Genomic DNA, 461373 nt, shown 5'->3' with positions numbered 1-461373 from the left:
GCGAGCACGAGGTTCGCGAAGATCGGGCCCAGCTTGGAGGTGAAGTCGCCCTTCTGGTGGTTGTAGATGACGGTGCCGATGAGGTCGGCGGGCAGCAGATCCGGCGTGAACTGGATCCGCGAGAACTTCGCGTGGATGGCGTCGCAGAGCGTCCGCACCGTGAGCGTCTTGGCGAGGCCCGGGACGCCCTCGAGGAGGACGTGTCCCCCGGTGAGCAGCCCGATGAGGATGCGCTCGATCATGTACGTCTGGCCGACGATGACCTTGCCGACCTCGCTCAGCAGGGTGTCGATGAAGGCGCTCTCTTTGGCGACCAGCTCGTTCAGGGCGCGTACGTCGTGCATAACGGGTGGGAGCTCATAGCAAGCCCGGCCGCCCGAGGACAACCGGCGCCGATCGAATATTCCTCGTCGCGAGGCGGGGCCTCGGCGCTGCGCAGCGCTAGAAGCCGGGCTCGCGGAACTTGGCGCGCCCGGTCTCGGCAGGCGATCGGGAGCGAGGCGGGCTCGCGCTCGCGGCGGGGGTGGAGGACGGCGGCGCCGCGGGCGCCGTGGACGGGGGCGGCTCCGGGGCGCGCGTTGGCTCCGGGGCGCGCGGCTCGGCGGTGGCGACCCCCGGGCGCGGCTCCATCGTGGCGGCCGGCGCCGCGGGCACCGCCACGGGCGGCGCGCCGGGGCCCTCCCCGAGGCCGATCCACAGGAGCGTCGCCGCCCCGAGCAGCGCGCCCGAGGCGACGAGCGCCGCCGCGGTGGCGATCGTCCGGGCGCGGCGGCGCGGGTCCAGGCGCGAGGGGGTGCGCCCCCGCGCCCTGCCCTCCGCGGCGCGCAAGGCGTCCTTGATCAGCGCCGTGCGACGCGAGGAGCGCGCGGCAAGCGCGTTGCGGATGTACCCCGTGACCTCGCCAGGGCGGCTGCCGAGGGCGGCGTTCACCGCCTCCAGCGCGTCCGCGAGCTCGGACATCGTCGCGAAGCGCTCGGCCGGATCCTTGGCGAGCGCGCGCATCACCGCCGCCTCGAGCGCGGGCGGGTACCCGGGGACGAGGGGGCCCGGCGGATCGACCGGCTCGGGCCGCGCGATGCGCGCCATCGTCGCGAGGTCGTGGCTGGCGGCGAACGGGTGCGTGCCCGTCGTCAGCTGATAGAGCACGATCCCGAGCGCGAAGACGTCCGACCGCCGGTCCAGCTGCTCGCTATAGACCTGCTCGGGCGCCATGAAGAGGATCTTGCCCTTCATGTGCCCGGTGTTGGTCGTCGGGTTGTCCACCTGCGCCATGGCCTTGGCCACGCCGAAATCGGCGATTTTGACCGAGCCATCCCGCGTGATCAGGATGTTGTGCGGCGAGACGTCCCGGTGAACGAGCCCGACCAGCGCGCCGCCGTCGTCCCGTAGCTCGTGGGCCGCATGCAGCCCACGCGCCGCCTCGATCGCGATCCTCACCGCGACGGGCAAGGGGAGCGGGCTGCCCTGCTTGCGGGTGCTGCCGCCGAGCAGCGCCACGAGCGCGTCGCCGTCGATCCACTCCATCACGAAGTAGAGGACCCCGCTCTGCTCACCTTGATCCAGGATCGCGCACACATTGGGGTGCTTGATCCGGGCCGCGATGCGCGACTCCGTGAGGAACATGCGCTTGCAGCGCGGATCGCTGGAGAGCGCCGGCAGCATCGTCTTGACTGCCACGATCTTGTCGCCCGCCGCCCCGCCGCGCTCTCGGGCCGCCCACACCGTCCCCATTCCGCCCTGCGCGATGGCGATCAGCAGCTCATAGCGGCCGAGAAGCTGGCCTGGCACAAGATCGACGGGCGCTATCACTGCTCGTACCTGCGACTCCTGTGTCGTCGTGAGTCCGACCATGCTGAAGCTCTCACCGACAGTGGGAGAGCGTTCCAGGCGGGTCGTGCAAGAGCGTTCCAGGATCGGACGCTGATCTCAAACAATTTTCCAGTTGTCGAAGATCGGTCGGCGTGAGTACGGTTAGACTGCCTCTATCGCTTGGTGATGGAAGGAGGCGTGGGTGAAGCATCGGATCACCATCGGCGGAGTGGTATTCTTCGCCCTGGTCGGCGTCGGTCCGGCTGCGTTCGCCGAGCCTTCCCCGGAGGACGAAAGCCGCGCGCCGCCGGCCGCGGTCGCGAGCGACACTGCGGCTCCCGCCGTGCCCCACAAGCCGAGCGCCGCGGAGCTCGCGTCCGCGCGGCACCTCTTCGCGCTCGGCCTCGCCGCGGAGGACGGCGGCCGGTGGGCAGAGGCGCTGGAGACGTACGAGCGCATCAGCAAGATCGTCGTGTCCCCGCCTCTCTGGTATCACCTCGGCGTCTGTCACGAGGCGCTCGGCCACGTCGTCGAGGCGCTCAACGCATTTGAGCTCGCTGCGTCCGGCGCGACCGCGCGGAACGAGCTCGCGCTCGCCAGGGAGTCGCGGGCACGCCTGGAGAAGCTTCGCGTGAAGACGTCGCAGATCGTCCTGCAGCTGCCCGAGGACGCGACCGGCGTGCGCGTCGAGATCGACGGTGAGCCGATCCACGCCGCGCTCGTCGGCGCGGCCATCCTCGTGAGCCCCGGGGCGCGGCGGGTCGTGGTGGAGGCCGAGAACTATGCGGCGCGGTTCGAGGCGACGGTGCAGGCCGAGACGGGCGCGGTCGTCGAGCTGCGCGCCGAGCTCGGCGGCAAGCGATCGCTCGCGGTCCTGCGATCGAGCGCGCCCGCGCGCCAGGCGCTGCCGAGCGCGCCCGCGCCCGGCCCGCGCATCTCGCCGGTGGTCGTCGTTGGGACGGCGGCCGCGCTTGCCGCCGGCGCCGTGGTCACGGGCGCCATGGCGTACGACGTGCGGCACAGCTTCCTGAAGAAGAACGAGAACCCTGCCCCGGGCTCGCTGAGCGAGCGCCAGGCGCTGCACGACCGCGGGCAAGCGCTCGCCGTCACGAGCACGGTGCTCACCGGGGCCGCCCTCATCGCGGGCGGCTTCGCCACGTACCTCTTCTGGCCCTCGTCCTCGCCTGCGGCTCCTCCGGACGCCGCCGGGCGGCGGCTCGCGCCCGCGCCTCGCGCCCCCCGCCCGACGGCGCTCTCGCCATGGGTCGGCGCGGACGGCGCCGGGGTCGCCGTGCAGGGAGTGCTGTGAACCGCGCACCTCGCGCCGGAGCGGGCGTCGTCGCGGCGCTCGCCCTCGCCTGCACCGGCCTCGGCGCGTGCGCCTTCATCGCGCCGTTCCCCGAGGTCGCGGCGGATCCCGTGCCGGTGGGCGAGGGGGGAGGCGGCGGCGGGGTGGGCGGCGGCGGGGCGGGCGGCGGCAGCGAGGACCAGGAGATCTGCGTTCCCCTTGCCGAGACGTCCTGCTACGCGGGGCCGCAGGGCACGCAGGGCGTCGGCCTCTGCGTGGCCGGCGTCGCCGCGTGCAATGACGACGGGACGGACGTCGGCGCCTGCGTCGGCCAGGTGCTGCCCGTCTTCGAGAGCTGCGCCACCCCCGAGGACGAGAACTGCGACGGTCGAGCGTGCACGGGCGATCCCGTGCACAGCGTCGCGCTCGGCGGGGCCGGCGCTCAGCAGGGCCTGGGCATCGCCGCCTCGGCCGACGCCGTCGTGGTGGTCGGCTCGGCATCGGGCAGCACCGATCTCGGCGCGGGCCCGTCGGACGAGCTGGGCGCGCTCGGCGAGCCGGACTCTTTCCTCGTCGCGTTCTCTCGCGACGCCTCCTCGCGCGAGGGTCGGTTCCGGTTCGGCCGCCGCTTCGCGGACAGCGTCGCCCGGGCGGTCGCGCTCGCGCCGGGGGGCGACGTGGTGCTTGCGGGCAGCGCGGCCGGTGACGTCGATTTCGGGGGCGGCGTGCTCGAGGGCGCCGGCCGCCGCGCCGACGTCGTCGTGGCGCGGTTCGACGCGACCGGGGCCCACCAGTTCAGCCGGCGCTTCGGCGACGAGGCCACGCAACAGGCGGCGGCCGTCGCCGTGGACCAGGCAGGGAACGCCTTCATCACCGGCGAGTTCTCGGGCACGCTCGACTTTGGCGAGGGCCGCCAGGGCGAGCGGTTCACCCTGGAGAGCCACGGCAGGAGCGATGCATTCCTCGTCAAGCTCGACGCCGCCGGCCACGTCGACTGGGCCAAGCGGTTCGGCGGCGAGGGAGATCAGGCCGGCACGGGCATCGCCGTCGACGGCGACGGCAACATCGTCCTCGTCGGCTGGTTCAGCGGGGAGGTCGATTTCGGGGGCGAGAAGCCGCTCACCACCGAAGCCAAGACCAACCTGTTCGTCGCGAAGCTCGACCCCTCGGGCGACCACGTCTGGAGCAAGGCGGCCGACGCGACCAACGCGGCCGAGGCGCTCGGCGTGGCCGTCGATGGAGCGGGCAACATCCTCGTGACCGGCTCGTTCCGGAGAGCGATCTCCCTCGGCGAGTCGCTGCTCACGAGCAATGGAGACAAGGACATCTTCCTCATCCGCCTGGACGAGAACGGCGTCCTGCAGTGGTGCGAGGACTTCGGAGACGACGCCGACCAGGAGGGCACATCCGTCGCGGTCGATCTGGCGGGCAACATCCTCCTCACCGGCTCCTTCCTGGGGAGCCTCGACATCGGCAACGAGGCGGACTCGGCCATGGGCGCCGCCGACGTGTTCGTGGCCAAGCTCGACCCTGCCAGCAACCCGATCTGGTTGCGCTCGTTCGGCGACTCGGGCGAGCAGCGCGGCGCCGCCGTCGCCGTCGATCTCCTCGGCGATAGCTGGGTGACCGGCCGCTTCGACGGCGTCCTCGATCTCGGGGGAGCCACGGCCACGAGCCGGGGCGCCGGCGACGCGTTCCTCGTGCAGATGGGGCCGTGAGCGCCGCTCGCCGGCGGCTCACTCGCCGGCGAGCGGGTAGATCGGCCGGATGTCGATCGGGATCCCCTCGAGGCCGCCGAGCGCTTGTTGCATCGGCTCCGAGACCTCTCCGTACCTGGCGAGGAGCTCGCTGGCAGCCTGCCTGTCGCCGCGGTGCTGAACCATGCAGAGGTCGCGGACGAGGCGGGTGATGGCGGCCTCGAGCTCCGCGGCGTCGACGGTGAAGCGCCGTGTCGCCGGGTCGAAGCGGGCGGCGCGCTCCTCGAGGAACCGGTTGATCTGGAGCGCGGCCCCCTTGCCGTGCGCCTCGGCCACGCCGAAGCGGGTGCTCCTGAAGAGCCCCGCGAAATAGGAGATGAGGAGCTTTTCCCTGAAATCGGCCGCGAAGTGGCCTCGCTGGATCATGAAAAGGACGTTGTAAGCGCCCATCACATCGGCCTTGGCCTCCTCCAGCGCAGAGTACGTCGGGCCGAGCGCGATCCGCACCTCGACCCGCTCCCCGTTCACGGTCGTGAACGCAGGGCCGAGGCTATGCGAGAGCTCGTGGAAGAGCGTCTCGTTGAAGAACGCGTCGGAGGACAGGTGATCGAGCTGCGCCGGGTCGAGGATGCGCTCGGCGATAGGGCGCATGATCAGCTCGAACTTCGTCTCGATGACGTTGCGGAGCAGGACCTTCTTGGCCCCCTTCTCGGCGCGGACGCGCTCGTCGTTCGGCAGGTTGAACGCGATCGTCTGGACCGATTTGCGGGCGTCGCCAGCGCTGAATACGAGGTCGACGACCTGGATGGGGCTCTCCCCGCCGCGCGCCGTCTTCACATCCTCGGGGACAGGCAGGTTGCGCTCCATCTCCGGGAGGAGCTCCTTGTACTTCGAGAGGTTCCGGGAGGCCTCGGGGTCGCTCACCGTGACGAACGACTCGAACGAGGCCTTGAGGCCGAGGAGCTCGTCCTCGTAGGTCTCATAAGGGCCGATGGTCACCTCGACGCGGCTGTCGAGATCCATCCAGTCCTTGTCGGATGCATAGTAATCGTCGGAGCGGAACGCAGCGGCCCGGGACCTCAGGAACCGTCGCAGGCTCTCGCTCGCGGTGAGCGCCGCGGCCTCCTCGAGGAGCGCGCCGGCGGGGCCGAGCCACGCGGCGTAGGCCTGGCTGTACGGCACGGCGACGAGCCGGCCCTGGTCCCGGCGGATGAGCGTGAACAGGCTCTTGAAGGCCTCCTTGTCGCCCGGGTGCTGCTCAACCCACGCGTTGAGCTCGTCGGCCGAGAGATCTTCCGGGTAGAAGCCAGCGCCAGGCGGATGGGGCCTGTCGATGGCGAAGGGGCGGTGGTGATCCTGCCTGTCCCATGGACCGCGCATGATGTCGAAGTAGGCGAGCCTGTCCCGCCCCTCCGGGGTGCCGTCCGCGACGAGCTTCTCGCGGAGCTCCGGGTTCCCGGCGTAGGCCTGCCGATCGAACACGGGATCGAGCTGCCGCGAAGCCTCGACGAGCTTGCCGAGCGCTCTCTTCTCCGGCTCGGGCAGATCGCCGATGTCCGCGGTGAGTCTGGCCGGCGCGAACTGCTTGACCTTCTCGGACAACAACGGGACCTCCTTTAGCGGGGCGCATCTTCGTGTGATACGGGCTCAGCCGCTAGGCAGGCGCGTGAGGCGTACGAAAGTACGCCGCAGCGCGCCGAACGACGCGGATGAGCCCGTATCACACGAATCTGCACCCCGCTATCCTCGGATCAGGGGCGGCTCGCCGGGACCGGGTGGGCGTCGCGGTACTCGCGGATGGCCTGGGCTTCGTCGATGGCGTGCTTGAACCCGGTCGCGGCGCGGAACGCGGCCCCGTCCACGACGACGGGGTACTTGACGTGGGTCAGCGCCGCGCGCGGGAGCTTCGGCAGGCCGAAGCGGCCGAGCGCGTTGCGCAGCACGAACTCGGGGAGGGGCACCGCCACCCGGCCCGCCGCCCGGATGATGAGCGACAGGGGCACAGGCTGCGGGCCAGAGACGTTGTAGACGCCGCGGATGCGCTTCTCGAGGGCGAGGCAGATGGCGGTCACGACGTCCTGCTCGTGCATGAACTGGAACAGCGGGTCGAACCCGAGCACATACGGGACGTGGGGGCCGCGGAGGAAGCTCGCCAGCGTGCCGTGGCCTGTCGGGCCGAGCGTGTAGCACATGCGGAGAACGGTCGTGCAGAGCTCGGGAGCGCGCCAGAGCGCCGTGCAGGCATAGAGATCGGCCGCGACGAGGTCGGCGAGCTCGGGGAAGGTGGACACCGCCATCGGAGGATCCTCCTCCGTGTGGTAGAGCGGCGACTCCGGGCCGGCGCCGTAGTAGGTGTGTCGGCCGACGAAGATCACGTGCTCGACCCCGCAGGCGCGGCTGTTGTCGAAGACGACGCGCGTGCCGCCGAGGTTGATCCGATACCGCTCCTCCGTCTGCTCCACGAGGTGCGTCACGGTCGCCATGTGGATGACGGCCTGGGGCCGGGTCTTGCGGAACACGTCCTCGGCGGCGCGCTTCTGCAGATCCACGTTGTGCATCTCGATGCCGGCCGGGGCGGTCGGCCATGGCCGCCGATCGATGCCGATCACCTCGTGCCCCTCCTCGAGGAGGCGCGTCGCGACCATGCGGCCCAGCTGGCCGGTGATCCCTGGGATGAGGACCCTCATGCGTGCTCCTTTGATGAGGCGGGCCTGGGCGGCGTGGCGCCGCGCCAGTCCAGCGCCAGCTTCCCGCGGCGCCGCTTTCGCCCGGCCTCGATGAGCTCGGCGATCCTGGCCTTCACCTGCTCGACGTAGCCCAGGATCACCTCGTCTTCTTCGGCGCCGGTCCCGGCGAACGTCATCGGCTCGCCGTACGTGATCTCCAGCTGGACCGGCAGCGGCGCCGGGATGAGGTACGGGGTGATCGGGATGTAGGGCACGCCGAACAGCCGGCCGATCGTGTACGAGTTGGCGATGGTGGGCACCGCCTCGCCGCCGCCGACGAAGCCGCAGGGGATGACGGGCGTCCTCGTCTTCATCGCGAGCCGGACGAACCCCGACCCGAAGTGCACGAGCGAGTTGCGCTCGCTGTAGAGCTTGGCGGTGCCGCGCGCCCCCTCGGGGAACACCATGAGCAGCCGCTCGTCCTCGAGGAGGCGGCTCGCGTGCTCGGGGAGGCCGGTGAACTGCCCTGTGCGGCTCGACCAGAGCGAGGTGAAGGGGAGGCGATTGATGAATTTCTCCGCCATCCCCTCGGCCAGACGCGGAGGATCCATCGCGAAGAACATCGACGCGACCACCATCGCCCCGTCGATGGCGACTCCCCCGCAGTGATTGCCGACGAGCATCGCCCGCCCGCGCGCGGGGACGTTCTCCAGGCCCGTCACGCCCACCGAGAAGTAATGATGATAGAAGAAGTCCAGGAGGGAGAAGAAGAGACCCAGGTGCTTCTGGGAGATGCCGTAAGGATCGACCCCGAAGCTGTTGAAAGGGATCTCCAGCCGCTGGACGCGCTGGGCAATCGAGTCGCTGACGAGCAGTGTCAAGGGTCACCCTCCGGGAGGCTTCGGCGCCCGGAGGGTATGCGCGATCGGGCGAGGAGCACAACCTCCGCCAACCGGCGCAAGAGGCAGCCGGCGCGGCGGAGCCATGGACCACGCGCCGGGCGCCGGGCGCGCTCGTCGAGGATCACTTCTCGAAACATAACGCGCCGCGGCGACGCCTTCGCGACGGGTGGTTGCCGGCCGCGCGCTCGTCGCTGGATCGAGGCGCCGCGCGTCGTGCGCGTCGTGCGCGTCGTGCGCGTCGTGCGCGTCGTGCGCGTCGTCATTGAGCAGCCGTGCTCCCCGCGGTATGGGGTCGGCCATGTCGATCCAATGCCGCGATTCCGCGCTTTCCGGCTGTACGGCCGGAGAACGTCCCTGCGACGCCCGCCGGGTGGTCGCCTCGTGACAGCGCTCGTGATCCGCCGGGCGGCGCCCACCGACGCCGCGCTGATCGCAGCGAACAACCGGGCCATGGCGCTCGAGACGGAGGGCAAGGTGCTGGATGCCGCCACCACCCTCCGTGGCGCCGCCGCGCTGATCGCGGATGCCGCCAAAGGGTTCTATCTGGTGGCCGAGCACGCGTCCGAGATGGCCGGGCAGCTGATGGTCACCTATGAATGGAGTGACTGGAGAAACGGTACTTTCTGGTGGATCCAGTCCGTCTATGTGACCCCCGCGCAGCGGCGCAGCGGGGTCTTCCGGGCGCTGTATCAGCGAGTCCACGAGATGGCGGCGGACGCGGGGGACGTATGCGGCATCCGCCTGTACGTGGAGACCGCGAACGTGCGAGCGCAGTCGACGTATGTCGCGCTCGGAATGCGGCGTTCGCACTACGAGCTCTACGAGCTCGATTTGGCCTTCGGCTCGTCCTGAGGCGTCCGGCTCTCCTGGTTCGAACCAGGGGGGACGACCGCGGCCATCGACGGCCAGGAGCCCTTGACGAGGGCTCGCATCGCGGCCGTCTTCAGCGCCACCTCCCCGGGATCGAGGAAGACGCCGAGGGCCTGGCGGATGTGAGGGAGCGAGCGGATGAGATCGGCTGGCGTCATCGCTTCGGGCGGTGACACATCGCTCCGCTCGCAGGCCTCCTGGATGATCTTTCTGGCGAACGCGGGTGCGAGGCCACAGCACTCGACGACCTGCTCGAAAAGCGAGCGCATGAGCTGGTTCCCCCCGGGGTAACGTCCGACGCGCGGCGCATCTTTCACTTGGGCGAGCACATACCCCCCTACGACAAGAATAGCCTACCTCCCATATCGCGCTCGTGAGGCGGCCACTGACGTTCTGCTGTTTTCCGTGAGCATGTAGGCGACGCCGTGCGTTCAATGTGCGATAGCGCGACCTGACGTCGCGCTATCGGCGCCGAGGTCGCGGGTGCCCTCCGTCGTCGAGGTGTTGGACGTGTCTCCATGGTCGGAGTGTTGGACGAGGTGGCGAAAAGGATCATGGCTGGGCCCGGGGGGCGCGCTGGATCCATGCGCAGGTACCGTCTTGGGCTATCTCCGCCGTGACGTCGTGCGTCACTGCCCCGTGTGCGTCACAGGCCTGATGGCTTGAAGGGCGTCCGGGAGGTCGTCCGCGGAGCGCTCCGCTTCGGCTCTGGCGCCTTTGGCGGGGTCTTTGGCGCCGTGCTCCGAACGGTCGATGAGCGGGTGGCCGGTTTTGGCGTCGGGGCCGTGGATCCGCTGGTCGTGCGCGTGTCGGGCCGGCTCGTCCTGGGCTTGACGGCCGTGGGCGGGGTCGCTCTGGAGCTCGGCCGCGGAGCGGGGTTCGTCGCACGGCTGGCGGTGGGGGCAGGGACCTGTGCGGGCCTCCCGGGCGCGGAGCCCGGGGCGGCGCTGCCGGGAATCACGCCCTGAGCGGAGCTGTCGGGAACAGCGCCCTGAGCGGAGCCGCTGGGGACCGGGGGCCCGGCCGGTTCGCCGGGATGCCCGGGTGCTGCCGCCTGGACCGGCCCGCTGGCCGCCGCGGCCGCGGGGAAGAAGGACGAGATCCGGGAGACAGAGGCGCTCTCCGCCGTGAAACCAGCGGCGGGCTCGCGCTGGCCGACGGCGAGAAAGGCGCCCGCCCCGACCGCGAGCGCGACCGCGCAGGCGCTGGCGAGCACGCGGCGGCGCACGATGTGGTGCCGGCCGCGGGAGACAGCCTCGGAGACGACGGCGCCCAGCCCCGGCGCGCTGCCCTCGGCGCCCGAGTTGTCCTGCGCCGCCTCGACGCTCCGCTGGGTCAGGGGAGCGCGCTGGCTCAGGGGCAGACGATCGCTCAACGGCGAGCGCGGGCTCAGGGGCAGAGGATCGCTCAACGGAGAGCGCTGGCTCAGCGGCGATCGCACCGACCTGGGCGCCGACGCGGGACCGCCCCGCGCGCTGACCGGCGCGGTGAGGCTCTCCGGCGGCCCGCGCAAACCGACCTCCTTGATGAGCGCCTCCACCGCCCGGGGCGACGACACCGCGAGGCCCGGCGTCTGCGTGGCTGCGTCCTCCAGCGCCTCGGCGAACGCCGCGGCGCTCGGGAAGCGGTCGTCGGGGTCGGTGCGCAGCGCGCGCAGGCAGATCTGGTCGATCGAGGCCGGCACCGACGGGACCACCCCGCGCGGACCCGTGGGCGCGCCCTGGAGGATCTGCGCGAGCAGCGCGCCGTCGTTGTCGGCCTTGAACAGGCGCTCCTCCGTGAGCATCTCCCAGAGCACCACGCCGGCCGAGTACACGTCGCTGCGACGGTCGACGTTCGCGGCCCGGATCTGCTCGGGCGCCATGTAGGCGAGCTTGCCCTTGAGCGCGTTGCCGCGCGTTGACATGAGCCTCGTCTCGGCGCGGGCCACGCCGAAGTCGGTGATGCGCGCGATGCCGTCGACGCCGACGAGCACGTTCTGCGGCGAGACGTCGCGGTGCACGAGGTTGAGCGGCTCGCCCTCGCCCCCCGTGAGCTCGTGCGCGGCGTGGAGACCCGCGAGCACGTCGAGGAAGATGCGGAGCGCGATCCCGAGCGGGACGGGCCGCTTCGCCCGCGCGCACGTGCGGAGCAAGTTGTGCAGCGACGGCCCCTCGATGTACTCCATGACGAGGAACAGCGGGTCCTCGACGAGATCGAACGTCGCGACGACATTGGGGTGGCGGACCCGCGCCGCGAGGCGCGCCTCGTCGAGGAACATCGCGACGAACTCGGGCTCCGCCGCGATGTGCGGGTGCATCATCTTCAGGGCGACGAGGCGCTCGAACCCGCCGGCGCCCACGGCCCGCCCGAGATACACCGTCGCCATGCCGCCTGACGCGATGGCGCGCAAGCTCTCATAGCGGCCCGCGTGCAAGGTCACGTGACCAGACTACACCATGCGTGGTGCGTTCTCCACGACTCCCGCGCCGCTCACGCGAGCCTCCTCCCACACGGCCGCGAGGAGAACCGGATTCTGTGTCGATGTGAGGTGCCCTGCGACCGATCGCTGAGCCCAGCGGCTCACGTGACCTGTCTCTCGGCGATCCGGGGCCGTGCTGCCCGCGCGCGGCGTGGGAGGAGGAGGCGCGATCAGCTCACGATCGGCAGCCGCCTGGTCGCCCGCCGCGAGCGCGCGCCGCCCTGCTCGCGCTCGCGCAAGGCAAGGTCGTGCTCGATGATCGTTAGGGGGTTGTCGTAGGCCGGTAAAGGAAGATCCTGATTCTTCGCATAGACAGGGTGCCTACCGTGCTTCTTGTACCACTCGGCCACCGTGGCGTTGGCCTTCATCTTCTCGAGGATATTCCGCCATCCAGCCCCGGTGTTGTACGCACAGAAGCTGATCTCGCCGAGCTGTGTTCCGTACGGAATGATGCACATCTCGGTGCGGCGGAAGTCGTAATTGAACAGGTCCTGGAACCACATGCCCGCGACGAACAGGACCCGCCACTCGTAGTCGCGGGCGTCGCCCTCGCCGGCGTGCGCGGCGCCGGTCTGGCTCATGAACTGCTTCACGAGCGTCGAGAGGTGGAAGCCGGGAGGCGCCTTCTCCGGTTGGTAATGGCGCAGCAGCGCGGCGACGACCTGCGCCTTCGTGAGGGCGCGGCCGCGCCCCGCGTCGAAGATCCCGCGCAGGTCGGAGAGCAGCCCTTCGACATCGATGAAGTCGAGCAGCGGGACCATCTGCTTCGTCTTCTTGTGGACGAACAGCACGGTCCCGATCCCGCAGTTCGGGTGGCAACCGCAGTTGATTTGCCCCCAGTCCTTGTCGGGGCCGTCGAGGAGGTCGGTCACGTTGCCGAAGGGGCTGAGCGCCGACAGGGGGAACCAGTCGCGTAGCGGGTCGGTCACGCCGGTCTGCCGGGCGATGTCGTGCGCGAGGTGGCTCAGCGTATAGCGCTGCTTCTCGCGCAGCTCGTCGGAGATGTCCTCGTCGCGGCCGGTGAAGCTGACCGGCTGGAAGCTGACGACCGTGACCTTGTCGGCGTTCTGGACCGCAAAGTCGATGATGGGCCCCACCTGATCGTTGTTGACCCCGTTGACGATCGTCACGACCAGGATGACGTCGATCCCGGCGGCCGAGAGCTCCTCGATCGCCCGCAGCTTCACGTCGTAGAGGTTCCCGATCTTCCGGTGGCCGTTCGCGGCGTTCGTGACCCCGTCGAACTGCAGGTACGCCATCCGGAGGCCCGCTTCCTTGGCCTTCCTGGCGAAGCCCGGCTCGTCCGCGAAGCGGATCCCGTTCGTCGCGCACTGCACCGCGAAGTACCCCTTCTCGCGCGCGTACCGGATCGCGTCGAGGAAGTGCGGGCTCAGCGTCGGCTCGCCGCCGGAGAACTGGATCGACATCTGGCGTCGCGGGCGCACCGCCGCTGCGTCATCCAGGATCCGCGTGATCTCCTCCCAGGAGAGCTCATGCACGTAGCCGACCTGATTGGCATCCATGAAGCACGGGTCGCACATCATGTTGCAGCGGTTCGTCAGGTCGACCGTGAGCACCGCGCCGCGACCGTAACGGATGGAGCTCGAGCCGTGGTTGTGGATCTTATCCTTCGTCATCTCGACGTCGCGGCCGCCGAAGAGGCGCTCGATCCGGGCCAGGAACGCCGGGTCGATCGAGATCGTATCCGAGAAGAAGCCATGCTTCGGGCACGTCTTCTCCATGACCACGCGCCCTTCGCGGGCGACGATGCTGGCGCGGATCTCCCCGGGCTTGTCCGTGATGAGCTTGGTCCAATCCGCCCTGCCACTCAGGATCTCGGCGCGCGCCTCCTTGACGCAGCGCGGGCACAGGCTGTCCGTCTCGCGAGGCCAGCCGAGCGGGGGCTTCGTGCGCTCGCCGCCCCGCGGGATCGGCTTGTCGCTCCACTTCGGGTGAAACGGCCTGGGCTCGCCGCCGAGGCGGCTCAGTCGCTGCAAGACCGGCCACGCCTTGCCGGCGGAGACCGTGATGGCCTTTTCCAGTGTCCGTACCAGGTCGATCAAGCGTCACCTCTCTCACAGCCGCATTTCGCTGCTGCACGGTAGGTCGACCTAGCGCGTGCTTCCATCAAATTCCAGGCTGTCACGCGGCGCTGACACGGCTTGGCCTGGGGCGTGACAGCGGGGCGTCGATCGCGGGATAGTGCGGCGCAGCGAATGCGATTCCTCCCTGGAACCCCCCGCGCCCTGGGCCTCGCCGCAGCGCTCGTGGCCACCGCGATGGCGGGCCCGGCGGCGCCTCAGCCGGTCGCGCGGACCGCCCGGGCGCCGCAGGCCGCGGAGGAAGGCGGCAAGGCGTCCGCGGGGGCCGAGGCCGGCGCGACGCCGCTGCGCGGCAGCCTCGGCGTGCCCGTCGGCGAGCGGCTGCTCTCGTCGAGCGACCCGGCGGCGCGGCTCCGCGGGATCGAGCGCCTCGGGGCGATCGGCACCGAGGAGGCGGTGAGCGCGCTGCTCGCCGCGCTCGATCAGCACGGCGCCCCGGGGGCGCGCGATCCCAGGACGCGCCTCGCGGCGGTGCGGGCGCTCGCGCCGCACGCGCAGCGCGACAGCGTGCGCCAGCTCCTCGCGCGCGAGCTCTCGGAGAGCGCGCCCGCGCGCGGCGCCGCCTCGCCGCTCGGAGAGGTGCTGCGCGGCACCGCCGCCCTCGCGCTTGCGCGCACCGGCGAGCGGCGCGCGCTCGGCGTGCTCGTGAACGCGATCGTGCAGGGTGGGGCCGCGGGCGAGGCCGCCGCGCGCGCGATCAAGGCGCACCCGCCCGCGTCGCTCCAGCTCCTGCTCGGCAGCCGCAAGCGGCTCGAGCCGGCGCTCGCGAGCTTCCTCGGCGATCTCGGCGATCTCCGGGCGATCGCGGCGCTCCGGCCGATGCTCGAGGGCGGCGACAGGGCGGCGCAGGTGGCCGCGGCGCGCGCCCTCGCGCGGCTCGGCGACGAGGCGGCGATGGCGAAGGCCCGCGCGTGGCTCCGCAAGCCAGAGCCGGGGCTCTTCGAGCCGACCGCGGAGATCCTCGTCTACCTCGGCGCGCCGGAGGCGCCGGACGCCGTGGCCGCGCTGCTCGGATCCGAGCTCGGGCGGCTCGAGGGGCTCAGGCTGGCCGAGCTGGCGCCGACGGAGCGGCTCGTGCCGGCGCTCGCGCGCGCTCTCCCGGTGCTCCCCGACGACGCGCGGCCCCGCGTGGTCGCGGCGATCGGCCGCGCGGGCGGCGCGGAGGCGGCTCGGCAGCTGCGCCGGCTCCTGAACGAGCGCCCCGAGCTCGCGACGGCGGTCGCGTTCGCGCTGGCGACGATGCCGGGGGCCGAGGCGCGGGCCGCGGTCGCGGAGCTCTTCGATGGCCCGCGCGCCGCGAAGGACGCGGACCTCCGCAGGCTCGGCCTGCGCGCCGGGGTGGTCCGCGGGCTCGTGCTGCGCGACGCGCCCGAGGCGCTCGAGAAGCGGCTGCTCGCCGCGCTCGCCGCGCCGAAAGGGTCGAGCGATCGCGCCGTCGGGGTGTTCGGCGCTGTGGCGCTCGGCCTCCGCGACGCGGTCGATGTCGTCGGCGCCTGCTCCCCGTCCTCCTGCGATCGCGCGGCGGTCCACGCGGCGGCGCGCGGCGCGCTCGCTCGGGGCGAGCGCGCCCTCGCCGCCCTCGCGCCGCTCTTCGCGGCGCTTGCGTCGCCGCCCGGCGCCGCGAGCGCCGCGAAGAGCGGCGACGCAGCGCCCGACGCGGCGGCGATCTCCGCCGGCGTCGCGCTGCTCGCGGAGCCCGGGGGCGGGGCGATCGCGACCTCGCGGCTCGCGGCGCTCGCGGAGGCGGGCGGACCGCTGTCGCCGCTCGCCGCCCGCGCGCTCGCGACCCGCGACGACGAGGTGGTCCGCGGCAGGATCGAGCGGCTGATCGAGGGGAGCGATCCCGTCGTGCGCGCGCATGTCGCGCTCGGCCTCGGGAGCGACCCGATGCCCGACAGCGTCTCGCTTCTCGCCCGCGCGTACCGCTTCGAGGACGACCCCGCGGTGCGCCGCGCGATCGTCCGAGGCCTGTCCCGGCGCACCGAGGTGCAGCGCAGGCGCGTCCTCGTCGCGGCGCGGGATCTCGATCCTGACGAAGGGGTGCGCGCGCTCGCGCGGGCCGCCCTCTCCGGCGCTGATGCGCGGGCGCTCGATCTGCCGCGCTCCGCGCTGGCGACGGGCGTCGTGTGGGTGGCCATCGTCCCGAACGACCGGAGCGCGTCCGGGAGCGCTTCCTCGCGTCCAGCACGGCTCGTCCGGCCGGATGGGCTGGCGGTCCCCGTCGTGGCCGATCCCGACGGCGTGCTCCTCGTGCCGGCGGTGCCGCCCGGCGCGAGCGCCGTCCTGCTTGCGCCGGCCACACCCCCGGGGGACGCTGGCTCATGACGACGATGAGCAACGCGACGGACGAGGGCGGCGCGGGCGTGGAATCACGCGCCGAGTCATGCGCCGAATCGAGCGCAGAGCCCCGCGCCGCCGGGGCGCCGGCGAAGGCCGAGGCCGACCGCGCTCCGCGGAGCGGCGATGCGATGTCGTTCGAGGAGTCGACGCGCCGCCTCGCGAAGATCGTCGCGGAGCTCGAGGGCGGCGACCTGCCGCTCGAGCGCGCGCTCTCGCTCTTCGAAGAGGGCATCCGCCTCTCGCGGTCGGCGCAGGAGCGCCTCGATCGCGCGGAGAAGCGCGTCGAAGAGCTGCTCGGGATGGACGCCGACGGGCGCCCGGTGACGCGCGAGTTCGAGAGCTGAGCGGAAGAAGGGTGACATGAGGACCGCAGCGGCGCTGATCATCGGCAACGAGCTGCTCAGCGGGAAGATCGCTGACGAGAACCTGTTCGTGCTCGCGGGCACCCTGCGCGCGCTCGGCGTCAGGCTGGAGCGGGCGGTCATGGTGCTCGATGAGCTCGAGGTGATCGCCGCCGAGGTGCGGGCGCTCGCGGCGTCGCACGACTGGGTCTTCACGAGCGGCGGCGTGGGCCCGACGCACGACGACCTGACGATCGCGGGCGTCGCGCGCGCGTTCGGCGTGCCGGTGGTCAGCGCGCCCAACATCGAGAGCCTCCTGCGCGATTACTACGGTGATCGGCTCACCGAGGGGCACCTGCTCATGGCCCGCATCCCGGAGGGCGCGCGGCTCGTGACCGGCGGCAGCGCCGCGTGGCCCGGCGTGGTGATGCGCAACGTGTGGATGCTGCCCGGCGTGCCGCAGATCTTCCGTGCGAAGCAGGCGCTCATCCAGGCAGAGCTCTCCGGCGGGGCGCCGTTCGTCTCGCTCGCGGTGTTCACGACCCTCGACGAGGGGCAGCTCAAGCCCATGCTCGACCGCGTGGTCGAGGCCCACCGCGACGTCGACATCGGCTCCTATCCGAGGTGGTCCGGCGTCGAGTACCGCACGAAGCTCACGTTCGACGGCCTCGTCGAGGCGAGGGTGCGCGCGGCGCGCGATGCGTTCGCCGAGAGCCTCCCCGCGGAGACGATCGTCCGCGTCGAGTGACGCGCGCGCGTCTCCGTTCGCGCTCCGGGCGAGGGCGCGAGGCCCTGGCGGCCGCCACCCTCCGCCGCCGCTCCGCCGCCTCGCCGGCGCGCGCGCCCCCGCGGCGCCCCGGGCCGGCAGGCGGGCCCGCCGCGTGCTTGTCGCTCGCGCATGACCCCGTGGAAGCGCGCCGCCCTGCTGTCCGATCACCTCCCCGAGACGTGCACTGACGACCCCTCGGCGCTGGCCGCCTTCGTCGGCCCGCGAGAGCGAGCGCTCGAGGAGGGGATCTGGTCGCTCGGCGACGCTGACCTGCTCGCGATCGTGCTCGGCACAGGGCTGGTCGGCACCCCCGTGACGCTCGTCTCCGCCGCGCTCCTCACGCGCTTCGCCGGGCTGGAGGGGCTCGCGCGGCTCGGCCCGCATGCGCTCGCCGAGCACCCCGGCCTCGGGCTCGCGAAGGCGCTCCGGATCGCGGCGTCGCTCGAGCTCGGGCGGCGCGCCTTCGAGCGCGCGGTGCGCCCGCGGCCTCCGGTGCGCACCTCGGCCTCGATCGCGGCGTGGTGCGCGGCGCAGCTCGGCCCGCTCGATCACGAGCAGATGTGGGTGATCTCGCTCGACGGCCGCAACGGGATGAGGGGAGCGCGCAGGGTCTCGCAGGGCGGGCTCCACGGGTGCTCCGTCACGGCCAGGGACATCCTGCGCGCCGCGCTCTCGGACGCGGCCTCGGCGCTCGTGCTTGTGCACAACCACCCGAGCGGCGACTCGGCGCCGTCGCCCGAGGACGTGGCCATGACCAACGCGGTCGCCGCCGCCGGCGAGGTGATCGGCGTGCCGCTCGTCGACCATGTCATCCTCGCGCCGGACGGGCACTACTCCTCGCTGCTCGATCTCGGGATGATCGCGCCCGGCGACGCGCCGCGCGGCGCCGCCCCGCCGAGCCGAGGCTAGGCGCGCTGGCCGACCAGGAGGCCGTGCCGCTCTCCGCCGGGCGCCCCTCCGGTGCCTGGCACGCTCGCGAACCGCAGCGTCGCGCCGCCCCAGTCGACCGACGGGCTCCCCTTCAGCAGCGAGGTATAGAGCGCGCTCGCCTGCGTCATCGGGCAGCCGATCGCCTCGCGCACGAGCGTGAGCGACGCGCCCGTCGCGTAGCTGACCGGCGCCTGCCGGCCGTCCTCGCCGATCACCGTGACCTTGAAGACGTCGTCCTCGGCGCGCGCAGCGCGGTCCGGATCGGTCAGCGCGAGGTGCAGCGCCTCGATCGCGCCGCTCCCGGGGCCGCTGCTCGGGTCGAGGGTCACGTGGAGCTCGAGGAGCGGCGCCGTGTAGCGGACGATCTGCCGCGCCGCCGCTCCCTCTGCCGTCGCGGGCGCCGCGCGCGCCTCGCGGCGCCTGAGCTGCGCCTCCATGACGAGCGCCGACCGCACGAGCTCCCGCTCCGTCTTGCCGAGCAGCCGGCGCGCGCGCATCTCGGCGAGCGCGCGCTGCAGCACCTCGCGGTTCCTCGCCGCCTGCTCGTGGCTCCGCTCGCGCGCGAGCAGCGCCTCGAGCTCGCCCAGCGCTCGCTCGTGCTCCCCGATCGACGCGAGCGCGTCCGCGAGCGTGAGCCGGGCGTCGGCGAACGAGGGCGCGCGCCTCACCGCCTCGCGGTAGGCCGCGATGGCCGGCGCGATCTCCCGCCGCGCCTCGTGCGCGAGCCCGAGCGCGAAGGCCGCCCGCGCGTCCTCCGGCGCCGCCTCGCACGCGCGCGCGAGCCAGCGAGCCGCCTCGTCGTAGAGGCGCAGATCGTAGAGCACGACCCCGAGCTCGCGCAGCGCCCGCGGATCGGGCGGCTCGATCGCCGCGCCCCGCCGGAGCTCCGCGGCCGCCTCGTCGAGCCGGCCGAGGCGGACCAGGGCGCGGGCGTAGGCGAGGCGCGCCTCGATCTCCTCCTCCCCTCCGTTGCGCTCCACCGCGCGCGCGAGCGCCCTCGCCGCGTCCGCCCAGCGCTCTTCCGCCGCGTATGCGGCCCCGAGCGCGAGCCACGCCCCTGCGTCGTCCGGCGCGCCCGCGACGTGCCCTTCGAGCCCGGCGATCCCGCCCGCCATGTCTCCGCGGCTCAGCAGATCGAGCGCGCGCGCTCGCTGCGCTCCGGACGACGTCATGGCGGCAGCGTACGCCGGCGCGGCGGCGCGGGTCGAGCGCCCGAGCGGGCAGGGCCTCGCCCGCGCCTTCGGCGTCAGTAGCCCCGCGGGAGATCGCCCGCCAGGCACGAGACGGTGTTCGGCGCCCCGCGCGACGACCACTTGGCGCCGGTCGGCACCCCGCCGTCGAAGCGCACGCCCTCCTGGGGATCCCACGACGGCGTCTCGCCCGGGCGCAGGGAGTGCGTCCCGCTCTGGTAGAACGCGATGATGTACGTGTGCCCCGCGACGCGGCAGCCGAGCCGCCTCGCGAGCGCCTGCGCGAAGGACCGGCCGGTGTGGCCGAAGGCGCTGCAGCAGCGGAGCCACACGACGGCGTCTGGCCCCGCGAGCTCGGCCCTCAGGGCGTCGAGCGCCTCATCAAGCGGCGAGCCGGGCCGGAGCGCGGCCTCGTCGAGCCGCGTCGCGCCCATGCGCATGTACCCCCAGCCGCCGTGCCCCCATGCTTGAAGCGACGCGATCTTCCGGCCGCGATCCCGCGCCGCGCGCGCCGCCCAGCCGAGCGCCTCGGTCCAGCTCGCGGCGGACTGCCACGCGTCGGCCGCGCCCGTCATGCGGTGCAGCAGCGCACCGGCGCGCCAGATCGGCGTGAGCCCGATCGTCGCGCCCACGGCCTCGCCCACGACCTCGAGGTCCTCGGTCTCGGCGGAACCGGCGGAGCCGGCCGCAGCTGGGTGCGCGCGCGCCGCCGCGTCATCGCGCCGCCTCGCGCCGTTCGGCCGCCGCGCGCTACCCCAACCGACGTCGGTGTTATCGAAGAGGACGAGCCGCATACAACCCCCCATTCTACGTGCTCCGAATGTACCGCCGCTCGCAACCGCGGCCACGCGGTCGATTCCCCACCCGCCCCCCGAGCGTCTCCCGACGCCGCTCCTCCTCGCGCCGCGCCGCGCCGCACGCGCCGTACGCCAGCGGGCACGCCCCGGGCGCGGCGAGGGCGCGATGGACGGGTGGAGGTCGTCCGTCGACGTCCTCCACCGTCTAGTTTGCGGTGGGCGCAATCGGTAGTGATTTCCTCCCGCGCCCTCGGTTAGCCTGCCCGAACCGATGGGCCTGTCCGAAAACATCAGGTTTTATGCGGCGACCGATGTCGGCCGCATGCGGGACCACAACGAGGACAACTACCTCGTCGACAAGAAGCTCGCGCTCTTCGTGGTCGCTGACGGGATGGGCGGGCACGCCGCGGGCGAGGTCGCGAGCGCCCTCGCCGTCCGCATCATCCACGAGGAGCTGAAGAAGGAGCGGGACCTCATCGAGAACCAGGCGCGCAGCAACGTGCGGCGCGCCGCGATGAAGGAGGTCCTCAGCCTGCTCGAGCACGCCGTCCAGCGCGCGTGCGCCCGGATCCACGAGGAGGCGAAGGCCGACACGACGAAGCGCGGCATGGGCACGACGCTCTCCGCGCTCCTCATCGCCGGCTCGCACGGCTACATCGCGCACGTCGGCGACAGCCGCATCTACCTCCTCCGCGAGGGCCGCATCCAGCAGGTCACCGAGGACCACACCGTCTACAACGAGCTCATCAAGCGCGGGAAGCTCACGCGCGATCAGATCGAGAAGGTCGCGCAGAAGAACGCGATCACCCGCGCCGTCGGCGTGTACGAGCGCGTCGAGGTCGACACGCTCACGATCGAGGTGCTCCCGGGCGACCAGTTCCTCCTCGCGTCGGACGGGCTCCACGGGTACATCGCGCACACCGCGGAGCTCGAGCCGTTCTTCGAGGAGGAGAACGGCGAGGTCGCCGCGAACGGCCTCATCGATCTCGCGAACAGGAAGGGCGGCAAGGACAACATCACCGCGATCCTCGTCCGGCTCGGCCAGGGCGACCACCGCGACAGCGTCCGCGCCCGGCTGCTCGCGCTGAAGCGCGACGTGCTCGCGAAGATGCCGCTCTTCGCGCGCCTGCAGGAGCGCGAGATGCTCCGGGTCATGCAGGTCGCCGAGGTGCTCTCGTTCGAGCCCGACCAGATCGTGGTGCGCGAGGGCGATCGCGGCGACGAGCTCTTCATCGTGCTCTCGGGCCTCGTCCGGATCATCCGCGGCGAATCGGTGCTGAGCGAGGTCGGCCCGGGCGAGCACTTCGGCGAGATGGCCCTCATCCGCAGCATGCCGCGCTCGGCCACCGTCTCGGCCGTGGAGCAGAGCGAGCTCATCGCCGTCCGGCGCGCCGATTTCTTCGAGATCCTCCGCAAGGAGCACGAGCTCGCCGTGAAGCTGCTCTGGCAGTTCCTGGGGGTGCTCGCCGATCGGCTCGATCAGACGTCGCGCGACCTGAGCACCGCCCGCGAGGAGCTCGCGGCGGAGGACATCACGAGCGAGATCTTCCCCGACAGCGAGGAGGGGAAGAGCCCGTTCGCCCCCGAGGAGCGCTCCTCGGCGCGCTGAACGGCGCCCCCGCGGCCGCGGCCGCGCGGAACGGAGCGGAACGGAGCAGAACGGAGCGGATTGCCGCGGCGTGAGCGGCGGGGGCGCGACCGCGCGAGCCGGGCGAGCGATTCGCGGATTGACACCCTCCTGCCCCGGCCGGTAGCGTCCGTCCGACGGATAACCATGAGCATGCACGGCAGAAGGTACTGCGAAGGCCATCTCGCTCGCGTCGCCATCAATGTGGCTGGGGGCTCGGCGTTCGCGTCGCTCGCGGTCGCTGCGGCGGCTCTCCTCGCCGCGTCCCCCGCGGCCGCCGACGAGCCGCGGAGCGCCACCGAGCCGCGGCTCATGATGGAGAACGGCGAGATCACGAGCGTCGTCGACGCCTTCGACGACGGCGACACCTTTGATCTGAACTTCAGCTTCGGCTTCGAGTACGCGTCGAAGAGCGCGAAGATCCGGCGCGAGACGAGCATCGCCGGGCCGGGGCTGTCGTCGGGCGGCTACACGTCGAACCTGCTCAACGTGGCGACCTACAACGAGGCGACCTCGAAGCTCAACCTGCGCCTCGACGTCGGCCTCTACCGGGACCTGGCGCTCTACCTCAGGATGCCGCTCATCCTGAACCACGCGCGCGAGCTCACCGATCTCAACGGCAGCGCCGGGGCGGAGGCGCAGGCGGTCGCGCTCGCGGGGGCCCCCGGGGAGCAGCTGTTCCAGATGCCCTTCACGTCGCCGAACCGGAGCGGCATCGAGTACCTCGCGGTCGGCCTCGACGTGAACATCATGAACCAGGCGCGCGACCGGACGAAGCCGACCTGGCTGTTCGGGGTCGAGGGGCGCTTCCCTGTGAGCGAGCCGATGCACGCCTGCACCGAGGCGCCGAAGAGCGGCCAGGTGAAGTGCGCCGATCCGACGGACGTCAACCGGAACAACAGCAGCGACAGCGAGTTCGAGGGGGAGGGGATCGCGCAGCGCGACCCCGGCGTGTCGCGCGGCACCATCGGCCTCGAGGTCCACACGTACCTGTCGAAGCGGATCAAGTACGTCGAGCCGTACGGCGGGTTCAAGGCGCTGTTCGAGTTCCAGCAGGAGTCCGCCGACTACGGCCTCACCGACCTGAAGACGTCGCTGGTGAACCACCCGCCGCTCGTCGGCAGCGTGATGCTCGGCGTGATGATCGTCCCCTGGGAGAACCGCGAGAAGTACACAGGGCTCACGCTCGATCTGCGCTTCACCGGCGAGTACCACTCCGAGGGGCGCGACTACTCGGAGCTGTTCGACGCGCTCGGCTCGAGCGACGCGAGCTCGCTGCGCCAGCCGCAGTGGGCGGCGTTCCGCGACAACGACGCGTACGACCCGGACCTGTGCAGGACCGGCGATGCGAGGGCCTGCTCGCCGTCGATCGTCGACGAGGGCTCGCAGCGGACGTACTTCACGGGGCTCAGCGACGTCCAGCCGTATGGCTCGTACCGCGCCTCGGCGAGCGTGACGTGGCGGGCGGCCGAGCTCGTGAAGTTCCAGATCGGCGCGGGCTTCCGCCACGACGGCGGGCACGGCATCGGCGGCGACCAGCCGTGCAACTCCCAGTACAAGGACAGCCTCGGGGCGGCAGGGCCTTGCCGCCGCCAGGACGCGGACGGGCGCCTCACCGTCACCGGCAGCCCGAACCCCAACTACCGCCCGACCATCAACGCGGTCGGCCGCCGCTTCTACATCAACGACAGCAACACGTTCGACCTCTTCGCGAGCGGCACGTTCATGTTCTGATCGACGCCCCGGGCGGCGTGGCCACCGCGGCGAGCGCCACCGGCGGCCGAAGCAGCAACCCCATGATCGACCCCTGGCACCTCCGCGGTGGCGCGGGCGCCCTGGCGCTCGCCGCGGCGCTCGCCGCGGCGCTGCCAGCGTCGGCTCAGCCTGAAGACGCGGCATGGCCCGCGCCGACTCAGCCTGTAGACGCGGCATCACCCGCGCGCTCCGGAGGACACGAGCGACCGCCGCACGCAGCGCGGTCGCCGCGACCCGATCGGCCGTCGAGATCGGCCGTGGTGCTCGCGACCGCGGTCGCGCCCGAGGCCGAGGAGCGCGCCGCGCCGCTGGCCAGCGCGCTCGACGCGCTCCTGTCGGACACGGCGCAGGACCTCGGCCTCTCGGTGGATCTGGCGGGCCGCGTCGCCTCGCGATCGCGCCCCGACGAGGCCGAGCTCATCGAGCGCGCGCGCTCCAGCGACAAGCTCTTCATCGCGCCGAGCCTCGAGCTGCTCGGCGACGAGGTGGAGCTCAGGCTCTCCGTCGCGTCCGGCGGATCGAGGTCGCTGAGGGTGCGGGTCGAGCGCGTCGCGCGGGACGACCTCGCGGTGCGCGCCGCGGTGATGCTCCGCGACCTCCTGGCCGAGCTCGACGTCGGCGCCGCCGCGGCCCCTGCGTCGGCCGAGGCGCCGTGCCCCGAGCGGTGCCGCGGGCGCCTCGCCACGCCGGCGCGCAGCGTGGGGAAGGCGACGCTCGCGGCCAACGCGACGCTCTACGGAGGCCTCGTGGGCTTCTCGATCCAGCGATCGAGCGGCTCGGACGATCCGCGCCTGCTCTATCCGCTCCTCGCGGTCGGCGCCGGCATCGGGCTCGGCGGCGCGATCATCATCGCGGAGGAGTGGGACGTCGGCGTGGCCGACGCGTGGTACCTCGGGTCCGGCACGTGGTGGCCGACGATCGCGGGGCACCTGATCTACCAGGGCCGCTTCGCGCAGCACGCCGAGGATCCAGCCCAGGAGCGCTGGGCGTCCGGGCTGATCGGCGGGACCGCCGGGATCACGCTGGCGGCGCTCGGGCTCTCGCTGGGCCGCATGTCCGAGGGCGGCGCGCTGATGGCGCAGTCGGGCGGCGGGCTGGGGCTCATGCTGGGCGGGCTTGTCGAGTGGGCGGGGCGGGGCGACGTGCAGCGGACGCCGATCGCTGGGATGGGCTACGGCGCGGCGCTCGGCTGGCTGGCGGCGGCCGCGGCGGCCACGCAGCTCGACGTCATGCCGTCGGAGGTCCTGGCGATCGACGTGGGCGCGATGCTCGGCGGGCTGGGCGCCGCCGCGCTGGCCAGCCCGCTTGTGTTCGAGTCCCCCACCGAGGCGCAGCAGCGGGCCTGGGTCGGCGCCACGGCCGCGGGCTTTCTGCTCGGGGCGGGCATCGCGTGGCGCGTGACCCGCCCTGCCGCGGCCGGCGCCCGCAGCGCGGGCCCCTCGTGGAACCGGTTCGGCCTGCCCATGTTGGGAGTGATAGGAGAGAGCGTGGTCGGGAGCCGGCGAGCGCCCGCGCTCGGCCTCGGGTGGCAGGGGGCGATTCCGTAGGAGCTATGAAGATCACGATCACCGAGCTGGATGCAGGGACGCGCCTCGACAAGCTGCTCGTGCAGCTTCTCCCCGGGCTGGGGCGTGCGGGCGCGAAGCGGCTGTTCTCCGAGGGGCGCGTGCGCGTGCTCGGCGTGGGGAAGAGCGGCGCTGGCAGGCGCGCGTCGAAGGGCGACGTTGCGGCGGCCGGCGAGGTGCTGGAGGTCGACGTGGAGCCGACGGAGGCCTCCGGCGCGGCGACGCCGGATCCTTCCGCGCCGCTCGACGTGGTGCTCGAGCGCGACGACCTGGTGGTGGTGAACAAGCCCGCCGGGGTGCCGACGGCGCCGCTCCATCCGGGCGAGCGCGGGACGGTCGCGAACGCGCTCGTGGCGCGGTACCCCGAGATGGCGGGCATCGGCTTCTCTCCGCGGGAGCCCGGGCTGTGCCACCGGCTGGACACGGACACGAGCGGCCTCGTGCTCGCGGCGCGCACGGCCGCGGCGTTCGCGGCGCTCGGCGCCGGGCTGAAGGAGGGGCGGCTCGACAAGCGCTACCTGCTGATCTGCCAGATCGGCGATCTTCCCGAGATGGGCTCGATCGAGGTGCCGCTCGCGCCGCACCCGAAGGACAAGAAGCGGGTCTACCCGTGCATCCACCCGCGCGACGTGGCGCGATACGCCCCGAGGCCAGCCGCGACGATGTACAAGCGCGTGCGGCAGGTGGGGCTCTGGGAGCTCGTCGAGGCGCGGGCGCCGCGGGCGCTGCGTCACCAGATCCGGGCGCACTTCGCGTCGGTGGGGCACCCGCTGGCGGGCGACGTGCTCTACGGCGGACCCGCGGTGGAGGGGCTGAGCCGCCACGCGCTGCACGCGCACTACATCGGGTGGGGCGGCAGCGACGCGGTGCCTGCGTTCGTGGTGACGTCGCCGCTGCCCGCGGACATGGCGGCGCTGGTCGGCGAGGCCTGAGCCGCGCGCTGCGCCGCGGGCCCACCCTGGCACCGCGGTGTCTCAGGGCGCGCTCGCTTCTCGGCGGTGCGAGGCGCGCCACGCGCGCGCCTCGGTCGAGCGCCGCGTCGCCTCAGGGCGCGCTCGCCTCGACGACATGGCCGTCCACGTCGCGCGCCCGCGCCGTGATCTGGAGGTCGTCGGCCGACGCCGTCCCGCCGAGGTCGCTGAAGCCGAACGCGATCACGTACGCCGAGGACTGCGCGTTGAACTTCGCCGGCTCGATCCGGATGCCTCCGAGGCTCTGTTCGTCGATGGTCGCGGCGTCTCCCTCCGCTGTATATTTACGGTTCCACTCCTCGTAGTTGAACACGCGCTCCTCGATGACCTCCCCGGTCGACCGGCTGGACGTCGCGACCGCGAGCTCGACGAGGCCTGGGGAGATGCCTGGGAGGGTGGCCTCGACCTCGACCGAGACGCTCGACGTGGAGTCCTCGTCGGTGCGGCGCACGGAGAGCGCCGGGGGCAGCCCGCCCGGCGTCGGGAGGAAGCGGAGCGGGTGCACGCAGTACACCTTCTCGTGCCCTCCCTCGCGGATCTCGAAGTGCAGGTGGGGGAACAGGCTGCTCGCGGCGAGTCCGGTATAGCCGATGTGCTGACCGCGCCCGACCTGATCGCCGGTCTCGACGAGCGGCATCGTCAGGTGGATATAGGTGCTGTAGAGGCACGCGGCCGGCGGATCGCAGTGCTCGATCTGCACCACGACGTCCTCGAAATCCTGGTAGCGGCCTGCGCGTATCACCTTTCCGTCGGCGACCGCGTACACCGGGGTGCCCATGACGGTGGGGATATCGATGCCGCGGTGGAAGTCGTAGACGCCATCGCGCGAGGTCTGCAGGCGGGGACCGAAGCTCGACGACATCGGCTGGATCTCGTCCGTCCCCCCGATCGGCCACACGAGGTCTGGGCCTTCAGGCTCCGAGCCGCAGCCGGCGACGATCGCGGAGAGGGCCAGCACGGGCGCGAGAGACGATGGCTTCATGGTGGCGAGTCCGTGGCGCGCGGGCGCAGCGCAGGTGGTGAGTTCCACGGCGCAGCGCCGCCCCATCAGGGTATCGAAGCAGCGCGCGGAAGTCGAGGTCAGGGGTGCTGTGATTCTTCGCCTGCGGAGCAGCCTTTCGGCGCTGCACGCGTGTACGATGGTGCGATGTCGCCGCGCGCGCGCCGAGCGAGGTGTCCTCTCCAGGCCGTGCCGATCCTCGCGGCCTGCGCGGTCGCTCCGGCCGTGCTGGCGCCGCGCAGCGCTTCCGCGCAGCAGCTGGCGGATGCGGCGCCCGGGGCCGCCCCGCCCCGGTCTGCCTGGCCGAGCGACCCGTCCGGCGCCGGCGGCGCGGACGGGGAGCCGGCGCGCCGCGGCCCGGAGACGCCCTATTTCCCCGTCAACCTGTCGCTCATTTTCCCGCTGAGCACCAACGCCACGGCGCCCGATCTCGCCACCCACCTCGATCTCGCGCTCCTGCTCGGGCGCGTCGGGTTCGTGGATGGCGCCCAGCTCGGCCTGTTCTCGTGGACGTCGGGGGATCTGCGCGGGCTTCAGCTCGGCGTCGCGAGCGTCGTCTCGGGGCGCGCCGAGGGGGTGCAGCTCGCGGGGGGCTTCGCCTTCGCGGACGCCCCGCTCGCGGGGGTGCAGCTCGCGGGGCTCTTCGGCTGGGCGAGCACGACGGTCACCGGCGCGCAGATCGCCGGCGTTGCCAACCAGACGTACGCCGACGTCGACGGCCTGCAGGCGGCCGGCGCCGTCAATGTCGCTCGCGGGCAGGTGACGGGCGTGCAGGCAGCCGCAGTCAACATCGGCCGCGTCGATGGGCTCCAGATCGGCGCCATCAACGTCTCGCAGGAGCAGCGCGGGCTCCAGATCGGCATCATCAACGTGGCCCGCAAGATCGACGGCCTCCAGATCGGCGTCATCAACGTGACCGACAACCTCAAGGGGGAGTCGCTCGGCCTCATCCCGCTGCCGCGCGAGGGGGGGATCCGGCTCGCGCTCTGGGGGAGCACCGGCCTGCACGGCAACGTCGGCCTCAAGTTCTCGAGCCGGTATGCCTATACGATCCTGAGCTTCGGGCTCCACAGCGAGACGCGCGCGCCGAACGTTGACGACGGGCGCGCGGCGGAGCGCGAGCCCCTGTACGCCGTGGGCCTCGCGATGGGCTCGCGCCTGCCGCTCGATGTCGAGGACCTCTCGCTGAGCGCCGACGTCGGCGCCTACCACCGCGGCCCGTTCCAGGGGGATCTCCCCGGGCGAAACGAGGTGCTGAAGGCGCGCGTCTCGGCCTCGTACGCGCTGGCGGAGCGCCTCTCGCCGTTCGTCTGCGCCGGCGCCTACCTGACGTTGCGGGGGGAGGGCGCGCTCGACGTCGGCGGCGGGCCCGAGCTCTGCCTCGGCGTCGAGCTCGGCCTGCTCGACGCCGCTCGGCGTGTTCGCGCCCCCGCCGCGCCCGCTGCCCTCGCGGGCCGCGGCGGCGCGCTCAGGGCGTCGCCGGGGCCAGCGCGTACGACCGGTGCGTCATCGTCACGCCGAGGCTCGTGAGCGCCGGATCCGTGGCGGTGCAACGCACGAAGCTCCAGTCGTTCGGCGTGGCGAACGCGAACCCGAGGGAGCTGTCGGCGACGGTGCCCTCCCACTCGATGAGCGACACGTCGTCGAGGAACGAGGTGGCCTCGCCGCTCGCCGGCACACCCGCCCTGAAATAGAACCGGACGGAGCCCGCGTTCGACGGCGGGGTCAGGTCGACGGTGAACGGCTGCCAGCCATAGGTGCCAGCCGCGCGCGTGAACACGATGCTGTTCGACACGCTGGTCCCGCCGCTCGTGTACCAGTAGACCTGCACACGCATCGGGCCCGCGTTGTTTCCCTTCATGTAGCCGGTCAGGGTCAACTTGCGGCCAGGCTCGAACTTGACGCGGTTGTTCATGTAGGTCGAGGCCTCGGTTGTGTTGCTCGACTTGCGCAGGAACACCATCGCGCCGGTCCCGCCGTGGACGACGCTGTTCTCGACGTAGCGGAATTCGCTCATCGACCACATCGAGCCTTCGTGGGAGGTGTCGTCGACGTCGCCGTCCTCGAAGTCGCCGTAGAGCATGATCTCCCGGCCGTAATCGCAGCTCGCGGCGGCCGTCGTCCGGACGGCGGCGAGCGAGTCCGCCGGGTTCGAGCGCAGGTGCGCGAGGGGGGCTGTGCGGCGGCTCGTGAGCGGCACGCTCCGCGTCTCGACGGCATCGCTCGTCGTGTACTGCGAGGGGCTGCTCGCCGCGGCGGCCCGCGGGCCGCTCGTGAACACGACCGCCCCGGTGATGCCGTCCGCCGCCTCGCCGGGCGCGGGCGCAGCCGGCAGCGTCGTGGAGAGGTGACCGATGTGGCGGATTGCCCGGCCGAGCCAGGCGCCGCCCACGAGCTTCGGGACGTAGTCCTCGTTCTGGAACGGGATGAGCTGCACGCGGTGCACCGCGCGGTTACCGCTCGCGTCCTCGTCGATGTCGATGGCGGCGAGGTACGACTGGTACGTCTCGAAGACGTCCTGATCGAAGACCATGTTGCCGAGCGACATGAAGATATAGCGGGGGCCCGCGCCGGCGTTGTACAGGCCGATGCCGTGGATCGTGTGCGGGTGGTGCGCCACGACCATGCCGGCGCCCTTTTGCACGAGCTGGGTGAACCGCCGCCGCATGCCGGACGACGGATAGTCGCTGTACTCGATGCCTCCGTGCAGCACCGGGATGGCGAAGCGCCCGACCGCGTCCTCTGCCATGAAGTCGCTGATCTCCGTGAGGCCGAGCTCGAGCGCGCCGGCCTTGGGAGGAGGCCCGTCCGAGGCGGTGAGCGTGTACTCCGGGAGCGTCGTCCCGTCGTTGACGATCTGGTTGAACCCCTGGAAGGCCACGTCGACGCCGCGAAGCGTCCGGTAGAGCACGGTGCCCTTCGCCATCGTCTCGTCGAGCCCTGCGCCGAACCAGTCGAGGCCGGCGCTCGGGACGGCGGTGAGCGTATCGGCGACGCCTGCCCCCAGGTAATCGAACATGTGGTTGTTGCCGAGGCTCACGGCGTCGACGCCGGAGAGCGCGAGCGCCCTGACGGTCTCGGGGTAGGAGAAGAACGTGAACGACTTGTAAGGGTGAGGCGTCTGCGGGTTGGCCGTGACGGGGCTCTCCAGGTTGACCTGGGTGTAGTCGGCCGACGACAGGACGTCGCGCAGGAAGGTGAGGATCGCGCTCGCGTCGGCTTGCCGTGTCGCGGGGCGGATCATGTCGCCCTCCTCGCCCTCGATGCCGTCTTCGTCGCTGTCGATGAAGCGCCGACCGAACATCGTGTCGCCGCCGACGAGGATCCGGGCGCGGCCCGCGCGCTGCTCGGTCAGCACGACGCGGCCGACCCCGGCAGCCGCCTCGGCGAGCGGCAGGTGCAGATCGGCAGGGATGATCTCGCTGGTGTACCCGTCGACCTCGACGCGCAGCAGGACCGAGCGCCGCGCGAGCGCCGCCAGCGTGAACGCGCCCGCGCCGTCGGTGAACGCGAGCTCGCCGTGGTTGACCGCGCCGCTCCCCCAGCCGATGGCCGTCACCTCCGCCCCCGCGATCGGCGACCCCGCCTCGTCGACGACGACGCCGGTCACGTCGATGGGGGCCGCCGCGTAGGTCGCGTCGTACGCGGCCTCCGTGGCGTCGAACTGGTACGCCGCCAACGCGTCGCCCGCGGCGAGCCAGGCGCAGGCCGCAGCGCACACGGACAGCGGCGTGGATGTGATGACGCGGACAATGGGTCTTTCTGCCATGTTCGCTCCCGATCGGTTGGGGCCTGTTCGAGGACGGATGACCTCAACAAGCGTCATGGGTGCCAGAGCTCCTTCAGGGCCGGGTCGACACCTGCAACGTGCAAATGTGCCGTGTGACCAAACTCCGAGGTGACCAAGGCCGACGATGGGGTCGCGAGCGTCGACTGGCCGCTCAGTCCTCGCTGGAGAGGCCGCGAGAGCGCCGACCCATGCACGATTCGATCCGTTTCAGCGATGGCGTTGGAGACAAAGACGATTATCTCGAGACTATCATGCTTCGATCATCGCTCGCTATACGCTCGAGTGGAGCAGCTGGCGATTTGTCGTTTTATCGCCTTGTCGGTGTAGCAGGGTGTTCCTGCGCGTGAAGGCGTGTGTATGGATGGTGCGCTATGGCGATGCGCGCCTGTGTCGCATAGGGGCGTACTGCCCAGGGCGCGCTACCCGACCAGCGCCGAGCCCTTGGCGAGCTGCGCGCGGCCGATCACGGCCAGGAGATCGGTTTGGGTCACGATGCCGCGCAGGCGCATCTTGGCGTCGACGATCAGCGCTTCGTGCACGCGCCCGCGGGAGAGGAGCTGGAAGAGCTCGTTGATCGGCGTGTCCTCGCCGGCGGTCTCGAAGTAGATGGACGGCAAGTCGCGCACGGTGGCCTCGGGCATGGCAGACGCGATCGAGACGTCGATCGCGCCGTGCACGACGCCTCGCTCGTCGACCACTGGCAAGACGCGCAGTGCGCGCTCGCGGAGGCGGCGGAGCGCGAGCGCGCTCGGATCGTCGGGGTGAATCGTGACCAGATCGCGCGACATGATCTCGCCGCAGGTGACGCCGCCGCGCAGGCGCCGGTGCGCCTCCTCTTCGACGTGCCGGACGAGGGCGATCAGATCTTCGCGCTCGACGTCGAGCGGCGTGCCGAGGCGCTCGAGGGCGGCGTCGATGTCGCTCGGCGAAAAGCCGACGCGGAGCTCGGGTGGGGCATCGGCGGTGCCGTGGGGCGAGGCCGGCAAGGTCACGACGTGCGGGTAGCTGCGGCGCACCAGGTTGTTGAACACAAGCCCGGCTGCCACGAGCAGCAGGGAGTTGATGGCGACCGGCACGAGCGCGAAGTGATAGCCCAGGCTCGTCACGGCCGGGCCGCCGATGACCGCCGTGAGCGCCACCGCGCCCGCGGGCGGGTGCAAGCACCGGAGCAGGCTCGTGACGGCGATGGTGACCGCGACCGCGACGGCGCCGGCGCACAGCGGATCGGGGATGACGCGAGCCGCCGTGACCCCGATGACGGCCGCCAGCACGTTGCCGCCGAGCACGGACCAGGGCTGGGCGAGCGGGCTCGCGGGGACCCCGAACACGAGCACGGTCGAAGCGCCGATCGGCGCTATCAGGAGCGGAGCGTGCGCGGTCGGGCCAAGGCAAGCGTGCATCACGAACCCGGTGGCCAGCAGCCCGAGCAAGCCCCCGACAGCAGCGTAGATCCGCTCGCTGACGAGCAGCGGCGTGCGCATGGGCTGGAACCGCGTAAGAAAGCTCGAGCTCGCAACTCCAAAGCTCATCGCGCGGCCATATATCGAGATGTTCGCGCGCTGTCTACGAATGCTTACGAACGCTTATGACCGCTGACGAGGGGCTCGCGGATCGCGAAAGCGTTGCCGGGACAGGGGCTGACCCGGCGCTACGCCGCAGCGGAGACCGCCTTCTTGCGGGGGCGCGGCGCGCGGGTCGCGCCGGCGCCGGACGGCTTCGTCGGCGTGGCGCCCGCGGGCGGGGTGGACACGGCGCGGACCAGCGCGGCGGCGATGGCCGCCGTCATCCTCGCGGTCGGCAGGCGCGGCGTGAACGCGAGCACGCGCTCGCCGGGGCGCCGGCCGCGCGAGGACCGGCCGCTCTTCGCGAGCCCATCGACGGCGCGCTCGCACGGCGAGCCGGGGGCGACGCGCAGCAGGACCTCGGGCAGCCCGATGGCGCCGCCGGCGCCGGGGGCGTAGACGACGCCGACCTCGATCCCGACGAAGCCCGGGAGCGCCGCGCGCGGCGAGAGGCCGAGCCGGAGCTCGTCGGCGTCGGGGCTGCCATCGGGGATGCGGAGGCGGCCGACGACCCGGAGCTCCTGCGCGGCGGCCGCGGCGCCGGCGGGCGCCTTCCGCAGGCGCCGCACGCGCCGCGCGACGTCGCGCAGGAACGCGACCGGCCGCGCCGCCGGATCGGCGGGGAGCTCGGCGAGCCGGCCGGTGCAGAAGATCGCGAGCAGCGCTGTCGCGTCGAGCGCGAGCAGGTGGGCGTGGTACGGCGAGGCGGCCGCCACGGCGTGGACGCCCGCGCCGAGCCCTGCGAGCAGCGCGACGAGCAGCGCCTTGCCGGCGCGCGTCGAGACGTCGAGGTAGACGCCCCGCACCCGCGGCGGGGCGCGGAACGCCTCGGCCTCCGCGATGGGGAGCCACTTGCCAGGGCGCCGCAAGGTCGCGGCAGCGCGCTCCGGGCGGGGCGTCCGGTGCGCCGCGAGCGCGGTCGCCGCGGCCACGAGCGCGGCGCCCGGCGTGCCGTCCGTGAGCAGGAGCTCCAGGGCGACGCCGGCGACGAGCGCGAGCCCCGCGAGCGCGGCGCGCGGCGCGAGCGGGATCGGGACGAGGGGCCGCGGCGCGACGCCCGCGGCGCGCGCGAGGCGCTCGTGCTCGCGTGCCTTGAGCGCGACGAGGGCGCTGTAGAGCGCGAAGAGGACCACGCCCGCGGCCACGTAGAGGGTGCGGCTGCGATCGGGGCTGCCGGCCGCGGCGTCCGAGATGCGGCCGAGCGTGTCGGCCCCGGGCTTCGCCGCGCTGGGCTCGGGCTGGAAGGCGCGCGCGTCGGCGCGGACCGCCCACCGGATCGGCTCGGCCTTGGGGGCGTACGGGCGGAGCAGCTCCAGCTCGTCCTTGTCGAGCGCGCGGCGGAGCGTGGAGAGCGTCGTCGGCGCCGGGAGCGCGTCGGGGGACGGCGCCTCGCCCGCCTCGTCGGCCCGCGCCTCGTCGACGCGCGGCTCGTCGGGCGCGGCCGGGAGCGCGACGGTGAGCCGCGCCGAGTCGTAGCCATCGTCCCAGACGGGGCCGCTCCAGGAGACCCGGGAGCTCGGGCCGTCCTGCTGGATGAGCCCGCGCTTCATGAGGTCCGTGCGGTAGCGGAAGAAGAGCACGAACACCCCGCGGCTCAGCCCCTTGCCGTCGAAGCGGGCCCGCATCGCCGCCGGGCGGCGCGTGCCGTCCTCGCGCGGCCGGGGGTCGGGGGGCAGGAGCTCGATCGCGACCGGCGTCGCGGACGCGAGCGAGCCCGCCTCCGCGGCCTTGAAGGGCACGGCGTAGCTGCCCTGATCGAGCTGGGCGTCCGGGTCGACGCCCTGGATGTCGAGCCCGCGGAGCGGCCCGCCCGAGATCTTCAGCGTGACCTTGTGCTCGACCGTCGCGGCGCCGGCCCGGTCGATCGACAGGCGCACGTCGTCGCCGGCGATGTGCACCTCGACCCACGCGCGTGCGGGGAGGGCGAACGCGATCGACAGGAGCGCCGCCAGGAACGGGAGCAGCAGCGCCGGCCCGGGGCGGCGGGCGATGCGAGAGGGCATGGTGCAGGAGTCCCACGTCGCCGCGCGCGGGGCCAAGTTCCGGGGACGCCGCCGGCCGTCCCGTGCGGCCGCCGCGCGCGACAGCTCCGCCGCCGGCCGCCTTTCCCGTGGCAGGCGCCGCGCTCACCCGCCGGGCCGGCTAGTTTCACCCACCAGGAGTCCGGCCAGGGATCCGGAGAGAGACTTGAACGCAAAGGCGCCAAGTCGCAAAGGCGCAAAAAGGAACAAATTTCGTGCAGTTTTGCGCCTTTGCGACTTGGCGCCTTTGCGTTCAAGTCTCTCTTCGCTCGAGATGGATCCCTGGCAGGATTTCCGACCCGCAGTACTGGGGCCGGGTAAGCGAGGGCGTCGATCAGAAGACGACGCCGAGCGAGAGCGACCCCATGAGCTTGATCTTCCCCGCCTTCTCGTAGAAGGTATACGCGTAGCGGCCCGCGGTGATCGTCACGGGATCGGCGAGCGCCACGCCGATCCCGAAACCTCCTGACATGGCGAATCCGCCGTCTCGGCTGAGCACGTTCGTGCTCCCCACCATGCCGCCGAGGACGACGCTGCTCACATCGCCGCGGCCCTCGAGCAGCCCGGGAGGGGTGATGACCGCCTCGAACGACTCGTAACCGATGCGCCCTTTCACCCAGAAGCCCCGCAGCGCCTTGCCTTCGACGTAGACACCGACGTCGGCCGCGAGCGCGTAGCCGGTCGTGTCGAGCGACGCATCCTCGAGCGAGCCCCAGATCCACGACGGCGCGATCCCGAGGGTGAGCGGCCCGATGACGGCGACCTCGCCCTCGAAGGTCATCTTTCCGAACAGGAGATCCAGGGCGTTGTAGCGGACCGACCAGCGGCAGCAGGTGGACTCGGGGGGCTTCGGGGGCGGCGGGGGCCCGGCCGGCAAGGCGTAGCCCGGACCATAGCCGGGCGGCTGTTGGGGATAGCCTTGCTGAGGGTAACCTTGCTGGGGGTAGCCCTGCTGAGGATATCCTTGTTGCTGAGGATATCCCTGCTGCTGAGAGTAGCCTTGCTGAGGATATCCCTGTTGAGGATACCCTTGTTGCTGGGGGTAGCCTTGCTGCTGAGGATATCCTTGTTGCTGAGGGTACCCCTGCTGCTGAGGGTAGCCTTGCTGCTGAGGGTAGCCTTGCTGCTGAGGGTAGCCTTGCTGAGGGTAGCCTTGCTGCTGAGGATATCCTTGTTGCTGAGGATACCCCTGCTGCTGAGGGTAACCCTGCTGAGGATACCCTTGCTGCTGAGGAGCTCCGGACGGCGCCTGGGCAGCTCCGGGCTGCGCCTGGCCCTGCGGGAGCGGCTGAGCGTTCTGTTGCGCTGTCGCCGCTGGGGCGAGGAGGAGCGCGCCGAGGCAGAGAAGGAGGCCGCAAGCTGCCGGGCGGAGAGCTGCCCTGGAGGAGGGCGCGCGCGCGGGGCCCAGACCCGTGGTGAAAGCGCAATCCATGGCGGTGGACTGTACCGAATCCCGAGCACGCCGGCTACACGCGCGCCGCGAACCGTCGCCGCGCTCGCGCGCGCGATCTCCAGCCTGTAATCTCCGTCCCGATGCCGCCAGTCCCCGAAGTCGTCGCCGTCATAGAACTCGCGCCCGGAAGCGCCGCATCGAGCGGCGCCGCGGACGTGCCGGCGGTCGATCCGCGCGCCGCGAGCGGCGCCGAGACACCCTCGGCCGAGCTCGATCGTACGCTGTCCGAGCTGGGCGACGCCGCGCTCGGGTTCGCTCGCATGCCGGCCCTCGAGAAGGCCTTCCTGCTCCGCTCGTCGCTCCCGGGCCTGCTCGCCGCCGCGCGCGCCGAGGTCGAGGCGTCCTGCGCCGACCGGGGGCTCGATCCCGGCTCGGCGGCGAGCGGCGAGGCGTGGCTCGCGGGGCCTTGCGTCACGCTCTCGCAGGTGCGCCTTCTGGCCGAAGCGCTCGAGGAGATCGCCGCACGCGGGCGTCCCCGGCTCGGCCGCGGGGCGGTGCGCGCCCGCGCGGACGGCCGGATCGAGGTGGAGGTGTTCCCGACGCGCCTGAAGGACACCGCCCTGCACGGGCCCCTCCGCGCGCGCGTGCTGATGGAGCCCGGGGCGACGCGCGAGAGCGTCCGGGAAGAGCAGGCGCGCTTCTACCAGCAGCGCGACCCTGAAGGGGGCGTCGCGCTGGTGCTCGGCGCAGGCGACGTCGCCGGCGTCCCCCTCCGGGACGCGCTACACAAGCTCTTCGTCGAGGGGCGCGTCGTGGCGCTCGCGATGAGCCCGCAGAGCGCGCCCCTCGGCGCGCTGGTCGAGCGCGCCCTCGCGCCGCTCGTCTCGCGCGGGCTCCTCCGCTTCGTCTACTGCAGCGCCGAGTCGGGCGCCTACCTCGCGGCTCACCCCGCCGTCTCGGAGGTCCACGTCACCGGCCCGGCGGGCGCGCACGACGCGCTCGTGTGGGGGCCGCCGGGCCCGCCGCAGGCGCGCCGGCGGGCGTCGGGAGAGCGGCTGCTGGACAAGCCCATCTCCTCCACGCTCGGCGGCGCCAGCCCGGTCCTCGTGATGCCGTGGCTCTACGGCGGCGACGAGCTCTGGTTCCAGGCGAGGTGCCTCGCGAGCCAGGTCGTGAGCGGCGCGTCGCACGGCAGCCACGCCGCGAGCGTCCTCGTGCTGCCCAGGGGCTTCGCGCAGCGGCCGCTGCTCTTCCGGATGCTGCGCCGCGCGCTCGCCGCCGTGCCGCCGCGGCGCGCCGCCCACCCGGAGGCCGAGGCGCGGTACGCCGCGCTCACGGCCGGGCGCGCGCCGATCGAGCCCGAGCGCCTCGAGGCCTCCGCCGACGTGCCGCTCCCGTGCGGGGTCGCGCGCATCGGCGCGCCAGGGCCGGGCGAGCTCCCCTGGACGCTGATCGCCGGGCTCGCCGCGTCGGACGCCGCCGAGCCGCTGTTCTCGACCGAGCCGCTCGGCGGCGTGCTCTCCGTCGTCGAGGTCGGCTCGAGCGATCCGGTGGAGTTCCTGGAGGCGGCGACCCGCTTCTGCAACGACCGGCTCAGGGGCAGCCTTGGCGCGACGATCGTGGTGCACCCGATGAGCGAGGAGGACCCCGCCGTCGGGGCCGCGCTCGACCGCGCGCTGCTCGATCTTCGGTACGGCGTGATCGCGGTGAACCAGGCGCCTGCCGCCGCGCACGCGGCCGTCGTCCCGCCCTGGGGTGGCCACCCGGGCTCGACGCTCGCCGACATCCAGAGCGGGCTCGGCTTCGTGCACAACACGGCGATGCTTGCGCAGGTCGAGAAGACCATCCTGCGCGCGCCGCTCACCGCCTTCCCGCGGCCGCCCGGCTTCTGCGATCACCGGCGCTCCCACGTCGTCGGGGAGAGGCTCGCGGCCTGCGCGGTGGATCCTGGGTGGGGGAGCGTCGCGCGCGTCGTGGCGGCCGCGCTGCGGGGCTGATCCGGCGTCGCGCCCCCACCGCAATCTCGTTGCGTTCCCGTCTCGATTCCGTCTCGGTGACGCGGCGATCAGGAGGGGAGCGACGAGCGGAACTCCTTCACCTTCTCCACGATCTCGTGCAGCGCGTGCCGCGAGGCCTCGGAGACGTCGTCGGCCAGCTTCTCGGCGTCGAGGAGCTTGGGCTCCAGCTTGTTCCAGGCGTCCTTCGCGTCCATGCCAGCAAGGTGGAGCCTGACGCGGATCTCGTCGCGTAGGGTCTGGAGCGACTCCAGGCTCTTGTTCAGATCGCTCTTCAGTTCGGATGTGATGTTGCCCATTCTTGTCCTCCCGTTTCTACGAGGTGTTGATCGCTCCTCCTCTGCTCGTGATGCATCGGCCGCGCCAGTTGGCGCGCTTCGACGCGGCGCGCGACGTTCACGCGTCCTGACTGGATCCGAGCCCAGCAATACTGGGCGCAGCCGCCGCGCGCTCTCCTCTCGAGGTGTGGCGAAATCGCTCAATGACGTGCGTTTTGCCGCACCTCGGAAGCGAGCGCGCGCGGGCTCTCAGGCAAGCTGCTTCGGCGCGCAGACGATGCCGTCATGATCGGCATAGACGAGCTCGCCAGGAACCCACGTGACCCCGGCGAACGTCACGGCGATGTCGCGGTCCCCCGCGCCCTTCTTGGTGCTCTTCCTCGGGTGTGTCGCGAGGGCCTTCACGCCGAGCGGGATGCTGGCGATCGCCTCCGCGTCGCGGATGCAGCCGTAAATGATCACCCCGGCCCAGCCGTTCTGATGGGCCATGGCGGCGATGTTGTCTCCGAGGAGCGCGCAGCGGAGGGAGCCGCCTCCGTCCACGACAAGCACCCGCCCCTGGCCGGGCTCTTCGAGCGCCTTGCGGACGAGCACGTTGTCCTCATGGACCTTCACCGTGGTGATGCGCCCGTGAAACAGCCGAGCTCCGCCGTAATCCCGGAAGATCGGATCGGCGACGAGGACGTCCGGGTGCTCATCGCACAGATCCGTGGTTCTGATCTCTGAGCTCATGAAGACTCCCTGCCTGCCTTCATAGGTTGTCGCCCGCCGGATTCAACCGCTCATCCGCCGCCGATCACGAGGGCTCGTGGCGCTCGCCGTCCTTGGCGGCAGGGAGGGAGACGCCGCCCTTGCGCTTGCCCGCGCCGGCGAACGCCGCCGAGTCGACGCCATGCCGGGCGAGCCACCGGCGCAGCTGGTTCCGGTGCATCCCGAGCGAGCGCGCCGCGCGCGTGACGTTCCCCTGCTCGCGCCGCAGCGCAGTCTCGATGGCGAGCCGCCGCATCTCCGGCGGCGCCGGCGTGCGCCTCGCGACCTCCGTGATGTCGAGGCCCGCGGACGGCGCGAGATCCGCCACCTCCACGACGGTGCGCCCGGCCGCGAGCGCCGTGAGGCCCGCCTGCCGCACCTCGCAGAGCAGCTCCCGCACGTTGCCTGGCCACGCGCGCAGCGCGCAGCACTCCAGGAAGCTGGCTCCCGGCGCGAGCCGCGCGCCGGTGCGCCTGAGCTCCGCCGCCGCCAGCCAGGGGAGCTCCTCGAGCCGCTCTATCAGCGACGGGATCCGCACCTCGGGCCGGCCGATCCGATAATAGAGGTCGTCCCGGAACCGGCGCGCAGCGACCTCGGCCTGGAGATCCTTCAACGTGGCCGCGCACAGGCGGAACTCCACCTTGCGCGGGCGCGTGTCGCCGAGCGCGACGACCTCCCGGGTCTCGAGGACGCGGAGCAGCTTGGGCTGTACCGACGCGTCGAGCTCCGCGATCTCGTCGAGGAACAACGTGCCGCCGTGAGCAGCCTGGACATAGCCCTCGGCGTCGGCGTTCGCGTCCGAGTAGGCGCCGCGCCGCGCCCCGAAGAAAAGCCGCTCGGCGAGGCCCTCCGGGATCGCGGCGCAGTTCACGGCGACGAAGGGGCCGCCCCGCCCCGTCGCCGCGTGGTAGGCGCGCGCCCCGAGCTCCTTGCCCGAGCCGCTCGGCCCGGTCAGCAGCAAGGTATCCCCGCGCATCCCCGCGCGGTGAATCGCCTCGCGGACCTGCCTGAGCGTGGGGCCGACCAGCCCGTCCTCGTGCTCCAGGACTCCGCCGCGCTGGAACGGCTCGATGTCGGCGGTGAAGCGCAGCAGCGTGCTCCCGAGCCGGATCACGCGTGGGAGCGACGAGAAGACCTGATCCTCGATCTGCGCTCCATCGACGAAGGTGCCGTTCCTGCTGCCGAGATCGGTGATCCGAAGACCCCCGCCCGACAGCGCGACGCGGGCGTGCCGGCGTGACACCTGCTCGTCCTCGACGACCACGGTGTCGTCCGCCGCTGCGCGGCCCAGCACGACCGCGCCGCCATCGAGCGGGATCGGCGCGCAGGTAGGCTGGCCGCGGGCGAAGATGACCACCAGGCCAGGCGTCGCCCCCTCCGGCGACGCCGACGCCGCGGTGTCGGACGCCCTGATCGTCGACTGATCGTCGGCACCCACACCTTACGCATACATGATCCCACGCCGGCCCTGAAGGCTCTCGGATGTCGGACGGTGTGGTCGAAAAAATCTATTGAGGCGCGATACCTGCGCCTCTCTCGTCGTGGGTGCGCCGCTGCTCGTTGTGGGCGTGCCTCTGGCCGAGGCGCTCAGTACCGCGGCACCGAGGGGTCGACATCTTGCGACCACGCATCGATTCCGCCCTGGAGGTTGTAGAGGTTCCTGTAGCCCTTCGCGAGGTAGTGCTCGGCGGCCGCCTGGCTGCGGCCGCCATGATGGCAGTGGAAGACGATCCGCGCGTCCTTCGCGAGCGTCTCCAGGTACCGCTGCCCTGCCTGGTCGAGGTGACGGGCCCCCTCGATCGTGGCGATCTTGCGCTCTTGCTCGGTCCGGACGTCGAACAGCTCGATCGCCTCGCCGCTGTCCAGCAGGGCCTTGAGCGCGGCCGACGAGAGCTGCTTGACCTTCGGCGGCTCGTTCGGGCTCTCCAGCTTGAAGCCGCCGCCGGAGGGGCCCTCGACGAAGTCGATCGACAGCCCCTCGGCGCGCCGCGCGCTCGCGCGGTCGAGCAGGAACACCGCCCCGCCCGCCTGGGCCTCGACGTCGCCTGCCTGCCGCGGGCCGAAGTAAAGGCCGTAGTTGTAGGACGGGTCGATCTCGATGTGGACGAAGTCGGCCTCGGACTCCTTCGCGGCCGAGAACGCTGCGAGCGCCGCCGCGGTCACGCGGAGCGTGGGCGGCGCTTGCGCCTCGCCCTGCGCGAGCCCGAGCGCCTTCACGAGCTCCCCGGTCGCGTGCAGCTCCTTCACGATGTCGCAGCCGCCGATGAACTCGCCGCGGATGTAGAGCTGCGGGATCGTGGGCCAGCTCGAGAACTCCTTGATGCCGTCGCGCAGCGCCGGATCCGAGAGGACGTCCACCGTCTGGTACTCGGGGAGGTGCTCGTCGAGGATGGTCACCACCGCGGCGGAGAACCCGCACTGCGGCATGGTGCGCGTGCCCTTCATGAACAGGACGACATCGCTCTCGCGGATGATGGTGGTGATCCTGGCCCGCATGGGCTCGCTGAGGCTCATGTGCTTGCTCTCCCTGCGCGGCGGTGGCGGTGCGGTCGACTCCCGCGCGCGCCCGCGGGCCTCTCGCTAGCATGAGCAAAGCACGGCAGCGAGGCCCTCCAGCTGGCCTCGCCCGCGTCGACCGAGGGCGGAGCGAGCGGCCTCCCTGGGCGCTCAGCGGCCGAACAGGAGCCCCAGGACCGCCGCGATCGCGGCGAGGGTCGCGATGAGGGCCGGCGCGCCGAGCTCGGCGCCGAGCACACGGAAGCGCCCGCCGCTCGCGCTCGGAGGGCGCGCGAGCGCGTCCGACGGGGGCGGCGTGACGCGGTGCACGCCCGGCGACGCCGCGCTGTCTTCGCGGAGCTCGACGAGGAGCTGATCGAGCGGGGCGTGCTCGCCGAACGGGCGCACGAGGCGGAGCGTCACGCCGCCGCTGAGATCGGGGGGGAGGCGGAGCCGCAGCGTCCTCGCGGCGACCTCCGTCGGGGCGCGGTGGGCGCCGCTCCGGGCGCAGCTATCGCAGCCGCCGCCGTCGCAGCGGGCGCAGGTGATGCGGGCGGGCGCGGCGATCTCGATCTCCGCGCTGTCGCGCGCCCACGCCGCCGGGACGGCGATCACAAGGCGGCCTCGCGAGCCATCCGAGGCGTCGAGGCCTTCGCGGTCGATCAGCTGCGCGAGCTCGGCTCTGCCCATGGACCTTGTGTGCCGCACCCGGGCCCCGGCGCCAAGCGCCGGCGCCGGGTGAGGCCCGCCGCCGCGCTCCCGGTCGCGCCCTCCGCCGGGAGCGGGAGCCCGCGCGGCCGCGCGGCCGCGCGGGCCGCCGGCGCTCACGAATGCGCGTCGCGCGGCTCGCCGCGGCGCGCGACGCCGTCCGCCGGCGCCCGACCGGCGCGCAGGACGCCCACCGCCGAGAGCAGGCACGCGATGGCGAGCAGCAACCCGCCGAGCGACCCGGGCCGCGTGCTCTCCTTCAGCCCCACGACGAGCACACGCGCGAGCTCGCCGTCCGGCACCTTCGCGGGGTCGGACAGGTAGCTGAACACCGCGCCGAGGTCGATCCACGTCGCGTGGATCGTCGCGACCAGCGTCGTCAGCCCCATGGCCGCGATGAACCCGAGCTTCCCGGGCTCCGGCCGCCGGGCGAACTGCAGCCCCGCGCCGACCGTGACCATCCCGAACACCAGGATAGGCCACATCCCCCAGCCGCCCTCGACGAAGAAATCGAACATCGGAGCCTCCCTTTCGCCTGCTCTTCTCTGCCTGCCGCGTGTCGTCGCCGCCGCCGTCTGCGCCGGCCTTCACGAGCCCCAACGCGGCGCCGCGGATCCCGTGACCGGAGAACTTCCTTGTCACGCCCGCAGCCCTCGCGCGTTATGTCGGCGTGGAGAGGGAGGGCGCAGCAGCTCCGTCCGACGCCGAGCTCGCGGCTCGCCTGAGGCGCCGCGATCCGCGCGCCTTCGACGAGCTCTACGCGCGCTACCACCCCCGGATCTTCAGCTTCCTCGTGCGCCTCTCCGGCCGGCGCGACGTCGCCGAGGACCTGTTCCAGGACACCTGGCTCGCCGTCGCGCGCCACGCCGGCCGGCTCGCGGAGGAAACCGATCTCGCCGCGTGGCTGTTCACGATCGCCAGGAACCGCTACCGGAGCCACCGCCGCTCCGCCTTGCTCGACCTCGCCCGCGCTGCGCTGTTCTCCCGCGAGCCCGCGCCGGCCGCGCCCGAGCCCGAGGGCGCGGCGGACGCCCGGGCCGACGTGGCGGCGCTCGAGGCGGCGCTCCGCGATCTCGCGGCGGTGCACCGCGAGGTGTTGCTCCTCGGGGCCGTCGAGGGGCTCGACTCGGCGCAGGTCGCCCAGGTGCTCGGCATCCGCGAGGACGCCGCGCGCAAGCGCCTGTCGCGCGCCCGCGCCGAGCTTGCGGCCCGCCTCGAAAGGCGAAATGCTGAGCGGCCCCGGCGGGGATCGACGACCCCGATCTCCGCCGCGGACGCCGCGGATGGACACCCGCGGGGAGGTACTCGATGAAGCCGTTCTCAGGAGAGGATCCGCTGGCGAGGGGCCTCGCCGATCTGCCGCCGGTCGCCCCGCTCGACCCGGCCCGGGCCGACGCGGTCCGGCGCCTCGCCCGCGTCGCGCTGGTGGAGACGGAGCGCCCCGCGCCGAGCGCGCGGCTCTCGCTCGCCTGGTCGGCGGTGATCCTGCCGGGGCTCCTGCTGAGCTCGGGCTGCGTGTACGTGTGGGATTCGGTGCAGAAGATCGGGCAGATCTACGGGGGAGGGTAGCGGCCGGGCGGCGCCTTCGCCGCGCTGCCCGTGACGAGCAGCGCGGGGTGAAGCGGCGGCGCGCGGATCAGTCCCCGAGGTCGACGACCTCGAGCCCGTGGTACCAGAGCGCGCAGAGCGCGGTGTCGCCGGAGATCGTCACCTGCGAGACGTACGACGAGAGCTCGCCCTTCGTTTCGAGCGTCAGCTCGTCGAGGTCGGCCGCGTCGAGCACCGAGAGCGCGGGCGGATTGTAGCCGGCGAGGAGGAGGCGCGTCCCATCCACGGCGCGCGGCCAGCCGGCGTCGGGGCTCGAGAGCTCCTTCGTCGCGAGATCGATGCTGCCTTCCGCGAGCCCGCTGGCCACGAGGATCCCGGACGAGTACCCGCGCCCGCCCACGGCGTCGCCGCCCACGGCGTAGTACCCGGAGGTGTAGATGAACACGCGGTCATCGCCCACGAACACCTGTTCCAGGATGGTGTCGTCGTCGAGCGTGTGCTCGTCCCGGAGGCGCGCGCTCGCGCTGCCGACGTCGAGCAGCTTGAGGGTGTGGTGCGTCCCGCGGCAGACGCCGGGGCCCTCGTAGGTCTCCTGGTTCGCCGGCACGAATTCAGCGTAGTAGTTGAACGCGCTGTAGCACTCCTGGTAGCTCGCGACGTCGATCTCGACCGTCTCGTAGTCGACCGTGAGCGCGCGGTCCGACGCGCCATCGAAGGTGAGCAGCGAGCCGGGCACGTTGACCGGCGTCTGCACGACCGGCGATGAGGGATCGGCCACGTCGATGCGGTCGAGGTAGAAGCGCGCCCTGGAGGAGTCGTCCGTCAGCGGCACCCAGTGCGACGTCAGCACGGTGGTGCCGTCGAGCTGCAGGCCTGTGTAGCCGGCGCCGTCGGGCAGGGGCAGCGAGCGGTGCGTCGGGCTCGACGGGTTCGAGAGGTCGATGATCTCGAGGAACGGATCGCGGGGCTGCGGCTGCGGCTGCGGGGCGCCGCTGCCGTCCTCGTAGTAGTAGTAGTACTGGTCCTCGACGTTGCGGAGCACGAGCGTGCTCCCTACCTGGACCACGGCAGCGCCCGTGGAGACGATCCTGCCGTAGTACCCGTTGTAGTAGAGCGCGTTGCTGCTGAACGGCAGATCGCGCTGGCTCGCGACCCGGGGGGCTTCGGGGTTCGTGAGATCGATGACGGCGAGGCTCGTCTTCGTCGAGTCAGCGTACGAGGGCCAGAGCAGGTAGGCGTATTGCCCGTGCGCGAAGAGCTGCGCGCTGATGAGGCCGGATCCATAGCAGTCGCTCGTCGATCCAGAGGCCAGCGTCGAGAGGTCGAGCTTGCCGATCGGCTCGGTGCGCCCCGGCTCCGCGGCGTACACGACCTCGAGCTCGGCGGCCTGTGTCCACCAGTCCGCGCCCATGCGGACCACGAGATCGCCGGTGGCGACCGTGTTGCTGACGACCGTCGCCAGGGCCAGGTCGGCGGCCTCGACCGGGGCGTCGCGATCATCGATGTTGAACGTCCCGACCTCCTGGTCGGAGACGGCGAAGAGCCGCGTGTCGTGGACGAACGCGCGGCGCGCCTGGCCGCGCGCCGGGGCGGAGCCGCGCTTCGTGAGCGTGTCGGCCGTGAAGTCGATCAGCTGGACGCCGCTCTCGTACGAGCCGCAGCCCTTGCCCTCGTCGATGTTCCAGCCGCTGTACGGCACGAGGATGGTGCCGAGATCGTCGAGGATGGTGAAGGCCTTGTGGATCCGGTTCTGGTCCTCGGCGAAGCTCGCCCAGTCGCCGCCGAAATGGACGCGCTCCAGCATCGTGGGCTTCGCGAGGTCGGAGACATCGAAGAGGGAGACGTGGAGCGCGCCCTCTGTGGCGGCGTTGTCAAAGCCGAGGGCGAGCAGCCGGTCGCCGCGCGGCTCCATGTGGTAGACCCATCCGGGCATCTCGAGCTCGCCGACCTGGGCGGGGTGCTCCGGGTCGCTGAGGTCGATGGTGAAGAGCGGGTCGGTCTGCTCCGCCGTGATCGCGTAGGCGCGGTCGCCGTCGAAGCGGACGGAGCGCAGCGTCTCGGGCTTGGGCAGGGTGAGCTCGGTGAAGCCGAGGGGCGTGAGCTCTTGCGACGACGCGACGGTGAAGGTCTGGACGCCGGGCAGCGCGTCGGTCCGCCAGAGGCCGGGCTGGCTGACGACGCGGAGGACGCCCTCGTGCTCGTCCATCTGCCAGCGGTTCTGGATCTGGCCGACGGCCTCGACGCTCGCGCCCTCGACGAGCGCGCCGCCGGGGTCGGAGATGTCGACGACCTGGATGGTGGAGTGCCCCTCCTCGGTGCCGTCCCACTCGATGCCCGCGATGTACATGCGGTCCTGGGTGACGCTCACGCTGCGCTGCCACCCGTAGTCGTTGGGGTCGTCGTCATAGCTCAGCTGATCGACCACGGCGATATCGGCGGGGGCGCCGACGGCCAGGGAGGTGATCGTGGTGTTTCGCGACTCCTTGCATCCCCAGCAATAGCCGTCCTCGAACGTGACGGTATAGAGCACGTCGCCGACGATGCGCGAGTCGGAGATGGCGCCCGGCAGGTCGAACGAGCCGATCTGCTGGATATCCGCCGGGTCGGAGACGTCGAGCGCCTCGATGTGGCTCGTTTGCTCGTAGGAGTACTCGCCGGTGGCCTCGTCGTAGAGGTATTGGGTCCACGACGAGAACATCGCGTAGACGACCCCGTCGCGGAGGTACATCTCGAAGGGGATCCCGCTCGCCCGATAGCGCCCGAGGAGGCTCAGCCGGTCGCGCCGGGAGATGTCGATGATGCTGAGCCCCGAGTACTGCGAGAGCGCGTAGAGCTTGCCGTCCTTGACCTGGATGATGTCGGCCTCGGTGATCGCGCGCTCGGCGTCGCCATCGGCCGGGGGCGCGGTCGGGGCGCCGTCGCCTCCGGTGCCCGATGTGCCGTTGCCGCCATCCTCGGCCGTATCTCTTCCTCCGCCGGCCCGCGGATTGTCAGAGATGAAATCGGTCGAGCCGGTTCCGGAGGAAGGCCCCGTCGAGCCTTTCCCGCAGCCGGTGAGTCCGGCCGAGGCCGCCGCCGTCGCGAGGACGAGCCAGCCGGCGTAAGTTCTAGACAGGAAGGTCATTGTTCACCTCGTTGAGGACGAGACACAGGGCGTCATGTCTGCGCCGGTGCGCGTGCACTGTTCAGGTCCCGTGCCCGGCGCACTTAGCAAGCGGCGGGCCATGCAGAACCCCTCGAAAAAACCAAGGAATTTGCGGGTATTCCCGTGGCTTGTGCCAGAGTGTGCGGCCGGCGGGCTGCCGGCGGTCAGGGACCTGCCCGCAAGGCGTGCGCCGTGGCGATGTTCGATGCCCTGATCCCGGGGTGAGCTCTCATGACCTGGAGGCGGCTGACGCCGCTTGTGGCAGCTGCTCGTCACCGCGGGAGCATCGCGTCTGCGCGCCGGGATGCGGGGGGATGCGCCGGCGCCGTGCTTGGCACGAGGCGTGAATCCTGGCGCCTGCGCCTGCCGAATGGCACGGTCCGTCTATCTCTTGATAGGAGGCTTGACGATGGATCTTTTCAGCAAACGTCACCGACTTGTCGTTGCGATGCTCATGCTCTTCGTACCTTTGCTCACCGGCGCCAAGGGCAAAGGCTGTCAGGGCCCGATCGAGGGCGGGGGGTCTGGCCCTGGGGGAGGCGGGGTGGCGGGCGGCGAGCCGACCTCGTGCAAGGTGACCGGCTGCAGCGGTCAGGTCTGCGCGGACGACGACGTGGTCACGACGTGCGAGTACCGGGAGGAATATGCGTGTTACAAGGAGCACGGCGTGTGCGAGCGGGGCGCGTCGGGCGAGTGCGGCTGGCGGGCGACGCCGGAGCTCGAGACGTGCCTTGGCGGCGGCGAGGCTGCGCCGTGCAAGGTGACCGGCTGCAGCGGTCAGGTCTGCGCCGATGAGGAGGTGGCCACGACCTGCGAGTACCGGGAGGAATATGCGTGTTACAAGGAGCACGGCGTGTGCGAGCGGGGCGCGTCGGGCGAGTGCGGCTGGCGGGCGACGCCGGAGCTCGAGGCGTGCCTTGGCGGCGGCGAGGCTGCGCCGTGCAAGGTGACCGGCTGCAGCGGTCAGATCTGCGCGGACAAGGATCTGGACGTCGCCACCACGTGCGAGTGGCTCGAGGAGTACGCGTGTTACAAGGAGCACAGCGTGTGCGAGCGGGGCGCCTCGGGCGAGTGCGGCTGGCGCGCGACGCCGGAGCTCGAGGCATGCATCGAGGCGGCTTCCGGCGAGTAGGACGAAGGCCGGCTGGCCGCTGCGGCGGCGATCTCTGCCATGACCGCCCGCCGAGCGACGGAATCTCGATCTGCGACCGCCTGAGCCCGGAGATGGCTTGCGGGCGTGTGGACAGCGCCTGCTCTTTCTGGAAGTGAGGCCGCCAGTCGACACCCGAAGTGGGCAAAAGGGCTTTCCCTACTCGCTCACAAGCCGCAGCCCCACCGGCAGCCCCTCTCCAAAGAACGCTGCGCGCTCGGACTCCTCGACGGCCACCACCTCACGCACCGCCTTGAGCCACGCCTCGGGCGCGCCCACCTTGACGAGCCGCCGCTCCACCTCGCCGCGGACCCGGTCCGAGACGTCGCGCGCCCGGTCCCCGGTCCTGCGCGCGAGCTGCACCGCGGCCGGCGCCGCCGACGGCAGTTCCTGCCACTTCTCGCGCAGCAGGTGGTCTATCCACCGCTCGGCCGCCGCCGGCGACACCACGTGGTGGACGCTCGCATACGCCGGAACGCGCGCGCCGAGGCGGCCGATGGCCGCCCAGAGCCGCGCGTCGCGGTCGGTCCATGTGCGCTCCAGGATCCACGCGCCGAGCTCGCTCCTCCGGCCGGCGGGCACGCGCTCGAGCGACGCGCAGAGCTCGAGCAGATCGTCGAGCGCCTCCGGCTTCACCCCTTTCGGCTTCTTCAGCCGCTGCTCCGCCGGGGCCAGGAACGGATCCGCCAGATCCCGGATCGCGACCTGAAGCGGCTCGTCGAGGCCGCCCGCGATGCGGCGCCACGCGATCCAGAACTGCTGCCAGGAGCGCGCCTCCTGCGGGAACGCCAGCCGCTCGGCGAAGAGCGGCGCGAGCGCGGCGACGCGCGCCGGGTCGCCCGCGTCGCCGAACCCGGGGCGGAGGCAGTAGCCGGCGAGCGACCAGAACACGCGCTCGTGATCAGCCGAGCGCCGCCGCGAGCGCGCGCTCGGGACGAGGGTGTCGAGCAGCGCCCGCGCGGTCTCCGTCGTCCAGGTGGCGCGCTCCCCGAGGACGCGCTCGAGCTCGCGCACGAGGTTCTTCGCCTCCCGCGGCGCCACGTCCGGCCGCCCCTTGCCGAACACCCGCTCGATCGCCTCCCGGGCCTCGTCGAGGCGCTTGCCGCCCGGCGTCGCCGCGGCGTGAGGCCTCGCCTGCGCCCGCTCCGCCGGCGCGCCTCCCTCGGCCTCGGCGGAGCGCGCGCCGCGGCCGTCCTCGCGCAGCTGGAACGCCAGCCGGAAGCGGCGCGGCGCCGCGGCGTCCACCTCGACGCAGGCGAGATCCAGGGTGCCGATCGCGGTGAGCTCTCCCTCGATCTGCACCCGCACCTCCGCCTGCTTTCCGGTCGCGGCGCGCGCCGCGTCCCCCGCGTCGAACGCCACCGCGATCGGCGGCAGCGCCTCGAACCGGTCGTCCTCGAGGGGGACGAGGTCGCCCGCGCGATCGACGCGCGCGTCGTCCGACGCGAACAGGTCGAACCGCACGGGGCGCCCCACGACGAGCGCGAACGTCCGCCCGGCCGCCGCGTGGACGCTGCCCTCCTTCGCGCCGCGCGGCACAACACAGACGGCTGGCCGCGGCCCCCCGCCGGCGGGCGGCTCGAGGCCGACGTAGTAGCCGCGCGCCGCGCCCCCCTCGATGCGCACGCCGCGGCCCGCGAGCGCGAGGCCATACGCGACCGCGCCCCGCGCCACCGCGAGGTCGGGATCGGCGTGCGGGAGCAGATCGAGCGGCGGGCCGCCCCAGCGCTCGACGACCTGCGCGAGGCGCTCCGCGACGCGGCGCGCGCGGAAGACGCCGCCGTTCAGGAGCAGCGCGGTCGGCCCGCGCGCCTCGGGGGCGTGACGCGCGAAGAACCAGGCCACGTGCCGGGTGATCGCGACGTCCCGCTCGTAGGGCAGGCCGAACGCGACGAGCCCGCTCCGCCCGCGCTGCGGCCGGGCGCCCCGCGGCGCCTCGGGGAAGAAGCCGTCCAGCACGACGCCCTCGACCTCCTCGCGGCCGAGGCGCGTCGTCAGCGCGCCGCCCACGAGCCGCGCGCCGTGCGAGAGCACGGTGACCGGCGCCTCATCCGGCGGCGAAGGCGCGGCGCTGCCGGCGCTGCCGGACGAGGGCCCGCCGGCGAGCAGGCGCTCCTTGGCGGCGCGGCAGGCCAGCACGAGCTGGCCGAAGCGCGCCGCGTCGAGCTTGTCGCTGGCGCTGCCCACGAGGCGCGGCTCGCAGAGGTGGGCGAGCGCCAGGTCCATGTTGTCGCCGCCGAGCAAGAGGTGGTGGCCGACCGCGACGCGCGAGACCTCGGGGTGGTCCTTGGCCGCGCCATCGCCCCGGGCGACCCGGATGAGCGACAGATCCGTCGTGCCGCCGCCGACGTCGCAGACGAGGACCATCGCCTCGCCGTCCGAGCGGGCGAGCAGGGCGTCGAGGCCCTCCGCGCCGGCGAGGCGCATGAAGTCGTAGAACGCGGCCTGCGGCTCCTCGAGGAGGCGCGCCGAGAGGCCGGCGCGGCGGGCGGCTTCGACGGTGAGCTCGCGCGCGACCTCGTCGAACGAGGCCGGGACGGTGAGCACGACCTCCTGCGCCGCGAGCGGGCGCTCCGGGAAGGCGTCGTCCCAGGTGCGCCGCACGTGGGCGAGGATCCGGGCGCTCGCGTCGAGCGGCGAGACGCGCGGCAGGGAGGCCGCTTCCTCGGCCGCGCCCCAGGGCAGGATGGGCGCCGTGCGGTCGACGGCGGGGTGGCAGAGCCAGCTCTTCGCCGAGGCGATGAGCCGCCCGGGGATCTCGCCGCCGCGCCGGCGCGCGTGCTCGCCGATCGCGAAGGGCGCGTCGCCGAACGGATCGGCCGGCGCCTCGCCGGGGAGGGGCGCGTAGAGCAGGGACGGCAGCAGCGGGCGCGCCTCGATCTCGGTGGCGGTCACGAGCTGCGGGATCGAGAAGACGCGGATCGCGCCGGGACCGGCGTCGCGCTCGGCCCACGCCACGACGGTGTGCGTGGTGCCGAGGTCGATTCCGACGATCAGGCTCGGGCTCGTCGCGGTGGCGGACATGTGTGCGCGCAGCAACGATACTGGATCGCCGCGGCGCATTCCGCAGGTCCGGCGCGCCGCCGCGCCGTCCCCGCGCGCGCCCGCGCATTTCTTCCGGTTCTTCCGGGCGATTCCCCGTGCTAGAGCCGCGAAATGCGAGCGAATCGAGCGATCTGGCTTGTGGTCCTGGGCGTCCTGGCGGCGGGGTGCGGGTCGGCGAAGACCGAGATGTCGGTGGCGGCGAGCGCGGCGCCGCCGCCTCCTCCTCCTCCCGTGGCCGTCCAGCCGGCGGCGCCTGCCGAGGCGGTCATCGAGGGGGATCGCATCAAGATCGCCCGGCCGATCTTCTATGACCTCGACAAGGACGAGATCCGCCCGGAGTCGTTCTCGGTCCTCGACGCGGTGGCGAACATCCTTCGGACGCACCCGGAGATCACCGCGCTCACGGTAGAGGGGCACACGGACAACCAGGGCAGCGTGGAGCACAACATCCAGCTGTCCGAGCGCCGCGCGAACGCCGTGGTCCGCTACCTCGTCCAGCGCGGCGTCGCGACGCCGATGACGGCGCCGGGGTACGGCGCCGGCGCGCCGCTCTGCTTCACGAACGACGAGGGCTGCCGCGCCATGAACCGGCGCGTGGAGTTCCGCATCAAGTCGAAGTGACCGGCTGGCGGCCCACCGAGGCCGCCAGCCCGTCGCTCCAGGTCCGACACGCCCCTCCCCGCGCCTGCTCCCCGGGCCACCCGCGCGTCGGAACAACAGGCCAGGTTAACACAGACCCTCATTCGAAATCGACTGATTTTCATCGACGTCAGCGCGTGTCCCGCATTGTGCGGGGCAGCGGTCGCGAGGGTTGTGGCCGGGTTGCCGGGTTATGGCGCACTGCCCCGCTGGTTGTTGGTCACGTCGGTCACGTCGGTCACGTCGGTCACATCGGTCACATCGGTCACGTCGGTTACCCGCGCTGCGCACGGCGCGCGAGGATGCCTGTCCGTCTGTGCGCCTGTGGGACAAGCGACTCCCAAAGATGATTGTGTTGCAAATTTGTATTGAACGGCGCCTCTCGATCGTACTTAATATATCACGGGAATCCGCGCGCTGAGTGCGACGCGCCAGTTCGAGCAACTCATTGCATTGCAAGGTGGATCATGGCGAGCGTTCATCGTCGTATGCTGGAGATCGCTTGTCTCGTCCTTCCGGGGCTCGTGTGGTTGGCGCCGCGCACCGCGGCTGCGCATCACGTCGACCATCTCAGGTGGGCGGAGAGCCTCGTGGACAACATCAGCCCTGAGAACAACGAATATAACTCGAGCCCTAGCTTCATCAGCTGGGCTGGCGTGGCCGGCGCGCGGCGCTACGCGAACCGGACGCAGTGCGCCACCTTCCTTACGGAGCTGCTCAAGCGGGGCTACGGCTTCACCGAAGCGTCGCTCAACGACTGGCTGGGCAGCCGGAGCCCGAGCGCGGCCGCCTACTACGACGCCATCGTCGAGGAGAATGGATTCGAGAGGATCCACGACCCCAAGGACGCGCGGGCCGCCGACATCATCGCCATCCGCTACCCCGCTGGCGAGTCGTCGACCGGACACGTCGCGATCCTCCGCCGGGCGCCGAGGGCGAAGCTCCCCGTCAGCCCCCTCGTCGCGGGCACATTCCAGTTCGAGGTGAGCATCGTCGACTCGACGAGCACGCACCACGGCTCATCCGACTCCAGGTACGCCTCGAGCGGCCGAGGGGCCTCCGGCGTCGGCTACGGGACGATGCGGCTCTACATGAACACCTCGGACGCCATCGTCGGGCACACGTGGAGCACGGCCGCCGTCACGGCCTATTACCCCACGACGGTGCGCCAGGTGGTGATCGGCAGGCTGGTGCTCGAGGACGACGACCGGTCGGACCGGGGGAACGGGTCAGACGACGACGACCCCGACGACCGGTGGTAGCGAGGGCAGACGGCTACTTCCGGGTGCCTGAGGCTCGTCCCTGAGATCGAGGGCGGCCGGATCATTGGCCCGCTGAACTCGGCTCTTCTGAGGCCCGATGCTCATTGCGCGCCGCTGCGCGACGTGACGGGAATGCGCGCGGCGCCCCCTTCTTCGAGCCAGGTCGCGAGCGTCTTCAGCGTCGGGTGAAGCGCGCGGAGCGAGGCGACGTCGATGTCGACGCGGAGCTTGAGCGCGGCCTCGACGATGCGCTCGAACAGGGGATTTTCGCGCAGGGCCTCGGCCGGAAAGCGCGCGTAGGCGAGCGGCTGCCCCGTCACGCGCCCGAGCGCGGCCGCCGCCTCGACGCCGGTGAGCACGTCGCCGGCGAGCTCGAGGGTCCGGCCTGCGAAGGCGTCGGGCGTCGCGAAGACCGCGGCCGCGATCGCGCCGATGTCTTCGGCCGCGATGAAGGGGATACGGTGCTCCGGCGGGTAGAAGAACGTGAACTTCCCCGGCGCTGCGTAGAATTGCGGCTGGGTGAGCAGCTCGAAGAACGCCCCAGGGCGCAGGATGGTGAAGGGCACGTCGAGCGAGCGAACGTACGTCTCGATCTGCCACTTGCTCTCGAAGTGGCCGACACCCGTGCCCGGCTCGAGGCCGGCCATCGAGGTGTACACCAGGTGCCGGACCCTCGCCGCGCGCGCGGCGTCGGCGACGTTCTTGCCGAAGCGCGCCTCGTCCTCCGACGTGACGCCGTACTGCGGTTGCCCCTCGCTCGGCTGAACGCTGAAGACGGCGTCCGCTCCGCGGGCCGCGGCCTCGAGCGAGGCGCGGTCGCCCTGGTCGCCGCCCACGACCTCTGCCCCGAGCCGGCGCAGCGCCGCGGCGGGCTCTCCCTGGGGGTTCCTGACAAGCGCCCGGACGCGAACGCCGCGCGACAGCAGCGCTCGCGCCGTGCCGCCGCCCTGCTGTCCGGTCGCGCCGGTGACGAGGACGAGCCTCTCCTTCGTGGTCATGACTGGTCTCCCTTCGCGCGTGGGTCGGGCCCGCGGCGCCGCAGCGCCAGCCGCCCACGCACTCCACGATAAGGGCTCGCGACAGGACGAACAGCGCTGTATCGTCCATAGAAATGGTTCGATCGTCCAGAAAGGAAGATGCGTGGACGTCCTGACGGAGGCGCTGCGCAGCGTCCAGCTGCGGAGCCAGATCTACGGCCGGCTCGAGCTGAAGGCGCCCTGGGGCATGCGGATCGACGCGCACGACGCGACGACGTTTTACGCGCTCTCGCGGGGCGGCTGCGTGCTCGACGCGGGCGGGCGCCGCCTGACGCTGGCGCCCGGCGACGTCGTCTTCTTGCGCGCCGGGCTCGCGCATACGGTGCGCGACCGCCCCGGCTCCCGCGCCGTCTCGCCCGAGGTGGTGTATGCGCAGCGCGGGGGCCGATGCGGGGGCATCGTGCACTACGGCGGCGACGGGGCGCCGACGACGATCGTCGCGGGCGGCCTTCGCTTCACCGACGCGCGCCTGAACCCGCTCCTCTCGAGCCTGCCCGAGCTCATTCACGTGCAGGGCGACGGCGGCGTCGCGACGCGGTGGATCGAGTCGACATTGCAGTTCGTCGCCGCCGAGATGGACGCGGAGCTGCCCGGCTACGAGCTTGTCGCGGGCCGCCTCGCCGACGTGCTGTTCGTGCAGGCGCTGCGCACCCATGTCGCGGGCGTCACGCGCGGGCAACCGGGCTGGCTGCGGGCGCTCTGGGATCCCACCCTCGGCGTCGCCTTGCAGCGGATGCACGAGCGGCCCGCCGACCCGTGGACGGTCGAGGCGCTCGCGCGCGTCGCGGGCGTGTCGCGCTCGGCCTTCGCCGCACGCTTCAAGGGGGCGCTCGGCGTCGCTCCGCTCGAGTACCTGACGCGCTGGCGCATGCACCGCGCCGCCGAGATGCTCGCCGACGAGGCCGCGAGCACGGCGTCGGTGGCGGGCGCCATGGGGTACGCCACCGACGGCGCGTTCGTGAAGGCCTTCAAGCGCCACATGGGCGAGACCCCGGGCATCTACCGGCGCAAGGCGCGCGCCCGGCCCGACCGGTAGCGCCGACAGGGACAACGGACAGGCTCCCTGACAAGCTGACGAGGATTGACGAGGATTGACGAGGATTGACGAGGATTGATGAGCGGCGCTGAGCCGCACCGCACGCTGCCGCTTCAGGAGATCGGCGCACCCGCCGCCGCTCGCCCGAGCCGTGTGACTGCATGGATCCAGGCCTCGGTTTACGTTCGACCTGTCGGTTGGTAGAGTCCTCTCCAGGAGGGCCCTATGCGCGAGCCGAGCGAGACGGGAGGTGCCGATGGCGGCCGTCGTGGCATGTTGAGAGCGGTCGCGACGACCGCGGCGGCCGCCGCGGTCGGGGCAGCCGGCGACGGGCAGCCGGCGGCGCCTGCGGCCGCCGGGGCGCCGGGGCGCACGCTCGGGCGAACCGGCGCGCAGGTGGAGCCGGTGTCGCTCGGGGGCGAGGGGATCCTCCGGACGACCGGCCGCCACCGCGAGGCGGTGCCCGTGATCCTCGAGGCCCTGCGCCTCGGGGTCAGGTATTGCGACACCGCGCCTGCATACCAGCAGAGCCAGGACTACTACGGTGAGGCCTTCCGCGCGGCCGGCCCGAAGGCGCGCGAGCAGGTCTTCCTCGCCTCCAAGACCCACGCGCGCGATCGCGACGGCGCGCTGCGGCTGCTCGACGACAGCCTGCGTCGGCTCGGGACAGACCACCTCGACTTATGGCAGCTGCACGATCTGCGGGAGCTCGAGGAGCTCGACACCATCTTCGGCAAGCGGGGCGCCATCGAGGCCGTGGAGCAGGCCAGGGCGGACGGCCGCGTGCGCCACGTCGGGATCACCGGCCACCACGACCCGCGGATCCTCCTGGAAGCGATGCGGCGTTATCCCGTGGACACCGTGCTCTGCGCGGTAAACCCTGCTGACCCCGCGCGGCTCCCGTTCCTGACGACCGTGGTCGAGGAGGCGCGGCGGCGCGGCGTCGGCGTCATCGGCATGAAGATCATGGCCGCGGGCCGCCTGCTCCAGGATCGCGCCGCGAGCGCGAGCGAGCTCATCCGCTACGCGGCGAGCCACGCCGACACCGTGATCATCGGCTGCTCGTCGATCGCCGAGGTGCGCGAGAACCTGGGCGCGCGGTCCCTCTCCTTCCCGATGCCGCCCGCCGAGCGCGCCGCGCTGGAGGCGCGCGTCGCGCCGCGCGCTGGCCGTTACGACACGTTCAAGGCCGGTTGAAGCGGCGGATACGCGGCTCCGCGAGCGACGCGCGGCTCGCGGAGCCTCGATGTGTAAAATTTTTCTTCTGCTGCAATCCTGGGTTGTCTGCCGCACACCAACCCTGCGCCAACGCGCGACGGAGTGCGACGGAGTGTGGCGTTCTTCCTGGCAAAACGCCCGCGAGCGCGCCCCCAGGCCCCGTTGACAAGCGGAGGTGCAGGGGTCTAGAGTGGCGGCCCTCTGAGCTCGCTCGGAGGCCCCAGGCCTGACAATTATCGGCTTATCCGACCCGGGGCAGCGCTGCCTCCGGGTTTTTTTCTGTCGCTATCCACGGAGACCGCGCGTCCATGAGCAATCAGTACGGCCACTTCGACGACGAGAGCCGCGAGTACGTCATCACCCGGCCCGACACGCCGCTGCCCTGGCTCAACTACCTGGGCTCGGACGAGATGTTCGGCCTCTGCACCAACACGGCGGGCGGCTACACGTTCTGGAAGGACGCCAAGCTGCGCCGGCTGACGCGCTACCGGTACAACAACGTGCCGATGGACCTCGGCGGGCGCTACCTGTACGTGAACGACGGCGGGGTCGTGTGGAACCCCATGTGGAAGCCCCTCAAGACGGCCCTCGATCGCTACGAGTGCCGCCACGGCCTGGGCTACACGAAGATCACGGGCGAGAAGAACGGCGTCGAGGTGGAGGTGCTCTACTTCATCGTTCCCGGCGAGAACGTGGAGATCTGGCGCACCCGGGTCACCAACAAGAGCGGCTCGAAGAAGGACATCCAGCTCTTCTCCTATCAGGAGTTCTGCTTCTTCGAGGCGCTCAACGACATGACGAACTACCAGCGCACCTACTCCATCGGTGAGGTGGAGATCGAGGGGAGCGCCATTTACCACAAGACCGAGTTCCGCGAGCGCCGCTCCCATTACACGCTCTTCGCTTGCACGCGCGCCATCGACGGGTTCGACACGAGCCGTGACGCGTTCTGCGGCAGCGTCCACCACGGCCTCCACGAGGCCCAGGTGCCGGCCAAGGGGAAGGCCACGAACTCCAAGGCGTTCGGCTGGAACCCGATCGGCAGCCACCAGGTGAGCCTCTCGCTCGAGCCCGGCGCGAGCGAGACGATGAGCTTCGTGCTCTCGTATGTGGACCACGGGGACCTGCCCAAGTTCAAGGCGCCCTTCGTCCTGAACAAGCAGAAGGGCAAGGAGATCCTCGCCAAGTACTCGGCGCCCGGCGTCGTGGACGGCGCGTTCGCCCAGCTGAAGGCGGACTGGGCCGGGATCCTCTCGAACTTCCAGGCCGACTGCCCGGACGAGCACGCGACACGCATGCTCAACACCTGGAATCAGTACCAGTGCATGGCGACCTTCAACCTCTCTCGGTCCGCCAGCATGTACGAGACCGGCATCGGCCGAGGCATGGGCTTCCGCGACTCGAACCAGGATCTCCTGGGCTTCGTGCACCTCGTCCCCGAGCGCGCCCGCCAGCGCATCCTCGACATCGCGGCCACCCAGCTCAGCGACGGCACCTGCTACCACCAGTACCAGCCGCTGACGAAGAAGGGGAACGCCGACATCGGCGGCGACTTCTACGACGATCACCTGTGGCTGATCCTCTCCACGTGCGCGTACATCAAGGAGACCGGCGACAAGAGCATCCTCAAGGAGGCGGTGGGCTACGCCGACAAGGCGGGCTCCAAGGAGGACATCCTTCACCACCTGGAGACGTCCATCGCCTACACGATGAAGAAGCGGGGCCCGCACGGCCTGCCGCTGATCGGCCACGCGGACTGGAACGACTGCCTCAACCTGAACTGTTTCAGCACCGAGCCCAACGAGAGCTTCCAGACCGCGGGCGACGTGAAGGACTCGAAGGCCGAGTCCGTGATGATCGCCGGCCTCTTCCTCTATGCCAGCCGCGAGATGGCCGCCCTGTACGACTGGATGGGCCAGAAGTCCGACGCAGCGCGCATGCGTGAGCAGTACGCGGAGATGCTGGCTGTGGTCGAGAAGGAGGCCTGGGACGGCGAGTGGTACCGCCGCGCCTACGACGCCGAGAGCCGGCCGGTCGGGAGCAAGGAGAACGAGGAAGGGAAGATCTTCATCGAGAGCCAGGGCTGGTGCGTCCTGGGCGGCGCCGGTGCGGACAACGGCCGCGCCAAGCAGGCGATGGAGAGCGTGCACAAGCACCTCTACACGAAGAACGGCATCGTGCTGCAGCAGCCTGCGTACTCGACGTATCACCTCGAGCTCGGTGAGGTCACCTCGTATCCGCCGGGCGTGAAGGAGAACGCGGGCATCTTCTGCCACAACAACACCTGGATCCACCTCGGCTGGTGTCTCCTGGGCGAAGGGGAGCGCGCGCTGGAGTACTATCTCTCCATCTGCCCCTCGGCCAAGGAGAGCCAGATCGAGACCTATCGCGCCGAGCCCTACGTCTATGCGCAGATGATCGCTGGCAAGGACGCCCCGGTCTTCGGTGAGGCCAAGAATGCCTGGCTCACCGGCACCGCGGCCTGGACGTTCGTGTCCGTCAGCCAGGGGATCCTCGGCGTGCAGCCCCAGTACGACGGCCTGAAGCTCGATCCCTGCGTGCCCAAGGCGTGGAAGAGCTTCTCCATCTCCCGCCGCTTCCGCGGCGCCACCTACGAGATCAGCGTCAAGAACTCGGGGGTGTGCAAGGGCGTGAAGAAGCTGACCGTCGACGGCAAGCCCGTCGCGGGGAACGTGATTCCCCTGTCGCCGGTTGGCTCGACGGTGCGCGTCGAGATCGAGATGGGCTGAAGGCCCGCTGTCGGAGCGCGCCGCGCGATGGCGGCGGCGCGCTCCGCGTGCGCTCGTCCTCTCCGTGTGACGAGCGCGCCGAGCCCGCGGCGGCAACCGCGCGTGCGGCTCACTCGGCCTGAGCTGGGCCGACCCACTTTCCGTTCAGCATGACCCGCTTCACGTGGCGCATCGCCCGGATGTCCGCGAGCGGGTCGCCTTCGATCACGACGAGGTCGGCGAGCTTGCCCGGCTCGACGCTGCCGAGCCGGTCGTCGACGTGGAAGTACCTGGCGTTCTCCAGCGTGCCAGCGACGAGGACCTCCATGGGCGAGAGGCCGCTCTCGACGAGCAGCTCCATCTCGTGCTGGTAGGCCCACCCTCGCTCGGCGCCCGGCGCCTTGCCGTGGGAGCCGACGACCACCCGCACCCCGGCGCGGCGCGCCGCGAGGGTGAGCTTCATCATGTTCTCGAAGCCGAGCACCTCGGTCTCCGTCGCGCCCGCGTCGCCGGCGCGGCGCTCGAAGATGGCGAGCGTCGGGGTGAGGAAGGTGCCCCGCGCCGCGAGCAGCCCGAGCAGCGCTCGCGTCCGCGGCGCGCCGAGAGAGATGCCGCGAAAGATCTCGAAGCGCCCCGGGACGCGCGCGTCGTTGTCGGCGATCACCGACTGGCGGTAGCGCTCCGCCTCGCGCGGCGGCACGAGGGCCGTGCCGAGCGACGTGATGTGCTCGATGCCGTCGAGCCCGGCGCGGACCGCGGCCGCGGCGTCGACGGTCTCGAGATGCGCGACGGCGATCACCCCGCGCGCATGCGCGGCCTTGGCGACCTCCTCGACGAGCCCGAGGGGCAGGCGGAAATAGACCTTGATCGCCGACGCCCCGCGCTCGACCAGCTGATCGACAGCCCAGCGCGCCTCGGCCGCGTCGCGCACCAGCATCGCGCTCTCCGGATAGGCCGGATACAGCCCGTCGAGCAGCGGCCCCGCCAGGAAGAGCCGCGGCGTCGGGCCGAGCTTGCGCGCGGCGTCGTACGCCTCGATCCAGTTCCCTGGCTCGCGCAGCGAGGTGACGCCGCGCTGCAGGACGACGCCGGGCAGCCCGTCATCGCCGTCGAGGTGGAAGTGCGCGTCGATGAGGCCGGGCAGCACCCAGAGCCCCGCGCCCGGGACGACCTCCGCGCCGGCCGGGACGTCGGTGGCGCCGCGCGCGCCCGCGGCGACGATGCGGTCGCCGCGGACCACGACGACGGCGTCGCGCACGGGCGGCCCTCCTCGGCCGTCGATGAGCGTGGCCCCGACGATCGCCGCGCAGTGCGCGGCGTCCGGCCGCGCGACGGCGTTGATCTCCCGTGGGGGCGGGAGCTTCGGCTGCCCTTCCGGCGAGGACCATTGCACGGCGGTGCTCGCGCAGGCGCACAGGCCCGCGAGCGTCGCCGCCAGACACACGCGCAACACGCGCAACACGCGCAACACGCGCAACCGAATGCTCATCGTGCCCTCCCCCGTGACGCGCGACGGGCCCCGCGCGTCGCCGTCGCTCCGCGGCGCGCGTGGGGGCGTGTCGCTGGCGCCCGTCGCGCGCGATCGCAGCGCGAGGCCGGGCTCTGCGATCGCGCGCGACGCAGGCGCCGCGCCTCTGATCATAGCAGATCCGTGCTCCAGGGCCGCTGTCACGAGCGCTTTCCAACTTCCACCTTCAAGTCGTCGAAGGCGCGCGTTCCCGGCGACGTCCGCCGCCATCTCCAGATTCGCTCGAGGCATCGAGATGGCGCAGCGCTGCGGGCAGCGCACGGCGCGGGCGGCGGCGATCCCAGCGGCGGCGCGGCGTTCCGTGGAGCACAAGGAGGCTCGGAACTCGCGACTTGCGGGATTCGATGCGATGCTCGCGGCGAGCATGAGCCGCGAGCCCCCCGGCCACGTCGATGCGCGCGGCTCGTGACGCGCGATTTCGGTGCTGTTTCGTCGGGGCGTCGGCATCAGGCGATCCCCGAGCCGCGGGGGCTGGTGGGCTCGTCCTCAACGCGCATGCCTTGGTGTTTGGGGTCGCTCGACCGGGCGAGGCGCGGACAGCCGTTTCGCGCGTCGCATGGAAGATTGTTGAGCGTCACAGCCTGGGTGGAGTAGTGTGCCGCCGCCGGCACGCGGGGGTTGTCGCGACCGGCGAGTCCCCTTGGGACTGACAGACGAAGCGACGATCGACGACGGGCGCTCGTTCGAGCGCGCCGGAGGACAACATGCGTAATATTAATCTTGTCAGCATTGGCTCGATGGCTCTCATCCTTGGCGCGACCGCCTTCTCCGTGGGCTGCGGGGACGACACCGAGACGACGGGCTCGGGCGGCGGGACCACCGCGAGCAGCTCGGCCGGCGAGGGCGGCGGCGGCGGCACGGGCGGCAGCGGCGAGGGCGGCAGCGGCCAGGGCGGCAGCGGCGAGGGCGGCGCCGGCGGCACGGGCGGCGGCGAGGACTGTGTAACCTGCTCGGCGCCCCTCCTCGCCGGGGCTGATCCGGCGGATCTGTGCGAGTCCTCGGTGCCGAAGTACGAGGCGGTCACGGAGTGTATCTGCGAGGCCTGCGGCGCGGCAGAGGGTGACCCCTGCTATACCGCGTGCACCACGGACGAGGCGGCGGACGACGCGTGTAACGAGTGCGGCAACATGGCGGCTGCCAGCGCGGACGGCGCGTGCATCGAGCAGGGCACCGCCTGTCTCGAGGACGGCCAGTGATCTCGACGCGCTGAGGTCCAGCGGCTCTGTCCGACCGACCTCCGGCGATTCGCGCCGTGGCCGCAGGGGAAGGCGGGACGCCTGTCTCCCCCGCGGCCGTTGTTTCGCGCTCTCCGCGGTCGTCCGGCGATCGCTGCGACAGGCGCCTGTCGGTGCGCGGGCGAGCCAGCGGAGAGAGCTAGTCGACCTCGGCCACCGTCACATCGACGGTCATCGTCTCGGTGGCGGCGGTGTAGAGCGTCCCCGCTGTCGGCGTTGCGTCCATGTAGTTGCGGCCGTAACCGACCCGCACGTGGTCGAGGCTGGCCAGCACGCCGTTCGTGGGGTCGAACCCCTTCCAGCCGACGTTCGGGATGTAGAGCTGCACCCACGCGTGGGTCGCGTCGGAGCCAGCGCGGCTCGCGCCGACGTTGCCGGTATAGAGGTATCCGCACACGTAGCGCGCCGGAATGCCGAGCAGCCGCGCCATGCAGATGAACAGGTTCGCGAAATCCTGGCAGACCCCGCGCCGGTTCACGAAGACGTCATACGGGGTGGTCGCGAGGTTTGTCGAGCCCGGCACGTACTGGTATTCGCGGAAGAGCGTCAGGTTGATCGCGAAGAGCGTCTCCATCAGGTCCGCGTCGTTCTTCTCGACGAACGACATGGCGTAATCGAAGAGCGCCTGGAGCTGGGTGTCGGGGAGCTCCGCCGCGCGCACGTACGGCGCGATGATCGCCTGCTCCCAGGGCATCCAGACGAGGGGGAACGCGGGCCGGATCTTCTTCTTCGCGAACGCGAACGGATCGGCGTCGCAGAGCTCCACGATCGAGTCGGCCGAGATCGTGAGCGCGGTATACGGGGCGGTGATCTCGAAGCGTGTGACCCGGTTCCCGAAGACGTCCTCGAACTCCACGGTGGACACGTCGGGATCGATCGTGAGCGTGTGCGAGAGCACCCGTTGATCCCAGTCGTGCACCGGGCAGAGATGCAGTTTGTGCACGCTGCGCTCCACCGGGCGATCGTAGGTATATCTCGTCGAATGGACGACGCGGAGCCTGCGAATCGTCGGTGCCATGTCGTGTCCTCGATGAGCGCGCTTCGGCTCGGCCGCTCGCTCCTTTGCCTGCTGCATGCTGCGGCGCGCCGTGAGGGTAGCGCGCGCGGGCGCGCTCTGCTTCGGGACGGACGGCGGGTCGTGCCGCTTCAGGCTCCTCCGGACGCGGGCACGCCCGCGCTCACGCCTCGGCGCGCACCGACAGCTCGATCCGCCAGCGCTCGTTCGGCTTCTGCGCCTCGCGAGGGATCGCCTCCAGGAGCAGCGTCCCGACCTCGGTGACCGACGCGCGCAGCTGCACCGGCACCATGTCGCCCTCCCGGCGGCCCTCCGCGGGCAAGGTGACCTCGATCGGCGAGAGCTCCTCGAGCTCCCCGGGCTTCCAGTTCTCGAGCTCGGTCCCGGCCTGGTCATCCCGTCGCACCGACGAGCTGAAGAAGCGGAAGCGCACCGGCTCGCCGACCACCACGCCGAACTCCTGCGGCGGCAGCGTCGCCTCGGTGCCTTCCTCCATGCCGAACGGCGCGAGGCAGAGCGCCGTGATCGGCGGCTCCAGGCCGGGCACCGCGGGAACGGCCCCCTCGATGCCCACGTAGTAGGCCCGCGCTGTCCCGCCGCGGATCCGGAGCCCACGGCCGCGCCGCGCGAGGCCGTAGGCGGCGGCGCCGCGCGCGACCGCGAGATCCAGGTCGTCGCTCGGGAGCACCCGCGGCCGGGGCGCGCCGTCCTGCTCGAGCCAGGCGCCGAGCGTCGCGATGAGCCGCTCGCGCAGCGCCGCGCTCTTCATCACGCCCCCGTTGAAGAGCAGCGCCGTCGGGTGCAGGAGGAGCGGCGCGCGGCCGGCCTCGGCGTTCGCCCCTCCCTGCGGGGCGAAGCCCTCGAGCTTCGACGTCGCGCCGGCCTGCCGCCCCAGAAACGCGGCCAGGTGGCGGGTGATGGCCGGATCCTGCGCGTACGGGAGGCCGAGCTGCGTCAGGCCGGCGCGCGCGCGGGTCGCGGGGCGCGCGGACGAGGGGACCTCGGGGAAGAACCCGTCCACGAGCGTCCGGGTGATCTCGTCCCGCGTGAGCTCGGTCCGGATCGCCGCCCCGAGCAGCTTCGAGCCGCGGCCGGCGATCGCGATCGGCGCCTCGCTGATCGACGGATCGCCGAGCAGCCGCTCCTTCGCGACGCGCGCGGCGTGGGTGAGCGACGTCATCTGCCAGCGATCGAGCTCCTTGCCCTCGGCGGCGAGCTTCGCCTTCACGACGTGGGCGAGCGCGAGGTCCATGTTGTCGCCGCCGAGCAGGATGTGGTCGCCGACCGCCACGCGGACGAGCTCCAGCGAGCCGTCGCGCGGGACCGCGGCGATCGCGGAGAAGTCGGTTGTCCCGCCGCCGACGTCGATCACGAGCAGCACGTCGCCCGGCTGGAGGTGCTTGCGCCAGGCCTCGCCGGCCGCGTCGATCCAGGCGTACACGGCGGCCTGCGGCTCCTCGAGCAGGGTGAGGTCCTCGAACCCCGCGGCGCTCGCTGCCTCGACGGTGAGATCGCGCGCCGCGGCGTCGAACGACGCGGGCACCGTGATCACGATCTCCTGCTTCGCGAGGGCGAGCGCCGGATCGTCCTTCGCGAACAGGTGATCCCACGCCTCGGTGAGGTGCTCGAGGTACCGCCACGACGCCTCGACGGGCGAGATCTTCTCGATGTCCTCGGGCGCGCCGAGCGGAAGCGTCGATCCGCGCCGGTCGATGCCAGCGTGGCTGAGCCAGCTCTTCGCGCTCGAGATGAGGCGCGCCGGCGCGTCGACGCCGCGCGCGCGGGCGTGCTCGCCGACGGCGAAGCGCCGCTCGGCGTCCCAGGGCAGCGCCTGGGGGCCCTCGCTCTCGTGAGGGATGTACATGAAGGAGGGCAGGAGCGGGCGCGCATCGAGCGTCCCTTGCGCCACGAGCTGCGGGGCGGCCATCACCTCGGGCGACGGCGTGAGCCGCGCGTCGGCGCCGTCCTCGGGGAGGCGCGCGTAGGCGAGCGCGCTGTGGGTGGTGCCGAGATCGATGCCGATGATGTAGCGCGCGCTCATAGCTCGACCTCCGCGGGGGCGATGATGCTGGCGTCGTGGCCGGCGACCGGCGTCGGCAGCGAGACATCGTCGGCGCGCCAGCCCCGGTGGCGCAGCACCCCTCTGTAGGGCGCGGTCCCGGACACGTTCCCGATGAGCTTGATCTCCGAGGGGTTGTAGCCGGCCTCGAGCGTCACCTTCGCCCCCTCGTCCTCGCGCCGCACGGGCGCGAGCTTCGCGTGGCTGCGCAGCGCCTTGCGGCAGCCCTCATGGACCATCCTCGCCGCCACGCCGACGTCCGCATCGCCGAACGAGGCGATGTCCTGCTCGAGGAAGTCGACGAGCCGCCCCTCGCGCTGGAGCAGCGAGAGCAGCTGGAGCGCCGAGCTCACCGCGGGCGCGGCCTGCGGCGCGGGGGCGGGCTCCCTCGCCGCAGCCGCGGCGGCCTCGGGGGCGGCGGGCGCGCCACCTGCTCGATCCCGCTCGAGCTGTCGCGGCTCAGCGCGCTCGTCCGGCGGCAGGGCGGCGACCGCCTCGCGCGCCTGCCAGGCCCGCGCGGCGAACTGGGAATCGAACAGCACGCGGAAGAAGCACGCGAAGGCGAACCAGAGCCGCGTGGACCAGGGGAGCTGAGGAGTGTGGAGGTCGGCCACGGCGAGAGCCTAACGCCGAGCGTAGGGATCGGCACAGAGACCGGCGCGCGGGGCAGGGGGGCGCGTGCCCTGCGCCGCCGCCCGGGGCGACCCCGGGCCCCTCAGAAGGTCGCCCGGAGGACGGGGACGCGGACCTCGTGCCCCTGCGCCACGCCGAACTGGAACATCTCGTCCTGCGAGTAGAGCGGCTTGAGCGAGAGCGCGGGCACGCCGAGCGCGACCCGGCGCGGCGTGATGTCGACGAGGCCGAGCCGGGGCTCTTCCCAGCGGGCTCGCCGGAGGATCTGCGCGGCGTCCGTCGTGAGCTGGACGTTGATCCCCGGCTGCGGGGGCTCCGCGGCCGGCTCGTTGCGGATCGGCTCGCTCTGGTCGGACTCGGGGGGCTTGTATGCGGTGGCGTTCAGGGTGACGACGAGGGTCGGGATGACCAGCGCCATGCCCCCGGCGAGCATGTAGAGCGGCACCTCCGCGGGCGGCTCCGCGGCCTCGATGAAGTAGCCGGCGACGCCGCCGCCCACCGCGCCGAGCCCGCCGAACACGAGGTACGGCCAGGCGCGCTCGACGCCGATCGCCCCCATGGTCAGCATCACGACCTCGCCGCCGAGCAGCGCGCCGCCGACGATCCCCTTGCCGTCGACGCTCACCGTGTCTCCCCCGCTCGCCTCCTGAGCGCTCGCGCGCCCGGCTGCGCCGGCGAGCACCGCCGCTGCCACGGATGCTCCTGCCAGACAATGCGCTGCCTTACGATTCAAGCGGTTCATCGGCATCGTGTTTTCCCCGTGTCGACTGTCGCGAAGCCTGCGAGGGCTCAAGCCATGGATCACCGCCGACCTCATCCGAGGCTGGCGTCCGGACCGGCCGGCTGGCGATCCCGTCTGGGCCCTCGAGCCGTTCTTGATTTGTGAACCGCTGGCGGAGCGAGCGGGTGCTCACGCGCCTGGTCTCTCCTCCAGCGAAGCCGGTGCGCGAGCCTAGCACGGGTCTCAGAGCTTCGAACCGCTGCATTGCCGGTGCGGAGGATGGGTGGTATGGGTCCACTCGAACCGGGCTGTGGCCCGCCGCCACCTGCCGCAGAGAGCGCGGCAGCCTTCAAGGGATCAACGCTATGGGCCGCATCGGACCGCTTGAAATCGCCCTCCTCGTAGGCCTCGCACTGCTCCTCTTCGGCGCGGGGAGGATCGCCGACGTCGGGAAGGGGATCGGCGAGGGCATCCGGAATTTCAAGAAGGGGCTCCGCGACGACGAAGAGGAGGCTGCCAAGCAGCTCCCGGCGAAGCCCGAAGAGAAGCAAGAGGACACGCACAAGCCCGTGTAGCGCCCGCGCTGGAACGCGGTGCTCGGGGCCAGCGAGCACCGACGCCGGTCGACGCTCGCTGGGGTGCGTCTATACTCGATCGCCGTATGCCTCACCGACCCATGGAGCGCATCGCCAAGGCGCTCGTCGTCTCCGCCGCGTTCCCGCTGGCAGCGTACTTCGTCCTTCAGTTCGGCCCCGGTGGGCTCTGGCGCGGGTTCGAGCCGGCGCTCGCGGTCACCGGGCAGGTGGCCAAGGCGCCGTACGACCTCACCCGTCTCGAGGCCGTCAACGAGACGCTCAAGATGATCCGGGACAAGTATGTCGAGCCGGATCGCGTCAAGCCGAAGGAGATGCTGCTGTCGGCGCTCAACGCCGTCCAGCGCGACGTCGCGCAGGTGATCGTCCTCAACGAGGACCCCAACGAGGTCACCGTCCGCGTCGAGACCAGCGAGAAGAAGTTCCGGATCGACAACATCCAGGGCCCCTGGGACGTCTCCGCGCGCCTCCGCGAGGTCTTCACCTTCCTCCAGAAGAACCTCCGCGGCACGGAGGTCGATCTGCGGGACGTCGAGTACGCCGCGTGCAACGGCATGCTGCACACGCTCGACCCGCACTCGTCGTTCCTGAGCCCCGAGGCGTACAAGGAGATGAACCTCTCCACGTCAGGCGCGTTCGGCGGGCTCGGCGTCGTGATCTCGATCCGCGACCAGATGCTCACCGTCCTGAACCCGATGCCCGATACGCCCGCGGGCAGGGCGGGCCTCAAGCGGCTCGATCGGATCGTGAAGATCAACAACGAGTCGACGCTCAACATGCCGCTCGACGACGCTGTGCGGAGGCTCCGCGGCGATCCTGGCACCCCGGTCACCGTGTGGGTGACCCGCGAGGGCGATGGAGGGTGGCAGGGGCCCAAGGCCTTCGAGCTGACCCGCGAGGTGATCAAGGTGAGGTCCGTCGAGTCGCGCGCCTTGGAGGGCGGCGTCGGCTACGTCCGGCTCAAGACGTTCCAGGCGACCTCGACCGCGGAGCTCGATGCGGCGCTCGACGGGCTGCGCAGCAAGGGGCAGCTGAAGGGGCTCGTGCTCGATCTGCGCGGCAACCCGGGCGGCCTGCTCGATCAGGCCGCGCGCATCGCCGACAAGTTCCTCGCCGACGGCGTCATCGTGTCCACGGTCGGCGCCTCCGAGGGGCGCGAGGAGAAGCGCGCCAAGGGGCCGGGCACCGAGCCGCTGTACCCGATCGTGGTGCTCGTGAGCGGCAACAGCGCGAGCGCGAGCGAGATCGTGGCCGGCGCGCTGAAGAACAACGATCGCGCCGTCATCGTCGGCTCGCAGACGTTCGGCAAGGGCAGCGTGCAGCTCGTCTTCCCCGACGTCACGGCCGAGAAGGCGGCCCTCAAGCTCACGATCGCGCAGTACCTGACGCCGGGTGACATCTCCATCCAGGGCGTCGGCGTCACGCCGGACATCGAGCTCGATCCGATGACGGTCGACGAGCTCGAGATGGATCTCACGGTCCAGAAGGATGGGCTCCGGGAGCGCGATCTCTCGGCGCACCTCTCGAACGCGCGCGCGGCGGCCGCGGGCAAGCCGACCGAGGTCGTCCGCTACCAGCTCACGAGCGCCGAGCGCGAGCAGATGCGCGAGCGCGGGGGCGACATCGACGAGGACTTCGCCGTCGATTTCCCCATCCGCTTCGCGCGGGATCTCGCGGCGCGGATGCCGCCCTCCACGCCGAGGCTCCAGCAGCTCCGGGCGATGCACGACTACATCGAGCAGGCCGGCAAGGAGGAGCTTGGCAAGGTCGCGGCCGAGCTGACGAAGCTCGGCGTCGACTGGTCCGACGCGCCCGAGGGGGTCACGCCGGCGGCGAAGTCCGAGCTCGACGTGAAGGTCGAGACCGATCGCCCGAGCGCCGAGGTGACCGCGGGCCAGCCGATGGAGCTCCGGGTCACGGTCAAGAACAACGGAAAGCAGCCGGTCTACCGGCTCCGCGGGACGACGGAGAGCGACAACCCGTACTTCGACAGCAAGGAGCTCATCTTCGGCAAGATCGGCCCCGGCCAGACGAAGAGCGCGAAGGCGCCGCTCGGCTGGTGCGAGGTCGAGGGGCGGAAGGTCGGCTCGACGAAGCCGAGGAAGGCGAACGAGAAGCGCGTCTGCACGATCCCGATGGACGCCCTCTCGCGGAGCGACGGCCTCAAGGTGAAGTTCGAGGTCGCCGCCGCGCCGGAGCCGCCGGCGGTCGAGATCCGGCCCACGGTGCGCGCGCTCGACCGGCCGCTCTTCCAGTACGCCTATCAGATCGCGGATGACCGCGAGGGCAACGGCGACGGGCTCATCCAGAAGGGAGAGCGGGTCAGCATGTACCTGACCGTCAAAAACGTCGGCAAGGGGCCGTCGTACGAGACGCAGGCGAACATCGCGAACCTCTCGGGCGACGGGCTCATGCTGCACGCGGGGCGCTTCGACATCTCGAACATCAAGCCAGGTGACGTGCGCAAGGTGGTCTTCAGCTTCGACGTGGAGCAGCAGCTGTCGGAGCCCGAGGCGACCCTCACGCTCTCGGTCGGCGATCGCGATCTCCGCGAGTTCGCCAGCGAGAAGGTGAAGATCCCGATCTCGCCGCGCATCCAGCTCAACGGCGGCGGCTCCCCCGTGAAGGCTGGGGCGGAGGGGGCGACCCTGCTCCCGTCGCCGGAAGCGAGCGCGCGCGGCTTCGGCCGGCTCCCGGTGGGCGCCGTGGTCAAGGTGCTCGGCGAGGCGCCAGGCGGGTTCCTGAAGATCGACCTTGGCGCTGGGCGCTTCGCGTTCGTCGCGGCGCGCGAGGTGACCCCGGGCGGCGGGCCGGCCCCGGCGGCGGTCGCGTTCGAGGACCTCTACTCGCACGCGCCGCCGACGCTGGACATCGCCGCGGCGGCGCTGGCGACGACGGCCGGCACCATGAAGATCACGGGGACGGCATCGGACAGCGAGCGGCTGCTCGACACCTTCATCTTCGTCGGGTCGCGGAAGCTCTATTACAAGTCGAACCGCGACGGCGCCGACCCGAAGAAGGCCGAGTTCTCGTTCGAGGCGCCGCTCCGGCCGGGGGTCAATGTGATCACCGTGGTCGCGCGCGAGACACCCGACACCACGACGCGGCGCACGCTCGTGGTGCGCAAGGACGGGTCTGATGGCTCGATCCTGAAGACCCCGAAGTCCGACAACCCCGTGGACGATTGGATTGCGGACCGCGGCGGCGAGGAGTAGGCCGCTGGGGAATGGACCAAGGCGGCGACATGGACGACCGCGGTGACGGGCGTAGGGGGCGGGGCTCCGCCGGGCTGCCCTGCCCGGCGAGGATCTGGTAGCCTCATCACGTGGGACTCCTCGCCTGGCTCGGCCTGAAGCAGGGGGGCTCGTTCCCGAACCTCGACGCCCTCCTGACGGAGCTCCGCGCGGCGCTCCCGGACGACGAGGCGGTCGTCCTCCGCTACATCGCCACCGTCATCGTCCTGCTCGGCAAGGTCGCCTGCGTCGACGGCCGCTTCTCCGACAAGGAAGACGAGCTGCTCCGCGAGCTGCTCACGCACGTCGACGGGCTCGCGCCGAGCGGCGTCGAGGCGGTGTTCAACGCCCTCCAGGGCAAGCTGCCCGCGCTCCAGGAGGGCGAGGTCGACCGCTGTTACCGCGAGCTCAAGGCGCTCTGCAACGCGAGCGAGCGGGTGGAGGTCGTGCGCCTCTTGATCCGGCTCGCGGCGGCGGACGGCGCGCCCACGCCGGCCGAGCGGGCCGAGATCGAGCGCATCGCCGAGGAGCTCGGCGTCTCGCTCGCTGACATCGAGCCCGACCTCTCCGTCGAGGCCGGCCATCAGGCTGGCTCCCCGACGCCACCGGACGACCAGAGCGATCCCGGCGGCGAGCCTCCGGCGTGACCCGGGCGCAAGCGCGGCTCGGCTGAACCATCGCGCGCGTCGCGCTGCTGCCGGGCGCCAGCGCCGCTCGGCTGATCAGTCGCGCGCGTCGCGTTGCTCGGCGCTGCCCTCGGGGCTCGGAGCGCGGCTCGCGAGGCCGAGCGCCCGTCGCTGCTTCAGCGCCGTGAGCGCCACGAACAGGACGAACAGGACGGCCCCGAGCACCGCCACGAGCACGCCGAAGTTGAAGAGGTAGTGCGCGCCCTGCGCGCCCCCCACCCCCATCAAGAAGATGCCGAGCAGCGCGATGCCCGCGCCGATGACGGGATCGGGGCCGGCGTCGTTCTCCGACGTCGCACGCGAGAGCCCGCTCCCCTGGACCCCGGAAGCCTCGTTGCTCATCGGATGGCTCACACGAGGAGCTTAGCAAACTGGTCAACCGCCCGAAACCCGCCAGCGCCGGACCCGGGCTATGCTGCGCGGGTGAGCACGCCCACCCACCCACGAAACGACCGACCTTCTCCGCCTGCGCCGTCTGACTTCGCCGGGCGCCGCGTCATCTGCTTCGAGAGCCGCCGCGCCTCCGAGATGGCCTCGCTGATCCAGCGGTATGGCGGTGTGCCGGTCACGGCGCCCACGCTCCGCGAGGTGCCCATCGAGAGGAACGAGCGCGCTCTCGACTTCGCGCGGCGCCTCGCGGGCGCCGAGTTCGACCTCGTGATCCTGATGACCGGCGTAGGGACCCGGGCGCTCGTGGCTGAGGCGGCGCCTGCGCTCGAGCCGAGCCAGGGCGGCGGCGGGGCGTCCAACGGTGACGGTGGCGCAGACGCCCAGGGCGTATCTCTTCTGGCGGCGGCGCTCTCGTCCGTGCAGATCGTCGTGCGCGGCCCCAAGCCGGCCGCGGCGCTGCGCGAGCTGGGCCTGACCCGCTTCATCACCGTCCGCGAGCCGAACACCTGGCGAGAGATCGTCGAGGCCGTCAGCGCGCTCGGCGATCTCAGCGGAAAGCGCGTCGCCGTCCAGGAGCACGGCGCGCCGAGCCACGAGCTCTACGCGAGCCTCTCGGCGGCCGGCGCGCATGTCACGCCGGTGCCGGTCTACCGCTGGGCGCTCCCGGAGGACACCGCGCCGCTCCGGCAGGCGCTCCGCCTCATGGCGGACGGCGGCGCGGCGATCACGCTCTTCACGAGCCGCGCGCAGGTGGAGCACGCGCTCCTGGTGGCGGCCGAGGAGGGGCTCGTCGAGCGGCTGCGCGCCGCGCTCGCGCGGGGCGTGGTGGCGTCCATCGGGCCGGTCTGCACGGAGGCGCTGCGCGCCGAGGGCATCGAGCCGGATTTCGAGCCCGAGCACCCGAAGATGGGCCACCTGGTCAAAGCGGCGGCCGCGCGCTCGATCGAGATCCTCGTCGCGAAGGGAAATCGGGGCGACGCGCCCCTGCCGACTCAGTCTTCGTAGTCGTCGTACGCCTCGTCTTCGTCGGCGGAGCGCGCGACGGTCGCCGGCCGGGGCGCGGGGCTGGGCTCTGCGCCGGCTGCGGCGCGCTCATCCATGTCCGCGTGGCCCCTGTCGATCAGCTCGGCGCGGTAGAGCACGCGCCCGTCCTCGGCCGTGATCTCACCGCCCACGTCGCCCCAGGCGAAGTCGTCGCTCTGGAGCGTGCGCATCGTCGCCTTCGTCTTGCCGATGCGCACGCGGAAGCTGGTCCGCTGGCACGGGATGGAGGAGCCACCGACCTCGACGTTCACCGCCTCGCTGCCGAGCACGTCCTCGTTCTCGTCGGCGGCGAGCGCGGTCTTGGCCATCATCGCGTCGTAGGCCGAGAGGGTCGCCGGCCGCTCCGCGCCATCGTCGATCCACGCCGCGCCGAGGATCTCACCGCGCCTGCTGGGCTCGTCGCTCATGCGGACCCGCAGCGCCTCGGTCCGCTTGCCGTCCTCGAGGGTCACGTCGACCACGAGGACGTCCCCCTCGCGCGCGACGACCCGCTGCGTGAGGAGCAGCGGCGTCTTCCTGAAGCTTCCCGAGAACCGGTAGGCCACATAATCGCCGGGCTTGCGCGCGCCGGACGCCTCCTCGGCGATCGGGCCGCGCTCGTCGAGCGAGCCCTTCGCGCGCTGCGGGACCTCGCGCCGCGCTTGCGCCGCCACCTTGGCGGAGGCGTCCTGCGGGCGACCGGATCGAACGTTCGTGTCGATCCCGGCGCCGCAGCCAGCAGCCAGGACCGCAGTGAGGGCGGCGAAGAGGAGCGGTCGGTTCATGCTCCTCCGGTACCGGAGAGCGCTCGCCGTGGCCCAATTTCTGGCGGTTCCAGGGCGTGCTCGCGCGATCGCGCGCGAGATGTCGTCAGGGCAGCTTGCCGCTCGGAAGCATGTCGTCGAAGGCGGCGTCGAACTCGTCCGCGATCATCTCGGCGCCGACGGCGCGCGCGGCCGGCTTCGGGACGTCGATGCGGCGCAGCCGCTCCGCCACGCTGCCGCGCGGGTCGCTGTAGCTCGGGCTCATCCGGGCGACGCGCTGGAAGTAGTAGAGCGCCTGCTCGGGGACGCCGCGCATCTCGTAGGCGTTCGCGATCTCGTAGGTCAGCGCGAGCTCCTGCTCGACCGTCTTGTGCGAGGCGTGCAGCCCGCGGATGAGCGCGTCGATGCCTGCCTCGATGTTGCCCATCTGGAGGTGGGTGACGCCGATCATCGATTGGCAGACGCACTCTCGCCCGGGGTCGCGGGCGGCGAGCTCGAACTCGCCGATGGCGTCGGCGTAGAGGCCCATCTCCTTGTAGGCGACGCCGAGATCGTAGTGCGTCGACGCGTCGGACTCGGAGATCTGCGCCGCGACGCCCGCCTTGAACTGCTCGAAGACGCTCTCGACGCTGATCTGCCGAGGATCGTCCTGGACGCCCGTCACCGAGCCCGGCACGACCTCGAGCTCGTCGATCATCTTGAGCGACTCGGCGATGTCGAACGCGCGATCCTCGTCCGGCCGCTCGCTGCCGCGCGGGACGGCCCGGGTGCCGCTCTCGTTGTCGGTCGCCGTCCGCACCACCTGCGGGTCCGAGGCCAGCTCCGTGACCTCGCGCAGCCGTTCCATCAGGAGCGGGTGGTTCGGAAGCCGCGCGAGCTGCTCCTCGAGGATGTTCCGCGCCTCTTCGAACATCCCGTGCTGCGCGAAGAACTCGACCTCCTCGAGCGCGTCCTCGTCGAGCGCGTCCGCGCGCCGCAAGGATCCCGGCGGCACAGAGCGGCCGGACACCGGCCGGACCGACGCCGGTCGGCCCGACACCGGGCTGTACAGCGCCGGCGGCGGCGCGGCGAGCACGGGCGGGGGAGGTATCGAGGACGCCGGGGGCGGAGCCTGGGACGCAGCGACGGCCAGGGGGTGCTCAGGCACGCGGCTCGGGTTGACCGACGCCGTCTCCTCCTCCTCGTCGTCGATGGCCTCGAGCTCCTCGACGTCCTCGACCTCTTCGACGTCCTCGATCGGGAAGCTCGGCAGCGGCGGCTCGTTCGCGAACGGATCGTCGAGGTGCGTGACGAGCTCGGGCCGCCGGGGGAGCGCCTCGACGACGCCGTCTTCATCGAGCGTGTACGCGGGCAGCGGCGCGTCGGGGTCGTAGAGGTCCTGGCTCGGCACCTCGGACGCGTACGCGTCGTTCTCACCGACCATCGGCGAGGCTTCCGGCCCGGCGGCGTCTTCCTCTGCGAGCTCGTCCTCCTGCGGCACCGCGTAGCCGAGCAGGTTGAGCATCTCCGTGGCCTGGGCGTTGCCGGGATCGAGGAGAAGCACCTCGTCGAGGAGCCTCGCCGCGTCGTCGACGGCGTCCTCGCTGGCCAGCTGCTGTGCGAACGCGAGCATCTGCTCGACGGCGGCGTCCTGGTCGCCCGCCTCGATCAGGACATCGCAGAGCTTCTCGCGCAGCTCTCGAGCGGCCGGCAGCCGGGCGACGCCGCCCTTGAGGAGGGCGACCGCCTTGTCGTACTGCCGGTCGCGCCGGAGGCTCTCGGCGTGCGCGACGAGCTGCCGCGGGCTCGCGATCGGCGACGTCGAGGGCTGCGACGCGCGGAGCGGGATCGGCACCGCGGACGCGGGCTCGTCGTCCTCGACGTCGAGCTCCTCCGCCTCCTCGTCCTCATCCTCCTCCTCATCGAGCTCGACGTCGATCGACGCGCGCGTGTTCCTGGACGAGGGCGCGATCTGGGCGGCGAGCTGGCGCACGCCCTCGTCGTTCGGGGCGCGCGTGATCAGGGCCGAGACGAGCGCGGTGAACTGGTCGACCCGCCCGGCCTCCTTGGCGATGCGCGCCGACTCCTTCTGCACCTCGATCGCCTTGGCCGGCTGCCCGAGCAGGTCGAAGGCGCGGGCGAGGAGCGCGAGCGTCTCCAGGTCCTTCGGGTTCTCCTTGAACGCGATCTGCAGCTTGGTCAGGGCCGACATCCCGTCGCTCGGGTCGCCGCGGTCGAGGTAGATCTCGGCGGCCATGCGGGCGAATCGGGCGTCCGGGCGGTGCTGCAGCAGGCGCTCGACCACCTTCAGCGCGTCGTCGCGCCGCCCGAGCTTGAGCAGGAGCTCGGCCGCCGTCCCGAAGCGCTGGATCGCGGCGTCGTAGTCGCGGACCCGGATCAGCGCCTCCGCGAGGCGGAGATAGGCGAGGGGGTTGTTCGGGTCGAGGTCGACGACCCGCTTGAAGATGTCGATCGCGTCGCGGTCGCGCCCCGCGCGGAGGAGGCGCGTCGCGACCTCGTCGTAGGCGGCGAGCGCGTCGCTCGTGAGCCCGAGCTGCGTGTAGATCTCCGCGAGGCGCGGGACGATGTGGCCGAAGCGATCCTCGTACTGCGGGACGTGCTTGTGGATGATCTCGCGGATCTGCTTGTAAACAGCGATCGCTTTGAGCGCGAAGCCCTGAAGGGAGTAGAACTGGCCGACGCGCTCGTAGGTGGTGATCGCCTCGACGTACTCCTCCGTCTTCAGGTAGAGGTCGCCGATCTTGAGCAGCGTGCGGACGTCCTTCGGATCGTCTGCGACCAGCTTCTGGTACTCGGCGATGGCCTTGTCGAAGCGCTTCCGCTCGACAAGCTTCTGCGCGGTCTGGAGTACCTTGTCGCGATCGACCGCCACGGCGATGGGAATCTCCTGCTGAGGGCAGCAAGGCGTTGCTCGGGCGCCTCGTGGGCATCCCTCACCTCGCCTAAAAAACACCTAGCCAATCCCGCCACCACGTACAAGCGCGCGGCACCGGAAGTTCCGGAAGCTACCGCGAAGGTGCTTGTTTGCAGTGTGCGGCCCCCCGGGGGCCCCTGTTTGGCAACGCGGCGACCGCCTGGCGCGGTGGCCGTGAGCCCCCGCCCCGGTCGGACGCTGGGCGGTCCGGTCGAGGCGCGTCGAAGAGCGCGCCCTACCCTGTAGGAACGCGCTGAACGGCCGGGGATTCGCGAAGATCGCGGGGAAGGTGGCGAGCGCCGCCATTCCCGCGAAGACAGCGTTAAGCCTAGCAGTCGAGCGGCCTTGTTGCACATTTCGTGAGATCTTCCGCGACCCACGGCCGCTTCGCTGGTGACCTCGCGACGCCGCGACCCCGCGATCGTGGGGTCGCGGCGCGCGCGGGCGATGTATGCGCGCCGCGCCGGGTGAAAGGGCAGGGGGGAGGTCGCGAGCTCGGCCGTCGCCGGGGGCGAGCGCGGGCGTCGGCGGGAGGGCGCTCCGGAGCGCCGCCGTTTCTCGACCGTCCCGGCGAATGGACCTAGAGTTGGGCACCATGTCGCGCAGCCAGGCCTACCGCGCCCCGTTCGCTCCTGGAGAGGAAAATGCCGTCGACGCCGCGCTTTGCGAGCGGCTCCTCTCGGTCGCCCTGTCCAAGGGTGGTGATTATGCTGACCTCTTCTTCGAGTACCGCGCCGGAGGCGGGTTCACCTTCGACGAAGGGATCCTCAAGGCGGCGTCCCGCGGGGTGTCGATGGGGGTCGGCGTCCGCGTCCAGCGAGGAGACGCGACCGGGTACGCGTACACGGAGGACCTCACCTGGGACGCGATGCGGCGCGCGGCCGAGACGGCGGCGCAGATCGCGACGGGCTCGGGTGGCAAGGAGAAGATCGAGCTCAGGCGCCGCGAGCTGCCGACCCGCTACGAGCTGCCCAGCATCTCGCTCGACGCCCCCGGGCTCGCGAAGCGCGCGCTGCTCGAGCGCGCGAGCGCCGCGGCGCTCGCCTACGATCCCAGCATCGTCAAGGCGGAGGCGAGCTTCGTCGAGGAGGTGCGCGAGGTCCTCGTGGCCACGAGCGACGGGCGGATGGCGCACGACGTCCAGCCGCTCATCCGCTTCGGCGTGCGGGCGCTCGCCGAGCGCAGCGGAAAGCGCCAGGAAGGCTCGAGCGGCGGCGGCGGGCGCATGACGACGGCCTACTTCGAGGGCAAGTCGCCGGAGTGGCACGCCGAGGAGGCCGCGCGGCAGGCGGTCGCGATGCTCGACGCCCGCGACGCGCCCGCCGGCGAGATGAACGTCGTGCTCGCCCCAGGCGACAGCGGCATCCTGCTCCACGAGGCGGTGGGGCACGGGCTCGAGGCGGACTTCAACCGCAAGGGGACCAGCAACTACGCGGGACAGATCGGCAAGGACGTCGCGAGCCCGCTCTGCACGGTGGTGGACGACGCGACGCTCCTCCAGTCGCGCGGCACGATCAACGTGGACGACGAGGGCCACGAGCCCGAGCGCAGCACGCTCATCGAGAACGGCAAGCTCGTCGGGTACATGCACGACCGGCTCTCGGCCCGGCACTTCGGGCTCACGCCGACCGGCAACGGGCGGCGCGAGAGCTTCGCCGCCGCGCCGATGCCCAGGATGACGAACACCATCCTGCTCGCGGGCCCGCATGATCCCGAGGAGATCGTGCGGTCCGTGAAGCGAGGCGTCTTCGCGAAGAAGTTCGGCGGCGGCCAGGTCGACATCTCGAACGGCGATTTCGTGTTTTCGCTGACCGAGAGCTACCTCATCGAGGACGGCAAGCTGACCGCGCCCCTCAAGGGCGTGAACCTCATCGGTAACGGTCCCGAGGTGCTCCGGCGCGTCACCATGCTCGGCCACGACGTCGCCGTCTCCGACGGCATCTGGACGTGCGGCAAGGACGGACAGAGCGTCCCCGTGGGTGTTGGCTGCCCCACAATCAAGATCGATCTCATCACGGTCGGCGGAACGCGGATCGGCTGATTTTCAAGGCTGGAACGCCAGGCGGAACGTAAGCACCACAGCGGGATTGGTGGGTTTAGCGCGGTGCGTCTTGCCGGCCCGTCGTGACACCCGTATACGGGGCGTTCATGGCGCGTCGCTCGTTCATAGCCATCGTTGGACACGGACCGGATCTGGAGCGCGACGAGGGTGCCGCATCGGTCTTGCGCTCGCTGGGCGCTGACGTGCGGACCCTGGATCTCTGGGACGATCCACCGCGGCTCTTCCACGACGACGAGAGCAAGGCGCGGGCGATCGTCGTCGAGGCGCTCGACAGGCCGGACCTGGCCGCTGCGGCGCTGCGCGCCCTGCGCCGCGAGCCGCGCCTCGAGGAGGTCGGCGCGCTGGTCGCTGTGAGCGTCGCGCAGATCGCGCGGATCGAGCCGTCGAGCGGCTTCGACGACTTCCTGCTCGTGCCGTATGTGCCCGCCGAGCTCTACGCGCGCGTGCGCCTCGTCGAGTGGCGCCGCAGCGAGTTCGCGACCGAGGAGCGGGTGAAGGTGGGCGCGATCGTCATCGATCGCGCGGCCCACGACGTCTCGGTCGGCGGCATGCACGTGCCGCTCACCGCGAAGGAGTTCGCGCTGCTCTCGTATGTGTGCGAACGCCGCGGAAAAGTTGTGTCGCGGACAGAGCTCCTCCGCCGTGTCTGGGGCAGCCAGTACGAGGGCGGCGCGCGGACCGTCGACATCCACGTGAGGCGCCTCAGGGCGAAGCTCGGCGCGGCGCTGCCGCTCGTCACGCTGCGCGGGGCCGGGTACCGCCTCGAGTCGCCGATCCCCGGCGCCGGTGGTCCCGAGGGCGGCGATGCGAGCAGGGCGCTCCAGCGGAGCGGGGCCGGCGAGGAGGCCCAGGGCGACGAGCGCGGGGAGCTGCGCGACGAGGACGAGGACGAGGACAGCGACGACGAGGGCGACGAGGACGAGGGCGAGGGCGACGAGGAGGAAGCCGCGCAAGCCAAGCGGCGAGCGGCGCCCTCGGCGCACGACGCCACGCCGTCCGGGCGCGAGCGGCGCATCACCCGATGACGTCGCCGGTTCGTCGCGGCGGCGCGCGAACGACCGCCGCAGGTGCGGCGCGCGGCGGCGGTCGCTCGCGCCCCGCCGGGCCGCCGATCGTCGCGATCAGCGTCGGGTGCCCCAGCGGGGTGGGCCCCGAGGTGGCCGTCGCCGGCGCGGCGTCGGTCGAGGGCGCGCGCTGCGTGCTCGTCGGCGATGAGGCGCTCATCCGGCGGGCAGCGCGGCTCGTCCGGGTCGCGGCGCGCAGGCTCGTCGTCGTCGATGGGCGCGCCGCCATCGAGGAGCTCGCGCCCGGCTCGATCGGGCTCTGGGAGGGCAGCGCGCGGCTCTCGCGGCCGAGCGCGTTCGGTCGGCCCGAGGCTGAGGACGGCGCGGCGCAGCTCGCGTGGATCGACGCGGCGACGGACCTGGTCCGCGACGGCGTCGCTGCTGCGCTGGTCACGGGGCCCGCGTCGAAGCACGCGATCGCCACGAGCGGCGCGCCCGGGTCCGCGGACTTCCTCGGGCACACCGAACACCTGGGCCGGCGGCTCCGCGCGCGCGAGGTCACGATGGCCTTCGCCTCGGGCAAGCTGGTGACCGCCCTCGTGACGACCCACATGCCGCTGCGCGAGGTGCCGGAGGCGGTGAGCCCACGCGAGGTGGCGCGCGCCGCGGTGTGGCTCGCGCGGCTGCTCGGCGACCTCGGCCGCGAGAGGCCGCGCGTGGCCGTCGCCGCGCTCAACCCGCACGCAGGCGAAGGCGGGCTCCTCGGCGACGAAGAGCAGGTGCGGATCACGCCGGGGATCCGCCTCGCGGCGCGGCGGCTGGCGCGCTCGGGCCCGGCGGCGGAGCTGACCGGGCCCGTCGGCGCGGAGACGGCGTTCCGGCTCGCGGCGCGCGGCGCGCTCGATGGGGTCGTCGCCATGTACCACGATCAGGCGACGATCCCGAGCAAGCTCCTGGGCTTCGGGGAGGCGGTGAACGTCACGCTCGGGCTGCCGATCGTGCGCACGAGCGTCGACCATGGCACCGCGTACGATCTCGCGGGAACGGGTCGCGCCGACCCGCGCGGCATGCGCGAGGCGATCGTGCTCGCGGCGCAGCTCGCGGCCGCGCGCGCGCGCTGACGCAGCGACGCGCCGACCCGCGCCGACGCTGCGCGCGGGCGCAGGAAGGCGCCGCTCAGCGCGCCCCGGGGCGGCCGCCGAGGTGCGCGAGCAGCCGCTCGAGCGCCGGCATGCTCACGCCGCGCTCTCGGCCCATCTCGAGGACGGTGGCGCCCATCGCGAGGTGCTGCGCGTGGAGCTTGGGGCCGAAATGCACCTCGAGGAACCGCAAGAACTCCGGGGCCAGCAGGCGCACGAGCGCGATGCCCGGCTTCAGCGTGAGCGGCCCGATGAACCGGAGGAGGAGCTTCGTCCACGGGGCCACCTTGCCCAGCCGGTCCGCGAGCGCCACGGACTCCCTGGTGGCCTCGATCACGGTGCTGAGCACGCCGTCGTTCTCGAGGAGGGCGCTCGCCCCGCCGCCCGCGTCGATGGCGGCGATCAGCGGGAAGAACGCGGTCGTGGTGGCCACGTTCTGCGCGCCCACGTCGGGCTCGAGCCGCGCCGGGACACCCGCGCTCGTGAGGCGGCGCGCGAGCTCCTCGAGCAGCGGTCGCTCCGCGGGGGCGCCTCCCTCTTCATCGATGAGCGTGGGCGCGAGCTCGGTGATCCAGGCGCGGACCACGCCGCGCTCGTCGAGGTAGCCCGAGACGCCCGGCATCGCGGGGGTGATGCGGCGCTGGGCGGCCTCCTCGAGGTCGGCGCGCTCCCTGGGCAGGAGCGGCGTGAGCACCACGGCGGGCGCGGCCGGGACGCCGCGGAGCAGATCGGCCACCGGCCTGCCGCCCGCCGCGCGCTGCGCGGCGCCGCCGAGGTCAGCGCGGGGGACGAGCTGATCGAAGCGCACGGTGATCAGGACGACGTCCGCGTCGGCCGGGATCTCGGCGGCGAGGCGCGGGCGATCGAGCGTGTCGCGCCGATCGGCGCCGTTCACCTGCTCGACCACGAACGGCCGTACGTCGCCGACTCGCTCGGGCCGGACCACGAACGTGACGTCGTTTCCCTGGGTGGCGAGGCGCACGCCGTAGACCCGCCCGAGCGCCCCCGCGCCCACGATGGTGACCCGCATGACTCCCCCGTAGCCTGCGCGGCGCTCGGGGAAAAGGGGGTGGCCGCCGCCGGCGATCGCGGCAGATCCCTCAGAACGTCCGCTTCGAATCGATGAGGATGGTGACCGGGCCGTCGTTCTCGACGAACACGCGCATGTCGGCGCGGAAGCGGCCCGTGGCCACCGTGAGGCCGCGGGCCCGCAAGGCGGCGACGAAGCGATCGTACAGCGCCTCGGCGCGCACGGGCTCCATGGCGCCGTCGAAGCTCGGCCTCAGGCCGCGCCGGACGTCCCCGAAGAGCGTGAACTGGCTGATCGCGAGCACGCCGCCGCCGCGCACGTCCGCGAGCGCCCGCGACATCTTGCCGGCGTCGTCGCTGAACACGCGGAGGCCCGCGATCTTGCTCGCGACGTGGTCGGCGTCGGTGTCGTCATCGTCCTTCGCGGCGCCGACGAAGGCCACGAGGCCGCGCTCGATCGCGCCGACCACCTCGCCTCCGACCTCGACGCGCGCGCCGAGCGCGCGTTGAACGACCGCGCGCATCGCTAGCGCTGCGCGGCTGCGCTTCGACTCGGCGCGGCGGCGGGCTCCGCCCCGGTGCCCGCGCTCAGCCCGAGCTCGCGCATCAGCTTGGCCGTGAGCTTGAAGTACGTGCTGCGATCGTACGGCTGGTTGAGGATGTGGAAGTCCTTCCGCACGAGGCCCACGCAGCCGAAGCAGTAGGTGCAGCCGGTGCAGTCGACCGAGCGCACGAGGTACGACGACTGCGTGCACCGCTCGGACGCGACGCAGTGGCTGCACGCGATGAGATCGCGGCAGCCGCGGCAGTGCGTGCTGTCCGAGGAGCGCTGGGTGTCGACGCAGTAGTGGCACCGCTGCAGCGCCTTCGAGTTGCGGCAGAACGTGCAGTCGACGCAGCGCTCGCACGAGACGCACGCGACGCACCGCTCGTTGCCGGTGCCCGTCTCGAACGCCTGGATCAGCTTGCGGAGCTCGGCCTCGAATTCCGCGCGCGTCATTCCGCCTCGCCGCTCGCTTCGGAGATGCCGCCGCCCGCGCTGCGCCGGGCCGCGCCGTCCGCGGCCGGGGCCTCGGGCCTGCCGCTCACCTGGCGGCGCAGCCGCTCGGCGGCCTCGCGCGTCGCGGGCTCCTCCGCGAACTCCTCGATGCGGCGGAGCCGCGACTCGAGCACGGCGCGCCGCTTCGGCAGCTCGCCGGCGAGGATGCCCGCGAGCTCGTCGATCGCCTCCTGGATGCGCTGCTCGTCGCTGTGCTCGAGCAGCTGCAGGTACACGTCCTGCTCCGCCGGGAAGGTGTGGCCGGCGCGGAGGAACTCGTTCGCGGCCTTGGAGATGTTGGGCCGGCCCGACGCGCAGAGCAGCTTCGCCAGGAGCCGCTGGCGCTCGACGGCCTTCGGGTCGCTCTGCGGAGGCGGCGCGAGGACGATGCGCCCCGGCGCCTTGGACGCCGCGTCGCGTCCGGACTTGACGCGCCCGCCCTTGCTGTCCTCTGCCTCCGGCTCCTTGCGCGGAGAGAACAGCGCCTCGAGCGCGGCGCGGTGTTGCTTGGCTGCCCGCCGGTCCTCGCCGGTCTGCGTCGGACGCGGTAGCCCCGCGCTGTTCGGCTGACCACGGCCATAGGCCGTGTGGAGCTCGGGATTGTGCCAGACCTTGGTTGCGTCTCTACGAATTCGCCGCATGTCGTGCCCCTGGTGACCTCGGAGCGATCATGGACGCGCCACCGGGTTCGGCTTCCGCATCCCGCGTGTGGCGCCCCGCTTGCATCGATGGTGTGGTGATTGAGGCTGGTGCGTGTTGGGCCGGGCGCTTCCCCCGCGAACCGCGATGGCCCGGACGATGTTGCGCAAGGGACGCGACGCCTATCTCCGCGCTGATCACGCTGGCTGCGTTGATCGTGAAGGTAGGGCCACGCCGCAGTGCGTGGTGCGCCGGGCGATGCCCGACCGCGGACCGCGTGACGAGGGGCTCTGCCCCCATGCACCCCGGAGCCGCGCTCACGACCCGACCGCAGTCGCGAGGCAGCTGGGTTCCTACCACAGCCTTTGGTCAGCGCCGCAGAAAATTGGGCTGCCCTCCGCACTTCATGCCATTCCTGTCGTCAGGGTTCGGTCCCTTCTGAGCTTGCCTTCCGAAGTCTCCTTCCGAGTCTCCCTTCCGAGCTTGCGAGCTTCCGCGAGGGGCGTCTCGGAGACGCTGTTTCGAGGTTGCCGGTCTCGTCCCAGGTCGATTCAAGAAGCGGACCGCTGACTGCCCTTCCCAATCCCACATCCTGCGGACGGGCGGCGACGCCGTGTCCGGGAGATCCGCTCCGTGGTGGATGGCACTCGCACCCGACCCGACTGGAGCTTTCCATGATGAGGCTTCGATCCGTGAGCAGTGCAGGCGCGGCGCCGCGGGACGCAGGGGGAGCTGTGCGCAGGGGGGAGCCGCGTGCGCGCCTGAGGCGTGCTCGCGCGGCTGCGCTCTCGGTGCTGGTGAGCATCGCGGTGCCGGCGATCCTGGCGGGGCCCCTCTGCGCGGAGCCGCTGCCCGGGGCGCACGCCGCTTCCGAGAGGCCCGGGGAATCCGGAGAACGGGAGAGCGAGCAGACCCGTCGGGATCGTGCGCCGGAGAGCCCCGCAGACGCGGAGCAATCGCAGCGAACGAAGACGCGGGAGAGCTCGCCCGACCGTCGCGCGAAGAGCGCCTCGGCGGCGACCGGTGACGAGAAGACGAGCGGGGCGGGGGACCGGAGGGGGAGGGCCCGTACCCGCAGGAAGGCGCCGCACGCGGCTGCAGACGCGGAGGAAAACGCGGGCGGCTCGGCGAAGGCGGGCGGCGGGAAAAATGGGGTCGCCAAGAAGAAGGCGGGCGGCGAGAAGAAGAAGGAGAAGAGACGGGCGGCGCGCACGGCCGAGAGCAAGCGGCGCGGAGCGAAAAAGGGGATGGAGCGGGAGGCGCCTCCGAAGCCGTGCCATGGACCGGTGCTCTCGATGGATCGCAGCGGGCTGGAGCCCGAGCGCCTCGAGCTGGTCGACTGCAAGGGGAAGCCGCGCGAGGAGGCCCGGCGCTCCCTCTCGTTGCTTGCGCGCCCGTGGGGCACGCCGCGGCCGATCCTGTCCGACGAGGGCGCGCCCGCGCGGAGGCCGGAAGCGGCGAGCCGCAAGGGCCGGCGCGTTGGCGATGAGCCGCGGGCCGCTGGGAGCAGGGCGAGCGGGGCGCAGGCAGGGGAGATCGCGCCCGGCGTGCGGCTGCTCGATCCCGGGCTGCTTTCCCGCATCGACGCGCTGGCGCGGCGGTACCCGGGCCGGCTCGTGTCGCTCGTGAGCGGGTACCGGCCCCAGAGCCAGGGCAGCCTGCACCAGACGGGCCGGGCGCTCGATCTGCGCATCGCCGGGGTGCGGAACGACGAGCTCGCAGCCGCCTGCCGCGCGCTCGCCGACACGGGCTGCGGGTACTATCCGAACAGCTCGTTCGTGCACGTCGATGTGCGCGCGCCAGGGACGGGGAGCGTCTCGTGGATCGATGCGTCCGGACCCGGCGAGGCACCCCGCTATGTGACCGCGTGGCCGCCGCCGCAGGACGAAGGGCGAGGGGCGACCGAGGGGATGCCTGGCGAGGACGCGGAGGAGGTGCTCCGGCGGGAGCGCCGCGACAGGTCTGCGAGCACGGCGCAGGAGAAGATGGCGGGTCCTGTGCCGAACAAGGCGAGCGCGGCGCCGGAGAAGGCGGCGAGTGTGGCGCCGGAGACAGCGGCGAGCGCGGCGCCGGCGACGGCGACCACCACGCTGGAGAAGGCGGGAGCGTCGGATAGGGCGACCACCACGCTGGAGAAGGCGGGAGCGCCGGAGAAGGCGACCACCACGCTGGAGAAGGCGGGAGCGGTGACGGAGAAGACAGGAGCGGTGACGGAGAAGGCGGCGAGGGGCACGCCGTAGTAGTGAGGCGGGATGGGTATCACGATTCCTCGCCGCCACGCCTCGGCGCTCGCCGGTACGTTCGGTCCGCTCGCGATCCATCGCCATGAAGTCATGGCTGCGGGCGCGTCGTATCCCGCCTTCACGCTGGAGCTCGCCGACTGGATCTCGGTGGCCGCGATCACGGATGAAGGTCAGTTCGTCCTGGTGCGGCAGTACCGGCACGGGGTCGACGCGGTGACCATCGAGACGGCAGGCGGCCTTGTCGATCCAGGGGAAGAGCCGGCGGCCGCTGCGCCGCGCGAGCTCCTGGAGGAGACGGGATATGCTGTGGAGTCGCTCGAGACGCTCGGGTGGGTACACCCGAATCCTGCGCTCCAGGCGAACCGCTGCTTCCTCTACCTGGCGCGCGGCGCGCGGTGGGTCGGCGAGCCCGAGGGCGACGAGCACGAGAGCACGGAAGCGGTCGTGATGAGCGCAGACGACGTGAGGGCTGCGATGCAGGACGGCCGGATCAGCCACTCGATCGCCGTGATCACCCTGCTGCGGGCGCTCGCCGTCGCGACGGCGGCTCCGCGCTGACCGCGGCTCGATTGCGCCGGGGCGCTCACGGGATGGATGCCTGTGACCGGCAGATGTGCGCTGGCCCTCGACGCGTGGTGGCGAGTCGCGTCATGCCGGGCCCATCACTGAGCCCGGCATGGGCAGCTTGCGCGGGGAGCCGGCGGGCTCGAGTGTATTGTGAGCGGGATGACAGGCGGGCGGCGTTCGTGCGATGTGCTGGACACGGCTTCCGTTTGTGCTCGCCTAGTTCCAGGTCGTGGTGCAGAGCCGTGGCGATGGTTCGCCGTGAATACGGCGGCCTGGGGCGGCATCCAAGCTGTCAACTTCATCGGAGGACTCATGCGCGCTTCTCGTACGCTGGTCAGCGTTGCGCTCGTATCGCTGCTGTCGCTCTCGGCCGCGGCCGCCCAGGCCGATGTGACGATCGACGACGTCCTGGCGTCGGACGGCACCAGCGCGCCCAGCAGAGAGCTGGTCGTGGTGGGCGACACGCTCCACCTGCGCGTCCATGTCGTCTCCTCGTGCGAGGGCATCGACCGGGTCGAGGCGGAGCTCGAGGGGGTGACGGTCGAGCTCACGCCGACCGGCGACAATTTTTACGAGGGGACGTTCGACATCAGCGAGCTCGCCTACGGTCCCCGCCCGCTGACGATCCGCGCGTACGATCTGGTGGGTAATGGGTCGACGGTGGAGCGGACGGTGGAGCGGACCGCGGCGCCGTACCTCTGGCTATCGTCGCCGCGGATGCGCAGCGTCGTCGGGAGCTCCACGCCGCTGGACGCGAGGTGCTCCGCGGTGCCGCCCCGCTCCTGCCAGAGCCTCTGTGTCGAGGTACGGGGCCGGACGCACACGGCGAGCGCCTGCAACGTCCGCACAGCGAGCTCGCCGCCGGATCCGTTGAAGCTCCTGGCGCGCCCCTTCACGGAGTTCGAGTCGGGGGAAGAGCTCACCATCACGCTCTCGGGCAACAACGGTGTCGGTCCGGATGTCACGACGACCCTTGGCCCTTTTTACGTCGAGCAGAACCCGGCGCTGACCGCCGTCCAGCGCGCCCCCGGCGCCATCCTCGATTTCGACGCCGAGCGGATCCTGTTCCTCGACCCGGACTACCTGCTCGGCGTCCTCGACCGTGGCACGCAGAGGGTGACGTGGCTCGCGACGCTCCCGCCCGATCCACCCGGGAGCAGCCCGACCTACGGCGCGCTCACGCCGTCGGGGGCCGTGGTCCAGTCGGGTACCAGCCGCATCTTCACGTCGGTTGACGGCGTGTGGACGCGGATCTCGAGGGGCCGGCTCGACGCGGTGAACGCCGATTCGCTGGTATGGACTACGGACGACGAGGACAGGGCGTACCTGCACACGATCGCGACGGGGCTCAACCAGAGCATCTGGAACAGGCCGGGCAGCGAGTCGCCGTTCCAGGCCGACATCGCGGCCTCCGGCGACGTGTACTACGGGACCTACGAAGAGCCCTGGATCCGCCGGTTGCTCACGGGCCGCTTGGGGAACCATCCGGGCGACCTGCAGCGGCCGATCACCGATGGAACGAACGTCGCCGGCCGGTGGTCGAACGGGGACACGAGCTCGAGCTACCTGTACACGGCGGCGGGCGAGGAGGTGTTTCTCGGCGACTCCATCTCGGGCAACTCCGCGGGGCTGGTGCTGCACGCCGGGCACGCGGGGTTCTTGATGAGCGACGGGGAGGTCAACCAGGTGTGGCTGCGGACCTCGGACGGCGAGCTGCACCAGGTCAGCGACTTCACGACATCGAGCCTGTTCGACCAGCAGAATCTCCGGGTCGGCCACGACGGCATCAGCGACGAAGGCGAGGTGCTGTTCCTGAACGAGGGGAAGCGTTACATCGGCCGTCCAGGCGCGGCGCCCGAGGAGATCGGCAGCGATCTCGGGCACGGCCGCTGGTTCGACGGAAGCTGGTACGTGACCGTCGGCGACACGCTGTTCCAGGTCGCGCGTGAGGGCGCCGCGGTCGCCGGGCTGCGGGGCGTGGCGCTGCGCGCCGCCCCGGAGGACACGATGGACGGGTATCAGGAGGTCGTGGTCTCCCCGATCGCCGGCGCGGCGCTCGAGCGCCCCATGCGGCTGAACCGCCTCGAGCCCGACGCCATGCCGGATCTGTCGGAAATCGACGAGGCGACCGATCTCGCGGGCGACGCGTCCAGCGACGGCGCATCGGCCGCCGCCGGCTGCAGCGCCGGAGGCTCGGCGGGCCCGGGCAGCGGCGCTGCAGCGTTCGCCGCGTTCGTGGGCCTCGCGCTCGCGCGGCGCCGCCGGTGAGCGTAGGCCGCCGTCACGGGGCCGGCGACGAGCTTCGCGAGCCGCGTCGAGCTTCCGGTCGCGCTCGGCCCAGATCGTCTTGGCACGTCCGGCCAGCATGCCGCTTGGCGTGACGTAACCGAGGGCGCTGTGCAGCCGCACGTCGTTGTCGTGCTCGACGAAGCGCCCCACGACCTTGACACAGCCTGACCTCAGCGTGCGTGTGGGATGAAAGGGATCGACGCCGCAAGGCCACCCGTGCGCGGGAGCTGCGCGTCGACGGGAGTGCACGCCTCCATCCTCGAGCGCGCATGATTCGTGGGAACGGCCTGTCTGCCGACTCACGCGATAAGCTGCGCTATCGGCGTCCAGCGTGGGCGAGAGCACTCGCATCTTTGCGGGCCGGTTGACACGGTCGGACCCGTCGCGTCTTGATGCGCGTCCTTCGCGGGGCCGCCCCTGGAGCTCGGGAGCGGCGCGGCGGAGCGCAGCAATGGACCTCACGGGGAAGCCATGGAGATCCGATCGATGAGCCGTGTTCTTCGGCCGACCGCTTTCTTCTCTTGCATTGGAGTCGTCCTGCTCACGGGGTGCATGAGCTCCTCGCCTGCTCCGCTCGACATGGTGGCCGCGATAGGCGACGATGGCGGTGGGAGCATCGGAGTCGGTAGCGCCGCAGCTGGACCCGGCGGCTCGGACGATACGCCGGGCGCCGGGTGCGACGAGCTCTCGGTCGAGCTAGAGAGAGCGCTCGACGCGGCCGTGGCAGCGCAGCGGCTCCCCGGCGCGGCAGCCGCAGTGCACCTCGGCGGGTGCAGCTGGCTCGGCGCCGCGGGGGTCGCGGACACCGAGGCCGACGTGGCCATCCAGCCCGGCGATCTCTTCCGCGCAGGGAGCATCACGAAGACCTTCGTCTCCACGCTGGCGCTGATGCTCCGCGCAGAAGGCCGGCTGTCGCTCGACGACGCCGTCTCCGCGTACGTCGGCGGTATCCCCGGCGGAGAGCAGATCTCCGTGCGACAGATCCTGAACCACACGAGCGGTGTCTTCGACTACACGGCGCTCGACGAGTTCTGGAACGCGGCCCTCGACGATCCGACGCGCACGTGGACGCCCGCGGAGCTCATCGAGCTCGCGGCGTCGAAGCCGCCGTATTTCGAGCCAGGGCGCGGCTTCGCCTACTCCAACACGAACTACATCATCGCCGGCCTGATCGTCGAAGCGGCCTCGGGAGAGCCCATCGGCGAGCTGCTCCGCACCCGCGTCCTCGAGCCGGCGGGGCTCGCGCACACCTACCTCGACGGCGCCGAGGAGGCCCTGCCCGGCCTCGTCCACGGCTACGGTCGGAGCCGCGGGGAGCTCGTCGAGATGACCTCCGCGATCGACGCGTCGGCGGCCGGCGCGGCGGGCGCGCTGGTCTCGACCACGGGCGACCTCACGAGCTTCTACCGCAAGGTGCTCGACGGCACGCTGCTCGGCCCCGCCGAGCTCGAAGAGATGACCGCGTGGGTCGACGCGCCCCTCGGCGAGGTCACCGGGTACGGCCTCGGGCTGTCGCGCAGGGAATCTCCGCTCGGCGTCCAGGTTGGTCACGACGGCGGTATCTGGGGCTTCACGTCGTCGTCTTATTACGCGGTCGACAAGGATGCTTCTATCACCGTGCTCGTCAATCTCGACGGCGGCGATGTCGGCAGGATCGTCGATGATCTGTCGAATGTCCTGATCACGCCCTGAGCCGGGCAGGGGGCCGTCGCGTCGAGTTCGACGCGCACGCGCGCAGGCCGGTACCGGTCGCTGTCCACCGCGCGCACACGCGACGCCCTGCGGCGTGCGATGCGCGTGCGCGGCGCCGAGCCGCGGCGATCAGGAACCCGCGACGCTGCCCGCGGCACCAGCGGTCCGCCGCGGACGGGCCTCACGCTTGCATCGCCATGGACGCAGCCCGCACGGGATGACGCCCGGCAAGGCGCTCGCATCGTGAAAGGATTCCGTGATGAAGCTGGTGAAAGCGCTCGGGGCCCTGGCGCTGTTCGGAATGGCGCTCGGCACCGCGCAGATCGCTGCTGCGGAGAGCACGACACCCATCCAGGAACTCGTGCTCGTCGAGGAGACAACGACCTCGGACTTCCCCGACGCCAGGATTCCTCCGGATGATGTCCCATATCACGGGCATTTCCGGCCGTTCAGGCCAATCTGGCCGCACAGTCCATATGGGTACTTCCGGCCGCACAGGCCGTATGGGCACTTCCGGCCGTTCAGACCCGTCCGGCCCTACGGGGGCTTTCATCCCCACGGGCGGCCCCATGACCACGGGCGATCAGATGCAGCGCCGGCAGCGGACTCCCCCGCGCCGGTCATGAGCCTCGGAGAGCCTCGCTGACCTCGATCCAGGGGCGGGGCGGGTCCCCGTTCCTCGCGCCGCGCGGAGTGGAACCGTAGGGCGGGGGCGTCGGTCACGGCGCGCCCTCGCCTGCGCGCTTGACGAGCCGTTCGGGGTGCCGGCTGAGCCCCGCTTCCCCTCGCCGCGGCCCGGGCTCCCACGCGCGGGAGGCGGCTGAGCTCCGCGCGCGCGGCCGGGCACGCCGCGGTGGGGCGCGCAGCGCGCCCGGCCCGATGGCGTATGCTGCGCCCGATGCGCCCTCACGACGCGGCACGCCCCGGCGCGCCGCAAGCCGCCCCCTCGCCCGCCGAGCTCTTCCATCGCATCTTCGAGCTGCTCGCCGCCATGGAGGGAGCGCAGAGGGCCAAGGTCATCGATCTCGCGCGGCGCCTCATCCCCACGCTCACGGCCGAGGACATCCGCAACCCGCACGACTTCCCCGGCCTCGACGACCCCGACTGGCACTTCGAGGACGGGCAGCTCGCCGGCATCGAAGCCGTCCGGTTTGCACTCCGCGGCCTCGCGAGCGATGTTCTGGGGGATGGCGAAGGGCGCGAAGCGCGAGAGAGACACGAGAACGACGGCCAGCCCGGCGCGAGCCGCGAAGGAGGCGGCGCGCAAGGCGAATGAGGCGTTCTATCAGCCGTTCTCCACGCTCCGGCAGCTGAACAAGCCCAAGGCCAAGCCGGCGCCCGAGGCGAAGCCCAAGGCGCCGGCGTCGTCGCCCGAGGCGAAGCCCAAGGCGCCGGCGTCCTCGCCCGAGGTGAAGTCCAAGGCGCCGGCGTCCTCGCCCGAGGCGAAGCCCAAGACGAGATCGCCCGCGCCCCCGGGCGCGGGCGCGGCGCCGCGGGCAGGCGCCGAGCAGGCGCCGCGGCCCGTCGACCCCGAGACCTTCGCCATCTACATGGCCGGCGTCCGCGTGCTCGAGGATCGCGCGACCCGGATCCCGGTCACCGCCAGCCGCGTCGAGCGGGCCGCGCTCCCGACGATCGCGTTCGATCCGGACGAGGACGCGCGCTCGCGCATGCGCTCGCTCGTCATCGAGGGGATCAAGTTCGAGACGACGGACGACAGCGAGCGCATCGAGGGCCGGCGCCTCGACGTCGATCCGCGCGAGCTCAGGCGGCTCCGCCGCGCCCGCTACGCCGTCGACGGCACCCTCGATCTGCATGGCCTGAGGCTCGAGGCGGCGCGCGAGGCCGTCGAGGCGTTCGTCTGCAAGCGCCAGCGCGACGGCGACCGCGTCGTCGCCATCGTCCACGGCAAGGGCAACCACTCGCCCGGCGGCCACGCCGTGCTCCGCGGGGAGATCGCGGCCTGGCTGAGCAACGGCCGCGTCGCCCGCCACGTCGCTGCCTTCGCGACGGCCCCGGACGCGGAGGGCGGCGCCGGCGCGTTGCTCGTGCTGCTCACGCGATGAGGCCGGAGCCGCGCGCCGAGCCCGCAGGAGCGCCGGGGCATGGGCCCCAGCCGAAGGCGCGCGCGCCGCGCCGCGCCCTCGCGCCGGCCGCCGCGCTGCTCGCCCTGGCGCCCGCGTGCGCGCCGGCCCCGGCCGCGCCGCCCGAGCCGCCGAGGCCCGCGCCGCCCGCGCAGGCGGCGTCGACGCTCGGCGACGGCGAGCTCGGCGAATACCGCTCGGATCGCTTCGATCTCCGGCTCCCCCTGCCCGACGCGCGCGGCTTCCGCGTCGAGGACGGCGAGGGCCCCTGGCTCGTCGCGACCCACGCCGCGTCGTCGACGTCGCTGCTCGTGCGCACCTGGCGCGAGGACGGCCGCGCGAGCCGCGCGGCGTGCGAGGCGCGCGCGCGGCTCTGGCGCGACCTGCCGCGCCCCGGCGAGGGCCTCACCGCCGCCGAGCGCCGGATCGACGTGCCGGAGGGGTTCGACACGGTCGTGGCGATCGGCGTCGCCGACACCCCGCCGGGAGCGCCGATCGACGGCTTCGCGGTCGCCTTCGGCGGCTCCGGCCGGCGCTGCTTCGCCTTCATCGCGGAGACGCGCGCCGCGGGGCCCTCGGCGGAGCAGCTCGTGGCGGAGCGGCTCGCGGCGGTGGTCGAGATCTCGCTCGGCGGCCTCCGCCTCCAGCGCGAGATCGCGCCCGCCGTGCCGCGCGAGCCGCCGCCGTGAGCCGCGCGAGCCGCCGCCATGAGCCGCCGGTTCAGCGGTAGACGCCGCTCCGCGCGCGGGACTCGAGCGCCGCGGCGAGCTCCTCCTCGCCGATCGACCAGGCCTCGGCCGACAGCGCGCGCGCCTCGACGGGCTGGAGCGCCTCCAGCGCGTGCGGCGCGAAGCGCAGCCGCGACAGCGACAGGAGGCGCTCGAGCGCCTCGGAGGCCACGCCGCCCTGGAGCTCCTGCCGCCACGCGCGATCGATCGCCTCGAGCCGCGCGGGGCTCTTCCACGCGTCGGCGATCACCACGCGGCCGAGCCGCGCGTCGATGGCGTCGATCCCCGTGGGCAGCGCGACGATCGCCTGCTGCGCCGCGCGCGCCGGGTCGCCGAGGCCCAGGGAGAGCAGCGCGCGGGCCGCTTCGAGCAGCCGCGCCTCGTCGGGCCGGAGCGCGGCCCGATCGACCGACGGGAGCCGCTCCAGCGCGGCCGCGTAGCGCTCGCGGCGCGCGGCGTCGATCACGGCGGCCAGCGCGCGCAGGACCCTCGCCGTCGGGGGCGAGAACCACGGATCCGCGCCAGCGCGCGGGCGCTGCGCTGGATCCTCGAGGTCGAGCGCGGCGGCGCGCCACAGCGACGCGCGCGCGTCGAGGACGGCGCGCGTCGCCTTCACCGCGAGCGCGAAGAACAGGGCGGCCGGGAGCAGGCCCTTCACGCCCCAGATCTCGCTGAGGAAGTAGCTCGCCGCGACGATCGACGAGAGCGCGAGGAAGAGCAGCAGCCGCCGCCGGCGCCTCGCGTCGTCGCTCTCGGCGCCGGCAGCCCCGTCCGTCGCGCCGACGAGCTCGGCGCACCACTCGAGCAGCCACGTGAAGGCGGATCCCACGTCTGCGGGATCAGGATGCCCTCCGCTAGGCCTCCGCGCGAGGCCTTTCGATCTCCGCGCAGAGCGCCCGGGTGAAGTCGCTTGTGCTCGCGGCGCCGCCGAGGTCGCGCGTGCGCACCTGGCCGGCCCGGTAGAGCGTCGTCAGCGCCCGCTCGATCCGATCGCCCGCGTCGTGCTCGCCGAGGTGCCGCAGCATCATCACGGCGCTCTGCACGAGCGCCGTCGGGTTCGCGTAGCCCTTGCCCGCGATGTCCGGCGCCGACCCGTGCACCGCCTCGAAGACCGCCGCGTCGTCGCCGATGTTCGCGCCGGGCACGATCCCGAGCCCGCCGACCAGGCCGGCGCCGAGGTCCGAGAGGATGTCGCCGTAGAGGTTCTCCGTCACGATCACGCCGAGCCGGTTCGGATCGCGGACCATCGTCATGGCCGCCGCGTCGACGATCATCTCGCCGAGCTGGATCTCGGGGTGCCCCACGGCCACCCGCCGCGCGCAGTCGAGCGCGAGGCCGTCGGAGATCTTCATGATGTTCGCCTTGTGGACGATCGTCACCTTGCTCCGGCCGTGCTTCTTCGCGTAGCGGAACGCGAACTCCGCGATGCGCGTCGAGCCACGCTCGGTCGTGAGCTTGATGCTCTGGGCCACGCCGGGCAGGATCATGAGCTCGAGCCCGGCGTAGAGCCCCTCGGTGTTCTCGCGCACGATGACCATGTCGACGTCGAACCGCGGGTCGACGCCCGGCAGGCTGCGGATCGGCCGCACGTTCGCGTAGAGGTCGAGCGTCTGCCGGAGCGTCACGTTGACCGAGCGAAACCCGCCCCCGATCGGCGTCGTCACCGGGCCTTTCAGGGCGATCCGGTTCTTCCGCACGGCGTCGATGACGGGGAGGGGGAGCGGCGAGCCCGTCAGCTTCGCGACCTCGATGCCCGCGTGATGGATCTCCCAGTCGACGGCGACGCCGGCGGCGGAGACCACATCCTGAGTCGCCGTCACCACCTCCGGGCCGATGCCGTCGCCCGGGATCAGCGTGATGCGATAGGCCATGGGCCGTCCCATTAGCAGGTGCGCAGGCGGGAACAATGGACAAGCGTACCTGTGTTGCGATGGCGCATACACGCGCTGCGTCAGCGCGCCGCGCCTGGCTGACGCGGCGACAGGGCGCGGCGATGGAGAGGCACACGAGGCGGCGGGTCGGGCGGCTCGATGCGGCCTTTTACAATCGCGCGCGACCTCGGTAGGGTACGCCTCCGCACGGCCTGACAGGCCGCTGTCACCTGGAACCGGGCGCGGGCCGGGCGATCGGCCCCAGCTCATGTTCACCAACTAGAGTGAAGGAGCGTGCTCATGCACCCTCGTGTCTTGAAAGGCCGCAGAACCGCTTTCGCGGCCTTCCTGCCTGCTGTCATCGCGTCGTCCTCGCTGGGGTGCGGCTACTCCGAGGAGGAGTGGAAGGCCCAGCTCGACAAGTACAACCGCCTTCAGAGCCAGCACCAGACCACCGAGGGCCGCCTCGCCGAGACGCAGAAGGAGCTCGAGGCGGCCCAGGCGAAGGTCGCGGAGCTGACGAAGCAGCTCGAGGCGGCCGGCGTCGACATCGGCAAGCTGAACGAGAACCTCCAGGCGACGAGCACGCAGGTGTCGCAGCTGAGCTCGACGCTGGAGGAGCGCGAGAAGGCGCTCGCCGAGTTCAAGGCCCGCGCCCGCCAGCTGGAGGCGATCAAGGCGCGGTTCGAGACGCTCAAGAAGAAGCTGGACGAGCTCACGAAGCTCGGCCTGGCGGTGAACATCCGGAACAACCGGATGGTCATCTCGCTGCCGGGCGACGTCCTCTTCGACTCCGGGCGCGAGACGCTGAAGAAGGAGGGCAAGGAGATCCTCCTCAAGGTGGCGACGGTCGTGAAGAACGACAAGTCGCTGCTCCAGCGCGACTACCAGGTCGCCGGCCACACCGACAACAAGCCGCTCGCGGGCGGCCAGTTCCGCGACAACTGGGGCCTGTCGCTGATGCGCGCCCGCGAGGTGCTCGTGTTCCTCGTCAGCCCGGCCGACGTCAAGGGCGGCGGGGGCGCGCTCCCCGTCGCGAACTGGAGCGCGGCGGGCTTCGCCGACACCGATCCGGTCGCGACCAACGACACCGACGAGGGCCGGCAGAAGAACCGCCGCTGCGACCTCATCGTGGTCCCGAGCGTCGAAGAGATGCTCGACCTCCGGGCGATCACGCAGTAACCCGCGACCTCACGCCGCGCGCCGCCGTCCGCGGCGCGCTCGTCGAGGGTCGCATCCGCGCCGTCAGGCCGGCTCAGATCAGCTCTTGTGTCCGCTGCCGCCCGGCGATGGCCGGGCGGTCCTGCGAAACTCGCTCGGCGTCTGGCCGGTGACGGCGCGGAACGCGGCGGCGAACGCGCCGAGGCTCTGAAAGCCGACGTCCAGCGCGACCTGCGTGACGCTGGCGCTCGGGCTGGAGAGCAGGTCGATCGCCCGGAGCACGCGCGCGCGCGTGACGAAGCCGCGCCACGTGACGCCGGTCTCCTCGCGGAACCGCCGCCTCAGCGTGCGCTCGGTCGCCCCGGCGAACGCCGCGGCCCGCGGGAGATCGGCGCTGGAGACGTCGCGCAGCGCGCACTCGATCGCGCGCTGCACCGGCCGCGTCTTGCCGCGGGGCAGCCGGTACGTGGCGCCGCGATCGAGGAGCGGGCCGATGATGTCCGCCATCGCCGCGAAGAACGTGTTGGCCGCGGCGTCGTCCGGACGCCGCGCGACCGGCCAGCGGCGCGCGTAGATCACCATCTCGCGCAGGAGCGCGGGGATCTCGAAGATCCTCACCGCTGTAAGGGGGGAAGGGAACGCGGCGGGCTCGAAATAGATCGAGACGATGGACGCGTCGCGGCAGGTCGTGGCGTGCCGCTCGCCCGCGGGGATGAGCGCGGCGAGCTGCGGGGGGAGCAGGAAGGACGCGTCCTCGACCTCGAGGCACGCCGTGCCGGCCAGAGGACAGAGCAGCTGGTGCCGCGCGTGGGTGTGCCAGCCGTACACGGCTCCCGGCAGCTCGTCTTCGTAGGAAAACGCGCGCGCGTGAGCATGGTCGAGCCCGAGCCGCGCGAGGTGCTCGGTGGTCTCCGTCGGGGTCAGGACGCGGGCTTGCAAGGCGTGGCCTCTCGGCGGTGATCTTTGTCCGTTCGCCGGCAGCCGTAAAGCCGAAGAGCGTCCACCCTCGATCGCCATGAAGCAAGCCACTCCCACGGCGCACGATGCGTTGATACAGGAACAGTTCACCCGCCAGGCCAGGCCGTTCGCCGAGGTCCGGGCCCACTCGGCGGAATCCGCCATGGGGCTGCTGCTCGACGCGCTCGCCCCGGCGCCGAGCGACGCGGCCCTCGACGTGGCCTGCGGGCCGGGGATCGTCGCCTGCGCGCTGGCCCAGCGCGTGGCGAGCGTGCGGGGGCTCGACATCGTCCCGGCCATGCTGGACGAGGCGCGGAAGCGGCAGGCGAGCCTCGGCCTCTCCAACGTCACCTGGGAGCTCGGCGACGCGAGCCGGCTGCCCTATCCGGACGAGAGCTATCGCCTGGTCACGACGCGCTACAGCTTCCATCACCTGCTGGAGCCGCTCGTGACGCTGCGCGAGATGGCCCGCGTGTGCCAGAGGAGCGGGCGAGTCGCCGTGATCGACGTGGCGCCCGCCGAGGACAAGCGGGCGGCGTACGACGCCGCCGAGAAGATCCGCGATCCTTCGCATGCGAGCGCGCTCACCGAGCGCGAGCTCGGCGCCCTGTTCGACGCGGCGGGGCTGGAGATCGAGACGACGACGCGGTACCGGCTCGAGGTGGAGCTCGAGGCCGCGCTCCGGGCCTCCTTCCCGGAGCCCGGCGGAGCGGACCGGCTCCGGGCCCTCTACCGCGCCGACGTCGGCGTCGATGCGCTCGGCGTGGGCGCAGAGCTCCGGGGGGATGAGGTCCACTTCGCTTATCCCATCGTCATCCTGGTGGGCCGGAAGCGCGGCTGAGCCGACAGGCACCTTCTGCCCGGCGACGGAATCGAGGCGCCAGGACGCCGCCGCTCAGGGGACCGGCGAGGCCGGGCAGGAGGGATCGGTCGTCGCCTCGACGTCGTCCACGTGCAAGGCCTCGTCGTCGAGCGGCGCATCGCAGGTCCCGCTGGCTCTTATCTTGAACGAGAGCTGCTGGGGCCTGCCCGCCGTGCGCGGATCCAGGCAGATCGTCTGTTGTGACCAGCGCTCGCTGGCTGCCAGGGCGCCTCCTGGCATCGAGGTGGCGGTCGCCGCGAGGAGGTGGCTCGTGCGGTACCAGAACTTCAGCGCCGGACCGGCCGTCCCCTGAGGCTCGGGGACGGTGAACACGGTGGAGGCCGAGGGCTCGCGGCACGGCTTCCGCACGGACAGCGAGAGCGAGACGTCGCCGGCGTGCGCGGCCGCCGCGTCGACCGCGAGCCTGGCGCTGCCGCGCGCGGGGTCCTCCGCGTTGAGGACCCATGTCGGCGAGAGCCCCGCGTCGGCGCCGGGATTCTCGAAGCCGGGGTCGAAGAGCGGCGCGTCCCCGGGGCAGCGGTCGTCAGAGACGATGGCGAGATCATCCACAGTGAAATCCCGCTGGTTCTCGTCCATGCACGGCTGGCTGTGCCGGTTCCGGAAGGCGAACGCGAGGCGGTGCGCCATGCCGAGCGCCCACCGGGGCAAGCAGGCATGCGAGACCTGCGCTTCGCCCGTGCCCGTCAGGGCCGTCAGCCGGTGCGCGCTCAGCATCACGTCGACGATCGCCCCCGGGCTGCCACGGCTCCAGATGCGGAGCGCCGGGCTCGGCAGCGCGGCGGACGGCAAGGGCGCCGAGAGCGTGCCCTCGAGCGAGGGAACCTGGCAGAACAGCGTGGTGGCGAGATGTCCGCCCTTGCCGCCGCCCTGGCCCAGGCCGCCCTCGATCTCGGAGACGCCGCTCTCGGGGGTCGCCTTCCAGCCGGCGGCGCCCGCTTCGAAGTCGCCGTTCAGCACCTGGCCAGGCGGCGGGCACTCGTTCATTTCATCAGGCTGAAGGGCGACGTCATCGAACATCAGCGTGAAATCCTGTCCGGTGTCCTCATCGCACAGGGGAGAACGCCGGGCGGGCCCGAGGAGCAGCTCGATCGGCCTGCCGTAGGCGCGCTCTCCCAGGCACACGCGTTGCGGGGCAAAGGACGAAGAGGGCATGAGATCGAGGTCGGTGATACCGCCGTCGATCCGGACCCCGACCCCCGGAGGGCCGAGGCAGTCCATCGCGAGTTCGCAGCCGATGCGCGCGGCGAACGTGAGGAGGAGCGGCCCGGCGCACGCGAGGTCCGGCATCGAGACGCGCTGATAGAAGCCGGCCATCTGGCACACCGCGTCTCTCCCGATGATGCCGGCGCCCGGGTTGCCGTTGCCCTCGACCTCGGGGGAGACGAGCGCTGCCCCCGTGGTGCCCCACGTATCCGAGCGCTCGAATGAGGGGTCCTGCAGGCCTCCCCGCCAGTCGCAGTCGTCGTCGACCATCGCGTCATCATCGGCGCTGGCACACTCCGAGATACATATGCTGCCTGCGCAGCAGAGCCCGTCGTCGCACTGACCCAGAGGCCCACACGGACAGCCTCCCTCACCAGGAGGGCAGTCGGCGCCCCCGCCCACGTTCTCGCCGCCCGCGCTCTCGGCGCTGCCGTCGCCTCCCGCCCCGCCGGCGCCCGCCCCGCCTGCCGCTGCGCCGGCGGAGCCCTGCTCCGTCCCGGAGCAAGCGCTCGCGAATACGCCAAGCACGGCAGCGACACAGCAGGTCAACGGGCGTGACCATCCCATCATCAATTCAAGCTAGCGGGCGAATCACTGGACCGCAAGGTAGATAGGATGTTTCTGCATTCTCTGACGAGACATCGAGATAAGGAGAACTCTCAAGTCATATCGGGCGAAGCCGGAGACGCGGACGTCCGCACGCTGAACTCGAGCTCATCGTTCATCGTGGCGCGGGCAAACATCGCTTGAGGAAGCGCAGCGAGCGCGAGCGTCCGAGAGGCGCGCGCGTCGTGCGAGCGCAGGAGTGTCCACGAGAGCTCCGCGGCGCGGGCCGGGCGACGACGCACCGCGTGCTTGGCGGAGCGCGTCAGCCGCCGGAGGCAGCGCCGAGCGCCGCGGAGGGCACGAGGCTCGAGACGGGGCTCCCCCCGGCATCCGCCCCAAGGAAGGCCCGCAGCTCGGCGAGCAGCGGACCTGACTCGCCTACGAAGGGCAGGTGATCGTCGCCCGGCAGCTCGACGTAGCGCGCGCCGTGGATGCGGCCGGCGAGGTCGCGCCCGGCCGCCGCCGGGACGGCCCGATCGCCGGCCCGGTGCAGCACGAGCGTCGGGGCGCTCACCCGGCCCAGCGCGGGCCGGACGTCGGCCGCCGCGTGTGCCCGGAGCATGCGCGCCGCCCCGCCCGGGCTCGCGCCGTGGCGCAGGTACGCGGCCCAGAAGCGCCGGAACGCGCCGTCATCCGCCGCGGACGGGGCCAGGCGATCGAGGAAGAGCGGCTCGCCCCAGCCGCTCCGCAGCGCGCGCTCGGCCTCCTCGGCGTCCTCGCCGGCGAGCCCGAAGAGGCACCTCGGCCAGGCAGACATCTGCGCCGCGCTCCCGAGCGCGATCAGGGCGCGCGCGCGCGCCGGGTGCGCCGCCGCGAGCAGCGCGCACGGCGCGAACCCGGCGCCGACGCCGAGGAGCGCGGCCCGCGCCACGCCGGCCGCGTCCAGCACCGCCAGCAGATCCTCCGCCTGCTGCTCGGCCGGAGCGCCCGCGCCCTCGCGCTCGCTCATCCCGGTGCCGCGCTGGTCGAGCACGATGAGCCGCGCCCACGCGCCGAGCTCGGCGAAGAACCGGGAGATGAGCGCACCCTCCCACGCGGCCTCCACGTGCGTGACCCACCCCTGGACCAGCACCAGATCGATCGGCCCGGCGCCCGCGGTCCTGTAGGCCAGGCTCGCGTCGGCGCTCGTGGCGAAGCGGGTCTCCGCGGCGTGCAGCCGCGCGGGCGCCCGCGTGGAGGAGACCACCCCCTCCCGCGCAGCCTCGAGCCCGCGCCGCATCGCCTCGGCGACCTGCGCGTACGCGCCCGCCCAGGCCCGCGCGGTGACGGGCGACCACGCGTCCCCTTCGAGCTCCTCGAGCGCCTCGAGCAGCGCGCGGCCCACGGCGTCGAAATGCTCGGGCAACGCGGCGTACGCGGCGTGGCGGCGCCCGAGCGCCTCGAGCATCTCGACCAGCTTGTCCGGCGCGCGCAGGTTGTCGACAACGAGCTGCAGCGCCGCGGCGAGCTTGAGCCGCTGCTCGCGCATGTCCGGCGGGAACAGCGCCCGGAGCGTAGGCTCGCGGGCGAAGAGCCGCTCGTAGAAGCGCGTCACGAGCGCCTCGGCGCGCGGGGCGAGGCGCTCGAAGGACGCGCGTACGACGTCCGCGCCCGCGTCCTGCGCGCTCGCCGGGGACGACGCGGGGCGCACGATCTGGAACGCCCGGCAGAGCGCCTCGGTCTCCTCGAGCGCGGCCTGCACCTCCTCGGCCGACGCGAAGCGCGCCTCCGGCTCGCGCAGGACGCAGCGATCGATGACGGCCGCGAGCATCTCCGGGACGTCCGGGCAGATCGAGCGCAGCGGCGGGAGCGCCCGCGCCGTCACCCAGCTGGCGATCGCGTGCACCTCGAGCCCCGCGTGAGGCAGCCGGCCCGCGCACAGCTCGTAGAAGACCAGCCCGAGCGCGTAGACGTCGGAGCGGGGCGTGCCGGCGGTGCCCGCCCAGAGCTCCGGCGCGAGGTAGAGCGGCGTGCCCATCATCATGCCGCCGTCGGTCAGGCTCGCGGCCCCGAGCGCGGAGGCGGCGTCGAGCGCCACCGGGATCGCGGTCGTCAGGGCGGACATGTCCGCGAGCGCCCACGGCGCGGGCGCGACGGCGGAGTTCGGCGCGGCGCGATGGCCCGCGTCGACGGCGGCTGCGCCGGGCCGATCGGCGAGCTTGGCGAGGCCGAAGTCGAGCAGCTTCACCTCGCCGCTCGCGTCGAGCATCACGTTCGCCGGCTTGATGTCGCGGTGGAGGACGCCCCGCCGGTGCGCCGCGGCGAGCCCGCGGGCGAGGCCGAGCGCCAGGCGCAGCGCGGACGGCCACGGGATCGGCTTCGGGAGCAGCTCGAGCGGCTCGCCCTCGACGAACTCGTACGCGATGTACGGCCGCCCGCGCACCTCGCCGATCCGGTAGACGGCGACGACGTTGGGGTGCTGGAGGCGCGCGATCGCGCGGGCCTCGACGCGCAGCCGCTCGATCGTCCTGGGATCCGGGCTGTCCGCCGCGACGAACTTGAGCGCGACGGGCCGGTCGAGGACCTCGTCGTGGGCGAGGTACACCTGCCCCATGCCCCCGCGGCCGAGCGGCCGCACCACGCGGTAGTCGTCGAAGGCCGAGGGCGGCGCCCAGGAGAGCGGGGGCGACGACGGCGGCTCGCTCGCGCTGAAGCGCTGGTGCGTCGCGTGGAGGAAGAGCGGCGCCCCGAGGTCGCTCTCGCTCGGGCGCGTCGAGAGCCGCGCGCGGCAGCCGTCGCAGCCGGCCACGTGCCCGCGGATGCTCGCCGCGTCGTCGTGCGGGAAGTTGCCCGCGAGCCAGGTGGCCAGGGCGTCGTCGGACGGGCACGGGGTCATGCGCTGCTGTTCTCCGAGCGGCATTCTCCGTGCGCGCTGTGGGCAGCGCAATGGCCGCGCGGGCTCTGCCGCGCTGCGCTGCCCCGCCGTCGTGAGAGGCAGCACCTGTGCGCCTGCCCTGGCCGTGCCGTGCTGGAGCGCGGCGCGAGCCCAGCGCGCGAGCGCGTTCGCGCGAGCCGCGAGCGATCGGCGCTGGACCGGCGCCGCCGCGGTGTCACGCTCGCGGAGAGCGATGAGCGACCCGAAGCCACCGCCGAGCCCAGCGCCCCGGTCGGAGACGGTGCGGCAGGCGCTCCTGGAGGAGCTCCGCAGGGGAGCGGCGACCGCGTGGGAGCTCTCCACCCGCCTCGGGATGCGGGAGCGCGATGTGGCGCCGCACCTCGAGCACCTCGCGCGCTCGTTGCGCGCGCGCGGCGAGCGGCTCTCGGTCGCGCCGGCGCGCTGCCTGCGCTGCGGCTACGCGTTCGACGAGCGGCGGTCGCTCGCGAAGCCGAGCCGCTGCCCGGCGTGCCGGGGGGAGCGCATCGAGGCGCCGCGGTTCCGGATCGACGCAGGCGAAGGGTGAGGCTCCCGGGCGGCGGCGCTCCTCACAGGGCCGGTCGATCGGGCGGCTCCGGGCGCCCGCGCCGCGCGGCGCGGGCCTCCACCTCGCCGAGCAGCCGCGGACCCGCGCGCTCGCCCGCGCCCGCGAAGAAGGCGCGGGCCTGGGCGAGGTCGCCGTGCGCCGCGTAGAGCTCGACGAGCTCTCGCTCCGCGGCCTCGTCGATCGTCGCCTCCAGCGAGCCGGCGCGCGCGGGGCCGAGCCGCACGATCGCGCGCAGCGCCCTCATGGCCCCCTCGGTGGCGCCTCGGCCGCCGATGCCCCGCAGGCTCCACGACTTCACGTAGAGCGCGCGTTTGCGCAGCGGCGCCCCCGAGGCGCCGCGGAGCGCGCCGTCGCAGGCGCTCACCGCCTCATCGAGGCGCCCCGCGGCGAACGCCAGGTCGGCCAGCGCGAGGTAGGCCTCGGCCGCCTCGCCGGACGCCGGGTGCTCGAGGGCGAGCTGGCGCAGCCGCGCCTCGGCGCCGCGCGCGTCCCCGCCGTCCTGGAGCGCCCGCGCGAGCGCGAGGAGCGCTCGAGGCCGCTGCTCCGCTGCGCGCAGCGCCGGCGTGTCGACCAGCGCGGCGTAGGCCGCCGCGACGCCCGCTTGCAGCCGCGTGGCCTCGGCTTCGAGCGCCGCCCGCCGCGCCGCGCCGCGCTCCCCCGCCGCGCCTGCCTCATCGGCCTGGTCCAGCACGAAGAGCTGCACGCCGAGCACGCGGTAGCGCCCCGCGAGCGACTCCGCCTCACGGAAGAGCGGCTCGGCCGCCGCGCTCGCGCCGGGGTCCGCGCCTCCGCGCGCGGCGGGCGCCGGCGCTCCCGCGCGCGCGCCGGGGTCCGCGCCCCCGCGCGCGGCGGGCGCCGGCGCTCGTTGCGCGGCGGGCGCCGGCGCTCGTTGCGCGGCGCACCCCGCCGAGGCGAGGGTGAGCGCCATGAACGCGGCGACTCGCCGCGCCGCGGCTCTGCGCCGCTCCGTGAGACTGCTGGCGGCCTTCGCCATGCGCTCCACAACCCGTGACACTTCTTCTCCTCGTGACTCGCCGCCGGCAGAGAGGGCGAAACGCCGCGCGCCTCGTGCCGAACGGCGCGGGAAGATAACCGCGGGCGCCCCAGGGACCAGGGCAATCCACGGCGGACGCGCCGATTCTCTCCCTGAACCACGCGGAGAACAGCGCCTTTCGAGCGACTTGCGCGGCGGCACACACACGGCGCGCGGGGCGGAGCGACGCGCCGCAGAGCACGCACCTCCAGCACGCTCCGCCGCGGCCCATCCATTGCGTCTCGGCCTTCATCGCTCCGCGCCCGGACCGGCGCTTCACACCCGGCGGGGGGCGTACCCGGATGGAGAGTCACGACATGGCGACAAAAGTGAACTGCCTCCCGTTCACGATCCCCACGATGCCGCGCCTCGGGCTCGCCGACCTGGAGGCGCGCTTCCGACGCCTCTCGCTCCTCATGTACGACACGAAGGTCCCGATCGCGACGCTGGAGAAGGAGGTCTATCCCTACCTTGCCCGTGGCATCGAGTTCGTCAATCCATGGCGGCGCGTGCGCGGGATCGAGACGTACCAGGTCGGCCTCTCGGGATCTCGCGTCGGCGGCCGTTTCGACCTCGACGTCTCTCAGCTGAACGTCCGGCTCTCCGAGCCGCGTGACGCGGGCCGCGCGCTGGTCGACAGCACCTTGTACCTGAGGCTGTTTCCGCGCTGCGCGTACCCCGTGCGGGTGATCCTGACCTACGATTTCTGCATGATCGACGGCGGCGAGAGCTTCGAGATCACGCGCCACGAGGAGATGTGGCGCATCGGCGACATTCTTCGGAGCGCTCCGCTGCTCGGCCGCTCCTACGATGTCTTCCGGTCCTGCTCGGGTTACCTCTTCACCGGCGCGCTGCTCCTGTCCCGCGCGGTCGCTGTGCGTCCGTCCGGCTTGACGTGATCTGGACGCCGCGATACACCTGTCCACGTGAGCGCCGGCTTCACCGCGACCACGACGACCACTACCCGCACCGGCGGGATGGGTCTCGTGTGCATGCGGTGAGCTGACAAACACACGAGAAACCAAGCCCCGCCGGGATCCGGACGGGGCACGTCGCTTTGCAGCGCTCCGTCTGGCCGGCCACCGCCGACGGAGACTGACATGCTCGACGAAGACGATCATCGGTATCTAGGCCAGCGCCTCGACCTGTTCCACATCCAGGAGGAGGCGCCAGGCATGGTGTTCTGGCACGCGCGCGGGTTCACGCTCTATCGCCTCCTCGAGGAGGCGGTCCGGCGCCAGATGATGCGTGGCAGCTATCGAGAGGTCCGCACGCCGCTCATCCTGCGGCAGGCGATCTGGAAGGCCAGCGGCCACTGGGACAATTTCTCCTCGAACATGTTCCGGCTGCAGGAGGAGGATCACGCCGCCGCGATCAAGCCCGTGAACTGCCCGGGTCACATGCAGATCGTGGCGCGCATGGCGCCGTCGTACCGGGATCTCCCGCTGCGGATCGGCGAGCTCGGCATGGTGCACAGGGACGAGCCGAGCGGCACGCTCCACGGCCTCTTTCGCCTGCGCCAGTTCACCCAGGACGACGGCCACATCTTCTGCGTCGAGGAGCAGGTCGAGGCCGAGGTCGTGCGCTTCGCCAGCGCGCTGCGCGACTTCTATGCTGGCTTCGGCTTCCGCGACATGGTGGTCGGCTTCTCGACGCGCCCCGCCGAGCGCTCCGGGAGCGACGCGGTGTGGGACAGGGCGGAGGCGGCGCTGTCGGGCGCGGCGAGGAGCGCAGGGCTCGAGTACAGGCTGCAGCCCGGGGAAGGGGCCTTCTACGGGCCCAAGCTCGAGTTCGTGCTGCGCGACAGGCTCGGGCGGAGCTGGCAATGCGGCACGATCCAGCTCGATCTCGTGCTGCCGGAGCGCTTCGACATCACCTATGTCGACGCGTCGGGCGCGCGCCGGCGACCCGCGATCCTGCACCGCGCCCTGTTCGGCAGCGTGGAGCGCTTCCTGGGTATCCTGCTCGAGCAAACTCGGGGCGCGTTGCCGCTCTGGCTATCTCCGGAGCAGCTCGTCGTCGTTCCTGTGACGGACGCGCAGCGCGCCTATGCCGAAGAGGTCCTCCTCGGCTTCCAGCGGAGGGGGGTGCGCGCGATCCTCGATGCGGGGGACGACACGCTCTCGCGGAAGATCGCCCTCGCGCACGCGGCGGCGATCCCGCTCGTCGCGGTGATCGGAAGGCGCGAAGCCGAGCGCCGCTCCGTGACAATCCGTGAGCGAGAGGGCGGGCAGCAGCGCGAGCTTCTGCTCGACGAGGCCGTTGTCGAGGTGGCGCAGCGGTGCGCGCCGCTCGCCTGAGCGCGGGCCGGCGATCTCTCGGAATCGACGAAACCGACGGGACCGGCGGAACCGGGCGCCGGTCCGCGTGTCGGAATGTCCCCGGCGCCCTGGTATCCTCTGGCCGGGGACATCCCGACAACCCTCGTTCACTCACGGAGCAGCTCGATGGGAACTCTGCCGCCCGGGCCGAAGTCGCTCAGCCTCGTGGATTTCATTCGTGCAGGATTCATCTCCTCCGAGCCCGTCTTCAGGCGCTACGCCGCCGAGTACGGCCCCACGTTTCGCCTGAGGTCGCCGAACGGGATACTGACCATCACGGGCGATCCGGAGGCGATCCGCGCGGTCTACACGGCCGACCCCGACGAGTTCGAGGTCTGGGGTGTCCAGCTGACGGAGCCGGTCTTCGGGACGTCGTCGGTGGTCGTGACGGCGGGCGCGCGGCACCGGCGCGATCGGCGGCTGCTCGCCCCGCCGTTCAGCGCCGGCGCGATGCGGGGTTATGGCGGCGCGATCGCCGACATCAGCCTGGACGTGGCGTCGCGGTGGCGGCCGGGCCGCTCGTTCTCGATGCTCGCGGCGACCCAGGCGATCGCGCTCGACGTGATCGTCCGCGTGGTCTTCGGCGTGAGGGGCGAGGCGCGCGTCGGCAGGACCCGCGAGGCCGTGCTCGGGCTCATCGAGTCGCTGAGCCCGAGCTTCATGATCGTCCCTGCGCTCCGCCGCGATTTCGCCGGCTTCGGCCCCTACGCGCGCCACAAGCGCGCGGCCAGGGCGCTCGACGCGCTGCTCTTCGAGGAGATCCGGGCAAGGCGCGCAGACGGGGACGCTTCGCAGGACATCCTGGGCCTGATGATGAGCGCCCGCCACGACGACGGCGCGGGCATGAGCGACGTCGAGATCGCGGACCAGCTCCGGGCGCTCCTGTTCGCCGGCCACGAGACGACGGCCATGTCGCTCGGGTGGGCGATGTACTGGCTGCACCGCGAGCCGGCCGTGCTCGCGCGCCTCCTCGACGAGCTCGACGCGCTCGGCCCCGCGCCCGAGCCGGACGCGCTCGCGTCGCTGCCGTACCTGGAGGCGGTGTGCCTGGAGGCGCTCCGCCTCCACCCGCCGGTGGTGGACGTGGCCCGCGTCGTGACGAGGCCGTTCCAGCTCACGGGCTATACCATTCCGGCCGGCGAGGCGATCGCCGCCTCGCCGCTGCTCCTGCACGGCCGCGAGGATCTCTACCCGTCGCCTGAGCGATTCCGCCCTTCGCGGTTCCTCGATCGGAAATTCACACCCTTCGAGTTCATCGCATTCGGCGGCGGCGCTCGCCGGTGCCTGGGCGCGGCGTTCGCGATGTACGAGATGAAGGTCGTCCTCGGCACGATCCTCGGGAGATACCGGCTCCGGCTCGAGAGCCAGGCGCCCATTCACCACGTGCGCCGCGGGCTCACCATGGGGCCGACCGGGGATGTGGCGATGATCCTCGAAGGGGAGCGCGAGCGCGCGAGGGCAGAAGGCCACGCGGCTGCGGTCCAGGGCAGCCCGGCGGAGCCGGCGCTCCGGCCTGCTGCGCCGCAGCCGGCCGGGCGGTGCCCCATGGGCTTCTCCTGAGCGCGGCTGACCGGGGCTCCTTCCGCGCGGCCGGCTGGCGGCGCGCTCTGGCCTTCATCCCTTCAGCTCGTGCTCGCGGGGGCGCCTATCCGCCCTCCGGCGGCGCTCCACGACGAGCGGCAGCCCATCCCGCGGCACGAGCGCCCGCCGGCCGCCTGCCCCCGCTTCGTACCCTGCGGGCAGCTCGAACCGGAACTCCCGCACCAGCGCCGCCACCATGAGCTTCATCTGCAGCACGGCGGTCCGCTCGCCGATGCACTTGCGCATCCCGAGGCCGAAGGGAATGAACGCCGAAGACGGGCGCTCCTCGTGCCATGGTGAGCCCGGCTCGAATCGCTCCGGGAGGAACGCCTCCGGGCGCTTCCAGTACCGCGGAAGCCGCTGCATGACATACGGGCTCACGAGCACCTCGTCTCCGGTGCTCACCGCGTGCGGCCCATGGCGGAACTCCCTCCGCGCCTCGCGCGCCAGCACCCATACGGGCGGGTGCAGCCTCAAGGTCTCCTGCACCACCGTCGACAGGATCGAGGCGCGCTCCACCTCCGCTCCCTGCGCGCCGATCCCGTCGAGCTCGTCCTCGAGGCTCCTTCGCACCTCCGGGCGCTGCGCGAGCTCGTAGAGCGCCCATGCCGACGCCGCGGCCGTCGGCACGTGCGTCACCAGCATCATCACGACCTCGTCGATCAGGGCTTGTTCATCCATCTGGCCGGTGTCCACCGCGCGTACGAGCGGATCCAGCAGATCGGTTGTTCCGCGGTTCCCGGCCGCCCTGCGGTGCTCTGCCGCCGCCAGGATGGACGCCGCGAGCGCGTCCCTCGCCTGGCCATAGGCCATCTCGTCGTCTGCCGCGTGCCCGAGCCACGCTTCCACCCGGGGCAGCTCGGTCGCGATGCGCTCCACGACCTGTTCCCCCGACTCTCCGAGCAGCAACATCGACGCGCTCCGCAGGGCGACATCCTCGAGCACCGGCAGCACCGCGCGCGCCTCGCCTGTGCGCAGCCGCGCGAGCGCCTCGCGCACCACGCGCGCGGCGCCCTCGGCCCGCGCGAGGAGCGCCTCGCGATGGAACGCCGGTGCGAGCGCCCGCCGGCGTTCCAGGTGCTCGCCCCCCTCGAGGCGGGCGACGCTCCGCGGATAGGCGTCCTGCATCCGGTGCGGCGGCGTCTTGTCCGCGAAGCCCTCCCGATCCGCGAATATCCCTTGGATCGCGGCCGGATCCGCGACGGCAAAGCACTTCTTCAGCCCCAGCCGGAACTGGAAGAAATCGCCGTGCGCCAGCGTGCCGTCCAGCAGGAAGGCGAGGGGATCCGCGCGGAACTCCGGCCAGGAGCCGTGCAGAGGGTGCCCTTTCGGGCCGGGGGATCGGATCATGGCCAGTTCTCCTGGGAGCGCAGAGCCGTCGTTTGCACGCGAGGTCGTGACGGTGAGGACGGCGCCTCCGTCCGCGGCTGCGGCGGAGGTCGCCGTCGGGATCGCGCGGGTGCGCGCGTGTTGTTCAGGAAGGCAGCAGAGCGCCGGCGTCCGAAGGCGCGCGAAGGCTCAGGTACACGGCCGCATGGCTCAGGTCCGAGGGAGCGCGGAGGCTCAGGTAGACCACGGGATACCCGAAGTCATAGGCCGAGGCGAAAGGCTGCGCGCGCACGTGCTCCTCGTAAGCCCTCGCGAGCTCCTGCGCGGTGCACGAGCAGCCCGCCTCGGCGGCGATCGCGAGGATGCGCGTCATGTCCCCGTCGGCCTCCGCCATCTTCTCGGCGAGGCGCTCGTCCGCCTCGACCCGCGCCAGAAACGCGCGCGCGTCGCTCCTCTTCACGTCGTTCACGACTCCTGCCCTCGTCCCCTGGTCCATGCTCGAAACATCGGTGGTAGCGAGTTGTCCATCCATGTGCGCAAACCTCCTTCGGGGTCCATCGAGGCCACGGAACCGCGGCGGCGTGCCGCGCTGTCCGTCGTTTCCATCCGCCTCCCTTCACCGCCAGAGCAGGTCTCGCGCCAGCGCCGCGGGCCCGCGAAATGGCCCGGGACGGCGGGCGCCATGGGGCCGGTTGCGCGCGCCGCTGCGCGGGTTGCGCGAGGGCTCGCGCAACCCGCGCAGCCATGGGTTATCCCCTGTTTGCGCGCTTCTGCGCGGCGCGCCGGATGATCGGCCCGAGGGCCTGCGCGAGCACCCACCACAGGCCGCGCTGCTCGTGGCATCCGCGCCGCGCGTCCGCAGGCGGGGCTGCCCCGGAGCGCGCGAGCCTGTCGAGCACCGCGGGGAGGGTCCGGCCGTAGATGGTGCGGTTGCCGGCGCCGAGGAGGAATGACACGAGGATCGCAGGCAGGCCCTCGAAGCCTGTGTGCTCCACGACGAGGCGCGTGCCGCGGCGGCCGAAGACGAGCGTGTCTTCGAGCCGGAACGCCACGACCGTGTCGATCGGGCCTCCCCGCCACGACCACCGCATCGTCGTGGGCGGGTCGAACTCCAGCACCTCGCAGCGCACGATGCCGTCGAAGCCGGGGGCCGGATCGGTCCGGAGCTTGAAGCGGTGGCCGAGCTCGGGGCGAAAGTCGTTCTGCATCAGCCACTCGGCGATGAGGGCCGGGTCGGTGAGGGCGCGCCAGACGAGCTCGGGCGGGTGAGGGTATTCGCGGGTGATGCGCAGGTCGCGCCTCATGATCTGCCCCCTCTGCGCGCGATGTCCGCCTCGCGATCGAGCAGCGCGCCGAGCGCGTCGAGCTTCTTCGCCCAGAATCGCTCGTAATGAGCGGCCCAGTCGTAGACCGCGCGCAGCGGCGCGGCCTCCACGTGGTAGAGCCGCGAGCGCCCCTCCCGGCGGGGCGCGACGAGCCCGGCGTCCCGCAGAACCCTGAGGTGCTGCGAGATCGCCGACTGGGTCACGTCGAACATCGCGCACAGCTCGGTGACCGAGCGCTCCCCGCCGGCCAGCGCGTCGAGGATCGCGCGCCGCGTGGGGTCCGCGATCGCGCGGAACGTCTCGTCCGGGGAGCGCGCGTTCGTCACCTCACGTCACCTCGCGCGACCTCACGCCACCTCACGTTGCCGCCGGGAAGTGCTTCTTGGCGCCGGCGTCCAGCTCCTCCTGCGTGGCCGCCTTCTTTCGCGTCGCGAGCGACCAGCGGTGGCCGAACGGGTCGGTCATGATGCCGTATCGGTCGCCCCAGAACATGTCCGCGAGCGGCATCTCGACGCTGGCGCCCGCCTCGACCGCGCTCTTCCACGTCGCGTCGACGTCGGGAAGATCGAGGTGGAGCGTCACCGCGGTGCCGCCGAACGCCTTCGGCGTGCGGCTCACCCCGCCGGACTTCTCCGGGAAATCGTCGCTGAGCATCACGAGGCCGCCGTTCACCAGGAGGGCCGCGTGGATGAGCTTCTTGCCGTCCGGCGTCGGCTGTTCGGCCACCACCGTCGCGCCGAACGCGCGCTGGTAGAAGTCGATGGCCGCGCGGGCGTCGTCGACCGTGAGGTAGGGCGAAATGGGCGGAGGAGCGGGGGGTTCGTGGCGCGTGGACATGCGCCGCATCATATTAGTGACCTCTAATATGTCAAGCGACGGCATGGCGGCGAGCTCGCCCGCTCATGGACGGATCACGACCGTCCTTGGTGACGGGATCGCGCGCGGCGCCGCGAGCGCGCTCGATCCGTCCGAGCATCGCGGCGGCGACGGCGAAGCCGCCCAGAATCGCGGGCGCGCTGCACGGAATCGCGGGCGCGGCGCGCGGGAGCGGGCGAGCGGCGCCGGGGAATTCGCGTGCGAGGAGGTCTGATCACCCTCTACGCTGAGCGCCTCCTCGAACCGCGAAGGTTGCCATGAGCGATGACATCGTCGAGCTGACCACGAAGCACACGTACGGCACCTGGCGCGCCCAGCGCGGCTGGAAGCCGATCCATGTCACCCGCGCGGAGGGCTGCGCGTTCTGGGATGCGTCCGGCAAGCGCTACCTGGACCTGTCCTCGCAGCTCATCTGCTCGAACCTCGGCCACCAGAACGAGGCCGTGATCGAGGCCATCTGCGCGCAGGCGAGGCAGCTCGCCTACATCAGCCCGGCGCACACGTGCGAGGTGCGGGCCAGGGTGGCGCAGAAGCTCCTGGAGGTGATGCCGAAGGGGCTCGACAAGTTCTTCTTCGCGACGTCGGGCACGGAGGCGAACGAGGCGGCGTTCAAGATGGCCCGGCTCTACACGGGCAAGCACAAGATCATCGCGCGCTACACGTCGTACCACGGGTCGACCGCGGGCTCGGTCGCGGCGACCGGCGATTTTCGCCGCTGGTTCATCGAGCCGGCCGGCAAGATCCCGGGCGTGGTGTTCGGCCCGGAGGTGAACTGCTACCGCTGTCCGCTCGGCCGGAGCCACCCCGAGTGCGGCGTCGCGTGCGCCGACTACCTGGCTTACATGATCGACCACGAGGAGAACGTCGCGGCGGTGATCGTCGAGCCGGTCGTGGGCACGAACGGCGTCCTCATCCCGCCGGCCGACTACCTGCCGAAGATCGCCGAGGTCGCGCGGAAGCGCGGCGTGCTCCTCATCGCGGACGAGGTGATGAGCGGCTGGGGCAGGACCGGAAAGTGGTTTGCGGTCGATCACTGGGGCGTCGTGCCGGATATCCTGACGACCGCGAAGGGCGTGACGAACGCGGCCGCGCCGCTCGGGGTCGTCGCGACCTCCCGCGCGATCGCGGACTACTTCGACGACAACATGTTCGCGCACGGCCACACCTACGAGGCCCACCCCCTCACGCTGGCCCCGGTGATCGCCGCGATCGACGAGTATCGCCGGCTGGACCTCCTCGACCGCGCGACGAAGATGGGAGACCTCGTGGGCGCGAAGCTCCGCGCCCTCAAGGAGAAGCACCCCTCGATCGGCGATGTGCGCGGGATTGGCCTGTTCTGGGCGGTAGAGCTCGTGAAGGACCGCGCGACCAAGGAGCCGTTCAACGTGCCGCAGGACAAGGCAGCTCGGCGGCCCCTGGTGGTCGACGCGGTGGTCGCCGAGGCGGCGAAGCGCGGGGTGTCCGTCATGGGGTGGGTGAGCCACCTGCTCGTGGCGCCGCCGCTCATCATCAGCGAGGCGGAGATCGACGAGGGGATCGCGGCGCTCGACGCGGCGCTCGACGTGGCGGATCAGCGGCTCTCGGCCTGAGGACCTCGCGGCGGCCGTCGGCCCCACCGCTATCACCGCGACGGCGGCGCCGAGCCGCCCGCGCACGCGGCGGCGCGGGCGAGGAGCAGGTCGCGCTCGCGCGCGTTGCGCGTGAGCGACGCTGCGCGCTCGAACTCCGCGCGTGCCTCGTCGAGGCGGCCGAGCTTCGCGAGGAGGTCGCCGCGCACGCTCGGCAAGAGGTGGTAGCCCTCGAGAGAGCGCTCCGAGGTCAGCGCGTCGACGACGGCGAGGCCCGCCGCCGGGCCGAACGCCATCGAGAGGGCGACGGCGCGGTTCAGCTCGACGACGGGCGACGGCGTGACCTGGGCGAGCGCCGTATAGAGCGCCGCGATGCGCGTCCAGTCCGTCTCCTCCGCGGTGCGCGCGCGCGCGTGGCAGGCGGCGATCGCGGCCTGGAGCGCGTAGGGACCGCGCGCGCCGCCGAGCGCCTCGGCGCGCTCGAGCGCCGTGAGGCCGCGGCGGATCAGCAGGTGATCCCAGCGCGCGCGGTTCTGATCCAGGAGCAGAATGGGCTCTCCGGACGGGCCGACCCGCGCCCTGGAGCGCGACGCCTGGATCTCCAGGAGCGCGACCAGGCCGTGGACCTCCGGCTCCTTCGGCACGAGCTCGGCCAGGATGCGGCCGAGGCGGAGCGCGTCCTCGCAGAGGGCAGGCCGCATCCAGTCGTCGCCGGCCGTCGCCGAGTAGCCCTCGTTGAAGACCAGGTAGATGACCTGGAGCACCGACGAGAGGCGGGGCGCGAGCTCGGCCCCGCGGGGGACCTCGAAGGGGACGCGCGCCTCGGCGAGGGTCCGCTTGGCCCGGACGATCCGCTGGGCGACGGTCGGCTCCGGGACGAGGAACGCGCGCGCGATCTCCTCGGTCGTCAGGCCGCCGAGCAGGCGGAGCGTGAGCGCGACCTGCGCCTCGGTCGAGAGGACCGGATGGCAGGCCGTGAACACGAGGCGCAGGAGGTCGTCGCCGACGTCATCGTCGAGCGCGGCGTCCAGATCCGGCGCGGCCAGCGCGTGCTGGGCCTCGATCTCGTGGCCGAGCTCCTCGTGCTTGCGCTCGAGCCGCTTGTTCCGGCGGAGCTCGTCGATCGCGCGGCGCTTCGCGGTGGCCATGAGCCAAGCGCCCGGCTTGTCCGGGACGCCCGACTCCGGCCACCGCTCGAGCGCGGTGACGAGCGCGTCCTGCGCGAGCTCCTCGGCGAGGCCGACGTCGCGCACCATCCGCGCGAGGCCGGCGATGAGCCTGGCCGACTCGATGCGGAAGACCGCGTGGATGGAGCGATGCACCTCGGGGGCCGTCACGGCGCCCGATCAGAACACCTTCCGCCGCCGGCGCAAGCCCCCCCGCCGCCTGCGCACGCCCCCGAGGCGCGCCGAGGCTACTTCTTCTGGGCCCCCTGCGCGCGCAGGCGCTCCTCCCCCTGCGCGCGCAGGCGCTCCTCCTGCTCCCTGAGCTCGGGCGTGAGCGCAGGACCGAAGTCGTCCGGCGTGAACACCTGCCGAATCTCGACCTCGGACTCCTCGTACATCGGGTTGGGACAGCGCTTCACCCACTCGATCGCCTCTTCCTTCGACTTCACGTCCCAGATCCAGAAGCCCGCGATCAGCTCCTTCGTCTCGGTGAAGGGCCCGTCGATGACGGTCCTCTTGTCGCCCGAGAACCGGATGCGCGCGCCCTTCGTGCTCGGGTGGAGCCCCTCGCCCGCGACCATCACGCCAGCTTTGACGAGCTCTTCGTTGAACTTCCCCATCTCGGTGAGGAGCTGCTCGCTCGGCATGACGCCCGCCTCGCTGTCCTTGGTGGCCTTGATCAGGATCATGAATCGCATGGTCGTGTCTCCTTGCTTCCGTGGTGGAGCTGGGCTCCGGAGGGTCTCTTGCCCGGGGCGAACCGTGGCTTCATCGTCACGACGAACGGCGGTACGCGGGATCGACACGCCGGGCGATCTTTTTTTGAGGTACTGTCAAGTACGTGTAATTGTTGATGATTGGAGCGGATGATCCGCCCGCCGCGCCGGTCCGAGCCTTCAGAAGCGGCTGCGCAGCAGCGCGCCGCCGCCGCCGCCCGGCAGGAGCGCGGGCGCGAGGGCGACCGAGCTGCGCTCCTCGGGGGCCGTAAGGAGGAGCACAAGGCCAGCGCCGATCCCGACGAGGCCGACGGCGCCGAGCACGGTGCTCGTGGTGGTGAGCGTCTGGCCCCGCGAGCTGAGGGACATGCCATCGTCGCTGCACCGCGAGGGATCTGGGCATTCCTTCTCGAGGTCGCCCTTCGCGCCGAGCGCGAGCCCGCCCGTGATGAGGCTCCCGCCCACGGCCGCCGCGCCGACGCCGCCGATGACAAAACCGAGCGTGCGCCTGACGCCGGAGGGAGGGGGGGTGGAGGGCGAGCCCGGCGAGATCGCGGGGGACCGCGGCGCGTCGGGCACGGGGACCGGGACCCGAGGCGGCGCGGCGGCCGCCGGTGGCGGTGCGACGCGCACGACGTTGCGCGCACCCTCCGCGAGGGTCACGGGCGCGTCGGTCTGCCGGCCGCCGGGCCATCGCGCGACGACGGTATGGTTCCCGGGGTCGAGCGGGAGCTCGCTGCCGATGCCGGCCTGAGGCAGCGGCGCCTGATCGAGGAGCAGCTCCGTCGGCGCCGGTGCGCCCTCCGCGAGCTCGATGACCAGCTTGGGCACGCGCGGCTCGAGCTCCCGGATGCGCTGCTCGGTGATCGGCAAACGGGGATCGCCAGGTGTCAGCTGGGTGAGCAGCTCCTTGAAGTGCTGCCATGCGCTCGCCACGCGCCCGAGGTCCGCCTCACACTGGGCCAGGTTGAACAGCGTGCCGCGCGACGGATAGGTCGCCTGGCTCCGGCGGAAGAGCGGAATCGCATGCACGCAGCCTCGCGCTTCCACCGCTGCGCGGCCCTGCTCGAAGAGCTCCTGTGCCTGGGCCTTCGGATCATTGGGTTGCGCGTAAACCGAGCGGCTCATCGCGCAGAGGGCGGCGCAGAGGGCGGCGCAGCGCATCGCGCGAGTACCTCTTGTTCGTCTCAGTCCCATTTGTTCCAAGGATCCTCGGGCTTGTTCTGCGTCCTGACCTGTGGAGACGACGGCGGTCTGGCCGTGCTCACGGCGTTCGCGCTCACCTTCACCGGCGGTGTCGACGCTGTCGAAGGTGCCGCTGCCTTCACGCTGGCGCCCGGGGAGGCGCTCGCGACCGGCGCTGCGCTGGCCGCGAGCGCAGCGCTCGGGGCCTCGATCGCGGCCACGGGGGCCGCCGTCACCGCGCCGGCCGCGCCGGGGACGCTGGCCGCGCCGGGGGCGCCGGCCGCGCCGGAGGACGCAGGCCCGAGCTCGGGCGCAGCGCTCGATGAGGCCACGGGCGAGTCGCTGTCTGGGGACCCGCTCGGCGTCAGCCGCCACGCAAGGAAGATCCCGGTCAGGACGAGCGCGCCGGCGGCGCCTGCCAGCAGCGCCACGCGGCTGCGCGGCGCCCGGGACCGCGTCGTGTTGCCCCAGGAAGCGTGCGGCAGCGTCGCGTGCGCCGTGCCCGCCGCCTCGCTCCCGGGCGACGACCGCATGTCCGGGCGATCCGGCATGGGCGCCGTCGCTGCATCGGCCGCTCCGGGCGCTCCACTCCACGCAGGCGAGGACATGCCGAGCGCGCCGGGCGCCGCGGGGGGAGCGCCCACCGGCGGGTATCCGGCGCGGGAAGCGCGCTCCGGCAGGATCCGATCGATGCTCTCGAACGAGAGCCGCCCGCGCTGCGTCCCGAAAGGCGCGAGCACGCGGCCGATCTCGGCGACGCTCTGGACGCGGGCGCCCGGGTCCTTCGCGAGGCACCGGCCCACGAGCTCCCCGACGGCGGGCGGCAGGTCCGGCCGCAGGGCCAGGACGGAGGTGGGCGCGTCCATGATGATGGCCGCCGTGACCGCGGTGATGCTGTCGCCCTCGAACGGGTGCCGCCCGGTGAGCATGCGATACAGGATCACGCCGAGAGCCCAGATGTCCGTGCGCACATCTGCGTATTTCAGGCTGCGAATCTGCTCCGGCGACATGTAATGGATGGAGCCCATGATGAGGCCCGTCGCGGTCAGGCTCGCCTCTTTGACAGAGTCGCCTGTGGCGGTGAACTTCGACAGGCCGAAGTCGAGGACCTTGAGGAGGGGAGTCCCGTCAGGGCGGCGGGTGAGGAAGAGGTTCTTCGGCTTGAGATCGCGGTGGATGATGCCGCGCGCGTGGGCCTCGGCGATCGCCTCGCAGGCCTGGAGCACGTAGTCGGCGGCGTCGGCGAGCGGGAGGGGGCCGCGGGTCTGGAGCACCTCGCCGAGATCGTCGCCGGTCAAATACTCCAGCACCATGTAGGCGGCGCCGGTGCCCAGCGTGCCCATATCGAGGACACGCGCGATGTGCTGTCCGTCGAGGGCCGCGGCGGCGCGGGCCTCGCGGAGGAATCGAGCGCCGGCGTCGGGGAGCGCGGCGGCCTCGGGGAGGAGGAGCTTGACGGCGACGCGGCGCTCCAGGACGACATCCCAGGCCGCGAAGACCACGCCCATGCCCCCTGCGCCGAGGACGCGCTCGATACGGTACTTGCCCGCGAGGACGTCCCCGGGAACGGGGACGCCGGAGGGGACGGCGGGCTGCTGCGCCATGGTGGGAGCTGAGCGTAGCGGGGAGGTGGTGCGGAGTACAAGAGGCGGGCGGCTTCGCGGCCTCTTGTGAGCGCCCAACCCGGGAGGGCTTGCGCAATAACGTACTCGACGCGATCCGCTCGCGACGTCCGCCGGAAAGCGGCTACGGCTCGGCCTCGATCCGCGCGGCGTCCTTCTTTTGCTGGAGCCTGTGCTTGATCGCCCCGAAGAGGACCGGCGCCACGGAGACGAAGATGATCAGGTAGACGACCCGCTCGATCTGCTTGGCGTCGAAGACCTTGCCAAGGAAGTAGCCGAGGAAGGTCATCGAGAAGACCCAGAGCACGCCGCCCGCGATGTTGAACATCGCGAAGCGCCGGTACTGCATCTGCCCCACGCCCGCCACGACCGGCGCGAACGTCCGGGCGAACGGCATGAAGCGCGCGAGGATGATCGTCTTGCCGCCGTGCTTCTCGTAGAACTTCTGCGTCGCGATCAGGTGATCCTTGCGGAACAGGAGCGACTGCTCGCGCGTGAAGATCTTCGGGCCGGCGCGCCGCCCGATCGAGAAGCCCACCGCGTCGCCGATGATCGCCATCGCCATCAGCGTGACGTTCATCAGGAGCAGGTTCTGGAAGTTCGGTAAACCGAGCGGGTTGATGAGCCCCGCGTTGACCAGCACCCCGGCGGTGACGAGCAGCGAGTCCCCGGGAAGGAAGAACCCGATGAGCAACCCCGTCTCGGCAAAGATGATGATCATCAGGACGGGGTAGCCGCCCCACTGGAGCAGCGACTCGAGCTCCCTCAGCCTGCTGAAAAATTCACGGAGGAGATCCACGGCCGCTCGATAGCTCACCTCGGCGGCCGCGTCGAACCCCGCGTGCGCCCCGGCCGCCAGCGCGCCGCCCGCGGCCGGCGTGGGAGCCGCCGGCGGGAAGTTGCTCCGCGCTGCTCAACGCCCGCCGGGCTGCTCCCGCGGGTGAGCTCCCCGGCTTGCACCTCCCTGAGCCCCGAGGGCGAGCTCCCCCGCGTTCCGCCCGCGCCGTCGGTGGCCGCGCGCGCTACCGCGCATAGCGCGCCAGGTACTCCTTGAGGTGCAGCTTCCGGGCCGTGTTCTCGGACGACATGTAACGTATCGTGCCGAAGATCTCCCGCTCTGGACCCCAGGCCCGATCGTAGCGGCCGAGCACCCAGAAGATGCCCGAGGTCGAGTTCGGGTCGCGGCCGTCGAGCGCATACCGGTCGTTGAGCTCGACCATGATCTCGAGCGCCTCGCGCGGCGTCCGCGACCATTCCAGGATCTTCTTGCCCCACAGCATCCGCAGGTAATTGTGCATTCGCCCCTCGCGGAGGAGCTCGACCTGCGACGCGTTCCAGATCCGGTCGTAGGTCGCCCCCGCCGCGAGCGCCTCGATCGGGTAGACGCGCGGGCGCCTGTCGCGCGCGTGCTTCTCGAGCGTCGCGAGCGCCCAGTCCGGGAGAGACGCGTACTCGGTCGGATCGCGCTTCCATGAGGGGCGCGGGCCGTCTCCCTCGCTCGCCCCGAGCGCGAAGGCGTTGAACCCGAGCTCCCGCCAGGTGACGAGCTGCTCGAGGAACGCCTCGGCCGAGGCGCTCATCCCCCAGAACCCCTCGCGGCTGCCGCTCGGCCGCTTCACACCGTCCCCGGGGCGGCCGAGCCGCTCGACGCGGAAGCCCTCGCGCCGCGCGACGGCCGTGAAGACCTCGTGCGCCGCGAGGTGGCCGAAGTGCAGGTACGGCGACAGGCCGCTCGTCGCGCCGGCGTCGGGGTGATCGCGCTCTTCCAGGTAGCGCGGCAGCCGCTCCGAGACGAAGCGCGCGAGCGCCTTGCCAGCCGCCTCCGGGCCGCCCCGGCAGGGCGCCGGCGGGACGGTGTGATCGATGGGGAGCGCGGAGAGCGCCGCAGGGTCGCCCCCGAGGAGCGCCGGCGAGGCCGCGGGCCACCGGCGCGCGATCGCGCGGGGGAGGGGAGCCGCAGGCCGGAGCTTCGCCCGCTTCAGCGGATCGGCCGCCGGCTGTGCGCCGAGGTGCTCGCCGAGCACCCGCTGCCAGAAGATGCGGAACGAGCGCGCGGTCGTGAACACCCGATCGGCCGCGCGCATCGGCAAGAGGCCGTTCGAGTCCACCTGCTCGAGGCGGACCGGCACCTGCCGCGCCGCCGAGGCGACCATCCGCGGGAGAAAAAAGCAGGGGTAGTCGTCTGTCACCACCACGCACGCCCGCGCCGCGAGCGCGCCGAGCAGGCCCTTGCCGGCCCCCTCGGCGGGCTCGACGTAGGGGTGATGCGCGACGCCAGCCGCCGCGAGGCGGCGCGCGTTGTCGGCCATGCCGTCGATCACGAAGCGATGGATCCTGTCGCTCGCCCAGCGGTAGCCGCACCGGAGCGCCTCCAGCACGACGAGCGGTCGATCGAGCGCCATCGACCAGGCGATCGCGCGCTCCAGACCGAAGTTGTAGCGTGTGCGGCGACTCGCGATCATCCAGTAAAGGACGTAGTCGCCGTCCTCGCGGACAGGCATGGCGTTGCGGGTGCGGAGCCGGAGCTCGGGGACGCTGCTCGAGATCATCACTTCACCTCGACCTCCTCCACGGACGTAGACCGGCCTCCGGGATCTGGGTATGACCCTCGGCGTGCGGGCGCGGCGCATACGGAGTGCCGCCGGCGGCTCCGCGCTCAGGTGAACCATGAACCTGCCCCACACGCTCCGATCGCTGTTGCTGCTGCCCGTCCTCGCGCCGCTCGCCTGCGGCGGCGCTCCGGCGCCCGCTCCGGCGCCGCCCCGGCAGGATGCCGCGCCGGCCCCGGAAGCGCCCGCAGCCCCGGCGGCTGCAGCCCCGGCGGCCGCGGCCCCGGTCGCGCCGACGAAGGCCGGACCGCGCGCCGACGCGACGCTCCTGCCCCGGCGCATGCTCTTCGGCAACCCCGATCGTATGTCCCCCCAGATCAGCCCGGACGGAAAGCGGCTCGGGTTCCTCGCCCCCTCCGAGGGCGTGCTCAACGTGTGGGTCGGCCCGGCCCAGGCGCCGGCGTCGGCCAAGCCGGTCACGAAGGAGCAGAGCCGCGGGGTGCGCACCTTCCTGTTCCCCTACGCGAACGACTACGTCCTCTATCGCCAGGACAAGGCCGGCGACGAGAACTGGCACATCTACGCCGTCGAGCTCAAGACAGGGCAGATCAAGGACCTCACCCCCTTCGAGGGCATCGCCGCGATGTTCGAGGGGATGAGCCCCAAGATCCCGAACGAGATCCTGATCGGCATGAACGATCGGGACAAGAAGGTCCACGACCTCTACCGCGTCGACGTGCGCACCGGCGAGCGCAAGCTCGTGCGGCAGAACGACGGGTTCGTGGGGTTCGTCACCGACCATGACTTCAAGGCGCGGCTCGCGTCGCGGATGACGCGCGACGGAGGCCAGGAGTACCTCGACCTCACTGGCAAGGAGCCGAAGCCCTTCGTCGCGTTCGGGCCCGAGGACGCCGTGACGAGCGAGGCGATCGGCTTCGACGCGGCCGGCAAGACGCTCTATTTCCGGGACAGCCGCGGCCGCGACACCTCCGCGCTCGTCACCCTCGATCTGCGGAAGGCGAAGCCTGCAGTGCTCGCCGAGGACGCGAAGGCCGATGTCAGCGACGTGATCGTCCACCCGAAGACGGGCAAGGTCCAGGCGGCGGCCTCCGAGCGCGAGCGCAAGCGCTGGCAGGTGCTCGACAAGAGCATCCAGCCGGATCTCGACGCCCTCCGCGCGGTCGCCGACGGTGAGCTCGACGTGCTGAGCCGGTCGCTCGACGACAAGCGCTGGACCGTCGGATACACCGTATCGGACGGCCCTGTCCGATACTACCTCTACGACCGTGACTCGAAGAAGGCGACGTTCCTCTTCACGAACCGCGCCGCGCTCGAGTCGCAGCCGCTCGTGAAGATGCGGCCCGTGGTCATCAAGGCGCGCGACGGCCTCGAGCTCGTGAGCTACCTGTCGCTGCCGCGCGCCGCCGACCCCGACGGCGACGGCAAGCCGGAGAGGCCGCTCTCGATGGTGCTCCTCGTCCACGGCGGCCCCTGGGCGCGCAGCTCCTTCCGCCTCGATCCGATGCACCAGTGGCTCGCGAACCGCGGCTACGCCGTGCTGAGCGTCAACTTCCGTGGCTCGACGGGCTTCGGGAAGAGGTTCGTCAACGCGGGCGACCTCGAGTGGGCGGGCAAGATGCACAACGACCTGCTCGACGCCGTGGACTGGTCCGTCGCGCAGGGCATCGCCGACAGGGCCCGCGTGGCGATCATGGGCGGCAGCTACGGCGGCTACGCGACGCTCGTCGGCCTGACCTTCACGCCGGAGACCTTCGCCTGCGGCGTCGACATCGTCGGCCCGTCGAACCTCGTGACCCTGCTCCAGTCGATCCCGCCCTACTGGGCGCCGATGCTCGAGCTCTTCGCGAAGCGGGTCGGCGACCCCCGCACCGAGGACGGCCGCGATCTGCTGCGCACGCGCTCGCCGCTCTACCGCGCCGATCAGATCAAGCGACCCCTCCTCATCGGCCAGGGCGCCAACGACCCGCGCGTGAAGCAGGCCGAGAGCGATCAGATCGTCAAGGCGATGACGGGCAAGGGGATCCCGGTCACGTACGTGCTGTACCCCGACGAGGGCCACGGCTTCGCCCGCCCGGAGAACTCCATGTCGTTCAACGCGATCGCGGAGACGTTCCTCGCGCAGTGCCTCGACGGCTCCTACGAGCCGGTCGGCGGCGACTTCAAGAAATCGAGCGTCACCGTCCCCGTGGGCGCCGAGGTCGTCCACGGGCTCTCCGCGGCGCTCCCCCGGCCCTGAGCGCTCCGCTCCACCACGGCGCGCAGGCGCGCACGGCGGCCCCTGAGCGGGGCGCCGCGCGGGTCATACGTTGGTGCGCGCTGGTGGCGCGCCGTGGGCCCGCCGCGCCCCAGCCTGCGGGCGTCCGACGCCGCTACGGCCGCTGCGTCGACGCGGACCGCGTGCGCCGCCGCGCCTCTGGCTCGCTCATCGGGGGCGCGCTCGTGAGGTCGTCGAGCGTCTCCAGCAGCTGCTCCAGGTCGAACGGCTTGTTGATGATCCTCGTCGCGTCCGGGTGATTCGGATCGATGCAGAAGCCGGGATCGCTGAGCGCGGTCACGAGCACGACCGGCGCCGCTCTCCCCTCGGCCGCGAGCGTCTCGATGAGGCGCGGCCCGTCCAGGAACGGCATCACGCAGTCGATGACGATGGCGTCGGGCGGCGCCTGGGAGCGCAGCCGCTCCAGGGCTTCGAGGGGGTCGGTGTACCCTTCGACCTCATACCCTTCCGCCAGCAGCACCTCCGCCAGCGTCTCGACGATCGCGTCGTCGTCGTCGACGACGACGATGCGCCGCCGCCTTCCCCGTTCTGAGTCTCCTTGGTCGTCTCGCTCGTCGCTCACGCTCACCTCGGTGGAGAACCCCGGTGTCACTTCTGGGACCGGCTGCTCTCGCCGTCTACCCTCCGAGACCACCTCTGTGCGAATTGTTTACAGGCTCTCCCGGTGCTCGCTCCAAGAGCCCCGGCCTCCGCCGCCTCTCCGGCTCTTCCGCGGAGATCGCGGCCTGGCGTCAGCTCCCTGGCGGAGCCTGCTCGTGCGCCGGCGAGAGCTCTGGAGAGCTCCCCATCTTCGTGCGCAGCTGGACGGGCCGCTGGCGCGCCCGGAGGCGCATGTTGATGAGCTCGACGCCGAGCGAGAAGGCCATCGCGAAGTAGATATACCCCTTGCTGATGTGCTGGCCCATGCCGTCGGCCACCAGCACCACGCCGATGAGGAGCAGGAAGCTCAGCGCGAGGATCTTCATGCTCGGGTGGCGCTGGATGAACGCGCCGATGCTCCCGGCGAAGACGAGCATCACGCCCACCGCGATGAACATGGCCACCATCATGATCGAGATGTGCTGCGCCATGCCGACGGCGGTGATGACCGAGTCGAGCGAAAAGACGATGTCGAGCAGCACGATCTGCGTGATGACGGAGACGAACGACGCCTTCGCCTTCGGCTGCTCTTCCTTGGGATCGTCGACCTCGAGTTTATCGAACATCTCGTGGGTCGCCTTGCCAATCAAGAACACACCGCCAGCGAGCAGGATCAGATCACGCCCGCTGAAGTCCTGGCCGAGCAGGCTGAACAGGGTAGCCTTGAGTCCCATCACCCATGAGATCGCGAGCAGGAGGAGCAGCCGCATCCCGAGGGCGAGCAGGAGGCCGATGCGGCGGGCGAACGGCTGCTGCTCCGGCGGCAGCTTCGCCGTCATGATGGAGAGGAAGACGATGTTGTCGATCCCAAGCACGATCTCCAGCGCGCTGAGGGTCGCCAGCGTGATCCAGCCGTCGGCGTGCAGAAAGGCGCTCATGTCGGGCATCGGGGTGGCGCTTTGTAGCATGGACAGCCGTGACCGCCCGCCACGTCCGGACCATCGCTTCGCTCTCCGGTGGATCCAGGGCGATCTTGCTCCCGTGTTCAGGGCGCGGGGCGACGGCGATTACGACGGACGCGTGAACGCAACGCACGTCGACAGCGTCAACAGCGTCAACAACGTCGACGGCGGCGACCCTGCGCGGCGACACACGTCAGCGCCCGCGGAACGGGCGGCGCTTGACGCGGGATGTTGACATCCGGTACAGAGGATATGGAAGTACGCGCAAGTGGATCTGCCTCCTTCCCGGCTTCCAGGTGAGCTCCTGCGGGGTGTTGGCGAGCTCGCCGAACAGCGCCGTGTTTTCTCGCCATGTTGGCGAAGTAGCATCGTTGCCTGTTCCTCACCTGGAACGCGTGGTCTCACGACAGAGGGGGCGACCGCGTGACCGTGGTTCCGAAGGTCGGCTTCGGGCAGGACGCGCGCTGGACCGCCGGCGGCAGCGCTGACGGGGGGCCGCTGGATCGGGTGCACCTCGGGGGAGAGCCGGCGGTCGGGGTGCCGGAGGCGTGCTGGCTGGACGGCGGCGCTGCCTGGCTGCGCATCGAGGGGCGCGACCTGAGCTACCCGATCGTCCTGCTCGGCGCGACGGGCGCCTGGATCGAGCCCGACTATCGGACCTCGTTCCCTTTCGGCAGCGTCGTCCGGGTGCGCCTCTACGCCGGCGACGTCGAGATCGGTCCGCTCTCCGCCGTGCTGGTGCTCCAGTCGATGGGCCTGCGAGGGCCGCTGATCGGGCTGTCGTTCCAGGACGGAACCCTCCCGCGCGCGGCGGGGCAGATCCGCGACGTGCTGCGCGCCCTCGTCGACGCGGGCACAGCCAAGGCGGCCGCGGCGAGCCTGTTCAGGCCCTCGGCCACGGACGCGGGGCAAGTGCGCGAGATCATCGACGACCCCAGGAGGGTGCGCAACATCCTCGGCTTCCTGCTGCGGAGGAAGGGCGTCGTCTGCCGCGCCTCGGAGAGCGCGCCGCCCCTGTGCGTGATGCTCAGCGAGGTGGGGGCCGGGACGGTCACGTGGTTCGGCATCAAGGGCTGGAGCGAGGACGCCGCGGTGGAGATCGCCGGGCAGAACTCCGTCTTTCGCTTCAACGTCCGCGCGGACGAGGTGCGCCCGGGCGAGCTCGTCTCCGCGCTGCCGGCGCGCGTGGAGCGCCTCCGCAAGAGCCTGCAGCAGCGGGGCGTCGAGGCCGATCTCACCGCGCGCTTCCTGCACCCCCAGTGGCTTCACATCCCGCCGATCGAGGCCGAGGTGGTCGACGTGTCCTTCTCGGGCCTGCGGATGGCGCTGACGAGGGGGCACCCGCCGCTGCTCCCCAGGCACAAGCTCTCGCTGGAGCTCCCCGACGGCGACGACGGCGTCGTCCACCTGCGGGGCGAGGTGCGGTCGGTGTCGGTGGTGGAGGGCGCGGACACCCAGCTCTGCAGCGTGCACGTGACCGCCGCGCGGCGCGAGGACGAGCGGCGCTGGCTCAGGCTCGTGTCCCGCATCCTGCACGCGACGACCTACGGAGGGACCGCGTGGCAGGCGGAGCTCTGGGATCTCTTCGACTCGTCCGGCTATTTCAACCTCTCCGGGCGGCGGCCGGAGCACTTCGAGGCCATCAAGCCGAGCTTCCTGACCATGGCGCAGAAGGCCGCGGCGGTGCCGCACCTCCTGTACAACGTGGCGTGTCTGTCCGAGCACGGGATCGAGGGCAATTTCTCGATCATGAAGCCATACCACAGCACGTGGATGATTCATCAGCTCGCGAAGCGGCCAAAGTCCGCGTCGAACCTGAGCTCCCGGCAGGTGCTCCGCGACATGTTCACTCGCTGCTTCGAGCACGCGATGGCCGACCCGGAGTGCCGCTGGATCATCGCCTACGCGGAGGCGCACGTCGCGTGGAACGAGCGATCGCTGTTCGAGTTCGCCCGCGCGCGCCAGGAGACGGGCCACGTGCTGTCGCTGCCTTTCCGCCTGATGGGGGTGGACGCGCGCGCCGCGCCGCGCGCTCCCTACGTGGGCGGCGGGCCGATCGAGATCGGCGAGCCGACCCCTGGGGAGCAGGCGGCGCTGCTCGGCCTCCTGTGCGCGACGTCGCCGCGCATGTACGCGGAGTCGCTCGATCTCGTGCCCGGCAGGCTCGGGATGGGGCCCTGCGTCGAGCGCTGGCGCAGCGCGGGCCTGGAGCGGGAGCGCTTGCTCCTCGTGGCACGCCAGCACGGCGAGCCGCTGGCGGTCGCGGTCCTCGAGCTCGGCGAGCTTGGCACGAACCTCTTCCGCCTCCTCGACTCGGTCCGCATCTTCCCGATGCGTTCCGGCGGAGACGCCGCGCTCGGCCCGCTGCTCGACGCGGCGTGCGGCTGGTTCCGCAGCCACGACAGGAAGTCGTTCATCTACTTCGGTGAGCGCGGCAAGCTGACGTACGACGGTCCCGCCGGCTTGCACGACCTCGGCGAAGGACGGCTGTGGATCGTCGCCAGGGAGCTCGTCCCGGAGTTCGTGGAGCATATCTACCGGCTCACCGAGCCGAAGCTGCGATAACGGCCTGGATCAGCGGCGGCGCGACGCTATGGTCTCTCGGTCTCGGTTCTTCAGGTGAGGCGGCATGTACCAGCTCAAGATCGACCTCATCAACGCTCTCATCGAGGTCACGTTGCAAGGCGTCGTGCGCACGGAGGAGGCGCAAGCGTACGCCGCGGAGTACAAGAAGGCCCTCGGCTCGCTCTACGGCCGGAGGATTCGCGTCCTCGTGGACTTCCGTGGCTTTTCCATCGCCTCCGAGGAGGCGACGGAGCTCCTCCGCGACATCGCGGCGACCTCGACCGCGATGGGGGTGATCAGGGCCGCTGAGCTCGTGCAAAGCGATCTCGCGGCGCTGCAGGCGAGCCGGATCGCCCGTGAGGCGGGGACGGCGCAGTTCGTGCGGGTCTTCAAGGACGAGGGAGCCGCGCGCGGCTGGCTCTTTGGCGATCGCCCGACGCCGCCGTGAGGGCCGGCTGCGCGCGGGCCGCTGGGGGCCGCCCGCGCCGCCGGGTCAGCGCACGATGAGCACGTCGTCGAGGGGGCGGCGGAGGGAGCGCGCCGACACGGGGCCCGCGAGCGACAGGCGGAAGAGCAGGACCTCCGCCGTCGCGTCGGTGACGTCGAACAGCCGGAGATAGCGCTCCCGGAGCCCGGTGGCGGCCTCCGCGGTCTCCGCGTCGAGCCCCTCGCCGCGGCCCCGGATCAGCCGGGCGAACAGGTAAGGCAATGTCGTCATCGGGTAGACCGCGATGCCCAGCTGCGTCGCCGTGAGCCACGCGCGCTCGACCGCCCTGCCGCCCTGGAAATAGTCGGTGAGCCTGGCGCGCGGCAGGGTGATCAGCCCGACGGCCGTCGCGCAGCGGATCGCCTTCTGCGCCATCTTCTCCAGCCCCCGGCCGCCGCCCCAGCGCCGCACGAGCTCCAGGGCGCGGTAATCCCGGCAGATCTTGAAGCCCGCGAGATCGGTCGGCGAGAGCTCGAGCGTGCCGACGAACAGCCCGTCCCGGCGCGCCTCGGCCTCCGCCTCGGTCCAGCGGACCTCCCTCATCATGTCGGCGTGGGTCTGCCTCGCGAGCATCCGGAGCCGATCGCCGGCGCCGATGAGGCCGCCGATCTCGTCGAGCTCCGCCGGCGCATCGAGCAGCTCGAGGCGCGCCCCGGGGATGGACTCGACAGCGGCGCGGAGGGCGGCGCGGTGCTCCTCCGCGAGCGGCGCCCGCTGGCCAGGGCGCCGGTTCGTGTGCCGGAGCCCGATGGCGTCCGCGAGGCCATCCAGGGCGTGCTCCTCGGCGCCGGGGGGCGGCGCGCCGAAGAAGGCGAACGTCGCGGCCAGGTCCTCGTCGCCCTCGCGCGGGAACGGTGAGACGCGCACGCTGAGCCCCTCGCGGTGCGCGGCGAGGACGACGTTCTCGGCGGCCGCGCCGAGCGCGACCACGCCGCCCGCGCCCTGGAAGTCGGCGAGCGACTCGGAGCGGGCGCGGTCGTGGAACAGCCCGAGGCGACGGCCCTCGTGGACCCAGAGCCAGGGCTGGCAGTTGCCGCCCGAGGGCGCCGCGACGCCCGCCGCGACGAGCCGCCGCAGCCGCTCCGGGTCGAGCTCGACGGCGCCGGCCTCGGCGGCCGGGAGCGGGCCCGCCGCCGCGGTGAGGGCAGGGCCCGGCGCGCGCGGCGCGTCCGCGGCGGCGGGCTCCCCCTCGGGGCCGCTGATGAGCTCCTCCAGGTCGACATAATACCGGCCTGACCGCACCGGCTCCCCGAGGGCGATCCGGCGCGCCGTGTCCGCCGCCGCCGCGCCCCCGTGGACGACCGCGGACCCGAGCTGAGGCCATGTGCTCACCGACTGCTGCACCTCGATGAGCGACGCGCGGAGCCGGAGCGAGATCGCGTCTTGCCCGATGATCTGCATGACATAAGGCACCTTGTCCTCGGTCGACAGGCCGCGGAGGCGCTCGGGCGTGAGATCGCCGACGAGCCCATGAAGGATCGGCCGATCGCCCTCCAGATCGAAGCGCTCGACGTCGATGAGCCCACGGTCGCTCGTCTCCATCACGACCGGTATGCGGTGGGCGCGCGCGTTCGCGCGGAGCAGGAGCTTGATATCGAGGCTGTCGCACTCGTCCACGAGGACATCGAGCTTGCCCCCGTCGAGCAGGAAGCGATCGATATTGTCCGCCGTGACCCCCTCGGGGAAGCACTTCACGTCGAGGAACGGATCGAGCTCGGCGATCTCGCGCGCCGTGGCGACGACCTTCGGCAGATCGAGGTTGTGCGCGCCGGTCCGGATCCGGTTCAGGTTCGAGAGATCCAGGTGATCGAAGTCCGCGAGGCGCAGCTCGCCAGCGCCCCGCTCGAGCGCGATGGTCATCGCCACGGACTGCCCCACGGAGAGGCCGACGACGCCGATGCGCCGGCGGGCGAGCGCCGCCTGCTCCTCGCCGCTGATCTTGTGCTTGTTCCGGTCGGTCCGCAGCTCGACGAACTCCGCCTCATCGAGCAGGTGCACGAGGCGGTGCGACCACGGATAGTAGACCCAGACTCCATAGGCCTCGATGGGGGCGCCGTTCAGGCGCTCTCCCACGAGCCGCGCGATGTCCCGCTCACCGAGGCGCTCCCGGGGGTGGCGGGTCTTCACGAGATCGGCGAGCTGCCGGTCGATCGTGTCGAAGATCTCGATCCGGGCGTCGTCGTGGAGCAGGCGGCCGAGCTCCTCCGCGTCGTCCTCGCGCGCCGGGCGGAAGAAGCGGGGACGCCACGCGCCGTTCGGGGCCTCTCGCGCCTCTCGCGCCTCTCGCGCCTCTCGCGCCTCTCGCGCCTCTCGCGAGGAGATGAGCTGCTGCCAGCGGGTCGTGTTCATCGCGGTGGTCCGGTCCCCCTCCTGCCACCCTCCTACCACCCCCGCGCCCCAGGCGTCGCCACGATCTCCCCGGCGGCCCCCGGGTCAGCGCGGCGCGCGGGACGGCCGGCCCTCGATCTCGAGTCTCATCTTCGTGACCTTGTGTTGCACCAGGGCGGCCTCAGGCCCGGTGATCTCCAGATAGCGCAGCGCGGCCACGACGTCGCTGCCCCGGAACGCCTTGACCCGCGGGTTGAACCAGCTGAGCGCAGTCCCGATCTGCCGGACGAGGAGCGCGTCCGTGCAGATCGCCACGGTGAGCGCGGTCTTGCTCACGTAGTCGTTGATGGACGCCCGCTGCTTCGCGTTGGGTCCCCCCCCGGCGGTCACCACGAGAGTCTTCGTGCAGGCGGGCGGGAGACTGCCCGCCGCCTGCATATACGATTCCCATTCCTCGTCGGTCGGCGGTTCCCTGCCGTGGACGGCGATGAGCACGTGCTCCGTCGTGTCGAACAGCATGCTGGGTTTCGTCATCGTCTCACCGAGCGCGCACCGATCTTACGTCTGCGCACCGCCGAGCCGCCAGCGCGCACAGCCATCCCCTGGGATAGTCGTGCGCCTGGCCACCGGGCAAGGATCCGCGAGGTCCATGGGGTGCACCTAGGACGGTTCGATCGACGGAGCAACGACCACGAGCGACTTTCGATGCGGTGCTCCGGTGGACGGGCCGCGCCGCGCGTCGACGCGGCGCGCGCGACTCGCTCGCCGCGCGCGCCGCGCCGCGCGTGGCGGCGAGGGTGCCGCGCCGGGCCGGCTCGACGTGGGGCATCGCGGCGGATGGAGTCGCTCGAGCGGCATGGTCCTCTCGTTCGCGTCGTTCGCGCGGCGCACCCAGGGCATACCCGAGTTATTTCCAAAGTATTTCATGACGTGCTGCTGGGCAGTTGCACGGTGGGCCGCCAGCTGCTCTGTGGTCTATGCTACGGGATGTGCGCTGGGGATCTTCCGCAGGCGGGTGCGGTGCGCGCCGCGTCGCACCGAGGCTTGACGGATGGCCCCCACCGCATGTAGCGCTCGATCGGTGGGCTGTGATGCCCAGCAGCCAGGGGCGGCGCCCGGCCTGTTGGTCGGGGCTGCCGAGTGACGACCTCGCCGGGGGGAAGGGTTTTTCACGATGCGTGTGCTGGAAAACTTCGTCGGCGGAGCCTGGTCTCGAGCTTCGGGGACGACGCGCCTCGAGGTGAAGAACCCGGCGACCGGGGAATCTCTTGCGGAGGTGCCCCTCTCGACGGCGGCCGACGTCGACGCGGCGGTGAAGGCCGCGCAGGCGGCGTTCCCCGGCTGGAGCGCGACGCCGCCGGTGCAGCGGGCGCGCTACCTCTTCAAGCTGCGCGAGGTCTTCGACGCCCATCGCGATGAGATCGCGGCGATCTGCACCTCCGAGCACGGCAAGACGCTGGCCGAGGCCCGGAACGATTTCGGTCGCGGCATCGAGAACGTCGAGCATGCGGCCGGCATCCCGGCCCTCCTGATGGGGCAGGGCCTCGAGGACGTGGCGTCCCGGATCGACTGCCACACGATCCGCCAGCCGCTCGGCGTCTTCGCGGCGATCTCGCCGTTCAATTTCCCCCCGATGGTGCCGCTCTGGTTCTTGCCGTACGCGATCGCGACGGGGAACACGTTCGTGCTCAAGCCGTCGGAGCAGGTCCCGCTCTCGCAGCAGCGCATCTTCGAGCTGATCGAGCAGGTCGGGCTGCCGCCCGGGGTGGTGAACCTGGTCCACGGCGGCCGCGACGTCGTGAACGCCTTCTGCGCGCACAGGGACATCGCGGGCGTCTCGTTCGTCGGCTCGTCGGCCGTCGCGCGCCACGTGTACAAGAGCGCCGCGGAGGCGGGGAAGCGGGTCCAGGCGCTCGGCGGGGCGAAGAACTTCCTCGTCGTGATGCCGGACGCCGAGCGGCAGATGACGGTCGCCAACGTGGCCGAGTCCATCTACGGCTGCTCGGGCCAGCGATGCCTGGCCGGCAGCGTCGTCGTGTGCGTCGGCGACACCTACGAGGCCGTGCGCGACGGGCTGGTCCGCCACGCGAAGGGGATCGTGCTGGGCGACGGCTCGAAGCCGGGCGTGACCATGGGCCCGGTGATCTCGGCGGCGCACCGGGACCGGGTGCTCTCGTACATCAACCAGGGCGTGGCGGAGGGGGCGACGCTCCTCCTCGACGGCCGGGACGCCAGGGTCGAGGGGTATCCGAACGGCAACTGGGTGGGGCCCACGGTCTTCGACGATGTGCGGCCAGGGATGGTGATCGCGACCGAGGAGATCTTCGGGCCGGTCGCGTGCCTGATGCGCGCGAACGATCTCGACGAGGCGATCGCGATCGCGAACCGGAGCGAGTACGGCAATGCGGCGTCGATCTACACGTCGAGCGGCCGCGCGGCGCGCGAGTTCCAGCACCGCGTCGGGGCCGGGATGGTCGGCGTGAACATCGGCGTCGCGGCCCCCATGGCCTTCTTCCCCTTCGGCGGCCAGAAGGGCAGCTTCTTCGGCGATCTGAAGGCGCACGGCCCGACGGCCATCGACTTCTACACGGAGCGCAAGATCGTCATCACGAGGTGGTTCTGATGGCACGGAATGTACTTGGCGGGCTGATCCAGTGCTCCACCCCGATCGGCGACGACGGCGCCTCCGTCATGGCCATCCGGGACGCGATGTTCGAGAAGCACCTGTCGTTCATCGACGAGGCGGGGAAGAGGGGTGTGCAGATCCTCTGTTTGCAGGAGGTCTTCAATACACCTTACTTCTGTCCTTCGCAGGACGCGAAATGGTGCGATGTGGCCGAGCCCGTCCCCGGCCCGACGGTCGAGCGGCTCGCGGCGTACGCCAAGAAGTACAAGATGGTGATGATCATCCCGATCTACGAGCGGGAGATGGCGGGCGTTTACTACAACACGGCCGCCGTGGTCGACGCCGACGGCACGTACCTCGGCAAGTACCGGAAGACGCACATCCCGCACACGAACGGGTTCTGGGAGAAGTTCTTCTTCAAGCCGGGGAACCTCGGCTATCCCACGTTCCAGACGCGGTATGCGCGGATCGGCGTCTACATCTGCTATGATCGCCACTTCCCGGAGGGGGCGCGGCTTCTCGGCCTGAACGGCGCCGAGATCGTGTGGAACCCCTCGGCGACGGTCGCCGGGCTCTCCCAGTACCTCTGGAAGCTCGAGCAGCCCGCGCACGCCGTGGCCAACGGCTACTTCATCGCCGCCTCGAACCGCGTCGGCACCGAGGCGCCGTGGAACATCGGTAAGTTCTACGGGACGAGCTACTTCTGCGACCCGCGGGGCAGCTTCCTCGCGACGGGGAGCGAGGACAAGGACGAGCTCGTCGTCGCCGAGATGAACCTCGACCTGATCGAGGAGGTGCGGAGGACGTGGCAGTTCTACCGCGATCGCCGGCCCGAGACGTACGGCGAGCTCACGGAACAGCTGCCCTGAGGGCCCGGGGCGGCGGGAGGACGGCGAGGTCAGGCAACGAGCGCAACGAGCGCGACGAGCGATGCGAAGTCCACCGCGAAGACACCAGCAGCGCCGGGGCGCTGGTCGCGGACGGCTCTCTCCCCCGGTGTTTCCCTCGCCATGGCGGCGCCGCCCCCCGGAGGGGACCCGCCGCCCGGCGCTCACCCGCGGAGGAGCAACATGGGCATCCTGATCAAGAACGGCGAGATCATCACAGCGAGCGACCGGTTCGTCGGCGACGTCTACTGCGAGGACGGGAAGATCGCCGCGGTCGGCGCGGGGCTGTCGAAGGAGCGGGCGGGGGACACCGTGATCGACGCCTCGGGGCAGCTCATCTTCCCCGGCGGGGTCGACGCCCACGTGCACATGGAGCTGCCGTTCATGGGGACGGAGAGCTCCGATGATTTCGAGACCGGCACGGCGGCGGGCGTCGCCGGGGGCACGACCTCGATCATCGATTTCGTGATCCCGGCCCGAGGGCAGGCGCTGCTCGACGGGCTCGCGATGTGGAACGAGAAGGCGAAGAAGGCGGTCTCCGACTACGCCTTCCACATGGCCGTCACCTGGTTCGGCGACGACACGCTCAAGGAGATGGCCGTCTGTACGCGCGAGCACGGCATCCCGTCGTTCAAGACCTTCATGGCCTACCGCGGGGCCATCGGCGTCGACGATCCGGAGCTCATCCAGGTGATGGAGGCCGCCAAGGGCCTCGGCGCGCTCGTGACCGTCCACGCCGAGCACGGCGACGCGGTCGTCGCGCTCCAGAAGAAGCTCCTGAAGGAGGGCAAGACCCACCCGCGGTACCACGCGCAGAGCCGCCCCGCGCCGATCGAGGGCGAGGCGACGGGGCGCGCGATCATGCTCGCCCGGATGATCGGCGAGCCGATCTACATCGTCCACCTCACCTGCAAGGAGGCGCTCGCCGCGGTCACCGAGGCGCGGAGCCGGGGCCAGGTGGTCATGGCCGAGACGTGCCCGCAGTACCTCCTGCTCGACGACTCGGTGTACGAGAAGCCCGGCTTCGAGGGGGCGGCCTACGTGATGAGCCCGCCGATCCGGCCGAAGGGCCACCAGGACGCGCTGTGGGCCGCGCTCTCGTCGGGGCTCATCCAGACCGTGGCGACCGACCACTGTCCCTTCAACCAGGTCGGCCAGAAGGACATGGGCAAGGACGATTTCTCGCGGATCCCGAACGGCGCCGCCGGCATCGAGAACCGCCTCGCCCTCCTCTGGACTTACGGGGTGCTCGACGGGCGGATCGACGTCCACCGCTTCGTCGATCTCTTCTCCACGCAGCCAGCGAAGATCTTCGGGCTGTACCCGCGCAAAGGCTCGATCGTGCCGGGCGGCGACGCGGATCTCGTGGTCTTCGACCCGAAGGGGACGAGCACGATCTCCGCGAAGACCCACCATCACCGGTGCGATCGGAGCATCTTCGAGGGCTTCGAGGTGAAGGGGAAGCCGACGCACGTCATCGTGAACGGCCGGGTCCAGTGCGCGGACGGCAAGCTCGACGTCGAGCGGGGCGCCGGGCGCTACCTCCCGCGCCGGCTCGGCCCGAGCCAGGGAGCCCAGACCTTCTAGTCACCACCCATCCACCCGAGAGGAGCCGCGCGAGCGCCAGCATGACCCGAGCCCCGATACGCCTCTCAGCCCTCCCGTCCGGTCGGATCGAAGAGCGATTCGAGGACAAGAGCCCGCGCTACAACGACGCCGAGGCGATCGCCGAGGCGAACCGGTGCCTTTATTGCGTCGACGCGCCCTGCGTCAAAGCGTGCCCGACGGCGATCGATATCCCCACCTTCATCCGGAAGATCGCGGCCGGCCAGGTGAAGGGCGCGGCCCGCACCATCCTCACGGCCAACCTGCTCGGCCAGTCGTGCGGGCAGGCCTGCCCCGTCGAGGTGCTCTGCGCGGGCGACTGCGTCTACAACGGGTGGGGGCGCGAGCCGATCGCGATCGGCCGCCTCCAGCGCTACGCGGTCGAGTCGGCCCTCGCGCGCGATCCGCGGATCTTCCGGGCGAAGCCGCCCACCGGCAAGAGCGTCGCGCTCGTGGGCGCGGGGCCCGCGTCGATCGCCGCGGCGGGCTACCTCGCCCTCGAGGGGCACCGCGCCGTGATCTTCGAGCGGAAGGCGATCCCCGGCGGCCTGAACACGCTCGGGATCGCGCCCTACAAGATGAAGGGGCACGAGGCGCTCCACGAGCTCGAGTGGGTCCTGTCGCTCGGGGACGTCGAGCTCCGCGCCGGCGTCTCGGTCGTCGCGCAGGCGGCCGGGCCGGGGGAGGTCTCCGCGCGCGACCTGCTCGCGGAGTACGACGCTGTCTTCCTGGGGCTCGGCCTGGGCGCCGACGCGCGCCTCGCCCTCCGCGGGGAGGACGGCGACGGCGTGGTGGGCGCGACCGCGTTCATCGAGCGGCTCAAGGCCGACCCGGGCCTCGACCTCGCGGGCGTGAGGCGCGCGGTCGTCATCGGCGGCGGCAACACGGCGCTCGACGTCGCCCACGAGCTGGCGCTGCTCGGGGTCGACGTGTCCGTTGTGTACCGCCGCTCCGAGGCCGAGATGTCGGGCTACGCGCACGAGCTCGAGGGCGCGCGGGTCGCCGGCGCGCGCCTCGTCGAGAACCGGGTGCCGGTCGAGGTGGTGCGCGAGGGCGGCAAGGTCGTCGCGCTGCGGATCGCGCCCGCCGACGCGCCCGCCGACACCGGCGCGCGGGGCTCTGCGCCCGGGCCGGTCGAAGAGGAGCTCCTGCCCGCCGACCTCGTCGCGGTCGCGATCGGGCAGAGCCGGGCGACGCAGGTGGCGCTCGCGTTCGAGGGCGTGGTGCTCGACGCGAGGGGGCGCGTGGTGGTCGACCCGGCGACCCACCGCACCGGCAACCCGAAGGTCTACAGCGGCGGCGACTGCGTGAACGGCGGCAAGGAGGTCGTCAACGCGGTCGCCGAGGCGAAGATCGCCGCGCGCGCGATGCACGAAGCGATGATGACGCGGGCGGGCGGCGCGGCGCCTGGGCCCTCACCGCAAGGGAGCTGAGCGATGGCCGACCTCTCTATCGACTTCGCCGGGATCAAGAGCCCCAACCCGTTCTGGCTCGCGTCGGCGCCGCCGACCAACACAGGGGATCAGGTCCGGCGCGCCTTCGACGCCGGCTGGGGCGGCGCCGTCTGGAAGACGCTGGGGAACCCCATCGTCAACGTGTCGAGCCGGTTCGGCGGCATCGACTACGGCAACACGCGGCTCATGGGGCTCAACAACGTCGAGCTCATCACCGATCGTCCGCTCGACGTGAACCTCAAGGAGATGCGCGAGATCAAGCGGCGTTACCCGGGCCACGCGCTCATCGCCTCGCTGATGGTCGAGACGAAGGACGAGTGGCGCGAGATCATCCGCAAGGCCGAGGACACGGGCGCGGACGGGCTCGAGCTCAACTTCGGCTGTCCGCACGGGATGTGCGAGCGCGGCATGGGCTCGGCCGTCGGCAACGAGCCGGCGGTCCTCCAGGAGATCGCGCGCTGGGCCGTCGAGTTCGCGACGACGCCGGTCATCGTGAAGCTCACGCCCAACGTCGGCGACATCCTGGAGCCGGGCGAGGCCGTGCTCCGCTCCGGGGCGCACGGCGTCTCGCTGATCAACACGGTCAAGTCGCTCATGGGCGTCGATCTGGAGCGGATGGTCCCGCTCCCGCGGGTCGGCGGGGCGTCGACGAACGGCGGGTATTGCGGGCCCGCGGTCAAGCCGATCGCGCTCCACCTGCTGAGCCAGCTGGCGCGCCACCCCGGCGTCGGCCGGCTGCCCATCTCTGGCATCGGCGGCATCTCGAACTCCCGCGACGCCGCCGAGTTCATCGCGCTCGGCGCGACGAGCGTCCAGGTCTGCACCGCGGTGATGCATTACGGCTACCGCATCGTCGAGGAGATGATCGAGGGGCTCAGCGACTGGCTCGACGATCACGGGATGCGCTCGGTGAACGAGCTGCGCGGCAGGGCGATCGCGCAGGTCCAGGAGTGGGGCGAGCTCGACCTCTCGTACCGCGTGGTCGCGGACATCAGCGCCGACAAGTGCATCGGGTGCCAGCTCTGTTACGTCGCCTGCATGGACGGGGCGCACCAGTGCATCCACCTGCCGGGGAGGACGGAGGCGGAGGCGCGCGCGGCGGGCCACACCCACCTCCCGAAGGTCATCCCGGATCGCGCGGTGACGGCGGATCCGAGCGGGGAGGCGGCGCCGTCGCGGGTCCCGTTCGTCGACGAAGAGGAGTGCATCGGCTGCAATCTGTGCGCGCTGGTGTGCCCGGTGCCGGGGTGCATCACGATGAGGGAGGCGCCTTCAGGCAAGCCCCCCGAGACGTGGAACGACCGTGTCCAGAAGGGGACGGACTTCGTGCCCGGCGGGCTGGAGTCGACTGCCCGCGCGCGGAGCTCGTGATTCCGGGCTCCTGGCCAGGCGGCCAGGAGCCCGCGACGACCGCGAGCGCGCCGGGGCGCTGCTCGGGCTACGGGGCGAGCTTCACGACGATCGCGTCCTCGTAGGCGTACGTGCCCACGCCGATCACGCTACCGGCGCTGTCCACGGCCAGATCGAAGATCTCGCCGCGGTCCGCGCTGCCGATCGGGTCGACGGACCACAGCAGGGCGCCCGACGGCGAGAGCTTCGCGATCGCGCCGCGTGGGTTGATGAACACGTTGCCGGCGCTGTCGACGGCGACGGCAGGGAGGTTCCAGTAGCTGGAGAGCAGGCCGAGGCCGCTCGTATCGACGCTCCACAGGGGCGCGCCGGAGGCGGTGAACTTGATCACGGTCGTTCCGAGGGCGACGACCAGTTCCCCGGAGGGGGTCGCTGCGACCTCGCCTTCGTTCGGCGTGCCGGAGACGACCTGGCTGAAGACGTGATTGCCGGCCGCATCGAACTTCGCGAGATACACGCCCCGAGCCGCGGGCGAGCTCGCCAGCGGTCCGCCGCCGAGGTCGAGGGCGCCGGAGAAGCTGCCGAGCACGATGACATTGCCCGCGCCGTCGACGGCGACGCTCTTGGGAGCACTCTCGTTCGGGTCCGCCGCGAAGGTCCTGATCCAGAGCGGCGCGCCGGCCGCGCCGAGCTTCGCGACCAGGAGGTCGCTGCCTGGCCCGCCGCCGAGGGGGCCGGTGCCGAGATCGACCGTGTCCCAGAGGACGCCGGCGACCGCGGCGCCCGCGCCGGCTCGGGCGACCTCGACCTGGGAGAGGCCGACGACCTCCGCGAGGAGATCGCCCGACGCGGTGAACCGCTGAAGGCCGGAGTCCGAGCCCGCGATCAGCTCGCCGGTGTCCGACGCGGCGACGCTCAGGAAGGTGCTGCCGCCGAGCGGGCGCTTGTCCCACACGTGGTTCCCCGCGGCGTCGAGCCTGGCGAGGTACTTGGTGTTGAACATCTCCATGAGCGTCGGGTCGCCCTGTCCGGCGAAGTCGATCGTGCCATAGGCGTAGCCGCCGAAGATCACGTTGTCCGCGCTGTCGACCGCGACGGCGCGCGCGCGCATCGACTCGTGCCAGCCGTTGACGAAGCGCTTGCTCCAGAGGACGCTGCCGGGGGCGCACGGCGCGCAGCTCGGGCCCCCGCAGTCGACGCCGGACTCGGCGCCGTTCTGGATCCCGTCCTCGCAGGTGTCGTGATAGCAGACCGTGAGCGCCGGCCGCTCCGTGGTGCTCGCGCTCTCGCTGCTCCGCAGCGAGCTCCGGGTCACCGCGGCCTCCTCGATCAGCACGCCGTGGTTGGCGAGCTCGCCGCTCACCCAGGCCTGCGCGAGCGCTGTCACGTCGACGTTCCGGAAGCCGGTTGTGCCGGAGGGACCGCCGGTGACGAAGGAGGCCTCGATCGCCGGATCGAAATGGCCGCCGCCGCCGAAGTTGCCCCACGTGACGCCCGACTCCGTCCACGCGGCGGTGGCCCTGTGGACGCGCACGGTGCTGCTCTCGATCTTGTACGTCTGGTACAGCGACAGCGTCGCCGAGGCGATCTCCGCGCTCGCCGGGATGCCGGCGAGGTTGACCCGGAGGAGGCTCCGCCGGACGCCGCCCGTGCCGGTGCCCGTCGAGAGCGTGGTGCTCGCGCCGTCGTTCCACGTGGGCGACACCTGCCAGAGCGTCGCGTCGGCCACGCCGCCGCTCAGGCCGCGCCGGAAGGTCACGCACCGCGGGTCGCACGCGTCGCCGTGCCCGTCGGCGTCGGCGTCCACCTGCGACGGGTTCGCGGCGGCGGGGCAGTTGTCGTCGCCGTCGACCACCCCGTCGCCGTCGCTGTCCTGCGCGAGCTCGAACGCGTACGCGGGAGAGCCCGCGATGACCGAGCTCCCCGACACGGCGACGGCCTTGCCGAAGGCGCCGTCGGTCGGGCCGTTGCCGGTGAGCTTGCCCTTCTCGATCTCGATCCACTCGCCGCCCGCCGGCGAGAACACGTACGCCGCGCCCGCGTCCGGCTGATCGAGGCGATCGGCCAGGATCGCGCCGGCGACCGCCATGCTGCCGGAGAGCGCCACGGCGCTCCCCAGGCCATCCCCCGTCCTGCCGTCGGTCGCGATCAGCCTGGAGTCCTGGCGCCAGCCGCTCGCCCCGCGGTCGAACACGTAGGCCAGGCCGCGCCCGAGCTCGTACCACGGCATCGGCGGGCTGAGGACGCCCGGCGCGCCCACGAGGATGCGCCCGCCCGAGATCGCGACCGAGCTGCCGAAGCGGTCGAACGCCTGCGGCGGGTCCGCAGCGAGCCGGTGCGCGCCGCCCCAGTCGCTCGCGTCGAACACGTAGGCGGCGCCCTCGCCATTGCCTTCCCACCACCACGAGTCCCCCGGCGAGCCCACGACCACCGTGCCGCCCTCGATCGCGACGGGCGGCGTGCTCCAGGCGTTGGCGCCGGCCGGGGCGACGAGCTCGACCTCCTCGCTCCATGCGCCGCCGCTGCGGGCGAACACGTAGACCGACGTCTCGGCGGAGAGGACGGCCCGGTCCCCGTTGACCGCGACCGCCCCGCCCGCGGGGTTCGAGGCGCCGCCGCTCGCGACGAGCTTGGCCTGCTCGGACCACGCGCCCCCGCTCCGCACGAACACGTAGGCGGCGCCCGCGCCCCCGGTCCCCCAGGGCGCCCCGACCACGGCCGTGTCCGCCGAGATCGCGACCGAGGCGCCGAAGCCTTCGCCTGCGGGCCCGTCGCCCGGGACGAGCCTGGCTTGTTGCGTCCAGGCGCCGCCGCTCTTCACGAACACGTACGCCGCGCTCCCGGGCGCCCCGACGATCGCGGTGTCGCCCGACATGGCGATCGCGTCGCCGTTCAGGTGGATCGGGGTCGAGCCATCGACCGCGATGAGCGCCGTCCGCTCCGAGGCGGCGAGCGGGTCCACCGTCACCGGGTACGCGGCCCCGGCGGTGTCCACGCGCAGCGACAGCGTGCGCTCGTCGACGCCGAGCTCCATCCACGCGGGCAGCGTCCGCCCCGCGGCGTCGGTGGCGTGGAGATCCGTGTACCGCATCGCCACCGCGCCGGACGCCTCGCGCAGCGCGACCCCGTCGCCGCCGGCGAGCGGCGTCGCGCGGAGATCGCCGCCCAGGGCGAGCTCGATCACGAGGTCCTGGTCCCCAGGGGCGACGCAGGGAGGCGCCCCGGGCACCGTGAAGCCCTGCTCCAGCCCGAGCGGCCCGTTGACGTACCACTCCACGAGCCCCTCGCCCGGCGACGCACCCTGCCGGCGGAGCTCCACGCGGTTCTTCGCGGCGCTCGGGGACACGCGCGCGACCTCGCGCAGATCGCCCGCGCATCCGTACCGGGCGGCGGCCATCGAGAAGCTCCACCGCGCATCGCCCTCCTCCGGCGCGATCCGCACGCCCGACGCGCTGAAATCGACCGCGAGCCGGTGCGCCGGGTTCGGCGCGCGCAGGCTCGCCTTGTTCCCGCCCGGGGACGCCTCGATCACCCGGTAGCTCTCGGGCGCCGACGCCTGCACGGCCGCGATGTACGCCGCCCGCAGGCGCGCGGGGGTCGCTGCCGTGTCGGGCGCCGCGGGCGCCGCCGCCGCGCCGTCCACCGGCGGCGCGGGGTCTCGAGGCGCCTCGGTGGAGGCGCAGCCCCCCACCATGGCGGCTGCGGCCATCACCTGTCCAATCCTCCCCATTCGATCTCGCATAGGCTGGCTCTCCCTTGGCTGACGCTCCTCCGCGCAGGCGCACCGGGCGCCGGAGCGCTCCGCGCCGGAGGGCAGCGAGCTGGCGGCGCCTCATCGCAAGGTCCGCGCCCTCGCGACGGATGACGAGCGCAGCCGCCGCAGCGCGCTCTCTGCCGATCGAGGCAGGGTTCACGGCGCCCTCGCGGCCCGCTCCCGGCACCTGGCCGGCCATCGGCGGCACGAGGACGTGCCATCCCCGCCGGCCGTGCGCCGGGCGGTCATCCGTCGGGCCGCGGCCGCGAACAGGCGCGCGCCGGGGCGCTGCGAGCTCGCCCCGGTGCAGCCTCGTGCGGCCGGCGTTTGCGAGCGGCGCGCGGCCGCGTCCGATTTCGTGACACGCGCGGCGCGGTGACCGGAACAAACAAAACGGAGGGCAGGAGCCCTCGCTGGAGGAACATGGTCCCGAAAGACGCTGCGACGATCACCCCGCGGAACCGCGGTCTCACGCCGAACGCCCACGCGAAGCAGGGGCGGGCGGGCATGTCCGATCACGATGAGCGGGCCGAGCTGCTCGCCGATCACCGCCCGGAGCTCGCGCGCCTGCTGCAGAGCCTTCCGGCCCGCAGCAGCGCCCCCGCGTCGCTGACGGGTTATCTCCTCTCCTTGCGAGAACCGACGGGCTACCTCATCGCGATCGGCCTGCAGCAGCGCGACCCGCACCTCGAACCCGAGCGCATGCTCCGCGCCGCCCTGGCCGCCGGCGAGCGCGCGCCGATGCTGGTCGGCGTGATGGCGCGCTCGGCGATGGCCGAGATCATCGCGCCGCTCGCGCCGGTCACGCGCGCGGTCGCCGCGCGCCTGAAGCGGCCCGCCCCCTCCGGCTCGCTGCGGGTCGTCGTCGCTGCGGCCGGCGGGGCGGAGCTCTTCACCGTGAAGCTCTCGGACCTCACGTCCCCCTCGTCCGGCTCCGGCTGAGCGAGCGGCCCGCTCCGGCGCTCACGCGTTGGCGTAGACGCGCCGCTCGCTCGAGTCGAGCCCCAGGTACACCACCCGGCTGTCGAGGCTCGCTCCCCCGCGCTCGGCGCCCTCGGGCGCCGGCCGGCGGTCGGCGGCCTCGTCGCCTTTGCGCAGCGCCTCGTACTCCGCGACGGAGGCGCGTTGGCACCCGTCGAGCGGGGCGTCGATCTCGAGGGCGGCCGCGAGCGCCCCGGCCTCTGGCCCGATCCTGCCCGCGAAGAACTCGGCGCAGCAGCCCGAACCGTAGCTGAACAGCCCGACGCGCTGCCCCTCGAGCGCGCGGGCCTCCGCGTTGAGCAGGGACGCGAGCGCCAGGTAGAGCGAGCCCGTGTAGATGTTGCCGATGCGCGACGGCAGATCGAGCGACGGCTCCACCTCGACGGCGAAGCTCTCGTCGGCGGCCTGCTCGGTCAGGCCGTCCATCGCCAGCCGGTGGCGGTGGGCCTTGCGGGCCATCTTGCCGTAGGGGACGTGATAGCAGGTGCGCGCGAGGGGATCGCCGTCGCCCGCCACGCGGCGCCAGTCGCCGTAGGCCCCGGCGAGGGCGTCGAGGTAGCACTGCACCGAGTAGTGACCGTCGACGAGCGCCTCCTTGTGGTGGAGCGGCCGCCAGAAATCGTAGACGTCGCGCGCATATGTGCCGGTCTGGCCGACCTCGATCTCGAAGAGGCGCGGGCGCTCGCGCACGAGCAACGCCACGGCGCCGGCGCCCTGGGTGGGCTCGCCCGCGGAGCCGAGCGCGTAGCGCGCCACGTCCGAGCACACGACGAGCGCGGCGCGGCCGCGGGCCGAGCCCGAGGCGATCCAGTCCACCGCGTTGAGGAGGCCTGCGGTGCCCCCGAAGCAGGCGTGCTTGGCCTCGAAGACCCGGCACGCGCTCGGTAGTCCGAGCAGGCCGTGGAGGAACGAGGCCGCCGGCTTCGCGTGGTCCACGGCGGTCTCGGTGCCCACGACGCAGAGCCCGATGTCCGCAGGGCTCGCGCCCGACCGCTGGAACAGGCGGCGGGCCGCGTTGGCACCGAGGGTGATCGGATCCTCGTCGGGCGCGGCGATCGCCATCCGGCGGGTCCCCAGGCCGGTCAGGTACTTGGAGGGCGCGATGCCCCGCGCCTCGGCGAGCTCGGTGAGCTCGACGAAGCGGCGGGGGACGGCGAGGGCGATCGCATCGATGCCGATGCGAGGAAAGTCATGACGTAGGCTCATACCTGCATCCTAGGGGCGCATTGTGCAGAGACCATCCAGCCCACGCGGAGCGTCGGAGGAGCCGAGGCGCCCGACGCGCCGCGGCGCCGCGCTCCGGCGTTCGCCCGCGCATCGCGTGGCGCGTGGCGCGTGGCGCGTGGCGCGTGGCGCGTGGCGCGTGGCGCGTGGCGCGTGGCGCGTGGCCGGCGGCCGTGCCCGCGCCGCCATCCACCGCGCCCCGCCGTGTGCACCACGTGGAATGACAAAGACGCTTCCATGACACATGTCATGGAACAGCCTCCGGGAAAAATCGCGGTCAGGTCAAAATCGTCACCACATCTCGTTGCAATTGTGCAATCTGAAATAGCGCGTTCGTGCGCCCTTGCGGTCGAGGTTCATGTGAAGCTCTCCCGGTCTACCATGTTGGTTCCGCTTCTTGGGTTGGGTGTCCTGGTGATGACCGGCGCCACAGGGTGCTCCTGCAGTTCTGGGGCGGAGGGCGACGCGAACGCGACGGCTGGAGCGAACGTCGGTGGAGCCGGCGGCGCGGGTGGGGGCGGCGAGGGTGGCGCAGGCGGGGGCGGGGGCGGCGCGGGCGGTGACGACGGGGGGATGATCGGCAACGGCTCCAGCGGCTCCAACACGGGTGGCAGCGGCCCCGTGACGCCGGATACGGCCTGTGTCGCCACGGTCGCCGAGGCCACGCTGACGAAGCGGCCGGTCGACATCGTGTTCGTCATCGACAACTCGCCCAGCATGGCGAACGAGATCATCAGCGTACAGAACAACATCAATGAGAGCTTCGCCTCGATCATCGGCGAGAGCGGCATCGATTACCGCGTCATCATGATCTCCGCGCACGGCACAGCGGAGGAAGACGACTCGATCTGCGTCGGCGCCCCGCTCAGCACTGCGAGCTGCGCCCCTGTGCCGGAGGCGCCGGGGAACAACCCGCCCGTCTTCTACCATTACAGCCACGAGATCAGGAGCAACGACGCGCTCTGCGTGCTCCTCGGGAGCTACAACGGCGGCCTGCCCGACGAGCACGGCGTGGCGCCGGCCGGGTGGTCGGAGTGGGTGCGCGAGGACTCGTTCAAGGTGATCACCGTGATCACCGACGACCACGTGGGCTGCCAGTCGACGCACCTCCCCCGCAACATCTATATCGACGACACGCGGCAGCCCTGGGAGGAGGTCGCCACGGACTTCGAGGAGCTGCTGTTCGGCCTGGACCCGGCGGTCTTCGGCGACGCGACCGCGCCCAACTACGTCTTTCACAGCATCGTCGGGCTCCACGAGAACACGGTCGCCACGGACGCCTATGCGCCCGACGCGGACGTGGTCGAGGAGACGTGCGGCACCGCCGTGGCGCCGGGCACGGGCTACCAGACGCTCAGCAAGAGGACGGGCGGCCTCAGGTTCCCGCTCTGCCAGACGGACTCTTATGATGTGGTGTTCCAGGCGATCGCGGAGGGCGTCATCACGGGCGCGGTGGTCGCGTGCGAGTTCGCGGTGCCGGACTCGCCGCCGGGGGAGATCATCGACCTCTCGACCGTGGTCGTCCAGTACACGCCCGGCGACGGGAGCGAGCCGCAATCGTTCGGCCAGGTGGCGAGCGCGGCGGCGTGCGCCCCGGGCTCCTTCTACATCGCGAACGACATGATCACGCTCTGCCCCGACGCGTGCCGGCTGGTCCAGGACGACGCCATGGCGGCGGTCGACGTCCTCTACGGCTGCGATCCCGAACCGGCGCAGTGAGCTTGTCGGCCGGGCGGCGGCGCCGGTGAGCGCGGCCGCCGCCCGCTCACGGCCGGCGCGGGGCGCGTCAAGCGCCCTGCGCGCCCGGCGCAAGCGCGGCGGCCGGGCGGCCGCCTGGAGCGCCCCCCGCGCGAACGCTCAGAGACAGCAGCGGAAGCCGATGTCCGGAGACGGGGTGAGGCGATCCTGGTCCAGGAGCGCATCGCACCTGCCCGCCTTGAGCGCGTCGCGCGCAATGTCATCCGCGTCCTGCTGCGAGGCCCGCGAGCCGCCGCGGACGAGGCAATTGCCCTGCGCGTCGCAGGAGTTCTCCCACTCCGCCACGTTGCCGCTCATATGAAAGAGGCCCGTGATTCCGCCTTCGCAGAGCGAGATCGGCGGGATCGGGTTGGGGGGCACGGGCTTCTTGGCGAACTCGCCCGTCGGGTCGTCCACCTTGCAGGTCGCCTCACTATAGAGATCGCTGTACGGGTATTCGTTCACGCCCTGGCCGGAGCACGCGTTGAACCACTCGCTCCGCGTCGGGGTCGCGAAGTCGGCAGGCGAGTTCGCGCCTCCGCCGATCCTGCCGCAGAGGTGTTTGCCCATGTAGGAGCAGTACGCGTAGGCATCGCACCAGTCGACGTAGGTGACGGGCACTCGCCCCTCCGTGTAAGGCCACCCGCTCGAGGGACGGTAGATGTTCCCTGCGCACTCCGCCGGCATGCCGGCGAGCACCGGGTTCGCCATGAGGAAGACATCGTACTCCTGCTTCGTCACCTCGTATTGATCGATGCAGTAGCTCCCGCCGCCGCTCACGGGCGAGATCACCATCCACGCCGGGCACGCGCAGACGTGGTTCGTGCTGTTGCAGATCGACGTCTCGCAGTCGGTGTTGGCGGTGCAACGCTGCCCGGCAGGGCACCGGGTGTTGCACCCCTCCGTCCCGCCGCAGTCGATGTCGGTCTCCTTGCCGTTCTTCACGCCGTCGCTGCAGGTCGCGTCCTGGCAGACTTGCTCGTAGCAGACGAGCTCGAGACAGTCGGTCGATTTGGAGCACGCGTCGCCAGGCGGGCATCCGGGGCAGATCCCGCCGCAATCGACGTCGGTCTCCTGGCCGTTCTTCACGCCGTCGCTGCAGGCCGGCTCCAGACACTGGCCGTTCACGCAGCTCAACGATTCGCAATCCGAGCCCGCCGCGCAGCCCTTGCTTGTCTTGCACGGCGGGCACGCCGGGTTGTCGCCGCGCGGCGCGGCGCCGCCGCCGCAGTCGGTGTCCGTCTCGTTGCCGTCCTTCACGCCGTTGTCGCACTGCGCCGCCACGCACACGCGCCCAGCGTCGCCGCCGCCCCCGTCGCGCTCCTCGCACCGCCCTGAGAAGCAGTCCGCGGCCTCCGCGCACGCCTGATCGACCCGGCACGGCGTTGCGCAGGCGCCGCCGCAGTCGATGTCTGTCTCGTTGCTGTCCTTCGCGCCGTTGGAACAGCTCGGCATGTCGCCGCCGCCCTGCCCGGCGCCACCCTGCCCGCCGGCGCCACCCTGCCCACCGCCGCCGCCCTGCCCACCGCCGCCGCCGCCCTGCCCGGCGCCACCCTGCCCGCCGTCCCCTCCACCGCTGGTCGTGACGCCGCTCGAGGGCAGGTCCCCCGTCGTGGGAGGCCGGTATCTGTCTTCGCTGCTGCACGAGACAGACACGGCGAGGGCCATGAGGGGAATCAGAACGACGGACGACCTGAGCATGGAGCTGCCTCCCTGTGTTCGAACACAAGGTCAGAGGTAGAGGCTCAGCTTACTTGCGACGTCGCCTGTCCCGGGCGACAAAAAGATGCTCCCGCCAGACGGCCGGAATCACCGCCATACGGGCTCCCTGGACGCCGTGATGGCCTCTCGCTCTCGCCCCAGCGCGGCTGGCGCTTCAGGGCGCGTGTCCGTCAAGCCAACCTTGCGCGAGCTCCAGGATCCGCGCGTTGTCGGGGACATCACGCAAGAAGCGCTCGCGCCAGACAGGATCGCCGATCCTCCCGGCCCGCACGAGCAGCCCGTTGCGGGCCAGGGCGATGGCGCCCTTGGCCTCGGCCATCTGGCCCGTCGCGGCCAGCGCCTCGGCGTGGACCAGGCGCACCAGCGGGCCCTCCTCGTCACGGCGGCCCGACTCGAGAAGCGACAGGGCCTCCGTCGTGGCGGCGAGCGCCTCGCCGGCGCGCCCGAGATCGAGCAGCGCGCGCGCGCGCGCCGCGATGGCCGCGGGGAGCCGCTCCGGCACCCCCCGCGCGAGCGCCTCGGCCGCCTGCGACTCCGCCTCGGCGAGCGCGGGCTCGCCCGCGAGGAGCAGGACGCGCGCGAGCTGGAGCCGGCTCTCGCACTCCCGCCGCCTGTCGCCGCGGCGCGTGAGCGCCTCGATCGAGCTCCGCAGGGCCGCCCTCGCCGCGTCGACCTCGCCCGCGTGGGCCAGCGCGAGGCCGAGGTTCTGCAGCGCGTTCGGGACCCGGTCGTCCAGCGCCATCCGCTCCGCCTCCTCGAGCCCGGCGCGGAGCACCCCCGCCGCCGCCTCGAAGTACCCGAACTGGACGTAGCAGAGGCCCATGTTGAGCCGCGCCCGGCACGCCTCGCGGCGATCGCCGATGTCCTCGAACGCGGCGAGCGCCGCGCTCATGCTCGCGATGCAGGCGCTCGGATCGCCGTTGTGCTGCCGGAGGAGGCCGTGCAGGTAGAGGAGCTTCGCCTCGATCATGAGATCCGCGGCCGACGCGTCCTCCGTCGCCCGCTCGACCGCGTCGATCAGCGCGTCGACGCACGCGTAGCGGCCGCCGAGCAGGAGCACGATCGCCCCCTCGAGCAGGCAGGCGTTCTTCGCGATGCGCGCGCCGTCGAGCGGCTCCGTGCCGAGGACGACCATCATCCAGCGCTCGACGCGCTCGTAGTGGCCCTGCTTGTGCCCGGCCCCCGCGAGCTGCGTGAACGCCGAGAACCACGCCACGGATCCCGGCACGAGGTGCCGCGTCGCCTCGATCCCGCGCTGCTCCGCGAGGGCCGGCTCCCCGCGCCAGAGCAGCGCCTCGGCCTCGACCAGGCGGAGCGCGCCCACCGCGGCCGGATCCGGCCTGCAGGCGATGCCGCGCTCGGCGCAGGCGATCGCCTCGGCGAGGTCGTTGCCGCGCAGGGCGTTGTCGGCCGCGCGCAGGTACCACTCGGCGGCCTTCTCGGGCTCCTCGCCGCGCTCGAAGTGCTCGGCGAGCGCCCTCGGATCGCCCTCGCCGGCCGCCTCGAGGAAGCTGCCCGCGAGCGCGTGGCCGATGCGGAGGTCGCGCGCCGTCAGCATGCCGTAGGCGGCCTCGCGGACGAGCGCATGGCGGAAGCAGTACTCCGCGTCGTCCCGCGGCCGCCCCTCGCCCCGCCGCACGAGCACCTCGCGCCGGAGCAGCTCCGCGAGGACCTGCGCGATGTCGGCGCTCCCGAGGAGCGCCGCGACCGCGCTCGACCTGAAGGTCTCGCCGAAGATGCTCGCCGCCCTGAGGAGCCGCCGCGCCTCGGCGTCGAGCGTCTCCAGCCGCGCCTGCACCATGGCCACCACCGTCTCCGGCTGGCCCTCGCTCTTGCCCTCGGCGGCCGCGCGGATCTGCTCCTCGAGGAAGAACGCGTTGCCGTCCGCGCGCTCGATGAGCCTCCCCACGAGGTCGTGCCGCGCGTGCGCGCCCAGCGCCTCGCGCACGAGCCGCTCGCTCGCGCGGCGCGGGAGCGGCGTGAGGTGGAGCTCGTGGGCCAGCCGGCCCTCCCAGAGCTTCGGGAAGAGCCGGCGCACGTCGGGCCGCCCCAGCGCCAGCACGAGCAGCGGCATGTCCTTGAGCTGGCGCAGCGCCTCGTCGACCATCGTGACGGTGGGGAGGTCGCCCCACTGGAGATCCTCGAGCACGAGGAGCACGGGCCCCGCGCGGCACGCGGCCCGGAGGAAGTCCTCCCAGGCGTGGCGGAGCTGGTCGCCCATCAGCACGGCGTCGCGCCGCGCGAGCCGGAGCTGCACGTCGTGCTCGTCGGGGAACGGCGCGCCGACGAGCTCGCCGAGGAAGGCCGCGACGCGGGGCGCGTCGATGCCGCCGTGCTGCTCCACGCGGCTCCGGACCTTGCGCTGCCGCGCCTCCAGGGGCTCGCCGTCCGCGACGCCGAGGGCGTCCCGGAGCGCGCTCGCGAGCAGGCCGAAGGCGGCGCCGGCGCCCATGGGGTCGCCCTGGCCGATCCAGACCTCGAACCTGTCTCCCCGCTCGCGGAGCTTGCGGATGAGCTCCTTTCGCAGGCGCGACTTGCCCATCCCGGCCTCGGCCGTCACGAGCACCGCGCCCGCGGCGCCCTCGTCGATGCAGCGATCGACCTCGGCCACGAGCATGGCGAGCTCGCGCTCGCGGCCCACGTAGGTGGTCGGCTTGCCGAGCAGCTGCGCGGTCCGCTCGTCGCGCGCCCCGTGCAGGACGCGGCCCGCGGCGTCCTCGGTGACGTCGAACCGCATGCCGATGAGGCCCGCGGTCACCTCGTCGATGCGGACGCCCGCGGGGAGGGAGCGGTCGTCATGGGCCGCGAGCATCTGGAAGGCGCGGTCGATGAGCTCGCCGACGGGCATGCGCGACGAGAGCTCCGCCCGGCCGGTGGCGAGCGCGACGGGCGCGCCGCCGAGCAGCTCCTGCAGCGCGAGCGCGCACCGGGCGGCCCGCGCCGCCAGGTCGGTCGGCGCGCCCGCGCCGGACAGCACGATGAGCGGCGAGCGGCCCTCGAGGAGCTCGAGCTCGCCGCGGTACTGCTCGGCCACGTCGTGCAGCTGCCAGAGCTCTGCCTGGCGCGGCTCCGCCGCGGCGTCGGCGTCGCCCTGGCGCGGCTCCGCCGCGGCGTCGGCGTTGCCCGCGCGCTCGCGGGTGACCACGAGGCACGTCACGCGTCGCTCGCCGGTCGTGAGCTCCACAGCGCGCGGCGGGAAGGAGCGGGGCCCGCCGACGCTGCTCTCGGGCGCGCCGATCGTGGCGAGCTCGGCCGCCACGGCGCCGCCGTCGGCCGGCCGGTCCAGGGGAGATTTCGCCAGCATGCGGCCGACGAGATCGTCGAGCGCGGCCGGGGTGCCGGGCCGGAGATCGCGCGCGCGGGGAGGCTCCTCGAGGAGGACCTTCATCAGCACGGCGAGCCCGGCGTTGCCCTGGAAGGCGGCGCGGCCGGTGAGGCAGCGGTAGAGGATGCAGCCGAAGGCGAACACGTCGGCGCGGGTGTCGACGCTGACGTCGCCGCGCGCCTGCTCGGGGGCCATGTACCCTGGCGTGCCCAGGACGAGGCCAGCGGCCGTGAGCGGCTCGTCGGTGACGGCGCGGGCGAGGCCGAAGTCGATGAGGTGCACGCGCTCGAGCGAGCCGCCCTCGAGCAGCAGGTTGCTCGGCTTCAGGTCGCGGTGGACGAGGCCGAGCCTGTGGATGGCGCCGAGCGTCCTCGCGACGTGGAGGCCGAGCTCGAGCGTCTCCTCGAGGGTGAGGCCCTGGCGGGTGAGCCGGTCGGAGAGCGTCTCGCCGTCGAGCCACTGCATGGCGAGGTACGGCTGTCCCCACGTGGTCGTGCCGTGCGCGACGTAGCGCACGACGCCGGGCACACGGGCGGCTGCGAGCGCGTGGGCCTCGCGCGCGAAGCGGCCGACGTGCTGCGCGCTCTCGGTGGTCAGGAGCTTGATCGCGACCGCCTCGCCGCTCTCCTGATCGCGGGCCCGGTAGACGGCCCCCATCCCGCCCGAGGCCGCGAGGTGCTCGATGCAGAACCGGCCGTCGATGATGTCACCTGCCTGCATCGCTCACCGAGGACCCGGACGAGGACCCTCGCCGGCGGCCAGCCTGCCAGCGGGGTGAGCGCTGCGTCCAGTGCTCATTGGAGCGGGCGCGTCGCGGCCAAGCGGGCGTACGTCTTAAGGAAAAACCCGATCGGGGAGACCGGTGGCGGCCGCTCGTCGGCGGAGTGCAGCGCGCGGCGCGGTCCTGGGGCCCTGTTCGGGGCCGGGGTTGAGCGCGCCCCTGCGCGGCTATCCCAGCAGCCGTTTCCACTGCTCCGTGAGCCGTTGCGGCGAGACCGGGACAGCCGCCTTCAGCTCGGGCGCGAAGAGCGACACCCTGAGCTCCTCGATCAGCCAGCGGAACGACTCCAGCTCTTCCGCGGGCACCCCCTTGTCGCGCATTCCCTGCTGGTGCTTGAGGTAGTCCTGCCAGAACGGCAGCACCTGCGCGGCCTTGGTCTGGTCCTTCTGCGGCCCGTTGGGCAGCCGCTCGAGCCGGATCTGCGCGGCGCGCAGGTACCGGGGCAGGTGCGCGAGCCGGTCGACCGGGGCGCGCGAGAAGAGCCCGACCGGCAGCAGGAAGTCGACCTGCGTGCGCACGTCGTCGAGCGCCGGCCTCGACGCGCCCGGCTTGCCCGTCATCGATCGGAGCATCGCCTGCACGCGGTCGACCTCGACGCCGATCTCCCGCGCCAGCCCAGCGAGCTTCCCGAGCACGCCCTGCAGCGATCCGCGGCCCTTGTCCAGGCGCGCCAGGAACGCGGCCTTCGTCCTCGGATAGGCGCCGGGATCGCCGAGCTGGAACGCCTCGTCGAGCGCGCGCAGCGCGATCTGCCGGGCGAGGCCTGGCTCGCCCGGGGCCACCTTGGCGCCGAGGCCGCTCACGGCCACGGCGCTCCGCAGCGGCTGCTCGAGCTGGCTCATCTTGCCCCCGAGCTGCAGCAAGAGGAGCCGCCGCAGCCCGGCGCGCGTCGCCTCGGCCGCCGCGGCCCTCGAGGCGAGCACGCGCACCGACACGGACGTCTCCCCGTCGATCAGCGCCGGGTAGCCGAACACCTTGTGGCGCCCGGCGTCGACCTGGACGCGCTCGGGCAGCGCCTCGACGCTGAACGACGTGAGCCCGTCCCGCTCCAGGCCCGCCTTGCCGACCCTCGCCCAGGCCTCGCGCGCCCGGCCGGACAGCCGCTCCTTGAGCTCCCGGAGCTCGCGCCCCTCGCCGATCACCCGGCCATCCTCGTCGAGCACGCGGAAGTAGAAGCGCAGGTACGGCGGCAGATCCTGGGGCCGGAACGCGTCGGCGGGCACGCGCTCGGCGGTGCGGTCCTCGACCGCGCGCGCGAGGACGGCCCGCAGCGGGCCCTGGAACGGCCGTAGCTCCGCCGCGATCTCCCGGGCGACCTCGCGGAGGGGGGCGAGCGGGACGAGCGCCTTGCGGAGCGACTTCGGCAGCGAATCGAGCAGCTGCGCGATCTTCTCGGCGTGCCACCCGGGGATCATCCACTCGAGCTCGTCGGGATCGGCCTGCGGCAGGAGCACGAGCGGCAGCGAGATGGAGATGCCGTCGTCGTCCTCGCCCGGATCGAAGCGGTAGGAGAGCGGCACGGCGGCGCCGTAGAGGTCGAGCGAATCGGGGAAGCGCTCGGGCGTGAGCTCCGCGGCCTCGTCGAGCAGGACGTCGGCGAGCGACAGGTGGAGCGCCCGCGGGTCCTCCGCCTCGGCCTCCTTCCGCCACGCCTCGAACGTCTTGCCGCTGTACACGCCCTCGGGCACGCGCCGGTCGAAGAAGAGCTCGAGCGCGTGCTCGTCGGCCAGCATCTCGCTCCTCCTCGCCTTGTCGCGCAGCCGGCTGACCTCCTCGAAGAGCCGCCGGTTCGCGTCCATGAACGGCGCGCGCGTCGCGTACTCCTGCCGGACCAGCGCGTGGAGCAGGAAGATCTGGCGCGCGGACTTCGGGTCGATCGCCCCGAAGTCGATCCGCCGATCCCGCGCGATCGGCAGCCCGTACAGCGTCACCTGCTCCTTGGCCATCACGGCCGCCGGCTTCGCGGCCCAGTGCGGGTCGCTGTGGCTGCGCTTGCAGAGCGGCCCGGCCGCGGCCTCGATCCACGCGGGATCGAGGGCAGCCACCATCCGGGCGAAGAGCTGCGACGTCTCGACCAGCTCGGCGGCCATGATCCACGCGGGCGGCTTCTTCGCGAGGCCCGACGACGGGTGGAGCTGGAAGCGCGTCTGCCGGGCGCCCAGGTACACCTTGTTCTCCTGGTTCCACATGCCGATGCGGCTGAGCAGGCCGGGCAGGAGCGCCCGGTGGATGGCGTCGCCCTTCGCGGGCGTGTCGCTCGGCGAGAACCCCATCTCCTTCGTGATCCGGCTGATCTGCCGGTGCACGTCGGCCCACTCGCGCATGCGGAGGTACGAGACGAAATGGTCGCGGCAGGCCTTCCTGAGCTGGTTCTGGGTCAGCCGGCCCTGCGCGTCCTGGTAGAAGCTCCACAGCTTCAGGAGCCCCACGAAATCCGAGGCCTCGTCCTTGAACTTCCGGTGCGCGTCGTCGGCCTGCTTCTGGGCGGCGAGCGGCCGCTCTCGAGGATCCTGCACGCCGAGCGCGGCGGCGATGATCAGCACCTCGGCGAGCGCCCCCTCGCTCTCGCCCCCCAGGACCATCCGGCCGAGCCGCGGGTCGAGCGGCAGCCGCGCGAGCTTCCTGCCGATGTCCGTGAGCTCAGCCGCGTCGTCGAGCGCGCCGAGCTCCTCGAGGACCCGGTAGCCCTCGTCCACGGCGCGCTTCGACGGCGCGTCGAGGAAGGGGAAATCCTCGATGGCGCCGAGCCCGAGCGCCTTCATCTGGAGGATGACGCCCGAGAGGCCGACGCGCAGGATCTCCGGATCGGTGTAGGCGGGCCGCCCCCGGTCGTCCTGCTCGTCGTAGAGCCGGAAGCACACGCCGCTCTGCACGCGGCCCGCGCGCCCCTTGCGCTGATCGGCGCTCGCGCGCGAGATGGGCTCGATCTGGAGCTGGGTGACGCCCGTGCGCGGGCTGTAGCGGTTGACGCGGGCGAGCCCGGAGTCGACGACGTACACGATGCCCGGGATGGTGAGCGACGTCTCCGCGACGTTGGTCGCGAGCACGATCCGCCGCCCCGGCAAGGACTGGAACACGCGCTGCTGGTCGCCCTGAGGGAGCCGCCCGTAGAGCGGCAGCAGCGTTGTGTGCGGCAGGCCGTGGCGCGTGAGCTCGGCCATGGTGTCGTGGATCTCGCGCTCTCCAGGGAGGAAGACGAGGATGTCCCCGCGCGGATCGATCGAGGTGATCTCCTCGACCGTGGCGGCGACGGCGTCGGCGATCTCGGCCTCTCCGCTCTCCGGGCGGCGGTGGATGACCTCCACGGGGTACGTGCGGCCGGAGACCTCGATGACCGGAGCGCCGCCGAAGTAGGCCGCGAACCGGTCGGTCTCGAGCGTCGCGGAGCTGACGATGACGCGCAGATCCGGGCGCCTCGGCAGCAGGCGCTTGAGGTAGCCGAGCAGGAAATCGATGTTGAGGCTGCGCTCGTGGGCCTCGTCGATGATGAGCGTGTCGTAGCCCGAGAGCCGCGGATCGCCCTGGATCTCGGCGAGGACGATGCCGTCGGTCATGTACTTGACGTAGGTGGCCGGGCTCGTCCTGTCCGAGAAGCGGATCTTGTAGCCGACCTCCTTGCCGAGCTCGACGCCGAGCTCCTTGGCGACGCGGGCGGCGACGCTGGTGGCGGCGATGCGGCGCGGCTGCGTGACGCCGATCCGGGCGGAGAGGCCGCGGCCCATGGCCAGGCAGATCTTGGGCAGCTGCGTGGTCTTGCCCGAGCCGGTCTCGCCGGCGACGATCACGACCTGGTGCCCCTCGATGGCCCGGGCGATGTCGCGCACCCGCGCCGAGATGGGCAGCTCCTCGGGAAAGCGGACCGGGCCCCCGGATGCGGGCGGGGACGAGGCCCGGCCGCCGGGGGCGGGCGGCGCAGGGGACTGCTCTTGCGGAACGCGGGGGCTCACGGTGCGCGAGGGGGTAGCACCTCCCGCCGCGGGATGCCGTCCGAAGCCGCTCGCTCGCCACCCGCGCGCCCTATCGAGGGTCCCCTGCGGACGACGATGGATGGATGCCGCTCCAGCGCACCATGCACCTGGCTCATCGTCGGCACACCCTCAGGGCGCGACGGGAACGGGCGCCGGCGTTTCATTCATACCAAAAGCGGTCCTGCACGGAGCCGTTGCCGCCCGTGAACCATACCTCCATCGTCTGGGACTTGCGGGAGACCGCCGCGATGCTCCCGTGGACGGCCGCGCTTCCGGGACCAGAGAGCTCGACGCGGGCCCAGTTGGGCTGGCCTTCGTACCAGAAGGCGTCCTGCACGCTACCATTCCTGCCGATCCACCATACCTCCATGCTGTTTGGAATACGTGATACGGCCGTGATCCCGCCTTCGGGCGATGCGCTCTCACCGGGCGCGAGCTCGAATCGGTTCCAGGCCGGCTGTCCCTCGTACCAATAGGCATCCTGGACCGAGCCGTTCGGGCCAACCCAGAATATCTCCATGCTGTTCGGGATGCGCGACACCGCAGCGATCACGCCGTTCGTGGACGCGCTGTTCGCGGGCGCGAGCTCGAATCGGTTCCAGGCCGGCTGTCCGTCGTACCAATAGGCATCCTGGACCGAGCCGTTCGGAGCAATGTAGAAGATTTCCATCGACTTGGCGATGCGCGACACCGCAGCGATCACGCCGTTCGTGGACGCGCTGCCTGTGGGCGCGAGCTCGAATCGGTTCCAGGCCGGCTGTCCGTCGTACCAATAGGCATCCTGGACCGAACCGTTCGGCGCGACCCAGAAGATTTCCATCGAATTGGCGATGCGCGACACCGCGGCGATGGTCGCGGTCAGCGCCGCGCTGCCCGCCGGCGCGAGCTCGAATCGGTTCCAGGCCGGCTGTCCGTCGTACCAATAGGCATCCTGGACCGAACCGTTCGGCGCGACCCAGAAGATTTCCATCGAATTGGGGATACGCGACACCGCAGCAATACCCGCCGTCACCGACGCGCTGCCTGCGGGCGCGATCTCGAACCGGTTCCATGCCGGCTGTCCCTCGTACCAATAGGCGTCCTGAACCGAGCCGTTCGGCGCAATGTAGAAGATTTCCATGGTGCCAGGAGCGCGCGAAACGGCCGCCAGCGTGCTCGACGAGGCGACGCTGCCTGCGGGCGCGAGCTCGAACCCGCTCCAACCCGCCGCCTGTACGCCGCTCCCGATGGTGAGAGCAGCGAGAGTGCAAAGCCAGCCCGCCGCCAAAACGGATTTTCGCATTGTCTCTCCCCCCTGATGAACCGCACGTCGCATCGATGGCTGGATGGGGGCCAGCTCGCGCAGCCCCCGGCCCGCGCACGAGCAGAACCTTGTGAAACCGTCGAGCACGTCCAGTGGCTTCTTCAGGAGGCGGGAACGGAAACGGGAACGGCAAGCGGGGATGGAGGAACGCGAGCTTCCTGAGGCGTCCCTACTTGCTCACCATGACCCCGAGCCATGGGGGCCGGTGGCGTGAAGCTCCCGATGCTGTTGGCGGAGCTGGGATTGATCGATGAATGCGAGCTCGTGGTGCAGCCCAGGCTAGCGGGACACGTGCACCGACCTCACCGCGGTCCCGCGCCCTGCCATGAGCCCCTCGGACCGGCGCTCTCGTGGCCACCGTTCTCGGCTAGACGTACATCGAATTGCGCCGGTACCCTCATGGCCGCCAGCGCATGCCGCGCAGCGCCGTTCGTGGCGCCAGGTTTACGGCGAGACGTCCATCGTTGCCTGGGAAAGCCAACTCCGGAGGAGTTGGCTTTGGGCGTTCTTTCACTTGAACGTGATGTTGGACACGTACTGGTTCACGTTCCAGCCGTTTCGACTCGTGACCTTGTTGCCCTGGATGGTGAAATTGTCGAAGTGAATCCCATTGAAGTTCACGCTGCTCGACTTGCCGTGAATGTAGATCTCTTTGTTCACGGCAGAGGCAACATTGTTGATGAACACTTCCTTGACCGTGGCCCGGTTGGGAGCGTTGCGCCAGGTCGCCGTTGCATCTTCTTCGAAGTCGATGATCCTGCCGTCGACCGTCTCAACCCTGACGTCCTGCCAGGTGATGTTCTGGATGACAGCGGTGTCGTCCGCATTGATCCCGAGGGCCCGGCCGGCCTTGACGACATCGATGTCTTTGAAGGTGATATCCTCGATCACCTGACCGTAGGTCTTGGTTCCGATCTTCGTCGCCGCTGAGTTGCTGTAGGCGACCACCTTCTCATAGGTGATGCCCTTGGTGTCCAGCTTGCCCTCTTGCTCGCGCTTCGGCGACATGCTGTCATCGCCGCTGTAGATGAAGGCATTGTAGAGCTTACCGTTCGTGGAGCAGTCGAAGTCCACTCCGTCGGTTTGGTTATAAGCTGTTGTGGTGGGACGGCGATTGATCACCTTGAAGTTCTGGATGGTCACCTTGTCGCTGTCGAAGATCAGCGTGTTCCAGAAGACTGGATCGCGCACGACGATGCCGTCGACCAACACGTCCGTGCTGTCGTCGATCCGGAGGGTGTTGATCTTGAAAGAGGGTGTATCGTTGTTGGTGCCACGGATCTTCGAACCGTTGCCGTCGATCACTCCCCGACCGAGGATCTTCGTGTTGCTCACCTTGTTCATGTGAACCACGCCGTGGGAAGTGTTCTCGACGGCCGGTGCGCCCGTGCCATTGTAGTCGCCCGTGCTGGTCGAGCCGTCCAGGATGGCGCCGGCCGCCAGGTACAGGGTCATGTTGCTCTTCAGCCACAGTTCCCCGGTCTTGTAGCGTCCGGGAGGCACGTACAGGATGTTCTGCGCGGATCCGGCGGCGGCGTCGATGGCGGACTGCACCTTGGAGGTGACGAGCGCAGCGCCCGTGTTGTCCACGTCGTAGTCTGCGAGGTTCTTCACGTCGGCATCGCCCAGTTCCGGCGGATTGACCTCCTGGTCGTCAATGAGGACGAACAGCAATTCCTTGGAGGCGATCTGCAGAATCAAGTAGTTGGGCCCGCTGTCGAAGGTGAGCGTGTCACCGTCTTTGGTTGCCGACAGCATCCGGCTCTTCGGGCTCAAGGTGTAGGAATTGAAGCCGCCGTTCACCGTGACGGCGACGGTCGCCTTGCAGCCGCTTGCCACGCCGAAGTGGGCGTAGTGCACCTGCATCTCCTGGCCAAACTTGGTCATCTTTTCGACGAATTGCGCCGCCCCGTTGGCCGTCACCGTATAGAGCGGGCTCTCAGCGGCGCCGGGAAGGGTAGGGTAGGTCATCACTGCCCCGTCGGAATCGCAATCGATGGGCGCGGCCCCGCCGGAGCCTCCATCACCCGTCTCACCGCCCGAACCCGAGGTAGCCCCACCATTCGCGGCACCGCCGCCCGCGCTGGTTGTACTGCCGCTTTCGCCTGCGCCATTGCTGCCGACCTCACCTCCGCCGGTGCTCGCACCTCCGCCGGTGCCCGGTCCTCCGCCGGATGTGACGCCGCCCGAACCTGGAGGAGTGACCGTGCCGCCGCTGCTCGTTTCGTCTCCGCCGTCATCGCCGGTTCCGGAACAGGCTGCTCCGAAAGCCAACGAGACGCCCACGGCGAGGCCTATCACCCAAATGTTAGAATGCTTCATCTTTGCTCCTCCAAGCCGCAGCGGCCACCTTGGCGCTCGCTGGCGCTCGCGCGTCAATATTGCGGTGACGCCAGCGGATACGACAAGCAAACGCGTTCCGCAAAGTCAAAATTCTCGGGGCCGTTCCTGACTCGTGCAGTCCGACTGTATGAGTTCATCGACAGAACGGAGCTTATGCGGTGGGGCAGGTCTTCCACGCCTGAAACGCCTGGGACTACCGCGACGTAGCACCAAGCGGAAGGCATTCTACCGTATGGCTGTACCCTGCTGGCTCGAGCGACAATCCCGTGCAGCTGTGGCAGGCCAGCACGGGCATGGCGCTGCGCGTGCTCCAGGGCCATTCACCTCTGCCGCTTCGAGCCCGGCGAGCTCGACCCCTATGCCCCCGACCTCCGCCTCGATGACGACACGCCCCTCCTCACCGCAGCCCCGCGCCCTCGGTCTCGCCCACCCACGCGGCGATCCCGGTCCCGTTCGGACCGAAGCCCACCATCGGCGCCCAGTGGTGGGCCGCGTTGTCGTCCTCCAGCACGTGGGCCCCCGGAGGCGTCAGCCCGAAGGCGAGCGGGGGAGAGGCGGGCTGCCCGAGAGCTCGCGCGCGATCCGGCGCGTCGTCTCACGAACGAAGGCGCTCGCATCCTCTTGACCGACGGCGAGCCACTCCCGGCTTTCGTGTCGGGCGAGCGACTCTATGGCGACTGCCCTCGACACCTCCGTTCCGGAGCGCGCGGCGGCCGCGACCAACGGCAAGCACCTGCCGCCGAGCACCGCCCCGACCTTCAACAGCAGCTCCGAGCCGTCGCTGTTGAGGCGCGCCTTGATGCGTTCGGCGCCGGTGTCGAACTGATATTGACGAGGCTTCGCGCCCGAGGCGTTCGTGTTCTGGAGGATGTTGACGGAGATGCTGAACGCCTCGGGAGGGAGCTGAATGTGGATGTCAGCGCTGCGACGGAACATCATCACCTTGCCCGGCGACAGCACCGTATCCTCGAGGAAGCGGAGCTCGACCGGCTCTTCGGGCAAACCGATGATCGCATCATGGTCGTACTCGTAGACGCGTGTCCGATAGCCTGGACCCAGGTAGCCCACGGTGAAGAAGCTGAAGTCGTGGTCGTGGGCGAACTCGTAGGCAAAGAGCTCCTCACCGACGCGACCGCGCGCCGGCTCCCAGACCACCGCGCGCAAGGAGTAGTGCGTGGAACGATGCAGCATGAATGCTTGAGAGTTGTACTTGTTCGACGCCCCGAACGACTCGTTCGCGTGCATCACCGCTCGTACGTGCTCGGCGAGGAACGACCGGTTGTTGCTGAGACGGCGGAGCATCGTCGCGGTGGCGTCCAGGTCGACGGCGAACACGCCGGGTCCCTTTTCGTCGAGGTGCGCGATGAGCGCGGCGAGATCGATCGCCTCATTCGTGTCGATGTTCCACGTGATCGCCATCGCGATTACTCCATGCGTCCAGCGCGGGTCAGGTTTTCGAGAGTACGCAGCGCGGCGCTCCGCACGTGCGGATGCGGATCGTCCGTCGTGGCTCGGAGCACCGGGAGCGCTTCGACCAGATCCACCTCGATGAGGTGCTTGAGCGCGGTCCAACGGACGAAATGCGACGGCGAGCGCACAGCCAGCCATCGCAGATCGGGCGCCGCGCCGGCGCCGCACAGCCGGCGCAGGATCGCCGCACAGAACTGCTGCCGCGTCGCGTGCACATCGGACGACGAGACGTTGCAGGCGAGCATCGTCGTCCGGTCGAAGTGCCACACCAACGGGTCCTGGGCGCGCAGCGCGAGCTCCACGAGCACGACGCCGGTCGTCACCTCGCGCACGTCGAGCACGTCCTGCGTCGGTCGCTGCTCGAAGTAGCTTCCTGAGGTAAAGACGCGCGCGCCGCGCCGCTCGAGCCGCGCGGACCGGTCGAGGACATCCTTTCGCTCCAGTTGACGGACCTCGTAGAGGTCGATCCGCATTGCCCCCCCGAGCACGCCGACCAGGAGGTGCGTCGGATTCGACATCAGATAGGGAAACTCGGGCTGTCCGGAGCTCTCGATCGGCGCTTGCGCGGGTAGATACCGGAAACCCATATTGATCCAGTCATCCTTGTACAGATTGATCTGCGAACCGCTGGCGATGGTATCCGGGTCGAATATCTCCGCCTCACCCGCCAGGGCGCGGGTCAGCCACCTCGCCACGAGCTGTTCGAGCTCATCCGACGCGAGCAGGCGCTCGAAAGGATGCCGGTAGTCGTCGATGTTGTGTGAGCGGATGGATTTCAGATTGGCTAGGTGCATGGCCCACCGGACGTGCGCGGCTTCTATTCGCCGCGCGGCCGAGGCGCGAAGCGAAGGTCAGGTTGGCGTTCGTGCCTCGGCCCGTGGCGGGAATTTCTCAGGCATTCACGAAGAACCAGGCGCATGCGAAGACGATCGCGCAGGGCGGACCGGTCACGTGCGTCCCCTGGACGGGCAATCCCACATCTTCCTCGAGGTCCTCGACGAGGAGCGCGATATCATCCCTGGCAGGCGTGTCGTTGTCGATCATGTTCATCTCCATCACGTGATTCATTTCATGGTCATTGCCGCAAAATCAGAGCGAGCGACCCCATGTTACGCAGAGTGCCAGGAGCAGGTCCCGGGGCGTGCCTTGCGGTTTCATGGTGTCGCGGCTCTTCGCGGCTCTCTATGTCTCTCGATGGCTCTCTATTGCAGCGCCCGTGCCGGGCGCCCAGCGCCGGTGCCGGGCGGCGGATCTCGCAGATCGCCGGCGCTGCCGTCCTCCTCGCGGCGGCGCTTTCCGCGCGGCGCGCGCCTGCCCCTGTAGGCGCGCGCCCACAGGTGTAGGCGCGAGGCTACTCCTCGCGCGCCGAGAGGTCGTACCGGCGGAGCAGCTCGTGGAGGTGGCTCCGGTCCCTGCGCACCACGCTCAAGGCATCGGCGCCGCGTCGGCGAGGCCGTCGGCGGCCCGCCCGATCCGCTCCAAGATCTCGCCCACTTCCTCGTCGGAGGTGTCGTGCTCGACCCCGGCGTACTCGCGCAGCTCCGCGGTGTACCCGGCGCGCCGCAGCTCGGCGATCGAGGCGCGCGCGCCTCGGGTCGGCACCGCCAGGTCGGAGGCGCCGTGGAAGGCCGTGACCGGCGGAAGCGTCGCCGGGCGCGGCCCCGAGCTTGGCGCCGCCGACGGGTAGAGCGACGGCGGGAGCAGACCGCTGATGGGGAAGGCGGCCGCCAGCGCCTCGGGGTAGGTGACCGCCAGGGCGAAGGTCATGATACCGCCCTGCGAGAAGCCGGTGACGAGGGGCTTTCCGACAGTGGGGCGGGCACCTACCAGGGCGGCGAGCGCGGCGGCGATCCGATCTGCTTCCCGCGTGACCAGGGGGGCGGCGACGTCGTCGCCGACGGAGTCGTACCAGATGTACATCCCGCCGCTCGGGTGGCCGTACGGGAGGATGAGCCGGGCGCGGCGGCGGTAGCGCCGGAGCAGCTGCAGGAAGTCCTCGGGGTCCCCGCCCATGGGGTGCAGCGCGACGATCATCGGCACCCGCTCGTCGGGTCGCGCCCCGCCCGTCATGTGCTCGAGGTAGCGCACGCCCGCGATCTCGCCCCGGGTGGTGCTCCCAGGCGCTCCCGCCGGCGGCGGAGGCGCGACCGGCCCCGCTGACGGCGTCTCCGACGTCGGACGCGCGGCCGAAGGCCCCGCTGGGGGCGCCGGCGCCGGCTCGCAGCTGCACCCAGGCCCCGCCAGGAGGACCACGCCGATGGAGAGGAGCAGGCGCAAGCGAAGGGGATCGGCCGACGGGTGGCGCATCGGTACAACAGTACTCCGATCGCGGGAGCGAGGCCGCGCGCAGATCGACGCGCGGCCTCTCATGTTCGTCCGCCTATTCGACTGCGCTGCTGGGCTCCATTGGCGGGGTTCGTTATCATCCCACGTTCGCTGACTGTCGAATAGGTCTTCATCCGCCGGGCGAGCGTGGGGGTCTTCGCGCACGGGCGCGAGCCCATCACGATGTCGCGGCGAGGGCAACGGCTTCCCAGCCGATGGACGCGAAGGAACGGCGGTTACGGCCCAGCCCGGGCGCATCGGCGCAATGGGCGTTGCCGCAGGCCGCATCCAGGTTCGTCACGCATTTCAGCAGGCCGACCTTGGGCACTTTCCGGACGAAAGCGCTGCGGGCCAGGTGGTAGGCCGGGGCCTCGCCCCAGATATTCCGGCGCATCTCCGCCAGCTCCTCTTCCCGGTAAGCCGCCAGCGGTTTCCGCCGCTCGTCGGCGGCCCGTTCGGCCCGCTTGCCCTCCAGCCAGGCGTGATGATGGCCGCTGCTGGCCAGCTGCTCGGCGATGCGGCCGATCTGCTCGCGGAACTGGGAGAAATGGCTGCCGCCCAGGTCGTCCTCCACGATGACGTCATCCACCAGGCCGATCGCCTTGGCCTCGCGGATGCCGAGCGGCAGGCAGCGCTCGGTGAGCTCCACGGCCTTGGCCAAGCCCACCCGCTTCGGCAGGGAATAGGTCCAGTATTCGGAACCGTAGAGCCCCCCCATGCCTTTGTAATGCGGGTTGAGGACGATGCCGTCGCGGGCGAGCACCCGGTCGGCGGCCAGGGCCATCATCACCCCGCCGGCCCCGGCGCTGCCGTACATGGCGGCGATCACGATCTGGTCGGATGCGGTCAGGATGGCCTTGCAGAGGTCATCCATGGCATTGATGTTGTTCCAGGTCTCCTGGGCCGGGTCGGCGGCGGCCTCGATCAGGTTGAGGTGGATGCCGTTGGACCAGAAATCCCGCCCGCCCTGCAGGACGATGGCCCGGGTGGGGCGGCGGCGGGCGAACAACACAGCCTGCTCCAGGCGCCGGCAGTGGTCGGTGCCCATGGCGCCGTTGTAGAAACGGAAATTCACATAGCCGACGCCGTTCTTCTCCTCGTACCAGATGTCGCGGAAAGTCTTGCCCCGGGTGAGGGCGTCGATGAAGAGCGGCAGCTCCGGCACCTCCTGCATCGCATCGGGACCCAGCACCATGGCCGCAGGCAGCTTGAACCGCCGCTCCTCCGGACCGTTCTTCGGCTTCAGGTGGGAAATCCACACGGCCCCGTCCACCGCTGCCCGACAGATGGCGCCATGGCGCTGGGCGATGATGTCCCCCGGCTTGCCCACCAGTGCGCTCTCCTCGTGGGCACCGAAGAGATAGACCTCTTGGCCGGCGATCTCGTCCAGCACCCCCGGTGCGCCGTCCCCGGTCCGCACCTTGCGGAGGATGTCCGCCACCCGGTCCGACTCCCAGTCGACGCGGCGCTGGGCCTGCTTCAGCACAGGCCGGAAATGGCCCAGGGGCTCGGCCCGCGAGTAGTCCAGGGGCGCCGGCACGAACATCCGGCTCTCGAAGCGCTGCACCGCCACCTCCATGGCCTTCACCGCGCAGCGGGTGATCTCGTCCCGATACAGGCTGCTCTTGCTGCCCTCGCGCATGGCGCAGCGGTAGGTGGCCCAGATGGGGCCGGAATCCATGTGCTCGACCGCCTCCAGGACGGTCACGCCCCACGCGGTTTCCCCGTTGTAAATGGCCCAGTCCAGGGAATTGGGGCCACGGTCGCCGACGATGCCCGGGTGGACGATCAGGCAGGGCGTTCGGCTCCAGATGTCACGCGGAATGACATGGGCCAGCATGGGGCAGAGAATCAGATCGGGCCTGAACTGCGCGACCACTTCGCGCATCGCTCCCGCGGTCGTCGCCGCGGCAACACCCACCTGATGGCGATCCTTGAAGAGCACGTACGCCTGCTGGGTCAGGCTGTTGAAGCTGCTGGATAGCAATAGTAGTCGCATGGTTGCTCCGGACGGTTGATGGGCTTCAACAGGATTTATTGCCATGGAAAGTACCGTCGGAATGGCGGGGGTCCAACCGTTGCCGCATGACCGGATGATCGGATTACAGAACACCCCCCCTTCTGAAACGCGACCGGTAGACCAGGGGGCTCACCTTGAAGTTCCTCTGAAAACAGCGACGCATCGCTTCTGCGCCACCAAACCCACACTTTTCCGCGATCATCTCCACCGGCGACAGACTATTTTCAAGCCATGCCCTGGCCTTCTCCAGGCGGCTCTGCTCGACGAACTTGGCGGGGGTCAGCCTCACTTCGCGCTCGAACAGGCGAGCGAAATTGCGGGGGCTCATGTGCATGCGCCGCGCCAGGGCGTCGACGCTCAGGTTGGCCTCGGGATGGGCGTCGATCCAGGTCTGCAGCTCCCGGAAATCCCACCGGGCGCCGGAGCTGTTGTGCAGGGCCACGTTGAACTGGGACTGCCCACCGGGCCGGTTGGGGAAGACCAGCATCCAGCGCCCCACCATGGCGGTCGCCTCCGGCCCGACATCCTCCTCGATCATGCAGAGGGCGAGGTCCATGCCCGCCGTGACGCCACCCGAGCTGTAGCGGGAGCCATCACGGATGGCGAGACGATCAGGTTCCACCCGGATGTCCGGGTATTCCTCTGCCAGTTGCTGGCACCAGTGCCAGTGGGTGGTGGCGCGGCAGCCGTGCAGCAGCCCGGCCTCGGCCAGCAGAAAGGCGCCGGTGCAGACCGAGCCGATCCGCCGCACCCGCTGGTCCATGCTCCGGACCCAATCCACCAGGACCGGATTGTTGCGGGCCCGGTCGACCCCGATGCCGCCCGTCACCAGCAAGGTGTCGATGTCGTCCCCCACATCGGCAAGGTCATGGTCCGCAATGATCTGGAGCCCTGACATGGTCCTGATGGGCCCCGCCCGCTCGGCGATCACCGAAAATCGGTACGCCGTCCAATCGGGATTGCAGGTGAGGTGGAGCCAGCTGTTCACGAAGGAGAATACTTCCAGCGGACCGCACACATCCAGGATCTGGCAGTCGGGGAAAGCCAGCATGGCAATGTGGCGGGTCTTCGATGAGGTTGTCGGGGTGATGTCGATCACGGCCACCTCCTCGGACTGGGGTTCCACGCCGATCGGGGCCTGGGCTGGATGGTGCGGCGGCTCGAGCCTGTCGGCGATGCCAAAGATCCAACCTTTTCTGCCAACGACCAGCCTCGGCGCCGGGATTCGTATCGCACGCTCTTGTCCTGCCTGACCGACGCGGGCGGTAGCCGCACCTGAAAGAGGCCGCGCGCCGGTCGAACCCTGGGTGTCAGGCCAGTTGTCGCATCCCTGGATCTAGCAAGGGTAGAAGGACCTGGATAGGGCGGATAGGGAGCCCGCGTGCGACGACCGTATTCAGCAGCATCTCGAGCCAAGATGATCCGGCGAATGACCGGTCCCAACAGGTGACGGCAACGGAGCTCGCTCGTGAGGTCAAGATGCCGCAGCCGACCTTGTCAAGGTGGCATGCTCTCTCTCAAGCAGTCATGCCGCAGGGAGGAACGCCCAACGACCTCAAGCAGCTCGCCGGACCGGTGCGATCGGCCGGCGACAAGGTCCGCATCGTGCTGGCTGCCGAGCGGCTCTCCGACAACGAACTCGGCGCGTTGCTGAGGCGCGAAGGCGTGCACACGAGCGAGTTGGAGGCGTGCGGTAGTGACGGATTGTCATCCAGATGCTGGCGAGTCTGTACATCGAAGAGGGCTGGCCCGAGGTGCAAGGCTTGCCCTCCGGTATCCGTCCTGTACGAGGGCCGGCTGCATCCGCACCGGTCGAATGGCATGGAGCGCTGGAGACGCCACCGCGTCGTCCCAGACCGAACGCCTCGACGAGGCGCCCGTCCCCGCCGGCCCTGGCCGGCCAGCGCGACCAATTTGCCGAGGGGGGAAGGAGAATTCAATCCTGTTCGTGGTACGTTCACGCGTTGCGCGCCTGCCCGATCGACGATGCAGCCCCGCTCGTATCCTTCGGCGGAGCCGTCCTCGAGCGCCGCGTGGACACGCAGGTGAACATTCTCGTTGATGGGGGCCCGATGATACGGATGAAGTTTCTTGGATTGTTGATGGCCGGCCTCTCGCTCGTGGCATGCGGCGATGGCGAGGGGAGCAATGGGGGCAAGGCCGGCGGCAACACCGGCGGCGGAAGCGACACCGGCGGCGGGACCGACACCCGCGACGGAAGCGACACCGGCGGCGGAGGCGACACCGGCGGTGGAAGCGACACCGGCGGCGGAGGCGACACCGGCGGCGGGACCGACACTGGCGGCGGGACCGACACTGGCGGCGGGACCGACACTGGCGGCGGGACCGACACTGGCGGCGGGACCGACACCGGCGGCGGGGATGCTCTCGACGGCGAGCAGCTCGGCGAGCTGACGGCCGCGGAGGCCCAGCAGGTGTGCGACGCCGTCACCGCGTCACTCGATCTCTCGAAGGAGGACCTGTGCGACCTCACCGGGGTGCTCGCCAGCGTCGTGGATGGAACGGACTGCGAGACCGCCAGGGCGGATTGCATCCGCGCTCCGGAGGCGCCCGAGTCGACAGGCTCGTGCGACACGGCCGGCTTCGCGGGGTGCACCGCCACGGTCGCGGAGCTCAAGGCCTGCATGATCGCCACGGGCGACGCCTTCGAGGCGATCACGTGTGAGTCGTCCATCGACGACTTCTCGCCGCAACCCGCGGCGTGCGCGGCCGTCAAAGCGAAGTGCCCGGGGCTCCTCGCAGGCGCCTGAGCGCTCGTGAGATCGCCCCTACGGGGACGGCAGTCCCCAGAACCGGCGTTGCTGAGGGCTCAGTAGTCGAGGTCCGTCGGGTTCTGCGTGGCGAGTCGGCGTGCAAGTAGCACGCTGACACTCCCTCCATTCGAGTCGCCCGCATGGCCGCAGCCCTACCAGAACGGCGCACGGACTTGTAGCGGGTGATAGTCCGCGTCCACGGATCACTCGAGGACGAGCGTTTGACTCCCCGGCCTCAAGAAGCCGAGGGATCGGTCCCGCCGGATGATCGGCGTTCCATACTTGAGCACCTGCGGAAGCGGCGTGAACGGTGACCAGGCGTCTTTGACGGGATCGTAGGCGAATCCATTCGTGAGCGCCTCGGCAGGGTGAATGGTTCCGCTCGCGTCCTGGAACGCGGGCTTCATTCCGCCGGTGTAGAGCACGCGCCCGTCGCCCAGGGGGACCAGAAACGAATCCGTGCGAACGTCGGGCTGGTCTGTCGTGGTCCATTGGTCGCGCTCCGGATCGTAGATATCGCAGCGCGTGGCGTCGCCCAACCCATGGGCCCCGTTCGCCACGAGCACCCGACCGTCGCGGAGAAGAACGGCCTGGTGTGCCCATCGCGGCTTTGGCAGGGGGGTGACTGCCTTCCAGGCTGTGCGCAATGGGTCGAAGATGTCGACGTTGTCGATCGCTCCAACGCCATAGATATTTCCGCCAATGAGGATCGCGCGGCCGTCGCGTAGCTCGACCAGCGCCGAGTAGAACCTTGCCCGAGACAGGTCGGTGAGCGCCGACCAGCGATCGGCGCGCGGGTCGTAGACCTCGGCGCCACGCGCGACATCGCCCCGGTCCCTTCCACCTGCGACGAGCACGCGACCGTCACGGAGCAGGATTGCCTCGTGACGCCGGCGGGCCTCGTGCATCGGCGCCGCCTCCGTCCAGGTCCCGGTCTTCGGGTCGAAGATCTCGACTCCGGCGAGGGCCGGCGGATCGACCGTCACGCGTTCCACGCGCGTGCCGCCTGCAACCAGCACTCGGCCGTCGGAGAGCTTGGTGGCGGTGTGCTCGGCGCGCGCTTGGTGCATGGAGGTCGCGGGATGCGCCGACTGCATATCTTCGTCCACGATCAAGGCCGACTCTGAGGTGACCTGGTTCCAATGCGCATCCGAGATATGGCCGCCGGTGATGAGCGCGCGCCCGTCGTCGAGCAAGGCGATTGCAGGGGCAGCTCGATAGGGTTTGATCTCGACGGCGAGTCGATACGTGCCGCGCACCGAGACGAGGGGCGGGAGCTCGGCAGGGGGCAAGCTCGTCGGAGCGGGTGCGGGTGCCGACGCTGTGGGCCGAGCGTCGATCGAGGGCGCGGCCTTCGCTGGGGGAGGTATCGGCCGCTCGAACGCGCGTGGCTGACCGCACGCAGGAAGCCCCACGAGAGCGGACAGAGCGCACCAGGAAACGATTCGAACTGCGCGCATGCAAGACGCTAGCATGACACGTGCCGCGGGTGTCGTGCGGAATCGTCCACATTTGGCCGAACAAGCGCCGCAAAATCGGATCGTGGATGCGCCCGCGCAATCGATGAGACCGGGCTCGCCACCGCGCCGCCGACCGGCGTTCCAGCGCGCTCACCGTGCGTCGACGCGGCGGCCGCCGTGCTTGGAAGAGCGCCGCCCTGCGCCGCAGGGTGCTCGGGCACGCCGCGTCGTCGCGAGAACATCCCGGCCGAGATCAGCGCCCGGAGGGCGACGCGCGCCCACGGCACGCCGAGCCGCCCCGGTGCGCGCTCTTCGCTGCGTTCGAACCGCTCTAGCGAAGCAGGAGCGGGGCGTCGCGACGCTCGCGGTCTCGTCACTGCGGTTCACTGCTCGAAGCGACGTATCAAGTCTACCGTCACGCAGTTGTTCTGGCAGGCCTGCCTCCATGCGTTGCAGGCCCATATGGCGTCCACCGCCCCATGGCCCCACCAGATGGTGACCTCGCCCGCGTTAAAGTAGTTCCCGGTGTTGACGTACTGACCGATGCACCTCCATGTGGAGTATTGAGCCGCTTGCTGCGCGGTTCCAACCGCCTCCGCCGCTTCGGGGTCGATCGCATCCGCCGCCTCGGGCTGGGCCTCGTGCCCGTCATCGCCTTCGGGGGGAGCCTCCCCAGCGCAGCCACCGAGCACGGCTGCGGCGCCGAGGAGCATCAACGGGAGGGCCGTCTTGCGGAACAAGCTCATCTTTTTACTCCTGTGAGAATTCTTTCCTGGCGGGGAGCGCTCACGTCCCGCTCTTGACTGGTGAATGCCGCGATGGCGGGCCGTCCTTCACCCGATCGTGCGCGGTGGTCTCTTTTTCGAGAGAAGCCTCTCGGCCGGCCCCCTCAGCAGGAGGTTGGGCGGCGACCCGACCCAGGTTGCCGGCGGGTGACGCGACCCAGGTTGGATTGCACCCAGTCAGAAATCTCTGACAGAGTGAAAATCCACCGTCACCGGCTTTATCCGTTCATGCTGAATAGATCCTCACCCCGACGCCTCGCGAACCGACGGCTGTCCGAACGATGCGCAACTGTACGATCGTTGCGCGAGATCGCGTGATCGCTCCAGCCATCGAATCGCGCCATCAAGGTGATCGCCTCGTCGTTCCCCCACGATGAGCGTCATGGCCGCCTGCTTGCAATGTCCTCGCGTCGAAGCACCTGGTGCACGCGTCGTGTACGCGACTCCAGCGTCATGAGCCAAACAACGAGGACCACGACCCATGAACCGATCGCGCAAGAACCGGATGACTCCTACGATGCACCGGTACGCTCCGCCCGGCGCCCTGCTGCTCGCCGTCGGGCTCTTCCCCGCATGCGCGACGCAAGGCGGACCCGATGATTCCGACTCCGACACGCTCGGCGCCGGGCTCGCCTCGAGCGCGACGATGACCTGCTCGAAGCTGACCGTCCTCAAGGGGTCCACCGGAGGCCAGGGCGCTCAGGCCCTGGCGACGAAAGATCTGAGCGGCACGGCCGATACGTGGAGCAAGTATGTCGAGTTCAACCCCGGCAGCCAGGCTCAATGCGAGTACGCATTGCCGGCCGGCGCCTCGGACGCCGACGTCTCGGCGCTCAGCCTGTCGGTGAACTACCGAGGACCCGCGAAGGCCGAGATGCTCTGGACCTTCGACGCCTGGGACTACAGCACCAGCACCTGGGTCAAGATCGGCGACAACGCGTTCGCTTCGTCCTGGGCCTGGAGCGCCGCCACCATCGCGCTCCCGTCCCCGCACGCTCGGTTCGTGTCGGGCGGCAAGCTCAAGATCCGCTATGGAACCACGAGCACCGCCGACGCGTCCGACGTCGACCTGCTGGTCCTCAACGCCACCCTCACCAGCGGGCCGCCGCCCGAGTGCGTCCCCGAGACCGACGCGCAGCTCTGCTCGCGGCTCGCCAGGAGCTGCGGCCCGCTCTCCGCCAATGACAGCTGTGGCAACCCCCGCACCGTGGCGAGCTGTGGAACGTGCTCTGGCACCCAGACGTGCGGCGGTGGCGGGTCGCCTGGCGTGTGCGGCGACGCCGGCTCCACCTCCGACCCTGACCCCAACCCCACCCCCAGCCCGGTGGCCGGGGCGTGCGGCGATCGCTCGAGCGGCAGGACCATCACCGTCGCGCCATCGGGCGGCGACCACAGGACGATCCAGGCCGGCCTCAACGCGGCGGCCGCAGGCGACACCGTTGTCGTCAAGGCGGGCACCTACAACGAGAAGGTCTCCTTCACGAGGAGCGGCACCGCTGCAGCCGGCTGCATCACCCTCAAGGGCGAGGCCGGCGCGATCCTCGACGGGACCGGCAAGAGCGGCGTCGGCATCGACATCTCCAGCAAGAACTACATCAAGGTCACCGGCATGACGGTGCAGAACTTCAAGGGCAGCGGCGACACGCCGATGGGCATCAGCGTGAGCGGCAGCTCGAGCTTCCTCGAGATCCGCAACAACCTCGTGCACCACATCGAGAGCTCCCAGGACGCCCACGGCATCGCCTTCTACGGGACGTCCGCGACGCCGATGACCGACCTCCTCATCGACGGGAACGAGATCCGGAACTGCAAGCTCGGCTCGAGCGAGGCGATGGTCCTCAACGGCAACGTCACCAAGTTCGTCGTCTCGCGCAACACGGTCCACGACAACGACAACATCGGCATCGACTTCATCGGCTTCGAGGGCACCGGCCCCTCGGGCTCGGACCAGGCGAGAGACGGCGTGTGCGTGGACAACATCGTCTACAACATCTCCTCGGCCGGAAACCCCGCGTACGACGGCGAGCGGTCGGCTGACGGCATCTACGTCGACGGCGGCAAGGACATCGTCATCGAGCGAAACAAGGTGGACTCGAGCGACATCGGCATCGAGATCGCCAGCGAGCACGCGGGCAAGACCACCAGCAACATCACCGTGCGGAACAACTTCGTGTCGCGGAGCTACCAGGGCAACATCATGATCGGCGGCTACGACACGAGCAGGGGCAACGCGGCGGACATCGCGGTGCTCAACAACACGCTCTACCAGGGCGCCGGCGGCGAGATCATCCTCCAGAACAACTCGAACGGCGTGCTCATCCAGAACAACATCCTCCGCGCCACGTCGGGCAACGACTACGTGAGCAGCGGCAGCAACAACAGGAACGTGACCGTCGACAACAACATCTTCTTCGGCGCGAGCCGCAGCTCGGCCGGCGCCTTCTCCGACCCGCACGCGAGGTTCGTCGACCCGCTCCTCGTCGGGCCCCCGTCGGACCTCCACCTGACCAGCGGCTCGCCTGCCGTCGACGCTGGCATCGATCTGGGCAGCCGGAGCGGCGCCACCGACATCGACGGCGGCGCGCGGACGAGCGGCACGCGCATCGACATCGGCGCCGACGAGCGCTGAAGCCGCGCCGGCTCCGCGAGGCGCGGGGTCACGCAGGCCGGGTCGGGCGCTTGAGCGACAGCCGCACCAGGCCGTCCTGTTGCAGCTCGACGCGCTCCTGCGCGATCGGGGGTCTCAGGGGCTGGATGGCCGGATTTCCATCCGGCTGGATAACGGCTATCCCGACGTCCGGCGCCATGCCCGGACGCCGCCGGCCACACGGCTGTAGGGCTTATCGGTACAAGGTCTGTCGTGAGTTGACATAGCCCATCATCGAATTAATTGTTGCGGCGCGCGGCCGAGCTGTAGGACAATTGTTCCGTGAATACGCTCGGCTCACGTCTCCACGGGTTCGCGCTGTTCTCCCTGATGCTCGCCCTCGCTGCCGGGTGCGGCAGCTCGTCCGACGACGCCGACGCCCCGGCGAGCGGCCAGGGCGACGACGAGCCGCCCCGGATGGTCGGGATGACGGCGGCCCACAACGCGGCGCGCGCCGCGGTCGACCCGCCCGCCGATCAGCCGCTGCCCGCGCTCTCGTGGTCGTCCGAGCTCGCCGCGGTGGCTCAGGCCCATGCCGCTAAGTGTGTGTTCCGCCACAGCGCGAACGGCTACGGAGAGAACCTCTTCGCGACGTCGAGCGGCGCCTCACCCGCCCCCGAGGATGTCGTCGGCTCGTGGATCAGCGAGGCGGGCAGCTACGACCTCGCGAGCAACGCCTGCAGCGGCACCACGTGCGGCCATTACACCCAGGTGGTCTGGGCCGACTCCCTGCGGCTCGGCTGCGGGGTCGCCAGCTGTGCGGACGGCTCACCGTTCGAAGGGGTCAGCGCCTGGCAGTTCTGGGTGTGCACGTACGATCCTCCCGGCAACTTCGTCGGCGAGCGCCCCTACTGAGCTCGACGCGCTCCTGCGCGATCGGGGGTCTCAGGACGTAGCGCAAGAGCGCCTCCCTCGACGCGGCATGGTGCGCGCCGGCGCGTGTCGCCGCGTGCTCGGTCAGGCCCGGGATCCCGCGGTCCGCGCCGCGCTCACCGCAATCGCCGCGGACGAGGCGCGCCACGCCGAGCTCACGTGGCGCGCGGTCGCGTGGGCCGTCGCCACGGGCGGCGCCGAGGTGCGCGCCGCCGTCATCGACGCCTTCGCGGCGAGCGAGGAGGTGCTGGCCAGCTTCGCGAGCGGCGCCGCAGCGAGCTCCGAGCTCGCTGCCCACGGGCGGCTAGGCGCGACGGAGGTCGCCGCCGTCCTCCGTCGCGCGCTCGATGAGGTCGTGCGCCCCGCCGCCGCGGCCCTGCTCGGCGCATCCAGCTTGCCGGCAAGCGCCGCCGCAGGCTCGCTCTCTGCCTCATTCGCCGCCGAGGCGGCCCGGTCCGCGGGGCTCGACCCGAGCGACGTCCTCGCCTGAACCCATGATCCGGAGGTGAAGGAGCCGCTCCACGCAGAGATAGACGGAGCCATCGCGCGAGGGGTCTCCGGCGCGCCGGCGATACGGCGATAGAGGTCGGGTCGTAACCCCGGGCGCGGCGGGTCGGGTTATTGGGCGAATGGTCTCAGCACCGCCTCGATGAGCTCGGGATCGTTTATCGGTCTATCCTGCAACAGGCCGATCGCGAAGTGCTCCGCCGAGATCTCCTCGGCCGACAGGATCTCCGGGGTCGTGGTGCCGATCTGCTCGAACAGGCCCTGCGCCGAGTCGAGCGGGTGCGACGCGGCGCTCGCGGGCTCGATCAGCTCGAGCTGTATGTAATCCAACAGCGAACCTCCCTCATAGTCCTTGCTCGCCATGATGGCGAGAAACACCTCCACGGGTTTGCCGTCGAGCTGCACATTGATGGTCTCGTGCACCTTCGGATCGTCGGGGTTGGTGATCCGGCGTTCGGCGAGGCTTGCCGGGAAGCTGATGTCCTCCGCGCGGACGAAGCCGAGCGCTTCGTGGGTCGGCCAGCGGACCACGTCGGGGTTGGCGCGGCTCCACACATGAAACAACTCGTGCGCGATGACGTGGGTGAACAAGGCGTCGTCCATGGTGAACAGGCCGTCACAAAGGAAGATCGACGCGCTCCGGGTATAGGCCAACGCGTCGGCCTCTTCCTTGCCATCTGTCCGGACAAGTTGGACCTCTGCTGGATCCTCCGGCGGCTTCAGGCCCGTGGCGGCCATCCGGTCGAGGACGGTGCTCAGCGCCGCGGTCACGCGCTGGCGCTCGCCCTCGGAGAACTCGAGCACGTGGGACGGCATCGCGCGCAGGTAGTCGTCGACGGTGACGGGCTCCAGCGAGCCGGTCCTGAGCTGCAGATCGAACCGGTTCATCTCGGCGACGTACTCGTCTCGGCGGCTGATCTCGATGCGCCCCTCGTCCTGGCTGAGGAACACCGCTGCCACGGCGTCGGCTTGCTCGCCGGCGTCGTCCGACCGGTGCGACGCATCGTCTTCGTCGTCGCACCCCGCCGCCCACAGTGGGATCGCCACCATCACCGCGCGGAGCACGGCCGCGGCGATCGCCATGGATGGCCGCGGTGAACGCGTTGCTCTCTCTGCGGGACCGAGGCGGGGCATAACGTGCAACACAAACATAAGGGCTCCTTCTGGCGCACGAGCAGGCGCACCGTCGTGCATGCATGTGCGCTCGACAGTGGTGCCCGAGATGTTAGAAGACGTTCATGGCGAATCACGTCAAAGACATGACGATCCGCGACACCGACTGGTCGACGGTGCCGGCCGCCGCGCTCGCGAACGTGCTGCGCGCGGTCGAGGGGTGCGTCCCGGTGCGGGCGGTGTGCAGCGACGTCGGCCTCGACGTCACGCGGCCCACGGAGCCAGACGCGCGGGTGCCGTACCACCAGCTCGCCGACCTGTATGAAGCGGCGGCGCGCTGGACCGGCGATCCATGGTTCGGCTTGCACGTCGGAGCGAACGTGGACGCGCGCCGCTTCGATCTCCTCGGGTATCTCGCGCTCACGACGGCGACGCTGGAGCAGGCGTTCGAGGTCCTGGCGCGCTACCTGCCGCTGTGGACGACCAGCGCGGGCTTTCAGATGGAGCGCTCGCACACGACGATCGAGGTCGCCTGGGCCTACGCCGATCCCACCGCCCCGCTGCGGCGCCACGACTGCGAAATGTCGATGATGGCCGCCGTGAGCGTCGGTGGACAGCTCCACGCGGAGCGCTGGCGTCCCCGCGAGGTGCACTTCCGCCATGGGCCGCCGGCCGACACGTCCGAGCATGCGCGCCTGCTGCGCGCGCCGGTGCGGTTCGGCATGCCGCGCAACCTGATCGTGTGCGATGCGGCGTCGGGCGCGACGCCGATCGCCAGCGCGGATCCGGTGCTCCACGAGCTGCTGCGGGATCTGGCCGAGCGACGGCTCGCTGGCCGCGCCGTGCAGCCGTCGATCCTCGACGACATCGTCGCGGCGATCGTGAAGCTGCTGCCGACCGGGGACGTGCAGCTGCCCCGAGTGGCGCGCACGCTCGGGCTCGGCGCGCGCACGCTGCAGCGCCGGCTGATCGCCAGCGGCGCGACGTTTCGTGGCCTGCTCGCCACGGTGCGCCGCGATCACGCAATGCACGCGCTCGTGCACTCGGACCTGCCGATCGGCGAGATCGCAACGCGGCTAGGCTACGGCTCGCTCAGCGAGTTCCATCGCGCGTTCCGGAGCTGGGTCGGCACAGGCCCGGCGGCGTACCGACGAGCACACCGCGTGCGGAGGTGACGACCGGCGGTGGACCGCGGAGACGAGCTCGCTGCGGTCGATTTTGCCAATTGAGCTGAGAATTTCGGGTGCTCTCTCGGAATGCGAACCTGGAAAAGAAACCATGGCTGCGACCACGCTTGACGGCCGTGCCACGAGAGGATGAAATGGGCAGCACATGAAATGACGCCGCGCCGGAGGCCAGCACGGCGGCAACTCCCCCTCGATGGCGCGACGTGAGCCATGCGGTTTTGCATCCTACGAGAGTGCTTGTCGCAAGCGCGTAGGTAAAAGAAGCCGGCTCGCTGCGTGAAGAAGTGTGGCGCGGCGAACCGAAGTGGCGGGACCGCGCGCGTCGCGACGCCTCGTTCATGGGTCGAAAGAGCGGGCCCCGCGCGGCGCAGAGCGCGCCAAGGAGCGCATCGGGGTGCCGCAGGCACACGTCGCCCTCCGGGAGTTGGTCTGGCCCGGGATGTTCTTGCGGCTACGCGGCGTCCCCGAGCGCCTTGCGGCGCAGGACGGTGCTCTTCAACGTCCGGGGCTCCGGGTCGCCTGCGGCGCCCTGCGCCCCGAACCCCCAGTACGGCGGCCGCCGCGTCGCCTGCGGCGCCAAGCGGCCTGGAACGTCGGTCGACTCACCGAGCTCGCGTGGCGCGCGGTCGCGTGGGCCGTCGCCAGGGGCGGCGCCGAGGTGCGCGCCGCCGTCATCGACGCCTTCGCGGCGAGCGAGGAGGTGCTGACCAGCTTCGCGAGCGGCGCCGCAGCGAGCTCCGAGCTCGCTGCCCACGGGCGGCCAGGCGCGACGGAGGTCGCCGCCGTCCTCCGTCGCGCGCTCGATGAGGTCGTGCGCCCCGCCGCCGCGGCCCTGCTCGGCGCATCCAGCTTGCCGGCAAGCGCCGCCGCAGGCTCGCTCTCCGCCTCATTCGCCGCCGAGGCGGCCCGGTCCGCGGGGCTCGACCCGAGCGACGTCCTCGCCTGAACCCATGATCCGGAGGTGAAGGAGCCGCTCCACGCAGAGACAGACGGAGCCATCGCGGCCCCCTCGCCGCGAGAGCCGATCAGCACGCGCCACCCGCCAACGCGCCCGGCGGCGCGCGCCAACGTGCGCGCTGCCTCAGTCCGGCTCGTCCCGGAAGTCCCCCGCCGCTCAGGGCGCTGGGGAGACCACCAGCTTGGGCGACAGCATGAAGCCGGTGCCGAGCAGGTAGAGCTCGCGCCCGTTCTGCCTGAGCACCTGCAGGCCCGTGCCGCCCCAACTGATGCGCCACTCGATCCGAAAGCCGTGCTCCCGGTCGAGCGACCCGACGGCGCAAGCAGGGCGCCGGGCCACGCAGCTCTATGATAAGCTCAGCGCGCCGCGATGGCATCGAGCCCGCTTCACGTCCGCCCCCGACGCGTCTCCGATGAGAGCTCCCGCCCGGTGCGGGTTCCGCGCGCGGTCGCCGACGCGACCTCTTGCATATGGGCCAAGGTGCTGTCGGCGAGCTCGGTCAGCTTCAATGGAACGTCGACCGCGGCGAATCCGACGACGAGCTCGTCGGTACGGCTTGACTCGCCGGAGCTGTTCGCTCCCATGGCGCAGGAGCCGGGTTCGAGGTCGTGCCGGAGGATCGTGCCGAAACCTATTGCGGGCGCCGGCGACAGGAGCCCGCCGCCACGCTGTTCGCCCGCAACGGAGTCACGCGACTGAGGTGTGAGCGATGCGACCTAGCCAGCAGATAACCCCCACAATCAGACTGGTCCGACCTCTCGCCGAAGGCGCAATGGGCCGTGTCTGGGTAGCAAGGCACCTCGCGCTGAACACAGATGTCGCTGTCAAATTCATGGCACCTGCCTCCGTGAGTGATCCGGAGCTCGCTGCCCGATTTCGGCAGGAAGCCCAGGCAGCAGCGAACATCAAGAGCCCGCATGTTGCGCAGATCCTCGATTTCGGCGTCACCCCTGAAGGTGAGCCATACATCGTCATGGAGCTACTCGAGGGCGAGACGCTAGGGCAGCGGCTTCGTCGTGTGCGACGTCTACCTCTCCGCGACCTTCTACAGCTGGTCACGCAGGCAGCCAAGGCCCTCAGCCGGGCGCATCGCCTTGGAATCGTGCACCGCGACATAAAGCCAGACAACATCTTCCTCGTCGATGTGGAGGGGGAGATGTTCGTCAAGGTGCTTGACTTCGGAATCGCGAAACAGCTCCAGGGGGATATGGGTGCCATAACAGCCACCGGCAGGACACTCGGGACGCCGCTCTACATGAGCCCGGAGCAGTTCGTCGGCTCCAAATACATCGATCATCGCACCGACATTTGGTCCCTCGCGGTCGTCGCTTACCACGCGCTCACGGGGCGGCTTCCCTTTGCATGCAAGTCCCTCGGTGACCTGGCGAACGCGGTACGTAACGGCAACTTCCTTCGGCCAGGCTCGATACTCCCCGACCTGCCCGCGACGGTTGACGCGTGGATGGCGCGCGCCCTGCAGCCCGACCTTGAGTTGCGGTTTGGGTCGGTGCTGGATCTCGCAGCGACCCTTGAGGTCGCTGTCGGCGGGGCCGTGGCTGGCCGCGCGGCGGTCGTTGCGACACCCGTTGACGTCTTCATGACGACAGCACGCGTGCCGGGGCGCGAGGAGGAGCACGAAGGCGCAACGGCGCAGGAACAAGATGTCTCCGCAGCCCCGGCGGCGCTGAAGGAGCTCAGTCTGGCGAGCGGTACGATTCGGCTCCTAAGGGGCTCTATCTTGAGCGCCGACGTCGAGGCGATCGTGTGTCCTGCTGACCCGCAGCTCCGGCCCGACTTCGATGGCATATCCACAATCATTCACCGTGCGGCGGGACCACTATTGGTTCAGGAGACCAGCCGTCGAGGTGGGTGCAAGGTCGGCGGCGCCGTCATCACCGCCGCTGGCCGACTCTCCCCTCCGATTCGGTGGGTCGTTCATGCGGTGGCGCCCGCATACTGGGCAGATCGCGAGCCAGAATGCGACCAATTGCTGCGCCGCGCCTGCGAAATGAGCTTGCAGCTCGCAGAGATGAGCAGCGTGCGAAGCATCGCCTTCCCGGCGCTCGGCACCGGAGTTAACGGTTACGCTCTCGAAAGGGCCGCGTCGATCCTGCTTACTGCAACGGTTGATTACCTGGCCATCGCCGGGCGCGGCATTCATCTGGTCTTGTTCGCTCTCCCAACAGCGGTCGGCTACGAGGCGTACGCGCAAGCGCTGGCGAAGCTCGCGCGGCGGCGCACTTAACGGCGACCTGGCGCGTACCGTCGAGCACGCCGTATGGGGTCTACGCCGCCGGCCGTATCCGTGGGAAAGTCCAGGCAACCGCTGCCGGCGTGGCGTTCGTGGCGCGTAGGTAAGAGAAGCCGGATCGCTGCGTGAAGAAGTGTGGCGCGGCGAACCGAAGTGGCGGGGCCGCGCGCGTTGCGACGCGTCGTTCATGGGTCGAAAGAGCGGGCCCCGCGCGGCGCAGAGCGTGCAAAGGGGCGGCAAAGGCGCGCATCGGCGTGCCGCGGGCACACATCGCCCTCCGGGAGTTGGTCTGGCCCGGGATGTTCTTGCGGCTACGCGGCGTCCCCGAGCGCCTTGCGGCGCAGGACGGTGCTCTTCAACGCTCGGGGCTCCGGGTCGCCTGCGGCGCCCTGCGCCCCGAACCCCCAGTACGGCGGCCGCCGCGTCGGCGCTGGGTGAGCGGCCTGGAACGTCGGTCGGCTCACCGAGCGCGGTGAGGAAGCGGGCGATGTTGCTCGGCGCGGTGATCATGGGGACGGCTTCATCCTGCCCTTGCAGGCCGGGCACTCGAGGAGAAACAACGATGGCTCCCCCACGGGAGCCAGGGCAACACCTCGCTCTCGTTCTAGGCGCGGCCACCCCGCTCCGAGGCGCCGCGCCGTGCCGCTCACCCGCACCGAGGGCAACCGCTTCGGCGAACGAGCTCCCCACGCTCGCAGACGCTGCGTGACCGTCTGTAAGTTCCGATACTTGGCGGACCGCCGAGCCTACGCGCCCCGCGGGCTGGGAGGCTGGAGGTAGAACGGGCTTACCTCCTCATCGAGCGCCTCGTACTCCTCCGAACTCGACTTGTGATTCAGGTACATGAGGACCGCCCGCGCGGCCTCCTGCAACGGCATGGGCGGCGCTCTGGTGCCGTCCCATGCTTCGCAGAGCGCCCGGAAGCTCTCGAGGCGCTCGAGCAGCGCTAGCCACCATGCCCGCGTCTCCGGCTGATTCCGGCGGACTGGCCGGAAGGTGGCGAGCAGGCTGTCGATGTGGCCGAGCGCTGGGCGGCGCAGATCCGCGGGGAGGATCTTCGCAACCATCCTGGGCGACGCGAGATAGCCGCACCACACGAGGGCTGCGGCGAACGTGGCCGTATCCGGGATCGCTGCCAGCTCCGCCTCGGTGGGCGGCGGGCGCGGATCCTGGTCTTCTGGCTCAGGGGCCATGGCGAGTCCCTCTATCACTTCGGTCTACAGAGCTGAATCCAGTGGGCCAGCTGGCTTCCGATCGCGGGTTTTAGGCTAGCCCTCACAGGCGAGCGAGCCGTCCGTCTTCGAGCAGCACCCAGGGGGCCACAGGTGAGTACGCCTCGGTCCCCGCTACGGGAAGGCGGGGCGCGTCCGCGAGCTGATCGAGCCCCTTGTCTCGGAGTCGCGTACCACGTTCGGTGAGGCGGTACACCCACGACTTCATCGCAACGTCAGGCCTCACGTCGGGTGCGCGCTCTACGAACTCGTTCGAAGCGTGCCTCGCCCATTGGGCCAGACGATCTTCCAGGAACAGGTCGCCTGTACAGGCGAGGAGCTCCCGCAGTTCCAATCCAGACTGCGACTTGTGGCAGAACACGGATACGTCAGTTCGGTACTCACCTACCGAGAGGATGGTCAGGATGAGTTCATCGAGTTGGCTGAGGCGCAGGATGCCTTCCGTAGTCTTCCTAGGAAAGAAAGATGACAGAAGTCCCCACAAGGGGGCAAGTTCCGGAAACCCTTCGACACCAGCCATGCAGCTTTCGACGAAGGGCAAAGGATCCTCATCGGCGTAGCTTTCCCAGAGGCGAACGGCACGATCGTAGCGTTCCACTGGCCAAGGGCACGACGTGGCGAGACGATCCAGAAGAACGTTGTCGAGATGGTCGGCGACCGACGCGGAGCAGCTGAACCGCGGCACGCTCGGTGGCTCACGGAACCTATTCATTGTGCCGTAGACACGCTCGAGCTCGACGATGAGGATGTCACTGTAAGCGATCCCGATGTGCCGCAGCCAGCTACAGACCCTCCATAGGTTCACTCGTTCATGGAGGCTCACTGATGCCCACAAGACGACGGGCAGCTCCCAGCGAACATCCTGCGAATAGAGCCGATCCCACTTTTGGCCCGATTCGTCTGCACCCGAGCGCATCTCAGACAAAGAGCACCAGGCCTCACGCGTCCGGACATGTTCCAGGGCATCGAGGCGGCTCGGCCCGACAACAAGGCAATCTGACGAACGCACGACGTTGGCCGCGCCGAGTTGCACCAGGCGGTCTGCTGTTGGCGGGTCAAAGGCAACATGCGTCGCATCGAGAAGGGCAGGCAGGTCCGTCGTGTTCATTCGAATCCACAGCTGTAGCATTCACTGTACTTGTACGGGCGCTTATCCTGACAATCCTCGCGACAGTAATCACAAAGGCTCCGATGGCCGATCGGACGCGTGCACGGCCGCCCCATGTCCCTACACTTTTCGTACATCTCGGTATATTCGTGAACTGGCGTGCAGCCTGCCATTAACGCGGACGATTCGCTGCCCACGTCTTCGTTTCCGCCTTCGTCGTTGCGCGCCTCGGTCACTCGGACGAGCTTGCTGAGCGGGTTTCCCTCGTAACGCATCACGACCCGCGAAGCGCCCGCTTCATTGAATAGACTTCAGGAACGCCAACAGCCATTCGCCGAATCTGGCTCCCTCGACGGAGGGCTCCTGGTCTTCTCCAGCCTCATGGTCCCACAGAACCACCGAAGGCTCGTCAAATCGAGCATCCAAACAGTAAATATTACCTCCGCCATCATTCATGATCGGAACCAAATGCTCTGGAAGACGCGGGCTCATCTCCCCTCGCTCGCTCTCCGCGATGCGCACAAGATCAAGATGTGAAGGCACATCACTACCTAATCCATGCAGCTCAACAGACAGAATGCCGCCCCATCCGTAAATCTTCAAAAATTCACGAAATTCTCCGCTCAGCTTTATCCCCAGCTGCCGCTCCGCTGCCACAATTTCCGAATCTGTTGCTCCGCGACCAACCAATCGACTCGGACTCTCATCAAATAGCACTCTCAATTCGTCAATGATCATTTCTTCCTCATCGAATACATAGCTCCACGTGGCCTCCGCGTTCGCGTAGGTCGTCCCATCCGCCCGCTTGCCGCCGGAGATGACGTTCGTGACGGTCTTGAGCGCGCCCGTCCCCGGCCAGTACGTCGCCGTGCGCCGGCGCAGCACGCGACCCTGCTCGTCCGTCGTCTCGACGAACTCCGGCTTCACGATGTAGGCCGAGCCAGGCTCCGTGTAGTCCACCCTCTGATGCACGTTGTCGTCCGGCGTATCGGCCTCGCCGGCGGCGTGCAGCCGAACAGGTTGCCGAGCGTCGCCGAGGTCATAGAGGCGCGGGGCACCTGCGTCTGCGCCGAGCCCGACGACGCGCCCTGCGCGCACGAAGAGCGGCGGCGGCTCGTCGCTGGTCGGCAGCGCGGCGGTCGCGCGCACCATGCGGTCGGCGTTCGATGACACCACGGCATGCCGAGCGCCCTCGATGAGGTCGCGGTGCTGCCGGTCATTGACGGCGATCGTGGGCAGCGCCGGGTCGATGCACATCGGCAGCGCGCTCGACGCCCCTTCACCGCGCCGCTCGCTGCCCTCGCCGAATCCAGCGAACCCGAACCGGACCGCGAGTTGCTCGACGGCCTGCTTCGCATCGACGACGCGCACCTCCATCACGAGGTCGACCACGCTGCGAGCCCCCGCGCGCACGCCCTTGCCGGCGCAGCGCGCGTGCTGGCACTTGAGGCCGTTGCCCATGATCGCGACACCTTTGTCAGCCTCGCCACAGCCGGGGCATCGCACGTGGCCGTTGCCGTCGTCGAGGCCGAGCCACACGGCGACGTCGGCGACCGGCACGGCGTTCACGAGGGCGAAGGGGCTCGAACGGTCAGCCGCCGAGATCAGCGAAATCGTCGACGAACCGCTCGGTGGAGAACATTGCCCGCCAACCGCCACTCCCCATGTACCAACCCGACAGTTCTCCTTGGCCTTCCTCGGTCAGATCGACTTCTCGCCCACTGGTGCTCACGTATTTCAGTCGCAAGAGCCCCTGATCAATCGCCTGTAGGACGCCAAAGACGGCCTCGTCCACCGCGTCAGGAATTATGACGTGTAGGTCGGACGACTTCGCGTCGAGGTCCTTCCATCTGCGGGCCGCCGGAGATCCCGCCTGAGGCTGAAGGAGGGCATCGCAGTTGCGAATGGCGGCATCCCTAACCTGCTGCACGAGCGTCCTAGCAAATTCTTCGATCTCGGGAGTAGGCATCTCATCGTCCCCACGGAATGCGAGTCGGGCCAGACACACCAGCCTGCCTCAATGCGTCGATCGCCCTCGTAACGGTGGCGCTTGCCATGCCGGGAGCCATTCCACCCCGCACGAGAGCATTCGTCTCGATGATCGTGACGGCTTCCCACGTAAGCGGTGCACCTGTCTGGGCAAAGGCTCGATACCCCGTCATCTGGGCGCCGGTTATCGCGCTGTGTGACATACCCAGTCGTGCCAACTCTGCGTTGGGAATGGCAAGGGCGGCATTCGCGTCGTAGCCGGCCGCTCCCGTGAAGGCACCCTTCGCCGGAACGTGATGCCCGCCACCCGGACCACCGTAGGGTCGCAGCGCTGCACCCTCAGCGGCCGGCTTCTTCGGCGGCTCCGCCGCAACTGCGGCAGGCGGCTTGGGAGGCTCCTTCGCCCCGCCGCCTCCCGCCGCCGGCGGCAGCGCCACGACGTCCTCGGGCGTGTCCTCGGGTATGGGGAACGACTCGGGTGGCTTGGGAGGGTCTCCATTCGCGGCAGCATCATAGATCAGGTAGCCCCCGTATCCGATCGACCCTACCACGAACGCACCAGCAACGACCAGCTCTCCGACAGGCGTCGGCTCGAGCGCCGCCGCTGCGAGCACCGTGGCAATGAACTTCCGCGTCGCGTCATCGAACTTCCCGGTCGGATCGATGAGGACCACAGGGTTGTTGGACGTATACGTGTACAATCCCAGGTTGATCGGCCTGTACGCCCCGCCGTTGATCCGGCCGGCCATGTACTCTGCCAGCACCGGATCCGGGCTCACCCACACCCCCAGCCGCGGCTCATAGCTCCGCGCCCCGTAGTGGTAGAGCCCCGTCGATAGGTCGAGCTCCTTCCCGTTGAACAGGTACGGCTGCCTGTTCTGGAACCGCGAGTCCGTCTGGTCCGCCCACAGCTCCCCGCTCGGCAGGTATTCCACGTGCTGGCTCAGCGCCTGGTCCTGGTCGGTGACGTACTGCGTGCTCCCGAGGTGGTCCGGGTGGTAGTACAGCACCGGCGGCCTCTGGTAGTAGTCCGCGTCGATCTTGCTCGCGATCCGCGTCTCCCCCGCGAACAGGTGCTTCGTCGCGATCACACCGTTGCGCACCACGAGGTGCTGGTCGACGTACGCCGTCTCCTCCTCTCCGGCGACCCGGTGCAGGTGGACCCGCCGCTCCCCCGCGCCGTCATACAGCGCACGCGACATCTCTTGCCCGTTCTGGCTCACCGACGCCAGCCGGTTGTCCTCGTCCCAGCTCAGCGTGCGCTGCAGGCTGCCCCGGTACTTCCACTGCTTGTGGTTGCCGTTCGCGTCGTACGACAGCTCCCTCAGCCGCGGCTGCGACTCCGCCGGCACGTACTCGTCCACCTGGTTCGCCGCGTGCGGCCTCAGCCCCGTGTACCGGTACTCGTTCCGGTACGTCCTCTCCCGGATCGGGTAGTCGAGCCGCCACTGCCCTGGGCCATTCGGCACGTACCGAGCGACCTCCTGCCGCTTCGCCGTCGCGTTCCCGAGGACGTCGTAGTCGATGCCCAGCGTGTACCGCTGCTGCTCGTTCCCCCGCTCCTGGTAGATCCCCGAAGCCTCGGTCAGCTGGTTCAGGTCGTCGTACGCGAACCGCTGCTGCGTCCGCGCCACCATGACTGCCCCGCTCAGTGACTCGTCGAACGGCACCTCGTTGTTCAGCTCACGGATGTTGCCGACGAGGTCATACCGGTAGCGCAGCCGCTGGAACGGCCTCGGCGCCCGCCCCATCGACCGCATCTGCGCGCTCTGGTGGTCCGCGTTGACCTCCGTCATCCGCCGGGTCGACTCGTCGTACCGATACTTCGTCTCGATCCCGTTGCCCGCCACCACACGCACCCGCTGCCCGAACTCGTCGTACCCGATGTGCCTCAGGTACTCCGTCGTCCTCGGCTCGCTCGGGTGCTGCGGATTGACCCGCTGGTTCTCCCCGACCACCGACACCACCGCGCCGCCTCGGTCGTACCCGTAGCGCACGATCTCCTCGCCAGAGCCGGGGAAGTGGAGCTCCTGCATCCGCCCCAGCGCGTCGAACACGTACTTCATCGTCGCCTGGTACGGCCCACGGTGCGGCTCCCTCAGCCTCGGGAACTCCGAGTTCAGCTCCGCGGTGTTGCCGAAGCGATCGTAACGGAAGCTGCGCTTACCCGCCGCGCTCGTCTCTCCGACCAGCCGCGCCGCTCGGTTGCCTTCCTCGTCCCCGGCGTCGTCCGGCTCGCCGTACGTGTAGACCACGTCCTGCGTCACCGGATAGTCGATCTTCCGCAGCCGGTTGAAGTTGTACTCGTACCGGATCAGCTGCCCCCGCCCCGCGAGCTCCGCCGTCTGCTTCGCTCGCAGGTTCCCGGTCAGATCGTACCGCCACTCCGTGCGGCCCGCGTCGGGGCTCACCAGCGTCACCATCCGGCCGACCGAATCGTACGTCGCCGTCGTCGCGTTGTTCCGCGCATCCGTCACCCGCACGAGCTCGCCGAGGGGGTTATGCTGGTAACGCGTCACGATCCGCGTCTCCACCCCCTTGATCCGGTTGAACTCCTCCACCGCCGCGATCCGCCCACCCACGTCCCGGTACGTGTTCCGCATCTTCGCGTTGGCGTCGATCACCATCTCCTGGAACAGCAACTGTCCTTCCAGTGCCACCAGGTCGTGCTCGATCGCCGTCCGCGCGTAGCCGCCCGGCGCGCTCGTGTCCGGCATGGCGACCTCCCGCACACGCGAGAGCGCGTCATAACGCGTGAGCGTCGGCCGCAGCAGCTCCAGGCTCACGAAGGCCGTGTCCGGCTCCGCGCTGAAGCCCGGCTGCCCCTGCTCCACCACGCGGCCGAGCGCGTCGAACGCCACCGCCCCGCTGACCGTCATCCCGACCTCGGTGCCCGTGCCTGTGTCGCGCTCGTGATCCTTCTTGGTTTGCAGCACGCGCCCCAGCCCATCCGCGAACGCCACCGTCACGATCGGGTCGCCCGGGTGCTCCACATCCTTGTGGCTCGTCTTCGCCCACGCCGGCAGCGCCGCCGTCTGACCCGGCTGGAGCGCGTACTCGAACCCGATCGTCGGCTCCCCTTCTCCCGCCGGCTCCTCCGCGCTCCAGACCTTGCTCGGCGTGCACCCGACCGGCACGGCGTCCTCGCCGTCCTCCGCGAGATCGCTCGGTCCCCAGACCTCGGTGAGCCGCCCGAACTCGTCCACCCGGTGCACCATCGTGTGCCCGTTGACGTCGGTCTCCTGCGCCACCGTGCCATACAGCAGATTCGGCACGCTGTTCGAATGGTACCCGAAGCTGTCGCTCGCGCACGTGCGGTAGCTGTGCGTCACCTCATCGTAGCTGTACGTCAGCTTGTAGCTGTTCGGGTCGGTCGACGTCTCGAGGTTGCCGAGGTCATCGAACCCATAGCTCCACGTGGCCTCCGCGTCCGCATAGGTCGTCCCATCCGCCCGCTTGCCGCCGGAGATGACGTTTGTGACCGTCCGCAGCGCGCCCGTCCCCGGCCAGTACGTCGCCGTGCGCCGGCGCAGCACGCGCCCCTGCTCGTCCGTCGTCTCGACGAGCTCCGGCTTCACGATGTAGGCCGAGCCAGGCTCCGTGTAGTCCACCCTCTGATGCACATTGTCGTCCGGCGTGTCGGCCTCGCCGCCCGCGTGCAGCTCGGTCAGGTTGCCGAGCTCGTCGAAGACCCGCGTCTCGCGCGTGCTCTTGTGCGGCGCGCTCGGGTCGTCGGTCGTCCCCTCGTAGAACGCGCTCCTTCTCTCCGTCTCCTTGGGGAAGAACGAGCCCACCCTGGGCTCCAGCCCCTCGGGCGGCGGCGCGTAATCGACCTCGTTCACCGTGTAGAGCAGCCCGTCGCCGTCGCGCAGCGTCGAGCGCGCGACAAAGCCGCGGCGGTAGACGTCGTGGTTCAGGTGCTCGACGTCCTCGCTCGACATCGCCGTGACGCCATCTTCCCCGAGCGCCGTCGTCGTCACGAGCCCGTACCCGAGCTCGACGCGCTCCTCCCGGTCGTAGACCCCATCCGCGCGCGTCGCGATGCTCGTCCGGTACGCATGCACCCCATACACCCCCGGCGCGCCCTCCACGCCGTCGCGCACCGTCACCTCGCTCAGCACCCACTGGCTCGACGGCATATCGACCTGAGGCGCCCTATCCATCTCCCCGAGCGCCCCTTCGCTCGGCACGACCAGGTTGCCCTCGCGCTGGTAGTCCAGCTCGATGCTCCCGCCGAGCGGCCGGCTCACCCGCCGCAAGAGGTTCGTCTTGCCGAGCGCGTTGACCCGCGCGTACACCATCGCGTCGCCGTCCCGCTTGAGCACGTGATCCTGAAGCCCGTCGCCGTCGATGTCCTCGAACGCGAGGTGCGATGAGCCGGCCCCTTCCGAGTAGAACACCGAGCCGCCGACGCACACGAAGTAGCAGACATCGACCTTGAAGCTGCCCTCGTAGCTCTCCGACCTGCGGAAGCTCACCGCGTCGCCGCCGCCCATGAACGCGTACTCCGGCGGATCGATCGACACGCCCCACGCCCCCGCGGGCCAGGACTCCTCCGGCGCGAACCGGCTCCCGAGGTTGAGCTGCACCCGGAACCACGGCTCTTCCGGCGCCTTCATCACCTTGTCCGGCAGCCCGTCGCCGTTCACGTCCGCGAAGTCCACCACCGTCCGCGCCGTCGTGTAGGTATACCCCGCGCCGGCGGCGGCCACGGTCGCGTCCACGCCGACGCCGACGCTGTTCGCGCCCGTGTCCTCCAGCCGCACCGCGTCCACCCCGGCCGCGTCCGTGAACTCGCTCAAGATGTCGCCGAGCGTCTCGCGCAGCGTTCCCGCATCGAAGTCGCTCTTCTGGAAGCGCGCCCGCTCCAGCGGCGCCGGCCCAGCGAACCGGTGCCCCAGGTTGAACGCCACCGTCATCACCCCGCTCTGGGGATCCTGCGTCATCTGGTCCACCAGACCATCGCCGTTGACGTCCACCAGATCCACGTGCGTGGCCGACAGGCCGTAGCTCGTCCCCAGGCGGAATTGCGTGTGCAGGTATCCCTCGAAGCGCCCCTCGCTCGTGGTCTTGGAGATCGTCTGGATCTCGCTGTCGACAGTGACCGATGCGCCCCCTTCCAGCCGGATCGCGCGGTGCTCGATCCGCCGCAGCGCCTCCGGCAGCGACCAGCTGTCCCGCTGCCCGAACCCTCGCCCGGTGTTGAGCACCGCGCCCTCGCGCGTCACGCTGTCGGGCAATCGGTCGCCGTTGATGTCGATGAGGTCCAGGTCCGACGTGGTGCTGCCAAAGCTGTAGCCCGCCCCCAGCGGCCCGAGGTTGGCGCTGATCTCCGCGTTCCACGTCGCCGTGCTGCGCAGCCGGCCGAGCTGCCCCTCTCCCCGCCTCACCTTGCCCACGATCGACGGCTTGACCGCGCTGCCGCCGACGAACGCCTCCGACGCGGCCGCGCCCCACACCGGCGCGCTCCCCTGCGGCAGCGGCACCGCGAGCGTGAAGCCGCGCTCCGGGCGCAGCGTCGGAAAGGCGATGTCCGCCTCCGAGAACGCGCGATCTCCATCGAGGAAGCCGACCGACCAGCCATGGAACCCGCCGGCCATCGGGTCCTCTGACCCGCCGCTCGTCGCCGCCTCGGGGGCGAACAAGCCGAGCGACACCGGATCCCCGTTGATCGTCGCGTGCAGGGTGGCGCCCGTGGGTGGCTCCTGCGCGAAGGCCGTGACGAAGATGGGCTCGCCGGCCTGAACCTCGAGGTCGAGGTCCACGGGAAACGCGGTGCCAGCAGCGCTCGGCGCCGAATATGCCTGCTTGAAGAGCAGCCGATGTACGCCCTGAACGACCAGGGTCAACGGCTGAGAGAACGTGTTGGTCCCAGGCACCAACAGCATTCCCTCGAGCCGCGCTGTCCCCGTGCTCGGCGCGATCCACGGCCGCGGGCGCGTCGCATACGACCACCTCGCGACAGGCATCGACACATGCGCCTGCTGCTCGATGAGCGCGAGCGGCAGCGGCGCGTCTCCGGGCCCGTCGTTGTGCAGCGTGCAGCCGGTGCGGCCGTTCGGCTGCGCGCCGCACTGCACTTGCCCGCGCCGCGGCGCGCCCGTCGCCCGGTCCACGCGCGTGTACTCCTCGTAGCGGACCACCGGGCTCCACGCAATGCGCGCCGGGTCATCGGGCAGCTCCGCCTTCACCCGGAACCGGAGGCGATCGCCCGCGAGCACCGGGATCGCCTCGGGCAGCAGCGCGCCCATCCCGAGCCCGCCGGCGCCCGCGCCCACGTGCTGCGGCGTCAGGATCGACTCCACCGCGGCGCTGCCGCGCTCCCGCACGATCTCCACCCACAGCTCATCGCTCGTCGCCCACTTCGTGAGGTCGCCCGTGATCCGGACGCTGCCGTCGGCCGGCGCCACCCACGGCACGTCGGGCCGCCCCGCGAGCCGGTGATCGTTGCTGTACTCGAAGCGGTGGATCGGCGCCCCGTCCGGCCCCACCTGCGCGAGCTGCGCTTCGCTCGCCTCGTAGGTGATCGACGGGCTCCACGAGACCAGGTCTGCCGCCGTGTCCACGCGCCGCTCGGGGTCGATCGTCGGCGCCGCGCTCACCCGGAAGTAGATCCGGTCGCCCGCGGCCACATGCGTCGTGAGGACATCGCCGCCGCACCCATGCGCGCCAAGGAGGCACGGAGTCAGCTCGTCCCCGTCGAGCACATCGTCGAAGAGCGGCTCCCCCTCGCCGCTCCGCACGATCTGCACCCGCACCCCATCGCCGCCCGCCTCCTGCTTCTGCAGCGCCCCGGCGATGCGGATGTCTCCCTCGAACGGCGCTACCCAGCGCAGCAGCGGATCGGCCGGATGCAAGTCCTTGCGCGCCGCCTGGGCCAGGTCGGGACGGCCGGACGGCGCGCCGCTCGTATCGAGCGCGCCCCACGGCTGCTTGCTCCCGAAGCGGCCCCGCCGGTCGTTGAGCGCGGCGTAGATGCCCCCGAGCGGGCCGCCCGACACCAGATCGGGGTAGCCGTCGCCGTTGATGTCCGTGACGATCTGCTCGTCCTCCGCGCTGCTCCGCGTGTACCCCACCGAGCCGCTCAGCGCCGCGACGTTCAGGCCCGCATACACGCTCCATCCCGAGCGGTCCGTCAGGCCCAGATCCCTGTCGAACAGGCCGAGCGCGGTCGCCCCCGTCAAATGGCTTCCGGGCGCAGCGCGAAGAAGGTTGAGCCCGACATCGCCGCTGTCCTCCAGGAAGTCGGGCATCCCATCGCCGTTGAGATCGAACACGCTCTTGCGCACCGTCTCGTCGCCGAAGAAGCCGCCTCCGCCGACCGAGATCGAGAACATGCCGATGCCCAGCCCCACCGACGCGCTGCCGCCCGCGGTCGAGTCCTCCGTGTGCGACAGGCCGCCCTTCGTCTTGGCCTGTCCCCATGCCTCGGCGGCCTGCGCGAACGCCGCCACCTCGCCGGACGCGGTGCGCGGCGCCGTGAAGTACTCGAACGTATGCCGGTACAGCTCCTCGCCGAGCGTCACCTGCCCGCCCGCCTGCCGCGCGCCTCGCCCATGGAACGCGATGGCCTGCAGCAGGCGCTTGCCGAAATCGCCGTCGATGTAATGGAGCGCGTAGCTGCGGACCACGACGTCGCCGAATCGCACGTCCACACGCGAGAGCTGCTTTTCGGTCTGCTCGAGAAAGCCGGGCCTGCCGCTGAGCATGACGTCGGGCCGCCCGCTCTCGGACACGAAATCCACAGCATAGACCGCTTCGACCCCTCGTGACGCGTTCGCCGTGTACTCGATGCGCTCGGGGTGAACCTCGATGCGCGGCGGCGGACCGGCCTCGACCTCGCGATCATAGCGGACCCGCATCTGGTTGCCGAACGTGTCGCGCACCTCGTCGAGGTACCAGCGGAACACGTTGCGCGGCTGGCCCGGCCCGGGCTCGGGATCGTCGAGCCGCGCATTCGCATCGCGGCCGTAGACAACCGTCGTCCCGTCCTTGTCCGTCACCTCCCAGAAGTAGCTGGCCGCGCCGGTGCCATGCCGCACGATGCGGTCGAACCGCCCTTCCACCCGCCGCCGGAACAGGCACGGGTCGCCGCAGGCGCCGCCTTCGGCCTGCACGAGCTCGCTCCCGTCGAGCAGGTAGCGCGGCGTCTCCCCCGCCGCGTACGTCGGCACCCCGAAGCGCGTGTCGATCTCGATGCTCGACAGCCGCAGATCCCACCCCACACCGAGCCATCCATTGCGGTGCTCGCTGTCGTACGCGATCGCGAGCGCCGGCTGGATCCCGTTGCGCCCCGGCGGAACCTCGATCGCATGGCTCAGCCGCGCCGCGCCGCTGGAGCTCGCCTCCGGCGGCGCGACCACCGTCACCGCGGCGAACGGGCTCCCCAGCGCGAGCCCCTTGATGCTGTTCGGATCGAAGCTGCGCGTGCCCGGCGCATCCGGCATCGCGAGCGTGGCATTCACGAAGTCGGTGAAGTGGTCGGTCAGGCTCGCCAGCTTGCCCTTCGCAGCCTCGCCGTCCCGCGTGACGCGCTCCCACTGGCCCAGCGCCTCGTCGAAGTAGAAGCCCGTCACGTGCTGCGCGGTCATCCCCGGGAGAATCGCGTGCTCGTCATAAGGCAACGTCAGCCGCACCGGCTTCTTGAACCTGAGCCCGTGCGGCCCGAAGCGGTACGCCCTCCCCCCGGACGTGACGTTGACCATCGCGCGCCCCATCGGACGTACCTCGCCCTGGTCGAGCGGGCGAATCGTGATCCGCACCGGCTCGTCCACCGCGCCTTGAGGGATCTCCAGCACGGCCCCCTCGAACGCCACCACCCGCGCCTTGTCGGGCAGCACCATCTCGCCAAACGGCGCCCCCACGTCCTCGACCGGCGGCGCATCGACCCGAGGCCCCAGGGACAGCCCCCCGACACCATCGCTCGGCAGCCGGAAGGGAATCGAGGACAGCGCTACCCCGCCACCCGGCGGCGACGGCGGCATGAGCCGCGGCTCCGGCGGCCCTGCCAGCGCGAGGCCTTCATGCCCCCGCCCGAGCAGCAGCACCACCGCACAGAACACCACGAGACGATAGAAACAGCCCGCGTGTCGCATTCGACGAGCTCCCGACGCAAGGTCGTTTGAATTCGCGCGCAGGGTTGTCCGGAAATACATGCGGTGTCAATACGCGCTCGATAACAACCGATGACAGCGCGCCGCCGTCGTCCACCCTCGCCGGCATTCCGTCGAAGATGCACCTACGCGTCGGCGGAGCAGCATTGGGGCGTCGGGTCGCGTGCTGCGCCCTCGACAGCTCCTCCGCGGCCACGTCCCAGCGATCGAGACGGGTATCCACGACCCCGAGCTGGCAGAGCGCCATGATCGAAGGCTCGAGGTGGTGGATGCGTGCCCAGAGGCGCCGAGCCTCCACCATGTCGAGGCGCTTTGGAAGCGCGGGGGCGGGACGCTGGTGGCGAGCCGGCACAAGAGCGAGAGCGGATCCATGTCGACCGCGACGGTCCATTCGGCAAAGGCGCGCTTAAGCGACAGCCGCACCAAGCCGTCCTGTTGCAGCTCGACGCGCTCCTGCGCGATCGGGGGTATCAGGACGTAGCGCAAAAGCGCCTCCCTCGCCGCGGCATGGTGCGCACCGGCGCGTGTCGCCGCGTGCAAGGTGAAGCCATCCAGCGAGGCGCACAGCGGCATGTTGTAGGCGAGCGCGCTCGGTGACGGTGGCGACAGCCCGCGGAGCCATTGCGGTCCGGCGGGCGGCTCTCGTCCAAGCGGAGGCGCACAGCGCGGCCTCGGGCTCGTTGTCCTCGTCGACGCCATGCTCGAGATCGAAGAACTGGGCAAGCCGATCGCCGGCCGTTTCAAGGGCCTGTCGATCGGCGGCTCGGTCGAGTCTGGGAGGCAGCCGGCAGCCCTCCTGGCAACGGAAACGGTCTGGGGGAGGCAGCCGGCAGCCCTCCTGGCACCGGAAACGGTTTGGGGGAGGCAGCCGGCAGCCCTCCCGGCAACGGAAACGGTCTGGGGGAGGCTGCTGGGCAGCCCTCCTGGCACCGGAAACGGTTTGGGGGAGGCAGCCGGCAGCCCTCCCGGCACCGGAAACGGTCTGGGGGAGGCTGCTGGGCAGCCCTCCCGGCAACGGAAACGGTTTGGGGGAGGCAGCCGGCAGCCCTGCCGGCAACGGAAACGGTCGGCCGCGAACCGCCACACGTGGATGGCACGGTGCGTGCCGACATGCGTGCTGACAGCTACCAGACGCCGTGGCGAGAGCAGCACACTCGACGCCACCACGCCGCGCGCCGGGCACATGACACCTCCAGGCGACTTCTCGCGAGCCTCGCGGGGCCCAGCCCATGACGCAAGATCGCGACGAGGGGCGGCACGCCGTCAGAAAATCAGACGGCATGTCGATTGACGGGTGCGGGGGGGTGATTATCCCTGCCCGGAACGTCCGGCGTGCGCCTGACGTTCTCAACACGTCCCGCGCGCAGGGGTGGAGCGCGTCGTACCTGTTCTCCGCTGCTCCGCGACGACGAACAACGAGAGGTCATCCCCTCATGACGAAGCCTTCTCCGCTCAAGAAGAAGCCCGCTCCCAAGAAGCCTGCGGCCCCGCCCCAGGCGGCGGCGGCGTTCGACAAGATCCTGCCCGAGATCGAGGCGCTGAGCCCGGATCGGCTGATCGCCATCAACCTCGATATTCCCCGGGTCGTCTCCCAGGTGCTGGGCGTGCTGCCCGGCCTCCTCGCGCTGCGCTCCGCCATCGCGGAGCACGTGCCGACGCACGATGTCGCGTTGCTCGACCGGCTCGAGACCTACGCGCTGGCCGCGTGGTACGCGCACCTCGCGTGGCTGTCGAGCGGAGGCGCCGAGAACGCGCTGAAGCCGCTGCTCGCGGAGGCTGCCCCGCTGCGCGAGAACCTGCTGAGCGACGCCGAGGCGCTGGCCCGACGCGGCCTGCTCGACGCGGACACGGTCGCGGAGATCCGCGCGGGGCTGGGGCACATCGACACGGCGAACGACCTGGTCGCGCTCTCGGCGCTGTTCACTGCGAGCTGGGCGGAGGTCGCCAACAAGACGGCGGCGACCGAGGAGGAGGTGAGGCGCGCGGGGGAGATCGGGCCGCAGCTGCTCGCGGCCCTCGGCGTGCGGGAGCACGGCAAAGGCCCCGGGCCAACCGAGGCCGCGGACAGGAGGGCGCGGGCGTTCTCGCTGCTCGTCCACGCCTACGACCAGACCCGCCGCGCCGTCGCGTACCTGCGCTGGGACGAGGAGGACGCCGATACGATCGCCCCCTCTCTCTACAAGGGCCGCACTGGCCGCGCGACGGCGCACAGCGACACCGTCGCCGCCCCGGGCGACGAGGTGCCGGCTGAACCGGCGGCGCCCGGCGCTGTGATCCCCGCAGCGCCGAACGGCACGGCGGCGCCTGCTGCGCTGAACGGCACGGCAGCGCCCGCGGTGCCCGGCGCCGCACTGAACGGCACGGCGCCTACCGGCTAGACGTCGCCGCCCGCCTCCGCGGCGAGCGCTTCCCGCTCCCAAGGATCGGCTGCCCAGGCGAACGCACCGGCGGAGAGCAGGCAGACTCCCCCGCTTGCGGTGCCGTTCGCGAGGCGGGATCGAGCTAGTCGCCGTCCGCGCACGCCGGCTTGGGGCAGCGGCCTTCCAGGATGTCGCGGCACACCTTGTCGCGCTCCTTCTTGTCGACCGCGCCGAGCGCTGCGTAGATCTGCTGCGTACTGCACCCGAGCGAGCCCTCGGCGGTGAGCGAGCCGCACGCGTTGAACACCTCCGGCGCCGGCAAGAGCGCGCAGAGGGCCTCGCAGGCCGCGATGTCCGCGAGCTCGATCGGGCATACGGCCGCGTAGAGCGCGCACGCCGCCTCGCACCGCCCGACGCACCCGTCGTCGCCCTCCGGGCCGAGCGGCCCGGCCGCGGTGCAGCCGGCGGGATCGCCGGTCTCCACCGCGCGGCACCCGGCATACCCCTCGGGCGACGGCATCGCCTCGCAGATGGTGCAGCACGCCTCGACCGACGGATACTGCGGCGTGAGCTCGCAGAGATCCATTGACCGGGCGCAGTGCGTCGAGCACGCGGCGATCTCGCACGGGCCGGCCTCCTCCGTGGGCGGAACCCAGCTCTCCGGGCTCCCAGCGCCGGCGTCGCCCGTGGCGGCGCCGCTGTCGATGCCGTCGCCCGCGGCCGAGGTGTCGCCGTCCTCGGCGTCGGGCAGCGGGGCCACGACCTGACACCCGGCGACCCACGCGGCGAACGCGCATGCGGCAGCCTCGCGCGCCCTCACAGCGTCCCTCGCATGCTGATGAAGCCCGGACCGACCGCCCACGTGACGCTCGAGGCCGGGGCCTTCGAGCGCTCCATGCCGAGGGTGATGCCGCCGACGGCCGCGCCGGCGATGGCAAGGCCGAACCCCACGTTCGAGACCCAACCCAGGGCGTTCGCGTCGCCGCGCGCGTCTGCCGAGCAGCCCGAGGCGCCCTGCCGGCACGCCTCGGCGAGGTCGCTCCTCGCGCTCAGGTAGGCCGCGCCCACGCCGAGCCCCACCGCCAGCCCGGCGCCCGAGGCCACGAACCCGCCGATGGCCCACGGCGAGACGCCTTCCGGGCGGGGCTCCGGCGTGAGGGAGACGTCGAGCGCCGTGATCTCCCGCTCCGGGACGTAGACCCGCTGCCGGGCGCCGACGTAGCCGTCGGCCTCGACCTCGACCCAGTGGTTGCCAGGATCGATCAAGGTCCCCTCCGGGGAGGCCTTCACCTCCTGGCCGTCGATCCGGAGCTTGGCCCCGGCGGGGCTCGGCACGAGCCGCACCTTCAGCCGGGGGATGCGGTCGTCGAGCTCGTCGCGCAGGGCGTCGGCGCGGCGCCGTGCCTGCATGAACGGCCAGGGCTCCCCGGGGAGCGCGCGCGACGAGGCGATCGTGGACGCGAGCTCGCGCGCCTCGCTGAGCCGGCCGATCGCGGCGAGCGCCTTCGCCACCTCGATGGAGGTCGAGGGCACGCAGACGAGCTGCTCGGCGCGCTGGTAGGCGCGGAGCGCCTCCGCGTACCTCCTCAGGATGAAGAGCTCATCGCCCCGGTACACGAGCTCCCGGGCGTCGCGCCGCGCCTGCTCGTCCGCGGCGCCGCCGGCGGTTTCCGCCGCGTCGCCGGCGAGCGCCGGCGGCGCCGCGAGGATCAGGCTGGCGATCACCATCAGCGTGCTGGGCCGGGGGCGCATGGGTCTCCTCTCCTGTCAGAAGCCGAGATCGCGGCGCCAGCGCGTGCGCGTCGCGACCGTCTTGCCTGGCGTCGCGGCCGGCACGGCGAGCGCCGCCGGCAAGGCGTTCTTGGCGCCAGCCACGGCCGGCACCTTGGCGTCGGCTGCAGCCCTGGCTGCAACAGGCTGCGCCGTGGCCGCGGCCCGCGCCTCGGCCTGGGGCGGCCTGGCGTCGGCCTGCGCCGTGGCTGCAGCCTGCGCCTCGACCTGAGGCGCCCTGGCCGCGGCCTGTGCCTCGACCTGCGGCGCCCTGGCTGCGGCCTGTGCCTCGACCTGCGGCGCGCTCGTCGCGCACTGGGCTGCGGGCTCGACGGCGGGGGCGGCGCGCCCAGGCGCTCCGCCGGCCACCATCGCGATCGACGCGGTCTGCGCTGCCGGCGCGGTCCGGGTGACGCCGGAGGCCCCTGCCCACGCCAGGGTGCTGAGGCCCATGACGGCGCCCGCGGCCAGCGCCCAGGTGCGCGCTCGCGCCCGCTGCCGAGGCGAGCTCACGCCCAGCGTGCCGAACGGCAGGAGCGTGGTCACGAGGGACGAGTAACCCTCGCCCGAGCCGAGGGCCTCGCGCGGAGGCATGAGCTGGGTCTGGGTGGGCCGCTGGGCGGCGACGTGGGCGACGGCGGCGACGGCGGCGTCCAGCGCCTCGAGGACGGCGCGGGCGCTCCGGGCGCGGCGCCCCGGGTCGGGCTCGAGCAGCGAGAGGATCCAGGCGTCGATCGCGGGCGGCACACCCGGGGCGAGCCGGGACGGCGGCGGGGGCGGCCCGCGATCGATCGCCACCGCCACCGCGGCGACGGTGGGGCCGTCGAAGGGGATCCGCCCGGTCAAGCAGAAGTAGGCCACGACGCCGAGGGCCCAGAGATCGCTGTGCGGTCCGACCCGCGCGCCGCCCGCCATCTGCTCGGGCGACATGAAGTGCGGCGTCCCCAGGATGGCGCCCGTGACGGTGAGCCGCTCGGCTTCCTCGGCGGTGTTCTTGGCGATGCCGAAGTCGAGCACCTTCACGAAGGGTTCCCCCTCGCCCTCCACGAGGAAGATGTTCTCGGGCTTGATGTCGCGGTGAACGATGCCCGCCTCGTGCGCCCTGGCCAGCGCGGCGCAGAGCTGGCGAAGGATGGAGACGGTCTCGTCGAGCGAGAGCCGCCGGCGGCGCTCGACCAGATCTTGCAGCGTCTGCCCTTCCAGGTGCTCCATCACGATGTAGGGGACCCCCTGGTCGGTGAAGCTCACATCGAACACGCGCACCACGTGCGGGCTCTGGATGCGGGCTGCGGCCTCGGCCTCCCGGTGGAGGCGCACGATGGCCAGCGGGTGGTCCATGTACATGTCGCGGAGGAACTTCACCGCGACATGGGTCCTGAGCGCGACGTGCTCGGCGAGCCAGACGCTCCCCATCCCTCCCTGGCCGAGCGCGCGGATGAGCCGGAGTTGAGAGCCCACGTGCATCCCCGGCATCGGTCCGCGCTCCGAGCTCGACGCGGTGTGGCAGCCTGCCTCAGCTGGGGCGATCAGGCAGGGCGATGGCTGGGTGGCCTCGCCTATTCCTAACGTCTTGCTCATGCCGGAGCTGGCTTGCACGCCGCGAGCCATCGCTCCGGCGGAGGGGTTACCAGGACATGCGCCGGCGTCGGGGTGTCACGTCGTGGCGTGGAGCCGCGCTGCATAGCGCGCTCGTGACAGTTCGCTACAGGCGTGGTCGCGGCTGTGCTGCGCGCTGTCTGCACCGGCTCACGGACGGTTCACGGCCTCCGTCATCGCGCGCTCCACGCGTCGCCCTGTCGCCGGAAACCGTGACGTAACGCGAGCTGCGCTGGCAGTGGACGTGACGGGGGACGCGACGAGGGCGCAGGTCGAATCGGGGCTTGTCGTTCGCGCGCCGAGTCACCAGGGTAGGCCGGGCGATGCAGCCTCTGCTCCTCTGTTCCCTGCTGGCTGGCGCCGGGCTCCTCGCCGCGGCGTGCGACTCGCGCCCCGCGGAGGCGCCCAGGCCGGTCGTTCTTCCGCCCGTCGCTCCGGGCGAGCTCCGCAGTCCGGAGGCGTTCGCGGCGATCCGGGACGACGACGCGCGCGCGGCCTCGCTCTTCCTCGAGGCGAGCAAGGTGCTGCTCCACCCGCGCTGCGTGAACTGCCATCCTCACGATGGCGTCCCGCGCCAGGGCGACGCCGGCGAGCGCCACAGCCCGCCGGCCGAGCGCGGTCCGAACGATCGCGGGGTGGCGGCGATGGAGTGCACGTCGTGCCATCAGGCGCAGAACCTCGAGCTCGCCCGCGTCCCCGGGGCGCCGGGCTGGCACCTCGCGCCGGCGGAGATGGCGTGGCTCGGGCGGTCGCCGGCGGCGATCTGCGCACAGATCAAGGATCCGGCGCGCAACGGCAAGAAGACGCTCGCGCAGATCGTCGAGCACTCCAACCGCGACGAGCTCGTGGCGTGGGGGTGGGCGCCCGGCCATGGCCGCACGAAGGCGCCCGGCTCGCAGGCGGCCTTTGGCGCGCTCGTCGACGCGTGGGTGAAGGCGGGCGCGGCGTGCCCGCCCGAGGAGTCCCGACCATGATCATCCTGAAGGTGAACGGCGCGGAGCAGAAGCTCGACGTGGATCCGGACATGCCGCTCCTCTGGGCGCTGCGCGACGTGCTCGGCCTCACGGGGACGAAGTACGGCTGCGGCCAGGCGCTCTGCGGGGCGTGCGTCGTGCACCTCGACGGCGAGACGGTGCGCGCCTGCGTGACGCCGGTGAAGCGCGCGGCGGGCGGCTCGGTGACGACGATCGAGGGGCTCAGCCCCACCGGCGATCACCCGCTGCAGCGCGCGTGGGTGGAGCTCGGCGTCCCGCAGTGCGGCTTCTGCCAGGCGGGGCAGATCATGAGCGCGGCCGCGCTCCTGCGGAAGAACCCGCGGCCCTCGAACGACGACATCGACAGGTCGCTCGCCGGCAACATCTGCCGGTGCGGCACGTACACGCGCATCCGCGCGGCGGTCCGCAAGGCCGCCGGCCTTCCCACGGAGTGAAGATGGAACAGCAACGGGTCGTCCTCCTCCGCCGCTCCTTCCTCGCGGGGCTCGGGCTCGCGGTGGGCGGGCTCGCGCTCGGGGTCGCCGAGGCCGCGCCGCCTGCGCGCGACGTCAACCCGCCGCCGCCTACGCCCAGCGGCGCCAAGGCGCAGCCGGGGCTCCGGACCGGGGTGTTCCTCCACATCGCGCCCGACGGGACGGTGTCGATCGTCTGCCACCGATCGGAGATGGGGCAGGGGATCCGCAGCTCGCTGCCGGTCCTCGTCGCCGATGAGCTCGGCGCGGACATGGCGCGGGTCAAGATCGTGCAAGCCGACGGCGACAAGGCCTACGGCGATCAGAACACCGACGGCTCGCGCAGCGTGCGCGGCGGCTACGAGCCGATGCGGCGCGTGGGCGCGACCGCGCGCGCGATGCTCGTCGCGACCGCGGCCAGGAGGTGGCGCGTCCCCGCCGCGGAGTGCGTTGCCCAGCAGCACGCGGTCCACCACGCGAAGTCGAAGCGCTCGCTGGACTTCCGCGACCTCGTGGCCGACGCGGCGAAGCTCCCGGTGCCCGACGCGGAGACGGTCCCGCTCCGCCCCGCCTCGGAGCTCAAGCGCGTCGGCGGCCCGCTCCCGCTGCTCGACGGCCCGGCCATCGTCACGGGCGCGGCCCAGTTCGGCGCGGACGTGCGCCTGCCGGGCATGCTCACCGCGGTCATCGCGCACCCGCCAGTCGTGGGGGGCAAGGTCGTGCGGTACGACGGGGCGCGCGCGCTGGCGGTCCCGGGCGTGAAGAAGCTCGTGGAGCTGCCGGCGCCGAAGGGCAGCGGGGTGGGGTTCCAGCCGCTCGGGGGCGTGGCGGTCGTGGCGGACACGACGTGGGCCGCGATGCGCGGCCGCGCGGCGCTGGAGATCGTGTGGGATCACGGCGCGAACGCGTCGTACGACTCGGCCAGCTACCGCGAGGCGCTCTCGCGCGCGGTGCGCGCGCCGGGCAAGGTCGTGCGGAAGGTCGGCGACGTCGACGGGGCGCTCAAGGCGGCGGCGCGCACGGTCAACGCCGAGTACTACGTGCCTCACCTCGCGCATGTGGCCATGGAGCCGCCCTCGGCGGTGGCGAAGGTCGACGCGGACGGCTGCGAGGTGTGGGCGCCGACGCAGAACCCGCAGGCGGCGCGGACCGAGGTGGCGCGGGCGCTCGGCGTCGACGAGGGCAAGGTCACCGTGCACGTGACGTTCCTCGGCGGCGGCTTCGGCCGGAAGTCGAAGCCGGACTACGTCGCCGAGGCGGCGCTGCTCGCGCGCGAGCTGGGCGCGCCGGTGCGCGTGCAATGGACCCGCGAGGACGACGTGCAGAACGGCTATTTTCATGCCGTCAGCGCGCAGCACCTCACGGCCGGGCTCGACGCGAGCGGCAAGGTGACGGCCTGGCTGCACCGGACGGCGTTCCCGCCGATCCCGTCGACGTTCGACGCGAAGGTGACGACCCCGAGCGACAACGAGCTCGGCCTCGGCGTGCTCGATCTCGCGCTCGCGGCCCCCAACGTCCGCGCCGAGGCGTGCGACGCGCCGGCGCACGTCCGGATCGGGTGGCTCCGGTCGGTCTGCAACATCTTCCACGCCTTCGCGGTGCAGAGCTTCATCGACGAGATCGCGCACGCGCGGCAGGCGGATCCGCGCGAGGTGCTGCTCGAGGTGCTCGGCCCTGCCCGCAAGGCGACGCCCGCCGAGCTGGGGGTCGACAAGGTCCCGAACTACGGGGCGTCGATCGAGCAGCACCCGGTCGACGTGGGCCGCCTCCGGCACGTCATCGAGCGGGTGACGGAGCTCTCGGGGTGGGACGCCGCGCGCAAGGCGGGCCGCGCGCTGGGCCTCGCCGCGCACCGGAGCTTCCTCACGTATGTGGCGGTCGTCGCCGCGGTCTCGAAGGACGCGCTCGGCAAGGTGAAGGTCGACGAGGTGTGGCTCGTCGCGGACCCCGGCACGGTCATCAACCTGGACCGCGTGCGCGCGCAGATGGAGGGCGCGGTGGTCTTCGGGATGAGCATCGCGCTCCACGGCGCCATCACGATGAAGGGCGGCGCCGTCGAACAGACGAACTTCCGCGACTACCCGGTGGTGCGGAGCCCGGAGGTGCCGGCGCGGATCCACGTGGAGATCGTGAAGAGCGACGCCCCGCCCGGGGGCGTCGGCGAGCCCGGGGTGCCGCCCGTGGCGCCCGCGATCGCGAACGCGGTGTTCGCCTTGACGAAGACGCGCGCCCGGGAGCTCCCGCTGCGGCGCCTGGGGCTGTGACGGAGCTTCGGGCCGGGCAGCGCGCCGCTGCTCACGATGTCCCCGTTTTGCCCTACCGTTGATAGATGTCCTTGATGTTGATCTCCATCATCGTGTCCGGCGTCGCGAGGGGCGTGAAGGCGAACTGCCGGTAGAGCCCGTGGGCGTCCCTGGTGGCGAGCAACGTCCGCCGCAGCCGGAGACGGCCGAGGGTCTCCGTGATGTGAGCGACCAGCGCTTTGCCGTACCCCTTTCGTTGCTCCGCCTCGACGATGAACACGTCGGCCAGGTACGCGAACGTCGCCTGATCGGTGATCACCCGGGCGAACCCGACCTGCGCTCCTGCCTTGTAGACACCGAAGCAGAGCGAGCCCTGGATGGCCCTCTCGACCACCTCCCGCGGGATGCCCTTGCTCCAGTAGGCAGAAGCGAGGAAGGTGTGGATGAGATCGAGGTCGAGACGCGATTTGTCCGACGAGATGACGAGTTCTTCGTTGGTCTGGTGGTCCACGCTGGCGATCCTCCGTTGAGCTGCGGGCTGCGGGGCCGAGCCCTCGTGGCCTCGCCGGCGACCCCTGTGTCCGTCGCCTCGGGGCACGCCATCCGAGGCGCCGGCCGGCGTCAAGGAGAGGCGGCCGGCCGCGCTGCGCTGCGCGCGCTCATGGGCGATGCCGTCGCTGGCGTGCCACGGTGGCTGCGAACACGGGGGAAGAAGCATGCTCACGTTCCTCGGGGTCGCGGTCGTGGTCGTCGGCTTCGTGGCCCGGATCCATCCGCTCCTGGTCGTCGCGGCGGCCGCCATCGTGACCAGCCTCTCGGCGGGGATGGGCCTCGTCGAGGGGATCTCCGTCCTCGGCAAGGCGTTCAACGACAACCGCTATGTGAGCCTGGTCTGGCTCGTCCTGCCGGTCATCGGCCTCCTGGAGCGCTCGGGCCTCCAGGAGCGGGCGCGCGCGCTGATCTCGCGGGTGAAGACGGCCACGACCGGGCGCATCCTGCTCGTGTACTTCGCGGTGCGGCAGCTCAGCGCGGCGCTCGGCCTGACCTCGCTCGGCGGCCACGCGCAGATGGTCCGGCCGCTGATCGCGCCCATGGCCGAGGCCGTGGCGGAGAACCGGTATGGACCGCTGCCGGACAGGACGCGCTGGCTGATCCGCGCCTCGGCGGCGGCGGCCGACAACGTGGCGCTGTTCTTCGGAGAGGACATCTTCCTCGCGATCGCGTCGATCCTGCTGATCAAGGCGTTCCTCGAGCAGAACGGCATCTTCGTGGAGCCGCTCCAGCTGTCGGTCTGGGCCATCCCCTCGGCGGTCCTGGCGCTCCTGATCCACGGGACTCGGCTCCTCCTGCTCGACCGGCGGCTCCACCGCGAGCTCGCCCGTGCGGACGCGGGGAAGGCGGCCGAATGATCACGCTCGATGTCGTCTACCTCGTGGGAGGGCTGTTCTTCGCGGCGTCGGCCGTCCTGAGCGCGCTCGACCGCGAGAACTCGAGGCGATGGAAGAACACGCTGTTCTGGGGTCTCCTGGCGGCGAGCTTCCTCTTCGGCTCGCGCCTCGGGGATCTCGGCAATGGCGTGCTCGTGATCTCGCTTGTGCTCCTCGCGGGCGTCAGGGGCCTGGGCCAGGGGCGCCCCGCCACCACGACTCCCGAGGAGCGGCGCGCCAGCGCCGAGCGGCGCGGCGACCTCCTCTTCGTCCCGGCGCTGATCATCCCGGCGACCGCCCTCCTGGGCGCGCTGGTCCTCAAGCGGGTCGAGATCCACGGCGCGCACTTGCTCGACCCGAAGCAGGCGACGCTGATCTCGCTCGCCCTCGGCGTGGTGCTGGCGCTCGTCGTCTCCGTCGCGTGGTTGCGCCCGCCGCTGCTCGCGCCTCTGCAGGAAGGCCGGCGCCTGCTCGACATCGTGGGCTGGGCGGCGATCTTGCCCCAGCTGCTGGCCGCGCTCGGGGTCGTGTTCGCGGCCGCGGGCGTGGGAGACGTGGTCGGCGAGCTGGCCGGGAGCGCGCTCCCGCGCGGCGGCCGCCTCGCCGCGGTGGCCGCCTATACCGTGGGCATGGCGATGTTCACGGTGATCATGGGGAACGCCTTCGCGGCGTTTCCCGTCATGACCGCGGCCGTGGGGCTCCCCCTGATCGTGCGCCGGCTCGGCGGCGACCCGGCGATCATGAGCGCCCTCGGCATGCTGTCCGGCTTCTGCGGGACGCTGATGACCCCCATGGCCGCGAACTTCAACATCGTCCCAGCGGCCCTGCTCGGGTTGCCCGATCGCGACGGCGTGATCAAGGTCCAGCTCCCCACCGCGCTGCTCCTGCTGATCGGGAACACGCTCCTCATGTACCTGCTCGTCTTCCGGCGCTGAGGTCGCCATCGCATGACGCACGCCCTGACACCGGACATCGCCTCGCGTCTCGCCGCCATCGCGCTCGGCCACGTGACGCGGGAGTACCCGAACAAGCTCGATCACATCATCGCCGGCCCCGAGGACGTGAAGGGCCCGCGCGATCTGCACCCGATCTTTTACGGCAGCTTCGACTGGCACTCGTGCGTTCACGGCCACTGGCTCCTCGCGCGGATCCACCGCCTCTTCCCTGGCGTGCCCGGCGCCGCGTCGGTCCGCGGGCTGCTCGACGCGCAGCTCACGGGCGAGAAGGTCGCCGGCGAGCTGGCCTATCTGCGGCGACCGTCGAGCCGCGGCTTCGAGAGGCCTTATGGGTGGGCGTGGCTGCTCATGCTGGCGGCCGAGCTCTCGCGGTACGAGACCGAGGAGGGGCGGCGCTGGTCGGCCGCGCTGGCCCCGCTCGGCGACGCGTTTGCCGGGCGGCTCCTCGAGTACCTGCCCAAAGCCACGTATCCGGTCCGCGCTGGCGCGCACACGAACAGCGCTTTCGCGCTCGCGCTTGCGCAGGAGTACGCCGCCGTGAAGGGCGACGAGCGGCTGTCGCGGCGCTGCGTCGAGGCCGCGCGGGCCTGGTACGGCCGCGACGCGGACTGCCAGGCGTGGGAGCCCTCGCAGGACGATTTCCTCTCGCCCGCCCTCGTGGAGGCCGAGTGCATGCGCCGGGCCCTGCCCGGACCGGAGTTCCGCGGCTGGTTCGCGCGGTTCCTGCCGCGGGCGGCGCGAGGCGAGCCCGCGACCCTGTTCGAGCCCGCGACGGTCAGCGATCGCAGCGACGGCAAGATCGCCCACCTCGACGGCCTCAACCTGAGCCGCGCCTGGTGCTGGCGCTCGCTCGCCGCGGCGCTGCCCGAAGGGGATGCGGTTCGCGCTCGCGCCCTCGACGCGGCGGAGCGGCACCTCGACGCCAGCCTGCCGCACGTCGCCGGCGATTACATGGGCGAGCACTGGCTCGCGAGCTTCGCCCTCCTCGCGCTGGGCGAAGCACATTGATTGACGCGCCACGGGGACGCGCGGAGCGCATGCTCAGCGACGTCCGGTGTTGCAGCGTCTATGTCGTGGAGCGGGAGACGGGATTTGAACCCGCGACGTCAACCTTGGCAAGGTTGCACTCTACCACTGAGTTACTCCCGCAAACGGAGATCCATCGATCAGGAAACCACTCTCGTGCAGTGCGATCAGCGACGAGGCTGAGCGCGCCGGGACCTCCTTGGAGGTCGTCTCCGTCGATGGGGGCGGAGGAGTACCAACCGACGTCGCCCTAGTCAAGCACCGATGTGCGTGGTCGTGGAGCTTCTCAGGGACGGAGAGCTGGGCCCCGTGGTTTTCCGGGTTCCGGCACCGGCGGGGCCGGCCGTCGTCGACACATTGCGCCTCTCTACCCCGCGCCCCGCGCGTACTTCCTGAGCTTCCTGTAGAGCGTCGACGCGCCGATCCCGAGCTCCGCGGCGGCGCGGGCCTGGTTGCCGCCGTGCCGCTCGAGCGCCGCGAGGATCGCGCGCCGCTCGACGCCCTCCAGCGTCCGCGCGGCCGGCGCCTCGCCCGCCTCGCCGCCGGTCGGCGCGGCGCCGCGGACGTCGTCCGGCAGATCGTCCAGAGCAGCGACGCCTCCCGATGCCAGGGCGACCGCGTGCTCCACGGCGTTCTCGAGCTCGCGCACGTTGCCGGGCCACCCATGGCGCTCCAGCGCGCCTTCGGCCTCCGGCGTGAAGCCCGCGACAGGCCGATCGAGCCGGCGTGCCGCAGCCGCGAGCAGCGCCCGCGCGAGCGGCAGGACGTCCTCCCGGCGCTCGCGGAGCGGCGGCAGGTGTATCTCGATGACCCGCAGCCGGTAGTAGAGGTCCCGCCGGAAGCGCCCCGCCGCGGCGTCGGCCGCGAGATCGCGGTTCGTCGCCGCGAGGATCCGGGCGTCGACGGGGCGGCTCGCGTTCTCGCCGACGCGGCGCACCTGCCGCTCCTGGAGCGCGCGGAGGAGCTTCGCTTGCACCCCGGGCGGGGCCTCGCCGACCTCGTCGAGCAGCAGCGTGCCCCCGCGCGCCGCCTCGAACAGCCCGGCGCGGTCGTGGGTCGCGCCGGTGAACGAGCCGCGCGCGTGCCCGAAGAGCTCGCTCTCCAGCAGCGTCTCGGTGATCGCCGCGCAGTTGACCGCGACGAACGGGCCCGCGGCGCGCGCCGACGCGCCGTGGATGAGCCGCGCCACCCGCTCTTTCCCGGCGCCGCTCTCGCCCGTGAGCAGGATCGTCGAGTCCACCGGCGCGACCCGCCGCGCGCGGTCGAGGGCCCGCTGCATCGCCGGGCTCTCCGCGACCAGCGGGATCGGCGGCTCGCCCCGCGGCGCGGCGAGGGGCAGGACGCTCGCCTTCGCGCCGAGCGCGCGTCCTATTGTCGCCCTACGCAGCGCGGGCTGCGCGGGTTCACGGAGCGACGGGTCGAGGTCGCTCTCGCGGAAGAACGGCAGGTGCTCCTCGAGCGCAGCGCCCCACGCAGCACTCGTCCGGCCCTGGAAGTGGCAGACGTCGTCGCCCCGGCCGATGCACCGATCCTCGATGACGTAGACCGCCTCGCCCGTCGCCCGGGTCATGTAGCCGCTCGCGATGCCGGCGAGCATCCAGCAGACCGGCTCGTCCGCGCGGCCGAGGTGCAGGAGGTGCTGTTCGGCCTCGTACGACGAGAGGAGCGTGGCGCCGCGCGAGGCGAGGGGCGATGTGTCCCCGGGGGCGAGCCGGATGAAGCCCTGCAGCGTGTGGAGCAGCGCCCCTGCGCCGTGCAGCTCGGCGTCGCTGTCCCAGGGGAGCCGGGACACCATCGCCTCCGCCATCCGCGCGCCGTGCTCGACGCCGAAGCGCGTGAGCACGGCGCGCGCTCCCGCGTACCCCGCGATCCGGACGAGCTCCTCGCGCAGCCTCCCGAGCGCGCCGGCGTCGACGATGACCGCTCGCTCCCCGGCGAAGCGGACGACACCGCCGCGCGCATCGACGTCGAGCAGCTTCCGGATGTCGAGATCGGCTGCGCGCATGGGACGACCTTTCAACGTGACAGGGGTGACCGGTCACCCTGACCGGCAGGCTCGCGAGGCGCCACGGACGAGCCCCGGATCTCCCATGAAACGCCGCCTCTCCCGCGCGGGCCCGGCGTGTGCTCGGGGCCATCGCGGGAGGTCTCTTTTCATGAGCGAGCGCGTGGACATCATGACACCCGCCTTCCGAGCGGATCCTTATACGCCGTACGCTGTGATGCGCCGCGAGGCGCCGGTCTGCCAGGTGGATCCTGGCGGGATGTGGGCGGTGAGCCGCTACGCCGATGTCGCAACGGTCCTGCGGACCCCGGAGCGGTTCTCGTCGCAGGGGTTCCGGGCCGCCTGGCAGCCGGCGTGGGTGGGACACAACCCGCTCGCGAGCTCGATCCTGGCCATGGATGGCCCGGATCACGCGCGGCTCCGCGGCCTGGTGAGCCGGGCCTTCGGGGCGCCGGCGATCGCGCGCATCGAGCAGCGGGCCCGGGAGCTGTGCGAGCGGCTCGCGGCCCGCCTCGACGGCGAGGTCGACTTCATCGCCGCCGTCGCGGCGCCGCTGCCGGCGTTCGTGATCAGCGAGCTGCTCGGCCTGGATCACGCGCTCGAGCCGCACTTCAAGCGGTGGATGGACGACCTCCTGTCCGTGACGCCCGAGCCGGCGAGCACGGAGCACGCCGCCCGCGTCCGCGCCACGATCGCGCAGCTCGACCGGTACATGGCCGACGTCATCGAGGCCCGCAGGCGTTCACCCTCCGACGACCTCGTGAGCGAGCTCGCTCGCGCCGGCGAGCTCCTTGGCGATCGCGAGATCATCGATCTGCTCGTCAGCATCCTTGGCGGCGGCCTCGAGACCACGACCCACTTCCTCGGCAGCTCGATGCTCCTGCTCGCGGAGCGCCCCGCGGAGCTCGAGCGGCTGCGCGCCTCGCCGCAGCTCATCCCGAGGTTCATCGAGGAGATGATGCGTTATGACGGCCCGACCCAGTCCGTCCCCCGGCTCACGACGTCGGACGTCGCGCTGGCCGGCGTGACGATCCCCGCGGGCTCGCTCGTGCTGGCCCTTGTCGGCTCGGCGAACCGCGACGAGCTGCGCTTCACGGATCCCGATCGGTTCGATCTGCACCGCGGGCAGCCGAGCCTGACCTTCGGGCATGGCGCGCACTTCTGCCTCGGCGCGGCGCTGGCCCGGATGGAGGCGAAGGTCGCGCTCGAGGTGCTGCTCCCGAGGATCGGCGAGGTGACCCGCGCGCCGGGCGAGATCCCCTACAACCGCACGCTCACCGTGCGTGGCCCCGTGTCGCTGCCGCTCCGCTTCAGGCCGGCGCTTCCCTGACGACAGCTGGTGTCCTGTTCTGCACAATGGCTGTCCATGCGATATCGAGCGTTCCTGCCGCTGGTCTTCGCTCTGCCGGCGTGCGGCCCGGCGGCCGCGCCCTCGCCTGCCGCGAGCGCCGCGCCCGCCGTGGCCAAGGCGGCGGCCCCCGCGGCGCCGTCTCCATCGGCGCCGGCCGTGGGCGTCGCGCCCGCGCCTGCCGCGAGCGCCGCGCCGGCGCCGCAGAGCGCCTGTGCGCTGGAGCGCGGCTTCCACGGCACAATCGGGCCGAAGCTCGAGGTCTTTGCGCGGCTCGAGCGCGACGGAGGGACCGTGCGGGGCCGTTACTTCTATGCCCACGTCGGCGTCGACATCCCGCTGTCCGGGTCTGTCACCGACGCTGGCGAGCTCGCGCTCGTCGAGGGCAACCCGGCGCGCCCGACGGGCCAGTTCGCGGGCACCTGCCGGGCCGACGGCCACCTCCTCGGGACGTGGACGAGCCCGCGGGGCGCCTCGCTGCCGTTCGACCTCGCCTCGGTCGGCGCGCGCGATGTGCTGCTCGTGGCCACGAAGAAGAGGGCGCGCCGCTTCCCGCCGCAGCCGAACCCCGATGGCCCGTCCGACGGGATGGGGATCCCCTTCGAGCCTGGTGAGGCGTGCAGCGAGGAGCTCGCCTGGCCCGAGATCTTCGGCGCCGCGACGGCGAAGAGCGAGGCGGCCCTCAACCGCGCGCTCGAGAGCGGCGCGTGGGTGTTCGGGCAGGGGGACGAGGCGAGTTTGCGCGCGTGCAAGACGGGCGAGCGAATGGCCGCATCGCGCACCTTCGAGATCTCCCTCAACGAGAAGGGGCTGCTCGCGGTCCGCTCCCACGATGCGATGCGGTACGAGGGCGGCACGCACCCCTGGGATCCTGGGCCAGAGCGCTGGCAGGTGCTCGACGCGCGCACGGGCGCGCCCGTGACCCAGCTGCTCGACCGGTCCGCAGCGTCGAAGAAGGCCCTGCGGCCCTTGCTGGAGCGCTGCCTCGCGCCGTTTGCCGACGGCGACGCGACCGTGCTCGAGCTGCTGCGAGAGCGCGTGAGCCTCGACAACCCGGATCTGCTCCTCCTGCCGACGCCCGCCGGGCTGAAGCTCGCCGCGACCGGATATCCGCCGCCGCTGCGCGTGCTCGAGGGCGATGGCCCCATCCTGACGTGGGCGGCGCTCACCGGCGCAGGCGCGGTCGGCCCGAGGAGCCCGCTCGCTCGCCTCTGGGAGGGCCGCGGCGCGGCCGCGGCGGCGGACCCGTGCGCGAAGCAGGGGTCGCCCTGAGCCGGAGCCGATCGGGCCTGTGAACCCGATCCGGGTCGAGGCGACAACCGACAACCCGACCCGGGTTGAGGCATCCTCGGCAATCCCATGATGTGACGAGCCCGGTGACCTGACCGGAGGTTGCCGAGCTGGACAGCTGGATCCGCCGCGCCGTCGTGATCAGCGACGCCAGTGAGCTCCTCTTCTTCCAGCAGACGTCCGCCGGGTTGAAGCTCGCCGCGACCGGAGATACAACGCTGCGCGCCTCCTGTCGGTGTGGGCCGTCATTTCATCAACGCGCCCGCGCCACGCTCGTTGGACGCGACCCAGCCCATACCGAGGCCGTCTTTCCCGGGGCGGATGCTCGTCACGGAGCACGCGGACTGAAAGAACATGGAACAGAAGACAACTCCGACGATCAACGAGCTCGAGCGTGAGATCGATGCGCTGCGCCAACGCGTTGCCGAGCTGGAGATCCCCGCGCGCCGCTACAAGGCCCTGCTCGACGATGGCATCGTGAGCATGATGATCTACGATGGCGAGAGCCGCGTGCTCGAGGTGAATCGCCGGTGGGAGCAGCTCTGGAGCTTGAGCCTCCGGGATGTCGCCGGGTGGCGGTTGCTGAAGGACGAGCAGGTATCCGCCAATGGGTCGATGCCCCTCGTCGAGCGAGCGTTCTGGCGGGGCGAGGCCACGGCGTTGCCCACGATTCGCTACGATCCGGTCCAGGCAGACACGCTCCAGAAGGGAATGGCCCGCTGGGTCGCCTCCTCGCTCCATCCCATCAGCGACGCCGCGGGCAACGTGCGCGAGGTGCTGCAGATCCACGTGGACGTCGGCGAGCTCAAGCGGTCCGAGGACGAGCTGCGGGTCCAGACGGCGCAGCTCGAGGCCGCGATCGACGAGCGGACCCAGCGGCTCGAGGAGCAGCTCCGCGTGAGCGAGGAGCAGCAGCGCGCCATTGCCGCGCTGTCCACGCCCGTGCTCAGGCTCTGGGACGGCATCCTCGCGCTGCCGCTCATCGGCCACATCGACGCCGAGCGCGCCGCCCGACTCCTCGACGTGCTGCTGCAGGCCATCGTGGACACGCGGGCGGAGCATGTGATCCTCGACGTCACCGGCGTGCCTTTCGTGGACGCGGAAGGGGCACGCCACCTTCGCGACACGGTGCGCGCTTCTTCGTTGCTTGGAGCGCAGTGCGTCATCGCGGGCATCTCGCCGGCCATGGCGAGATTGCTGATCGACTGCGATCTCGGCTTCGATGGCGTCCCCATCGTCGCGAGTCTCCAGGACGGGCTTCGGCGCTTGTTGTTCAGCCGCAACGGAGATCGAACGATAGGCGCTGGTGGCGCCGTCGCCGCCGGCGCCCAGAGGCGGGATCTCGCGCGCCGCGATGACCCGCGAGAGCGCTGAAGTTCAGCCGGCCCGGAGGAGCGACAGCGGGCGTTCGATCCTCGCGCTGCCGAGGATCGTGCTACATCCGAGCGCGTGCCGACGCTCGTCCTCTCGCAGCGCTATAGCCCTGACTCGAACGCGCTGTTCGCCGCTGCCCTCGCGGCCGGCTGGGACGTCGAGCGCCTTCGCGCGTTCCGCTGCCCCGAGGGCCTCGCGGCGCGCGACCCCGTGCTCTACGGCGAGACCCTTCTCGCCGACGCCATCATGGACGACCTCGAGGTCGCGCTGCTCGAGCCGACCGCGGACTGGCTGCCCCGCCTGCCCCAGCGCCATCGCCTTCGCAGCGTGCGCCTCACGACCCTCGAGGATGCGCTGGCGCTCCATGAGCCTGCGTTCATCAAGCCAACGGATGAGAAGTTGTTCCCAGCGCGCGTCTACGCGGACGGCGCCGCGATGGATCCGGACCCGCGGCTGCCTTTGGATCTGCCCGTCCTCGTGAGCGAGCCTGTGGTGTTCGAGGTGGAGTTCCGGTGCTTCGTGCTGGAGCGCGAGGTGGCGGCGCTCTCGCCCTACATCCGCGGCGGGGAGATCGCGCGCAACGCGGCTGGCGAGTGGGAGGCGGATTCAGCGGAGGTCGAGGCGGCATCCGCGTCCATCCGCGCGGTGCTCACAGACACTGACGTGGAGCTCCCGCCCGCGGTGGTCGTGGACGTCGGGCGCATGGCAGGGCGGGGCTGGGGCGTCGTCGAGGCGAATCCCGCCTGGGCCTCGGGGCTCTGCGGGTGCAACCCGGCAAGGGTGCTCCCCGTGCTGCAGCGGGCAACCGTGCCACGCAGGGTGGTCTCGGAGGCAGAGCAGCGCTGGCTGCGGCGCATCGGGTGAGGGGTCTGAAGCATCCCCTCGAATTTCCCGGGAAATTCACAGGGAGGCGGGGAGAAGGGGAGTGAAGTCCCATGAATCTCCCCGCCTCCCTGTTCAATTTTTCTCTAAAGATGCCAACCAAAGTCACGTCATCTTGGCGAACCAGCGGTCGAGGATGGTTCGCGCCCGCGCGAGCTCCGAGAGCTCTGTCACCTCGTTCAGAGCGTGCATCGTCCGCTCCGCGCCCGGTCCGAAATTCGCCGCCGGGATCCCGAGCGTCGTGAAGCTTGCCACTTCCGACCAGGTTTGCCGGGCCTCGACGCCTTGAACGCCGCTCTGCTCGAGAGCTGCGATGAGCGCGTGGCTCCGGTTCGGCGGCGCCGGACGGGAGAGCTCCTCGAACCGGACGGCCCCCACGCGGTCCACGAGCGCCATCAGCCGCTCTTGCGAGGCGTGGGAGCTCGTGCTGGGACCGTACGTGTGGTGCACGTTCACTTCCAGCTGGTCTGGCACGACGCTGCCGGAACGGCCCCCGTGCGCCGAGGTGGCGTTCATCATCTCGTACCAGGTGAGGCCGTCGACGACGTCGGGTACGGGCTCGAACGCGACCAGCTGAGAGAGCACGCGCGCGAACTTGTGAATCGCGTTCACGCCGGCTCCGGGCAGCCCGCTGTGCCCCGTGCGGCCTGCAAAGGCGAGCGTCGCGTGTGTCGAGCCTCCCGAGCCGAGCTGAAGCTTGTTGTCCGTGGGCTTGAGCACCAGGGCGAAGTCGGCCCCCCGGAGCTCGGCGTCCTGCTTCATGACCACCCTGAGCTCGCTCGCGTCGAAGCCGCACGCTCCGCGCGCGTGAAACACGAGGGTGATATCGGTGTGTACCTGCGGCCGGCGCTCGGCCAGATCGAGCATCAGGGAGAGGCCGCTCTTCTCTGCGGCGCCAGCGCCGAGCGCGCGGTTGTTCTCCGTCCGCGCTTCGCCTCGTTGCCCTGCGTTCGCCACGTCGAGCTGCCCGACGAGCAGAATCTTGGGGCCTCCCGACCCGCGCGTGAGTGGCGCCACCAGAGAGTCCCCGTAGCGGCGCGGCGGTGAGGCCAAGGGCAGCGCTGCGAGCCGTTGAGTCAGCTCGTCGGCCAGGTTGCGTTCCTCACCCGACGGCGAGGGGATCCTGCACAGCCACAGCAAATTCTCGAGTAGCTCCACGTCGACCTCCGATCAGACCAAACGATGCGCGCTGGCTCCCCCTCCGTCGTACCGGAATCTTCGATACCAGGACACCAGCCAGAAGGCGAGTATCGCCGCTCCGCCGCTCCGCCATGGCCATGCCGCCCACAGCCGTGAGGCAGCGGGGTAGGCGAGGGCAAGCACGCCATGGAGCGTGCGCCAGAACCGGCCGTTCCGGGCGGGTACGCCGGACATGGCACCGCCGGAGACGGATGACCTGATCCCGCGGGCGGCTGCTCCGTTCGCGGAGGCGACTGCGGTCGCGAAGACGGCTGCTGCGAAGTTCGCCGGCGGCGTTCGGCCGGCCAGCGGATCTCTTGCCCCGGCGCTATGATCGTCACCAGCGAGGGGACGTGTCCCTCGCGGTCGCGCGCGTGGCCGAGGTGCTGGCGGGCGTCGGGAGCTGATCGCGCCCGGGGGGGCGCCCAACCGAGGAGACCGAGATGTACGAGCTCACGATCGAGCGCCTTCTGCATGTCGCCCACGCGCTGCGGCTGCACGACGGCAAGTACGAGCCGCTGCACTGCCACAGGTGGCATGTCCACGCCCAGGTGTCGGCGGAACGGCTCGACGAAATCGGCGGGGTCATGGATTTCAACGCGCTCGATCGGCTGCTCGCCGACGCTATCAGCTCGTTCGATGGCAAGACGCTGAACCATCTGCCCGAGTTTGCGGCCCTCAACAGCTCGAGTGAGCGCATGGCCGAAGTCCTTTATCGCAAGCTCGCGCCGCGGCTGCCGCCGGGCGTACGCCTCGACTGCGTGACCCTCCTGCGCGACGATGCGATCCGCGCCCGGTTTACGTACAAACCCTAGCCGGGCCCGTCTCAGGTCCTGGCAGCGATGGCCAACGAGCACGCCGCCGATGACCTTGCCGCGGGCAGCCACTCCAGAAAGAACCATATCGCGCTTCTCGGCGTGACGTCTCACGGTGCTTGGCACATCCGTTGACCCCTCGCGCGCGCCGGGCCACCGTGGGCGCCATGGAGTCGACCTGGATCTCTGACGCTCGCGCCAAGTTCGCCGCGCTCCGCGCGCTCACCCCCGAAGATCAGCGCGAATCGCTCGAGCTCCGCCCGCCGGCCTCACCCGAGCAGGTCGGCGCCTTCGAGGCGGCGCGGCGGATCCGCTTGCCCGACGAGTACCGCGACTTCGTCCTCCACATCGCCGACGGCGGCGCCGGCCCGGACTACGGCCTGGCCCCTCTCGACGCCTGGACGCCGGACGCCCTGCCGCGGGTGGAGGTGGTGATCACCTCGATCGACGGCGATCGCGTCTCCGCCGGCACGGGAGAGCGCCCGCCGCTCAGCCGACCTGCGGAGATGGACAAGCCCTTCCGGCTTCGCGAGCGCTGGGCGGTGCTCGACGCCGAGGGGCGCCCGAACCCGCTCCCCATCCCCGCTGGCGACAACCCGTACGACGGCTGTCTCTATCTCTCCGACAAAGGCTGTGGCTACTTCGATTTCCTCGTCGTGACCGGGGATCTGGCCGGCCAGGTGTGGAGCGACTTCACGGCGGCCGAGGGCGATGCAGAGATGGGGCCGACCGGGCTCTCGTTCCGCGGCTGGTACATGGGCTGGCTGGACACGCAGCTCGCGGCCGCGATCGTCGAGCACGCGCGCCGGGCGCTCGCGGGGCAGGCCCTCGCAGACGCCGAACGGGAGGCGCTCGTCGCGCACGAGCGGGTCGTCGCGCCGGGCGAGAAGGCGCACACGCTCGCGGCGCGCGGGCTGGTCGATGTGTTCCTGGGGCGGGACGAGGAGGCGGCGCGGCGGCTCGCCGAGGCCGAGGCCGTGGAGCGCCACCATCACCTGGTCGAGGAGCTCCGGCGCGTCGTGCACCGGCAGGCCTTCGCGGACGCCACGAGCGCGCGGCGCGAGGACCTGGAGCGCGCTGCGCGCTACCCGGTCGCCGAGGTGCGCGAGCACGTGGCGCAGAACCCCGCGGCCGCAGGCGAGGTGCTGGCCGCGCTCGCCGACGATCCCGACGATGCCGTGCGCCGCGCTGTGGCCCGACACCCGTCCTCGTCGACGGGGACGTTGAGCCGGCTGCTCGGCCGCGCTGCGCGCTCGCTGCACAGCGTGGAGGGGCTCGAGCGCGCCCTCCTCGAAGCGGAGGCCATCGCCCTTCATCCGCGCGCCGCTCCGGAGGCGCTCGCGTCGCTCGCCACCCTCGATCGCGAGATCGACGCGCCGCTCGCCCTCTGGCTGGTCCGCGCGGCGGCCCGTCACCCGGCGCTCGATCCCGATCTGCGCCGTTCTCTCGCCGCGCACCGATCGCCGGTGGTGCGCCACGCGGTGGCCCTCGCCCCCGCGCTCGATCCCGCGGACGTCACCGCCCTCGCGCGCGACGCCGACGCGGCGGTGCGCATGGCGGTGGCGGCGCGGCCCGATCTCCAGGCGTCGCTGCTGGAGGAACTCGCCGGCGATCCGAAAAAAGACGTGCGCGTGATGGTCGCGGAGCACCCGAATGCGCCGCCCGGCCTGCTCGCGCGGCTCACCGCCGATCCCACCTCGTCGGTCATCTACGCCCTGTGCTACGCGGCGGCGCTACCCGCCGAGGATCGGGCCATTCTCGAGCTGCACCCTCACTACCAGGAGCCGGAAGGCAAGCACGAGGCGTTCGGGCGCTGGCGCTACACGGGCCGAGTCTCCGGGCCTCCGTTGCCGCTCGACGCCTCCATCGACGAGGCGCAACGATACGGCGTCTACTCCCACCCTTCGTTCCCGACGCCGCTCCTCGCCCCGCACATCGAGGAGCAGTATCGGCTCGGAGGGTACGAGATGGCGCTTCACCCCTGGCTCCCCGGCGATCTGCTCGAGGTCCTCAGCCGCGACGATTATGGCTACACGCGGAGCCGGATTGTCGGCCTCGCCGCCACGCCGCTCGAGATCATCGAGCGGCTCTCGAGCGACGTGCTGGGAATGGTGCGCGCCGCGGCGGCCGAGCGCGCCGAGCTGTCGGCCGAGATCTGGGAGCGCCTCTCCCGCGACGAGGACGACGACGTCCGCGCTGGCGCCGCGGCCAACCTGCGTTCGCCCGCGGAGGGCCTGCGACGGCTCGCGCGCGATCCCGAGCGCTGGGTCCGGCGCGCGGTGCTGTGGAACGCGGCCGCGCCGCCGGAGCTGCTCGAAGAGCTGGCGCGCGATCCCGAGCCCGACGTGCGCCGCGCCGCGCCGCTCAACGCCGCGGTGCCCGCCGAGGCCATCGCCCGATTGGCGGCCGACCCGCTGCCGGAGGTGCGCGCCTGGGCCGAGTGGCGCATGCGGCTCTCGGCGCGGTTTGCCTGAGGAGAACCATCGCGCTCCCCGCCGGCGCGCTCGTGGCGCCGGCGGGTGGGTAACGCGGACTCGCTCAGCGAGATTTCCCAGCTCGGGCAGCCTTTGGCTGGCTTCCGACGAACGCCGCCAGGTGCTCGCCGGTCAGCGTCGACTTCACCGCCACCAGGTCGGCCGGGGTGCCTTCGAACACGATCCGCCCGCCGTCATGGCCCGCGCCCGGCCCGAGGTCGATGATCCAGTCGGCGTGCGCCATCACCGCCTGGTGGTGCTCGATCACGATGACCGACTTGCCGGAGTCGACAAGCCGGTCCAGCAGCCCGAGCAGCTGCTCTAGGTCGGCCAGGTGCAGCCCCGTGGTCGGCTCGTCGAGCACGTAGACGCCGCCGTCGGCGCCCATGTGCGTCGCGAGCTTGAGCCGCTGCCGCTCGCCGCCCGAGAGCGTGGTGAGCGGTTGGCCGAGCCGCAGATAGCCGAGCCCCACGTCGGCCATGCGCTGCAGGATCGCGTGCGCGGCCGGCGTGTGCCCCTTGCCAGCGCCGAAGAAGCCGACCGCCTCTGCGACCGACAGATCGAGCACCTCGGCGATGTTGAGCTTGCCGAGGCGGTACTCCAGGACCGACGCCTGGAACCGCTTGCCCTCGCAGTCCTCGCACACCGTGGTGACGCCGGCCATCATGGCGAGGTCGGTGTAGATCACCCCGGCGCCATTGCAGGTCGGACAGGCACCCTCGGAGTTGGCGCTGAACAGCGCGGGCTTCACGTTGTTGGCCTTCGCGAACGCCTTGCGGATCGGCTCCAGCAGATCGGTGTACGTCGCCGGGTTGCTCCGCCGCGAGCCACGGATCGGGGTCTGGTCGACCGACACCACCCCATCACGGCCGGACACAGAGCCGTGGATCAGCGAGCTCTTGCCCGACCCCGCCACGCCGGTGACGACCACCAGCACGCCGAGCGGGATGTCGACGTCGACGTTCTTCAGGTTGTGCGCGCGGGCGCCGCGCACCTTCATCACACCCGACGGTTTCCGCACCGACGGCTTCAGGGAGGCCCGGTCGCTCAGGTGACGCCCGGTGAGCGTGCCGCTCGCCCGCAGCCCGTCGACGGTGCCCGTGAAGACCACCTCGCCGCCGGCGGTGCCGGCGCCGGGGCCGAGATCGACGACGTGGTCGGCGATCGCGATCGTCTCCGGTTTGTGCTCGACCACGAGGACGGTATTGCCCTTGTCGCGCAGCCGCAGCAGCAGCTCGTTCATCCGCTGGATGTCGTGGGGGTGCAGCCCCACCGTCGGCTCGTCGAAGACGTAGGTGACGTCGGTGAGCGACGACCCGAGGTGGCCAATCATCTTGGTGCGCTGCGCCTCGCCGCCCGACAGCGTGCCCGACGGCCGGTCGAGGCTGAGGTAGCCCAGCCCGATCTCGACGAACGAGTCGAGCGTGTGCCGCAGCGTCGCCAGCAGCGGCTTGACGGACGGCTCGTTCAGATCGCGCACCCACTTGGCCAGGTCGTTGATCTGCATCGCGCAGGCGTCGGCGATGTTGATCCCCTTGATCTTGGAGGACCGGGCAGCCTCGCTGAGCCGCGTGCCGCCGCACTCGGGACACGTGGAGAACTTGATCGCGCGCTCCACGAACGCCCGGATGTGGGGCTGCATCGCGTCGACGTCCTTGGACAGCATCGACTTCTGGATCTTCGGGATCAGCCCTTCGTAGGTCAGGTTGATGCCTTCGACCTTGATCTTGGTCGGCTCCTTGTGGAGCAGGTCGTGGAGCTCCTTCTTCGTGAACTTGCGGATCGGCTTGTTCGGGTCGAAGAAGCCGCAGCCGTTGAAGATGCGCCCGTACCATCCATCCATCGAGTAACCGGGGATGGTGAGCGCGCCCTCGTTGAGCGACTTGCTGTCATCGTAAAGCTGGGACAGGTCGAAGTCGGAGACCGAGCCCATGCCCTCGCATCGCGGGCACATGCCTCCGTTGACCACGAACTCGCGCTTCTCGGTCTTCTTCCCGCCGGCCTTCTCGATCGAGATCGCCCCGACCCCGCGGACCGACGGGACGTTGAAGGAGAAGGCGTTGGACGAGCCGATGTGCGGCTTGCCGAGGCGGCTCCACAGCACCCGCAGCATCGCGTTGGCGTCGGTCGCCGTGCCGACCGTCGAGCGGGAGTTCTGGCCCATCCGCTCCTGATCGACGATGATCGCGGTCGTCAGCCCTTCCAGCACGTCGACCTCGGGCCGGGCCAGCGTCGGCATGAACCCCTGCACGAACGCGCTGTAGGTCTCGTTGATCAGCCGCTGCGACTCCGCGGCGATGGTGCCAAACACCAGCGACGACTTGCCCGATCCCGAGACGCCGGTGAACACGGTCAGCCGCCGCTTGGGGATCTCGACGCTGACGTCCTTGAGGTTGTTTTCCCGGGCGCCCTGGACGCGGATCAAATCGTGGCTGTCTGCGGAGTGCTGTCTGGAGGAGGCCATGTTCGCGATCATGTCATCAACACCGACGGTCTGTGAAGAGGCTCCGGCAATCTGCGCGAGTCCGGCCGCAGCGCCCACGACGTCACCGCCAGCGCGAGGACCACGAGCGGCGCGATGATGTGGCCGGCGTTGCTCATGGAGTCGCTGGCGCCGACGGCGGCCCAGGCGTAGGCGGCGCCGGTGAGGTCGAAGACGAGGCCCGCGTACGCCCACTCCTTCAAGCGCGGGAATCTGGGCGCCAGCAGCGCGAGCGCGCCGAGGATCTTCCAGATGCCGAGGAACGTGACGAAGTGCAGCGGGTAGCCGAGGCGCACGAAGCCGTCGACGCTTTCTGGCGCGTGGAGGACGTGGGCCACGCCGCCCGAGACCAGGGACGACGCGACCAGGCCTGTGGTCACCCAGTAGGCCACGAGCCTCGCCCGGATCATGAGACCCTCTCGAGCAGGTCGACGAGCTTCCCGCCCATCATCTTCCAGCCGTAGCGCGCGCCCGCGAAGTTCTGCTTCTGGTCCGGCTTGAAGCCCGATTGCACGAGGGACAGGCGCGTGCCCGACGCCGTCGGCGTGAGCGTGAAGGTCACGACGGTTTCCAGGAAGGGGACGCTCCACGTGTAGCTGAGCTTCCGATGGGCTTCGATCTCGACGAACCGGCAATTCACGGTGCCGTCCCAGCCGGGGTACGGCTGCGTCTTGAGCGTGAACGCCGCCCCCGGCTCGAGCTGGAGGCCGATGGTGGGCAGGAGCCACTCCGCGAGCAGCGCCGGTTCGGTGAGCGCGCGCCACACCTTCTCCGGCGAATGACGCAGATCGAACTCGAACGAAATGGATTCGGTTTGCGATTGTGCGGTCGTGTCGGTGAGGTTCATTCGTCCATTTTCTCCAGCAGTTGTTCGAGGCGATCGACGCGCTCCGTCCAGAAGGCGCGGTAGTGCGCGATCCAGTCGACGAGCGGCTTCAACCCGCGCGGCTCCACCCGGTAGTAGACACAGCGCCCCTCGCGCCGGCCGCTCACCAGCCCAGCGTCTTTCAACGTGGCGAGGTGCTGCGAGATCGCCGGTTGCGAGATGTCGAAGCGCGCCGTGAGGTCCTTCACGGCCGCTTCGCCACGCGTGAGCGACTCGAAGATCGCCCGGCGGCTGGGGTCCGCCAGCGCCTGGAAGATCTTGTCTTCGACCACGGCCGCGCTCTGCATCCACGACTTATAAGCCACGGCTTATTGATTGTCAAGCGCGCGGATCGGGCTGCCCGGGTGCGTCGGGGTAGGAAGGCATGGTTTTTGCGTTGTTTCCCGTGCAGCACATCGCAGGTCACGTCGATGTCGACGGGATGGACGCCAGCGTCGTCCCCGCCGACGACTGCCTCGCCGTTCACCGACGGTGCATGCTCTCTGAGAGCGGCCCCTTTGCGATGAGCTGGGGGTGAGCTACGGCACAGCGAGCATCGCCACGGTGTCGAGTACGGCCCGGAGCCGGCCGTTATTCCAGGCGCGCTTTCCTGTCCCTTACGTGTCCTTTGCCGGGACGATCTGCAGCATCATGCCTGGGAAGACACCGAGCTCCGCGAGTGTCTTGCGGCCGAGTTGCATCAGGTTCTCTCGAGATCCAAATCGAAATACCTGTCCGCTCATGCAATCGCGAAGCAGCCAGCTCTCTTGGTACGTGAAGGGGCGCACGAACGGGTGGATGCCTGCGGTGAAGTAGATGGTATTGAGTAAGTCGTTGAACGCGTTGCCGCTCGGGAACTGCCCTGAGCGCTGCCGCGCGTGCCTCCCGGGAGGCCGCCGGCACCCTCCGGTCTGAGGGTCACGTGTGCCCCGGTGCTGTAGGAGGGACTTGCGCAGCGCCCGACGTCGACGCGACACGGCGCGCGGCGGGGATCACCAGGGAGTCCGCGGGCAGGCGATGAGGCTACAGTTCGTGAAGGTGTACCCGTCCGAGGTCGTGTAGGTGTTGCAGAGATCGCACGCGGGGAGCAAGGGATTGTCGAACGTGGGGCAGTCGAAGCGGCGCTGCTTGTAAAAGCGCGATGTATCGCCGTCGGCCTCCCGGTAATTCGGGTCGCACTCCCAGTTCACCCAGCCCACGACCGTCGAGTAGGACGCGTCGCTGTAGTACGTGCGGAAGTAGCCGCTCGACGGCAGCGGCTGCTGCGCTGACTCCACGATCTCGCCCTCCTCTCCGGCGAGATCCTCTCCGGCAGGATCGGCGCTCATCACGCAGCCGGCGATGGTGGCGGAGGCGACGAGCGAGGCGAGGACCAGGCGAATCTGCTGAATCATGGGTAGCTCCTTCTTACGAGGCGAGAGGCACAGAGAGGGCACGACGGCTGCGGCGATCACCGATCCGCCGTCGCGCTGGGGGGCATTGCAAAGGGGGGACCACACGGCGACGCGCGTGCTCCCCCGGCCACGAACGGCGCCGGCGCGCGCCGGGGCGTGGCGAATTGAGCTAACCTTGCGCAACTTGCGCCGAGGGCGCGCTACGGCGCGTCGTGGCCAGCCAACGAGCGCCATGGGCGTGGCCCCTTGCCGCTCTCGCCGGGGCTGACGATGCTGGGTGCGGGGCGGCTCTGCCCGCGGCCCAGGGGGCCTGGGGCGGTGCTCTGCGAGGCAGCCTCGGCCCGCGTCGACGACCGCGACCCGCGTCGCTCTGGACGCGACGGCGTCGCCTTCTGCCGAAGCAGCGCGCTCCTCGGTCGTCGCTTCGCAGTCCCTCCGTCCGGTCTCGCCGCTGTTGCCGGCGCCCTGCCGCCGCTCTCGCATCGCACGCCAAGCCTGTGTCCCTGGCCTGCTCGACGTCAGGATGTGCTCTGCCGAGCGCGTACCTCCGGCGCGTAAGCAGCCTGACGTCTGGCCGTTCAGCTGCGGGGATGCGTGCGTGAGCGCGCGTCCCCGTCAGCCGCAACGGCTTGTTAGCCGGCTGCTGAGTGATGAGGTCGTCGGCGGTCGTCGCCCGACGCCAAGGCTTGGAACCGGGTGATGGCTTCGTAGACTCCCAAGCCGATGCCTCTGCTGAGCTGGTCCCGCTCGACCATGTTATGTGCCAGAAAAATCAGCACCGAGTTGTCGTTGGCGTCCGCGCGCCACCAGCCTCCGAAGCCGCCTGGCCAGCCGACTGCACCCTCGCGGCCCCCACACACCGTGGGCTCGGCCTTCTTCGGATCGAGCACCACGGCGACGCCCATCCCGAACCCATGACCGCCCCGGAAGAGCGGCATGCCTCCCACTTCAGCCGTGGCGCGCTGCTGCTCCGTGAGACGGTTGGAGGTCATCAAGGCGAGAGTCTCGGGCCGCACTATACGCACGCCATCCACGGCGCCTGCTCCCAGGAAGATGCGCGCGAATGCGAGATAGTCGTCCAATGTCGACCACAGCCCCTGGCCGCCGGAGACATATTTCATGTCATCAGGCCGTTCAGGGACCGTCGAATCGCCTGGACAGGTGAGGCGCGCGGAGAGGCGGCCCGAACCATCGAACCCGTAGTTCTTGACCCGCCGCTCCCGTTTCTCACGTGGCACGATGAAGCCGGTGTCGGCCATGCCAAGCGGATCGAAGATCCGGCGCTTGAGCACGTCGCCGAGCGGCGCGTCCTCGATGCGTGCAATGAGCAACCCAAGGAGATCGGTCGAGTGACCATAGTGAAGGGTGGCCCCCGGCTGGTCGAGCAACGGCAAGGCAGCCAGCCGCGTGATCCAATCATCGGGCGCCACGTGGCTGTCGATATCGCCTCCCAGCGCCTCCCCATAGGCCTTCGCGATGGGTCCACGATGGAAAGCCCCGTAGGTCAGTCCCGAGCGGTGCGTCAGCAGATCCTCGAAGGTGATCAGCCGTTCTGCCGGGTCGGTCTCGTCGATCGGGCCCGTGGGAGAACGCAGGACGCGCATGTCTCTGAACTCCGGTGCCCAGCGAGTGATCGGATCGGTCAGCGCGAAGCGCCCCTCCTCGAACAGCATGAGCGCCGCCGTCGAGGTGATCGGCTTTGTCATCGACGCGATGCGGAACAGACTGTCATGCTCAAGGGGCAGCTTGGCCTCCATGTCTCGCCACCCAACAGACGCGCGCTGAATCACCTCGCCGTCGCGACAAACCATCGTTGCTGCGTTGGCGAGCGCGCCAGCGCCTACGATGGCTCCGACGGCCCTCGCGATCTGGTCTCCTTCGTTCATTGGTTCCCTCGATTCATTCCATGTCCGGTTCACGGCACAATCAGCTGCGTCGCACGGCCTGGCGGCAAGTTATATCATGTAGGCGACGAGGCGCCGCGGCCAATCTCCGTTTTCCCGCGAATAGGTCGCGACGCTCTGCGGCCTATCTGCGTGTTCCCGTGAATAGGCAGCGACTTTCGCGAGATACCTGCGCATCGCCGAAGATAGGCCGCCGCTGAGGAGACCCGGCGAGGGCGGGGCATCGGCAAGCGGGGCCGCCTCCGAATCGCCGCCGTGCTTGCAAAGGTCTGCCTCCGCAGCCTATGATTTTCGCCAAGGAGGAGCCTCTCGATGACCGTCACCATTACCGCTTTTGAACGCTCGCCCGATGGCGGCAAGGGACTGGCGCGTGATACGCGCGTTCGCTGGGCGCTCGAGGAAGTGGGCCAACCCTACCAGGTTCGCCTTGTTTCGTTTCGTGCGATGAAGGAACCCGCGCATCTGGCGCTTCATCCTTTCGGCCAGATTCCGACCTATGAGGAGGGCGATCTCGCGCTGTTCGAGACAGGGGCGATCGTGTTTCACATCGCCGAGCGACATGCGGGCTTGCTGCCGGACGACGCCAACGCTCGGGCGCGCGCGATCACATGGATGTTTGCCGCGCTTAACACGGTAGAGCCACCGATTCTTGAACTCGGAGCCGCCAGGATCCTGGAGGGCGACAAGCCCTGGTATGCGGCGCGCCTGCCTCTGGTCGAGGATCGCGTCCGCGCTCGGCTCGGCCAGCTTTCCGTTCGCCTGGGCGATGCCGGCTGGCTCGATGGCGCGTTCAGCGCCGGCGACTTGATGATGGTGTCGGTGCTGCTCAGGTCGAGACCATCGGGCATTCTGGACGAATACCCAAACCTGGCCGCTTATGTCGCCCGCGGCGAAGCGCGGCCCGCCTACAAGCGAGCCTTCGACGCTCAATTGGCGGTTAACACCGGCAAGCCGTCGACCGGCTGATCGCGGTCTTCGCTGATAGGGCCAAGAGGTCCGCGAGGAGCAAGCGACACGGGCTGGTGACGAGGCGCACGAGCGCGGGGCAGTCCGGGCCTCCGTGGCAGCCGAGGCGGCGATGAGCGGCAAGCCGCGACGCCTCGCGCGCCAGCCTCTTCGTCCGGCCCCCACCCACGGCGAAGCACGACGTGCTCCTCAGTAGCGTTTGTCAGGGAGGAGCACCCGAAGCGTGTGCGTGGTACCTTGGCCCGCATGAAGGAGGCCGGCGTCTCGGGGCTCAGGGAACGCAAGAAGGAGCGCACGCGGGCGCAGATCATCGAGACCGCGATCGAGCTCTTCTTGAAGAACGGCTACGAGCAGACGACCCTCGATGACGTGCTCGGGGTGGTCGAGGTCTCGCGGAGGACGTTCTTCCGCTACTTCGAGTCGAAGGAAGACCTCGTGATCGCGTGGATGGACGACTTCATCGAGGCGGCGCGCGAGGCGGTGCGGGCGCGCCCGCGGAGCGAGCCGCCCGTCGTGGCGCTGCGAAACGCCGTCAAGACGATCGTGAAGCTCCACGAGGGGGATCTGCCCCGCTTCGCCCTGATCCAGCAGTTCGTCGCGCGGACGCCGGCGATCCGCGCGAGGCAGCGCGAGCGGCTGGGACACTGCGGGGAGGAGATCTGCGAGCCGCTGGCCGAGCGCATGGGCCTGGACGCGCGGCACGATCTCGCGCCGCGCGTGCTGGCGAGCTGCGCGATGGCGGTCGTGCAATCCGCGATGGACGCGTGGATCGCGCGCGGGGCCACCGACGACCTGCCAGGGCTCGTGGACGAGGCCTTCCGGACGCTCGCATGCGAGTTCGGCGGCGGTGGGAGCGGCACCTCGCCGCAATAAGCGCCGGCTCGGTCGTTTCCGCCTGAGGCGCGCCGCCGGTTCGTCTGCCGGCGAGGCGCGCCCGCAAGAGAAAACGCGCCTTCTTGACAAATGCCACTGAGAGGCTATTGTGCCTGGGTCGCTGCTACCCGCCGCGTTCCGGTGCTCGGTCGCTCCACGATCCTGCGATCCGAAAGGTGCTCTGCGCGCCTCTACAGCTTCCGTTTGGATCGACCTTGCCGAACCGCTTGGCCAAGGCGGCCACGTCTGAATTGGCGGCGGACGCTCACCATCGCGCGACGCCAGCGCGTGAGACCCTCTACACGACAAGAAAGGAAGCTTATGGCAAGGGTATTGATTACCGGATGCAGCAGCGGGTTCGGCTTCGAGGCAGCCAAGACGTTCCGAGCTCGTGGGGACGAGGTGTTCGCCGGCGTGCGTGACTTGAGCGCAAGAACCGTCGGCGAATTGAGAGAACTCGGCGTGACGCCGGTCGTGATCGATGTCACCGACGACGTGGCTGTCGAGCGCGGTGTCACCCAGGCGCTGGCGGCAGGCCCGCTCGACGCGTTGGTCAACAACGCGGCGATCTTCCTGCGCGCCACGGTCGAGGAGACGTCGGACGCCCAGGCATACCGCCTGTTTGAGACGAACTTCTTCGGTCCGCTGCGGATGATCAGGGCGGTGCTGCCCTCGATGCGCGCCCGACGACAGGGGGTGATCGTCAATGTGTCTTCAGCTGCCGGGTTCATCGCATTGCCGGGGGACGGCATCTACGCCGCGACCAAATTTGCGCTCGTGGGCATGTCCGAAGCCCTCTATCATGAGACCAAGCCGTTCGGCGTCCGCGTGCGGGTCGTGGAGCCCGGCGCCTTTCCAACGACGGAGATCTTCCGCAAGGCTTTGGGATCGGCGCGTCACTTCGGATCTCCTTACCAAGCCCACATGGACGCCTTCGCGTCGGCGATGAGTTCGTTCCGGGAGGCCGCACCGGCGCCGGACGAGCGCCTCGTGGTCGAGGCCATCTGGCGCGCGGCGCACGAACCGGAGACGCCGTTCCAGCAACCTGTTGGCGCCGACGCGCAGGCCGCGGCGGCCGCTCGCCGCGCGCAGCCATTCGAGGCCATCGAAGCGATGATCCAGCAGACGCTCGGGCTCGGATCAGCGTCGTAGGTCACGCGAAATGCATCACCTCTGAGGCGCGCTGCCGTCCTCGGCGGGCGTTTTCATTCGGGCGATGTGATCGATGCGAGTGGTCGTCACACTGGGCAGCTCGACGGTGCAGTGATCCATGCCAATTCACCGGCCCCTGGGCTGGGACCAAAAGGCGACAGCATCATTCTTGCGCGAAGGCGTCGTGGGCGGCATAGTCACAGCGCAAATTTGCACGCGTGATGAAAGCGGCCTTACCAACGCGAAAAACGCACAAAATTTCCTGCTGTCTGCTATAAGTACGGCGGTTTTCCCGCGTGTCACGTACTACGTGTCATGCACCGCGTGTCGCATTCCGCCACTGTGCTCGAAACATGGAGGCCTCCATGTCTGTCCGTTCTCATACCTCGCGCAAATTAACCGCTCTCGCGATTCCCATCCTCGCCCTCTTGAACCTCTCTGGCTGCTCTTCAGAAGCAGGATCCGGCGGTACCACGGAAGGTGCTTCGGGCACAGGCGGCGGGACATCGGGCGGGAGCGGGGGAGTCACGGGTGGAGGCTCCACGACGAGCGGCGGTGCTCCGACGAGTGGAGCCAGCACGGGCGGCTCCCCGACCACCGGGACTGGCGGCGGCAACTTCACGTGTACCCTGCCCAATTTGCCTGAGCCGAGTGGTCTGACCGAGGTAAACCAGAAGCTCCCGGATCCGTTCACGTTCTTTGACGGAACGAAGGTCACTACCAAAGAGCAGTGGGAGTGCCGCCGCAAGGAAATCCTGGCAATGGCGGCCAAGTACCTTTACGGTCCAGTTCCCTCCGAACCGGATGAGGTGACCGGAACCGTGTCCGGAGGTACCGTTTCCATCACTGCCAAGGTGGGTGAAAAAACCGAGAGCTTCTCGGCGAGCATCAGTGGCTCCGGCGATGTGATCGCTCTCAAGTTGTCGGGTGGGATTTTCCCGTCGGGCACCAAGACGCTGTCGTTTGGAAGCGGCTTTGAAGGCAAGATAAGAAGTCTTTTCGGCCTGTCCGAGGTCAACACCAACATCGCCAACGGATGGATGATTGACCGGGTGATGGACGTGCTGGAGCAGAACCCGGGCAGCGGACATGATCCCACAAAGGTGATGGTGTCGGGATGCTCCGGATGCGGAAAAGGTGCTTACCTGGCGGGTGTCTTCAGCCGTGCGCCGGTGGTTGTCATCGTGGAGTCGGGCGGTGGTGGTGTAGCCAACTTGCGTCAGGCAGAGTGGTTCAGGCACGGTGAAGGTGGTTCTGTTTGGCAGTGTGCAGATGCCAAACCTCAGAGCATCGACAACCTCGAAGACAGCGGTATCTGCGGACCCTGGGTGACCAGCGCGGCCCGTTGGCTCCGAGACGACCCCTCGAAGGTATACAACCTCCCCTTTGATACGCACTTGCTCCTGGCGACGATCGCCCCGCGGCATCTGGTGCACTTCACAAATGCCAACGGCACGAACTCATGGTGTCACCTGGGTGGAACCTGTGAAGCGCTCTCTGCATGGGCAGCAAAGCCCGTATGGAAAGCGCTCGGTGTTCCAGAGCGCATGGGTTTCCAGATGTACAGCGCAAACCACTGCGGCGCATCGGGCTCTCAGACCGCCCTTGCAGGCGAAATGTTCAAGCGAGCATTCGAGGGCGATACCAGTGCAAACACGGACGTGATGAACATCCTGGATAATGGCGTTCAGCAGCCGGTCAGCGAATGGAAAGATATGTGGATTGACTGGGATATGGAGACGGTGCTGCAGTAGTGGTGCCCTTGGGGGGCATGAAAGCCATTCTGGCCTTGCCCTCCATTCTGCGTAATTCCCGGGCGTCGGTCGTTCGAAGCTTCCCTCCCCGAGAGCCCTTCTTCCGCAGGTTCGGCGGGGAGGGAGCTCGGGGAGCTGGAGGAGCCCGCTCGGCAGCCTCGTCTCGGGTAGGTTGGGGGATCGGGGTCGCCGCCGGTCCACCTGCATCCGGTCCTGCTCCACGGGTCCTGGCTTCCAGCAGGGCGGACCCGGGAACCGGCTCGCGGGCCCCCAGTCGGCCATCCCGCCCCGTTCCGTTCCGCCGGTTCGGCTGTGGCTATCCGCTGCCGGCGCCCTGCCTCACACCGTCCAGCCCCGTCCAGACTCTCGCCAAGCTTTGTCAGGTCGCACAAAAGCAGAAGACGCGGCTCTCGCCGTGTCTTCTTGGTGGAGGCGCCGGGAATCGAAACGCCTGCCGAGGGCGGGGATCCGCAGGGATCGCGTAGGTTTCCGCATGAGTCGGGAGCGGCAACCGTGCCGTTGATGGCGGCTAAGTGCGCGAAACCGCGTCAGGCAGACGAATCGCGGACGAAACCGGCCGACCCGCGGACGGTGCTGCTCGGCCAGCTCGCGGAAGGCATGAGGGCGGCGCTCGCGGCGGGCGACGTCGAGGCGGCTCGCATCGCCTACGAGACCATCGGGCGGCTGCTCGGCGCGGTGGAAGCCGATGCTGCCGGCGTCATTGACCTCGCCGCCGAGCGCGTTCGCCGCGGCGGGTAGCGCCGGCCGGAGGCGGCGCTCGCCGCGGGCGACGTGGAGGCGGCTCGCATCGCCCACGAGACCATCGGGCGGCTGGTCGCTGCAGCAGAGACAAGGAGGTCCAGCACTCCGGCGCGTAAGCGGCCTAACGACTTGGCCATCACCCGCCGTCGCGCGAGCGAGCCGGAGGCGAGCGACCGCGCCGGTCGGGTGCATGGCCTCGTTGGGCAGCTTCGTGTACGCTTCGGAGCCATTACTTCCGCCGGGACTGCGGATGGGTGCCGCTGCCGAGTTCTTCCCGTAGCCACTCTTGGAGATGGCCGGCCTCCAAGCTGGAGTTGCGAATCTCATAGTTGCCACTGCTGCCGAGCTCAACTTCCCGGTACGCGTCGGATCTCTCCCACAGATAGGCTTCACAGCCGCCGCTACCCGCATCAAACGCCACTCGCTTCTTCTCGATTCGACCGCCTCGGGCGACCTCCGCCTTCTTCCGCATGGCGGCCAACTGCGCGGGAGGAACACGGCGCGACTGGAGGACGGGATTTCTGAATCGCTCTCTCAGCCCGGTCTCAAGATAGAGTCCGTCCCCGGCGGGTTGGGGATCCCAGGTCCTTCCCAGGTCATAGAACCAAATTCGGCCCTGATCATCAATGACGTGCCCGTAAGCCTTCCTGCCCCAGGCAAAATTCGCGTAGCCGCAGGAAAAAAGCGGCTTGCCCATTCTCACGCCCTTCGAATTCGGGTCCGCCTCGAGGATCGGAGGGGAGCGAGGCGTAGGTTGAGGTAAGTCGTTCGCGGCTCCTGGCTGAAGCGTGGGCTCCGGGCTTGGTTCCACGGGATCCGAGATCGCGGACCTCGCTACAGAAGGCGCGTGCGACGGAGCAGTTGATTCGCCACGTCCGGGTTCCGACTGTTCGCATCGCGCGCAGGAAACCGATACAAGGCTCGATGCAAGCGCCGCTGCGATGTAACTGAGGACCTTGGTGTGAGTCATACGTCACCCGAGGTAGATAGCTGCCCCGTTGCCTGCCCAACATCGCAATCAGTTGCGTTGCACGGCCTAGCGGCGGTCTATAGCATGTAGGCGGCGAGGCGCCGCGGCCAATCTCAGTATTCACGCGAATAGGTCGCGATGCTCCGCGGCACGTCTGCGTATTCCCGTGAATAGGCAGCGATTTTCGCGAGCTATCCGCGCATCTCCGAAGAGAGGCCGCCGCTGCGGAAACCCGGCGAGGGCGGGGCATCGGCAACCCCGCGGATCCTGCTACCTGGGGCGAGGGCGGCGTCGTCATGCCTGGAGTCCAGAACGCTCGCGTAGATTGTCAACGAGACGTCCATCTCGTTGACAGAAGGACGGCACAACCCGACACGCCGACGGTGCGATCCGCGCCGAGAGAGCGTCTCTCCGGTCCTCAGGGCCGCTCGAACCGTCCCCAGGACCACTTCCCTCTGGGAGGTCAGCGGAGATACCGTACCGTGTCAAGAGGAGCCCGCTCGGCTGCATCGTCTCGCGTACGGCGGAGGATCAGGGTCGCTGCCCGTCCACCTACATCCGGTCCTGCTCCACCGGTCCCGGCTTTCCGCAGGGCGGACCCGGGATCCGGGTCGCGGGCCCCCAGTCGACCATCCCGCCCCGTTCCGTTCCACCGGTTCGGCTATGGCTACCCGCTGCCGGTGCCCTGCCTCACGCTGTCCAGCCCCGCCCAGACCTCTACCGAAATTTGTCAGGTCACACGCGGGGCACACAAAAGCAAGAAGACACGGCTCTCGCCGTGTCTTCTTGGTGGAGGCGCCGGGAATCGAACCCGGGTCCGCAAGGCATCCAGTCTACCTTCGTTCACGTGCGTAGTCGCCATGCGCCGGCGACGGCGTTCGTAGATTCGGCTACGACCTATCCCTCACTGAATCTCAGCCGCGTTATCGAGGGCGTCCTCACGCGACCCAGCCCTGTGGTTGACACCCTTAGAGTACTAGGACGACCTTCTCCTCGGATGGCTTAGCGGTTATTAGGCCGCGACAGCGTATGCGTTGTCGTTCGCACTTGTAACGTCCCGCTTGATAGGCGGAGCAGGAGCCGCCAGCACGCAGACAGACCTTCAGTCCCCACGTCGAAGCCGATCGCCCCCTCGTGGTTCGTTCAGACGGACCGAATATTGCTAGAAACCGTGCTGCCGTCAACCCTTCGGTGTCAGATCGTTCCGTCGATGACGCCGTCGCGGACGGCGCTGTGCGTCGGTCGGGGTCCGCTTGTCCGATTTTCCGGCTTTCCTGCCTCCTGCTACCTCCACGCGCCTCCGCCGGCCTTGCCCGTCTCCAGCTGCCCCAACCTGGCGCCGCCCGCCCGCCTGGTCTGGTCGGGCCCCTCTATCTGGTCGGCCACCCGCTGACCTCGCCTGCGTGCCTGCCGCTCTCGAGGGCTCGTGGCTCAGCTACCTGGTCGACCCCCCTGCTGACTTCGCCTGCGCGCCTGCCCCGCTCGACGGCTCCCCGCGGCTCGGCTAAGAAGCCCGCGAAAAGGAAAAGGAGTCGGGCAACTTATGGCGAGGATGGTCCAGTGCGTGAAGCTCGGCCGTGAGGCGGAGGGGCTGGAGAAGCCGCCGCTGAAGGGCGAGCTGGGCAAGCGGATTTTCGACAACGTCTCGAAGGAGGCGTGGCGGATGTGGCTCGAGCACTCGAAGATGCTCATCAACGAGTACCGCCTCGACCTCATCTCCGAGGCCGGCCAGCGGATCTGGATGACCGAGCTCGACAAGTACTTCTTCACCGGCGGGAACGAGGCCGCGCAGCTCCCGCCCGACTACGTGGCGCCCAAGGACAAGCCGGAGTAGCCGACCCGCCCGCCGCGGCCCTGCCCGGCAGCGGTCCCACCCGCCCCCGCTCACCAACGTGGTCGTGGACGTGGACGTTTACGTGAACGTGGTCGTGGTCGTGGTCGTTCACGGCCTATCGTTGACGACCACGACCACGACCACGTTCACGACCACGTAAACGTCCACGTCCACGTAAACGTTCGGATGTAGGAGAATGTGGCGCGATCTTGGTTAACGCCAGGGCCGCCCCCCCCGCCCCTCAGGGCAGCGGTCCCGGCGCCGGCAGCGCTCCGCCGTTGCGCACGTACTCGATCAGCGCCGCCGCCATCTGCTTGTCGACCTTCTCACACTTCGCGGTGACCGCCCCCATCGTCGCGCCCTTGCACTCTCTCTTCCGCTCGATGATGAGCTTGCCCGTCTTCTCGTCGGCCAGAAACGCGTCGCGCGTCTTCTGGTCGAGGCTCTTCCACGGGATCGCCGCGAACTTCGGCTTCGGCGGCACGTGCTGCCGGACCTCCTCCGCCATCAGCGTGGCGCACGTCCCGTCCCATCGCAGGACCTCGTATCCGCCCCCGGCGCCGCTCACGACCATGCCCCCGGTCTCCGGCTCCCGGTGATAGAGGATCAGCACCTCCTCATCGAAGACCAGCTTGTCGTTCGAGGACGACCCGCCAGAGGCGTTCACCGCGTCGGTGTCCCGCGTCAGGTACCCCCGCGTGAACGGCGACCCCTTCGCGAACAGGGTGAGCGCCACGTCCGGATGGAACCCGCTGCAGAGCCGCTTCACGAACGCCACCGGCGGCAAACACTCGTTGCCCCGCTGTTCGCACGTCGTCGGGATCTGCCGTGACGCCTCCGCCGCAGCGTCCTCCTTCTTCCCACCTTCACCCTCCGCTGCCTCGCCGCCCTCCTTTGCAGCCGGCGCCGCAGCAGCCACCTCGGCCTCCGCACGATCCGGCTCTGACGGAGGAGGCGCCGCGCCACCGCAAGCGGCCAGGGTACCCACCACGACAAGCGCAAACGAGCTCTGGACAGATCGCATGGCCCACGAACCTACCGGAGCCAGCCCACCCCTCCGCATGGAAAAACAACGTCGATCCGCGACGCAATGCGCCAGCACGGCGTCAAAACCCGTTGCGCATTGCAGGAAGCCCACCGCTGTCCGCAACGCAAAGCGCCGAATGCCTTGAAGGGTTCAAATTTCCGACAGCGCTTGACATCAGCATCCCATCAGCAGAGTCTGAGCTGATTCCGGCAGGAGGTGGTCGTGCTGGATCTTTCTTCGTCGGTATTCTCATCATCGTGTGTTGGCGGTTCGCGTAAGTGCAAGTCTCACACGGGTGCTCGTCGAAGGCGACGGCGGGTGTCCGCTGCTCTAGGAGGGTGTGTGATGGTCGCCTCCTGTGTTCTCCTCGCGGGCTGCGGCGCGACCGGGGAGCAGTTCGATCCGCCGGGGGGCACCGGCGAAGTGCTCACGGGCGCGGGCGGCAGCTCCGCCTCGGGCGGCTGGGCGAGCTCGTCGGGCTTGTCAGACGACCCGGGCGAAGTCGGCGGCGGCTGGCCGTCAGGGAAGCTCGGCCCGCCGTATCCCATCGTGTTCGCTCACGGCTTCTTCGGATTCGAGGACTTCGCGGGCGCGGGATACGTCAGCTACTTCTACAACGTCAAAGAGGCCCTCGCCGAGAGCGGCGAGATGGTCTTCACGCCCTCCGTCGACCCGTTCAACAGCTCCGAGGTCCGCGGCGCGCAGCTGCTCGCGCGGATCGAGCAGATCCTGGACGCGACAGGCTACGAGAAGGTGAACATCATCGCCCACTCGCAGGGGGGGCTCGACGCGCGCGTTGTCGCGCACGACAGGCCCGACCTCGTCGCCTCCATCGTCACCGTCGCCACACCCCACCTGGGCTCGAAGGTCGCCGACGTGGCGCTCGAGCTCGTCGCTGACGAGCACCTGCAGGACATCCTCGACGATCTCATCAACGCGATCGGCGCGCCGCTCTACGATCAGATAGGCAACGAGACGAGCGTCTTCGCGGCGCTCGAGCAGTTCTCGACGCCCGGCATCGCGGAGTTCAACGCGAGGTTCACCGATTCTCCCGGGGTGTTTTATGCCTCCTTCGGCGGGCGGACGAACCGCGCGCGCGGCGGCAGGGACTGCACGACGCTCACCCCCGCGCCCTTCGTCGCGCGGTTCGACGACGGCCTCGATCCGGTCCACCCGCTGCTGTCGCTGACCGAGACCCTCCTCGACGGCGGCATCGGCGAGTCGTTCCCCAACGACGGCCTGGTGCGCGCGCGGGACGCGCGGTGGGGGGACTTCTGGGGCTGTATCCCGGCCGACCATTTCGACGAGATAGGCCAGCTCTTCGGACAGAGTCCGGGCGACGGGAACCCCTGGCTCTATATCGACTTCTACCGCGCCGTGATCGCGCGGCTCCGGCAAGAAGGCTTCTGACGAGGCCGCCATCGTCCGCGGTCACCCGCGCTCGCCCGCGTTCGATTCGCCGAAAACCGCCCCGAGCGGCGCCCTCTCCACTACCATCGCCCGCCGATGCTCAAGGCGCCGCTCACCCGCTCGCTCCCGCTGCTCGCCCTGCTCAGCGCGGCGTGCAGCGGCGACGTGCGCCGGTTCCCCCTGCGCGATCCGGTCTGGCGCGACACCGACCTGAGCCCCGTGTCGCTGCCCTGCCGGCCCGATCCCGAGGCGCCCAGCGACGATCCGCAGCACCGCCTCTGCTCGCCCGCGCCTTACGAGTCCTCGTTCGCGTGGGACGCCGCAGACAACCTCGTCTTCCGGCCGGTGGCGCGGTTCTTCGCCGTGGATCCAGGGGGCGAGGCGGCCAACGTGAACAGCGTCGACGAGGTGCCGGACTCCAGCTGGTTCACGAACCGGATCGGCAAGCGGCCGCTCTCCGTCGAGGAGCTGGTGCGCGGGCCGTGCGGCGACAAGACGCTGGACCCCGAGGCGCCGGACGGGTCCTGGGTCATCGACATGGGCAAGCCGAACGGCGCGAACCCCGGCTTCCGGATCAAGGTCGAGGGCGTCGGCAAGTTCATGCTCAAGGCCGACCCCTCGGACCAGCCCGAGCGGGCCACCGGCGCGACCGCCATCGCGGCGCGCCTCTACCACGCCGCCGGCTTCTGGGCGCCGTGCGACAGCGTGGTCTACCTGAAGCCGTCGATCCTGAAGCTGTCGCCCGGGCTCACCGTGACCGACAACAGCGGTGTCGCCAGGCCCTTCGATCAGGCGGCGCTCGACGGCGTGCTCGCCAAGGCCTCGAAGCGCGGCGAGCGGGTCCGCATGGTCGCCTCGCGCTGGCTCCCGGGCCGCGCCATCGGCCCGTTCAGGTACGAGGGGACCCGGGAGGACGATCCGAACGACGTCATCCCGCACGAGGATCGCCGCGACCTGCGCGGGGGGCGCCTGCTCGCCGCCTGGCTCAACCACTTCGACTCGCGCGAGCAGAACTCGATGGATGTCTGGCTCGCCGAGGACCCGAAGGACAAGGACGCGTCGCCAGGCCACGTGTGCCACTACTACATCGATCTCGGCGACTGCTTCGGCAGCGAGTGGGAGTGGGAGGAGATCTCGAAGCGCCTCGGCCACGCGTTCTACTTCGACGCCGAGTATGCGGTCCTCGACTTCGTGACGCTCGGCATCCCGGAGCGGCCCTGGGACCGGGCGAGCCACGATCCGCAGGGCGACATCTTCGGCTTCTTCAGCGATCGCGATTTCCGGCCGGAAGCCTGGCGCGGCGGCTACCCCAACCCGGCCTTCGGGCGGATGACCGAGCTCGACGGCGCCTGGGCCGCCCGGGCGCTCGCGCGCTTCACGCCGGAGCTTATCGAGGCCGCTGTGCGGACCGGCGACTTCACGGCGCCGCGGCACACCGCGTTCCTGATCGGCAAGCTCCTCACGCGACAGCGCGCGATCATGGCGCGGTACCTGACGCGCCTGTCGCCCATCGCCGACGTCGCCCTGGCCTCGCCGGCGGCGCTGTGCGGCGTCGATCTCGCGCGTCGCACCGGCGTCGCGCGCCCGCAAGACCTCCGCTACGAGGCCGCGATGTACGCCGGCGAGTCGCTCGCCCTGCGCGCGCGGCCGGTCGTGCGCCCGTCACCGGACGGCCGCGTGTGCCTCTCGCTCCCCCACCTCGCCGCGGACGGCGGCGCGCCAGACGACGCGCCCTCGCGCTACGCCATCATCGATGTCCTGAACGGGCAGGCGCCCGGTCCGCTGCGCGCCCACCTCTACGACCTCGGTCCGCGCCGCGGCTACAAGCTCGTCGGCATCGAGCGCCCCGACGACGCCGAGCCGCCCGACTGAGGTCCTCACCCTGACAAATCCCTCATTGGCTCGGGATTTGGAGCGAGAAATTGAACAGGGAGGCGGGGAGACGGGGAGATTTTGGGGATCTTACTCCCCGTCTCCCCGCCTCCCTGTGAATCTTTCCGAACGATTCGACTGGATGCTTCAGGTCCCCACCGGGACATTCGCTACCGCTCGCTCAGAATCCGTGGGTGGCGCCGACCATGAAGCGCAGCTCCTGGAGGCCCGCCCCTTGCTCGAAGGTCTCGGTCGCCGAGCCGATCAGGAGATCGATGGAGTGGTCGCGCTCGCCGCTCGTGCGCAGGCCGAGCACGAACGACATGCGGAGCAGGTCGAGATCGAAATCGCGGAGGTGCTCGCCGAACACGTTGCCCGCGGCGACCTGCACCGTGCCGTCGACGAACGCCCAGATCGGATAACGGTACTCGAGCGTCGCCGCGGCGGCGCTCCGCCCGCGGAGGCGCCCTTCGCGGAAGCCCCGCATCGGCGCGTCGCCGCCGAGCTCGGCGAGCTCGGTGAAGGGGACCTCCGCGGCGCCGAGCGGGTCCGCGAAGGCCGCGGAGAGGACGAGGCTCACGATGCGATCGTGCCCGGTGAGGTCGACGAACCCGCCCAGCGAGCCGCCGTAGCGGATCCACCGGCTCTCCAGCGGCCGCTCCAGGTCGGCGGCGTGCTCTCCGGAGAGCTCCAGCCGGACGCCGTGGCCCTGCGCCGGGCGTGGCCGGCGCGAGTCGAGGCCGGCGCGGGCGCCGATCCGGTAGGCGGTGTATCCCGTGTCGTACGACGGCGGCATCGGATAACGGCCGTTCGCGACCCGGAAGCCGACCGTCGGCTTGCAGCAGATGTCATGGAAGTCGACGGTCTTCGCGCCAGTGGTCGCCTCGACGAAGCTGAAAGCGCCGAAATCGGCGTGGAGCGTCGCGGTCCCCTCGACGCTGCGGGCGTTGTAGCGGGCCCAGTCGCGCTCCAGCGAGCTCGGGCCGATCCCAGAAAACAGCCAGTCAGGCCGGGTGTCCGCCTCGCCGCGGAGCTTCAGGTGAGCGCGCCCGCCGAGGGGGATCCGGTCGGCGACCGTGAGCCTCCACCAGTCGACCCCGCCGGTCGCGGCGTGGACGCGGAGCTCATTGCCGGGGACGAACAGGTCATCATAGAAGAAGTAAAAGCCGACGCTCGCGCGAAAGCCGAAGTCAAAGAGCGCCGTCGGGACGATGCCGATGTTGTTGTTCGGCCCGAAGGTGAAGATGTCCTTGAGCTCCTTGATCCACTCGCCCTGCTCCGCCGCGACGGTGAGGACGCCGAGCGGCCGCCGGACCAGGTACTCGCTGGCGAGGTAAGCAGGGAAGAACACGACGCGCGGCACCCAGAGCAGCGCTTCGCCGGCGCTCGTCCCCTCGTCCAGGCGACCATCGTAGTCCGGTACAGGGCGCTTCGCGCCGGGCGCCAGCGGCGCCGCGGCGGGAGGCCGCGGCGGTGTAGCAGGCTCTGCCGGTGTGCGAGGAGCGGCCGGCGTAGCAGGCTCTGCCAATATGCGAGGAGCCGCCGGCGGCGCCCCCGCGACCACGGGCTGCGGCGCGGCGCCACCCGGCTGCGGCGCGGCCTGTGCCTCAGCGCACAGCGACAGCGCGGCGCAGCTCGCGAGCGCGGCCGCGCGCCGCCGCCAGGCCGTGCCGAGCGCGCGCGTCGGTCCCTCCTCGTTGATGCCCAATCCGCCTCGCCTCTCGCCCGGAAACACGTCGCGGCGCGGGAGCATAGCGGAGTTCCCGACCCGAGAGACGCCTGTCTTGTGCGGCGCGCGCCTGTCGAGCGTCCACGCGACGGCGCGGCGGGTGCGGCGGTTCACACGCCCGGCGGCGAGAGGGAGGTTGCCGGCAAGGACCAGGCTCGATAGCCTCGCGCGCTCGGGCATCGGTCCTGTGCCGGTGCCGGTGCCGCCAGAACGGCGGTTTTCCGGGCATGGAGCGGCGGGTGGCGAGCACAGGCGAGAACGAGACACGGGCCCAGGGCGTGCTTCAGAGGCTCCTTGCGATCTTCGCCGAGGTGAAGCCGCGTGAGGTCTTCAGCGTCCTCGTCCTCACGCTGAACGTATTCCTCCTGCTCACGGGCTATTATCTCCTCAAGGTGGTCCGCGAGCCGCTGATCCTCGCGGGCGGCGGGATCGAGATCGGCGGGCGGCGGCTCGACCTCGACGGCCCCGAGGTGAAGGCCTACGCGGCGGCGGGCCAGGCGCTCCTCCTCGTGGGCGTGGTCCGCGCCTATGGCGCCCTGGCCAGGCGCTACGGGCGCATGCAGCTCACCACCGCGCTCACGCTCTTCTTCGCCGCGAACCTCGTCCTCTTCTTCCTCCTCGCGCGCCTCGGCGTCCCCCTCGGGGTGCCCTTCTATCTGTGGGTGGGCTGCTTCAACCTCACCGTGATCGCGCAGTTCTGGTCGTTCGCCAACGATGTTTATACGCCCGAGCAGGGCAAGCGGCTCTTCGCCATCGTCGGCATCGGGAGCTCGCTTGGCGCCATGCTCGGCGCGCAGATCGCGAAGCGCGTCTACGTGCCGATCGGCCCGTACAACATGATGCTCCTCGCGGCGGGCGTGCTGCTCGCCTGCCTGGGGCTCACCTACCTCGTCCACCGCGACGACCTCGCGGGCTCGAAGGGCGCCGCGGACAAGGCCGACGCGCCGCCCGGGGGCGCGGCGGGCGGCTTCAAGATCATCGCGCGCGACCGCTATCTCCTCCTCATCGCCGGCCTGACGCTCGTCCTCAACTGGGTGAACTCGACAGGCGAGTACATCCTCGATCGCACCCTGATCGAGTCCGCCACGAGCGCGCTCGACCGGGGAAGCGAGCAGCGCGGCGCGCCGGACGCGGCCCCCGCCGGCGCGGCCCCGGGCGCGCCGCTCGCGGCCGGCGCGCCGGTCTACCTCGTCGATCCGCAGGGGTCGCGCCTGCTCGAAGGGAAGATCGCCGCCGTCAAGGGCGGCGCGTTCGACGTCGAGGCAGGCGGCACGATCGTCGAGGGCGCCGAGGCGGGGCTCGTCCACCCCCGCACCGAGAAGGGGAAAAAGGCGGCGCTCGGCGCGATCATCGGGACCTTCAAGGGAGATTTCTTTTACTGGGTCAACACGTTTGGCGTCGTCCTGCAGCTCTTCTTCGTCTCCCGCATCTTCAAGTACCTCGGCGTGCGATTCGCCCTGTTCGTCCTCCCGGCCATCGCTTTGCTCGGCTACGCGTCCCTCGCCGTCCTGCCGGCGCTCGCCGTCGTGCGCGTCGCGAAGATCGCGGAGAACAGCACCGATTACTCCATCCAGAACACCGCGCGGCAGGCGCTCTTCCTGCCGGTCGGCCGCGACGCCAAGTACAGCGCCAAGGCGGCCATCGACACCTTCGTCGTCCGCGCGGGCGACGTGCTCGCCGCCGGCGGGGTGATCGCAGGCCAGGTGCTCGCGCTCTCCACACGCCACTTCGCGATGGTCAATATCGCCCTCGCGCTCGTGTGGCTCGTCGTCGTGGCCGGCATCGCCCGGGAGCACAGGCGGCGCGCCGCGGATGAGCCGGCGGCGGCGTCCGATGACCTCAAGGCCGCGTGAGCCTCAGGGCCGCGCGGCGTTCGCCTTCCAGCCCTCGTAGGCTTCCATCAAGGCCAGGTACAGCCAGCGGCCGATGACCTCGGCCCCCGCGCCCGACGGGTGCGCGAGATCAGCGCCGCCGAGCCCACGCTGGACCCAGATCCCCATCGAGCCAGAGCCGCCCATCGCGCCGAAGGTGTCGAAGTAGCCGCAGCCGACCTGTCCGGCCACCCTGCGCTGGATCGCCGCGAGCTTCGGGATCACCGGGCGGCTCCGGTACACCTCGCCCTTCTTGTCAGCGCGATCCATGGGGCCCACGAGCAGGCACGACGACCCGGGCAGCGCCGCGGTCACCTGCTCGAGCACCGCCTTCATCGTCGACTCGACCTGATCGAGCGGGAACAGCTCGCCATCCTCGCTCTCGTTCATGCCGTAGTGGAACACCGTCAAGGAAGGGCTCCGCGCGCGCAGCTGCTCGGCGAAATGGGCGTCGTCGCTCTTGTCGAGGAAGCGGATGCGGCAGCCCTGGATGCCGATGGCGTCGAGCACCACCCCCGGCGTGTCCCGCTCCATCCAGACGCCGAACGCCCGCACCCCCGGGCCGTGCGCCCGCACCTCGATGGCGTGCGGACCGTCCGGGACCTCGTAGGTCGCGATCGCCGAGCTGGCCGCGTCGGCCCGCGTGTCGATCATCTCGCGGCTCTCGCCGTCGATCTTGATCTCCATCCGCCCGCCCTCGGGGTGCTTCAGGTAATCGACGGCGAACCGCGAGACCGCGCGCCCGTAGGTCCCGGACTCCGCGGTGGCGAAGCGCGAGAACACCCCCGCGCCCTGCGAGCGGAACGACACGCCGCCGATTCCGTAGAGCCCGTCCTTGGCGAACGGGCCCACCACGCGGCTCACCTGCCAGCCTGGGCCGGCGAAGCGGACCACGTCGTTGTGGAAATATCCTGGCCAGGCGTTGGCCATCAGCATGAACCCGTGGCCAGCGTCCCCGAACCGCTTCTGCAGCTTGCGCCGCAGCGTCGCCGTCACGAAGTCGCTCGCCACGATGGAGTCGCCGAAGTAGGTGATGCGCGCGATCGACTGCGGCGCTTTGCGCTCGACCGCCGCGAGCGCGCGGAAGAACGGCGTCATCGCCTTGCCGCTCGGGTCCTCGATCGGCCGCGGCGGCTTGCCCTCGGAGGCGACTGCGGCCGGCACGAGCTCGGCGGCCGCGGCCGGCAGCGCGACCTCCTCGGGCTGGCGCAGCTCGGCCTGCTCGGTGGTCTCGGTGACGAGCGTCGTCTCGCCGACCGACGCCACCGGCGCCGGCGCCGGGACCACGACGAGCCCCTCACCCTCGGGCAGCGGCGTGAGCACCCGCAGCCGCGACAGGCTCGGGTGCGCGTAGGGGACGAGCACGAGCAGGGCGAGCGTCGCCATCGCCCGGGCAGCCGGCGAGGCGAGCCCGTTCCGCGCCGGCGAGCTCACGGTCACCGCGCCTCCGCCGCGTCCAGCCGGAGGAACATCACGCCCGCCAGGCGGGGGTGCCTCGCGGACATCCGGCTCGTGGACGGCCGGCTCGTGAGCCCTGGTGCTGCTCCTGGAGGTCATCGACGCACGTGGGAAAGAAGGATGGAAGCGGCGGCTACAGGCCCTTCTTCTCCAGCTTGTCCAGGGCCGCCGTCGCCTTGTCGCGGCAGACCGCGTCGCCCTGGTGGATGCAGATCGCGCGCAGCAGCTTGATCTCGCTGGCCGACGCCTTTCCGTTCCAGACCTTCGGCTCGAGCGCCCGCCGCTGCGCGGGGTACGAGCTCGAGTCGAGGCCAGAGCTCGCCGGCGTGGCGCCCGAGGCCGAGGACGTGGGCGCCGAGGCCGAAGCTGAGGGCGTGGGCACGGGCGCAGGCGAGGGCGCGGATTGCGGCAGCCAGGACGCCGGCGAGCCGACGTGCTGCGGCACCGGCTCCGGCTCGGGCGGCGCCTCGGGGTCGACCTGCCGCCGCATCTCGGCCACCCGCGCGCGGAGCGCCGTCGGGACGCCCGTCGTCTTCGCGATCTCGTTGAGCAGCGCGAGCTTCTCCGCCTTCGTCCCGGCCTGCTCGACCTGCCGGAACATCCCCTCCGCCCAGCGCTCCTCGATCTCCTTGAAGCGCGGCGTCTCCCGGACCGGCGACGTCTCGGCGATCTCCTGCAGCTTCCGGTGCGCGGCGTCGATGTTCCCCGAGCGGAAGTGCTCCTGCGCCGCGTCGAGGATCTGAGCGTCGTCGCCCGCCAGCGCCGGCGCCGTGGGCCTCACGTCCGGCTCGGGCGTCGTGGACCCGTGCGACCGGGCGCGCGTGGCCACGATCACGGCGATGACGACGATCAAGGCGACCGCGAGCAGGAGCCCCATCGCCTTGCTCGCCCCGCCGAACGAGCGGGACGACTGCGCGGAAGGGGCCACGCTCCCGTAGGCGCCCGGCGCCACGCCAGGCCCGCCGTCCGGCCCCGCACGAAAGATCTTGCCAGCAGCGACGAAGCGGAGGCGGACATCGCCGAGCTCGAGCGCGTCGCCCGCCTCGAGCAGGCCCCGCTTGAGCTCGACGCCGTTGATGCGCACGCCGTTCGCGCTCTGCTTGTCGACGACCTCGTAGCGGCCGCTGCCGAGGCTGATGAGCTCGGCGTGCAGGCGGCTCACGGAGCTGTGGTTGATCGAGATGGTCGCGTCCTCGGAGCGCCCGATCGTGAAGCGCTCGCCGTCGAGCGGGAACTCCGCGCCGGGGGTCGGGCCGACGACCATGACGAGCCGGTTCGGGCGGGTGTGGAGCGGCATGTGCGCCGTGCTCCGGCTGCCCGGCGGCGGCGTCGGGCTCGTCACGGCGGACGAGAGCGCCTCATCGACGATCTCGATGCGGTAGTCGCCGAGCTGCACGAGGTCGCCGTGGCGCAGGTGCTGCTCGCCGTGGACGCGCCCGCCGTTGACGTACGTGCCGTTGTAGCTGTCGAGATCCCGGATGGCCCAGCCCTGGCCGTTCTTGGCCAGCGTGGCGTGGGTGCGCGAGACGTTGCGATCGGTCAGCCGGATCGAGTTCGACTCTCCGCGTCCGAGCGTGTACTCCTCATGGGCGAGGGGGAGCCCCGTCTGTTTCCCCTCGTCATCCTCGATCGTCAGCTTCCACATAGCGGGTTCGGGGTACTCAGGCGGGGCCAGGCTCGCCCCGCGAGCCCCTGTGGATCCGTGGCACCCACCGCTCGCCGTACGAGCCTCCTCAGCGAGGCGGGACTACTTTAGCGAGTCCGCCTCCGGGAAGGCAATGACGGCGCGCCGGCCCATGGCGGACGGCCGGGACCGCGCCGTCGCCATGGGCCGAAATCCACGAGCGCGTCTCGGATCTTCGCGCGCGCCGGGCAAGCACCGGGCGGGCCAGCCAGGCCGCCCGCCGGCGCGGCGATCCCCCGAGGCCTGGCCGGACCTCCGGCGGGCGGAGCTAGTGGCCGCCGCCCACGGGCCGGAACGGATGGAGGAACGCCGAGAGCGCCCCCGGGTTCCGGGTCTGCAGCCAGAGCCTCCCGTGCCCGCGGAACTCGCAGACGAGCCCCTCGCCGGACAGGAACAGGCCCTTCAGGCCGGCCAGCTTGCGCACCTGATACCTCAGGCCCTCGGTGAACGCGAGCAGATGGGTGTTGTCGCAGAGATATCCCTCGTGCTGGCGACCGACGTCGATCGCGTGGATACCGCCGTAGCTCGAGAACCAGATCAGCCCCTCGCCATACGCCCGGAGCAGCGACAGGCCGCCGGCGAAGAAGCCCTTGGCCCCCTGCCACGTCGTGTCGAGCGTGATGCCGGGCGTGGAGGCGAGATAGGCGCCCGACTGGAGGAACACCTCCATGCCCGAGCGCAGCACGAGGCGCTCGATCGAGCCCTCGGGGGCCGGCGCGAGCCGCATCGACTGCATGGGCGCCGTCGCCGTGAAGGTGTTCTGGAAGAGGCTCTCTCCGGCCGTCAGCCTGCGCTTGAGCGCGCTGGCGAGCCCGCCCTGCAGATTGGTCTTCATGTCGATGGCCGCGTCGCGCGCGACCATCGCGCCGCTCTCCGCGACGATCTGCTCGCCGGCGTGCTCGAAGGTCACGTGGAGCACGCCGAACTCGGGGTTGTCTCGGATCTCGTCGCGCACGCCGTCCCCCGATCTCTAGGGCTGCCGCGGGGCGAGCCGCGCGCCGATCGCCGCGCCGTACCTGCCGGCGTTGCGCGACTGGACCCACAGGCTGCCGTTCCCCTCGACGTGGCAGACGAGGCCCTCGCCCAAGAGCCACGTGCCGAGCCACGTCGACGTGTTCTTGCCGATCCGGCAGGCGAGCGTCGACTCCCACGCTGCGATGTGCCCCGTGTCGATGACGACGTGGCCTCTCACTTCGAGCTCCTCGAGCGCGCCGAACGCGCCGATGATCATCTGACCCTGCCCCGCCGTCTCCAGCGCGAAGAGCCCCGCCCCCGAGAAGAAGCCGCGCAGGCCGGACGAGCGCGTCCTCACGTCGACATCGGGGCTGGACGCGACATAGGCGCTGCTCTGGACGCACCATTGCCTGTCACCCACCTCCAGCACGGCCATGTCCCCGGAGAGCGGTGTCGCGAACAGCACCTCTCCGCGCCCGCCCTCCGCGGCGAACGCGTTCCTGTAGAAGGACTCTCCGGCCAGCATCCGCTTCAAGCCCGACATGATGCCGCCCGACTGCGTCTCCACGCGCACGTTGGTCGACATGCCCACGAGCGCGCCGCTCTCGGCGAACACGCGCTCGCCCGGGTCGAGCCAGCACTGCGCGAGGGCCTGGGAGGGACGGTAGAGGAGATTCACCTGCATCGGACGTCTCCGCCGCTTCCTCAGGGCGGGAGCAGCGGCGCGAGCCACCCCACGAGCGCGCCGGCGCTGCGCGACTGGATCAGCACGCGGCCGCGGCCCGAGAACTCGCACACCACGCCTTCGCCAGAGACCATGAGGCCCGTGAGCCCGCCGCCAGGGCTCCTGATCTTGAGCGCGAGCGACGCGTCGAACCCGACGAGGTGCCCGCTGTCCACCACGAGCGACCCGTCGCAGGGGAGCTCCTCGATCGCCCCGTAGCTCGTGATCCAGAGATCCCCGACGCCGGAGGCCTCGATGAAGAAGACGCCCTCCCGCGCGAGGATGGCGCGCAGCCCACCCCAGCGCACCTTGACGTCGACGTCGCCCGCGCTCGCGAGGTACGAGCCCGCGCTGAAGAGCACCGTCTCGCCCTGGAGGCGGACGTGCTTGATGCCGCCGCTGAGCGGTGGGGCGAGCCACACCCACCCGCCCTCCGGCGCCTCGATCCAGTTCACGAAGAACGTCTCGCCCCCCGCGAACTTCCGGAGCAGCGCGACGAAGAACGCCTTGAGCCGCCCGAAAAACCCGGCCCCGCGGCCCGCGTTGAGCTGGACCTCCGTCCGCAGGCTCGGCGACCGCGCGACCATCGCGCCCGCCTCGGCGAGCAGCGCCTCGCCCGGATCGAGGCTCACCTCCAGCAGAGAGGACGACGGTTCATGCTTGGTGCGATGCTGCATTCATCCACCCGCGGAGCGCATACATATAACGGAGCGACGCCAGGAGCGGAAGCGGGAAGAAGGTATGTCGAGGTGAGCAGGACGCGGCGAATTTCATGTTTTCTGTCCGACGGTTCGCTCGCGCTGACTTCTACCCTTCAGCGTGCGTAGACTGAGCGGGTGAGCGACAGGCGACTTACGGCCTCCGAGCCGACGCCCCGCAGCGAGCCGAGCCATGGGTCTGGCTTCGTCGCGGCGCCTCAGCGCATCGCCGGGCGCTACGAGATCCTCGGCCTGCTCGGCAGCGGCGGCATGGGCAGCGTGTACCGCGTCCGCGACGTGGAGCTCGACGAGGTGGTCGCCCTCAAGATGCTCCGTCGTGATCTCGCTGACTCCGCCGGCATGCTCGAGCGCTTCCGGCAAGAGGTGAAGCTCGCGCGCCGCGTCACGCACAGGAACGTGGCGCGGACGTTCGACTTCGGTGACCACGACGGCGAGAAGTTCCTCACGATGGAGTGCGTCGAGGGCGAGTCGCTGCACAGCGTCCTGGCGCGGACGGGCCCGATGCCTTCGCAGCAGGCCATCGGCATCGGCTGCTCGCTCTGCGACGGGCTCGGCGCCGCGCACGCGGCGGGCATCGTCCACCGCGACCTCAAGCCCGAGAACGTGCTCATCGACAGGAACGGGCGGGTCGTCATCACCGATTTCGGCATCGCGCGCACCTCGTCCGGGCCGAGCGCCGGCGAGTCGCAGGGCTTCGTGCTCGGCTCTCCCGCGTACATGTCGCCGGAGCAGCTGACCGGCGAGCCCGACATCGACGCCCGCACCGACATCTACGCGCTCGGCATGATCCTCTTCGAGTGCCTCACCCACCGGCGCGCGTGGCCGGGCGCCGGCGCGATCGCGGCCGCGATGTCCAGGCTCAAGTCGCCGCCGCCCGACCCGCGCTCCGTCCGTCCGGACGTGCCGCTCGCCGTCGCGGACGTCGTCCTGAGGTGCATGGCGATGCGCCGCGAGGACCGCTACGCCAGCGCGGCCGAGGCCCACCGCGCGCTCCTGCTCGCGCGCTCGCGCGTGTCGATCGCGCCGCAGCCGGCCCAGTCGCTCGTGTCCGCCATCGCCGCGTCCTCCGCCACGGCCGCGCCGACGGCGCCGCAGCCGATCGAGCAGAACCCGACCCGGGTCGCCGCGTCGTCGGTCGAGGAGATCACGGCGCCGCAGCGGCGGCTCAACTCGCCCACGCTGGCGGCGCCCGCGCCCACGCCCGCGCCGACACCGACGTCGTCGCTGAAGACGGTCGCCGTGCTCCCGTTCCGCAACGTCGGCGCGCCGGACGACGAGTACCTCGCCGACGGCTTCACCGAGGACCTCACCGACACCCTGTCGATGACCGCGGGCCTCAAGGTCCGGCCGCGCGCCGCGGTCTCCCGGGTGCGGCTCGACAGCCGCGATCCCAGGGATGTTGGCCGCGAGCTCGGCGTGCAGGTCGTCGTCGAGGGGTCGATCCGCCGCACCGGCAGCGCCTACGCCCCGGAAGGGCCGCGCTCGCAGCCCCCCGCGCCGTACTCGCGGCCGGGGTCGCGCCTGCCGCCCGGCGGCGTGCGCGTGACCGTGCGCGTCATCGGCGTCGAGGACGGGTTTCAGCTCTGGGCGAAGCGGTTCGACAGCTCGCCCGAGGCGCTGCTCACGGTGAGCGACGACGCGGCGGGCGCGATCGCCGCGGCGCTCACCGTCGACGCCGCGAGCCGCGAGCGCGAGGCGCCGAGCGACCCGCGCGCGATCGACCTGTACCTGCGCGCGCGCCACCAGATGCGGCGCCTCTGGTACGGGGACGCCGCGCCGGCCGTGGCGCTGTTCGAGGAGGCGCTGTCGTTCTCCCCGAACGATCCGAGCATCCTGTCCGGTTACGCGATCGCCTTCGCGCGGTTGATGGGCGCGCGGGGCGAAGGCGCCGCGCAGTTCGCGAAGGCGCAGCAGGCCGCCGAGCGGGCGATCGCGCTGGCCCCTGCGCTCGGCGAGCCGTGGGTGGCCCTCGCCACGGTCCGCTTCAGCGCGGGCGATCCGGTCGGCGCTGTCCCGGCGCTGCGCAAGGCGCTCAAGTGCGCGCCGAGCCTGGCCAAGGCGCACGAGCTGCTCGGCCGCATCCTCCTCGAGGCGGGGCTCGTCGACGAGGCGATGTTCCGGCTCGACACGGCGCTGGCGCTCGATCCGAGCGAGCCGTTCCCGCGCTGGGAGCTGGCGCGCGGCCGCGCGCTGCTCGGCGACTGGCCGGCGGCCGGCGTGCTGCTCGACCTGCCGGCGGAGGACCCGTCGAGCCGCTTTCACAAGGCGGTGATGCGCGCCCGCTTCGGGCTGTGGCGCGGCGCCGCGTTCCCCATCGACGATCTGCCGCTCGCGACGGAGACCATCCCGATCCAGTACGCGCGCATCTACCGCGACGTGCTCGCGACGTCGCGGCTCTCGGACGAGCAGCGGGCGTTCCTGAGCGCGAAGGCGGACAGCTCCGAGCCGGGCAGCCGGCTGCGCCCGCTCTTCTTCCAGATGTACGCCGAGATCCTCGCCTTCCTCGGCGAGGACGACGCGCTCTTCCGCGTGCTCGCCGGCGCGGTGGACGCAGGGCTCTTCGACGCCTTCTGGATGCAGCGCTGCACGGTGCTCGACGGCGCGCGCGCGGACGCGCGCTTCGCCCCGCTCCGCGCGCGCGTCGAGGAGCGGGCCGCGGCGATCATCGCCGCGTTCAGGGCCTGAGCGCCGCGGCGCGCAGCACAGCGCGCGCAGCATGCGAGCTCCTCGCGCGCGGCGCTCTGCTCGTGCGCGGCGCTCTGCTCGTGCGCGGCGCTCTGCTCGCGCGCGCGGTGCTCAGCCCCTGCGCGCGTTCTTGGCCTCCTTGGAGACGGCGGGCATCAGCAGGTCGCCCTCCACGTGGCCGGAGACATCCAGGATGGTGCGCCCGTCCGCGTCGCGCCCGGGGCGCTCCCGCGTGTAGCGCTCGGCGGGCGCGGCGAGCACCACGCCGAGCTCGCGCGCGGCGCCGGTGAGCTCGACCGAGAGCGCCTCCTCGACGAGGCGGGCCCGCTCGCCGCTCGACGAGCCGGCGGGGATGGCGACGGCCACCGAGCCCACGACGACCCCGCCCTTCGCGAGCAGCCCGTGCGGCGAGCCGGTCGTCTGCGCGAGCTTCAGCGCGACGCGCGCCGCCTCGCAGCGGTCGCGCGCGGCGGCGAGCGACGCCGCGCCGCGGCGGAGGATCTCGCGCGCGTCCTCCGCTGGAACGCCGCGGTACTCCTCGGCGAGCTCCGCGTTCTCCTCCCTGATCCGCGTCACCTCGGCCTCGGCGGCCGCGACGTCGGCCTCATACTGGGAAAGATCGATCGAGCTCATGGCGTGTCGTCACCCTCGGTTCGTGAACAGGAGGCTCCCTGCGAGCAGCGCCCCGGCCGCAGCGGCGCCGTAGAGGCAATAGCGCGCGAGCGCCGCCTGGCCAGCCAGGTACAGCTGGAGCCCCGCGAAGCCCGCGGCGATCGCGAGCGCCGCGTAGATGAGCTGGCGCACCCCCGTATAGACGAGCGACGCCGCCTGGGCGAGGCCGCGGATCTTCACCTCGGCCTCGCCGCGGTTGGCGCGCGTGAGGTACTTGCGCAGGTCGTCCGGGATCGTCAGCGCCTTGATCCCCATGTCCTTCGCCGCCTCGAGGGCGATCTGGGCCCAGTCGCGGCTGCCGAGGACGAAGTCCTGCAGGTAGGGGCGCACGACGTCCATCGGGTTCAGGTCGGGATCGAGCTGCGTGCAGACGCCGGTCAAGAGGAGGAGGGTGCGCTCGAGCAGCACGAAGTCGCGCGGCACGTGGAACGCGCCGGAGAGCTCCTTCAGCCCGATGTTCATGCGCCGGAGGTCGATCAGGCTCTCGATGCCCTTCTGCGGGTCGAGCTTGATGTCCTTCAGGTTGAACGACTCGAGCTTCACCTCGTCCTGGAAGCGCTGGTGGAAGAACTCGACGACCTTCTCGCTGACGTCGACGGCGTCCCGCCGCGAGAAGAAGCGCATCTTGCGCAGCGCCTTGATGATGCCCTCCGTGTCGCGGCGGATCACGGCCTCGAGGAACTCGGGGATGCCCTCGCGCATCTCCTGGGAGAGCTCGGCGACCGCGCCGAAGTCGAGCAGGATGAGCTCCCCGCCCGGCCCGACCAGCATGTTCCCCGGGTGCGGATCTGCGTGGTAGATGCCGTCGATGAAGATCTGCTGGCAGAAGACCTGCACGATCTGCCGGGCGAGCGCCTTGCGATCGACGCCGTGCGCGTCGAGCGCCGCGACGTCGCCCACCTTGATGCCCTCGACGAACGTCGTCGTCATCACCCGGCGCGTGCAGTAGGCCTCGATGGGCCGAGGGAACCGGACCTGCGGCTGCTTCGCGAAGTTGTCGGCGATGCGCACGATGTTCCTGGCCTCGCGCACGAAGTCGAGCTCCTCCAGGATCATCGAGCGGATCTGGTGGTAGTACGCGTCGAGCCCCTGCACGGGGACGAACTGCGCGACGATCGCCATGATGCGGCGAATGGTGAGCAGGTCGAGGCGGACGATCTCGTCGATGTCGCGGTGCTGCACCTTCACGGCCACGCGCGTGCCGTCCATGAGCCACGCCTCGTGCACCTGGCCGAGCGACGCGCTCGCGAGCGGCTCCTTGTGGAAGCGAGCGAAGACCTCGCCGATGGGGCGCCCGAGCTCCTCGGCGATGCGCGCCTCGATCTCCTCGTAGGGGCGCGGCGGCACCTGGTCCTGCAGCCCCTCGAGCCCCGCGCGCAGCGTCGCGGGGAGGAAGTTCGCCATGATGCTGAGCATCTGGCCGACCTTGATGAAGAGGCCCTGGAGCTCGACGATCGTGCGCTCGATGCGGCGGGCGTTCCTCGCGTGGACCTCGTCCACGCGGTTGTTCGCCCACGTCTCGCCGAAGAGGCGGCGCAGGAAGAAGAACCAGAGGTAGCTCGCGAGGACGGTGAACGTCGTCAGGTACGCGCGGATGAAGCGGCCGCTCTGCGCGGCGTTCTGGCGAAGCGAGCTGGGCTTCGCGGCGGGGGTCTGCGCGCGCCGCGGCGCCCTGGCGGACCCGGGCGGCGGGGCGCCTCCCGCGCCGACGGGAGGCCTCGGCGCATCGTGCGCGCCCTCGTGCTCGCGCTGGACCGCGCCGGGGCGGGGCTCGCCGGGCGCGCGCGGCGGCTCTGCGGGCGAGCGAACCAGCCCGGAGGACGGGCCCAGCTCTTCGGGGACGGCGCCGTGTGACACCGCGGCAGCCTAGCATCGCTCCGCGCCGGCCCGCGAAAACGCGGGAGCGATGCGGCGCGCCATCCGCCCTCGCGTCATCGCGCCTGCGCCATGGCCTCCACGATCGCGTCATAGACAGCGGGCCGCGCGCGACGGATCGCGTCGGAGGCGCGCGTCGGGTGGACGCGGTTCGTGAGCAGCACGCCGACGAGCTCCGCTTCCGGATCGATCCAGAGGCTCGTCCCCGTGAAGCCGAGGTGGCCGAAGGTCTGCGGCCCGAAGCGCGCGCCGGAGCTCGGCTTCTCGCCGCTCCTGCCGTCGAACCCGGCGCGCAGCGACCCGCCTGGGCGTGGCGCGATCAGCCGCTCTACCTCGTCGCGCGAGAGCCACTCCGGGCGCTCGCCCGCGAGCGCCTCGAGCAGCGCGACCCCGAGCCGCGCCACGGACATGGCGTCGCCGAAGAGGCCCGCGTGCCCGGCCATCCCGTCGCGCGCGATCGTCCAGGCGTTGTCGTCGTGCACCGCGCCGCGGATCACGCCCCCGCGAAACGCGACGTCCTCGGTCGGCACGACGCGCTCGTTGAAGCGCGGATCGCGCCGCCGGAGCGCTCGGACCGGCGCGACCGCGAGCCCGAGCGGGCCCGTCACTTCCCGCGCGACGACCTCGTCGAGCTCGGCCTCGCCGCGCCGCGCGACCGCGGCGCCGAGCAGCAGGTACCCGAGGTCGCTGTACACTGGCGGGAACCCGCCGGCGGGCGGATCGCCCTCGCACTGCGCGCGGCGCCCGTTCGCGCAGTCGAGCAGCGCGCCGAGGGGATCGATCGGCGCGTCGTCGCCGGGCGAATGGAGCGGGCGGTGCGCCTCGAGCCCGGCGCGGTGGGCGGCGAGGAGCTCGAGCGGCACGCGCGCCGATCGCGTGCCGGCGAGCTCCGGCAGCACCTGCCCGAGCGGCTCGTCGAAGCTCACCTTGCCGGCGCGGGCGAGCCGGGCGAACGCGAGCGCGGTGAACGGCTTCGTCACCGACGCCAGATCGAAGATCACGTCGCCCGTCGCCGCGGCCGGCGTCGCGTCGCGGGCGCCGGCCGGCGGGCTGTCTTCCAGCCACAAGCGCCCTGCGGCGCCCGCTCCGTACCGGACGTTGTCTCGCGTGCGCACGGCTGCGGCGACGCACGCGCACGGCGCGGCGCGGTGCGTTTCGATCGCGAGCGCTGCGATCGGCGTGAGATCGACGGGGGTCATGGCCGAGGATGAGGAGGGCAGGGCGCCCGTGTCAAACGAGCTCTGGCGGCCGGCCGGATGAGCTCCGGCGGATGAGCCGGACGACGCATGGACAATCGCGACGCGCTCCCCGAAAGATCGAGCCGCACGGGCGGTCCTGCTTCAGGATCTCCCCGTGGCTTCTCCCGCGGGCACCGAAATACGCGCCGCCGTTGCGCCGCTCGCCGCGCTCGCGGCGAGGTACGACGATCGCCGGCCCGATCGCTGGGAGCCCGTCCCCGAGCGGCTCGACGCCGCCATCGCGTGCGACGTCGAGCTCGCCGAGGCCGGGCGCGTCGCGCGGGCGCCGCTCGTGGCCGAGCTCGCGCGCCGCTTCGAGTTCCTCGCCCACTACCTGGACGCGATCCTGCTCGTGCCGCGCGAGCGCTTCGTCCTGCCGGAGGATCTCGCCGCGTCAGCGGACGACACGCCGCTGCCGCTCGACCGCGCGGGGCACGCGACCGTGAGCGCGCCGCACGCGTACCTGCTCACGTACAGCCTGCTCGATCTCGGGCCGGGCGATCGCCTGCTCGAGCTCGGCACGGGCACCGGCTACGGGGCGGCGCTCGCGCGGCGCATCGTCGGCCCGACCGGGCACGTCGCCTCGATCGAGATCGACCCCGTGCTGCACGCGCGCGCGGTTCGGCTGCTCGGCGCGCGGCCGGATCGCCAGGAGGGCGACGAGGCGCTCGCGGCCAGCGCCGCCGGCCCGTCCGACGAGGGCGCGGGCGTCACGCTGCTGTGCGGCGACGGGCGCTCGCTCGCCGAACGTGTGCTCGCGGGCGAGCGTACGTCGCCGTCAGAGCGGCCCTGGAAGGTCGCGGTGACCTATGCGCTGACCGAGTCTCCCGCGGCGCTCGAGGCGCAGCTGAGCGACGGGGGCGTCCTGGTAGCGCCGGTCGGCGCGTGGGAGGGCCACCAGGAGCTCGTGCGCGTCGAGCGCCGGCAGGGCGCGCTCCTCCGCGAGGTGCACGGCGCGGTCCGCTACGTGGCGGAGCGCGGGCACAGCTAGCTCTCGCAGCCGCCACGAGCCGACGCCTTCGCCGCCCGGTGTTGACCCATCCGGACCGGACGTCCCGTCCTCTGGACAACGGGAGCCATCGCACGATCCCCGTGCCGGCGCCCCGTTTCGTCCGATGAACCTGTGCCATGTGGGGCCTCTGGATCGGGTGGGAGCTGTCGGGCTGGGGACGACGTGAGCGCCGGCGGGGGTCTCCGCGCGGCGGGGGCGGGTGGGCGCGGCGAGCACCGACCGAGGTGCCATCCGGTGTCAGGGGGCGCGGCGTCTCAGGCGCGCCTTGTGTGGCGCGCGACGAAACGTTCCAGGTGGCATGGCCCGAAGGGAGACATGCCGGGCGGTGTTCTCAGCGCAAGCGCTTCGGTCCCCGTCTTGGCGGATGGCCGAGCGCCCGCCCCCGCCGCGCGGAGACCCCCGCCGGCGCGTGCTCTCGGCGCGGCGCCCTCTCCCTCCCGCCCTCCCTTCCTTCCCATTTCCGTCGCACCGCCCCCCACCGCCCCACCTGCCGGATCAGAGAACGCCCCACCGTCTTTGACCCTGGACCGCCTGGAACTTTATCCTGGCCTCCCCGAGGCGGGGCCGCCCCGGCGCGTCGGCTCTGCCCGTCGTGGACCAGGGAGAAGACCGGGAGCACTATGGCGGAGTTCGTTTGGGAGGCGCGCGGCCGCACCGGAGAGATCCGGAAGGGCACCATGGAGGCCGAGAACGAGGCGGCGGTGCAGAACCGCCTCCGCGCTCAGCAGCTCAACCCCACCCGGGTCAAGAAGAAGGGGGCGCAGCTCAGCTTCAACCTGACCTTCGGCTCGGGCGTCGAGCCGAAGGACCTCGTCAAGTTCATCCGCCAGTTCGCGACGATGATCGACGCGGGCCTCCCCCTGGTCCAGTGCCTCGAGATCCTGTCGAACCAGGAGCCGAACAAGATCTTCCAGGCCGCGCTGAAGGACATCAAGAACACGGTCGAGCAGGGCGCCACGTTCAGCGACGCGCTCCGGCGCCACCCGAAGATCTTCGACGACCTGTTCGTCAACCTCGTCCAGGCCGGTGAGGTGGGCGGCATCCTCGACAGCATCCTGAACCGGCTCGCGATTTACATCGAGAAGCGCGTGAAGCTCGCGCGCCAGGTGCGCGGCGCGCTCGCGTACCCGATCGCCGTCATCGTGATCATGATCGTCGTCATGGTCGTGCTGATGTCGTTCGTCATCCCGTCCTTCGAGACGATGTTCGCGGAGTTCGGCGCGAAGGACGCGCTCCCGCAGCTCACGAAGATCGTCATCGCGGTCTCGAAGACGTTCGTCACCTACCTCCCGCTCATCGCGGTCCTGGCCGGGGCCGCGGCCTTCGGCGCGACCTACTTCTATCGCTCGCCGTCCGGCAAGCGGATGGTGCACCGCCTCATCCTCAGGCTCCCCATCCTCGGCCCGGTCATGCAGAAGATCGCCGTCGCGCGGTTCTCGCGCACGCTCGGCACGCTGCTCGGCTCCGGCGTACCGATCCTCGACGCGCTCGACATCGTCGCGAAGACGGCCGGCAACGTCGTCGTGGAGGAGGGCCTCATGTACTCCCGCCAGAAGATCTCTGAAGGGAAGAACATGGCCGAGCCGCTCGGCGAGATGCAGGTCTTCCCTGGCATGGTCGTGCAGATGGTCGCGGTCGGCGAGCAGACCGGCGCCCTCGACACGATGCTCAACAAGATCGCCGACTTCTATGAAGAGGAGGTCGACGTCGCCGTCGCCGCGCTGACGTCGCTGATCGAGCCGCTCCTCATGGTCGTCGTCGGCGGCATGGTGGGCATCGTGCTCATCTCGATGTACCTGCCGATCTTCGATCTCGCCGGCAAGATCAAGGCGGAGTGATGTCGCCCGCGGCCTCCCCGGCGAGCCCGGGCGGCGAGGCCGGGGCGCCGCGAGATCACGCCGAGGCCGCGCCGTCGCGCGACGCCCGTGTCTCGACGCCAGCGATGCTGCTCCCGTCCGGCGCTCCCGGCAGCGCCGAGGCGCCGCTCGCGAGCCGGCTCACCTGGCTCATCGCGCTGCGCCTCGCGGTGCTCACCGTCTTCCTCGTCGTGACCGCGGCGGTGTACCTCGGCGGCTTCACCCCCGGGAGCTTCTCCAGCATCGTCGCGCTGGTCACGGTCGCCGCTGCGTACGGCGTCTCCGGCATCTACGCCGTGTTCCTGCGCATGAACCGCGCCCTCCGGGCGATCGCGCGGGCGCAGCTCGTGACCGATCAGATCACCTGGACCGCGCTCGTGTACATCACCGGCGGGGCCTCGAGCGGCGCGACGTCGCTCTACGGCCTCACCTGCCTCACGGGGGCGATCCTCCTCGGGTTGCCCGGCGCCATCGTCGCCGCGGCGTCGGGGGCGGCGGCGTACCTCGTCCTGTGCGCGGCGCTCGGGCTGCACCTGCTCGGGGTGCCGCCGGATCAGCCCGCCGGGGCGTACGCGACGCAGTGGGGCGAGCTGCGGTACCCCATGTTCGTCAACCTGCTCGCGATCGTGGTGGTCACGCTGCTCGCGAGCTACCTGGCGGAGCGGCTGCGCGCGACGGGCGGCCGGCTCGTGCAGGCCACCGCGCGGGCGGAGCAGGCCGAGCGGCTCGCGGCGCTGGGCCGCCTCGCCGCGGGGCTGGCCCACGAGATCAGGAACCCGCTCGGCTCGATCGCGGGATCCATCGAGCTCCTCCGCACGGGCGGGACGCTCTCCGACGAGGACCGCAAGCTCTGCGAGATCATCGAGCGCGAGACAGCGCGCCTGAACGACCTCGTGGGCGACATGCTCGATCTGTCGCGCCCGCGGGTGCCCGCGCTCGAGGGCGTGGACCTCTCGGCGACGGCCCGCGACGTCGTCGTGCTCGCGGGGCGCTCGGGCCGCGGCAGCGACGTCGAGGTGCGCTTCGATGGGCCGTCGTCCGCGCCGGTGACCGCCGACGCAGCCCAGATGCGTCAGGTCGTCTGGAACCTCGTGCGGAACGCGATCCAGGCGAGCTCCGCGGGCGCCGTCGTGACCGTGCGCCTCTGGCGCGACCCGAGCGCCTGGCTCCTGGAGATCCGCGACCAGGGGCGAGGCATCCCCGCGGGCGCGCGCGATCGCCTCTTCGACGCGTTCTTCACGACCCGCACGCACGGCATGGGCATCGGCCTGGCCGTGGTGAAGCGGATCCTCGACGATCACGGCTTCGCGATCGAGGTGGACAGCCGCGAGGGCGAGGGGACCGCGTTCCGGGTGAGGGTCCTGGACCGGCCACCCGGATCAGGCGGCGCAGAGCGCCTCTCCGTCTCCCCGGAGCTCGCCCCACGATCGCGCCCGGCGGGCTGACGCGGAGAGCCCGCGCCGCCGCGCTCGCTGCATCGTCACACGGGACGCGTGGCGCTTCGTTCACGCCCCGCTGCGTCACGCACGCGCTTTTCCCGGACGCCCAGCCGACAGATTGCGGCCGAGCCCGCCTCCGCGCGTGAATAGGCCGCCGAGGCCGTCGTCTGCCCCTGGGGAGCGGGCCAGTGCAGGCGGATTGCTGTCTCTTTTCGCGGTGTTCATGGAGAGCAGGGATGGGACGTCGCCGGGCCACCGGGGCCTGGGTCCGACCTGGCAGGCCGTTTGCCATGCCGTTTGCGGAAGAACAGGGTGAGCAGTAGAAGCGTCCCCGAGGCGCGCTCGCGGCCCGCAGGCACAGAAGGAGAAGCATACGTGACACGCAGGATGAACCATCTCTTTGCGGCGACGTTCTCGCTGCTCGCGCTCACGCTCGGCCCGGTGGGCCTCGCCAGCGCCGGGCCGGCGACCGACGTCGTCAAGGCCAAGCAGACGGCCCTGTTCGACCTCCTGAAGAAGGGGGGCGTCGAGAACCAGAAGAAGGTGGGCGCGGTCTTCGACGAGATGCTCGATTACTCGGCGCTGGCGGAGAGCTCGCTGGGCAGCGAGTGGGCCGCGCGGACCGACGCCGAGAAGAAGCAGTTCAGCGAGCTCCTCAAGCAGCTCGTGCGCAAGGCCTACGAGCGCAACCTGAAGAAGACGCTCGACTTCAACGTCGAGTACCTCAGCGAGACCGAGAGCGGCGGCGTCATGACGGTCAAGACGAAGGCCGTCTCCAAGAAGGACGCGCGCGAGGAGCCGGTCGAGATCGCCTTCAAGCTGTCCCAGAAGGGGGGCGCCTGGCTCGTGCAGGACATCGTCACCGAGGGCGTCAGCCTGGTCGGGGGCTACCGCGCGCAGTTCACGAAGATCATCAAGAAGGATGGGTTCCCGGTGCTCATCCAGAAAATGAAGGACAAGCTCGCCAAGGGCGAGCTCTGACCCGCCCCGCCGCGCCTCTCCGGCGCGATCGCCGCGAACTCGCCTGAAATGCCGCCGGGTTGATACCCTTGGCGGGTATGGCTGCTGGACAGAGGCGCGGCCGGTCGGCGCGCGCGCTGGGCCTTGCGCCGTCGATCCGCGCGCTCGCGCCCGGCGGCGGCGCGGCCCCGCGCCCGCCCGACGACCGTCCTGTCCTCCGGCTCGCCGTCAGCAAGGGCGCGCTCGCCATCGAGCTCGGGGAGCCGTTCGCGCTCGGTCCGCTCCGCGTCACCGAGCTCGTGGTGCGGCTCGCCGGGATCCGGTTCCCCGTCGACCTCTCCGGCGGCGTGGCGCGCTTCCGGCACCGGCGTGGCCAGCTCGTCCGGCTCTCCGTCGAGGCGCAGGGGACCGAGCTCGCCGGCTGGGCCGCGCCGCGGCTCCGCGGCCTCCTCGGCGACGGCGCGCCGCAGCTCATCATCGCGCCCATCGAGGACGGCGCGCTGGTCGCGCTGCGATCCGGCGAGACGGCGCTCGCGTTCGACGTCGCCGTGGCCCCGGGGGAGCGCGCGCTCAGGCTCCTGCCGGAGCGCGCCCGCGGCATCGGCCTCGCCGCACCGCCGCACGCGCTCGCGCTCCAGGCGCTGTCGATGATGGCGGGCGCGCACGGGCGCCTCGTCGAGGGCGCGATCGTTCTGGACGCCGCGGTCGAGAGGATCGTCCGCCTGCTCCTGCCCGCGGCGGGGGCGAGGGCGCCCGCGGTGGAGGGGGTGCAGTGGGCCGTGGTCACCGCGGAGGCGGGCCGCTTCTGCGCCGAGGGTGCGCTCGGCGGGGCGCCTCCCGCGCTGGGCGACCGCGCGCTCAGGGCGCTCGAGGCGGCCGAGCTCGCTGGCGCCGCCGACGAGCTCGCGTTCGCGGGCGGGCTCGACGAGGCGCGGCGCGGCTACCTCGCCGCGCTGGAGCGCGCGCCGCGGCACCCCGAGATCTCTTCGCGCCTCGCCTGGCTCGACCTCGTGATCGGCGAGCGCGCCGAGGGGGCGCTCTCGACCGTCGTCGACGCCATGCCCGCCGTGGACGCCGGCCTCCTCGGCGGCGCGCTCCTCGAGGCGGTCGGCGATCACGACGGCGCGTTCTCTGCGCTCGCCCGCGCCGCGCACGCGGAGCCCTACGGCCCGCTCGCCGCGCTCGCGTGGCTGCGCGCGGCGAGGCTCGCCGACGCGGTCGACGTGCGTCTCGACGCGCTGAACCTGGGCGTTGCGCGCGCGCCCGGGCTCGAGGCGCTGCGGTGGGCGCGGCTCGACGCGCGGCTCGACGTCGCCGACGTGCGCGGCGCGCTCGCGGACGCCGAGCACCTCGAGGCGTCCGCGCGCGGCGCCGAGGCGCGCCACGCCGTGTCTCGCAGGGCCGCGGAGGCGTTCCTCGCGCGGGGCGACGTCGCCGACGCGCGGGTGCTCTTCGAGCGGGCGCTCCGTTACGCGCCGGAGAGCCCCGACGTGGTCGCGGGCCTCGGGCGCTCGCTGCGCGCGGCCGGGGAGGGGAGGCGCGCGCTCGACCTCCTCGCCCGGGCGCGCGCCCTCGCCGCGCGCAGCGGCGCGCCCGCGTGCGCGCTCGACCTGGAGCTCGGCCGCGGCCTCGCGGAGATCGCGGGGGATCTCCCGGCGGCGATCGCGCGCGTGCGGGGCATCCCGCCCGGCGTGCCGGAGGCGCTGGAGGCGCGGCTGCTCGAGGGCCGCTGGTGCGCTGGGCTCGGCGATCTCGGGGGAGCGTCGGTCGCGCTCGGGCGGCTGCGCGACGCGGTGGAGCTCACCCTCCAGGGCCGCGCGGACGACGCGGGCCCCGCTCGCGCGAGGGGAACACCGTTCGGCGACGGCGCCGCCGTCGTCGCGGCCCTGCTCGCCGAGGCCGCCGAGATCGAGGAGCGATCCCGGGGAGATCTCCTCGCGGCGCAGCGGCAGCTAGGCCTCGCGCTGCGCCTCCGGCCGCGCGATCCAGGCATCACCGCCGCGTTCCGCCGCGTCTCGGGCGAGATCGCGCCGCCGATCGCGCCTCCCCCGGCGGCGCCGCCTGGCCCGGTCCAGCGGCCCCGCGCGGCCGAGCAGCGGATCGAGGTCCACGTCGCCGCCCCGCGCCGGCGCACGCTCCCGCCCGAGCCGGTGGTGATCGCCCCGGCGCCGATCAAGCCTCCCCCTGGCCCCCGCGCGCCGGCCGCCCCGCCCAAGGCCGCGCCGATCGATCCCGGGATCATCGACGAGATGCCCACGCTCGACGGTACGGACACGTCGACCGACCTCACGGCGCCCATCCCCAGCAGCGTCACGCTGGCGGAGGGGCAGGTGCCGCTGGCCCGCGCGTTCGGCGTCGACGACGAGCTCCTGGCCGATCGGCTGGCCGATCGGCTCCGCGCCGATCCCGCTGACCAGGGGGTGGCGATGGCGCTCGCGGATGCGCTCGATCGGCTCGGTCGTGATCTCGATCTCCTCGCCCTGCTCTCGGCGCGGATGGAGGAGGGGGACGACGCCGTCCGCCAGGAGGTCGCGCCGCGGCGGCGCATCGTGCTCGCGCGGCTCGCCGCGAGGGCGCGGGCCGAGGGGCGCGACTCGGAGGCGGAGCTCTACGAGATGCTGCTCCAGAGCGAGCTCGCCTGAGCGCTCGCTTGCGGCCCGCGCCCTCGCGGCGGAGGCGCGCGCTTGGCCCGCGCGCTTGGCCCGTGATAGCCCGAGCTCTTGCGCAGCGCGCGCAGCGCTTGGAGGTGCAGCATGGCCGAGCAGCCGTCGAACCGCGCCCAGCAGGAGGGCTCGCCGTGCGAGCCGGGCGCCTCGCCCGCGAAGGCGGGCCGTCCGATCATCGTGCAGAAGTATGGCGGCTCATCGGTCGCCGACGTTGACAGGATCGGCAAGGTCGCCGAGCGCGTCGTCGCCGCGAAGCGCGCCGGCAACGACGTCGTCGTCGTGGTCAGCGCGATGGGCAAGACCACCGACGGCCTGCTCGCGCTCGCCCGGCAGGCGGCGAGCGCGGCCTCGGATCCTCCCCGGCGCGAGCTCGACATGCTGCTCTCCACCGGCGAGCGCGTCTCGATGGCGCTCCTCTCGATCGCCATCCAGGCCCGGGGCTTCGAGGCGATCTCGTTCACGGGCTCCCAGTCCGGCATCCTCACGAACGATCGCCATTTCGACGCGCGCATCATCGAGGTCCGCCCCTTCCGCATCGAGGACGAGGTCGCCCGCGGCCGCATCGTGATCGTCGCCGGCTACCAGGGGATGAGCTACCGCCGCGAGATCACGACGCTCGGCCGCGGGGGCTCCGACACCACGGCCGTGGCGCTCGCGGCGGCGCTGGGCGCCGAGCGCTGCGAGATCTACAGCGACGTCGACGGCGTGTACTCGGCCGACCCGCGGGTCGTCCCGGACGCCCGTCACCTGCCCGAGCTCGACTGTGCGGTCCTCCAGGAGATGGCCGAGTGCGGCGCGAAGGTCGTCTGCGCGCAGGCGGTCGAGTGGGCGCGGCGCTCCGGCGTGGCCCTGTACGCGCGGTCGACCTTCGATACCGGCCCCGGCGCGCGGGAGACGGTGGTGCGCCGGTTCGCGCCGGGCTCGGCGCCTCCGACGATCGCGGCGCGCGCGATCGTCGCCGAGGGCAACGTCGTCCTCGCGCGGGCTCACGGCGGGCTCCGGCTCGACGAGGTCCTCCGCGCTGCGGGCGAGCTGGGGCTGGGCTTCCGGGATCTCTCCTTCGGTCACGGCGGCGGCGCGTTCGTGATCCCGCTGCTCAACGTGCCCGAGTGGCAGGGGGCCAGGCGAAAGCTCGCCGCGCTGCTTCCGTCGCTCGAGCTCGTCGAGGGGCTCGCGGCGGTCAGCGTCGTCGGCGACGGGCTCTCCGCGACGGCGGAGCCGCTCGCGCGCTTCGTGGAGGTCCTCGATCGCGCCGGCATCGCGCCTCGGTTCACGGTCGCGGGCCCCCTGCGCCTCGGCGCCCTCGTCGACGCCGCGGACGTCGCGGCCGCGCAGCGCCTGCTGCACGCGTCGTTCGTCGGCGGCTGAGCGCGCCGCCAGCGCTCAAGGAGCGACGTGCGAGCGCGGCGAGCCGGCGCTCACGCGTCGCTCGCGAGGCGGAGGACGATCGTCAGTGCTTTCGCTGTCGCGTGAGCGCGACGAGCCCCGCCCAGCACGCGACCCACACGATCTCGCGCGACGCGTCCCAGGCGAGCGCTGCCGGTCCGATCGACGCGGTCTCCTCCTCGGGGGCGCCGGGGGGCGTCGCCCCGAGCTCGGCGACCAGCGTCGGGGCGGCGTTCGACGGCACGTGGACCAGCTGCGCTCGGCGCTCGCCCTCGCGCGCGACGAGCGCGAGCAGCGGCGAGGTCTTGTGGTCGCCTGCGAAGGCGAGGGCGACGACCACGGCGAGCCCCTCCAGCACGCGGAAGGTCTCGCCGCCGTCGCGCGACACGCAGAGGAGCCCGGCGCCGGAGATCGCGATCGAGCGCCCGCCGGCCGCCGCTGCGAGCCGGCAGTCGTCGGCCTCGGCCGCGCGCCGCGCCGCCCCGGACAGCGGCACGACCGGCGAGCCTTCGTCGTCGCCGCGGAGCCGCTCGAGCTGCGGTCCTTCGGCCGCGCTCGTGAGCGCCACGATCACCCCCTCGCTCGCGCTCATCCGGAGCACGCCGTCCCGCAGCGCGGGCCCGGGCGACAGGGAGAGCGCGCCCTTCGACGGCGACGACGCGCCGTCGCGGCGGGGCGAGCCTGTGGCCACGGCGGATCCGGTCTCCGGCGTCGGGACGACCGCGCCGGCCGCGGGCGACCACAGCGTCTTGCCGGCCAGCACCCACAAGCGCCCCGGCGTCGTCGCGAGCGTCACCGGCGCGCCGCCCGAGCCCCACGCGCCGAGCGGGCTCGCGCTCTTCCCCCGGTCGTCGCTCAGCAGCAGGTTGCCGCGGCGCGTGGCGATCAAGATCGCGCTGTCCGACAGCGCGATCGAGGACGCCGACGTGTCGATGCCGGCGCGGCGCGCGGACAGCGCCCCCGCGTCGACGACGAGCACGGTCCCGCGCTCGCCACCCGCGCGCTCCGCGCGGCGCGAGCGACCTCCCGATCGCGCGGCGGGCTCGCTCGTCAGCCCGGGATCTGCGCCGGCGCTGCCTGCGACGACGTAGCCGCCGGCCACCGCGAGCGTGCTGCACGGGACAGCGGCGCCTGCGTCCTCGACGACGACCCAGGGCAGCACATCCCAGACGGGGGCCTGGTCGTCCGGAAGATCGGGCAGCTCTGCGAGCAGATCTTCGCCCTCGTAGGCGCCGTCCTGATCTGCGTCGAGCGCCGGCAGCTCCCCCTCGTCCACGTCGTCCGCCGGGTCCTCTCCCGTCCCTTCCGCGCCGCCGTCGTCGCCGTGCGCCCCGCCGTGATCGTCGAGATCGTCCTGCTCGGCGTCGTTCTGCTCGACGGCCTCGTCGGACAGCCACGAGCCCGCTTCGGCGTCCGCGATCCCCTCGTGGAGCGCCCCGACGTCGACGCCTTCTTCCGCGGGCTCGTCCTCCCCGGTCCCGCTGTCGTCCACGGCGAGCTCGACGCCGATCTCGAGGTCGGTCGCGTTCGCGTCGTCGAGCCCCTGCTCCGCCTCGTCGAGCGTCTGCAGGAGGTCGTCGAAGCCCTCGTCGCCCCCTTCTTCTTCGTCGTGCCCGAGCGGCGGCAGGTCGAGCAGCTTGCCGTCGTTCTCGTCGTGCTCGTCGTGCTCGCGCTCGTCGTCGTCGACCGCGGTCTTCGGCTGCGGCGCCGGGCACGTCTCGCGGCGCTCCTCCATTCGCTCGCTGCAGGCTCGTGAGGCTGACATCGGCGGGAGTGTAGCGCCCCTCGCGGCGCTTTCGCCCCGCGCGGCGATCCCCGAGCGCTCCGTGGGCCCCAGAGCCCGTCCGCCCCGGCTCGCGGCGGCGGCTCTCGTCGACGCTTGCCGGTTCTCGTCAGTTCTCGTCAGTTCTCGTCGGTTCTCGTCGGTTCTCGTCCGATTCGGGCCCGCGGCCTGTCGCATCCCGACGACGCCGCCGGCGAGCCGCCGGTGCGAATCATGAAGGGGTCAAGGTGAGCGGCCCGACGATCTCGCGCCGCTTTGGCGGGCGCGAGAATGCCACGGGGTCCGCGGATCGAGGGAGAGACGCGGCATCTTGACGCGGCGAGGGGGCTGGCCATCCCCGCCGGGTGTGCCCGCTGGATCCCTCCGGCGAGCGGTGCTTAGCTCCGCCGTCCATGGGCCGGAACGACAGCAATTCCAGGCGAGTCGCGTCCGCGTCTCCGGCCGGCGGGCAGCCCTCGGGGGCGGTGGGGCAGCTCGGGCCCGCGCGCGGCCCCCTCCCGATCGCGGATGCGAGCGCCGGGATGCTGGTGCAGCACGTCGTGGTCCATCCAGCGGACGTCGTGTTCGTGAAGAGCATCGTCGAGGCGAGCGAGGGCGTCGCGCTCCTGTTCGCGGATCGCGGCGGAGAGCTCACGCTCGCCGCGCCGCTCGGTCGGGGCGACGAGTTCGCCGAGCTCCTGCTCGATCTGGAACGCGACGTCGGGGCGCGTCGCCGCGACGCGTTGCGCTGAGGGTGGCATGACGGAGCGCCGCGACCCGAGCTCGGTCGATCTCACCCAGGAGCCCTCGCTGGACGCTGCCGCTCACGACGGAGCGGCACAGGGCCTGCCCGCGCCGTCCGGCGCGTTGCTCGACCCGCGCATCCTCGCTGCCTGGCGGGAGTGGCTCGCCGCGCTCGCGACCGACGCCGAGGCCGCCATCGCCGCGGCCCACGTGTATGGGGAGCTCGGCCCCGAGGCGCGCGAGGCGTGGCTCGACGTCCTCGCGGAGGACGCGCCCAAGCTGCAGGTGCCTGCGGTGGCGATCTATGCGCCGCTCCTGTCGGTCGAGAGCGACGCCGGGCGTCGCGAGCGGATCGAGATCGCGATCGAGGGGGGCGAGCACGCTCCACGTCCGACGGGCGGCTTCGCGCTGCGCGGCGTCGCCGCGGGGGGCGATCGCGTGGTGGCGCTGGTGACGCCGCTCTACCTGCGCTTCGTGCGGGTGCTCTGGTGTCGCTATCTCCCCGAGGATGGAATCGCCTGGGCGCGGCACGACCCCATCGTCCGCGCAGAGGACGCCCCGGGTCCGGGGATCCTGCTCGACGGCGCGCAGCTCGAGGCCACGCCGATCAAGCTGGTCATCGAGGAGCTGTGCCATGCCGTCCTGGCGCAGCAGCGCAAGGGCGCCGAGCTGCCACCCTCACTGCAGCTCTGCGCCGATCTCTTCGACGCGCACCTGGAGGGCGATCCGCTGCCATGAGGCCGTTCGCGCCGGTCTGCACGCCGCTCTTGCTGCTCGCGATCGGCTGCGGTGGGGGCGGCGACGCCGTCCGGGAGCCAGCGGCGGCGCCGCCGGTCGCCGCGGCGGCCCCGGCGCCCGGCCCGGTGCGGAGCTTCTCGTACGAGACCCTCGACGGCCGCGAGCTCTCGACCGGGTCGCTCTCGGGCAGGTTCAGCGTGATCGGCTTCGTCGCGACCTACGATGTGGCGTCTCAGGCGGAGGCGCGGTTCCTCGCAGGGCTGTTCCGCGATCACACGCCGCGCATCAACGCGGCGCTCCTGGTCCTCGAGGCGAGCGAGAACCGGCCGCTCGTCGAGGCCTTCGTCGCGACCCTCAAGCTCCCGTACCCGGTGGCGCTCGCGGACGCCCCGACGATCGCCGGAGAGGGCCCCTTCGCCGGGCTGCACCACGTGCCGAGCGTCGTCATCCTGGACGCAGGGGGCCGAGAGGTATTCCGGCACGTGGGTCTCATCACCCAGGAAGCGCTCGAGGAGGTCCTCCGCAGTCTCGAGCGCGCGAGCGCGCGGCCCGCGCGGTAGGCCCGGCTGCGCGCCGCCCGCTGAACGTCGCGGCGCTGGGTGGAAGATCGCGTGTGGACGGACAATGGGGGCGGCGTCCGAGCGGCCATGGCGCGCGATGCCGAATGCCTGCTGAAGACGGCAATCCGAGGTCGCCTATCGCAATGGTGCGCAGCGCGCTGGACGGGCGTCCCCCGGCGGGAGGAGGAGCAGCAGCCCCCACTTCTTCGGCTGGCGCGCGCCCGTCTGGGCGATGATGGCGCGCATGGCGATCGACCACATCGGTTTTCCAGTCTCGGATTATGAGCGAAGCAAGGCCTTCTATCAGGCGGCCCTGGCCCCCCTCGGTTACGGGCTCGTGATGGAGATCACTCCCGAGATGACCGGGGGTGCGGGCAGCCACGCCGGCCTCGGGGCCGACGGGAAGCCGGACTTCTGGATCGGCACGGGAACTCCTCTGCAGGGGGGCTTGCATGTCGCCTTCGTCGCGAAGACGCGGGCCGACGTCGATGCGTTTTACCGGGCTGCGCTCGCTGCTGGAGGGGTCGACAACGGTCCGCCGGGGCTCCGGCCGCAGTACCACCCGGGCTACTACGGTGCGTTTGTGCGCGATCCTGACGGGCACAACGTCGAAGCGGTCTGTCACGGCGGGTGAGGGCTGACGGAGCGCGGCGAGCGCTCCTTTTCGGCGCTCGCCGCCCGCTCCTTCTCACCTTCAGCGACCGCCCTTTCTTGAAGGTCAGATCCTGCTGAGGAGCTCTGCCTTCTTCGCAGCGAACTCCTGCTCGGTGATGAACCCCTTTTGCCGCAGATCGGCGAGCCGCTCGATGGCAGCGAAGATATCCGCCTCCTGAGCAGGAGCGGAGCGGGGCGGGGCGGCGTTGGCCTGCACCGGAGCGGCGGCTGGCGCTGGAGCTTGCGCGGTCATCGGCGCCTGCTGCACGGCAAGGTCGCCGGAGATGATTGGCAAGCTCAGCACGCTCACCACGCCGTACTGGCTGGTGAACGTCACGGACGACCCCGACCCTTGCTGCTGCGACACACCGCCGATCTGGTGATCGAGCGTGTCATAGACGCTGACGCGCCCGTTGACCTCGACGGCCAGGCGCCGCGCGCCGGGGAAGTAGGCATATCGGACGTTGTTCTGCGACCCGCTGGAGCCCGGCACCCCGAGCTCCCCGGGCCACCAGCTGCCCGAGCTCCCTCCCGACCCCGGGACGAACAGGCTGACCGGCGATCCCCCAAAACCTCCACTGCCACCTTGCTGCTGCTGCTGACCGCCATGCGATGGATAGCTCGCAGGCGCTGGAACGAAAGGCTGGCTGGCCAGCAGACTGGACAGCTCGGAGCACAGGCCGTCCACCTTGGCCTTGAGACCGTTGTTGAACATGTCCCCGACCATGGTCATGCCGCCCTGCATCCACTGCCCTCCGCCGCCCAGCTCGGGGTGGTAGAACTGCGCCATCGTTCCATGGCCGTTCACGAGCGCCTGCAACAACGTCATCACCGCGTCGGTGCTGACGAAATAGCGCTGTGACAGGTCGGAAATTCTCTGCTGACCTTCGAGGGTGAGTTGCTGCATGGTGAGGCGCTCCGGGAGGAGCGCCCACCCTTGCACTGCGGTGCGTCGATCGCAATGCGGGCGAACGACGATGACGGCGATCAGCCAGCGAGCTTGCGGACGCTCGCGAGCTGGACACAGACCGCGACGACGTCCATGGCGACGCGGATCTGATCCAGCGGCGGCAGCGAGGGAGCGATCCGGATGTTGCGGTCGCGAGGATCGCGGCCGTACGGGTACGTCGCGCCGGCGCCGGTCAGCTTCACGCCCGCCTTGTTGGCCAGGCGCACCACCTCCTTCGCACAGCCGTCGAGGGTGTCGAGGCTGACGAAGTAGCCGCCGCGCGGCGAGGTCCAGCTGGCGATGCCCTTGCCGCCGAGCTCGCGCTCGAACGTGGTCGTCACCGCCTCGAACTTGGGCTGCATGAGCTCGGCGTGCCGCTGCATGTGGCTCAGCAGGCCCTTGTAGTCCTTGTAGAACCGCACGTGCCGCAGCTGGTTCACCTTGTCCGGACCGATGGTCTGGATGCCCAGGTGCTTCTTCGCGTCCGCCACGTTCGCGGGGCTGGACGCCATGGCGGCGACACCGGCGCCGGCGAACGAGATCTTCGACGTGGAGGCGAAGACGAACGGCCGGTTGGGGTGACCCGCGGACTGGCACGCCGGCACGATGTTCGCGAGCTGGTCACCCTCGGCGTAGAGGTCGTGGACCGCGTAGGCGTTGTCCCAGAAGAGGCGGAAATCCGGGGCCGCCGTCTTCATGCTGGCGAGCCGGCGCACGACCTCGGGGCTGTACGTGGTGCCCGTGGGATTGCTGTACTTCGGGACGCTCCACATGCCCTTGATGGCCGCGTCCTCGGCGACCAGCTTCTCGACCTGATCCATGTCCGGCCCGTCGTCGCGCAGGTCGACCGTGATCATCTCGATGCCGTGGTGCTCGCAGATCGCGAAGTGACGATCGTAGCCGGGGCTCGGGCACAGGAACTTCACCTTGGGCTGCTTCGCCCAGGGGCCGCTGCCGTCGGGCACGCCGTGGACGAGCGCGCGGACCACCGCGTCGTGCATCATCGTCAGGCTGCTGTTCCCGCCGATGATGACCTGCTCCGAGGGGACCTCGAGCATCTCGGCGAAGATGGCCTTCATCTCGGGCAGGCCGTCGAGGCCGCCGTAGTTGCGCGTATCCGAGCCGTCCGAGGCGACGAGGTCGCCCGCGCCGGGCAGCGCGAGCATGCCGTTCGCCAGGTCGAGCTGCTCGGACGACGGCTTGCCGCGCGTCATGTCGAGCTTGAGGCCGCGGGCTTCAAAGGCAGCGAAACGCGCCTCGAGCTCACGGGTGAGCGAGGCAAGAGCATCGGGAGACAACGAGCGCAGTTCGGTCATGGCGCGCGATATCTAGCAGAATTTCGCGCGTGCGTCGCGGCCGGACGGCGCGCGGGGGGGCGGGGCGGGGCGTCGATCGCGGAGAGGCGCGGAGAGTCCGAGGTGGCCGCCGGGCGCAGCTCGCCCGGCGGCGTCCGCCTCGTCCGCCTCACTCTGCGGCGATGGGCTCCACGCTGTTCGCCCCGTGGCTCACGTGGCGCACCTCGGGGTTGTTCTCGAAATACGCCTTGCCGGCCAGGCGCTTGACCAGCGGGCTGAAGCGCTCCGCGGCCTTGCCGCCGACGATGTCGCGGATCAGCGCGACGTCCTCGCGGGCCCGGGCGAGCGTCTCCGGATCCGTGAGGAACTCCTTTGCCGCCTTCGCCTTGGCCGGGACGGCCTTGACGGCGTCGCGGAGCGCGCCCGCCGCCGCCTTGGCCTTGCCCGCGGCGCGCTCGGCGGCCGTCTGCTTGATGAGCGGCGCCACCTCGTAGACCAGGTTGGCGGCCGAGCCGGCGACGCGGTGCGGCGCGTGGTGGAGCGGGCTCGCGTACTTCGGGTTCCTCGTGAGGAACGCGCGCACCTCGGCCTCCGTGACGCCCGCCTCCTCGTACGCGCGGGTGAGCTCCTGCTCGGCCAGGATGCGCGCCTTGAACATGTACATCTGGATGCGCGAGTAGAAGTTCGTCGCGCCGTCGCCGCTCGTCTCCACCGCGCAGAAGATCGTCCCGGGGTAGCGCGACGTGATCAGCGACTGGACGCCGTCGGAGACGCCCGACGAGGGCATGCAGCCGAACGGCTTCACGCTCACCGTCACGTGCGCCTTCGACTTCACGGCGTTCACGATGAGCTTGCCGACCTCCATGTGCCCCTCGCCGCCGCGGAGGTCGTTCGAGTAGTAGTCCTTCGCCACCTCCGCCACGAGCTCCATGTCCGGAAGGTGGTAGTCGAGCAGGCCGAGCGGCAGCGCAAACGCCTGGAAGCCGACGCGCAGCGCCCCCTCTGCGAGGCGCATCGTCGCGAGGCGCTTCGCCACGCCGAACTCGTCCAGGCCGGCGAGGCCGTAATTGCCCTCGTCGGCGCCGCGCAGGTCGCGCCGCTCGCGGGTGTCTCGGGCGCACTCCCAGATGTTGTAGAGGAGCCACGCCGTCGTGAGCTGGATGTCGTTCTCGCCGCCCTCGCTCTCGAGGAACCTCTGCAGGGCGTAGTTGCCGTCTCCCTCGGTCGTCATCGCCCAGAACTCGCCGATGATCGACGTCTTCGCCTTGGGCCGGAGCTTGTCGACCTTGACGCCCTCGAACTCCTTGCGCGCCTCGTAGAGCGCCCGGAACACGTTCGTCTGCTCGTAAAGAGCCTTGTAGAGGATGCGCTTCGCGCTCTCCATCGCGCGGTTCGTCGCGCCCGGCTCGACCTCGTAAGGCCGGATCCGGTAGCCGAGCGCGTTCAGCGTGTCGCCGCAGACGATGGCCTTGATGATCGCGATGAAGAAGGCGGGGTTCATCTCGAGCCCGACGTCGTCGCCCGTCGCCTGCGAGAGCCCACCGGTCTGCTGGAAGAGCATGACCCGGAAGCCGTCGAAGCCGGCGTCGCGGAGCGCCTTCCTGTACTCGGTGACGTACATGCCGAACCGACAGGGCCCGCACGCGCCGGCCGTCAGGAACACGTAGTTCTTGATGATGTCCTCGGTCGACATCCCCTGCTTGTCGCGCAGGTCGATGAGGTACTTCACGAGGCCGCCGACCGTGAAGTACGTCGGGTTGCACTGCCCGCGGTTGCCGAACTCCTTGCCCGTCTGCAGCCCCGCGTTGTCGCTCATCCCGAAGTAGTGGACGTTGTAGCCGAGGCCCTTCAGCGCGCCCTCGCACAGGAAGTCCTGCGCGGCGGTCAGGCCGCTGATGAGGAGCGTCACGTTGTCGCGCTCCTTCTTCGTCATCTTCGGCTTGAGCATGTTGTCGACCCACTGGCGCCGCTCGGACTTGAGCCCGAGCCGCTCCCGCTCGGCCTCCTCGAATGCCCTGAGCTCCGCCTCGATGTCGACGTCGGTCTTGGTGGATCGCGCCTCGCCCACCAGAGGAAGGCGCGTCTTCTGCGTGGTCGTCGTGCTCGTCGTGCTCGTATGTTGCATGGCGTGGCTTCCCTTCGCTTGGATGCTGGAAGGGGCGGCCCCGCCGTCCCCCCCTCGACCTTCGACGTGGTTCAGGCTTCCAGGGGGACGACGGTCCCGTCGGACTGCTTCTTCTTGAGCTGCACGAGGCCCGTCTTCGGCGCGTCGGGCGGTGAGACCGGCGCGACGTAGCTCCGGACCTTCTCGGCGAGCGCGGCGATCTCCCGCTCGAGCGCGGGATCCGTGATCTTGCGCGCCGCCTGCTGGTCGCGCTTCAGCTGGAGCAGCTCGAGCCGCTTCTCCTCGATGCGCTGGACCAGCTGCGCCTTCTTCTTCGCCGCGTCCTCGAGCGCCTCCTCGTGCAGCTTGAGGCTGTGCGCGTACGTCTTCACGCGGATCTTGATCGAGCCGCCCGGCTTGTTGGCGTCGATGTCGTGCAGCGCCGCGTACGGCGTCGCGCTCGAGCTCACGATGCTGTCGATGATCCCGTACGTCGGCGCGTCGTGGCCGCACTTGAAGCTCGAGAGATCGAGCAGGACGACGTTCGGGTGGCGGGCGGCGAACTTGGCCGCCCAGACCTTCTGCGCGCTGTTGGCGGAGTAGTTCTCCGGCCAGACGTCGTTGATGTCGAGCGGGTGCTGGCCGATCGCGATCTCGTCCTTGAAGTACCGCGCGAGGTACTCCATGTCGCGCGGGATGGACCGCACCGAGAGGATCGGATAGCCGAGCACCTGGAACTCCTCCGGGATGCCGTGGTTCAGGCCCGGGTCGGAGTGGTACGGCCGCCCGATCATCAGGATGGCGACCCGGTTCTCGGACTCGACCGTCTCGAGGATCGCCCGCCCCTTGTCCTGGAGGTCGCGCTCGAACTGCGAGAGCGCCCGCATCCCCTCGCGGTGCGCGTGATCGCTCTCGTCCTCGGTGATGCCGAGCCGCGGGCCCCAGGTCTCGAACATCCGGCGCGCCGTCAGCGTCATCTCGGAGAACGTGAGCGCGGGATCCAGGTACTCGATCCCGCGCGTCTTGAAGAAGTCGACCTCCTTCGTGAAGGCCGCCTTCATGACGTCCGGAACGCCCGCGACGATCGGGCAGCTCGTCTTGTCCATCACCCCTTCGCCGAAGCTCGGCACATGGGTGAGGATGGGGAAGAAGATGTAATGGAGCTTCTTCTCGTCCGTGTGGTGGTGGAAGAGCAGGTTGTGGACGTGGGCCTGCGCCACCTTGGACGGGAAGCACGGATCGATGGAGCCGTATTTGCCGCCCTCGACCCACATCTCCTCGCTCGTCGCGTCGCTGAAGACGACGTTCTGCTTGGGGATGCCGAGCGCCTCGAAGTAGGCGCGGTAATACGGGCCGGTCGAGTAGATGTTGAGGACGCGCGGGATGCCGATGCGGACGCGGCGGAGGCGCTCCCGCACCTCGATGCCGCTCCGCCGGAACGGGCGCGTCGTCTCCACCCGGCGGATGCCGAGGAAGCCCTTCTTGACGACCGTGTCCTTCACCGGCGCGCCCTCCTCCGGGAGCGGCGCCGTGTCGTAGAAGTGCCGGAAGGCGAGCTTCGACTCGTAGTCGACGAGGTTCGGGAACTGCTTCGCGATCTTCTTCCGCTCGGCGACGAGCGCGAGCATCGCCTGCTCGCTCTCGACCGTGCCCTTCTCGCACGAGAAGCCCGAGATGTAGCGGCTCGTCGTCCCGTCAGGCCGCTTCGTGTCGATGAAGGTCCGCTTGCACTCGTTCGGGCAGAAGTGGCAGACCGTCTCCTCGTCGTTCTTCGTCGTGTACTCGAGGGCGATCGCCGCATCGATCCCGATGAACGTCGACCGGCCCTTGCGCTTCACGACCCGGAGCGTCTCGAACGCCGCGCCGAGCGCGCCGGCCTCGCCGGTGTGCGGGTGGACGAACACCTCGGCGCCGGGGACGCGCTCCTTGATGTAATCGACCTGCGCCTTGACCGCCGCGAGGTTGTACTGCGTGCCGCCCTGCAGCACGTAGCGCGTGCCGAGCGCCGCGAGCCGCGGGATCTGCACGACGTACTGCCACACGTTCTTCGGCAGCACCTGGGCGAGGCCGGCGAGCAGCTCCTCCTTCGAGAAGCCCTCCTTCTGGAAGTTCACGCGGTCCGTGTCCAGGAAGACGGCGCAGCCGTAGCTGAACTTCGGCGCGAGCTCGGCGCCGAACGCCGTGTCGGCGTACTCGGTCACCTTCAGGCCGAACTGGTCGGCCATCGCCTGGAGCAACATGCCGTTGCCCGCAGAGCACGAGTTGGAGAGCCGGAAGTTCGCGATATCGCCGTTCTTCATGAACAGGACCTTGATGTCCTGTCCGCCGATATCGCAGATGACATCGACGTCGCCGAAGAACTTCACCGCGCTCATCATGTGGGCGACGGTCTCGACGATGTTGACGTCGGCCCGCATGCACTCCTGGAGCACGTCGGCCGCGTACCCGGTGCCGCCGAAGCCGAGCACCTCGAGCGTCGCGCCCTGATCGAGCACGTACTGCCGGAGCTGGGCGAGGAGCTCCTTCGCGTCCTGGATCGGGTTGCCCTTGGAGAGCTGGTAGGCCTTGCAGACGATGTTCCCGTCCTCGTCGATGAGCACCGCCTTCGACGAGGTGGAGCCGCCGTCGAGGCCGATGACCCCGCGCACCACCTGGCCGGGCGCGAGCTTCATCGGCGTGAACCTCGGGATGCTGTAGAGCTTCCGGAACTCGTCGACCTCGTTCCGGGTCTTCACGAGCGGCGGGCCCGCGCTCTCACCGAGCCGGGCCTTCCTGCCGTTCGTCATGTACTCGATGAGCCCCGACTTGCCGGCGTAGAGGCCGACCTCCGGCGCCTCCTTGAGCCCGTAGACGCACGCGCCGAACGCCGCGTAGTACTGCGCGTTCTCCGGGACGAAGATCGTCTCCTCGACCGGCTGGTCCTTCGGCCAGCTGTAGCCGCGCTCATCCCAGGTCTCGGGGATCCGCTTGCGCCAGCACTCCTGGAGGAAGGGGAGGTAGGTGTTGGGGCCGCCGAGCAGGATCACCTTGTGCTTCAGCGTCGAGCCGCGCGTCAGCACCGACAGGTTCTGGAGGACGATCGCGTCGGCGAGAGAGCAGAGGATCTCCGTCGAGGGGATACCGCTCTTCACGAGGTTCACGATGTCCGTCTCGGCGAAGACGCCGCACTTCGCGGCGACGTGGTGGAGCTTCGAGTCGTCGAAGTGGATCTTCACCACCTCCGTCGACGGGAGGCCCACCTTGATCATGCACTTGTCGATGGTGGCGCCCGTGCCGGAGGCGCACTTGTCGTTCATCGACGGCGCGGCGGTCTTGTCGCCGGTTTTCTCGTCCCGCTGGAAGATGATGATCTTGGCGTCCTGCCCGCCGAGCTCGATGACGCTGCCCACGTCCGGGTGCAGGTTCTCGACAGCGAGCGTGACCGCGTTGACCTCCTGGACGAACTTGGCGCCCAGGCCGGGGCAGAGGGGCGCGGCGCCGGAGCCCGTCATGAACACCCGCCAGCTGTCCCTCGGCGACGCGGGGAACGACGCCTCGATGGTCTCGAGGAGCTCGAGCACCTTCTCCGGCTGCTTCGTCTGATGCCGCTGGTAGTCGCTCCAGAGAATCTCGAGCGTCTGCGGATCGAGCACGACGGCCTTCACCGTCGTCGAGCCGACGTCGATGCCGACCACGACCGGTTCCTGGATCTGCCTTCCCATCGGGGCTCCTCCCACCGCCGTCGCCGGTCCCCAGCGTCCGACTGACTGGCTGGTCAGTCGTGATGGCTACAACGGGGTGCCCTGGAAATCAAGCAATCCGGTGCGTCTTGGTCGTCGTACGACGCCGTTTTTCGGCCATCTCGGGCCATCGCTGCGTCCAGGGTGCAAGGTTCCGACGCCGCGCTCGGTTGCGTTCGGTGGCGCTCGGTTGCGTCTGGTTGCGTCTGGTTGCGCGCGGTTCCCCTCGGCGTCCACGTGTCGTGCGCTGTCCCGCGAACTTTCCGGAACTTTTCAGGCGGCGGGCTGGCTCGACGCCGGAGGGGAGACATCGATCCCCAGATGGCGGGCCGGTGATGGTAAAGCGACCGGCCCATGGACAAGGCCGAGCGCCGCCAAGCGCTCCTCCGCGCGGCGCGTACCGTGTTCTCCGAGAAGGGGTATCACGAGGCGAAGGTCGATGACATCGTCGCGCTCGCGAAGGTCGCGAAGGGGACGTTCTACCTCTACTTCCCCGACAAGCGCTCGGTGTTCGGCGAGCTCGTGCGCGGCCTCTTCTCGCGGCTCGGCGGCGCCATCCTGCGCGTGGACCCGTCGGCCGACGTCGAGGCGCAGGTCAAGCACAACATCCGCGCGATCGTGGCCGTCCTGCTCGACGATCCGGCGCTGACGAGCATCCTCCTGTCGCACGCGGCCGGCCTCGACCCGGCGTTCGTCAAGGAGCTGCGGGCGTTCCGCCAGGAGGTGAAGCTCCTGCTGCAGCAGAGCCTCGCGGAGGGGCAGCGGCTCGGCGTCATCGAGCCGGGGGACACCGAGCTCTACGCGACGTTCACGATCGGCGCGCTGAAGGAGGTGCTGTTCGAGAACGCCCTCGAGGAGCAGGCCCGCCCGCGCGAGCGGATCGTCACGGCGCTCTACGATTTCCTGCGGCGCGGCTACCTCCGGATGGACCCCGCGGCCGGGCTCGCGGCGCGGGGCGCGGAGGCCGAGCGCCCCGCGCCCGCGACGGGGGGTTCCCCCGGCGAGGCGCCGGAGCGGGTGAGCCCGTCGCGCGGCCGGCGGGCCAGGTCGAGAGGCGACTGACCGGCGCGTCAGTCAGGGCGGGGACTACCCAGGTCAGTTCGGCAGCGTAAGGATCAGGCGCCGCGCACGACCACGTGCCGGATGAAATTGTGCAGCGTCCGTGTGCCGAGCTGATCCGGCGCGATGGGGGCGAGGAGCGCCGGGACGTCGCGGCCCTCGGCCTGCAGGATCTCGCGCCGCCACGCGATGTAGCCGGCGATGACGTCGTGGTCCATCTCGGGGTGGAACTGCACGCCATAGCAGGTGCTCGTGAAGCGGATGACCTGGTGGTCGTCGAGCTCGGTGAACGCGAGGCTCGTGGCGCCCTCGGGCAGCGTGCCGACCGTATCGACGTGGGTCGCGTGCGTCTCGAAGCTCGACGGCAGGCCGTCGAAGAGGGGGTCATCGGCGCGGCGCTGGACGCGGATCCTGCCGATCTCGCGGCCGCGCGGGTTCCGGACGACCTCGCCGCCGAGGGCCTGGGCGAGGATCTGGTGGCCGAAGCAGATGCCGAACGTCGGGGTGCCGGCGTGCACGACGCCGCGCAGCCACGCCTCGCAGCGGAGCATCCAGGGCTCGCGGTGGGGGACGTTGGCCGACGAGCCGGTGACGACGAAGGCGGCGGTCTCGGGGGCGCCGGGCGCGGGGAGCTCGTCCGTGCGGGCGTCGACGGTGGCGTATTCGCCGCTCCAGGCGGCGCCGATCGTCTGCTCGATCAGGTCCGCGAACTGGCCGCGTCGCTCGAGGACCGGGGGGACGGGCTCACCGGTCTTCACGATGACGATCTTCTTGCAATGTCGCACCCTTCCAACATAGCGCAGCGCCGCCGCCGGGCGAGGGCGGGGCTTGGCAGCGCGGGGCCGGAGCGCGAAGATGCGCCCCGATGTCCGCATACGTCGTGTCTCGCCCCGTCTGGCGGCGGTTTCGCCCGCGTTTCCTGAGCCGCGCAGCTGCGCACGTGAGGGCCGGCGGGCACGCGGCCATCGTGCTGCCGGACGAACGGGTCGACCTCCTGCTCTCCATCGGCGAGGACGGGAAGCTCACGGAGCTCGGGCTGTGGTCGCTGCTGTCGATCGAGCAGCAGCGCTTTCGCCGCGTGAGCGAGGGGCCGGCCAAGGGGCTCGCGACGGCGCGGGTGAAGCGGCAGTACGAGGGCTCGGTCCTCGACTGGTGCGAGCGCGACAGCACGCACCCGGGGGCGATCCGCGAGGTGGCGCTCGACTGCCTGGCGTGTGGCGCCTGCTGCCACGACGCCAACGTGCTGCTCGACGAGGTGGACCTCGCGCGCTTCCGGGGGGCCGGGCGCGGCGACCTCACGGGGCGCACCTACGTGCGGCGGGCGCGGGACGGGAAGATCACGCTGCGCTTCGCGGCGAGCGGGCGGTGCCAGCACCTCTGCGAGGACCGGCGCTGCGCCATCTACGAGATCAGGCCGGACAACTGCCGCGCGTTCGTCGTGGGGAGCGAGGCGTGCCTGTCGGCGCGCGAGGAGACGCTCGGGATACGGGACGGGGCGCCGGTGGAGCGGTGAGCGGCGGGCTCGCCGCGGGGCCCGCGGTCACGTGACGGCGGGGCGCGGCGGGGCGAGCGTCGCACGCCTTCAAAACAGGAGCCGGACGCTTCCGCCGAGCGGACCGAGCTGCAGCTCCGCCTGGGTTGTGGTGCGATCGAGCTTGATTTGACCCGTGATCCAGAGCGGTACACCCGTGAGCGCCATCGCGCCTCCGACGCTCATGAGCACGGTGGGAAAGACCCATGCGCGAGACGCGCAACCGCAGGAATCGTCGCCGCTCGGTCGGGTGAGGAAGAACATGCCTGCTCCGACGGAGCCGAGGACCAGGCCGCCCACGGAGAGGCCGGTGCCCACGTCGCGCTGGGTGGTGCTGACGGTGGGCGCTGGCGCCGTTGGCTCGGCGTGCGCGTTGCCCACGAGCAACAAGGTCACCCCGAACGCGGCGAAACGCATGCCAGCGAGGATCCCTGGTCGCGGCGCGCCCGTCAAGACGAGGAGAGGTTTCTCGATCGGTCGCGGAGGTGGCGCCGCGGACGCGCAATGCCCTGGGCCGGGCGCTCACGTCCGAACGCTCGTGAGCTGGCCCGCGACCGCGGCCTCATGGAATGCCGAGAGGTCGTGAAGGGCGGCCGCCGGGTCCGGCAGGCCGTGGGTGGCCAGCCAGGCAACGCCTTCCTCGAGGCTGGCGAAGACACAATGTGGAAACTGCTGGCGTCCCAGGGCGTTGAGCCCCGTGACGATGCTGCGCACGACAGACGCGCGAAAGCCCGACCCGATGTGAATCACCGCCGAGTGGGACACGATGCCATCCACCGAACACAACATCCCGGCGAGAGCGCTGCGGCTGCGCGTGTCGGGTACGATGGCTTCGGGGGTCACGATCTGGAGCAGCCACACCTTGCGGGACGGGGATTTGCTCTGCGCCGCCACGATCGCTGACTTCAGGGAGGCGGCGTGGTGCGGGTGGGTCGTCCTCATCCAGACCGCGGTGGCCAGGGAGCTCCAATAGCCTACCGCAACATCCGCCGACGCCTCGACGAGCTGATACCTCGCGCGCAGCTGGTGCGGCTCCTCCGCTTGCATGAGCGATTGCCGCGGTGCGTCGCTGAGAGGTCCCCGTGATCTGTTCACTCCGCTCGATCCTACGCGAACCTGGCGAAGATCACGGAGAAGAGTGGCGTCGAGCAGGTCGAACGCGCGCTGGGCAGCCCGGGCGTCTGGTGACCAGGAGCTCTACGCCTTCGACATCGCGCATCTCCAAGGTGTCGCGACGCAAATTGCCGAGGAGCCGACGTGCTTCGGAGTCTGGAGCAGGGCTGGAGTAGGAGAGAAGAGAGGGGGTAGGCGGCTGTCCGACCGACGTTATCGGTTGGATGACTGCTTTGCCCAGATCGGCACCCCGGGACGGCTCCACGGCGTGATCAGGCCGCACGAGCTCGCCTGTCAGGATGCATCACCGCCGGCCGGACGCGACGAGGTCCGGCGTCGCGCGCGCCGCCCAACACGGCCGGTTGCACGCAACGGGTTGCTCGAAGAAGCAAGCCGCTCGCGGGCCGAGCGGGGCCAGCGCACGCGCCGGCCCGGCGAGGCGCGGCGCCATGTACCGGCATGGCGCGTGCTCATGGTCGGGGCGCTCTCAGGTCACCTACGAATTACCTTGTGCACGGAGCCCTGCCTCATGCGCGGAGCCCTCTCTGGACCCTCCGTCGTGAGGGCTCGCCGCTCGACGGGTGAGTCGGGGACGTCCGGAGCGCCAGCGTCATCACAGGATCAAACGAAAGGGGAACAGCATGGCTCGCAAGATCATCACAGCGATCACCGGTATGTCGTTGTTCGTCGGGGTGGCGATGGCGCACGCATCGACGCCCGCCGCGCCGAACCTGAAGGCCGGCGCCGTACCTCACCCGGACGCGCGCGCAGCGACCTCCGTCCTGGCGGCGTGCTCCGGGATGCCCGTGGCCAACGTGAACATCACGACGAATATCGGCATCGCGGGGATCGCGATCAACACCTCGGGGACCGTCACCCAGTCGGCGATCGCCCAGGCAGGCGGCGTCGGCAACTTCGGCCTCTCAGCGGCCAACGGGTACGGCGGCCGCGGCCTGGGCGGACGCGGCGGCTTCGGGCGTGGAGGCTGGCGGAGGGTCGCGATGAACGAAGCGCCCGATCCCGATCGGGCGGACATCCTCTTCGACAACTAGCCCTATTGAAGTGCAGGGGTTTCCCAGGGAATCCAGGTGTCGGTGTCGATCGTGTACTTGGAGCGCAGAATGTCCGTGTCGACGTCCTCCTTACCAAGGAGATACCTGTCGACGTACGCTTCGAGGTCGGGCGTGAAGCCGTTGTGCCAGACGCAGTGATTGGTGTTCTCCTCCGATGCGCCCATCCGGAACGGGACCCCGAGGGCCGTCCAGATTTCGCGTGCCGCAAGCGCGTCGACCCGGGCCGCTTCGGCCCCCATCCGCGCGATCGCGGTGCTCTCGATCGCCAGCAGGGCGCGAGGGGCCACCATGGCCATCAGCTCATGGTGATCATAGGGGAGCTTACCGGGCGCATTGTTGAACTGCATGAGGGCCGCCGCGTACCAGGGCGCTCCCTGCGCGTGCAGCAGGTTCTCTACCTCGGTTTTATCACGCTTTTCGAGCATGTCGGAGTAGCGCCACGAGATCGTCCCCCCGCCTCCGGACTCATGGGGGATGGTGAGCGCGATGCGCTCATCGAAGGCACCGGAATAGAGGGCTATCTTGCCCTGAAACGAACAGCCGGACACCGCGATGTGCTTGGTGTCGATGTTGGCCTCGGGGAGCATCTCCAGCGCATCGATGATGCGGCTGATCCCCCAGGCCCAGCGGATCATGGATCCCGCGGTGGTGCCCGGGTAAAGCTTGTAGAAGTTTCCGTCGGTCCGCGAGCCGCCGGAGAAGCCGTTCGACATCAGCTGGTCGGAGTTGAACGTGATCGTGGCGATGCCTCGGCTGCTGAAGACCTGGGCAGGAAGGCTGCCTGTCGGCGAGTTGACGCCGATGATCGCAGGGATCGGGCCGCTCGGCGCGCCCGCGGGCCGGTTGATGGGGGCGGTGATGGTGAACGAATTGCCCCCCTCGCCCACCTTGATGCTGAGCGTGTTGCCGCTGAGGCTCGCCTCGAACGTGCTCGGCTTGCCCGGCTTTTCCCCGGCCCCGTACTTCTCGAGCTCGGCCTTGATCTCGGCGCGCCGGCAGCGCCAGTCCGAAACTGAGCTGATGCGATCCCCGTCCGCCATCTCGAATGGATCGGGCAGGTGCGAGATCGACTTCAGCTCGCTGAACGCAGGCAGCGGCGGTTTGGGGCAGTCTGCGCCGGTGTCCTCCACGTCATAGACGAGCGGCGGCGGGCCGCTGCTCTGGCCCCCCGTTGAGGTGGTGCTCGTGCTGCTGGACCCGTCCATCCCACCGGTGCCAGCGGCCACGCTCCCTGTCGAAGAGCCGCTGCTCACCGCCGAGGTTCCTCCGCTGGCTCCGCTGCTGACGCTGGTGCTGGCGCTGGCTCCGCCGCTTCCGGGCTCGACGGCGGACCCGCCGCTTCCCGCAGGGTCAGGGCCCGTTCCGCTCTCGGAGCTGCAGCCGATGAGTCCAAAAAGGATGAGCAAACTTGCGGATGTGGTCAGATCAGCGCGCATAGGTCCTCGCTTGTACGTTACAGAAAAGACGGCGGCAGAGCGGTGGGGACGCGTTATTCTGCTACCAGTGTCGTGCTGGCCTCGGTCAAACCATTCGACTTCGCGCTCACGACGATCTGCCCTTTCTGTCCAGCCTTGGCTCGAACAATCGCGAGTGCCAGCCCATTGAACGCCTTGCGATCCTTCGACGGAAATGCGGTCATATCGGTCGGATCGCCGTTGTCCGTCGCCACGATCTCGCCCGGTCCACTCACCTCGAAATGGATCGAGTTCATCGCACGAGGGGCCGTTCGATCATCGTCATCTGCCACCGCGACCGTCACGAACGAGAGATCTCTCCCATCCCCCGCGATGGTGGACCTGTCAGGCGTCAGGAGGAGCTTTTTGGCGGTTCCGGCGGTCTTCACCGAAGCCGTCGCCCATTCCATTCCGGACTTGTAAGCAACGACGGCCAGCTCACCCGCCTCGTACCTCACGTCATCCCAGCGGAGGCGGTACTCGAGCTGCGCCCTCCGCTTGCGTCCGAGCGACTGGCCATTGAGGAAGAGCTCCGCCTCGTCCCCTGAGGTGTACACATGGACTGGCGTGACCTGGCCTGTCCGCTCCGGCCATGTCCAATGCGGCAGGATATGAGCCATGGGATGATCGGGCCGCCAATAGGCTTGATAGAGGTAGAACCGATCCTTCTTGAATCCCGCCAGATCGATGATCCCGAAGTAGGAGCTCCGCGAGGAGTCAAAGGGCGTCGGCTCTCCCAGGTAGTCGAAGCCAGACCAGACGAACTCTCCGCCCACGAAAGAGTACCTGTCCTGTGACGCGAATTCCTTGTCGGGAGAATAGGCCCAGGACGCAAAGTACAGATCGTAGGAGCTGACCTGTCGATTAGGACTGTCTTGGCCCGCGGTGTCCGACGCCGGAACGCCAGCGCCAGAGGCGACAGGGAACGTATAGACACCTCTGCTGCTCAGGGTGGCCGTGGTTTCGGTGCCCACGATGAACTTGTCCGGGAAGCTGGAATGAAATACAGGGTATTGTGCAGGCCCGCTGCGAACCCCGGTCCCCTGGTAGTTCAGGCCCACGGCGTCGATCGGCCCAGGAAATGGACCGTCGGCCTTGGCGGAGTTCATCCCGCTCACCGTCGGGCGCGTTGGATCCTCTTCATGACAGATCTCCGTGAGCTCCTTGGCGATCGCGGCGCCTTCCGCGCCACCGCCCTGTTCACCGACCTCGTTGCCGATGCTCCACATCACCACCGAAGGGTGATTGCGATCCCTTCGCAGCAGGGCCCGCAGATCCTGCTCATGCCAATCCGGGAATATCAGGTGAAAATCCAGAGCGGCTTTTTCGCGCACCCATACATCGAACGCCTCGTCCATGACGAGGAAGCCCATCTTGTCGGCAAGCTCAAGGAGCTCCGGTGTTGGTGGGTTGTGCGCCGTCCGGATGGCGTTTGACCCCATCTCCGCCAGCATCTCCAGTTGCCGTTCCAGCGCGCGGACATTCACGGCGGCCCCCAGGGCGCCCAGATCATGATGATTGTTCACTCCGTTCAGCTTGATGTGCTCGCCGTTCAGAAAGAAGCCCGCGTTGGGGTCGAACTTGATCGTGCGGACACCGAACGGCGTCTCATAGACATCGACGGTCTCGCCTCCCTGCTGCACGGTCGTCACCGCCACATATCGGTTGGGCTTCTGATGAGCGCCGGTTCCCCATAGCTTCGGGCTGGCGATCGCGCCCTCGGTGTCGGCCGTGGCGCTCGCGCCGGCGGGGATCTTCAGATCCACGGGCGCGATGGATGCCACGGCGACGCCCGACCTGCGACCGTCTGCGTCGAGCTCGAAGATCGCTGTCGCCACGCTCACGCTGGCATCCTGCTTCGAGTCATTGTCGACGGTCAGCTTCAGGTCGACGGTCGCCGATGTCTCGGAGACCTCCGGCGTGGTGATGTAGGTGCCCCATTGCGCTACATGCACGGGCTCGGTCTTCACGAGCCATACGTTCCGATAGATGCCTGCCCCCGGATACCAGCGGGAGGATCCCGATTGCCAGTTGGAGTCTTTGGGGACTGGATTGTCGATCCGGATCGCCAGGACATTGTCTTCGCCGGGCTTCACGTAGGGCGTCAGGTCAAGGCGATAGGAGGCATATCCGTAGGGCCACCCGCCCACGAATTGGCCATTCAGCCAGACCATGCTGTACGACATGGCGCCGTCGATATCGAGAAATATAGACTTGCCGGCGTCGCTCGCTGGCAGGGTCAGGTTCTTCCGGTACCACGCGACTCCCGGAGAAGGCAGGCGTCCCATGCTGCCGCTGACGCTCGTGGTGAATGGGCCTTCGATGGCGTAGTCGTGCGGCAGGTTTACTGTCTTCCATGAGCTGTCGTCATAGCTCGCGGTGACGTAGGTCACGCCGTCCCCAAGATTGCCGTTCGGGCGCGCCGCCCTCTCCGCCGGGTCTTTGAGGAAATCATTCCCGCTGGGCAGCACCCAGGATTTCACGGCAGGTGTCGAGTAAGCGAGGTCTGTCGTGTTCCCTGGCGGATCACCCTTGGTAAAACGCCAATCATCGTCGATCAGCAATCGCGTCCGCGGTCGAGCACCTTCGCCGGGATCCTCCGGTCCCCCGCCGTTTCCGGAGCTCCCGCCGTTGCCGGCTGAGCCAGGGGTCGCTCCGCCGTTGCCGGCTGAGCCAGCGGTCGCCCCGCCGTTGCCGGCCGAGCCAGCGGTCGCCCCGCCGTTGCCGTCGTATTTGCCGCCGGCGCCAGCCTCACCGCCGCTGGAATCATTGCTGCAACCAAGGTTGCTATTGGCCAGGGCTGCGAGCCCAACCGCGAGCAACGTGATCGACCTTGAACTCATGACTATCTCCGTGGGTTTCCTGGATCACCGCCCGCTCGAGGTCGTCGTTGCTCGTTGCCATGGGAATAACGAGGCGAACTCCAGGGAGTGCCGCCTTGCGGCGGGCGTGACATCGCCTATCTGCCCCCGCCGGGCTGGAGCGCACCCGCCCCACGGCAGCGGGCCGCAGGGGAGGGAAGAGAAGAACGCGAGCGCCAGTGGAGCGTCCGCCAAGCAGTAGCGGCTGGCCCTCGAACCGGCTCACGAGGAGAGCGAATAGCGCCAGGATGAAATGTTGCCGTCGGAGCGTGGGCCTGCTCGCCGCGACGTGGCATGCCTCGCTGCGACTCCCGGAGCAAAGCGCTATCACCGCGGGTTTCGCTGTCGCGGTGAGCCGATCCGAGGGCGAGCCGCTACTGCCTGACGAGCGCGCCGCTGGCTCGTCTCGTCACGTAGGGCCGCGCAGGCAGGCGAGCTCTTGATGAAGGAAGGCGTGCGCGCGCACGCCGAGCGCAACTAAGTTTGGAGTACGCAAGAAGGCCTGACATGCAGCAGTCGCGCACGCCGCACCGCACCATCACCGGGACGTTCAGTACAACGGCCATGGCGGGCGGACGTGCGGCGCCCCGCTGCCTGGCCGCGGTCGCGTCGCTCGGGCTCGCGGCCTGCGAGCAGAGGCCGCTCGACGCCGTCGAGCTGACGCCGACGACGTTGACCCAGGGCATGGTCGCCTACTGGACGTTCGACGAGGGCGAAGGGACGATCGTGACCGACTGGTCCGGCAACCGGCGCGACGGCGAGCTCACCGGCGGCACGTGGGTGGAGGGCGGCCGCTTTGGGCGGGCGCTGCACCTCGATGAGGGCGAGTTCATGACGGTGGGCGACTTCCCGAACGCCACCTCGAGCTGGACCGTCTCGGCGTGGGTTCGCGCGCTGGCCGACGAGCCCCCGGCCAACGACACCCTGAGGACCGTCATCAGCACGGAGAACACCGGCGGATGGGAGCTCAACATCAACTACGACGGCGAGGCGCGGGGCATGGACTTCGGGTTCTGGAAGGGGCCCGAAATCGGCGACTACCACCGCATCCCGTGCTCCGGCCTGGAGCTCCAGGGGTGGACGCACGCCGCCGGGGTCGTCGACGGCGAGGGGCTCTCCATGAGCCTCTACATCGATGGGCGCCTCTACCGCACCGAGCCCGTCGAGAGGACGATCTCGCCCGGCTCTATCAACCTCTACGTCGGTCGATGGCCGCAGGAGGGTCGGCTCCTCGTCGGGGACGTCGATGACATCGCGATCTACAGCCGCGCGCTCGTTCCGGCGGAGATCGCCGAGCTCTCCCAGCACTCCGTCCCGGCAGAGGTCGAGGCGGACATCTCGACGGGCACCACCTACACCCTGGTCGGCGTCCAGAGCGGGCGCTGCATGGACGTCGACGCCGCCGTGGACATGGCCGACGACCTCGTCCTGCAGCTCTGGGATTGCAACGGCGGCACCAACCAGCACTTCCGCTTCGAGGCGGTGGACGGCGGGTATTACCGGATCCGCAGCGTCAGGAGCGACAAGTGCCTCGAGGTGCGCGGCGGGTCGACCGCCGACGGCGCCTTCATCGTCCAGTTCCCCTGCGACGGCGATCCCAGCCAGCAATGGTCCGCCACCGATCTCGGCGGCGGTGCCGTCCGCATCACGTCGCGCCTCAGCGGCAAGGTCATCGACGCTCACGGCTCCCCGCCCACCGACGGCACCGCCCTCTTCCAGACGGCTTCCAACGGCGGTAGCAGCCAGCTGTTCACGCTGAACCCGGTTGGAACCGGCACCGACGCCGGCGCGGGCACCACCAGCGGCCCGGAGCCGTGACGCCGGCGCCTCTCCGCAGCTCGGCGCTCTCCGCAGGCGTGGGACCTGCTCGGCCACATCGACAGCCTGTACGCGCGGCGACGGCCGGCGCGGGCGACTACGCCTTGGAAGATCTCCCGCCGGGCGCGCAGCGCGACACCGCTCGTCCTTCGATCACAGCCACCCCACGAGGCTGAGGCTGCCGAGCAGCGCCGGGCGCGCGCCGCGCGCCGCCTCGGTCTCGACGAAGCGGACCACCGGATACGGGTGGGCGACGAGCGCGTGCGCCTCGGCGACGACGTCGAGCCGCTTCACGATCCCGAGCTCGACGCCGGCGCCGGCGTCCGCGGCGAACGCCCACTGCGCGCTGTGGACCCCCCGGTACGGCCACGATGCCTCGCCGTCGACGGCGACGTGGAGCGCCCCGAGGCCCACCGAGAACCTCGGGCGCAAGCGCAGCTCGGGCCAGGGGAGCGCCGCGAGCTCGACGAGCCCGAACCGCTGCTGCACGGTCGCGCTGCCCTGCGGCCCAACGACGCGCGGCGCCGTCCCGAGCCCGGCGAACGAGAGGCGCGCCTCGAGCGGACCGCTCGGACCGAGCGGCGAGAAGCGCAGGCGCGCGACCAGGAGCAGCGCCGGGCCGATGCCGCCCGGGGTCGCGAGGAGCCCGCCCCCCAGCTCGACGCCCCACATCGATCGGCGCGACGCGTAGACGCGCGGCCGCTCTGCCTGTCGAGGCACCTGCTGGCTCACCTTGCTCGGGGGCGGCGCGGCGGCGGGCGCGGGCGCGGCCGAGCGCTGCGAGGACATCAGCAGCTCGAGCAGGCTCGCGCGGAGCAGCTCGACAGCCCGCACCGCGAGCACCTCGACGATATGCTCCCGCGCCTCGCCGCGCGTGTCGATCCGCCGCACGAGCGTCTCGTGCGTCCGCGGGTCGACCACCCAGAGCTCGGCGGCCTGGCCATCCGGCGCCAGGAACAGCCCGATCAGGGCCGCAGAGCCGGCCTGCTGCCCGGCGTCGTCCATCGTCGGCCGGGGGGCGGAGGCTGACTGCGCGTCGAGGACCTCCACGTCGAATCCATCGGCGACGAGCTCCCCTCGGATGCGGATCAGCGCCTCGGAGATCGACGGATCGGCGGCGCCTGGCCGCACGAGGACCACACGCGCAGGCTCCCCCGACGCTGCGGGGCTCGCCGAACAGAGGAGGAGCGTGAGGGCCCCGGCCAGCGCCTGCGCCCGCGCGAACCTCACGGCGTTCGAGCGAGGGCCCGCGCTGCCTGCGCGTAGGTTCCGCCTGGGAACCGGAGCAGGTACGCCCGCGCGACGGCCTCGGCCTGCGCGTCGCCGTGGAGCCGCTGCACGATCACCATCTTGCGGCCGAGCGCTTCAGAGGCGTAAGCCCCCTGCGGAGCCTCCTTGAGGTAGGTCTCGAACCAGGCGAGCGCCGCGGCGCCTCCCTCCTGGGCCTCCGCGAGGCGGCCGAGCAGGAACGCCGCCTCCTTGCCCCGTTGCGTCGCCGGAAAGCGCCGGCGCTGGGCGAGGAGCGCCTGCCGCGCGATGTCGTTCCGCCTGGTGTAACGCGCCGCGTCCGCGAGGACCGAGAGCTCCTCGTTGCTGCTCTCCGCGAGCGAGACGTCGAGCCCGCGGCGCTGCGCCTCGTCGACGATGGCGTCGAGCTTCCCGGCCGCGAGCTTCCCGGCCCAGTCGCGCCTCGGCTCGGCCGAGAGCGCCGCTGCGGCCGGGCCCGCGGGCATCCCGAGCGGCTCCGGAACCGGCGCTGCGCCGGGCTCCTCAGCGCGGTTGGACGACGACGGGGCGGGCGCCGGCGACGCCTCCGCGCCCTGCTGAGGATCGAGATCGCGCAGGAGCACCTCTCCCGTGCGCTGCCGCAGGGTCAGCCACTGCCCGGCGCGCACCGCGATCGGCTTGCCGGACAGCGGACCGCTGACGACGACGGCGCCGCTCTCGAGCCGCAGATCGAGGCGCTCGTCCTCCGGCGCCCAGGAAAGCGCGAAGGCCGTCCCGGTCACGGTCACGAGGAACGGCCCCGCATCGAACAGCCACTGCGCCTCCGACCGATGGACCACGCGCGCGTGGACCTCTCCCCGGTCGAGCGCGACCCTGGCGCCCTGCTCGTTCACCGACACGATGTGCGCGCGCGCCATCTCGGCGAGCTGAACCTCGGTGCCGTCCGAGAACCGGACCTTCGGGCGGCTCGACGTGTCCGCCTGGACGGAGCCGTCCTGCTGCACGGCACCGCCCTCGACCTCGTAGGAGAGCCGATCGGAGCGCGTTCGTCGCTGCCACCCGTTGACGCCGAGCAGGACCGCGGCGGCCACGGCGAGCGTGAGCGCTCCGGCCCGGAGGGGCGACAGCCGGAAGCCCGGGCGCCTCGCCGTCCGCTCCTTCACGCGGAGCAGCCCCTGGACACGCTGCTGGGGAGACATCGTGCCGAGCGACTGGCGAGCCAGCTCGACCGCGCGCGTAGCCTTCGGGCTGAGCGCCAGGTCCTTCTCTTCGTCAAGAGTCATCCCGCGCCTCCGTTCTCATGCAGTAAGCGGCGAGGGACGTGTCCTTCTCGACCTGGGACGACACGCGCTCCGTTGCCCGGCTGAGCCTGCGCTTCACGGTGGCCAGCGAACTCCCGGTTGCCTCCGCGATCTCCGGCAGGCTCATCCCCTCCATGTGGCGGAGCACGAACGCGGTCCGGTCGTCTGCGCTCAGCGTGTCGAGGATCGCATAGAGGCGGCCCAGCGCCTCGCGCGCCTCGCTGTCCGCCGGCGCGACCGGCTGCTCCGGGAGCTCGGCAGTGTCCGCGAGCTGGAGGATGCGCCTCACGCGCCTGCGGCGGAGCTCCCATTTCAGGAGTCGAACGGTCACCGAGAACACGAAGCTCCCCAGCGCATCGGGGTCTCTCAGCCCGGATACTCTGGAGAACACGCGAACAAAGACCTCCTGGGTGACGTCCTCTGCGTCGGCGCCGGGCCCGAGCACGCGCGCGACGATCCGGAACACCTTGGGCGCATGTGCGTTCCACACCGCCGTTGCCGCCCATGGCTCCCCTTCGATGAGCGCGCGAGCCACCTCGCTTTCGTCAGTACCGCCACGCTCTGACGGAGCGATGGCAAGGCTGGCTCTACGCACGACGTCATCGCTCCGAGGGCTCGTGACTTCGCAGATCGGTCGTGATGAGCGAGCACAGTACCGAGCCGAGGTCCCCGGCGCAAGGCGGTCCGCGGGCGCCGCCGGGGAGGTCGTTCCGGCGAGCTGCCCTGGTCTCAGTACGGGGTGTGGTGCGATCGTCGCCGCCACCATCGGAGTGAGCCGCGCGAGGCAGCCGGCAGCGAGGTCCCTGTACACTCGGACTGCGGCAACGGCCCACCCGATGGCCTGGAGTGGAGTTGACATTGCATCGGGCGCTTCCGAGCTGCGTTGCCCAGATCCCGGCACGGCGACCACGATGGATGTCCGCGGAGGTCGCGAGGATCTCGGTGGGGGCTTCGACCCCCGCCAGCGAGGCGCACGTCGGTCAGGCAGTAGCGGCTCGCCCTCGAACCGGCTCACCACGGGGACGAATGGCGTGGGGACGGACGATTCCGTCGTGGAGGTGGAGCGGCGCGGGAGGAGAGGAGCGTGCGGCGCGGGCTCAGCGGCGGCGCGCGGCTTTGAGGACGTGGAAGGTCTGACGAGCTCGATCATGGCGCGTGCGCCTCCGCGGCGGTCGCGCCAGCGGACGCCGGGGCGGGCGACCGCCGTCGCTCCCCCGGCGCGCCGAGCGCCTCGTCCAGAGCGGCTCGCGTGAAACCCTGGTTGTCACCGCTCCTGCAGCCACGGAGCTCCGGACACTCTATCTCACGCGCCCGTCACCGGACGCGCGCTGGGTCGCTTTCGCGAGGTACGAGGCGGGGCTCCACCAAGCATGGCTCCTGGATCTCGAAGCTCCCGAGCGCCCCCCCGTGCTCAGCCACACGCTCGAGCAGGGAGCCGTTCTGGCCTGGTTCGACTGGGCGCCGGACAGCGAGCACCTGGCGATCTCGGCGACGAGCCCGGACGGCCCTTGGCGTGGGCGAGCGTCGGCGAGTGTGTCCCCCCGAAGCCGTACGTCCTCATCGCGGGCAAGGAGCGCCAGTCCATCTCCATCCCGTCGGTCTCCACCGCGCCTCGCATGGAGGAGCGCCTCTGAGCGATTGCGGCGCCGGCTCGGCCCACACCCGGCGCATCGCCTGGTAATCCCCGGAGCGGAATAGCCGCCTGCCCGAGGCGCTTCAGGCACCCATCGTTCCTCATCGAGCTCGTGCGCGTCGTCGAGAGCGCGCCGAAGCTCGACTGCCGTCTCTCCGACGTTGAACGGTGTCTCCTGGCCTCCAGCGGCGCGATCGCTGCCGAGAGTGGGTCGTGCGCGCACACGGGGACACCTGGACGAAAATTCAACTTGTAGGGTTCCAGAGGGGCTGTACGATGCCATGTTATGCGGCATGGGTACTGGCTTGTTGTCGGAATGGCGATGTTCGCGGCGTCTCCGGCGAAGGCGGACCCGCCGAAGACGGACGCCGCGATCCGGAAGGCTCTCATCGCCGAGTCACGAGCGGCGTACAGCGGGAGCTGCCCGTGTCCTTACGATACGGATCGAGCGGGAAGACAATGTGGCAAGCGCAGTGCGTACTCGCGGCCGGGAGGCGCAGCGCCTCTCTGTTATGATCACGACGTGACGCGGGAAATGATCGCCGAGTACCGCGCGCGCGACGCGGGTCCTTGAGCTGTTTCGAGCGAACTTGTGGCGCTCGAAGCCGTCTAGATCGAAGCCGCGATTGGACGACCTGGGGCAGTGAAATCGCGAAGCTATTTTCCACGCCCCCCTGGCGCAAGGGTGCGAGGAGGGGCCGCGTACGGCAAAATCCAATGTCTCAAGGATCTTCCCTTCGAGCCCTGGGCCGGCAGCGCAGCTCTAAGGTCCGCCGTCTTCCTCACCCGGCCGGAGGAACACCCCCACGCTCCGGAGTTCGCGGTGCGCGTAATGCACCTTCACGGTCTCCGCGTGCGCGCGCCGCCCGAGCTTCTCGTACGCCATCACCAGCAGATCGAGCGCGGCGTCGCGGTATTCCTCCTTATCGAGCCAGTGCAGGTCGAGCCCGAACGTCAGCGCTGCCGCGGGCCGCCCCTCGGCGCAATCGCGCTTCGCCGACTCGATCCACTTCTGCACGCGCGGCGGCTGCGTCTTCCACGCCTTCGCGCGCTCGTCGGGCGGGCCCACGCGGATGCTCCCGGCGTCGGGCGGCAGCGCGGGCCCGAACGTGCCGAGGGTCGGGATGCGGTCCGCCTCGATCCAGCGCTGCGCGGGCGGGTCCTCGGCGAGGGCCTTGCGATCGGCCTCCTCGAACCATTCCATCGCGGCGAGCGCGGCGTACACCTGCAGCGGCGCCGGCTCCTCCTCGTAAGGGCTCGAGATGCGCTCGCGCGCGCGGGCAGCGAGCACCGCGAGGGGTGTGGGCTCGCTGTCTCTCCAGGTCTCCGCGGAGTCGCGGGCGTAATTGTGCGCGATGCACGTCGGCGGATCCGCGGGATCGTCGTACCACAGGCCATAGTGCAGCCCGTCGGAGTCGCCCCACATCACGGTGACCAGCTCGGGTGGGTCGGCGCGGAACCGGCACTCGAGGCGCGGGTCGAGCCCGCCGCGCGTCCTCCGCTCGAGCCCGCCGTCCTCGAACCAGATCATGATCCCGCCCGGCGATCGCCCGAGGTCGCTCATCCCCTGCCGCTCCATCTCGTCGAGGCTGCGCCAGAACGCCGCGAAGGTCGCGAGGTAGCGCGGCAGCCGCAGGCCATAGACCTCGTTCATTCGTGCGGCCACGGCCTCGAAGCGGGCGTTCATCGACGCGAGCGCCTCGGCGCGGCGGCGCGCCCCGAGCTCGTCGGTCGCGAACATGCCCTCGGTGTAGCGCGCTGGCGCGAGGCCCACCGTCGCCTCGAGCGGCGCGTCGAGCTGCGAGGCGACGCCGCGAGACCTGAGCCCCTCGAGCGTCGCGGCGAGCTCGTCGAGCGCCGCCGCGGGCTCGCCCATCCGCGCGAGCGGCACGACGACCAGCTCGGCGGACGGCCCTCGGTTCGTGCGCGCCTCGAAGAGGCTGAACTCCGCGACGAGGCCGAGCCCCGGCGCGAAGTGCGGCGGGTCCCAGCTCGCGAGCTGGGCGCGCTCGTCCGCGACGGGGAACATCTTCTCCCAGCGCTCGCGCGCGAGCGCGAGCGCTGCCTCGATCTCCGGGTTGCTCATGGCGTTCACCATCCTACGCGAAGCTGGCCCCGCCGGAAGCGGAGGCGGACCCGCTGGACGCCCGCCGCGGACCGCGCTCCCTCACCCGCCGAACCTCGGCCCAAAGCACGCGCGATTCGACGGCGCCTCAGAGGTACGCGCAGGCCTTGGAGCAGGTCATACGGTACGGGCAATCATCCAGCGTGCTGCAGTACGTGTCCTCGGGGCACTCCGAGGAGGATTCGCACAAGAACAAGCAGCTACCGCGGTAGCAGGTGGCGCCCTCCACACATGCCGTGTCGGAGATGCAGCCCGTGTTCGCCTGACACACGCCGGACTTGTCGATCGTGGAGCCCTGGCAGAGCTGACCTGCGGGGCAATCGCCGTCGGCGGCGCACGTACCGGGCGTGCTGCATTCACCCGGGTTGTTCGTCCCATACGGGAAGACGCAGATCAGGCCTTCATTGCACCAGTCGTTGTCTTCGCACTCATCGCCCAGCGGCCTCGTCGGCGGCTCTTGCAAGAGCAGGCACCCTCCCGGCAGCAGAAAGAGCAGCGCAGCACACAGCGTGCGGAGCAACATCAGAACGTCCCCATGATGGAAAGTGAGGTGAGCCCGATGCCGGGCGCGCCGACACCAGCGGCGAAGGTGCGGCCCGGCGTCGAACGCCGCCCGGTCGCGGGCGGCTTCTTGTTCGGCGCAAAGACGTACGAGCTAAGCACCATGCCCGCGCCGAGCCCGGTGACGGCCCAACCTACGGTGTTCCAGGTGCGGAGCGCGCCGAAGCTGGAGGGCGTACTGCCGATGTTCAGGAGCGCGGTCGTACCGACCGTCACGCCGCCGGTGACGACCGCCACCCAGCCCCAGCCGTTCGCCTGCCCGACCCAACCCGGCGTCTTGCCGGGCGCGTCCTCCCCCACATAAAACCACGGCGGATCGGGCTTGTCGGCCGCGCCGCTGAACGCGAGCCCGCCCGACGCCGTTTTACGCTCGACACGCTCGATTTTGAGCGCCCCGGTCGTCTCGCCGAAGCTCAGCCCGAGCGACGAAAGCGCGGTGGCCGAAGGCACGCCGAAGCCCAGGCCCTCGATGCCCTGCCCGGTCGCCTTGAACGTCATGATCGCGACCACCTGACCCTTGTCGTCGACCAGCGGCCCGCCGCTGTTGCCGGGGCTGATGCTGGTGTCGGTCTGGATCAAGCTGTTGCCGTCGAACGTCCGCTGGCCGCTGACGATGCCGCGCGTCACGGAGAACGACAGCCTTTCGCCGCCGGGCGCGCCGAGCGCGAACACGTCGTCGCCGGTGCTGGGGGGCGGCATGCGCAGCGTCAAGCACGGCGTTTCGTGTGAGCGATCCTTCAGCTGCAAGAGCGCGACGTCCGACTGCTCGTTGACGCGCATCACGGTCGCCGGAAACTCTTTGCCGTCGCGGAAGCGCACCACCACCTCGGACGTCGTCGCCACGTGCGCCGCGGTGAGCAGCAAGCCATCCGGAGAGATCACGACCGCGCTGCCGACGCCGTCATTGAGCTTGACCAGCGCCGTGGCCTTCAAGACGTCCTCGCTCATCTTCGGCATCGCCAGGGCGCGGGCCGGGCAGCCGCGCATCTCCCCGGGCGGAAACTCGGGCGCGGCCGGCGCCTCCGCAGGGGCGCTCGAGCCCCGGAGGGTCTGCACGAACATCGGCCGGGCGAGCAGCGAGCGCAGGCTGCCGAGCAGCAGCGCGTTGCCGGCCGCCGCGCGGTCGAGCTGGCGCATCTCCATCTCCTCGTGGTTCGACGTCATCTGATAGACCACGGTCTTGGAGGAGCGATCGAGCAGCTCCCACTTGATGGTGATTCCGCAGGTGAGGCCTCGCTCGTCGGAGCAGTCCGCCGCCGTCATCGTCCCGGCCAGGAGGAAAGCCGCCTCGTTCGAGCGATCCTGGTTCAGCGCCAGGTTCTCGCGGCCGAGCGCGCGGTAGCCGAGCTCGCGCATCTCCTCCAGGAACATCACCAGGAACTTTTCCTTGACGATCAGCACGTCGTCCAGGTTCGGCGCCTTCAGGATCACGTTCGAGATCGTGACCGTCCCGAGCTCGCTGCCGTTCACCTTGATCGGCTCCACCGGCCGCACCGGCGTCGCCTCCGCGAAGCGCGGCGCCAGCAACAACGCCGAAACGCCGAATCCGGTCAGCAACGTGCGGCGCAACCAAACCCCGAGGGTCCGCAATTGGTTCATCCCGTGCTCACGAAATCCTGAAACCTAGCCTATGAGCTGCCTGTCCGCGTTCGCAGCTCCGGCTGGAAGCCAATTCCAGCGACCAAGGAACCCTATGCTCCTCGGTAGCGCCCACGATATCCACCTCAGGCGCGGTGTCGAGCTCCATTGCTGTGTCCGCCGCAGCGATCGAGATGGAAATTTTCGCTGTTAACGGATAGGCGATCCCCAGACTGGACGCCCCCGTGTGCGCTCGCCGGCGGCCGCCGTACTGGGGGTTCGGGGCGCAGGGCGCCGTAGGCGACCCGGAGCCCCGAGCGTTGAAGAGCACCGTCCTGCGCCGCAAGGCGCTCGGGGACGCCGCGTAGCCGCAAGAACATCCCGGGCCAGACCAACGCCCCGGAGGGCGACGTGTGCCCGCAGCACGCCGATGCGCCCCGTTGCGCGCTCTGCGCCGCGCGGGGCCCACTCTTTCGAGCCATGAACGAGGCGTCGCGACGCTCGCGGTCCCGCCACTTCGGTTCGCCGCGCCACACTTCCTCGCGAAGCGATCCGGCTTCTTTTACCTACGCGCTACTGACGGCACAGTCGGCGATAGCAATGGCAACTATTGCGAACCGGTCGCCAACTTCGCCGACGACGACCCCGATGACCACGGCACAGTAGTATCGTCCATCGTCCTCGGTGATTATCAAGACGGTCAGGGCAACGGCGTCAACCTCCGCGACGCTGCCTTCTCTGCCGCTGCTTGTTCCACCAGCTTCGATTGCGGCGGGCAGCCATGCGAATCTGGGCAGTGTGCGCACAGCGCAACATGGGAGACGCGCGCCACCGGCGTCGCGCCCGAGGCGAGCTTGATTTACTTTGGAGGCATGAACGCAGACGATGGTGGCACGGCAGACATCACGGCGGCGTTCGCCGATGGTTTTGATCGCAATGTCGATGCCATAACCAATTCCTGGGGCTGGATGCCGGCCGGCAGTGACGCGTGCAGTCCGGTAGCGAACCTATCGTTCGAGAGGGACGCGGAGGACGCATTCGACGATGGCATCTTCGTGACCGCATGCGCGGGCAACTCTAACCTAGGAGATGGTTGCAATGTTTGAGCGCCAGGCGCGATCCTGAAGACACTCTCTGTCAATGGGCTTGAAGGCGCTTTTCACGGCCTGGTGGCGAGGAAGGCCGGACGTGAGTGGCTACCGGCAAGCCGCCGCAGCAGCCCCGGCACTCCGGTTATGGCATTGAGGCGGAAGCCCGCGTTTTCGATCATCCGACCCACCGTGCTGGACAGGAACGTGTGCGGGTGGGCCTCGACCAGGATGCTGCCCTTGTGGATCTGCCGCGTCAGCAGCTCGAAGCGCCAGCGCCCGACCAGCGATAGACAGTCGACGCCGACCAGCAGCTTGCCGCCCGGACGCAGCGCCCGCGCTGCGTTGCGCAGGATGGTCAGCGGCTCGCGAACATGGTCGAGCACGTTGTAGGTGACCACCGTGTCGAAACAGGCGTCGAAGCCCAGATCTTCGCCCGGCGTCTGGATGTACTCGCCCTCGGCCGCAAGACCTTCGACCCAGGTCAGGAAAGGGGCAGCCCAGGTGTCCACGACCAGCCGAGTCTCGCGCAGAGGCAGGCGGGGCAGGGGATCGGCCTTGACCAGCCGGCGCACCCCGGTCTTGTGGCGACTGAACGACACCACGCTCACGCCCAGGGGGCCGCAGCCCACCTCCAGCACGTCCTTGCCGTACAGCAGGTCGCGCTGCGTCGCGTCGTCGAACAGCGACAGGAATTCCGGCTTTTCCGCGCAGATGCGCAGGATCTCGCGCAGGTCGAGCCCGCGCCAATAGCTAAGCTCGGCGGTCTGGGCAGCGGTCCACCGGTCGTGGGTCACGGCCGAAGTCAAGACGCGTCTCCTGAGAGGATGTTCGCCTGCTCGACGGAACCGGGGCAGGAGGAGTTGTTATAGGAATACGGGCTTCCCCCGCCGCCGCACGCAAGCACGGTGCTCGCCACGGCGACGTCGCCGGCCTGCAAGAATAGCCGGCGATTCGGCGTGCAGCGCCGGTTCTTCCACGGGTATTGCCGTATGGGAACCGTGATCAAAGGACGCTCGACCGGGACAATACGCCCCACACCCATCGAAGCCATGGTTTGCCCCCCTAACGACGGATGACACGGCGGGCAGTCCGCACGCATGCTCCAGTCACTCAGGAGCGTGTGCGGATTTTACATTCCTGTCAAGTTACGGAGATTCGAATTAATAAGCTCCCTATGTGTCCGCGACGCCACTGGCACGCGAACACGCTTCAGGAGAAGCCGCTCCGCGCGCGACGTCGCCCAGTTCTTTCAGCCCAAGCTCGCGCCGCTTGTGCATGAAGAGCTCTGGCTCGCGGCGCTCGGAGCGCATGGGACGGTCCGCGGCACGCGCCTCGTCTCCTCTGGCGGGGTTGAGGGTCCTGGCCCGCAGACAAGTGTACGAAAACGTGCATGCTTACTTCCCACGATCGACACGGGCCACGTCGGCAACGATGCGGTCCACGCCCGCGAGCATGGTCTGTGGCGAGAAGCGCGTCATGGCGGCGGCACGCGCCCGCGTCCCCATCGCGTCGCGCACGCCGGCGTCCGACAGCGACGCGAGCGCCGCCGCCAGCGCGCCGGCATCGTCGGGCGGCACCAGCAGGCCGGTCTCGCCGTGGTCGACGATCTCCTTCACCCCGCCTGCCGCCGTGGCCACCACGGGCCGTGCGGCCAGCATGCCCTCCACCACCACGCGGCCAAATGGCTCGGCGCACACCGAGGCGTGCACCACCACGTCCATGCAGTGCATCAGCTCCGCCACGTCGGCGCGGAAGCCGAGGAAATGCACGCGGCCAGCGAGATCGGGCTGCGCCGCGCGCGCGCGCAGCGCGGCTTCGTAGGCGTGCTCGCCGAACAGCGGGGCGCCCACCAGCACCAGCGTCGCGCCGGGCATGCTCGAGATGGCATCCATCACCACGCGCTGCCCCTTCCACGGCGTCAGCCTGCCGAACAGCCCCACCACGAGGCCGTCCGCCGGCAGGCCGTTGGCCACGCGCAGTGCCAGGCGGTCGCGCTGCAACGCGGCGTCGAACGGCGCCGGCTCGATGCCGTTGTGCTCCACGTCCACAGGCACGGCGGAGCCGGCCAGCGCGCGAAATGCGTCGGCGCTCGCGTGGGAGTTGGCCACCACGCGCGTGAGGCCGCGCGACAGCCAGCGGATGGCCAGCCGCTGCGACGGGCCGAAGAAGCTCGCATCGACGATATCGTGCAGATGCCAGACCACGGGCCGGCGGTGCAGCCATTTGCCCAGCACGCAGACGGCCATGGCCTTCTGCGTGTTGGCGTAGACCACTTCGGCCCGGGCCGCGCGCCGGGCCACCCGGCACACCAGCGAGGGCAGCGCCAGCAGACCGCGCAGCGTGCCCGCACCCAGCCCGCGCTGCCGCAGCGCGCGCACGGCGGCGCTTGCCTCCACGCTGACCCGCACGCCCTGCGCGGCCAGCCGCTCGCGGAACGGGCCATCCTCGAGCAGCAGCACTTCGCTGTCATGGCGCCGATGACGCGCGATATCGAGCAGGCACAGTTCCGCGCCGCCGATCTGTCCGCTCTGGTCGACAAACAGCACGCGCTGCGCGCCAGTCAGGGGCGCGCTCGCCGGGCTGGCCTCATGCGCCGTCGAGTTCACGCGCATCATGGCGGGAGGGTCCTGTTCAGCCATGGCACACCAGTTCCTTTGCGGCATCGGCCGCCTCGACGGTGCCGGCGTGCGCCGGCTGGCGTGCGCCGGACAGCAATGCGCCGTAGATCTCGGCATACTTCGCGGCATCGGCCGCCTCGACGGTGCCGGCGTGCGCCGGCTGGCGTGCGCCGGACAGCAATGCGCCGTAGATCTCGGCATACTCGCGCTGCACCCGGTCCACGCGCAGCCAGGCGGTGCCCGTGGCGGCGCGTGCGCGCCAGTGGGCCAGCATGGCGCGGTCACGCAGCAGGGCCGTCAGCGCCTCGCCCATCAGGCGCGGACGTTGCGCGGGCACGAGCATGCCGGCCGCGCCGAATTCGAGGGCCTCGGGCACGCCGCCCACCGTCGTGGCCACGATCGCGCAACCGGCTTCGCGCGCCTCGCTGAGCACCAGCGGGAACGCGTCCGAATGCGATGCCAGCGCGAACACGTCGGCGGCCCGCATCCACGGGCGCTGGTCGCGCACAAAGCCGGGCAGGTGCACGGCATCGGCCAGGCCGAGGTCGCGCGCCAGTTGCTCGCAAGCGGCACGGTCCGGGCCATGGCCCACGAGGTAGAGCTGCGCCGCCGGCACCGCGCGGCGCACATCGGCGAACGCGGCGATCAGGTCCAGCACGCCCTTGCGTGCGTACAGCCCGCACACCGTGACAATCGACGGCCCGGCCAGCGACATGTCGGTCACCGGCAGCCGCGCGAGCCGCGCCGAGCCAATGGTGCCGTTGCGCACCACGCTGATCTTGTCCGCCGGAATGCCGCGCCGGACCATCGATGCTGCCACGGCGCCGCTGACGGCCACCACGCGGTCACCGACCCGCATCAGGTTCGAACTGCGCTGGAATTCGTTGTAGACCGTGGTCACCAGCCCGTAGCGCGCGCCGCCCATACGCCGCGTCAGCCAGGCGATCAGCGCGCCCGACACCATGTGCGCATGGACGATCTCCGGCCCCATCGCGCGCGTCAGCCGGCGCAGTCCGCGCACGGCCAGCGGCAATCCCAGCGGCTTGCGCTGCGGCAGCGTGATGTGGCGCACGCCGGTGCCGGCCAGCCAGCCGCCAAACCCGCATTCGGCGGACGCGATGGTCACCTCGTGCCCGGCGGCGGCCTGCGCCACCGCAAGGTCCACCATGATGTTGACGATGCCGTTGCCGACATCGAGCGCGTGGTTGGCCAGGTGAAGAATCCTCATGTCTTGCCTCCGTGGTTCGCCTGCGTGGCAACGTCCTGCGGGGCGGCATCCCGCGCGCGTCGCGTCAGCCGCTGCCAGGCCGATTGCGCCACGTCGCGGAACGTGGCCGAGCTGTGCAGCGACCATCCCATGTTGCACAGGGTGAGGGCCGTGCCCACCGCCAGGCAAGGTATCCAGCCATCCACGTGCGAGGCCACCACCAGCGCCACCAGGACGAACGCCAGGTGCGGCGCCATCTCGCGCAACAGCGGCCGCACGCGCATGCCGCAGTACCGCAGCAGCGCCGCATACTCGACCACGCCGCGCACCAGCGCCGCCATCACCGCGCCCTGAATGCCGAACACGTAGACCCCGCCCCACAGCAACAACGCGAAGGCCGGCAGCAGCAGCATCGACACATGCGCCACGCCTGCCTCCTTGCCTTGTGCCAGCATGAGGTTGCGCGCCACGGTGGTCTGTCCGGCAAGCCACACACCGATGACCATGATCCGGCCGATATCGCCCGAACTGGTGGACAGCTCCTGACCCACCCACAGGTGCAGGAACGGCTCGAGCACGAACAGCGCGCCAATGGTGACCGGGGTGAGCAGCGTCTGCAGGAAACCCAGGGAGTGGTGGGCGATCTCCACCGCTTTCTCGCGCGGCGCGGCCGCGAGGCGCGGGAACAGTGTGCGCGAGAGCGCATCGGAGAGCAGGCTCAGCCGCGACACCAGGTTCTGCGGCACCGCGTAGTACGTGACGAAGCGCGGCGGTTGCAGCGCGCCCACCACCACGCGGTCGAGCGATTCGCCGATCATGTTCGCGGCCATCGTGAGCTGCATCCAGCGGCCATAGCCGAACAACCCGCGCACGCTGGACCGCTGCGCGGGCTGCACGGTGCGGATTTCCAGCACGCGCAGCGCCGCCACGCCGAGCATCAGCGCAAGGATCGCGCGCGCGATGACCGCGGCGCCCAGCGTCACCTGCAGCGTCGGCGCGAACACGAAGGCGGCCGTCACCGGCAGCACCTGGAACAGCACCGTGCCGATGGTCTGGTTGATGTTGAACACCGAGAACCGCTCGGCCGCGCTGATGGCGCCGGCAAACACCACTCCCACGTTGCCCACCGGGATCAACAGCGCGATCCACGGCAACGCCTGCGCCACCTCGGCCAGCAGCGCCTCCGACGCATGCGTGACCCAGTTGAAGTACGCGCCGGCCACCGCCCAAAGGATGGCCGCGCCGACCAGCCCGGTGGCCAGGTTGGTCCAGACCGCGCTCCAGAAGGTGCGCCCGATGTCCTCGCGATCGGCCGTGGCCAGCGCACGCGCGATGCGCTTCTGGCCGGCCAGGCTGATGCCGAAGTCGCACAGCGTGAAGTAGCCCACCAGCACCCACGCCAGCGCCATCACGCCGAAGCGTTCCACGCCCAGCACCTTGATGTACAGCGGCACCGTGACCAGCGACACCAGCGTCGGCAGGGCCGATCCGGTCAGGTTGATCAGCAGGTTGCGCCGCAGCGTCACGTCCATCATGGCCGCGTCGCTTCCGCGGCCAGCGCGGGCCGCCACCGGTACATCAGGTTCTTGCCGCGCGCGTCTTCCTCGACGACCACCACGTACTCGCCATCGGCACGCCGCAGCGCCGTGATGCCCATCGGCACGTCCACCCAGCCGCTGTTGCGGCCGACCTCTGGGCCCGGCGTCATCACGTTCACCTGCCGGCCGGTGCGGTCGAGCTGGTCGTCGCGCACGGCACGCGCCGGGCCGCCTTCGGGCTGGTCCGGCTGGCGGCCCGAGGCCGCCATGGCCTGCGCACGCGCCACGAAGCCCAGCAGCGCCTCGCGGAAATTGTCGGCCGAGAACTGTTCGGCGTTGAGCCGGCAGTATTCAGGGCGGAACAGCGCGGCATTGCGCTCGAACCGCTCCACCGCATCGACGATGGAGGGCACGCTCTGCTCGGCGAAGAACAATCCGGTCGGCATCGCGCTGGTTTCGTCACGCACGGTCTCCAGCGCGCCGCCCCGGCCATAGGCGATGACCGGGGTGCCGCACGCCTGGGCCTCCACCACGGAGATGCCGAAATCCTCCTCGGCCGCGAACACGAACGCGCGCGCATGTTGCATGATGCGGCGCATCGCCTCGAACGGCTGATGGCCGAGCACCTGCACATTGGGGCCGGCGGCGGCGCGCACCTTGTCCAGCTCCGGTCCCGCGCCGACGATCACGAGCTTGCGGTCCGGCATGGCGCGGAACGCCTCCGCGATCAGCGGCACGCGCTTGTAAGGCACCATCCGCGACACCGTGACGTAGTAGTCCTCGTGTGGGCCGCCCGGCACGAAGGCGTCCACGTCCACGGGCGGATGGATCACGCTGGCGTGCCGCCCGTAGATCTTGCGGATGCGCCGCGCCACGAACGCCGAGTTGGCGATGTAGTGATCCACGCCATCGCGCGTGCGCGCATCCCAGTTGCGGATGTAGTGCAGCAGCATGCGCGCGAGCACCGAGCGCAGCCCGCATTGCAGGTTGCTCTCGCGCAGATACTGGTGCTGCAGGTCCCACGCGTAGCGGATGGGGGTGTGGACGTAGCTCACGTGGAGCTGGTCCGGGCCGGTCAGTACGCCCTTGGCCACCGCGTGCGAGCTGGAAATCACGAGGTCGTAGCCGGACACATCGAGCTGTTCGATAGCCAGCGGCATCAGCGGCAGGTAGCCGCGATAGCGCTCGCGCGCGAACGGCAGCCGCTGGATGAACGACGTGGTGACGGGCCGGCCCCGCAGGAAGGCGCGCTCCTCGGCAAAGTCGATCAGGCTGAAGACGTCGGCGTCCGGATAGCAGCGCAGGATCTGCTCCAGCACCCGCTCCGCACCGGCGTAGGTCACCAGCCAGTCATGCACTACTGCGACTTTCATCTCGGCTCCCCCCATCACTTCCTCACGTCATCGGCGCATCGGCTCATTCGCAACGGTTGACCGCCTCGCGGTAGATCTGGGCCGTCCTGGCGGCGATCACCGGGATGTCGAAGCGGCTGCGCGCGTGGGGGCGGCACGCCTCGGCATCGGGCAGGCGCAGCGTGCCGCGCAGCGCACCGGTCAGGCCGGCCGCCAGCGCCGCCACGCCGCTGGCTGGCAGCCTTCGTCGGGCGCGCCGGCATGCGTGCGCAATGCCCCGGGTGGATGCAGCGCTGAGGTTTCGGCAAGTGTCCAGGGTGCGGTCATCTGGATTCTCCCTTCAGCGCCATGTCAGTGCCTGGCACGCCCGCCGCTGCGGGCCGCCGTGCCAGACGGCGGTACAGCTGCAGATAGCGTTCGCCCATCGCGCCCCAGCCCTGGCTCAGCATGGCGGCGCGGCCGGCCTGGCCCATGCGCCGCAGCGCATCGGGGTCCGCCGTGAGCTGGCGGATCGCGGCGGCCAGCGCGGGCGCGTCGTTCGGGTCGTCCAGCACCACGCCTGCATCGGGCGGCACGAATCCCGCCGCGCCCGTCGAGCGCGCCGCCAGCACCGCCATGCCGCTGGCCATCGCCTCCAGCACCACGAGCGACATCGCCTCGTAGCGCGAGGGGAACACCAGCGCGTCGCAACTGCGCATCAGCGCGGGCATGTCGGCCACGTGACCGAGAAAGTGCACCCGCTCGGCCACGCCGAGGTCGCGCGCGAGCTGCGGGTAGGGGCTGCGCTCGGTGGTGCCGGCCACGGCCAGCGCCACCGGTTCCGGCACATCGGCCAGCGCGGTCAGCACCGTGCCCAGGTTCTTGCGCGACGTGCGCAGGTCGCCGGCAAACAGCAGCAGCGGCACGCCGGCGGGCAGCCTGAAGCGCGCACGGCAGACCTTGCCCGGCGTGAACTCGCTGGTGTCCACGCCGTTCGGAATCACCTCGATGCCAGCGGCAGGCACGCCCGTGGCGCGCAGCTCGGCGGCGATGCGCGGCGTCAGCGCGACCACGGCCCGCGCCTGCCGGAACGCGCGGCGCTCCAGCGGCACGTTGACGTGCGTGTACAGCCATTGGTACGCGGCGCGCCAGCCATCGCGCAGCCGGTAGGGGTAGTACCCCGAATGCAGCCAGCCATGGTGGACGAAGTGCGCGGTGTTGACGTCGGCGCGCGCCCACGTGATGAATCCGTTCACATGGACGATGTCGAACCGGTGCCGGTTGCGCGCGAGCCACCAGCCACTGGCGATGGCAAATACCTGGTCGCGCAGCAGCGCGGCTGGCAGGCGCCCCTCGGGCACGCGCTGCCAGTGCACGCGCGGGTGATTGCGCCAGACCTCGGCCACGCGGTTGGCCACGAGCGTGACCTCGCAGCCAGCGGCCAGCGCGGCGGCGACGATCTCGTGGTTGACACGCCCCTGGCCGTCGTTGTGATCGATCACATACGTGACGATGGCCACACGCAACGGCGCCGGCATGGTCGATTGCGGACTCATGCGCTGGGTCCTCCCTGCGGCCAGCATGCGGGCATAGCGATGGCCGATAACGGGCAGCGTCACGCCGATCTGGAACAGAGGTGCGGTCATCTGGATTCTCCCTTCAGCGTCATGTCAGTGTCTGGCGCGCCCGCCGCTGCGGGCCGCCGTGCCAGACGGTGGTACAACTGCAGATAGCGTTCCCCCATCGCGTCCCAGCCCTGGCCCAGGTGACCTCGCAGCCAGCGGCCAGCGCGGCGGCGATCTCGTGGTTGCCACGCCCCCGGGCCGTCGTTGCGATCGACCCCATGCGTGACGATGGCCACATGCAACGGCGCCGGCATGGTCGATTGCGGACTCATGCGCTGGGTCCTCCGTGCGCGGCCAGCATGCGGGCATAGCGATGGCCGATCACGGGCAGCGTCACGCCGATCTGGAACAGGATGCCGTCGAACCCGTTCAGCGTATTGCAGAACACGAGCATCGACACCAGCGCAATCGACGTGCCCACGGCCGCGGCCAGCAGGCGATTCGACTTCATCGCCAGCCCGCGCTTCATCGCCCGGCCCATCATCCACAGCAGCCCGGTGATGTACAGCAACGTGCCGGGCCAGCCCATCACATACGGAATCTCCATCAGGCCGCTGTCGAACACGCCGAACTTGCCGAGCTGGCTCGTGGCGGAGTCGAGCTTGGTGCCGATGCCGACCGACCCCATGCCCTGCCCCGCGATGTCGCTGGCGGCCACCGACAGGAACGATTCATAGAACTGCAGCCGCTCCTGGAAGCTGTGGTCGTCCTGGATCGACGAGAAGGTCTCCATGCGGTCCAGCAACCGCTCGGCGAATTCATCGATCGTGAACATCGGCACCGACAGCGCGGCCACGATCAGGATGGCCAGGATCACGCGCGAGCGCGTGCGGCCGTCGATGCAGGCCAGCGCATAGAGTCCGCCGATGATCAGCCCGCCCCATGCGGAGCGCACCGCCGTCAGCAGCAGCACCGCCAGCCCCGACAACGCGCCCACCCAGACCACCTTGCCGCGCCCGGCCACCATGAACAGCAGCCCGCTCATCAGCACCGTGGCGAGCGGCCCCGGCGAATTGAACGTGCTGAACACGCGGAAGCTGAACGGTAACGGCTCGCCCACCGAGTTCATGCCCGAGCGCAACAGCCACATGGCATCCCACGGCGGCATCAGCACGTACTGAATCACGCCGTAGACGCCCATCACGAACATGCCCCAGCTGAACGTGGTGACCAGCACACGCGCATAGATCGGGTAGTGCTTCCACGTGGAGAGGATATGGAAGCCCACGAAAACCGGGATGATGTTGTAGCCGAACGAGTACACCGCCGACGGTATACTGTTGCGGATGCAGCCCACCACCAGCGCATAGGTCAGCGTCAGCACCAGCAGCAGCGACGGGAACGCGCGCTTGGTGGCCACGACGCGGTAGTGCGTGAGCACGGTCAGCCCGCTCATCACGGCCACCAGGATCGGGGCCATCTGGATCGGGCTGATCGGGTTGAAGGCGCCGTTGGAGAAATCCGCGAGGCGGCGCACCTCGGGCGAGAGGAAGTACAGCCAGCACATGAACGACACGTACTGGGTCGGGCTGCGCCAATAGCACAGCAGCCCCACGAGCACCGCGCCCGCCGGATAGAACAGCTCCACCACGCGCCCCAGGCGCAGCAGGATCAGCAACAGCACGAACGCGAAGAACAGCCCCGGCACCAGCGCGGGATGCAGCTGCCGCTGTTCGCGTCGCGCGGGGGCGTCGAGGGCGAGGTCCATTACCGGCGTGCTCCGTCGGGCGTCATGCTGCCTGGCCCGTGGCGCGGGCCACCACGTCGTCCATGCTGTCGGCCGGCCGGTGGCCGCCGTTGCGGCTCACGGTGTTGAGGATGCCGCCCACCACGTTGCCGCCGGCACGCTTGAGCCGCTTCACCGCCTCCACGATCTGCTGCTCGGTATGCACGCCCGCGCGCAGCACCAGGACCGTGGCGCCGGCCAGCGCGGCCACCAGCATGGCGTCGTTGTGGTCGAGCACCGGCGGCGTGTCGATGATGACGAGGTCGTAGGTGCGCGCATAGCTCTCCAGCGCCTGGCGCAAGCGCGTGTTCATCAGCAACTCGGCCGGCGTGGCGCCGAAGTTGCCGGCCGGCACAAGCCAGAGGTTGGGCACGCCGGTGGGCACCGCGGCCTGGTCGGCATCGAGCCGGCCGCCAAGCAGCTCGGACAGGCCCATGCCCGCGGCACGGTTGAAGTAGCCGGGCAGGCGGTGGCGGCGCAGGTCGGCATCGATCAGCAGCACGCGCCGGTTCGACCTGGCCAGCAGCGTGGCGAGGTTTACCGCCACGAAGCTCTTGCCCACGCCCGACGTGGCGCCCACGATCGCCACCACGCGATGGCCCATCTGCTTCAGCGTGAACTGGAACTGCGTGCAGATGCCGCACAGCGCCTCGATAGCCTCGTCATGCGGGCGGCTCTCCGCCAGCACCGGCCGCGTGGCGGCGGGCAGCCATTCCTCGGCGCGTTCGGGCGCCACCGGCGCGTGCTCCGCGCCGGCCAGCTCCACCGGCATTGGCAGCTCGGGCGGCTCGCTGGCCTTGAGCCAGCTCTGCGCGGGGCTGAACGGAATCTCGCCGAACATCGGCAGCGCCAGGCGGCGTTCGATCTCCTCGATCTCGCGCATGCGGCCGAACACCGCGCGGCGCATGAACACCGTGAGTACCGCCAGCACAAAGCCCAGGATCAGGCCGGCCGCGATGATCAGCGCGCGCTTGGGCTTGACCGGCAACGACGGGATCAGCGCCTCATCGAGGATATGCACGTTGCCCACCATGCCGGCGCGATTGATCATCAGCTCCTGCGCCTTGTTCTGCAGCGAGATGTAGATCTCCTGCGCGATCTTGACGTCGCGCTCCATGCGCACGCCCGACTTCTCGGACGCGGGCATGTCGCGGAAGCGCGCTTCCAGCTTCTGCTGCATGGCGCGCAGCTGGCTCAGTTGCGCGTCGATGGTCTGTACGTCCGGGTGCGCCGGCATGAAGCGCTGCAGCAGCTGCGTGCGCTGCAGGGTCAGCATCGCGATCTGGCGGTCGATCTCGAGCCCGCCCTGCAGGTACGACTGCGCCTCGGACGTGGGCCGCACCGCGCCCTGCCGCTGTTGCAGCGCGGCCAGCGCGTCCTCGGCCTTCTCCAGGTCGGCGCGTACGCGCGGCACCTCGGCGTTCACGAACTCCAGCGTGCGCGCGGTTTCCTCCTGGTGGCGCTCGAGGTTCTGCCGCACATACGACTGCGCCACCGCGTTGGCGATCTGCATGGCCGCCACGCGGTCACTGCTCTCCATCGATATCTGCACGATGCCGGTCTGCTTGCCCTGCTCGACCACCAGCAGCGACTTGCCCAGCTCCTCGATGGCCGCGAGCTGGTTGGCGCGCGTCACGGTGAACTCGGTGCCCGGCCGCGCCACGAGCTTGCCGACGCGGATCTGCAGCGGACCGTCGTCGACGATGGCTCCGGCCCGTCCGGTCAGCAGCTGCACGCCATTGGGATCGAACAGCGCAAACGCGCCGTCCTCGAGCAGGCGCAGCGTCAGCGGCACGTCTTCCAGCGCCGGCGGCACGCCGAGCAGCTCCACGTCGATCTGCTCGCCGCCCCACGCATAGCTCTTCAGACCGAACCACGCCGGCGCCGGCTCACCCGTCGTGGCGAAGCGACGCACGACGTTGCCGATGAACGGTATGGTCACGGGCGCCACCGACACATTGAGTCGGAACGCGTTGACCACCGGCTCCAGCACCGAGCGGCTGCGGATGATCTCGATCTCGGTCTCGGTGGGCAGCGGCTTGTCGCCGCCCATCATCTGCGAGGCGCGCGCCAGCGGTGCGCTGTCCGGGTTGCTCGCCTGCACCTGCAGCAGCGCGTCGGCCGAATAGATCGCCGGCATCGAGTAGGCGTACAGCGTGGCGGCGGCGGCCACGACGGCCGTGATGCCGATCGCCCAGCCAGGCTGCTGGCGCACCATCCGCACCAGATCGCGCAGGATGAACTCGTCGTCCTCCAGGGGTAGCGGCGTACCGTAGGGGCGCTGGACAGGGGGGCTCATGTCGGCTCCGTACTGACTAGGCTAGCGAGCCAGTTCTTTGCTGAAGAACAGGGTCTGGATGGCGGGGGTGATCTGGTCCAGCACGCGGTTGAAGCGCACGGCGTCGGACGTGCCCACGTAGACCACATCGAGCGGCTCCAGCCGGAACTGCGTGGAGAGCAGCATGGCGTCCACCTGCGTCATGTCGAGCCGGTACACGTCGGGCGTCTGCGGCTTGTCGCGCATGCCGCGCACCACGAAGATCTGGCGCGGATCGGCGGCGCGGATGTCGATGCTGTTGACGCCGGCCAGCGCGTCGGCCAGCGACAGCCGCCCCTTGTTCATCAGCAGCGACTGCGGCCGCACCACCTCGCCGAGCACGAACACGCGGCTCGACAGGTGGTCTGGCACGTAGACGACGTCGCCGCCCTTGAGCAGGAAGTCGTGCGCGCCGTTGCGGCGCTCGATCAGCGCCTCGAGGTCGAACTCATAGAGCCGGCTGTCGCGGATCAAGCGCACCTTCTGCACATCGGCTTCCGGCGCAAACCCGCCGGCCCGCGTGATGGCGTTGACCAGCGTCATCGGCACGTCGGTCACCGGCAGCATGCCTGGCGCGCGCACCTGGCCGGTCACGTCCACGTGCTTGCTGCGGTAGGCAATCACGCGCACGTCCACGCGCGGGTCGCGCACGGTGTTGCGGAGAGCCCGGATGATCATCCCGCGCACGTCGTCGACGGTCTTGCCGCGCACCTGCAGCTTGCCCACGGGCGGGTAGTACAGCTCGCCATTGCGGTTCACGCGATAGCCGCTCTGGTCGGCCTGCGGGTTGGTTGGCGTGATCTGCGGCACGCCCGGCACCGGCACGGTGGGGCCGGCCACCGGGGCGGTGATCAGGCTCGAGCTCAGCTCCGGGTGATCGAGCACGGTCACGCCGACGAGGTCCTGCGGGCCGAGTTCGTATTCGTATTCGCTCAGCAACTGGGCCAGGTTGCCCGCGCTCGCCGGCGAATCGGGCACAGCGGCGGCAAGCGCGATGGAGTCAGTCTGTGCGCGCACGAGGTCGGCGGTGATCAGCTTGACCGGATAGACGTCGGTGCCGGTCTTGGTGGACAGATCGTCCTGCAGGCGGCTGGCATCGAGTGCGGGCCCCGGTGCCCAGGTGCAACCACCCAGCGCGGACAAGGCGGCTGCGACGGCCAGTGTGGGGAGGATCTTGTCTACCATGGCAGCCTGATCGAAGCTGGTGTGTCCTTGTTGCTGTGTACCGATGGGAGCTATGGAAGCGCTCACGGCACCCCGACGCACGTCTGTTTCCGTACGTTCAGATTCTGCACGTTCAGATTCTGCACGTTCAGACACTCGAGCGTGGTCGGGCACCGCGTGAGGCGCCTATCCGAGGGCGTGGAGCGCATCGGCCCGCGCGCGTTGCGTCAGCGACATTCGCCGCCGGGCCCACCTGCCCTCGCCGCCCATGCACCGCGCGAATGCGCGCAGCCAGCCCGGATAGTCGCGCGAGCCCGCCAGCACCTGGTACGCCTGGACCAGCGCGCGGCAGCCCCAGGATCATGGCGCGAGGTGCTCCGGATCGACGCCGCTCACCCCAACGCGAAGGCCGTGCCCGGGATGTGCTGAGACGCCTCGACCTGCGGCGCCCGAGGCTCCTCGAGCACACTGACCATGCACTCCGCGAGCAGCTCGTGCTTGAATGGCCGCTTGAGGAATGCGTTCGCCCCCGCCTCCTCGGCGTAGGCAATGACCTCAGGAGAGTGCCTGTCACTGATCACGATGATCTTCAAGCGATGCAGCGTTGGGCTCTTGCGGATCAGTTCGCAGAGGTGGTACCCCGAATCGCGAGGAAGGTTCAGGCTGACGCAGACAACGTCGGGCGGGTCCTGCTGGATGCGTCGGATCGCCGCCTGGCAGTCGATCGCCGCATCGGCGAGGAACCCAAGTCTCCTCAAAGCGATTGTCACCCTGGCGGTAAATACTGGCTCATCATCGACAACGAGGACCCGCCATTGCTTTTTGTCAGTCATCGCTTCCCCCCTACCAGGAATCAACAATGCGTATATAGCGACAAACGAGGCCATCGCAAGAAAAAAGGCTGCGAATTGGAATAGCAGCAAGTCACCGAACGAGCCGTTCAGAGCAGAATCTGCAGCGCCGTGGGCGCCGCTCCCAGAGTACGCATCTCACGGGACGACGAGCCGGCCTCGCACGCGCTCACCCGCGTGCGGTGCGCCCCGCCGTCAGCCCGGATTCGTCGGCTCAATGAGCGCGGAGAAAGCGGTTTCATCGACGAACACCGTGTCCCCGGCTGAAGCCCGAACGAACTGCCAGAGGACCCTCGGCGCGACGTTGGTCGCGGCGAGCTCGCGCGCCGCGCGGGGCGGGGCGGCCAGGGTTCAGCTGGCGCCGCGGCCGGCAATCACGACCGGGACGGTCTTCAGGAGCAGTTTGATGTCTTCCGCTATGCTCCAGTGATCGATGTACCGCATATCAAGGTACATCCACTCTTCGAACGAGATATTGTTGCGACCGCTCACCTGCCACACGCACGTCAGGCCGGGACGCACCGAGAGGCGCCGGAGCTGCCAGGCCTCGTATTTCTCAACCTCGCTGGGAAGCGGCGGGCGCGGCCCGACAAGGGCCATATCGCCGCGCAGCACGTTGACGAGCTGCGGAAGCTCGTCGATGCTGTACTTGCGAAGGATGCTGCCGACGCGAGTCACCCGCGGGTCCTTCTTGATCTTGAACACAGGCCCGGCTTGCTCGTTCCTCGTCATCAAGCTCGACCTCAGCGCCTCTGCATTGACCACCATCGAGCGAAACTTGAGTATCTCGAATGTGCGCCCATAGCGCCCTACCCGTTTTTGCCGGAATAGGATCGGACCTGGAGACGTCAGCGCGATGAGCGCCGCAGCGACGAGGAGCAACGGCGAGAGAAGGGCGAGCAAGCAGCTCGATACGAGGATGTCGAGGACGCGCTTGGCGGCCATCTGGTAGGGCTTGTGTTCCACGCTGAGGTAATGCACGTAGCCATCGGAGATTGCGCGGGCGTCCGCCGGGCGCGCCCGATCGAACCGGAAATGACTGGCCGGAAGCGCGAAGGGTATCCCGAGCCGTTCGCACACCCGGATGCTGGCCTGCATCGCCCCGCCGTGCCGGAGCGAGTTGCCCGCGATGTACACCTCGCCGAACACGCGCTCCCGCAGGACGCGCTCGAGGTCGTCGCTCGTCCCGAGGATTCGACCATCGACTCGACCGCTATTCACCTCGTCGACGAAGGAGAGGTGACAGATCGCCCCGCGTGACGATTTCTTGGCGCGGATCTGACGGGCGGTGTGGTGGCCGAGCGGGCCGACGCCAATGACGAGGGTATCGTCGGGCTCGTGGCTGGCTAGCCCCCGCCCCCGGGGGAGCGTGATGCGGAGCAGGAGCGTGCCGGACCAGAGCACGGCGAGGAAGTGCTTCAGCGTCGCATCCGCAGCGTACCCATCTACTGTCGCCCTGAAGAGCGCGAGCGTGGACGCGACGGCGAGCACCAAGACGGACGTGAGTACCAAATCGCCCGCAAGGCCCTGCGCCTTGAAGACGTCGTACTGGTGCAAGATGCGGCTGCCGAGCAGCCATCCCGCCAGCGCTATCGGTGCCATCGTGACGACAGAGCCCCAGTGGACGACACCTCCGGCCGTCGCCGACGAAGCGATCGATGCAAGGACCAGGACTGCGCAGTCTGCTGCGAGACTGAACCTCGGCGCCATCCCCGGAGCCGCTGTTTGCTTGCGAAAAGCCATCGAATACCTCAGACCAGAGTCATGTTGGGTCTTTGGATAATCGGGCAAATGACCCGACGTGTATTGCCAGGTATAGCAGGAAAGTCGATCCGCACTCTTGGATGAAGCATGATTGCGAGGTCAGGCCTCGCCGGATGCGCTGCAGAGCTCTTGCGCTTGCAGCCGTGATCGACAAGCGTCGAGGTCGAAAAGGGAGCGAAGGCGTGAATCGCGGCTCGCCCGCGCCGGATCGATTGACGCTCGTGACGTCTCGAGCCGGAGGGCCTGCGGTTCGTCGAGGCCGGACTGTCTCTCAGCAGGCTGCGTCTCGTCGCGACGGGGCGACCACGCCCGTTCGCGCCCGCGCGCCTCATGGCCGAACGGCCTGCGTGGATCAGCCGGCGCCGAGCGCTATCAGCGCGATTGCGTGCCTGGGCCGGCGCATGTGTGCCACGGCGGCGAACCTGATCGAGGACGTGCTGCCCGGGGTCGCGCTTAGGCAATGGGTGCTGACGTTTCCGTTCCCGTGGCGGCGCAGGCTAGCCCAGGATGGCGCGCTCTTCGGCGCGCTGACGCGCCTCTTCGTCGAGGGGGTGGAGCGGTTCTACCAAGAGCGCGCCGCGCGCCGCGGCGCGCTCAGCGCGGTTAAGAGCGGCGCGGTGACCGTCGTGCGACGCACGTCCGGCGACCTGCGGCTCAATCCACACCTGCACATTGTCTTTCTCGACGGGGCTTACCACGAAGACGGCGCAGAGCTCGTGTGGAACGAGCTCGGTCACCTGAAGACGTTCCAGGTCGGTCAGGTGCTCGAGGACGCCGTCCGGCGCATGATGCGCTACCTGCGACGGCGCGTGCTCTTCCCGGAGGGCGACGTGTGCGGCGCGTCAGATCACGCCGAGGTCTCGCGGCGCGTCTTCGGTCTCTTCGCCGCAAGTCTCCACTCGCCGGGCGACTGTCCGGTCTTCTGCCGGAAGAGCTTCGAGAAGTGCTGCGGGTGCTCGAATCCGAGCGCGTAGGCCACCGCGCTCGCGCTCGCGTCCGATGCGAGGAGCCGTGCCTTGGCGGCCTCGATGAGGGCTCGGTGGATGTGGTCGCGCGCGCTCGTTCCCGTCTCCGCGCGGAGGAGATCGCTCAGGTAGTCGGGCGAGTACCCGAGCGCGCGCGCGCAGGATCGAACCGTGGGGAGCCCGCCTTCGACCTGCGCGGCCGACGCGAAGCACGCGTCGAGGTGGCGGTCGAGTCGCTCCGCCACGCCGCCCGCCCGCGCTCGGACCTCGAGCTGGCGCGCGTACGCGCGCTGGCAGTACGTGAAGAGGAGCTGGAGCTGCGCCGAGAGCACGTCCGGCGCGAACGAGTCGGGAGGGACCGAGGACTCGCGCTCGATCTGCCGGACGAGGCCCGTGAACGTCTCTCGCTCCGGTCGTGTGAGGTGGAGCGCCTCGTGCGTCGCGTAGCCGAAGAACCGGTACTGGTGCATCGCGTCCGAGAGCGGCGTGTCGCGTAGCACGTCGGGGTGGAAGACGACGGTCCAGCCCTCACCCTCGTGGGCGAGCTCGCTCTCGCCGCCGATCGGCGTGATCACTTGGCCCGGTGACGCGAAGACGATGATGCCCTCCTGCCCGTCGTGCACCTGTCGCCCGAACTCGGCGTGGCATTCGTCCCCGCGCTTCAGGCTGATCACGTAGAGACCGGACTCGATGGGGCGCCCGAGGATCGGGATCTCGATGCGCAGCGGCTCCTGCCACGACGCGGCGATCACGGAGACCAGCGGATGCGCGGGCGGCGGGCGCCCGATGAGACCGTGGATCTGCTCGATCGACTCGAGCCTCAATGCGTCGAGTGTGCCCACGCGATCCGGGGTATCACGCGCCTACCTCGATCACAACGTTGCCCCGCTTGCGTCGTGTCTCGACGTACCTGTGCGCATCCGCGATGGCCTCGAGCGCGTAGCGCCGGTCGATGACCGGCCGGAGCGCTCCGCGCGCGACGAGCTCCGAGACCTCGGGGAGCGCGGTCTTCTTGTCGACGGACATTCCGAAGACGAGCTTCCTGCTCCCGAAGATCCGGCTCCACGCATCGAGCAGGTAGAGCCCGAGGCCCCCGACCGTGATCAGGTATCGGCCTCCGCGCGAGAGGCAGCGCCGCGCGTGCGCGAACGAGCTTGCGCCGACCGTGTCGAACACGACGTCGAACGCGTCGGCGCGCGCCGCGTAGTCGTCTCGCGTGTAGTCGACGACGTGGTGCGCGCCGAGCGAGCGCACGAGCTCTGCGTTCGGCCCGCTGCAGACCGCCGTCACCTCCGCGCCGAGGTGCCGCGCGACCTGGACGGCCGCCGTGCCGATGCTCCCGGACGCGCCGACGATCGCGATCCGCTCGGCGGTCCGGAGCCGCGCCCGGTCGCGGAGGAAGTAGAGCGCGGTGGTCGGTCCGTCGACCAGCGAGCACGCTTCTTCGTGGCTCAGGCCGGCGGGGGCGTGCGCGATCGACGCGTCCTCGGACAGGCACACGTACTGCGCGTACCCGCCGGACCCGAACCCGGTGAAGCCGAACACGCGATCGCCGGGGCGGAACCGCGTGACGCGCCGGCCGACGCGCTCCACGGTGCCGGCGACCTCGATCCCGAGCACCCGGAAGCGCCGCCGCGGCCGGAAGAGGCCGAGCACGACCCGCGCCATGAGCGTGTCGCCTCGCCGCATCATCTGGCACGCCGCCGTCGCCGTTGTCGCATGCACCCGGATGCGCACCTGATCGTCCCGCGGCTCCGGCGCGGGCATCTCGCGCAGCTCGAGGACCGATGGAGAACCGTATCGCTCGTAGACGGCTGCCTTCATCTGCATACGGAGCAGACTAAGGACGCGTCGGGGGTGCCCGAAAGCATCGGATCCGGGAAAGATGGATCTCTTTCCGGGATGTGCTCAGCGCGGGCGCGCAGGCGGCGATGGATGTCCGTTTGGCCTCGCTGGGGAGGTCTGTGCGCCGCAGGCGGCGATTCGGAGGCGGCGGGCTCGACACCCGGCCGTGCTCCTCCCACCCGTGCCGCAGGGCGCGCAGCGGTGGACGGCGTGACCGGTGCTGTCGCCTTGGAGACCTCGGGTGGGGCGGCGCGGTGTGACGGGCGCGCGACAGGCGCACAGGGCGCCGCTCGACGGGCCTTGTGAATCTGGCCGTGACGAGCGACCTGGCGTCCGCTGTCCTCGGCGTGTCGCGCTCGATCCGGCGCGCCGCACGTGCCATCGCAGGGCCCCTGAACAGGCGGATCTCGGCGCTGGCACGGCGATTGCGGACTCCCTCGCGGAACACGTGAGGAGAGAACCCATGTCGATTCAACGGAACATGACGGTAGCGCTCAGCATCTGGACCATCGCTTTCATCGGCTGCGGCAGCGATCAGGCGGAGACCATCGAGGGCGTCGACGACGCGACGGTGGGCGAGGAGGTCGCCGAGACCGAGCAGGCGCTCTGCGCCCACTCTCAGTGTGACGCCGGCGGCGCGCTCGCGCCGTCCTGCGACCCGTGCGCGGCGAGCGTCTGCGCCGTGGACTCGTTCTGTTGCACCGTCGCCTGGGATTCGACCTGTGTCCAGGAGGTCGGCAGCATCTGCGGCCAGTCCTGCGCCAACGTGGGGGATCTGGCGTTCAACGGCTGCTACGGTCAGGGCAGCGGCTGCACCTCGGTCGGCACGCCGAACCCCATCAAGTCGGCGTCCGCCGTCGCTGTCAGCCCCGACGGCTCCAGCGTCTACGTGACCTCGGGCGGGAGCTCGGCCGGCGCTGTCGCCCATTTCCGGCGGCAGGCGTCCGGCGAGCTGGTGTACGGAGGGTGCATCGGCCAGGGCGTCAGCGGGTGCGCCAGCATCCTACCGGCCCAGCCGCTCTCTGCGCCTCGATCCGTGGTGAGCTTGCAGGGCAGCGTGTACACGCTCTCCGCGTATGGCTCGGTCGCCCACTTCCGGAGGAGCGCGAACGGGGACCTCGCCTATGCGGGCTGCATCGGCGGGCTGAGCGGCAGCCAGTGCGCTGTGGTGCTCGGCGCGTCCATCCTGGATACGACGAGCCTCGCCGCGAGCGCCGATGGCAAGAGCGTCTATGCCATCGCGACGACCGGGCGAGGCGTGGTCTACCGCTTCGACCGGGCCACGAACGGAGACCTTGCCTATGCCGGCTGCATCGGTGACGGCGTGTCCGGCTGCGCCTCGACCCCCGGGGCCGCCAACGAGCTCCGCAACCCGCGCGGCATCACCGTCACGGCGAACGGCGGCAGCCTCTATGCGATATCCATGGATCCAGGGGCCATCACGCACTTCCGCCGGGACGCGAGCGGCGCCCTGTCGTACGCGGGCTGCGTCGGCCGCTCGAGCACCTGGCAGACGCTGACGGGCTGCGCGACGCTCGCGGCGCCGAACCCTATTTACGAGGCCACCGCCATCGGCGCGAGCCCGGACTCCACCAGCGTTTACGTCGGCGCCACCAACACGGTGGCGCACTTCCGGCGGGCCGCGAACGGCGATATCGCGTATGCCGGCTGCATCAGCAGCAGCAACAGCCAGTGCACGAGCATCGCGCCGAGCTCCGCGCTGTCGGGCCCGAGCGGGGTCGCGGTCACGGCAGACGGCAAGAGCGTCTATCTCTCCTCGCGCGGCGGCACGATCGCGCACTTCAAGAGGGCGACGAACGGCGACCTCTTCTTCGCCGGCTGCATCGGCCAGGGCGTCGCCGGCTGCACCGACATCGCCCCGACCCAGGGGCTCGGCTTCGCGACGGGCGTCGCGGCGAGCAGCGACGCCAAGAGCGTCTACGTTTCCGCGGGCGACAGCGGCGGCAGCGCGGGCGGCTGGACGAACGGCGCGGTGTCGCGCTTCGGTCGGCTGAGCCTCTGAGCATCGTCGCGCCGGGGCGCTGTGCCCCGGCAATGCGGCTCTCGCGGTAACTGCCCGACCAACGCCATCGCCTCCTCCTTCGTCGCGATGGGGACTGGTAACCGGCCCCGACGGGGTGGTCACGAGGGCGTTGGTCGGGCGGTTACGGCGGCACGGCGCTTCAGCTCAGGGGGCCGTCGCTCCCTGCTCGGCCGGCGCAGCCTGCGGCGCGGGGGCGGGCGGCTGCTCGGCGGCGCCCTCCTGCGCCGGCGCATCCATGGCGCAGCGGAAGCCGATCCACGCGTGTGCGGTGACCGGCGCCGCGGCGGTGCGGTACGTGGCGGAGAGCTTCTCGGGGCCGTCCAGGAAGCTCCCGCCGCGCACCACCTTGAGCGGGAAGGACGGGTCGCCCTGCGGGTTCTCGCCGCCGGGCGGCGGGAAGACGAGGCCGTCCGAGACCCACTCGGACACGTTGCCGGCGAGATCGTAGATGCCCTCCGGGGTGCGATCGCTCGGGTGGGCGCCGGACGCGCAGGTCGAGACGTCGGCGCCGCGCGCGAGGCAGCTCTCGTTGCGATCGTAGCAGGCGCGCTCGCAGGTCGGCGTCTCGTCGCCCCAGACGAAGGCCCGGCCGGCCGCGCCGCGCGCGGCGACCTCCCACTCCGCCTCGGTGGGCAGCCGCCGGCCCCGGAAGCGGCAGTAGCTCTCGGCCTGGGAGTAGTCGACGCAGTTGATCGGGTGCCCGGTCGCGTTGCGGGGCTCGTTGCAGCGCCGCGTCCAGAGCTCGACCTCTCGCTGCTCCTCGGGCGTCGCCGGCGCCTGCGCGCCGGGCAGGAGCTCGGGCGTCAGCGAGACGTGATCCGCCGTGGAGCACATGCGCTGCTGCATGCAGGCCCGGTAGGCGCGGACGGTCACCTCGTTGCGATCGATGTAGAACCCGCGGGTGAGCGTCACCTGGCGCGCCTCGCCCGCGGCGCCGATCGTGGTCGAGATGGGCCCGATGAAGACCATGTCCGCCGGCGGCGCCGCGGGTGCAGCGGGCGCGGCGGAAGGCGCCGCGGCCGAGGCGCTCGCGGTCGGCGCGGCGGTGGCGGGCGCCGGCACGCCCGCCGCGGCCGTCGCGGCGCGCCCGGCGGACGACGTCGCGGTGGCGCGCGCAGCCGGCGCCTTCGCCGGCTTCTTGTCGGGCGCTCGCGTCAGGACGTACGCCGTTGCGCCGGCGCCGCCGAGCACGAGCGCCGCCACGAACCACGGAAGCGCCGCGCGCGCGGTGCTGCGGCGGCGCGGCGGCGCGGCGTGCGGCGGCGCGGCGTGCGGTGGCCCGCCCGCCGCGGCCTGGGCATGCGGGGCCGCGCCGGGGTGCGGGGCCGCGCCAGGCTGCGGGATCGCGCCGGCCGCAGGGGGTCTGGCGGGCGCGACCGTCTCGATCATGGAGTCCTCGACCTGCGCGGTCCTGGAGCCCCCCGTCGCCAGCGCGCCGGCCCCGTCTCTCGCCCGAGGCGCTGCGCCGCCCGTCGCGCCGGCGGCCTGCGGCTCCTTCGCGCCCTGGCTCACCTTGACGACGGCAGGCCGCGCCGGGGCAGGCGCGTGCGCGTCGGCGAGCATCGTCGGCTCGCTCGGCCCGACGGCCACGCCGAGCCCCTGCGCGGCCGCGTACTCCGCGGTCGACAGCCCCGCCGCCTGCTCCGCGGAGGGACCTCCACGACCCGCGAAAGCCCCCGCGCGCTCACCGTGCGCCGCGGCCACGAGCGCGTCCCAGAACTCGCCAGCGCTCGTGAAGCGGTGCTTGGGCTCGATCGCGAGCGCCTTGTCGAGCACGCGCTCGATCGCCTCGGGCGCGTCCGGGAGCCCGCGCGCGCGCAGCGTCGGCCGCACCGCCGGGTCGGCCGAGGCGACGTAGAGCTGCGTGGGGTCGTCCCCCTCGAGGGCGCGCCTGCCGCTCACGAGCTCGACGAAGATGAGCCCGAGCGCGAACACGTCGGTCCACGGGCCCGTCGCGCCGCGGGCCTTGTTGAACTGCTCGGGCGCGCCGTAGCGCGGCGTGAACGCGCTCGGCCCCTGCCGGGTCGCGGCGAGCGCCTCGGTGAACGTCGGGTGGTCGGACAGCACCTTGGCGATGCCGAAATCGAGCACCTTCAGCGTCCGCGTCCCGCCGACGTGGGTGAGGAACAGGTTCGCCGGCTTCACGTCCCGGTGCGCGACCTTGTGGGCGTGCGCGACGGCCAGCGCGCGCGCGGCCGGCGTGAGCAGCTGGATCGCCTCCGCGATCGACATGCCGGCCTCGCCCCGCTCCCGCCGCTCCCGGAGGTATTGACCGAGGGTCTGGCCCTCCAGCCACTCGAGCACCAGGTAGGGCACCCACACGCCGGCCTGGGTGGTGAACGCGCCGACGTCGAGCGCCTGCACGATGCCCGACGTGGCCCGCGACAGCCGGTGCAGGATCCGCCCCTCGCCCCGCAGCGTCTCGAGCAGCGCGTCGCGCTCCGTGGCGTCGAGCGAGGCCGGCAGCTTCAGGCACTTGATCGCGATGAGCTCGCCGAAGCCCTCGTGCATCCCGCGGTAGACGACGCCGAAGCCGCCGTCGCCGATGACGGCGGCGACGCGGTATTTCCCCTCGATGGTCTGCCCCGAGAGGCCAAACGGATCGTCGGACGGCTCCGCCATGCCCCGCTCCTAGCGCGTCGACGTGCCCAGGCAAAGGGGCTTCAGCGCCGCCCGCTTCCGTCAGCGCGCGCACGCGCTCGCGCGGCTTGCATCTGCTCGCTCAGCTTGCATCTGCTTGCATCTGCTTGCATCCGCTTGCATGCGCTCGCTCCGCCTGCGTCCGGCTTGCGTCCACCCAGCGTCCGGGGTGCATCCGGCTTGCACCCGGCAGCCCGCGGCCCCATGCCGGCGCTCATGAAGATGCCGCGAGCGCTCGTGATCCTGGCCGAGGGAGCCGAGGAGATGGAAACGACGATCATCGTCGATGTCCTGCGCCGCGCCGAGGTCGAGGTCGTCCTCGCCGGGCTCGATGGCCCGGGTCCGGTGCGCTGCAGCCGAGGCGTGCGCCTCGTGCCGGACACGGATCTCTCGGCGGTGACGGGCGACTTCGACGTGGTGGTCCTCCCGGGCGGCAAGGGCGGGGCCGATCGGCTGGCCGCCTCGCCGGCCGTCGGGGAGCGCCTTCACGCGCAAGCGCAGGCGGGCCGGGTCGTCGGGGCGATCTGCGCCGCGCCGCTCGCGCTGGCGGCGCACGGGCTCTTCCAGGGCCGGCGGATGGCGTGCCACCCGTCGGTGAACGGCGTGGTGTCGGCGCACGGCGCGCTCGTCGCGAGCCCGGTCGTCGAGGACGGGCAGCTCGTCACGAGCCAGGGGCCGGGCACCGCGATGGCGTTCGCGCTCGCGCTCGTCGCGCGGCTCCGTGGCGAGGAGATCGCCGCGAAGGTGCGGGCGCCGATGATGCTGCCGGCCTGAGCGAGATCGGCGGCCCTCTGCCGCCCCGCGTTTGCAGGCTCACCGTCGCCCGCGGAAGGCGCGTATACTCCGCCGCGTGCTGCCGCTGCTCGCTCTGACCGTCATCGTCGTGCTGTGCCTTGGCTACCGCTTCTACGGGAGGATCGTCGCGCGCAACTACGCGCTCGACGACGGCGTCGTGACGCCCGCGGTGAAGGTGAACGACGGCGAGGACTACGTCCCCACGAAGCCGTTCTACCTCTTCGGGCAGCACTTCAGCGCCATCGCCGCTGCCGGGCCGATCGCGGGCCCCATCCTCGCCGGTCAGGCGTTCGGGTGGCTCCCGTGCATCCTCTGGATCGCGCTCGGCGTCGTGTTCATCGGCGCGGTGCACGACTTCTCAGCGCTCATCGCGAGCGTCCGCCACGAGGCCGAGAGCGTCGCCGAGATCGCGAAGCGGCACATCGGCCGGCGCGCCTGGCTGTCGATGATGATCTTCATCTGGCTCGCGCTCGCCTACGTGATCGTCGCCTTCACGGACATCACGGCGAGCACCTTCGTCGGCAAGACCGAGGAGTTCGAGGGCGGTACGTTTCAGTTCAACCCCGGCGGCGCCGTCGCCGCGGCGAGCGCCGCCTACCTCGGCCTCTCCATCGTCATGGGCGTGGTCGAGAAGTACCTCAAGCCGCCGCTCTGGCTCACCACGCTCATCTTCGTGCCCGCGACGCTCGGCGTCGTCTGGCTCGGCACGAAGATCTCGACCGCGTTCGTCCTGCCGCTCGACAACCCGCAGCGCGCGTTCGGCCTCATCATCCTCGTCTACTGCCTCATCGCCTCGCTCCTGCCGGTCTGGCTGCTGCTCCAGCCGCGCGGCTACCTGGGCGGGTTCGTCCTCTACATCGCGCTCGCGGTGGGCGTGATCGGGATCTTCTTTGGAAACCTCCGTTACCCAGGGGAGTTCGAGCTGCGGCAGCCCGCGTTCACCACGTTCAACGCAGGCGGCGCGACCGGCATGCTCTTCCCGTTCCTGTTCGTCACCATCGCCTGCGGCGCCTGCTCCGGCTTCCACGGGCTCGTCTGCTCGGGGACGACGTCGAAGCAGATCTCGAAGGAGACGCACACCCACCCGGTGGGCTACGGCGCGATGCTGGCCGAGGCGTTCGTCGCGCTGATCGCGCTCGCGACGCTCGTCATCGTGGCGCAGGGGACGAAGCTGCCCGGGCCGGGCAAGATCTACGGCGACGGGATCGGCAAGTTCCTCACCGTCATCATCGGCAAGGAGCACTTCCTGTTCGCCGCGACGTTCGGCGCCATGGCGTTCTCCACCTTCGTGTTCGACACGCTCGACGTCTCGACGCGCCTCGCCCGCTACATCCTCCAGGAGCTGTTCAACTGGAAGGGGCGCGTGGCGTCCGCGGCCGCGACCGCGATCTCGCTGGCGCCGCCCACGCTGTTCATCATGACCGCGCGCCCGCCCGCGCCCGGCGTGCGGCCCGCGTACCTCGACTTCTGGACGCTGTTCGGCACGAGCAACCAGCTGCTCGCGGCGCTGACGCTCCTCGCGGTCACCGTCTGGCTGCACCGCGAGAAGCGGCGCATCTGGTACACGGCGGTCCCGATGGTGTTCGTCATGACGATCACCGTGTGGGCCCTCATCCTCCAGGTGCGGACCGCGTTCGCTGCCGTGGCAGCCGATGGGTTCGCGCTGAACGCGACGACGATGAACGGCGTCGTGGGGCTCGCGCTGATCGGCCTAGCGGTGTCGCTGATGGTCGAGTCGGTGAAGGCGCTGAAGAACGGCCCGGCGGCCGAGCCAGCGCCTGGCCCAGGCGCGTTGACGCGGTAGCGATCACCCCGCCGCGGCGCGCTCCCGCAGGCGCGCCTCGGCCAGCCGCTCGGCGGCGAGCTGCGGCGATACGCCATCGCTCGCCGCCATCTCGAGGACCCTGAGGACCGTGTCGTAGATCGCCTGGACGCGCCGGTGGACCTCGGCGCGGGACCAGCCGAAGAGATCCGCGCCGCCGCTCAGCACGCCGCCTGCGTTGGCCACGACGTCGGGGACGTAGAGGACGCCGCGCGCGGCGAGCGCGTCGCCGTGACGCGGATCGAGGAGCTGGTTGTTGGCCGCGCCCGCGACGATCTCGGCCCGCAGCTCCTGCACGGCGCGGTCGTCGAGGACGCCGCCGAGCGCGCACGGGGCGAAGATGTCGGCCTGGACCGAGGCGATCGCGTCCGGCGGCACGATCGTGGCGCCGAGCTCGGCAGCGACGTGGCGGGCGCGATCCGGGTCGACGTCCGCGACGAGCAGCCGCGCGCCCAGCCGGTGGAGCTCCGCCGCGAGCCGGCCGCCGACGCTGCCGCAGCCCTGGAGCGCGACGGTCCGGCCCGCGAGCTCGTCGCTGCCCCACCGGTGGCGGGCCCCCGCCTGGATTGCGCGGAGCACGCCCCGCGCGGTCCACGGCGACGGGTCGCCGCCCTCGCCGGCGAGGCCCTTCACGTGGCGCGTCTCGCGCCGGATGAGCTCCATGTCCGCGGGGGTGGTGCCCACGTCCTCGCCGGTGATGAACCTGCCGCCGAGGCGCTCGATGAAGCGCCCGTGCGCGCGGAACAGCTTCTCCCGGTCGAGCGGCTCCGCGCCGCTGCGGAGGACGACGGCCTTGCCGCCGCCGACGTCCATCCCGGCGAGCGCGTTCTTGTAGGTCATGCCGCGCGACAGGCGCAGCGCGTCCACCAGCGCCTCCTCGTCGCTCGCGTACCCGAGGAGCCGCGTCCCGCCGAGCGCCGGGCCCAGCGCGGTGCTGTGGATCGCGATGATCGCGCGGTAGCCCGCGGGCTCGTCCGCGCAGAACAGCACCTGCTCGTGCCCCATGGTGGCAAGGGTGTCGAACATGCTCTTCATGCTGCGCCGAGCGTACCATTCCGCGGCGACCCCCTGGGCCGGCGCGCTCGGCGGGCGTCCCGCGCAGCGGCCCGGCAGCTAAACCGCGGGTCAGAAATCCTGCCAGGGATCTGCCTCGCAAGCGGCGAGAGATTGAACGCAAAGACGCCAGGAGCGCGAATACGCAAAAATGCACGATATTTGTTCTTTTTTGCGCCTTTGCGCCTTTGCGCCTTTGCGTTGAATTCTCTCTCCGGATCCCTGGTGGGGCGATCAGGGCGGCGGGACCCGTCCGCCCTCACAGGTCCGAAAAGCGCCAGAGCCGCAGCGGCACCCGCGCTACGACGCCATGCATGCGGATCGACGACGACGCGTGCTACCGAGCGCTCGAGACCCGCGATCGTCGCTTCGACGGTCGCTTCTTCACGGGGGTGCGCTCGACGGGCGTCTACTGCCGCCCGATCTGCCCCGCGCGCACGCCGAAGCGCGAGCGCTGCGTGTTCTTCCCCTCGGCGGCCGCCGCGCAGGAGGCCGGCTACCGCCCGTGCCTGCGCTGCCGCCCCGAGGCCTCGCCCGGGACGCCCGCGTGGCTTGGCACGTCGGCCCTCGTCTCGCGGGCGCTCCGGCTCATCGCGGAGGGCGCGCTCGACGACGCGGACGCCCCGGCGCTCGCGGCGCGGCTCGGCGTGGGCGAGCGCCACCTGCGGCGGCTCTTCCTGCGGCACGTGGGCGCCTCGCCGCTCGCGGTGGCGCAGACGCGGCGCCTGCTCTTCGCGAAGAAGCTCCTCGACGAGACAGCGCTCTCCATGACCGAGGTGGCGCTCTCGTCGGGGTTCTCCAGCGTCCGCCGCTTCAACGACGCGATCCGCGCCGTCTACGCGCGCTCGCCGCGCGAGCTGCGAAAGGCCGTAGCGAAGCGGGGCGGGGGAGGGGCGGGCGGTGCGCCGGACATCGCGCTCCGCCTCCCGTTCCGGCCGCCGCTCGACTGGGGCGCGCTCGCGGGCTTCCTCGGGGCGCGCGCGATCCCCGGCGTGGAGTCGGCGGGCCCCGGCGCGTACCGCCGCACGGTGCGCGTCGCCGGCGGGCACGGCGTCGTCGAGGTGCGCCCGGCGCCCGGCGAGCCGTACCTCCTCGCGCGGCTGCGGCTGCCCGGCACCGAGGGGCTCATCCACTGCGCGGAGCGGCTGCGGCGGCTCTTCGACCTCGGCGCCGATCCCGACGCGATCGCCGCGCACCTCGGGGCCGATCCGCGCCTCGCCCCGCGGGTCCTGGCGATGCCGGGCGTGCGTGTGCCGGGCGCGTGGGACGGCTTCGAGCTCGCGGTGCGGGCGATCCTGGGCCAGCAGGTGAGCGTCCGCGCCGCGACGCAGCTCGCGGGCCGCCTGGTCGAGCGGCACGGCGAGCCGCTCGCGGTCCGCGGCGGCCTGCCCGAGGGCGCCGAGGGGCTCCGCTTCGTCTTCCCGGCGCCCGAGGCGCTCGCCGCGGCCGATCTGACGGACCTCGGCCTGCCGCGCGCCCGCGCCGCGACGATCACGGCGCTCGCGGCGCGCGTGGCCTCCGGCGAGGTCGCGCTCGACGCCTCGCGCGGCCTGGAGGAGACGGTGCGCGCGCTCTGCGCGGTCCCGGGCGTCGGCGCGTGGACCGCGCACTACATCGCGATGCGCGCGCTGCGCGAGCCGGACGCGTTCCCGGCCACGGATCTCGGCCTGCGGCGCGCGCTCGGCGGCATCTCCGGCGCAGATCTCGCGGCGATGGCCGAGGCGTGGCGGCCGTGGCGCGCCTATGCCGCGGTGCTGTTGTGGACGGCGGACGCGCAGGGCGCGCGGCCCGCAGAGACGGAGGTATCGAATGGATCTCTCGCTGGATGAGGTCGAGTCGCCGATGGGGGTCATGCTCGTGGCCGCCGGGGGCGGCGCGATTCACGCGCTGGATTTCGCGGACTGCGCGCCGCGCCTACGCCGCTCGCTGGAGGCGCGGTATGGCGCGGTCGCGCTCCACAGCGCCGCGGATCCCTGCGGCTTCTCCGGCCGGTTGAGGGCCTATCTGGGCGGCGACCTCGGCGCGCTCACGGACGTCCCCTTCGAGCCTGGCGGCACCGTCTTCCAGCGCCGCGTCTGGGCGGAGGTCCGGCGCATCTCTCCTGGGTCCACGCGGAGTTACGGCGAGATCGCTGCGTCTCTCGGCCAGCCGTCGGCGTCCCGCGCGGTCGGCCTGGCGAACGGCCGGAATCCGGTCTGTCTGATCATCCCGTGCCACCGGGTCATCGGGGCCGGCGGAGAGCTCACGGGCTATGCCGGCGGCCTGGAGAGGAAGCGGTGGCTGCTCGCGCACGAAGGCGCGTACTTCGTTGCTCCGAGCAGCGCCGCGATCGTCGGATAGTCGCTTCCTCGACGGCGCCCTGGATCACGCACTTCACCTGTCCGCTCGGCGCCGCGATCGCATCGATTGGCAGCTCGGTCGTCTCCTTCCCCTGGGCGGTCATCTTCGCCGGCGCCATGATCGCCACCGCCGTGAGCGCGTGGCGCAAATGGCTCATGCGCAAACGACGCTGGTCTTCACCCTGTAAGCGCGCGGCAGCCGTGCGGCGTCCGTCCACGCAGGCGGACAGCCAGACGTCTGCCCACGGACAGCCAGACGTCTGCCCACGCCTGCTCGCACGCGGCCTGATGGACGCCGGGCCCTACCCGGAATAGATCCACATGAGAATTTCGATGACTGCACCGCCACGCCACCCCGTCACCGCCGACGAGCTCCGCCCGGGAGACCCCTACGAGCTGTCGGAGGGCCGGCTGGTCGAGTGCCTGCCCAGCGGTCGCCGCGGCGGCCGGCGCAACGGCACCGGGTTCGGCGTGCTCGACAGCGATCCGCTCGCCGAGGCTGCCGCCGTCGATCTCGGCGTCTCGCCGCAGCCGGAGATGCTGCGCGCCCCCGACATCGCCGTCGGCCCCATCCCGGACGAGCCCGGCTGGGCCACCGAAGCGCCGCCGCTCGCCGTCGAGTACGCGGACACCGGCCAGGACGAGATGGAGCTGCAGAGCAAGATCGACGAGCTCTTGGCGGCCGGCACGCGCTGGATCTGGGTGGTGCGCCTTCAAGGCGCGCGTCGCGTCGAGGTTTATGATGCCTCCATCTCGGCCAGGCAGAAGGCGCCGGAGCGGAGGGCGCAGGCGAGCGCCGGCGCGCAGAGGCTCCGGCGCCTGCCGGCGCGGGTGGCCTTGCCGGGCGAGGTGCTGCTCGCGCCGGGCGTGCTGAAGAACCCGGTGCTCGTCGAGGCGCTCTACGACCGCGAGGCCGCGCACGAGGCGACCCTGCGCAACCTGCTCCAGCGCAGGGGCTATGAAGACATCGAGGCGGTCCGGGAAGAAGGCCGAAACGAGGGCAGGAAAGAAGGCCGAAACGAGGGCAGGAAAGAAGGCCGAAACGAGGGCAGGAAAGAAGGCCGAAACGAGGGCAGGAAAGAAGGCCGAAACGAGGGCAGGAAAGAAGGGCACACCCGGGGGCTGCGAATCGCGGTGCGGGATCTTTGCGAGGTGCTCGGCATCGCCCTGTCACCGGAACGCGAGGCGACCCTCGAGGCCATGGCCGGACCGGAGCTCTCCACCCTGCGCGAGCAGCTCAAGCGCGAACGACGCTGGCCTTGACCCCGTAAGCGCGCGGCCGCTGTGCGGCGTCCGTCGAAACCTGCCGACGAGCCAACCAATCTGCTGACGGCGACGGGGGGGCTCACCAGGTCGTGATGAACGTGCAGGACCTGGCGCCGCGCAGGCGCGTAGGTTGGCTCTCGTCGAGCACCGCGTCGAGCGTCGGCTCGAATTTGCGGCCGCAGCCGACGATGACGCCGCGGTCGTTCTCGCTCGGGTAGGGGGTGTCGCACACCACGTCGATACGGCGCTTGCCCACGCGCGCGCAGCGGAAGTGGCCGATGCCCTCCGCCATCGCGCCCGTCTGGACATCGAACATGGGCGCCCCGTTCAGGCGATGGTTCATGTGATAAGCGACGTCGATGAAGCGGAACGCGGCCTCGACGTCCTTGATCTCCTCGGGCCACAGGGCGTTGTCGGGGATGTATCTGCCGATCTGGAACATGGTCTGCGGCCCGATCTCGCGGAGCACGTCCCGGTACACGTTGAGGCAGGCCTGCTGGGGGTACCAGGCATTGACATCGATCTCCCGGATCCCGTGCCTGGCCAGGATTTTAAGCGCCAGGCCAGAATACGAGCCCGTCGCCATGGTCAGGCCGGCGATGGCCTGGCCGCGCACCTCGATACCGTCTCGTGTGGCCTTGAACGCTTGCATGAGCCCCTCTCTCGGCAAGGCGGTACGGGCGCGAGCCGCGCGGCCGGACGATCATGGTAGCAATACCTGTCCAGCCTCGTCGAGGCCGCGTGCACCGGGTCACGCGCGCTGGCCGCACGGCGCAGAGCGCGGCGGTCGAACGGGGGGCCATGGCGGAGCCAGTCGGAGCCGGTCAGGCGCGCGCCGCCTCCGTGGACCGCTCACCACCTGCCGTGGTATGTCATGGAGGTTTACGGGGGGAAGGTGAGCTCTCCTGTGGCGGAAGACAAGGGACACCAGGCGCTTGCGCCCATCCTCGCGCTCCTCGCCGAGGTTCGTGAGGGCGCGTACAATGGAAGGCTCGAGGCGCTGCCGGCCGACGACTCGCTCGCTCCGGTGCATGAGGGAATCAACGCCATGCTCGAGGTGCTCGTCCGGGAGCGGCGCCGGAATGCGGTCTACCGCGACGAGCTCGAGGAGGCGCGCACGACGATCGAGCTGCAGCGGGCCGCGATCCGGGAGATCTCCAGCCCGATCATCGAGGTGGGACGTGGGGTGCTCTGCTTGCCCCTCATGGGGATCATGAGCGCGGAGCGCAGCGAGGGGGTGCTTGACGCGCTGCTCGCGGCCGTGTCGGAGCGCGGCGCGCGTTGTGTGGTGGTGGACGTGACCGGCCTGAGCGGGATGGACATCGACACGGTGCGGTGGTTGCTCCGGCTGGCCGGCGCGGTGCAGCTGCTCGGCGCACGCTGCGCGTTGACGGGGATCGGGAGCGAGCTGGCGAGGACCATCGTGCACGCTGATTTCGAGGTGACGGGGCTGACCACGCTGAGCAGCGTGCGCGAGGCCATCGAGCGCTTCGCGCGGGCCTCGGGGTGATGGGCGTCGATCGCCGTTGCCGTCGCCGCAGACAGGGCCAAGTCAAGTGGCGATAGCCTCAGTATGGTACAGGTATACGGTACGACGCTTCCCGCTTGAACATGAAGCAGCGGTGATTGCAGGCGGCTTAGGTGTGTGGGGGCCAGCTTGATCGCATAAGACACGTCTTGTCGACTGGTCCATACAGTCTGACTGCACGAGCCAGGAACGGCTTCGAGAATCTCGACTTTGCGGGACGCGTTTGCTTGTCCTAGCCGCACCACCGGCGCGGAGGCGAAAGCGATGGATATGTGGGAGAGCGCTGCTCGGCTCTCTCAGGCTGCCGTGCGGCGCTCTGGATCGGCTCCGGAGGTAATCTGATGTGGCTGCCGCGCGGCGCTCTCGAACAGCTCGGCAGGTGATCTCATGTAGCTGCCGCGTGGCGCTCCGGTCGACTTCAGGGGTGGTCTTGTGTGGCTGCGGCGCGGTGCTCCGCTTGACTCCGAATGTGGTTTTTGGTGGCTGCCGCGCTTTCAGCAGAACCAGCGTCGATAAACGACAAACGCGTTGAGCCCTGGTGACGGATTTTGCCGTTCAGGCTGTTGAGAAGGCCATCTGTCCAGGATAGCCTCGTCATGTGCGGGGGTTGGTTCGGAGGGGCTCGGGCGCGGTGGGGAGCCGCTGAAGGCGAACGGCGGCATCGGCCGCGGTGCCTCGCGGAGTGAATCCAGGAGGGGTCAGGATGAGAACAGTGCGTTCTTCGGCGGTGGTTGGGTTGCTGATCGGCGCGTTCGCCACGCTGGGTTGCACCCAAAATGGCTCGTACAGCGACGATGGTGGAGGGGGTTTCCCTTTCCCCCCCAGCACGTCGTCGGGCTGGGTGAGCGCGAGCACCAGCGCGAGCGGCGCAGGGGCTGCCGGCGGCGGTACCGGCGGCGGTGCCGGCGAGGGCGGCAGCGATGGCGCGGGTGGAGCCATTGCCGACCCGGCCGAGCATTGCCCTGGTTGCGCGCGGCTCTCCGTGCCGCTCACGAGGGCGGGGCAATGGACGCAGTTCATCATCGTCTGGGACCAGACGGTCGACGTGACCGGCGCCACCGTCACGTTTCGCGTGAAGACCCAGGCCGGCTCCAACGGCGGCGTGCAGGCCTTCGTGCAAAACGGGCCGGAGCTGGTGTATGCGCCCATCGGGTATGCCTGGAATCCGATCGCCGACCTGGACGAGTGGACGGATATCGTGATCGATGTCGAGGCCTTGGCCCCGGGCAATCCCAACTTCAACCGCACCACCGCGAAGATGCTCGGACTTATGATCAATGCGGCCAACACGGGGCCCTGGGCCAACCCGACCGTCATCTACGTCGACTCCATCACCGTCACGAAACCCGCTCCCGGCGCCGGAGGTCCGAGCGCCCAGCGGAGCGCCGGGCGCCCGAGCGGCGAGCGCGGCGACGGCGGCGCAGGCGGCGAGGGTGGCGCCTGGGGCGAGGGCGGCGCCGGGGGCGCGAGCGGCGACGGCGGCGGCGGCGGCAGCAGCACGAGCGCGAGCAGCACGAGTAGCAGCACGAGCGCGAGCAGCACGAGCGGCGTGGGCGGTGCGGGCGGCGAAGGCGGTGGTTCCAGCGTAGAGGTGATTCATATCGTGGGCCCGTACGAGTTCACGACCGGCGTGGCGCCGATGAAGATCAACGAGTTCATGCCGGTGGCAGGCTCGCTGCTGACCCACATCGCCGAGTGATCACGGGCCAACCGCGGAGCCCGCTGCGCCTAACCAGGGCAGCGCGCGAGACGCGCTGCCGCATCAATCCAATTGCATACAGTCTGACTGCACGAGCCAGGAGCGGCTTCGAGAATCTTGACGTTGCGGAACGCGTTTGCTTGTCTTGGCCGTTGTCGAACGACATCCTCGGTGCAGTCGCTACGGTCGGCGGGTGTGACATCTTCGAGGCACATCTCGCAGCAGTGTCGAAGCGCACTCCTCTCGGCCTGTTCACGGTCGAGAAGTCCACGCTGCGTCGAACCATCGGTAAATTCGTGACGGATCTGTCGGCGCCATCGGTCACGGCAATTCGCGTCACCGACGGACCAGCAAAGCACAATGCCAGCTATCTGATCGACGGCCTCGATTACGCGCCGGAAAGCAAGCTCGGTCTTCCGGTAAGATCGACGGACCGGTTGCAGTTGCTCATGGCGCTGGCGAACGCCATCTTCGAGCTGAGAGATGTCGTTCGACTAGACCTTGCTCTCATGGACAGCTCACAGCTAGACCAGCTGCGCGAGATCGGGCTCGATGATTTCCCGGCGGTACTCATCGCTGACACGCAGCATTTTTCCCCACCGGATACGCTGTACCGGATCACTCGGTCCTCACCCGTCGAGACACCGAGCCCGTGATAGATCCGACCTGCGAACGCGGCGAGGCGAAGCGATGTCAGCTAGCACCCTCTTGCGAGATACGGACCCACGGGGTTGGCAGATCCAACAGGTAGTCACCTGGGATTGGCACGACGGCCCGCGCGAAGGCGTATGCCAGTTTTCACACCCGCCCTGCACGGTGTTCTTTCGCGTCATGGCCGAGCAATGGCTGCTCGGGAAGTTCGGCGATCGCCTGGTTGCGCTGCAGGGAGTTCCGGACGGAACTTTGCCCGACGTGTTATCGCTTTGGGGCGTGTCAGCGGCGCCGCACACGCCCGTCTGGGCTCCCCACGGTGAGTACGAAAGCGCGGAACAGCGCGCCCGCATCGAAGCGGGCATCGTGAAGATCATGGAAAGCGCGGACCCGGAAGTCCTCGTCGTTCGATCGAAGGATTTCGAAAGCTTTGACGAAGTGTGGCTGCCCGTGAAGGCCTAGGACACCGATCACGTTGATCGAGCGAGAAATGAACCGCCAAGACACCAAGGACGCCAAGATAATTCTCCGTTCTTGGCGTCCTTGGCGACTTGGCGGTTCGAAATTCTGCGCTTTTCAGGCAGTTTCAACCCGTTTGTCGCTCTAGGTGACGCGCCTCAGGCCGCTGGAAGCTCGATCGCCGGGCGAATCCCTCCCAGGAGAGCTGCCGCTGGCAGGAGGCTACTTCTTCCCCCCGAGCAGCGCCGCGATCGTCGGATAGTCGCTGTCCTCGACGGCGCCCTGGATCACGCACGTCACCTGCCCGCTCGGCGCCGCGATGGCGTGGATCGGCAGCTCGGTCGTCTCCTTCACGCCGAGCGCCCGCAGCCACCCGGCCCGCTGGGGCCCGTCGGGCAGCCAGTACGAGGCGCGCACCCCCGTGCCCGGCTGCGCCTCCAGGAACCGCGATAGCTGCCGCTCGTCGTCGTCGATCGAGATGAACGCGAGGTCGACGAGCACGCCGGCCGCCCGCAGCTTCTGCTGCCACCCGAGCAGCCGCGGCATCTCTTCCATGCAGGGCTTGCACCACGCGGCCCAGAAGTTCACCCACACCCACTTGCCGACGCCGAACCCGATGTGCGCCGGCAGCTTCTCCGCGCCGCCGGCGGCGACCGCCGTGAGCCCGCCCGACGAGGGCGCAGGCCGCGGAGACTGCCCCGCGCACAGGAGCCGTGGCGCGGCCGGCGCCGCCGCCTCCGCCGTGGCGCTCGCTGGCGCCTTCGCGCTCGCGGGCGCCGCGGCCCCCGGCGCCGTCACCGCGTTGCTCCGCCCCTGGCCGGGCGTCGGGGGCGGCGGCAGATCGGCCTTCTTGTCCGCGTCGCACCCGCCCGCGAGCCCCGCGGCCAGGGTGAGGGCCACGAAGGCGCTCCGGAGGGCGCCGCTCCTGCTCGCGGGGCTCACAGCTGACAGTCCACCCACGAGACGAACGCGCTCCGGTTGATGGCCTCCGCCGTACATGCCTTGTTCTTGCGCGAGACGTTCCATTGGCAGTATTCCGCGCCGAGCTGCGCGAACTCGTTCCCGAGCCACAGCATCCCGACCTTCTTGTCCAGGTCCTGCTCCTTGAACTTGTCGGAGATGTCGAAGAACGCGCTGTTCGCGCGCTTGTGCGACAGCGTCCGGTTGAACTCCGGCCCCCCCGTCTTCGACGCGCGAGCGACGATGAAGAAATAGCGGGCGCCGCGCCGATCGAGCCACATCTCCTCGATCATCTTCTTCCCGTCGTCGTCGAGCTTCTCCGACGCGTCGTCGAACATCACGACCCCGCCGCGCTGCTTCAGCGGCGTGAAGAGCGCGTTGAAGTCGTCGTCGCTGATCGAGGCGAGCGTCTTCACGTCGGCCGGCTGGCACCCGCGCCGCGCCTCCGCCCCGACCAGGCCGCACGCGTTGAGCACCCGCTGCAGCACCGTCTTGAACGCAGGCGTGCAATACGGCGCCTCGGCGTCGTTGGCGATCGCCACGGCCGGCTTCACCGCCGCGGCCAGGCCCGTCTTCAGGCGCTGCGACGCGGCCTGCACCTCGCTGTGCACCGTCACCCCGGACGCGACCAGAAGCGCGCACCCGGCCACGATCCCGATGATCCCTGCGCCTCTCATGATCTCCTCACTTCGTCCGGAGCGCCGGCGCGAGCTGCCTTATCGCGTACGACATCCCGATGTCCGTATCTTCGTCGCAGAGCCGCGTCGTGCCCAGGAACATCTGTGGCGTCGAGACAGGGAGCTTGTTGTCCACGATGTAGCGGAGCATACGGTTCAGTCGCAGCGCCGTCTCCTTCGAGTCCATGCAGGCGTCGAGCCCCGGCCAGCGCTGCCGGATCGCCGCCTGCACGTTGGCGGTGCCCGCCCCCGCCTTCGCGCCGGCGAGCAGCTCTTCCTGGTTCTCGTAGGCCCACTCGAGCACATCCATCGCCCGGTGATCGCTGCACAGGATGGCCTTCGAGAGGAGGCACGAGCCCGGGTGCACCGGCCGGTCGAGCATCCAGTTGCACTCGCTGTCCAGCGGGAAGAGCACCAGCGTCGTGTCCAGCTTGTCGAACACCCCCTCGGACACGAGCCGCTGGTGGAACGCCTTGCAGGTCGGGCAGAGGGGATCGACGAAGAGGGTCGCCGGCTGCACCGCGCCCGGGCGCGTCACGTGGAGCAGCGCGCCGTTGGGCTCGGTCGGCTTCTCCAGCTTGCCGCAGCCGGTCATGTAGCTCGCGTAGCTCGGCAGCGCGCTCGCGTAGAGCAGCGCCGGCGTCACCGCGCACACGCCGAGCGCGACGAGCCACCCCGGCAGGAGCAGCAGAGAGCCCATGCGGCGCGGGGGCTGGGCAGGCGCGGCGGCGCCTCCCGGCCCGTCGACCCCGAGGGGCGCCCCGGGCACGGTGGGCCCCACCCCGGCCGCGCCTGCCGACGAGGACGCGCGCGGCGCCGCGCTGGACCAGGCCGCGGCGCGGGCCGCCCTGCGGTCCTCGAGGAACGCCCAGACGCCGCCGGCCGCGAGCAGCGCCGACGAGATGTACATGCCGACGCACGTCTTGCAGAACACCCCGAGGCGCATCGCCGAGATGGTCGCCATCAGGAGCGACACGGCGAGCGGCGTGAGGCCCGCGACGAACAGGAAGTGCGCCGCGCGCCGCGGCGCGTGCTGGGCCGAGAGCAGCACATAGAGCGCGAACGCCGCGAAGAACGCGAACGCGCCCAGGGCGAACAGCGAGATGGGGATACCGCCCCAGAAGCCCTCGCGGAACAGGGCGGAGTAGGGGCTGTACATGGCCACGCGGCACGCGGTGTCGGCGCCCGCCTGCGCGCCGAGCCCCGGGACGAAGCTGCAGTGCAGGTCGTGGACCTGCCGGTCGAGGTGCCGGATGTAATCGAACGTCGATGAGGCGCTGAATGCGAGTCCCAGGAGCGACCCGCTGAGCGCGAGCGCCGCAGGCCCGCGAGGACCACGACTGCCTGACATGGCCGTGTGGATTACGCGACGTCGGGCAACGCGTCAAATAAGGACGCCTGTGCGCGCGGGCGTCGCGCGCCCGACGACGCGCACGCGCAGCGCACGGCCCAGGGGAGCGATCGCCCTGCCATCCCGCGCGCGGCGACCGCGCTGTGCTGAGCCCGCCGGCAGGCTTCGCCGTGCCTGCCGGCTCAGCGCCTCGCGGCGCGCGCTGCGAGGCGCGAGGCGCTGGTCGGCGTTGCCCACGCGATCGGCCGCTGCTAGGAGCGGGCTCGGGGGGATTCGGGATCCCAGAGCCAACCGATGACGACCTCTGCACCCGGCGCGGCGAGCGGCGCGCCCCCTCCTGTGAAGCTCGGCCCGTTCGACGCCGAGTTCCTCGCGGATCTCCCTTACGACCCCTCGGTGCTCTTCTTCGACGAGCTCCTCGAGGTGGACGCCGAGAAGGGCCTCGTGCGCTGTCGTATGCCGACCGACAGGTCGATGCCGCTCGTCGACGCGCAGCGGGCGCACCCGCTGCTGCACCCGCGCCACGTCGCCGGCGCCATCATGGTGCACGCGACGGGGATGCTCGGCTTCGTGCACGCCTACCACCTGCTCGGGCTACGCCACCGCGAAGGCTGGATCGGTTATGGCACCAACATTCACCGGGTGGTCTTTCGCAAGCTGGTCCAGCCGGGCGCGCCCATCGAGGCGACGTGCGTGGCGACGCGCTCCCGGCTCGGCGTCAAGCGGCACATGATCCGCTATTCGTTCGAGTTCCGTCACGAAGGCAGCGTCTGCTACGAGGGCGATCAGACGGCCGTGTGGATGCGCGTGCAGGACGTTCCAGCCATGGATTCCCGACCCGCGCTCGAGGACCCCGAGCGATCCCTCGCTTGACCCGCGCGTTCGTCTCGTCTACCGGCCCTCCCCATGCCGGATTTCGATGCAGGATCGATCGTCCCGTCCACACGCGATCTTCTCCAGGTGATCTCCACCCGCAGGAAGAACATGGCTCTTGTCGGGCTCGTCGGCTCGGAGTCGCCCGCGGAGGATGCGGCGCGGCTGCATGAGCTCAACATCTCCGCGCTCGCGTTTGCCGAGGCAGGGCCCGCCATGCAGGGGGCCGCGCGGGCGACGAGGACCGTGCCGTCGCTCTGCCTGTCGCGGGTGAGCGATCGCGACGGCGCCCTCGCGGCGCGCTACCACGGGGCGGACGGGGTCTGCATCGACGCGATGCTGCCGCTCGACGACTGGGACCGCCTCGCGAAGGGGGCGAGGACGATGCGCATGCTCCCGCTCGCGCTGGCGGAGAGCAAGGAGGGGGCCGAGGCCGCCGCGAAGGTCGGCGCGCGCGCGGTCCTGGTCCGGGGCGCGTCGGCGGACGCGGTGATCGAGGCCGTCGCGTCGCTCCCGAGGGCGCTCACCGTCGTCGCCGAGGTGCTCTCGGCCGACGTCGACGCGCTCCGCCGCCTCGTCGGCCACGTCGACGCGGCGATCGTCCCGCCGGGCGTCCACAAGTCGGCTCAGTTCCCGGCGCTCGTCGCCGAGGTCGACCCCTGAGCGCACGCGTCGACCGCTGAAAGTTCGGGCCGCCCCTCGACGGCGCGCGCTCCCTCCTCCACGATCCGGCCCCGATGAGCAAGGCCCACGAACTGGACGAACAGCGGCGCGCGCTCCGCGAAGGGGCGCTCGTGCAGGCCATGCCCGAGCTCGGGACGCTGATCGTCACCGGCTCGGACCGGCAGACCTGGCTGAACGGCCTGGTCACCTGCGATCTCGCGCCGCAGAAGCCGCTGCCTGCCGCAGCGAAGGCTGCGCCTCCCGCGGGCGGCGCATACGGGCTCAACGTGGGGAAGACCGGGAGGATCTTCGCCGAGGTGTGGATCGTGATCGCGGCCGATCGCATCTACGTCGGCGCCCTGCGGGAGCGCGTCGAGCAGCTCCGGGAGATCTTCGAGCGCTACCTCATCATGGAGGACGCCGAGGTCCAGGACGCCTCCGGGGAGCTCGCCTGGGTCTTCGCCCACGGCCCGCGGTCCGCCGATCTCGCGGCGGCCGGGCGCGCGGCGGGCGCCGAGGCCGCGATCGTCGACTGGACCGGCCTCGGAGGCGCGCTCCTCGTGGCGCCCCGGCAGGCCGAGGGCGCCGTCCTCGAGGCGCTCCTCGCCGAGGGCGAGGCCCGCCTGGTCTTGCCGGTGACGGCGGCGGCGTGGGAGGTGCTCCGGGTCGAGAACAACGTCCCGCGGTTCGGGGTCGACTTCGACGACCAGAACTTCCCGCAGGAGGCCTCGATCGAGGAGCGCGCCGTCTCGTTCAACAAGGGGTGCTACCTGGGGCAGGAGACGGTGTTCATGCTCCAGGCGCGCGGTCACGCCAAGAAGCGGCTCGTGCAGCTCGCCGTCGAGGGGGAGGGCGGCGTGCCCGCGGGCGCGGAGATCGCGCTGCCCGACGGCGCGGCCGTCGGCGCCGTCACGAGCCAGGTCGAGGATCCGCGCGGGACAGGGCTGCTCGCGCTCGGCTACGTCAAATACAAACACGCCGTCCAGGGCACCGCGCTCCGGGTCGCCGGCCGGGCGGCCGAGATCACGCGCGCGCCGAGGGCGGGGGGCGGGGCAGGGGTGGGGGGCGGGGCAGATCGGGCCAAGCTCTAGCGCCCCGCCGTCGCTGCCGGACGGCGGGCCGGAGGAGCGCGGACAAGCGCATCTCAGGGGAAGATCTCGCGCTCTCCATACACCGCGGCGAGCCGCTGCAGCGCCACGGCATAGGCGGCGAGGCGCAGCGTGCACTTCTTCTGCCGCGCCAGCTCGGTCACCTCGCGGTAGGCGCGCTTCATCGCCTTCTCGAGCCGGGAGTCGACCTCCTCGAGGGTCCATGTCTCCGAGCGCTTGTTCTGCACCCACTCGTAGTAGCTCACCGTGACGCCGCCCGAGTTGGCGAGGACGTCGGGCAGGATATGGATCCCGCGCTCCAGGAGGATCTTCTCCCCCTCAGGCGTGCACGGCCCGTTCGCGCCCTCCGCCACGAGGCGGACCTGCAGCCAGCTCGCCTCCTCCACGCCGACCTGGTTCTCCAGGGCCGCCGGGATGAAGATGTCGGCCTTGAGCCGGAAGAACTCCTCGCGGCTGATCGGCTTGCCAGCAGGGTAGCCCGCGATCGAGCGGTTCTTCTTCACGTAATCCTGCAGCTTGTGCGGATTGAACCCTTCCGGATTGTAGAGATACCCGGTGTGATCGCCGACCGCGACGGTCGAGGCGCCGAGCTTCGACAGGAGCACGGCCGTGTGCGAGCCGACGTTGCCGAAGCCCTGCACCAGCAGCGTTGAGCCGCCGAGGTTCACGTCGTTGTCCTCGGCCCACTCGGTGATGCAGTGGACGACGCCCTGGCCTGTCGCCTTCTCGCGACCGTACGTGCCGCCCGACGCCACCGGCTTGCCCGTCACGACGCCCTTCACCGCCTGCTTGAACAGCTGGCCAACGGTGTTCATGTACGTGTCCATGGCCCAGGCCATGGTCTTTGCGTCGGTGCCCATGTCGGGAGCCGGGATGTCCGTCTCCGGGCCGATGTTTCCGCCGAGCGCATGGAAGAAGCGGCGGGTGATCCGCTGGAGCTCGGCGCGCGACACCTCGTTCGGGTTGAACTTGATTCCCCCCTTTCCGCCGCCGAGCGGCAGGTTCATGAGCGCGCACTTCCACGTCATCATCGCGGCCAGCGCCTTGAGGTCGTCGAGCGACACCGTCTCGTGATATCGAATGCCCCCCTTGAACGGCCCGAGGAGGTTGTTGTGCTGGATCCTGTAACCCTTGAAGAGCCGGATGCTGCCGTCATCCATCCGTACGGGGAAATTGACGATGATCTCGTTCTTCGGCTGGCTCAGGATCGTGGTGATGTAGCCCGGCAGCTCGATCAGTCGGGCAGCCTCGTCAAGATAACCCTGGACGACTTTGAAGAACTCGTATTTGTGCCTGTGGCTCGGAGCAGCAGGGACGCTCACCGGCGGAGTCGTGTTCTTGGTACTGAGTTGTTCTTCCATGGCTATGTAACTTTCTAGTGCGCTGAGCCCTTCCGTTCAACGTCAGGCGCAACCATGCGATGCGTCATCGCGGTTCCGGACGGGCGGGGCGATGCGTCAGGCTGCCAGTGTGCGAGGAGGCGCTGCGTTGATGGCAGGAAAGCCGCGTCAGGGGGCGAGGCTGGGCGCGTGCGCGCCATGTGGGTGTCGCGCATCGACGGATGCGCGGTTTTTGGACGGCGCACGGCGCACGGCGCGCGACGCTGTTCAGGGCCTCGACCACAGGACATACAGATAGGTGATGGTCCCGGTGACGAGCAGGGCATCGACGCGGTCGAGGATGCCGCCGTGGCCGGGCACGATCCCGCCAGAGTCCTTGATCCCGAAGGAGCGCTTGAACAGGGACTCCCCGAGGTCTCCCGCCTGACCGAGGCCGCCCGCGACGATCGCGAGCGCGAGCGCGTCCACGAGCGGCAGCGATCGGAGGAACCAGAAGTGGGCGAGGAGCGCGCCGATCGCGGCGAAGAGCAGGCCGCCGAGCGCGCCCTCGACGGTCTTCTTCGGGCTCACGGCCTCGTAGAGCTTGCGCCGGCCGAGGAAGCGGCCGGCGAAATAGGCGCCTGTGTCGGAGAACCAGGAGAGCAGCATCGCCAGCACCACGAACGAGGGGCCGTCGGCGCCCGCGTCGCGGCGGAGGAGCGCCAGCGCGCCGAGCCCGCCGCCCACGTAGAGCGGGCCGAAGGTCATCGCCAGCACGCGCAGCGCCGCGGTGCGCATCTCGCCGAGGCGCACCAGCGTGATGAGCATGGCGACGAACGGGAGCAGGAAGATCAGCGCGAGGAGCGCGCCCGGCGAGCCACTGAATCGCCAGATCACGCCGAGGACGGCGAGGGTGAGCGCGACGCCGATGGCCCGCGAGACGCGGTCGTCCGCGTGCGTCATCGCGAAGAGCTCGAGCGCGCCGATGGCGGAGGCGGCCGCGACGAGCGCCGCCCAGCCCCAGCTCGGGCCGAGGTAGAGCAGCGAGAGGAGCAGGGGAGCGGCCACGATCGCGGTGACGACCCGCATCGTGAGGTTGGAAGCAGCCAATCTCAGACCCCCGTCCGTGAGCCGTTGTGGGAAGCGTGGGAGGCGGGCGCGGCGATCTCGCGCGCGCGCCACGCCCGCTCTGCGTCGAGCGCGCCCCGCGCGCTGGCCGGCTCGCCCCCGGAGCCGCCCTCCGCGTCGTGCGAGGGCGGGGCGGCGCCGTCGCGCCGCTGGTAGGCCGCAATGGCGGCGAACAGGTCGTCCTCGGTGAAGTCGGGCCACAGCCGCTCGGTGAATGACAGCTCGGCGTACGCGGCTCCGTAGAGCAGGAAGTTGGAGAGCCGCTGCTCGCCGCCGGTGCGGATGATGAGATCCGGCTCGCCCACGCTCAGGCTCGGCAGCCGCGCGGCGAGCAGCGCCCCGTCGATCGACTCCGGATCGAGCCTGCCGGCGACCGCCTCCATCGCGAGCTCGCGCGCTGCGGCGGCGATCTCCTCGCGCGCCCCGTAGGACAGCGCCAGCGCGAGCGTCATCTGGCGGTTCGTCGCGGACGCCTTCCGGAGCGGGTCGAGCACGTCGCGCACGCCCTCGGGGAGCCGGCTGATGTCGCCGATCGCGACCAGGCGGATGTCATTCTCGAGGATCTCGCAGCGCTCGCTCATCAGGTACTCGCGCAGCAGCCCCATCAGCGCGTCGACCTCGTTCTGAGGACGCGCCCAGTTCTGCTCGCTGAACGCGTACAGGGTCAGCGCCTCGACGCCGAGCCTCCGGCATACGCGCACGATCCGCCGCACGGCGGCGCTGCCGGCCTTGTGCCCGGCCTCGCGCGGCTCGCCGCGCAGCTCCGCCCAGCGACCGTTGCCATCCATGATGATTCCGACGTGGCGCGGGAGATTTCTGGCTTCTACGAGGTTCATCGGCGGGGGCAGTTTCCCTTGTTGACTACCGACTGTCGACTGTTGAGTCTTCACGCCCATGAGCACAGGGGTTGGTCTCACGGTCACGCTGCGCGTCAGGATGGGCGCGCACGACGCACATTACGCGGGCGAGCTGTGCGATGGAGCGCGTATTCTCGCGCTCTTCGGCGACGTCGCCACCGAGCTCCTGATCCGTCTCGACGGCGACGAGGGGCTCTTCCGCGCGTACGAGGCGGTCGAGTTCCTCGCCCCGGTCCGAGCAGGCGACTTCATCGAGGCGACCGGGGTGGTCACCAAGGTCGGCGCCACGTCGCGCACGATGGCGTTCGAGGCGCGCAAGGTCGTCGCCAGCGTCCGCGAAGCCGGGGTGGCGCCCTCGGCGGCCGACGCGCTGGCCGAGCCGATCATCGTCTGCCGGGCGCTCGGCACCTGTGTCGTCCCGAAGGAGCTCCAGCGTCGGCCGCGCCTCGTCCTGCCGGCGCTGTCGGCGCCGCCCCCGGACCACGCGCAGCTCCCGGAGCCGCGGCCGATCATCACGCCGCCCCCCCGGATCCTGGTCACGCCGCCGCAGAGCGCCCTCATCCTGACGGCCGCGATCGTCGGCGCGGAGACGACCCGGGCGCAGACGCCGCACCTCCCCATCACGGCGCGCGAGCTCGCCGACGAGGCGGCCCGCTGCCGCGACGCGGGCGCGTCGGTGGTCCACCTGCACGTCAGGAACCCGGACGGGTCGCCGAGCCAGTCGCGGGCGCTGTTCGCCGAGGCGATCGCCGCGATCAACGAGAAGACGGACGTCATCGTCCAGACGTCGACCGGGGGGGCCGTCGGGATGGGCGTCGACGAGCGCGCCCAGCCGCTGCTCTGCAGCCCCGAGATGGCCACCCTGAACTGCGGCACGCTCAACTTCGGCGACGGGATCTTCGACAACACCCGGCCCCTCATCCGGGACATGGCGGCCCGCATCCGCGCTGGGGGGAGCGTCGCCGAGCTCGAGTGCTATGAGGTCGGCCATATCCATGAGGCGCTCAGCCTTGTCGCCGAGGGGCTGCTTGCGGAGCCGCTCCACTTCCAGTTCGTCCTGGGGGTGCCCGGGGGCATCGCGGCGCGCGAGGACGTGCTCCGGTTCATGATCACCCAGATCCCGCAAGGCGCCACCTGGGGCGTCGCCGCCGTAGGCCGCCACCAGCGCCCGATGACCGAGCTCGCCATGCAGCTCGGCGGGCACGCGCGGGTCGGGCTGGAGGACAACATCTACCTGGACAAGGGCGTGCTCGCCGAGGGGAGCGCGCCGCTCGTCGCGCGCGCCGCCGCCTTCGCGCGGAGCGTTGGCCGTGAGGTGGTCGAGCCGGACCGCGCGCGCCAGCTCCTCGGGATCCGCCCGCGCGTCGCGGCGGCGCAGGCTGGCGCGGCTTCCGGAGGGAGCGCGCGCGCGCAGGGATGACGGACCGACCGCTCTCGCCGTGGATCGATCACCTGCGCGGTCGGCTCCCGATCGCGCTCGGCGTCGCTCTTCTCGGGGTCGTCGCGCGGCTCGCGACGCCGCCCCCGCCAGCGCGGACCGCGGACGCCATCGCCGGGATGCTCGGCGAGGCGATCGGCGGCGCCGTCAACCCGGACGACTTCGTCTGGGAGGAGCGCGGCGGGTTCTTCTCCGACGCGCTCCTGGGCCGCCGGGTGCTGTTTCTTGGCGTCCCGCGCGCCGCGCACCCAGGCGCCGCGGAGCGCGCGCCTGACGGGCGCGGCGCCGCCGACCTGTACCGCGCGCGCGTGCGGCTCACCCGCTCCGGCCGGCCGGTGAGCCTGGACGGCGTGCGCAACCTGACCGGGACGCCCCTCGGCGATGATCGCGGCCTCGTCGCCCGCGGCAGCCGCGTCGCGGTGACCACCTCCGCCTTCGGCGTCGTGCAGGGGATCACGCAGATCGATCTGGGCGGCGATGGGCGCGCGGGTGCGCGGCCCCTCGGCGAGCGGCTCCGCGCGGCGGTCGACGGCTGGCTCGAGACCGGGAGCGTGGACGGCGCGTCGCGCACCGAGATCTCGTTCGACAACCCGCCCGCGTCTGCGCGGCTCGACCTCGTCGACGAGGGCCTGGTCATGGCGCTCGGGCCGGAGGCGGTCCCGGCGGCGCTCAACGCCAGCACCGGCGAGGTCGACACGGGCGGACGTGATCCGTTCGTCGCCCGCGCGCACCACCTCCCGCGCCGCGTGCCCTCGCTCGGCGAGCTCGCCGGGCCGTCCGCCGAGCGCCTGCTCGGTCCGACGGCGGCGGCCGCGGTCGAGCGGCTCGCGCTCGCCGCGGATCGCGCGTCGGTGAGGCTCCGCGCCGCGCCGGCCGCGGCGTACGTGACCCGCGGCCCGGCGTCTCCCGAGCCCTCGCCGGAGGGGTGGCCTTCGCTCTGGCCGCCGCCGCCGGTCGCGCCGGCGGTCGATCCCCCGCTCCCGGGGGAGGGCGCCTGGGTGCTGGTGGCTCCCTCGCTCCCGCGTACGCTCCCCGGCATCGAGGACGATCCGCAGCGCCCCTCCAGCCCGTTCGCCGCGACGACCCTCCGGCCCGATCCGCGGCGGCCCGAGCTGCACGTCCACCTGCTGGCGATCGACACCCGGCACATCCGGTTCACCTTGCAGGCGGGATACGAGGCGCCCAGGCCGACCGTCGGCCCGCGCGGCACAGGGCAGCTCCCCTACCCGTCGACGCTCCGCGGCGCCATCGGCCTCGGCGCCTCCACGCGCGAGCCGGGCAAACCCCGCGCGGGGACGGAGGCGCTCGGCATGGTCGTCGGCGGCCGCGCGCTCGTGCCCCCGCGCGACGGCGCGGCGACGCTCGGGGTCGACCTCTCGGGCCGGCCGTACTTCGGCGCGTGGCCGTCCGGCGGCGATGCCGAGCGCATCCCCTGGGCGCTCTGGCAGCGCCCGCCGGCCGCGAGCACAGGCGCGCCCCGCGCGGAGGGATCCACGCGCTTCCCGTGGGCGCTCTGGCAGGGCCCTTCGCTCTTCGAGGCAGGGAGCGCCGCGGCCCCGCTCGCCATCCTCGCCGGGCCTCCCGCGGAGCGCGCCCCGGCGAGCGCGACGCTCTCGCCCGGCGACGGCGACGAGCTCGTCGTCGAGCGCGCGGCGCTGTGCATGACCGACCGTGGCTTCGTGATCCACGCGTGGGGCAGCGCCCTCGACGCGGCCGCGCTCCGGGCGGCGCTCGAGCGCGCCGGGTGCCTCGCCGGCGTCTCGCTGGGCAGGGCGCCGGACCCCCTCGGCGTCGCCTTCCTGAGCCCCCAGCAGGACGGCATCTTGACCGCCGAGCGCCTCTCGCCCGCGATGTCGATCGCGCCGCCGGAGCACGCCGCGGCTGCGTCGCCGCGCCCCTTTCTCTTCTTCGAGTCGCGCTGGACGCACGGTCCCCCGGCGCCGGACCTGTCGCTGCCGGGCGAGAGCGTGGGCTGGACCGAGGACGGCGGCGCGCAGCCGCCCCCGGCGTGGAGCCCGGCCGTGTACGCCGCCGACACCGTGCACCTCGGCGCGCAGGTCCGCGTCCACGCCTTCGCTCCGGACCGGTTCCTGTTCCGTCTCCGCGCCGGCTCGCGCGAGATCTCACCGCGGAGCGCGCCGAAGCTCGACGCCGAGGTGCCGGCCGGCGAGCGGCAGCAGGTCCTCGCTGCGATCGGCGTCGGCACCGGCCGGCGGCGGGGCCCGCGCGGGCTCGCCGTGGACGGCACCGTCGGCCTTCGCTTCCGCGGCGAGGGAGGCCTGCTGCTGGTCCGCCAGGGTCGTATCGAGATCCGCCCGGCGGGCGGCGCCCCGCTCGGGCCGGGCGCGGACGCGACCGAGCTGCCGCTCACCGCCGACGACGGCAGGCTGCGGCCGGAGGCGCGCGAGATCGGGACCATGCGCCGGCGCAGCGCTGCCTGTGTGCTCGACGACGGCACGCTGCTCGTGGCCACGACCACCTTCGACAGCGACGAGGCGACGACCGAGGCGCTGCTCGACCTCGGCTGCGCCCGCGTGGTCGCGCTCGATCGCGGCGCGCACCGCAACGCGTTCGTGCACCGGGCCTCCGGGGACCCCGCCCTCCAGCAGACCTACGAGGAGACCGCGCTCTTCGCGGTCGGCGTCGCGATGCCCGGCCGGGCGCGCCGGCTCGCCCCCTGAGCGCGGGCGGTCAGGCGTGGGACAGCATGCCTCGCAGCATGCCGAGCGCGCGCGTGTGCAGCTGCGAGACGCGCGGCTCGCCGATCCCGAGCTCTGCGCCGATGTCCTTCAGCTTCGCCCCTTCGAAGTAGTACATGCCGATCACGCGCCGCTCCCGCTCCGGGAGCTGCGCGATCGCGAAGGACAGCGCCCGCCGGGTCGCCTGCGCCGAGATCGCCTCGATCGGGTCGTCTTCGCCGGACATGTGCACCGACTCCTCGGTCGGGGTCACCTCGCTCAGGCTCACGAAGACGGTCGCGCCGCCGACCTTGCTGGCGGCTTCCGCCTCGACCGCCTCGCGCGCCCGCCGCGAGAGCCAGTCCTGCGCGCGGAGCTCATCGACGATCGCGCCGCGGATCCGGAGCTTCGCGTAGCCGGCGAACGTCTCGCCGTCGCTCCCGCCGTTCTTGCGGAGCGAGTCGACGAGCCCGAGCATCCCTGCGCTGAGCAGGTCGTCGCGCTGCACGTTGGGCGGCAGGTGGCGCGACACCTGCCGGACCAGCTTGCGGACGAGCGGGAAGTACCCCTGCAGCACCTCCGGGCGGAGCGGCGCGCACGTCGGCTCGTGGTCGGGCGGCCCGCCCGTGCAGGCCGCGCCGGTACAGCGCGGCGGGCTACACGAGCCGCTGTCCGGCTCGATGTTCGGCTCCAACGACTGCCACGGACCCTCGTAGGTGCAGGCCGACGTGGCTTCCACGGATTCCCAAATTTCGTGCGCGCATCTTGACGCGACCTCCGCGGACTCCCAAAGCTCGTGGGAGAGCGACGCGCCCGGCTCCTGCACCGCGACGTTCGGCGCTCCATCGAGGCCGAGGGCAGAAGGCGCCTCCATCAGCGCGTGCTCACACGGAACGACCGGACACGTCGCGCCGAAGGCGACCGGCTGGACGAACTCGCCCCTGTCACAGCACGGGGGGAGCGACATGGGAGGAGCGAGCCCCTCCCGCTGCAGTCGGGTCGATTGCTGCACGTGAGGTGGATTGGTGCCACAACTCTCGCAGCGTGCAAGGCAGAGCCGTGCAATTGTGTCTGGTGCGGATGTTCAGTGTGTGGATTATAGCCAGCGGCCGGGACAGCTCACCTTTTCGCGGGCGAAGTTTCAGGAGCAAGGGTGGGTGAACCTGACCCCAGGACCTTCTCCGTTTCGCTGCCGCTGCGCACCGTGTCCGAGTTTGTCCCTGTAGTATTCATGGGTTGTGGCTGAGGGGCACGGGGCTCTCCTGACCCATACACCTCTTCTTCTGCGGACACAGGGACATCACGCGCCGCTTCATCGGCCGCCACGGAACCCTTCGCTCCCTCGTAGCGCGGCGGCTCTCCAGGCCCCGAGTAATCCACCCAGTACACTTTATCTGATCTGACGTCCAGGTGAACGAACGTAGAGTTGGGATAATATCCGACACCTGCGTTGCGGAAACCTCGGCAGAAATCGCGGACCACGGTGTTGGGCACGCCCTCGACCATGAAATCGACGGCGCGACCGTGGTTGTGGTTGGAGTGCGGGGTGTACTGGGTGGGGGAGTAGGGGCGATAACCGCTGACGACGCGGAGGGGCCTGCCGCCGAAGTGGTCGCTCACCATGCCAATCAGCGTGGCCAGCCGCGGATCGATGGCAATCGAGGCGGTGGGGGACGCGCGCATCAGCCGGCTGAGCTTGGGGAGGGCCTTGGGCACGAGCCGCCCCTTCGGCGTGAGCAGCTGCAGGTCCAGCCGCTCGGCGCCTCGCACCAGGCGGACCCATCCGGGACGCTTGGGTCGCTGCGCATAGCGCTTGTTGGGCGGCATCGCCGCGTCCCTCTTCGTCGAGCCCTTCCCCGGGGGACGGGCCTCGTCGTCGCGCTCCTTCGCGCTGGCGCCGCGGCTCCGCTCCCGCTCGTCGCGCAGCGCGGCGGCCCGGCCGGGCACGGCGCGCGTGGACCGCGCTCGCGCGCCGGGCTCACCCCGCTCCGGGATCACGAGGACGAGGCCCGGATGGATCCGCTGGCCAGGCTTGAGCCCGTTCGCCTCGCGGAGCGCGTCGACCGTGATGCGGTACCGCTTCGCGATCTTGCCGAGCGTCTGGCCGGCGTAGACCGTGTGCTGGCCGTCCTCGGCGACCGCCGCGCCGGGCGCGGCGCTCAGGAGAAAGGCCGCCGCGAGGGCGGCGAGCGCACATCGCAGCCGCGATGAGCGCGATGACGAAGAGGTGGGCTCCATCGCGGCCCCGGCGCGGGGGCCGATGCCGCAGAAACGGGAGAACTCCGGATGCATGAGGGGACTCTGACCTGACGTCATCCGTGCCCGACGACCGAGCCCCGGACGGTGCTACCCTGGGCTGGCGCGCGCTCGCCGGCCCGACCGGCGGCGCCGCACCGCATATCGAACTTCGATAGGCGGGCGGGAGGCGAGCGTAAAGCGGTTTTTTGCCCAGCGATCGTCGGTGGTGCGAAGCTTCGCCAGAAGCGACCAGAGGCGATCACAGGGGATCGGGCGCCCGGGAGCCGGGCAACGCAGCCCGGGCTTCCCTTGCTTCACCACGGTGGGCGCGGAGCAGGACGGACGGGATGTCGGAAGGCAAGAACTTGATCGGGGTCGATATCGGATCGAGCGCGATCAAGATCGCTCAGATCAAGGAAGGCCGCAGAGGCTATGGCCTCGTGCGGCTCGGTTACGCGCCGCTCGCGCCGCAGGCCATCGTCGACGGCCACGTCATGAACGCGCAGGCCATCGTCGAGGCGCTCGGCCGGGCCTTCTCCGAGGCGAAGATCCGCCAGCGCGAGATCGCGCTCAGCATCAGCGGTCAGGCGGTCATCATCCGCAAGATCACGGTGCCGCTCATGACCGCCGCCGAGCTGGACGAGCAGATCCAGTGGGAGGCCGAGCAGCACATCCCCTTCGACATCAAGGACGTCCACGTCGACTACGAGGTGCTGCGCCGGCGCCCCGAGGCCGGGCAGATGGACCTCCTGCTCGTCGCCGCGAAGCGCGACGAGATCAACGACTACACCCAGATCGCCAGGACGGCGAAGCTCAAGCCCATGGTGGTGGACATCGACGCGTTCACCGTCCAGAACCTGTTCGAGGTGAACCGCGGCATCCCGCCGGACCAGACGTTCGCCATCATCAACGTCGGCGCGAGCCTCGCGTCGATCAACATCGTGTCGCGCGGCGCGAGCGCGTTCACCCGCGACATCGGCAACGGCGGCAACTACATCACCGAGCAGATCCAGCGGAAGCTCGGCATCAGCTTCGAGCAGGCCGAGGAGTTCAAGTGCGCCAGCGTGACCTCGGGGCCGGGCGGCGTGCCCGCGCAGGTCATCGAGACCATCGAGCAGGTGTGCGACTCGATCGCGGGGGAGATCCAGCGCTCGCTCGACTTCTTCCTGGCCACGAGCGGTGAGGGCGACATGCACCGCATCTACCTGACCGGGGGCTCGTCCAACCTGCCGGCGCTGCCCGCCGCGATCGGGCGGCGCGCCCGGGTGGCCGTCGAGCTGATCCAGCCGATGGAGCGCATCACCGTGGAAGCGAAGGAAGTCAACCAGGAGCTGCTCCGGCTCCGGGCGGCGCAGTTCTGCGTCTCGCTCGGGCTCGCGATGCGCAAGGACCGGGAGAAGCGCTCGTGATTCGCGTCAACCTTCTCCCGCAGCGGCGCGGCACGCGCGGGGCCGCGCCCCAGGCGAGCCAGCGGTGGCTGCTCGTCACGCTCGGCGTCGTGATCCTCGAGATCGTCGCGCTCTTCCTCTTCCACCAGACGAAGGTCGAGGAGCTCGAAGAGCAGAACCGGAAGAACTCGCTGCTCCAGAGCCAGATCCAGGACATCCGCACGCTCGTCGCGAACCACGAGGAGATCAAGAAGGCGCTCGAGGTGCTGCGCGCGCGCGAGGACGCGATCGCGAAGCTCCAGGCCGCGCGCAGCGGGCCGACCGCGGTGCTCCTTGAGCTCGCGCAGCTGCTCACGAACGGCAAGGGGCCGACCGCCGACCCGGACAAGCTCGCGCAGCTCCGCAAGGAGAACCCGCTCGCCGTCTACAACCCCTCCTGGGACAGCCGCCGGCTGTGGCTCACGAGCTACGTCGAGTCCGAGCGGACCGTGCGCATCGAGGGGCTCGCGCGCGACGGCACCGACGTCTACGAGCTCGCCCAGCGGCTGAAGCTGTCCTCGTACTTCTACGACGTGCAGCTGCTCCCGGGGAAGAAGGAGAACGAGAAGGAGTCGCGGCTCGAGCTCGTCTCGTTCGCGCTGCAGCTGAAGGTGAGGTACTGATGGCCACGAAGCCCATGCCCGTGCAGGCCGGCTCGGCGCTCGACCGGCTGCCGCCGCTCGCCAAGCTCGGTGTCGGCGCGCTCTTCGCGGCGCTCGTCGGCATCCTGTACTTCGTCGGCTTCTACGCCGACGTCGACTCGCAGATCGAGGGCGCCGTGCAGAAGCAGGGCGTGCTCCAGGCGGAGCTCACCAAGGCGCAGGCGTCGAAGGCCGCCTACCAGAAGGACCTCGACGAGAAGACCCGCCGCGAGCAGATGAGCCGCGAGCAGAAGAAGATCCTCCCGGACGAGTCCGAGACGCCGGCCTTCCTCTCCGCCATCCAGGGCGTCGCGACCGTCTCCGGCGTCAACCTGACGTCATGGAGCCCCACCGAGGAGATCCCGCAGGAGTTCTTCTCCAAGGTGCCGATGCAGCTCACGCTCTCCGGCAAGTTCCACCAGGTGGCGAAGTTCTTCCACGGCGTGGGGCAGCTCGATCGCATCATCAACCTCGAGGAGGTCGAGATCAAGGAGCCGAAGGTCGTGGGGACCGACGTGGACGTCAAGGTGGAGTGCCTCGCGACCGCGTTCCGCGCCGTGCGCCCCGGGGAGACCGCGACGAGCGGCGTGAAGCGCCGCAGCGGCGGAGGTGTCCGGTGAAGGCCGGCCGGATGATGCTGCTCGCCCTCGGGGCGACCACCGCCGCGGCCCTCGCGCTCGCGGGGTGCGAGGAGGAAGAGCCGATGACCTCCTCCACCCAGGCACGCCCGCCCGGGGCGCAGGCCTCCGCCTCGCCGCCGCGCGCGCCCGCGGCCGGCGCCGCGTCCGCGGCCGCCGACGCCGGCGCGCCAGAGCTGCCGCCGCTGCCGCTCCGGGAGTTCCAGGAGGCCGACTTCTCCGAGAGCGACCGGAGCCGCGACCCGTTCCGGAGCTTCGAGTCGCTCTTCGCGACGCAGGCCCGGGGCCGGGTGACGATCCAGCGCCAGGTCCTCGTGGATCGCTTTGCGCTCGACGAGCTCAGGCTGGTCGGCGTCGTCTCGCGCGCGCCCGCCCGCGCGCTGCTCACCGATCCCACGGGGCTCGGGTGGGTGGTGAAGGTGGGCGATTTCGTCGGCAAGGCCGAGATCGTGCACGCGGGCGGCCCCACGGGCGTCGACGTGGCCGTGAACTGGCGCATCGATCGGATCCGCGACTCGGACGTCGTCTTCATCCGCGAGGACCCGTCGCACCCGGAGATCCCGCCGACCACGCGCGTGATCGCGCTGAGGCCGCTCGGCGAGGAGAACGAGGCGGCCCTCGGCGCCCCGTGACCGCCACGAATTGGGCCCGCACAGGGCACCCGAAGTAGCCTCCCGACAGCGTGACGCAGATCTCGCGTCACCGCGAAGCGGGAGTGCAATGAAGAGCAATCGAGACTATCGCCCGAGGCGGGGCGCGCTTCGCCGTGCTGCGGCACTCGGGGTGATGTTGATCCTCGGCGCTCCTGCGGGAGACGCAGACGCCGCCGCCCCGATCAAGGTCAGCGACGTCAGGCTCACGGCACCGGACGAGGGCAAGGCCGAGATCGTGGTCGCGACGAGCGGCGAGCCGCGCTTCTCGGCGCGGGTGGCGGACGGCGGCAAGCGGCTCCTCGTCGACCTCGAGGGCGCCGAGGCAGGCGGGGCGTCCGGCGCGATCACGAGCGGCAACGCGATCGTGGCCGGGGTGATGACGCAAGGGTTCGGCAAGGCGACCCAGCGGACGACGCGGGTGCTCGTGCAGCTCGCGCGCCCGGCGGCCTACCGGATCCGCGCCGAGCAGGGCGCGCTCGTGATCGAGCTCGCCGCCGCCGACGCGACGGCGCCCATGGCGGCGCGGGCCCCGGCCGGCCCAGCGGCGGCGGCGCCGGCGCGCGAGCCGGCGACGATCACCGACGTGCGCTTCGACCACCAGGCGACGCTCGACCGGGTCGTCATCGAGCTCTCGTCGATCCCGAGCTACCGCGAGTCGATCGGCAAGGGGGGGCGCCGCGTCATCGAGCTCAGCGGCGTCCGGCTCCCCGACGCCCTCCAGCGCAAGCTCGACGTCGGCGCCTTCGGCGGCCCGGTGCGGGCCATCTCGACGTTCCGGCGCAACAGCGACGGCTCCAGGGTCGTCGTCGAGGTCGAGCAGGCCGAGGGCGCCTCGGGCGTGGTCGCGCGCGAGGGCAACGCGCTCGTGCTGAGCGTCGCGAAGGGCGCGCTGCCCACGACGCTCTCGGGGATCGCCGCCGACGGCGGCGCGGCGAGGCGGACCCGCACCGTGGCGCGCGAGGCGCTCCTCGACGACGGGGCGCCGAAGGTGGAGACGTCGTTCGATGGCGCGGCGAGCAGCCAGGAGTCGCTCGTCGAGCCCGACCAGGCCGGCGCCTTCATGCCCGCGATCGCCGGGCAGCAGCGGCGGTTCACGGGGCGGCGCATCGACCTCGACCTGAAGGACGCCGACATCCACAACGTCCTCCGGCTCATCTCCGACGTGGGGCGGGTCAACATCGTGACCGCCGACAACGTGAGCGGCACGGTCACCATCCGGATGCGCAACGTCCCGTGGGACCAGGCGCTCGAGACGGTGCTCCAGGCCAAGGGCCTCGGCGTGGTCCGGCAGGGCAACATGATCCGCGTCGCCCCGATCGCCGATCTCAACAAGGAGCGGGAGCTCGCGATCGCGCGGCGCAAGAGCGAGCTCCAGCTCGCGCCGCTCGAGACGCGGCTCATCCCGATCAACTACGCGGACGCGAAGGACCTCCAGGATCGCTCGAAGGACATGCTCTCGCCGCGCGGCTCGCTGGCGGTCGACGAGCGGACCAACGTGCTCATCGCGCGCGACGTCGCGGGGAACCTGAACCAGATCGAGGAGCTGGTCCGCTCGCTCGACACGCAGACGCCGCAGGTGCTGATCGAGGCGCGCGTGGTGGAGGCGACGAGCCGCTACGTGCGCGACATCGGCATCCAGTGGGGCGGCGACGGGACGTTCAGCGCGGCGACCGGCAACCCGACGGGGCTCGTCTTCCCCTCGGCGATCGGCATCGCCGGCGGCGCGACCGACACGAACAGCCCGACCGGCGGCCTCTCGCCGTTCGCGAGCCAGGTCTCGAACCCGAACTTCGCGGTGAACCTGCCGGCCGTCGTCGGCGCCGGGCAGGGCGGCGCGCTCGGCTTCACGCTCGGCTCGATCAACAACACCGTCAACCTCGGCGTCCGGCTCTCCGCGGCCGAGGCGAGCGGCATGCTGCGGGTCGTCTCGAGCCCGCGCATCCTCACGCTCGACAACCGGGAGGCGCGGATCAGCCAGGGGACGCTGATCCCGTTCTCGCAGATCAGCGCCCAGGGCGTGCAGACGACCTTCCAGGAGGCCAAGCTCCAGCTGCTCGTCAAGCCGCACGTCACGTCCGACGGCAGCGTCGCGATGCACGTGAAGATCAACCGCGACGAGCCCGACTTCAACCAGACGTCGGCCCGCGGCGACCCCACCATCCTGAAGCGCGAGGCGGAGACCGACCTCCTGATCATGGACGGGCACACGGCGGTGATCGGCGGGATCTTCACCCGCAACACCGGCCGGAACCTCGATCAGGTGCCGTTCTTCGGGGACATCCCGGTCCTCGGCCTCCTCTTCCAGCGGCGCCGCGCGAGCGACACGCGGAACGAGCTCGTCATCTTCCTCACGCCGCGCATCGTGAACCGCGCCGAGGCGCTCGGCCGGTAGCCCGCGGCGTGGCGCGGCGCGGCGTGCCTCGCCGCACCCTCAACCCCCTCAGGCTCGCTTGCGCCGGCCCGCCTCCCGCGGGCTCGGGGCGGTGTCCGTCACGACGGCGCGCAGCCACGCCCGCGCGGGATCGCCCTCCGTCCGGCTGTTCCACGCCATCGCGATCTCGATGGGCGGCAGCTCGAACGGCAGGTCGAAGCTGCGGAGCGGCACCAGGCTGGAGAACGCCCTTCCGAGGCGCGTGGCCACGGTGGCCACGAGGTCCGACGCGGTGATGGCGTGCGGCACCAGGAACACGTGCGGCACCGTCATGGCCTCGTGGCGCGCGATCCCGCGCGCCGCGATGAGATCGTCCGCGACCCCGTCGTGGGCGCCGCGCCTGGGGACGACGACGTGCGGGAGGGCCGCGTAGGTCTGGAGATCGACGTGCCCGCGCGCCGTGGGGTGGCTCATGCGCGCGAGCCCCGCGAAGCGATCGTCGAAGAGGGGCGCGCGGCGCAGGTCGGAGGGGAGGCTCTCCTGCGGGAAGACGCCGATCGCGAGATCGATCTCGCCGCTCCGGAGCGCGTCCACGGCGCGGCCGTCGAGCGGGAGCAGGTGCAGCGCGAGCCTCGGTCCGCCCTGCGCGAGCGCCGCGTTGAGCCGCGGCAGGAGGACGAGCTCCACGTACTCCGTGGCGGCGATCCGGAAGGCGCGATCGCTCGTCGCCGGGTCGAAGGCCGGCGTCGTCTCGCCGAAGAGGCCCGCGAGATCGTGGACGATCGCGGTGACCTGCGGCGTCATCGCCTCGGCGCGCGAGGTGAGCGCCATCTGCCGGCCGACCCGGATGAGCAGCGGGTCGGAGAAGAGCTCGCGCAGCCGCGTCAGCGCGTGGCTCATGGCGGGCTGGCTGAGGCCCACCCGGCGGGCCGCGAGCGTCACGCTGCGCTCCTGCAGCAAGGCGTCGAGCGCGATCACCAGGTTGACGTCGATCGCCGAAAGATTCACACCATGAATATAGGATGAACCATGTATCCATGGCGTGGATATTTCGTTTTCTTGCGCGGGCGCGCGGCGTGCGTGGCGAGGATGCGTGATCCCGCGCCTGCGGGCGCTGTCGTGCGGCCCGCGTGGCTGCTAGGGTCGCCCGCGGCTCCCCCCTGATCGGCGGTGCCTTGCGGAGACCATGACATCGCCCGTTCTGCTCGGGGGGATCGACTTCTTCCACCTCATGAACGATCGCGCCATGCGATCGCGCGGCCAGGCGGGCAACCACTGCCTGTTCGTGATCGAGCTCGACGGCCGCCTCGATCTGGCGCGGCTCGCGGTGCGGCTCGAGCGCGCGACCCGGGCGCTCCCCGAGCTCCGGTTCCGGCTGGACAACAGCGTGCTCGGGCGGGCGGGGCGGCCCCGCTGGGTCGTCGATCACCACCGGCGCGCCCCCGGGCTGCGCCTCCACGAGGTGGAGGGCGAGCGCGAGCGCGCGGCGCGCATCGAGGCGCTGCTCGCGGACCGGACCTCTGCGGAGCGGCCGTGGGCGCTCGACGTCGTGCGCGAGGTGGGCGACGGCGATACGGTCGTGCTCCGCCACCACCATGCGCTGACGGATGGCAGGGGCGCGGATCGGCTCGCCGCCTGGCTGGGCTCCGGGAGCGGCGATGCGCCTGACGACCCGCCGCCGCGGCAGGAGCGGCACGACGCGCCGGAGCGCCTGCTGGCTGCCATGGACCGCGACGAGCGGATCGCGCTGGCGCGCGCGTACAAGGCCCACGTGCTGGCGCTCGGCCGCGCGCCCATCCTGTCGCTCGCGCGCGCCTGTCCTGAGGTGCGGCCCTCGGCCTCCCGCGTCCTCCGGCTCACGCTCTCGGCGGAGGAGACGCGCGCCTTCGATCTCCGGGTGCGCCAGCGCGCGCGGCTCGCCGAGACGAGCCTCATGCTGATCGCGGCGACGCGGCTCGCCGACCGGGCGCTCGCGGGCCGCGGCTTCGCCCCGCCGCACCACGTGATCCCGCTGCCCCTCTCGCTCGACCCCAAGGGGGGGGCGCGGCGGCTCTTCGGCAATCACCTCACGATGGCCCTGCTCTCGCTCGGCCGCGACGAGCTCCACGACGACGCGCGCGCGGTGGCCCGCCTGGCCGAGCAGCAGCGCACCGTGGTGCGCGACAGGCTCGATCTCGCCATGATCGCCGCGCTCGATCTGGCCCGCTGGCTGCCCGGCCCGATCTACCGCTGGCTAGGGGACCAGCCCTTCCAGGGTGAGCTCGCCTCGCTGATCGTCTCGAACCCAGGCGCGGTGACGGTGGAGCGGTTCGCGGGGCTCCCGGTGCGCTCGGCGTACCCGCTGCCCGCGGTCGTCGCGCCGCCCGGCTTCCAGGTGATCTTCAGCCGCTTCGGCGGTCGCCTCTCGGCGTCGATCATCCACGGCGACGGGCTGCTCCGCCCGGACGAGGTGGGAGCGATGCCTGGCGCGCTCCGCGCCGAGCTGCTCGGAGAGCCCGCGCCACCCGGCGGGGGCACGGTATAAGGGCTTTCGTCATGCGCACGTTCGATATCGTCATCATCGGCAGCGGCATCGCCGGCGGCTTCCTCGCGCGGCAGCTCCGCCTCGCGTGCCCCGACCTCGGGGTCCTCGTGCTCGAGGCCGCCGAGGCGATGGAGGATTACAAGGTCGGCGAGAGCACGGTGGAGGTCGCGGCGAACTACATGGTTCGCCGGCTGAACCTCGGCACGTACCTCTACCAGCACCAGCTGCCCAAGAACGGGCTCCGCTTCTTCTTCGACTCTCCGGACAAGGATCTCCCGCTGCCCCGGATGAGCGAGATCGGCTCCGACCACATGCCGTTCCACCCGAGCTTTCAGCTCGAGCGCGCGCGGCTGGAGCGCGATCTCGTGACCATGAACCGCGCCGCGGGCGCCGAGGTCGAGCTCGGCGCCAAGGTGGTCGACGTCGCGATCGACGGGCGCGGTCGGCACACGGTCGTCTACGAGCAGGGCGGCGAGCGACGCGAGGTCGCCTGCCGCTGGGTGTGCGACGCCTCCGGGCGGCGGCACGTGCTCTTCCGCAAGCTCGGCGTGAAGGTGCACAAGGACACGCGGCTCAACACGGCGGCCGCGTGGGGGCGCTACCGCGGCGTCGCGGGGCTCGATGCGGTCACCGACGCGGCGTGGCGGTCGCGCGCGCGGTACACGTCGCGCCACCTGTCGACGAACCACTTCATGTACGACGGGTACTGGATCTGGTTCATCCCGCTCGCGGGCGACCTGGAGGGGACCGCGAACGCGGATCCCCGACCCGCGTTGATGAGCGTGGGCGTCGTGTTCGACAAGGACCGGATCGGCGCGGGGAACGCGCCGACCGGCACGCTGCCCGGGCCGCGCACGCGCGCGGAGTTCGAGCGCTTCCTGGGCGCCCACCGCGCCGCGCGCGAGCTGCTCGAGGGTGCAGAGCTCGAGGATTTCCAGAGCTATGCCCACCTGCCGTACCACGCGGAGCAGTATTTCTCGGCCGATCGTTACGCCGTCACCGGCGAGGCCGGCGCGTTCACCGATCCCTTCTACAGCCCGGGATCCGATTTCATCGCGACCGCGAACGAGTTCATCACGCAGATGATCCTCTCTGACGTCCGCGGCGACCGCGCCGGGTTCGAGGAGAGGGTCGCGGCCTACGACGCGTACTACCGGTTCAAGTACGACAGCACGCTCCGGCTCTATGAGCGCATGTATCCGGTGTTCGGCTCCTTCGAGCTGTATCGGCTGAAGTACCTCCTCGACTTCAACAACTACTACAACCTCGTCGTCTGGCCGTTCATGGCCGACCGGGTGACGGACGTGGGTTGGATCCGGGAGGAGCTCAAGTTCACTGATCTCGTGCTGCGCGCCCTCTCGACGATGGGCGAGCACTTCGCGTCGCTGGCGAGCGACCTGCGCGCGCGCGGGGAGTACTTCGCGCAGAACGAGGGGCGCTTCGCCAACGGGCTGAACGGCGTCGCGCAGCTGGAGACGCGGCTCGGCCCGGCCATCGACGAGCGGTTCCGGCGGGAGCAGGTCGACCGGGCGTACGGGAGCGTGTTCGCGGCGCTCGTCGAGAGGCGGCTCGGCGAGCAGGGCCTCTCCGACCGCGCTCGCCTCGTCTCGGAGCTCCCCCTCCCGCAGGTGCTCGTGTTCCGGGACATCACGCCTGAGCGGCTCGCGCGCCTCCTCCAGCGCATCGGCGAGCGGATGACGAAGGAGCTCCGCGACGAGCTCCCGGACGCAGGGATCGAGCGGATCGAGCTCGGCGCGAGCGGCGTGATCTCCGTGACAGGCCCTGCCGAGGGGACCAAGGCGCATGCGGACGCCCTGTCCCGGGCACAGGCGCTCTGGGACGCCTCGGCGGGATCGCTCGCTCACATCGCCCTCTGAGCCCGCTTTCGCGGGCTCAGGGACCGCGGTCGTCGCCGCCGTTGGCGAGCGCCTCGCGGCTGCCTCGGCGAGCTCCCCGCGGTTTCTCCTGTACGCGCGCCCGTTCCGCAGTATCACAGCGCCCGATGCGGTGGAGAGCAGCAGGTGGGCGTCTGGGTCAGTGGGCGATCTCTGTGGCGCTGTCGATGGGCGCTGTCGGCGCATGTGTCGGCGCGGTCGCCGAGGGCGGCGCGCCGCCGCGGCAGGAGCCGGATCAGGGGTGGATCACGGCGGCGACGCCTGACGGGGGCGGCGCTCCGCGGTGTCCGCACGGCGCGCTGGAGGATCCGCACCGTGGCTTCGTGCGGTGCCTCGAGCCCGGCGAGGCCGATGCCGGCTGGCTCCCGCCGTCGCCGCAGCCCGAGCCGCCCTCTCCCGACGGCGGCGCCCCCCCGCCTGACGGCGGTGTTCCCGGCGATGCCGGCCCCATCGACGGCGGCGTGCCCGATGCATCGATCGTGTCGGCCCCGCTTCCTCTCGTGGAGATCAAGGAGCCCGAGTTCATGAACGGCGACGTCCCGAACGTGGCCAAGCGGCTCGAAAAGGTCGCCCCCGACCTTGCGAAGTGTGTTGCCGACCATGGCGGCCTCTCTGGCGCCTCGGGCAGCATCAAGGTCCAGTTCCTTGTCCGTGTGCGCGGCCGCGCCGAGGGTGTCGAGATCCTCGACTCACGGGGCGTCACCCCCGACGCGCAGCGCTGCATCCGTCAGCTCCTCAAGAACAAGCCCATCGGCACCCCCAGCGCCGACCCCGTAGGCGTCACCGTCTCCCTCTCCCTCCGCGCCCCGAAATAACGACCCCTTACAAAGGCCCGAAGCGGCGCATCCCGCGCGCAGCCGCCGCTGGCCCCACGAACCCCAGCGGCCGCCCCGCCTCTCAGCGCCCCGCCTCCCTCCTCACACCAAAGAGCCAGGGCGGGCGGGGGTGGTGCGCGAGCGGGCGGCGGGGGTGGGCCCCACGAACCCGAGGGCCGGCCCGCCTCGCAGCGCCCCCCTCTCGGACCGAGTCCCCCGTCCAGCGCGGCACCAGCCCCCCAAAAGGCCCGAGTTCGTGGGGGGGACCCCCGCCGCCCGCTCGCGCACCACCCCCGCCCGCCCTGGCTCCGTCGCCCCTTGGGTTGACGCAGCCCCCACGGCCTCTATCCTGCCGCGCCGCTGTGCCCGACCCGATGCTCACCCGCGAGATCGCCCGTCGAAAGACGTTCGCGATCATCTCCCACCCCGACGCTGGCAAGACCACCCTCACCGAAAAGCTCCTGCTGTACGGAGGCGCCATCCAGCTCGCCGGCGCCGTGAAGGCCAAGAAGGCGCGCGCCCACGCCGTCAGCGACTGGATGGAGATGGAGCGCGAGCGCGGCATCTCCATCTCCACCAGCGTTCTCCAGTTCCCGTACAAGGGCCGGCTCCTGAGCCTGGTCGACACCCCTGGCCACGCCGACTTCAGCGAGGACACCTACCGCGCGCTGATGGCGACCGACGCCGCCATCATGATCCTCGACTGTGCGAAGGGCGTCGAGACGCAGACGAAGAAGCTCTTCCGTGTCTGCAAGCTCCGGCAGATGCCGATCTTCACCTTCGTCAACAAGCTCGACCGCCCCGGGCGCGACCCGTTCGAGCTGATCGGCGAGGTCGAGGAGGTCCTTGGCATCGGCGTCTACCCGGTCACCTGGCCCATCTCGGCGGGCGGCAAGTTCCGCGGCGTCTATCATCGCGAGCGCAAGCAGGTCTTCCTCTTCGAGCTCGTCGCGCACGGCGCCGAGATCGCCCCCATGGAGGTCGTGTCCCTCGACGCGCCCGAGCTCGTCGAGGCGCTCGACGAGGAGGGCGCCCGCCAGCTGCGCGAGGACATCGAGCTCATCGACGCCGCCGGTGACGCGCTCGATCGCGACAAGCTCGCCCGCGGCGAGGTCACGCCCATGTTCTTCGGCAGCGCCATCACCAACTTCGGCCTGCCGCAATTCCTGGACGCCTTCATCGAGCTCATGCCCCCGCCTGCGCCGCGCGGCAGCGACAAGGGCCCCATCGCCCCGGACGACGACCGCTTCACCGCGTTCGTCTTCAAGATCCAGGCGAACATGGACCGGGCCCACCGCGACAGGATCGCGTTCCTCCGCGTCTGCTCCGGCCGCTACGAGCGCGGGATGAAGGTGCACCACGTGCGCCTCGACCGCGACATCCGGCTCACCAACCCCGTGCAGTTCATGGCCCAGGAGCGCACGCTCGTGGAGGACGGCTTCGCGGGCGACATCATCGGCGTCTTCGACCCGGGGCTCTTCCTCATCGGCGACTCGCTCTGCAGCGGCTCGCCCGTGAAGTACGCCCCGCTGCCGCAGTTCCCGCCGGAGCAGTTCGCCCGCGTCGTCATGATCGATCCCATGAAGCGCAAGCAGCTCAAGAAGGGGCTCGAGCAGCTCGCGCAGGAGGGCTCGGTCCAGCTCTTCCGGCCGCCCGAGGGGCGGGAGGGCGAGGCGATCCTGGGCGTCGTGGGCGAGCTCCAGTTCGACGTTGTGAAGCACCGCCTCGCGGCCGAGTACGGCGTCGACGCCCGGATCGAGCGGCTCTCGTTCAGCCTGGCCCGCTGGGTCGAGGGCGAGCCGGTGCCGCTCGCCGAGCTCGAGTCGAACCTCTACGGCTACGGCGCCCTCGATGTGCACGGGAACGCGGTCGTGCTCTTCAAGGGCGACTGGCAGCTCGATGCCTGCCAGAAGGCGTTCCCCAAGGCCCGCTTCGTCGAGCTCGGCGGCTCGATCTCTCCCGTGTGACCTCCCGCCGCGCGCGGCCCTTCTCGGCCGCGCGCGGATCGCCGCTATTCCGAGAGCAGCGCCGGGAGGTGCCGCACGGACGGCGAGCCGTGGCTGAGCAGGCGGTCGTGGTAGGCGCGCTCGGTGAAGCCCGGCTTGCGCTCGTGCTCGGCGCGCAGGCGCATCATCTCGGTGAAGCCGTGGAAGTACGTGGTGAGCTGCGCGCTCGTGAGCCGGGCGCGCCGCCACTTGCCGACGGCCTCGCCTTCCTCCTGGAAGGCGTCCTTCGTCATGAGCGAGAGCGCCTCCTCCTCGCCCATCGCGCCCGCGTGCACGCCGTGGTCGAGGAGGGCGTTCACCGACATGCGCAGCACCATCTTCTGGCGCTGCATCCGCACCTTCGGGCCGCCGAAGCCGTGGTGCGCCATCAGCCACTCGGTGTAGACCGCCCACCCCTCGACGAACGGGCCGCTCGAGAAGACCGCGCGGAACTTCGAGGGGAACTTGTTGTTGTGCATGAGCTGCAGGAAGTGGCCCGGCATCGCCTCGTGGACGGTGAGGTCGGCGAGCATGCTCGAGTTGTACTCGCGGTAGAACGAGTCCACGCGCGCCTTCGGCCAGTCCTTCGGCGTCGGCGCGATCGCGAAGAACGTCTCCTGCTTCGCCTCGAGCGGGCCGGACGCATCGCAGTAGGCGATCGCGACGCCGCGGCGGTACTCGGGCATCTCGATCACCCGGCAGGGCTCCTCCGGGATGCGCACGAGGTCGCGCGCGCGGACGAAGTCGGTCGCCTCCGCGAGGAGCTTCTCGGACGCCTTCACGATGGTCGCGTTCGTCGGGTGATCGGCCGCGAGCGCGTCGAGCACCTTCCTGATCGCGGCCATCTTCTCGTCCTGCGCCTCGACCCTCGGGAAGGGCTGCTTCCCGAAGAGCGCAGGCCAGAGCTCCCTCGAGGTCTCGAGCATCTCGGCGTGCGTCGCCGCGAGCAGCGCGCGGGCGCTCGCGACCACGCCGTCGATGTCGATGGTCGCGTCGTCCAGCGTGAACCGGAGCTTCTTCTCGAAGCGCGCGCGGCCCAGCCGGAAGTCGCCGTTGCTCCTCGGGAGCAGGTCCTTCTCGAGGAACGCCTCGAAGCCCTCGAGCGCCTCCGCCGCCGCCCTCGCGGCCGCGTCGAGCTCGGCCTGCTGCGCCGGGACCGACGCGAACAGCGCCGGGAGCTCGGACTTGCAGAGCGCGATGAGCCCCTTGTTCTGCGCGATCGCCGTCTCGGTGTGGATGCGCGGCGGCGCCGCCGTGAGGCGCCGCTCCGCGGCCCGTACGAGCGCGGGGATGCCCGAAAGGCGACCCCCGAGGCGCCGCAGCCGCTCCTCGAGCGGCGCGAAGCTCCTCGTGATCAGGGGATCGAGCCCGTCGCCGACGAGGCCCGTGTACACCATCGGGTTCCACGTCGCCTCGCGGAGCTCGTCGATCGCGAACAGCCAGGAGCGCAGCTGGTTGTCGATCATCGCCGCGTCGACGCGGCTCTGGACGCCGAGGCTCGCCGCGGGCAGCGCCCCGAGCTCGGTCAGCGCCGCCTCGATCGTGCGCCGGCGCGCGGCCTCGCCCTGCTCGGTGACGTCCGGCCACACGGCGTCGTACCGGTGGTCTCCCGCCTCGGTGGCGCGGACCGGCTCGTCGCGCAGGTACTCCTCGAGCACGCGCGCCGACAAGGCCGCGAGCGCCTGCTCGGCGCCCGCTTCGCCGGATCGAGCGTCGGCCGGGCTCACGACGGCCGCCTTCGCGACGGGTTGCGCGGGCGGCGGGACGGTGCGCTCGGCCGGCCCGCACGCGCAGAGCAGCGCGACGAGCAGGGAGAGGTGGCCGCGGAGCGATCTGCGGGAGAAAGAGAGCTCATCGGAGAGACCATGGTGTCGCACCTGCGCCTCCTAGCGCTAGCTCGCCCAGAAGGGAACGTGCCGAGCGGCGGCATGGGGCCTCAGTGCGCGCTGCCGAGGGAGGCCTTCGCGAGGCGGGAGATGCCGTCCACATCGCCGTGCACCGCGTCGAGCAGCGGGCCGAGCGCGAGGCGGAGCGGCTTCGAGTTCGGGTGCCGGAGGATGCGCGCCATGCTCTCGGCCGCCAGCTCGTTGAGATCCTGCTCCGCATAGCGATCGATGTGCGCGCTCGACAGCGCGAGGCCAGGGAAGGCGGTGCGGCAGAGCGCGTCGATCAGCTCCCCCGCGATGCCCGCCGCGATGTTCGCGGCGCCCAGCGCGGTCCGGGCCTTCTGCGCGCTGATCGCGCACGACTCCGTGCGCAGCTGGCTGATCACGGGCGAGCCGAGCACCGTGTGCCAGCGGGAGAGCTCGGCGGCTCGGCTCGCCTCGAACTCACCCGGCGGCGCCTCGGACACGGGCAGCAGCGCGGCCAGCTGATCGGCTGCGCCTGGATCGATCGCGACACGGCGCACGATGATCAGGTCGTGCGCCCGCAGGCATCCGAGGAGCAGCCGCGTGGACGCGTCGCGCAGCAGCGGCGAGAGCGCGGCCGCGATCACGGTGGGGGGCGAGCCGATGAGCCCCGGGCTCGACCCCCGCGCGGCGCCCGCGCCGCCGGCGCGGGCGCGTTGCGCGCCGGAGCTCGGCGGCGAGCGCACGCTGATGGGCGGAGGGATGCTCGACGGCGTGTTGCGACCGACGACCGGCGGCGCGCCGGGAGCCTGCGACAAGGCGCGGCTGCTGGCCGGCGGCATGCCAGTGGTCCGGCTCACGCCGCCCGGCGAGGGCTTGTTCGATGGCGTGCGCGCGCCCACGCTCCGCGTGGGATCCTGGACGAGCGCCGGCTCGCCGCGCCGCGACTGCGTGGTGCGCTCGGTCACAACGTGCAGCGCCGCGAGCTCGATCGCGCGGAGCCCCGGGAGGCCGCGCGGCGCGCGGGCCGCGATGGCCGCGGCGAGCTCCGCCTCCTTGCCGAGGAGCGCCTCGTGCTCTGCGGCCTCGCGCAGCAGGTCTCCGGCGATCTGCGCGCACCGCTCCGCGGCCCTGTCCGCGGCGCTCCGCGTCTGCGGCTCCTTGAAATAGAGCGTTAACTTTCCCCGCACGGTCTCCCGACGCGTGTCCGCCGTGACAACCTGCGACGCGCTCTCGACGTTGGCAGGTTCACGCCCCCCGAAAGGCCAGAATCCCATGCGCCCATTGTCGCGCGATCCTGGGCTCGGGCGCGAGCGCTTCGAGCGCTCGCGCCCTCACGCCCGCTCAATGGCGAGGCGGAACGGAGACATAGCGATTGCCGCGTTCGTAGAATCGCCACGGCTTCTTCGCCCACGCACCTGCATAGTCGACGTTGATGCGAGGCGACCTGCCGATGGGCCCAGCAGCGCCGGGGAGCAGCGAGAGCTGCGCTCCGCAGACATCCATCCCGTACGCGGAGCGGTCGAGCTCCAGCGCCTGGCACAGCTTCCCCGGCCCGTTGGTGAGCTCGATCCGCCCAGGCGCGACGCCCCGCCGGTGGCTCATGAGCGGGAGGCCGATCATCGGCTCGATGGCGCGGATGAGGACAGCGTGCGGCTCTCCCTCCGAGGCCACGACGATGTTGAACGCCCAGTGCATGCCGTAGAGCTGGAACACATACGCATAGCCCGCCGGGCCAAACATGACCTCCGTCCGCACGGTCCGTCGCCCGCCCGCGCTGTGCGCGGCGAGGTCTTCCGGGCCGCGGTACGCCTCGGTCTCGACGATGCGTCCGGCGGCGGTGCCCTCGGGCGTCGTGTGGACGAGCACCTTGCCGATGCACGCTCGCGCGACGACGAGCGCGGGGCGAGCGTAGAAGTCACGCGGCAGCGGCGCCGCTCCTTCGAGGAGCGCGGCGCCTTCGCTGGGCGCGCGGGGCTCGGGGGTGGGACGCACGGCGGGCTCCGCGCTCAGCCCGCGGGGGGGCGCGCCGCCCGGAAGCGCTTGTCGATGAACGAGAGCACGTCGTCGCGGTGCTTCTTGGCCTGGAACTCGTGGTGGAAGACCGCCGCGATCTCCAGGGCGGGCGTGATGACGTAGGTGATCCGCCGGGCGAGGCCGATGAGCGGCCAGAGGACGCCGTAGGCGCGGCACACGCTGCGATCGCGGTCGGCGATCATCGGGTATGGGACCTTCTGCGCCTCGGCGAACCGGCACTGCGTCCTGTGGTCGTCGGTGCTGACGCCGACGATGCTGGCGCCCGCGAGCGCGATCTCGGCATGGTTGTCGCGGAAGAGCTGGGCCTCGACGGTGCAGTCGGGCGTGAAGGCCTTCGGGAAGAAGTACACGACCGTGCAGAGCCCACCCTGCGCCGACAGCACGAAGCGCTGGCCGTCGATGGCCTGCGTGTCGATCTCCGGCGCGCGCTCGCCGACCTTCAGCATGCCGACGCAATCTGCCGCAAGTCGCCCCCGGCGTCGACTGTGGCCGCGCGCCGCGGCGTCCCGGCGGGGCCGTCAGCGTCCGTCGGGTGTCGTCAGGGAGCGCGGGCCCTCGTCGACCGCCTTCAACTGTCTTCAACCGTCTTCAACCGTCGATTCCGAGCCGCTTCAGCCTGTAATAGAGGGTCGTGCGCTGCATGCCGAACTGCCGCGCGACCTCCGCCTTGTTCCCTCCGCAGCGGTCCAGGGCGGCGAGGAGCTCCCGCCGCTCGATGTCGTCGAGCTGGGAGCTCAGGTCGAGCCTTGGCCGCGCGCACGCCGGCGCGGCGGGCTCTTTCCCGGCCGGGTCCACCTCCGGCTCCGCCGGCGCGGCGGCCCTGGGCGCGCGCGCGGGCGGCTCAGCCGGCTGCGCGCGCGCCGTGAACGCGAGGTGCTCGGGCAGGATCACGTCGCCGCGCGACAGGATGGCGGCGCGCTCGACCACGTTCTCCAGCTCCCGCGTGTTCCCCGGCCACGTGTACGCCGCGAGCTTCGCGATCGCCTCCTCCGACAGCGCGGTGGCCGCGCGGGCGTTGCGCCGCGCGACCTTGCGCAGGAAGTGCTCGGCGAGCGCGCGGATGTCCTCGCGCCGCTCCCGGAGCGGGGGCAGCCTGAGCGGGAACACCGAGAGCCGGGAGACGAGCTCGGGCAGCACGCCCGCGCTCGCCCAGGCCTCGTCGATGCCGGGCGTGAGCGACAGCACGACGCGCACGTCGACGCGCGTGGTCTCCGTCGACCCGAGCCGCTCGACCTCGCCGTCGGTGAGCACGCGGAGCAGCCTCGCCTGGAGCGAGGGCGTGAGCGGCGCCGGCTCGTCGAGGTAGATCGTCCCCCGGTGGGCGAGCTCGAGCCGGCCTGCGCGCTCGGCGAACGCGCCGTCGAAGGCGCCTCGCCGCCAGCCGAACAGCTCGCGCTCGAGCGTGTCACCCCGGAACGCGGCGCAGGTCACCTTGACGAACGGCTGCTCTTCTCGCGGTGAGCCCACGTGGATCGCCCGGGCGACGACCTCCTTCTCCGCCCCTTCCTCGCCCTCGATCAGCACGTGCGTCGCCGCCTTCGCCACCTCGCCGATCCGGGCGGCGACCTCGCGCATGGCCTCGCTCTCGCCGGCGATCTCGCCGAAATCGATCGGGTCCCGCTGCTCGCGCTCGAGGTATCCCGCGTACTGCGCGAGCTGCTCGCGCAGCCGCCGGTTCTCCCGGAGGGTGGCGACCCCGGCGATCGCCTGCCGGAGGATGACGGCGAGCTCCTTCGAGTTCCAGGGCTTCTGGACGTACCGGTCGACCGCGCCCGAGTTGACCGCGTCGATGAGCACCGTCATGTCCGCGTAGGCGGTGAGCAGCACGCCCGCCGCGTCAGGGCGCCGCTCCTTCGCCTGCTTGAGGAACTCGATACCGCTCATCCCCGGCATTCGCTGGTCCGCCACGATCACCGCAGGATCGAGGCGATCGAGGAGCGAGAGGGCCTCGGCGCCGCCCAGCGCATAATGGATCTTGAACGACTTCCTGAAGGCGAACCGGAACGCGTCGAGGTTGTCCTGCTCGTCGTCGACGACGAGGACGTCGAAGCTGTTCCAGTCCAGATCGCGCATCGGGTCGCCCTACCTCCCAGAGTTACTACAGCTCGGCACGATCGCGACAGTGGGGGTGGCGCGCTCGGCGGCCTGCGCGGCCTCCCCGCCGCGCGCCGGAGCGCCGCTGCGCAGGATGCCATTCCGCCGCGTCGCGCTGCCCCGCCGCGCGTTTGCCTTCCGTGCTTCCGAGCCTTCCGCGCCTTCCGCGCTGGGCGGGGGGGACGGCGCGGCGGCGCTCGGGCGCGTGCGCGTCCGCCTGCGCTCAGGCGGAGGCGAGCGCTCTTCCGACCGCGACGCCGGCGAGGTCGGGCGGATCGATTTCTCCGCCGGCCCGGAAATACGCGGTAAGCTCCGCCCCCGCCCGCGAAGAGGGCGGGCTGGGCGAGCCCCACACGGAGGAAGCCGGATCATGCTCGAGGACGTCATCAAGGAGCTGCGCGAAGGGATCGAGAAGGCCATCGAAGCTCTCCGGCGAGACCTGGCGAAGGTGCGCACCGGGCGCGCGAACGCGGCCATGCTCGACGGCATCCGCGTCGACTACTACGGCGTGCCGACGCCGATCGTGCAGATGGCCACGGTGTCCGTGCCGGAGCCGCGGCTCATCAGCGTCAAGCCCTGGGAGAAGAACCAGGTGAAAGCGATCGAGAAGGCGATCCGGGAGAGTGATCTCGGCCTGAATCCCCAGGTGGACGCGGATCTCATCCGACTCCCGATCCCGCCGCTGACGGAGGAGCGGCGCAGGGAGATGGTGAAGCTGACGAAGAAGAACGGAGAGGACTGTAAAGTTGCCATCCGGAAGCATCGCCGAGATGCGAACGAGATGATCGACTCGCTCGAGAAGGACGGAGACGTCAGCGGTGACGAGGCCGATCGGGCCAAGAAGAAGGTCGACGACGTGGTGGCCGAGGGGACGAAGCAGGTCGACACGGTGATCGCCGGCAAGGAAAAGGACATCCTGGACGTGTGAGCGGGCGCTCGGCCGGGCGGGCGTCGGCGACCGAGCTGGGTAGACCGGAGCGCCGTACGGTTGCCCCTCCCCGCGGCGCGCGATGGGGCCGGGCCCTTCGAGGAGGGCGGCGCGGCGGCGTGCGATGCGCGACATCGCCTGCCGGCAGCGCCCCAGCGTGTCGTGACGCCGCGTGCGCCGGGCCCGGCCCGCCCTGGCGATGCCTCGCAGCCTTGTTGTCCTGCCGTCGCGCGACCCGCAGCTGTGCCCGCACCGGCGCTTGTGTCCGAGCGCCATGGGCGAGGCGTGTCCAGGCCCAGCCCACAATCCGAGCGCCACGGGGCGAGGCGTGCCCGGGACCAGCCCAGCTCACAACGAGCCGTCCCGTGGAGCGAAGAAGTGAAAAAGAGGCTTGCGGTCCCCCCGGTCGGAGTCGGTAGGATCAGGAAGGTCGGCGAGTGGGCGTGCGAAGGCGTGAGGCGTGAAGCGTGACGTGAAGCGTGAGAAGACGCGCGAAGGCTCTGAAGACGCCCATTCGGGTGCGAGAGGCCCTGCTTGACAGGTTTTCGCTAGCGTGAAATGGTTGGTGTTCGAAGCCGAAGGCCCGGAGCCGTCTCAAGGATTCCCGAGGTTATGCGAGCGATCGCTTCAGGAATGACGGACGTTGGTCTCCAACGCGACCACAACGAGGACAGCTACGCCGTCCTGTCGGAGTATGATCTGTTCATCGTCGCGGACGGCATGGGGGGCCACCGCGCGGGGGACGTAGCCAGCAAGCTGGCGACCGAGTCGATCGCGGACTTCTTCCGGTCCACGTCGCGGGAGGACGCTACCTGGCCATTCCACTTCGACACCAGCCTGTCGGAGGAGGAGAACCGGCTCCAGGCGGGCATCCGGGTCGCGAACCGCCAGATCTTCGAGCGCAGCATCCGCTCGCGCGACTGCGCCGGGATGGGTACGACGGTCGTGGGGGCGCTCTTCTCGAAGAAGAAGAACCGGATCTACGTCGGCCACGTCGGCGACAGCCGCGCGTACCGTGTCCGCAAGGGCTCGATCAGCCAGCTGACGCGCGATCACTCGCTGTTCAACGACTACATCATGGCGATGCCCGAGCTCACCGAGGAGCAGCGGGCCGAGCTTCCGCGCAACGTCATCACCCGCGCGCTCGGGATGCACGACAGCGTCTCCGTGGATCTGATCAGCGATGAGCCGCAGCCCGGCGATGTCTACCTGCTCTGCTCCGACGGCCTGAGCGGGATGCTCTCGGACGACCAGATCCTCCACATCGTGAGCTCGACCGAGGAGGTCCCGGAGATGTGCCGCCGCCTCATCGCCAAGGCGAACGAGAACGGCGGAGAGGACAACATCACGGCGCTCGTGATCCGGATCGACGAGCAGGACGACGCCGAGCTCCCGAACAGCGCGACAATCGGCCCGCCCGCCGACTCGCAGCAGGTCAGCATGGGCGATCGGTCGACGGTGCCGGCGGTGTCGGCCTCGCGCTCCGAGAAGAGCTGACGCGCGGGGCGCCCCCCCCGCGCGCGCCCCCGTCAGCAGCCAGCAGCCAGCGCCGCTCAGCCTCCGCAGCTGTCGAAGGCCAGGACGCCCAGCCTGAGCTGGCAGATCTCGCCTTCGTTCAGCATCGCAGGGCACTCGAAGCCGACCCAGATCTTGCCCGCGTCGACCCCCTGCTTGCCCTCGAACCAGAAGTTACACGGGGTCGCCGGATCGGAGTAGAAGGTCTGGCCCCCTGTCCTCGCCGAGGAGAAGCTGATGCTGCCGGTGGCCGGCGCGTCACGGGTCGCCGCGGGGGAGATGGCGTCGATCTTGATGTGGATCTCCGACGCTTCGGCGGGGTTCTTGGCCACCGCCGAGACGGAGAAGGTGCCCGAGCCGGACACGGAGCAGTCGACCGAGGAATCGTCCTCGCCGTCGGTGACCAGCCGGACCTTCTGGGCAGAGGACACTTCGCCAAGGATCGCCAGGTGCCCCGGTGCGGAGCAGTCGATGCCCGGGTCGGCGAAGTTCATGGTGTATGCGCCGCGCGGGGTCGGCGGCTCCGCGCCGCTGCAGCCGAGGCCGAGGAGGGGGAGGAGGCCGAGCACGGGCACGAAGCTGAGGCGAGCGAGACGCATGGAAAGCTCCGGTGGTAGGTGGCGGCCCCGGAGGCCGCTCCTCGCTTCTATCGTACTCGGGGGCCCGCGATCAAACGGCGGCCGCGCTGCGCGCGCTCACGTGCGCTTACGTGCTCGCCGCGCGCGCCTGCGCGTCGTCCAGCGCCTGGGCGACGTCGTTCCAGAGGTCCTCGCTGGCCTCCAGGCCCACCGAGAGCCGGAGGAGGCCGTCGGCGATGCCGAGCGCCTCCCGCGCCGCCGCGGGCACGGAGGCGTGGGTCATGAGGGCGGGGTGCTCGGCGAGCGACTCGACGCCGCCGAGGCTCTCGGCGCAGGCGAAGATCGCGAGCCGCTCGAGGAACCTCGAGGCGACGGGGAGGCCGCCGCGCACGACGAACGAGATCATCGCCCCGGGCGCGCGCATCTGCCGCGCGGCGAGCGCGTGGCCGGCGTGCGTGGGGAGGCCGGGATAGTGCACCGCCTGCACGGCGGGGTGCACGGCGAGCCTCTCGGCGATGAGCGCGGCCGACGCGCACTGCTGGCGCACGCGCACGCCGAGCGTCTTGATCCCGCGGAGCACGAGGTAGCAGTCGAACGGGCTCGGGACGGCGCCGATCGCGTTCTGCAGGAACCCGACCCGCTCCGCGAGCGCGTCCTCGGACGTGACGAGCGCGCCGCTGACGACGTCCGAGTGCCCGTTCAGGTACTTCGTGGTCGAGTGCGCCACGACGTGAGCGCCGAGATCGAGCGGCCGCTGGAGCACCGGCGTGGCGAAGGTGTTGTCGACCACGAGCAGCGCCCCGTGCGCGCGCGCGATCTCGGCGAGCCCTGCGATGTCGAAGATCTTGAGCATCGGGTTCGTCGGGGTCTCGATCCAGATCATCCGCGTGGCCGGGGTGAGGGCCTTGCGGACGACGTCGAGGTCGCTCATGTCGACCGAGCTCGAGGCGAGGCCCATCGGCCGCATGACCTTGTCGAAGAGCCGGAAGGTGCCGCCGTAGACGTCGTCGCCCGAGAGCACGTGATCTCCAGGGCGGAGCGTGTGGAGCAGGGTGGCGGTCGCCGCGGAGCCGCTTCCGAACGCGAAGCCATGGCGCCCCCCCTCGATCGCGGCGACGCACGCCTCGAGCGCCTTGCGGGTGGGGTTGCCGCTGCGGGAGTACTCGAACCCCTTGTGGTGGCCCGGCCGCTCCTGGGCGAAGGTGCTCGAGAGGACGATCGGCGTCATGACCGCGCCGCTCGTCGGATCCGGCGGCTGTCCGGCGTGGATCGCGAGCGTGTCGAGGCCGAGCTTGTCGTGACCTAGGTGGGGCTTCATGCGGGCGAGACTTATCTCATGGGCCGCGTGCGTCCACGGTTTTGGCGCGCAGGAGGGCCGAGTCAGCGCGCTGCCTCGGGGCCGCCCTCGGCCTGCGGAGCGGCCGCGTCGAACGCGTCGAGCAGCGCCCGCGCTGTCCCGACGCGGCGCTCCGGATCGCGATCGAGCGCGCGAGCGAGCGCTCGGCGCTGGCCCGGCGAGAGCGCGTCCGTGGCGGAGAGCGCGTCGAGGCAGAGGCCAGATTCGCCGATCTCGACGAGCGCCGCGGCCTGCTCGCGCGCGCGCGTGAGGGGCGCGCCGGTGGCGAAGGAGACGAGGGTCGCCGCCATGGAGTAGACGTCGCCGCGCTGGGTCGGCGGGGACTCGCCGCGGGCGATCTCGGGGGCAACGAACGGAACCGTGCCCCGGTCGGCGGTCTCGAGATCCGGATCCATGCCGCGGAACCGCGCGGCGCCGAGGTCGACGAGGCCGATGTCGCCGAGCGGGCCGAGCAGCACGTGATCGGGGCCGAGATCGCCGTGAACGAAGCGGATCGGGCCTCCGGCGTCCTCGAGCTCCTGGAGCTCGGCGAGCGTCTCGATCGCGGTCCTGGCGACGTGGGTGATGAGCGACGCGGGCGGCGGCCGGCCTCGGCCGCGCCATCCGTCGAGCACGTCGCGGAGGGAGGTGCCCTCGCGCCGGCTCTCGAGGAGGAACGGGCCGTGGCGATCGGCGCCGACGCGCGCGAGCGCGGGCAGGGCGGGGTGGCGAAGGAGGGAGAGCGCCTTCGCTTCGCGGACCATGGCGGCCCGCCCCGCGTGCTCGTGGAGGCAGCCGGGGACGAGGCGCTTGCACACCAGCGTGGGGCCGGGCGGCGAGCCTCCGAGCCGGACCAGCGCGACGTCGAACGTGGCGCCGGCGCCGAGGTGCTCGATCAGCTGGGTGCCGTCGGGAGCGGGGTAGGGCATGCCGGCCGCCTGTGGCCTCTCACGCGTCCGCGCGCTGCGCAGCGGCCAGCTCGTCGCACTCGCGAAGCCACGTCTGCGCCTCCGCTGCGCCGTCGCCGCCGCGCAGGGCGAGCGGCCACCGCGCGTCGCGCCAGCGCGCCGTAAACTCGGCCCAGCGCGCCGGCGCCTCGTGGCGCCCGGCCAGGGCGGCGACCCTGTCATCGATGCTCTGGATCGGAAACACCGGCTTGCCGAGCCCGAACCGCGCCTGCACCCAGTGGACCACGCCGATGAGGAGCCCGTACCGGCAGCGGCGGCTCTCCTCGTCGACGCCCACCACCGGCGACCTCCAGTCGAGGTGGATGTCGTCGAGCTCCGGCGGCCGCGGTTCGTGCTTGCCAACGCAGAGGTGAACCGCCTCCTGATCCGGCCGGTGGACCTCGCGCCAGCTGTCCGCGTCGAGCGGCTCGCCGCCCCGGAAGAGCTCCGCCATGCTCGCCGTGAGCGAGCCGAGCAGCGCGCCCCGCTGGTGCTCGATCCCCCCGAGGATCGTGTCGCGCGCCACGCGGCGGCCGCCCGCTCCCGCGAAGTGATGGTCGAGGCGCTCGCGCATGGCCGCCGGCTCCACGTAGACCACTTTGAATCCGGCGCTCCCGCCGCACCAGACGTTGCGCAGATACCTGATCTGCATCCACAGGCCGAGCGTTGGGTCGATGTCGCGGATACGCTCGAAGATGCGCACAACGATGTTGACGCACGTCGGCCCGAACCGGGTGAGCGCCTCGCCGAGGTCGCGTGGCTCGGGGGCGCCCCAGAACGCGTTGTCCAGGTTGAGCTCCGCCCCGGGGCGGCGCGCGAGCCGGTCGGCGAGGCTCCTCTCCAGCGCCTCGCGCAGCGGGCCCGCGAGCCCAGCCACGTGCGGGCCGGCCCCGGCGTCGGGTGAACCGGTCATGCGAACATCTTATCATGCCTGCCCGCGCGGCTCAGGGCCCGGCCACGGCCGCCTGTGGGATGAAGGCGCACCTGCACGGGAGGAGGGCGGCGGCCAACTTTTCTCCGCATCATGCGGCATATCACTGCGTTCAGCGCGAACGTGATAGAAGTCGTGGGCACCGGCATGGATCCCAAGATCTTGGAGATGCTCTTCATCGCCGTCAGCAACGGCGTCGCCCTCTTCATCGGCGCTTACCTGGCGCGGAGATCGGCAGATCTCAGCGCGGAGCGGCGGGCCGAGCACGAGGAGAGAGCGGAGCTCCAGAGACAGCGGCGAGAAGCGCTCTTGGAGCGACTGGCCCTCCAGCGGCGCGCGCTCGACGACTACGCGCGGATGATCGTCCGGTGGTCGTCGGTGCCTTCGTCCGGAGCGCCGCGCACGAAGGAGGAGGACCTCGCGGCGGATCAGGAGTCCATCGCGATGTACGCGCAGATGGCCAACGCGTACGGGAGTCGCCAGTTCGCCGAGCAGGCCGCCGCGACGCTGCACGCCGTGCGCGCCGGCCGGGGCAACGCCCAGGTGTTCCCGTTCGCCGTGCAGATCGCCTCGGCCTGCTACCAGGAGATGATCCGGGCGATCTCCGAGCTCGAGAAGGAGATCGGCCTGCCAGCGCCGCGGTCGCCCGCGCGGCCGTTCCTCCCGGACGAGGAGCTCGCGAAGGAGGCGACTCGGCTGTTCTCCAGGAACGTCGTGGAGCGCTCCGGGATCGATCTCGGCATGGTCGACCAGATCCTGGAGCGCGTCAGGGTGAACCCGTCGTCCGAGGAGACGGACAGCCCCAGGTAGCGCTCACGCCGACGGCTTCACTGGCTCCATCCCGCCCGGATGAGCGCGTAGAAGAGGAGGAGCCGAGGCACCCGGAACAGCACCATGGTCAAGAAGTAGCGCAGCGGGATCCGGTACAGCCCGGACAGGTAGCAGAGCATCGAGAAGGGGATCGGCGAGATGCTCCCGATCGCGATCGCCCAGTACCCGTAACGTTCGAAGAGCCGGTCTATCCTGGGTCGCGTCTGCTCGATGCGCGCCGCGAAGAGGCGGAGCCGCGCGAGGCGGCCGGCGAGGCGGTAACCCGTGCAGCCGCCGACGAGCGAGGCGGCCGAGATGGCGATCAGGGGCGCGACCTGCGAGCCACCCGCGGTGATCGCGGTCAGCATGTAGAACTGCGGCGGGATCGGGAACGAGAACGCATCGGCGAGGAAGGTGCCGACGAACATCCCGGCGAGGCCGAAGCGATCCACGAACCCGCGGCCGAGCGCGTCGAGCTGTTCGCGCGCGAGATGCGCCGCGAGCGCGATCCCCGCGAAGAGCGCGGACAGGCTCAGCGCCAGCTGGACCAGCGTGCGCCATAGATCTCGCCGATCGCCGCGCGGGCGCGGCTCGCCCTGCCGAGGCGTCAGACCGCCTCCAGCCGGCGGCGCTGCAGCCGCTCGATGATCCGTCTGCTGCGGAGGGTGCTTTGAAATATCCGCGTCGCCTTCTCGAGGGCGTCGAGGAGCTTTTGCTCCGCGCCGTGCTTATCGACGTAGGCGAAAGGCCGGTGCGCGTTGATGACCTCGAACGAGTCCTTCTCGTCGTGATACGCCGAATAGAAGATCACGGGCACTTCGGGTTGCACCTTGCGGATCTGGTCGCAGACCCAGAATCCCTCCTGCCCTGACATCCGCACATCGACGATCACCGCGCACGTGTCCTCGGTGAAGGCGGCGACCCCGTCCACGGCCGAGGAGCATACGACGAGGCGATATCGCTTCGAGAGGAGGGCGCCGAGGGGCTGCCAGATGCTCCTGTCCCCGTCGACCAAGAGCACGAGAGGGAGCCGCGTGGACTCGGGCGTCTCGCGATCCGGTCGCTCGGCTGGATCGGCTTCGAGCAGGGTGTCGGATTCCTTGGAGGGCATTCGTCGTCGATCGGGGAGGGCGCGTCAGGACCCGCGATGACGCAATGTACCACGCCCGGCGCGTCGAGCCAGCGCCGGGGCGCGCGCCGCCAGCGCGGGGGTGCGGCAGCGGGAACGGAGATGACGTCGGCGCCGGGCCGAGGTCTGCGCGTGCCGCCGCGCGGTGGGCGGCGGCCAGGGATTCGTCTATGCTCTGCGCGGAGGCGTGGCCTCATGGTGAGGCGCGCTGGCCTCCTGCAAAGCGCTGCTACCGTGCCGGGTCGCGCGCTCGCCTTCTTCTCGTGCGCTGACGCAGGCTGCCGGTCGGCAGCGGGTCGCTCACCGGGGAGAGTCGCCGTTCCACAACCGAGGTGAGCTGCCCATGAAGAACGCAGAACTCCGATCGATCCCGCTCGTCATCGCCGCCGTTCTCGGCCTCTTTGCCGCAGGGGCCGCGGGGTGCAAAGACGAAGAGATCCTGAACGCATGCAGTGAGCTCTGCAAGCACCGCATCCTCTGCGCGGAGGAGAACGACGCTCCGCCGCCGAGCAAGACCAGCTGCGAGACCGCGTGCCTTGGCCTCGAGGGAAATGACCTCGTGGAGCGAACCGAGGAGTGCGTGAACAAGGCGTCCTGTGATTACGTCGCGTGCGCGGACCCTTGAACGCGGCGTCCGAGCCCGCGCGCGGGAGGCGGGGGCGGCTCGTCCCCCGGACGGATGGCGCGAGGAGGGGCGGCGCGATCAGGGCGCCGCGTCGCACTCGGGCGCGTCGCGGAGCGGGCCCGAGGCGCGCGGTCCGTCGAAGTGCAGGAGCTCGAGATCGACGAGCTCGAGGCGCTTGAGCGTCAGATCCAGCGGGCCGACCGACACGCCTGCCACCGCCTCGGCGTAGGCCCGCACGCCGCCGTCGACCCGCGCGTCGTACGAGCAGTAGGGCGGCGCGGTCTCCGCCCTGACGCGCGCGTACGCCTGGACTCCGACGTTGGGGCCGACGATGCCGTACAGGCGCGCCCGGAGCTCCGCGCCGGCGCTCACCTTGCCGGACGCCGTGATCGGGCCGGGCGCGCCGATCGAGGCCGAGCCCGAGGCCGAGCCGGAGGGCTCCCAGATCGTGCTCCAGTTACCGTTCCTGTAGTCGACCCCGGCCTCGATCTCGGCGGTCGCCTGCGCCTCGGCCTCCACCTCGGCGGCCGTGAAGGACAGCCCCAGATCCGCCTTCGCTCTCGGCACGACGTCCGTCGTGACGATGACGGGGACGGGGCCCACCCAGAAGGTCAGCGTCGGTAGCGGGATGCTCGGGACGCCTCCGGCGAGCTCCAGGAGATCGACCGAGCAGGTCCCCGTGACCGTGCCGGTGCCCTGGAGCCTGGCGCTCACGTCGAGCTGGCCCGACGCGACGAGGCGGAGCTGCTTCAGCTCCGGCACCGGGTTGAGCGTGCCCCTCGGGCCGACGTGGACCTCGAGATCGAGCGCCGGCGAGAGCTCGGCCGTGACGTCGAGCGCCGCCGTCCCGTGCGCGGTGACCCCGCACGACGCCGGGAGCGAGGCCGAAGAGAGATCGAGGAGCTTCATGGAGGCGCCGGACGAGATCTTCAGGGCTTCCGCCGCGCTCGCGATCTGCTCGCCGTCCTCCACGCCGAGCTCGCGGGTGCGCGCGACGTGATCGTCGATTGCGCGCGCGTACTCGCGCGCGTCGTAGTGGACGTGGAAATGGCCCTCGGTGATGAACTCCGTCAGAGGAGCGGGCGTCGTCGCGAGCGCCACCCGCGTCGCGTCGATCGTGCGTACGCTCACGACGCGGGCGAGGTAGCCGCCTCCCTGCGTGCCGCCGAGCACGTCGCCCGCGGCGAAGGGCGTCATGCTGCCGTCATGGGTGATGACGAGCTCGTGGTCCCCGAGCGCCGCAGCGACGAACCCCGGCTCCTTCTCGGGCACGCGGGCGCGCTCCGAGAGCGTGAGCGGGCGGACAATATCGACGGCGCCGGGGGCAGGTAACTCGGTAGGATCCGCAGCATCGCTCGAATCCACGGCGCACGCCGCGAGCTGAGGTGCGCTGAACGCGATGAAAGCGGCGGAGATGAGGCGCGCCGTCGACGCGCGTCTCCCAGGGAGAGTGGTCTTCATGCGCGCGGACGCTACGCGGGTATTGTGGCGAGTTGGTTACAAAAATGAGACTTGCTGTCTCCGGGAGAATGGGTAACCGCTCACTGCGGTGGATGGATATCCATGAATCGATATCTCCGAGGCGCGAGGAGCGCTTATCGAAGCGAGCGATTCGCGACGCCGTGCGAGCTCGTCCATGATGTGGTGTGCGAGCGTGCTCGTGATGGCGCGGGAGCGTGCTCGTGGTGTGGCGCTCGGGCGCGCTCATGGATCGTCTCGGGCGGCGCCGAGCCGGGGACCGGGGTCGGGTCGTGCTCGCACGGCGTCGGCCAGGGGGAACGTCCTCCGGCTCGTGGATGGAGGGAGGGAGGAAGGAAGCGCGCGGAGGGCGCGCGTCGCTTTGCGCGGACAGGGCGTGGCGGCTCGACACAGTCGAGCCGGGGCTCGAGGCCACGGCGCGCGTCAGGTGATCGAGCGTCGGCGTCGCGGTCTCTCGCGATGCGCCGGTCGCCGCTCGCTCCCTATCGAGGCGTCGCGATCGAACTCGTGGAGCGCCAGCGAGGAGCCCGACGAGCGCGAATCAGCGTGCCTGCAGCTCCGCCTTCACGCTCTCGTGCAGCCGAGCCCCCGAGGCTGCCGCTGCTGGGCGGCCTCGGCCTGTCCTAACCTGGGGTGAGTAACGGGATTCGAACCCGCGACAACTGGAGCCACAATCCAGTGCTCTACCAACTGAGCTATACCCACCGTTCTTCGTGGCCCGTGGGGCTGCGAAGGCCTGGCAGAATACTCAGCTCCGCGCAGAGTGCAATCACGGAAACGCACCGCGTGTCGCTCTTCTGGCCCCCCACCCTGGATCCTCCCACCTTTCGAGCCACCCACCCCGGCTTCCCGCCCTGAACCCCCTCCAAGGAGGCGCCGACCTCCTCCAGGCAGGGATCCCCGCGGGGCAGCGGCCCGCCGGCGGCCCCCGCCCGGCCCCGTTCACACCTCGGCCCTGGTTCCCCGGTGCGCGCCGCTGATCGCCTCGCTCAGAGCGTCGTCCACCGGCGCAGCGCGGTTCGGCGCGCCCGGTCCAGGTCCGCGCGGTGGCGGGTCGAGATCGGCGCGCGCTGCGCGGGATGCGCCGGCGGCACCGACGCTCCAGCCGGGTCGTCTGCTGCCTCGCACCCGGACGCCGCGAGCAGCGCCGCCGCGAGCGAGCTCTCGAGCGCGGTCAGGTCGTAGCCGCCCTCCAGGAAGATGGCGAGCCTCCCCCCCGCCTTCGCGGTCGCCATCGCCGCGAGCCGGCGGCCCATCGCCGCGTACGCGGCCCGCGACAGCTTCATCGCCGCCATCGGATCGCGCTCGTGCGCGTCGAACCCCGCCGAGACCAGGATCAGCTCGGGCGCGTATTCGTCGAGCACCGGAAGGAGGAGCTCGTCGAACGCAGCCTCGTAGACCGCGTCCGTCGCGCCGTCGGACAGCGGCACGTTCACCGTGTACCCGGCGCCCTCGCCTCCGCCGAGCTCGTCGGCGGCGCCGGTGCCGGGATAGAACGGCCACTGGTGCAGCGAGCAGAACAGCACCCGCGGATCGTCCCAGAAGATGTCCTGCGTGCCGTTGCCGTGGTGCACGTCGAAGTCGACAACCGCCACCCGCGAGAGCCCGCTGCTCAGCGCCGCCTGCGCCGCCACGGCGACGTTGTTCAGGAGACAGAAGCCCATGCCGGCGTCGCGCGTGGCGTGGTGGCCGGGCGGACGGAGCAGCGCGACCCCGAGCCGACCGGGGCCAGCGAGCACCGCATCGACCAGCGCCACCGCGGCGCCCGCGCCGCGCCTCGCCGCCTCGACCGAGCGCGGGACCACGTACGTGTCGGGGTCGAGCGCCGCATAGTGGCCGGTGAGCCGGCCGAGCGACTCCAGGTACCGCGGGGCGTGGACCCGGGCGAGCTCTTCCTCGGTGGCGTCGCGCGACGCCACGTGCTCCAGCGAGAGGCCGGCCGCGGCGCAGCGCTCGATGGCGCGGCGGGCGGCTTCGAGGCGCTCCGGGCGCTCAGGGTGCGCGCCTCGCGAGCGATGTTGCTCGAACAGCGCGTCGTCGACGACGTAGAGGCGCGGGGCTTCGGAGTGCGGCTGATTCAAGTGCACCATGAGCTGGGTGGAGAGTTGTAGCAGCGCCGCAGCGGATGGTAGCTTGCCCTGAGCCCCGGAAAGAAGGAGTGGAGACGCAGGATGCGCGGAAAGATCATCGCAGTCTTCGCCGTGATTGTCCTCATGGTCGGAGGGCTTTTTTACGCCCTCACGCGCGCCTCCCTCGCGGAGATCGGGCGCCCCGGCGAGGCGCCGCGCGCGCTTGCGGCCGCCATGGCGCAGCTCCAGGTGGACGGCCTCGTGCTGGAGCGGTGGCTCGACTCCCACGCGAGCGACCCGAAGCTGCGCGAGCCGTTCAACGCCGGCACCGCCCCGGCCCGGGCTGAGGCGGCCACCAGCGCCGCCAACGCCATCCGGGAGGCGGTCGCCGCCTCGCCCGAGCTGGCCAGGACCCCGCCCTCCCTCGTGGTCCTGGTGGACACCAAGGGCGTGGTGCTCGGACGGAACGCCTCCGCGCTCATGCGCGGAGACAACCTCGGCGCCGTCTACCCGTCGCTGAAGCTCGCCATCGAGCAGGGGGTGACCGGCTCGGACGTGTGGGTCAGCCGGGCGCGCAACGAGCAGCTGCTCGCGTCCTACGCGCCCATCCGCAGCGACGCCGGGCAGATCATCGGCGCCGTCGCCGTGGGCACCGCGCTGAACGACGAGCGGCTGACCAACGCGAGCGAGCGCACCAGCGGGCGCGTCCTCGTCGTCGCGACGCAGTCGGGCGACGGGCTCGACGTGGTGGCGAAATCGCGCGACGCTTCCCCGCAGCTGGTCGCGGCGCTCACGGCGTCGCCGGCGAAGGACGGCGCCCTGAAGGCGCTGCGCTCCGGCCAGACGGTCGACATCGGCGGGCTGTCCGGCGAGTACAGCGCCGTCGGGCACGCGCTCGACGGCTACGGCGACGGGCGGCGCGCGGTGCTGCTCAGCATCGCGCAGCTCCGGACGCCGGGGCTCGCGAGCGCGCTGCTCTGGCCGCTCCTCGGCGTCACCGCGCTCGGGCTCGTGCTCGTCGTGATCGCCGCGTATTTCCTGGACGCGTACATCTCGCAGCCGGTCTCCGAGATCGAGGACGGCCTGCTCGCGATCATGAACGGCCGGACCGACCTCCGGTTCCAGATCGAGCACGCCGAGCTCGGCGGGCTCGTGTTCCGCCTGAACTCGCTCCTGAACCAGCTGCTCGGCGTGCAGGAGGACGAGACCGACGCCGAGGGGCGCCCGTCGCGCGCGCCGACGTCGGCGTCCTTCCGGGACGCCCTCGAGGTCGACGAGCGGATGGCCGCGCTGTCCGCGGGGGAGATCCCGGCCGACGCCAAGGCGCTCCTCGAGGAGCCGGAGGACGCGTACTACGCGCGCATCTTCGCGGAGTACATCGCCGCGAAGAAGTCGCTCGGCGATCCGGTGGACCACATCACCCGCGACGCGTTCGTCGCCCGCCTCAAGGCGAGCGAGCAGGAGCTCGGGCGGAAGCACGGAAAGCCCATGCGCTACAAGATCGAGGTCCGCGGCAAGGAGGTCGTGCTCCTCGCCGTGCCGCTCGCCTGACGCGCGCGGCGCAGGAGCCCGGGAGCGGGGGGAGGCGCTGCGCCGCCCGCGGCGCGCGGGCACGCCGCGCCGCGCGGCTCAGTGCAGCACCGCGTCCGGGCCTTCGTGCAGCTCGACGCGCCCCGACGAGGGCTCGCGGCGGAGCGCGATCACGTCGGAGAGCTCGCAGCCCAGCGCGATCGCCGGCGATGAGGTCGTGACGATCCACTGCACGTTGGGCAGCGCGGCGCGCAGGCGCGCGGCGAGCGATCGCTGGCGGTGCACCGGCTGCTGCGCCTCGATGTCGTCGATCAGCACGACGCCCTCGGCGAGGCGCGGATCGCCGCTCGGGTGCGCGGACGCGAGCGCGCGGAGCGCGAGCGCGCCGAACGCGACGGTGTGCCGCGCGCTCCGCCCGAGATCGTCGAAGTCGACGCGCCGGCCGTCCGCGCGCTCGAAGATCGGCTCGAGCCGGAGCGGATCGACGCCGGCGTACGTCACACCGTGGCCTTCGAGCAGCGCCTCGAGCACCTCCTTGAGCGCGCGATCGAGCGCGCCGAGCCGCTCTGCGTGGGCGCCCGGCTGCACGTCCGAGAGCGCCTCGGGCCGGCTCTTCCGGCCGTCGCGCGCGAGCGCCGCCGCGATCGGGACGAACGAGAGCACCTGCTTCGTCTCGCGGGCGAGGTCGGTGCGCGTCGCGTCGTCGAAGCTCGCGGCCGCGCGCACGTCGTAGCGGAGGATGCTGCGCTCAGGCGTCGTCAGTACGATCGAGCTGCGGGAGAACCAGCGCGCTCCCGAGAGCGCGACGAGGACGAAGCCACCCTCGGCCGCGCGCCTCTCGAACAGCGACTGCTCCCTCCGCCGCAAGATCGCCGCGTCCTCGGGCTCGTCGAGGCGCGCGTTCGGGCTCGTGACCCGCAGCGGGTGTGCGCGCGCCGTGTCGTCCGTGCCGAGCATCCAGTCGGCGACCACGAGCGGCTGCGCGCTGTCGTCTCCGCGCGGCCTCGGCTGCGCGACCGCGTACCCGGGCCGGGTCGACGCGATCGCCGACAGGATCGAGGTCTTGCCCACGCCGTCGCCGCCGAAGAGGACCACGAGCCGGCGCGGCGCGCCGGCGGCGTCCTCGAGCGAGAGCGAGAGGTCCTCGAACGGGCCGACATGGACGAGGCGGACGCGGGAGAGCAGCACCGCCCGCGAAGCTACCACCGCGCAGCGCGCGTGGAACGCCGCCATCGGCGTCGTGCGCGCGGGCGCTCCGGCGCACCCGGTGGCGCGCGGGGGCGCGGCAGCCTAGATTTGTCGTCCGGGGTCGTCACCGTGCTGCGCAAGCTGCCTCCGCCGGATTTCCGCTACGTCTGGCTCCACCCGGAGCCCGGCTCGACCGGCGCGCTCGCCGCGGCCGGGACCGCAGGGCTCGCGGGCGCCTCCGCCGCCGTCTGGAGCGCCGGGAGCCACGCGCTCTCGCTGGGGCTCATCGCGATGGGGAGCGCGCTCGGCTTGCTCGCGCTGGTCCGCGCCGAGCCCCGCCCCCCGATCCAGCGCGGCGCGCGCGAGGTGACGATGGCCGTCGTGCCCTGGGGGATCGTCGTCGACCCGGACACGGAGCCGAGGGTGCTGCGGTGGCCCGCCGTCCAGCGGGTGAGCGTGGACGTGTCGCACACGATGCGCGGCGGGACGCCGGCCATCGTGTCGAGCCTCGTGACGGTGCACACCGAGCGCGACGTGCTGGCGGGCCGCGCCGCTGGCGCGGTGGACCTGGAGCGGCTCCTCGCCAACCTCGAGGACTATGCGCAAGAGGCGTCGCGGCCCGTCGCCGCCGATATCGAGGGGCTGACGGTGCTCGGCGACGGTGTGACCGAGCCGATCGCCGCGGCGCTGCTGCAAGCGGCGGACGGCATCTGCGCGACGAGCCGCGGCGACGCGCAGCTCGCGCTGCCGGTGGGTGGCTACCGCACGGCGGCGGCGCGCGCGGCGGCGCCCGAGACGATCGCGGTGCTGCGCTCGGCGCTGTCGTGGAGCTACGACTGCCCCGCCGATCCGCGGCCGCTGGCGGCGGTCCTCGCGGGCGCGTTCGGGGCGGTGGAGCTCGTGCCCGAGCTCCTGGGGCTCGCGAGCTCGCCGCACCCGGTGGTCGCCGCGTTCGGCAAGGCCGCCGCGCTCCGTCTGGGTGCGCCGCCGAACCGCGCCGGCTCGCTCGACGAGGTCGCGGCCTTCCTGTTCGAGGAGGACGTGGAGATCGGGAAGCGGTGGATCGCGTCGGGCCCGACACTTTGTTTGCGACAGGGCGCCCAGGCTTGCTAGCTAGAGGGGTCGGCAGCGCGTGCGCTGCGGTTCGAGCGGCCTGCGCGCGGAGGCCGTCGTCCCGCGGGGCTCCGTCCTTAACGACGCGCTGCCGGTGGGTCGTCCAACGCGCCAGGTCGGCTATGAAACGGGCTCCGTCGCCACCGAAGCCGTCTTCAGGGGGAGCGCGCCGCAGGCTGGCCGTCGCGTGGGTCCTCGGCCTCTCGCTCGCCGCGTGCGCGGAGCATCACGCGGCCGGGCCGCCCCCGTCGCAGAGCACCGCGCGCGCCGCGCCGGCCGCCGCGCCGCCCGCGGCGCTCGCCCTCGTGCCTCCTGCGGGTCTCGCCCTCGCGCTTTCCGCGCCGCCCATGGTGGACGGCGCCTGGGTCGAGTCGGTGCGGATCGAGCGCTGGGCCGAGGCGGCGGAGCGGATCGACGCCCTGCCCATGGAGCAGCGCGCGCTGCCCTCGATGAAGTACGCGCGGGCGCGCGTCGCGTTCGAGCTAGGGGATCACGGCAAGGCGGTGGAGCTGCTGCATGGCCTGGAGCAGGAGCTGCCGCTCCTCTCCCGCGAGGTGGCGCGCTACCGGGCGGAGGCGGCGTTCGTTGCGGGGCCGTTCCTCGAGGCGGCGGCGTACTTCGAGCGCTCGGGCAGCGCGCCCGGCCTCGCGCGCGCCGCGCTCGCCACCATGAAGGGCGGCGATCTCAAGCAGGCTCGCGCGCTCGCCGATCGGGCCGTGGCCGCGGCGCAGCGCGCGCGCAGGTCGCGCGACGAGGCCGCGGCGCGGATGGCGCGGGCGCGCGTCCAGCTCGGCGTGCGCGACGCCGCCGAGCGCCCGGGGGAGAAGGCCGCCGCGGCGGCCCTCGCGCACGCCGACCTGCGGTGGATCGTGAAGAGCGCGCCGTCGTCGCCCGACGGGCGCGAGGCCGCGGCGCTCCTCGCCGGCTTGCCGGGGCAGCTCTCGCAGGAGGAGCGGCTCCAGAAGGTCGACGCGATGGTCGCCGGGGGCAGCGCGGCGGAGGCGATCGCCGAGCTCGACAAGATGTCGGGCGTGCCGGCGTCGGAGCTCCACCACCGCAGGGCCACGGCGCTCTACCAGGCGCGCGACTACGAGGCCGCGGCCGCGGCGTTCCTCAAGGTCGCCGCCTCGCCGTCGGCGCGCCAGGCGGAGCAGCTGCACCTCGCGGCGCGCTCGCTCTCGCGGCTCCGGCGCGAGGCGGAGGCGATCGAGCGGCACCTCGCTGTCGCGCGCAGGTTCCGGAAGACCCGCTGGGGGGAGCTCTCGAGCCTGCTCGCCGCGCGGCTCCTCATGCAGGTAGGGCGCTACACCGAGGCCGTCGCGCAGTACGGCCGGTTCCTCGACGCCTATCCGCGGAGCGATCGGCGCGACGACGCGGTCTCCGAGCGGGCCCTCGCGACGCTGTCGACGGGCGGCGCCGCGCGCGTGCGGCGGCCGCTGGAGCAGCTCGCGCGCGACGCGAGGCCGGCCGACGCGGCGCGGCTGCGCGAGCTCGCCGGGCTCGCGGCGCTGCGCGGCGGCGACCGAGACGGCGCGGTGCGGCTCTGGACGCAGGTGATGCGGGAGCAGCCGCTCTCGTGGGGCGCGCTGCTCTCGCGCTCGCGCCTCGCGGCGGTGGGCGCGCCCATGCCGCCGCTGCTCGTCCCGGCGTCTCTCGGGGACGCCCGGATGGTCGAGGTGAAGCTGCCGCCGGCCGCGGCGCTGCTCGCGTCGATGGGGCTCGACGGCGACGCGGAGAGCTACCTCGCCGAGAACGAGCGAGAGGCGACCGCGGCCTATGCGGGGCAGGAGAGCGAGGCGCTCTGCAGGATGTACGGCATGCTCTCGCCCGCGAAGCGCCGCTACCGCGTGGGCACGCAGGCGGTCTCTGCCGCGGCGCTCCAGCGCGCGCCCTCGCAGGCCGATCGCTGGACGTGGGAGTGCGTCTATCCGGAGCCGTACGTCGGCGAGGTGCGCGCGCTCGAGGCGCAGCACGGACTGCCGAGGGGCCTCGTTCACGCGCTGATGCGCCAGGAGAGCGCGTTCGATCCCATCGTGGTGAGCCCCGCGAGCGCGGTCGGGTTGATGCAGCTCATGCCGTCGACGGCTCAGAGGGCGGCGAGCGAGCTCTCGCTCGGCTTCGACCTTGGGCAGCTCAAGAGCGCGCCGCTCAACCTGCGCCTCGGCGGCTTCTACATCGGCAAGCTGCTCCGGACGTTCGAGGGTAGCCTGCCGCTCGCGACGGCGGCGTACAACGCCGGTCCGAAGGCCGTGTCGCACTGGCTCGATGGGGGCATCGACCGGGACACCGATGTGTGGGTGGCGCGGATCCCCTACGAAGAGACGCGCACCTATGTGGGTCGCGTCCTCTCGAACCTGGCGCGGTATCAATGGCTGGCCGGCGGAGACGCGGCCGTGGAGATGCTCCCGCTCACGCTCCCCGCGGACGCGCGCGCCCCGGCGGACGCGTACTGAGCGCGGTTGCCGGGACGGCAGCGTAGAGATTCCTCCTGCGTTAAAATTGCGCTGTGCGCTTGAACTCGCAGGCGGGTGCCTTCACCGTGGTGGGGTGGCAGGGACCGCTGGAAGCGACGGCGTGTTCAAGCGGTGTGGGGTCCTCATCCAGCCCTACGCCGATGCTCGATCCATCGGCCGGCTGCTCTCGTCGGCGCTGGCGTGGCTCCTCGTCGTCTTCTCCGTCGCGTCGCTCGTGGAGCCGCTCGCGGGCCCGATCGTGGCGGCCGTCATGGTGCCGTTCGCGCTGCTCGGGTCGTTGCTCGCGCTGCTCTGCCTGGCGTGCCTGCTCTACACGCCGATCGCGTGGCTCTGGGCGGCGGTGGGCTCGTCTGGCGCGGCGGTCGTCCGGGTGAGCAACGCGCTGTGGATCGAGCGCCCTGGCGATCGGCGGTCGTTCCCGCTCCTCTCGCTCACGCGCGCGCGGCTCTCGAGCTCCGGCGGCGAGGTCGCCTTGAAGACCGACGACGGCGACGTCATCCGGGTGCGCGTCGACGATCCGGTCGACGCGGAGCGGCTGCTCGGCGCGATCGCCGCCGGGCGAGCGCGGGGCACGTGGAGCGCGCGGCTCTATGACGACGCGCCGTCGCTGCCGCGGCGCAGCCTGTTCGTCGGGGTCGCGGCGCTCATGTCACTGATCTGCTGGTCGGTGCTCGACTTCGACGTGGCGGTCTCGCTCGGCGTCGTCACGGGCGCCTCGGCGTGGGTGCTCGCGGCGCTGCTCCGGGAGGGCTCTGCGCGCCGCGTGCTGGTGGCGGGCAGCGACGGGCTCTCGCTCCGGGACGACGCCGGCGAGCGCTTCATCTCCTTCGGCAGCATCGAGCGGGTCGAGGAGACAGCGCTCGGGGTGGAGCTCGCGCTCGCGGGGGGCGAGGAGCTCTCGCTCACCCTCGTGCCGCCGCAGCTGCTGCGCGATCCCAGCGAGACCGGGCTCAGCATGGTGCTCGCGGAGCGGCGCCGCGAGCACCTGCTCGCGCTGCTGCGGGAGCGGAGCGGGCGCGGCGCCCACGAGGCGGGGCGCGCGGTGGCGCTCCTCGGGCGCCGCGGCCTGCCTGCGCCCGCCTGGCGGGCGGCGCTGCGCCGCCTCGTGGGCGAGGCCGGCGCCGACTACCGGACAGCGAAGCTCACGCGGGAGCAGGCGTTCACGGTGCTCGAGGACGGCGGCGCGCCGGCCGAGCTCCGCATCGGGGCCGCGCTCGCGCTCGCGGGCTCGCGCGACGGCCAGACCGAGGAGCGGCTGCGGATCGCGGCCGAGGGCTGCGCGAACCGAGACGTGCGGCTCGCCCTGGAGCATGCGGCCGAGGGCGACGTTGACGACTGGATGCTCGAGCAGGCGCTCTCGTCCTCGGGGGAAGAACAGGCGGCGCCGCCGCCGCGATCCACGGCGCGGGCGGCGTAAGGCTGCTTCCTGCGTCCTGGCCGCCGGCGCGCCGCGCGGGCGGGCGGGGCTGATCGATTCTTCTCGCCCTCCGGCGTTCCAGTTCTCGGTACTCTCTCAGGAGGACGCGCGGCTCCTCGGGTCGGTGTCCAGCCGAGCTGCCGCGGGCGCCTGCTGCGCGCCTGTGGTCCTTCAAGGTAGACCCCGATGGAAGGCCCGCTCCAGGACCCCTACGCTTCGGTCGCAGTTCACCCCCCGCGCCCCCGCGCGCAGGCGGGCCGCGCCGCGCGGATCGCGCTGCTCGTCGTGGCGCTCTTCGCGTCGGTTGGGTTCGGCGCGCTCGTGGTGGCGCCGCGCCTCGGCGCGCCCGCGCCCTCGAGCGTCGTGGTCGCCCGGCCGTCTCCTGCGCTCATCATCGCCATCCGCGACCTGGCGCGGCTCGAGACCACGGAGGTGCACGTCGAGAAGGTCGTGGATCTGGCCGACCGGCAGAGCCGCCTGTTCGGTCTGGTGCAGGCCACCGACGCCCTCCTGCTCGTTGCGGTCGGCCACGTCACGATCGGCGTCGATCTCGCGCGGATCGGCGAGGGCGACATCGCGATGGATCCGGAGACCGGCGTCGCGCGGCTCACGCTGCCGGCGCCCGAGGTCTTCTCGACCCGGCTCGACGAGGACGAGACGTATGTCTACACGCGGTCGACCAGCCTGCTCGCGCGGCGCAACGAGCAGCTCGAGGCGCGGGCCCGGAAGGAGGCGACGGCGGCGATCGAGAAGGCCGCGCTCGAGGGGAACGTGATGGCGCGCGCCAAGGCGCAGGCCGAGCGGCAGATCACGGCGCTCGCGACGCAGCTCGGCGCGAAGCGGGTGGAGATCCGCTGGCGCGAGGTCGGCGGCGGCGGCGGCTGACGCGGGGTGGGCGCGTCTCTCGCCGCGTCACGCCGCGGGAGAGTGGTTCGCGCTCGCGGTGATCGAGCCTTCGCCGAGGGCTTGGTCCGTGGCGCAGGCCTGGTGGAGGAGGGGCACCGTGAATGCGAAGGTGGATCCCTCTCCGACGCCGCTCTCGACCTCGATGGTACCGTGATGCGACTCCACGATCGCCTTCGCGATGAAGAGGCCGAGGCCGAGCCCGCCGTTCTGCTTGCGTCGCTCGCCGAAGTAGCGCTCGAAGATCCGGGGCAGCTTGTCAGCGTCGATCCCGAGCCCCGTGTCGGTCACGCTGAACCGTACGAAGCGGCCTGCCACGTCGGCGCGCAGGGTGATCGTCCCGCCGGGCGGCGTGAACTTCAACGCGTTGACGGTGAGGTTGGTGAGCACCTGGAGGATTCGATCGCGGTCACAGAGCGCGGAGGGGAGCCCCGCCGGAGCCTCGGAGCGCATCTGGATGTGCTTCGCCTCTGCTTCGTCGGCGTGGGTCTCGACCACCTCGGCGAGCAACGCCGCCGGTGACTCGGGCGCGAGGTCGAGCGCGAGCCCTCCGGAGTCGATCAAGGCCGTGTCGAGCAGGCTGCGGAGGAGGCGGTTCATCCGCTGTACGGTCCGGTGCACGACGGCCGCACGCCGCGAGATCTCGACGCCCGCTCCCGCGGTCGAGGCCCTCGCGATCAGCCCGGCGTTCAGATCGATGACGGCCAGCGGATCCCGAAGATCGTGGGCGACCATCGCGAGCGTGTGCTCCCTTACCTGCCCGGCGGAGCGCTCCGCTGCCGCGGCGTTCTCGGCCACCTCGCGCGAGGCGCGCTCGATCCGCACCGCCCGCGCCACGCTCTCGCCGAACGCGCTGAGCGTCGCGCCGATCAGGAGGAACAGGACCAGGCCGACGACGTCAGCGGGATGGCCGACCCACAACGCTCCATAGGGCTCGATCCAGTAGACGGCTCCCACGATGCAGAGCACCGTTGAGAGGAGCCCCGGCCAGAGCCCGCCGACCCAGGCGCTGGTGATGATCAGCACCCCGTAGAACAAGACGAGCGGGAGCTTCAAGGCCCACACCGGGGGCACCTGGGTGGCAAGGAGGAGCGCGATCGCGCCGGAAATCAGGGCTGTGCCGTAGCGTACGGCAGGCGAGCTCGAGTCGCACTCTGGCAGAGAGCTCATGATTGGCGCTGAACTTGACCCCGCCGGTCGGGCGTTGCAAGCAGCCATACGCGCCCGGCGATATCACTTCGGAGGGCGCGGAGCGATCCGCTCCTCGAGGGCGCGAGCGAGCATCGAGAGGAGCTTGTCTGGATCGCAGGGCTTGCCGAGCATGTAAGGAGTGCCGATGCGCCTCGCGATCTCGTGGAGACCCTCGACCCCGGAGACGAAGACAATCGGAATCTTCTCTCGACCGCTGTTCTCGATGAGCATCCGACAAGCCATCCCCGGACCGTCGAGCTCCGGCATCTCCACGTCGAGGACGATCAGATCCGGAAATCGCTCCTCCAGCGCGCGCAGCCCAGCCTTCCCGTCCGTGGCGATCCGCACCCGATGCCCTTCGGCGGTCAACAGCATTTCCATGGCTTCGTTGATGTCGTGGCTATCGTCGACGAGCAACAAATCGGCCATATCCTGCCCTCGTTCGAGACAACGACCCATCGATCGGAAGCGGTGGCGCTGTGGGCGCCGGGTGAGGAGTGAGAGGAGTGAGGCGATCGAACGCCGCTTGGTGTGTTGGATCCTAGGTAGCACCAAATGTTCTCAGAGGCTCTCTCGCTGCGCCGGACTGGCTGGGAGATGATGAGTCGAGCCGATCGCTCCTATCGGCGTTCCACTGCCCTGTCGGGGAGCCGGACGTCACGCGGGACGCTGCCCGTTGACTACTGCCCGACCGTCGAGCTGATCTGTCCGCGAGTCGGGAAATGTGGCTGTGCCCTGCCATCTGCCACCGCCAGCTGGGCTTGTGACGGGATATCAGGGAGAAGAGGACACCAGACCGTCCGCCCAGCATCCTGCTCAGCGCGCCGGCTTCATGAGCCGCAGCCGTCTCGGCGGGCGCGGTGTCGATGTCGAGATGTCGATCAGGTGGCCGAGTGATCGGTGAACCACGCGCTCTCGGCGCCGTATAGCGTGCCAGTTCACCGCTCGAGCGGCTGGCGCAACGCGGGGGCCGGCTTCGTTGTGTCGGCCTCGCGACCGAGGCGAGCAAGGCCGCCGTGCCGTACGCCTCTGCCGGGGCGTCGCCGGGTACGGTAGAGGCCGCGCCGGTACGGGACGCCGCGCGGGGACCGCCGCGCGGGCGCGCTCCCGGCGATGTCGCCCGCGTCGCTGACGCCGCCGCCGGGCGGTCAGGACGTTTGCAGAGCTGGCCCTCGGCGAGCTAGCTTCCCTGGCCGCGGCGATCCCCCGAACTCGGGGAAAACCAACGGACTAGCCAGCGGAGGAGGTGGTGCGGAGCAGGACGAAGCGATAATATTCAGCAAAATCAAACAGTTGGCCCCGTGGCGAAATGGCAGACGCGGTGGATTTAAAAGGCGCTCTGGGGCGGGGGAATGGGGGCGAACCGGCGAAATTATTGGGGAATTTGGAGGGGGGTGGCGACGGATCGACGCGGTTGGAGCGGGGGTGTGACGATTCGGAGGGGGCGCGTGGCGATTCGATCGGGGTGGGCGGGGCGGGGGGAGAGCGTCTCGGGGAGGGGGTGGGGGCGAGGGGGGCGTCGGTGAGGGCGACGCTGCTGGTGCAGCTCGGGGAGGGGTTGCGGGCGGCGATTGTGGCGGGCGACGTTGAGGCAGCGCGCGTCGCGCATGACGCGATCGGGCGGCTGCTCGGAGCGCTGACGCCACCGCAGGACGAGGTTGCGGCCGATGTGCTCGACCTCGCCCGCGAGCGCGACCGGAGGGGACGATAATGTCTCTCGCAGCCTTAAACGCGGGAGGCGTCGCGACGGCATCGCCAGAGCGCCTCTCTCCAGGGCAGGCTTGTGGAAGTGTCGCCAAGTCGCTTACGCAGTGGCTTCGGAAGTCCAAATCAAGCACACCGAGGTGCGGGTGCCCGGCGCGCTGAGCCGAGTGCAGACGGACGTGAGCCCCCGATCCGCATGCGCCGGCGTGCCCCGGATTCCTTCCCGCCGATGCTGCGAGCCGGCCTACGGCGCAGTAGCGCGGCAAGCTCGCCGATGATCCCCCCCGGCGAGCGCCAGTACCCGCTCAAGCGTGGCCGGGTCGAAGCCTGGCCGGACCCGCACCACCCGCCCGTTGGGCAGCGCGATCTCGATCGGCTCCGGCGCGACGGCCGATGTGTCCGTCACCACGTGGACCGGCAGAAAGCGCGGCGCTTCGGTCAACGACGACGGCGAGGGCTGTGAGGGCCGGTCAGCGCGCAGCTTCCAGCGCCACCAGTACAGCTGCTTGATGCGATGGGCGCAACTGGCTAAACCGGCCGGACAGGGGGATCGCATGCTCGATGTTGATCTGGCTGCCCGTCACCACGACGCGCTCGATCAAGAGCCGGACGATATGCTGCCGGTCCGCGAAGTCCAGCTTGTCCAGCCCGACGCGTAACGTGGCAGCGAACGCATCCAGGTCCTCCGCCAGCCGATCGAGCCGAGCCTGATCCTGGTCCTGCACCGCGAGTTCCTCGAGGCGTGCGCGCGTGGCCTGCTTGCTGGCTTCCAGCCGCTCGCGCCTCGCCTTCAGCTCCGGAGCCGTGATCGCGCCCGCCATGTATGCGTCCACGAGGCGCTCGACTTGCGCCGCGAGTTGCCTCTCTGTCTTCTCAAGGCGAGTACGATCGCGTGTCCGCTGCGCTGCCCCTTGCTGACTCGTGCGCCACGTCTCGATCTCGTGCTGAAGCATCTCGGGTTGCTGGAGCCATGCGACGACCGCCTTCCAGACCACATCATCGAGATCATCGCGCCGCACGTTGCGCGCTGGACATCGCTGAAGCCGACCTCGATCTTCAGGGGAATCGGAAGGACATACGTAGTAGTCGTACGCGGGGCGACCAGCGCGGGGCGCCTGATGAATGCAGGTCATCCTTCGGCCGCATTCGCCGCAGACAACGAGCGTTCGAAGCAGGTACTCCCATTGTACGTTCCGTGTTGACGTGAGCTTGTTCTTCGCCAGCGCACGCCTCACCTGCTGCTGGGTCTTTTCTTCGATGAGCGGCGGGATCGGCACGATGACCCACTGGTCTTCGGGACGCCTACGCACGGAGCTCTTCTGGCGCTTGCGATAACTTCCGAGCTTCTTCGGTCGCTTGGGCTCGCAGGACTCCCATTTTCCGTAGCCAGCTTGCCCGATGTAGCAGGGGTTGGTCAGCACATTGTAAATGCCGCTCCAAGTCCAGAACTCTGCCTTGCGAGGAGCCACGCCATTCTTGTTCAAACGCCTCGCGATCGCGCGTGTACTCAACCCTTCTTCGATCACCCAGCGGAACATGTCCCGCACGTGCTGCGCCTCAACTTCGTTGATCACCACGATCGGAGGCACGTCTCGATCGCGCTCGAGGATCGCGTAGCCGTAGGGCGGGTTGCCGTGAAAAGGCAGCATCTGCCCGGTGCGCAGCTTGTGCAGCCGGCCGCGTCGGGTGCGTTCGAGGATCTTGGCGCGCTCGTACTCCGCGATCACCCCTTGCATCTGCGCGAGCAGTCGATCCTCGGCGCGCTCGCCCAGCGGGTGCTCCACAAAGTGCACAGCGACGCCATGTCGGTTCAGCTCCTCGATCAGTACGTGCTGGTGGACGTAGTTGCGTGCAAGCCGGTCGGGGCAGTACACCAGCACCCCATCGATCAGCCCATCCGCGGCCGCATCACGAAGGGCGTCGAGACCAGGCCGATCGAGGCGCGAACCGCTGATCCCCTCATCGAGGTAGCGTCGCTCGGAGGGCACCGTCACCCCCATCGCGGCCGCTGCATGCTCCAGGGCCGCGATCTGTGAGGCGATGGTCTGCTCCTGCTCTTGATGCGACGTCGAGACGCGCGCATACAGTGCCATCCGCTCGCTCATGATCCCCCTCCCCTCCGTCGGTCTCCACGTTGCTCTGCGCGCTTGTGTATACCGCTTCCGCTTCGTTCCGTCCCAAGGGTGAGATCGCGTGGTCGATCGCGATCCGCACGGCCATGCCGAGCCGTTGGTTGCCCTCGGGCTGTGGTCGAGCGGTCCACTCGACTGTCCAGACGTGCTTGCTCACCGCGCCCGGCCCTCCCTCCAGGCGTTGCTTCATGCGGGCGAGCCAACGTTGGCAGAGGAGTGGGCCGACTGGGCGCGCGCTTGCTCAGCGGCTGAAGCTGCCGGCGGAGCACAAGCCTCAGGACAGGTTTGTCGATTGTGCCCAGAGCCTCTTCGGCTTGTACCCTTCGCGCCGCGCGAACTTCTCGGCGCTCAGCCCGCTGCACTCCCATCGCTCCACCCGCTCGGCCCACTCCGCCTTCGTCGCCATCGCCTCCTCCTTCGTCGCGATGGGGACTGGTAACCGGCCCCGACGGGGTGGTCACGATGGCGTTGGTCGGGCGGTTACGGCGTAGCTCACGTAGGCTCCGGCTCGAAGTCGACCGCGATCCGCCAAGTTCCCGCCGGCCGTGTGCCTCACCTGGGATGAGATCGGCGATCCCGAGGACCTTACCTCCGTCGGTCTCGGTTGGGTCGAGGGCGAACCAGTCTCAACTGGGTGCGACAAGGCGTGCATCACGTTCGAGCTTTGTGGTCCTCGTGTGCGATGTGGACGGATTTCCTGAAGGCGAACGCTGGTCTCTCGAAGTCGGTCGCTCGGGGAGGGCTCCCGGCTGCGCCTCCCCCCGTTTTCGAGGCTGACGAGCTCTGGCTTCAGGCCCGAGCGCGTCTTCTCTCAGAGCGCCTTCCAGAGGGACCTCAACCTGCTCGGGGCATGATCCGTCGCTGCGTCACCGAGATGGGACGCGCGGAGGGCAACGCCGCCTGAGGCACGGACTACAAGTCATGCTAGTCTTCGCCCATGTCAACCGGACCGGAATCTCCTCCCCCTGAGTATCTCATTATCTGTACAGAGGGCTCTCCCATCAGCCACCTCGGCGTGGTCGACGCTGAGCAGGTAATCACAGGCTACTCTGCACAACTGCGAAAAACGTGGCTCCGCCAAGATGTACTTGACGCGATCGAACGCGGGGTGATCTTCTATACGGCTTACCGAAAGCCGGATGGAAAGGGGGCTGAAAAACTCTTAATGGGTGAACTCGTCCGCGGCGTTCCGACGGTTGGGGCCCAGTATCTCCGCACGGATGGCAACAGCAGGTTGGAAGACAATCTCGGAAATCTGCCGGCATGCTCCTGAGGCTTTCCGCCGTAGGAAGCCCCTCTTCGAGGGCGACGAACTCTGTCCTGGGGCTCAGCCGGGGCTTCTCCCAGAGCGCGTTCCGGAGGACGTCGACTTGCTCGGAGGTTAGCACTCATACCTTGCGGTTCCCCTGACGGGGGGCGGGTTCGAAGAGCTTGCCCTCAAGCCGCCGGAGCGTGGTCGTGCTGATGCCGAGCATCCGGGCCACGGCGGTCGAGGTCAGGAGCCCGGGCTCCTTCAACCGGAGGGTCTCCGTGACCATCGCCATGGGGTGCAGTGCGATAGCTCTGCTCGCTGGGATCTGTGCGGGGGGGGCGGCCCGAACTCGACGGAGCGAACGGCCGCCCGAGAAGGTCGCGGAAGCGGGGGAGGGTCACGTTCCCCGCGCGCCTCGTGGAGCGGGTAGCGGCATGCTACGGGCCGACGCGCTCGATAATCACCCGCCCGTGACCGCTGGACGTGCACACGCCTTCCTGGCCCGTGGGATTGGCGCCTCCATTCCACGAGCAGCCGCCGGCGACGCGCCCACCGCCACCTCCCGAGTAGCCGCAGCCGCCGTAGCAGCCGTTGCCTGCGCCGCCGCCGCCGTAGCCACCGTGCGCCAGCGCGCCGCACGACTTGCCGCGCCCCGGATGCTCGCAGTCGTGTGATGGACCGAAAGCATCACAGCCATCGGGTGCCGGAAACCGGCATTGAAACACCCCTCTCAACCGGGGGCTTACGTGTGAGTGGTGATTCGAGCGAGATGCTGAGCATCATCGATTTGCCCAAGCAACTCGAGATCAAGAACTGGCTGAATGGCCGCCGGAGGGATGTATAGCGTGTACCCGGCATGCAAGACGTGCGCGAGATCCATCATTTGCCGGATTTCAAACTGCAGCACGGTTGCCGGCTTCAACGAGGTCGTTGCGCAGCAGACCGCGTAAACGACGTGCGACCTTGGATAGTATTTTTCAAGATGCTTTTGAAAGCGGGAGAACCTCTCAGGGCGGCTTGGAGCCCGCGAATAGAGACCAGTCTCGACGGCGCCGATCTGCCAGATCAACGCGGGCACGTCGGACTGAAGGGGACGCCTCCGAAGAAGCACGTCGGTCGCTTCATACATTTGAAATCCATTGGTGGCGGGATCAATGTTCAGCTCCGTTAGAATGCAGTCGGCGGCTGAAATGCCGGGAACTACCTTAACTCGCAGCCCGAGTTCGGCCGCGCCGGCACGCACTAGGAAAGGGGGGTAGGCGTAAACGAGCGGATGCCCGTACAGTGCGAATGCGACAGGTGCGCGGTCCAACGCAGCCTCAAGAACGCGAGCCGCCATGCGATGGTACGTTTTGAGCCGACTTGAACCGTCCTCATAGAGAGTCGACAGATCAGTTACACGTGCGCAAATCGTCGCCAGGTAGTCAGGTAGGCCAGGGCCGGAGTCGACGAACAGCACCTCATTGCAGGAGGAGAGAATACGCTCCGCTTCTTTCGTCAGATGATCAGGCGCGGCGATGCCGGTGCCGACCACGTAGATGTCTGGTTTAGGTTCGGTCACATCCGCTCCAACACCGAAATGAGCTTCACGAGATTATCAAGACGATCTGTTCCAGAGGACTGCTGAACTGCTTTCCTTGCTTCGTCAACGGCAGCTCGCCGAGCCTCGTGAAGTTCGGCATCGTGGGCCGCGACTGGCTCGGTTGGCTGCTGAACGCGTGCTTCGAGTGGCTGACGCTCCGGAACAACGATTACGACTGATGCGTTTCCAAAGATGGCGCGGAAGTCGTCGCCAGTCTCTCGACGTGGACTCGGTCGAGGGCTCGGGCGGGGGGACGGATTTACGGTGAAGGTCGGCGCCGTGTTCTGCGTGATGACGGTGATCGGTCGAATCATGATGGACTGGTTGGAGAGTGCTGCTTCCGCCAACGTCGCGGTAGCGTCCGTGGCTAGGAAGCCCTGCGGGCGAGAAGCATTGTGTGCACCCATGACGCTGACCGCTTCATCCCCTTGCGCGACTGCAACAAATCGCGCCCAGTCTCTGCCAGCTGATGCAAGGATTGCCAGTTCCTCGGGAGTGAACTCCTGGCCTTCAAGCGAGTCTGAAAGCGACGTTGTTGCGAGATCCCGGAATACGCGGTCGGTCAGTATGCGCTGCAGATACCTGGTAACGTTCTCTCTGCTCATTCTGGTGTCCTTCCTGCGGCAGCATCACCCCTGCCGTCGCTTCTAGCCAAGCGCCGTGGCAGAGGATACCGCGCCCGCTCTTGGAGACGCTAGCACCACATCCCGAGTCCTTCGAAGCGTTCACCGACGCCTTCCGCCTCAACGCATAATCTTTGCCTGATCTGTAAGTAGCCATAGAGAGCCGCGGAAATTGGACGCCAACCGGCTCCCGGAGATGGCCCAGCGGTAAACTTTCGGAGGTCGGCATGAGAAGGAGGAAGAGGGCGTGGGTTGCCGCCTGAGCCCACGGCGACGCGGCACGACGGTGCGCGGCGGCACCGGAGGTTCGCCCAGGCCGAGCAGAAAGGCAAGGGGGAGAAGGCATCACAGGCATTAGAGGGGGCATGACGGTCGGATCGCTGCGCACTGGCGAGCCCGTTCCGCTGATGCCCTCGGGCAGTCCAGCCGAGCGGGAAGGCGTCTGCCCCTCGCGCGTTGAGCTTGCTGGAGTGCTCGTCCCCATCCAGGGTTCTCTCGCTACGCTCGGCGGCTACGCCGCCCTTGAGGGGGCGTGCGCGCTCCAGCCCGGGGTGAGCACGGGCGAGGGGTGACGGATGCCTCCGGCGGGGGCTCAAAGCTCCGGATGCCGTGGCGGGAGAAGGGATGGCCCCCACACACCGTGGGGTTCGCAGCGACACAACCCACAGCGCGGGAGGCCATCAATGGATCGGTATATTGGAGTGGACGTGCATGCGCAAAGCTGCACACTGGCGGTGATGAGCCCGGCGGGCAAGCACCTGCAGCAGCAGGTGCTCGAGACGGCGGGCAAGGTGCTGGTCGAGGCTGTCTGCGGCATATCTGGGACCCGCTATCTGTGCTTGGAGGAAGGCGAGCTGAGTGCATGGCTTTACGAGCTGTGTAGAGCGTCAGTAAAAATTACTGTCGCTTGACACCTGGCCCCTCTCCATCGCCTTGGCCGCAGCAGTCGACGCGTGTGTCGGCGAGGGCGGTATGGCGGCAACAGTCAAGGCGAATCGTCGCGGCGCTGTGGATGTTCAGGCGGGCGCTGTTCGTCAACCGTATGGCTGACGAACAGCGCCATGCACTGAACCGACTGCCTCAAGTACCGAACAGGTTGGAATACCGAGAGATGCTATCGGAACAGCCGAAGTAGCTTCTCGAAGAGGTATTCATCACCTTATTCTTCTCCTGATGCTCAGCAGTCCGGGAGGTCGGCCAGGTTGTTTCGTGTCGTGGCGTCTCGGTCCGTCCGCAGATACCTGCCTGTGGGGCCGTTCACGACCCGGACCTCGGTCCGGCGCCCGTCCGACCAAGAGACGACGTACGTGTGAATTCCCGAGTCAATGTCCCGGATGGCGTCGCTCTTCGAGCGGGGCGACCAAGTCTCCCCGTGATTGCACAGCCTGGTGATGTCGCCGTTGGTGTCCTTGCCCGTCCTCGTAACCTGTCGCTCTGCCATGTGGATCTCTCCTTGCTTCCGAATCAGTTTCTCGAGATTGTAAAGATCGACGTTTGTATTCTGTAGATCGATTCTGTTGGTAGCTGTCTCCAGATTGATGTTGTGCTCTATTGGTTCTGGTTTGAGTGGTTGGGTTATTGTCTGCGATTCGCGTGCGACTCTAGTCCTGTAGGCCCCGAGAGAAGGATGAGTCGATTTGCCGTCGTGTACCTCCGAGAGATGTGATATTTGCGGGGTTTCGTTGAGCATCGTCCTCCTGGACGACGCCCTCTGGCCTGGAACGGCAGGTGATGAGCTCCGTATCTCAACGGCACCTGCGGAGCACATCTACCACCCGATCCACATGGATCCCTTCATTGCGGAAGAAGCGGTCCTTGGTTCCTGGCTCGAGGAGCCATCCGCCGCTGTGATGCAGCGCGACGAGCTCCCAGTGCTTGTTGAAGACGGGCGAGCCCGATGAGCCAGGCAACGTGTCGGTCAGGTACTGCACGCGGCCCTCGCCCACGTAAACAACCAGGTTGTGGAAGAACGAGAGCTGCTTCTGATCGCCGCCGGGGTGCTGGATGATGTTGACCCGTTCGCCGAGTTCGACCCGGGATGGCTGGAGCGCGATCGTCCCCCAGCGTGCGGAGGGCCCGCCCGCGACCTTGACGATCGTGCAGTCGTCGTCGCTGGAGGTAACGAAGAAGGCGTCGGGATCGAAGCGCAACTCCTCCGGTTCCGCGTCGCGGCCCTCGACTGTTTTCTGGTAGTTGAACTGCGCGGTTGCGTCGGCAGCGGCGTCTCGGTCACCGAGGACGTGGTGATTGGTGACCAGGAGGTCACCGGGGATGAGAAAGCCCGTTCCGAGCGAGCCGTCGGAGACCTGGATGCGCGCGACCGCCTGAGCGCGGCGAATGCCGATCTCGAGGGAGCTCACGGGGACGAGCGAGCTCTGCGTGCCGAGGATCTTCTCGAGCGGCGGACCGCCGCTGCCCCGCCACGGGAGCGAGGTAATGCTCGGCCCTTCGGCGTAGCGTACCGCGGCGCCCTCGCGCAAGCGCCTGAGGATCTCGTCCTCTGGGTACTCCTCGATGGCGCGGTCGAGCACCGCGTAGACCCACCGCGCGCCCCGCTTCTGCGCCTCGTCGAGGACGCTGTGCCAGGTGAGGTCCGCTCGGTTGTGGAAAGCGATGCGGGTTGCGTCGAGCTTGACGTCAAAGAGGAATCGGCGCACCTCGGCGTCGGACGGGTACTTCCACGAAAGAGCCTCTCGTAAGGTGCGTATCCCTTCGCGGGAAAGAGCCTGGTTCATCATCTCCTCGTTCTCCGGTTGAGCACGCCGGCGTCGTCGCCGCGCGCAGGCCGCGACGTGCGTCTCTCAGAGCTTCTGTGCAAGCTCTAAGAGATTGTCGTCGTCGCGGTATTCTCTCAGTGCGCAATGCACAATATCGGCGAGGCAATGCTGTTTTCTGGCCTCCTCGAGGATGGCGTCCCAGATGTCGATGATGCTCCCGGAGATCTTGACCAACAGCAGGCCGATCCCCGCCTCCCTGGCGATGCGCCGTGCGACCTGCTCAGTGTCGTAGAGCACAGCAAGAGTGTTTCGTAGGCGGACTGTGTCGCTGTCGGACAGCGTGGGTCTCCGCCTAGTGCTCCTCTTCGCGCGGGGGTCGGCAGCGGCCAAACCTTCGACGATCATCCAGAGGTTGCCTTCCTCGTCCCCGGCGCAGAGCAACCCGGAGCACGCTGCGACGCATCGGAACCACGAGGTCCCGACCAGGGTTCCCAGAGGCCTCCCCGTCTCCAGGCTGAAGGCCCGCACCGTCTCGTCCTCGGATGCAGTGAACACGCGCGCGCCGTCGGGCGAGACGGCGCAGCCGAACACGCGCCGGGTGTGACCGGGAATCTGGCGGACATAGCGAAAGCTCGGCAGCTCGCGCACCTCGATCTGGCCATCGACGCGGGCGAGCACCACGCGCCCGCCGTCCGGCGTTATCGCTGCGGCGAGGAGTCCGCCCGTGAGGCGGATCGACGAGGGGGCACGTGAGGCGTCGGTGAGGTGCCAGAGCTTCACCGCGCCGTCTCGAGAGAACGACAACAGTCGCTTCCCGTCGGGGGTCAGCGCGATGCCGTTGATTTGCCCCTCGTGCACGCCGAGCTGCGAGGGCTCGTCAAGCGTCGCCTCGGAGCGGATCCAGAGCGTGCCGTCTCGGGAGGCGGTGATCATCCGTCCGTCGGGCAGGAACGCGCAGCCACTCACCAGCTTCTGGTGCGCTTTGGCGGTCGCCACGCGCACCTCGGCGCGCTCGAGATCCAGGTGGAATAGCAGCACGCCGCCGTCCCGGGCACCGGAGAGTACGCGGCGCCCATCGGGGGAGATTGCGCAGGCAGTCACCAGGTCGGCGTGCCCCGTCAGCGTGGCGCGGCACCCGCCGGTCGCAGTGTCCCAGAACTTGAGCAGCCGGTCCTCCGATGCTGAGACCGCGAACCGGCCATCGAGGGTCACCGCGGCCGCGGTGACCGGCGCACCGTGCCCGTCCTGGGCCATGAGGCTCTCCGGACCTCCGAGTTCCCACAGCCTGGCCGAGCGGTCGTGCGACGCGGAGAGCATCCGGCGGCCGTCTGACGTCGCGGCGCATGCGGACACCGCGTTCGCGTGCGCCGCGAGGCGCAGGATGCGGCGCTCGGCGGCGAGATTCCAGACGGCGATCGCGCCGTCTGCCATCCCGCAGAGCAGGTGGCCACCCCACGGGAGGATCGCGAGCGCGTCCACGCGGCCCTGTCCCGCACCGACGCGCTGGAGGCATTGGCCGAGGGTGAGCTCCCAGCGCGAGAGCGTGCCGTCCCCGCTCGCGGCGAGCACCTGCTCGCCGCCCGGCATGAGGGCGAGCGCCGTGATCCAACCCTCCTCCGAGGCTACCGGCGCGGGCGAGCGCGCCCCACCCCTCGGCGAGAGCTCGTACAGGCACTCTCGGGACGCGAGGTCCCAGACGCGGACCGCGGCGTCCCGCGAGCCGGAGATGAGCTGACCCCCGGGGGTCGTGATGCACACCGTCACGTAATCGCGGTGACCCTCCAGCGTGCCAACGATCTGGAGCGAGCTTCTATCCCAGAGCGTGAGGGTCCCGTTGTCCGAGCCGACCACGAGCATCCGGCCGTCGTGGCTTATCGCGCAGGAGGTGGCCCAGCGACCGCGGTTGTCGAGCACGCCGATGCAGCCGCCTGTCGCGAGGTCCCAGAGCCGCGTCGTCATGTCGACGGAAGTCGACAGCGCGAACTCGCCGTCCGGCGTGAGCGCGCAGCCCGTGAGCTCGTCGTTATGTCCTTGCATCGTCGCGAGCACCTCGCCGGAGACGAGCGCCCAGTAACGCAGCACGCGATCGGCCGAGGCCGACAGCGCGCAGCGCCCGTCGGGGCTCACGACGCACGCGACGATCGCCTTCGTCGGCTCGCAGAACGTGCGCAGCGGCGTCGGTCCGAGGCGCACGCCGTGCAAAAGGCGCAGCGGGGGCAGGTTCCCCTCGAAGTGAAGCATGCGCGCGATCTCCTCGGAGGGCCATCCGGCGCAGCGCAGGCGGTTGTAGAGCAGCGAGGGGAGCAGCCCCTGATCGCGGTAGGCGGACAGCCGGGTCGCCTCCGCGCGCACGGCCGCGAGTACGGCTGTGAGATCGAAGGTCGCGCTGCCTTCCGAGGCGCCGATGACCGCCTCCAGATCCCGCTCGATGGAGGTGACGTCGAGCTCGCGGCACTTCGCGTCCAGATAGCCGACGTCGACGCACAGGCGCTGCGCGCCGTCCACGTCGCCCGCCTCGATTCGGTGCATCACCGCATGCCGGAGGGCATAGCGCCGTCCGGCCGGGTCCCCCTCGTCGGGCGGCCACGCCGCGAGCCCTCTGAGCAGGTGCAGGTGATGACTACGGATCACCCGCTCTCCGAGCTCGTTGACGAAGATCTCGCGCACGTGCTCGTGGCGCAGCCGATAGCCGAACTGGCTGTCATCGTGCCAGTGCGCCTGCTCCTTGCGCAGCAGGTGGAACGTGGCACGCAGGAACTCGTCACCAGCAGCGGTCGCCGGATCGCTGCCGAGCAGCTCACCGAAGACGTGCGGCGGGAGCGCCTCGCGCGCGGCGCAGGCGAGGCCGAGGCCCTTGAGGATCAGCCTGCGTCGCGCGTCGTCCAGATCGCGGAGCTCGTCGAAGATCTGGCGGAGAAAGGGGACGAGCCCCTGTGAGATGCGCGCAGCCGTGCGTTGCGCAGGCGGCTGACCGGCGAGCCAGTCGCATATCCCGCTGGCATACAGCATGTTTCCTCGCGCGCTGCGCACGATCACATCGATGAGGGAGGCGTCGAACGCCGCGGGGAGCGAGCGCGAGCGCTGCTCGCAGACGGCTCGGCATGCCGCCTCATTGGAGGGCGCCCACTCCTCGTCGTCGAGATCGAGCGTGCGCGCGTTCTCGACGACGCCGGGCCAGTCGTGCCTTCGGTACATCGGCCGAGAGGCGCCGAGGAGCACGACGCCCTTCGGCGGCACGCGCGGCAAGAAGCGCGGCAAGACGCTCTTGCCGTTTCGGTCCTTCGCCGCCTCGTCGAGCCCGTCGATGACAACGACGAGCTTGCCTGCGCGAGGCACGAGATGGCGCTTCGAGACGCGCCGCAAGAGCTCCCCGAACCGGGTCTCCACGGGCTGCTCGGCGTCCGCCAGCTCCGGGAGGATCCGCTCGAGCTGCGCGCAGAGATTGTGCACCACCGCGTCGGGGCGATCCCAGTCGTCGTGGTCACGCCGGATGAAATGGTGCGGCGTGTGTGGGGGAAACAGATCCAGGAGGCGATTGATGATGGCGCTCTTGCCGGCGCCGGCGCTCCCCAGGAAGAGCACCCACCCGCCACGGGGCGCGCTGTCCTCAATCAGCCAGAGGAGCCTCTCGACCACGTTGTTGCGCCCGAGCAGCTCACCATGCCTGGATCGTTCTTCTTCGAAATCGTTGATCGCGCCGCTCACTGTGTCACTCCTCGCGCCGATGAACACCGATGAATCCAACGATAGAAATGTGCGCCTCGCGCTCGCCCGTGCCGGGTCAACGGGCAGCCTCGCGCGGGCGGCGCCTGGCGAGCTTCAGGATCTCGCTCTCTGGCACCTGCTCGGCGCGGAGCAGCGGGACATCCCGCTTGAAGGCCGTCACCCGTCCATCCTGGAGCAGATGAAACTCGCCTGCTTCCTGGCCGGGGATGCGGGCGCTGACGTCCATCCGGGCGTCGCTCAGGAGCGGCTTCATCTTGTCGAGCGCCGTCTGCTGTGTCACCCGACCTACGAACCAGCTCCGGAGGTTGTCACGACACCTGTAGTCGAGGTCTCCCGGGCTCTGGGTCGCGAGCAGGACGCCGAGGCCGCCGGAGCGCGCGCGGCGCAGGAGGTTCTCCATGGGCGCCTTGGTCGCTGGCTGCGACTGCGCCGGCAGGTACATGTCGGCCTCGTCGAGCAACACCACCGCGCGCAAGTGGGGCGACGGCGCGCGGCTCACCCAGCGGCTCAGCGCGAGAAGGAGCTGCGCGACCCAGAAGAGGACACGCGCGCTGTCGCCCAGGAATTTCGTGCTGACGATGCTGAGCCGCGTCTTTCCAGGCTGTGAGTGGCGCCCGAGGCCGAGGAGCAGCTCGACGTCGAGCGCCTCGCCGTCCATCGAGAGCAGGTCTGAGGTGTTCAGCTTGAGCACCTCGAGGTCGTGCACGAGGTCCTTGAACAGCCGTGTGTCGAGCCGCCCGAGGGTAGCGACGAGAGCCGGATCCTCGTTCGCGATGAGCTCGATCAACGACGCGACGTCGAGCTTGCGCGTGGCGCCGTGCGCTGCGAAGAGCTGGAATGCCTGCACGAGGATGGTACGGAGACCCTTGTCCTTGCGCGTCTGCTTGTAACCGAGCATGTCGCCGAGGGCGTGGGCCGCATAGCCGGCGGCCTGGTCGCGCTCGAGGTCCGGGAGCGCCTCGATGCCGCTCGGCATCAGCGAGAGCCCGAGCTGGCGGCCGCCGGGGTGGCCCGGCGTGAAGAGGGCGACGTCGAGTCGCTCCGCGAGCGCCTTCCGCCGGGCGTCGAGCGCCACCTCCGGGTGCGCGCGGGTGAAGAGCGTCTGGCGCGCATAGCCGCAGAGATCCCCCTTGCGGTCGATGAGGATGACGGGAACGCCGTGGAGCAAGAGCTGCTCGATCAGGTTCAGCGCCAGCGTGGTCTTGCCGCTCCCGGTGCTGCCGAGGAACGCGGCGTGCGCCGTGAGCTGCCCGGCGTCGAGCGTGAGCTTGTGGGAGACGAGCTCCCCTGTCGTGCCAAGCGCGAGGGAGAGGGCCTCCCGCGGCGTCGCTCCGTCGGCGCCTTCTAGCGTCGCACCGTCAGGACCGGCGGCCGGGGGCGTTGCGCCCGGGCTCACAGGTGACGTTTCGAAGGGCGACGGTGCAGCTCCCCGCGACCGAGGCGCCGGGGCGGACGGTGGGAGTTCCTGCTCGAAGCGGTCGAGGCGGTCGAGATCCAGCACGTGGATGAGCGGCAAGAGACGCGAGATGTGGTTCTCTTCCCTCAGCCAATCGCTGAAATGCTCGCGTCGCGCGTGGGTCTCGTGGAACCTGTGGAAAGCGGCCAGCGTGCGTTGATCGCTCTCCTCGAAGACCGCCTTGCGGCCGCCGTTCTTGAGGATCTCGGCGAGCGCCGAGTGCACCTGCGTGTTTGGATTGCGCGGGAACTCGCCGCAGCGGAGCAGCGCGAGGATCCGGCGCCCGGCGCGCTCGCGCGCATCCTCGAACTGCGCTCGGAGCCCGCCGCCCTGGGGTGCCCGGTTGCAGACCGCGACGAGGATCTCCTCGACGACGCGAGTCGCTCCGCCCGGGGTCGGGACCCGGACGTCGATCTCGATCGCCTCATCGCGCGGCCGGGCATCGAAGTGAATGCCGCTCTCGATCTCCTCGGCGCAATGGTTCACCGCCCACGCGAAGAGCGCGGTGATCTCCGTCTCGTCCTCGGATGGATCGTCTTCGAACTGCGCTAGGAAGTCGTTCCACTCCTGCTCGATCTTCTCCTTGGCCGCGCGGACGTCCTGATCGGCGGGGGCCCGGGGCCGTACGCTGGGAGGCGCGCTCGTGTCCCACTGCGCCACGATCCGGCCGGCGTCGATGCACGCATCCCGGAAGATTTGGCATTCGTTGAGCGCTGCGCGGACGCTCATCCTCGAGAGCTGCTCCACGAACGCCCGGGGGATGGGATACAGGGGATCGACCGCGCCGTCCGCCGGCGGATGCCCCGCCGTCTCGTACAGGTAGGCAAGGCGCTTCTGGATGATCGGCGTGATCTCCTCTTTGCGCCTCTCCGCGACCAGGTGGACCGGCGCGGGGTCGCGCTCGACGCGATCGAGCGTCGACCGGGTGAGCCGAGCGCGCATCGTCTCGTAGTAGTCCTTGAGGCAGGCGATCACGATGATGGACGAGGGCACCCGATCGGCGACCGCGCAGAGCGAGGACATCACCCGCCGGAACAGGGACTCGGCATCGTTGACGCGGTACGCGTCCTCGAACTGGTCGACGCAGAGGACCAGAGCGCGGGAGTCGCACGCCCACATCAATCGGCCGAGCTCCTCGACGACGCGCTGGGCGTCCTCGTCCTCGCGCTTCGGCGATAGACCTCCGAGGAGCTTCTGCTCTCGCTCCGAGAGCACGTCACAGCGCAGGTACTTCACGACCCGCTTCTTCAGCGCCGGATCTTGCCGCTGCAGATAGAGCAGGGCGCGGATGAGATCCAGGTCGAGATCGGCGTAGCGGGGGTGTCTGATGAGCCTGTCGGCGGCGCGCTCCACGAGATCAACGACCTCGTCCTCGTCCAGGTCCTCGCGTTCGTTCAAGGAGCGGATGGACTCCGGATCACCACACCTCGCCGCAACCGCGTTGGAGAGCCGGAGCAGCCCCGAGCCGGTCCCCAGCGCCTCGTAGTAGGTCTGGTCGAGCGAGTCGACGAGGTTGCTCACCAGGTAACGGCTGTAGCTCGTGACCGAAGTGGTCATTTGCATATAGCCGACGAAGCCGAGCCCGTTGAGGTGAACGTGGTTTCGGAAAGCGCGCACGAGGTGCGTCTTTCCGCTGCCGGACTCGCCGAGGAGCAGCAGGATCCGGCCCGCGTCGAGGCCCGGCGGGGTCGTCACCTGGGTGAGCAGCCGCTGGAAGGCCGTGCGGGCCTCCTCATGCACGGAATCGACGTCGAACGGATCCTCGCGCCAGATCTGCCCGCGGTGCTCCACGGAGTGGAACACATCTTTCTTCGCTGTCGACAGGAACACGTCGAGCAGGGCGTCCTGCTTCGTCATGATGCACCCCTTCTCCCTCTTGCTCGTCGACGCCGGCGGCGCGCGCCCTGCGCGCGCGCCTCGCCGGCGCTGCCCACGTCAGATGCGCACGAAATGGAACGTCGTGCTGAGATACCGTGTCTCCGAGGCGCCGACGTCGGCCGGATCCATGGCCTCGACAAGGTCGGCGCGGTTGAGCGCCAGGAGCCCACGACGATGCGCGGAGACCAGCCGGGTCTTGAACGTGTCCGCGTCGCCGATCGCGACGCCGTCCTCCGCGAGCCGCCGAAGCACGTGCGAGATGAAGACCTTGTTGTCCCCGAACCGCCCGCTCGTCGACGCCCGCGCCGCGTCGAGCACGCGTGCGGCGAAGGCGGACTCGTCCGCGGGCAGGGGGGCTGCCTGCGGAGCGAGCAGGCCGCGCGCTCCCGTGCCGAGGGCCGACGCCTTTCTCACGAGCAGGTCGATCGCCTGCTTCAGTGTCCCCTGAGGAGGCGCGTCGGCTTGACGGCTCAGCAGCACCCGCATGACCGCCTCGACCGTGAAGGGATCTGCTGTCGTGACGCCGATGGCGCTCCAGGCGACCGCGCCGAGCACGCGTGGCAGCGATGGGGCCTGGCCAAGGTTGAGGTGGAAGGCGCTGGCGAGGAGCGTCGCGATACGCGTAGCCTCCGCGGCTGCCACGTCGACAGCGAGCTCCCTCCGGCCCTTCGCCGCTGATGTCTCCTCGTCGAGTATCCGGGCCGCTACCAGAGTCTTGAGCTCCTGCCAGCTCACGTTTTTGTGGTGCGCCAGGTGGAGGGCCTCGCGGATGTGTTTTTGACCGTCGCGGGTGATCTGATAGGAAGATCTCCTCACGGGCGTGGCGAAACCGGCTCGCACTAAGTCGATGAGCTCGTTTTCTATGAGTCGCGTCGTGTCGTTTTGATTTTGCCTCCCTTTGAAGAGAAACATTAGCGTCTCCGCGATATCGCGCGGGGTGAAACCATTGAGCTTGCAAAAGAGCCGGCCGAGGACGTAGGTGCCCAAGCCGGAGAGGGGAACCTGTTCGCTGGAGCTCATCGGCCTACCTCCATCGCCCTCGCGGTGGGTCTCGCGGCGCGGCGGTCCACGCGCTCGCGGATCAGCTCCCACGCGTCGGTCGGTTCGAAGTGATAACGCACCTGCTTCGGCTCGACGGAGCCCGTGAAGCGACCGCGCAGGACCTCCAGGAGCGCCAGTGCGTCGGAGCGCTTCTGGTCCACCCGGCCATCCCGCAGGAACTCACGCAGCGCCGCGGTCTGCTCGCGCGGCACACCCTCCTCCTCGGCGCGCCGCAGGAGGATCGGATAGCAGCGGTCCGGGTAGAACAGCCGCTGGGCCAGCGCCTCGAGCCGCTCGCGCGTCGCGCCCGAGATCACGCCGGCTCGCTCGGCGGCGCGCAGGGTGGCGCGGATGTTCACCAGCGCCTCGCTCAGCGGGCGATAACCGTCCTCCGCGGGCGCGTGGGCCACCGCCACTTCGTCGTCCGCGTCGAGCGCCCCGCTCGCATAGGCTTCGTAGATGCCGCCCACCCCCTCCATGCCGAAGAGCGAGAGCTCGGCCGCGCGGAGCGCCCCCATGCTCGACGCGCCGAGGACGTGGACCCCCTGCGCCATCGCCCAGAGGATCTCCTTGTGGGACACCGACGGGACGCGCTCGAAATAGCCGTCGATGAGGCCGATGGCGACGGGTCTCTCCAGCGCTGCACGGTAGATGTCGCCCTGGGCCGCGGGCGGCAGGAAGATGGCGTCGATCTGCTGCTGGCCCTCCGAAGCCGGGAGGGTGGGACCTGTGAAGATGCAAAGATTCATGGTCTGCGCTCCGAAAGGCGCCGCTGCGCGCGCGCGCCGGGGATGTAACCGGGGACATCGTCGAGCGGCTCGAGACCGGGGATGATCACGCGCACCACCGGGATCTCGAGCTCAGGACGGGTGAGGTCGACAGCGACGATCTGGTTGAGCCCCGCCGTGCGCAGGCGCTCGATCTCCCAGGCGACGTCGTCGTCGAAGGTTTCGCCCGCATAATCGGGCGCGTCGTCGAAGCTGCGCTGTGGCGGCTCACCCGCGTGCTCTTCCAGGAAGCGGCTCGCCGCGCGGAGATCGTCGTCGGGCCCGTTGCCGCGGGCCCGGACGTCGTCGCGCACGCCGGTGACGACGGTGAGCCGGCTCTGCGCCGCCTCGGTGATCGCTCTCAGGAGCGCCACATCGCGGGAGGGGTGGCAACCGAAGCCGAGCATCGGCGCGATGGGTCGGTGCAGGTTGGGCGCGCGATCGACGAGCGTGCAGCAGAATGCCGGGACGCCGATATCGGATGTGATCTCCCAGAGAAACGGAATGACATCGGCGCGCTCCACCTGCTCCAGGAGCGCGCGGCACCCCGGCTCGTCCACCGTGGACAGGTCGATCCGCGTCCGGCGCTGGTGTTCCGGGCCCGAGAGCCTCCAGAGCGTGGCGGCGTCCCTTTCGATGAGCTCGCAGATCGCGTGACTCACGGCCTCGAGCGGGTGGTTGCCGGAGGCGAGTCCGTTCGAGCTCATCACGAAGGCTCCGCTCGCGGCGAGCAACGGCAGCGCGTAGTCCGTGTGGACGACCTCGAACGGGACCCAGGTGGGCGCGCCCGTCACGAGATCCAGGCCAGCCACCCAGAAGAGGCGGAGATGATCATGGAAGTCGACGACGGACAGGCGCGGCAGATTGTGAACGTCGAGGAGCCGGTGGCGGTGGCGGAGCTCGCTGACGGTGCCGAGCTTGAGCGGGAGCTGGATGTGCTCCGCGTGCCATTGCTCGATCGACTCCATCACGCCCGAGGCGCGCGCGGCGGCGAGGGTCGAGCCCTTGCCTTGCGAGACCGCGATCGAGCGCGCGTTGGGGCGGACGACCATGACCACCGGCACTCCGAGCGTGTCGAGGCCGGTCACGTCGGCGATCCGTGTGATGCCCATCGCCGGCAGGAGGGGCCGGACCCTCTCCACCGTCTCATCGGGAGATACGAGGCGGTGGGTGCCCGCGAGATAACGCTTGGGCGCTGCTGGCGGAGGACCCGATCGCTGCTCGGCACTGGCGCGGTTTGCGGAGGTGGTCATGGAAGCCCCGGCTCTCCGCTCAGCGCTTGAAGCGCGACAGGTTGAGGACGTAGCAGTTGATCCCGACGGGGACGGCTGTCGGCTGCGCGACGTCCGGGGGCAGCCGCTCGCCCGTAGGGTCGGGGCTCATGGAGAGGAAGTTCGTGCGGTGCAGTCCCTCGAGCAAGAGCAAGACCTCCTTGGTCGTCTCGACGAACCCGGGCCTCATGGAGGGATTCAGGACGAAGCGTCCCCACGATTGGCAGTGGACGACGTAGTAATCGCCCTCGCGAGTCTCGAAGGTTTCGCCGCTCTCTGCGCGGATCGTGCCGTTCTTGGCGCAGATGACGAGATCATAAGCGGCGAGCCTTCGCTCGCTGCTCAGCGCCGCGTAGGCCTCCTGGACGACGAGATCGTCGCCGGCCGTCTCGGGGAGGTTCTTGATGTTCTTTTCGCATATGACATAGACCCCGACGTCGCCCTGGAGAAAGTGCACGAATGCTCCGGGCTTGCCGGTCTCATGGAGAGAGGCGACCTTGTCGCGGATCTCGGGCGGGACATCGCCCTCGGCCCAGCGGTTCTCTGCGCTCGCCCACGCGCTGGACTCCAGCTGGTAAACGGGGTTCGACTCGCGATCGATGGTGAAGACAATGCCTCTTCGATCGTTGCTGCACGGGATCTCGTTGGACATGGTTCGGCTCCGTTCTCGTTTTGTCATCGCAACTCCACACGTGGCGCGCGCGGACCGGGCGCGGACGGGGGCCGCGCGGCGGGCCTCGGCGCGCCGTCAAGAAGATCGGTTGAGTCGAGGCTCAGCTCACGCGTAGCCGCCGTGGCGGGCGCCGCGGAGCGCCAGCGCGAGCGGCCGGCAAGCGCGGGCCTCGTGGCCTGACGCGAAGGCGCGCGCTGCCGCCTCGAGCAGCTTGGTGAGCCGACCCGGCAAGCGCTGCTGCCGCGGGTCGAGCACTGCACGTACCTGCGCGATGGCGCCCTCCAGGCGACCACGCGCGAGCTCCACCCGGCAGAGCGGCAGCCTGGCCAGCCACTGGAAGGGGTAGACGAGGGGGAGGGGCTCCCAGCAGGCGAGCGCCTCCTGGCCTGCCTCCTCGGCCCGCGCGAGGTCGCCGCGCTGGAGCGCGCACCACGCGAGGGTGCCCAAGGCGGCTCCGGCGTACTCGCGCACGTTCTCAGCCCTTGCCAGCTTCAAGGTCCGCTTGGACAGGTTCTCCGCACCCTCGACGAGGTTCCGCCTGCGCTGGATGAGCGTGAGATAGGTCAGGCAGCGCGTCATGACCTCGAGGTCGCCGCTCCGCTCCGCGATCGAGAGGGCGTCGCGCATCTCGGCTTCGGCCTGGTCGGGGTCGCCGTACAGCATGCGGACTATCGCGAGGCTGCAGCGGGCGGCCAGAGCCCAGTGGCCTTCGGGTGGTGCGTCTGCGGCCTCGTACGCCGCGACGCACTCATCGGCGAAGCCCAGCGTCTCGGCGGACGCGACGAATCGATCGCGCTGGATTCCCCCCTGCGTCAGCGCGTGGAGGTAGTGGGCGCGGTGCAGCGGTGTACCTCTCTGCTCCAGCACGGGGCGGACGGCCTCGATGAGGGCATCCAGCCGGGCGAGATCGGCGAGCCAGTAATGCACGGAGATGCGATCCAGATGGATCTGGATCCACTCGTTCCACCACGCCTGGGCCTCGCCCGAGGCTTGCTCGGTTTGCCCACCGAGGGCGGTCTCCGCCTGCCCGTAACACTCGAGCGCCCTGGCGTGCTGGTGGTGCATCTCCCAGGTCTTGCCGATCTTGCGGTGGAGCCGGGCATGGTCGACGCGGGAAGTCGCCGCGCTGAGCGCCGCGCCGTAGGCATCGCGGGCCTCGGCCTGACGCCCGACGAGCCCGAGCACGTCGCCCAGCCCCTCGTGGAGCTCGGCGACCGCTGCGGGCGCGGCGCCAGCGGTCGAGAGGGCATCGATGGCCAGGCGGTAGAAGCGGACGGCGTCGCGGTTCGCATAGACCTCGGCGGCGCGCTGCGCGGCCCGCGCGAAGTGCGCGCCGGCCTTGCCGTGGAGGCCTGCTCCCGCGAAGTGGTGCGCGAGTACCGGCGCCTGGGCGCCGTGCGCCTCGAGCGCCTCGCCGGCGCGCCGGTGCAGCGCGGCCCGCACTCCCGGATCGAGCTGGCTGTAGACCTTCTCGCGCAGCTTATCGTGCACGAAGCGCAGCCGTGCTGTCTCCGTCTCCTCGAGGATTCGCCGCGCCCGGAGCTCAGCAACTGCCTCGGTGGTCGCGTCTTGTCCGAGTGGGCCCGCGAAGAGGAGCTCGTCATCGAGCTCCTGCCCCAGCACCGCTGTCCACGCTGCGAGTTCGCGCGCCTCCGCGTCGAGGAGGTCGAGCCGCCGTCCGAGCAGCTCGTCCAGCGTGTCCGGGATCTGGAGGGACGCGAGCGCCGCGGCGCCGCGCCCCTTGAAAGAGAAGCTCCCGCCCTCGTCCCGCTGGAGCTCCCCTGCGTCGAGGGCCGCGCGCAGGTACTCGGCGACGAAGAAGGGGTTGCCGTTCGCGTTGCGGATGAGCGCGTCGAGCACGGTCCTCGGCGGCATGCTTGGCGAGAGCATGCCCACGACCATGTCCTCGATGTCGCGAGCGGCTAGCTTGTCGAGCCGGATCGAGGTGGCTCCCGGGACGTGCGCGATATCCTCGATCTCCGGGCGTGTCTCCTCCATCCGGTAGGTACCGATGATCAGCACGCCGCCGCGCTCGTCGGGCTCGGCTCGGGCAAACGCATCGAGCAGGGCCAGGGTGAGATCATCGGCCCACTGCAGGTCGTCCAGGAGAAGGCAGAGCGGCCGCGCCTCGGCAAGCGCCCGAAGGGTCTCCCGCAGCGCGGAGACGACGCGCTTCCGCGCCTGTGAAGGCGGCAGGGGCGCCGGCTCCGATAGGCTCCCGAGCGCTCGCAGCTCTGGCACGTAGGCCGCGAGCACCTCGCGGCGACCGCCGAAGAGCCGGTCTGCTTCTGCCTCGGATGTGCGCGCTTGATCGACCGCTGCCAAGAGCGTCGTACGCAGCGGTTGCAGCGGGGCGGCCATCGCCGCCGTCGCACCCGCCTCGCCGGCCCCAGGCGCAACACACACGCCCGAGAACACCTGGAGAGGCAGCCCCTTCGCCGTGGCGCGGCTCACCTCTCGCACGAGCCGCGTCTTGCCCGAGCCGCTCTCCCCGCGCACGAGCGCGATCGCGCCTCGCCGCTCGGAGGCGGCGCGCTGGGCCATCCCCTGCAGCTTGCAAACGGCATCGGTGCGGCCTGCGAGCACGGGCCGGTACAGGTACACGCGTGGTGGCGGGCCCTCGTCGCGCTCGGCGGCCGCGCCCAGCGCGACGAGCTTTGTGGCGACGTCGGCGGCGTACTGGACCCGACGCTGTGGATTCTTCGCCAGGAGCGTGAGGATGAGGTCGTCGAGTGCTGCCGGGAGGCTCGTGACAAGAGCCGAGGGGCGCTGAGGTGAGGCAGAGCGGTGCTGTTTGCAAAGGGACGAGGCGTCGCCAAGGAAGGGAGGTCGTCCCGTCACGCACTCATAGAGGATGCAGCCGAGTGCGTAGAGATCGGCGCGCGCGTCGACCGGTTCCCCCTGGAGCTGCTCCGGGGCCGTGTAGGCCACACTGCCGGCGAGCGGGTACACGTCGAGCTCCTCGCGGCCGGCGCCGCCGAAGTGAACGGCGATCCCCAGGTCGACGAGGATAGGGCGTCCGTCGTCCTGGAGAACGACGTTCGCGGGCTTGAGATCGCGGTGCACCAGGCCCTCGCCATGCAGGTAGGCGAGCGGCGCGCAAAGGCGACGGATGAGCGTGAGCATCGGGCTGAGAGGGCGCGCGTCCGCGCTCGCTGCGGGCGCGCCGGTGCGCAGGCGGACGCTGGCCGCAACGGACCCCGGAGCTTGCATGGGAATGGTGATCGCCGCCCCCAGGCCGGCGTCCTTGGCGAAGGTAGCCGCGAGGTGATCCCGGAGCGTGCGGCCTCGGAGGAGCGGCATTGCGACCCAGGGCACCCCGCCGGTGACATCCTCGTCGAGGAAGCGAACGATGCCAGGGTGGTTCAAGCGGCGGAGCACCCGCGTCTCACGGCGTATCGCGGCGAGGTGGTCGGCGTTGTTCACGCCGAGCACCGTCTTGATGGCCACCTCCTCGCCTGTCACGGAGTGTGCAGCGCGGAAGACGACGCCCATGCCGCCTTTGCCGAGGCGTTCGATGATCCGGTACGGGCCGAGCTGGCGAGGCTCGTCCGGTGCGTCGCTGGCTGCTCCCTGCTCGTCGATCATCCGAGGGCAGGAGGCTACCGCAGCTTCGACGCCGGCCTGGCGTCCTATCCTCCGGGGAGACCGAGCGGCAGACGAGGGCCCCTGGAGGCGCTCCCCCTCAGGTTTCCTTTGCGGCATCGTCGTGCTGCCTTCGCTCTTCGTGCTCACGTCGCGAACACTCAGCACGTTGCGTGCCGAGGCAGGCGCGTCGCGGATCCCCGCGAAAATCCGCATGATTGCCCATCGCCTGCGCGGAGCGCTGGCCAAGGTTCGCCACCGGCGGGCCGAGGTTCGCCACCGGCGGGCCGAGGTTCGCCACCGGCGGGCCGAGGTTCGCCACCCGGTCGCCAACGATGGCTATCACTTCGGGAGTTTGATGCCGAAAACCTCCATCTTGTACCTCAGCGTCCCGCGCGGGATTCCGAGTAGCTCGGCCGCTCTCGTCACATTCCCCCCCGTCTTTCGGAGCGCATCCTTGATGAGCTGCGCTTCCGTACGAGCCCACTCTGATCGGAGCTTGCCGCCGGTCGCTTGGGTCTCGACAAGATCCGACGCCGGAACTGCCACAGGGGCACCTTCGGCTCCCACCGGCAGGGCGTTCGCGAGCAGACGCGGCGGCAGATCCTCCAGCTGGATTTGATCGCCCTCGGCCAACACGACAGCGTGATCGATGGCGTTGCGGAGATCGCGTACGTTTCCCGGCCAGCTGTACGCGCGGAGCAGCGCCATCGCTTCCGGGGCGATGCCACGCACGCTGCGACCGTTGTCCTTGTTCGCGCGTTTCAGGAAGCGTTCCACAAACGCCTCAATCTCATCAGACCGCTCGCGCAGGGGACGCACCTCCAGCTCAATCGTGTTCAGCCGAAAAACTAGATCACTGCGAAACTGGCCATCCTCGACCATCGCCTTGAGGTCGCGGTGCGTGGCCGAGATGACCCGCACGTCGATTTTCGTCTCTTGGGTCGCGCCGACCCGGCGGATGCTGTGCGTCTCGAGTGTTCGGAGCAGCGTCTTCTGCACTTCAGGGTCGAGCTCGCCGACCTCGTCGAGGAACAGTGTCCCTTTGTCAGCTGCCTCGAAATAGCCCGGCTTTGACTGATCGGCACCGGTAAAAGAGCCCTTTTCATGGCCGAAGAGCTCCCTCTCGACGATGTTGCTAGGGATCGCGCCGCAGTTTACCGCGATGAAGGGCTTGCCCAAACGAGGACCACGCTCATGGAGAAAGCGTGCGAGCACCTCTTTGCCCGTACCGGTGTCGCCCTTGATATGTACGGGAACGCGCGCCGAGGCCACGCGCTCGGCCTTGCTGAACAGCTCTCGCTGAGACGCGCCGATGATCGGTGCGTCTGAGCTGTCTACGTCCCCTTTCGACCGCCGGCTGGTCGACTCATCAACGACGGGACATTCCAGGGTCGCGCGGCCCGCCGCCTCGCGTGCTCGGTCGACCAGCTTCGGCGCCGAGCTTCCGGCCTTCTTATAGACGGCCAGGCCGACGCGGCGAACTCCGCCTTCACCGGCGCCGTAGGCGACCGCTCTCGCCATCCGAGCGGCGTTCTCCGCGCTCGCCTCGGGTAGCAGGATCAGCGCCGTATCCGGCCTACACAGATGCACGCGATCAACAGCCCGCAGAGTCGCCGGAAGCTGCATGGCCCACGACCCGGACTTTGCGCTCGCTATTTCCGCTTCACCGGGGCGCACTGCAATGATCGCAAAACTTCGGTTCAAGCACTGCGCACGCGCGAGCTCAGCGTCGAGCTCCCGATAGAAGGCCGCCTCGCCCAGCACAATCGACGTGGCGACGGGACCGAGGGCGACCACATGAGCGCTGACGTTTCCCAGCATGGCCTCTCCACCCGGCGTGAGCATGACGGGCCCGTCGATCCGCTTGTGGTTCACCCAGGTTCCGTTGGTGGAGCCGAGGTCCTCTACGAGGACGTAGCCGTCGACGAACGTGAACCGCGCATGCGGCTGGGAAATGATGGTGTCGGGGATGCAGAGATCCGCGGGCGCGCGTCGGCCGACGACCATCGTCGGTTGGTCAGGATCGAGCCGCATCGCTTCGACACCGCCCCGATGGCAGAACAAGACGGAAACGCCGTGCGGCCGCGGTCGTGCGGGAGGCCCATCACCGCCGCCCGGGAGCTTCTCGGTGCTCGTGTCGTTCCGTCCGTCGTCGTGCCGCTGGTCGTCCATGGTTCTTCCCCTCGCGAAGATTAGAGGCGCAAGCCGTCCGGCGTCGATGCTCAAGATGCCCGATGGGCTCCCCGCCGCGTTCGCCTCAGGCGGTGATGCTCTGTCCTCCCTATCCTCCGCTGCAACAGGATTCCGCGCTGCTTCGAGATGGAATCCGCGAACGGCACCCCCGCTCGGACCTGGCGGCGTGGGTGGACATGCCGCTGTGGGAGGCAGCAGGTTCGTCCGGCGGGCGAACCGCACGGATCTTCCGTGCGCGCTTGATCGATGTCAGCTGCTCTGGTTCCGCCTGACCATCGCTGCTGGCGACGTCGAATCGGCCCGCGTGGTCCACGAGGCAATTGGGCGGCTGTTCGGCGCGTCGGCTCCCGAGGGCGAGGCTGCGGCCGATCTGGTCGACCTTGCCCGCGAACGTGATCGGGGGGCACGATGATGTCCGGCGCTCTGCTTCCGCATCTCCTCGCTCCGCCCTCCTGAGTTCGACGGCCGTTCGATCGCGAGCGGCGTGTTCTCTGGGCCAAGCGCGACCAGCACGCAGTGCGGAACGCGGCACTCCGGAGGTTCGGTCTTGATGTCAGCGCGACGCGCGGCGACATGCGGCGTGCGTTCAGGCGCCAGGCGACGACTGAACGCGCGCACCTGGATCAGGGACGCTATCGCGTGTGGCTAGAGCGGCGGACCGCGGCGCGCTCCCAGCGCTCCTGCGCTGCGATGGCGTCGTCGGCGGCTCGGACGCCGTCGACGAAGAGCGCCGCGTCCGCTGGATGGTTCAGGTCGAGGCCGAGCCGGAGCAGCACCGCTCGGTCGCGTGGTGGCACCATGCGGAGGATCTCGGCGGCAGAGCGGCGCACGGAGGGCATGGGGGGAAAGTAGCAGCCCGGGGGCAGCGACGGAGCGCCCCGCGAACGAGACGGCGCTGTTTCCCCCTGTTCGACCGCCTGGACGCTCGAAAGCGCGGCGAGCGTGTCGGAGCGTGTCGCATCGACGAGGATCCGGTCCCTGTTTCCAGTCCTCCTGGAGCATGGGCCCGTAGCTCAAGGGAAGCGTCACCGCAGCTCCCGGTCAGAAGTGTTACCAGCGCTCCGCTCGTATATGCTGCGCGGCCTCGGCGCCCTCCTGCGCAGCCTCGGCGCTCCTGCTGCGCGGTCCCGGCCGCCCTCCTGCGCGGACTCGGCGTCCTCCTGCGCAGCCCCCTCGACCCTCCTGCGCACCCATTCGAGTGTCCTATCGTACGATCGCGTGCCTCCTGCGCGGCCCCGGCAACCCTCCTGCGCGGCCACTTTGGTGTCCTATCGTACGATCGCATGGCTCCTGCGCAGCCCCGGCGCCCTCCTGCGCGCCCAGTTGGTTGCCCTGCGTTGCCATGGCTCAACGCGTGCGCGTGGCTGTCGCCGCTGCTGCGCAGCCTCGACGTCCGTTTGCGCGGCGCCTCTGTCTCCTTGCGACCTTGCGCTTGCGAGCTTGCGACGAAAGCGTCGGTATCGTGCTCTCCGGTGACCCGAAGCCTCGCCGGCGCCGATTTCCTCATTGAGCGACCGCCCCCTCTGCTCGGAGGGGCGCTGACCTCGACAAGGAGACATCTCATCGCCATGGCACCGAAGGCAACCACCGCAGCTTCATCCAGGACCAAGAACGCCCAGAACACGCGCGCTTCGAGCGACGCCGGAGGCGCGCACCGCTCGTCGGGCGGTGCGCCCGAGTTCACGCTGAGCGCCGAGCGAGAGGCCGAGCTGCTCCGAGAAGCCGAGTCGCTCGGCGATAACGCCTCACTCTTTCCAGGAAAGCTCGCTCGACGCGTCATCTGGGCGAGCCGCATTCAGCTCGCCGCCGAGCGCGACGCGGCGGATCTCGTGCGCACTCCGTTCGCCGAGGACGAGCCCCAACTCACGCGAGAGGAGATCCGCGGGCTTCGTGAAAAGATCGAGCTCCTGCGCGTCGTGCAATCGCGCTGGCAAGCGGCGCAGCAGCGCCAGGAGCGGGCCGTCGCGGCCTTTCAGAAGCCGGCCGCCGAGGCCGCCCAGATCAAGCAATCGCTCCTCCGCTTCTTCGATCTCCGCTTCAAGAAGAGCCCCGAAGGTCAAAAGCGGCTCATGGCGATCCGGGCGGGCAGCGGCGACGCGGATCTGGTCCAGGACGCCTCCGATCTCCTCTTGCTCTGCTCCGAGCACGCGGAGGCCGTTCAAAAGGCGCCTCGCGGCGAGGCCGCCGCGGCGGACCGCCTCCGCGAGCTCTCGCCGGTGCTCGCGCGCATGCTTGCCGACAAGACGCTCTCTCTCGAGGCGGTGCGCTCGCGCAAGCTCCGCGACGCCGCGTACACCCTCGTCGTCAACGCCGAGCGGAGGCTGCGCGCCGCCGCGGAGTACTGGTATGCGGGCACCGATAAGATGAAGGACTATGCGCCGTTCCCCGTCTCCCGCGGCGCCTACGGCGGAGGAGAAGAGGAGGGGGAGGAGGGCGGCGAGTCGGAGGAGGCCGAGCCGGAAGACGGCGAGTCGGAGGAGGGCGAGTCGGGAGACGACGAGGCGGGCGATGATGGGCAATCGCCCTGAGCTGGCGCATCACGATCGCCAGCGCCCTCAGCCGCGCCGTCGTCCTCGGGGATCACGTTGCGGTTCGTGTCGTGCACGAGGCGATCGGCAGTCGAGCAGCGCACCGAGGGCCTTTGTGCGTCGCTTGTAGAGTGTAGAGAGAGGTAGCCCGGCGTCTTCTGCCACCTGGGCCATCGGGATGCCATCCAGATCGTGTGCCATGAGAACAAAGCGCAGCTGCGGGTCAAGCTCGTTCACCGCGTCGATGGCTGCCGTTCTGATGCTGTCCACTTCCATCGCAGCAAAGGCGTCCGGCGCTGGATCGGGCACGTCGATCAAATCGACCAGCTCCTCCCTGCGGTGCTGCAACCGCTCGCGATAGTGCGCGGCAACGTGTACGGTGATCGCGTTCAACCAGCGTTCAGGCCTGCCGCGCTTCGGATCGAACCTGGGCCAGCTCTCCCAGGCGTTGAGCCAGACTTGGCCTGCGACGTCGGTACGGTGGCACAGTGGGACCCCCAGCCTCCGCAGCCAGCGCAGCACGGCACGTAGCACCGCCGGGCAAAACAGGCGCGCGTACGCGGCGGCGCGCTCGTCTTCATTCGACAGGCGATCCATGGCTTCACCCTTCCACGCGGGCAATCGACCGTAATCCGATGATGCCGCGTCTCCGCACACATGCGGCGCCGGCTCGCCATCCGGTCGCACTCTGGAACCTTGAGCCGGCGCCTCCTGTCCCTGAGCATGTAACTGTGTTGCACGATGGCATCGAATAAAGCGCGCACCTCGGGTCGCATGCCCACGTCCTCCGAATGCGAGGCACGGCTGGGCTCACCCATGGCTCCCTACTCCTGGAAGTGTCGTGTTTAGCGGAGAGCGCTCTGCCTCCTCCCAATCGGACGCGTTGGCGGAGCTCGCCCCTCCTCCGTCGCGCTGCAGCGGGAAGCTCGTCAGCGTCCCAGCGCGGCGGGCGATCTCCGCCCCCGTGGCGGCGCGAACAGGGAGCGGCGACCGAAGCCGCGGCAGTGGCGGCGGCGGGAGCTTCGCCCGCGGGCTCCTGCCGGCGAGCTCGGGAGCCGGCACCACGGGCGGAGGAACGTCGAGCGCGCGAGGGGGCATCGTGGGCGGAGGCGGCGGCACCGAGCTCGGCGCCGGTGACGACGCGGGACGCGCCGAGGTCTCGCGCTTGGTGGCGGGCTCGCCCACCTGGATCACCACGGTCTCCTCTCCGTTCGTTCGGCGGTTGTCGTGCAGCCGCCACAGGTGCTCCCAGTACCGAGCAGGCGTGCCGGTGAAGGCCTCCAGCTGCCGGGCAAGGCCGGGCGTCATGGGGAGGTCGCTCCTCAGCAGCCGCTCCACCTCCCTCGGCTCCAACCCCGTGCTCTCGGCCAGTTTTCTCCTCCACGAAGGCTTCGTCGCGCAGAACGACTCGAGGACCCTTCCTGGCCAGGGGACGGGGCGCGCGCGGGCGTCCGTCAGCTCTGCGAGCGCCGCATCGACGTGGCAGTCCAGTAGGCGCCGGTATCGGTCCCGTTCGCCCGCTGCCTGTTCCGTCGCATCGGTGAGGGCTGCCTCCTCGTCATCGTGCGCGTGCTCGCGCGCCTCGCGAAGCCCGCGCTCGCGTCCAAGCGCTTCGCGCGCGGTGACCGCGAAGCCGATCGCGATGCAGGCTATCATCGCGAGCCCGAGCGGCGAAATGAGCCACATCGCACCAAGTAGATCCTCCATGGTATTCATCGCCTTTCGTCTCCTCGACACGAACGTACTTGTCTGGACGCAAGGCAGATCTCGGCCTTGTGCTGTCCGAAGACATCACCTGCATCACTGCCCGCTGGCTGTCGGAGGGACGCCGAAAACTCAGCGAACTTGCGTTAGGAGCGCTTCACGCTCCGCGGCGAGCTGCCCTTGCGGGAACTCCCGTGCATGAGTCTCAAGCAAGCGGCGCGCCTCTGCCTCTGCGATCGCGTTATGCTCCTCGATGGCCCTTCGGGCCTCGTCAATGAGGCTCTGCTCGCGCTCGCTGACGGCTGGGACCACGGCGCGGACGGAGAGCGAGGTACGACGAACCGGCGCGCCCGACGGAGCTGGCCCCCGTGTGTCTCGGTCCTGCGCCGGCTGCCCGAGCTCCTGGGCGGTCGGCGCGGTCGGCGCGGCGTCTGCGCACATGGGAAGTTGGACCGGCGGCTGCGCGCTCTCCTCCACCGCAGGTGCGGGCGCAGGAGCGCGCACCACCGCCGCCCGCAACCACGACTCCGGGCTGAACGAGTCCGGCAACGTCGCGATGACGGCGCCGGTCAGCACGACGACCGTTCCCTGCACCAGGATCTTGATGCTCAGGCGGCCTAGCTTGCTCAGCCACCCCTCGCGGCCCCGCAGATCGACGGCGAACGGGACGCATGCAGCGTCGTCCCATCCGCGCGAGCGTTGCCGCGCCTTCCGGCGTTTCACCGCCGCGTCGAGGTCCTCGAGCGCTCGGAGGTAGTGTGTACTCACCGTCTTCGGGTTGAGCCCCAGCTCGGAGGCGATCTCGATGAGCGGCACCTCCTCGAGCGCGTGCTTGATCAAGACGTCGCGGTAGTTGGGGTCGACCTGGTTGATCAGGTCGCGGAGGAGCGCCTCCCGCTGCTGCCTGCGGAGCATCTCTTCCGGGGTCGGGCACTCAGTCTGAGGCTCGTGATCGTCGAACGAGGTCAGGACCTCTCCCCGACGGCGTGCGTTCCGGACGTGGTTCCGCGCCTGGTTCCGGACGATGGTGGTGCCGTAGGCCGCCCGAGCCTCCCCGAGCTCGATCCGCTGATTCGCTTCCAGCTCCCGCAGCAAGGCGTCCTGCGCGAGGTCCTCCGCGTGTCGCGCAGGGACACCGAGACGCCGCGCGAGGCGCCGGAAGAACTCGAAGCCGGGAGGGGTGCTGCCTGGCTCGCCCATAACCGGTAAAACACCTGAGCCGTCTGGAGGGCTTCAAGAAAATGCAGGGCGGCTCCAGTATCGGTCGGACAGAATGCGACATGTAGGTCTGAGGGCCTGCGACTGCATGAGCAGGGATGGCCGCATTCCCCGAACGGGCGGGATTTTCTCATCGGAACGTTCAGGTCATGCCACTTTCAGCGCCGTTGACGCGCCACGGCTGGCGTAAGTACCGTCCGTGCATGCGTTTTGTCGCGCAATCGCTCTGGATATCCTTGATGCTCGGCGTCGCGATCGGCACTACGCATCCGGTCCGTGCGGAGGACCGGAATTCGGCCCCCGCACGAGGCGACGATTCGATCGCAAAGGACCATCTTCGCCGCGCCCGACGAGCTCGGGCATCGGGAAAGTGGACCGAGGCACACGCCGCGTACAAGGCGGCCTTCGAGGCGATCGACTCGACATCTGTGACAGCGCGAGAATCCGCTGAGGTCGCTGGAGAGCTGGGCCTTTGCGAGCTCAAGTTGCGCAAGTTTCGTGACGCAGCGGAGCACCTGGCTTGGAGCCTTGAGCGGCGCAAGGCGCTTTCTCCTGAGCAGCAAAAAGGATTCGCGGACGGACTGGCCAAGGCCGTTCCGTTCGTCGCGACGCTCTATCTGTCGGTGGACCCGCCGGATGCCGAGGTGCTCATCGACGGCAAGCCCATCGGCTTACCCAGGCGGACCTACAGACTGTTCTTCGAGCCTGGCAAACACATGGTGCGGGCCCGAGCACCGGGCCGCGAGGAAGGCTCCCAGACGCTGGACGCGCAGCCAGCGACCGAGCCGATCATGACGATCCAGTTGCCACGCGCGTCCGAGAGCAGCGCCAAGGACAACGCGCCCGCGGTGCCCAAGCCCCTGAGCGCATCGCCCCCTGCGCGCCCGCAGGCTCCCGGGCAGCCAGCGTCGTGGCCGACGACGCTGCGTATCGCGGGGATCGCCGTCACGACGGCCACCCTGTCCGCGGGCAGCCTGCTCATGATCCGGGCCACGAATCTTGACGGCGATCTGAGCGAACGGCGCGACGGGCTCAACGGCGGTGCGACGGCGAGCGGGTCCAGGTGCTGGCAAGCGGCGGACCGCCCGGCGTGCGCTGACCTGCTCCGCCTCCGAGACGAGCGCAACCTGTCCGCGGGCGTGGGCACGGCCATGCTCATCGCCGGCGGTGTGATCGGGGCAGCGACCGCCGCGTCCTTCTTCACGGACTTCTCCTTCCTGGGGCTCACGCCGGCTCAGGATCGGATCCACGCCTCGCCCGTGGCGACCGGGCGAGAGATCGGCGTGATGATCGAGGGGCTGTGGTGAGGACATCGGGGGCCGAGCAGATGCGTTCGAAGGAAGGCCGGCGCGTGGCGAGGTATGTCGTCGCCGTCGCGATCTTCATGTGCGGCGCGAGCATGCTGACCGGGTGCCCGTACTCCGACCCTTGCTGGGAGGTTGAGGCGTGCGAGCCCGATCCGGTGCCTCCGCCCGGTCCCTGCGAGGGAGCGCCCGGCACGGCGCCGGCGTTGGATGAATGCGGGGTGTTCGTCAGCCCGTCGTCGGGTGACGACAGGAGCCCTGGCACGAAGGACGCGCCGGTGAAGACCCTGCAACACGCGATCGGGCTCGCCGCGCACGGGCGAGGCCACGGCGAGGAAGCGACCCGGCGCGTGTACGCGTGCGGCGGGGAGTTCGAGGAGGAGATCACGCTGCCCTCGGGGGTCGACCTCTGGGGCGGGCGCCTGTGTGACGGCGGGGATTGGTCGTATGACGGCTCATTCGACGGGCCGGATCATCCGACGATCATTGCTCCGCCGGGGGGGATCCCGCTGCGGATCCTCGGGGCGGAGGGTACAGCGCTCGCGGGGGACAGCGTGACGTCGGTGATCGCCGGCGTGCGCGTCGTGGCGGCGGACGCCTCGGCGCCCGATGGCAAGTCGTCGATCGCGGTGATTTTGAGCACGGGGGCCACGGCGATCGTGCAAGACAGCGTGATCGTCGCGGGCGACGGTACGGACGGGGAACCGGGAGAGGACGCGGACACCGAGCGGGCAACGGACGGCGTCGTAGGTAACAACGGCGCGAACGCATGTACCGTGGACGCCGCCGTGGGCGCCCTTCCGGTGGTCACCGCGTGCGACGACGGCATCGAGTCGACGGGCGGCTACGGCGGTGACGGCGGACTCGACGTCGGCGGCGATGGCGCACCGGGGCAGCCGGCGCTCGCGGAGGATCCCGTGCGCGACGGCCACGCGGGGCTCGGCGCGGATCTCGCGCGATGCAGCGACGGGGGCGACGGCGCACACGGCGCTGACGGTGGTCGTGCTGATGGCGCCTTTGGTACAGGGTTCCTCAGCGACGATGGATGGATCGGTGTCCGTGGTAAGGACGGGACGAAGGGCGGCGTCGGCTATGGCGGCGGCGGCGGTGGCGGCAGCAAGTCGCGCGGGGACATGTTTGCGTGTCCGACAAGCCGCCCCCAAAGTGGCGCAGCCGGCGGCTCGGGAGGAAGCGGCGGCTGTGGCGGTCGGGGAGGCTATGGCGGCGGCTATGGCGGCGCGAGCATCGGCATCGTTGCGCTGGAGGGCACGGACCTGACCGTCGCCAACACCGACGTGTTCGCTGGCAAAGGCGGCCACGGCGGCGTCGGCGGAACGGGCCAACTAGGCGGTGCTGGGCAGTCCGGCGCCCACGGGGGCTTGGGTTATGGTCCTAATGGTATGTGGCGTGCATGCAATGGCGGCTGGGGAGGTAACGGCGGTCGCGGAGGTGATGCCGGCGGCGGGCTCGGGGGCGCGTCGGTCGGCATCGCCTACGTGGTGCCCAACTTCGCCATTCGACCCGGGACCTCCATTGTTCCCGGAACCCCCGGTAACGGTGGCCTCGCGGGCAACTCCGTCCCGGAGGACGCGGTGGGTAAAGGGGAACGCGGCCCACGAGGTCCTCTGGTTGCCTTCCCCGCGGCAAGCGAGCCGATCCATTGAATCGTGCCGCGCGATACGCGGCCATCGAGGGATGCCCATGAACCTGAATTCCGCGATCCTCCTCGTCGTTGCTCTGCCGCTCGCCTCGGCCGGCTGCGGGACCGCACCGGGGGGGGTGGACGACCCGAACGGTGCGCCGCCGTGCGACGGACCCTCGACGTGTGGAGGCGATCCAGTCCCCGAGTCCGTCTGCCTGGAGCAGTTTGCGAAGGGTCAGCTGGTCGACGGCTGCGGCGTGTTCGTCAACCATCCGTTTTTCGGCGGTGACGACGCGAACCCCGGCACGAAGGACAGGCCGGTTCGTTCCCTCCAGCGCGGCATCGAGCTTGCGCGCAGCGGGCGCGGTCGCGTGTTCGCCGCGAACGATGGCTTCGAGGAGTCCATAACGCTCCCCTCCGGGGTGGATCTCTACGGAGGCTTCAATGTCGTCGATTGGGAACCCCTGAAGGAGACTCCACTCCCGGAGCAGGGCATGAGCACAGTCCTTCCCTCGGTCGGGCAGATCGCGCTGATCGTCGAGCCGGCCCGCGCCGGCGACACGGGGGCAGCGGACGGGGTCTCGATCATCGATCACATGTTCTTCGGCAGCCAAATGCATGTCGGGATCATCGTTCGGTCGGGCACCGCGGTGGAATTCATCGGAAGCTGGATCGAAGCCGACAACGGATTGGGGGGCCACGATGGGGACAAATGGCCGGGCCGGGCAGCGTCGGGGCCGGACGGGCAGTATGGGGGAGACGCGTGCTCCGCAGCGACGGTCCCGGGTGGGGCTCGGGCGGTGAACTCCTGCGAGGGAGGGATCCCGAGCGCCGGTGGCAAGGGGGGCGACGGGCTCGCCGACGGCGCCGGAGATGGGGAGGACGGCGAGCCCGTACCTGAACCGAACCCACAGCACGAGGGGAATGGAGGATCTGGCGACCGGGCAGACGGGGGTTGTAACCGCGGCACCACCGGGAAAAGCGGCATGTGGGGCGCCGCGGGCGCTGCGGGCAAGGGCCGCGGGCGGATCGATGAGACCGGATGGCACGGCGACGGGGCCGGCGACGGCGCCCGGGGGATGCCGGGCCAAGGCGGTGGCGGGGGCGGCGGGCGTCGTGGCGGGCTCGCGGTGTGCGGCGTGGCCACCAAGGGCGGCGCCGGCGGCGGCTCCGGAGGCGCGGGCGGTTGCGGGGGGCGGGGCGGCCGAGGGGGCGGGAACGCCCAGCCGAGCATCGCGATCCTGGCGCTCCACGCGAAGGTGACGGTGCGCGACAGCATTATCGTCAGCGACGATGGGGGCCCAGGCGGCGACGGCGGGGAGCCGGAGGAAGGCGGCAAAGCCGGCCGAGGCGCTCCAGGAGGCGCCTTGGGGGACGGCATGTGGTCCTGCGACGGTGGCAGCGGCGGCCCCGGAGGCGACGGCGGCTACGGCGGCCCCGGGCGCGGCGGCGACTCGATCGGCATCGCCTACCTCGACGAGGACCAGCTCACGCTGGAGGGGGTCACCTTCGAGATCGGGCTGCCGGGCCCGGGTGGCACGAGCTGGGAATGGACCGGCGATGTGATCACGGGGGAGGACGGTATCGCCGTCGAGACGTTTCGGTTTCCTGAATAGCCGAAGTCACGTCATGGGAGAACGGCACGGACCTCCACGACGGCTGCCACGATTGCAGGAAGGCAGGCAGCGAAGCGAACCGCCGTGACGCCAAGAAACCATGGGAGTAGGAGGGGACATGCCGGGACGGCCCTCCCGCTCTCCTCTTGGCGATCTCGGGTGCGCCAGGCAAAGCCTGGGCGAGGAGGATGCTCATGTAGAAAGCTGAAACCTTGCGATGGAACCCATGGAGGTCCTGCGGACCTCTCCGGCCAAGGCTAGCCCCCAGCCGGAAGCGAGTCTTGCGTGGCTCGGAGGGTAGACCCCGGGCTGCGAAGCGTAGACAGCGAGCGTGAAAGCCTTGTATTGAGCCTCGAAATGCCATGTTTGGTGGGTGCCCAAGCTGTCCAAGAAGCGGAAGGCAACACCGGCGCGCTGGAGCGCCGCGTGCGGCGAAGGGCTCGGCGCGCTGGACCCCCCGGGGTCGGAGACCAGGGCGTGCACGCAAGGGTTCCCCAGGAACCTGGGAGGCCCCGTCGCCTCCGCCAAGAAAGCCCGCCGCAACTGCGGGCGCGGTACCGCCGAGCGAAGGGAACGAAGCGAGGCGGGAAGGGTGACGAGGCGTCCGAGCACCTCGTAGTAGCCGGTGAAGCGGGGGAACCGTCCCAAGGGACCCCGTGGAGGGAAGGGGGTGCCGGGACATGGAGCTGCTGGAGGGAAAGATGAAGGAGACACCGGGCTCCCAGAACATCTCCACGAAACTCGAGCAGATAGCGAAGCTAGCGAGGGAAGCGCCTGGCATGGCGTTCACGACGCTCGCGCACCACATCGACGTCGAGTGGCTGCGCGAGGCGTACCGTTGCACGCGCAAGGACGGCGCCGTGGGCGTGGATGGGCGGACCGCGGACGAGTACGCGGCGCACCTGGAGGACAACCTCCGGTCGCTGCTCGAACGCGCGAAGTCCGGCACGTACCGCGCGCCGCCCGTGAGGCGGGTCCTCATTCCGAAGGGTGACGGGTCGCAAACGCGGCCCATCGGCATCCCGACCTTCGAGGATAAGGTCTTGCAACGGGCGGTCGTCATGGTGCTGGAAGCGATCTACGAGCAGGACTTTCTACACGGCTCGTATGGCTTCCGGAGGGGGCGCTCTGCGCATCAAGCGCTGCACGCGCTCCGTGACCAGGTGATGCACATGGGCGGCGGCTGGGTCCTGGAGGTCGACATCCGGAAGTTCTTCGGTGCGCCAGGGCAAGCCTGGCGCTTCCAGCGGGTGCAATTCCCGCCTCGGCAGGGGGAACGAGCCGCCCCACCGGGAATCGAGCCTTGCGCTCATGGAGGCGACGACATGGGCGAAGCGTAGGCAGAGCGAGGCGCGGGCCGTAACGCAAGTGAAGCGATTGAGCCCCGTGACAATGATCCGGGGGCCGACAGGGTCGAAAACCTGGAAGGCCACGGTAGGTCGACCATCAAGGCGAGGTCGATCGGAGACCCCGGCGGGGTCTGAGAGCACGGCACGCGCGGAAAAGGAAGCGTCGAGGAACCTGGGAGACCTGCGCGGGTCTTCGTGGGCTCGCCAGCCCACGGAGTACGTTGAAGGAATGGCGTCCACCTGACGGAGACGGACGCTCGTGCAGGAGTCGGAGGCGTGCGTAGTACTCGGAGCGCGGGAGAGCCGCGTACAAGGGGAAGGCGCGCCGCAGAGCAACACGCGCGGCGGGGAGACATTCGCTGCACGCAGAGGCAGGGAACGAATGACCACAGGACTGTCGCGCATCACGGAGAAGGCAAAGACCGACCGGAAGGTCCGCTTCACGTCGTTGGCGCATCTGCTCACGCCCGAGTTCCTGCTCGAGACGTGGAAGCAGATGAATCGACGTGCCGCGGGCGGGGTGGACGGCGAGACGATGCAGGAGTTTGAGCGCGATCGGGAAACGAGGATCAAGGAGCTTCATGCGCGGCTGCGGGCAGGGCGGTACCGACCTCCCCCCGTGCGGCGCGTAGAGATCCCCAAGGGTGACGGCAAGACGCGGCCGCTCGGAATCCCGACGGTCGAGGATCGCCTCGTCCAGCGCGCCGTAGCGCGGATCCTCAGCGCGATCTATGAGCAGGACTTTCTGGACTGCTCGTACGGGTTTCGGCTCGGACGCAACCCGCACCAAGCGCTGCGTGCGCTTCGAAGCCATCTCGTGGCGGGGAAGGTGCGGCACGTGTACGAGGCTGATATCCGCGGGTATTTCAACCACATCAACCACGACTGGTTGCGGAAGATGGTGGCCCACCGCATCGCCGATCCCGTGATCCTCCGCCTCCTCGGGTGGTGGCTCCGGGCCGGCGTCATGCAGGAGGGCATCGTTGTTCGCGTGCACGAAGGCTCCCCGCAAGGGGGGCCGATCAGCCCCGTACTCGCGAACGTCTACCTGCACTACGTGCTCGACCTCTGGTTCGAGAAGAAGTTCAAAACGTGGTGTCAGGGGGAGGCGTACCTGACTCGGTTCGCCGACGATTACGTCGCGTGCTTCCAGTACAAGCGCGACGCCGAGCGCCTCGACCGGATCCTGACGCGGAGGATGAGGAAGTTCGGGCTGGAGCTAGCCCGAGAGAAAACCCGGATGCTGCTCTTCGGACGGTTTGCACGCGAACGGATGGCCGAGTTCGGCAAGCAGCCGGAGACATTCGAGTTCCTCGGCTTCAAGCACGTATGCGGCGTGGACCGCAAGGGCAAGGCCGCCGTCGTGCGCATCCCGAGCGCGAAGAGCTGTCGCAAGTTCCTGGATCGCACACGGGACTGGCTGCGGGGGCACCTCCACTGGCGGCGGCGCGACCAACAACGCGAGCTCGCGTCACGGCTGCGCGGCTTCTACCAGTACTTCGCCCTGTCGCACACGATGCCGAAGCTCTACTGGGTTCTCGGCGAGGTGCAGCGGCAATGGCGTCGAGCGATCCGACGGTGCGGACAGCGCAGTCGGTCGCATTGGTCATACCTCGAAGCGCAGCCGTGGTTCGCGCTCCCGCGTCCCGAGCTGCTCCACCCCACGGTCTGATGGCGCATCGCCGCGATCGTGCTCTGGGGAGCCCGTTGCGGGAAAACCGCACGGCGGGTTCTGCGAGGGGGGACGGGCCCAAGAAGCCACGCCAGATCGGTGAGGGCACTGCGATGAAAGTCGCAGATCAACAGCGAGGCTCCGCCAAGGCTACCGCTTCGAGGCCCGTCCCTACCCACCACACCCTCGACCATGGCCACCTCCAGGAGCTCCTTCGCCGAAGGGTGCGCGATGGGGTGCTGCTGCGGCTCATCGGCAAGTGGTTGCATGCGGGCGTGGTGGAATCCGGGGCCGTGTCCTTCCCGGAGTCTGGCTCGCCTCAAGGCGGCGTGGTCTCGCCACTGCTGTCGAACGTCTACCTGCACGAGGTACTGGACGTGTGGTTCGAGCAGGAGGTGAAGCCGCGGCTGCAAGGCCGCGCGTTTCTCATCCGGTACGCGGACGATTTCGTCCTGGTGTTCTCGCACGAGGAAGACGCTCGTCGCGTTCTGGCCGTGCTCCCGAAGAGGTTCGGCAAGTACGGCCTTGCGCTCCACCCGGACAAGACCCGGCTGATCGAATTTCGTCGGCCTGACCGTCAGCCTCCCTCGGAGGATCGATCGGATCATGGACCCGACACGTTCGACCTGCTGGGCTTCACCCACTACTGGGGCTTGTCTCGTCGAGGCAGGTGGGTGGTCAAGCAGAAGACCGCCTCCGGTCGCTTCCGCCGCGCGCTGAAGCGGGTCGCGGCGTGGTGTCGGCAGCATCGGCACCAGGCGCTCGGGGAGCAGCAGCGATCGCTCGCGCAGAAGCTGCGAGGTCACTTCGGGTACTTCGGCATCACGGGGAACTCCGAGGCGATCAGCCGCTTCCGCGAGCTGGTCATCGGCATCTGGTGCAAGTGGCTCGGTCGTCGCTCCCAGAGAGCGCGGATCAACTGGGACCGCAGGCACATGCTGCTGGAACGCTACCCCCTCCCACCTGCCCGGGTCGCGAGGCCGTACTCACCCGCGTAGCGAATCCATGTTGCGAAGAGCCGGATGCGGTAGCCCCGCACGTCCGGATCTGTGGGGGCCCTGGGGGAGCAATCCCCCAGGGCTACCCGAGCGGCCTTTCTGCTGATCGGGGCACCTTCCAGCAGTCGTGCTACGACGAAGCTACGGGTTCCGAGTTCACGGGCCAACTCGCCAGGAAGCTCCACGCCCAGGCGACCATGGCGGCCGGTGGCTCGCCTTCACCGTCCCACGAGGCGACCAGCGCTTCGAGCTCGCGCGCGGCAGCTTCGAACTCGCGCCTGGCAGCGATGCCCCATCGAGTCATCGGCGGCTCGAGGAGCACGCGAATCTTAGCGAGCGTATCTATCAACTCGCCCTTGCGAAGGACGCCATCCGTCTCCACCACGCAATAGCAAGAACCGCTCTGCAACTCTGGCGTCAGGGGCCACAAGATGCAGTAGAGCGCCGTGAGCACCGTGAGCACCGCGATGAGCGGCTGTGTCAGGTTGCTCGCTTCGACCTGGACGCCCGGTGCCGGCTCGTCAGACGGCGATGGCTCCACCCACCTGTGATAGTCCGTGAACAGGCAGTCGTAGAGTCTAACCTCCCCGGGGAGACGCACGCTCGTCATCACCTCCGGCACGAGCACGGTCCCGATCTCCGGCGGCATGCGTTCGCAACCGAAGGTCGCTTCGATGTCGCCGGAAATCCACTCCGCGCATGGCTGCTCATCGGGCAGCAGATCGAAGGTGGCATATTCCCTCCCGACGATGGCGAACTTTTGTCCATCGTCCGGACGAGCGACGAACCTCGGATCGAACGGGCTGCGCGGAACGATGAAATGTAGTCCTAGAAACTTGACCGAGAACGAGTTCCTCGTTCGCTTCACGATGTCGACCGTGCGCTCGCTATGGACGATGTAGTAAGGAACCAGAAAGCTCACATGAAACCACAGCGTTCGACCCGTGGACTCCGGCATGTCGATCGAAAAAGAGTAACAGGCGTCGCAGCCTCCGGTGGGGAGGTGCAGCGAATGGTTCATGAACCTACCAGGGAATCCGTCTTCGATGCGACGCCGCAGGTCGTGCCATCGGTCGACCTTCGATGCCTGGATCCGCGCTCGCACGAGCCGGTCGTGCTCTTCGGTCTCCATGCATCGCTGGACGTCGATATCGCCGTCATCCATAATCCCGACCCCACGGGGGTAGTATCGATAGGCGATATCGAGAAGCTCATTGATGCTGTGTTCCATGGGCTCACAATCCTTGGGCCGATGTGTCTCTACTATCCATCCAGCAGCGGGCTCGGCAACAGGCGGACGGCGGCGCGGATCTCCACGGTGGCTACGACGAAGCTCCGGGGCTCGGGTCGAGCGGCCAACTCTCCAGGAACCTGGAAGCCCAAGCGACCATCGATGGGATCCGCCGGCTTCCTGTGCCCATCGTCCCCTTCTCCCCTCTCCGCAACGGACGAGCAACGTGGCGACGCGGGCGGTTATTCTGATAACAGGGATCCGGCGTCAAACGGAATCCAGACGAGAGGACCACAATGGACGCGGATCGTTCCGTCCGGAGCGTGCAGTACTCGTAGCTGCCTGTGCGGCTCGAGTGCTCGTCGACCTGCTGGCACCGGCTGCCGGTGCAGGGCGCCGTGCGAGCGCGCTGGCTGCCGCGCGGCTTGGGATGCACGACGTCGTCCGCGAGCGCAGCCCGTAGCCCGGCGACGTGAACAGGCAGAGGCGAGAGGCGTCGACGGTGGCGCGCCTGGAGCTCCACGACGGCGCTCGAGGGCCTGATGGTGGCAAGGTGGAAAGCCGCTCGAGGCTCCACGAGCACCACTCCAGGCTGCGGCGCCGAGATCTCGCTCGCGGAGCTCGCCGGCGAGGGCCCGGAGCTCGACCAAGTTGATCACGAGGGCCCCGACTCGCCGGCGTCCAGCTCGACCCCGCGGCTGCTCCCCCGCCTGGCGCCGCCCCAAGCGAGCAACGCCCCCCTACGGGTGCAGGCGGCCTACCGCGTCAGCGACGGCGCCGGAGGCCGAGGACGAGCGCGGCGCCCATGCCGACGAGCACGAGCAAGGCCACGGCGACCCACACCCAATCCCGGGGATCCGAGCTGAAGGAGACGGCCACCGCGCCACACCCGGGAGAACACGCTCTTTTCATCAGGCACCCATCCTCTCATCAACCGCCGCCTCCGGTCCGCCGGAAGGTGCGGATCCCGCCGCGGTGTTCGTTGACGCCGCGGCCCCGCTATCTGCTCCGGCGTCATGTACGACGCCAGCGTGATCGCGCGGTCGCGAGCGTCGCTCGGCACCCGCGGCCGTTCTGCAGGCCGTGGCGGCAGGCCCCGCGCTCGAGGAGCTCGCCGGCGATGGCCTCAAGCTCGACCAGGTCGACAGTGGACGGCGACGCCCCCAAGCTCGCGCGGCGCTTCTACCTGGAGATGATCCACTGCCGAGGCGTGAGCCGCCCGAGCTACCCCCGCTCGTACCGCCACGGCGGCGCCGCCATGGAGGGAGCGCCGTGTCCCTCGCCCTTCGCGGCGGCTCCAGGTAGACACCGGCGAAGCCGCTGCGTCCGTGAGCTCAGACGTCAAGGCGGAAGGAGGAGCGGAGTGATGTACAATTAGCAAACAGCCAGCCTGTTCACTTCGACTTTACCTCAAATCTCCAAATTGGTCCAGTGGTCAACATCACGACCAGGCTTCCAGGAAGAACGCGACTACTGCCGCTAGCCCAGTCCACATGGACGCTGGGGACATGCCCAAGGGCCCGGCGAAGTACCAGTCGGACTGGGCGCGGCCGCCTGGAGCAACCCCCACCACGCGATCACAGATCACGGCACCACACACCGACATCGAGTAGATCGCCAGGGACGGACCGAGACTGACGGTGGTTGTCTTCGTGGCATACCCAAGAGTGACTGCCGTTCGATCGTAAACCCCGATACCTGCCCCTGGAACGATGCTGAACATGTTGTGGACTTCGAGCCGGAAGTCCCCCTCGCTGCGCCAGAGCCATCCGGCGAATGGGCTCACGGCAAGCCTGGGTTCGGTCCCGATCTGGATCCCGCCCACGCTCACGCCGCCGTGGAACTCGAGTGCCTGGGCCGGCGCCGGAACCACGACGAGCGCACCGACGTAGAGCAAGCCGATCTTGCCGAGTAAGCGCATGGACATGGTAGAGCCCTGGCCGAGCCGCGACAGGCGTTATGAGAGCGCGCACGATCTTTCTGGGCATGACGTGGGCGTCAAAGGGAAATTCGGCGAGCAGATCCCCATGCTCTGGGGTCGACGCGTCCCGGGCGGCGCAGGTGCGCATGCGGTTACGCGGTGCGGATGTTCGTCCCGGTCGACGAACGGCCAGTCACCAGCCCCGCTCCCGACGCGCCCCCCACCTCCATGGCCGCTCCATGCCCAGCCAGGCGTCGACGGCCCCGAGCTCACCCGCGTTCTCCTCGACGCTGCAGCCGCGCTGTCTGCTCCGGCGGCATGTACACCGCGCAGACGACGTGCGCCGAGCTGGCCGACGTGCGCCTCGACCTCCACGGCCGCGCCGCTGCGGCGAAGGGCCATATAGCGCTTGCGCCCGCGCTCCTCGTCGCCAAGCCGTCGCTGGCGTCCGATTCGACCTCCGCGCCCCGCCGTGGGGGCTGCGCCGCGCTCGAGCTCGAGAACTCCCGTCCCGGGCGTCACAACGCACCGAGCAGGCTAAGGGCTCAAGGCCGTGCCGACGTGCGCCTCGACCTCCGATGGTCCGCGCCGAGCTCGTCCGCGACGATGTGCAACCCGCTGCGCTCTGCTCGAGCTCGGTTTCGGACCGGGGCGAGATTGTCAGGCCGTAGCCGCAGGGACGCAATCCATGCCCCGAATCACAGTTGACGCCGCCCCTCCGCACACGCATCTGGAAAACTTGGAGGATGAGCATGCGCCACAGGCAGAAACTGAAGGCGATCCCTGTTCTTATTCCTCTCGGTCTCACGGTGTGGGCGTGCAACTACGACGTGGGCGAGTGCTATCTTAGGGGGACGGAGGGCACAGGGGCCGGAGAACCATACCCGCCGGGGTCAGCAGCTACGGGGGACTGGTTCGGGAACGGTGACGACGTGGGGAGCGGCGCCACTGAAGAGATGGCAGGGTGCACGCCCGACAAGACATGCACAGACATGTTCGTAGATTGCCAAGACATCGGCGGCAAGTGCATTACGGGATATCCAGGATGCGACAAATGGCGCCACACGTCGTGTAGGAGTTGCTTTGAGGCCTGCCAATCGGACACGCCATACCCGCCAGCGTGCAAATGCAGATCATGCGGATTCAGATGATGAATGATCCGATACAGGGCGCAGTCTACGTTGCCATGGGCAGGGTTGCCGGAGCGGCTCTAGCCAAGGTGGCATCCCCCGTCGTGGTCGACGATGACGAGCTCCTGCTGGGGCCATCAAGAATCGATCCGAAACGTCATCGTGCTGCGCGCGTTAGATACTTGGGTGGAGAGCCGTCTGCCGATCTCAATGAAGAGCTTGCGCGTTCTGATGGGCCGCCGGTCTGTGTGGCGCTTCCGCCGACACCAGGCGGCCTGATGAGCCTCTGTCGGATCTGCGCTTCCGTAGTCGAGCGAGGGCGTGCGCTGTTCGTCGTTGATCTCAGCCCAGACGCCGCCGGAGCATTCCCGCAAGGGCCCGGCCCAGGCAGGGCCATATCCCTCAATATCGCGGATGCTCTGCTACGCAAGCCTCCCGTGGTCCAATGGTCGAAGCTCGAGACAACTCTCGCGGCTACGCTCTGGAAATTGTGGTGCCGCCGCTCGCCCGTCGCCTTTTCTAGGTTCTGTGCATCTGGGAGCATGTTCCACCCGCAGTTGGCCAACCTTGGGCGTTATCATGCCGGACTCTTCCCCCGACGGGCAGGCCATGGGCTCTTACTATCGCGCTTTGACGAGCTCCTCCTGCGACAGCTATCGCAAGAGTGGCTCTCGCCGGTTAAAGTTTTTGTCAACGCGATCAACGCTGAATCTGAGCTCGATGCATGGTTTTCACACATGGGGGATCTGTACGTAGCCAAACGGCTCAATGATTGGTATCACCATACGCGAGGCCGCATCATCGAACGTCGGAGCGCGCATCACCCGAGACCTTCCGAGATGACGAGATGGTCCTTTCGATGGCGTGCGGGGAGCGAGGAGATCCTCGACGCGCTGCCGGGTGTGCAAGCGGCCCCACCTGTATCTATTGGAGGTGCTATCGCGTATGATCCCGACCACGTATGGGTATGCCAATTTGATGCACAAGGCACACCTTACCTAAGCCGATTTGGCACCGCATCATCGGGCGACAGGCTGGAATAGGGCGTATCGGATAGCGCCTGTGACGACGCGAAGTCCTTCGCCAGTGCGTCCGTTGCTGCTGGAACACTTTTCCCCCTAGCTGTTCGCCAACCAAAACGGTCGGCGAACGGCCAGTCACCAGAACCCGACGTGTCCCCTCGACCTCCGCGACCCGCTTCGCACCCCCGGACAGTTGGACATCGACGACGGCGGCGAACTCGCCGGCGAGGGAAACGGCGGCACGCGCGGCCGCCCGAAAGCCGCGCCCAAGAGTGCCGCGAAACGTAGGGGGCTTCCTGCCCGGTCGCTCGCCTGGCGTGGTTGTCCCTGGAGGAGTTGATCCCCCGCTGAGGCGCGAGCCGCCCGAGCTCCCCCGGCTCGTCCCGCCACAGTCGTGCCGCTGCAGAGGGGCGCCACCGCACTCGCCTCGAGCTCCTCGCCGTCCGCGCGCCCAACTCGGCCATGTGGACGGCGGACGCCAGGGGAGGGCTATACCGGATCGACCCAAGCCCACACCTCCGAGAAGAGGCACATGTAGATCGTCGCCTCGCTCATCAACACCACGTTCATCGCCACATCCGGCACCACCTCGTTCCCATCTCCGGCGGGATCGGCCGGTAGCCTGGGTAGATGGCCTCGATCTCCTGAGCGACCTCGCGCGCCGCCGGCTCGTCCTCGGGGATACCGGCGAGGTGGATCCCGTAGTATGGCCCGAGCAGGGACACGTGGAAGCTGAGCGCCGTTTCGTCGGTGAGCCAAATGCGGGCCGAGTAGGCCGAGTCGACCCGCCCTGCCAAGATGTGGAACGACTCGTCTTGAAGGCCGTATCGATCGCCCGGCCTGTCGATCATGACGTTCCACCTTGGGTACTCCGCTCGCCCGCGGTTTGCGGCGTCCACCAGGCGGCACGACGTCGCATGCGAGCGCAGCCCGCCGCGCGGAGACGTGAACAGGCAGAGGCGAGGGGGCGCCGAGGGGGGCACGCTGGTCTGCATCTCCCGGAACCTGACGGCCAGCTCGCCGTGTTGCGCACGGGGGAAGGAGCCCGTCGATGCCCAGACGAACCCGTCTAGGCTATCCTGGGCGGGATGACGGTCCAGGAGCTCCACGTCGCGGGATATCGCTCGATTCGCGAGCTGACCCTCCCCCTCGCGCAGGTCAATGTCATCGTCGGACCGAACGGCGTCGGCAAGACCAACCTCTATCGGACCATGGTGCTGCTCGGCGCCGCGGCGAGCGGGAGCTTCGCGCGCACCCTGGCCGAGGAGGGCGGGATGCCCTCGGTGCTCTGGGCTGGCGGGCGCAGCAAGGGCCCGGTGCGGATGACGCTGCGGGTGCGGCTGGACCAGCTCGTCTATGAGCTTCAGTGCGGGCTGACGCCGCCGCCTGGAGGGCCGTTCCAGCTGGACCCGGACATCAAGGAAGAGAACCTCTGGTTGCTCGACAAGCGCCGCCGCCTGCCGATGCTGGAGCGGGCCGCGGGCTCGGCCTTTGTGCGCGACGCGGACGGCCAACGCGTCACCTTTCCTTTCTCGCTCTGGGGTTCGGAGTCGGTGCTGGCGCAGGTGGTGGAGCCGCACCGCTTTCCGTTGCTCTCGGTGGTGCGGCAACAGCTGATGAACTTCCGGTTCTATCACCACTTCCGCACCGACTCCGGCGCGCCGTTGCGGGTGGAGCAGGTCGGGGTGCGGACGCCGGTGCTCAGCACCGATGGCCACGATCTGGCCGCGGCGCTGGCGACGATCTTGGATATCGGCGACAGGGGCGCCTTGAAGGATGCCGTCTCCAGCGCGTTTCCGGGCGCGTCGCTCGAGGTCTCCTCTACGCAGGGGCGGTTCCGCGTCGAGCTCGGGTTGCCAGGGATGTCGCGACCGCTCGACGCCCGCGAGTTCTCGGACGGCACGGCGCGCTATCTCTGCCTCCTGGCAGCGCTGCTGAGCCCGAGGCCTCCGCTGCTGATGGCGCTGAACGAGCCGGAGACGAGCCTGCATCCGGATCTGCTCGGTCCGCTCGGGGATCTCCTTGTGCACGCGGCATCCCGGAGTCAGCTGTGGATCACGACGCACTCCCGCCCGCTGGCAGAGCGAATCCGGAAGGCGACACCGTGCCGGCTCATCGAGCTTGACAAGGACGGTGGAGAGACAGTGCTGGCGCACGGCGCGGCGGAGAATGAATGACTTCGGCCCCCGGGTGAGCCCTGCGAGCGGAGCCGGCGCGGGGGGAGGAGATCTCTTTTCCTCGTCAAGCGGAGGGCAGCGACGTGGCCGAGCTCGATCACTGGCCCGCGGCCGCTCCCCGTTGAACGGCCCTGTACCCGCGGCGTAACATCGACGGAGAACCATGCGAAGCCCGAGCCTTACGTACCTGTCCTCTGCGCTGTTGCTCGTCGCGGTCGGCTGCAGCGCCCCACCGCCAGCGGGCGCGCCGTCGGAGTCATCCTGTCTCGAGCGCCTCGCCGCCGGTATTCCGGAGGTTGGCTGCGGGGTGTTTGTCGCCGGCTACACCCTGGGGGCGGATGACGAAAACCCCGGCACGAGGTCCATGCCGGTGCAGAGCCTGGACCGCGGTATCGAGCTCGCGAGTACCGGGCGAGGACGCGTCTTCGTGTGCAACCAGTCGTTCCGTGCTCCCATCTCGCTGCCGTCCGGCGTGGATCTCGTCGGGGGATTCAACTGCACGACGTGGGAGCGTGAGAACGACGATCCCACGCGGATTACGTCGCTGAACTCGAGCTCCCGCTCCTTGACCATCATGCCGCCGGCCCCCGGAGAGACGGGAGCCGCGGACGGGGTATCGATGATCATGGACGTGCAGCTCTGGGCGGAGGGCTCGACCGCGATGCTCGTCCACTCCAACACGGCGGCGGAGCTGATCCGGGGCCAGATTCACACCGGAGCCGGGAAGGCGGGCGAAGATGGCTACCCGTGGCCCTCACCGAACCGGGGAAGAGACGGACACGATGGGCAGGAGGGGGGAGACGCGTGCTCGGCGGCCACCGTTCCTGGCGGCGCAGCGGTGGAGAACCCGTGCCTCGAAGTCATCCCGAGCGCCGTCCCGAGCATCGGTGGCAAAGGAGGGGATGGGCTGCCCGACGCCGCTGGCGACGGCGAGTACGGGGAGCCGCGCGTGGCGGCCACCTCGACGGACGGACGGGGGGGAGCGGGGGAGGAGACGGACGCCCCTTGCGAAGCGGGTCGAGCCGGGCTCGATGGCGAGCCCGGTGCGCTGGGGACCGTCGATGGGGGCATCGGGGACATCACCCCGAGAGGGTGGGAAGGCGGCAGAGCCAGCTATGGAGGCGATGGCATGCCAGGCCAGGGCGGCGGCGGGGGAGGCGGTCGTCGGGGCGGGCTGGCCGTCTGCGATGCGGCGTCCAAGGGAGGCGCCAGCGGCGGCTCCGGGGGCGCTGGTGGCTGCGCTGGCCGAGGCGGCCGAGGGGGCGAGAACGGACACCCGACGATTGGCATCATCGCGCTTCACGCCAAGCTGACCGTGCGCGACACCTCGATCTGGACAGGCGAAGCCGGTCCGGGCGGCAATGCTGGCGCCCCCGAGAAAGCCGGCAGAGGCGGCCGAGGCGGGAAGGGAGGCGCCTTGGGCGACGGCACCCGGGCCTGTGCCGGTGGCGACGGGGGCGACGGAGGCCCCGGCGGCTACGGCGGCCCCGGACGCGGCGGCGACTCGATCGGCATCGCCTACCTCGACGAGGATCGGCTCACGCTGGAGGGGCTCACGGTCGAGCTCGGGCCGCCGGGCAAGGGCGGTATCAGCTGGAACGTCGATGGCACGCTGGTGAGGGGACCGAGCGGCGAGGCCCACGAGATGCTTCGCTTCGCCGAAGCCGAATAGCTGCGGTCACGTCCGGGGGGGACGGCGCCGGCGAGGCCAGGTTCGAGGCGAAGCGGCGGGGACCGCTCGTGGCGGAGCTCGACGGGTTCAATGTGCAAGCTGCGGTAAGGATCGAGGGCTGGGACGATGAGGGCGGGAGCGGCTCGTCTTCCTGGCTGTGACTTCGAGCAGACCGTCGAGGTTGTCGTTGGCCGAGCCCTCGGGTGGATCCATCACGGCGCGCACACCTCGGCGGCCGCGCGCACGCTCGACACCGCAGGTGCGCGCGTCAGCGCGAGGACCTCGTCGACCGACCACTGATCGCCCGCGTGCTCGCCGTACTTGCTCGCGAGCACGCAGCCGTCGGGCGCGACGAGGAAGTCGGCCGGGAGCCCGAAGCGACCGCCGGTCGGGATCAGCGCGGGCGGCCGCTCGCGTCCGCGCAGGATCGCGATCGCGCTCCGCGCCACCGAGTGGACGATGGTGGGCCACACGCGCGGATCGAACACCGAGAGGAGCGACGGCTCGGCGCCGAGCTCCGCGTACAGCCGCTTCTCGGGATCGGGCACCACAGCGAAGGGGAGCCCGCCGGCGTGGAGCCGGAGCTCGTCGGCGCTCGAGTGGAACACGACCACCTCGCGGATCCCGGCCGCTGCGATCTCGTCGTGACGGACGGTGATCGAGCGGAGGTGGAGGTTGCACACCGGACAGCCCGCGAAGCGACGGAGCTGGAGGTGCACGATCCGCGTGGGATCGGGGATGCGGATCCGCTCGCCGTGGACGCCCACGAGCTCGCGCGCGCCGAGCACGGCCCCGGGCGCGAGCCTCGTGACACGGCGGCGCAGGTCGCCGATCAGGCCGAGGGCCGCGATTGCGGCGATCGCCGCGGGGACGATCTGCCCGACGCCGGTGATCTCGAAGAAGGCATCGCTGGGGAGCTCGTAGGTGGGCGGCGGGAACATCCGGAGGAGCAGGTCGCGAGGCGCGCCCGCGAAGAAGAGGACGTTCTTCGCGAGGTGGTTGTATGCGCCCTCGAAGAGCCCGATCGACGTCACCGGGAACGCGAGGGCGAGCGCCGCGAGCGAGCCCCCGGAGATGCGGCCGGCGCGCGTGCCCGGGCTCCGCCGGTACCCCGCGTACGCCAGCGCAATGGGGACGCAGAGCGCGAGCGCGACGGCGGCGCCGTGGAGGCGCCACGGCGTCGCGTACCGAACGCCGCCGTAGACGTGGTGGATCGCGGTCGCGACGAGCGTCGTGATCGCTCCGATGATGACCGCCCGGGCGCGCGGGCTGGGAGAGGTGGCGTCGACGTTCACGGTGCTCATGCAGAGCACCGTGGCTCGTGCGCGCGGCGCAAACCATCGCCGAAGGCGAACAACTTTCGTGCATGATACGCATCAATCGAGGTGCGACATGGACCGGCTCGCAGCGATCGAAGCGTTCGTCGAGGCCGCGGAGCTCGGGAGCTTCACGCTCGCCGCGCGCCGGCTGCGCGTCACGCCGTCCGCGGTCAGCCGCCGCATCACGCAGCTCGAGGGCGAGGTCGGCGTGCGGCTCTTCCACCGCACCACGCGCGCGGTGACGCTCTCCGACGAAGGGCGCGCGTTCTTCGAGCGCGCCCGCGCCGCGCTGCGCGAGCTCGACGACGCGCAGCGCGCCACCTCGGGGCTGCGCGATCGACCGGCCGGGCTCCTCCGCGTGGAGGCGCCGACGGTGATCGGTCGTCACGTGATCGTGCCGGTGCTCGCGCGCTTCGCCGAGCGCTACCCCGACGTCGACGTCGAGCTCGTGCTGCGCGACGACCCAGCCGATCTCGCGTCGGAGCGGATCGACGTCGCGGTCCGGCTGGGCACGCTGCCGGACTCGGGTCTGATCGCCCGCCCGGTCGGCCGCTCTCGGATGCTCGTCTGCGGCGCGCCCGGCTACCTGCGCGAGCACGGCCGGCCTCGCGCGGTCGACGACCTCGAGCGCCACGTGCGCCTCGGGTACGCGCTGCACGGCCGGCTCATCCCGTGGCGCCTCCGCGACGGCGTGAAGGTGCGCGAGATCGCGCCCACGCGGCGCCTCGTCGTCGACGACGGCGAGGCACTGATCGAGCTGGCGATCGAGGGCGCCGGCCTCGCGTGGCTCTGCGACTTCATGCTGGCGCGCGCGGGCAAGGCGCGGCAGCTCGTCGAGGTGCTCCCGGACACCGCGTGTGATGCGGTCGCGATCTCGGTCGTATCGCTCCCGACCCGCCACGTCCTGCCGAAGGTGCGCGCCTTCACCGATCACCTCCGCCGCGCCCTCGCGCCCGACGGCGCGGCGAAGCGGCGCTCTACGCGATGATCCGGCGACCAGGTGAGCGGTGAGCGCGGTTCGGCGACCTGGGTCTGGGTAGCAACGCACGCTGCATTCGGAGAGGAACGCTCCGCTTGCTACGGTAGGGGCATGCGCTCCTGGCTCCTCCTTGCGTTGAGTGTTTCAGCGGCCTGCGGATCCTCGAATCTCAGCGGTGAAACGACAAGCGGCGCTGGCGCAGCGGGCGGCTCCGACGGCGCGGGCGCGGCGGGCGGCGCGGGCGGTTCCAGCGACGCGGGCACAACGGCCAGCTCCAGCTCCAGCGGCGCGGGCGCGGCGGGGGGGGCCGGCAGCGCGGGCGGCGCGTGTACGCCATGGAGCGATTCCGGCGAACTATGCGCGACGACGGCTCAGTGCGTGGCGCCCAAGGCCACATGTTCGTGCAGTGCCAGCGCCGTCGGTTGCCTCGACGCCGTGACCTTCCAGCCGATCGAGCTCCGCGGTCCTACGGTGCCGCCGCCGGACGGCGCGTGCTGCGACACGGAGGGGATGACCTGCGGCGGGTACTCGGACTGCGGGCCGGTCTGTCATTGCCAGGGCGGCGCGTGGTCCTGCACGACGCCGGCCGCGTGTCAGCCCCTCGTGTGCCCCACGGGCAGCGAGGAGCTGCTCATGCTGGACGGCACGGCGTGTCCGGACCACGTCGGCCTCGAGTGCCCCAAGGCGCCCGGCTGCACCTCCGTGCGCTGCACGTGCGCGCTGAATCCGGAGACGGGAACGGCCTTGTGGCAATGCCTCACGTTCCCCTGCTGAATGAGCAGCGATGCCCCATGGAGTCATCGGCGGCTCAAGGAGGACGCGAATCGTCGCAAGCGCGTATATCAACTCCCCGTTGCGGAGGACTCCATCTGTTTCCACCACGCAGTAAAAAGCGCGCCGCGGAGGCAGGCGGCGGAGAGATCCCGAGGCGGGTGGCGCAAGTCGAGCGGCTCGGTGGCGACGTAGATCGAGACGCGGCCCGGGATCATCGCACACCTCCGAGTGCGCGAACGACGCGCGCCAGCGTATTCTCATCGAACGTCGGTGGCACGCGCACGACCGCCCCCGGCGAGGGTTTCTACGCAGCGCAGAGGCTCCAAGGCAGCATGCAGGTCACCGGACAGGTACGGAAGATGCGCGACCGGACGCGATCGGGACGTCGAGCATTAGCGCGGCTACCCCGACCGGCGATGACGGCGAGACGACGACCTCCGAGCGCGTGCGGCGGGGCGACCGGCTAAGGAGCTTCCGTACTGGGGGTGGCCACGCGTCCTATGCGAGCGGCGAGCGCCACGAACGCGTCACGGTGAATTCCTGCTGCTGGCGGCGCGGCTCAACGCGCGCGGGCGCTGGTCGCGTTCTGCGCGACGTGCCTACCTTGGCGCCCCGTCTGTGTCGCCTCCGGGCGCGGCGCCGTCGGCGCGCGCGAAATTACCAAATCGAGCCCTTCGCAACCCCCCGTTTCGGCCCCTCAGCGGCGCTTTCCAGAACACCCAACCCCGCGATGCCACAGGGGGTTTCTCCCAGGCGGGTCTCCGGGTAAGTCGCGGCGAGTTACCGGCGACGCAGAATTACCGTTTCGTGCTCCTTCTGGCAGCGTCAGTCACGGTTGCTCGCGAACCCAACTCAGATGGAGGTAAAGCATGACACGAGCGGCTCTCGCGCCTGTATCGGCACCCCTTGCTCTTCGTCAGCCTGGTAACGGCCCGCGCGTGGTCGAGCGGACATTCCCGGAGTTGCCCGCCAGAGGAGCGCGCCCCCCGAGAGGGCTCGCCCAGCCCGCCACGGCCACTGCGACGCTCGCGATCCCGCTGGATGGGCTCACGCTTACGGCGCCGCAGCCGGAGATGCTCTCGCAGAAGAACGTCGAGTCGGTCACCGGGATCCCGGCACGCGTCTTCCTCGACACGATCCGAAGGCCGGGCTTCCCGCTGCCGGTCACGAGGCTCGGCAAGCTGCGCCTCGTCCAGCGTGAGGCGTTCGTCACCTACCTCCAGGCGCTGGCCGGTGACCCGGCACCGCGCCGAGCCGCGGCGGAGGACGAGCGGACGGGGGTTGCTGCGGTGCTGGCCGCTGTCGGTCTTGAACCGGTCCGGCAGCCGCGGGCGGGCTGAGCAAGCGCTCCTTCCGGAGGCGCGAGGTACGGCAGGCTGCCGCCGAAATAGAGTGGGTCCGCTTGGTGCTGCCAATGCCCTCGCGCGGGCGCGTATGGCTGATCGGGGGCAGCCACGACAGAGGCAGTCTCCCGGCTCCCGGTGCTGGGCGCTCCATGCAGGGCCGCCTGCGGCACGCGAGCTTGGACGCCAGCTGAGCGTGCGGTTCAGGCGGCGGTGGAACACCTCCACGATCGAGGTCTCCGGACGCTTCTCAGGGGGTGGTTACGTGAGATTTCCGGCCCTCCCTCGCCGGTCGCGACGGCGAGATCGAATGCGCCGGTGGAGAGCAACGGCCATGCTGTGCGGTCCGGTGGTGCGGGACGAGGAGCGCTGGGTTTCTCCATCCGCGCTGACGCGTCAGCACCGCGCCGGAGCCGCGCTGACGCTGTCTGCCGAAGCTTTTAGGTAAAGGCCGTCGTCCGACCAGGGGAGAGCACCCGAGGAAGAAACAGCGTATTCACCGCTCCGCGCTACTCCGGGGAGATGTCGGTGCTGGATACGACGTTGGCCTTCCTGTGTCCCTGGCCTGCTCGGCATCAGGATGGGCTCTATCGAACGCATACCAAGCTGGCCCATGACCCTGCAAAAAAGCTGGGTCTCGCCCTCGCGCGGGTAGTCCCATCGTCCTGTTTTGGCGTGACCCATGACCCTGCAAAAAACGCCATCAGTGGTTTCACGAGGCTGCAAACTGCCGCCTGGCGACGCTCGTCGGGGAGTTGTGTCGCCGGTGTTCACCACGCTCGCCCACCACCGCCACATCGGCGGGGTACGCGGGGCGCACAGGCGCGCACGCAAGGACGACGTGCCGGCAGACCGCGGAGAGCGTGCGGCGAGCCCGGAGGACTGCAGCCGGTCGCTGCCGGAGCGCAGTCCGGCACCTACCGGCGCCGCCTGCGCGGCTGGCTCACATCTCGAAGTCGTCGGGGCGACGCGCCCGACTGGCATCCCGACCTTCGAGAACGGGATCCGATCTGGTAGACGACGGTCCGACGCTGGTGGCCGGCTCACCATGCCCTCATGATCGCCGGCGCGCGGCAGCCCCGGCCACGGACGCCGCGCTCCGAGCAGGAGGGCGCTTGGGGAACCATCGTGCCGTATTCCGTGATCCGCCGGCGGATCCGCGGTGGACCCTCAACGTGCCGACACGTGCTCCTCGACGAAGCGAACGACCTCCTCGGCGAACGTTTTCGGGGCCTCTCGATAGGCATGGTGTCCCACGCCGGGGATGCGCACGACGTTCGCGTGCGGTAGGTCGCTCCGTTCACCGGCGGGGAAGTACGGATCAAGGTCTCCCACGATTTCAAGGACCGGCACGCTCACGCTCGCGAGCTCGTGTGGCGAGAGGCGCAGATCGCGCTCGGCGCTGTCCATCGCAGCCTCGAACAAGAGGCCGTCATTGAGGGTGTCACCGTCGGTGTAGCCGGCGCGTTTGGCCATTTCGATGACCTCTTGCTCCGTCGGGTGCGCATTGGGCGGTACCAGGAGCTCACCTGGGCACGCCGGCGCCCACATCAGCAACGCGCGCACCTGCTCGCGGAGAGAGCGCAGGGGCACCGCACGACCGAGGGCCTCCGCCGCTCCCGTGTTCCCCCGCTCGGCGCTACGCTGTCGACAAGCCTCCACGAGGCGGCGAATGGCAGTGGTGAGATCGAGCGGAGCATCGACGAGGACGAGGGCGCTCACCTGTCGGCGGCGCACGACGTATTCGACCGCGAGCAATCCCCCATACGAATGACCAATCAGCACCACCGGGCGGCCGCGCGCCTCCTCCTGCACGATGCGATCGATGTCGTCCAGCTGGCTCGCCAGGTCGAACTCTCGCGACGACCGGCCTCTCGGCGAGCACCCGCAGCCACGCTGATCGAAGGCCACGACCTCGCCGGCGCTGATCAGCCGTGGAGCGGCGAACGCGCTAAAATCAAAAGCGTTGTAACCCGGGCCGCCGTGCAAGTAGAGAAAGAGCCGTGGACCGCCTCGTCCGAAGCGATACCCGCAGAGCTCTCCGCGTGCGCCATGCAAGGCGGCGCGTGTGGTGCGTCCCGAGCGCCAGGAAACCCAGTACAACGCCAGCGCCGCGCCCGTCAGGAAAACTAGCATCCTACCCGCTATTCGGAAGAGCTCGGCTCTGCGCTGCACGGTTTCCTCGCCTTAGTGCATGGCCGTCTCAATTACCACGCCAGATCCTGGCGAGCAAGGCCGCCCCGCCGCCCGCGCTGAGAACGCGGCGCGGCGGGGCGCCTACGGCAGTGATCAGCAGAGCACGTTGACGATAATGTCGTCGACCGCGAGGTTGCCTGGATTCTTGGTGCGGGTCGCCTCGATCAGCGTGAAAGCCTTGCCGCCGACGCGAGAGGCCACCTCGACTCGCGGCTGCTGGTCGAGCAAGCCGTGCAACTGATCGACGTCAACGTGGAAACGAATCATCTGGGGCTTGTTGTTATCAGGCATGGTCATTCTCCTTCTCTTCAATTGATGAACTGCAGCGATGCTGCGTATTCGACGACGTGTTCCGTTTCTACGGAACGCGGCGCGAAGCTGGGGATTACTTCATTCGGCGACGCTCACGCGCTGCTTCGGCCCGGATCGCGAACGAAATGAGATTTCGAACTCGACCGGCGCCTGTCGGTTCGCCAGCTCCTCCACGACCTCTCGGAGCGCCGCGAGGTCGATCGAGAGCCTGACGCGCGGCGCGGCAGATGCGCCGTGCGCATGGGTATGGTGGTGATGCTCTACGCTACTCTTCATGCTATGGCCTCCTCGGAGCGGGTGAATGATATGAATTCCCTGGTTGTCCCGCCAGATTGAAGATGCGTAGATGCTCGATGCGGAAACTCAGATTTTTGCGCGTCGTGTCTTGCGCCTCGGCCAGAACGAGAGACGGTGGTCGGCCTAAGCAGCCAATCTACGGCCCTGTAGTTCAGGTCGTGCTGCTGGACGCGGTGGTCCGATTGTTGGCGCACACATGCGGTCAGCGCCGCAGTGCACAGGTACGGATAGCTCACTCCCGTGAGCGGCCGGAACACCAAGTCAAGGCTCGCCATGAACAAGCTCCTTTACGGGCATCGTCGATGCCGGTGGCGCCTTGGTCGAGCGCACAAGCGCCTCCCATATCTGGCCATATTCGCAGAGCGCCCCGTCGAGGATCTTTCCAGTCGACGCCTGCACGCCGCGCGCGGTTGGCAAGACCAAGGCTCCGTCCTCGCGGAGCCGATCGATGTTCCGTGCTGTCGCCGGGTGGTGCAACATCTGCGGCGCCATCGCCGGTGCAAAAACGGTCGGACCAGTGTGGCACAGATAGCACGTCGTGACGAGGGTGTCGGCGATCCCACTGGCGCAGCGTGCGAGGGTGTTGGCGCTGGCTGGCGCTATCAGATAGACGTCGACGCCTTCGACGAGCGCTGGCGGTGGGCGCATGAGACCCGGGTCCCATGCTTCGGTGAGCACCGTCGAGCCGAGCAACGCACCGAGGGCCTCCGCGCTGACGAAGTGTGTGGCCGTTGGCGTCATGACGACCTGAAGCTCGACCCCGCGCTCCGCAGAGAGCCGCACGAGATACGTGTGAATCCCGAGCACTCCAATAGACCCGCTGAGTCCGACGAGGATTTTCATCGCCCTACCTCGAGCAACTGGCAGAGCCGCGGTTTCACGTTTTCGGGCTCGTAGGGGCACCCCGGGTAGCAGCTCCGATCCGCGAAGTGGGGACATTCGCGGCAGATTTTCCACGGGGTTTCTCGCAGGCGATCGTGAGCGTCGGACGTGAACTCACGATAGATTTCGCCGTCGAGGATCTCCGGCAGGGGCACGTGCCGCGCGTCGAGAGCGGAGAGCGGATCTGCGGTCTTCGCCATGTGCTTCGTCCCAGCGAAGCAGGGATAAACGCGACCGTCGCTGGACACGCGTAGCTGCCCTTCGGCGGTGTCGCAATAGGAATCTCCGCCGAACCCCACCGCCTTCCCATGGCGCTCCTGTAGCGCCTCCTGAAGCCGACGCGGCACCTCGAAGAGCACCACGCGAGCAGCGGTCTCGCGGGCGAGTGAGGCGGCGCGATCCATGGCAGTCAAGAGCGCCTCGGGCCGGGCTGGCCGCGGGGCATCGAGGCGCAACGCATTGCCATATCGCTTGAGGTAGGTGATGGAGAGAGTGTCGGCGGCGAGCACGTTCGCGAGGGCGATCATGCTCTCGACGTGGCAAACGTTGCTCGCGCAGAGGACGTGCGAGATGTTGATCTTCGCGCCGCCGGATACGGCGTCGCGGCGCTCGCGGTAGCGACGAAGGCTCCCCACCGCGGCTGCAAAGGTGCCACGACCTCGAATGGGATCGTTGACCGCGGCCTCATGTCCATCGAGGCTTACCGTGATGACCGCGAGATTCTGCATCAGCCAGTCGATGGCATCATCGTCGGGCACGACGGTACCGTTCGTTGTGACGGAGACTTGCAGGCCGAACTCGCGCCCCAGCCGTACAACGGTGAGGAAGTCCTTGCGGAGCAACGGCTCGCCGCCGAGGAGGTGGAGGCCGACGCCGCCGGACAGGCGAAACTCGCCGAGCAGGTGGGTCGCTGCTTCGAGCGGCAGATCGGACGCAGCCGACGCGCGATCATCTGCGTTCGAGCAGTGACCGCAGCTCAGGTTGCACGTTCGAGTAAAGTCCCAGGACAAGGTGGCATTTCGTAGTCGCATTGGGACTGCTAGCGTTAATCCCGTGTTCATGCGTTTTGAGCCCTTTGCTTTGACGCTGGATGAGTGTAGGCCAGATGGCACAATAGGATCTCGTCGAGTGAAATCACCAATGTCGAGCCGGATGAGCAGGTCGAGCTGCGACCCGCAAACTCGTACACGGTGACGCGACATCCCCGAAGAGCAGTTCGGCATCGCGCGCCATCACCCAGCGGCGAAGCGTGCGCGGGTGCGCGAAATGAAACTTTTTCGGCAAGGCGAGGCCCAGCTCGCGCAGCGCGCCCCAGGCGCAGGCGGTCAGCCAGGCGTGCAGCGTGAGCGACCCTCGGCAGCAGCCGGGGGCAGTCGGGCCGGCCGCTCGTAACCGCCCGACCAAGGCCATCGTGACCAGCCCGTCGGGGCCGGATACCTGTCCCCATCGCGAAGGAGCCGATGGCGACGAGGGTGGAGTGAGACGAGCGGGTGGAGCGATGCAAGCGGAGCGGGGTGAGTGTTGAGAAGTGCGCGCCCCGCGAACGGCACAAGACGAAGCAGCTGCACTGGTGGGGTTGCGCGGGATCTTGATGTTGCCGTCGTTGCTGGTGATCCCGGCGTACAGCTTGGCGATCAACGCTTGCATCAGATCGGCGGAATGATCGTTGACCATCTCAAAATATCCCTCTCGCAACCGCGCCATGCGTGACCATTCACCGTGGCAATAGCATTCGTCATGCCAGCGTCCTCGTCCTCTGTAGGTGAGGGGTGCGGTTCGCATGGCGATAATGACGATCGCCGCTGATCGTCGGCGGTTGAGCGGGATAGGGTGCGACCGCCGCATCGTCCTGCACGAGGCCTTCCGGCCGACCCGCGATGGCAGCGCAATCCTACATGTTCGGTGGCTGACGCGTCAGTGACGATGTGACGCGTCAGTGACGATGTGACGCGTGCTACCGCGCTGGCTAGATGACGGTTCTGGGCCCTTTTCGGTTGCGCTGGTTGATGACCACCCGGCGCCCAGAGCCGCCGCCGGAGGCGCCGGCGCCGTCAGTCCATTGCCCGCACGCGTGGTTGCCGGAGGCGGAGGGCGGGTCAAGGGCGGCGTAGCCGCCGCGCCCCGGGCGCAGGACCCTTGACGCGCCTGAGCGCTCCGGCGCACTCGGCCGCGGGATGGCCGACCATCACGGCCGCAGGCGGGACCGCTCAACCTTGGGATGGCCAGCAACCAGCCTGCACGATCGAGCAGCAACCATCGTGAACGTCAACAACGCGTCGGTGACGATCGGACGCGTCAGTGACGACCCGAGGCATCGGTGACAACCCGACGCGTCGTTGACGACCAGACGCGTCAGGGGCGGCTTGACGCGTTGACCGCCTGGCGCGGATCGTCCTGAACTGCTCTGCGGAGATGCGCCTGGCGCTCGAAGCTGACGTGGCGCGAGATCTGCTCCGGGACCAACGCTCCGCATTGCGGATCTCAGTCGGCCACACTCGCCCTACCTTCTTCAAAGAGCGACGCTGGAGGATTCCGTGAGCATTCAGCTCTTTCTCGCCCGCGCAGACGACCATCAGCCCATCCTCGCCGACGGCTTCCCCCAGAGCTCCGCCTATGGCGCGCCCAGGCCGGAGCTCGACCCGCCCGACCCCAGCGATCTCGCCAGACGCAGCGCGGCGGAGGACGCGCTGCCAGAACAGCGCTGGGGTCTCGTGGTCCCGAGAGGCCCTGCTGGGGACCGCGTGCTCCAGCTCGTCGGGCCCCTGAAACGGAAGCGAGAAGAGGAGCAGGGGGGCCCCGCGGTCGTATACCGCTTCGACCCAGGCATGAGCTGCGGCGAAGCCACTCGCTGGATCCAGCGTGATTACTGGGACGCGTTCGATCGTCGAGTCGACGAGCTGCCGCGCTACCTTCTCCTCCTCGGCGATGCCGACATGGCGTCGTGGGAGTTCCAGCAGATGCTCGGGAGCGAAGCCTTCGTCGGGCGCTTCGCTTTCCGGGATGATCGTGGGTATGAAGCGTACGTCGAGAAAGTCTTGCGGTGGGAGGCGCAGGATCCTGTCCCAGGAACGCGCGCTTTCTTTTATACAGCACGAGATCAGACCTGGGCTACCGTGGAAAGTTCCCGTCATCTCGTCGCGCAAACGCTGCAATTCACGCGGGAATGCACGCTGAAAGGGCGGTTCCCGGCGACGGAGATCCGCGAGATCGGCGGCGGAGGTGGGATGTTCTCGAAAGAGGGGCTTCGTGACTACGCGCAGGAAATGCTGCGAGAGGCTCAACGCACGCAGTCAGGGTTCCTTTTCTCTGTCAGCCATGGCGCCGGCGCGCCGCGGCAGGGCTGGCGGACTCCTGAGGACCAGCGCGCACACCAAGGGGCGGAGGTACTCGGCGGGTCCGGAGGCCGCCTCTCCGTGCAAGACGTCGAGAAGCATTTTTTCCTGCCGGGAGGGTTCTGGTTTTTCTTTGCCTGCTTCGGGGGCAGGGACGCCTGCGCGGAGCGCGTAGTATCACTGGCTCGATCAACTTCACCGGCTCGGCCGATGCAGCCCCGCCGAGGGGCTCCTGGCCTCTCTGCCGGGGCAAACTGCGCGACCGTTCGTGGCGGCTCTGCCCCAGGCGGCTCTGGCGAACCCCAACGGGCCGCTCGGTATCATCGGACACGTCGATCTCGCGTGGACGTGGAGCTTTGTCGATGACCCCGCCTCCTACGACGGCCCTTCGGCGAGCAGGACGAGCCGGCGCCGAGCGGAGCGATTCCAGGGGAGAGCGGGCGTCTGGATGCAGCGGCAGGATCTCTGTGCCTATCTCCTGCTGGGGGATCCCGCGGCGCGGCTCCCCGTCGCCCAGCGTCCCGAAGGGGTGCTGTGGCTCCCTCCTGGCGAGCGCGGCCCGGCGCTCGCCAGGAACATGCCTTCCGTGATGGGGTTCGAGTCCGATATGCCGGCGAAGCGCGCGGTGGCTGGGCCGAGCGACGTGCAAATCATGGAGGACGCCGTGCTTGCTGCCCTCCGGGGCTGTGACGAGCGCGCCATCGCTGCCCAGCGCGGGCTGAAGCCCTCGGAGCTTCGGCGCTGGCTGGATGCGTTCATGAGAGCGGGCCGCGCCGCGCTGCGGCAGATCAGGTAGCACGCCCAGCCGTTGCTCCGTCACCCGCGACGTACCACGGCCGCATCCCGGCGAGCCGACGCCGCTCCCTGACCGAGGCCGAGATCGCGTACCCGGCCGGCCAGCGCCTCCTCTGATACCTCGAGTCGCTCGACCATGCGCTCGAGATCGCCGTCGCACTCCCGATAACAGCGGGTAATTTCTTCGATCGTTAAGTCCCGCGCCGTGCGGAATCTCGGATAGCGTTCGATGAGCACATAGATCGAGGGGCGGGTGATGCCGAGCCGCTTCGCCGCCGCTGCACGATTCCACCGGCTCGCGTGGAGCGCGTCGGCAAGCTCGTCTTCGGTGACGTCGGCCGGCGAACGCCGGGTCGAGTGGGACGCCGCATCTGCTTCGGAGGGCGGAGCGGACGCGATCTGGCCCGACGGAGGCGCGGGTGCGGCAGGCTCCGGCCTCGTGAGCGGACGGCCCGCGTGCCGTGCCGGCGAGTCGTCCTCGGGCAGCTCGGCGCCCTCGCTCGAGGGCTCGGCCAGGAGGCGCTCCACCGCGGGGGTGAGCTCGAGGCGGTCCCTGCCGCGGCTCCCGATGACGAGCTGCCGTACGACGTTCCGGAGCTGGCGGATATTGCCCGGCCATTCGTACTCGGCGAGCCGGGCGACGAGCGAGGACGGGAGCCACAGCTTGTCCTCCGGTGCGGGGGGAGCAAGCCGGTGCATCTCACCGACCCGCTCGAGCTCCTCGTGGAGGAAGCGGACCAGGAGCCGGCCAAGATCGTCGCGGCGCGTGCGCAGCGGCGGGACGCTGATCTCGTACGCGGATAGGCGGTTGAGCAGAGGCGCGCGGAACGTCCCGGTGGCCACCTTCGCTTCGAGGTCCGCGTCCGTGGCCGCGATCACCCGCACGTCGACCTTGCGGACCTGCGCACCCGTGCGCTGCACTTCGCCGGTCTCGAGGACACGCAGCAGGGCGACCTGGAGATCGAGCGGGGCGTCTCCGATCTCGTCGAGGAACAGGGTGCCGCCGTGGGCCTGCTCGAAATAGCCTTTCTGGTGCACCGCGCCGCTGAAGGATGCCCTCTCGGTGCCGAACAGCTCCGAACTCGCGAGCGTCGGGGGGATGGCGCTGAGGTTGATCGCCACGAACGGCCGTCCGCGCCGTGGGCTCGCCTGGTGGATGGCGCGTGCGACGAGCTCCTTGCCGCTGCCGTTCTCTCCGCGGATCAGGACCGGCAGCTCTATGTCTGCGACACTCCGGACCTCCCAAAGGAGCTGCCGCAGGCCGTCGCTGTCGCCGATGAGCTCGCGCTCCTCGCCTGGCATGCAGGTGCCCGCGATGAGGTCCTGCTGGGAAGCTGAAGCGTGGAGCAAGAGAACCACCCGATGACCGAGCTCGAGGACAACACCCCGCCGGAGCTGCGCGGCGGAGAAGTGGGCGGCCGACTGCAGGCGCCTGCCGTGGACCACCACCGTCGTGCTGCTGCTGCCGAGCTCGAGCCGTACTCCGCCGTCGGCAGCCGGAAGCAGGCGCAACGGTTTGCGGCTCAGGTGCTCGTCGGCGAGCGGCTCGCCCCCCGGTCGCCCAGGCGGCGCGAAGACAGGCTCCCCTCGCGACAGCGGTACTGCCCCACCGCCGTCGAGCTCGGGAAGCAGCGCTCGATCTCCGATGCGATCCAGGCATGGGTGATACAGGACCGTCAGCATCCGCTTCGCGGAGCCACCTCGCGCACCGGCGGTGGTTTGCCGGCCGATGAGCGTCGACCTCTCAAGCACTGCTCTGCTTCCTGGCGTCATCGGCGCGGCATTTTGAGCGTGGCGCGCAGCGGCCGCAAGATGCAGGGGACCACGCGATAGAGATCCGGGGGCACCCTGCCGCGACCGGCGTTCCGCCCTCCTCGAACGGAATTCGTCCGACGCTGCTGGCACAGGCCCTGCAAGGATGGACCAGGACTGGAGCGGCGGAGCGACGGTCCGGCCATGCGCTTCAGCGCGGTTGAGCCGGGCGTCACGGACCCGCGCCCATCGCGCCTGCGCTGCGCGTGGCGCGGGTGCTCGGTTGCGCCGAGAGCATGAGGAGGAAGAGTTCATGAGCATCATGGGTCTGCTCCAACCTGGGGCTGTTCAGGTCGTCAATCCGAAGAGCAGGAAGGTGATTGGTTACGCGTTCAGCGTGGAGACGGAGCGTGGCCAGCTGCAACGCTGGCTCCTGTTCGAGCACCCGCACAATATGCTCGATATCGAGCCGCCGCCCGAGCACATGGCCCAATGGTCGCTCTCGGATTGGCAGTCGAACGTGGTCGATCTGTGGCGGCCCGCGTCGTTCTACGTGTGGGCACAGGCCGACGTCTACCGCTACGAGGACGCCTTCAAGCAGAAAACATGGGCGAAGATCCCGCCGGCCTCTCGCCTGCCAGCGCCCACGTATCCCGACGTGGGAATCTGTGACTTCCAGCTGGATCCCACGGGCGGGAGGCTGTTCCAGGTGCTGCAGCAGAGAGCGGGCGCGCGCGTGTTCGCGCCGAACGAGTCGTTCGAAGCGGCGGGAGTGCGATTGAACGCCGCGATGCCGGTGGAAGCGCATGGCCTCGCCTTCGTGGTGAATGGGCTCCTCGACCCGGCGAGCGCGGAGTACTGGATGCTGCCCGCCGCGTACGAGCCAGCCGGCAAGAGCGCGGCGGTCGCGGTCAAGACAGGAGCCCAGGCAGCGAAGTCGCTCCAGCAGTTCATCGATGTGGCAAACCACGGGTGGGGCCCTGGCTGCACCTTCGTGATCACCGGGTGCATCAACTACTGCGGGGAGAGGGCCCCGGCTGCGCGATAGCGCCGCCCGCCGAGATTCGGCGGCCTGCGGGCGTGCCGCGGTCGACCCGTTTGCGGAAGACGCCGTCCGGGCGCTGGCGCTAGATTGGGCGCATGGCGCCGAGGGACGACACGCTCCTCCCGACGACCCAGCGCGATGACAGCCCCCACGCGGTCGGCGCAGCGCGCGAGCGCCTGCCAGGAGCAGGCGGTACGCGCGCCAGCGCCGAGGCATCAGCGCCGTCGCAGGCAGCGCTTCGCGGCGAGGAGAGCCAGCTCGGCCGTGTGATCGCGGGTCGCTACCGTCTGGTCGAGCGCCTGGGCGCCGGCGCGCACGGCGAGGTCTGGGCGGCCGACGATCTCGTGCTCGGCGGACAGGTGGCGTTCAAGTGGATGCGCCACGCTGCAGGGCAACTGCTCTCGCGGATCCGTCGGGAGGTCACGACGCTCCGGATGCTCCGCGTACCCGGCGTGGTGCAGCTCCTCGACGACGGTACGGAGGGCGGCCGGCCGTTCCTGGTGATGGAGCGTGTCGAGGGCGAGCCGTTTCCAGGGAACATCTCGCGCCGGGGCGGGGAACGATGCCGCTGCAGCTGGGCCGCCCTCGCCGACCCGACGATGGCGCTGCTCGAGGTGCTCGCGCGGGTGCACGCGGCGGGCATCGTTCACCGGGATCTCAAGCCCGACAACATCCTGGTGAGCCCGGAGGGGCGCCCTACGGTGCTGGATTTCGGTGTTTCGCTCTGGCGTGATCCGGCGGATCGCTTGACCGAAGCCGGTGAGATCCTCGGCACGCCGCTTTACCTCGCTCCGGAGCAGATCCTGGGCAAGGCGGTGGATCCACGCACCGATCTCTACGCGATCGGGGTGATGCTCTACGATGCGCTCACGGGGGAGATCCCTCACGACAGGGAGGACCTCCAGACGATGCTGCGGGCACGGCTCCTGGAGCCCGCGCCCCCGGTGCACGAGCTCGCCGCCGACCTGCCCGCGGACGTGGCGAGGATCGTCGATCGGCTGCTCGCGCGGGACAAGGAACAGCGGTTCCGAACGGCGACCGAGGTGCTGGCGGCCCTCCGCGGGCAGCCAGCCATGGCGCGGGCCGGACCGACGTTGCCGCTCCTCGGAGATGGGCGCGCGCTCGGCGAGGTGCTCGCAGCCGCGCGGGCGGGGCGCTCCGTGGATGTGGTGGGCCCGCCGGGCTCCGGGCGCTCGCGCTGCCTGGGCGACGCGGCCGAGGCGCTCGCACACGAGGGGCGAGAGGTGGCGTGGACGCGCGCTGCCCGCGCGCCGCTGGCCAGCGTACAAGCGGTGGTCGGGGTGCCTCAGCAAGGCGCGGCGGCGCTCGGGCTCGCTGACATGACGGCCTGGGTCGAGGCGGAGCTGCGGTCCGTGCTCGCGCGGGGCGTGGTCGTGCTCGCGGACGACGCGGAGGGGCTCGATCGGTGGTCGGCTGCGGTGCTGGATCGGGTCCGTTCTGGGCGAGGCACGATTGTGCGAGCGCTCCTGGCTGCGCCTTCCGATGTGTGGGAGGGGGTGGCGGACGTCGCGTGGCTGCGCCCGCTTGACGAGGCGGCGCTGCGCCCGCTGTTTGCGGGGCCCGACCGGCTGCTGCACCTGCGCGAGGACGCAGCGCGCGCGCTCTGGGAGCGGACCGAAGGGCTGCCGTTGTGGATCGAGGCCGAGGTGACGTTGTGGGTGCGCCTCGGGCTGGCCCGCTGGGACAGCGCGCAGCTGCGGATCGACCGTGACGGGCTGGTGCGGTTGAACGCTGGCATGCTCGGCGCCATGCGCGCGCGGTCATCGCCGGTGGAGAGAGAGCGCGAGCCGCACCAGGAGGAGCTGCTGCGATGGCTGGCGGTCGGCGGGCATCACCTGGAGCTGCCGCAGCTCGCGCAGGTGATGGAGCAGCCGCTGTGGAAGATCGAGGCGGAATGCGAGGCGCTCGAGGCGAGCGGCGCCGCGCGGCGGCTGCCGGGCGGACGCATGGCGCTGCGCGGGCAGGTGGACATCCCGTGGCCGTCGAGCCGCCGCCTGGCGGCGCACCGGGCGATCGCCCGGACGCTGCGCCCCGGCCAGGAGGGGCGCCTGTTGCACTGGCTCGCCGCCGAGGAGGTGCGCGAGGCGTGGGCGGAGGCGATCGAGATCGCGCAGCTGCGCGGGCGCGAGGGGGATCTAGGCGCGGCGCTGACAGCGCTCGAGGAGGTGCTGCGCGTCGTGCGGCTGCAAGACGACGTGGAGGCGGGATACGAGAACGCGCTCCTCGCCGAGTGGGTGAAGCTGGCGTTCGCGGAGGGCACGCCGTACGCGCTGGATCGGGTGCTGTACGAGCTGTCGCGCGCGGTGCGCCGCACGCCGGAGGTGCAGCACCTGGAGGCCCTCGTGCGCGCCGGGCTCGCGGCGCCGGGCGCGAACGGCATGCAGGCCCTGGAGCTGGCGGACGGGATCCCCCCGTTCGCCGACGCGGAGCTGGAGCGGCGGCGCCAGCGGGTGCGCGTGGTGGTCGCTGCGGCCAAGTCGTCGCCCGCGCTGCTGGGAGAGATCCTCGCGGCGGTGAGGGAGTGGGCGGAGCGCTCCGGAGAGCCGATGGCGCAGCTCTGCTTCATCGAGGGGCAGGCGCTACTGCGCTATAGCCAGGGACGGTTCGAGGAAGCGGCGGCGCTGCACGCGGTCGCGGCGGAGGAAGAGCCGCGGCTGACCGCGCGGATCGCGGCGACCGTGAACTGCGCGTCGGCGCTGCTGGAGGCGTTCCGTCACCAGGAGGCGGCCGAGCGCGCGGCCACTGGACGAGAGCTCGCGGCGCGGGCACGGCATGCGTACTGGGAAGGGCGCGCAGAATGGCTGCTCCGCGCCGCGCGCTACCGCATGGGGGAGGCGCACGAGCCGGATCTGGAGCTGGTCGACGCGGTGCAGCGCGTGGGCGTGCAGGAGCTGGAGGCGCTGGTCCGGCTGAACGAGGCGGCCGTGGCCTACCGGGCCGGGGCGCTGGAGCTCGCCGCGGTGCTCGCGGGCAGGGCGGCATGGTTGTGGCGGCAGATGGCGCGGCCGTGGGGGGCGCTGCTGGCGCGATCTGTTGCGCTGGCGAGCGGGGCGGGCGCGCAGGAGGCGGAGGTGCGGGCGCTCGCGGAGCTCGCGGTGCAATGCCGGGTTCCCGGGATCGGGATCCAGGCGCTCGGGCTGCTCGGGCGGGTGTTCCCGGAAGCGAGGCCTTCCTGGCGGGAGGCGGTGGAGGGGCTCGTGCTCGGCGTACCGCGGGAGCACTGGGGCCGGCGGATCGAGGTGCTGTCGGTGGAGGAAGCGCTGGAAGGGGCGCTGGGGGGCGGCGGGAGCGGTGAGCTGACGTCACTGACGGCGGCCGCCGACGGTTCGCCTCCGGCGCCGAGCTGACGCGTTCGGGACCAGCTGACGCGTCCGGGACTTGCCGACGCGCCCGGCTGGCGTTGACGCGTCCGGGACCTGTTGACGCGTCGGGGGCGCTGCGGCGCCCTTCGCAGGGCGCGGATGAGCCGCCGACGCTCGGAGCTTCGACCCCATGCCGCTCGAGCTCGGACCTGGGAGCCCAGCAATCGGTTCAGCTCGTACGGCCTTACGTTCCAGAAGGCTCGTCCGGTTCCCCTGGGGGCACGAGACGTGACCCGGGCTCCCGGCGCCTGGCATAACGTCTGCTTGAGTCCGGGAAAAAGTGGCTCATCCGTGACGCGCAGCCCGAGGCGGTGACCGCCGATGGGATGCACACCGCGCAAGATAGGGCCGCGTCTATCAATAGCGATCGATGGGAGCGCGAGTGTGCCGTCGTGACCTCGCGTTGTCGTTGCGAATCCGCATGCTCATTGTCTTTCTCCCGATCGGCGCAGTAAACGATGCGCCTCGACCATGCTGTACGCCAGCATTTGAGTATGCCCATGTGGATAGAGATCGAGGTGGACTCCGGCGGGGAGGGTGTGCGCGTGGGCGCGCGCGGGAGCCGCGGAGAGCGTCCCCCGGTGCACACGCTCTCTTCCGAGCTGGGAACCGATGCGCTGCAAAGCTTCGCCAGCAAGGTCGGGAGGGCGGTCCGGAGCGGCAGGGCGCTCGATCCCGCCGTCGTGAAGGAGGCCCAGGCGCTCTACGGCGAGCTGCTCAAGGACGATCTCCGGGACGTGCTGGCGAGGCTCCGCGAGGCGTCGAAAGACAGCCCGCTCCTCGTGCGATTGTTCCTGCGCGACCGCGCGCTCCTGGGGATCCCGTGGGAAGCTCTTTGCCGTCCGGGGACGGCGGAGGGGTTCTTGGGAACGGACCCGAAGGTCCTCCTGGCGCGCGGGGTGACCTCGCCGGAGCCCTGGGAGCCGCGCGACGTCCTGGGCGCCGTCCGCGTGCTGGCGATCGCGCCGGGGAGCAACGAGCGGAGCCTCGTGGTGCTGAAAGAGGCACTCTCGCCATCCATCGAGGCGGGTGAGGTGGAGTGGCTGGACCCGATCGCCGGCCCGGACATCAGCGCTCAAGTCCTCTTCGACCGGCTGCGGCGCGGCAAGACCCCTCACGTGCTGCACTGGCTCGGTCACGGCGGGGTGGATATTGCGGGGAAGCCCGTCCTGCGCGTGGCCGACGACGAGGACGGCGAGGAGGTGTGGATCACCGCAGAGGCCCTGGGGCGCGAGCTCTCCGCGAGCTTCTGCGAGGAGCTGCGTCTCGTGATCCTCGAGGCCTGCGAGGGCGCGAAGGCTGGCGCGTTCGGCAGCGCCGCCGAGATCCTGGCGAGCGCCGGCGCAGACGCGGTGGTGGCCCACCTCTGGCCGGTGAAGGCGGACGTGGCGCGCCTCTGCTCGTCCGAGATCTACCGGTCCCTCACGGGCGCGGAGCGAGGCCTCGGCGACATCGGCGCGAGCGTGGCGGCGGCGCGCAGGACGCTGCTCGCGCAGAGCGCCCAGGCGTTCTCTCCCATCCTCTTCTTGCGAGGCACAGGCTCGGCCATCTTCGACTTCGGCGAACGGCGCATCTCCCAGCAGCGAGCGCGGCGGAGCTCCAGGGGCCTCTCGCCGGCGCTGCAAAGCCTGCTCGAGAGGCCATTCACGATGGTGCTCGGCGATTTCGAGGAGGACCGCGCCGCGCTGAAGGCCGAGCTCCTCTCGTTCATGGAGGCGGGTGGCGACACCGCGACCGCGGCCCTCTCGCTGAGCGCGCTCACGCAGCGGTGCGCGCTCAGGTTCGGGCAGGAGAGCTTGCACGTGCTCTTCCAGCAAGCGCTCATGGCCTCCCTCGAGGAGCCGGTTCCGCCGCTCGCCCGGACGCTCGCGCGCCTCGTCACGCCCGGTGTCCACATCACGCTCCTCTGGCGGCCGCACATGGAGCGCGCCATCGCCGAGGCTCACCCGCGGCGGAACGTCTTCGCCATCCAGCCTTCGCAGCTGGGAGCGAGCGGCAAGCCGCTCGTGGTGAAGCGCGCCGCCGGGGCCGCCGCGTGGAAGATCGAGCCCGTCCTTCCGAGGCGGTTCGACCTGGACAGCGACGTCGTGATCCTTCGCCTTTACGGGGGATATTCGGCCGGGCCCCGCCCCATCTTCTCCCACCCCGTGCTCACCGAGGACGATCATATCCATGGCTTCCTCGGAGCCCTCGGGCTCGACCCTCCGGTATGGATGGAGGAGCTGCTCTCGCGGCCCCGCGTTCAATCAGGCCTCTTCGTCGGGCTCTCGGCGCTCGACTTTCGCCATCGCATGCTGCTGCGCTGGCTCTACGATCACCGGCAGGCGCCGAGCGACAGCCTGGCCATCTTGACGCCGGACGCCGACGCCAGCGAGCCCGAGATCTGGGAGGCCGGCTGCGGGCTCCCGGGCGGCGGGCGCATCGCCTCGGTCATCGAGGACCCGGATCTCGTAGCGCAGCTCGATGCGTTCACCCCTGACGAGGGGCCATGAGCGAGAGCACGCCGCCGGAAGGCGAGGAGGCGGACGGAGAGCGCAACAGCCTATCCCCTCCTTCCGGCGGCCGGATCTCGGCCGAGGAAGTGGCGGAGCCCGCGAGCGTCGTCGCCCCGCCGAACCCATTTCCCGGCCCGCAGCCGTACCGCGCCGCCGATCGGGATCGGTTCCACGGTCGCGGAGAGCTCTCGTACCGCCTCGAGGCGAGCGTCCTCGCCAACCGCTGCGTGACCGTCTATGGGCCGTCCGGAGCGGGCAAGTCATCGCTCATGCAGGCGTCGGTGATCCCTGCACTCGTCGACACGCAGCGGCTCCGGGTCGTCCGGGTCGACGCCTGGCCCGAGGATAAGGGGCCCACGCAGTGGCTCGCGGACGCTGTCTACTCCGCGCTTTCGTTCGGCGCGCGGCCGGCCGAGCTATCGGCCGAGGAGGCCTTGCTGGCGGCCGCGCAGCGCGCCGCGCGCAAGTCGCCCCGGATCACGCTCCTGTACCTCGATCAGGTCGAGCAGCTCCTTTACCCGAGTCGGAGCACGACCGAGGTGGAGGCGTTCTTCGCCGCATTGAATCGCCTCGTGGACACGCCGCTTCGCGGCCTGCGCGTGGTGATCTTGCTCCGCGAGGATTACCTGGGTCGCTTCCGCGATCGGCTGCGGGAGCACCGCCGGCTGTTGAGCCACGGCTTCCGGGTCGGTCCGCTCACCGTGGCCGAGCTCTCCGAGGCGGTTTGCAAGGCCGCGGCCGGCGGACAGCCGCCGCAGACCTGGGAACTCGCGCCGGTGCGCGCGCTCATGCTCCAGGTGCGCGTGCCCGGCCAGGCCGAGTCGGACGACGCCGAGGCGCAGGCCGCATATGCGCAGATCGTCTGCCGGGCGCTGTTCCAGCAACGGGCACAGGGCGGCGGCGCGGCGGAGCAGGAGGCCGTCGAGGCCGAGCCAATCCTTCAGCATTATCTGGAGGCGACGCTCGACGATCTTGGCGCGCTCAGCGCGGCGGCGCGGCGCCTCCTGGAAGATCACCTCATCACGGCGGACGGCAGCCGCACCCTGCGCACCGAGAAGGAGCTCCTCCGGCTCTTGCCGGCCGAGGAGCTCGGGCCGATCCTCAAGGCGCTCGAGGGCGCCGCCATCCTCCACGCCGAGGAGCACCAGGGCAGCCGCTATTTCGAGATAGGCCACGACTGGCTGGCGCGCAGGGTCTCCGAGGCGCGGCAGAAGCGCGAGCTCGAGGAGGAGCAGCGCCGCCGCGAGGAAGCGCAGCAGCGCGAGCTTCAGCGCGGGCGCGAGGAAGCGGAGGCGAGGCTCGCGCAGGAGCGCGCGCGGCGGCGCAGAATCACGGTGGTGGCGCTCGTCTCGCTTGTCATCGCGGTGTGCGCCGCCGTCCTCGGGGTGTGGGCCTGGCAGCAGAAGCGGTCGGCGGAGGCGGCGCGCCAAGCAGCCGAGGAGCAGCGGCAGATTGTCGACCGAGAGAGGAGCAGGGCAGAGGCAGAGGCAGAGCGGGCCCGCATGGCGGCCGAAGAGGCGCGGCTGGCGCGTGACGAGGCACGCGCATCCGAGCGCTTGGCCCGCGAGGCCGAGGACCAGGCGCGCGAGGCCGAGGCCAGGGCGCGCGAGGCCGAGTCCCAGGCCCGCGAGGCTGCAGCTGAGGAGCGCCGCAGCAAGGAGGCACTGGAGAAGCTCATAGAGCGCGCGGTCGGAAAGATCAAGCCGGAGTTATAGCTATGAGGGATTTACTGCCATGTACTTGAGGCGAAGAAGAGGGGTGAGGCCCTCTAGGTTCCCGGTAGGAGTGTTGCTGTCCGGCATACTCGTGGCCTTCTGCGCTGCATCGGCACGTGCCGAGACGCCGCGGCCTCGGTGGTCCGAGGGCATCCCGGCGGATCGCATGGAGAGGGCCCAGGCGCTCTTCCAGGAAGCACGCGAGCTGCACCGGGCACTGATGCTCGGAGAGGCTCGAGCCAAGTATGAGGAGGCCCTGAGCTACTGGGAAAACCCGGAGCTCCGGCTCTACCTCGCCCGGGTGCTGATGCGCACCGGGAAGCCACTCCTGGCCTACGAGAACCTGCAAAAGGCGCTTTGGTGGGGGCCGGGATCGATCGATCCGGCGTATGAGGAGGAGGCACGGACCGCGATGCGAGAGCTCGAGCAGCGCGAGCTTTCCGCGATCCGAATCCGGTGTCACGAGCCGGGCGCCGCGGTGATGCTCGATGGCAAGCCGTGGTTCGTCGGCCCCGGCTCCCGGCGTCAGATCGTCATTCCGGGCGAGCATATCGTCACGGCGAAGAAGACGGGGTACTATCGGGTCGCCAAGCCGGTCGTCGTGCTCGCCGGGAAAGAAGCCGCAGGGACAATCGAGCTGAGTTTCGACAAGATCGTGACTGAGCGTCAGTGGCCGGTGTGGCTGCCCTGGGGTGTGGCCGGCGCCGGCGTGGCGCTCGGTCTCCTGGGCGCAGGGCTGGAGTGGCAAGCCACCGTGCTTCACGACGAGGCACGGCAGCGCTTCGAGCGCGCCTGTGACTGGGTGTGTACGCCGCAGAGCGCCGACAAGTATGACCGGGGAGTGATGGAGAGCCGGATCGCCATTGGCTTGATCGTCGTGGGTGGCGCTGCGCTAGTCAGCGGGTCGGCCATGGAAGCAATGAATGTGCCGCGCTCCTACCGCACCGAGGACCGAGGCGGCATGAAGGTCGGGCTCGTGCCCGTGGTATCGGGGAGCGCGGCGGCCCTGTTGACCAGGATCTCGTTCTGAGGCTCTCCTCTTCTGAAGGCGCGAGGATAGGCGATGACAACTACGATGAATCACACCATGCATCCGAAGGGGAAGAGTTCGGGCCGCTTTCGGGGACGCGGAGCAGCGTCCTGGGCAGGCGCGGCGGTTAGCGGGATCGCGAGCATCGTCATCGTAGGCGCATGCCTCAGCGCGGAGACGACTCCGTGCGGCGAGGGCTTTTGCTTGAGCGGTTATGCCTGTGAGCAGACCAAGAGCGGCGCGTACTTGTGCCTGAGCCCTGAAGCAGCCGGCCAATGCGGCAATGGGATCCGTGAGGGCAAGGAGATGTGCGATGACGGGAACACGACCTCTTTCGACGGATGTCGTGACGACTGCCTGTCCGACGAGCGCTGCGGCAACGGCGTCACGGACAGGCATATGAGAGAGGATTGCGATTGTGGTGCCGATAGCTACAGGTCCGGCTCGAATGATTGTGCCGACCAGCAGAACTCGAAATTGGGTGGCTATTGTCGCGAGAACTGCATTCGTCACTGCGGCGATAAGGAGAAAGCCGAGAACGAGGTTTGTGAGCCCGGACTGCCGGTTGCGACGTCCTGCAAGGTCAAAATGTATGACTTTGGTCGCCCCGGATGTATGGCGTCCTGCGACCGATTGTCGCTGAGTTCCTGTGGGAAATGGAACTGGCAAATCATCGAATTTGTCCTTCCCCAGCGCTTGTATGGAGTGTGGGGAAGCGGTCCAGGCGATGTATACGCCGTCAGCGGTAACGGTACGATCGTGCACTACGACGGTCAGAGCTGGCAGAGCACGCCTTCGGGCACTGGGAGTGGGTTGCTCAGTGTCTGGGGAAGCGGCCCAGAGGATGTCTATGCTGTCGGGGTAGCGGGTACGATTCTGCACTATGACGGTAAGAGCTGGCAGAGCATGCCTTCGGGTACAGAACTTGGGTTGCGCAGTATCTGGGGAAGCGGCCCAGAGGATGTCTATGCCGTCGGCGAAGGGGGCACGATCCTGCACGGTGATGGTCAAAACTGGCAGAGCGTGGGCTCGGACACAGTCACGACGGAGAATTTGCGCAGTGTGTGGGGGATTGGCCCACGGGATGTCTATACCGTAGGCGAAAATGGCATGATCCTTCATTATGACGGTAATAGCTGGCGGCGCACATTCTGGAATTTATCGGAGCATCTGAATGGCGTGTGGGGAAGCGGTCCAGACGATGTCTATATCGTCGGCGAAGGGGGCACGATCTTCTACACTAATGGTACGATTTTGCAGCCCATGACCACGGGCATACAGCCGTGGCCTCTGAATAGCGTGTGGGGAAGCGGTCCAAACGATGTCTATGCTGTCGCCCTCGCGGCGGTTCTGCACTATGACGGCCAGAGCTGGCAGACTATGCGCAGCGGCTCCTCGGCGACTTTGGTCAGTGTCTGGGGAAGCGGCCCTGATAATGTCTACGCCGTCGGCTACGGCGGCACGATCGTGCGCTACGACGGCCAGATCTGGGAGAGAATGGGCTCGGATACATCGAATCGTCTGAACAGCGTATGGGGAAGCGGCCCTGATAATGTCTACGCCGTCGGCGATGTGGGCACGATCGCGCGCTACGACGGTGAGAGCTGGCATAGCGTGACCTTGACCTCGAAATATCAATCGCAAAATCTGAATGGCGTGTGGGGAAGCGGCTCAACGAATGTCTATGTCGTCGGCGGAAATGGTACGATCTGGCACTATGGCGATGAGCGCTGGCAGATCATGGAATCGAATACATTGCAACATCTGTATAGCGTGTGGGGAAGCGGCCCAAAGGATGTCTACGCCGTCGGCTATGGCGGCACGATCACGCACTACGACGGTGAGAACTGGCAGAGCGTGACCTTGACCTTGGATAATAAATCGCCGCCTCTGTATGGCGTGTGGGGAACCGGCCCAACCGATGTCTATGCCGTCGGCGAAACGGGTACGATCTGGCACTATAGGGGTAGGGGCTGGCAGATCATGGGCTCGAATATATCGAAGCGTCTGAACAGCGTGTGGGGAAGCGGCCCAACGGATGTCTATGCCGTCGGTGAAGATGGCACGATCCTTCACTATGACGGTAGGAGCTGGCAGAGGATGCCCTCGGACATAGATGCGGATCTGCTCAGTGTGTGGGGAAGTGGCCCTGAGGACGTCTATGCCGCCGGTGAAAATGGTATTTTCTTGCACTACGACGGCCACGGCTGGCTACAGCTCAACTCGACGGTAAAGACCACACTCCACGGCATCTGGGGCCAGGCAGGCCTTTCCTTCGTGGTCGGCGATCAGGGCACGTTGTTCCGCCACATCCGGACAGCACGGGCGCGGTAGCATGGGCCGATTCGGAATGGGAGGTTGATGCCACTGCCCAGAGCCCACACCCCAGGCTGAACTCCCAGTTGTCGACTGCGTTCTCGAGACTCGATGAATTGGGCGCCGCGAGGGGGCCAGGTTACGACGCCGCGCTGGCCATGGCTCACGCCACGCTGCAGTCGCTCTTCGAAACCGCATATCGAGCGATGGTGACTTTACTGATGCTCTACAATCGGATCATCCGTCGCGTAGATGCTCCGTGGGTCGGCCGGTGGATAATCTTCCGTACTGGGATGGTCCGACGTCCTACCCGGACGGCGTGGACGCGTCACGATGCGCACCAGCAGGGCGGCGCGTGGCTCGACGGGGCTCGCTGGGGGCGCCCCTACGCGACACGCCGATCGCGGCTCCCGCTCTGAAATGTTACCAGTCCTCGGCTCGTACCCATGAGCTGGCGCCTGCTGGGAGACGTCCCCGGGGATGTCAGACATGGGCTGGCGCCTGCTGGGTGACGCCCCTGGGCAAGTTGGACGATGGGCCGGCGCTTGCTGGGAGACGTCCCCGGGCATGTCAGACATAGGGTACGCGTTCGGCGACCTGCATGCTGTCTTGGAGCCTCTGCGCTGCGTAGAGATCCGCGCCGGAGGTGTGGATGGACGAGAGCAGACGCATCTGGCGCGACCGGGTGGCGCGCTGGCACAAGAGCGGGCACTCCGCCCGCGTGTTCGCGGAGCAGGAGGGGGTCAGCGCAGGCACGCTCTACTCCTGGAGCCGCCGACTGGGGATGAAGCGGAGCGAGTACCGGCAGCGCTCGGAGAAGGCGACGCTGCCCGCGTTGCTGCCTGTGGTGGTCGCCCCGTCGAGCGCTGCGGCGTGCTCGCCGGGCACCGCGCTGGAGATCGTGTTTCCGGACGGGGCGGTCGTGCGCGTGCCGCCGACGTTCGACGAGGAGACGCTGGCTCGAGTCGTTCGCGCACTCGGAGGCGTACGATGATCCCGGGC

Annotated in this window: 353 protein-coding genes, 2 tRNA genes, 1 other RNA gene and 3 pseudogenes (2 of these 359 only partly in view); 162 read left to right on the top strand and 197 right to left on the bottom strand. The window is 70.5% G+C overall.

Features of this window, described 5'->3' with window-relative positions:
* Positions 1 to 344, bottom strand: partial view of an AAA family ATPase gene (locus tag WME79_RS35720; RefSeq protein WP_437524192.1) — the 5' end (the start) only. 643 nt of this gene lie to the left of the window's left edge; 344 of the gene's 987 nt are visible here — the first part of the coding sequence; the start codon lies at positions 342 to 344; the stop codon falls past the left edge of the window.
* Between the two features lie 97 nt (positions 345 to 441).
* Positions 442 to 1788, bottom strand: a complete 1347-nt coding sequence (locus tag WME79_RS35715) for a serine/threonine-protein kinase (protein WP_437524189.1) — start codon at positions 1786 to 1788, stop codon at positions 442 to 444.
* A gap of 223 nt (positions 1789 to 2011) precedes the next feature.
* Between WME79_RS35715 and WME79_RS35710 the strand changes: the two genes are divergently transcribed.
* A complete protein-coding gene (locus WME79_RS35710; protein WP_437524187.1) occupies positions 2012 to 3118 on the top strand; it encodes a hypothetical protein in 1107 nt (368 codons plus the stop codon).
* Positions 3115 to 4815, top strand: a complete 1701-nt coding sequence (locus WME79_RS35705; RefSeq protein ID WP_437524185.1) for a hypothetical protein — start codon at positions 3115 to 3117, stop codon at positions 4813 to 4815. Before WME79_RS35710 ends, WME79_RS35705 begins: the two co-directional genes overlap by 4 nt.
* An 18-nt stretch (positions 4816 to 4833) precedes the next feature.
* On the opposite strand, the gene WME79_RS35700 is transcribed toward WME79_RS35705, so the two are convergent.
* The 3 genes from WME79_RS35700 to WME79_RS35690 form a co-directional block, all read right to left on the bottom strand.
* Positions 4834 to 6399, bottom strand: a complete 1566-nt coding sequence (locus WME79_RS35700; protein WP_437524182.1) for a dipeptidyl-peptidase 3 family protein — start codon at positions 6397 to 6399, stop codon at positions 4834 to 4836.
* 146 nt (positions 6400 to 6545) lie between these two features.
* Positions 6546 to 7481, bottom strand: coding sequence for an SDR family oxidoreductase (locus tag WME79_RS35695; protein WP_437524179.1), 936 nt, complete (start codon positions 7479 to 7481; stop codon positions 6546 to 6548).
* Positions 7478 to 8341, bottom strand: coding sequence for a lysophospholipid acyltransferase family protein (locus WME79_RS35690; protein ID WP_437524176.1), 864 nt, complete (start codon positions 8339 to 8341; stop codon positions 7478 to 7480). The genes WME79_RS35695 and WME79_RS35690 overlap by 4 nt, the downstream gene beginning before the upstream one ends.
* 402 nt (positions 8342 to 8743) lie before the next feature.
* Between WME79_RS35690 and WME79_RS35685 the strand changes: the two genes are divergently transcribed.
* Positions 8744 to 9214 (top strand): GNAT family N-acetyltransferase, encoded by a 471-nt coding sequence (locus WME79_RS35685; protein ID WP_437540004.1) that lies wholly within the window; start codon positions 8744 to 8746, stop codon positions 9212 to 9214.
* Here the strand turns inward: WME79_RS35685 and WME79_RS35680 are convergent.
* The 3 genes from WME79_RS35680 to WME79_RS35670 form a co-directional block, all read right to left on the bottom strand.
* A complete protein-coding gene (locus WME79_RS35680) occupies positions 9181 to 9501 on the bottom strand; it encodes a hypothetical protein (protein WP_437524174.1) in 321 nt (106 codons plus the stop codon). The two genes, WME79_RS35685 and WME79_RS35680, sit on opposite strands and share 34 nt — an antisense overlap.
* Positions 9502 to 9878: 377 nt before the next feature.
* Positions 9879 to 11654 carry a protein kinase domain-containing protein gene (locus WME79_RS35675; protein ID WP_437524171.1) on the bottom strand — a complete coding sequence of 592 codons (1776 nt, stop codon included), beginning with the start codon at positions 11652 to 11654 and terminating at the stop codon, positions 9879 to 9881.
* Positions 11655 to 11863: 209 nt separating this feature from the next.
* Positions 11864 to 13756, bottom strand: coding sequence for a radical SAM protein (locus tag WME79_RS35670; RefSeq protein WP_437524168.1), 1893 nt, complete (start codon positions 13754 to 13756; stop codon positions 11864 to 11866).
* Positions 13757 to 13909: 153 nt separating this feature from the next.
* On the opposite strand from WME79_RS35670, the gene WME79_RS35665 reads away from it, so the two are divergent.
* The 4 genes from WME79_RS35665 to WME79_RS35650 all read left to right on the top strand — a co-directional run bounded on the left by WME79_RS35665 (position 13910) and on the right by WME79_RS35650 (position 18154).
* On the top strand, positions 13910 to 16120 hold the full coding sequence (locus WME79_RS35665) for a HEAT repeat domain-containing protein (RefSeq protein ID WP_437524166.1): 2211 nt from the start codon (positions 13910 to 13912) through the stop codon (positions 16118 to 16120).
* Complete coding sequence (gene xseB / locus WME79_RS35660; RefSeq protein ID WP_437524163.1) at positions 16117 to 16479, top strand: exodeoxyribonuclease VII small subunit; 363 nt, start codon at positions 16117 to 16119, stop codon at positions 16477 to 16479. Before WME79_RS35665 ends, xseB begins: the two co-directional genes overlap by 4 nt.
* A 16-nt stretch (positions 16480 to 16495) precedes the next feature.
* The gene (locus tag WME79_RS35655; RefSeq protein WP_437524160.1) at positions 16496 to 17224 is read left to right on the top strand and encodes a competence/damage-inducible protein A; all 729 of its coding nucleotides are present in this window, start codon (positions 16496 to 16498) and stop codon (positions 17222 to 17224) included.
* A 150-nt stretch (positions 17225 to 17374) separates the two neighbouring features.
* On the top strand, positions 17375 to 18154 hold the full coding sequence (locus tag WME79_RS35650; protein ID WP_437524157.1) for a JAB domain-containing protein: 780 nt from the start codon (positions 17375 to 17377) through the stop codon (positions 18152 to 18154).
* Here WME79_RS35650 and WME79_RS35645 read toward each other — a convergent pair.
* Together WME79_RS35645 and WME79_RS35640 are read right to left on the bottom strand one after the other, a co-directional pair.
* Positions 18151 to 19347: a tetratricopeptide repeat protein gene (locus WME79_RS35645; RefSeq protein ID WP_437524155.1), complete on the bottom strand. Its 1197-nt coding sequence runs from the start codon at positions 19345 to 19347 to the stop codon at positions 18151 to 18153. The genes WME79_RS35650 and WME79_RS35645 overlap by 4 nt on opposite strands.
* A gap of 74 nt (positions 19348 to 19421) precedes the next feature.
* A complete protein-coding gene (locus WME79_RS35640) occupies positions 19422 to 20159 on the bottom strand; it encodes a hypothetical protein (protein WP_437524152.1) in 738 nt (245 codons plus the stop codon).
* A gap of 274 nt (positions 20160 to 20433) precedes the next feature.
* Between WME79_RS35640 and WME79_RS35635 the strand changes: the two genes are divergently transcribed.
* The 4 genes from WME79_RS35635 to WME79_RS35620 all read left to right on the top strand — a co-directional run bounded on the left by WME79_RS35635 (position 20434) and on the right by WME79_RS35620 (position 26041).
* Positions 20434 to 21771: a Stp1/IreP family PP2C-type Ser/Thr phosphatase gene (locus tag WME79_RS35635; protein ID WP_437524150.1), complete on the top strand. Its 1338-nt coding sequence runs from the start codon at positions 20434 to 20436 to the stop codon at positions 21769 to 21771.
* Positions 21772 to 21942: 171 nt separating this feature from the next.
* Complete coding sequence (locus WME79_RS35630; protein WP_437524148.1) at positions 21943 to 23523, top strand: hypothetical protein; 1581 nt, start codon at positions 21943 to 21945, stop codon at positions 23521 to 23523.
* Between the two features lie 278 nt (positions 23524 to 23801).
* Positions 23802 to 25091, top strand: coding sequence for a hypothetical protein (locus WME79_RS35625; protein WP_437524146.1), 1290 nt, complete (start codon positions 23802 to 23804; stop codon positions 25089 to 25091).
* 5 nt (positions 25092 to 25096) lie between these two features.
* Entirely contained in the window at positions 25097 to 26041 is a 945-nt protein-coding gene (locus WME79_RS35620; RefSeq protein WP_437524143.1) for an RluA family pseudouridine synthase, read from the top strand.
* 112 nt (positions 26042 to 26153) lie between these two features.
* On the opposite strand, the gene WME79_RS35615 is transcribed toward WME79_RS35620, so the two are convergent.
* Positions 26154 to 27062: a M23 family metallopeptidase gene (locus tag WME79_RS35615; RefSeq protein ID WP_437524141.1), complete on the bottom strand. Its 909-nt coding sequence runs from the start codon at positions 27060 to 27062 to the stop codon at positions 26154 to 26156.
* A gap of 207 nt (positions 27063 to 27269) precedes the next feature.
* On the opposite strand from WME79_RS35615, the gene WME79_RS35610 reads away from it, so the two are divergent.
* Complete coding sequence (locus WME79_RS35610; protein WP_437524138.1) at positions 27270 to 28610, top strand: LA_2272 family surface repeat-containing protein; 1341 nt, start codon at positions 27270 to 27272, stop codon at positions 28608 to 28610.
* Here the strand turns inward: WME79_RS35610 and WME79_RS35605 are convergent.
* From WME79_RS35605 to WME79_RS35590, 4 genes are all read right to left on the bottom strand, one after another.
* Positions 28549 to 30849, bottom strand: a complete 2301-nt coding sequence (locus tag WME79_RS35605) for a CapA family protein (protein ID WP_437524135.1) — start codon at positions 30847 to 30849, stop codon at positions 28549 to 28551. The two genes, WME79_RS35610 and WME79_RS35605, sit on opposite strands and share 62 nt — an antisense overlap.
* A gap of 440 nt (positions 30850 to 31289) precedes the next feature.
* Positions 31290 to 32351: an HPP family protein gene (locus WME79_RS35600; protein ID WP_437524133.1), complete on the bottom strand. Its 1062-nt coding sequence runs from the start codon at positions 32349 to 32351 to the stop codon at positions 31290 to 31292.
* Positions 32352 to 32518: 167 nt separating this feature from the next.
* Positions 32519 to 34435, bottom strand: a complete 1917-nt coding sequence (locus tag WME79_RS35595; RefSeq protein ID WP_437524130.1) for a hypothetical protein — start codon at positions 34433 to 34435, stop codon at positions 32519 to 32521.
* 352 nt (positions 34436 to 34787) lie between these two features.
* Positions 34788 to 35330, bottom strand: a complete 543-nt coding sequence (locus WME79_RS35590; protein ID WP_437524128.1) for a hypothetical protein — start codon at positions 35328 to 35330, stop codon at positions 34788 to 34790.
* Positions 35331 to 35360: 30 nt separating this feature from the next.
* Between WME79_RS35590 and WME79_RS35585 the strand changes: the two genes are divergently transcribed.
* Positions 35361 to 35975: a hypothetical protein gene (locus WME79_RS35585; protein ID WP_437524125.1), complete on the top strand. Its 615-nt coding sequence runs from the start codon at positions 35361 to 35363 to the stop codon at positions 35973 to 35975.
* Between the two features lie 11 nt (positions 35976 to 35986).
* Positions 35987 to 37843: a hypothetical protein gene (locus WME79_RS35580; RefSeq protein ID WP_437524123.1), complete on the top strand. Its 1857-nt coding sequence runs from the start codon at positions 35987 to 35989 to the stop codon at positions 37841 to 37843.
* Between the two features lie 68 nt (positions 37844 to 37911).
* On the opposite strand, the gene WME79_RS35575 is transcribed toward WME79_RS35580, so the two are convergent.
* The 6 genes from WME79_RS35575 to WME79_RS35550 form a co-directional block, all read right to left on the bottom strand.
* A complete protein-coding gene (locus tag WME79_RS35575; RefSeq protein WP_437524120.1) occupies positions 37912 to 38160 on the bottom strand; it encodes a hypothetical protein in 249 nt (82 codons plus the stop codon).
* 228 nt (positions 38161 to 38388) lie between these two features.
* Positions 38389 to 38871, bottom strand: coding sequence for a ribonuclease E activity regulator RraA (rraA, locus tag WME79_RS35570; RefSeq protein WP_437524118.1), 483 nt, complete (start codon positions 38869 to 38871; stop codon positions 38389 to 38391).
* Positions 38872 to 38935: 64 nt separating this feature from the next.
* A complete protein-coding gene (locus tag WME79_RS35565; RefSeq protein WP_437524115.1) occupies positions 38936 to 40327 on the bottom strand; it encodes a sigma 54-interacting transcriptional regulator in 1392 nt (463 codons plus the stop codon).
* Between the two features lie 149 nt (positions 40328 to 40476).
* Complete coding sequence (gene grxD, locus WME79_RS35560) at positions 40477 to 41403, bottom strand: Grx4 family monothiol glutaredoxin (RefSeq protein ID WP_437524112.1); 927 nt, start codon at positions 41401 to 41403, stop codon at positions 40477 to 40479.
* A 153-nt stretch (positions 41404 to 41556) separates the two neighbouring features.
* Positions 41557 to 42075: a hypothetical protein gene (locus WME79_RS35555; RefSeq protein WP_437524109.1), complete on the bottom strand. Its 519-nt coding sequence runs from the start codon at positions 42073 to 42075 to the stop codon at positions 41557 to 41559.
* A 134-nt stretch (positions 42076 to 42209) separates the two neighbouring features.
* Entirely contained in the window at positions 42210 to 42611 is a 402-nt protein-coding gene (locus tag WME79_RS35550; protein WP_437524106.1) for a hypothetical protein, read from the bottom strand.
* Between the two features lie 152 nt (positions 42612 to 42763).
* Here WME79_RS35550 and WME79_RS35545 point away from each other — a divergent pair, with 152 nt between their 5' ends.
* A complete protein-coding gene (locus WME79_RS35545) occupies positions 42764 to 43405 on the top strand; it encodes an RNA polymerase sigma factor (protein WP_437524104.1) in 642 nt (213 codons plus the stop codon).
* Complete coding sequence (locus WME79_RS35540) at positions 43402 to 43662, top strand: hypothetical protein (protein ID WP_437524101.1); 261 nt, start codon at positions 43402 to 43404, stop codon at positions 43660 to 43662. Before WME79_RS35545 ends, WME79_RS35540 begins: the two co-directional genes overlap by 4 nt.
* Positions 43663 to 43729: 67 nt before the next feature.
* Here the strand turns inward: WME79_RS35540 and WME79_RS35535 are convergent, their stop codons facing one another.
* Positions 43730 to 46765, bottom strand: a complete 3036-nt coding sequence (locus WME79_RS35535; protein WP_437524099.1) for a beta-propeller domain-containing protein — start codon at positions 46763 to 46765, stop codon at positions 43730 to 43732.
* 475 nt (positions 46766 to 47240) lie between these two features.
* Between WME79_RS35535 and WME79_RS35530 the strand changes: the two genes are divergently transcribed.
* The gene (locus WME79_RS35530) at positions 47241 to 47918 is read left to right on the top strand and encodes a hypothetical protein (protein ID WP_437524096.1); all 678 of its coding nucleotides are present in this window, start codon (positions 47241 to 47243) and stop codon (positions 47916 to 47918) included.
* Between the two features lie 177 nt (positions 47919 to 48095).
* Here the strand turns inward: WME79_RS35530 and WME79_RS35525 are convergent, their stop codons facing one another.
* Positions 48096 to 50960, bottom strand: a complete 2865-nt coding sequence (locus WME79_RS35525; protein ID WP_437524093.1) for an Hsp70 family protein — start codon at positions 50958 to 50960, stop codon at positions 48096 to 48098.
* Positions 50961 to 51092: 132 nt separating this feature from the next.
* On the opposite strand from WME79_RS35525, the gene WME79_RS35520 reads away from it, so the two are divergent.
* Complete coding sequence (locus WME79_RS35520; protein ID WP_437524090.1) at positions 51093 to 51602, top strand: OmpA family protein; 510 nt, start codon at positions 51093 to 51095, stop codon at positions 51600 to 51602.
* A gap of 608 nt (positions 51603 to 52210) precedes the next feature.
* On the top strand, positions 52211 to 52882 hold the full coding sequence (locus tag WME79_RS35515; RefSeq protein WP_437524087.1) for a hypothetical protein: 672 nt from the start codon (positions 52211 to 52213) through the stop codon (positions 52880 to 52882).
* 101 nt (positions 52883 to 52983) lie between these two features.
* Here WME79_RS35515 and WME79_RS35510 read toward each other — a convergent pair whose 3' ends face one another.
* On the bottom strand, positions 52984 to 53880 hold the full coding sequence (locus tag WME79_RS35510) for an NmrA/HSCARG family protein (RefSeq protein WP_437524084.1): 897 nt from the start codon (positions 53878 to 53880) through the stop codon (positions 52984 to 52986).
* A 142-nt stretch (positions 53881 to 54022) separates the two neighbouring features.
* Between WME79_RS35510 and WME79_RS35505 the strand changes: the two genes are divergently transcribed.
* The 3 genes from WME79_RS35505 to WME79_RS35495 all read left to right on the top strand — a co-directional run bounded on the left by WME79_RS35505 (position 54023) and on the right by WME79_RS35495 (position 58923).
* On the top strand, positions 54023 to 54955 hold the full coding sequence (locus tag WME79_RS35505; protein WP_437524081.1) for an AraC family transcriptional regulator: 933 nt from the start codon (positions 54023 to 54025) through the stop codon (positions 54953 to 54955).
* Positions 54956 to 55228: 273 nt separating this feature from the next.
* Positions 55229 to 56152, top strand: a complete 924-nt coding sequence (locus WME79_RS35500) for an aldo/keto reductase (protein ID WP_437524078.1) — start codon at positions 55229 to 55231, stop codon at positions 56150 to 56152.
* A 329-nt stretch (positions 56153 to 56481) separates the two neighbouring features.
* On the top strand, positions 56482 to 58923 hold the full coding sequence (locus WME79_RS35495) for a GH36-type glycosyl hydrolase domain-containing protein (protein WP_437524075.1): 2442 nt from the start codon (positions 56482 to 56484) through the stop codon (positions 58921 to 58923).
* Between the two features lie 109 nt (positions 58924 to 59032).
* Here WME79_RS35495 and WME79_RS35490 read toward each other — a convergent pair whose 3' ends face one another.
* The gene (locus WME79_RS35490; protein ID WP_437524073.1) at positions 59033 to 60391 is read right to left on the bottom strand and encodes an amidohydrolase family protein; all 1359 of its coding nucleotides are present in this window, start codon (positions 60389 to 60391) and stop codon (positions 59033 to 59035) included.
* A 776-nt stretch (positions 60392 to 61167) separates the two neighbouring features.
* Here WME79_RS35490 and WME79_RS35485 point away from each other — a divergent pair.
* Positions 61168 to 61626, top strand: a complete 459-nt coding sequence (locus WME79_RS35485; RefSeq protein ID WP_437524070.1) for a hypothetical protein — start codon at positions 61168 to 61170, stop codon at positions 61624 to 61626.
* Positions 61627 to 61804: 178 nt separating this feature from the next.
* Here WME79_RS35485 and WME79_RS35480 read toward each other — a convergent pair whose 3' ends face one another.
* From WME79_RS35480 to WME79_RS35465, 4 genes are all read right to left on the bottom strand, one after another.
* On the bottom strand, positions 61805 to 62683 hold the full coding sequence (locus tag WME79_RS35480) for a transglutaminase family protein (protein ID WP_437524069.1): 879 nt from the start codon (positions 62681 to 62683) through the stop codon (positions 61805 to 61807).
* Between the two features lie 160 nt (positions 62684 to 62843).
* Positions 62844 to 64721 carry an Hsp70 family protein gene (locus WME79_RS35475; RefSeq protein ID WP_437524066.1) on the bottom strand — a complete coding sequence of 626 codons (1878 nt, stop codon included), beginning with the start codon at positions 64719 to 64721 and terminating at the stop codon, positions 62844 to 62846.
* On the bottom strand, positions 64718 to 65353 hold the full coding sequence (locus WME79_RS35470; RefSeq protein ID WP_437524064.1) for a DUF2760 domain-containing protein: 636 nt from the start codon (positions 65351 to 65353) through the stop codon (positions 64718 to 64720). The genes WME79_RS35475 and WME79_RS35470 overlap by 4 nt, the downstream gene beginning before the upstream one ends.
* Before the next feature lie 101 nt (positions 65354 to 65454).
* A complete protein-coding gene (locus WME79_RS35465; protein WP_437524061.1) occupies positions 65455 to 66066 on the bottom strand; it encodes a hypothetical protein in 612 nt (203 codons plus the stop codon).
* A 392-nt stretch (positions 66067 to 66458) separates the two neighbouring features.
* Here WME79_RS35465 and WME79_RS35460 point away from each other — a divergent pair, with 392 nt between their 5' ends.
* From WME79_RS35460 to WME79_RS35450, 3 genes are all read left to right on the top strand, one after another.
* The gene (locus tag WME79_RS35460; RefSeq protein ID WP_437524059.1) at positions 66459 to 66668 is read left to right on the top strand and encodes a twin-arginine translocase TatA/TatE family subunit; all 210 of its coding nucleotides are present in this window, start codon (positions 66459 to 66461) and stop codon (positions 66666 to 66668) included.
* A gap of 86 nt (positions 66669 to 66754) precedes the next feature.
* Entirely contained in the window at positions 66755 to 69901 is a 3147-nt protein-coding gene (locus WME79_RS35455; RefSeq protein WP_437524056.1) for an MXAN_5808 family serine peptidase, read from the top strand.
* Positions 69902 to 70011: 110 nt separating this feature from the next.
* The gene (locus WME79_RS35450; RefSeq protein ID WP_437524053.1) at positions 70012 to 70566 is read left to right on the top strand and encodes a TerB family tellurite resistance protein; all 555 of its coding nucleotides are present in this window, start codon (positions 70012 to 70014) and stop codon (positions 70564 to 70566) included.
* A 75-nt stretch (positions 70567 to 70641) separates the two neighbouring features.
* Here WME79_RS35450 and WME79_RS35445 read toward each other — a convergent pair whose 3' ends face one another.
* Positions 70642 to 70947, bottom strand: a complete 306-nt coding sequence (locus WME79_RS35445) for a hypothetical protein (RefSeq protein WP_437524051.1) — start codon at positions 70945 to 70947, stop codon at positions 70642 to 70644.
* 81 nt (positions 70948 to 71028) lie between these two features.
* Between WME79_RS35445 and WME79_RS35440 the strand changes: the two genes are divergently transcribed.
* Complete coding sequence (locus WME79_RS35440) at positions 71029 to 72000, top strand: uroporphyrinogen-III synthase (RefSeq protein ID WP_437524049.1); 972 nt, start codon at positions 71029 to 71031, stop codon at positions 71998 to 72000.
* Here the strand turns inward: WME79_RS35440 and WME79_RS35435 are convergent.
* Complete coding sequence (locus tag WME79_RS35435; protein WP_437524047.1) at positions 71988 to 72803, bottom strand: hypothetical protein; 816 nt, start codon at positions 72801 to 72803, stop codon at positions 71988 to 71990. The two genes, WME79_RS35440 and WME79_RS35435, sit on opposite strands and share 13 nt — an antisense overlap.
* Positions 72804 to 72888: 85 nt before the next feature.
* Positions 72889 to 75654 carry a tetratricopeptide repeat protein gene (locus WME79_RS35430; protein ID WP_437524044.1) on the bottom strand — a complete coding sequence of 922 codons (2766 nt, stop codon included), beginning with the start codon at positions 75652 to 75654 and terminating at the stop codon, positions 72889 to 72891.
* A gap of 637 nt (positions 75655 to 76291) precedes the next feature.
* Here WME79_RS35430 and WME79_RS35425 point away from each other — a divergent pair.
* The 3 genes from WME79_RS35425 (at position 76292) to pdxA (ending at position 79883) form a co-directional block, all read left to right on the top strand.
* Positions 76292 to 77737 carry a TldD/PmbA family protein gene (locus WME79_RS35425; protein ID WP_437324318.1) on the top strand — a complete coding sequence of 482 codons (1446 nt, stop codon included), beginning with the start codon at positions 76292 to 76294 and terminating at the stop codon, positions 77735 to 77737.
* 203 nt (positions 77738 to 77940) lie between these two features.
* Positions 77941 to 78783: a winged helix-turn-helix domain-containing protein gene (locus tag WME79_RS35420; protein ID WP_437524041.1), complete on the top strand. Its 843-nt coding sequence runs from the start codon at positions 77941 to 77943 to the stop codon at positions 78781 to 78783.
* The gene (gene pdxA / locus WME79_RS35415) at positions 78780 to 79883 is read left to right on the top strand and encodes a 4-hydroxythreonine-4-phosphate dehydrogenase PdxA (RefSeq protein WP_437524038.1); all 1104 of its coding nucleotides are present in this window, start codon (positions 78780 to 78782) and stop codon (positions 79881 to 79883) included. Before WME79_RS35420 ends, pdxA begins: the two co-directional genes overlap by 4 nt.
* A 55-nt stretch (positions 79884 to 79938) precedes the next feature.
* Here the strand turns inward: pdxA and WME79_RS35410 are convergent, their stop codons facing one another.
* From WME79_RS35410 to WME79_RS35395, 4 genes are all read right to left on the bottom strand, one after another.
* A complete protein-coding gene (locus WME79_RS35410; RefSeq protein ID WP_437524035.1) occupies positions 79939 to 80931 on the bottom strand; it encodes a ketopantoate reductase family protein in 993 nt (330 codons plus the stop codon).
* 70 nt (positions 80932 to 81001) lie between these two features.
* A complete protein-coding gene (gene dtd, locus WME79_RS35405; RefSeq protein ID WP_437524033.1) occupies positions 81002 to 81454 on the bottom strand; it encodes a D-aminoacyl-tRNA deacylase in 453 nt (150 codons plus the stop codon).
* A gap of 2 nt (positions 81455 to 81456) precedes the next feature.
* Complete coding sequence (locus WME79_RS35400) at positions 81457 to 81930, bottom strand: hypothetical protein (protein WP_437294268.1); 474 nt, start codon at positions 81928 to 81930, stop codon at positions 81457 to 81459.
* The gene (locus WME79_RS35395) at positions 81927 to 82610 is read right to left on the bottom strand and encodes a hypothetical protein (protein ID WP_437524030.1); all 684 of its coding nucleotides are present in this window, start codon (positions 82608 to 82610) and stop codon (positions 81927 to 81929) included. The genes WME79_RS35400 and WME79_RS35395 overlap by 4 nt, the downstream gene beginning before the upstream one ends.
* A 789-nt stretch (positions 82611 to 83399) precedes the next feature.
* Here WME79_RS35395 and WME79_RS35390 point away from each other — a divergent pair.
* The 7 genes from WME79_RS35390 to WME79_RS35360 all read left to right on the top strand — a co-directional run bounded on the left by WME79_RS35390 (position 83400) and on the right by WME79_RS35360 (position 92172).
* On the top strand, positions 83400 to 84848 hold the full coding sequence (locus WME79_RS35390; protein ID WP_437524028.1) for a YcbK family protein: 1449 nt from the start codon (positions 83400 to 83402) through the stop codon (positions 84846 to 84848).
* Positions 84849 to 84860: 12 nt separating this feature from the next.
* Positions 84861 to 85409 (top strand): NUDIX hydrolase, encoded by a 549-nt coding sequence (locus WME79_RS35385; protein ID WP_437524025.1) that lies wholly within the window; start codon positions 84861 to 84863, stop codon positions 85407 to 85409.
* A 321-nt stretch (positions 85410 to 85730) separates the two neighbouring features.
* The gene (locus tag WME79_RS35380) at positions 85731 to 87686 is read left to right on the top strand and encodes a hypothetical protein (protein WP_437524023.1); all 1956 of its coding nucleotides are present in this window, start codon (positions 85731 to 85733) and stop codon (positions 87684 to 87686) included.
* Positions 87687 to 88193: 507 nt separating this feature from the next.
* Complete coding sequence (locus WME79_RS35375) at positions 88194 to 89399, top strand: serine hydrolase domain-containing protein (protein WP_437524020.1); 1206 nt, start codon at positions 88194 to 88196, stop codon at positions 89397 to 89399.
* An 898-nt stretch (positions 89400 to 90297) separates the two neighbouring features.
* On the top strand, positions 90298 to 90675 hold the full coding sequence (locus WME79_RS35370) for a hypothetical protein (protein WP_437524017.1): 378 nt from the start codon (positions 90298 to 90300) through the stop codon (positions 90673 to 90675).
* Positions 90587 to 91465 carry a Smr/MutS family protein gene (locus WME79_RS35365; RefSeq protein WP_437524015.1) on the top strand — a complete coding sequence of 293 codons (879 nt, stop codon included), beginning with the start codon at positions 90587 to 90589 and terminating at the stop codon, positions 91463 to 91465. The genes WME79_RS35370 and WME79_RS35365 overlap by 89 nt, the downstream gene beginning before the upstream one ends.
* The gene (locus tag WME79_RS35360) at positions 91462 to 92172 is read left to right on the top strand and encodes a hypothetical protein (protein ID WP_437524012.1); all 711 of its coding nucleotides are present in this window, start codon (positions 91462 to 91464) and stop codon (positions 92170 to 92172) included. The genes WME79_RS35365 and WME79_RS35360 overlap by 4 nt, the downstream gene beginning before the upstream one ends.
* A 31-nt stretch (positions 92173 to 92203) precedes the next feature.
* Here the strand turns inward: WME79_RS35360 and WME79_RS35355 are convergent, their stop codons facing one another.
* Positions 92204 to 93040 carry a hypothetical protein gene (locus WME79_RS35355; protein WP_437524010.1) on the bottom strand — a complete coding sequence of 279 codons (837 nt, stop codon included), beginning with the start codon at positions 93038 to 93040 and terminating at the stop codon, positions 92204 to 92206.
* Positions 93041 to 93065: 25 nt separating this feature from the next.
* Positions 93066 to 94082, bottom strand: a complete 1017-nt coding sequence (locus tag WME79_RS35350; RefSeq protein ID WP_012239050.1) for an isocitrate/isopropylmalate dehydrogenase family protein — start codon at positions 94080 to 94082, stop codon at positions 93066 to 93068.
* Between the two features lie 300 nt (positions 94083 to 94382).
* Between WME79_RS35350 and WME79_RS35345 the strand changes: the two genes are divergently transcribed.
* Positions 94383 to 95264, top strand: a complete 882-nt coding sequence (locus tag WME79_RS35345) for an OmpA family protein (RefSeq protein WP_437524006.1) — start codon at positions 94383 to 94385, stop codon at positions 95262 to 95264.
* Positions 95265 to 95342: 78 nt separating this feature from the next.
* Here WME79_RS35345 and WME79_RS35340 read toward each other — a convergent pair whose 3' ends face one another.
* Positions 95343 to 96182: an AraC family transcriptional regulator gene (locus tag WME79_RS35340; RefSeq protein ID WP_437524003.1), complete on the bottom strand. Its 840-nt coding sequence runs from the start codon at positions 96180 to 96182 to the stop codon at positions 95343 to 95345.
* 76 nt (positions 96183 to 96258) lie between these two features.
* Here WME79_RS35340 and WME79_RS35335 point away from each other — a divergent pair, with 76 nt between their 5' ends.
* Complete coding sequence (locus WME79_RS35335) at positions 96259 to 97041, top strand: class I SAM-dependent methyltransferase (RefSeq protein WP_437524000.1); 783 nt, start codon at positions 96259 to 96261, stop codon at positions 97039 to 97041.
* Positions 97042 to 97095: 54 nt separating this feature from the next.
* Here the strand turns inward: WME79_RS35335 and WME79_RS35330 are convergent, their stop codons facing one another.
* Entirely contained in the window at positions 97096 to 98556 is a 1461-nt protein-coding gene (locus WME79_RS35330) for a hypothetical protein (RefSeq protein ID WP_437523997.1), read from the bottom strand.
* Positions 98557 to 99154: 598 nt separating this feature from the next.
* Positions 99155 to 101707, bottom strand: coding sequence for an alpha/beta fold hydrolase (locus WME79_RS35325; RefSeq protein ID WP_437523994.1), 2553 nt, complete (start codon positions 101705 to 101707; stop codon positions 99155 to 99157).
* Between the two features lie 232 nt (positions 101708 to 101939).
* Here WME79_RS35325 and WME79_RS35320 point away from each other — a divergent pair, with 232 nt between their 5' ends.
* Complete coding sequence (locus WME79_RS35320; RefSeq protein WP_437324296.1) at positions 101940 to 102272, top strand: transcriptional regulator; 333 nt, start codon at positions 101940 to 101942, stop codon at positions 102270 to 102272.
* A 22-nt stretch (positions 102273 to 102294) separates the two neighbouring features.
* Here the strand turns inward: WME79_RS35320 and WME79_RS35315 are convergent, their stop codons facing one another.
* Positions 102295 to 103308: a hypothetical protein gene (locus WME79_RS35315; protein WP_437523992.1), complete on the bottom strand. Its 1014-nt coding sequence runs from the start codon at positions 103306 to 103308 to the stop codon at positions 102295 to 102297.
* A 335-nt stretch (positions 103309 to 103643) separates the two neighbouring features.
* Between WME79_RS35315 and WME79_RS35310 the strand changes: the two genes are divergently transcribed.
* From WME79_RS35310 to WME79_RS35300, 3 genes are all read left to right on the top strand, one after another.
* A complete protein-coding gene (locus WME79_RS35310) occupies positions 103644 to 104225 on the top strand; it encodes a hypothetical protein (protein ID WP_437523989.1) in 582 nt (193 codons plus the stop codon).
* Positions 104226 to 104426: 201 nt separating this feature from the next.
* On the top strand, positions 104427 to 105626 hold the full coding sequence (thrS, locus tag WME79_RS35305; protein ID WP_437523987.1) for a threonine--tRNA ligase: 1200 nt from the start codon (positions 104427 to 104429) through the stop codon (positions 105624 to 105626).
* Between the two features lie 147 nt (positions 105627 to 105773).
* A complete protein-coding gene (locus tag WME79_RS35300) occupies positions 105774 to 107207 on the top strand; it encodes a cytochrome P450 (RefSeq protein WP_437523985.1) in 1434 nt (477 codons plus the stop codon).
* 54 nt (positions 107208 to 107261) lie between these two features.
* On the opposite strand, the gene WME79_RS35295 is transcribed toward WME79_RS35300, so the two are convergent.
* The 5 genes from WME79_RS35295 to WME79_RS35275 all read right to left on the bottom strand — a co-directional run bounded on the left by WME79_RS35295 (position 107262) and on the right by WME79_RS35275 (position 110719).
* Entirely contained in the window at positions 107262 to 108578 is a 1317-nt protein-coding gene (locus WME79_RS35295) for a cytochrome P450 (protein WP_437523982.1), read from the bottom strand.
* Positions 108579 to 108702: 124 nt separating this feature from the next.
* Positions 108703 to 109089 (bottom strand): Nif11-like leader peptide family RiPP precursor, encoded by a 387-nt coding sequence (locus tag WME79_RS35290; RefSeq protein ID WP_437523979.1) that lies wholly within the window; start codon positions 109087 to 109089, stop codon positions 108703 to 108705.
* 217 nt (positions 109090 to 109306) lie between these two features.
* Positions 109307 to 109861: an SRPBCC family protein gene (locus WME79_RS35285; RefSeq protein ID WP_437523976.1), complete on the bottom strand. Its 555-nt coding sequence runs from the start codon at positions 109859 to 109861 to the stop codon at positions 109307 to 109309.
* Positions 109858 to 110208: an ArsR/SmtB family transcription factor gene (locus tag WME79_RS35280; protein WP_437523973.1), complete on the bottom strand. Its 351-nt coding sequence runs from the start codon at positions 110206 to 110208 to the stop codon at positions 109858 to 109860. The genes WME79_RS35285 and WME79_RS35280 overlap by 4 nt, the downstream gene beginning before the upstream one ends.
* 31 nt (positions 110209 to 110239) lie before the next feature.
* Entirely contained in the window at positions 110240 to 110719 is a 480-nt protein-coding gene (locus WME79_RS35275) for a VOC family protein (RefSeq protein ID WP_437523971.1), read from the bottom strand.
* On the opposite strand from WME79_RS35275, the gene WME79_RS35270 reads away from it, so the two are divergent.
* Both WME79_RS35270 and WME79_RS35265 read left to right on the top strand, forming a co-directional pair.
* Positions 110718 to 110972, top strand: coding sequence for a hypothetical protein (locus WME79_RS35270; protein WP_437523968.1), 255 nt, complete (start codon positions 110718 to 110720; stop codon positions 110970 to 110972). The two genes, WME79_RS35275 and WME79_RS35270, sit on opposite strands and share 2 nt — an antisense overlap.
* Before the next feature lie 43 nt (positions 110973 to 111015).
* Positions 111016 to 112347 carry an aminotransferase family protein gene (locus WME79_RS35265; RefSeq protein ID WP_437523967.1) on the top strand — a complete coding sequence of 444 codons (1332 nt, stop codon included), beginning with the start codon at positions 111016 to 111018 and terminating at the stop codon, positions 112345 to 112347.
* A gap of 32 nt (positions 112348 to 112379) precedes the next feature.
* Here the strand turns inward: WME79_RS35265 and WME79_RS35260 are convergent, their stop codons facing one another.
* The 6 genes from WME79_RS35260 to WME79_RS35235 all read right to left on the bottom strand — a co-directional run bounded on the left by WME79_RS35260 (position 112380) and on the right by WME79_RS35235 (position 119564).
* Complete coding sequence (locus WME79_RS35260) at positions 112380 to 113663, bottom strand: RNA polymerase sigma factor (RefSeq protein ID WP_437523964.1); 1284 nt, start codon at positions 113661 to 113663, stop codon at positions 112380 to 112382.
* Positions 113664 to 113740: 77 nt separating this feature from the next.
* Entirely contained in the window at positions 113741 to 114190 is a 450-nt protein-coding gene (locus WME79_RS35255; protein WP_437523961.1) for a YciI family protein, read from the bottom strand.
* A gap of 198 nt (positions 114191 to 114388) precedes the next feature.
* Positions 114389 to 115372, bottom strand: coding sequence for a tetratricopeptide repeat protein (locus tag WME79_RS35250; protein ID WP_437523958.1), 984 nt, complete (start codon positions 115370 to 115372; stop codon positions 114389 to 114391).
* Positions 115373 to 115395: 23 nt separating this feature from the next.
* Positions 115396 to 116997 carry a serine/threonine-protein kinase gene (locus WME79_RS35245; protein ID WP_437523955.1) on the bottom strand — a complete coding sequence of 534 codons (1602 nt, stop codon included), beginning with the start codon at positions 116995 to 116997 and terminating at the stop codon, positions 115396 to 115398.
* A gap of 142 nt (positions 116998 to 117139) precedes the next feature.
* Positions 117140 to 117832, bottom strand: coding sequence for a VTT domain-containing protein (locus WME79_RS35240; protein WP_437523952.1), 693 nt, complete (start codon positions 117830 to 117832; stop codon positions 117140 to 117142).
* A gap of 205 nt (positions 117833 to 118037) precedes the next feature.
* Positions 118038 to 119564: a deoxyribodipyrimidine photolyase gene (locus WME79_RS35235; protein WP_437523949.1), complete on the bottom strand. Its 1527-nt coding sequence runs from the start codon at positions 119562 to 119564 to the stop codon at positions 118038 to 118040.
* A 118-nt stretch (positions 119565 to 119682) separates the two neighbouring features.
* Between WME79_RS35235 and WME79_RS35230 the strand changes: the two genes are divergently transcribed.
* Positions 119683 to 121821 (top strand): S9 family peptidase, encoded by a 2139-nt coding sequence (locus tag WME79_RS35230; RefSeq protein WP_437523946.1) that lies wholly within the window; start codon positions 119683 to 119685, stop codon positions 121819 to 121821.
* A gap of 133 nt (positions 121822 to 121954) precedes the next feature.
* Here the strand turns inward: WME79_RS35230 and WME79_RS35225 are convergent, their stop codons facing one another.
* Positions 121955 to 122422, bottom strand: a complete 468-nt coding sequence (locus WME79_RS35225; protein ID WP_437523944.1) for a response regulator — start codon at positions 122420 to 122422, stop codon at positions 121955 to 121957.
* Between the two features lie 169 nt (positions 122423 to 122591).
* A complete protein-coding gene (locus WME79_RS35220) occupies positions 122592 to 123386 on the bottom strand; it encodes a TerC family protein (RefSeq protein WP_437523941.1) in 795 nt (264 codons plus the stop codon).
* A 438-nt stretch (positions 123387 to 123824) separates the two neighbouring features.
* Between WME79_RS35220 and WME79_RS35215 the strand changes: the two genes are divergently transcribed.
* A complete protein-coding gene (locus WME79_RS35215) occupies positions 123825 to 125966 on the top strand; it encodes a hypothetical protein (protein WP_437523938.1) in 2142 nt (713 codons plus the stop codon).
* Positions 125967 to 126030: 64 nt separating this feature from the next.
* Positions 126031 to 126414 (top strand): STAS/SEC14 domain-containing protein, encoded by a 384-nt coding sequence (locus WME79_RS35210; protein ID WP_437523935.1) that lies wholly within the window; start codon positions 126031 to 126033, stop codon positions 126412 to 126414.
* Between the two features lie 45 nt (positions 126415 to 126459).
* Here WME79_RS35210 and WME79_RS35205 read toward each other — a convergent pair whose 3' ends face one another.
* Both WME79_RS35205 and WME79_RS35200 read right to left on the bottom strand, forming a co-directional pair.
* Positions 126460 to 128802: an Rv1355c family protein gene (locus WME79_RS35205; RefSeq protein WP_437523932.1), complete on the bottom strand. Its 2343-nt coding sequence runs from the start codon at positions 128800 to 128802 to the stop codon at positions 126460 to 126462.
* An 84-nt stretch (positions 128803 to 128886) separates the two neighbouring features.
* A complete protein-coding gene (locus tag WME79_RS35200; RefSeq protein WP_437523929.1) occupies positions 128887 to 129315 on the bottom strand; it encodes a hypothetical protein in 429 nt (142 codons plus the stop codon).
* 640 nt (positions 129316 to 129955) lie between these two features.
* Here WME79_RS35200 and WME79_RS35195 point away from each other — a divergent pair.
* From WME79_RS35195 to preA, 5 genes are all read left to right on the top strand, one after another.
* Positions 129956 to 131404 carry a CoA-acylating methylmalonate-semialdehyde dehydrogenase gene (locus tag WME79_RS35195; protein ID WP_437523927.1) on the top strand — a complete coding sequence of 483 codons (1449 nt, stop codon included), beginning with the start codon at positions 129956 to 129958 and terminating at the stop codon, positions 131402 to 131404.
* On the top strand, positions 131404 to 132276 hold the full coding sequence (locus WME79_RS35190) for a nitrilase-related carbon-nitrogen hydrolase (protein WP_012239016.1): 873 nt from the start codon (positions 131404 to 131406) through the stop codon (positions 132274 to 132276). The genes WME79_RS35195 and WME79_RS35190 overlap by 1 nt, the downstream gene beginning before the upstream one ends.
* Before the next feature lie 201 nt (positions 132277 to 132477).
* Complete coding sequence (gene hydA / locus WME79_RS35185; protein ID WP_437523924.1) at positions 132478 to 133881, top strand: dihydropyrimidinase; 1404 nt, start codon at positions 132478 to 132480, stop codon at positions 133879 to 133881.
* A 41-nt stretch (positions 133882 to 133922) separates the two neighbouring features.
* A complete protein-coding gene (locus WME79_RS35180; protein WP_437523921.1) occupies positions 133923 to 135332 on the top strand; it encodes an FAD-dependent oxidoreductase in 1410 nt (469 codons plus the stop codon).
* A 3-nt stretch (positions 135333 to 135335) separates the two neighbouring features.
* Positions 135336 to 136724, top strand: a complete 1389-nt coding sequence (preA, locus tag WME79_RS35175) for an NAD-dependent dihydropyrimidine dehydrogenase subunit PreA (RefSeq protein WP_437523918.1) — start codon at positions 135336 to 135338, stop codon at positions 136722 to 136724.
* Positions 136725 to 136791: 67 nt separating this feature from the next.
* Here the strand turns inward: preA and WME79_RS35170 are convergent, their stop codons facing one another.
* Positions 136792 to 140412 carry a DNRLRE domain-containing protein gene (locus WME79_RS35170; RefSeq protein WP_437523915.1) on the bottom strand — a complete coding sequence of 1207 codons (3621 nt, stop codon included), beginning with the start codon at positions 140410 to 140412 and terminating at the stop codon, positions 136792 to 136794.
* A 468-nt stretch (positions 140413 to 140880) separates the two neighbouring features.
* Between WME79_RS35170 and WME79_RS35165 the strand changes: the two genes are divergently transcribed.
* Positions 140881 to 141399 carry a hypothetical protein gene (locus WME79_RS35165; protein ID WP_437523912.1) on the top strand — a complete coding sequence of 173 codons (519 nt, stop codon included), beginning with the start codon at positions 140881 to 140883 and terminating at the stop codon, positions 141397 to 141399.
* Between the two features lie 21 nt (positions 141400 to 141420).
* Here WME79_RS35165 and WME79_RS35160 read toward each other — a convergent pair whose 3' ends face one another.
* The gene (locus tag WME79_RS35160; RefSeq protein ID WP_437523909.1) at positions 141421 to 142644 is read right to left on the bottom strand and encodes a hydroxymethylglutaryl-CoA synthase family protein; all 1224 of its coding nucleotides are present in this window, start codon (positions 142642 to 142644) and stop codon (positions 141421 to 141423) included.
* Between the two features lie 435 nt (positions 142645 to 143079).
* On the opposite strand from WME79_RS35160, the gene WME79_RS35155 reads away from it, so the two are divergent.
* A complete protein-coding gene (locus WME79_RS35155; protein ID WP_437523906.1) occupies positions 143080 to 144381 on the top strand; it encodes a hypothetical protein in 1302 nt (433 codons plus the stop codon).
* Positions 144382 to 144519: 138 nt separating this feature from the next.
* On the opposite strand, the gene WME79_RS35150 is transcribed toward WME79_RS35155, so the two are convergent.
* The 4 genes from WME79_RS35150 to WME79_RS35135 all read right to left on the bottom strand — a co-directional run bounded on the left by WME79_RS35150 (position 144520) and on the right by WME79_RS35135 (position 155585).
* Entirely contained in the window at positions 144520 to 146100 is a 1581-nt protein-coding gene (locus WME79_RS35150; protein ID WP_437523903.1) for an SUMF1/EgtB/PvdO family nonheme iron enzyme, read from the bottom strand.
* Between the two features lie 175 nt (positions 146101 to 146275).
* On the bottom strand, positions 146276 to 150166 hold the full coding sequence (locus WME79_RS35145; protein WP_437523899.1) for a serine/threonine-protein kinase: 3891 nt from the start codon (positions 150164 to 150166) through the stop codon (positions 146276 to 146278).
* Between the two features lie 228 nt (positions 150167 to 150394).
* Positions 150395 to 154174, bottom strand: coding sequence for an ATP-dependent RNA helicase HrpA (gene hrpA / locus WME79_RS35140; RefSeq protein ID WP_437523896.1), 3780 nt, complete (start codon positions 154172 to 154174; stop codon positions 150395 to 150397).
* A 181-nt stretch (positions 154175 to 154355) separates the two neighbouring features.
* Positions 154356 to 155585, bottom strand: coding sequence for a hypothetical protein (locus tag WME79_RS35135; RefSeq protein ID WP_437523894.1), 1230 nt, complete (start codon positions 155583 to 155585; stop codon positions 154356 to 154358).
* Positions 155586 to 155699: 114 nt separating this feature from the next.
* Between WME79_RS35135 and WME79_RS35130 the strand changes: the two are divergent.
* Positions 155700 to 155789, top strand: a pseudogene (locus WME79_RS35130) (dihydrofolate reductase family protein); the annotation flags it as partial.
* A gap of 219 nt (positions 155790 to 156008) precedes the next feature.
* On the opposite strand, the gene WME79_RS35125 reads toward WME79_RS35130, so the two are convergent.
* The 7 genes from WME79_RS35125 to WME79_RS35095 form a co-directional block, all read right to left on the bottom strand.
* Positions 156009 to 157820, bottom strand: coding sequence for a glycoside hydrolase family 28 protein (locus WME79_RS35125; RefSeq protein ID WP_437523891.1), 1812 nt, complete (start codon positions 157818 to 157820; stop codon positions 156009 to 156011).
* Between the two features lie 549 nt (positions 157821 to 158369).
* Positions 158370 to 159260 (bottom strand): hypothetical protein, encoded by an 891-nt coding sequence (locus WME79_RS35120; protein WP_437523888.1) that lies wholly within the window; start codon positions 159258 to 159260, stop codon positions 158370 to 158372.
* A gap of 5 nt (positions 159261 to 159265) precedes the next feature.
* The gene (locus tag WME79_RS35115; protein WP_437523885.1) at positions 159266 to 160105 is read right to left on the bottom strand and encodes a HEAT repeat domain-containing protein; all 840 of its coding nucleotides are present in this window, start codon (positions 160103 to 160105) and stop codon (positions 159266 to 159268) included.
* Between the two features lie 97 nt (positions 160106 to 160202).
* Positions 160203 to 160379 carry a hypothetical protein gene (locus WME79_RS35110; RefSeq protein ID WP_437523883.1) on the bottom strand — a complete coding sequence of 59 codons (177 nt, stop codon included), beginning with the start codon at positions 160377 to 160379 and terminating at the stop codon, positions 160203 to 160205.
* A gap of 357 nt (positions 160380 to 160736) precedes the next feature.
* On the bottom strand, positions 160737 to 161618 hold the full coding sequence (locus WME79_RS35105; protein ID WP_437523880.1) for an alpha/beta hydrolase: 882 nt from the start codon (positions 161616 to 161618) through the stop codon (positions 160737 to 160739).
* Between the two features lie 196 nt (positions 161619 to 161814).
* Positions 161815 to 163635 carry a hydrogenase maturation protein gene (locus WME79_RS35100; RefSeq protein ID WP_437523877.1) on the bottom strand — a complete coding sequence of 607 codons (1821 nt, stop codon included), beginning with the start codon at positions 163633 to 163635 and terminating at the stop codon, positions 161815 to 161817.
* Positions 163636 to 163738: 103 nt separating this feature from the next.
* Complete coding sequence (locus WME79_RS35095; RefSeq protein ID WP_437523875.1) at positions 163739 to 164755, bottom strand: GlxA family transcriptional regulator; 1017 nt, start codon at positions 164753 to 164755, stop codon at positions 163739 to 163741.
* Between the two features lie 982 nt (positions 164756 to 165737).
* Here WME79_RS35095 and WME79_RS35090 point away from each other — a divergent pair.
* Positions 165738 to 166427, top strand: a complete 690-nt coding sequence (locus tag WME79_RS35090) for a hypothetical protein (protein WP_437523873.1) — start codon at positions 165738 to 165740, stop codon at positions 166425 to 166427.
* Between the two features lie 206 nt (positions 166428 to 166633).
* Here WME79_RS35090 and WME79_RS35085 read toward each other — a convergent pair whose 3' ends face one another.
* Together WME79_RS35085 and WME79_RS35080 are read right to left on the bottom strand one after the other, a co-directional pair.
* Positions 166634 to 167722 (bottom strand): Kelch repeat-containing protein, encoded by a 1089-nt coding sequence (locus WME79_RS35085; RefSeq protein WP_437523870.1) that lies wholly within the window; start codon positions 167720 to 167722, stop codon positions 166634 to 166636.
* Between the two features lie 551 nt (positions 167723 to 168273).
* On the bottom strand, positions 168274 to 168636 hold the full coding sequence (locus WME79_RS35080; RefSeq protein ID WP_437523867.1) for a hypothetical protein: 363 nt from the start codon (positions 168634 to 168636) through the stop codon (positions 168274 to 168276).
* A gap of 520 nt (positions 168637 to 169156) precedes the next feature.
* On the opposite strand from WME79_RS35080, the gene WME79_RS35075 reads away from it, so the two are divergent.
* From WME79_RS35075 to WME79_RS35065, 3 genes are all read left to right on the top strand, one after another.
* Positions 169157 to 171304: a right-handed parallel beta-helix repeat-containing protein gene (locus tag WME79_RS35075; RefSeq protein WP_437523866.1), complete on the top strand. Its 2148-nt coding sequence runs from the start codon at positions 169157 to 169159 to the stop codon at positions 171302 to 171304.
* Positions 171305 to 171604: 300 nt separating this feature from the next.
* On the top strand, positions 171605 to 172177 hold the full coding sequence (locus WME79_RS35070; RefSeq protein WP_437523863.1) for a CAP domain-containing protein: 573 nt from the start codon (positions 171605 to 171607) through the stop codon (positions 172175 to 172177).
* 67 nt (positions 172178 to 172244) lie between these two features.
* On the top strand, positions 172245 to 172685 hold the full coding sequence (locus tag WME79_RS35065; RefSeq protein ID WP_437523860.1) for a hypothetical protein: 441 nt from the start codon (positions 172245 to 172247) through the stop codon (positions 172683 to 172685).
* 128 nt (positions 172686 to 172813) lie between these two features.
* Here the strand turns inward: WME79_RS35065 and WME79_RS35060 are convergent, their stop codons facing one another.
* Complete coding sequence (locus tag WME79_RS35060) at positions 172814 to 173785, bottom strand: eCIS core domain-containing protein (RefSeq protein WP_437523857.1); 972 nt, start codon at positions 173783 to 173785, stop codon at positions 172814 to 172816.
* Positions 173786 to 173940: 155 nt separating this feature from the next.
* Between WME79_RS35060 and WME79_RS35055 the strand changes: the two genes are divergently transcribed.
* Positions 173941 to 174990 carry an AraC family transcriptional regulator gene (locus WME79_RS35055; RefSeq protein ID WP_437523854.1) on the top strand — a complete coding sequence of 350 codons (1050 nt, stop codon included), beginning with the start codon at positions 173941 to 173943 and terminating at the stop codon, positions 174988 to 174990.
* A 406-nt stretch (positions 174991 to 175396) separates the two neighbouring features.
* Positions 175397 to 175948 (top strand): hypothetical protein, encoded by a 552-nt coding sequence (locus tag WME79_RS35050; RefSeq protein WP_437523850.1) that lies wholly within the window; start codon positions 175397 to 175399, stop codon positions 175946 to 175948.
* A gap of 168 nt (positions 175949 to 176116) precedes the next feature.
* Here the strand turns inward: WME79_RS35050 and WME79_RS35045 are convergent, their stop codons facing one another.
* On the bottom strand, positions 176117 to 176299 hold the full coding sequence (locus WME79_RS35045) for a hypothetical protein (protein ID WP_437523849.1): 183 nt from the start codon (positions 176297 to 176299) through the stop codon (positions 176117 to 176119).
* A 370-nt stretch (positions 176300 to 176669) separates the two neighbouring features.
* Between WME79_RS35045 and WME79_RS35040 the strand changes: the two genes are divergently transcribed.
* Entirely contained in the window at positions 176670 to 178205 is a 1536-nt protein-coding gene (locus tag WME79_RS35040) for a serine/threonine-protein kinase (RefSeq protein ID WP_437523846.1), read from the top strand.
* A gap of 317 nt (positions 178206 to 178522) precedes the next feature.
* On the opposite strand, the gene WME79_RS35035 is transcribed toward WME79_RS35040, so the two are convergent.
* From WME79_RS35035 to WME79_RS35005, 7 genes are all read right to left on the bottom strand, one after another.
* The gene (locus WME79_RS35035; RefSeq protein WP_437523843.1) at positions 178523 to 178675 is read right to left on the bottom strand and encodes a hypothetical protein; all 153 of its coding nucleotides are present in this window, start codon (positions 178673 to 178675) and stop codon (positions 178523 to 178525) included.
* Positions 178676 to 178957: 282 nt separating this feature from the next.
* Positions 178958 to 179404 carry a hypothetical protein gene (locus WME79_RS35030; protein ID WP_437523841.1) on the bottom strand — a complete coding sequence of 149 codons (447 nt, stop codon included), beginning with the start codon at positions 179402 to 179404 and terminating at the stop codon, positions 178958 to 178960.
* Positions 179405 to 179486: 82 nt separating this feature from the next.
* Positions 179487 to 180551: a DUF1835 domain-containing protein gene (locus tag WME79_RS35025; RefSeq protein WP_437523839.1), complete on the bottom strand. Its 1065-nt coding sequence runs from the start codon at positions 180549 to 180551 to the stop codon at positions 179487 to 179489.
* 297 nt (positions 180552 to 180848) lie between these two features.
* The gene (locus tag WME79_RS35020; protein ID WP_437523836.1) at positions 180849 to 182120 is read right to left on the bottom strand and encodes an SMI1/KNR4 family protein; all 1272 of its coding nucleotides are present in this window, start codon (positions 182118 to 182120) and stop codon (positions 180849 to 180851) included.
* A gap of 22 nt (positions 182121 to 182142) precedes the next feature.
* Positions 182143 to 182520 carry a hypothetical protein gene (locus WME79_RS35015; RefSeq protein ID WP_437523833.1) on the bottom strand — a complete coding sequence of 126 codons (378 nt, stop codon included), beginning with the start codon at positions 182518 to 182520 and terminating at the stop codon, positions 182143 to 182145.
* 1 nt (position 182521) lies between these two features.
* Positions 182522 to 191635, bottom strand: a complete 9114-nt coding sequence (locus tag WME79_RS35010; RefSeq protein ID WP_437523831.1) for a SpvB/TcaC N-terminal domain-containing protein — start codon at positions 191633 to 191635, stop codon at positions 182522 to 182524.
* A gap of 66 nt (positions 191636 to 191701) precedes the next feature.
* The gene (locus WME79_RS35005; protein WP_437523828.1) at positions 191702 to 192226 is read right to left on the bottom strand and encodes a transposase; all 525 of its coding nucleotides are present in this window, start codon (positions 192224 to 192226) and stop codon (positions 191702 to 191704) included.
* An 860-nt stretch (positions 192227 to 193086) separates the two neighbouring features.
* Here WME79_RS35005 and WME79_RS35000 point away from each other — a divergent pair.
* Positions 193087 to 194031 carry a hypothetical protein gene (locus WME79_RS35000; protein ID WP_437523825.1) on the top strand — a complete coding sequence of 315 codons (945 nt, stop codon included), beginning with the start codon at positions 193087 to 193089 and terminating at the stop codon, positions 194029 to 194031.
* 124 nt (positions 194032 to 194155) lie between these two features.
* Here the strand turns inward: WME79_RS35000 and WME79_RS34995 are convergent, their stop codons facing one another.
* The 3 genes from WME79_RS34995 to WME79_RS34985 are packed head-to-tail and all read right to left on the bottom strand — an operon-like array spanning position 194156 to position 197247.
* Positions 194156 to 194833, bottom strand: coding sequence for a hypothetical protein (locus WME79_RS34995; RefSeq protein ID WP_437523822.1), 678 nt, complete (start codon positions 194831 to 194833; stop codon positions 194156 to 194158).
* A complete protein-coding gene (locus tag WME79_RS34990) occupies positions 194830 to 195765 on the bottom strand; it encodes a PEGA domain-containing protein (protein WP_437523819.1) in 936 nt (311 codons plus the stop codon). The genes WME79_RS34995 and WME79_RS34990 overlap by 4 nt, the downstream gene beginning before the upstream one ends.
* A 15-nt stretch (positions 195766 to 195780) precedes the next feature.
* A complete protein-coding gene (locus WME79_RS34985; protein ID WP_437523817.1) occupies positions 195781 to 197247 on the bottom strand; it encodes a protein kinase domain-containing protein in 1467 nt (488 codons plus the stop codon).
* Positions 197248 to 197702: 455 nt separating this feature from the next.
* Between WME79_RS34985 and WME79_RS34980 the strand changes: the two genes are divergently transcribed.
* From WME79_RS34980 to WME79_RS34970, 3 genes are read left to right on the top strand one after another with little or no spacing between them, the layout of a single operon-like run.
* Entirely contained in the window at positions 197703 to 198353 is a 651-nt protein-coding gene (locus tag WME79_RS34980) for an Isoquinoline 1-oxidoreductase subunit (RefSeq protein ID WP_437523814.1), read from the top strand.
* A complete protein-coding gene (locus tag WME79_RS34975; RefSeq protein ID WP_437523811.1) occupies positions 198350 to 198808 on the top strand; it encodes a (2Fe-2S)-binding protein in 459 nt (152 codons plus the stop codon). The genes WME79_RS34980 and WME79_RS34975 overlap by 4 nt, the downstream gene beginning before the upstream one ends.
* 2 nt (positions 198809 to 198810) lie before the next feature.
* Positions 198811 to 201090, top strand: a complete 2280-nt coding sequence (locus WME79_RS34970; RefSeq protein ID WP_437523808.1) for a molybdopterin cofactor-binding domain-containing protein — start codon at positions 198811 to 198813, stop codon at positions 201088 to 201090.
* 52 nt (positions 201091 to 201142) lie between these two features.
* Here the strand turns inward: WME79_RS34970 and WME79_RS34965 are convergent, their stop codons facing one another.
* The gene (locus WME79_RS34965) at positions 201143 to 201580 is read right to left on the bottom strand and encodes a GNAT family N-acetyltransferase (RefSeq protein WP_437523806.1); all 438 of its coding nucleotides are present in this window, start codon (positions 201578 to 201580) and stop codon (positions 201143 to 201145) included.
* Between the two features lie 205 nt (positions 201581 to 201785).
* Between WME79_RS34965 and WME79_RS34960 the strand changes: the two genes are divergently transcribed.
* From WME79_RS34960 to WME79_RS34950, 3 genes are read left to right on the top strand one after another with little or no spacing between them, the layout of a single operon-like run.
* On the top strand, positions 201786 to 202478 hold the full coding sequence (locus WME79_RS34960) for a DUF969 domain-containing protein (RefSeq protein WP_437523803.1): 693 nt from the start codon (positions 201786 to 201788) through the stop codon (positions 202476 to 202478).
* Positions 202475 to 203431: a DUF979 domain-containing protein gene (locus tag WME79_RS34955; RefSeq protein WP_437523800.1), complete on the top strand. Its 957-nt coding sequence runs from the start codon at positions 202475 to 202477 to the stop codon at positions 203429 to 203431. The genes WME79_RS34960 and WME79_RS34955 overlap by 4 nt, the downstream gene beginning before the upstream one ends.
* A 12-nt stretch (positions 203432 to 203443) precedes the next feature.
* Positions 203444 to 204460, top strand: coding sequence for a DUF2891 domain-containing protein (locus WME79_RS34950; protein WP_437523797.1), 1017 nt, complete (start codon positions 203444 to 203446; stop codon positions 204458 to 204460).
* 66 nt (positions 204461 to 204526) lie between these two features.
* On the opposite strand, the gene WME79_RS34945 is transcribed toward WME79_RS34950, so the two are convergent.
* Together WME79_RS34945 and WME79_RS34940 are read right to left on the bottom strand one after the other, a co-directional pair.
* Positions 204527 to 204601 (bottom strand) — tRNA-Gly (locus tag WME79_RS34945).
* A gap of 244 nt (positions 204602 to 204845) precedes the next feature.
* Positions 204846 to 206483, bottom strand: coding sequence for a sigma 54-interacting transcriptional regulator (locus WME79_RS34940; RefSeq protein ID WP_437523793.1), 1638 nt, complete (start codon positions 206481 to 206483; stop codon positions 204846 to 204848).
* 151 nt (positions 206484 to 206634) lie between these two features.
* Between WME79_RS34940 and WME79_RS34935 the strand changes: the two genes are divergently transcribed.
* The 4 genes from WME79_RS34935 (at position 206635) to WME79_RS34920 (ending at position 211359) form a co-directional block, all read left to right on the top strand.
* Positions 206635 to 207813 carry a cytochrome P450 gene (locus WME79_RS34935; RefSeq protein WP_437523790.1) on the top strand — a complete coding sequence of 393 codons (1179 nt, stop codon included), beginning with the start codon at positions 206635 to 206637 and terminating at the stop codon, positions 207811 to 207813.
* A gap of 36 nt (positions 207814 to 207849) precedes the next feature.
* On the top strand, positions 207850 to 209103 hold the full coding sequence (locus WME79_RS34930; RefSeq protein ID WP_437523788.1) for a hypothetical protein: 1254 nt from the start codon (positions 207850 to 207852) through the stop codon (positions 209101 to 209103).
* 372 nt (positions 209104 to 209475) lie between these two features.
* Entirely contained in the window at positions 209476 to 210495 is a 1020-nt protein-coding gene (locus WME79_RS34925) for an STAS domain-containing protein (protein WP_437523786.1), read from the top strand.
* Between the two features lie 75 nt (positions 210496 to 210570).
* Entirely contained in the window at positions 210571 to 211359 is a 789-nt protein-coding gene (locus tag WME79_RS34920) for an ATP-grasp domain-containing protein (protein ID WP_437523783.1), read from the top strand.
* A gap of 123 nt (positions 211360 to 211482) precedes the next feature.
* On the opposite strand, the gene WME79_RS34915 is transcribed toward WME79_RS34920, so the two are convergent.
* On the bottom strand, positions 211483 to 212535 hold the full coding sequence (locus WME79_RS34915) for a peptidase dimerization domain-containing protein (RefSeq protein ID WP_437523781.1): 1053 nt from the start codon (positions 212533 to 212535) through the stop codon (positions 211483 to 211485).
* 464 nt (positions 212536 to 212999) lie between these two features.
* On the opposite strand from WME79_RS34915, the gene WME79_RS34910 reads away from it, so the two are divergent.
* Positions 213000 to 213371 carry a 6-pyruvoyl trahydropterin synthase family protein gene (locus WME79_RS34910; protein ID WP_437523778.1) on the top strand — a complete coding sequence of 124 codons (372 nt, stop codon included), beginning with the start codon at positions 213000 to 213002 and terminating at the stop codon, positions 213369 to 213371.
* Positions 213372 to 213538: 167 nt separating this feature from the next.
* Positions 213539 to 215845 (top strand): hypothetical protein, encoded by a 2307-nt coding sequence (locus WME79_RS34905; protein ID WP_437523775.1) that lies wholly within the window; start codon positions 213539 to 213541, stop codon positions 215843 to 215845.
* A 64-nt stretch (positions 215846 to 215909) separates the two neighbouring features.
* Here the strand turns inward: WME79_RS34905 and WME79_RS34900 are convergent, their stop codons facing one another.
* The 6 genes from WME79_RS34900 to WME79_RS34875 form a co-directional block, all read right to left on the bottom strand.
* Entirely contained in the window at positions 215910 to 218309 is a 2400-nt protein-coding gene (locus WME79_RS34900; protein ID WP_437523772.1) for an ATP-binding cassette domain-containing protein, read from the bottom strand.
* 8 nt (positions 218310 to 218317) lie between these two features.
* Positions 218318 to 218737, bottom strand: a complete 420-nt coding sequence (locus WME79_RS34895) for a DoxX family protein (protein WP_437523769.1) — start codon at positions 218735 to 218737, stop codon at positions 218318 to 218320.
* Positions 218734 to 219174: an SRPBCC family protein gene (locus tag WME79_RS34890; RefSeq protein WP_437523766.1), complete on the bottom strand. Its 441-nt coding sequence runs from the start codon at positions 219172 to 219174 to the stop codon at positions 218734 to 218736. The genes WME79_RS34895 and WME79_RS34890 overlap by 4 nt, the downstream gene beginning before the upstream one ends.
* Positions 219171 to 219500, bottom strand: a complete 330-nt coding sequence (locus WME79_RS34885; RefSeq protein WP_437523764.1) for an ArsR/SmtB family transcription factor — start codon at positions 219498 to 219500, stop codon at positions 219171 to 219173. Before WME79_RS34885 ends, WME79_RS34890 begins: the two co-directional genes overlap by 4 nt.
* A gap of 684 nt (positions 219501 to 220184) precedes the next feature.
* Entirely contained in the window at positions 220185 to 220586 is a 402-nt protein-coding gene (locus WME79_RS34880; protein WP_437523761.1) for a hypothetical protein, read from the bottom strand.
* A gap of 632 nt (positions 220587 to 221218) precedes the next feature.
* Positions 221219 to 222472 carry a serine hydrolase domain-containing protein gene (locus WME79_RS34875; protein ID WP_437523758.1) on the bottom strand — a complete coding sequence of 418 codons (1254 nt, stop codon included), beginning with the start codon at positions 222470 to 222472 and terminating at the stop codon, positions 221219 to 221221.
* A gap of 330 nt (positions 222473 to 222802) precedes the next feature.
* On the opposite strand from WME79_RS34875, the gene WME79_RS34870 reads away from it, so the two are divergent.
* The 5 genes from WME79_RS34870 to WME79_RS34850 all read left to right on the top strand — a co-directional run bounded on the left by WME79_RS34870 (position 222803) and on the right by WME79_RS34850 (position 227994).
* The gene (locus WME79_RS34870) at positions 222803 to 223456 is read left to right on the top strand and encodes a glutathione S-transferase family protein (RefSeq protein ID WP_437523755.1); all 654 of its coding nucleotides are present in this window, start codon (positions 222803 to 222805) and stop codon (positions 223454 to 223456) included.
* A gap of 225 nt (positions 223457 to 223681) precedes the next feature.
* Positions 223682 to 224329, top strand: a complete 648-nt coding sequence (locus WME79_RS34865) for an acyl-CoA-like ligand-binding transcription factor (RefSeq protein ID WP_437523753.1) — start codon at positions 223682 to 223684, stop codon at positions 224327 to 224329.
* 321 nt (positions 224330 to 224650) lie between these two features.
* Entirely contained in the window at positions 224651 to 225481 is an 831-nt protein-coding gene (locus tag WME79_RS34860) for an SDR family oxidoreductase (RefSeq protein WP_437523750.1), read from the top strand.
* A 365-nt stretch (positions 225482 to 225846) separates the two neighbouring features.
* A complete protein-coding gene (locus WME79_RS34855; RefSeq protein WP_437523747.1) occupies positions 225847 to 227235 on the top strand; it encodes a glucuronyl esterase domain-containing protein in 1389 nt (462 codons plus the stop codon).
* A gap of 522 nt (positions 227236 to 227757) precedes the next feature.
* Positions 227758 to 227994: a hypothetical protein gene (locus WME79_RS34850; RefSeq protein WP_437540002.1), complete on the top strand. Its 237-nt coding sequence runs from the start codon at positions 227758 to 227760 to the stop codon at positions 227992 to 227994.
* Positions 227995 to 228226: 232 nt separating this feature from the next.
* Here WME79_RS34850 and WME79_RS34845 read toward each other — a convergent pair whose 3' ends face one another.
* Together WME79_RS34845 and ssrA are read right to left on the bottom strand one after the other, a co-directional pair.
* The gene (locus WME79_RS34845) at positions 228227 to 228694 is read right to left on the bottom strand and encodes a hypothetical protein (protein WP_437523745.1); all 468 of its coding nucleotides are present in this window, start codon (positions 228692 to 228694) and stop codon (positions 228227 to 228229) included.
* A gap of 1060 nt (positions 228695 to 229754) precedes the next feature.
* Positions 229755 to 230099, bottom strand: a transfer-messenger RNA (tmRNA) gene (ssrA, locus tag WME79_RS34840).
* A gap of 411 nt (positions 230100 to 230510) precedes the next feature.
* Here ssrA and WME79_RS34835 point away from each other — a divergent pair.
* Complete coding sequence (locus tag WME79_RS34835) at positions 230511 to 230801, top strand: oxidative damage protection protein (RefSeq protein ID WP_272095228.1); 291 nt, start codon at positions 230511 to 230513, stop codon at positions 230799 to 230801.
* A 241-nt stretch (positions 230802 to 231042) separates the two neighbouring features.
* Here the strand turns inward: WME79_RS34835 and WME79_RS34830 are convergent, their stop codons facing one another.
* A complete protein-coding gene (locus tag WME79_RS34830; protein WP_437523742.1) occupies positions 231043 to 231825 on the bottom strand; it encodes a hypothetical protein in 783 nt (260 codons plus the stop codon).
* Positions 231826 to 232173: 348 nt separating this feature from the next.
* Here WME79_RS34830 and WME79_RS34825 point away from each other — a divergent pair, with 348 nt between their 5' ends.
* Positions 232174 to 233238 carry an esterase/lipase family protein gene (locus tag WME79_RS34825; protein WP_437523739.1) on the top strand — a complete coding sequence of 355 codons (1065 nt, stop codon included), beginning with the start codon at positions 232174 to 232176 and terminating at the stop codon, positions 233236 to 233238.
* A gap of 96 nt (positions 233239 to 233334) precedes the next feature.
* Complete coding sequence (locus WME79_RS34820) at positions 233335 to 235110, top strand: hypothetical protein (RefSeq protein WP_437523736.1); 1776 nt, start codon at positions 233335 to 233337, stop codon at positions 235108 to 235110.
* A 181-nt stretch (positions 235111 to 235291) separates the two neighbouring features.
* Here the strand turns inward: WME79_RS34820 and WME79_RS34815 are convergent, their stop codons facing one another.
* The gene (locus WME79_RS34815) at positions 235292 to 236818 is read right to left on the bottom strand and encodes a BamA/TamA family outer membrane protein (RefSeq protein WP_437523734.1); all 1527 of its coding nucleotides are present in this window, start codon (positions 236816 to 236818) and stop codon (positions 235292 to 235294) included.
* 260 nt (positions 236819 to 237078) lie between these two features.
* Here WME79_RS34815 and WME79_RS34810 point away from each other — a divergent pair, with 260 nt between their 5' ends.
* Complete coding sequence (locus WME79_RS34810; protein ID WP_437523731.1) at positions 237079 to 238692, top strand: NTP/NDP exchange transporter; 1614 nt, start codon at positions 237079 to 237081, stop codon at positions 238690 to 238692.
* A 3-nt stretch (positions 238693 to 238695) separates the two neighbouring features.
* Here WME79_RS34810 and WME79_RS34805 read toward each other — a convergent pair whose 3' ends face one another.
* The 5 genes from WME79_RS34805 to WME79_RS34785 all read right to left on the bottom strand — a co-directional run bounded on the left by WME79_RS34805 (position 238696) and on the right by WME79_RS34785 (position 244207).
* Entirely contained in the window at positions 238696 to 240144 is a 1449-nt protein-coding gene (locus WME79_RS34805; RefSeq protein WP_437523729.1) for a GDSL-type esterase/lipase family protein, read from the bottom strand.
* A gap of 157 nt (positions 240145 to 240301) precedes the next feature.
* Positions 240302 to 241813, bottom strand: coding sequence for an FHA domain-containing protein (locus WME79_RS34800; RefSeq protein WP_437523727.1), 1512 nt, complete (start codon positions 241811 to 241813; stop codon positions 240302 to 240304).
* 307 nt (positions 241814 to 242120) lie between these two features.
* Positions 242121 to 242807: a TIGR00266 family protein gene (locus tag WME79_RS34795; RefSeq protein WP_437523724.1), complete on the bottom strand. Its 687-nt coding sequence runs from the start codon at positions 242805 to 242807 to the stop codon at positions 242121 to 242123.
* Between the two features lie 15 nt (positions 242808 to 242822).
* A complete protein-coding gene (locus tag WME79_RS34790; RefSeq protein WP_437523721.1) occupies positions 242823 to 243491 on the bottom strand; it encodes a TIGR00266 family protein in 669 nt (222 codons plus the stop codon).
* A gap of 20 nt (positions 243492 to 243511) precedes the next feature.
* The gene (locus tag WME79_RS34785; protein ID WP_437523719.1) at positions 243512 to 244207 is read right to left on the bottom strand and encodes a TIGR00266 family protein; all 696 of its coding nucleotides are present in this window, start codon (positions 244205 to 244207) and stop codon (positions 243512 to 243514) included.
* Between the two features lie 159 nt (positions 244208 to 244366).
* Here WME79_RS34785 and WME79_RS34780 point away from each other — a divergent pair, with 159 nt between their 5' ends.
* On the top strand, positions 244367 to 246934 hold the full coding sequence (locus WME79_RS34780; protein ID WP_437523713.1) for a protein kinase domain-containing protein: 2568 nt from the start codon (positions 244367 to 244369) through the stop codon (positions 246932 to 246934).
* A 111-nt stretch (positions 246935 to 247045) separates the two neighbouring features.
* Here the strand turns inward: WME79_RS34780 and WME79_RS34775 are convergent, their stop codons facing one another.
* The 3 genes from WME79_RS34775 to WME79_RS34765 form a co-directional block, all read right to left on the bottom strand.
* Positions 247046 to 247567, bottom strand: a complete 522-nt coding sequence (locus tag WME79_RS34775; RefSeq protein WP_437523710.1) for a hypothetical protein — start codon at positions 247565 to 247567, stop codon at positions 247046 to 247048.
* A gap of 9 nt (positions 247568 to 247576) precedes the next feature.
* Positions 247577 to 249463 carry an AarF/UbiB family protein gene (locus tag WME79_RS34770; RefSeq protein ID WP_437523707.1) on the bottom strand — a complete coding sequence of 629 codons (1887 nt, stop codon included), beginning with the start codon at positions 249461 to 249463 and terminating at the stop codon, positions 247577 to 247579.
* Between the two features lie 74 nt (positions 249464 to 249537).
* Positions 249538 to 250680: a serine hydrolase domain-containing protein gene (locus tag WME79_RS34765; RefSeq protein WP_437523704.1), complete on the bottom strand. Its 1143-nt coding sequence runs from the start codon at positions 250678 to 250680 to the stop codon at positions 249538 to 249540.
* Between the two features lie 154 nt (positions 250681 to 250834).
* On the opposite strand from WME79_RS34765, the gene WME79_RS34760 reads away from it, so the two are divergent.
* The 6 genes from WME79_RS34760 to WME79_RS34735 all read left to right on the top strand — a co-directional run bounded on the left by WME79_RS34760 (position 250835) and on the right by WME79_RS34735 (position 260020).
* On the top strand, positions 250835 to 251710 hold the full coding sequence (locus WME79_RS34760) for a protein-L-isoaspartate O-methyltransferase family protein (protein ID WP_437523701.1): 876 nt from the start codon (positions 250835 to 250837) through the stop codon (positions 251708 to 251710).
* A 641-nt stretch (positions 251711 to 252351) separates the two neighbouring features.
* Entirely contained in the window at positions 252352 to 253569 is a 1218-nt protein-coding gene (locus tag WME79_RS34755) for a type II secretion system F family protein (RefSeq protein ID WP_437523698.1), read from the top strand.
* Positions 253569 to 255032: a sensor histidine kinase gene (locus tag WME79_RS34750; protein WP_437523695.1), complete on the top strand. Its 1464-nt coding sequence runs from the start codon at positions 253569 to 253571 to the stop codon at positions 255030 to 255032. The genes WME79_RS34755 and WME79_RS34750 overlap by 1 nt, the downstream gene beginning before the upstream one ends.
* Positions 255033 to 255413: 381 nt before the next feature.
* A complete protein-coding gene (locus WME79_RS34745; protein WP_437523692.1) occupies positions 255414 to 256007 on the top strand; it encodes an MlaC/ttg2D family ABC transporter substrate-binding protein in 594 nt (197 codons plus the stop codon).
* 77 nt (positions 256008 to 256084) lie between these two features.
* Entirely contained in the window at positions 256085 to 258628 is a 2544-nt protein-coding gene (locus WME79_RS34740) for a tetratricopeptide repeat protein (protein WP_437523690.1), read from the top strand.
* 111 nt (positions 258629 to 258739) lie between these two features.
* On the top strand, positions 258740 to 260020 hold the full coding sequence (locus tag WME79_RS34735) for an aspartate kinase (RefSeq protein WP_437523688.1): 1281 nt from the start codon (positions 258740 to 258742) through the stop codon (positions 260018 to 260020).
* An 82-nt stretch (positions 260021 to 260102) separates the two neighbouring features.
* Here the strand turns inward: WME79_RS34735 and WME79_RS34730 are convergent, their stop codons facing one another.
* Entirely contained in the window at positions 260103 to 261773 is a 1671-nt protein-coding gene (locus WME79_RS34730; RefSeq protein WP_437523685.1) for a hypothetical protein, read from the bottom strand.
* Positions 261774 to 262213: 440 nt separating this feature from the next.
* On the opposite strand from WME79_RS34730, the gene WME79_RS34725 reads away from it, so the two are divergent.
* The 4 genes from WME79_RS34725 (at position 262214) to WME79_RS34710 (ending at position 264476) form a co-directional block, all read left to right on the top strand.
* Positions 262214 to 262552: a hypothetical protein gene (locus tag WME79_RS34725; protein WP_437523682.1), complete on the top strand. Its 339-nt coding sequence runs from the start codon at positions 262214 to 262216 to the stop codon at positions 262550 to 262552.
* A 7-nt stretch (positions 262553 to 262559) separates the two neighbouring features.
* Positions 262560 to 263282 carry a hypothetical protein gene (locus WME79_RS34720; protein WP_437523679.1) on the top strand — a complete coding sequence of 241 codons (723 nt, stop codon included), beginning with the start codon at positions 262560 to 262562 and terminating at the stop codon, positions 263280 to 263282.
* The gene (locus tag WME79_RS34715) at positions 263279 to 263842 is read left to right on the top strand and encodes a TlpA family protein disulfide reductase (RefSeq protein ID WP_437523676.1); all 564 of its coding nucleotides are present in this window, start codon (positions 263279 to 263281) and stop codon (positions 263840 to 263842) included. The genes WME79_RS34720 and WME79_RS34715 overlap by 4 nt, the downstream gene beginning before the upstream one ends.
* A 244-nt stretch (positions 263843 to 264086) precedes the next feature.
* The gene (locus tag WME79_RS34710; protein WP_437523673.1) at positions 264087 to 264476 is read left to right on the top strand and encodes a VOC family protein; all 390 of its coding nucleotides are present in this window, start codon (positions 264087 to 264089) and stop codon (positions 264474 to 264476) included.
* A gap of 84 nt (positions 264477 to 264560) precedes the next feature.
* Here the strand turns inward: WME79_RS34710 and WME79_RS34705 are convergent, their stop codons facing one another.
* The 4 genes from WME79_RS34705 to WME79_RS34690 form a co-directional block, all read right to left on the bottom strand.
* Entirely contained in the window at positions 264561 to 265403 is an 843-nt protein-coding gene (locus WME79_RS34705) for an SHOCT domain-containing protein (protein ID WP_437523670.1), read from the bottom strand.
* Between the two features lie 80 nt (positions 265404 to 265483).
* On the bottom strand, positions 265484 to 266761 hold the full coding sequence (locus WME79_RS34700) for an aminotransferase class I/II-fold pyridoxal phosphate-dependent enzyme (RefSeq protein ID WP_437523667.1): 1278 nt from the start codon (positions 266759 to 266761) through the stop codon (positions 265484 to 265486).
* Between the two features lie 148 nt (positions 266762 to 266909).
* A complete protein-coding gene (locus tag WME79_RS34695) occupies positions 266910 to 268865 on the bottom strand; it encodes a 2-hydroxyglutaryl-CoA dehydratase (RefSeq protein WP_437523664.1) in 1956 nt (651 codons plus the stop codon).
* 71 nt (positions 268866 to 268936) lie between these two features.
* Entirely contained in the window at positions 268937 to 272545 is a 3609-nt protein-coding gene (locus WME79_RS34690) for a BadF/BadG/BcrA/BcrD ATPase family protein (RefSeq protein WP_437523661.1), read from the bottom strand.
* A gap of 372 nt (positions 272546 to 272917) precedes the next feature.
* Here WME79_RS34690 and WME79_RS34685 point away from each other — a divergent pair, with 372 nt between their 5' ends.
* Positions 272918 to 273625, top strand: a complete 708-nt coding sequence (locus WME79_RS34685) for a TetR/AcrR family transcriptional regulator (RefSeq protein WP_437523659.1) — start codon at positions 272918 to 272920, stop codon at positions 273623 to 273625.
* A gap of 53 nt (positions 273626 to 273678) precedes the next feature.
* On the opposite strand, the gene WME79_RS34680 is transcribed toward WME79_RS34685, so the two are convergent.
* On the bottom strand, positions 273679 to 274407 hold the full coding sequence (locus WME79_RS34680) for a glutamine amidotransferase (RefSeq protein ID WP_437523656.1): 729 nt from the start codon (positions 274405 to 274407) through the stop codon (positions 273679 to 273681).
* Between the two features lie 80 nt (positions 274408 to 274487).
* On the opposite strand from WME79_RS34680, the gene WME79_RS34675 reads away from it, so the two are divergent.
* Positions 274488 to 275135 carry a YkgJ family cysteine cluster protein gene (locus tag WME79_RS34675; protein WP_437523654.1) on the top strand — a complete coding sequence of 216 codons (648 nt, stop codon included), beginning with the start codon at positions 274488 to 274490 and terminating at the stop codon, positions 275133 to 275135.
* A gap of 69 nt (positions 275136 to 275204) precedes the next feature.
* On the opposite strand, the gene WME79_RS34670 is transcribed toward WME79_RS34675, so the two are convergent.
* Together WME79_RS34670 and WME79_RS34665 are read right to left on the bottom strand one after the other, a co-directional pair.
* Positions 275205 to 275570, bottom strand: a complete 366-nt coding sequence (locus WME79_RS34670; protein WP_437523651.1) for a hypothetical protein — start codon at positions 275568 to 275570, stop codon at positions 275205 to 275207.
* Between the two features lie 105 nt (positions 275571 to 275675).
* Positions 275676 to 276200 (bottom strand): hypothetical protein, encoded by a 525-nt coding sequence (locus WME79_RS34665; RefSeq protein WP_437523650.1) that lies wholly within the window; start codon positions 276198 to 276200, stop codon positions 275676 to 275678.
* A gap of 707 nt (positions 276201 to 276907) precedes the next feature.
* On the opposite strand from WME79_RS34665, the gene WME79_RS34660 reads away from it, so the two are divergent.
* The gene (locus tag WME79_RS34660; RefSeq protein WP_437523647.1) at positions 276908 to 277318 is read left to right on the top strand and encodes a hypothetical protein; all 411 of its coding nucleotides are present in this window, start codon (positions 276908 to 276910) and stop codon (positions 277316 to 277318) included.
* Positions 277319 to 277320: 2 nt separating this feature from the next.
* On the opposite strand, the gene WME79_RS34655 is transcribed toward WME79_RS34660, so the two are convergent.
* Together WME79_RS34655 and galB are read right to left on the bottom strand one after the other, a co-directional pair.
* A complete protein-coding gene (locus tag WME79_RS34655; protein ID WP_437523644.1) occupies positions 277321 to 278565 on the bottom strand; it encodes a glucuronyl esterase domain-containing protein in 1245 nt (414 codons plus the stop codon).
* Positions 278566 to 278828: 263 nt separating this feature from the next.
* On the bottom strand, positions 278829 to 281636 hold the full coding sequence (gene galB / locus WME79_RS34650; protein ID WP_437523642.1) for a beta-galactosidase GalB: 2808 nt from the start codon (positions 281634 to 281636) through the stop codon (positions 278829 to 278831).
* 525 nt (positions 281637 to 282161) lie between these two features.
* Here galB and WME79_RS34645 point away from each other — a divergent pair.
* The gene (locus WME79_RS34645; RefSeq protein ID WP_437523639.1) at positions 282162 to 283472 is read left to right on the top strand and encodes an RICIN domain-containing protein; all 1311 of its coding nucleotides are present in this window, start codon (positions 282162 to 282164) and stop codon (positions 283470 to 283472) included.
* Between the two features lie 153 nt (positions 283473 to 283625).
* Here WME79_RS34645 and WME79_RS34640 read toward each other — a convergent pair whose 3' ends face one another.
* From WME79_RS34640 to WME79_RS34630, 3 genes are read right to left on the bottom strand one after another with little or no spacing between them, the layout of a single operon-like run.
* Complete coding sequence (locus WME79_RS34640; protein WP_437523636.1) at positions 283626 to 284702, bottom strand: hypothetical protein; 1077 nt, start codon at positions 284700 to 284702, stop codon at positions 283626 to 283628.
* Positions 284699 to 285982: a FecR domain-containing protein gene (locus WME79_RS34635; RefSeq protein ID WP_437523633.1), complete on the bottom strand. Its 1284-nt coding sequence runs from the start codon at positions 285980 to 285982 to the stop codon at positions 284699 to 284701. The genes WME79_RS34640 and WME79_RS34635 overlap by 4 nt, the downstream gene beginning before the upstream one ends.
* Complete coding sequence (locus WME79_RS34630) at positions 285972 to 286535, bottom strand: RNA polymerase sigma factor (protein ID WP_437523630.1); 564 nt, start codon at positions 286533 to 286535, stop codon at positions 285972 to 285974. The genes WME79_RS34635 and WME79_RS34630 overlap by 11 nt, the downstream gene beginning before the upstream one ends.
* Before the next feature lie 973 nt (positions 286536 to 287508).
* On the opposite strand from WME79_RS34630, the gene WME79_RS34625 reads away from it, so the two are divergent.
* Positions 287509 to 287634, top strand: a complete 126-nt coding sequence (locus WME79_RS34625) for a hypothetical protein (RefSeq protein WP_437523628.1) — start codon at positions 287509 to 287511, stop codon at positions 287632 to 287634.
* Between the two features lie 315 nt (positions 287635 to 287949).
* Positions 287950 to 288207, top strand: coding sequence for a hypothetical protein (locus tag WME79_RS34620; protein ID WP_437523626.1), 258 nt, complete (start codon positions 287950 to 287952; stop codon positions 288205 to 288207).
* 189 nt (positions 288208 to 288396) lie between these two features.
* On the opposite strand, the gene WME79_RS34615 is transcribed toward WME79_RS34620, so the two are convergent.
* The 3 genes from WME79_RS34615 to WME79_RS34605 all read right to left on the bottom strand — a co-directional run bounded on the left by WME79_RS34615 (position 288397) and on the right by WME79_RS34605 (position 291876).
* A complete protein-coding gene (locus tag WME79_RS34615) occupies positions 288397 to 289719 on the bottom strand; it encodes an ADP-ribosylation family protein (RefSeq protein ID WP_437523624.1) in 1323 nt (440 codons plus the stop codon).
* A 127-nt stretch (positions 289720 to 289846) separates the two neighbouring features.
* Entirely contained in the window at positions 289847 to 290281 is a 435-nt protein-coding gene (locus WME79_RS34610; RefSeq protein WP_437523622.1) for a hypothetical protein, read from the bottom strand.
* Positions 290281 to 291876 carry a S1C family serine protease gene (locus WME79_RS34605; protein WP_437523619.1) on the bottom strand — a complete coding sequence of 532 codons (1596 nt, stop codon included), beginning with the start codon at positions 291874 to 291876 and terminating at the stop codon, positions 290281 to 290283. Before WME79_RS34605 ends, WME79_RS34610 begins: the two co-directional genes overlap by 1 nt.
* Positions 291877 to 292337: 461 nt before the next feature.
* Between WME79_RS34605 and WME79_RS34600 the strand changes: the two genes are divergently transcribed.
* Complete coding sequence (locus WME79_RS34600; protein ID WP_437523616.1) at positions 292338 to 293003, top strand: S8 family serine peptidase; 666 nt, start codon at positions 292338 to 292340, stop codon at positions 293001 to 293003.
* 53 nt (positions 293004 to 293056) lie between these two features.
* On the opposite strand, the gene WME79_RS34595 is transcribed toward WME79_RS34600, so the two are convergent.
* The 12 genes and pseudogenes from WME79_RS34595 to WME79_RS34540 form a co-directional block, all read right to left on the bottom strand.
* Complete coding sequence (locus tag WME79_RS34595) at positions 293057 to 293794, bottom strand: class I SAM-dependent methyltransferase (protein WP_437523613.1); 738 nt, start codon at positions 293792 to 293794, stop codon at positions 293057 to 293059.
* 588 nt (positions 293795 to 294382) lie between these two features.
* Positions 294383 to 295627, bottom strand: a complete 1245-nt coding sequence (locus WME79_RS34590; protein WP_437523610.1) for a glycosyltransferase family 4 protein — start codon at positions 295625 to 295627, stop codon at positions 294383 to 294385.
* Entirely contained in the window at positions 295620 to 296834 is a 1215-nt protein-coding gene (locus WME79_RS34585; protein WP_437523607.1) for a glycosyltransferase, read from the bottom strand. Before WME79_RS34585 ends, WME79_RS34590 begins: the two co-directional genes overlap by 8 nt.
* On the bottom strand, positions 296831 to 298348 hold the full coding sequence (locus WME79_RS34580) for an oligosaccharide flippase family protein (RefSeq protein WP_437523603.1): 1518 nt from the start codon (positions 298346 to 298348) through the stop codon (positions 296831 to 296833). The genes WME79_RS34585 and WME79_RS34580 overlap by 4 nt, the downstream gene beginning before the upstream one ends.
* Before the next feature lie 170 nt (positions 298349 to 298518).
* Positions 298519 to 299739: pseudogene (locus WME79_RS34575) on the bottom strand (glycosyltransferase family 4 protein); the annotation flags it as partial.
* 28 nt (positions 299740 to 299767) lie between these two features.
* On the bottom strand, positions 299768 to 299929 hold the full coding sequence (locus WME79_RS34570; RefSeq protein WP_437523600.1) for a hypothetical protein: 162 nt from the start codon (positions 299927 to 299929) through the stop codon (positions 299768 to 299770).
* Between the two features lie 97 nt (positions 299930 to 300026).
* Positions 300027 to 301208, bottom strand: coding sequence for a glycosyltransferase family 4 protein (locus WME79_RS34565; RefSeq protein WP_437540000.1), 1182 nt, complete (start codon positions 301206 to 301208; stop codon positions 300027 to 300029).
* Positions 301209 to 301575: 367 nt separating this feature from the next.
* Positions 301576 to 303015 carry an O-antigen ligase family protein gene (locus WME79_RS34560; protein ID WP_437523597.1) on the bottom strand — a complete coding sequence of 480 codons (1440 nt, stop codon included), beginning with the start codon at positions 303013 to 303015 and terminating at the stop codon, positions 301576 to 301578.
* Positions 303016 to 303037: 22 nt separating this feature from the next.
* Entirely contained in the window at positions 303038 to 305332 is a 2295-nt protein-coding gene (locus WME79_RS34555; protein WP_437523594.1) for a polysaccharide biosynthesis tyrosine autokinase, read from the bottom strand.
* A gap of 21 nt (positions 305333 to 305353) precedes the next feature.
* Positions 305354 to 306535 carry a polysaccharide biosynthesis/export family protein gene (locus WME79_RS34550; protein WP_437523591.1) on the bottom strand — a complete coding sequence of 394 codons (1182 nt, stop codon included), beginning with the start codon at positions 306533 to 306535 and terminating at the stop codon, positions 305354 to 305356.
* A gap of 371 nt (positions 306536 to 306906) precedes the next feature.
* Positions 306907 to 307347 carry a response regulator gene (locus WME79_RS34545; RefSeq protein ID WP_437523588.1) on the bottom strand — a complete coding sequence of 147 codons (441 nt, stop codon included), beginning with the start codon at positions 307345 to 307347 and terminating at the stop codon, positions 306907 to 306909.
* 369 nt (positions 307348 to 307716) lie between these two features.
* Positions 307717 to 309075 (bottom strand): exopolysaccharide biosynthesis polyprenyl glycosylphosphotransferase, encoded by a 1359-nt coding sequence (locus WME79_RS34540; RefSeq protein WP_437523586.1) that lies wholly within the window; start codon positions 309073 to 309075, stop codon positions 307717 to 307719.
* A 134-nt stretch (positions 309076 to 309209) separates the two neighbouring features.
* Between WME79_RS34540 and WME79_RS34535 the strand changes: the two are divergent.
* A pseudogene (locus WME79_RS34535) lies at positions 309210 to 309881 on the top strand (hypothetical protein); the annotation flags it as partial.
* 95 nt (positions 309882 to 309976) lie between these two features.
* On the opposite strand, the gene WME79_RS34530 reads toward WME79_RS34535, so the two are convergent.
* Positions 309977 to 310936: a helix-turn-helix domain-containing protein gene (locus WME79_RS34530; RefSeq protein ID WP_437523583.1), complete on the bottom strand. Its 960-nt coding sequence runs from the start codon at positions 310934 to 310936 to the stop codon at positions 309977 to 309979.
* A gap of 13 nt (positions 310937 to 310949) precedes the next feature.
* The gene (locus WME79_RS34525) at positions 310950 to 311924 is read right to left on the bottom strand and encodes an NAD(P)-dependent alcohol dehydrogenase (RefSeq protein WP_437523580.1); all 975 of its coding nucleotides are present in this window, start codon (positions 311922 to 311924) and stop codon (positions 310950 to 310952) included.
* Positions 311925 to 312402: 478 nt separating this feature from the next.
* Between WME79_RS34525 and WME79_RS34520 the strand changes: the two genes are divergently transcribed.
* Positions 312403 to 313962 carry a hypothetical protein gene (locus WME79_RS34520; RefSeq protein ID WP_437523577.1) on the top strand — a complete coding sequence of 520 codons (1560 nt, stop codon included), beginning with the start codon at positions 312403 to 312405 and terminating at the stop codon, positions 313960 to 313962.
* 165 nt (positions 313963 to 314127) lie between these two features.
* Here the strand turns inward: WME79_RS34520 and WME79_RS34515 are convergent, their stop codons facing one another.
* Positions 314128 to 316605: an SUMF1/EgtB/PvdO family nonheme iron enzyme gene (locus tag WME79_RS34515; protein ID WP_437523574.1), complete on the bottom strand. Its 2478-nt coding sequence runs from the start codon at positions 316603 to 316605 to the stop codon at positions 314128 to 314130.
* A gap of 234 nt (positions 316606 to 316839) precedes the next feature.
* On the opposite strand from WME79_RS34515, the gene WME79_RS34510 reads away from it, so the two are divergent.
* Together WME79_RS34510 and WME79_RS34505 are read left to right on the top strand one after the other, a co-directional pair.
* A complete protein-coding gene (locus WME79_RS34510; RefSeq protein WP_437523572.1) occupies positions 316840 to 317397 on the top strand; it encodes a DJ-1 family glyoxalase III in 558 nt (185 codons plus the stop codon).
* 76 nt (positions 317398 to 317473) lie between these two features.
* On the top strand, positions 317474 to 319222 hold the full coding sequence (locus tag WME79_RS34505) for a carbon starvation CstA family protein (RefSeq protein ID WP_437523568.1): 1749 nt from the start codon (positions 317474 to 317476) through the stop codon (positions 319220 to 319222).
* A 3-nt stretch (positions 319223 to 319225) separates the two neighbouring features.
* Here WME79_RS34505 and WME79_RS34500 read toward each other — a convergent pair whose 3' ends face one another.
* The gene (locus WME79_RS34500) at positions 319226 to 320275 is read right to left on the bottom strand and encodes a Glu/Leu/Phe/Val dehydrogenase dimerization domain-containing protein (protein WP_437523565.1); all 1050 of its coding nucleotides are present in this window, start codon (positions 320273 to 320275) and stop codon (positions 319226 to 319228) included.
* A 332-nt stretch (positions 320276 to 320607) separates the two neighbouring features.
* Here WME79_RS34500 and WME79_RS34495 point away from each other — a divergent pair, with 332 nt between their 5' ends.
* The 3 genes from WME79_RS34495 to WME79_RS34485 all read left to right on the top strand — a co-directional run bounded on the left by WME79_RS34495 (position 320608) and on the right by WME79_RS34485 (position 323895).
* Positions 320608 to 322122 (top strand): AlkA N-terminal domain-containing protein, encoded by a 1515-nt coding sequence (locus tag WME79_RS34495; RefSeq protein ID WP_437523562.1) that lies wholly within the window; start codon positions 320608 to 320610, stop codon positions 322120 to 322122.
* Complete coding sequence (locus tag WME79_RS34490) at positions 322103 to 322633, top strand: methylated-DNA--[protein]-cysteine S-methyltransferase (protein WP_437523559.1); 531 nt, start codon at positions 322103 to 322105, stop codon at positions 322631 to 322633. The genes WME79_RS34495 and WME79_RS34490 overlap by 20 nt, the downstream gene beginning before the upstream one ends.
* Positions 322634 to 322965: 332 nt before the next feature.
* Positions 322966 to 323895: a Uma2 family endonuclease gene (locus tag WME79_RS34485; protein ID WP_437523556.1), complete on the top strand. Its 930-nt coding sequence runs from the start codon at positions 322966 to 322968 to the stop codon at positions 323893 to 323895.
* An 82-nt stretch (positions 323896 to 323977) separates the two neighbouring features.
* Here WME79_RS34485 and WME79_RS34480 read toward each other — a convergent pair whose 3' ends face one another.
* Positions 323978 to 324550, bottom strand: a complete 573-nt coding sequence (locus tag WME79_RS34480) for a hypothetical protein (protein WP_437523553.1) — start codon at positions 324548 to 324550, stop codon at positions 323978 to 323980.
* Positions 324551 to 324805: 255 nt separating this feature from the next.
* Here WME79_RS34480 and WME79_RS34475 point away from each other — a divergent pair, with 255 nt between their 5' ends.
* The 4 genes from WME79_RS34475 to WME79_RS34460 all read left to right on the top strand — a co-directional run bounded on the left by WME79_RS34475 (position 324806) and on the right by WME79_RS34460 (position 328238).
* Positions 324806 to 325408, top strand: coding sequence for an STAS domain-containing protein (locus tag WME79_RS34475; RefSeq protein ID WP_437523550.1), 603 nt, complete (start codon positions 324806 to 324808; stop codon positions 325406 to 325408).
* A 721-nt stretch (positions 325409 to 326129) separates the two neighbouring features.
* Positions 326130 to 327125 (top strand): hypothetical protein, encoded by a 996-nt coding sequence (locus WME79_RS34470; protein ID WP_437523548.1) that lies wholly within the window; start codon positions 326130 to 326132, stop codon positions 327123 to 327125.
* Positions 327126 to 327277: 152 nt separating this feature from the next.
* Positions 327278 to 327781: a hypothetical protein gene (locus WME79_RS34465; RefSeq protein ID WP_437523545.1), complete on the top strand. Its 504-nt coding sequence runs from the start codon at positions 327278 to 327280 to the stop codon at positions 327779 to 327781.
* A gap of 34 nt (positions 327782 to 327815) precedes the next feature.
* Positions 327816 to 328238: a hypothetical protein gene (locus WME79_RS34460; protein ID WP_437523543.1), complete on the top strand. Its 423-nt coding sequence runs from the start codon at positions 327816 to 327818 to the stop codon at positions 328236 to 328238.
* A 219-nt stretch (positions 328239 to 328457) separates the two neighbouring features.
* Here WME79_RS34460 and WME79_RS34455 read toward each other — a convergent pair whose 3' ends face one another.
* The 3 genes from WME79_RS34455 to WME79_RS34445 are packed head-to-tail and all read right to left on the bottom strand — an operon-like array spanning position 328458 to position 331223.
* Positions 328458 to 329177 (bottom strand): TlpA family protein disulfide reductase, encoded by a 720-nt coding sequence (locus WME79_RS34455; RefSeq protein ID WP_437523541.1) that lies wholly within the window; start codon positions 329175 to 329177, stop codon positions 328458 to 328460.
* Positions 329174 to 329872 (bottom strand): hypothetical protein, encoded by a 699-nt coding sequence (locus WME79_RS34450; RefSeq protein ID WP_272095141.1) that lies wholly within the window; start codon positions 329870 to 329872, stop codon positions 329174 to 329176. Before WME79_RS34450 ends, WME79_RS34455 begins: the two co-directional genes overlap by 4 nt.
* A gap of 7 nt (positions 329873 to 329879) precedes the next feature.
* A complete protein-coding gene (locus tag WME79_RS34445; protein ID WP_437523537.1) occupies positions 329880 to 331223 on the bottom strand; it encodes a vitamin K epoxide reductase family protein in 1344 nt (447 codons plus the stop codon).
* A 294-nt stretch (positions 331224 to 331517) separates the two neighbouring features.
* Here WME79_RS34445 and WME79_RS34440 point away from each other — a divergent pair, with 294 nt between their 5' ends.
* The 3 genes from WME79_RS34440 (at position 331518) to ygfZ (ending at position 333850) form a co-directional block, all read left to right on the top strand.
* On the top strand, positions 331518 to 332096 hold the full coding sequence (locus WME79_RS34440; RefSeq protein ID WP_437523535.1) for a hypothetical protein: 579 nt from the start codon (positions 331518 to 331520) through the stop codon (positions 332094 to 332096).
* Positions 332097 to 332207: 111 nt separating this feature from the next.
* Entirely contained in the window at positions 332208 to 332759 is a 552-nt protein-coding gene (locus tag WME79_RS34435) for a hypothetical protein (RefSeq protein WP_437523533.1), read from the top strand.
* A 74-nt stretch (positions 332760 to 332833) separates the two neighbouring features.
* Positions 332834 to 333850 (top strand): CAF17-like 4Fe-4S cluster assembly/insertion protein YgfZ, encoded by a 1017-nt coding sequence (gene ygfZ, locus WME79_RS34430; RefSeq protein WP_437523530.1) that lies wholly within the window; start codon positions 332834 to 332836, stop codon positions 333848 to 333850.
* 53 nt (positions 333851 to 333903) lie between these two features.
* On the opposite strand, the gene WME79_RS34425 is transcribed toward ygfZ, so the two are convergent.
* The 3 genes from WME79_RS34425 to uppS all read right to left on the bottom strand — a co-directional run bounded on the left by WME79_RS34425 (position 333904) and on the right by uppS (position 337151).
* Positions 333904 to 335229: a Glu/Leu/Phe/Val family dehydrogenase gene (locus WME79_RS34425; RefSeq protein ID WP_437523527.1), complete on the bottom strand. Its 1326-nt coding sequence runs from the start codon at positions 335227 to 335229 to the stop codon at positions 333904 to 333906.
* 246 nt (positions 335230 to 335475) lie between these two features.
* Positions 335476 to 336297 (bottom strand): phosphatidate cytidylyltransferase, encoded by an 822-nt coding sequence (locus WME79_RS34420; protein WP_437523525.1) that lies wholly within the window; start codon positions 336295 to 336297, stop codon positions 335476 to 335478.
* 2 nt (positions 336298 to 336299) lie between these two features.
* Positions 336300 to 337151: a polyprenyl diphosphate synthase gene (uppS, locus tag WME79_RS34415; RefSeq protein WP_437523522.1), complete on the bottom strand. Its 852-nt coding sequence runs from the start codon at positions 337149 to 337151 to the stop codon at positions 336300 to 336302.
* Between the two features lie 58 nt (positions 337152 to 337209).
* Here uppS and WME79_RS34410 point away from each other — a divergent pair, with 58 nt between their 5' ends.
* Positions 337210 to 338592 carry a 3-keto-5-aminohexanoate cleavage protein gene (locus WME79_RS34410; RefSeq protein WP_437523520.1) on the top strand — a complete coding sequence of 461 codons (1383 nt, stop codon included), beginning with the start codon at positions 337210 to 337212 and terminating at the stop codon, positions 338590 to 338592.
* Positions 338589 to 341291 carry a hypothetical protein gene (locus WME79_RS34405; RefSeq protein WP_437523517.1) on the top strand — a complete coding sequence of 901 codons (2703 nt, stop codon included), beginning with the start codon at positions 338589 to 338591 and terminating at the stop codon, positions 341289 to 341291. The genes WME79_RS34410 and WME79_RS34405 overlap by 4 nt, the downstream gene beginning before the upstream one ends.
* A gap of 10 nt (positions 341292 to 341301) precedes the next feature.
* Here WME79_RS34405 and WME79_RS34400 read toward each other — a convergent pair whose 3' ends face one another.
* Together WME79_RS34400 and WME79_RS34395 are read right to left on the bottom strand one after the other, a co-directional pair.
* On the bottom strand, positions 341302 to 342255 hold the full coding sequence (locus WME79_RS34400; protein WP_437523514.1) for a sigma-70 family RNA polymerase sigma factor: 954 nt from the start codon (positions 342253 to 342255) through the stop codon (positions 341302 to 341304).
* Positions 342256 to 342407: 152 nt separating this feature from the next.
* Positions 342408 to 343580 (bottom strand): DUF882 domain-containing protein, encoded by a 1173-nt coding sequence (locus WME79_RS34395; protein WP_437523511.1) that lies wholly within the window; start codon positions 343578 to 343580, stop codon positions 342408 to 342410.
* A 293-nt stretch (positions 343581 to 343873) separates the two neighbouring features.
* On the opposite strand from WME79_RS34395, the gene pilM reads away from it, so the two are divergent.
* The 5 genes from pilM (at position 343874) to WME79_RS34370 (ending at position 349277) form a co-directional block, all read left to right on the top strand.
* Entirely contained in the window at positions 343874 to 344935 is a 1062-nt protein-coding gene (gene pilM / locus WME79_RS34390) for a type IV pilus assembly protein PilM (protein ID WP_012238809.1), read from the top strand.
* Positions 344932 to 345576 (top strand): PilN domain-containing protein, encoded by a 645-nt coding sequence (locus tag WME79_RS34385; protein ID WP_437523508.1) that lies wholly within the window; start codon positions 344932 to 344934, stop codon positions 345574 to 345576. The genes pilM and WME79_RS34385 overlap by 4 nt, the downstream gene beginning before the upstream one ends.
* A complete protein-coding gene (locus tag WME79_RS34380) occupies positions 345576 to 346214 on the top strand; it encodes a type 4a pilus biogenesis protein PilO (RefSeq protein ID WP_437523505.1) in 639 nt (212 codons plus the stop codon). Before WME79_RS34385 ends, WME79_RS34380 begins: the two co-directional genes overlap by 1 nt.
* Complete coding sequence (locus WME79_RS34375) at positions 346211 to 346864, top strand: pilus assembly protein PilP (RefSeq protein WP_437523502.1); 654 nt, start codon at positions 346211 to 346213, stop codon at positions 346862 to 346864. Before WME79_RS34380 ends, WME79_RS34375 begins: the two co-directional genes overlap by 4 nt.
* Positions 346865 to 346952: 88 nt before the next feature.
* On the top strand, positions 346953 to 349277 hold the full coding sequence (locus WME79_RS34370) for a type IV pilus secretin PilQ (protein WP_437523499.1): 2325 nt from the start codon (positions 346953 to 346955) through the stop codon (positions 349275 to 349277).
* A 48-nt stretch (positions 349278 to 349325) separates the two neighbouring features.
* Here the strand turns inward: WME79_RS34370 and WME79_RS34365 are convergent, their stop codons facing one another.
* Positions 349326 to 350264: a LysR family transcriptional regulator gene (locus WME79_RS34365; protein WP_437523496.1), complete on the bottom strand. Its 939-nt coding sequence runs from the start codon at positions 350262 to 350264 to the stop codon at positions 349326 to 349328.
* 178 nt (positions 350265 to 350442) lie between these two features.
* On the opposite strand from WME79_RS34365, the gene WME79_RS34360 reads away from it, so the two are divergent.
* From WME79_RS34360 to WME79_RS34345, 4 genes are all read left to right on the top strand, one after another.
* A complete protein-coding gene (locus tag WME79_RS34360) occupies positions 350443 to 351780 on the top strand; it encodes a wax ester/triacylglycerol synthase domain-containing protein (protein WP_437523494.1) in 1338 nt (445 codons plus the stop codon).
* A gap of 11 nt (positions 351781 to 351791) precedes the next feature.
* Positions 351792 to 353657 carry an NAD(P)/FAD-dependent oxidoreductase gene (locus tag WME79_RS34355; protein WP_437523491.1) on the top strand — a complete coding sequence of 622 codons (1866 nt, stop codon included), beginning with the start codon at positions 351792 to 351794 and terminating at the stop codon, positions 353655 to 353657.
* 185 nt (positions 353658 to 353842) lie between these two features.
* Complete coding sequence (locus WME79_RS34350; RefSeq protein ID WP_437523489.1) at positions 353843 to 354490, top strand: hypothetical protein; 648 nt, start codon at positions 353843 to 353845, stop codon at positions 354488 to 354490.
* Between the two features lie 374 nt (positions 354491 to 354864).
* The gene (locus WME79_RS34345) at positions 354865 to 356457 is read left to right on the top strand and encodes a peptide chain release factor 3 (protein WP_437539998.1); all 1593 of its coding nucleotides are present in this window, start codon (positions 354865 to 354867) and stop codon (positions 356455 to 356457) included.
* A gap of 44 nt (positions 356458 to 356501) precedes the next feature.
* Here WME79_RS34345 and WME79_RS34340 read toward each other — a convergent pair whose 3' ends face one another.
* The 5 genes from WME79_RS34340 to WME79_RS34320 form a co-directional block, all read right to left on the bottom strand.
* The gene (locus WME79_RS34340) at positions 356502 to 358352 is read right to left on the bottom strand and encodes a DUF885 domain-containing protein (protein WP_437523486.1); all 1851 of its coding nucleotides are present in this window, start codon (positions 358350 to 358352) and stop codon (positions 356502 to 356504) included.
* A gap of 59 nt (positions 358353 to 358411) precedes the next feature.
* On the bottom strand, positions 358412 to 359602 hold the full coding sequence (locus tag WME79_RS34335) for a hypothetical protein (RefSeq protein ID WP_437523483.1): 1191 nt from the start codon (positions 359600 to 359602) through the stop codon (positions 358412 to 358414).
* 67 nt (positions 359603 to 359669) lie between these two features.
* Entirely contained in the window at positions 359670 to 360320 is a 651-nt protein-coding gene (locus WME79_RS34330) for a DNA-3-methyladenine glycosylase (protein ID WP_437523481.1), read from the bottom strand.
* 14 nt (positions 360321 to 360334) lie between these two features.
* Complete coding sequence (locus WME79_RS34325) at positions 360335 to 360808, bottom strand: peroxiredoxin (protein ID WP_437523478.1); 474 nt, start codon at positions 360806 to 360808, stop codon at positions 360335 to 360337.
* A 142-nt stretch (positions 360809 to 360950) separates the two neighbouring features.
* The gene (locus tag WME79_RS34320; RefSeq protein ID WP_437523475.1) at positions 360951 to 362435 is read right to left on the bottom strand and encodes a sigma-54-dependent transcriptional regulator; all 1485 of its coding nucleotides are present in this window, start codon (positions 362433 to 362435) and stop codon (positions 360951 to 360953) included.
* A gap of 391 nt (positions 362436 to 362826) precedes the next feature.
* Between WME79_RS34320 and frr the strand changes: the two genes are divergently transcribed.
* The gene (frr, locus tag WME79_RS34315; protein ID WP_437523472.1) at positions 362827 to 363384 is read left to right on the top strand and encodes a ribosome recycling factor; all 558 of its coding nucleotides are present in this window, start codon (positions 362827 to 362829) and stop codon (positions 363382 to 363384) included.
* A 633-nt stretch (positions 363385 to 364017) separates the two neighbouring features.
* The gene (locus WME79_RS34310) at positions 364018 to 364881 is read left to right on the top strand and encodes a Stp1/IreP family PP2C-type Ser/Thr phosphatase (protein ID WP_275935412.1); all 864 of its coding nucleotides are present in this window, start codon (positions 364018 to 364020) and stop codon (positions 364879 to 364881) included.
* A 56-nt stretch (positions 364882 to 364937) separates the two neighbouring features.
* Here WME79_RS34310 and WME79_RS34305 read toward each other — a convergent pair whose 3' ends face one another.
* From WME79_RS34305 to WME79_RS34290, 4 genes are all read right to left on the bottom strand, one after another.
* Positions 364938 to 365498 carry a hypothetical protein gene (locus WME79_RS34305; RefSeq protein ID WP_437523468.1) on the bottom strand — a complete coding sequence of 187 codons (561 nt, stop codon included), beginning with the start codon at positions 365496 to 365498 and terminating at the stop codon, positions 364938 to 364940.
* A 106-nt stretch (positions 365499 to 365604) separates the two neighbouring features.
* Positions 365605 to 366795: a cystathionine gamma-synthase gene (locus WME79_RS34300; protein ID WP_437523466.1), complete on the bottom strand. Its 1191-nt coding sequence runs from the start codon at positions 366793 to 366795 to the stop codon at positions 365605 to 365607.
* Between the two features lie 62 nt (positions 366796 to 366857).
* Positions 366858 to 367742, bottom strand: a complete 885-nt coding sequence (locus WME79_RS34295) for a protein kinase domain-containing protein (RefSeq protein WP_437523463.1) — start codon at positions 367740 to 367742, stop codon at positions 366858 to 366860.
* 19 nt (positions 367743 to 367761) lie between these two features.
* Positions 367762 to 368673 carry a hypothetical protein gene (locus WME79_RS34290; protein WP_437523460.1) on the bottom strand — a complete coding sequence of 304 codons (912 nt, stop codon included), beginning with the start codon at positions 368671 to 368673 and terminating at the stop codon, positions 367762 to 367764.
* A gap of 111 nt (positions 368674 to 368784) precedes the next feature.
* On the opposite strand from WME79_RS34290, the gene WME79_RS34285 reads away from it, so the two are divergent.
* Complete coding sequence (locus WME79_RS34285) at positions 368785 to 369501, top strand: hypothetical protein (RefSeq protein ID WP_437324111.1); 717 nt, start codon at positions 368785 to 368787, stop codon at positions 369499 to 369501.
* A 17-nt stretch (positions 369502 to 369518) separates the two neighbouring features.
* On the opposite strand, the gene WME79_RS34280 is transcribed toward WME79_RS34285, so the two are convergent.
* The gene (locus WME79_RS34280; RefSeq protein ID WP_437523457.1) at positions 369519 to 369953 is read right to left on the bottom strand and encodes a YqaA family protein; all 435 of its coding nucleotides are present in this window, start codon (positions 369951 to 369953) and stop codon (positions 369519 to 369521) included.
* Positions 369954 to 370108: 155 nt separating this feature from the next.
* A complete protein-coding gene (locus tag WME79_RS34275; RefSeq protein ID WP_437523454.1) occupies positions 370109 to 370612 on the bottom strand; it encodes a response regulator in 504 nt (167 codons plus the stop codon).
* A 361-nt stretch (positions 370613 to 370973) separates the two neighbouring features.
* Here WME79_RS34275 and WME79_RS34270 point away from each other — a divergent pair, with 361 nt between their 5' ends.
* Positions 370974 to 371255, top strand: a complete 282-nt coding sequence (locus WME79_RS34270) for a hypothetical protein (protein ID WP_437523451.1) — start codon at positions 370974 to 370976, stop codon at positions 371253 to 371255.
* Positions 371256 to 371333: 78 nt separating this feature from the next.
* Here WME79_RS34270 and WME79_RS34265 read toward each other — a convergent pair whose 3' ends face one another.
* The 3 genes from WME79_RS34265 to WME79_RS34255 all read right to left on the bottom strand — a co-directional run bounded on the left by WME79_RS34265 (position 371334) and on the right by WME79_RS34255 (position 374824).
* Positions 371334 to 372716, bottom strand: coding sequence for a hypothetical protein (locus tag WME79_RS34265; protein ID WP_437523448.1), 1383 nt, complete (start codon positions 372714 to 372716; stop codon positions 371334 to 371336).
* A gap of 647 nt (positions 372717 to 373363) precedes the next feature.
* Positions 373364 to 373439: transfer RNA gene (locus tag WME79_RS34260), tRNA-His, on the bottom strand.
* Positions 373440 to 373723: 284 nt separating this feature from the next.
* Positions 373724 to 374824 (bottom strand): histone deacetylase family protein, encoded by a 1101-nt coding sequence (locus WME79_RS34255; protein WP_437523447.1) that lies wholly within the window; start codon positions 374822 to 374824, stop codon positions 373724 to 373726.
* An 81-nt stretch (positions 374825 to 374905) separates the two neighbouring features.
* Here WME79_RS34255 and WME79_RS34250 point away from each other — a divergent pair, with 81 nt between their 5' ends.
* Entirely contained in the window at positions 374906 to 376354 is a 1449-nt protein-coding gene (locus WME79_RS34250; protein WP_437523444.1) for an MXAN_5187 C-terminal domain-containing protein, read from the top strand.
* Between the two features lie 78 nt (positions 376355 to 376432).
* Here WME79_RS34250 and WME79_RS34245 read toward each other — a convergent pair whose 3' ends face one another.
* On the bottom strand, positions 376433 to 377539 hold the full coding sequence (locus tag WME79_RS34245; RefSeq protein ID WP_437523442.1) for a hypothetical protein: 1107 nt from the start codon (positions 377537 to 377539) through the stop codon (positions 376433 to 376435).
* 90 nt (positions 377540 to 377629) lie between these two features.
* Here WME79_RS34245 and WME79_RS34240 point away from each other — a divergent pair, with 90 nt between their 5' ends.
* The 4 genes from WME79_RS34240 to WME79_RS34225 all read left to right on the top strand — a co-directional run bounded on the left by WME79_RS34240 (position 377630) and on the right by WME79_RS34225 (position 383410).
* A complete protein-coding gene (locus tag WME79_RS34240) occupies positions 377630 to 378634 on the top strand; it encodes a hypothetical protein (protein ID WP_437523439.1) in 1005 nt (334 codons plus the stop codon).
* 122 nt (positions 378635 to 378756) lie between these two features.
* A complete protein-coding gene (locus WME79_RS34235) occupies positions 378757 to 381087 on the top strand; it encodes a transglycosylase SLT domain-containing protein (protein ID WP_437523436.1) in 2331 nt (776 codons plus the stop codon).
* A 121-nt stretch (positions 381088 to 381208) separates the two neighbouring features.
* Entirely contained in the window at positions 381209 to 382525 is a 1317-nt protein-coding gene (locus WME79_RS34230) for a hypothetical protein (protein WP_437523433.1), read from the top strand.
* 186 nt (positions 382526 to 382711) lie between these two features.
* A complete protein-coding gene (locus tag WME79_RS34225; RefSeq protein ID WP_437523430.1) occupies positions 382712 to 383410 on the top strand; it encodes a DUF4230 domain-containing protein in 699 nt (232 codons plus the stop codon).
* 27 nt (positions 383411 to 383437) lie between these two features.
* Here the strand turns inward: WME79_RS34225 and WME79_RS34220 are convergent, their stop codons facing one another.
* Positions 383438 to 384598 carry a sensor histidine kinase gene (locus WME79_RS34220; protein WP_437523427.1) on the bottom strand — a complete coding sequence of 387 codons (1161 nt, stop codon included), beginning with the start codon at positions 384596 to 384598 and terminating at the stop codon, positions 383438 to 383440.
* A gap of 63 nt (positions 384599 to 384661) precedes the next feature.
* A complete protein-coding gene (locus WME79_RS34215; RefSeq protein ID WP_437523424.1) occupies positions 384662 to 385048 on the bottom strand; it encodes a response regulator in 387 nt (128 codons plus the stop codon).
* Positions 385049 to 386141: 1093 nt separating this feature from the next.
* On the opposite strand from WME79_RS34215, the gene WME79_RS34210 reads away from it, so the two are divergent.
* A complete protein-coding gene (locus tag WME79_RS34210) occupies positions 386142 to 386330 on the top strand; it encodes a hypothetical protein (RefSeq protein WP_437523421.1) in 189 nt (62 codons plus the stop codon).
* A gap of 463 nt (positions 386331 to 386793) precedes the next feature.
* Here the strand turns inward: WME79_RS34210 and WME79_RS34205 are convergent, their stop codons facing one another.
* Together WME79_RS34205 and tnpA (WME79_RS34200) are read right to left on the bottom strand one after the other, a co-directional pair.
* Complete coding sequence (locus tag WME79_RS34205; protein WP_437523418.1) at positions 386794 to 388428, bottom strand: recombinase family protein; 1635 nt, start codon at positions 388426 to 388428, stop codon at positions 386794 to 386796.
* A gap of 301 nt (positions 388429 to 388729) precedes the next feature.
* Positions 388730 to 388861, bottom strand: coding sequence for an IS66 family insertion sequence element accessory protein TnpA (gene tnpA, locus WME79_RS34200; RefSeq protein WP_437523415.1), 132 nt, complete (start codon positions 388859 to 388861; stop codon positions 388730 to 388732).
* 531 nt (positions 388862 to 389392) lie between these two features.
* Between tnpA (WME79_RS34200) and WME79_RS34195 the strand changes: the two genes are divergently transcribed.
* Complete coding sequence (locus WME79_RS34195) at positions 389393 to 389728, top strand: DUF3892 domain-containing protein (protein WP_437523412.1); 336 nt, start codon at positions 389393 to 389395, stop codon at positions 389726 to 389728.
* Positions 389729 to 389843: 115 nt separating this feature from the next.
* On the opposite strand, the gene WME79_RS34190 is transcribed toward WME79_RS34195, so the two are convergent.
* The 3 genes from WME79_RS34190 to WME79_RS34180 form a co-directional block, all read right to left on the bottom strand.
* Entirely contained in the window at positions 389844 to 389999 is a 156-nt protein-coding gene (locus tag WME79_RS34190; RefSeq protein ID WP_437523409.1) for a hypothetical protein, read from the bottom strand.
* 450 nt (positions 390000 to 390449) lie between these two features.
* Positions 390450 to 391268: an SAM-dependent methyltransferase gene (locus WME79_RS34185; RefSeq protein ID WP_437523406.1), complete on the bottom strand. Its 819-nt coding sequence runs from the start codon at positions 391266 to 391268 to the stop codon at positions 390450 to 390452.
* A complete protein-coding gene (locus tag WME79_RS34180; RefSeq protein WP_437523404.1) occupies positions 391265 to 391894 on the bottom strand; it encodes a hypothetical protein in 630 nt (209 codons plus the stop codon). Before WME79_RS34180 ends, WME79_RS34185 begins: the two co-directional genes overlap by 4 nt.
* Before the next feature lie 719 nt (positions 391895 to 392613).
* On the opposite strand from WME79_RS34180, the gene WME79_RS34175 reads away from it, so the two are divergent.
* A complete protein-coding gene (locus WME79_RS34175) occupies positions 392614 to 392823 on the top strand; it encodes a hypothetical protein (protein WP_437523401.1) in 210 nt (69 codons plus the stop codon).
* 266 nt (positions 392824 to 393089) lie between these two features.
* Here the strand turns inward: WME79_RS34175 and WME79_RS34170 are convergent, their stop codons facing one another.
* The 12 genes from WME79_RS34170 to WME79_RS34115 all read right to left on the bottom strand — a co-directional run bounded on the left by WME79_RS34170 (position 393090) and on the right by WME79_RS34115 (position 412061).
* Positions 393090 to 393602, bottom strand: a complete 513-nt coding sequence (locus WME79_RS34170) for a DUF3892 domain-containing protein (protein ID WP_437523399.1) — start codon at positions 393600 to 393602, stop codon at positions 393090 to 393092.
* A 55-nt stretch (positions 393603 to 393657) separates the two neighbouring features.
* Positions 393658 to 394647, bottom strand: coding sequence for a trypsin-like peptidase domain-containing protein (locus tag WME79_RS34165; protein ID WP_437523397.1), 990 nt, complete (start codon positions 394645 to 394647; stop codon positions 393658 to 393660).
* A gap of 66 nt (positions 394648 to 394713) precedes the next feature.
* On the bottom strand, positions 394714 to 398334 hold the full coding sequence (locus tag WME79_RS34160; RefSeq protein WP_437523395.1) for an AAA family ATPase: 3621 nt from the start codon (positions 398332 to 398334) through the stop codon (positions 394714 to 394716).
* A 76-nt stretch (positions 398335 to 398410) separates the two neighbouring features.
* Positions 398411 to 401668, bottom strand: a complete 3258-nt coding sequence (locus WME79_RS34155) for a helicase HerA-like domain-containing protein (RefSeq protein WP_437523391.1) — start codon at positions 401666 to 401668, stop codon at positions 398411 to 398413.
* A gap of 78 nt (positions 401669 to 401746) precedes the next feature.
* Positions 401747 to 402709 (bottom strand): hypothetical protein, encoded by a 963-nt coding sequence (locus tag WME79_RS34150; RefSeq protein WP_437523388.1) that lies wholly within the window; start codon positions 402707 to 402709, stop codon positions 401747 to 401749.
* Entirely contained in the window at positions 402706 to 403479 is a 774-nt protein-coding gene (locus tag WME79_RS34145; protein ID WP_437523386.1) for a TfuA-like protein, read from the bottom strand. The genes WME79_RS34150 and WME79_RS34145 overlap by 4 nt, the downstream gene beginning before the upstream one ends.
* A complete protein-coding gene (locus WME79_RS34140; protein WP_437523384.1) occupies positions 403476 to 404750 on the bottom strand; it encodes a YcaO-like family protein in 1275 nt (424 codons plus the stop codon). The genes WME79_RS34145 and WME79_RS34140 overlap by 4 nt, the downstream gene beginning before the upstream one ends.
* A 19-nt stretch (positions 404751 to 404769) precedes the next feature.
* Positions 404770 to 405420 carry a hypothetical protein gene (locus tag WME79_RS34135; RefSeq protein ID WP_437523381.1) on the bottom strand — a complete coding sequence of 217 codons (651 nt, stop codon included), beginning with the start codon at positions 405418 to 405420 and terminating at the stop codon, positions 404770 to 404772.
* 126 nt (positions 405421 to 405546) lie between these two features.
* The gene (locus tag WME79_RS34130; RefSeq protein WP_437523377.1) at positions 405547 to 409029 is read right to left on the bottom strand and encodes a serine/threonine-protein kinase; all 3483 of its coding nucleotides are present in this window, start codon (positions 409027 to 409029) and stop codon (positions 405547 to 405549) included.
* A gap of 97 nt (positions 409030 to 409126) precedes the next feature.
* Positions 409127 to 409348, bottom strand: coding sequence for a hypothetical protein (locus tag WME79_RS34125; protein WP_437523374.1), 222 nt, complete (start codon positions 409346 to 409348; stop codon positions 409127 to 409129).
* A gap of 20 nt (positions 409349 to 409368) precedes the next feature.
* Positions 409369 to 411201, bottom strand: coding sequence for a sigma 54-interacting transcriptional regulator (locus tag WME79_RS34120; RefSeq protein ID WP_437523371.1), 1833 nt, complete (start codon positions 411199 to 411201; stop codon positions 409369 to 409371).
* A 653-nt stretch (positions 411202 to 411854) separates the two neighbouring features.
* Positions 411855 to 412061, bottom strand: coding sequence for a hypothetical protein (locus tag WME79_RS34115; RefSeq protein ID WP_437523368.1), 207 nt, complete (start codon positions 412059 to 412061; stop codon positions 411855 to 411857).
* 729 nt (positions 412062 to 412790) lie between these two features.
* Here WME79_RS34115 and WME79_RS34110 point away from each other — a divergent pair.
* The gene (locus WME79_RS34110; protein ID WP_437523365.1) at positions 412791 to 413750 is read left to right on the top strand and encodes an ATPase; all 960 of its coding nucleotides are present in this window, start codon (positions 412791 to 412793) and stop codon (positions 413748 to 413750) included.
* Positions 413751 to 413777: 27 nt separating this feature from the next.
* Here WME79_RS34110 and WME79_RS34105 read toward each other — a convergent pair whose 3' ends face one another.
* The 3 genes from WME79_RS34105 to WME79_RS34095 all read right to left on the bottom strand — a co-directional run bounded on the left by WME79_RS34105 (position 413778) and on the right by WME79_RS34095 (position 416654).
* Positions 413778 to 414347: a sigma-70 family RNA polymerase sigma factor gene (locus tag WME79_RS34105; protein ID WP_437523362.1), complete on the bottom strand. Its 570-nt coding sequence runs from the start codon at positions 414345 to 414347 to the stop codon at positions 413778 to 413780.
* Between the two features lie 213 nt (positions 414348 to 414560).
* A complete protein-coding gene (locus tag WME79_RS34100) occupies positions 414561 to 415466 on the bottom strand; it encodes a helix-turn-helix transcriptional regulator (RefSeq protein ID WP_437523359.1) in 906 nt (301 codons plus the stop codon).
* 120 nt (positions 415467 to 415586) lie between these two features.
* Positions 415587 to 416654, bottom strand: coding sequence for an RNA polymerase sigma factor (locus WME79_RS34095; RefSeq protein WP_437523357.1), 1068 nt, complete (start codon positions 416652 to 416654; stop codon positions 415587 to 415589).
* 116 nt (positions 416655 to 416770) lie between these two features.
* On the opposite strand from WME79_RS34095, the gene WME79_RS34090 reads away from it, so the two are divergent.
* The 6 genes from WME79_RS34090 (at position 416771) to WME79_RS34065 (ending at position 425253) form a co-directional block, all read left to right on the top strand.
* A complete protein-coding gene (locus WME79_RS34090) occupies positions 416771 to 417979 on the top strand; it encodes a hypothetical protein (RefSeq protein WP_437523354.1) in 1209 nt (402 codons plus the stop codon).
* A 20-nt stretch (positions 417980 to 417999) separates the two neighbouring features.
* Positions 418000 to 419640, top strand: a complete 1641-nt coding sequence (locus WME79_RS34085; protein WP_437523351.1) for a hypothetical protein — start codon at positions 418000 to 418002, stop codon at positions 419638 to 419640.
* 37 nt (positions 419641 to 419677) lie between these two features.
* The gene (locus tag WME79_RS34080; protein ID WP_437523348.1) at positions 419678 to 421234 is read left to right on the top strand and encodes a hypothetical protein; all 1557 of its coding nucleotides are present in this window, start codon (positions 419678 to 419680) and stop codon (positions 421232 to 421234) included.
* Between the two features lie 701 nt (positions 421235 to 421935).
* Entirely contained in the window at positions 421936 to 422574 is a 639-nt protein-coding gene (locus tag WME79_RS34075; protein WP_437523346.1) for a reverse transcriptase domain-containing protein, read from the top strand.
* A gap of 391 nt (positions 422575 to 422965) precedes the next feature.
* A complete protein-coding gene (gene ltrA, locus WME79_RS34070) occupies positions 422966 to 424255 on the top strand; it encodes a group II intron reverse transcriptase/maturase (protein WP_437523343.1) in 1290 nt (429 codons plus the stop codon).
* 236 nt (positions 424256 to 424491) lie between these two features.
* Positions 424492 to 425253 (top strand): reverse transcriptase domain-containing protein, encoded by a 762-nt coding sequence (locus tag WME79_RS34065; RefSeq protein ID WP_437523340.1) that lies wholly within the window; start codon positions 424492 to 424494, stop codon positions 425251 to 425253.
* A gap of 130 nt (positions 425254 to 425383) precedes the next feature.
* Here the strand turns inward: WME79_RS34065 and WME79_RS34060 are convergent, their stop codons facing one another.
* From WME79_RS34060 to WME79_RS34045, 4 genes are all read right to left on the bottom strand, one after another.
* Positions 425384 to 426484 (bottom strand): hypothetical protein, encoded by a 1101-nt coding sequence (locus tag WME79_RS34060; protein ID WP_437523337.1) that lies wholly within the window; start codon positions 426482 to 426484, stop codon positions 425384 to 425386.
* 765 nt (positions 426485 to 427249) lie between these two features.
* Positions 427250 to 427396: a hypothetical protein gene (locus tag WME79_RS34055; RefSeq protein WP_437294005.1), complete on the bottom strand. Its 147-nt coding sequence runs from the start codon at positions 427394 to 427396 to the stop codon at positions 427250 to 427252.
* Positions 427397 to 427925: 529 nt separating this feature from the next.
* Positions 427926 to 428411 carry a hypothetical protein gene (locus WME79_RS34050; protein ID WP_437523335.1) on the bottom strand — a complete coding sequence of 162 codons (486 nt, stop codon included), beginning with the start codon at positions 428409 to 428411 and terminating at the stop codon, positions 427926 to 427928.
* 2712 nt (positions 428412 to 431123) lie between these two features.
* Positions 431124 to 431408, bottom strand: a complete 285-nt coding sequence (locus tag WME79_RS34045) for a hypothetical protein (protein WP_437523332.1) — start codon at positions 431406 to 431408, stop codon at positions 431124 to 431126.
* 237 nt (positions 431409 to 431645) lie between these two features.
* On the opposite strand from WME79_RS34045, the gene WME79_RS34040 reads away from it, so the two are divergent.
* Together WME79_RS34040 and WME79_RS34035 are read left to right on the top strand one after the other, a co-directional pair.
* Positions 431646 to 432734, top strand: a complete 1089-nt coding sequence (locus WME79_RS34040) for an AAA family ATPase (RefSeq protein WP_437523329.1) — start codon at positions 431646 to 431648, stop codon at positions 432732 to 432734.
* 163 nt (positions 432735 to 432897) lie between these two features.
* Positions 432898 to 434406, top strand: coding sequence for a hypothetical protein (locus WME79_RS34035; RefSeq protein WP_437523326.1), 1509 nt, complete (start codon positions 432898 to 432900; stop codon positions 434404 to 434406).
* 212 nt (positions 434407 to 434618) lie between these two features.
* On the opposite strand, the gene WME79_RS34030 is transcribed toward WME79_RS34035, so the two are convergent.
* The gene (locus WME79_RS34030) at positions 434619 to 435710 is read right to left on the bottom strand and encodes a peroxiredoxin-like family protein (protein WP_437523323.1); all 1092 of its coding nucleotides are present in this window, start codon (positions 435708 to 435710) and stop codon (positions 434619 to 434621) included.
* Between the two features lie 88 nt (positions 435711 to 435798).
* Between WME79_RS34030 and WME79_RS34025 the strand changes: the two genes are divergently transcribed.
* The 3 genes from WME79_RS34025 to WME79_RS34015 all read left to right on the top strand — a co-directional run bounded on the left by WME79_RS34025 (position 435799) and on the right by WME79_RS34015 (position 438818).
* Positions 435799 to 436713 carry a LysR substrate-binding domain-containing protein gene (locus tag WME79_RS34025; protein ID WP_437523320.1) on the top strand — a complete coding sequence of 305 codons (915 nt, stop codon included), beginning with the start codon at positions 435799 to 435801 and terminating at the stop codon, positions 436711 to 436713.
* Positions 436714 to 437139: 426 nt separating this feature from the next.
* Positions 437140 to 437478 (top strand): hypothetical protein, encoded by a 339-nt coding sequence (locus WME79_RS34020; RefSeq protein WP_437523317.1) that lies wholly within the window; start codon positions 437140 to 437142, stop codon positions 437476 to 437478.
* A 1073-nt stretch (positions 437479 to 438551) separates the two neighbouring features.
* The gene (locus WME79_RS34015) at positions 438552 to 438818 is read left to right on the top strand and encodes a hypothetical protein (RefSeq protein ID WP_437523314.1); all 267 of its coding nucleotides are present in this window, start codon (positions 438552 to 438554) and stop codon (positions 438816 to 438818) included.
* A 1173-nt stretch (positions 438819 to 439991) separates the two neighbouring features.
* On the opposite strand, the gene WME79_RS34010 is transcribed toward WME79_RS34015, so the two are convergent.
* The 6 genes from WME79_RS34010 to WME79_RS33985 all read right to left on the bottom strand — a co-directional run bounded on the left by WME79_RS34010 (position 439992) and on the right by WME79_RS33985 (position 444182).
* Positions 439992 to 440957, bottom strand: a complete 966-nt coding sequence (locus WME79_RS34010) for an alpha/beta fold hydrolase (protein ID WP_437523312.1) — start codon at positions 440955 to 440957, stop codon at positions 439992 to 439994.
* Positions 440958 to 441110: 153 nt separating this feature from the next.
* Entirely contained in the window at positions 441111 to 441308 is a 198-nt protein-coding gene (locus tag WME79_RS34005) for a hypothetical protein (RefSeq protein ID WP_437523310.1), read from the bottom strand.
* Between the two features lie 99 nt (positions 441309 to 441407).
* Complete coding sequence (locus tag WME79_RS34000; RefSeq protein ID WP_437523307.1) at positions 441408 to 441605, bottom strand: hypothetical protein; 198 nt, start codon at positions 441603 to 441605, stop codon at positions 441408 to 441410.
* A gap of 282 nt (positions 441606 to 441887) precedes the next feature.
* A complete protein-coding gene (locus WME79_RS33995) occupies positions 441888 to 442469 on the bottom strand; it encodes a flavoprotein (RefSeq protein WP_437523304.1) in 582 nt (193 codons plus the stop codon).
* Entirely contained in the window at positions 442466 to 443569 is a 1104-nt protein-coding gene (locus WME79_RS33990; protein ID WP_437523301.1) for a radical SAM protein, read from the bottom strand. The genes WME79_RS33995 and WME79_RS33990 overlap by 4 nt, the downstream gene beginning before the upstream one ends.
* A 73-nt stretch (positions 443570 to 443642) precedes the next feature.
* Complete coding sequence (locus WME79_RS33985) at positions 443643 to 444182, bottom strand: hypothetical protein (protein WP_437523298.1); 540 nt, start codon at positions 444180 to 444182, stop codon at positions 443643 to 443645.
* A gap of 860 nt (positions 444183 to 445042) precedes the next feature.
* On the opposite strand from WME79_RS33985, the gene WME79_RS33980 reads away from it, so the two are divergent.
* A complete protein-coding gene (locus WME79_RS33980) occupies positions 445043 to 446206 on the top strand; it encodes a hypothetical protein (protein WP_437523296.1) in 1164 nt (387 codons plus the stop codon).
* Positions 446207 to 446288: 82 nt separating this feature from the next.
* Positions 446289 to 446636, top strand: coding sequence for a hypothetical protein (locus WME79_RS33975; protein WP_437523293.1), 348 nt, complete (start codon positions 446289 to 446291; stop codon positions 446634 to 446636).
* Between the two features lie 20 nt (positions 446637 to 446656).
* Here the strand turns inward: WME79_RS33975 and WME79_RS33970 are convergent, their stop codons facing one another.
* Positions 446657 to 448318, bottom strand: coding sequence for a sigma 54-interacting transcriptional regulator (locus tag WME79_RS33970; protein WP_437523290.1), 1662 nt, complete (start codon positions 448316 to 448318; stop codon positions 446657 to 446659).
* Positions 448319 to 448700: 382 nt separating this feature from the next.
* On the opposite strand from WME79_RS33970, the gene WME79_RS33965 reads away from it, so the two are divergent.
* The 8 genes from WME79_RS33965 to WME79_RS33930 form a co-directional block, all read left to right on the top strand.
* Entirely contained in the window at positions 448701 to 449435 is a 735-nt protein-coding gene (locus WME79_RS33965) for a hypothetical protein (protein WP_437523287.1), read from the top strand.
* Between the two features lie 92 nt (positions 449436 to 449527).
* On the top strand, positions 449528 to 452800 hold the full coding sequence (locus WME79_RS33960) for a protein kinase domain-containing protein (RefSeq protein ID WP_437523284.1): 3273 nt from the start codon (positions 449528 to 449530) through the stop codon (positions 452798 to 452800).
* A 509-nt stretch (positions 452801 to 453309) separates the two neighbouring features.
* Positions 453310 to 455307, top strand: coding sequence for a CHAT domain-containing protein (locus tag WME79_RS33955; protein WP_437523281.1), 1998 nt, complete (start codon positions 453310 to 453312; stop codon positions 455305 to 455307).
* On the top strand, positions 455304 to 457025 hold the full coding sequence (locus WME79_RS33950; RefSeq protein WP_437523278.1) for an nSTAND1 domain-containing NTPase: 1722 nt from the start codon (positions 455304 to 455306) through the stop codon (positions 457023 to 457025). The genes WME79_RS33955 and WME79_RS33950 overlap by 4 nt, the downstream gene beginning before the upstream one ends.
* A gap of 70 nt (positions 457026 to 457095) precedes the next feature.
* Entirely contained in the window at positions 457096 to 458055 is a 960-nt protein-coding gene (locus tag WME79_RS33945; RefSeq protein WP_437523275.1) for a tetratricopeptide repeat protein, read from the top strand.
* A gap of 33 nt (positions 458056 to 458088) precedes the next feature.
* On the top strand, positions 458089 to 460389 hold the full coding sequence (locus tag WME79_RS33940) for a glucosyltransferase-I (protein WP_437523273.1): 2301 nt from the start codon (positions 458089 to 458091) through the stop codon (positions 460387 to 460389).
* 634 nt (positions 460390 to 461023) lie between these two features.
* Positions 461024 to 461365 (top strand): IS66 family insertion sequence element accessory protein TnpA, encoded by a 342-nt coding sequence (gene tnpA / locus WME79_RS33935; RefSeq protein ID WP_437523270.1) that lies wholly within the window; start codon positions 461024 to 461026, stop codon positions 461363 to 461365.
* A protein-coding gene (locus WME79_RS33930) for a hypothetical protein (RefSeq protein WP_437523267.1) crosses the window boundary here: on the top strand, positions 461362 to 461373 show its start. 138 nt of this gene lie beyond the right edge of the window; 12 of the gene's 150 nt are visible here — the first part of the coding sequence; it begins with the start codon at positions 461362 to 461364; its stop codon lies beyond the right edge, outside the window. The genes tnpA (WME79_RS33935) and WME79_RS33930 overlap by 4 nt, the downstream gene beginning before the upstream one ends.

The sequence above is a fragment of the Sorangium sp. So ce726 genome, assembly GCF_051521405.1.
GTDB lineage: Bacteria > Myxococcota_A > Polyangia > Polyangiales > Polyangiaceae > Sorangium.
This window is presented reverse-complemented; position numbering and strand designations above follow the sequence as displayed.

Coding starts and splice junctions, on each gene's coding strand:
- WME79_RS34745 (WP_437523692.1), top strand. CDS start 255,414: ATGAACCATCTCTTTGCGGCGACGTTCTCGCTGCTCGCGCTCACGCTC.
- WME79_RS35630 (WP_437524148.1), top strand. CDS start 21,943: ATGCACGGCAGAAGGTACTGCGAAGGCCATCTCGCTCGCGTCGCCATC.
- WME79_RS34105 (WP_437523362.1), bottom strand. CDS start 414,347: ATGGATCGCCTGTCGAATGAAGACGAGCGCGCCGCCGCGTACGCGCGC.
- WME79_RS34190 (WP_437523409.1), bottom strand. CDS start 389,999: ATGGCGATGGTCACGGAGACCCTCCGGTTGAAGGAGCCCGGGCTCCTG.
- WME79_RS35410 (WP_437524035.1), bottom strand. CDS start 80,931: ATGCGGGTCACCATCGTGGGCGCGGGGGCGCTCGGGCGGGTCTACGGC.
- WME79_RS35015 (WP_437523833.1), bottom strand. CDS start 182,520: ATGCCTACTCCCGAGATCGAAGAATTTGCTAGGACGCTCGTGCAGCAG.
- WME79_RS34675 (WP_437523654.1), top strand. CDS start 274,488: ATGTCCGCATACGTCGTGTCTCGCCCCGTCTGGCGGCGGTTTCGCCCG.
- WME79_RS34590 (WP_437523610.1), bottom strand. CDS start 295,627: ATGGCTGAACAGGACCCTCCCGCCATGATGCGCGTGAACTCGACGGCG.
- WME79_RS34170 (WP_437523399.1), bottom strand. CDS start 393,602: ATGCTCAACGAAACCCCGCAAATATCACATCTCTCGGAGGTACACGAC.
- WME79_RS34710 (WP_437523673.1), top strand. CDS start 264,087: ATGGCGATCGACCACATCGGTTTTCCAGTCTCGGATTATGAGCGAAGC.
- WME79_RS35400 (WP_437294268.1), bottom strand. CDS start 81,930: ATGACGCGCGCGGAATTCGAGGCCGAGCTCCGCAAGCTGATCCAGGCG.
- WME79_RS34740 (WP_437523690.1), top strand. CDS start 256,085: ATGGCTGCTGGACAGAGGCGCGGCCGGTCGGCGCGCGCGCTGGGCCTT.
- WME79_RS35480 (WP_437524069.1), bottom strand. CDS start 62,683: ATGGCACCGACGATTCGCAGGCTCCGCGTCGTCCATTCGACGAGATAT.
- WME79_RS35475 (WP_437524066.1), bottom strand. CDS start 64,721: ATGAGCGCGCGCTACATCATCGGCATCGATCTCGGCACCACCCACAGC.
- uppS (WP_437523522.1), bottom strand. CDS start 337,151: ATGAACCTCGTAGAAGCCAGAAATCTCCCGCGCCACGTCGGAATCATC.
- WME79_RS34055 (WP_437294005.1), bottom strand. CDS start 427,396: ATGAAAAGAGCGTGTTCTCCCGGGTGTGGCGCGGTGGCCGTCTCCTTC.
- WME79_RS34905 (WP_437523775.1), top strand. CDS start 213,539: ATGGAGTCGACCTGGATCTCTGACGCTCGCGCCAAGTTCGCCGCGCTC.
- WME79_RS33975 (WP_437523293.1), top strand. CDS start 446,289: ATGCAGCGGCAGGATCTCTGTGCCTATCTCCTGCTGGGGGATCCCGCG.
- WME79_RS35485 (WP_437524070.1), top strand. CDS start 61,168: ATGGCTCTCATCCTTGGCGCGACCGCCTTCTCCGTGGGCTGCGGGGAC.
- WME79_RS35665 (WP_437524166.1), top strand. CDS start 13,910: ATGCGATTCCTCCCTGGAACCCCCCGCGCCCTGGGCCTCGCCGCAGCG.
- WME79_RS34395 (WP_437523511.1), bottom strand. CDS start 343,580: ATGCATCCGGAGTTCTCCCGTTTCTGCGGCATCGGCCCCCGCGCCGGG.
- WME79_RS34025 (WP_437523320.1), top strand. CDS start 435,799: ATGGACCGGCTCGCAGCGATCGAAGCGTTCGTCGAGGCCGCGGAGCTC.
- WME79_RS34955 (WP_437523800.1), top strand. CDS start 202,475: ATGATCACGCTCGATGTCGTCTACCTCGTGGGAGGGCTGTTCTTCGCG.
- WME79_RS35145 (WP_437523899.1), bottom strand. CDS start 150,166: ATGCAGGCAGGTGACATCATCGACGGCCGGTTCTGCATCGAGCACCTC.
- WME79_RS34295 (WP_437523463.1), bottom strand. CDS start 367,742: ATGCCCTACCCCGCTCCCGACGGCACCCAGCTGATCGAGCACCTCGGC.
- ltrA (WP_437523343.1), top strand. CDS start 422,966: ATGACCACAGGACTGTCGCGCATCACGGAGAAGGCAAAGACCGACCGG.
- WME79_RS33985 (WP_437523298.1), bottom strand. CDS start 444,182: ATGGTCAACGATCATTCCGCCGATCTGATGCAAGCGTTGATCGCCAAG.
- WME79_RS34005 (WP_437523310.1), bottom strand. CDS start 441,308: ATGCCTGATAACAACAAGCCCCAGATGATTCGTTTCCACGTTGACGTC.
- WME79_RS35490 (WP_437524073.1), bottom strand. CDS start 60,391: ATGAGCATTCGGTTGCGCGTGTTGCGCGTGTTGCGCGTGTTGCGCGTG.
- WME79_RS35335 (WP_437524000.1), top strand. CDS start 96,259: ATGAAGCAAGCCACTCCCACGGCGCACGATGCGTTGATACAGGAACAG.
- WME79_RS35080 (WP_437523867.1), bottom strand. CDS start 168,636: ATGAGCTTGTTCCGCAAGACGGCCCTCCCGTTGATGCTCCTCGGCGCC.
- WME79_RS34400 (WP_437523514.1), bottom strand. CDS start 342,255: ATGTCGCTCCCCCCGTGCTGTGACAGGGGCGAGTTCGTCCAGCCGGTC.
- WME79_RS35290 (WP_437523979.1), bottom strand. CDS start 109,089: ATGGATGGACAACTCGCTACCACCGATGTTTCGAGCATGGACCAGGGG.
- WME79_RS35640 (WP_437524152.1), bottom strand. CDS start 20,159: ATGCGGCTCGTCCTCTTCGATAACACCGACGTCGGTTGGGGTAGCGCG.
- WME79_RS34435 (WP_437523533.1), top strand. CDS start 332,208: ATGGCTCTTGTCGGGCTCGTCGGCTCGGAGTCGCCCGCGGAGGATGCG.
- WME79_RS34645 (WP_437523639.1), top strand. CDS start 282,162: ATGCAGCAGTCGCGCACGCCGCACCGCACCATCACCGGGACGTTCAGT.
- WME79_RS35250 (WP_437523958.1), bottom strand. CDS start 115,372: ATGCGCTGCGCCGCCCTCTGCGCCGCCCTCTGCGCGATGAGCCGCTCG.
- WME79_RS34165 (WP_437523397.1), bottom strand. CDS start 394,647: ATGAACCAGGCTCTTTCCCGCGAAGGGATACGCACCTTACGAGAGGCT.
- WME79_RS34010 (WP_437523312.1), bottom strand. CDS start 440,957: ATGCTAGTTTTCCTGACGGGCGCGGCGCTGGCGTTGTACTGGGTTTCC.
- WME79_RS35100 (WP_437523877.1), bottom strand. CDS start 163,635: ATGCGACTACTATTGCTATCCAGCAGCTTCAACAGCCTGACCCAGCAG.
- WME79_RS35575 (WP_437524120.1), bottom strand. CDS start 38,160: ATGGGCAACATCACATCCGAACTGAAGAGCGATCTGAACAAGAGCCTG.
- WME79_RS34370 (WP_437523499.1), top strand. CDS start 346,953: ATGAAGAGCAATCGAGACTATCGCCCGAGGCGGGGCGCGCTTCGCCGT.
- WME79_RS34500 (WP_437523565.1), bottom strand. CDS start 320,275: ATGAAGAGCATGTTCGACACCCTTGCCACCATGGGGCACGAGCAGGTG.
- WME79_RS34140 (WP_437523384.1), bottom strand. CDS start 404,750: ATGACCACCTCCGCAAACCGCGCCAGTGCCGAGCAGCGATCGGGTCCT.
- WME79_RS34515 (WP_437523574.1), bottom strand. CDS start 316,605: ATGGCGGAGCCGTCCGACGATCCGTTTGGCCTCTCGGGGCAGACCATC.
- WME79_RS35170 (WP_437523915.1), bottom strand. CDS start 140,412: ATGGCCGCAGCCGCCATGGTGGGGGGCTGCGCCTCCACCGAGGCGCCT.
- WME79_RS34100 (WP_437523359.1), bottom strand. CDS start 415,466: ATGAATACCATGGAGGATCTACTTGGTGCGATGTGGCTCATTTCGCCG.
- WME79_RS34975 (WP_437523811.1), top strand. CDS start 198,350: ATGATCATCCTGAAGGTGAACGGCGCGGAGCAGAAGCTCGACGTGGAT.
- WME79_RS35645 (WP_437524155.1), bottom strand. CDS start 19,347: ATGACGTCGTCCGGAGCGCAGCGAGCGCGCGCGCTCGATCTGCTGAGC.
- WME79_RS33950 (WP_437523278.1), top strand. CDS start 455,304: ATGAGCGAGAGCACGCCGCCGGAAGGCGAGGAGGCGGACGGAGAGCGC.
- WME79_RS33995 (WP_437523304.1), bottom strand. CDS start 442,469: ATGAAAATCCTCGTCGGACTCAGCGGGTCTATTGGAGTGCTCGGGATT.
- WME79_RS35220 (WP_437523941.1), bottom strand. CDS start 123,386: ATGCCCGACATGAGCGCCTTTCTGCACGCCGACGGCTGGATCACGCTG.
- WME79_RS34235 (WP_437523436.1), top strand. CDS start 378,757: ATGAAACGGGCTCCGTCGCCACCGAAGCCGTCTTCAGGGGGAGCGCGC.
- WME79_RS34935 (WP_437523790.1), top strand. CDS start 206,635: ATGAGCGAGCGCGTGGACATCATGACACCCGCCTTCCGAGCGGATCCT.
- ygfZ (WP_437523530.1), top strand. CDS start 332,834: ATGAGCAAGGCCCACGAACTGGACGAACAGCGGCGCGCGCTCCGCGAA.
- WME79_RS34220 (WP_437523427.1), bottom strand. CDS start 384,598: ATGAGCTCTCTGCCAGAGTGCGACTCGAGCTCGCCTGCCGTACGCTAC.
- WME79_RS35155 (WP_437523906.1), top strand. CDS start 143,080: ATGACCGGCGCCACAGGGTGCTCCTGCAGTTCTGGGGCGGAGGGCGAC.
- WME79_RS33990 (WP_437523301.1), bottom strand. CDS start 443,569: ATGAACACGGGATTAACGCTAGCAGTCCCAATGCGACTACGAAATGCC.
- WME79_RS35530 (WP_437524096.1), top strand. CDS start 47,241: ATGCTCTTCGTACCTTTGCTCACCGGCGCCAAGGGCAAAGGCTGTCAG.
- WME79_RS35010 (WP_437523831.1), bottom strand. CDS start 191,635: ATGCGACACGCGGGCTGTTTCTATCGTCTCGTGGTGTTCTGTGCGGTG.
- WME79_RS35580 (WP_437524123.1), top strand. CDS start 35,987: ATGCCGCCAGTCCCCGAAGTCGTCGCCGTCATAGAACTCGCGCCCGGA.
- WME79_RS35695 (WP_437524179.1), bottom strand. CDS start 7,481: ATGAGGGTCCTCATCCCAGGGATCACCGGCCAGCTGGGCCGCATGGTC.
- WME79_RS34845 (WP_437523745.1), bottom strand. CDS start 228,694: ATGGGCAAGCCGCTTTTTTCCTGCGGCTACGCGAATTTTGCCTGGGGC.
- WME79_RS34075 (WP_437523346.1), top strand. CDS start 421,936: ATGAAGGAGACACCGGGCTCCCAGAACATCTCCACGAAACTCGAGCAG.
- WME79_RS35540 (WP_437524101.1), top strand. CDS start 43,402: ATGAAGCCGTTCTCAGGAGAGGATCCGCTGGCGAGGGGCCTCGCCGAT.
- WME79_RS33955 (WP_437523281.1), top strand. CDS start 453,310: ATGCCCATGTGGATAGAGATCGAGGTGGACTCCGGCGGGGAGGGTGTG.
- WME79_RS34850 (WP_437540002.1), top strand. CDS start 227,758: ATGGCGGCTAAGTGCGCGAAACCGCGTCAGGCAGACGAATCGCGGACG.
- WME79_RS34960 (WP_437523803.1), top strand. CDS start 201,786: ATGCTCACGTTCCTCGGGGTCGCGGTCGTGGTCGTCGGCTTCGTGGCC.
- WME79_RS34835 (WP_272095228.1), top strand. CDS start 230,511: ATGGCGAGGATGGTCCAGTGCGTGAAGCTCGGCCGTGAGGCGGAGGGG.
- WME79_RS34445 (WP_437523537.1), bottom strand. CDS start 331,223: ATGTCAGGCAGTCGTGGTCCTCGCGGGCCTGCGGCGCTCGCGCTCAGC.
- WME79_RS34120 (WP_437523371.1), bottom strand. CDS start 411,201: ATGGACGACCAGCGGCACGACGACGGACGGAACGACACGAGCACCGAG.
- WME79_RS35115 (WP_437523885.1), bottom strand. CDS start 160,105: ATGCACCTAGCCAATCTGAAATCCATCCGCTCACACAACATCGACGAC.
- WME79_RS35595 (WP_437524130.1), bottom strand. CDS start 34,435: ATGCCCTCTCGCATCGCCCGCCGCCCCGGGCCGGCGCTGCTGCTCCCG.
- WME79_RS34380 (WP_437523505.1), top strand. CDS start 345,576: ATGGCCACGAAGCCCATGCCCGTGCAGGCCGGCTCGGCGCTCGACCGG.
- WME79_RS33960 (WP_437523284.1), top strand. CDS start 449,528: ATGGCGCCGAGGGACGACACGCTCCTCCCGACGACCCAGCGCGATGAC.
- dtd (WP_437524033.1), bottom strand. CDS start 81,454: ATGCGCGCGGTCGTTCAACGCGCGCTCGGCGCGCGCGTCGAGGTCGGA.
- WME79_RS34300 (WP_437523466.1), bottom strand. CDS start 366,795: ATGAAGCCCCACCTAGGTCACGACAAGCTCGGCCTCGACACGCTCGCG.
- WME79_RS35330 (WP_437523997.1), bottom strand. CDS start 98,556: ATGGTCGACGACGACTGCGACTGGCGGGGAGGCCTGCAGGACCCCTCA.
- WME79_RS35125 (WP_437523891.1), bottom strand. CDS start 157,820: ATGAAGCATTCTAACATTTGGGTGATAGGCCTCGCCGTGGGCGTCTCG.
- WME79_RS34735 (WP_437523688.1), top strand. CDS start 258,740: ATGGCCGAGCAGCCGTCGAACCGCGCCCAGCAGGAGGGCTCGCCGTGC.
- WME79_RS34275 (WP_437523454.1), bottom strand. CDS start 370,612: ATGCCCTCCAAGGAATCCGACACCCTGCTCGAAGCCGATCCAGCCGAG.
- WME79_RS35350 (WP_012239050.1), bottom strand. CDS start 94,082: ATGGCCTATCGCATCACGCTGATCCCGGGCGACGGCATCGGCCCGGAG.
- WME79_RS34320 (WP_437523475.1), bottom strand. CDS start 362,435: ATGCGCGATCTGGACTGGAACAGCTTCGACGTCCTCGTCGTCGACGAC.
- WME79_RS35455 (WP_437524056.1), top strand. CDS start 66,755: ATGCCTCACCGACCCATGGAGCGCATCGCCAAGGCGCTCGTCGTCTCC.
- WME79_RS35005 (WP_437523828.1), bottom strand. CDS start 192,226: ATGCCGCTGTGCGCCTCGCTGGATGGCTTCACCTTGCACGCGGCGACA.
- WME79_RS35120 (WP_437523888.1), bottom strand. CDS start 159,260: ATGGCGATCACGTGGAACATCGACACGAATGAGGCGATCGATCTCGCC.
- WME79_RS35055 (WP_437523854.1), top strand. CDS start 173,941: ATGGCGAATCACGTCAAAGACATGACGATCCGCGACACCGACTGGTCG.
- WME79_RS35285 (WP_437523976.1), bottom strand. CDS start 109,861: ATGAGGCGCGACCTGCGCATCACCCGCGAATACCCTCACCCGCCCGAG.
- WME79_RS34700 (WP_437523667.1), bottom strand. CDS start 266,761: ATGACCGAACTGCGCTCGTTGTCTCCCGATGCTCTTGCCTCGCTCACC.
- WME79_RS34145 (WP_437523386.1), bottom strand. CDS start 403,479: ATGAATCTTTGCATCTTCACAGGTCCCACCCTCCCGGCTTCGGAGGGC.
- WME79_RS35300 (WP_437523985.1), top strand. CDS start 105,774: ATGGGAACTCTGCCGCCCGGGCCGAAGTCGCTCAGCCTCGTGGATTTC.
- WME79_RS34870 (WP_437523755.1), top strand. CDS start 222,803: ATGACCGTCACCATTACCGCTTTTGAACGCTCGCCCGATGGCGGCAAG.
- WME79_RS34045 (WP_437523332.1), bottom strand. CDS start 431,408: ATGATCGACAGGCCGGGCGATCGATACGGCCTTCAAGACGAGTCGTTC.
- WME79_RS34775 (WP_437523710.1), bottom strand. CDS start 247,567: ATGAGCTCGATCGATCTTTCCCAGTATGAGGCCGACGTCGCGGCCGCC.
- WME79_RS35180 (WP_437523921.1), top strand. CDS start 133,923: ATGACCCGAGCCCCGATACGCCTCTCAGCCCTCCCGTCCGGTCGGATC.
- WME79_RS34305 (WP_437523468.1), bottom strand. CDS start 365,498: ATGCGTCTCGCTCGCCTCAGCTTCGTGCCCGTGCTCGGCCTCCTCCCC.
- thrS (WP_437523987.1), top strand. CDS start 104,427: ATGCTCGACGAAGACGATCATCGGTATCTAGGCCAGCGCCTCGACCTG.
- WME79_RS34880 (WP_437523761.1), bottom strand. CDS start 220,586: ATGATTCAGCAGATTCGCCTGGTCCTCGCCTCGCTCGTCGCCTCCGCC.
- WME79_RS34755 (WP_437523698.1), top strand. CDS start 252,352: ATGGCGGAGTTCGTTTGGGAGGCGCGCGGCCGCACCGGAGAGATCCGG.
- WME79_RS34110 (WP_437523365.1), top strand. CDS start 412,791: ATGGCACCGAAGGCAACCACCGCAGCTTCATCCAGGACCAAGAACGCC.
- WME79_RS34205 (WP_437523418.1), bottom strand. CDS start 388,428: ATGAGCGAGCGGATGGCACTGTATGCGCGCGTCTCGACGTCGCATCAA.
- WME79_RS35650 (WP_437524157.1), top strand. CDS start 17,375: ATGACCCCGTGGAAGCGCGCCGCCCTGCTGTCCGATCACCTCCCCGAG.
- WME79_RS35190 (WP_012239016.1), top strand. CDS start 131,404: ATGGCACGGAATGTACTTGGCGGGCTGATCCAGTGCTCCACCCCGATC.
- WME79_RS34635 (WP_437523633.1), bottom strand. CDS start 285,982: ATGACTCTTGACGAAGAGAAGGACCTGGCGCTCAGCCCGAAGGCTACG.
- WME79_RS35320 (WP_437324296.1), top strand. CDS start 101,940: ATGAGCGACCCGAAGCCACCGCCGAGCCCAGCGCCCCGGTCGGAGACG.
- WME79_RS35370 (WP_437524017.1), top strand. CDS start 90,298: ATGCGCCCTCACGACGCGGCACGCCCCGGCGCGCCGCAAGCCGCCCCC.
- WME79_RS35605 (WP_437524135.1), bottom strand. CDS start 30,849: ATGGCAGAAAGACCCATTGTCCGCGTCATCACATCCACGCCGCTGTCC.
- WME79_RS34790 (WP_437523721.1), bottom strand. CDS start 243,491: ATGCAGGTGAATCTCCTCTACCGTCCCTCCCAGGCCCTCGCGCAGTGC.
- WME79_RS34820 (WP_437523736.1), top strand. CDS start 233,335: ATGCTCAAGGCGCCGCTCACCCGCTCGCTCCCGCTGCTCGCCCTGCTC.
- WME79_RS34050 (WP_437523335.1), bottom strand. CDS start 428,411: ATGTCCATGCGCTTACTCGGCAAGATCGGCTTGCTCTACGTCGGTGCG.
- WME79_RS33965 (WP_437523287.1), top strand. CDS start 448,701: ATGAGCATCATGGGTCTGCTCCAACCTGGGGCTGTTCAGGTCGTCAAT.
- WME79_RS34890 (WP_437523766.1), bottom strand. CDS start 219,174: ATGAACCTCACCGACACGACCGCACAATCGCAAACCGAATCCATTTCG.
- hydA (WP_437523924.1), top strand. CDS start 132,478: ATGGGCATCCTGATCAAGAACGGCGAGATCATCACAGCGAGCGACCGG.
- WME79_RS34015 (WP_437523314.1), top strand. CDS start 438,552: ATGCTCTCGCAGAAGAACGTCGAGTCGGTCACCGGGATCCCGGCACGC.
- WME79_RS35000 (WP_437523825.1), top strand. CDS start 193,087: ATGACGAAGCCTTCTCCGCTCAAGAAGAAGCCCGCTCCCAAGAAGCCT.
- WME79_RS35325 (WP_437523994.1), bottom strand. CDS start 101,707: ATGACCCCGTGCCCGTCCGACGACGCCCTGGCCACCTGGCTCGCGGGC.
- WME79_RS34405 (WP_437523517.1), top strand. CDS start 338,589: ATGACGGACCGACCGCTCTCGCCGTGGATCGATCACCTGCGCGGTCGG.
- WME79_RS35620 (WP_437524143.1), top strand. CDS start 25,097: ATGAAGATCACGATCACCGAGCTGGATGCAGGGACGCGCCTCGACAAG.
- WME79_RS35195 (WP_437523927.1), top strand. CDS start 129,956: ATGCGTGTGCTGGAAAACTTCGTCGGCGGAGCCTGGTCTCGAGCTTCG.
- WME79_RS34440 (WP_437523535.1), top strand. CDS start 331,518: ATGACGACCTCTGCACCCGGCGCGGCGAGCGGCGCGCCCCCTCCTGTG.
- WME79_RS34150 (WP_437523388.1), bottom strand. CDS start 402,709: ATGAGCTCCAGCGAACAGGTTCCCCTCTCCGGCTTGGGCACCTACGTC.
- pdxA (WP_437524038.1), top strand. CDS start 78,780: ATGACGTCGCCGGTTCGTCGCGGCGGCGCGCGAACGACCGCCGCAGGT.
- WME79_RS34660 (WP_437523647.1), top strand. CDS start 276,908: ATGGCTCGCAAGATCATCACAGCGATCACCGGTATGTCGTTGTTCGTC.
- grxD (WP_437524112.1), bottom strand. CDS start 41,403: ATGAGCCTCAGCGAGCCCATGCGGGCCAGGATCACCACCATCATCCGC.
- WME79_RS35535 (WP_437524099.1), bottom strand. CDS start 46,765: ATGACCTTCCTGTCTAGAACTTACGCCGGCTGGCTCGTCCTCGCGACG.
- WME79_RS35065 (WP_437523860.1), top strand. CDS start 172,245: ATGGTGCGCGCCGGCGCGTGTCGCCGCGTGCTCGGTCAGGCCCGGGAT.
- WME79_RS35600 (WP_437524133.1), bottom strand. CDS start 32,351: ATGCGCACGCCGCTGCTCGTCAGCGAGCGGATCTACGCTGCTGTCGGG.
- WME79_RS34830 (WP_437523742.1), bottom strand. CDS start 231,825: ATGCGATCTGTCCAGAGCTCGTTTGCGCTTGTCGTGGTGGGTACCCTG.
- WME79_RS35295 (WP_437523982.1), bottom strand. CDS start 108,578: ATGATCCGATCCCCCGGCCCGAAAGGGCACCCTCTGCACGGCTCCTGG.
- WME79_RS34730 (WP_437523685.1), bottom strand. CDS start 261,773: ATGGAGGAGCGCCGCGAGACGTGCCCGGCGCCGCAGCCGAAGACCGCG.
- WME79_RS34520 (WP_437523577.1), top strand. CDS start 312,403: ATGTCGATTCAACGGAACATGACGGTAGCGCTCAGCATCTGGACCATC.
- WME79_RS34555 (WP_437523594.1), bottom strand. CDS start 305,332: ATGAGCCCCCCTGTCCAGCGCCCCTACGGTACGCCGCTACCCCTGGAG.
- WME79_RS35235 (WP_437523949.1), bottom strand. CDS start 119,564: ATGATCTCGAGCAGCGTCCCCGAGCTCCGGCTCCGCACCCGCAACGCC.
- WME79_RS35040 (WP_437523846.1), top strand. CDS start 176,670: ATGCGACCTAGCCAGCAGATAACCCCCACAATCAGACTGGTCCGACCT.
- WME79_RS34195 (WP_437523412.1), top strand. CDS start 389,393: ATGTCAACCGGACCGGAATCTCCTCCCCCTGAGTATCTCATTATCTGT.
- WME79_RS35635 (WP_437524150.1), top strand. CDS start 20,434: ATGGGCCTGTCCGAAAACATCAGGTTTTATGCGGCGACCGATGTCGGC.
- WME79_RS35205 (WP_437523932.1), bottom strand. CDS start 128,802: ATGAACACGACCCGCTGGCAGCAGCTCATCTCCTCGCGAGAGGCGCGA.
- WME79_RS34255 (WP_437523447.1), bottom strand. CDS start 374,824: ATGGTGCACTTGAATCAGCCGCACTCCGAAGCCCCGCGCCTCTACGTC.
- WME79_RS35375 (WP_437524020.1), top strand. CDS start 88,194: ATGAGCCGTGTTCTTCGGCCGACCGCTTTCTTCTCTTGCATTGGAGTC.
- WME79_RS35270 (WP_437523968.1), top strand. CDS start 110,718: ATGCGCCGCATCATATTAGTGACCTCTAATATGTCAAGCGACGGCATG.
- WME79_RS34360 (WP_437523494.1), top strand. CDS start 350,443: ATGACATCGCCCGTTCTGCTCGGGGGGATCGACTTCTTCCACCTCATG.
- WME79_RS34250 (WP_437523444.1), top strand. CDS start 374,906: ATGCGCGGAAAGATCATCGCAGTCTTCGCCGTGATTGTCCTCATGGTC.
- WME79_RS35165 (WP_437523912.1), top strand. CDS start 140,881: ATGGTCCCGAAAGACGCTGCGACGATCACCCCGCGGAACCGCGGTCTC.
- WME79_RS35380 (WP_437524023.1), top strand. CDS start 85,731: ATGCGCGCTTCTCGTACGCTGGTCAGCGTTGCGCTCGTATCGCTGCTG.
- WME79_RS34410 (WP_437523520.1), top strand. CDS start 337,210: ATGAGCACAGGGGTTGGTCTCACGGTCACGCTGCGCGTCAGGATGGGC.
- WME79_RS34285 (WP_437324111.1), top strand. CDS start 368,785: ATGCGGCATATCACTGCGTTCAGCGCGAACGTGATAGAAGTCGTGGGC.
- rraA (WP_437524118.1), bottom strand. CDS start 38,871: ATGAGCTCAGAGATCAGAACCACGGATCTGTGCGATGAGCACCCGGAC.
- WME79_RS34085 (WP_437523351.1), top strand. CDS start 418,000: ATGCGTTCGAAGGAAGGCCGGCGCGTGGCGAGGTATGTCGTCGCCGTC.
- WME79_RS34135 (WP_437523381.1), bottom strand. CDS start 405,420: ATGTCCAACGAGATCCCGTGCAGCAACGATCGAAGAGGCATTGTCTTC.
- WME79_RS34685 (WP_437523659.1), top strand. CDS start 272,918: ATGGACAAGGCCGAGCGCCGCCAAGCGCTCCTCCGCGCGGCGCGTACC.
- WME79_RS35265 (WP_437523967.1), top strand. CDS start 111,016: ATGAGCGATGACATCGTCGAGCTGACCACGAAGCACACGTACGGCACC.
- WME79_RS34490 (WP_437523559.1), top strand. CDS start 322,103: ATGGATCTCTCGCTGGATGAGGTCGAGTCGCCGATGGGGGTCATGCTC.
- WME79_RS35210 (WP_437523935.1), top strand. CDS start 126,031: ATGTACCAGCTCAAGATCGACCTCATCAACGCTCTCATCGAGGTCACG.
- WME79_RS35075 (WP_437523866.1), top strand. CDS start 169,157: ATGAACCGATCGCGCAAGAACCGGATGACTCCTACGATGCACCGGTAC.
- WME79_RS35150 (WP_437523903.1), bottom strand. CDS start 146,100: ATGCTCAGGTCGTCCGTCGTTCTGATTCCCCTCATGGCCCTCGCCGTG.
- WME79_RS35500 (WP_437524078.1), top strand. CDS start 55,229: ATGTTGAGAGCGGTCGCGACGACCGCGGCGGCCGCCGCGGTCGGGGCA.
- WME79_RS35090 (WP_437523873.1), top strand. CDS start 165,738: ATGAAGTTTCTTGGATTGTTGATGGCCGGCCTCTCGCTCGTGGCATGC.
- WME79_RS34825 (WP_437523739.1), top strand. CDS start 232,174: ATGGTCGCCTCCTGTGTTCTCCTCGCGGGCTGCGGCGCGACCGGGGAG.
- WME79_RS35680 (WP_437524174.1), bottom strand. CDS start 9,501: ATGCGCTCGCTTTTCGAGCAGGTCGTCGAGTGCTGTGGCCTCGCACCC.
- WME79_RS35230 (WP_437523946.1), top strand. CDS start 119,683: ATGAACCTGCCCCACACGCTCCGATCGCTGTTGCTGCTGCCCGTCCTC.
- WME79_RS34665 (WP_437523650.1), bottom strand. CDS start 276,200: ATGCAAGCGGAGGAGCCGCACCAGCTGCGCGCGAGGTATCAGCTCGTC.
- WME79_RS35395 (WP_437524030.1), bottom strand. CDS start 82,610: ATGCGGCGAATTCGTAGAGACGCAACCAAGGTCTGGCACAATCCCGAG.
- WME79_RS34980 (WP_437523814.1), top strand. CDS start 197,703: ATGCAGCCTCTGCTCCTCTGTTCCCTGCTGGCTGGCGCCGGGCTCCTC.
- WME79_RS34265 (WP_437523448.1), bottom strand. CDS start 372,716: ATGAAGACCACTCTCCCTGGGAGACGCGCGTCGACGGCGCGCCTCATC.
- WME79_RS34550 (WP_437523591.1), bottom strand. CDS start 306,535: ATGGTAGACAAGATCCTCCCCACACTGGCCGTCGCAGCCGCCTTGTCC.
- WME79_RS34225 (WP_437523430.1), top strand. CDS start 382,712: ATGGAAGGCCCGCTCCAGGACCCCTACGCTTCGGTCGCAGTTCACCCC.
- WME79_RS34470 (WP_437523548.1), top strand. CDS start 326,130: ATGAGAACAGTGCGTTCTTCGGCGGTGGTTGGGTTGCTGATCGGCGCG.
- WME79_RS34425 (WP_437523527.1), bottom strand. CDS start 335,229: ATGGAAGAACAACTCAGTACCAAGAACACGACTCCGCCGGTGAGCGTC.
- WME79_RS34545 (WP_437523588.1), bottom strand. CDS start 307,347: ATGACTGACAAAAAGCAATGGCGGGTCCTCGTTGTCGATGATGAGCCA.
- WME79_RS34540 (WP_437523586.1), bottom strand. CDS start 309,075: ATGGCGCCGAGGTTCAGTCTCGCAGCAGACTGCGCAGTCCTGGTCCTT.
- WME79_RS35105 (WP_437523880.1), bottom strand. CDS start 161,618: ATGCGCCACCCGTCGGCCGATCCCCTTCGCTTGCGCCTGCTCCTCTCC.
- WME79_RS34705 (WP_437523670.1), bottom strand. CDS start 265,403: ATGCAGCAACTCACCCTCGAAGGTCAGCAGAGAATTTCCGACCTGTCA.
- WME79_RS34785 (WP_437523719.1), bottom strand. CDS start 244,207: ATGCAGCATCGCACCAAGCATGAACCGTCGTCCTCTCTGCTGGAGGTG.
- WME79_RS34615 (WP_437523624.1), bottom strand. CDS start 289,719: ATGAGCAACCCGGAGATCGAGGCAGCGCTCGCGCTCGCGCGCGAGCGC.
- WME79_RS34155 (WP_437523391.1), bottom strand. CDS start 401,668: ATGACGAAGCAGGACGCCCTGCTCGACGTGTTCCTGTCGACAGCGAAG.
- WME79_RS34895 (WP_437523769.1), bottom strand. CDS start 218,737: ATGATCCGGGCGAGGCTCGTGGCCTACTGGGTGACCACAGGCCTGGTC.
- WME79_RS35435 (WP_437524047.1), bottom strand. CDS start 72,803: ATGAACCGACCGCTCCTCTTCGCCGCCCTCACTGCGGTCCTGGCTGCT.
- WME79_RS35655 (WP_437524160.1), top strand. CDS start 16,496: ATGAGGACCGCAGCGGCGCTGATCATCGGCAACGAGCTGCTCAGCGGG.
- WME79_RS34060 (WP_437523337.1), bottom strand. CDS start 426,484: ATGGAACACAGCATCAATGAGCTTCTCGATATCGCCTATCGATACTAC.
- WME79_RS35525 (WP_437524093.1), bottom strand. CDS start 50,960: ATGTCCGCCACCGCGACGAGCCCGAGCCTGATCGTCGGAATCGACCTC.
- WME79_RS34090 (WP_437523354.1), top strand. CDS start 416,771: ATGGCCGCATTCCCCGAACGGGCGGGATTTTCTCATCGGAACGTTCAG.
- WME79_RS34215 (WP_437523424.1), bottom strand. CDS start 385,048: ATGGCCGATTTGTTGCTCGTCGACGATAGCCACGACATCAACGAAGCC.
- frr (WP_437523472.1), top strand. CDS start 362,827: ATGCTCGAGGACGTCATCAAGGAGCTGCGCGAAGGGATCGAGAAGGCC.
- galB (WP_437523642.1), bottom strand. CDS start 281,636: ATGAGTTCAAGGTCGATCACGTTGCTCGCGGTTGGGCTCGCAGCCCTG.
- WME79_RS33970 (WP_437523290.1), bottom strand. CDS start 448,318: ATGCTGACGGTCCTGTATCACCCATGCCTGGATCGCATCGGAGATCGA.
- tnpA (WP_437523415.1), bottom strand. CDS start 388,861: ATGGCGACGAAGGCGGAGTGGGCCGAGCGGGTGGAGCGATGGGAGTGC.
- WME79_RS34715 (WP_437523676.1), top strand. CDS start 263,279: ATGAGGCCGTTCGCGCCGGTCTGCACGCCGCTCTTGCTGCTCGCGATC.
- WME79_RS34450 (WP_272095141.1), bottom strand. CDS start 329,872: ATGAGAGGCGCAGGGATCATCGGGATCGTGGCCGGGTGCGCGCTTCTG.
- WME79_RS34855 (WP_437523747.1), top strand. CDS start 225,847: ATGTCTGTCCGTTCTCATACCTCGCGCAAATTAACCGCTCTCGCGATT.
- WME79_RS34765 (WP_437523704.1), bottom strand. CDS start 250,680: ATGACCCCCGTCGATCTCACGCCGATCGCAGCGCTCGCGATCGAAACG.
- pilM (WP_012238809.1), top strand. CDS start 343,874: ATGTCGGAAGGCAAGAACTTGATCGGGGTCGATATCGGATCGAGCGCG.
- WME79_RS34720 (WP_437523679.1), top strand. CDS start 262,560: ATGACGGAGCGCCGCGACCCGAGCTCGGTCGATCTCACCCAGGAGCCC.
- WME79_RS35510 (WP_437524084.1), bottom strand. CDS start 53,880: ATGACCACGAAGGAGAGGCTCGTCCTCGTCACCGGCGCGACCGGACAG.
- WME79_RS34335 (WP_437523483.1), bottom strand. CDS start 359,602: ATGGGATTCTGGCCTTTCGGGGGGCGTGAACCTGCCAACGTCGAGAGC.
- WME79_RS35345 (WP_437524006.1), top strand. CDS start 94,383: ATGCACCCTCGTGTCTTGAAAGGCCGCAGAACCGCTTTCGCGGCCTTC.
- WME79_RS34580 (WP_437523603.1), bottom strand. CDS start 298,348: ATGATGGACGTGACGCTGCGGCGCAACCTGCTGATCAACCTGACCGGA.
- WME79_RS35555 (WP_437524109.1), bottom strand. CDS start 42,075: ATGGGCAGAGCCGAGCTCGCGCAGCTGATCGACCGCGAAGGCCTCGAC.
- WME79_RS35550 (WP_437524106.1), bottom strand. CDS start 42,611: ATGTTCGATTTCTTCGTCGAGGGCGGCTGGGGGATGTGGCCTATCCTG.
- WME79_RS34355 (WP_437523491.1), top strand. CDS start 351,792: ATGCGCACGTTCGATATCGTCATCATCGGCAGCGGCATCGCCGGCGGC.
- WME79_RS34180 (WP_437523404.1), bottom strand. CDS start 391,894: ATGAGCAGAGAGAACGTTACCAGGTATCTGCAGCGCATACTGACCGAC.
- WME79_RS34525 (WP_437523580.1), bottom strand. CDS start 311,924: ATGCAGATGAAGGCAGCCGTCTACGAGCGATACGGTTCTCCATCGGTC.
- WME79_RS34485 (WP_437523556.1), top strand. CDS start 322,966: ATGACTGCACCGCCACGCCACCCCGTCACCGCCGACGAGCTCCGCCCG.
- tnpA (WP_437523270.1), top strand. CDS start 461,024: ATGGACGAGAGCAGACGCATCTGGCGCGACCGGGTGGCGCGCTGGCAC.
- WME79_RS34310 (WP_275935412.1), top strand. CDS start 364,018: ATGACGGACGTTGGTCTCCAACGCGACCACAACGAGGACAGCTACGCC.
- WME79_RS34875 (WP_437523758.1), bottom strand. CDS start 222,472: ATGAACGAAGGAGACCAGATCGCGAGGGCCGTCGGAGCCATCGTAGGC.
- WME79_RS35615 (WP_437524141.1), bottom strand. CDS start 27,062: ATGAAGCCATCGTCTCTCGCGCCCGTGCTGGCCCTCTCCGCGATCGTC.
- WME79_RS34925 (WP_437523786.1), top strand. CDS start 209,476: ATGGAACAGAAGACAACTCCGACGATCAACGAGCTCGAGCGTGAGATC.
- WME79_RS34690 (WP_437523661.1), bottom strand. CDS start 272,545: ATGGGAAGGCAGATCCAGGAACCGGTCGTGGTCGGCATCGACGTCGGC.
- WME79_RS34900 (WP_437523772.1), bottom strand. CDS start 218,309: ATGGCCTCCTCCAGACAGCACTCCGCAGACAGCCACGATTTGATCCGC.
- WME79_RS34940 (WP_437523793.1), bottom strand. CDS start 206,483: ATGCGCGCAGCCGATCTCGACATCCGGAAGCTGCTCGACGTCGATGCG.
- WME79_RS35060 (WP_437523857.1), bottom strand. CDS start 173,785: ATGGCGATCGCCGCGGCCGTGCTCCGCGCGGTGATGGTGGCGATCCCA.
- WME79_RS35385 (WP_437524025.1), top strand. CDS start 84,861: ATGGGTATCACGATTCCTCGCCGCCACGCCTCGGCGCTCGCCGGTACG.
- WME79_RS34350 (WP_437523489.1), top strand. CDS start 353,843: ATGGGCGCTGTCGGCGCATGTGTCGGCGCGGTCGCCGAGGGCGGCGCG.
- WME79_RS35310 (WP_437523989.1), top strand. CDS start 103,644: ATGGCGACAAAAGTGAACTGCCTCCCGTTCACGATCCCCACGATGCCG.
- WME79_RS35030 (WP_437523841.1), bottom strand. CDS start 179,404: ATGGCCCCTGAGCCAGAAGACCAGGATCCGCGCCCGCCGCCCACCGAG.
- WME79_RS34725 (WP_437523682.1), top strand. CDS start 262,214: ATGGGCCGGAACGACAGCAATTCCAGGCGAGTCGCGTCCGCGTCTCCG.
- WME79_RS34585 (WP_437523607.1), bottom strand. CDS start 296,834: ATGAGGATTCTTCACCTGGCCAACCACGCGCTCGATGTCGGCAACGGC.
- WME79_RS35275 (WP_437523971.1), bottom strand. CDS start 110,719: ATGTCCACGCGCCACGAACCCCCCGCTCCTCCGCCCATTTCGCCCTAC.
- WME79_RS34985 (WP_437523817.1), bottom strand. CDS start 197,247: ATGCACGTGGGCTCTCAACTCCGGCTCATCCGCGCGCTCGGCCAGGGA.
- WME79_RS34035 (WP_437523326.1), top strand. CDS start 432,898: ATGCGAAGCCCGAGCCTTACGTACCTGTCCTCTGCGCTGTTGCTCGTC.
- WME79_RS34130 (WP_437523377.1), bottom strand. CDS start 409,029: ATGATCGACGAGCAGGGAGCAGCCAGCGACGCACCGGACGAGCCTCGC.
- WME79_RS34950 (WP_437523797.1), top strand. CDS start 203,444: ATGACGCACGCCCTGACACCGGACATCGCCTCGCGTCTCGCCGCCATC.
- WME79_RS34270 (WP_437523451.1), top strand. CDS start 370,974: ATGAAGAACGCAGAACTCCGATCGATCCCGCTCGTCATCGCCGCCGTT.
- WME79_RS34860 (WP_437523750.1), top strand. CDS start 224,651: ATGGCAAGGGTATTGATTACCGGATGCAGCAGCGGGTTCGGCTTCGAG.
- WME79_RS34480 (WP_437523553.1), bottom strand. CDS start 324,550: ATGCAAGCGTTCAAGGCCACACGAGACGGTATCGAGGTGCGCGGCCAG.
- WME79_RS35425 (WP_437324318.1), top strand. CDS start 76,292: ATGTCGCGCAGCCAGGCCTACCGCGCCCCGTTCGCTCCTGGAGAGGAA.
- WME79_RS34610 (WP_437523622.1), bottom strand. CDS start 290,281: ATGTTGCTCCGCACGCTGTGTGCTGCGCTGCTCTTTCTGCTGCCGGGA.
- WME79_RS34095 (WP_437523357.1), bottom strand. CDS start 416,654: ATGGGCGAGCCAGGCAGCACCCCTCCCGGCTTCGAGTTCTTCCGGCGC.
- WME79_RS35445 (WP_437524051.1), bottom strand. CDS start 70,947: ATGAGCAACGAGGCTTCCGGGGTCCAGGGGAGCGGGCTCTCGCGTGCG.
- WME79_RS34750 (WP_437523695.1), top strand. CDS start 253,569: ATGTCGCCCGCGGCCTCCCCGGCGAGCCCGGGCGGCGAGGCCGGGGCG.
- WME79_RS34670 (WP_437523651.1), bottom strand. CDS start 275,570: ATGCGTTTCGCCGCGTTCGGGGTGACCTTGTTGCTCGTGGGCAACGCG.
- WME79_RS35365 (WP_437524015.1), top strand. CDS start 90,587: ATGGCGAAGGGCGCGAAGCGCGAGAGAGACACGAGAACGACGGCCAGC.
- WME79_RS34460 (WP_437523543.1), top strand. CDS start 327,816: ATGTCAGCTAGCACCCTCTTGCGAGATACGGACCCACGGGGTTGGCAG.
- WME79_RS34510 (WP_437523572.1), top strand. CDS start 316,840: ATGAAGATGCCGCGAGCGCTCGTGATCCTGGCCGAGGGAGCCGAGGAG.
- WME79_RS34325 (WP_437523478.1), bottom strand. CDS start 360,808: ATGCTGAAGGTCGGCGAGCGCGCGCCGGAGATCGACACGCAGGCCATC.
- WME79_RS34345 (WP_437539998.1), top strand. CDS start 354,865: ATGCTCACCCGCGAGATCGCCCGTCGAAAGACGTTCGCGATCATCTCC.
- WME79_RS34620 (WP_437523626.1), top strand. CDS start 287,950: ATGGCGATGTTCGCGGCGTCTCCGGCGAAGGCGGACCCGCCGAAGACG.
- WME79_RS35495 (WP_437524075.1), top strand. CDS start 56,482: ATGAGCAATCAGTACGGCCACTTCGACGACGAGAGCCGCGAGTACGTC.
- WME79_RS34560 (WP_437523597.1), bottom strand. CDS start 303,015: ATGGACCTCGCCCTCGACGCCCCCGCGCGACGCGAACAGCGGCAGCTG.
- WME79_RS35025 (WP_437523839.1), bottom strand. CDS start 180,551: ATGAACACGACGGACCTGCCTGCCCTTCTCGATGCGACGCATGTTGCC.
- WME79_RS35200 (WP_437523929.1), bottom strand. CDS start 129,315: ATGACGAAACCCAGCATGCTGTTCGACACGACGGAGCACGTGCTCATC.
- WME79_RS34080 (WP_437523348.1), top strand. CDS start 419,678: ATGAACCTGAATTCCGCGATCCTCCTCGTCGTTGCTCTGCCGCTCGCC.
- WME79_RS35245 (WP_437523955.1), bottom strand. CDS start 116,997: ATGGCGCAGCAGCCCGCCGTCCCCTCCGGCGTCCCCGTTCCCGGGGAC.
- WME79_RS34990 (WP_437523819.1), bottom strand. CDS start 195,765: ATGCGCCCCCGGCCCAGCACGCTGATGGTGATCGCCAGCCTGATCCTC.
- WME79_RS34495 (WP_437523562.1), top strand. CDS start 320,608: ATGCGGATCGACGACGACGCGTGCTACCGAGCGCTCGAGACCCGCGAT.
- WME79_RS34930 (WP_437523788.1), top strand. CDS start 207,850: ATGCGATATCGAGCGTTCCTGCCGCTGGTCTTCGCTCTGCCGGCGTGC.
- WME79_RS34030 (WP_437523323.1), bottom strand. CDS start 435,710: ATGAGCACCGTGAACGTCGACGCCACCTCTCCCAGCCCGCGCGCCCGG.
- WME79_RS34800 (WP_437523727.1), bottom strand. CDS start 241,813: ATGTGGAAGCTGACGATCGAGGATGACGAGGGGAAACAGACGGGGCTC.
- WME79_RS34115 (WP_437523368.1), bottom strand. CDS start 412,061: ATGCCCTCCGTGCGCCGCTCTGCCGCCGAGATCCTCCGCATGGTGCCA.
- WME79_RS34040 (WP_437523329.1), top strand. CDS start 431,646: ATGACGGTCCAGGAGCTCCACGTCGCGGGATATCGCTCGATTCGCGAG.
- WME79_RS34290 (WP_437523460.1), bottom strand. CDS start 368,673: ATGACCGGTTCACCCGACGCCGGGGCCGGCCCGCACGTGGCTGGGCTC.
- xseB (WP_437524163.1), top strand. CDS start 16,117: ATGACGACGATGAGCAACGCGACGGACGAGGGCGGCGCGGGCGTGGAA.
- WME79_RS34885 (WP_437523764.1), bottom strand. CDS start 219,500: ATGCAGAGCGCGGCCGTGGTCGAAGACAAGATCTTCCAGGCGCTGGCG.
- WME79_RS34910 (WP_437523778.1), top strand. CDS start 213,000: ATGTACGAGCTCACGATCGAGCGCCTTCTGCATGTCGCCCACGCGCTG.
- WME79_RS34695 (WP_437523664.1), bottom strand. CDS start 268,865: ATGCAACATACGAGCACGACGAGCACGACGACCACGCAGAAGACGCGC.
- WME79_RS34000 (WP_437523307.1), bottom strand. CDS start 441,605: ATGAAGAGTAGCGTAGAGCATCACCACCATACCCATGCGCACGGCGCA.
- WME79_RS33940 (WP_437523273.1), top strand. CDS start 458,089: ATGACAACTACGATGAATCACACCATGCATCCGAAGGGGAAGAGTTCG.
- WME79_RS35460 (WP_437524059.1), top strand. CDS start 66,459: ATGGGCCGCATCGGACCGCTTGAAATCGCCCTCCTCGTAGGCCTCGCA.
- WME79_RS35520 (WP_437524090.1), top strand. CDS start 51,093: ATGCGAGCGAATCGAGCGATCTGGCTTGTGGTCCTGGGCGTCCTGGCG.
- WME79_RS35360 (WP_437524012.1), top strand. CDS start 91,462: ATGAGGCCGGAGCCGCGCGCCGAGCCCGCAGGAGCGCCGGGGCATGGG.
- WME79_RS35110 (WP_437523883.1), bottom strand. CDS start 160,379: ATGAATCACGTGATGGAGATGAACATGATCGACAACGACACGCCTGCC.
- WME79_RS35160 (WP_437523909.1), bottom strand. CDS start 142,644: ATGAGCCTACGTCATGACTTTCCTCGCATCGGCATCGATGCGATCGCC.
- WME79_RS34970 (WP_437523808.1), top strand. CDS start 198,811: ATGGAACAGCAACGGGTCGTCCTCCTCCGCCGCTCCTTCCTCGCGGGG.
- preA (WP_437523918.1), top strand. CDS start 135,336: ATGGCCGACCTCTCTATCGACTTCGCCGGGATCAAGAGCCCCAACCCG.
- WME79_RS35255 (WP_437523961.1), bottom strand. CDS start 114,190: ATGCGATTCATGATCCTGATCAAGGCCACCAAGGACAGCGAGGCGGGC.